Source organism: Endozoicomonas sp. 8E (genome assembly GCF_032883915.1).
Lineage (GTDB): Bacteria > Pseudomonadota > Gammaproteobacteria > Pseudomonadales > Endozoicomonadaceae > Endozoicomonas_A.
Genome location: NZ_CP120717.1, coordinates 1,720,344 through 2,181,716 on the forward strand (window position 1 = coordinate 1,720,344; position 461,373 = coordinate 2,181,716).

Sequence of the window (461,373 nt, forward strand, 5' to 3'; positions counted from 1 at the left end):
CGTATGGTTTCAGAACCTGTAGATGTGCAGAAATCGCCTAGTATCATGCACTGGGCAACCTGCCCGAACCAGAAATGCCCCACAGATTTTGCTGACGAGGCTATTTTTCAAGCCTGAATCTATGAGATGTTCACAAAAAAACAAAACTGCCTTCTCGATGGTTCGATCACTGCTTCTGCTAATGACAATAATGTTTGGGGATTCGCTACCTGCCGGGGAACCAGTAGGCTCAGACCCAATGCCAGCACATTTCTTGTATACCAATAAGTTGTCTGAACCTGAACAGCCCAACCCTCTTCCGGTTGATTTTATGCAGTTCACCCTCAGTTTGTCGCAGCTGCTGCCGAATAACAGACCTCTTCAGTCTCTAAACTGCCACTCTCCCCGATGTTATCAATGAAGCAAATACACTGCATTGATCTTGTGGCTGAGCCCCTTGAAGTCCTGGAGAATAATTCCAATATGCTGATCGCCACAGGCGCTGCCGGGGGAGATGATGGCGATAAGCCACCTGACGGAAATAACAGGGATCCTGACTCAGAGCTGCTGCCTGACCCTACCCTTGTTCTTGTTCCTGGCCCTGTTCAAAAATGCCTGGAACAAAAAAGACAACTGCTTCAAATATTACGAATCAAACGGCTATGGTCGATTATCACTGGCAAAACCGTGCTGGCGCTAATTTTGTCAGACCGGATCATGGTGATTGAAGCAGATCTTCTTGATCTGGAAAGGTCAGACCCTGCCAGAATTCAACTGGGGCTGGTTCAGACATGGTTGGCAGAGAATGGTCAGGAACTCAGTGTTTACCGTGAGATCGTTCCTGGTAAATATTCTGGCCGGCAGGTGGGCACCGGGAAAAAGAACCAATCCTCCCGGACGACCAGAGCATCAACAACTGCCACAACAAGCCAGACTGGTCTGATGAGACTAGCCGCTGCCCGTAGCCGGGTAACCGGCTCGAAAGGCGGCAATGGTCCTGGAGGCGATGATCCACTGAGTCCATCAGCTGAGCAGGATACAGGTGATTCAATTGTTACTTGTTCAAAATGTGACAAAGCACTGAATCAACAGGAATTAAGACGTGTAGCCAATAATGCAGAAGCTTCAGCGTTTTTATGCAACAAATGCCTGTCAGGCACTTACGGTAAAAAAAGAGCAAAACGAGCCCGCCAGGAAACAGAGCCGGATTCATTGGAACCTGCTCAGAAAAAAAAGAAGGGGCCAGGTAGAAAGAGAAATAATTCAAAAGCAGTTGCTACTGCACCAGCGGCCAAAAAAAAGAAACCGCCAGATACTCAAATTCCCGATGATCCATTAGAAAAAATAAAAGCAAATATCAAGTACGAATTAAGTCAGGAAGAGCTGAAAAAAATGCAAACCCTGATGGCAGTATTCAAGAAAAAAAACATCACTGTAAAAAACACTTTTTATAAGCTGTCTGGTTTTGTAGATAGAAAGTCTTTTAATGGTTTCTTCGATAATGCCGCCACCTTTTTTGGGCACTTTTCTGAAAACTTCAAAAATACAGGCACGCTGACCGGCATGCTGGGTAATAAAAAAAATATATCCGTAGTTTCGCAGAACGTAGTCTGAATGAACTCGAATATTTTGCAAGTTTGGATGTATTGAATTCCTTCTCGTCCATGAATAATGGCAAAGGCGTGCCCACACATGAGCAAGTGAAAGCAATACTGGGCTGGCCAGAATGGAAAGACAGGGATAGCGAGTTTAATACGAAGTTGTTCCGATCCTTCTCGTCAATGAATAGTGGCAAAGGCATGCTCAAACATGAACAAGTGAAAGAGGTGCTGGGCTGGCCGGAATGGAAAGACGAGGATGGCGAGTTCAATATGGAGCTGTTCCGCTCTTTCTCATCCATGAACAATGGTAAAGGCGTGCCCACACATGAGCAAGTGAAAGAGGTGCTGGGCTGGCCGGAATGGAAGGACAAGGATGGCGAGTTCAGTATGGAGCTGTTCCGCTCTTTTTCATCCATGAACAATGGTAAAGGCATCCTCAAACATGAGCAAGTGAAAGAGGTGCTCGCCTGGCCGGAATGGAAAGACAAGCATGGCGAGTTCAATATGGAGCTGTTCCGCACCTTTTCATCCGTGAATAATAGCAGAGGTATGCTCAAACATGAGAAAGTGAAAGAGGTGCTCGACTGGTCTGAATGGAACCACAAGGGTGGCGAGCTCAATATGAAGCTGTTCCGCGCCTTTTCGTCCATAAATCACGGCCAAGGCTTGCCCAAACATGAGCCTGTGAAAAAAGTGCTGGACTGGATAAGTTGCCGGGGGGCGCCCAATTACAGGCTACTGCAAATCATGCCCAGGCTTTGGGTATCAGCAGGGCTACCTGCTATCAAGATGCTGCAACACCGGGAAACACAACTGAAACAGTTACTGTTTACAGAACTTACCGGAGAGTTTATCAACCCGGATAATGAAGGAGATGATAAATACAATCGCCAGATAAAAACAGTCGCTCTTTATCTTTCCACCCCTAAGCCGGACTGGTCACTAACATGGACGGTATTAAAACAGTTCTGCCAATTTCATGAACAGACTAAAACGCTTCTGATGCTGGAATCATTGACAGGGCTTTTATCTTCTTCTGGAGGGAAAAGTGTCAAACGCTATCTTCAGGCTAATCAACGGGATCGGCATTTTTTGTGGCGTCATTCAATGAAAGCCGTGCCTTTGCGCGTGTTAAATAGAGCAATGTTCCTGTGTTCTTCCGATGAAAACAGGGAGCGTTTTGTTTATTTTGCCAAGCGGTTGAAGTCATTGCCGGATAAAAGACTATGGGAGCAGTATTCAGCTCTGTTGCAACCATTGTCAGGAGTGCTGAAACTCGACTTTATGCAAAGGTTCTATCTGGGAATCCTGCAACCCTTAACACAGGCTGATCAGCTGCGTTTTCTGGATGCCAGCCATGCCCAGGCTGTATTCGATCTGTTTCCCTCGTTAAGTGCCCTGCAAAAACTCAGCAAAGAGCATTCTTCCCATTGGTTAAAGAAGCTGCTTGAAGCCTGCCTGCAACTAAAAAACCATGACATCACCAAAGAAGGCATCCAGATACTGTTTGAAGCGCTGCTCAAAACCCATAGTCTTCTACCCTGGGATAACGATATCCCCGATCACTTTTTGTCCGGGATGCAAACGACCGACAATAACCATGTTGAGATACCTGTCTCGGGACTTATCCCATCAGGAGAACAATTGGCCCTGAGCTATATCGCTGTGCTCATGCAGAACCTCAATGAGATGTCTTTTACCGTCAAAGGGCAGTGGCTTGATGTTGAGGTGCCAGGTGACGGAGTTCAAAACTACCGCTACCCAATGCCACAGGTGAAAATACAGGATGAAAAAATGGCCGTCAGCAACTGGTCAGAGGAACAGTTCAGGACTTTTTTGAAAATCACTGAGATGTCTGAACGCTATTATTTGACAGCAGACCAATGGCAAGAGCGTTTAAATTCGGATGACCCGGTATACATCCAAAGACGCAAAGCCAGACTGGCCGCAAACGTAGAGCTGAGAGCAAAAGGTGTTGTTGAAGCAGCCCCCTTCAACCCGATACCTGGTCATATTCTGGCCATTCTAGACGACAAACGAGAAAAACCGGCATTTGCCAGTTTATGGTTAAAGCTCAACCAGACAGAAATTTTTGGCACCGAAATACTGAATTTACTGGAGGAGTACGAGAGCGAAATGGAGCTTATGCATACAGTGGCCCTCCTTAAAAAAGCCCAAATCGATAGCGCTACCCACATACTGGAAGAATGGCGGCAACGGGCGTGCAGTGAGATAGAACAGTTAAAAAAGCAAGACCCTTTATTATCCGATGTTGATCCTGATGTTTATCAGGGTTGTCAGGAACTGGAGTTGCTTGATGGGTGTGGGAGTATTTTCTAAAAAGACTTGTGTCGTCTGATAAAGCTTCTAAAAAAAACTGTCTGCCAAATCCGTTCATGGCAAGCTTGCCAGTGCGGTGCTATAAAATCTAGCGCAAACGTCAATCATCAGGCCTAAGCCGGATGACGTACGAATTTTTTCCACTAGCGAATGGATTCACAGAAGCTGATTTTATTTGCCTGGATCTATGAGACGCTCACAAAAAAAAAAGCTGCCTGCTCGATGGTCCGATCACTGCTTCTGCTAGTGACGATGTTGTTTGGGGATTCGCTGCATGCATTGGAATTAGTCGGCTCAAGCCCGCTACCAGTTCATTTCCTGTATTCCAATAAGTTAGCTGAACCTGAACAGCCCGATTCTTTTCGAGGGTGTCACGAGTTGACTCCCGTCATTCCCGGCTTCATTCTCGTCATTCCCGCGAAGGCGGGAATCCACACTGACTCACCACCAGAACCATACTGCCCGGTGCCCCCCTGGCCTTGTCATCCCCGAGAAGGCAGGGATCCACCGTTGGCGCTGGATTCCCGCCTTCGCGGGAATGACGACCTCAGAGCATGGGAACGAGCTGTTGGAGTTTTGCGACAGCCTCCGGAGCGTGGGAACGAGTTGTTGGAGTTTTACGTGCCCCCTGAAGTTCTGGAGAACACTTCTAATGGTCTGATCACCAGGGGCGCCGCAGTAGGAGATGATGGCGATAAGCCACCTGACGGAAACAGCGGGAGTCCTGACCCAGAGCCCCAACCTGACCTTACCTTTATTTCTGATCCTGTCCAAACTTGTCTGCAGCAAAAAAAGCAACTGCTTATAATATTACAAATCAAACGACTATGGGCAATTATGACAGGCCAAACCACGCTGGCCCGGATTTTGTCAGACCGGATTATGGTAATTGAAGCCGATCTTCTTGATCTGGAAAGGTCAGACCCTGGCACGATTGAGCCGGGGCTGGTTCAGACATGGCTGGCAGAGAATGGTCAGGAACTCAGGGTTTACCGTGAGATGGTTTCTGGCAAATATTCTGGCCGGCAGGTGGGCAACGGGAAAAAGAACCAATCCTCCCGAACGATAAAAGCATCAACGACCGCGACAGCAAGTCAGACTGGCCAGACAAGCGGATCTGCTGCCCGTAACAAGGGAACCGGTTCGACAGGCGCCAATGGTCGTGGAGGCGATGACCCACTGAAACCCTCTGCTGAGCAGAATACCGGACATTCGCTTGTCGCTTGTTCGAAGTGTGACAAGGTATTGAATCCACAGGAATTAGAACGTGTAGCAAATCAGACAGCAGCTACAGCGTTGTTGTGCAACAAGTGCCTGTCGGGCATTCAAGGTAACAAAAGGGTAAGACGAATCCGGGAAGAAGCAGAACCGGATTCACCAGAACCCGCTCCGAAAAAAAAGAAGGGCCCGGCTAGAAAGAGAAATAGTTCAACAGCTGTTGCTGAACCAGCGGCCAAAAAAAAGAAACCGGCAGTCACTCAAATTCCCGATGATCCGTTAGAAAAAATAAAAGCAAATATCAAGTACGCATTAAGTCAGGAAGAGCTGAAAAAAGTGCAAACCCTGGTGGCGGTATTCAAGAAAAAAAACATCACTGTAAAAAACACTTTTTATAAGCTGCTTGGTTTCGTAGATAGAGATTCTTTTAATGGCTTCTTCGATAATGCCGCCGCCTTTTTTGGGCACCTTTCTAAAAACGTCAAAAACACAGGCATGCTGACCGGCATGCTGAATAATAGCAAAAAACATATCCGTAGTTTTGCAGAGCGTAGCCAGAATGAACTCGAATATTTAGCAAGTTTGGATGTATTGAATTCCTTCTCCTCCATGAATAATGGCAAAGGCGTGCCCACACACGAGCAAGTGAAGGCAATACTGGGTTGGCCAGAATGGAAAGACAGGGATGGCGAGTTTAATACGAAGTTGTTCCGATCCTTCTCGTCAATGAATCGTGGCAAAGGCATGCTCAAACATGAGCAAGTGAAAGAGGTGCAGGGCTGGCCGGAATGGAAAGACAAGGATGGCGAGTTCAGTATGGAACTGTTCCGCGCCTTCTCATCCATGAACAGTGGTAAGGGCATGCTCAAACATAAGCAAGTGGAAGAGGTGCTGAGCTGGCCGGAATGGAAAGACAAGGGTGGCGACTTCAGTATGGAGCTGTTCCGCGCCTTCTCATCCATGAACTGTAGTAAAGGCGTGCTCACGCATGAGCAAGTGAAAGAGGTGCTGAGCTGGCCGGAATGGAGGGACAAGGATGGCGAGTTCAGTATGGAGCTGTTCCGTTCCTTCTCATCCATGAACAATGGTAAAGGCGTGTTCAAAAAAAAAGAAGCGAAAGAGGTGCTGGGCTGGCCGGAATGGAAGGACAAGGATGGCGAGTTCAGTATGGAGCTGTTCCGCTCCTTCTCATCCATGAATAGTGGTAAAGGCATGCTCAAACAAAAGGAAGTGAAAAAGGTGTTGGGCTGGCCGGAATGGAAAGACAAGGATGGCGAGTTCAGTATGGAGCTGTTCCGCGCCTTCTCATCTATGAATCATGGCAAAGGCATGCTCAAACAAGAGGAAGCGAAAGAGGTGCTGAACTGGACGGAATGGAAAGACTGGAATGGCGAGTTTAATACCAAGTTGTTCCGATCCTTCTCGTCAATGAACAATGGCAAAGGCATGCCCAAACATGAGCAAGTAAAAGAGGTGCTGGGTTGGCCGGAATGGAAAGATGAGGATGGCGAGTTCAGTATTGAGCTGTTCCGCTCCTTCTCATCCATGAATAGTGGCAAAGGCATGCTCAATCAGGAGGAAGTGAAAGAGGTGTTGGGCTGGCCGGAATGGAAGGAAAAGGATGGCGAGTTCAGTATGGAGCTGTTCCGTGCCTTCTCGTCCATGAATAGCAGCAAGGGCATGATTAAACATGAGGAAGTGAAAGAGGTACTGAGCTGGCCGGAATGGAAAGACAAGGATGGTGAGTTCAGTATGGAGCTGTTCCGCTCCTTCTCTTCCATGAAAAATAGGAAAGGCGTGCTCAAAAAAAAGGAAGTGAAAGAGGTGTTGGGCTGGCCGGAATGGAAAGACAAGGATGGCGAGTTCAGCACGGAGCTGCTCCGCGCTTTCTCATCTATGAATCATGGCAAAGGCATCCTCAAACATGAGCAAGTGAAAGAGGTGCTGGGCTGGCCTGAATGGAAAGACAAGGATGGCGAGTTCAGTATGGAGCTGTTCCGCTCTTTCTCATCCATGAATAGCAGTAAGGGCATGATTAAACATGAGGAAGTGAAAGAGGTGCTGAGCTGGCTGGAATGGAAAGACGAGGATGGCGAGTTCAATATGGAGCTGTTCCGCTCTTTCTCATCCATGAATAGCAGTAAGGGCATGATTAAACATGAGGAAGTGAAAGAGGTGCTGGGCTGGCCGGAATGGAAAGACAAGGATGGCGAGTTCAATATGGAGCTGTTCCGCGCCTTCTCATCCATGAACAGTGGTAAAGGCATGCTCAAACAAGAGGAAGTGAAAGAGGTGCTGGGCTGGCCGGAATGGAAAGACAAGGATGGTGAGTTCAGTATGGAGCTGTTACGCGCCTTCTCATCTATGAATCATGGCAAAGGCATGCTCAGACAAAAGGAAGTGAAAGAGATATTGGGTTGGCCGGAATGGAAAGACACGGATGGCGAGTTCAGTATGGAGCTGTTCCGCGCCTTCTCGTCTATGAATCACGGCAAAGGCATGCTCAAACAAAAGGAAGTGAAAGAGGTGTTGGGTTGGCCCGAATGGAAACACAAGGGTGGCGAGCTCAATATAAAGCTGCTCCGCATTTTCTCGTCCATGAGTCACGGCCAAGGCTTGCCCAAACATGAGTCTGTGAAAAAAGTGCTGGACTGGGTAGGTTGCCGGGGGGCGCACAATCACAGGCTACTGCAAATCATGCCCAGGCTCTGGGCATCAGAAGGGCTACCTGCTACCAAGATGCTGCAACACTGGGAAACACAACTGAAACAGTTACTGCTTACAGAACTTACCGGAGAGCACAGCAACCCGGATAATGAAGGAGACAATAAATACAATCGCGAGATAAAAACAGTCGCTCTTTATCTTTCCACCCCTAAGCCAGACTGGTCGCTAAAATGGACGGTTTTAAAACAGTTCTGCCAATTGCATAAAGAGACTGAAACACTTCTGATGCTGGAATCATTGATAGGATTTTTATCTTCTTCTGGAGGGAAAAGCGTCAAACGCTACCTTCAGGCTAATCAACGGGATCGGCATTTTTTGTGGCGTCATTCAATGAAAGCCGTGCCTTTGCGCGTGTTAAATAGAGCAATGTTACTGTGTTCTTGCGATGAAGACAGGGAGCGTTTTGTCTATTTTGCCAAGCGGTTGAAGTCATTGCCGGATAAAAGACTATGGGAGCAGTACTCTGCTGTGTTGCAACCCTTGTCGGCGGTGCTGAAACTCGACTCTATGCAAAGGCTCTATCTGGAAATCCTGCAACCCTTAACAAAAAATGATCAGCTGCGTTTTCTGGATGCCAGTCATGCCCAGGCTGTATTCGACCTGTTTCCCTCGTTAAGCGCCCTGCAAAAACTCAGCAAAGAGCATTCTTCCCATTGGTTAAGCAAGCTGCTTGAAGCCTGCCTGCAACTAAAAACCCATGATATTAACAAAGAAGGCATCCAGATACTGTTTGAAGCGCTGCTCAAAACCCATAGTCTTCTACCCTGGGATAACGATATTCCCGTTCACTTTCTGTCCGGGATGCGAACAAACAACAATAACCATGTTGAAATACCTGTCTCCGGACTTATCCAATCAGGAGAACAGTTGGCCCTGAGCTATATCGCAGTGTTGATGCAGAACCTCAATGAGATGTCTTTTACCGTCAAAGGTCAATGGCTTGAGGTTGAGGTGCCGGGTGATGATGTTCAGAACTATCGCTGCCCAATGCCACAGCTGGAAATACAGGATGAAAAAATGACTATCAGCAACTGGTCAGAAAAACAGTTCAGGACTTTTTTGAAAATCACCGGGATATTTGAACACTATTATTTGACTCCAGACCAATGGCAGAAACATTCAAACCCGGATAACCCGGTATACGTCCAAAGACGCAAAGCCAGACTCACCGCAAACAAAGAGCCAAGGGCAAAGAGTCTGGTTGAAGCGACCTCCTTCAACCCTTTACCCATTCATATTCTGGTTATTCTGATCAAGGAAGGAATGGTCATCAAACCCGTCACCTGGAAATCCTTTGACCATCATAAAGAGAGACTGCCTGAATCACTGCTTTGCAGACTGAGAGAAAGAATCGAAACATCAGATATAGAATGCCCCGATGAAATTAGAGAATCGCTGACCCCGTACCTGAATAACGTGCAATTCAGGCAAGCTGAAGCCTATCAGCCAGAGAATGAATTGGAACCACAAAAACAGGCGTTTGGCAGTTTATGGTTAAAGCTGAACCAGACGGAAATTTTTGGCAGCGAAATACTGAATTTACTGGAGGAGTACGAGAGTGAAATGGAGCTTATGCATACAGTGGTCCTCCTTAAAAAAGCCAAAATCGATACCGATAACCGCATACTGGAAGAATGGCGGCAACGGGCATGCAGCAAAATAGAGCGTTTAAAAAAGCAAGACCCTTTATTATCCGATGTTGATCCTGATGTTTATCAGGGTTGTCAGGAACTGGAGCTGCTTGATGGGTGTGGGAGTATTTTCTAAAAAAGATTCGTGTCGTTCAGGCAAACTGGGCCAGAAAGCTGTCTTGGAAAGAGGTTGCCAGTACTTTCAGCACCTCATGGGAAAAGTATTTCATGCTGTGGAGTACATGATTAAGTGGGGCAAAGCACATCGTTCACTTGACAATATCAAGGCCGTTGGTGTTGATGAAGTGGCTTATCAAGTCGGACATAAATACCTGACAGTGGTTTATCAGATTGATCGCAGTTGCCCCCGGCCATTATGGGCTGGTCAGGATTGTACTGAAGTCACAATTAGAAACTTTTTCTTCTTTTTTGGCCCTGAGTGTAGTCAGCAACTGAGGTATGTCTGCTCAGGCGGAAGGAAAACCTTACCGGGAAAGAAAAGATCAAGTTAAATACAGTGCTTCAGTATAATCTCAAAAGTGTCAGAGCCTATCTGCTCAGAGAGGAGTTTCAAGTGTTCTGGGGTTACATCTCACCATACTGGGCAGGAAAGTATCTGGACCGGTGGTGTATAAGAGTCATGCGGTCAAAGGTAGAGCCGATGAAGATAGTAGCTAAAACTGTTCGGCGACACAGGCCACTGATCCTGAATTGGTTCAAGGCAAAAAAACATTTTCCAGCGGAATTGTGGAAGGTCTGAACACCAAGATAAAACTCACTACGAGAAAATCGTATGGTTTCAGAACCTATAGATATGCAGAAATCGCTTTATATCATGCACTGGGCAACCTGCCCGAACCAGAAATGCCCCGCAGATTTTGCTGTCGAGGCTGAAATTGAGGGGGTCAGGCGAATACTGAAAGGTTGAATTCACAGGTCAGGCAGTGGTTAGAAAGTCATTATCTGACCGGATTTCGGTATAACCAATGGTGTAAGTCAGGTATTTTCTTTAGAATGCAGGGCCAGTGCCAACAGCTTATTTGAAAAGCCGTTGATTCCATTTCGGTGATGAGGTGATTTCATGGATATCATGGATCAAATTAAAGAGCAGATTGAAACACATAACATTCTGCTCTACATGAAAGGGTCTCCCAAGCTGCCTCAGTGTGGGTTTTCCTCCAAAGCTGTGCAGGTTCTGATGGCTTGTGGCGAGCAGTTCGCATTCGTTGACATTCTGGCTAACCCGGAAATTCGTGCCAACCTGCCAAAATACGCCAACTGGCCAACATTCCCGCAGCTCTGGATCAAGGGTGAGCTGGTGGGTGGCAGCGACATTTTGATCGAGATGTACAACAGTGGTGACCTTCAGAAGATGATCAAGGCTGCTGTCGGCAAAGAGGAAGGTGCTGAATAATTTCAGCCTTCTTCAAGGTGGGGAGGACAGAATCCTCCCGCCTAGTCTTCCTCACTCTGAGAGAGCAGATAATTTTCCATTCCCATGGTTTTGATACGGTACAGATGGACTTCCAGACTATCCATGTGCTCTTCTTCCGCAGCCAGAATTTTTTCCAGCAACTGACGTGAGCCATAATCACCCACCTTTTCACAGACATCGATGGCTTCCTTTAGCGGTGGAATTGCTTTCAACTCCTGTTGCAGGTCAGCTTCCAGAATGCCTTTGACATCTGCGGCAATGATCGGCTTTTGCATGTATTTAAAGTCGGGCATGCCTTCCAGAAAAAGAATTCGCTCAATCAGCCAGTCGGCGTGCCACATCTCATCAATGGATTCCTTATAAATGTACTGGCCGAGTTTGTTGACTCCCCAGTTCTTGAGCATTCGTGCGTGTAGAAAGTACTGATTAATCGCAGTCAGTTCATTCATCAGTACTTGATTCAGATGATCCAGAACACCTTTTTCGCCTTGCATAACAGGGGCTCCATACAGTCATGAATTAAAGGAGGCTTTGATTCCATTCACTATTTCCAGGAACTATTTCCAGGAGCGGTAAAATACTTCTCTCCAAAAAAGTACAAGCACAGGAAGTATGGAGCCTGATTGGCTTCTGTCAAAGGTAACTGACTGAAAAATAATGATAATATTTCTTATTAGCGTTATCGGTTGTGGTCGGTATCAAGTCTATGAGGGGTATATTTTCCATCGCATGGGATGAGGCGATCACTGAAATAAATGGATTAGTCAACTTTGATAGATTTTATCTATCATTTGAAAGAGAAAATTTATAGATATTTGTGCAGGGGTTTATAGGCTAAGGCCGTTATCAGGTGTATCATGATGTCGCTTAAATGATTGCGATGACTGCAATGATTGCATGATCGCAGTGATACATACTAAACCTTGGAGATTAAATTCATGGGCGTACTGGTTGGCAAGAAAGCTCCTGACTTTACTGTTCCTGCCGTCCTGGGCAATGGCGAGATTGTTGAAGAGTTTACCCTGTCCGAGGCGATTCGTGGCAAGTACGGTATTCTGTTCTTCTACCCGCTGGACTTCACTTTTGTTTGTCCGTCCGAGCTGATCGCTCTGGATCACCGCATCGATGCATTCAAAGAGCGCAACGTTGAAGTTATCGGTGTTTCCATCGACTCTCACTTTACTCACAACGCGTGGCGTAATACGCCTGTCAGTGAAGGTGGCATCGGTCCTGTTAAGTACACTCTGGCCGCTGACATGGCTCACGACATCTGTAAATCCTACGACGTTGAGTCCGAAGGCGGTGTCGCTTTCCGTGGTGCTTTCCTGATTGATAAGGACGGTGTTGTGCGCTCCCAGATCGTTAACGATCTGCCTTTGGGTCGTAACATGGATGAGCTGGTCCGTCTGGTTGACGCTCTGCAATTCCACGAAGAGCACGGTGAAGTTTGCCCAGCTGGCTGGAGCAAAGGTGACAAGGGTATGGACGCTTCCCCTGCGGGTGTTGCCAAGTACCTGTCTGAGAGTGCCGAAGGCTTGTAATTACGGACTTCGTCAATTGATGATTGAAAAGAAAGTCGCCTTCGGGCGGCTTTTTCTGTTATACGGGGTTCTAATTCGGGAACGGGCCCAGAACTTACGGGCGTTCCACTCCTGTTTTATAGATCAGCAAGTTATTTCTAGCGCTTTTTTTCAGAAACTTTTTGAACAAAGCTGAGGAGAAGGACTTGACTCAGCCGGAAATCTCATTAATATTCGCTGCCGTCAGGTGATGACGCAAAGCATCGCCGACAACGATTCCCCGATAGCTCAGTTGGTAGAGCAAATGACTGTTAATCATTGGGTCGCTGGTTCGAGTCCAGCTCGGGGAGCCAGCTCTTTATAATCACTTTTGATTGAAGAGTTGCATGTTTATTGAACTGCGTGTTTAATAGACGGCTTGGGTCGTTAGCTCAGTTGGTAGAGCAGTTGGCTTTTAACCAATTGGTCGTAGGTTCGAATCCTACACGACCCACCAATTTCTTCCCCGATAGCTCAGCTGGTAGAGCAAATGACTGTTAATCATTGGGTCGCTGGTTCGAGTCCAGCTCGGGGAGCCACTTTGAACTCTTTAGCAAGGGTTAGCTTTCTGGACTGCGTATTCAGAAGGTTCAGTGGGTCGTTAGCTCAGTTGGTAGAGCAGTTGGCTTTTAACCAATTGGTCGTAGGTTCGAATCCTACACGACCCACCACTTTTATTCCCCGATAGCTCAGTTGGTAGAGCAAATGACTGTTAATCATTGGGTCGCTGGTTCGAGTCCAGCTCGGGGAGCCACTTTAAACTCTTTAGCAAGGGTTAGCTTTCTGGATTGTGTATTCAGAAGGTTCAGTGGGTCGTTAGCTCAGTTGGTAGAGCAGTTGGCTTTTAACCAATTGGTCGTAGGTTCGAATCCTACACGACCCACCAAATCAACAAAAAGCCGGTTCATTGAACCGGCTTTTTGTTTTTCGCATTCTAAAAATGAATCAATGCAGCTTTAGATGGGGGCGTGTCGTTTTCCCGATAAAGTCTTTGATAATCAGGGCTCCAGTCCTCAATCGTCCAAACAGCGCTACCTGATGCATTCGGTAGAGGCTGATATAAAACATCTTGGCCATCCTGCCTTCCACCATCATATCGCCGCCTGTGATGGCTCCCATCAAATTACCTACGGCACTGAAACGACTCAAAGAGATCAGAGAACCGTAATCCTTGTAAGTAAAGGTTAAAGGTGCCTGACCCTCCAGAACCTTTCCTATCAGGCTCTTGGTCAGCAACTCAGCCTGCTGGTGGGCAGCCTGGGCTCTTGGAGGTATAGTGAATGGTTCGCCTTTGCTGTTTGTCAGTGAGCAGCTGGCGCAGTCACCCAGTGCGTAGATGTGGTCATCCAGCGTAGATTGCAGGGTGGGTCTGACCACTAGCTGGTTGATTCTATTGGTTTCAAGACCAGCGATGTCTTTCAGGAATGCAGGCGCTTTGATACCTGCGGCCCAGATACTGAGATCGGAGTTGATAAAGTCACCGCTTTTTGTGTTCAGGCCTTTGTTAGTGATTTCGCTGACCAGCTGACGGGTTTGTATAACAATCCCCATTTTTTGCAGCTGTTTGTGAACACTGCTGCTGATACGAGCGGGCAGGGCAGGCAGTATTCGTTCGCTGCCTTCTATGACAGTGATGTTTACTTTGTTTGGTTGAATCGCGTCCAGGCCATATCGGGCGAGTTCTATGGCTGCGAAGTGAAGTTCTGCTGCCAGTTCCACACCCGTCGCTCCGGCGCCAATGATGGCAATGTTTAACTCGGGCGACTTCTCATGGGAAGCCTGGGCATGAAGGTAATGGTTCAAAAGCGTGGTATGCACTCTTTCCGCTTGTTCCCGGTTGTCCAGAAACAGGCAGTGATCCACTGCACCTGGTGTATTAAAGTCGTTTGCAGTACTTCCTAAACAGATCACCAGGTCATCGTACTCCAGGCTGCGCTCGGGAACGACTTCTTGTCCGGCTTCGTCGTTAATAGGCGCAAGGGTTATGGTTTTATCATCCCTGTCCAAGCCGCACATTCTTCCGGGTAGAAAGTGGAAATGATTCCATTTGGCTTGAGCGAGATAGCTAAGCTCATCTTCAAAAGCATTCAGGGAGCCGGCGGCCACTTCATGCAAAAGAGGTTTCCAGAAATGCGTTTTTCGAACATCCACCAGGGTAATTCGGGCTTTCTTCTTCTTGCCCAGTTTTTTTCCCAGTTTGGTGGCTAATCCGAGCCCTCCGGCACCTCCTCCAACAATTACTATTTTATGCAGCGGGTCAGTCACTTCATTCTCTCTATTTTTATAAAGGAGTGTTTTGAATCAGTCTGAAATACCCTGCTCTCTTCTTGACTTTATGGTTAGAAAGAGCGGAAAACTGATTGAGAACACACCCTACAGCTGTTCAGGCTGACTCAGCCCAGGATAAAAACGCCTATCAGACGGCTGAGAACACCGAGTATGACAATCACCAAGCCCAGCCAGAACATCAGCTTTAAGGGTCTGAAACGGTTACGCTCTGTCGCATTGGTTCCAGTGCTGATAAAACGGTCAACTTTGGCCTGATCTTCAGGGTATAGGCGGGTCTGGGTTTTTTCCATTTGCCACTCCGTATCCTCGGTCAGCACATTAGAGTATGCTATTTAAGCAGTCAATCTGCCAATAGATAACCTGAATTTGACTGAGAAAAGCCTAAAATAATTTGAACACGTGTACTAACTAGCCAATCGATCACAGTTGACTAGGCTCAAGCTCTCGATCAACCTAGTTTAAACGTTATGACAACTGGGCGCAGCGGGTGAAACTGTTTTTATTGGCGTTAAAAGTTCAATATTTCGAGTGGGTCGAACTATACAGAGTATTTCGTCGTTTCTCATCCCACCACACATTCCTCAAAGCCTTTCTTGAGTTGAAGCTTCGGTATCTGCTGGACAGTCCTTTTCAGGTCAGTAAGCGTTTTCTGATTAAAAAAAAGTCAGATGACTTATATCTTTACGGTGAAACACCTTTAACAGTGCTTGATGACATCTGTGAAAAGTCTGGATTAACGTCCCGGGATCATGTTTTTGAATTGGGTGCAGGCAGCGGTTTTACCTCGCTCTGGATGGCTGCTTTTGCAGGTGTCCGAGTGACGTCGATTGAGCAGATCCCCACATTTTGCCTGAGACTCCGCCGTGTCAGTCGGAGAATGAAGTTGGATAAACTAACTGTTATTGAGGGGGATTATCTGGAGGTGGATCTTTCGGGGGCGACGGTCATTTATCTTTATGCATCCAATCTGGATGATCTCACTATTCGATGCCTGACGCTGAGAATGCTGGCTCTTAAACCCGGGAGTAAAGTGATTTCTGTCAGCTATCCGCTCCAGGATTATTGCCCTGTACCGGGTATTTTTGAGCAGAGTGAACGCTTTTCTGCTCGCTTCCCATGGGGGGAAGCGGATATATTTTTGCAGGTCAGAACATCTTGTGTGCAGAAGTCATGCGTTTGACGACGCTGCTGCCATAGCGAGCGATCATTTCAGGAATCGGTTTATCCGGAAATTGCTCTAATCCCACCTTGATGAAATTCCATGCCGCCTGAGCTTGTTTGATCGGTTTGGCCGCATGGGCGTGGTCTCCGTAGTCTTGACCTAGTCTGGACAACTTCTGTTCGAAATGTCGAGCCAGTGTTTGCAGCTGAAGCCGACCGGAAGCGTTCTTGTCTTCATCTAATTCGGAAAGAGTCAGGCTGAGATATTGACGGGCCAAGCGTTGCATGAGTAATGCCTGTTCAAGAAAGCCGAGCTTCTCATTTTTGTGTGGTTGGCGGGTCAGGACTTCTTGTCTGAGAAGCAGTAACTTTCTATCCAGCCTGGCCAGAGCCAGAAGCAGTGTAGCGGCCTCCGGGGGGCGGGAGTGGACAGGCAAATCAGCCATCCAGGCGGCGTGTCGGCTAATGATAGGCCATAGAGTCTGGGTTGATGAAAGCAACTTCGAAGTTTCCTGATCGTTGGACCCTTCCGGTAAGGCCGGGATGTTCTGGTTCAGCAGAGTCAGACTGTCCTGCATTTTCATCCTCGCGTCCTTGTTGAGAAAATCGATCTGGAGCAAGTGAATATTCACGATCAGCTGATTCAGCAATAACTCCTGCTTCAAAAGGTGCTCTGGGGTCAGGTTGTTGTTTTTGACAGGTGGCTCTGAGGACGTAGCCAGGTTCATAAAAGTCAGAAGAAAAAGCAGTGCGGCCAGTGAGTGAACTTTAGACATTACGGGGTCCGGAAACAGTGAAATCATCCCTTATGTATCGGATATCCCGGCTGTCACTTGATTGTGACAATCCAGAAGCAGTTTATCGACATTTGCAGCCCTCAATAAGACAGTGAGCAGCCTCGTAATAGAAGAACTATCAGAGTTCAAGAGAGCATGCAAATACGACTGTAATGTCAGTTATTGCCTTCCAGCTGTTCCTTGAGCTTGGCAGGAACTTCCTTGATTACGAGCTGATTCAGATCTCTGTTGTACACCACCTGGGTACCGAGCAGCTCGGCATCAAAGGCAATGTTAAGGCCTTTGCTGCGACCGGTGTACTTAACCAGTTTGGTTAGAGTGCGTTTTTCCGGAGCCATAGGTTGACTCATGTCGTAGTCGCGGGTGTTAACGAAGCGGGCAAAATCATCGGAGCCCGCTTCACTCAGGTAACCGGTAAGTTCATCCAGAGTCAGGGCATCGCCATCATCCATTTTGGTTTGGCAGAAGTCATAGACCTGGCGGCTGACTTCCTTGTGATTTTCCAGGGAAGGCGCTTCCCTGGCGTACTCCTTTACAGCACTGACCAGTGTGTCAGCTTCTTCCTTGCTGTTACTGGTTTCATTGCAGCCCAGAGCTTCCTGAAATACATCGCTCAGACGGCGGCCACCGCGGGGACGCAGGAATGAAAGGTAACGACCACTGTTCTCGTTACCCTGCCATTCGGTGATATTAATGCGGCAGGCCAGCGGCATTCTGGCTGTATCCAGATAGGCTACATCCTGAATAGCAAGATCATCTGTCACGGTTATGCTGACATTACTGGTTAGCATGCAGAGCATGAAGTATCGTGTCAGGCCCTGCTGATAATCAGCAAACAGCAGGTAGCCGCCACCCAGTGCTCCGGCCTGATCGAGCTTTTCCAGAAGCTGGTTCAGGGTGTTCCGGGTCAGGGCTGTAAAGTCCATCTTTTCTGCCAGATAATCACCCAGTTCAGTTGGGAAAGGGCTTTCGGCGTCCGGGTTGAACTGACCGTACTGTTTGTCCTGTTTCTTGTTGTAGGTTTGCAGCAGGTCGTCCAGTATGGCTTCCAGGGCCGGAGTGGGGGGGAGGCTGTGATTTGCCGGCATAGCAGTCAGGGAGTCACTGCCTGGGACCTGTTTCAGCTGGTGGACAATGATTTGTTGTATAGCCATAAGTTAATAGTCTTGAACGCAGTGGTGATCGTCTAACCCGAATATTTCATAAATTAGAGCAGGTTCGACCAAAAGTAAGCTTCGGAAGAAGCAAACCGGAGCCTGCCATGGCAAAACATACACAAGAAACTCTTCGTTTTCACCCTGTTAATGGTAAAACTGTCAGAGCTGATTTTAAGGAGGGGAGTTGTCCCTCGATTTTGGCATGCTACTGTTTCGCGAAATAGCTATCCCAAGTGAGCTAGTTCTGCGGCTCGTCGGAGTAATCCGGGGCAAAAGACATCGATCTTATATTGACTATTTCATACAAATATTGATTACCGCCATCTCTGTTCATGGCACGCCGACCAGTGCGGTGCTATATATAGAGCCTTGTACAAACGGCAAAGGCCAGTCAATGGGGCTGAGCCCTATGCAGGATGATATGTGATAGGTTATGTTCTATTTTATTCTGTCCGTGTTCACTACCCCCCGGCGATCAGACAACCTTCATCTGAACTGCATCGATATGAAGTTGCCGATATTGTTTCTAGGCATTTCGTTTCTGGTGACGCCTGTCAAAACCTTTTCCGGACAGAGCGGGACGCTCGTGTCGACGGGGTATGCCAGTAGCGCCCCTGGCATTTATAATCCATCCGGTATTCCTCTGCCTATCCTGTTACTCCCTCTTGCTTATCATAACTACTTCAATCGTCTTTCCCATTCTGGCACCACTCAGGAGGCTGGGACTGAACCATCCCTTTGCATCGAGCCTGAAGACCCCCTCCTTGCTTACAAGTCAGGCTGCCTGCCCCTGCCAAAGGAGTTGGATATTACATTGGCACCTGACCGGGGAGTCCCGGATCAATGGACCTGGCTTTTACCTGGCAAAAGCAGGCCAGAGCCTTACCCTGAACAGACACAGGTAAAGGTCAGTGAAGAAGGTGTGCCTGTGCACATATCAGTCCCTGACACGAGTTTACAGTGGAAGCCAGGTCAACCTGTTCCTGGCCAAAATGGTGATCTACTGCCCGGGCCTCCCGGCTTGGTTGACGGCATAACGCAGGATACTAAAACGACAATCGATCTTACTCCCAGGAATTGCGATGGTGAACCCTGTCTAAGTTGGGGCCTGGATGATGGCAGTGGATGGATTCTGGACCTGTCAGCAACCATTGCCTCATTATTCGAAGACACACCCCTTTGGAGTGAGCAGAAGCCAGCTATGGTAACGGCCAGTGGGCAGATAGCGGCCACCAGAACGGTTGATCAGAATGGTAATGTCTTTTACAGGCTGGAGGGGAACAAGCAGGCTCGTTATATGAGTAAGGAAGAATACCAGCGGCTACTTTCAATGTACTTCCAGAGCTGGCTTGAATACCTGTATCCAGAGTATTTTGGCCCCAGACTGGCTGCCGGAGGTGGCTGGCATCAGTGGCACTGGCGAATTCGTAAAGTGCCACGGGATCCGGGAACTCCTCCACCCTTCGAACCTCCCGAAAACTTATCTGAGGCGCCAGCAGAAAGATCTCCCGGGACCGGCAGCCAGTCCCCTCATGGCGGGGGAGACCCTGGCGAGGGAAGCATGTCGGAACAGCAGTTTCCTGCCTCGCCCGCTCCTGCCTCGGCTCCAGCACGTAAGGCAGCTTCCAACCGGTTTTTGGTTGATGAGAGTCCCAGTGATGAATACTCCGTAGTTACAATGTCAGAGGCTGACATGGCTGGGTTAAACATTTATCGTGGAGACAGCGTCCTGCTAACCGGCAAAGTAAGAAAAACCACTATATCCGTTGTTATATCGGATGCAAATCAGCCATCTGGCTGTATCAGGATGCACAGGGCAACCCGGAACAACCTTAAGGTGAGATTAGGCGATATCGTCAAAGTCTCCCACCTCCCTATGCTGCCCTATGGTAAACGAGTGAGTATATTGCCAATAAAAGATAGCCTTGAAGGTATAACCGGCAACTTGTTTGATGTGTTTTTGAAGCCATTTTTTCTTGACTCGTATCGACCCGTTGCTAAAAACGACATTATTCCTATAAGTGCTGGCTTGCGAACCGTTGAGTTCCGCGTGATACAAACGGAACCAGAAGGCGGGTGTATAGTTGCCCAGGATACATTCATTCACTGTGAAGGCGATCCCGTCGAGCGGCAGGATGAATCTTCAATTATGGATGTTGGTTATGACGATATTGGTGGGCTCAGACCACAGATTCAAACAATACGCGAAATTATTGAGCTTCCCATGCGATACCCACAACTCTTCAATACCCTGAATGTAAGTCCTCCAAGAGGAATACTACTGAGTGGACCACCGGGAAATGGAAAAACACTGATTGCCCGGGCTGTTGCCAATGAGAGCGGTGCCTTCCTCTTTCTGATTAACGGCCCGGAAATATTGAGCAAAATGTCAGGTGAGTCAGAATCCAACCTGAGAAGGGCTTTTCAGGAAGCTGACAAAAACAGGCCAGCCATTATTTTTATTGATGAGATTGATTCTATAGCCCCCAAGCGTGACAAAACCCAGGGTGAAGTAGAGCGACGTATTGTAGCCCAATTGCTTACCCTGATGGATGGTTTGCAGCCCAGGCGTCAGGTCATGGTTCTGGCAGCCACCAACAGGGTCAATTCGCTTGACCAGGCACTGCGTCGTTTTGGCCGTTTTGATAAAGAAATCCATATCGGCGTTCCTGATCAGGCCGGTCGTCTGGAAATCCTTCAGGTCCATACCAGGGACAAAAAACTTGCCGATGATGTGGATTTGGAAAAGATTGCAAAAACCTGCCATGGGTTCACCGGCGCTGACATCACACAGCTTATCAGTAATGCCGCAATGCTCTGTATAAGGGAAAAAATAGATATCAGCACCCTGGATGATGAACAACATATTGATGCCGCGTTGTTAAATAGTCTGGCAATCACTCAGGCTCATTTTGAACAGGCGCTTGCTTCCTCCAACCCATCAGCACTCAGAGAAACCTTTGTCGAGATACCCACTGTGACCTGGGCAGACATCGGCGGCATGGCGGATGTCAAAAATGAAATGCTGGAAATGGTTCGCAACCCCCTTGAATGGCCCGAGCTGCTGAAGCATTTTGGTCAGAAACTGGCACGAGGTGTACTTCTGTATGGTCCCCCTGGTTGCGGCAAAACACAGTTAGCCAAAGCCCTGGCCAACGATTGCCAGGCTAACTTCATTGCCATAAGAGGGCCAGAGTTGTTGACTATGTGGTTTGGCGAATCAGAGCATAATGTGCGTGATCTTTTTGACAAAGCCAGGCAGGCAGCACCCTGCATCCTGTTTTTTGATGAAATTGATTCTCTGGCGTCTACCAGAGGCTCTTCACTGGGTGACGCCAGTGGTGCAAGTGATCGCGTCCTGAATCAACTGTTAATCGAGATTGATGGGATAGCTGAACGGAATAATATTTACATCATTGCCGCTACCAACCGACCCGATATTCTTGATAAAGCCCTTATGCGACCAGGTCGTTTCGACAAGCATATCTACATACCACTGCCAGATTATGAAAGCCGATTGCATATTTTTAGAGCTGTCCTGCGTAACACCCCGGTACAGGGTGATGTTGATTTAAGTCAGCTGGCTGCCATTACCAAAGGTTTCTCTGGAGCTGATATTAACGAAATCTGCCAGACTGCAATACAACAGGCTATCAGGGAGTACATTAGCAGTCGTAGCCCGGTGGAAGCTCAAAGCGAGGCAATGGATGTTGAAGAGTCCCTTGAAAGTTACATGTTAACGCGCAGCCATTTTGAGCAAGCCATGCGCACTGCGAGGCGCAGTGTCGCGGATAATGATATTCGCCGTTATGAAGCGTTTCACAGGCAGTCAAGCCAGGCCGGAACCTCATTCCGTTTTCAGGATACACCCCCCTCTGCATCAGTGTCTTCTGAAGCAGCAGGAGTGCCACAAGGAACATCAAACTTATATGAAGACTATGAAGATGATGACTTGTATCAATAAACGGTCACAGGAAAAAAACCTGAAGCTTGGTGCTTCAGGTTTTTTCTGGTTGAACTTTTCGCCGTTCTCGTTGTGTCGCTTTGGTTGTTCGGTTCCATAATAGTAGCTTTGTCCCAATCATGTTTTAGGATTCAGAATATGCTCAAGACTATGCTTTACCAGCAAATCTAACTGATGCTGATTGGGACTGATTCTGGCCATTAACTGAAGGCCCAGAAAGAAGCTGGTGAGTTCTCTGGCTGCATCCGAGCTGCTCAAGCAGGGGGCAATGAGGTTTTTTTCAGTACCCTTGAGTATCTGGGCCGTTAATGCCTGTTGAATCGTATTCACAGCCTGTCTGACCAGCTCAGCAGCCTGATCTGGCAAGAGGTGGAGTTCTGTACTGGTACAGGCCAGAAAGCAGCAGTTCTGGTATTGCATGTTGCGGGGATGACGATAGCCCGCTGTCAGAAATCGGCGTAAACCTTCAAGTGGAGGGCCCGAACTGAGATACTTTTGGATTCTAAACTGCAGGTAGTGTTCAATGTAATACTTTAAGACGTGCAGGTATAAGCCTTCTTTGTTTTTAAAATGGTGATACAGGCTCCCCGGGTGCAGATCGGTAGCTTCTTCCAGCTGTCTGAGAGAAGAAGCCGAGAATCCCCGGGACCAGAAGAGAGCGAGCGCGTTATCCAGCGCCTTGTCTTTATTAAAAGAGGTATGCCTGCCCATAAGTGACATAATTTGATTTTCGAACTTCCAATGTAGCAGTAGTTTTCTGTTCCCGACAACTCCCACAATGGATTAGCAGCTGTTGTGGCATACAAGCTGGAGAATACCGGAATGGCTCTGACCCCATCGAATATGGTTGAACTGGGCTCGTCTGCCCCTGATTTTAAATTACCTGATCCTTCATCAGGACAGTCCGTTTCCCTGCAGGAAGTGAGAAAGGAGAAGGGCGTTCTGGTGATGTTTATCTGTAATCACTGCCCTTATGTGATTCACATTGAAGATGCGCTGGTAAAGTTGGGTAAGGATTATGCCGATCGAGATCTTGGCATAGTGGCTATCAGTGCTAATGATGCCAGGACCTATCCCGAGGATGCTCCTGATAAGATGGCATTAAAATCTTATCCGTTTCCCTATCTGTACGATGAAAGTCAGTCGGTGGCAAAAGCCTATGATGCGGCCTGTACACCTGATTTCTTTCTCTTCGATGCCGAACTCAGGTGTGTCTATCGTGGTCAGTTTGATCACTCTCGTCCCGGTAATGACAAACCTGTGACCGGGGCCGATTTAAAGTCTGCTATGGACTCAGTGCTGGCGGGAGAGCGAGTAGCAGAGAATCAAAGTCCCAGTATCGGCTGTAATATTAAATGGAAGTAATACCAATCGAGCTTTCTAACTCCCTATTGCGCTGAAGATTTAAGCCTTAATCCTGCGTCGGCGATGTTCGCCATAGCTAAGGCTATGACACCTCACGCCGCCTTGTCTCAATGCTTAAATCTCCATGCTCATCACGGGAGTTAGAAAGCACGATTGGTATAATTCAGCACTCTTCACAAGGTATTATTTTTTCTCAATCCAGAGGGTCCAGTTTCTGTATTTGGATACTTTTTCGAAGCGATCCTTCAGCGGTGCAGACAAATTATTGATGTTGCCGTCGCGAGTGGCCAGAAAGTCCCTGCGATCCCTGTGTAATTGATCGAAGATCTCCTCTTCACTGGATGCCAGCAGGGCCTGACCCTGGGAATAAAAGCGAGCCGAGAATGGACGCTTCATAAAGTAAATAAGATGACCAGGTTGTTCGGTAGGGTGAGTCATCATGTTGGCGATCAGGTACTTTTGTGATTTTTTACCACCGTCGTTCATCATGACCATGGTGGTAGCAATCATCAACAGAGGGGTCAGGGTTGCCAGAGTGATAAGCTTACCAGAGTGGCTGGACCAGCTCTCCCCAAACAGTCGTGCAATAATCATTGCCAGGGCAGGCATCACAGGGAGCGTGTAAGTCCAGATCAGGTTGGCAGTGAAAGTGAAAAACAGGGGCAGAAACAGCAGCCAGCAGAGCAGGAAATAATCCCATTCAGTTAACCTGAGAGTGGGCTTCTTTTGCCAGAATTTCCAGAGTTGCCTGATGGCAACTCCGAGTAACACGAATGTCCAGGGAAAGCCTCCAGCCAGCAGGTAGCCCCAGATGGCTCCCAAGGCGTGAACATGGGCATTGCCATATTCATCACCTTGCCAGCCGGAATCCAGATAGCGGGAAAAATGTTCGCCAATAAACATGTATTCCAGAAGACCGGGGTTGCGTATCTCGGCACTTATATACCAGGGAAGGGCAATGGCCGCTGCCAGAATAGTACCTTTGATCCAGGGGAATTTATGCCACAGTGTTATCAGTCTGCCTTTTGGAAGGCACCATAAAAAAATCGGCCCCCCTGCCAGAACTAATGCAGCGAGTCCTTTTGCCAGCAGTGCCAGACCGCAACCGGCAAAAAACAAATATTGCCACCGAAGTGCTTCAGATTCGTTATGACTCTGCCAGCCCATCCAGAAACTGCCGAGTATCAGGGTGATCGTCAGGGTCATGACCGGGTCGGCCAGCAGAGCACCGGAAAGAACGAGAAACATGGCAGAAGTGATCAGGAACAGTACCGAAATTTTTGCCTTTCGTTCCCCCATTTGAAAATGAGCCAGCTTCCAGACCAGTGCCAGGGTGCCGAGACTACAAATCAGAGAAGGTAAGCGGGCAGCAAATTCATTGATGCCGAATAACTTGAAGCTTATGGCTGAAAGCCAGATAAACAAAGGTGGTTTACCGAGAAACGGGACACCATAATCAAAATATGGAATGATCCAGTCATTGGTCTCTACCATCAGTCTGACGATCTCACCGTACCGGGCTTCTGAAGTATCCATCAGGGGGTACAGGCCGAGGGAGAACAGCCGGACCAGAATGGCGAGCAGAATCAGAAGGTATACCCAGAGCCAGCGGGAAGAGGTCTTCAGGGAGGCGTCAGTCATTATTATTTTGAACTCTTTCTCTGGTTGTTGTGAAAATGTACAAGATTATGAAAGCTGCTATTCCATCACTTCGCATTGTTTTGGCCAATTCATTAATAACACAAATAAAGCAAAAAAGTCTTGGATCCCGTGTTATTCGCTGACTGATAAAAAAGCCCGGTCCAGAATCAACCCGACTGGCACGCTGATCGGAACCCAAGCCGAGGTAATGCCTATCTAAGGTAGTTCATTTTGATCGGTTTCTATAATTTTTTTCGTAGACATATCGCCCCATGGCTTCGATCTGTCGGTCGATCATAGCGCGGAAGCTGTCCAGACAGATTTGGTGAACCATTGGGTCTCCTGAAAACTCCCGCATAAGACATACCGTTGCTTCAATAGTAGACAGGGCTGATTGATGGGGGGATTTGCGGATTCGGTAGCGGGACTCCAGATTTTCTGGCAGGGATATCCGGGGCAGCGATTGAAGTTGGGGGTTGAGATGAAGTATCTTCCTGGCCTTTCTCCAAGTGCCGTCCAGCAGAATGCAAACATCAGGCAGGCCATGGATTTTCTGATATTCAGAGGGTTGAAAGGCCTCGTCGCCCGGAAAAAGTAAGCAGCTTTTTTTGTTCTCCAGAAGGATTTTGAGGTGCGGGTTTTCGGAGAAGTCCTCTCCTACGAGAACCTTGCAGTTCTCAATGCCCAGTCTGGCGATCCGGGCGGTATTCAGCGGATGTTTGACCTCATCGGGGTGCTGCAGGATCAATACTTCACAGCAGGCCTGCTCGGGTTGTAAATGCTGGCAAATGCAGAATCGAAGAGGACGCTCACAGCGCGGGCATTTGGCTCGGGCCATGAATGACATTCCTGAAAGTGAGATTGATGCGGGGTAAAACGGTTCTGGATGTTTTGGGAAGACAATGCTGCCAGCAGCGCTGGGTTGAGCCTGACATCACCAGCAGTGAGCCAGAAGGTAAATCCAGTGACAAGGGTTGAATACCCCTTGAACGGGCCTCTTTGTGTTTCAGTCGAAAACGTCTTTCCTGGCCCAGACTCAGTGACGCAATAACAGGGTGTTCTCCAAGCTCTGTCTCATCGTCAGAATGCCAGCCATTGCTGTCATTGCCGTCACGATACAGGTTGAGCAGAACCGAGTTGAATGAAGAGTGACAGGTGTGCTCGACCACTTTTTTTATCGCCAGTAATACCGGTGTCCATGGCTCCGGAGTGAGCGTCAGGCCAGAGTAGCTGTAGGTCATTCCCTTATCACCATACCACGCTTGTAATCGGGGTAAATCCAATGTTTTTCCAAAAATCGTGATCGTATCCTGACGCCACCGGGTACCAGACAGAAGTTGCTGGTAGTAGGATTCACAGTCTTGCTGTGCGATCAGATCAGGCCAGAAAGACAGCTCGGCATCAGGAGCATCAAAGTTGATAGAACGCAACTCTATACACTGGGAACTGTTATCGCAGAGACATTTCAAAGATCAGCTTTTCTGCAGTACAGTCAAAGTCCAGCATCGCCTTGATCACAGTGATACCGTTTTCCTGAATGGATTCCGACTGAATCTTGCAGTTGCCTGATCCCACTGAAAGAGCTTGTTGCTCTATCTTGCTGAACTTGTCCTGGGCAGAAACTGCCTCGTCACCACGAATTTCCATAGAAAGCCAGGTATCATCGTCGCGGATCAGTGTGCCGACCTCTACCGTATTGCAGGTGTTGCACTCAAAGGGGTCTTTTTCTTTCATGCTGATACCTCTTGAAAGCGAGTAAGTCCACCACATTCATCATGAGATAAACATATTACAAGATCTATGGGGATACGTCAGAAATAATCGCTGTTTCTGCGATAGCTTTCCCAGGGCTGGGCCGTTTTTTTCTCCGAAATCCTTCTGAAATCGACTATGTCCATGTTTTGTGTGTCCTGTACTTATTTGTGCGTCTTGGTGCGTGTTTGTGAAGGCTTTTTTATTCGGTTTTTATGGTATAGGCTCAGTGATTCTCGAAGTTGTACGTCATCAAAATGAGGGATGAAAGCGGTACTTTAGTTCAAAAGTTTCCGGTATTCCTGCATCAGAACAAGGTGAGCGTGCTTTTAGCCATGAACAAAGTGCCAGAGTGAAAGCAATTTCACGGTAAAAACCCGGGAAGTTAAATCTATGACAGACAGCAAGGCGAATTTGCGTCGCAACGTGAACCTGCTGGGAACACTGTTGGGTCAGACTATAAAAGAACATCATGGCGAGGCTTTTTTTAATCGTATTGAAAGCATTCGTCAGCTTGCCAAGGCTGCAAGAGCAGGCAGTGAGGATGATCGGGAAGTTTTACTGGATCAACTGAAAAACCTTTCCGATGACGATCTGGTGCCCGTTACACGGGCGTTCAGTCATTTTCTTAATCTGGCTAACCTGGCCGAACAGTATGACAGTATTGCTGTCAGCCATGGCGAAACGTTCTGTGTCCCGGATCACTTTGATGAATTGATGGCGAGGCTGAGAAATCAGGGGTTCAGCCAGGAGCAAATCGCAGACAGTGTTGCCAGTCTTGATATGGAGCTGGTACTGACCGCTCACCCCACCGAAGTTTCCCGCAGAACCCTGATCCAGAAACATGAATCAATTTTTGAGTGTCTCAACAGGCTGGAAAGCAGCCGCCTGAGCTTCAGGGAGCGAGCCCGTCTTGAAGACAGGCTCCGTCAATTGATAGCTCAGGCCTGGCACACTTATGAGTTCAGGATGAAGCGGCCATCGCCTGTTGATGAAGCCAAGGGTGGATTTGCCACCATCGAGCATTCTCTGTGGAATGCGGTGCCTGATTTTGTTCGTGCTATGGATGAACGGCTCAGGGAACATACAGACATTGGTCTGCCACTGGATGCCGTTCCGGTGCGCTTTTCTTCCTGGATGGGAGGCGACCGGGATGGAAATCCATTTGTCACCGCTGAGGTGACCCGGGAAGTGCTTTTATTGAGCCGCTGGATGGCTGCGGATTTGTACCTCAGGGATCTGAAACCCCTGATTGGAGAGCTCTCCATGACGGAATGCAGTGAAGAGATGAAGCAGAAACTGGGCGATTGTCGAGAGCCCTATCGGGTAGTTCTCAGGCAGCTCAGAGAGCGTCTCAGAGAGGCCAGAACCTGGTGCGAATATTCACTGGTCGACAAACCCCGTTCTTCAGAAGTGCTTCTTGAGCATAAAGATCTTATTGAGCCTCTGGAGCTTTGCTACCACTCTCTGCATGAAGTGGGTCTGAGCGTTATCGCCGATGGTCCGCTATTGGACATGATCCGTCGTGCTCACAGCTTTGGTCTCACCCTCATACGTCTGGACATTCGTCAGGAAGCGAGCCGACATACCCAGGCGATCAGTGAGTTAACCAGGGCCCTGGGGATTGGTGATTACCAGAGCTGGGATGAACAGGAGAAGCAGACCTTTTTACTGAAAGAGCTGCAGAATCCCAGGCCCATGATTCCGGTAGGATGGCAGCCTTCCGAGGATGTTGCTGAAGTTCTCGCCACCTGTCGTGCTATTGCCAGAGAAGGTCAGCAGGCATTGGGTGCTTATGTCATTTCCATGGCTTACAAACCCTCTGATGTGTTGTCTGTAGCGCTTTTGCTGAAAGAGTGTGGCGTTGACTACGCAATGCCCATTGCTCCTCTGTTTGAAACACTGGACGCGCTGGATGGTGCCAGTGAGTGTATTAGCTCTCTGCTGTCATTGCCTTGGTATCGTGGTTATTGTCATGGCGGTCAGATGGTGATGATCGGTTATTCCGACTCCGCCAAGGATGCTGGCTGGATGGCAGCAGCTTGGGCCCAGTATCGGGCCATGGAAGAGGTGACGGAGGTCTGTCGTGAAAATAATGTCGAGCTGACGCTGTTCCATGGTCGTGGTGGTACCATCGGTCGTGGTGGTGGTCCAGCCCATGCGGCGATTCTCTCCCAGCCGCCGGGCTCGGTGAACAATAATCTGCGAGTCACTGAACAGGGAGAAATGATTCGTTTCAAGTTTGGTTTCCCTGATGTGGCCATTAACAGTCTGATGCTCTATGCCAGCGCCACGCTGGAAGCGACCCTGCTGCCGCCCCCTGTGCCAGAACAAAGCTGGCGGGATATGATGGATCAGCTGGCCAGGGATTCCCTGCAAATATACCGGGGTATGGTCCGGGATGAGCCTGATTTTGTTCCCTACTTCCGTGCGGTGACGCCAGAACAGGAACTGGCCAAGCTACCCCTGGGTTCAAGACCTGCAAAACGCAAGCCCAATGGGGGCGTGGAAAGTCTGCGGGCGATTCCATGGATATTCGCCTGGACTCAGATTCGTCTCATGCTGCCCACCTGGCTTGGGTGCGGTGCCGCCTTAAGAAATGCCCTGGAAAACGGTCAGAAAGAAACTCTGGAAGAGATGATCAGTCAATGGCCCTTCTTTAAGGCGCGGCTGGAAATGCTGGAGATGGTCTTTATGAAGACCGATTCCAATCTGGCTGAATACTACGAAGAGCGGTTGGTACCGACCGAGCTACAGCATCTGGGAGAAAGCCTGCGAGAGCAGCTGAAAACTGCAGTTCAGGCACTGCTGGAGCTTAAAGGCGGGGAAGAGTTGATGTCTAACCATCCCCAGAACAAGCAGGCTATTGCTTTGCGTAATCCTTATACCGATCCTCTGAATGTGCTTCAGGCAGAGTTACTCTACCGCGTTCGACATTCAGAAGAAGGGAAGGTTTGTGAAAATCTGGAACAGGCTTTGATGATTACCGTTGTTGGTATTGCTGCAGGTATGCGTAATACCGGTTAATTGGCTTATTGTCAGAGTTAATGAGTTCCTTTGGTTGTCTCCTGTAACTCGTTCCCATGTTCCAGCGAAGGGAGGAGTTGCGGGAAAGTCTCCACCCGGTCGGTCTTCAATGTGGCTGGCGTATAATGATATCCGGGGTGAAATTTTAAGGTTTTATTACCATGGTGCATGATATAGGATCACGGAGCACGTCAAGATAAGGTGATCGGAACAAGCATGGCTGTCGCTGCAATTATCACAGGAACGGGGCTATACACCCCGACCAGCTCTATCAGCAATGATGAACTGGTCACGAGCTATAATACCTGGGCTCAGAAAGAGAATGACAAACACCAGCAGGCAATCGCTGCCGGTGAAAAAGACCCCCTGCCATTGAGTAACAGTGCCTTTATAGAAAAAGCTTCGGGCATTAAAAGTCGTTATGTCATGGATCGTGAAGGTATTCTTGATCCTGATCGTATGGTACCTCAACTACCCGAGCGTGATGACGAAGAAATCTCCGTTCAGTGTGAAATGGCACTGCATGCTGCCAGAGATGCGCTTTCCCAGGCACGAGTGAGGCCAGAAGAGGTAGATCTGGTCATTGTGGCCTGCTCCAACCTGCAAAGGGCTTATCCTGCCATTGCCGTTGAAGTGCAATATTACCTGGGAGCATCTGGCTACGCCTACGATATGAATGTGGCCTGTTCTTCTGCAACTTTTGGTATCAAAGCGGCAACAGATGCCATTCTGTCCGGGAATGCGCAAAGGGTTCTGGTGATCAGTCCCGAGATCACTTCTGGTCATTTGAATTTCCGTGATCGAGACAGTCACTTTATTTTCGGAGATGCTTCTACGGCCGTTGTTGTTGAAGCGGAAAGTGTTGCCAGAAATGAGAAGGGCTTTGAAATTCTGGGTACCAGAGCCTGGACTCAGTTTTCCAACAATATCCGTAATAATTTCGGATTCCTGAATCGTGCTGATGAGTCCGGTATCGGACAACCCGATAAGCTGTTTGTGCAGAACGGTCGCAAGGTTTTCAAGGAGGTCTGTCCTAAAGTGGCAGAGATCATTTCAAGTCACCTGGATGAGTTGAGACTGACGTCAGAGGAACTCTCGCGCCTTTGGCTACACCAGGCGAACCTGAGCATGAATCAGCTGATTTCACGGAGAGTACTAGGCCGTGAAGCGACTCGGAAAGAAGCGCCGGTTATTTTGGATGAGTACGCCAACACCAGTTCTGCAGGATCAATCATTGCCTTCCATAAGTATTCGGCAGATCTGGAAGCTGGTAGTTGTGGTGTTATCTGTTCTTTCGGAGCGGGTTACTCCATTGGCAGTATTGTCGTCAGAAAACGCTGAGAGTCTTTCGGTGAATAGGCGGTTGGTCGACTTCACTGTGAAATAGTGCGATGTGCGGGCAAATTTACCTATTTGTCATTACCCATTACAATAGCCCGCAATTTTTCCCGAATGCTTGCAAGTAACCGGAAATCGAAAGACAGGGTTCGGATTGTTTTCTGGTGCTGGGGCGGAGATCAGGATGACTGAGAAGGTAAGAGATCAGGACAAGACGCACTTTGGTTACAAAGATGTCAATCCTGATGATAAAGAGAAACTGGTGGCGGGTGTTTTTCACTCAGTGGCTGATAGCTATGACGTGATGAATGACCTCATGTCGATGGGCGTACACCGGCTCTGGAAGCGTTTTACCATAGAGCTTTCTGCGGTTCGCAAAGGTCATCAGGTTCTGGATATTGCCGGTGGCACCGGCGACCTCACAAAACAGTTTTCCCGCCTGGTAGGCGATACGGGTCGGGTCGTGCTGGCTGACATCAATGAGTCAATGCTCAGGGTTGGGCGTGATCGTCTGATTGATCAGGGCATTGTCGGGAATGTTGAGTACGTTCAGGCCAACGCCGAGTGCCTGCCATTCCCGGAAAACACGTTCGACTGCATAACCATTGCCTTTGGCCTGAGAAATGTGACCGATAAGGCCGAAGCACTGCGCTCTATGTGCCGGGTTCTGAAGCCTGGTGGCCGTCTGCTGGTTCTGGAGTTCTCAAAGACTAACAATCCTTTGTTGACCAAAGTCTATGACGCTTATTCCTTCTCCCTGTTGCCGGCGATGGGTAAGCTGGTGGCGGGTGACTCAGAGAGTTATCGCTACCTGGCCGAAAGTATTCGCAAGCATCCGGATCAGGAAACCCTGAAAGCCATGATGAAAGAAGCCGGTTTTGTGAATACCACCTACCATAACATGACCGGCGGCATTGTTGCCCTGCATAAAGGCATCAAACCCTGATTATCATGAAGACGGCATTTCTGGCGTTTCTGGAGAACCGGATCAATCAGCTGTTGAAGCTCGATCCCGTCACAGCCGGGGCTTTAAAATCTCTGGACGGCTGCGTTATTCATTTCATTGGTCTTCAGCCTGATTTTAACTGCTATGTTTTTCTGGACGCCTCAGGAGTTCGCTGTGCTGGCTGGCATGAGGGCTCTGTTGATGTCACTCTGCAGGGGCCATTAAGCAGTTTTATAGCGCTTGCCGCTGATCGAGACTCTTCCTGGGATGCCATCAGAGGGTTAAATGTCTCGGGTGATCAGAAAGTTCTGGAAGCGCTGCAATCCACTCATCGAGGAATGCAGCTTGACTGGGAAAGCCTGATCTGTGAGCAATTGGGTCCAGTAGCAGGGCATTCACTGGCTGAAGGGCTGCGCTTCATAACCTCGACGCTGACAGGCTTTGGAGAAACGCTCCCTGGCCAAGGGAGCGCTTATCTTCAGTACGAATTGGAGCTGGTGCCCTCAGAGCCTGAAATCAGTGCTTTCAGTCGTGAGGTTACCGCTCTGAGTGAAGCTGTAGAAAACTTGAGCAGACGTTTGAACAAAACTTGATGGGAAAGCTGACAAGTCAGCCTTGAGCGCAGAACAGCCCCTTTGTGAGTTGAGCAAACAAGCGAGTTGAGCAAACAAGAGTATCGCGGGAGAAAAGGGTGCTGCAGTTAACCCGTTTAATAAAAATTGTTGGGGCTATTGCCCGCTACAGGCTGGACGATCTGATCGAGATCGACCGCCTGCCTTTTCCCGCCAGAGTGTTGATGCGACTCCTTCCCTGGCGATACTTTATCAAGAACAGCGCCCCCAGAGCCGTCCGACTGAGAAAAGGGCTGGAATCCCTCGGGCCTATCTTTATCAAGTTCGGCCAGATTCTGTCTACCCGTCGCGACCTGTTGCCCGAAGATATCAGTGATGAATTGGCCCGACTGCAGGATCAGGTGGCGCCTTTTCCTGCGACAGAGGCCGTTGCCATCATTGAACGAAGTTTGCAGGCCCCGGTTTCAGAACGGTTTGACCGCTTTGATCTCGAACCTATGGCTTCTGCCTCCATAGCCCAGGTGCACACTGCTCGACTGCACAGTGGAGAAGAAGTGGTGGTCAAAGTGATACGGCCCGGTATAGAGAAGGTGATCCGCAAGGATATTCGGCTAATGTACGGCTTTAGTCGTTTGTTGATTATGCTTGCAAGAGAAGCCAGAAGGCTCAGGCCAATAGAAGTGGTCAGGGATTACGAGAAAACCATTCTTGACGAGCTGGACCTGCTGCGGGAAGCTGCCAACGCCTCTATTTTACGCAGGAACTTTATCGACTCACAGTTGCTGTTTGTTCCCCGGGTCTATTGGGATTACTGCAAGTCTTCAGTAATGGTGATGGAGCGAATTTATGGTGTGCCTGTTGCTGAAACAGAAACCCTGAAGGCAAGGGGTACCGATATGAAAAAGCTGGCGGAAAGAGGTGTTGAGATCTTCTTCACCCAGGTTTTTCGCGACCGGTTTTTCCATGCCGACATGCATCCGGGGAATATTTTTGTCGATATCTCTAACCCTTCTGAGCCCAAATATATAGGCATTGACTGTGGTATCGTCGGTACTCTGGAACCAGAAGATCAGTATTATCTGGCCTGTAATCTGCTGGCCTTTTTCAAACGGGATTATCGCAAGGTCGCCCAACTGCATGTGGATTCAGGCTGGGTTCCTTCCCATACCGTAGTAGGTGAGCTTGAAGCCGCTATTCGTACGGTCTGTGAGCCTATATTTGAACGGCCATTGAAAGATATATCGTTCGGGCATCTGTTGGTCAGACTGTTTCAGGTTGCACGAAGGTTTGAAATGGAAGTTCAGCCTCAGCTGGTTCTTTTGGAAAAAACGTTACTGAATGTCGAGGGGCTGGGCCGACAGCTATACCCTGACCTGGATTTGTGGAATACAGCACAGCCTTATCTTGAGAAATGGATGAAGGATCAGGTCAGCCCCTGCGGAATCGGCCGCTCAGTGCATGATAATATTCCCGACTGGCTGCTGAGTGCGCCTAATATGGCCAGAAATGCTCTGCACAGCGTTAAACAGTTTTCAGAGCATCAGCAAAAGCTGATGGCCATGGATAATCGGGCAAACCGGCAAACCGGCAAAAGCAAGTGGTTGGGTGGGGTATTGGTTGCACTAGCCGCTGCTGTTCTGGTGTTCCCTGAATGGTCTGCACAGCTTCCCTGGCAGGGAGTGTTGATGGGAGGAGCCGGGATCTGGCTCCTGATTCGATAAGAATGGAGATAATTAGCATGAGTTGGTTGGATGACGTTCGCTGGAACAGTGATGGTTTGGTGGCCGCTACAGCCCAGGATCATCAAACCGGCAGGGTGCTGATGCAGGCCTGGATGAACCGGGAAGCCTTGGCCCTGACCGCTGAAGAACAGCAAGCAATATACTGGTCACGTTCCCGAGGCAAGCTCTGGCGTAAAGGTGAGTCATCCGGTCATGTGCAGAAACTGCATGAGTTGCGGCTGGACTGTGATGGCGACTCTGTTCTGCTGGTGGTAGAACAACTCGGTGGCATAGCGTGTCACACAGGGCGGGAATCCTGCTTCTATCGTAGGTTGACCGAGGACGGTCAATGGTTAACTACGGATGAAGTCCTGAAAAGTCCTGATACCATCTACGGTGATGACAAAAGCGGAAGCAGCGATAATGGATAACATCCTGGAGAAGTTGGAAGCTGTGCTGGAAGAACGCCGTCAGGCCAGTCCGGACAGCTCCTATGTGGCCAGTCTGCATGGCGCGGGTATGGACAAGATCCTGAAAAAAGTCGGTGAAGAGTCGGCAGAAACCCTGATTGCAGCCAAAGCAGCAGAATTTGGTGGCAGTCTAGATGATGTGGTTTACGAAACGGCGGACCTCTGGTTTCACTCTCTGATCATGCTGTCCCACCTTGGGCTGAGCCACAAAGAAGTTCTTAAAGAGCTGGAGCGACGCTTTGGTCTGTCTGGCATAGAAGAAAAGGCCTCTCGGCAACCCTCCTGAGTGAGGAAAAACCGGATATCCGGTACAATCGTATTGATCATACAGCTGCACTTGCAAGAGGACAGTTGTTAATGTTTCCAGGGGATGTCGGCATAGTGGCTGGCATTTCCCGGCCAGTCTGAAAGGAAGGTGCATTATGGGGTTTGGTGGAATCAGTATCTGGCAGTTGCTCATTATCCTGCTGATTGTGGTGATGTTGTTTGGCACTAAGAAATTGAAAGGCCTGGGAAGTGACTTGGGTGGTGCCGTGAAGGGATTCAAAAAAGCGATCTCTTCTGACGAAGAACAGAAGCCCGGGCAGCCTGAGAAAAGTCATCAGGAAAAAGAGCCTCAAGATACTCAACGTAAATCCTGAGTCAGGTTGTAGGGCAGTTTTTCTTCTTCCCTGTATCAGGGCAGGATAAAATGCTTATACGTTCAACACGTTTTGAGATACCTTTGGAGATAAAGTGTTCGATATCGGTTTCACAGAGCTTCTTCTTATTGCTGTGATCGCTCTGGTCGTTCTCGGGCCTGAGAGGCTGCCGGGTGCGATTCGAACCACGGCCTACTGGATCGGTAAAATCAAACGCAGTTTTCAGTCTGCCAGGGAAGAGCTGGAAAAAGAACTGGATGTCGATGGCATCAAAAGACAGATTCATAACGAACAGGTTATGAAAGAGTTGGAAAAGACCCGCTCTCAGGTGACCGAGTCGATCAAGGAGCCATTGGAGGCATTAAACAAGCCCATTGATCCTGACACAGATCGCGGTGAAAGAGACTCTGGTGGCAGTAAAAGCAGAGCTCAAAACGAAACTGAAGAGAAAAAAGACAAGAGCGCATGAGCGAAGGTGGAGCCGACAAAGAGCAGCCTCTGGTTCAGCATCTTGTTGAGCTCAGGAGTCGTTTGCTTCGCAGTTTTGCAGCTGTGCTGCTAGTATTTTTCGGGCTCTTCTATTTTTCCAACGATATTTATCGATTTGTTTCCGAGCCCCTGACGGTGCATTTACCCGAGGGTAGCACCATGATTGCCACCGAGGTAGCTTCGCCCTTTCTGGCCCCCTTCAAGCTAACTCTGTTTGTGGCTTTTTTTCTGGCGGTTCCCTATATTTTGCATCAGTTATGGGGGTTTATTGCGCCGGGTCTCTACAAGAATGAGAAACGGTTGGCTATCCCCATACTGGTAGCCAGTGTTCTGCTTTTTTATCTGGGGATGGCCTTTGCCTATTATGTGGTCTTCCCGATTATCTTCTCTTTCTTTACTACCGTCGGACCCGAATCGGTAACGGTGATGACCGATATCAATCGATACCTTGAATTTATACTGAAATTGTTTTTTGCCTTCGGCATGGCTTTTGAAATTCCTGTAGCGACATTAATGCTCGTGTGGAGTGGTATTTCAACGGTAGAAAGTCTTTCGAAAAAACGCCCTTATGTCGTCTTAGGCTGCTTTGTTATAGGTATGTTGCTGACTCCCCCTGACGTTGTTTCCCAATCCCTTCTGGCTATTCCGATGTGGTTGTTGTTTGAAACCGGTCTGTTTTTCTCCAGACTTCTCATCCGCAGAACGTCAGATTAAAGTCGGGATTTCTCTCGCTGTCGGGCTATTGTGTGATTCCTGCCACTGAAATGACTCGCCCTGCTTTGGCTAAGTTGAAAAATAGGGACAACATCATATCAGGACGCACATGGCTAACGTTCACAAAACTCCGCAGGACGACAGTATTCTTTATCACCTCAGGATGGCTGCCGTCAGTATCAGCAAGGCTACTTTTCTGGCTCTTGGCAAGGCCCAGGCTTTCTGTCGGAGTGTTGTTGCTGTTCTGACTCCTACCCGTCTGAAAAAAAACCTGAATCCTTTTAAACTGCTTGCGCCACCTGTGAAACAGCGCTCAATAACACCTATGGGACCTCAAGGGGTATCAGCATTACTAAAAAACTATTCATTTCCTGAGATAGATGCATTTAAGGACGAATTCAAACTCCGGGTCAGAGATGTTATGGATGATATCGTTGCTATTGAAGGCGATAAAGAACCGGAGCTATACAACAAAGTAAAGAACAGCCTTCTTAACAGAATTGATGTTTGTAGCTCTCTGAATGAGATGCTGGTGTTATTGAATGATGTGGTACCAAAGCCCTATCTGAAGAGGCTGTGCATGAGCTTCCTACAGATTGGGCGGAAAACCGGGGCCGATTTGGGACTCTCAGAACAGGGCCGGTTATGGCTGGAATCCATGATTCAAAATGCATCCTTTGAAGGGTTAAAGGAAAATCTGTTTCAGCTATTGAAATCCGAACTGGGTCAATCTACTGAATGGCTGGCTGAAGGTTTTAAAGAATATACAGCGAAAGAGCGCAGTCTTTTGAATTCGATTCAGACGGTCGAAGATATCCCAGCAATGGTTTTATGTCTCGATAAGCACTTTGAGCATTGTGAACAATATGGTTACCTTCTGAAACTGAAAACACTGGTGGAGCAGGCTGGATTTAAGCAGAGAACGCTTAAGGTGCGTGTCCCGCTATTGGCTGCTGGTTATGAACTGGGTTTATTTAAAGAGAAGTTTTTCCCTCTTCTGGAATTGATTCATAAGAATCAAAGTGAACAAAAAGACAGTCGATCCGGCCTGATAAAAAATCAAATCAGTACCTTGGCCCTGAGCGTGATGAATGCCAGCGATATCAATGAAGTCTTTGAGTTGATCAAACAGGAGGCACCTTCAAAATACACGAAAGACCTGCTGACAGCCTTCAAGGAAATCTGTGAGGAAACTGGCGATGGGGAGCGGTTGGATCTATCCATAAAACAGTTTCTGGATCGTGAAAACTGCGTTGAAGACACCTCTTTAGACTTAAACTGGAGTCACGTGGCTCAAGACTTTGAGATGCTAGTCAGTCTGAAGGCAGAGCTGATGGCTGATATTGACCATGTCATCAGGGCAATATCAGAAGAATGTTATGTGAAGGCGGCTCAGGAAGAGTTAGGTGAAGAGGATGAGTCTGCCCCGTCAGAAAAAAAATACGAATTCGTCTCTTATACCGAGGTCAATCCGGAAGATCTGCCCGATATTAAAACGCTGAAAGCACTGAAGACAAAGGTCGAACGCTGTGATTCTTATGAAGACATGGTTAAAGAGTTGATCAACCATGCGCCTGAAAAATACGCCACATCTCTGCTGCGTGGGCTGAAAGAAATCTATGGAAAGCTGAATGAGTCTAATGAGGAATTCTCTGATTCAGAGGAAGTTTCACAAGTACCCGATTTTGTGTCAGGTGGCATACATGAGATATCTCCCCCGGTTGATGTTGACGAATTAAAAGACTTTGAGGTGTCTTTAGATGATGCCAAAATACTAAGCAAGGCTCGTGATTCTGAAAAAAAATATAATTTGAAAGAAGTATCTATTGGGGATCAGTTGAAAATAACAATGTTAAAGGCGCCCAATGATTCTCAAGAGGAAAAAGCATTAGATGATAAGCAAGATTTTTTGTGTGATTTTCTATTTCAACGCGGCGCAAAAAAAGTTTTTAAAATAAATATAAAAGGTAAAGATTTTGCCATTTCCGTGCCGACGAAAAGTTACGAAGTGAGGCACTGGCCTACTGCGTTAAAGGAAATACAGTCAACAGAACAACTCAGGCAGCTAGGTTTTAACACGCTCTCTTTTCATAAAACCGTTCTTGTCGAGATAGACGGTGTGACTATTCCCGCAACAGTTATGCCTTTATTTGACGATCTTGATGGCCAGATTGCTGATCACAGAAACGCATTTAAACTCGATTCGTTTATAGACGACATGGTTGTCAGAGATCAAAGTACTGGAAAAGCGTTGAAGGTTAAAGAAATTCCTGACGAAGAGGTATTTTTTGGTGTACTTAAGCATGCTATTCAAGTTGCAGGCACATTGGTTAAGAATAAAATATGGCTGGATTCTAGCGCAATTAACTATCAGATAATGGAATCTGGTGATGTTAAGTTGTTTTTGTTCGATTTTCCAAAAGATATAATCAGATCAAATTTCACATATAAGACTTTATGCAGAGCTTATGCGTCTCACATGATAAGTAATTTTGTTGGCTGTCTTGGCAAAAAGGATTGTATGAAATTTGAGACAGTCCATGAAAACCAAGGATTCGAGCAAAAATTAACTGACTTGATCGAACTGGCTGCCAATGGGGCCAGAACCCTTAGACTTCCCGGGGAATAAAGCAAAAGAACAAAGACACCTGATTATTTTCTCCAGTTGATGCTCATGCTCATCCTTTCCGGGAGTGCAAGTTGACTCCCTGTAACGGATCTTCGGTAAAATTAGCCTTTCGTTAAGGGGGCTTTATCTGGAAAATGCAGGTTTCTTTTCTGACTGTTGATGCTTCGCTATATGAACCTGCTGTTATTGACTGCCACCGATTTTATTTCTGAAAGCCGCGTCAGGCTGACGGGAAGATCTCTTCAGCATGTCCTGAACGTTCATCGCTCTCAAGCCGGTGACAGCATCAGAGTGGGGATGCTGAATGGAGAAATGGGTCAAGGCGTTATTGTTTCTCTGACGGATCAGGCAATGGAGTTGGATGTCTGTCTGGATCAAAAGCCTCCTGAACCTCTGCCCCTGACGATTCTGCTGGCTCTCCCGCGTCCGAAAATGCTGAAAAGAAGTCTGCAACACTTGTCGTCTCTTGGGGTTAAGAAAATCATTCTTATGAACAGTTACCGGGTCGAGAAAAGCTTTTGGCAGTCGCCCTGGCTGACCGAAGAAAAAGTCCGCGAGCAGCTCATTCTGGGGCTGGAGCAGGCAAGGGATACGCAGCTCCCGGAAGTCATTCTTGAGAAGCGCTTTAAGCCTTTTGTTGAGGATCGATTACCCGCCATTATGGACGGCAAGCGTTGTCTTGTAGCGCATCCTTCAGGCGGAGTCCCATGCCCTCATCAGGTCGATGATGAAGTGGTTCTGGCCATTGGGCCCGAAGGTGGATTTATTCCTTACGAAGTGGAAAAGCTTGAAGAGGCAGGGTTTGATCGGATTCATCTGGGCTCAAGAATTCTTCGGGTTGAAACCGCTGTCACCGCGATTACCAGTAAATTGTACGACTGAATGGCATTTTACACTGGCCTGCGGTTTAGGTATGTTGTATGCAGAGCCTTCCCGTTCGCAGAGTGAGTTTATGGATACACAACGCGACTTTTCATTTCCAGTATTGAGCCATTTTTCAATATCTCTGGCTTTCTTGCTTTTGTTTTTCCTCAGCGAAAAACTCACAGCCGCTGATAAAGGTGCTTTGCTGGATGAGCTCTATGATAACGCTCAGCTGGAACAGCAGCTTGGTTGGGTGCTGTCCAGCATGACCATTGACCAGAAGGAGTACTCACTGCCTCCGGAAGTGGTGAATACGGTTAATCAGGTCGTCAAGGTCCGCTACAGTCCCGATCTTTTCAAATCTTCCATGGAAGCGACTCTCGATGAAGCGTTAAGTGTCGGTGAATTACTGAAACTTCTGGACTGGTATAACTCGGCACTGGGTCAAAAAATTCTGCGCCTGGAAATGGAAGCTAATGATCCTCGCAATGCAGTGCGTATGCAGGCTTACATTGAAGAAAAATTATCCGCAGAGTTACCTAGAACCAGTCGTATTCGTCTGATTGAAGAGTTGATGGAAACTCTGGATGCGGTTGAACTGGGTACTGAGCTGGCTGCCAGTGCGTCGGTGGGAGCCAAGCGCATACTCCATGAAGTCATGCCGATCAATGACGGGCGCCCTTTAAGGCCGCCTGAGGTGCTCAAAGCCAGGGAAAAGCCGGTCATTCGCAAAGGGATGAACGATCATATGAGGTACGTCTATCTCTATACCTATCGAAGCTTGCCAGATAGTGAGATTCGCGATTATTTGAATTTTGCCAGAAGCTCTGCCATGCAGAATTTCCAGCGTGGTCAGATCCTGGCTATAGCCCGAATTCTTTAAGTCATCTCCTGAGGGTCTACGTCCAGTGTCCAGCGAAGGTCTTTCGGTAATTTCATGGAATCCAGATGTTTGACGGCAATATCCAGTAAGCGATGCAGAGAAACACGCTGGTAACTCTGCAACAACAGCTGATAACGATAACGCCCCTGTCTTTTTTCCATAGGCGCCGGGATTGGGCCTAGAACCCTGACAGAGCCTTCCTGATGGTGGTTTAATAAAACATGCCTGAGACTTTTTAATAAATTCTCCCCTGCTGCCGCCATAGACGACTCTGTTCTGAACAGAGCCAGATAACTTTCAGGTGGCAGCTTGAGTTGTTTTCGTTCGATCATCAAACTGTCTGCAAAGCGACTGTATGGTTGGCTGACCAGCATCTGCAAAGCGGGATGCTGAGGGTTATGGGTTTGGATGATAACATGCCCCGGTTTCTTTTCTCTGCCGGCTCTGCCTGCGACCTGAAGGATCAACTGTCCGGTTTTTTCCAGTCCTCTGAAATCGGAACTGAACAGCCCGGAGTCAGCATTGATGATCGCTACCAGAGTAACATCGGGAAAATGATGGCCTTTGGCCAGCATTTGAGTTCCCAGAAGTATGCAGGGTTCGCCAGTTTGGACCCTATCCAGAATTTCTGAAAGCGCATTTTTTCGACGAGTCGAATCTCTGTCCACTCTAATCAGAGGAATAGTCGGGAATATTTGCTCCAGAATTTGTTCGCACCGTTCGGTACCTTGGCCTACAGGCTGGAGGTTATTACTGTGGCATTTTGGGCATGACCAGGGAATAGCAGTTTGGTAATCACAGTGATGACAATGCATATGAGGTGGCGTGCGATGCAGTGTCAGATGGGCATCGCAGTGCGGGCAATCCGTGACTTCACCACAATCATGGCAGATCAGGGAGGGAGCGTAGCCTCGGCGATTCAAAAAAACCATGACCTGTTCGCCCTTATCCAGAGTTGACTGCATCCTTGTTATCAGACTCTGGGCAAAACCTTCATGGAGTATTTGCTGGCGGATATCGAGTAGTTCCAGAGTCGGTGGGCGGGAGTGTCCTGCCCGGCTGTTGATCTCCAAGTGGCTGTAACGACCTTTTCTGGCGTTTACGAGGGTTTCCAGTGAGGGGGTGGCGGATCCCAGGACAACGGGGCAGTCTGCTATTTTTGCCCGGTATATGGCCAGATCCCGGGCATTGTATCTGAGGGAGTCCTGCTGTTTGTATGAGTTGTCGTGCTCTTCATCAACAATAATTAATCCCAGTTTGGGTAAAGGCGTAAAAATTCCTGAGCGGGTAGCAATCAATACCCCGGCTGTGGTACGACTGGCAGCAAGCCAGCCCTGTAAGCGTTCGCCATCACTCAATCCGGAATGGAGGCAGGCCACGGGGACAGAAAACCGGCTGCGAAATCGTCTGACGGTCTGAGGCGTCAGACCAATTTCAGGAATCAGGACAAGAACCTGTTTACCGGCTTTAAGAGTAGCTTCTATGGCCTGGAGGTAGACTTCCGTTTTACCACTCCCGGTGACACCATCCAGTAAAACAGGGTGAAAAGAGGGGCATGCCAGAATGCCTTTCAGAGCGAAAGCCTGTTTAGCATTCAGGGTTAGCGGTTCTTGTCTGAGCGGGTTTGCATACTCAGTGAAATGTCGGTCAACCCGTTCAATCTCACGTACGACAACCCGCTGTTTCTTTTGCAATTGGGTGAGAACGGTTTTACTGATACCGACTTCCCGAAGTTCTGGCTCTGACAGACCTTCGGGGTATTTTTCCAGCCATTGCAATGCCTTGAGTTGTTTGTGAGCTCTTTTCAGAGATTGGGTGATGGCTTCATCAAGCGGGGCGGTGGGTTTCCAGAGTGCTATTTTTTCCCGGGTTGCAGGTTTTCCCTGCCGGAGAGCCTTGGGCAGTGCCTGAAGCAGGGTTTCTCCCAGGCTGTAGTGATAATAACTGGATGCCCATCGGCAAAGTTCCATGATGTCTCTGGGGATTAGAGGAGTCTGGTCTGGAACAGCAGAGACTTTTCTGAGCTTTTCCCTGGGATAATCGGATTCAGGTTTAATGGCTTCGATTATGCCAACCAGCTTTCTGGGCCCAAATGGAACCTGAACTCTCATACCCGGTTGCAGGTTTGCCTCACTGTCCGGAGGAAGATAGTCGAACATCTGCCTCAATGGGGTGGGTATGGCGATGCTGAGATAATTATCGTCACATGAGGTCATGAGGTTACTTTTAATGGCTAATGGCGTCAGGAGCCTTCCGACAGGCTCCCGCCCAGTTTAACCTGAGTTGTGGTGTGGTTGAAATGAACGGTCAGTGAAATACCGGTATTTGCCTGACGGGGATACTTTGGTATGATTCTGCCACAATTTTCCAGGGTCACTGAATGGCAATCTCTGGGCAGTGCATTCCATTGACTGCTACGGTAATGACAGTTTGTGACCATTTCGCGTGCGGTGCCTTGGCCGAGTTGCTATTAGCCAGAGACCGGGTGGCGGCACGCATTGTTTTGAGGTAGATCCCATGAAGCCGGAAATCCATCCGAATTACGAAGAAATCGAAGTTACCTGCTCCTGCGGTAACAAGATCAAGACTCGCTCTACTCTGTGCAAAGCTCTGCACATTGAAGTTTGTTCCAAGTGCCACCCATTCTACACCGGCACTCAGAAAGTGATGGACACTGGCGGTCGTATCGAGCGCTTCACCAAGCGTTTCGGCAAGGTAGGTGCTCGCAAGTAAGCATTTACTTGCTTGCTTTCTAGCCGGACAGCCACGAATCAGAAACAGTCATTAACTATAAAGCAGTCATGAACTTGGAATAGTGTGAGTTGGAAATACCGCTATGCTTGTTCGGAGAATGATTCGATAGGTAGCATGATGAGCTTTTCTGACTTTGCTGGCTGTGCAAAAAAGGCGATTCGCATTCTTGCGGGCGCCTTTTTTTGTGTTTGGCAATTTTTCCTGATCTCCCCCGCATTCGCCATTGAGACCTGTACTCTGAGAGGCCCTTCAGAAACTGTAAAGTGGGATTATATTGTTGACGGCGATTCATTGTGGTTGAAGGATGGTCGTAAAGTTCGTTTTCCCTCCATCAATACGCCTGAAATAGCCCATGAAAAAAAGCCGTCAGAACCTTACGGGGATGAAGCCTCTCTGGCCCTCAAACAGTTGCTGTCAGGAACACAGAAAATCAGGATTCAGGTCGTTGGAAAAGACCATTATGGTCGAGTACTTGCCCATCCCTTTCTAATGGATGGTCGATCCATTGAGTCACTGCTCATTGAAAAAGGCCTGGGTTACCAACTGTTTTCTGAGGAGCCTGATGTTTATCGGCAATGTCTGAAGCGGAAGGAAACCGAAGCGAGAAAAGAGAAAATAGGTGTTTGGTCAAAAAATCCTGTTCTGGATATCAAGGCCAACGGGTTGAAACCGGGTTTTAGACTGTTCAGGGGCAGTGTCGTTGAGGTTGAGAGTCCCAAAAAGAGTGATTTCCTGTGGGTGGAAATGGATGGTCCGGTGGTTATTCGTGTGCCCAAGTTTTCTTTAGATGCCGGGTGGCTGAAAGGCCTGGCAGGTCAGCGTATTGAATTCAGAGGTTGGCTGGTGGATCGCGGGGAAAAAAATAAGGGAGGGCGTCGTTATAAGCGCTGGATGGTAGGTATTTACAGTCGAGATGGTGTCCAAAAGCTGGAATAGTGTTTTGATGAGCTCAGCTGATGGTCTGTGCTCTTTCTGTGAAGGGTGTTTTGTTCGTAGTAAAGTGGGCAAAAAACGTTTTGCCTGTGCTGCTGGCATTTCGTTAATTAGCATTAATTTGGGTATCCGGTCTGTAGATATACTTTTCTGGTCTACCGAATCCTTGTTCGATAAACAGTGATCCTATATTCTCCACACTTAAGACCTTATATTTTCATTAGGATTAAAGTACAAGGATATGAAGCAAGCCGCCCTGGATTACCATGCCCAGCCTAAACCCGGAAAGATCTCGATTGAACTGACCAAGCCAGCGGAGACTGCCAAGGATCTGTCTCTGGCTTATAGCCCGGGCGTCGCAGAGCCAGTGCGTGAGATCGCTGCTGACCCTGAAAATGCCTACAAATACACCATGAAAGGTAATCTGGTCGCAGTGATCAGTAACGGTACTGCGATTCTTGGTCTGGGTAATCTTGGCGCGCTGGCCAGTAAGCCTGTGATGGAAGGCAAGGCTCTGCTGTTCAAACGTTTCGCCGGAATAGATTCCATTGATCTGGAAGTGGACTGCGAAAGTCCTCAGGATTTCATTGACACAGTCAGGCGGGTTGCCTGCAGTTTTGGTGGTATTAACCTTGAGGATATCAAGGCTCCAGAGTGTTTTGAAATCGAGCGTCGTCTGATTGAAGAGTGCGATATTCCCATATTCCACGATGATCAGCACGGTACTGCAATTGTTACTGCAGCAGGTATGTTGAATGCCCTTGAGATTGCTGGCAAGAAGATCGAAGAAGCCCGTCTGGTCTGTCTCGGAGCCGGTTCTGCAGCCATCTCTTGCGTCAAGTTGTTGATCAGCTGTGGCATGAATCCAGCCAATATTTTTATGTTGGACAGTAAAGGTGTTATCCACACAGGGCGTGATGACCTTAACCAGTACAAGGCTTTGTTCGCGGTTGAGACCGATTGCCGTAATCTGGACGATGCTATTAATGGGGCTGATGCCTTTCTGGGTCTGTCCGGGCCAAACCTGTTGTCTAAGGAACAGCTGGCAAAAATGGCTGAGAATCCTATTGTGTTTGCCTGTGCCAATCCTGATCCTGAAATTCGCCCAGAGCTGGCCAAAGAAGTACGCTCTGATGTCATTATGGCAACAGGCAGGTCTGACTATCCGAACCAGGTTAATAACGTTCTTGGCTTCCCATTCATCTTTCGCGGTGCTCTGGATGTTCGAGCCAGTCGGATCAATGAAGAGATGAAAGTGGCTGCTGTTCAGGCAATTCGTGAATTGGCCAAGGAGGCAGTTGTTCAGGAGGTTATTGATGCCTACGAGGGGGCTGAGCTAAGCTTTGGTCCGGAATATATTATTCCCAAACCGACCGATCCTCGTTTGTTGGGCTCTGTATCTGCCGCAGTGGCAAAAGCTGCTGTGGATTCTGGTGTGGCTCGTCAGCCTTATCCCGCCCATTATCCTCTGAGTTCTCTGGATGATATTTAGACCAGAGATTCAGTCGTCAGAAAAAAAGCCCGGTCTGATTTCAGGTTCGGGCTTTTTTCTCGCAAAGTAAACTTATGTAGCTGATTGAGTGCTAGAACAAATCCTCTGGTTTGAGTGAGCCGCTTTCTTCCAGAGAGGGAAGGCTACCCTCGCTGACAGTCTTGGGAGTGTTTTCTTTCCTGAACAGCTCGAAAATAGCTTCAGGATCGCCTTGTTTTGCCAGCCGTCCTGTTTTCGAATTAATTCGAACCGTTTCTATACCTCCTGGCTGGGGCAGACGTCTTATTGGTTGGTCTGCCAAAGCAGTTTTCATGTAACTGATCCAGATGGGTAGAGCGGCATTAGCTCCAAACTCCCAGCGGCCCAGAGTGGAGAAGTTATCCTTGCCGACCCAGACGCTGGTAAGCACATCAGGGTTAAATCCGACAAACCAGGCGTCCTTGCTTTCATTTGTGGTGCCTGTCTTACCGCCAATATCGTGACGTTCAAGGACTCTTGCTCTTTTACCTGTGCCTTTCCAGATGACATCGCGCATGATGTCATTGAGGATATAGTTGACTCTGCTGTCCATAACAGACTCAGCTTCATTGAGAATGTTCAGGGAGGCCGAAGTTTCGTCTTCCGTCAAGGGTGGTGTAGTTTCAGTTACCTGCTCTGAGACAAATCCCTTCTCAGGCGTCCCTTCCTTACGACAGTCCCTACAGACAATAGCCGGGTTGGCCTCGAATACTGTGTCATCCAGAACATCGACTTTCTGAATCAGGTAGGGCACGACCCTGTAACCGCCATTGGCAATCGTAGCGTAGCCTGTGGTCAATTCCAGCGGTGTCATGGAAACGTTACCCAGTGCGAGAGAGAGGTTTCGGGTCAGAGTCTCTTCAGGTAATCCCAGCTTCATCAGGAAGTTCACAGTTCGCTTGACACCAATTTGTCTGAGAATCCGAATCGAGACCAGGTTCCGTGAGCGATAGAGACCTTCCCTGAGTCGCGTTGGACCGTTGAACTTCATATTGTCATTATTCGGGCGCCAGACGCCTTCAAGTCCCTGATCAGCAAAAACAACAGGAGCATCATTGATGATGGTAGCGGCGGTCAGTCCCTTATTAAGAGCAGCCATGTAGATAAAAGGCTTGAAAGCCGATCCCGCTTGACGGATGGCCTGAGTGGCGCGGTTATACATGCTGTCGTAGAAATTGAAGCCGCCCACCAGAGCGAGAATAGCCCCATTTTCCGGATTCATGGAAATCAGAGAAGATTGCGCCTGGGGCTCCTGACTCAGACGGAAGCGGCCGTCAGGCATCTTTCTTACCCAAATCAGATCACCTGGCTTCAGAATGTCAGACGCCTGTTTGGGATTATAGCCATAGGCATTCACATTGATGAAAGGCTTTGCCCACTTGAGATTGTCCCAGTCAATGTGATCGGTCTTATCCTCTTTCATCAGGATTGTCACTGATTGATCTGCTATGGCGGTGACCACAGCTGGTATAAGGACACCGGTAGAATGGGTTTCTATCAGGGTCTTTTTCCAGAAAGCCGTTGTATCTTTTTCCTGTTGAGCAATGGGCTTACCGTCGTCGTCCTCATTCAGGTTGCTAACAGGTCCCCGGTATCCATGTCTTTCTGTATACTCAAAAAGACCATTGGCAACGGCTTCGTTAGCTGACCTTTGTAAGATGCTGTCAACAGTGGTGTAAACCTTGAAGCCTTCCGTGTAGGTTTCCGGGCCAAACCTCTCAATCATTTCCTGACGAACCATCTCGGCGATGTAGGGAGCTTGCAGTTCGATCTTGGGACCATGGTAGCTGGCCGTCACCGGGGCCTTAAAAGCCTCTTCATAATCAGCCTGTTTGATGTAACCCAGATCATACATCCTGCCAAGAATCCAGTTTCTGCGAATTCGTGAACGTTGGGGATCATTGATCGGGTTATAACGGGAAGGAGCTTTGGGCAGGCCCGCGATCATGGCCCACTGAGCCAGATTGAGTTCATCGATCGATTTACCGTAATAAACCTGTGCCGCAGCCTCTACTCCGTAGGCGCGGTTACCCAGATAAATTTTATTGAGATAGAGTTCAAAAATTTCGTCTTTGGTCAGTTGCTGTTCAATCTGGATAGCCAGCAGAATCTCATTGAACTTTCTGGAGAAGACCCGTTCGTGAGTCAGGAAAAAGTTCTTGGCCACCTGCATGGTGATCGTGCTGCCTCCTGACTGGATTCGGCCGGTTGAAGCCAGCTGCACAGCAGCTCGCATCAGACCCATGATATCGACGCCGGGATGGTGGTAGAAACGGTCATCTTCAGCTGCCATGAAAGCTTTAATCAGGGGTTCAGGGGCGTCTGCGAAGTGAATAGGTGTTCGACGCATTTCGCCAAATTCTGCGATCAGTTTTTCGTCCTTTGAAAAGACACGCAAAGGCGTCTGCAGGTGAGTATCACGCAGGGTGTCAACTGAGGGCAGCGAAGGGCTCAGATAGAGGTAGGCGCTGGCTGCTATCAGGGTGATGCCGCTGACGGCTGCCAGGCCGCTCCAGAGCAGAAATTTTAAAATTTTTACCGATCGATTCATGCTTGGCTGATGTCCAGTTCTGGCTTGGGGAGGCTGACCGGGAATAGACAGTCTCCTGGCAGTTACAGGAGGGTCATTATAAAGGGAAATGCTCAATTTCCCTAGAATCGGGATCGTTAGTTAATGTAATGTTCATTTTTGTATTGGTTTATCGTGAGAATGATTCTCTGTCCCGAAAGGGTTGAAGGGCGTTCTTGGCTCATTACTCATACAGCTCAGGGCTGTGCCGGATGGACGATGTATTTTGTCATCAATGACAGATAGTTATCGAAAAGGTTTGGGCAAAGTCGGTAAACCGACAGGCCCTGTTTTGGTTATATTGATTGAAAAGTAGCCACGGGAAGGTGCTTGGTGTGATCTGTTTGAAATAAAGTGGATTCGAAAGGTTCCTTTCGTTGCGCATTTGAACGGACTGTTATTAAATAAAATAATAGGGAATTTTTATAACTAAAGCCGCCATGAGAGACAAGCGCCAAAGTATCGATGTCGATCAAACTGGTGCTTCGTGGTGAAAAAAGCAGGAATCGCGTCTGTGTTTGGGCTGTTTAATAATAAAACAAGTGCTGTCCTTGGAGTGGATATCAGTTCGACCTCAGTGAAGGTGCTCGAACTGGGTCGTGGCAGTAAGGGCTACCGAATCGAAGCCTACGGTGAAGAACCTTTGCCACCCGGAACTGTGGTTGAAAATGTCATTCAGGAGCCGGAGGCCGTTGGTGAGGCCATCAGGAGAGCTGTTTCCCGCAGCCGCAGCAGTGTGAAAAATGCTGCAGTGGCTGTTTCCGGTTCAGCTGTCATCACCAAGACCATCGAAATGGATTCCTCTCTGAGTGATGATGAGATGGAAACACAAATCACCGTAGAAGCCGATCAGTATATTCCGTACGCATTAGACGAAGTAGCCATTGATTTTGAAGTCCTTGGGTTGAAGGAAAATAATCCTGAGCGGGCTGAGGTGCTTCTTGCTGCCTGTCGTCGTGATAATGTTGAAATGCGTGAAGAGGCTCTTGGGCTTGGTGGTCTCAAAGCCAAAGTGGTCGATGTCGAGGCATTTGCCATGGAAAGAGTCTATGAACTGGTCAGTGATATGCTGGAGCTTCCAGAGGAAGATCCGGTGGTTGCCATTGTTGACATTGGTGCCAGCAGTACTTCCATCAGTGTGTTGAGTAATGGGCAGACTATTTACACCCGGGAACAATTGTTTGGCGGTCGACAGCTTACTGATGAGATTCAGCGCCGCTATGGTCTCAGTCCTGAAGAAGCGGAAAAATCCAAACGTGAAGGGGGGATTTCAGACGATTTTGAACCTGAAGTGCTGGAGCCTTTCAAAGAGGCGGTTGTGCAGCAGGTTTCCCGATCCCTGCAGTTTTTTTATTCCTCCAGTCAATACAATGATGTGGATGCCATTTTGATGGCCGGAGGAACATCTTCTATTCCAGGCCTTGCTGCTCTGGTTCAGGACAAGCTTGGAACACAGGCATTATTGGCCAATCCGTTCGCCAGAATGGCGCTCTCTCCAAAAGTGGACGCCAGTAAATTAACTGGCAGCGCTCCGGCTTTGATGATCGCCTGTGGATTAGCCATGAGGAGTTTTGACTGATGGCAAGGATTAACCTTCTCCCCTGGCGTGAACAACTGCGAGAAGAACGCAAAAAACGCTTTATCGCAGCCTGGCTGATGACCATATTGGCCGGTGGCGCCATGATTTTCATGGCAGATATCTACACCGGAAATGCCATCAGTCACCAGCAAAGCAGGAATCAGTATCTTCAGAATAAAATTGTTGAACTCGACAAAAGCATTGCCGAAATCAAAGGCCTCAGAGAGAAGCGAGCCCAGCTTCTGGAGCGTATGGAGGTCATACAGAATTTACAGGGCAACCGTCCTATCATTGTTCGGGTGTTTGATCAGCTGGCCCGACTGATCCCTGACGGGGTGCACTTCAAGAGCCTTCAGTTTCAGGGAGATACTCTCAAGCTGGTGGGGGTCGCTGAGTCGAATAATCGTATTTCCAGCTTGATGCGCAATTTTGATTCCTCTGAGTGGTTTTCCGATCCTAATCTGACAGCTGTACGCAAGGTGACCCTTGGCGGAGAACGGATGAATGAATTTGATCTGACTGTGATTCGAACATCGCCTGAGAAAGAAGTGGGAGACGAATCATGAGTTTCGCAGATTCTTTAAAAAAACTGAATGAGCTGGATCTGGCAGAACTGGATCTGGAAAATGTCGGTGGCTGGCCACTACCTGTCAGGGTTATTGCCTGCCTGCTGACTCTGGGGCTGGTGCTTTTTCTGGGTTATCAATTGCACTTGAGTAATCTTCAGAAAACTTACGGTACGGTCATTGCAGAAGAGAGAGAGTTAAAAGATCAATTCAGAATCAAGGCTTTCCAGGCTGCGAATCTCGATTCTTACCGGGGTCAGATGGAACAGATGGAGGCTTCCTTCGGTGCTCTGGTAAAACAGTTACCGAGCGACACCGAAGTGCCCGGATTATTGGAAGATATTACTTTCACCGGTCGTGGTGCTGGTCTGACGTTTGAAACCATCAAGTTGCAGCCTGAAAAAGCCACAGAGTTTTATATTGAGCTTCCTATCAGTATCTCAGTCGGTGGTAACTACCACGATATTGGCAATTTTGTCAGTGGTGTGGCCAGTCTTTCACGAATTGTGACGCTTCATGACTTTTCTATCACGCCGGAAAAAAATGGGCAGATGTTGAAAATGGAGATTCTGGCCAGAACTTATCGCTATAACGACAGGGAGTCTCAGTAATGAAGTGTTTACAAAGACTTCTGATTGTCTGTGCGGGAGGTGCGTTGTTGGGTTGTTCTGGAAACAGTGGTTTCAGTGATCTTGACCAGTATATGGCTGAGATGAGGTCCAAGCCTTCCGGAAGAATTGAACCGCTGCCAACCTTTACTCCCTATGAGGCATTTACTTACAGTGCTTCTGGTTTAAGAAGTCCCTTTGAGCCACCGATCAAGTTGAAAGCCTCTGACCGGGCGCTCAGCAGTAATGTCAAACCTGACAACGGTCGGTCCAGACAATACCTGGAGCAGTTCGATATCGAAACCTTTGCTCTGGTGGGGTCTATCAGCAACGACGATGGGCTTTGGGGACTGATTCGTGGTGACGACGGCATCCACCGTGTCAGGTTGGGTGATTATCTGGGTAAAAACCACGGTCGAATCACTTACATCGATGACAGTGAACTGCGAATTATCGAAATAGTGCCTGCGGGCTCTGACGTCTGGATTGAAAGACCCAGAAGTATGAGGCTGGATCTTGGCCAACCCTGATCGTTAAACATATGTTTCAAGGACAGTCCGATCAGTTTCGAAATGGATTTCCCGCTTTGCCATGCATACCTCACAGATCACGTCTTTATTTGACGTGGCGGGACAAAGGTATGGCTCTCGTTGCAGTGCCCGTTGTAATACTTGCTGTGATAAGAGCTCCTGTGGCTGATATGACAAGGTAGGCGACATCGCTTTAGGAAACTGGATTTTTCTGATGTCATGCCGATTAGAACAACAATTCTAAAAATGCTAAGTGGGTTCACTAGATGAATAATAAGCCCGTGTTGAAAGCCAGCGCAGTACGAATGCTGCTGTATATGGTGTTGGCGTGGTTGCCGCTTTCTGTCTGGGGTATAACACTCAAGAAAATGGATGCTGGCACCCTGCCGGGTGATATCGTAGAGCTGCGTCTGATGTTCGATGGCCCTGCACCTGAGGCCAAGGGGTACACGATAGAGCAGCCTCCCAGGATTTCTTTGGATTTACCGTTCACTCGCAGCGATCTGCCCAAATATAACGAAGTTGGATTTCAGAACACAGAGAGTGTCACAGTGCTTGAGGCTGGGGGCAGAACCCGGCTTGTTGTTAATTTGAAAACAGCCGCCGGTTTTACCACTAAAGCAGACGGTAATGTGCTCTATGTTTATGTGGGCGCAGAAGGTTCTAATACTCGTTCAGTTCTTCCAACAGTAGCCAGTTCTGGTGCGCCTTTGGCTGATCCTGCCAGCCAGGGTATTACCCATATTGATTTCCAGAGGGGGGAAGAAGGAGAGGGTAATGTTGTTATTACGCTCGCAGATCCCAACATTCCAATGGATATGAATGAGCTGGGTGGTCGCATTCGTCTTGAGTTTCAGGGGAATGTTCTGCCAGGCCGGTTACGTAACCGTTTGGACGTCATTGATTTCGCTACTCCCGTAAAATTCATTGATGCCAAGGTCGAGGACGGGAATGCAGTGGTCGTTATCGAGCCCAAGGGGGATTACAGCTACCTTGCTTATCAGGCAGATAACACACTGACAGTCAGTGTTAAGCCGGTATCCGATAAAGATTATGGTCGTGACCGGAAAGGTCTGGCCTATAAGGGAGACAAGCTGTCCCTCAACTTTCAGGATATCGAAGTGCGCGCTGTTCTTCAGTTGATTGCTGACTTTACCGATCTGAACCTGGTGGCCTCAGATACGGTCAGCGGTAACGTGACACTGCGTCTGCAGAATGTGCCCTGGGATCAGGCTCTGGACATCGTTCTCAAATCAAAAGGTCTGGACAAGCGACTTGAAGGTAATGTCCTGACTGTGGCTCCAGCCGAAGAGATTGCAGCCAGAGAGCGTCAGCAACTGGAGAATGACAAGCAGATTCGTGAGCTGGCGCCTGTTTATACCGATCTGATTCAGATTAATTACGCAGATGCAGAAGAGATTGCGACGGTTCTTGCCGGTGAAGGCGAAGAGACCAGTCTGCTGACTGAGCGTGGTTCGGTTCAGGTGGTGGCTCGTACTAACAGTCTTCTGGTTAAGGATACCCAGGAAAAGCTGGATGAACTGCGTGCGCTGATTCAACGTCTCGATATCCCTGTCAGACAGGTGATGATCGAGGCGAGGATTGTCAATATGAACTCCAACTTCACCCGTGATCTGGGGGTAAAGTGGGGAGGCGCGACAGACTTTGATCGTTCAGCCAATCGGGATGTAGCTGTCGGTGGTCAGGGGACTCAGGCGACTATCGTCGATGGTGTGCCAACTGTTCAATTGCCAGACAACGCTCCCTTTCTAGATTTTGGAGTGGCTGGAGAAAACGCTGCAACGTTGGCGATTGGTTTTGCAACCAACAGTACTCTGCTGAATCTTGAGCTTTCAGCCATTCTGTCAGATGGTGGTGGTGAAACGGTTTCTCAGCCAAAAGTGATAACCGCTGACAAGACTAAAGCAGTGATCAAGTCGGGTAAGGAAATTCCTTACGAAGAGAAAACATCCAGTGGTGCGACCTCTGTAGCTTTCAAGGATGCGGTTCTGTCTCTCGAAGTGACTCCGCAGATCACGCCAGAGGGCAGTATTATTATGGATGTGACGGTTACCAATGACTCTCAGGGTGCTGACGCGCCTAATGGTGTTCCTACCATCAATAAGAATGAAGTGAATACTCAGGTGTTGGTCAGAGATGGTGAAACAGTTGTTCTGGGTGGAGTATTTACTCAGGAGAAAAAGAAAGGGGCAGTTAAGGTGCCAGTGTTGGGCGATATTCCTTATGTTGGAAGATTGTTTAGAAAAGACACCAATTCAGATGTCAAAACCGAGCTGATGATTTTCATTACACCCAGAGTGGTCAACGATAATATTACCCTGCGTTAATTCCCGCATCCCGGTTGGTTCAGGCCTACCGGGATCACTTCCTAAAAATGCCCTATAACGGAATCCGCAATGGTAGAGGAATCTTGTTATGGATGGCCGCTCCAGTCAGCTGTAAGACTCTGATTATTACCAGTGGGTTCAACAACAGAAAAGGCTTCTGGAAAATCGTCAGTTTGATCAGCTTGACCTGGATAATCTCATTGAGGAAGTTGAGGAGATGGGTAGAAGTGAGCGAAACAGCTTTGAGTCCAGTCTGATCATCCTGCTGCTCCATCTGCTCAAATATGACTATCAGCTCAGGGTTCTGAAAGACCCCTGGGTTCGGGATAAAGTGATCTACATCTGGTTGCCCAGTAAGACTAACCCAAGGATTGAGATTAAGACACTGCTCAGAAAAAGTCCTCATTTGAACAAGATCAAGAATGAAATATTGGTTGAAGCGTATTCCTATGCAAGAAAAGATGCTGTACAAGAGTTGAATAAGTAGATTCGTTCAGAAGGCAATAGTTTGGACAAGAACAGCTTTCCACAGGAGTGTCCCTGGTCATTTGATCCGGTGATGGAGCTAAACTGGTTGCCCTGAGTCAAGCTCTGTATTCATCTAACAAAAAACGGGAGTGAAAGCTCCCGTTTTTTGTTGTCAGCATGACTCAGGATGCGCTAGGCTCAGCCTCACACGCAGGCAGGAAGTCAGGCTAACAAAGACAATGCCATTGAGAAATATATATCTGGTAGGCCCTATGGGGGCCGGTAAAAGTACGATCGGGCGGATGTTGGCCAAAGAACTGGGGCTGCCATTTTTCGATTCAGATCATGAGGTTGAGGCACGCAGTGGTGCTGAAATTCCCTGGATTTTTGATGTTGAGGGCGAAGAGGGCTTTCGGCAGCGTGAAATACAGGTAATACAGGATCTCTGTTCCAGGCAGGGTATTGTTCTTGCCACGGGTGGTGGGGCTGTGACCAGACTGGAAAATCGCCAGCAGCTGGGTACCAGCGGAGTGGTTGTCTTCCTCAAGGCATCAGTAGCAGCACAATTGGTCAGAACCGAGAAAGACAAAAAAAGGCCCCTGTTACAAAGGCCTGATCGTGAGCAAGTGCTGACTCAGCTGTTGAATGAGAGAGCGCCGCTCTATTCCTGTATTGCCGATATCGAGCTGGATACAGAGTTGCTATCACCCAAAGCACTGATCAATGAAATCATCCGAACCGTTGGCAAGTTGCCATAAGCCAGAAAGAAGCCTTCGGATCAGTTAATCGATATAAGGTTTTTTAGAAAAAGAGAGAGACGTTTGATGCAAGAGTCGAACATCCTTGAACTGAACGTGGATCTGGGTGAGAGAAGCTATCCCATTTTTATCGGTTCAGGCCTTTATGCGGGTGCTGCCAGACCCGAGTTGCTCCAGCCCTATATCAAAGGGCAGCAAGTGGCTGTTGTCACTAACGAAACGATTGCTCCTCTCTATCTGGATAGGGTGCGCAGCCTGCTTGATGGCTTTGACCTGACAGAAGTCATTCTTCCTGATGGAGAAGCGTTCAAGAATCTTAACACTCTTGAGAAAGTTTTTGATGGCTTGCTTGAAGCTCGTCATACCCGCAAAACCACATTGATCGCTCTGGGTGGTGGTGTGGTGGGTGATATGACAGGTTTTGCAGCCGCCGCGTACCAGCGCGGTGTTGATTTTATTCAGATTCCAACCACTCTGCTGTCCCAGGTAGATTCTTCTGTTGGTGGGAAAACCGGTGTCAATCATTCTATGGGCAAAAATATGATTGGTGCTTTCCATCAACCCAATGTTGTCCTGATTGATACGGACTCTTTGAATACACTCCCTGACCGTGAGTTTTCTGCTGGCGTTGCCGAAGTGATCAAGTACGGTCTGATATGTGATGAGTCCTTCTATCAGTGGCTGCAGGCAAATATTGAACGAATCATGGCAAGGGATCAGCAGGCGCTGACTTACGCGATCCATCGTTCCTGTTCTGACAAAGCCTGGGTGGTGGCGGAGGATGAAAAAGAGTCCGGACTCAGAGCTATTTTAAATCTGGGTCATACCTTTGGTCATGCTATTGAAACACATACTGGCTATGGCGAATGGTTGCATGGCGAGGCCGTCGCTGTTGGTATGGTGATGGCTGCTGAGCTCTCCTGCCGACTGGGTCGGATTGCCAGAGGAGAAGTACAGGGGATTTTGGCTATTCTAAAGGCTGCAAATCTGCCTGTAGAGACTCCTGAGGGTATGTCACCCGATCGCTTTATTGAACTGATGTCCGTTGATAAGAAAGTGCTGGATGGAAAATTGAGGCTGGTGCTTTTAGAGCAGATCGGTAAAGCCTTTGTGACAGAACGGTTTGACCGAGGTGTGCTTGATAAGATGCTGAGTGAGGTGTGCAGGATATAGAGCTTATTGCTTATTGTTCTTTTTATGTATTTGTGATTGAGGGGTTGGCTGTGTAAAATGGTCAACCCCTTGTCTTTTGTGACGAGGTTAAATGTCTGCAACTTCGACCTATTTTTCGTGAAGTGGTAGTTAAGGGTATACTCTTTTTTTTGTACTCTTTTTTGAATTAAAATCCATAAAAATGAATTAATATTCCTTGAGTGTGGTTACCCCCGCAGCAAAGCCGTCGTAGCACGAGCCAGAAATGCAGCCAGCATCACAGTATGAAGACCGCAGGGGGGTGGAGAGCTGCATTGTCATAGGATAAAGCGCCTTGGCAAAACGAGAATAATGATCGTCCTGGAGCCTGACTGGGAATAGAACAGTCCTGCTTCCAGAGTGACAGAAGTTTCAAGGCATATAATAACTTACGATGAGAGAGTGCTTATGAAAGCAGGTCTGTATAATCCCGGGGAGTTCAGGGATAACTGTGGTTTCGGGCTTATAGCACACATGGAAGGAGAGAAAAGTCATAATCTCTTGACAACTGCGATAGAAGCACTTACCTGCATGACGCACCGGGGTGGTATTGCCGCAGATGGAAAAACAGGCGATGGTTGTGGTTTATTAATTCAGACGCCTGATACCTTCTTCCGCACTGTTGTTAAAGAGCAATTGGGTAAAGATCTTCCAGCCAGGTACGCTGTTGGGATGCTATTCCTCAGTCAGGATGAAACGGTAGCCGATCATGCCAGGAAAAAACTCGAAGCTGAGCTGGAAAAGAAAAAACTGGTAGTGATTGGATGGCGAAAAGTACCCGTCAATAGTGACTGTCTTGGCCCTATTGCCTTAGATCAGCTACCCGTTATTGAACAGGTGTTTGTAGGGTCTCAGGTTGAGTTGGATGAAGAAGAGTTTTCAGCCCGGCTCTATATGGCACGGCGCTTCACCAATATGGCGCTTGAGCAGGATCAGGACTTTTATATCTGCTCCCTGTCGACTCAGGTAGTGACCTACAAAGGTCTGATGATGCCAGTAGATCTGGCTAACTTTTATCAGGATCTGGGTGATCCCCGGTTCGAAACTGCGATCTGCGTATTCCATCAGCGCTTCTCCACAAATACCATGCCTCGCTGGAAGTTGGCCCAGCCTTTCCGTCTGCTGGCTCATAATGGTGAAATTAACACCATCACCGGTAACAGAAACTGGTCACAGGCTCGTCGAAACAAATTTAAATCAGAGCTGCTGCCTGACCTGGATCAGATCTATCCTCTGGTCAACCGAACTGGCTCCGATTCGTCAAGCCTCGACAACATGCTTGAAATTCTGGTAACCGGTGGTGTTGACCTGTACCGGGCTATCCGTATGCTGGTTCCGCCTGCCTGGCAGAATGTTGATACCATGGATCCTGGTCTCAGGGCTTTTTATGAATACAACTCCATGCACATGGAGCCCTGGGATGGTCCTGCAGGTCTGGTTATTACCGACGGTCGTCGTGCGGTTTGTGCACTGGATCGTAATGGTTTGCGTCCTTCCCGCTGGGTCATTACGAAAAACGGGTATCTGACCGTTGCCTCTGAAGTGGGTGTTTACGATTACCAGCCTGAAGATGTGGTGGCAAAAGGTCGTGTTGGTCCGGGTGAAGTTCTGGCCATTGATGTTGAGTCAGGAGAATTGCATCAGGCTCATGATATCGATGAGCAGCTGAAGACTCGCCAGCCCTACAAAAAGTGGTTGAAGCAGAACTCTTATCGTATCCGTTCCCGTTTCAGAGATGAAGATCACAAGATCGAGCATCTGGATTCAGAGCTTCTGAAGGTTCATCAGAAGATGTTCTCGGTCACCTTTGAAGAGCGTGATCAGGTGATTCGTCCTCTGGCTGAGAGTGGGCAGGAAGCTGTAGGCTCAATGGGTGACGATACACCAATGGCGGTTTTGTCGGGTCGTGTGCGTTCTGTGTATGACTTCTTCAGGCAGCAGTTTGCCCAGGTTACCAATCCCCCTATCGATCCTTTGCGTGAAGCGATAGTGATGTCTCTGGAAACTTGCCTGGGACGTGAGAAGAATATATTTGAAGAGACGCCTGAGCATGCGGGCCGTGTGGTACTCAAATCGCCAGTGCTGTCGACAACCAAATTCCTGAATCTGATCAATGCTCATCACCAGCATGATGATCTTGATGTGCTTTACATCGACATCAATTACAAGCCTGAAGAAGGCTTAAAGTCCGCCATTGAGCGTATTTGTGATGAGGCTGAGCAGGCTGTGAGAGACGGCAAGGCTCTGATTCATCTGAGCGATCGCAATATCAGTGACAACAAGCTGCCGGTACATGCAGCCATGGCTACAGGTGCTGTCCATCACAGACTGATTGATACGGGCCTGCGTTCCGATGCTAATATTCTGGTTGAAACGGCAACAGCCAGAGATTCTCATCAGTTTGCGGTACTGCTGGGCTTTGGTGCTACGGCAATTTATCCTTATCTGTCCTATGAAATTATTCATGACCAGATTCGCTCCGGGGAGATTCTCGCAGACCCACTGGATGCCTACAAAGCTTACCGTAAGGGTATCGATAAAGGTCTTTTGAAGATTCTCTCCAAGATGGGTATCTCCACCATTGCTTCCTATCGTGCTGCGCAGCTGTTCGAAGCCATTGGTCTGTCTTCTGAAGTTGTTGACCTTTGTTTCAAAGGGGTTCAGAGCCGTATTGAAGGAGCCGGTTTTGAAGCGATTCAGCAAGATCAGCAGTTGCTTTCCGAGACTGCCTGGAAGAAGAGAAAGCCCATCCAGCAGGGCGGTCTGCTTAAATACGTGCATGACAGTGAGTATCACGCGTTCAATCCTGATGTCGTTCAGCAGCTTCAAAAAGCCGTTTCTACGGGTGATTACGAAGAGTTTCGTCGTTACTCCAAGCTGGTTAACGAAAGACCGGTTGCCACCCTGCGTGATCTGATGGGCCTTAAAACTGCCGATCAGGCTCTTGCTATTGATGAAGTTGAACCTGCTACCGACATTCTCAAGCGATTCGACTCCGCCGCTATGAGTCTTGGTGCTCTGTCTCCGGAAGCCCATGAAGCTCTGGCTGAAGCGATGAACCGTCTGGGTGGTCGTTCCAACTCGGGAGAAGGAGGGGAGGATGAAGCACGCTTTGGCACTAACCGGGTTTCCAAAATAAAGCAGATTGCTTCTGGCCGTTTTGGTGTAACGCCCCATTATCTGGTTAATGCGGATGTCTTGCAGATTAAAGTAGCGCAGGGAGCCAAGCCGGGTGAAGGGGGGCAGCTGCCGGGTGGCAAGGTGAACAAACTGATTGCCAGACTGCGTTATTCAGTACCCGGTGTGACACTGATTTCACCTCCACCGCACCATGATATTTATTCGATTGAGGATCTGGCTCAGCTGATCTTCGACTTGAAGCAGGTGAACCCTGATGCGCTGGTTTCCGTAAAACTGGTATCAGAGCCGGGTGTTGGCACCATCGCTGCGGGTGTTGCCAAGGCTTATGCTGACCTGATTACCATCTCGGGCTATGACGGTGGTACTGCTGCTAGTCCGCTGACGTCTATCAGGTATGCCGGTTCTCCCTGGGAACTGGGTCTGACAGAGGCTCATCAGGCGCTAAGAGCAAATGATTTGCGTGGAAAGGTCCGTCTTCAGACAGATGGTGGTATCAAAACAGGTCTGGATGTCGTTAAAGCGGCCATTCTGGGTGCTGAAAGTTACGGTTTTGGTACAACACCCATGGTTGCCATGGGTTGTAAGTACCTGAGAATCTGCCATCTGAATAACTGTGCAACCGGTGTTGCAACCCAGGATCAGCATCTCAGGGAAAATCACTTCATCGGCACGGTTGAGATGATCATGAACTTCTTCACTTTTGTGGCTGAAGAAGTGCGTGAATGGCTGTCTGTGCTGGGTGCTAAAAGCCTTGAAGAGGTCATTGGCCGTACAGAGTTGCTGGAACTTCTTCCCGGTGACACTGACAAGCAAAAAGGCCTCGATCTGACGCCGATTGTTCGCAACGATCTGATTCCTGAAGATAAGCCCCATACCTGTCAGGTTGAACGTAACCCTTCTTATGACAAGGGTGAGCTGGCAGAGGCTATGGTTGAAGCCTGTCTGGCAGGCATCGAAAGTGGTGAGGGAGGCGAGTTTGAGTTCACGGTGAGTAACTGTGACCGCTCAATCGGTGCGAGATTGTCGGGTGAGATTGCCAAACGTCACGGCAATCAGGGCATGGCAGACAGTCCGGTCAAGCTGAATCTGAAAGGTACTGCCGGACAGAGTTTTGGAGTCTGGAATGCCGGTGGCCTGGATATGCATCTGGAAGGAGATGCCAACGACTACGTGGGTAAAGGGATGACAGGCGGTAACCTGATTATCCGTCCGCCCCGGGGGAGTGCTTTCAATTCTAATGAAACCTCTATCATTGGTAACACTTCTCTTTATGGTGCTACCGGTGGTCGCCTGCTGGCCGCTGGCCGTGCCGGTGAGCGTCTTGGTGTGCGGAACTCTGGTGCTACCGCTATTGTCGAAGGTGCAGGGGATCACTGTTGTGAGTATATGACAGGTGGTCTGGTCGTTGTATTGGGCGAAACAGGTCACAACTTTGGTGCCGGTATGACGGGTGGCTTTGCCTATGTACTGGATCTGAAGCGCAACTTTGTTGATCGCTACAATCACGAACTGGTGGATATTCACCGAATTGATACCGAATCCATGGAGGATTATCAGTCTCATCTGATGGGTCTTCTGGATGAATATGTAAAAGAGACAGGCAGTGAATGGGGACGTGAACTTCAGGAGGAGTTTTACGACTATCGGGGTCGTTTCTGGCTGGTGAAGCCAAAGGCGGCCAGTTTGGACTCATTGCTGGCGAGTACACGCGGGCGTCCTGAGTAGGGCACCTGCAACCGCTTGCAAGGAAAGTCTTTAGAACAGCCGTGTGCGTTGCAGCCCTGAGCTAATAATAGGCCGCAGCAGTAGCAGCGCCACGAGCGTTATAAAAACAATCAGCGAATGAGGTCAAATCCATGTCACAGTTTAACAACCGATTTAACAATCATTTTCAATTTGTCGAAGTAGGCAGAGAAGATCCGGAAAAAAAGGCTCTACAGGTTCGCAAGAGCGACTTTGTAGAGATCTATGAGTCCTACAGTGAAAAACAGGCCAAGCAGCAATCTCATCGCTGCCTTGCCTGTGGTAACCCTTATTGTGAATGGAAGTGCCCTGTGCACAACTATATTCCGGATTGGCTGAAGCTGGTTTCAGAAGGTAACTTGTTTGAAGCCGCTGAACTTTCTCATCAGACCAACAGTTTGCCGGAAGTCTGTGGTCGTGTATGTCCCCAGGATCGACTCTGTGAGGGCGCCTGTACCCTGAATGACGGGTTCGGTGCTGTAACTATTGGCGCGACTGAAAAATATATTACCGATACGGCACTGGCTCTGGGCTGGCGCCCGGATATGTCCAAGGTGGTGTGGACTGATAAAAAAGTGGCCGTGATCGGTGCCGGTCCTGCGGGTCTGGGTTGTGCAGACGTGCTAGTCAGAAATGGTGTAAAACCTGTTGTATTTGATAAGAACCCGGAAATTGGTGGCTTGCTGACGTTTGGTATTCCTGAATTCAAGCTTGAGAAATCAGTGATGTCCCGTCGTCGTGAAGTGTTCACAGAAATGGGCGTCGAATTCAGACTGAATACTGAAATCGGTAAAGATGTACTGATGGACGATCTGATGGAAGAGTACGATGCCGTCTTTATGGGTATGGGGACCTACACATACATGAAGGGTGGGTTTCCGGGTGAAGATCTTCCCGGTGTTCATGATGCTCTGCCTTTCCTCATTTCCAGCGTGAATCGTAATTTGGGCTTTGAAAAGAAAGCATCTGATTTCATTGGTATGAAGGGAAAGCGTGTCGTGGTTCTCGGTGGTGGTGACACTGCGATGGACTGTAACCGTACTTCTATCCGTCAGGGCGCTCAGTCAGTCACATGTGCCTACCGTCGTGACGAAGAGAATATGCCCGGCTCGCGCCGTGAAGTGGCCAATGCCAGACAGGAGGGTGTCAAGTTCCTGTTTAATCGTCAGCCCGTTGAGATTGTCGGTAATGGAAAGGTAGAAGGTGTCAAGGTCATCACCACCAAACTGGGTGAGCCTGATGAGCAGGGACGTCGTCGACCTGAGCCGGTTCCGGGCAGTGAGGAAATACTGGAAGCCGATGCGGTGCTGATTGCTTTTGGGTTCCGTCCAAGTCCTGCTGACTGGTTTGAGTCTCACTCTATCGAGTTGAACGAGTGGGGAGGCGTTGTTGCGCTGGAGCAGGCCAATTACAAGTTCCAGACTTCCAATCCTAAAATTTTTGCAGGTGGAGATATGGTTCGCGGCTCTGACTTGGTGGTTACAGCGATCTGGGAAGGCCGTCAGGCGGCTGAAGGGATCATGGACTACCTTGATGTCTGATCTTGAAAGCTTGTCGGGATAAATGCTCCTGATCGGCGGATTATTTGTCAATAAGGGGGGGAATGAGTATTCTCCCCCCTTTTATTTTGTAACATCGTAGTTTCTTTTGGCCGGGAGAGGCTTTTAAATGTCTGCCTTGGCCTTCTTTAAGATTTACTGCACTGTCCCTGAATCCTGGAAACCCCATGACTGAGCTGAAAAATGACCGCTTTCTGAGGGCTCTGCTGAAAGAGCCTGTTGATGTCACCCCTGTATGGATGATGCGTCAGGCTGGACGTTATTTGCCCGAATATCGGGAGCTTAGAAGCAGGGCGGGTGATTTTATGTCGCTTTGTATGAATCCTGAAATGGCTTGTGAAGTGACTCTTCAGCCACTGGAGCGTTTTGACCTGGATGCGGCTATCTTGTTTTCTGATATTCTCACCATTCCGGATGCAATGGGCTTGGGATTGTATTTTGAGAAGGGCGAAGGTCCAAGATTTAAAAAGCCCATTCGTAAAGCGACTGATGCTGAAGCTCTCTCTGTTCCCGATCCTGAAAAGGATCTGGGTTATGTCATGGATGCGCTACGGACTATCCGCTCGGAGCTGAACGGACGTGTGCCTCTGATTGGTTTTTCCGGTAGCCCGTGGACCCTGGCTACCTACATGGTTGAAGGGGGAAGCAGTAAAGACTTTCGTCATATCAAAGCGATGATGTTTGATCAGCCTCAGGTGTTGTCCCAATTGTTAGATGTTCTGGCTGACTCTGTGACAAGCTATCTGAACGCTCAGATTAAGGCGGGAGCTCAGGCTGTTCAGATCTTTGATACCTGGGGAGGAGCGCTCTCTCCAGAGTGCTACAAGTTATTTTCCTTAAAGTACATGGAAAAGATTGTTTCAGGTTTGATCAGAGAGCATGAGGGTAGGAAGGTGCCCGTCATTATGTTTACCAAAAACGGTGGTCAGTGGCTTGAATCTATGGCTGCAACAGGTGCTGACGCTCTGGGTCTGGATTGGACGACAGATATTTCTTGTGCACGTCGTCGTGTAGGGGATAAAGTCGCGCTTCAGGGCAATATGGATCCATCGGTTCTCTACGCATCACCAGAACGTATAAGAGAAGAAGTGGCTAAAATTCTCGGAGATTTCGGTCCGGGTGAGGGTCATGTGTTTAATCTGGGTCACGGCATTCATCAGTTTGTCGAGCCTGATCGAGCCAAAGTCTTTGTCGATGCGGTTCATGAACTGTCAGCCCGATACCACGTACAATAATTGGTTGCATTCCCGGTCTGATGTTATCTGGCATCAGGCTGTCTTATTCTCATCTTGTCGGAGTTCTCCCAATACTTGTGACAGTGTCTTCTGGAGTGTCTTGTATTCAGCAGGTTTGGTCAGGAATCTACTGATTCCCAATCTCTCTGCACGCTGTTTTCCGGGTGGGTTTGTGGCGCCCGTGAGCATGATGATTCCCGGGATTTCTATCTGACTCTCTTCCTGAAGCCTCTCTAACATCTGGATGCCATTCATACCAGGCATATGGTGGTCAAGGATGATCACGTCGAAGTCTCTTCCCAAATAGGCTTCGTTGCGAATCATTGCCAGTGCTTCCCGACCGTCTTCAGCATCCAGAGTATTGATACCCATCAGGGCGCATTGTTGGGCCAGAACCTGTCTGCAGGTTTTATTGTCATCAACAATGAGTGCTTTAACATTTTTGTGATAGAAAAGTGGTTGTTCATCCCGATGAATGACATCTGTTGTTTGTTCCTTATGTGGAATGGCAAACCAGATGTGCGTGCTGCCTTGATTCATGATGCCGAAGTGCCCGGACAAGGCCTCAATTAGTTGGATGGTAATGTAAAGTTGCATGCTAATGTCGGCCTGTCGTTTCGCTTCAGAGTAGTTCAGTTCACTGGTGTTCTCTGGCAGGTTCAGGACTTGTTGTCCCTGGCTGTACCTGACCTGATAAAGAATGTAGCCGTCTTTACTCTGTTGTTGGCTTTTCGGCCCTGAGCCAGGTAGCTGAGAGGTCTGATTGACAGAAATCATGACTTCACTGTTTTTAATATGGCGGAAGATATGAATCAGGGTACTTTCTAAAATGAGTGATAACTGACGTGTATCTGTTTCACTGATATCCGGGACATCAGGGTGTACAAAGCTGATCAGCTCAGTATTCAGTTGTTCTGCCCGTAAACGGAATTTAAAGAGGCAGTCGTTCAGAAATTCATTGATATCATAGGGTTTTATATCAAGGCTGGCTTCGTTTTGCTCAAGTTTCCATGCTTCAGAAAGCAGGTTGATCAGGTTGCTGAGCTCATTGCCTGCATATCTCAGGGTTTCAACATAGTTTTCCTGTTTGGGGGTCAACTGTGTACTCTGGAGTAGTTCAGACATTCCCAGTACGCCATTCAAAGGTGTTCTGAGTTCATGACCCATAGCGTTGAAAAGATCATTATCTTTTGTCATCTGGGTTCTGGGTGTCGGGCTGAGTGATGGATTCTTTGAAAGGCCTGATTCTGTTGGCAAATGCTTCTGGCTAGCAAAATAAAAGCTGAAGGCAAGAATGGTTATTGAGGCCGCTTGAAGCAGTATCCAGGTGGCAGCTATGGGGTTGTAATTGATAACGCCCAGGATAGCCAGAGAAGTCACCAGGTGGATAATCGCATAAGGGGTGGAAAGCCAGGCCGGAATCTTCAGTGCACCGGGTACTCTGATGAACAGACTGCAATACCAGAAGACCTGAGTCGTCAGCAGGTTGATCATCAGGCTGTGTTCCAAAGATGCAGAGGTACCCGTCAAAGCAAGAATCAGTAATGATGCCGAGATGATAGAAAGTATGTTAAAGCAGTAGATAAGATTGACACTGTTTCCCGTCAAGCTGATGCGAGCTATCTGACTGATTAGAATGGTTCCAGTGATCAGTGAGGCGTTCATCATCAGGTTCTGCAGCCAGCCTGCTCCGAACTCGCTGATATTAAACAATCCCTGCCAGCTTATCAAAAACACCGTGCCCATCAAGCAGAAGCCAGCCAGAAAGATATAGGCCTTCTTGTGATACTTAAACCAGTTAATGGCATTCATAATCATTGTGACTACAAATAAGGCCAGCAGCCAGCCAGTTTGCCAGTGTGCAAATGCCTGATCACTGAGAAATGCTCTGGGGGACTTTAGAGAGGCAAGTAAGCTGCCTGCGGCGGCGGCGGGTATCTCAATAAATACATCCAGTTTCTTATCCATGTAGGGCGTCAGATTATAGAGATAAATATTACTATTTTGCTGTCGTTTATCTGGAAGTTGCTTGTAAGACTTTGGACCTGAAATATAGACATTTAATGATACGCCGGGTGGCGGCCGAAGCCAGAGAATGGGCACAGACTTAACGTTGACGTCCTTAGGCAGTGATATCTTGATCCAGGCCGTGCCTTTTTGGCTAGTGAAGTAGAGAAGTTCTTTCTGCCAGGGCGCAAAACGAAAGAGGTAATTCAGATCATTGATTTGATCCAGATCGAGGGAGCTTTTCGGATCAATGAAAATGCTTGAGAAAGGCTCAACATTGATAGAAACCTTATCAGGCTGCTGATCGGTGATCTTTTCAGAACTGAATGCTTTTGCACCATAGGCAGCCAGAAACAGCAGCAAGATTACTTTAATCCAGAGTCCAACCCTGATACGGAGTCGTGAAATTGACTCTTTGCCTGAAGGTGTCTGGCGGGCAATGGATAACAGACGGTTGAATACAACTCTCATAATATTTATTGAAAATTCCATTTTTCCACTGTTGGTGAGTATACCCTAAGCTGCCCTTCGAAAAAGTGAAATTGTTGCAATTTTATATAACTTTACTTTGAAAGTTATTTTGCTTCAGGGATAACTGTTTTATGAATTTTTATTCTATTAGTCGGCGGACGTTTATTTGAGTGGGGTAAGGTGGGATCAGCTGATGGAGCGGTCATCCTGTCCGCTCCACCTGAAAAGCATTAAATGCTCAATGCTCTCTGGCTATGGCACGATAGCCAATGTCAGTCCTGAAATAAGCATTATTCCATTGAATCTTTGAGGAAGCCTGATAGGCTTTGTCCTGTGCTTCTTTAACGCTGCTGCCCAGGGCGGTGACACACAGTACGCGACCGCCATGGGTCACGACTTGTTCTCCCCTGAGCTGTGTACCGGCATGGAACACTTTGCAGTCTGTTGAGTTGGCTTCGTCAATGCCAGCGATGATGTCGCCTTTGTGGTATTTCTCAGGATAGCCACCTGCGGCCATAACAACACCCAGTGCTGTTCGTTCATCCCACCGGGCTTCCACTTGATCCAGCTTACCTGTTGCACCAGCGAGACAAAGTTCAGTGAGACTGGATTGAAGGCGCATCATAATGGGCTGTGTTTCTGGGTCACCAAAACGACAGTTGAATTCCAGTACTTTTGGCGTGCCCTTGTCGTCAATCATCAGGCCTGCGTACAAAAAACCCTTATAGGTGTTGCCTTCGGCGGCCATGCCTTCCACGGTAGGAATGATCACTTCCTGCATGGCGCGCTCGTGAATACGTTGAGTTACTACCGGTGCAGGAGAGTAGGCACCCATACCACCCGTGTTAGGGCCTTTGTCACCGTTATCTCTGGCCTTATGGTCCTGGCTGGTAACCAGTGGCAAAATGTTTTTACCATCAACCATAACAATGAAGCTGGCTTCTTCACCTTGAAGGAATTCTTCAATAACCACCCGGTGCCCCGCTTCACCAAAGGCGTTGCCAGCCAGCATGTCATCAATGGCAGAAAATGCCTGCTCTTCTGTGTCAGCAAGAATAACGCCTTTGCCAGCGGCCAGTCCGTCCGCCTTTACGACGATGGGGGTACCTTTCTCACGGACATAGGCTTTGGCCCGATCAATGTCAGTGAAGTTTTGATAGTCAGCAGTAGGAATGTTGTGACGAGCCAGGAAGTCTTTGCTGAAAGCCTTTGAACCTTCGAGCTGTGCGGCACCTTGTGAGGGGCCGAAGATGATCAGATTAGCTTCTTCAAAACGGTCAACGACACCGGCCACCAAAGGGGCTTCGGGGCCAACAATGGTCAGGTCGATGTTTTCTTTACTGGCGAATTCAACCAGTTTATCGAGTTCAAGTACATCAATACTGATGTTGGTGATGCCTGGCTCAAGAGCTGTTCCTGCGTTTCCAGGCGCTACAAAAACCTGCTCTATGTTGTCGTCCTGAGCTACTTTCCAGGCGAGCGCATGTTCGCGTCCGCCACTGCCGATGATGAGTACTTTCATAGGTTGCCTGTCCCCGGGAAGTCTGGTGGTGAATAACCAGTGTTTGTAATTGGTCGTACAGCGAGTGAAAAAAGAGACACAGTAAGTGCCTCTTGCCAGCGGCAGCCTCGATCAGTGTCGGAAATGCCTGACGCCAGTGAATACCATGGCAATGCCAGCCTCGTTGGCAGCATCAATCACTTCCTGATCTCTCATGGAGCCACCTGGCTGGATGACAGCGGTAATTCCGGCACTGGCGGCCGCATCAATGCCATCTCTGAATGGGAAGAAGGCGTCTGATGCCATCACAGACCCACGGACTTCCAGGTTTTCATCAGCGGCTTTGATGCCAGCAATACGGGCACTGTATACCCGGCTCATCTGACCTGCACCAATACCAATGGTTTGATGAGCTCTGGCATAAACAATCGCGTTGGACTTAACAAATTTACCCACTTTCCAGGCGAACTGCAGGTCGCTCAGTTCTGCTTCAGTGGGAGCCCTCTCCGTCACTGATTTCAGTTCCTGAACGCTGGTTACCTTGATGTCACTGTCTTGAATCAGCAGTCCGCCATTGACTCGTTTGAAATCCAGAAAATGCTCGGCAGTTTCTGGCAGGTTGCCGCAGCACAGCAGGCGGATATTCTTTTTGTTCTGAAGAATGATTTCTGCTTCGCCGTCGATTTCTGGCGCTATGATGACTTCTACAAACTGACGATCAATGATGGCTTTGGCGGTGACTGCATCGAGTTTTCTGTTAAATGCTATGATGCCACCAAAGGCGGATGTGGGGTCAGTTGTGTAGGCTCTGTTATAGGCTTCCAGGATGTCGGTGCCGATAGCTACGCCACATGGGTTGGCGTGTTTGACGATGACGCAGGCTGGAGCTTGAAAGGATTTGACACACTCCAGAGCCGCATCGGTGTCAGCGATGTTATTGAAAGAGAGTGCCTTGCCCTGAATCTTTTGAGCACTGGAAACGGTACCTGCAGGAGCAGGTTCTTCTACATAGAAGGCGGCTTTCTGGTGAGGGTTCTCGCCATAACGCATGTCCTGGACTTTCTTGTACTGACGGTTAAAGGTGCGGGGAAAGGCTTCTGGTTCTTCCTTGTTGCCTGTTAATGTTCCGAGATAGTTGGCAATTGCGCCATCGTAATGAGCGGTATGTTCAAAGGCCTTTATCGCAAGGTCAAAGCGAGTCGCTGCAGAAACAGAACCGTTGTTTTCATCAAGCTCAGAGAGTACCTGGGTGTAGTCTTCTGCGTTGACAACAATAGTGGTGTCCCTGTGGTTCTTGGCAGCAGCGCGAACCATGGTAGGACCACCAATATCAATGTTCTCAATGGCCATCTCCAGGGTGCAGTCTTCGCGGCTCACTGTCTGTTCGAAAGGGTAGAGGTTGACGACAACCAGATCGATTGGGTCGATACCGTGTTCGGTCATGACGGCTTCGTCCTGACCGGAGCGACCGAGAATGCCTCCGTGAACTTTGGGGTGCAGGGTTTTGACTCTGCCGTCCATCATTTCCGGAAAGCCTGTGTAACTCGAGATTTCCACAGCGGGAATATCGTGCTCAACCAGCAGTTTGTAGGTGCCGCCTGTGGATAGGATTTCTACTGAGCGCTGGTGCAGTGCCCGGGCAAATTCAACTATGCCGGTTTTGTCTGAGACACTGATCAGGGCTCTTCGAAGAGGTGGCTGTTGGAAATCGTTTGCCATCGTTCCTTTACTCACTGAAAAATCGTTGCCTGAAAAGCTGACTGATTCTAGCTGGATTTGACCTGATTCGCAGCATCCGATTCTCGGGAATAGTGGGAAATACAGAAATAATGCTGCCATCCTGGGCTGATATGGGGGTTATTACTGACCTGTTATTCTTCGAAAAGATATGGGCCTTGTCTTTCGCAGGTTGTAAAGACAGGGGGCGCATAAAGTCGTATTCATGTCAGGTGGCATAATACGACTTTAAGGCGGGGATTACAGCAGGTCGTATTGCTTGAGTTTCTTTCTCAGTGTGCCGCGGTTCAGACCAAGCAGGACAGAGGCTCTGGTCTGGTTCCCCTTGACGTAAGCCATAACCGTTTCCAGAAGTGGGGCTTCTACTTCAGAAAGGACCATCTGGTAAACATCAGTCACTTCCTGACCATCCAGGTGGCTGAAGTAGTTGTTCATCGCTTTTTCAACGCTGTCGCGGAGTGTCTGTGTTTCACTCTCGATAGGGCTTGTCAATGCCTGTCCGTTGACAGAGGGTTTGTCAGTAATAATATGGGATGCCGTCATGCTGCAATATCCTTGTGATGACTTAAGGTTTGAAAATACTCCAGTATGCAGTTTTCTTGTTCTTCTGCAGACTCCAGACTGTTGAATCGTTTGCGAAGGCTGGCGCCTGATGGACTGGCCTGCAAATACCAGCCAACGTGTTTTCTGGCGATACGCACACCCTGGACTTCACCGTAAAACTCGTGAAGCGCAGCAAGGTGACCTGTTAAAATGGACTGAATCTCTTTGTTTTCAGGCGCTGGCAGGTGTTTACCCTGTTCAAGGTAGTGGTTAATCTCTCTGAATATCCAGGGTTTCCCCTGGGCTGCACGGCCCACCATAAGCGCGTCTGCACCAGTGATATCCAGTACCGTTTTTGCTTTCTCGGGAGAGGTAATGTCGCCATTGGCAATCACTGGAATTTCCAGAGATTCACAAATCCGGGCAATGGTCTCGTATTCGGCCTCACCTTTGTACATACACTGACGGGTTCTGCCATGAATGGCCAGAGCAGTTATACCGCAGTCCTGTGCCATTAAGGCAATGTCGAGGCCGTTTCTGTTTTCGGGACACCAGCCGGTACGTGTCTTGAGAGTAACCGGGATATCAACCGCCTGAACCACCGACTTCAGTATTTGCTCTACCAGTTCAGGTTCTCTCATCAGAGCAGAGCCAGCCGCTTTGTTACAGACTTTTTTGGCAGGGCAGCCCATGTTGATATCAATGATCTGGGCGCCTCGCTCCTGGTTCAGGCGAGCCGCGATAGCCATTTGCTCCGGGTCACTGCCTGCAATCTGAACAGAGCGAGGTTCGAATTCTTCAGCGTGATGGTCCATTCTCAGTCGAGACTTCCGGGTGTTCCAGAGTTTTGGGTTGCTAGTCACCATTTCTGAGACGGCCATACCCGCTCCCATTTTCAAGCACAGCTGCCTGAATGGGCGGTCTGTTACTCCGGCCATAGGAGCCAGGATAACCGGGCTTTGGATAGTGTATGGACCAATCTTCAGCAAGGTGGTTTGCCTCAATCCAGCGTTAGTAGTGCCAAGAGTGCGATAAATCCGTCTCAAGTGATTTAAATCGCTGCTCGGAATCATGAAAAAAGCAAGAGGTCGATCTTGCGGAGTTTTCAACTATTTATTTATACGACTTTCAGCGTCTCTGTTCAGGAGATCAGGCAGGCGTAGCCGGGTATAATACTCTGTACAATTTTTAGACGAAAGAGGGTTCTGTTGTTGGCTCTGACTGGAATAGCATTTATCTTCAGGAGCAGTTATTACCAAGTAGCAGTGTTCTGTTGCGAAATATAACCTTACCAAGGGCATTGTATAGTGACTTTTGTGGGAAAAACCGCAAGTAATAATTTAAGTGATCTGATTGTTTTTTGATCTGGGTCAAGCGCTTATTGCAATTTCTTGAGTTGGTTTTCGAGATGCCCTCGTCGGTAAAATACCAGATAAGCAAGGTTTACGGATTTTTTTAACTTTAATCAGCGCTGTTTGACAGGTAAAAAGCGCAATTGATAGTTGGTGGCTCCATTGCCGGGATCAACGATTTCCATGCTGAGCCTTATGGGTTGTCCGCTGGGTATCTCTCTGGATCCGGCCAGAGCTCCGCCCAGATATTCTTTCGGGCGAAAACGTCTGCTGGCTACGGGCTGTCCGTTAATGTCACTAAATGTTAATTCAAGACGAGGCCAGGGTTGCGGGAATTTGGCTTCATTGATAATCACTGAGTCTACAACCAGTCCTTCGCTTTGCCGAGGATGGCTGCGGATGTGCAGTTGCAGGCTTTTGATGGCGTTGATGTTTACTAATGCAGGAAGAGAGCACTTCAGGTATTGGCAACTAAATGTATATGCTGGTCTCAATCGCGGGTCGAGTGAAAGCTGATCTCTGTTGAACCAGGCGTATTGCCCTGCAAGAGTGATAGAGAAAATCAGGATTAGAGTGAGCCAGCCCGCAATTTTCAGGGAGCTTCGTCCCGGTTCTTCCTCAACTTCAACGTGCTCATTGTCCAGAGTATCGAGAAAAGAGTGGAAGGGGGGCTCCTCTTCAGAAGGTGATTCGATAGCTCTTGTTGTGCTGGCTTCAGGCTTGCTGTCTCGGGTAGCGTTTCGTTCCGCTGTTTTGTCGGGCTGGCTCGATTGTTTTTCAGAAGGTTTGACCTGCGGCTTTATCTGGAGTGGCCTTTCTGGAGCAGCATCTGCTGACATGTTTGATTGGGCATCAAACACCTCGAGACAGGAACCGCAACGAACGGAACCACCGGCAGCTCGTAATTGTGCCTGGGTCACCTTGAAGGAGGTCTGGCATTTTGGGCAGCGGGTGATTCGAGAGCTGATCATGAAGCCTGCATGCGTTACTGTCTTGATTGAGTGGTGATTATTAGATCAAAGAGCTGCAAAGGATGTCTACTGTCCAAAAAATAAAATCTTCCGGACAGCAGCTTGAAATGAGCCTTGTATCGAAAAATGGCGCATCTTTTTTTGGTTGCTACTTTCGGGTTCCGGTCACCAGAATCCAGTCTTCATTGTGTATAGCGGGTTCCAGGTCGAACCATTGAGAGTAGGTGCTGATGATAATGTCTTCTTGTTCAGAAAGGATACCGGACAGAGCGATCTTTCCGCCGGTGTCGAGATAGCTCGCCAGTGTCGGTGCCAGTTCTACCAGTGGGCCAGCGAGTATGTTGGCGATGACAACGTCTGCTTTATCTTTTGGGGCCTGATCCGGCAGGTAAGCTTTCAGTTTTTCCGGGGCGATCTTGTTCCTTGCAGCGTTATCTACAGTAGCTTCCAGTGCCTGAGGGTCAAGGTCGACCCCCGTTACGATTTTAGCGCCCAATAATAATGCTGCAATCGCCAGTATTCCGGACCCGCATCCGTAGTCGATAACCGACTGATTTTCGAAGTTTTCCTGTTTTTCCAGCCACTCCAGACACAGAGCTGTGGTTGGATGAGTGCCTGTTCCAAAAGCCAGACCCGGGTCAAGCATCAGGTTAATGGCGTCAGGTTCCGGAATCTCTTTCCAGCTGGGGCAGACCCAGAGTTTTGTGCCAAATTGCATGGGCATAAAGTGGGTCATCCACTCTCTTTCCCAATCCTTGTCTTCGACAATTTCAACCTTGTGGTCAGGAAATGGGCTTTGCTGGTATTGAGTCTGTAAGTGCTCTACTACAGCGTCCATATCTTTATGGGCATCGAAGAGTCCAATGACCATGGTATGGTGCCACAGCGGGGTGCTGCCTGGCTCGGGCTCGAACAGGGGCTGATCTTTACCGTCCTGAAGGGTTACGGCACTGGCTCCGGCTTCCAGAAGCAGGTCTTCCAGTTCTTCAGCATGATCGGAAGAGGTGTCTAGCTTAATTTGTATCCAGGGCATGGGTATGGGCTTACAGATTGGGAGTGAATGGCAGAATAAGTTTCCTGTCGGGTCCGTCTCATTCTAGCTGATTGAAGAAGTGGGACAAGAGTTAATAAGTACCTGGCCAGTTGGTTTCGCATATTCTGGCGAGAGGATTTTTTCATCCTTCAAGGCGCAACGACGGGCGCGTAGCCATAGCTACGCAACCAGAGTTGGAACGCAGAAGGATGGAAAAAGCCGCCGTCCAGAATATGTGAAACCAACTGGTTAGGTACTTACAGTAGAAGAGAGGGGAAGCTCTCTGAAAGCAGTTCTCAGAGAGCTTTGGAAGCAGGATCAGGCATCTTCAAGCTTCTTCTCCAGATAATGGATGCTAACGCCTCCTTTCTGGAAGTTTTTGTCCTTCACCAGCTCCTGGTGCAGTGGGATATTTGTACGAATGCCATCTACAACCGTTTCATCCAATGCATTTCTCATTCTTATCAGAGCGGTTTCACGATCTGGACCATAGGTGATGATCTTGGCTATCAGTGAATCATAGTGAGGAGGAATGCTGTAGCCACTGTAAAGATGAGAATCTACCCGAATACCATTACCGCCAGGAGAGTGGAACTGGTTGACCAGACCCGGAGAAGGCATAAAGGTTTTGGGGTCTTCGGCATTGATACGACATTCAAAAGCATGGCCCTGAAGTTCAACTTCATCCTGGGTGATACTCAAAGGCAGACCACTGGCAATGCGAATCTGTTCTTTGACAATATCCACACCGGAAATCATTTCTGTTACAGGGTGCTCAACCTGCACACGAGTGTTCATCTCGATGAAGTAGAACTTGCCATCTTCATACAGAAATTCGAAAGTACCTGCCCCGGTATAACCAATTTCTATACAGGCCTTGGTACAGGCTGCTGCTACCGTGGCTCTGGCATCCTGATCAATGCCAGGTGCAGGCGCTTCTTCAATGACTTTCTGGTGACGGCGCTGCAAAGAGCAGTCACGATCCCCCAGATGAATAGCATTGCCGTGGCTGTCTGATAGTACCTGGAATTCAACGTGACGAGGATTACCCAGGAATTTCTCCAGATAGACCACGTCGTTATTGAAGGCTGCTTTGGCTTCAGACTGGGTTAAGTTGATAGCATCGAGAAGATCGGATTCGCTGTGAACGACTCGCATGCCTCGACCACCGCCACCACCTGATGCTTTGATAATGACCGGGTAACCAATGCGGCGAGCGATGTCCAGTGTGCGTTCATCATCTTCTGTGATAGGGCCATCAGAGCCTGGAACAGTTGGAACACCGGTTTTTTTCATGGCGGCAATCGCAGATACCTTATCACCCATCAGGCGAATAACGTCTGGCTTGGGACCAATAAAGGTGAACCCGCTGCGTTCTACCTGTTCGGCAAAATCGGCATTTTCTGAGAGAAAGCCGTAGCCAGGGTGAATACCATTGGCATCAGTCACTTCTGCAGCACTGATAATAGCCGGGATATTCAGGTAGCTTTCAGAAGGGCTATTGGGACCAATGCAGACAGACTCGTCAGCCAGGCGCACGTGCATCAGGCTTTCGTCAGCCTTGGAGTGCACGGCTACGGTTTTGATGCCGAGTTCTTTACAGGCCCGCAATACCCTCAGGGCTATTTCGCCCCGGTTGGCGATTACGATTTTATCCAGCATGGCATCTGTCTCAGGCAATAATGAACAGGGGTTGGTCGTATTCAACGGGCTGACCGTTTTCAACCAGAATGGCTTCGATGGTGCCTGACTTGTCGGCCTTGATCTGGTTCATCATCTTCATGGCTTCGACAATGCAGAGGACATCACCTTCTTTAACTTGCTGTCCCAGCTCAACAAAAACCGGTGAGCTGGGTGATGATGCTGTGTAGAAAGTACCGACCATTGGAGATTTTACAGGGTGACCTGACAGCTGAGGTCTGGTTTCAGCCGCCGGGGCTGCTGCCGGAGCTTCAGGTACAGCTGCCACAGGCACTGAAGCTGGAACTGCAGCAGGAATAACCTGAGGAGCGGCGAGTGGGGCTACCGGAGCATTCTGGGAATAACGGCTGATACGAACAGATTCTTCACCTTCGTGAATTTCCAGCTCGTCAATTCCAGACTCTTCCAGCAGCTCAATGAGCTTTTTTACTTTTCGGATGTCCATCGTCGATCTCAAATGCTGTTGGACAGGGAGAAACTGCCCCGTGGTTAATAGGATGTTCATGGGTGCACTCAATCATGCAGCCTTGATTGTTTTACTGTGAAAATCACTTTATTCCCGAAAAGAAAAGAAGTGATTTTCTGCACTTGGCTTCTTAGCTTTATGAGAAGTTGGCTTTTCAGAAGAACGTTCTGACGATGCAGCCAGTCACGAGCAGCCTCTAAGACTTCTGACTGAGCTGGTCAATGGCGTAGGCCAGACCAAACTCATAGCCTTTGGGTCCGAGTCCAGCGATTACGCCTTCTGCGACATCACTGAAATAGGAATGATGTCGGAAAGCCTCCCGTCGATGGATATTGGACAAGTGAACTTCAACAAAGGGAATGGCAACACCCAGCAGGGCATCTCTGATAGCAACACTGGTATGAGTGTAAGCAGCAGGGTTGATAATGATGAAATTAACCCGTTCTTCAGAGGCTTTATGAATCCGTTCTATGAGTTCATGTTCAGCGTTGCTTTGGAAGCAACTGAGCTGGTGACCAGCCACTTGAGCCTGTTGGGCCAGAATACGATCGATTTGTTCCAGTGTGGTGGCACCATATACGCCGGGCTCTCTGGTTCCCAGCAGGTTCAGATTGGGGCCATTAAGAACAAGTATTGTTGCCATCTGTATCCTCTCATGTTGGCTTTATTGTGCCGCAATGAAATCAAACGGTCCAGTTCGTGCGTGTTACTGAACGTTAAAGACAGTTACCAAGCATTTCAAAGCCATATAAGCCCACAACAATGATGTTAGATCCAGATTTATGGAGAAAGCGTCTGATTCAGTTTTTTCTGGAGTTCAGAGGAGGTAATCTCTCCCAGGGAGCGAAGTTCACTCCGCTCCTGACCATAGGTGTCGAAAAATAGCAGGGAAGGTGGACCAAACAATTGATAATTGTTTAGCCAGGTGAGCTGTTCGGGGGTGTTGGCGGTTATATCAAATTTGATGAAATGCCAGTTGCCTGAGCTGACTTTGGCAATAGCTTCAGGAAAAACGTTTCTTTCCATAACCTTGCAGGAAATGCACCAGTCCGCATAAACATCAATCATCGCGGCTTTGCCACTCTTCCTGGCCATTTCCAGCTGGGCCAGGAGCGCTTTAACCGTTGTCACTGTTTGAAAAGAATACCCTGCTGAAAGGTTTTCAGCGGGCTGGTTGTTTCTGCCAAGAGGTTGTAATGGGTCGTCCTGACCCTGAGCTGCTCCGATGATCATCAGAGTGCCATAGATCAGGAGAACGAGGCCGAGCGCCTGGAAAAATAAAGCGGCCCCGGCCTTCTTGCTGAAGTCCATAGCGCCAAGACAGACAGCAGCACCGAGGGCCAGGGTTCCCCAGAGAAAGAGCGTGAGTGGTGCTGGAATAACCCTTTCCAGCATCCAGATGGCAACGCCAAGCAGCAGGAATCCAAAGCAGCGTTTGACATTTTCCATCCAACCGCCTGCTTTTGGTAGCAGGCTCTTGCCACCCAGACCAATCAATAAGAGTGGCAGCCCCATTCCCAGGCCAAGAGCCAGCAGGGAGAGTCCGCCAATGAGTGCGTCACCTGTTGAACTGATGTAAATCAGTGCGCCTGCCAACGGTGCTGAGACACATGGCGATACCACCAGGGCTGATAAAATCCCCATGACGGCTGCACCTGAGAGACTTCCTGACTTCTGAGGTTGTTTGTTCAGACGATCCCTGACTTTTTCCGGAAGCTGGAGCTCATAAAGACCAAACATGCTCAGAGCCAGGATAACGAAGAGAATGGCAAAGGGGATCAATAGCCAGGGTGATTGAAGTTTTGCCTGCAGGTTCAGGCTCGCTCCGAAAAGCCCCATCAAAGTGCCAGCCAGAGCGAAGGTGATCGACATACTGAGCACATAAATAATGGAAAGAGTGAGCGTTCTTTTTCGACTGGCTCCCTTTGATGCAGCGCCTACCAGCAGACTGGAGAGGATAGGAATCATCGGGAGTACACAGGGGGTGAAGGCCAGCCCCAGCCCCGCCAGTAAAAACAGCAGAAGCGTAACAGGAAGGTTCTTGTCGACAAAGGATTCCGGGATACTCTGATCCTTGCCATCATCCGGCATCTTTTCAGAAGACCTGACCCGATCAGTACCAGAGATGTGGGGGTTTGGCAGAGTGATAGTAAGAGTCTGTGGCGGATAGCAAAGGCCTGCATCAGCACAGCCCTGAAACCTTATCTGGAATTGGGGCTCGGATTCAGAACTCCTGACAGGAATTTTGACAGTGACATTTTTTGGAAAGACCTCCATGTCCTGTTCAAAGTTAATGTCGTACTTTTGTTTGCCTTTGGGAAATATTGGCTCACCAAGCAGGGTAGTGCTTTCGTCACTGGAAAAGCTGAATCGATCCTTGTAAAGATAATGCTCTGGCGTAATGAGAAAGTGCAGGAGCAGTGTGTTGTTTACGATCTCTGCTTCCAGCTGGAACGCCTCTTCAACCGGCAAAAACTGCTGTGTCCCGGCTCCCAATAGGGCGTTTAAATTAGCAGAAGCACCACTGGAAAAAACCCAGGTAAAAAGAATGATGAAAAAGGTGCTGAGGTGAGATTTTTGATTGCTCGCGAATAGCTGAACCATGTAAAACCAACTGTTCTTGTTTCTGGTTCTTTAATTGTGAAGTGAAATGGCCGGGATGCAAGCTCCCGAGTCCGCTAATGGTGCTGGAGATCACATCTCCAGCACCATCAAAGGATGAATAAACCGCTTATGAAAATAGTTTACTGCGGTAATTCCTTCAGCCTTTGTAGTTTGCTGCAGACTTTTTGATGACTTCAAAGGCAGCTTCTTTGCCTTCCCAGCCTTCGATCTTGACCCACTTACCGGGTTCCAGATCTTTGTAGTTCTCGAAGAAGTGCTCGATTTGCTTCAGTAGTAGTTCTGGCAGATCAGAGTATTCCTGCACATCGTTGTAAAGTGCAGACAGCTTCTCATGGGGAACTGCAATCAGTTTCTCGTCCTGACCACTCTCGTCTGACATGTTCAGCATGCCGACTGCACGGCAGCGGATGACAGAACCCGGAACAACAGGGTAAGGCGTCACTACCAGAACGTCCAGAGGGTCACCATCGTCCGCCAGGGTCTGGGGAATGTAACCATAGTTGGCAGGGTAGAACATGGGGGTAGCCATGAAACGGTCTACCATCAGAGCATCAACATCCTTGTCAATTTCATACTTGATTGGTGACGCATTGGCCGGAATTTCGATGGCAACATAGATATCTTCAGGCAGACTCTTACCTGCCGGGATATTTGTATAGCTCATGTGTATACCTTTGCCTTATTTCGATTACAGAGGTAAATGGATGGAGAGCTGGCCATTATAGAGTTCTCGAAGGGAGTTGTCTCCGTTCTGAACAGGACTTTATGAAGTATGTTCCTTTGGCAACTGGACATTGTTTGAAAAAGAGTAGAATACTGTAAGGGTCGTATTGCTCCTGACTGCTCAGAATAACCGGAGAGGTTTTATGAGATCAATCAAAGTTAAAGACTGCATGACACCTCAGGTGATCACCATTCCTCCAACCATGGAAGTGGTTGAGGCCATACGAATACTGCTCCACAACGATATTACTGCCGTACCGGTTGTCGATGAGAGTGGGGGCGTGGTCGGTATCCTCTCGGAAACCGATTGTCTTCAGGGAACATTGATGGGAGGGTATTTTTCCCAGGAAGGCAGTCTTGTGGGTGAAAGTATGACCCGGGAAGTCCTCACCGTATCGCCCTTCGACAATATCATTACTGCTTACGAACACTTTATGAAAGCCCACGCTTTCAGGGTACCCGTTGTTGACGACGGTGCTCTGGTCGGGATGCTCAGTCCTAAAGATGTCATGTCAGCGGTGTTGGAATTTTATGAGACACCAGCCAAACAAAAAGCTGTGTAAGTCGTCCGGCTATCTTGCCTGAAGCTTTATTTACGGAACGGGCTGTATCTCGAAAATGCTGGAGTAGTGTTCTGGGTTATGAGCATGGTCAGGTGTAGTTCAGTTGAAGTCACTGGGTGACTGTTGGGTTGAAGTGCCAAAAAATTGGCTGGATAGTGAAGGCTTACTTATTCTCTTTGAGTATTAAATCTCCTGCCAAAGCGATAGTTCATCTAAGCTTTATTGAAGTACATGACGCACTTTTGGAAGAAGGTTTATGCCAGGGAGAACGACGGGAGTCGATACTCAAACTACGCCACCTGTTGATGTGGTGCAGCCAGAGCAGGCTAATGAATCGGGCCGGTTGGGTCCCAGAAATGTAACCGGAACGCCGGGGAGGAGTCTGATTGGGGGACGTGGCTCTGAAGTTTCGAGCCCAGCACCGGAGAGTATACACACACGAACTGCCACCAGAGCCCGTGAAGATCTGCCAGAGCTGATGAAGTCAAAGCTGGAAGATTCCATGGACGATGAACAAGCTTCTCAAATATTGGATTCGCTGCAAGCCTCCAGAAAGTCTTCCAGAACCAGCCCTCACGAACTTTCCGGACTTTATGAATCATCTACAGCATCTGATCCGCATAGCGATGAAAGTGCTCAGCTGCACGAAGAACCCGGGCAAATATCTCCGGGTGAGCATGGGGACAGTCCTGCCCCAGATGCGAATGATGAATCCATTTCACCCACAGCGACTTCACCTTCTGAGCAACCCCACGTGTCTGTCAGCTCATCCGATGATCCTGATGTGCAAAGCAGAAAAGAAGCATTCAAGAATCAGCTTCAGCCCAAGCTTGGTTTTTTCGATAAACATAAAAAAGAGTCAACGGTCACCGCAGTGGGTGGTGTTCTGGTGGGCATAGGTGCCATCGCAAGCATTGCTTTTCCCCCAGCAGGACTTTGTATATACGCTTGTGGAATAATGATGTTGAGTATGGGTCTCACCGAGATCATGGCTGCTCCGGGTGATGCTCCGGTTAACCCGCCTGACCCGAAACCTGATAAGCCTGAGCCAAAACCTGATGAGTCTAAATCCAAGCCGGTTGAAAACAATGTCGATGATGGCAAGTTCATGGCTGTTCGCAAACCCATTCTGGAAGCCCTCACTCAGGGGGATGGCCCGATTCCTGTCAGGGAAGATGGTTCTCTGGATGAAGACGAAGCCAAAAAAAGGCTCAGGAAGTTTGCTCAAGAGAGCGGGATTAATGGAGACCCCGAGGCGCTTTTAGAGCAAGTTTCTTCAGGGATGCAAGCAGGCTTGCCTCTCTCAGAAGTGATTTCAGAGGCTATTGCCGATGTATTGAGTCGAGATAAGAGTTTTGATCCCCGCGATAATGAATTCAAATTGGTCACAAACGCTATTTTGAGTGCGGCAGAAGCTATGATGAATGCCACATCAGCCACTGAGAGAGAGCAGGCTCTGGCTGATTTTCTGTCGAAAATGAAAGAGATGCTGCCCAGAATGAGCGACGCCTCCCTGGGGCAGCTGATGGCCATGACCCAGGGGGCTCTGGCCAGTCCCGGCACAGAACAAGCCAGAGAAATATTGACTCATGTCTTGAAGTTGCTCGAAGCAGAAAAAGCCGAGCGTTTGTTAAAACAGCAGAGCCTGGACGCATTTGGGGCTGCTGCAGGGGTCTCTGGCGCGGTGCCTGAACCTCCTCCTCCCCCTCCCATAGCTCCAAAGTCTGGAAAACCACTGACAACACCTCCACAGTCCTCTGCGAGAAGAACAGGTGCTTCAGAGGTGTTTGATCCGACTATTTCACAAAATCGAGTCCACCTTCGAGTGCTTTCTTTTGAACTGGGCACTTTGCAGAGGGCCGATCGTCTTGGTGAAAGTGACAGGATTGACTTTCTGAACGCCGCGAAGGAGGTGCTCGAAAAACCCAGAGGTAGAAGGATCACGGGGGCAGAGTTCCTGGATGAGCTTGAAAGACATACGGGAGACAGGTTTAGTAATGTGATCGAGAAAATGAGAGATAAAAATCATTTCAAATAGTTCTTAATTTATGTTGTTGATGAAATTTTCGCATTGAAGTCATGTACTAAATTAATACTAATGTGATTTGCTCAGGGCGGCAGGGAGCCAATTTATGACTGATTCCACACCAGCAGTGGATAATAAGGGGGGAGTAACACTCACTGGCACGCAGGGGTCTGTTCATCTTACTGATGCCAAGAGAGACTCACTCAGAGCTGCGGGTTTCAGTGATGCACAGATTGATGCTTTATTATCACTGGCCGACCCTGATGATCAGGGGAATTCCCTGACACCCACTCACTTTTATACTGTTGATAAGTCGACACTCAACTCTCTTCAGTACTCAGGCAAGCTCACGGATGCAGCAAAGCAGCTGGTCTATGTCCAGACTCCCGTCTCGCTTCTGAATCAGGTCAGTAATCCGAGCAACTGGCAGGGAGACAATTATATTGGTCCGGGTGCAGCTTCTGTAAATGCCTATTTGAATGGAGAGCCTGTCGATTTTTCCAAGCCCAGTCTCGATGCTCTGGTGATGTCAGTTCTAACGGCCAGGGCGGAAATCATAGAGGTCCAACTCAGAGATCAGATTCAATCGATTCAGGACAAGAACGCCCAGTTGGAAGTAGCAAACGACTGGTTAGCCAAAGCTAAAGCTAAAAAAGCCGACGCCGGTACATCGGGCACAACAACCTTTAGTCAGGAGTTCAAGGAGTTCTGGGATAGCCTTGGCGCGAAGTACCAGAGTGGCACTAATCACAATTCAGCTGACTGGGAAGTTAATATCGAAGGTTTGAAGACCAAAATTGAAGCTTTGACCAGTCAATCCCAGCTGGAAACAACCAAGCTGCAGCAGACTATAAATAAATATAACCAAAGCTTTGAAATGCTTTCTAACTTTGTCAACAAATACTATCAGTCACTCAGTACGATTATTCAGAACCTACGGTGAATCATGGAGGATCCCGCTGTGAATGAAGAAGCCAAGATGAATGAAGGTGAAGAACTTGATGATATGCTTCTCGAGTTTTTTGGTAAGGGCGGAACCTTCAAAGACCTCAAGAATATGAGTGATGATGCTATGGAAGCCATATACAGCGTCGCTTATAACCTTTATCAGGGGGGGAAGTACGATGAGGCGCAAAAGGTCTTTCAGTTTCTCTGTTTCTATGATCACTTCAATCGAAAATACTTCATGGGGCTCGGTGCCTGCCAGCAAATGATGAAGCAGTATGAAAATGCTATTGAGATCTTCACTTTTGCCACGGTATTGGATGCCGACGACCCCAGGCCCATGCTCTACATCGGAGACTGTCATCTGGCAATGGGTGACAACGAAAAAGCAAAAATGTCATATGAGACAGCCATTGAATGGGCTGGAAACGCGGCTGCTTTTGAGGAAGAAAAACAAAGAGCCGAAAGCATGCTGGAAAACCTGAGCAGTTAAGGGAAGAGGTGAAAGGATGTCTTCAATCGGTCAGGGGCCTGCCCCTACAGAGCAAAGCGGAAATATTCATCAGGCTTCTTTTGATGCTGTTGATAATGAAGAAAACCCGGTTCAGCGAGGTTTTAGTAACCAGAACAGTTACTCAAGAACGGAAGGTGGAGAAGCCCCTAAAGCACAGATCAATGCTCCCGTTCTGGATGCGCCTTCGGCAAATGCTGAGTCTGAAAAAGCTACCGCAGAAGTGTTGAAACATCAGGAAGGGCAGGCAACAGACAAGTCGGCAAAAGGTGGTCCCAAGACACCTGGTGTGGGGGTTCAGGAACAAAGCAACCTCCCCATCAGAAAGCAGACAACCCATCTCCAGAGTAAGAGCAATGAACTTGAAAGTATGGGGTTCAGCAAATCCCAAATCAATGGGGTGCTGGCTGTGGCTGATCCCAAAGATCCTGAAAACTCTCTTGCTCCCATGCACTCTCCCACTGCCAGATTGAAAGATATGGAGGCCCGGGGTGGCGATCCCAAGCTGAATACACTGTTTAATACTTTCGAAGATGTCATGGTTCGTTTCTCTGCCATCAAAGAAATTCCGGATGATTTGAAAGCTGAGCTGACGAAGGATCTCGATACATTTACCAAGGCAGCTCTCAACGCTGAAAGGCCTCTGGATATAGACTCCGCTACCACGATGCTGGTTCAGATCCAGTCAAAGTTGCAGAACGAGCGACTCCGCTTTGACCAGGAGAGTATCAGGATAGGTCAGGTCGCTGCGGAACAACGCAGTAGCAACATCATCAGCAAAATCCGTGAATCCATTGCAAAAGTCGAAGAATCGAAAAAATCCCAAATGGTCGGGAAGATTTTCAATTATATCGCGCTGGTATTCATGGCGATTGCCTCCGTCGCTTTGGCTGTTGCGGGAGTTCTTACCGGTGGTGCTTTGAGTATTGTTGCTGCAAGTCTTATGGTTGCAGCGACAGGTCTTATGATCACCATGACGGTTTCATCAGAAACCAACAACTTTATGATGAAAATTTTTGACGGCCTTGCCGGTGACAAAGACGGTGAGCAAGATGCCAAAATTGGTGCCACGGTCTTTTGGGCTGTCATTATGATCGCACTTTCCGCAGGCGCAGCTTTTGCGGGTGGCGTTGCCGGTGCAGGTGGAGCTGCTGCCAGTACAGCTTCATCAAGTACCGCAGCAGGGTCTTCAACCGCTGCAACGGTGACGGCGACAGGCGCTAACACGGCTGCAACCACATCAGCTGCTGTGGCAAAAAAAATTGCGATCGTGACCAAGTTAGGACAGACAGCCCAGTTGATAGGGGGCGCCGGTCAGATTGCTTCGGGTGGTGCTGATATCGGAACTTCTGTTTATAAATACCAGGCAGACACATTCAGGGCAGAAGCGCTTGAAGAAAAAGCCGAAATGGTCAGGATCCAGAAGGCCATAGATGATGCTATGGAAGGTTTGGAGAAGGCTATCCAGGAACTCCAGAATGGCTACTCCACAGCCGCCAGCATCATTAAAGCGAATCATGAAACCAAGACAACACTTGCGCGCAACCTGCGTGCCTGAGTCTCAAGGAGGTAGATTATGTCACAGGTAGGACAGACAGGCGCGTCACAGAATACGCCAGTGGACTATAGTTCCCAGACATCAGGGTCAGGTGGCGCAGCGCCCCTGGATGAAGTCGGTCGGGGAGATCTTGACGGCGAAAACCTTCGATATTCCCGTGAAAGCAAAAGTACCGAAGTTTTGAAAGGTCAACAGAAGAGGGCACCAGAGCTTGATAAACCCGGTGATGTCAAGCCCACCCATCTTGAAACAGCCAGTTCTGACGTCAACGATATCAGCAAGCAGACTCAGTCATCTCTTGAAAATACTCAGAAGCTGGCGGAAGGATTGCGCACTGGTAACCTCAGTCCGGAACAGCAACAGCAACTGAAAAAAAACGCCGATCTTTTGAAAGGCAGCGCCGGTCTTATAAGTAACCTTCATGGCCATAATCTCGGAACTGCTGAGGGTAAGAGAAGTGTTCTTGCCGGAATGGGCTTCAGTCAGAGCCAGCTCGATGCCCTGATGTCACTGGCTGATCCGGATGATGCAGGCAACTCTCTGGCGTCCCTGCATGGCGGTGAATCAGCCTTACAGGGTAAAAAAGACGCTCTGAAGGCCATGGGTTTCAGTGAAAGTCAGGTGGATGCCTTGCTGTCACTGGCCGATCCGGATGATGAAGGCAATTCACTGATGTCAACTCATCAGGCCGGGTCCGGGAAAAATAAATCGGCCCTTGCCTCTCAGGGATTCAGCAATGCTCAGGCAGAACGTTTGACGGCTCTGTTGAACGGCCAGACATTTGGTTCTGAACAACAGAAAGAACTACTGAAACAGATGGGCTTCAGTGATGCAGAAGCCGATGTGTTGCTGGCCACAGCCGATCCTCAATCGTTGAAAATTCAAGGTAAGCTTGCCCGATCAATAGATTCTAATCAGCTTGCTCATTTGCAAGAGATGGCAAAGGCCGCCAACGTTCTATCAACAGGCAGCCCGATCGGTGACAGAGTGCTGCAACAGCTGGTGGACATTTTTACTGTGTTTGAACTCCTTCACGAGATGGGTGTTCAGGGTCGAAGAACCGCCAGAGAAACCAGGGCTGCTGAGTATGATGCAGCCAAGCAGGAAGTTTTGCACCAGGCCGGAGAAATGAGAAAGGCCGCCATTTCCACTCTGATAGCAGGCACGATCAGCGGTACCATGAAAATAGGTGCAGGTATGATTGCAATTAATGGAGCATCGGGCGGTGGTTCCGCTGCTGAGAAGTCTATCAGGATGCAGTTGGCTACCCAGAAGGCTCAGATAGCGACGGGTGCGGGTGACATTGTTTCTGCGGGCTTTAACTATGAGTCTGCAGAACATCAGGCATTACAGAAAGAGCATGAAGCCTTCCAGAAAACCCACGAAAACTCGGCTCAGAGTGCATCTGAGTGGATGCAGTTGCAACAGGACATGGTGAAGACTGTTCAAAGTAAGATGGACGAAATTATACGAACCTGGTTCGAAACGCTAAAAACCACTACACGAGGCTAAACAGAGACGTTCAGACTCTGAGGATTGCCGTCCACAGCATGCAGGAGGCATGACATGACTATTCCACTCGACAGGGCCGGTGGTGCATCAGCGCCATCGTTTCTGGAGAGTAACCAGAACGTTGCAGGTAACCAGGGAGCCAAAGGCAAGGTTGCCGGACAAACGGTTCAGGTTCGGTCTGATGCCACTTCTGCGCTGCTTGACAGTGCAGAAGAGCTTTCCATGGTCGCTGACCGCTTCAAGCAAACCAAACTCAAAGACAGAAAACTCTCCAGTGGTTCAGAACTCTCTGACAAGCTGCTTGAGCGCATCAAGAAAATACAGGCTATTCAGGAAACCCAGGCGTTCAAGGATCTGGTTAACAATTTCAGTAATCAAACCAATCTCAACCCCAATCAGGTTCTGAAGCAGGCCCAGGAATTTTCCGACGACGTGCTCGAGCAATTTGCGGCACTGGATTTTGCCGCAGAATATTTTGAAGAGCAGGGAGACCAGGAAAAAGCCAATCAAATTCGTACGGCTCAGCAAAGCATCAGGGAAAAGAACCCGACACTGATCCAGGCTGGCCTCAATATCTCTGAGTCAGCAGCCGAGATGATCGAAGAGATGGGCTTTGACGTTGATGTTCGTACGGTCCGTGAAAGCTATGCCAACCTCATTGACTCAGCGAAGATGGATCATGTGCGTGATGACGGTTCACTCAAGACAACTTATCGCTATCTGGTAGAAACCTACGGAGCAGAGAATCTGGAAGGAGCTATTCAGGGGCAACTTGATCTCCTTGCGACGGATTTGAACTGCACCACTCACTCCACTTCACCGGTCAGATTGAAAGTCATTATTGATGATATGAAAGGGCTGAAGATTCAGTCGGGTGTTCATGATGCCTGTTGCGAAGCTGAAGAGAGGCTGGAAAGAACATTCCCTGAAGAAAAAGTCCTTCGACTTGTGCTCATGGAAGAGATGCTCGATCTCGTCGATCAACAGTGGGTGACAGAGTCTGATTTTGAAAAATTGCCGTTAAAAATGAATCTGGAAAAACTGGAAGCTCATATTTTTGCATTGACTTCCATCGTCGATATCGTGAGGTCCATTCCCGAAGAAGTGTTTACCAATGATGAGACCAAACTGAATATGCTGTCTGCGGCAACAGACAGTCTGGATAACAAAATTGAAGAGGAAGAGTCAGAGGCCATTGAAGAGGCTGCTCTGGATGCCGCGCTGGATGATAATTTCTTGGGTGAGGTAACCGCCTCTCTGGATTTGCCATCAAGTAAGAAAGTTGAAACGCCTTTTTTTGCTGCTGGGAAGGAACAGAAGTCTCAGTAGCCACCACTAAAGACTCTACAGCTGGTAAAAGGCAGGGGGTCCTGTGAAAGCTGTTTAGCACGAGGAAAGCAAGCTATGGATTGGCGCGATGAGGTGGTTTCGGATATCGGCCGGGGAATGGGTATTGAGGGACTCAGTTTCGGCGTATCCGGAGTGATCAGCATGGAATTTGAATCAGAAAGGACCTTGTATCTGGAGACTCAGGAAGAGGGGGTTCTTGTCTACATGGTTCAGGGGTTGTCCCGATTTGATGCCTCCAAAAGTCTGGTTTACGCGCTAAAAAAGTGTCATTACACCCAGTCACTTGTGCTGCCATTGCAAGCAGGACTGAAAGGAGAAGAGGAACTGGTCTGGTTGATTTATCTCAATAATGAGCAATTCTCCCGTCCAACCGTCGAAAGTGCTATCGAATCAATAATAAGACAATCCGAGCAGCTTGCTGCTTAAGGCTCCATAGGGTGGCAGGCTCGGCCTGCTGAAAACTGTGACCAACTCAAGAGGTCAGCTATATGGCCGAAAATATTATCAACTCAAAAGGCCTGACAGAGAAAGCACTTGAATCTGCCGAAACCTTTGCCGTTCCGGAGAAAGTGGATGCAGGTGCGGCAGATAAATTTGGCAGTTTGCTGTCAGGTGATGCCGATGGACAGCAGGCAATACAAGCTGCATCAGCGGTTGGACAGCCAGAAGGGGGAGCCCTGACTCTGGGAGATAAGATTCTCAGAGGTATGCAGGGGTTAAGAGAGCATGTTGAAGCAGGTAAGGAGAATGTTGTCTCCAACCTGCAGCCTGGTGAAACCATGACCATGCAGGACATGTTTAAAACCCAGATGGCCATGACCAACCTGATGGTCACCGAGGACTACATAGGGAAAATTGTCAGTAAGAGTACCCAGACGTTTGATACTCTGCTGCGTAATCAGTAATTCCTGATGGAGTCCTGAAGCAGGTGCACAGCTGTCTGGTTATTTTGGATCCAGAAATACAGCCGGAGTCACCCGTTCATGAGCAAGGGAACTGTGCACCGTACTCTGAAATACCTGGGAGTCATCTGTCTCAGCTTTCTGCTGTCCGGGTGTAAGGTTGAGCTCTACTCTGGTCTTTCTGAAAAGGAAGGCAATGATATGCTGGCTATCCTGCTGGATGGGGGCATACCTGCAGAGAAGCTCATTAATAAAGAAAAGATGGTGACCCTGATGGTGCCATCTGATGAAGTTTCACGATCGATCAAGTTGTTGCGTGGTTATGGATATCCCAAGGAAAAGTACTCTTCCATTGGTGATATTTTTCCGAAAGACGGTCTGATCTCCTCACCCACTGAAGAGAGGGCTCGCTATACCTATTCCATGTCGCAGGAGCTTTCATCAACATTATCCATGATTGATGGTGTCATCACCGCTCGTGTCCATGTAGTACTGCCCCAGGAGCAGGATTCTCTGAGTGACGTCAATTACCCTTCATCGGCCTCTGTGTTTATCAAGTACACACCGGAGCTGGAGCTGGCGGGTTTCATTCCAAAGGTCAAAACACTGGTGTCTAACAGTATTGAAGGGCTGTCCCTTGATAAAATCACGGTTTCTCTCTTTCCGGCTACCCGCATTAATCAGGGGAGCAGTGCCGCACCCAAAATGGAATCGGTATTTTTCGTTAAGGTCAATCCTTCTTCTGCCGGGGCTTTGAGAGGGGTTATCTATGGGCTCCTGTTTCTTTTGATCATGACCCTTGCCGGTTGTGGAGCACTGTATTGGATGATGTTTATGAAGAAAGGCAAGAAAAAAGTCAGGAAGACTGAATGAACGCAGAACAGCCAAATCTTCAGATGGACCCTCAATTAGAACTGTTTCAGTCCGTTGCTGAATTTAACCACTACCTGGTTCGCTTTATTCATCACAGCTGGTTGCAAACTATCAAGTTATCACCACTGGTCAAACAGCTCAGAAAGGCCGGTAATGCAGATTACCATCTGTCTCATTTTTTATTAAAAGAGTTTGATCTTAACAACGACTTTGATTACGACTTTGATGAAAAGCACAAAAGAATAGCGCTGGCTGACGAAGAATCCATTACAAAACTGGCTTTTTATTTGGGCATTATTCTCAACGAAAGTGTTATTCGAAATACCCTTCGTAAGCAGGAAAGGCTATTGCTAAAGAAAACGCTGGGTGAGGATGGATTTCGTTTTGCTGTCAAAAAGGCGCAGTTTTTCAGTCGCATCGGAACTGATCTGGGGCCAAGCTTTTTGATTGACTGGGATCATCTCGATAGTTTTAAACGATATCTTACGCAATCCGGTTTTCAAGTGCTTGGAAGGGCTTTCTCAGAGAGTTCTCCTGCCTTTATCAAAAGGCTGGAATTAAAACTGCCTGTTTCATTTCGCGATACTATCTGGAGTTCAGACCGGAGTTCTGAGAAGTCGGACCTGGATATCAATCAGTGCAAGACACTGGTCGTTAAAGCTCATAAAGAGGTGAATAAAGAATGGCGTCACCTGTTCGTCTGACTTCCGGACAGTTGACGATTGACCCGTCAGCGAAAGTCCTTAAATCACAAGATTATGCAGACTATCTTGAGTCTGAAAAAATCGTCAGCAAAGCTCGGGATCATGCCAGAGAAATACTGGAGCAGTCTCGTCAGGCCTATGAGAAGGAAAAGCAGAGAGGTTATGAAGAAGGTTTAGCAGAAAGTAAGGTGGATCAGGCTGAGCAGATGCTTAAGGTTGTCAGTCGAACCATAAATTATCTATCAGAGGTGGAGAAAGCCCTGGCTGATATTTTAATGTCGGGGATTAAAAAAATAATTGGTGAATATGATCAGGAAGAACTTGCCGTAAGTCTGGTAAAAAATGCACTACAGCACGTCAGAAATGAGAAGCAAGTCACCATTCGTATCCCTCCCAGTCAATTCAAGATGGTTAAAGCAAGACTCAATGAAATACTGGGGGAATACAAAGGTGTAGGCTTTATAGATCTTGTTTCGGATGAGCGTCTGTCTACCGGTGACTGTATCATGGAGAGTGATATCGGGGTTGTAGATGCCAGTGTAGATCTGCAAATCAAGGCGCTACAAAAACGCTTTGAAAGAATTAACTCTGGAGCTGTCACCAGTATTACCAACGATCATTCCATGTTCGATGAGTCAAAATGATTGTGATTCATATAAGGCTATAACCTTCCCTAGTCACTTTTTCTCAGTCCCCGAATCAGGGGTGTTTTACTATTATCTATGAAAAACCGTTTGTCACACATCATGTTCAGATACTGATTTCTCTTTATTTTTTGGTTCGAATGAGAATGATTTAGAAATTGCATTTACCCTTTTCAGCGTGAGGATGCGATAAATACTCATATCTGTGAGATTTGACGTGATTGTTTAAGATCTTCTCAGTGAGTATATTGAACTCATTAACTTGTTAACGGGTTTGGCTGAACACTGTCATGGCAAGAGCCAGAAAGGCCTCAAATAGAGCTATACTGATTTTCAATGTTAGCACAGAGAATCCTTCCAAAAGGCAGTATCCGGACATTACCCATCAGGTTCCCTTTACAACTATTTTACTTAACCCTGTCCGGTTGTGACGAAGTCTGCTGTCAGACCAAAAGACCGGAGCTTCAGCAGAGGTGGCATAATGCAGGTCATCAAGGCCGATGTTGCAATTGTAGGTGCCGGTGCTACTGGTCTTCGTGCAGCTATAGCGGTTGCAGAAAAAGACCCAAACCTGAATATCGCACTGCTTTCAAAAGTCTACCCGATGCGCAGCCATACAGTGGCAGCAGAAGGGGGCTCAGCGGGTGTTATTCAGGATCATGACTCTTTCGAGAATCACTTCAAGGATACCGTTTCGGGTGGTGACTGGCTCTGTGATCAGGATGCTGTCGATTACTTTGTTCAGAATGCTACTGAAGAAATGATTCGGCTGGAACACTGGGGATGTCCATGGAGCCGGAAACCGGATGGTAACGTTAACGTACGTCCATTTGGCGGTATGAAGATTGAGAGAACCTGGTTTGCTGCTGACAAATCCGGTTTCCACATGTTGCACACACTTTACCAGACATCTGTCAAATATTCTGCTATTGAACGCTTTGACGAGTACTTCGCTATCGACCTCATTGTTGAAGAGGGCCGTGTCCAGGGTGTGGTGGCTGTTGAAGTTAAAACCGGTGAGCCGAAGGTTTTCCTGGCTAAAACCGTGATTCTGGCAACCGGTGGTTCTGGCCGTGTATTCCGCTTCAACACCAATGGTGCCATTGTGACCGGTGATGGTCATGGCATGGCTATGAGAGCAGGTGCGCCTCTGAGAGATATGGAGTTTGTTCAATACCATCCAACCGGTCTGCCCGGTTCAGGTATTCTAATGACGGAAGGTTGTCGTGGCGAAGGCGGTATTCTCCTCAATAAGCATGGCTATCGCTATTTGCAGGATTACGGCCTGGGTCCAGAGACACCGGTGGGGCAGCCAAAGAACAAATACATGGAACTGGGCCCACGTGACAAGCTCTCTCAGGCTTTCTGGAATGAGCAGCGCAAGGGCAATACCGTTGAAACCCCTCTGGGTGATGCCGTGCTGCTGGATCTTCGTCATCTGGGTGAAAAGACACTGATGGAGCGCCTGCCGCTGATTTGCTCACTGGCTAAAAACTATGTAGGTGTTGATCCTGTTCATCAGCCTGTCCCGGTCCGTCCTGCGGTTCATTACACCATGGGGGGAATCCGTACTGATATTAACTGTGCCGCCGATATTCCGGGCCTCTTCGCTGCCGGAGAATGTGCCAGCGTGGGTATGCATGGTGCTAACCGTCTGGGCTCAAATTCTCTGGCAGAAACAGTGGTATTCGGTGCCCTGGCAGGTGATAAAGCAGCCGGGTTTGCTCAACAGGCTGTAATGTCTGATGAGAAAAAACTAATGGATCAGGCGAAAATGCACCTGGCCAGCATCGAAAATCTGCGCAACGCAAAGGGTACTGAAAAAGCCTCTCACATTCGTCATGAGATGGCGAAAACTATGGAGCGTTGCTTTGGTATCTATCGAATCGGCGAAGAGATGCAGGAAGGGGTCGACAAAATTGCAGAACTTCGAGAGCGCTTTCGTAAGGTTCATGTTGAAGACCGCAGCAAGGCTTTCAACACTGAGCTCTTGCAAGCTTTTGAATTGCAAAGCTCTCTCGCTGTTGCTGAAACTATGGCTGTAGGCGCACTGAATCGTAAGGAGTCTCGTGGTGCTCATCAGCGGATTGATGGCTTTGAGCGCCGTGACGACGAGAGGTTCCTGAAACACACTCTGGCCTACTATAACGGTGACTCAGCTCCCCGTTTGGACTACCAGAACGTCAATATTACTCGCTATCAGCCAGAAGAGCGTGTTTACGGTGCAGCGGCTGAGAAGGGCACTGTAGCTGAAAAGAGTGCTGCGGCGTCTGATACCAAGTGACGGGAGAGCTGAAAATGAGTCACAAGACAATCAACATTGAGATTCTGAGGTACAACCCGGAAAGCGATGAGAAGCCCGGCTATAGCAAGTTTGAGGTGCCTTTCCTCGAAGAGTGGTCCATGCTGGATGCCCTTGAATACATCAAGGACGAACTGGACTCTTCCCTGGCCTATCGCTGGTCTTGCCGCATGGCTGTCTGCGGTAGTTGTGGCATGGTCATTAATGGAACACCAAAGCTGGGTTGTGAGAGCTTCCTGAGGGATTACAAGGGCACTATCAAGGTAGAACCTCTGGCTAACTTCCCGATTGAGCGTGATCTGGTGGTGGATGCGGAAGACTTTATCAAAAAACTGGAGTCTGTTAAGCCCTACATCATCAATGCAATGGAAAAACCGGTTGCAGAGGGTGTGAACAGACAAACACCCAAAGAGCTGAGCCTTTACAAGCAGTTCTCCAATTGCATTAACTGCATGCTTTGCTATTCAGCCTGTCCTCAAATGGGAATTAATCCGCTGTTTACAGGGCCAGCCGTTATTGCACTGGGACACCGTTATAATCTGGATACGCGGGATGATGGTTATGATGAGCGTACCGAAGTCATTCAGGGCAAGAATGGTGTTTGGTCCTGTACCTTTGTGGGCTATTGCTCAGAGGTCTGCCCGAAGAATGTCGATCCGGCTGCTGCTATCAACCAGAACAAGTTGCAGGGTGCCCAGGACTGGGCTTTGTCTTTCCTGATGCCGCGTAAAGGAGGCAAGTGATGAGTCGTCGTCCTTATGTGCGCCCCATGAAGCGCACTTGGTATAAGGATCATCCTTTTTACCGCGCCTATATGACCAGGGAAGCGACCTGTTTGTTCGATGCAATATATAGCATCAACCTGTTCTTCGGCATTCTTCAGCTGACCCGGGGAAAAGATGCCTGGGAGGCCTGGCTGTCCTTTCAGGCTAATCCTCTGATGATTTTGTTCACAGTTGTGACACTGGGGATGACTCTGTTTCATGCAATCACCTTTTTTGATATGACACCACGGGTATTACCTCAGCAGATTCGCAAGATGGTGGCTGATAATGTCGTCAATAAACTGATGTATGCAGGTCTGGCAGCTGTTTCTGTCATTATTTTTGCAACTGCAGTGCGGTTTTGAGGGAGAGAGTCATGAGTCAGAAAAGACACATTGAGCCGTTGCTGTGGAGTTTGTTTGGCGCTGGTGGCACGACAATCGCCTTCTTCTTCCCGGCTGTGATCCTGGTGATCCTGGCGGTATCTCTGGGCGTGATTCCTGCAGAAGCGCTTTCTTATGAAAGAATGTCAGGTTTCTTCCTGAATAACCTGATTGGACAGTTGGTTCTTCTGGTCGCCCTGGTGCCTTCCTACTGGGCTTGTATCCACAGGATTTACCACGGACTGCATGATTTGGGTTTTCATCCGGGAGCAGGGCTGAAAGCTCTGCTTTATGGAGCCACTCTGGTTTTGAGTGTGGTGACTGTGATGCTGGTACTGGTCTGATTTAACAAGATTTCAGATCAAGAAAAGCCATCAGACAGTGTTTGACGGCTTTTCTTCTGTCTGAGCCCGGCTACAAAGCGGACATTTCGATGCGAATCTGACGAAGTTGCTGCTCCAGGGCCTTCTGCTGACCAGGCGTTAGCTCTCCTTCCTGTAACTTCACACCCAGTTTGTTGACTATCTGACTTAATGAAGAGAGGCATTCCTTTTCTGTACGCTTAACCATCTCCTGGAGAAGATCCTGCCCAAGCCCGCTGTTATTGAGGTACTCATCGGCCTTGATTTTGGCAATGATTCTGACCGGGCTTTCTGAGGTGCCCGGCCGAGTCATGTACTCAGTGATTTGTTCAAATTGCTCTGTCAGTGAAACGTCTGAAACCACCAGTTTACTGACGATATCTTTAGCAGTGAGCTGGCCAGCGAAGCCGGCTAACAGTTTCTTGGCTCTCTCTGACTGATTTTTTGGTAAGGTTGAGATTAGTTTATCCAGTTGATTCAGATCCTTGATGAAGCGATCCATGGACATCTTAGCACCGACTAAATCACCCTCTTTAAAAAACTCCAACATCATGCCCAGCTCTGCAGGTGCCAATTTACCTTCCGAGGGCGCTGTTTTGACACCTCTGGAGAGAATCGACTTGTTTCCTGGTCCTGACTCTGGCTTCTCTGCTGAAAGATATTTCTTCGCTTGGGCGGTATCAGCAGACGCATTGCCTTCATCGACAAGGGATTTGTTGGGGTCAAATTGTGTCTGGGGGAGCGGTTGTCCTGAGCCATCAATTTTCGACATAGTACCATTCCATGGTTTTTAGCAAGAATGCAGCCTGAAAGCGAAAGCACCATTGCTGATATCGCTGCCTGATTTGCAGGCAGGGTAGTATTATGAGTATCTTCTGAAAGGATAGCTCTTTTTAACGTGGAAATGCAGTATTCATTCAAGAATGAACTCCTGACTTTCCTCAATGGCAGATGAAAAGGCAGACTCTTCCATGATTGACTCGTTACCCAAAGCAGAGCTTCATCTGCATATTGAAGGTACTCTGGAGCCCGAACTGATGTTTTCTCTGGCTGAAAGAAATAAAATCAGTCTCCCTTACCAAAGTATCGACGACGTCCGGGAGGCCTACCAGTTTTCCAATCTGCAATCCTTTCTGGATATTTACTATGCCGGTGCCCGGGTTCTTCAGACCGGGCAGGATTTCTATGATTTGACCTGGGCGTATCTTGAGCGCTGTCAAAAGGACAATGTGGTCCATACCGAGATTTTCTTTGACCCACAGACCCACACCGATAGAGGTATTCCATTTGCCACTGTGTTTGAGGGCATTGAGGCCGCACTTCAGGATGGCAGGCAACAGCTGGGTATCAGCAGTCACATCATTATGTGTTTTCTCCGTCACTTGGGTGCAGGGGCAGCGCTGAACACTTTTGAAATGTCGAAACCCTGGCATCAGAGAATGATTGCTGTCGGTCTCGACTCTACTGAGTTGGGGAACCCTCCGGAGATGTTTACCGAGGTCTTTGACAAAGCCAGACAGGCTGGGTTGAAGACCGTTGCTCATGCAGGAGAAGAAGGTCCGGCAGAGTATATTTGGGGGGCTTTGAAGGCACTGAAAGTATTGCGGGTTGATCATGGTGTTCGATGTCTGGACGACGAAAGTCTTGTTCAGTATCTGGTTGAGAACAACATTCCTTTGACAGTGTGTCCCCTTTCGAACGTCAAGTTGTGTGTATTTGACAGATTGTCAGACCATAATCTTAAGCAGATGCTGGACAAAGGACTCTGTGTCACTGTCAATTCTGATGATCCCTCCTATTTTGGTGGTTATATCAACGACAATTTCCACGCTACACAGCAAGCGTTAGGGTTGGACGATCAGGCTGTTTATCAATTGGTTCGAAACAGCTTCAATGCCAGTTTTCTTGAGCGTTCAGAAAGGTCTGAGTATCTGGCTCGTCTGGACAGTCTTTATGAGGAGTTAAGTGATGACTAAAACGGTGGTGGTGACCGGAGCAAACCGGGGTCTGGGTCTGGAGTATTGCAGGCAGTTTTTGGAAAAAGGCTACAAAGTCTATGCCTGTTGTCGGGCACCGGAGTCGGCGGAAGATCTGCTGAAGTTGAAGCAGCAACACTGTGAAAAGCTGGAGACGGTGCCTCTGGATGTCACCCATCCTGCACAGAGAACGAACCTGAAGAACACGTTGCAGGGAGAGCAGATCGATATACTGATCAATAATGCGGGCATCTACGGTCAGCGAGTAAAATTTGGCGAAGTTGAGTCTGAAGAATGGCTCAAGGTCATGAAAGTCAATACCATTGCACCTGTTTTGCTGGTGCAGGAGCTGGTTAAGTTGATGCCTCAGGGGTCAAAGATTGTATTGATGACCAGCAAAATGGGCAGTATCGCTGACAACACAAGCGGTGGAAGCTATATTTATCGCTCCTCAAAAGCGGCATTAAATGCTGTTGGCAAGAGTATGGCGCACGATCTGTCGGATAAGGGAATCAGTGTTGCTATCTGCCACCCGGGTTGGGTTGTGACGGATATGGGTGGGCCCAATGCTCTGATTGATTCCCGAACCTCCATCAAAGGACTGATGGCAGTGATCGAGCGTCTCGGGCCGGAGAACAGCGGTCAGTTTATTAACTACGACGGTGCTCTGATCCCCTGGTAATCAGAAGCTTAGACACTGCTTTTTCAGGCAGTGTCCATGAATTTAATAAGTTCGTGTACTCCAGTCTCCTTTGTCCAGAACAGGCCCCATATCCCAGCCGTTGGGTGCGCCCTTCTGGTCCTCCAGTGTGACTACAATTTTTGCTTTGGAAAGCTTTTCTGTCCACCCCCTGGGTATCGTCATCTCTTTGGTGCCTGATTCAGGCAGCATTCCCAGAGAAATGGGCTCAACACCATCCACCACCAACCACAGCTCACAGGCTTTCCCTTCGGGGACGGAATCAGGCTGAACGGTCTCCATGACCAGCTTTTTACTGCCCAGGGATGCGTTGAGAATCCACCCGGGGCTTTTTTCCTGATTATTGACGACATAAACGTACTCCATACCTGTCGGGTTGACTGAGTGGAAATTCGCCAGAACCATCAAAAGAGCCAGGGCAACAGAGGCAAAAGCGGAACCTTGCCAGAACTTCAGACTGCTCCAGAATGATTCTTTGTTGCCAGTGGCTTTGTGAATATTTTTCCAGATATATTTTGGCGGCTTCACAGGAAGTAAAGCCTCGTTCAGAACATCCAGATGCTCTCGCCATTCATCAACTTCACGCTGAGCATCGTGGCTCACGGCCATCAATACTTCAAATTGAGCTTTTTCATCGGGCGTCAGCAAGCCGAGCACATAGTCTGCTGCAGCCTGATTTCTTTCATCAGGATTGCTCAGGTCTAAGCGGTCATGCATTCCTTCAACCTCATCAGTCCACGTCGAATCCATGTTTTCACGGTGCCAATAGGAACTTCCAGCTGGTTAGAAAGATTCTGATGAGTCATTCCATCAAAATAACTGAGTTCCAGACAGCGTCTCTGGTTATCATTCAAAGTTTTCAGACAGCGGTGAACTTCTTGACTGTTCTGTCTGTCCGTCACCATTTGTTCCTGACTGGAACTCTGGTCGACCTGCAGGTCAAGGGTTTCCGTTTCCATCTGGGGCTCCCGTTTCAGCTTCCGCAAATGGTCCAGTGCCTGATTTCTGGCAATGGTATTCATCCAGGTCATGGGAGCAGCCTTACTGCTGTTATAGCTGGATGATGCCTGCCAGATCTTGATATAAACTTGCTGAAGGCAGTCTTCAGCAAGCTCCCTGTCTTTCAATATACGCAGGATCACGGCAAAGAGTTTCGCCGAAGTCTGCTGGTAAAGATGTTTTAAGGCTTTTTGTTCCCCCCGGGCACACCTGGCCAGGTCTTCAGCAAGGCTCTGGGGAGAGGGTGTTGATATTGGGGTGGAGGTCAGACTCATTCCGCTCGTTCTGCTTATAGGTTAAGAGGCGTTACTCTACCGGATAAATCGTTCCCATCAAACCTCCATAAAAGACACGTAGCTTGTCTGACTGTCTTAAACAGACAAAGAGTGTATGCAACAGTGGTTCTGTAATCTTGATCCGGGTCATCGGAATGATTCCGGTAACATTGGCTGCGGAGATTATCCGGCAGGATCTTTCCGGTTTGAGTACAACTCACTGTCACACAACGGCAGTCGTGGTCTTTACAGCTTTCTGATAGCTTCAGAAACACCGCTGTAACATTCTTTGATGCCAGAAAGTAATGACTCGAACTTGTCATTTTCAGCGCGTTTACCGGCTTCTTCGAGCTCATTGGTCAGCTGTATCAGCTGGCTGGCTCCCACAATCATAGAAGAGCCTTTGATTCGGTGTGCCAGGCTGGCGATCTCTTGATGCATCTTTTTTTTAACCGCTTGATCCAGAGACCTGAGATCTTCTTCTGTGGTGTTGAGGAATTCATCCAGAAGCGTCTGCATCAGAGGCGCATCGTCCTCGGTAAGCTCTTGCAGATTCCCAAGGTCGATCAATGGATACCTCCTTTTTATCTGGATCATTTCTGTAGAACATTCAGAATATGTGTCGTCGATAGATGCTAAAACTTCAGAAATTTGTTCATCACGGCATGCAGAGCCTTATCGAAGAATTGAGTGTCTTCAATAATACAGATGCGCTCATTTTCTATGCCGGACTTGAGTGCATAGCCGGACATTTCGGCTACTTTCATCCCGGAGCTGTTAACGAAGGTATAGCGATGGGTGACTGCATTGATAGAGGAGAGTCTGCAACGGAAATGCTGATCCTGCTTGCCTATGAATTCAACCCATTGGCCTACAATTAGTTGTGCCCCGGTGTGTTCGTCCAGAGTATTTTTGTCGCTGACTTCGTCATCTTCTGAAACATTATCAACGACTTCAGGTAATTCAAGGTCAGAATCATCTAACCTTTGACTCTGGAGTATGATCTCTTCTGTATCCGGTTCTGGATGCACTTCTTCTGCTGTTGAATCTTCGGGGGATACAGAAATGACTTCTTCTCTGGGGAATTCAATGGGTATTGATATCAGTGCGTCCAAATCATTCATCCATTCAACTACGATAAAGGGGTCATGACCGGTTTTGTTGAGATAGTCGAGTAACATAGTTTTTAACAGAAGACAGTCCTGAGCTGAGACTGAGTCACGGTGTTCTGGTTGTAGATTCCATAACAAAATATCCAGTGTATTGATGGCATCGAACCATGAAACGTCTGCTGATTCTGAGTTACTAAGGGCACTCTCCAGAATATCAGACCAAACATCATTTACCAGCTTTTCCATGGACTCCGGCACTGTATATTGGCGTGTAGAAATAAGATTGCAGATGATGAGCTGGAATTCGCTGTTAACCTCGCCTGTTTCAGCTTCAGGAACAATAGCCTCGGTAATGACAACTTCTTCATGTACGGCAGATTCAGTCTGATTGGGCTCTGTCGTGGTTTGATTCTGTTCTATGGAACCCCTGATTTTAAGTAGCTTTTCGTTAAAGTTTTTATGACAACTGGAAAATATGTCAGGGTTTTCTGTGAAGTGTTTGATAATGTACTTGATGGTGTCTTCAATCAACTCGATGACAGGCTTCTCGGTTTCTGGTTCCAGTGTCGTACGCATACCGGCCGAAGTCATGTCATTGAGTAATTCTCTTGCCGCATGGTGGCGATCGGTTAAAAAACTTTCTTCCAGCAAAGTCAGTTTTAAAACAGGAATCTGAAGTAAGCCAATCAGTTTTTTAACTTCATCCGGTAACTCATGATCGTCCAGAATAAACTCGAACAGCATGCCGACCATGTTGATAAGGTCACGGTGCCTTGGTGATAGTTTTTGTTTTACGCCTTTGTCCTTCAAAGCGCCCTTTATAGACTCTGCCAGGCTGAAGATAGAGGCATTTTGACTTGAAAGCTCTTCCTGTATAGATGTCAGGGTGCTGGCTAGCTCGACGCTGGCAAACAGATTGGCATCACAACTTACCGAAGCATCAGGAGCCTCTGACGGAGCATTCAGGAGTCCTTCTACTCTGGAAAGCAGCCTGTTTGCCAGCTCATTCATGAATGCTTCATTCCAGATGTGGGATGAGTCTTCCGTTTTTTGACTCGTATCAAGTGCAGGCGCTTCTTGCTTATTTTGGGGAACAGCATCTCTGCTGTTGCCCGCTGATAATTCTTGAATGTGTTTCGATTTTGAAAAGGGTTCATCTTCAGGGATTTCTGCAATTTTTGTAGCCGGTTTACTGATTTCAAGGCCGATAGAGTCAAGGTAATTGTCTACTTCATGCCAGAGCTCCATCACCGCAGGCTTTATCTTGACAGCAAATTGTAAAAGCAGCTCCTGGGTCAGTTCCGGTTCCAGCTGAGCGGGAAATAGTGCCTGCGCAAAACTCTCACAGATCTTCTGAGCACCCAGTGGATTATTCTCCGGCTCAAAATGGATTAATCCGGACAGCCTGTTTTGAATATTGTTGAAGTATTGAAGATGGTCACTCATGCTGAGCTGCCTGGCGGCAGACTGCAATGCCAGTTTTTTCTCAAGGTCGCCATTGTCAACTAATGACAACTCATCCAGAGATATGGAGGTGTTTGTATTGTCCTCTTCTTCAAAATCATGAAAATGTTTTAATACTTCCATCCGGAAGCATTCTATGATCTCACTTTCTGATCTTATCAGGCCCTGTCTGGCTTCTATGAACTGCATGATTTGAGCATTATTGTGGCCAGCCTCAGAAAGCTTCACCAGATGTTGAATCAGGTCAGTAAGAATAGGATCGACATGGGGGAATACCCTCTTTTGGAAAGCATTAATGAGAACAGTGTTTATTTCACCGACCTGAGAGAGTTTTGCCGAACTCGGTAGCGATACAACATTGCTCAACGTTCTTGTCATAAATCTTACTACTCCTTGTATGACAATTAGTTCTGAGTTTGGCTCTGGTCCTTTAATTGAGTGGCCTGTCTGATTGGCCTGAAAAAGACCCGGGTTATGCCTCAAGCCAATACATGTAAGTTATTTATCCTGTTGTAATTTATCTAAAACAGTAGATTTATAATCAAAAGAAGTAAAAGAGCTAGAGGGTTAGCCCTCTTTTAACTCTTTAGATATTTCCCGAGCTTTCTCCATAGCCTTGTTAAAGCCATTTTTGAACAGGTTCTCCCTGATCTGCCTTTGAAGCTCTTCCGGGCTGATCATGCCGTCTTCGACTTCACTGGCTTCACCTTCTTTCATCTCTGCCTGTTTTTTGAGATTAGCAAAGCGCTCTGCCTCAGCCGCATCAATTGGCTGTACCGGCTGGGTGGGGTCAACTTGACCACGGTTGGAAGGCTGGATGGGTTCTGCGTCATGGTTAGTGATCATGGTTCTCTCCCAGGGTTGAATATTCTGATGAGCGGTTATGTCTATCCTTGTTTATATCGCCCGTAAACATACTTCAGTGTAGTTAAGTGGGTTGAAAGTTTACCTGAGAGCGAAATGGAGGTTGTTCTATGGATCAAGGATTTTTATTTCCAATCTGTGTAAGAACAGAGGGTGCATATCTTAAAGCCCGCCATAGCTTCGCCGACAACTGGATTAGTTATGTTTGGAGAATGTTATGAGTGGCCAACATTTCACATTGACCATTAGTCAGAGCACATCAGACGCAGGCGATTTTGCTATCCACATGAAAGAAGAAGGCAAATCGGAGCAGCTTTTAGTACACCTTCGGTTTATGGACTTGCCCATGCTGGACGAGAAGTACCTTGATGATATCGTTGGCGTTCTGGCTCGAAAACTTGCCAAACGCGTCATTGAATGGCGTGTAGCTCCCGACCTTAACCCTGACACTATGCCCGATGCGCAGGATGAAGCAAGAGCCGTTGTTGATGCCATGTTGGATAAAATGAAAAAAAGGCAGTAACAGACCTTATGCCTCTCTTCAGTCACACAGTATTTTGCCGATTGAATACCTGATGAATTGATCATGTCAGGCAATGGATATGCGCTTTGATCTGGGTAACGGATATTGTGTTAGAAGCTTTCTTTATGGTGATGCACCATCACTTTCACGTCATGGCAACAACTGGAATGTGGCCAAGAATCTCAGGGACAGTTTTCCTCACCCCTATACGATAGAGCACGCCAGAGCGTGGATTCAGCATGTAAAGGAAAATGAAGCTGATACACGTTTTGTGATTGATCATCAAGGGGAGGCCATAGGTGAGATAGGCTTTGTAACCCAACTGGATGTTCATCGCTTTACGGCTGAAATTGGCTATTGGCTATCCGAGTCTCACTGGGGAAAAGGCGTAATGACTCAAGCTCTCAGCCGGGTTGCCCAGTACGCTATGGACGAACTGGGTCTGGTTCGCATTTATGCCGATGTTGTTGATTACAATAAGGGGTCTGGAAAAGTACTCGAAAAGTGCGGCTTCCAACTCGAAGGTGTCCTCAGGAAACATATTTTCAAAGGTGAAGATTACTTTGATCAATACGTTTACGGTCTGGTTCGCTCTGATCTTCAATAATCCTCCACTTAACGGTCTCTAAAAGAAGATCTTTCTTCATTCCCTGTATTTCTTTTCTGACCAGACAGCCTTTCTACTAAAGAGAATAGGCTGTCTGAGTTATCAGCATTGATTAAAGTGATATACGACCCAGAGGCTGTACTGTGATCTCTTCAGTAAGCTCCTGGTGGGACAATACAGCCAGATCATAAACTTCCAGTTCCAGAAGCTTCCTGACGTATCTGCGAATATCCATGGATGTGATCAGGACAGGCTTATGTTCAAGGTGTCCAATTTTACCCACTGTGTTTTTTACATTCTCGACAAAGCGAGCAGACTGGGACGGATCAAGAGCAAGGTAGCTGCCTGCCGACGTCTGCCGGATGCCACCACGAATGGTATCTTCAACATCCTGATCAAGAAGATATACGGGCAGCATGTTTTTACCATTCGAATACTTGTAACTGATGTATCGTTTCAATGATGAACGGACGTATTCAGTTAACTGAACCACTTCTTTTTCTTTATGGCCCCAGACGACCAGTGCCTGAAGTATGGACCTCAAGTTTCTGATCGAGATGTCTTCTGAGACCAGGCGCTGGAATATTTCAGTAATTTTATTAACTGGTAGAAGACGCTGGACTTCCTTTATCAGCTCGCCAAATGAGGATTCCATTTTTTCCAGCAGATAGCGGGTTTCCTGAATGCCAATGAACTCTTCTGCATATTTTTTCAATACGTGTGCCAGATGGAATGTCAGGATTTTCGGGGCATCCATGTAATTAACATTATTTTTTTCCAGCTTTTCTTTCTGGCTTTCTTCTGCCCACAGGGTATCAAGGCTGGGCAGGAAATCGTCTTCCTGTTCATAAGGGATTTTCAGCATTTCCAGGTGGTCAATGGTTTCACGAACGAAGACATAACCCGGTCTGAAATGACCGCTTGCCACAGGAACTTCCTGAAGCATGATGGAATAGGTGTTGTCCATCATGGAGTCATTAAAGCGAAGGTGGATACCAGGGAAAGGAACCCCGAGGTCCATGTAAAGCGCTTTTCGTACTTTCAGAAGCTCATCGTTAAGCATCTGGGTGTTCAATGTTTCCTGGATGGAAGTCGGTACATCAATAATCAGTGGCAGGGTTTGCGTAAACTCTTCCTGTTGATCCAGTCTGGACTTGGCATCTCCGGCTGATTCAGTCGCAGCGGCCATGGCTGGAATCCCGCCTTCAGCTTCCTGAGCCATCTCGCGGGAGGCCTTCCTCAACAGGTAATAGCCACCACCACCAATCATCAGAGCCAACATTAGAAATATGAAAGTGGGGAAACCGGGAATCAGGGCAAAGCCAAGAAGCAGAACGCCTCCAACCAGCAGCGCTTTGGGTTTATCGAGTAGCTGTCCACCAATTTCATTACCCAGATCTTTGGAGTCTTCGTTGGAGACCCTGGTGACGATAATACCGGAGGTGATGGAGATCAGCAGAGCGGGTATCTGTGAAATCAGACCATCGCCCACGGTCAGGATGGCATAAAGCTGCAATGCCTCACCTGCCGTCATGTCGTTCATCATGGTACCAATGGCAACACCGGCTGTGATGTTTACAAAGATAATGATCAGACCCGCGATGGCATCACCTTTTACGAACTTCATGGCACCATCCATGGAGCCGTACATCTGACTTTCTTTCTGCACCAGTTCCCGACGTTTTTGTGCTTCCTCCATCTCGATGGAGCCGGCACGAAGGTCGGCGTCGATACTCATCTGTTTACCGGGCATACCGTCCAGTGAGAAACGGGCACTGACTTCTGCAACCCTCTCAGAGCCCTTGGTGATGACAAGGAACTGCACAATTGTGATGATCAGGAAGATTACGATACCGACAATCAAGTTACCGCCTACCACAAAGTTTCCGAAGGTATAGACGATTTCACCGGCATCAGCCTGGAGAAGAATCAGTCGGGTAGTAGTGATAGATAGCGCCAGTCTGAAAAGGGTCGTTACCAGAAGCACCGCTGGAAACGAAGAGAATTCCAACGGAGATAACAGATAGATAGACGTCATCATCAGGATGAAGGAGAGCCCCATGTTGAGGGCAATAAGAAAGTCCACCAGAACGGTGGGCATGGGCAAAATGATGAGACTGACGATGGCTACCAGCATGACTGCCAGCATCAGGTCATTTCTTTGGCCCAGTTTATTAAGCCCTGCTACGACAGGATTCATGCTTTATGACCAGTCTGTTTGCAGGAGAGAGCAGTCTGGTCAAGCAAGAGATTATTTTACAGCGGCTTTCTTTCTCTTTTTGAGCAGTGCTCGCCCCTTGATCCATTTAATAGCCCGGGTATCCATTCCAGGCTTCGCGTACTGCAGAAAAGTATCGGCGGCCTTGATGGAATCTTCAGGTCGATCCGTTTGCAAGTAGGCGTAGCTGAGCATTCGATAAACATCGGGGTTTTTGGGCTCAAATCGTCTAACGGCTTCTAACAAAGCGATCGACTTTCGTGGCTGTAGATACTCCATATAATACGAGGCCTGAGCCAGTAACCACTGCCTTAATGGCCTATTCATGGTTTCTCCTCCCTCATGTTTTCTCCTCCCTCATGTTTTCTCTTCCTTATTGTTGCTATTAGCCTGCGACCAGAACATTTCGTGTCATGGTCAGGTATTCCTGCAATTCTTTTGACTCTTTTAATATGGCCAGAGCAGCTTTTGCTTCGGGCCATTCTTCAGCGTGCTTACTCAGAAGGCTCATGGCCATGTCCGTCATCATGTGATGTTCATCAGGGGAGAGTGAAGGAGCTTTTTCAGTCAGGCCGAGCGCGTATTTTTTCTCACGATTCTGGTAGTTACGACCCAGTTCAAGGGCTTTCCAGAGCTGGGCTGAAATACCCTCACCGGAGGGTTTAAAAGAAGACTTGTCTTTCGGAAAGTCTTTATCAATAAAATCATTATTGACGAATGAAATACCCGAAAGACCGTTTTTAAAAGACACGTCCATAATGCAGAGCCTCTGTTTGGATGAATTGATTATCTTCGTTTTAGCATCGGCCGGATGACAGTAAACCGTAGCACTGGCTCTAAAACTGTGTAAATGATTAGAATTGAAGGGTAATCTTGGATACACTGTTCTTGTTCTGTTGTGTATTTAAAATAGCTATAAAAAAATACAACATTAATTGTAAAAAGTTTATTTAGCCGTTAATACCTTTATTATTGGGTTGTTTAGAGGATGGGCATGGAGGCACTCTTCAAATGGGCTCAAAAACTCTCAGACTCTGGCTGATTTTGTTGCCTGCTCTGGCTTTGTTAATCCCAATACTTTTTGCTGGCTTGTTGTCGTCCACTTCCCAGGCGGCAGTGTGGTCTTCCGTTTCCCAATCTGACACTTCTCGAAGGCATATCGTGCGCCCTGGTGAATCGCTCTTCATTATTGCTCAGAATTATGGGTTTGAGCTCCATGAGCTAGCTGAGTTGAACAACATTAGCAACCCTTCAAATCTGATGGTGGGACAAACCATATACCTACCAGATAGTTCTACCGAATACGTTGAGCCCGGGTTTCAGACAACCCGGCCAGCAGGGCCTCCGGTTCAGGCTCTGGATGCAACTGCATTTCCTCCGTCAAGATCCAGACCTGATGAAGAGGAATATTTCCGGTTGCAGCAGTGGATGGGTGGCCAGAAACAAACGACAGATATCGAAAGTATCGACTACAACTATGTGCGAAAGACTCCACAGCCCGAAGTCAGGGTTGGCTTTGATATTCCTCTGGAAGCTGAAGCATCATCCAAGGAACAAGATAGTCCTGAGTCTGCGATCGAACAGGTGAAAAGTATTGAAGCGGCCAGCAAGGCATTATTGGAAGAATTGGAGGAGGAGGTAAAAGATTCAGATTCTCCAGCTCTGGCCGTCTTTGGAGACCGTCCTTATTCCTTTTATGGCAGTGGTGAAGATCTGCTCGAGGCATTACAGAACTTTGCTGCCAGTTACTATGTTCCAATCGTTATCTCTGAAGATGTTATAGGTGAAGTGAACGGCAAGATTGGTCCACTGACGCCCGTCGATTTTTTGGATCACATGGCTAATATTTACGGATTTATCTGGTATTTTGATGGCCACTCACTCTACATTTACAGTGGCAGTTCAGCTGAGCAAAAGATCATCAGCCTTGAATACATGAGTACCCGGGACTTCAAGAAAACACTTAAAAAAGTGGGTGTCTGGGATGGTCGCTTTTTCTGGAAAGAGCAGCCAAAAGATGGCCTGATTTATGTATCCGGACCGCCAAGATACATTGAAATAGTGGGACAAACGGCTGAGTTACTCGACGATAAAGAAGGTGAACGGCAGAAGAGTAAATTGACAGTGCGTATGTTCAGACTCAAGTACGCTTGGGCCACCGATAAAAGTTTCAATTTCAGAGGTCAGCAGATCGTTGTTCCCGGGGTAGCTAGCCTGTTAAGAAACATCGTCAGTGGAGGAGGGGTTTCCAGCGTTGAACGTAAGCCTGTTGAACCACTTGCAATGCAGCCTGCAAAGGGTGTTGTTCGCAGTGGTACACAGAATAAACAGCAGTCCCGGCAGCCCGAAGAAGCATTGAATGCCGGTGCCTATATTGAAGGGGCTTACATTAGTGCAGATCCAAGGCTGAATGCCATTATTGTCCATGATCTGGAGTCCAAGATGGTCATGTATGAAGGCCTTATCGAATCTCTGGACAAACCTTCTTCCCAGGTCGAGGTCAGCGTCTCCATTATTGATGTGAATACAGCCGATATAGAAGCGCTGGGTGTTGACTGGAACAATACCCGTGGAACGAATTCTGAAATTACATTTGATCCGGGTTCTTCCGCCTATGATGATGACTTCTCTTCATTCACGACTGTTCTGGGTATGAACATAGGCAGTTTTAATGCTCGACTCAGTCTATTGGAGGATGAAGGTCGAGCCAAAGTCGTTTCCAAACCTTCCATTCTCACACTGGACAATCTGGAGGCAGTCTTCGATAACAGCAGCACCTTTTATGTTCAGGTGGCCAGCCAGGAAGATGCAGAACTGTTCCCTGTTACTTCGGGAACCGTTGTTCAGGTTACCCCCAGAATTGTCAAAGAGGAGATAGGTCGTCGGATCCACATGAGTGTGAATATTCAGGATGGTGGTGACACTAACGACCAGAATCTTTCCCTGCCCAGAGTCAGTAACAGCTCGATTAGTACACAAGCAATTGTAAACGAAAATGAAAGTTTGCTGATTGGTGGCTTCTATAAAGAAAGTCAGGATCAGAAGACGACTAAAGTTCCGCTACTGGGCGACATACCTGTTCTTGGTCGCCTGTTCCGTGCCGATAAGAAGCAAAACATCAGCCAAATGCGCTTGTTCCTGATAACCCCTCGCATCCTTGGTGCAGGAGCCTGATCCAGGGCGTTCCTGCACGCTTCACATTTGTGCCATATCCCTGTTATGAACCACCTGTATATTCGTATTTATTCGAATTTGTAAACATGTTGGTTTATTTTGTACTATAAAGTTCGATATAGTTTATATGATTTCGTAAATATTCGTTTTGGGGTGTTAGTGAAATGAAGCAGGTGCAGACAGGGGATCTCTTTGACATCTATGTGATTGGTGGTGGTATCAATGGTGTAGGCATCGCCGTAGACGCAGCAGGCAGGGGCCTGAAAGTCGGTCTGTGCGAGAAGTCTGATCTGGCCGGGGCTACCTCATCAAGCAGCAGCAAGCTGATTCATGGTGGTCTCAGATATCTGGAACATTACGAGTTCCGACTGGTTAAGGAAGCGCTGGCAGAGAGGGAAGTTCTGCTTAAAATGGCTCCCCATATTGCTTCTCCCATGCGCTTCTGTCTGCCTCACAGACCTCATCTGCGACCCGCCTGGATGATTCGTGCCGGTCTCTTTCTCTATGACAACCTCAGTGCCCGGGTTTCTCTGAAGGGATCAAACTCCCTCAGATTTGGCAAGGATTCTGCGCTTAAGGAAGACTTCAGGAAAGGTTTCGAATATTCTGATGCCTGGGTAGATGATGCCCGTCTGGTTGTTCTGAACGCCATGGAGCTTCAGAGAAAGGGGGGAGAAGTTCGTACTCGAACTCAGGCGTTGCGTGCAGAACGAAAAGACGGTGTCTGGCATATCACTCTTCGTGACGAGATCACTGGAAAAGAGTCTATTGTTCGAAGTCGTGCCTTGCTGAATGCGGCCGGCCCCTGGGTTCAATCTTTCTTTGATGAGGGGCTCAAGCAAAAATCCCCGCGCAAAATCCGTTTGATCAAAGGCAGTCACATCATCATTCCTCGTATTCACCAGGAGCCACGTGCCTACATTCTGCAGAACGAAGATCACCGGATTGTTTTCGTCATTCCCTACCTGAACAAATATTCATTGGTGGGTACCACCGACGTTGAGTATAAGGGTGATCCTGCTGATGTATGCTGCTCTGAAGATGAAAAACGTTATCTTTGCGATATCGTGAACAAACACTTTAAACAACAGATCTCACTGAATGACGTTGTTTGGGATTACTCTGGAGTGCGTCCACTGTGTGAAGATGAATCAGACTCTCCCCAGGCAATTACCCGCGACTACACCATGGAGCTGGAAGATCAGGATGGCGAGGCGCCGTTGCTTTCTGTCTTTGGCGGTAAACTGACGACCTATCGCAAGCTGGGTGAAGCGGCTGTTGGCAAACTTAAGCCTTATTTCCCTGATATGGGCGAAAGCTGGACTAAAACCTGCCAGCTGCCGGGCAGTGAAGGGTTCAAGAGTGTACAGGACTTTGTCGAAGAGCTTTGCAATGCTTATCCATGGTTGCCTCGAGAGATCGCTTCTCGCTTCAGTAGAACTTATGGAAGCCTGAGTCGTCGTTTGATAGGAGAGAGTCGTTCACTGGACGATTTGGGAGAGCATTTCGGTGCCGGGCTCTATGCTGCCGAGGTTGATTATCTGATTGAGCATGAGTGGGCTTACCAGGTTGAAGATATCATCTGGCGTCGAAGCAAGCTGGGCATTGAGCTGGATAAAACCGGTAAGAGCAAACTGGAAGCCTATCTTACAAAAAGGTTACCTGAACTGATTCCGGATCGATGTATTGATAACGGCTCATTACTGAAGAAAGTCGTGTAAAGGTGGAGACATCAGCCACCTTTCTTACACAAAGGGGTTTATCCCGACTTTCTCTTGTGGCCTGAGGAGCGTGAAGCACCGGAAGGGATAGGGTGTTCACTGCTTCAGAGGCCCATGGCCTGGGGTTCATAGCCGGGAAGGAATGCGCAGAGCTTTGGACGTAGCGAACCATCTCAATTATTGAGGTCATTAATTTGATGGTTGTTACCGCTTGCCCGTTGCCATAACCCAAAAAGTCTTGAACAGGATGCTAACGTCCATTTTTAGCCAGTCAGCAGGGTTGCTCAAAGACAGCGCATAGGCATGGTCATAAGCGACTCTGTTTCTCAGATCATAGAGGGTTTCGTCGCAACTCAGGTTTATCTGAGCCAGTCCGGTCATTCCGGGGATAACATCATAGGTTCTTTCAGTATAAAAGGGGATGTTGTCTTCCAGCTTATGGCAGATTCCAAGGGGCTCAGGTCTGGGACCGACGATGGACATATCGCCCATGAGAACATTCCAGAGTTGAGGTAATTTATCCAGACGGGTCCTGCGAAGAAAAAGACCTGCTTTGGTGACTCGGAGTTCATTCTTCGTCGCCCGGACAGGATCACTTTGGGCTTCTTTATCGACGCTCATGGTTCTGAACCGGTTCATTAGAAAGAGGCGGACATAGTTTTTGCTCTGATAGCCAATGCGCATCTGACGATAAAAAACCGGACCAGGACTGTCCAGTTTGATCATTAAAGCAATGAAGGGGTAAAGAGGCAGTGTAAAAATAATGCCGATCACTGCTAAGGCCAAATCCATTGCTCTTTTACCGAGAGTGGTAAGCGGGTGCACATAGGTGACTCCTCTCATGGTTCTACTTCCTTTTATCTTCGGCTTTCATTTCATACATCGTAAAACGAGGAGTCCGGATGAACGTGCACAATCACAGAAAAGGTCCTTTCTCTTCGGGCATTAAGTAGTTCATCGATATTGACTGCTTTGACGGGGTTGCCACAGTAAGTCACGGTCAGGCCAGCAATTTTAAGTCCCAGGTCCTGCGCGACTCTTACAGTGCTCTTGCCATTATCGGTGGTTTCCAGAAAGTCTTTGCGAAAGCTTTCGGTACTGTAATCCTGATGATGATCGCGCAAAACATCGAGAGTCCTATTATTGGTAATTTTGCAGCGTTCAATGGCTGTTGGCAGTTCCAGAAGCCAGCGTTTGTCTAGAAAAGTCCATTCAAGCTGGTACGTAATCACGTTACTCATGAAAAAATCTCTGTCGACATTAAGTCCACGTTTGAAATTGCTCATGAATTTCCAATGCGTCCGGGTAAACTCATTACTGAAGTGATATTCCCAATGGGCTTTAAAAGCGATTGTTCCGCAACCTTCGGTTTGGGTCTCTCCCTTTCGGCCCACTTTCGTTCTGGTCCGTTCGTGCATGATGGCAAATTCAGCGGCATAATCAGCCTTCAAAGTCTCTAACCTATTTCGGATTTGCCGGTCCCGATGAATCTTTTTCCTATATTCACCCAGGGTTTGAACGTCAGTTTTTAGCGCGTTCTCAATCATCCGCTCCCTTATTGACTGATCTAACTCCGGGGGCATTAGTGTTCCGAGCCGTTGTTCAAGCATCTGATGCAGTTCCAGCCGATGGCATTCATCATGCTCGGCCAACCGGACAATCCGCCCATCTGCCGTCATGCCAAGTGCACCCAGTGACTCATCGCCGGGGTTGTCGGTCAGGTAGCGCTCAATGGCACGAGTGGTGTCTTCAGTGGTTGTCGACGTCGGGCTCATTAGGGAATGTCCTTTTCCTGGAACTTGTAGATTTGTTTTTCCAGTTTCTCAAAAATTCAGCAAATTCCTGATCCGCAAGGGGCTTGCTGTAAAAGTACCCCTGGCCTTCTGTGCATCCTGATTTGATAAGGTGTGTTTCCTGCTCTCTGTTTTCAATACCTTCGGCGATGACTTTAATGCCAAAGCTGCGACCCAGTTGAATAATGGCTTCAACGATAACGGTGTTTTCCTTATTTCCTGGTAGCCCTTCGACAAAGGATTTATCTATTTTCAATTTATCGAATGGAAACTGTTTCAGGTAACTTAATGAGGAGTAGCCTGTGCCGAAATCATCCATCGCAAGGGTGATGCCCGTTGCCTTGATGTTATTGAGCTGTTCAGAGGAAAGTTCAATGTCTTCCATTATGGAGGTCTCAGTCACTTCAATTTCCAGCAACCGGGGAGGAATCTGGTATTTTTCTAACAGGTATTTGATGCGATCAACGATATTTTTATCTCTTAGCTGAATGGCAGAAAGGTTCACGGCAATTCTCAAATCATGGAACTCTGTTTTATGCCATTCATGAAGCTGTTGGCATGCCGATTCAAGCACCCAGTCACCTATAGGAATAATTTCCAGATTGTCTTCTGCCATAGGGATAAACATTTCCGGTGAAATAAGTCCCTTCTCAGGATGTTTCCAACGAAGTAAAGCCTCTGCACCCACCATCCGGGAAGTTTTGAAATCAATCTGTGGTTGATACACCAGACTTAGTTCATGATGCTTCAGAGCTTCATGAAGGTCCCTTTCAAGTTTCTTGCGCTGCCGGATCTCGGTATCGACGGAGGCAATATAAAATTGGTAGCGGTTCTGGCTTCTGGACTTGGCCATAATCATGGCGAATTCAGCCTGTTGCAAGAGATTATCCACTTGCTGACCATCATCAGGAAATAACGTGATACCGACGGTTCCGTTGATGGTTATCTTCTCATCGTTCACTGTAATGGGGGTTGCCAGCTGTTTCAGAAGTGCCTGAGCCATTTCAGCCGCTGCATAAGGTTGGGTGATTTTAGAAAGGATGATTGCAAACTGATCCTCTCCAAGCTTGCCGATGAAGCCTCTATTACCAATATGGTTTCTCAGGCGGTCTGCAATTTTGATCAGTTCATGTTCTGCCGCATTGAAATTGAAATGGGCATTGAGTGATTTGAAATCATCAAGGCCGAGACAGAGAATGGCAATATTGCCATCAGAGCTCCCGGGTTTATTGATCAGGTTCTGCAAGTGCTTCTGCAAGGTTCTTCTGTTTGGCAGGCGGGTTAAATAGTCATACTGAGACAGTCTCATGATCTGAGCCTCAGCTTTCTGTCTCAGATTCAGGTTTCGTTCTATTGATTCGAGTAGTTGATTCGCCGTTCTAACCCAGATACTCAGCTCATTGTTCTGACGGCTATTAGGCATTGAAAGTTTATGAGGGCCGGGAGCGTCCGGGTTAATCTGATACAGGTTTCTAATCAAACGGTTCAGAGGTTTAGTAAGAATCAATGAATAGATCAGGTAGAGCAGGAATGCCATTGCAATAGCTCTGAAAATACCGCTGACCATTACAATCAGTGAGCGCTGGATGAACTCCTGGCCATGGTGAGCCGTATCAATGGCCAGAAAGAGCTCGCCGTAATGTTCAAGAACGGGTTCTTTTTTGTACAGAGGAATACGATAAATTCGGACAGGTTCAAACAGGTAGTCTGAGAAATAGCGATACCCTGATTTGGAAAGGTCACGCTTTATAACAGCAAGCTCAGGTTCATTGGGTATTTTGATAGCCGCGATGTGAACTGACTGATGCTCCATTAACCCGAAAAGAATCTCTTCGCCCGTTGTGGGTTCCATTTTATAGGCGGCCTGAGTGGAAGGTTCCCTGATCATGGCCAGCATTTGCCAGGCTTCCGAGTCAATGCCTTTGCTGAATTGGCGAGCATCAAAGAAAATCTGAACACAGCTGACCGAAATGCCCAGCACACAGGCTGCCATCAGAACAGCTTTTAGCAATTTGGCAGATAAGCGTTGCTTAGCATCAATGCCTGTGCTGGTTTCCATATTCTTTGACTTTTTTGACGCCATCCATAGAACGTTTCAACAACAGACTTCAACGAGGTTGGCTATTGATTAAAAAAGGTGGAAAACAACTAGTAAGCAAACGAGTGTTGGCTTAAGAGTTTTTTATTTCCTTGTGAAATTAACTATAGGAAGTTGAGAGCAGTTTACTAATACAAAATTGTAATCTTTAAACACAATTTTAATTAGGTTTTTATCAGGTGAAATAATTGTCGTAAGGTTTTTTATTTGTTTTTTATTTAAAAAAACGATGGTAAGTTGGCAAAAGAGTATTTTGATTAGGAAGTGTTATCTTGAGCTGATTTTTTTATTGCCAAAGGGTATAGATGTGCTCATCTTTTAAGCTACGGCTTGTCTAGCAGCCTGTCGGACTTAAGTCTGCCCTACTGCGGTTGCGATAAATTGGTCTAAAAATTCCTGCCTCTTCGTCAAATAGCCCCGCTATTCTCCTCAGAAGCAGAAATTTTTATCCTCAATTTCTCGCAATCCTCGCTACGGGCGCTTAAGTCCGACAGGCTGCTAGTCTGATAATGAGGCTTGTAAAAAAAAGATGTCTGGTTTTTCGCTTTGGAAAGTCAGGAGTAAAGTTAAGGAGTAGGAAGTAATGGATTACGCAATCTCACACGCTCAGTCATATGATGTCATCTCATTGAAAGGTCAATTTAATGCTGAAACCGTTAACGGTTTAAGATCCCATCTCGATCATCTTCTCAAAGATTGTTCAGGTGATGTGGTTATAGACATGAGTTCTGTTGAAAAGCTTGATTCTTCTGGCATAGGTGTACTGGTCTTTCTTTATAAGCGTTTAAAAATTGAAAAAAGAAAGCTTACCTTAGTAGGTGTAAATGCTAAGACGGATGAGCTTCTGAGCATGTTGCAAATTAATAAAACGATCAGGCAATTTAGTGATTTAGACGATTACTTGTCCAATCTCTAAGGAATTTTAGAAAGTCATTATCGATCATCGATAGTTTTTTATTATCTGATCTATGACACCTTCTGACTTTAACTTTTGAAGAACCGTGTTGATTTTTCTTCCGTGCTTTTCAGCAGACTTACTGAACATGAATGTCACAGGAACACAGTCGAATGTTTTTCCTGTCACAAACAATCCCGCGAACCGGGTTTTAATGAGGTGGCGTGCTACCATTTCGTCCATCAGTACTGCATCATTTCGGCCTTTCTCCAGAAGCTTCAAAGCGTGCACTTCATCCCTGGAGTTGTTGCGAATCACTTCTCCGGATTGAAAGTAAGGTTCAAAAGTCTTAAAGGTATAGTTCTGCACTACCCCAAGTCGCTTTCCCTGAAGGTCGCCGGGCCGATTCACTGCCAGTTTACTGTCTTGTAACTGCACAATGACTTCACAGTGCTCTGCAAAAGGTTCGGTAAAGTAAACTTTCCCGGAAACTCTTTCTCGCCACTGGGGGGAGCTCCAGGCCTGCAGATCCAGGCTGCCATTTCCTACCTTGTAAATGATACGGTTGAAAGGGTAGTACTCTTCCGTGAAGTCAAAGGCGCTCCGTGCGCTGATAGCTTCAAGGGTTTTCTGCACAATGCCTTTTCTACCATCCTTCCAGGAAAGAGGCGGGTAATCTGTCGGGTACATCCCTGTCGAGATGGAGATCCTGTTTTGATCCGCCAGAGCAAGAGTGCCGGGTAGAAACAGGCAGAAAGCCAGAAAAGGCAAGCCTGTCTTTTTTTTGTTGGTAATCAGTCGCATTTCAGGTCTGGTTCTATGTCGGAGGTGTATTACCAATATCGATCGTTGGGCCCAGGTACTTGGGGCCGGTGTTTAACCAGTGAACTTCCAGGACGGCCAGAACTCTTGCAAGGATCTCTCTGGCCTTATTGCTCAGGTCAATATCGACCCCGTCACCAGCGTTAAAAGCAATAGCATTAATTTCTTTATTCTGGGCGATATAGAGTGCCCGTTTGTTGTGATAGGTCTGGGAAATAATGGTGAATCTATCAAGCCCGAAGACAAACTTTGCCCTGATAATGGAGTCCAGGGTTCGAAAACCGGCATAATCCCTATAGATCCTTTCAGCAGGAATGCCCATTTTCAAAAGATCCTTTCGGATGGTACTCGGCTCATCATAATAGGGTGTTCCATTGTCGCCGCTGATCAAAATATAATCGATCTTGTCTCGGGTGTAGAGAAGATAGGCGGTCTTGAGCCTGAGAGCATAATGGTTGTTATAGCCGCCTTCACGAGAGTACTTACTGGTGCCGAGCAGAACACCGACTTTATTGTATGGAATGCTTTCTACATTGTTATAAAGCCGCGAGCTGGTTTTGGTATTCACCAGCCAGTTGGCGATAGCGATCAGGCAAATGAGTCCTATCACAGCTCCAGCAAACAACCCAGTAACAACCTTTTGGCGGGTCGGCCTGCCTTGCATTCGGAAGTCTCCGCAAAATAAGGAATTTAGAGACAGTTAACCATAATCATCCTGCTGGTTAAAGTGTATCGGACTCTGATCGTCTCATATCCTCCAAAATAGTCTCGATTTCGATGGCAATAGACAATGAAGGCTGATCGGGTATACCCAGCGACTCCAGTGAGAAAAACTGCTTATCGCTGGCAATGGCAGACTGAAACTTTTTGACCACTTCTTTCGGAGTAGAAGCCAGAAAGGCCGCCTTTTGGCGGATCAAAAAGTTGTCTGTTCCTGGTTCAGCAATGTAAATAACAGGTTTTCCCTTATAGAGTGCCATCGTTCCAATAGAGGATTTATGAACCATAACAGCAACAGATATTTTTGTGAGAACAGCGGTAGAATTACGATTATTTTCCACTAATCGAACATTCCCGGCACCTCTTTCCTTAATCCAGCGTCGCTCGACCTCACCACTGGTCTTAGGGTGATGGGTGACCAGAAAGGTCACGGACGGTAGCTTTCGGGTGGCTTCAATAAAGACTCTGAAATACTCTTCATACGTGTCGTCATAACCACCGGCGAATACCACAACAGGCTCATTGGGGCCGAGGTTTAATTCAAGGCGGACAAATTGGTTATCCGTTTGTCGGTAAATATCATCCCAAGCCTCAAGCGCCGGTTGCCCAATTATCACGTAGAGGGGATTGGGGCAAAATACAAGATCCTTGAAGCTTACTGCGGTTGCAGAACTGGGAATATGGAATTTATCGAGCGTTCGAATTGTTTCCAGAAATGCCTGCACATATTTCTTGTTGGTAATGGGATCAAAATTATCATAAAAAGCCAGAGTGTAGCTGCCATTTGCCTTCATATGATTGAGAATCTGGGCCTGTGCAGCACTGGCCATTCCGGAATAGACGATCTTAGGGTTAATACGCTGCGATAACTCAGCAAGAGCGCTTCTGGGCAAGACTGTTTCCCGATTGTTCCGGAGCTGCTCTGGGTCAGGTACAGATATTGTAAGGTTGAGCGGGTGGTTCCGGAATATTTCTGCGGCCCTGCCAATCGATAAAATGCGGTAGTTAATACCTCGTTTTTTCAGGGCTTTTTCAAGCTGTTTAAAAGCATTACTTTCCCCTTGATCATAAGCGACCAAAAGAAGATCAATGTTTTCTGTTGCCAGTGCATTGGAGCTGAAAATGTTTATAAAGAAACAAACAAACAGTGCACAAAGAGAGTCTGCATAGCTTTTCATTCTGTCTCCGTTAGAATCCCCGTTACTGGTTTTATCTGCTTTTGAAACAGGGAGGCTAACAGTCTGGTACAGAATTCCGTTAAAGGAAAGGTCAGCAGCTGGTTGCTTTTTAGCCTTTCAGGGAATTATTTTCGGGTCAGGAATACACCCATTTCGCGATGATGGGTATAAGGGAACTGATCAAAAAGGGCTACACGTTGTACTTTATGAGTCCGGGTGATCTCTTTCAGGTTCTTCTTCAATGTGTCAGGGTTACAAGAGATGTAGACAATATTGTCGAACTTTTGAACCAGGGCTTCAGTGCCTTCATCAAGGCCAGCCCTGGGAGGATCTACCAGGATCGTGGATACGTCATAACTGTCCAGATCAATGTCCTGCAGGCGTCTGAACAATCTCTCCCGGTTCATTGCCTGAGTGAACTCTTCGCTGGATAAACGGGCTATCTGGACATTCTCGATGGCATTGAGCTCAAAGTTGTCATGGGCAGAGTTTACTGATGTTTTGGATATCTCTGTTGCCAAAACCTTGTCAAAGTGATTGGCCAGGACACAAGTGAAATTGCCGTTTCCGCAATAAAGCTCAAGCAGATCCCCTTTCAGACCAGTACAGATATCACTGGCCCAGCCAAGCATATGCTCATTAACTCCGGCGTTGGGTTGAGTGAAACTATTCTCGACCTGGGTATATTGGTAGTTTTTACCCAGCACATTAAGGGTTTCGACAACGTAATCCCGATCCAGGACTATTTTCTGCTTTCTGGCACGACCGATGATGCGAATATTGTGAGAAAGCTGTAATTTCTCCGCCGAAGCCTTCCACTCATCATTCAGCGGTTTGTGGTAAAGCATGCTGATCAGAGCCTCACCGGTCTGGGTTGTCAGAAATTCCAGCTGGAACAGTCTTTTTCGCAGAACCTCCTGCTGCTCAATGTCTCTCATCAGCGGCATCATTAATTCATTGATACGCTCTGTGCCTGCGGGAAACTGGTCGACGCTGAAAGGCTGTCTGGTCTCGGGGTCAAACATGCGGTAGTAGCTGCGCTCTTCCTCATGCCAGATGCGAAACTCTGCCCGCATTCTGTAATGCTCAGGCCGGGACCTGAAAACTTCCAGTTCAGGAACATCAAAAGTCTGAAATTCTTCTCGGGTGAGGTTTACCTTTTCGGTCAGCTGGGCTTCGTACTTTTCAGGCTCTACTACGGCTAATGACATGATGCTCTTCGATAAATAAAAACGGCCCATATTATGGGCCGCTTTCTAAGAGATGAAAACTGGTTTTCAGTTCATTAATTGAACATCACCAGCTTAACGGTGAACAGCAGAGAGAGAACAATCAGTGCACTATTGAGGTCTTTCGCACGACCACTCAGGAGTTTGATGGCGGTATAGGAGATAAAACCAAAGGCAATGCCGGTTGTAATCGAGTAACTCAGAGGCATGGAAACCGCTGCAATAACAACTGGAGCAGCTTCTGTCAGATCGTCCCAGTTAATCTGGAACATACTGTGAGTCATCAAAACGGCTATGAAGATCAGAGCTGGGGCCGTTGCGTAAGCAGGCACTACGGCTGCCAGAGGGGACAGGAACAGACATCCCAGAAACAGAATGCCAACAACCACAGCGGTCAGGCCTGTGCGACCACCCACTGAAATCCCGGCGGTACTTTCGACATAGCTGGTGGTGGTTGAAGTCCCAAGCCCTGCACCTGCCATACTGGCCATGGAATCGGCCATCAGAGCTCTGCCCAGGCGCGGGAATTTACCGTTTTTGTCCAGCAGGTCGCCTTTTTGCGCTACGGCAACCAATGTGCCTGAGGTATCGAAGAGGTCAACAAACAGGAAAGAGAAAATAATGCTGATCATGCCAACTTCCAATGCTCCGGCAATATCCAGTTGCAGAAGCGTCGGGGCGACGCTGGGAGGCATGGAAAAGACACCATTCATCTCTACTTTGCCGGCTATAAGGCTGATGACGGAGATGGCAAGAATGCCAATCATGACTGAGCCGGTGACATTGCGATAGTAGAGAGCCACAATCAGGGCAAAGCCAATGGATGCCATAATGGCGCTCCAGGAAGTCATATCTCCCAGTGTTACCAGTGTGGCCGGATCGCCAACGATAATGCCAGCATTCTGCAGAGCAATAAAGCCCAGGAAGAGCCCAATACCTGCAGCAATACCTCCGCGCAATGAGAGAGGAATGCTGTTGATAATCCACTCACGAATCTTGAAGACACTCAATGCGAAAAAGCAGACGCCTGAAAGGAAAACCGCCCCCAGTGCTACCTGCCAGCTATAACCCATCTGACCAACAACAGTGAAAGCGAAGAAGGCATTGAGACCCATACCAGGAGCCAGAGCTATGGGATAATTGGCATAAAAACCCATGATCATACAGCCGATAGCAGCAGCCAGACAGGTAGCAACAAAGACGGCCCCCTGATCCATGCCGGTGGTGGCCAGCATGCTGGGGTTTACAAAAATAATGTAAGCCATGGTCAGGAATGTTGTAATTCCAGCCAGCACTTCTGTCTTAACATCGGTGTGATGTTCTTTCAGTTTGAATAGCCGTTCTAACATGCTGATGCTTCACTCGGGAGTAAAAGCCTCCAATAATAACGATTTTTACAGTCAGGTAGAATATGCGAGAGGTATCGTTATTTTTTCGATAAATCACGGTTTATGGTGGAGATTTCTTAGGCTGATCTTTGTGGGTAAAGTGCTGTCTTGTGCCTGTTTTCTTTTAAACCCCTATATCTGGTAGTCTGGATTTCTTGTGAGCAAATAATGCTCACTTTGCTGGAAAGGCCGTGACTGAGGGGGTTAGTTCAGGATGATGTGAGCCATTAACAGGGTTATCCACAGAAGTTGTGGTTAAATTGATAGTGCCTGCCCCAAATATCGGATATTCGATATGGTGTAAATTTGACCAGTCCTGTCAACTTATTTTGAAGTGCTTTAGGTATTTTTACGGGTCAGTTTGCAGAAACCGTATTGCATTCTCTGCTGGCTTTTCAAACTCACAAACGAGCCGACCCCTATAGAGTCGACTCTGGTAGCTATCAGGCTACTGCTGCCAGCTTCCCTGTGTGCATTTCCTGAATTCTGGCATTGAGTTTTGCCAGGGTTTTGGCCATTTTTCTTCTTTCGTTCTCCTGGCTTTCAGCACTGCGCTGTGCGCGTTGTTTTCTGTGGCGTTCAATAGCCTCTCGTATGCGAAGCTCTCTCGGAGAGATGGGATCAGCAGCAACGACCTCTGTTTCAACAATGGCTGCTGGCTCTGGCTCAGTGGTTTCTGGCGGTTGAGAGCTTTCTTCAACTGCAGGTTCATGAACATCCAGTTGACTCAGGGCATTGCTGTCACCGGCCAGACAAGCGTCGGCTGCGGCAGTAATCGCAGCCAGCTGGGCCGTGATGTCATCGCTCATTTCAATGCTGCTCATCTGAACCATCGCATTGGCCCTGGAGCCCTCAGACTGCGCTGGTTCAGGCTTTGGCTTTTCTGTTTCGGGCTGGACAGCCTCAACCTTGATTCCGGTTGGGTCTGGAGTCGGGCTGGGTATAGCTGGTGCAGACACGGGCTTGGCCGCTGGGTGTTGAACGGCCTGAGTAGCAGCCGTCGACCCGGCTTCTGACTGTTGAGCAGAGCCATCAGTCGCTTCATTGCCAGCATTGCCGGATTTCATGGCAAGGCTTGGAGGTGTATTGGAATCACCTTCATTGATTTCTGCAAAAATGGAGGCCAGCTCTTTTTCAATGTTGGACTTGCGCTGACGCCGCTTCTTTTTTGGCAGGATTTTTACCGTGCTGGTCTTATAGCCTTTGAGGCTATCGGCACCAAAAAAATCGATCGCGTCCTGCTCGAGCTCAGCCAGTTCTTCACGGGACTCAGCTCTATCCCACTCCTCTACGGTAAATTCGTCTTCGCCGTGGATGCGGATTTCTCTGTAAAGCGGGTAGTCCATATTCTGGTGTGCGGCTGCCACCATTTTTTCCCACTGGCTTTCAAGGTCATTGCGAGTGGAGCCTACAAAAATTTGTTTTGTTACTTTATTAGTGACGGTGAAGATAATCAACGCTGGATGACCTTTCTACTGACGGTGACAGGCGCGCAATTATACCTGCCGATTTTCTTCTGTGTAGTGGGGATTGTGCGCTATTCAAAAACTGTTTTAACGGATACCGGGCTGGGGTGACATTGTAATGCTAAAAAAAGTAGGAAAATCCCGAAGCTCGAAGGGTTAATACACTTTTCTATCGGGCTGCAAAAGCCTCTGTTTTGTGACTCTGATCGGCAATTAGCATTTTGACAAAGAAGGGGGATCAGCTAATGTCAAAATAAAGGATAGTGGCGACAAAGATGGCAGGTAAGTGGAACTACAAAAATGGACTGGTGATTGTTCCTGTTTCATTACGGGGAACTTTGCTCTTCGGAGCTTTTAATCTTCTATCTGTTTTCTTCGTTTTTTTCCCGCTCCTGTCTGGGGCAGACGTCTCAGACGATCATCGGCCGGTTGAGCGTTTTGCCAATCAATTCTTCCTCCAGAAAGAGGACGCTCCCTATTGCCTGGGGCTGGATGTTGAAGGGGTTGAGTTTGCAACCTGTGTGCACCAGGACCCTGGGCAGGAAGGGATCTGTTATCCCGGAAATCGGGCAGTGATCAAACCCTGCGATGACAATAGTCCATCCCAGAAATGGCATTATAATTTCCAGACAAAGACTATCCATTATCAGGGCTTTGCTGCCAGCATGTGTCTGTCCAGAATGATAGAAACTCTGGAAATGTTGCCCTGTGTAGAATCAACCAGCGCCCAGATCTGGCTATTTGATGAGCAAGGCAGATTGTCGAGTGCAACAGATCGTCAACAGGAGAAGGGATATATCGCGTTGCTTGATAAGAGTGATGATCCTGCACCCTTGTCATATCGGTATCTTGAGACGGATATGGGAGAGCGGCGCTGTTATAAGAATCTGTACACGGGACAAACCGTCTGTGAGTTTGAGCGGCGACCTGTTAATGACCAAAGGCCCGAATCCGGTGAAGAGAAAGAGGCGTCCGAGCAAGAAGAGAAACCTGAAAAGCCCCTTCCTTCTGAAGAGATAATGCCGCCGGAAGAAGCGCAGCCTGAGGAAGAAAAAGTCCCACCTGTTTTGAGCTGGGAAGAGCGGCCTGAGAGAGCTTTCTGGGTCTCTGAGCGTTTGACAGAAGACATCCTGCTGCTGAATCAGAACCTGAGGCTTTGCCTCGGTGTCAGCGCCGCAGAGAGCTGTTTGTCCGAATCTCCTGACATAAGTAGCTGCTATTCATCGACATCTATTGAGCTGGGTGCTTGCGACAGCCAGAACAGTCAGGTTTGGCGCCATGACTTGTTAACCAAGCGAATCTTTAATCGTGCTGCAGGTTACCGATATTGCCTGACTTGGCTGTCGGGAAACTTTTCTCTCTTACCCTGTTTTTCTGGCGGAAGTCCGTCTCAAAAGTGGTATTTTGCCCGTGGCAAGACCCCTGCATCCCCGGAAAGAGGGCGTCTGAGAACTATGTTGAACGGGGGCCTTGATCCTTATTCATACACTGAGGCATTGACGTTGCCCATCACAGTCAACGAACAGAAGAAAAAGAAACCAGAAGAGCTAAAAGTGTACTTCGAGTGGTTAATTGGCAGGTGTGGCAGGCATCCTGTTACCGGCGATTGGCTGGATGACTGTCCGGCCACTCCCTGACGCTGAGATCCAGAGCCATAACAATAGCATCCTCAGCCTTATGGTCTTTGTTTGCCGGGTAGTAGTTTTCACGGCGGCCAATTTCACTGAAGCCAGACTTCAGATAGAGGTTGAACGCTTTTTTGTTGGATTCCCGCACTTCAAGAAACAGGGTATCTGCCAGCTCGGCTGCAGCGTCGATGAGGTGATTCAGCATGGCAGCACCATAGCCTTTGCCCTGCTCACTGCGAGAGACGGTCAGAATCAGCAGGCTGGCTTCTCCTGCAACCAGCATGACGACTCCCTGAGCAACAATTCTACCTTGGTGCTCGGCCACCATGCAGAGATCACCCGAGTCGATACTGTTCATGTAGTGCTTTTGATTCCATGGATGAGGTCCGGCTTCCTGTTCGATAGTCGCCAGTTCTGGAAGATCCTGGTGAGTCATTGTTCTAAATGACAGCATATAAGTTTTCTTTATCGTGATAACTGGGAAATATCAGGCGTTTGGCATCAGCGCCGACGGCTAAGCGTAATCGATTTTGTGCTCATGAGGTGGTTATGAAGGGGTCAGCTCCTTGATTATCGGTGAAATATCCTGCCAGACTTCTGACTTAAGGGCTGGAAGTTTCATCAACTCATTAAGACCATGGGTGACGATGAAGTATTGATTGGAGTGAAGGCCCGTCTGCAAACCTCTCAGGTCGCTGAAATTTCGGCTTGGATCTATCACAAAACGGGCTGCTGCCTGACCGAATAGCAGAACCACTTTTCGTCTGGCCAGTCCAAACTGGTTACTGAGGTAGGCGCAAACTGCGTCGGCAGCAGCAGAGTCGTCCTGGCTCAGGTGCTCCATCAGGCCAGCATTGCCCAGTGGCCAGACAAACTCACTAAAAGGCAGAGTTTCAGACCCTGCAGGCAGTTGAATGGCACGAAGAAGATCGCTGAGTAATCGTTGGTGAAAGCGTGAAAATTGATTCAGTCCGGTGTGAGGCATTTCGGCGACCACCAGACAGTGTTCGTTGGCAGCCAGAGTGACCAGCCTGAACTTGCTGATTTCTGTTGGCCGGGATTCAGCAATAAGGTTCTGTTTTACAGGTGGTGCTGGCTCCGCATCTTGTTTCGTTTCAGCACGGCTGGAGATGCCCAGCAAATCTTTTGCTGAAGAAACACCTATGGCGCTTTCACGAAGTGGAGCTGAAGACGGATCGGAAGAAACGGTTGAGTGCTCGGGCTTAAACGCTTCCCCCGGCTCTTCCTCTAAAAGATCAAACGCCCTGGGGGGCAGTGCATTAGGCAGGATTTGCCTGGGGAACCAAGTCTGGATCCCCATGGCATCGAGGTAATGCTGTCGAGTTCGCTCGCTGATCCTGCCCTGCATGGCTATTAGAGGTTCCCTGTCTGTGGGTTGGTTTTTGGATGGTCAGCATTCAGCAAGTTCAAAGCATTGATGTAGGCTTTGGCAGAAGCGACCACAATATCGGTGTCTGCTCCGGAGCCATTGACAATGCGACCCTGCTTTTCCAGACGTACGCTGACGTCCCCCTGAGAATCAGTACCGCTGGTAATCGCGCTAACGTTATACAATGCCAGACGGGCACCGGAATTAGCAATGCTTTCTATGGCTTTGAAGACCGCATCAACGGGGCCGTCTCCTGCGCTGCGTACTTCAATCTCATCAGAGTCTACTGCAATAACCAGACGCGCTTCAGGTGTTTTACCGGTGCTGGAGCCTGCTTCCAGCTCAAGCAGACGGTATTTCTCTTCTTCATTACCCGAGCGAACATCACTGACCAGTGCCTGCAGGTCGTCATCGAAAATTTCAGATTTCTTGTCAGCCAGAACCTTGAAGCGGTTAAAGGCTTCGGTCAGTTCGTTACGATCAGCAAAAGTAATACCCAGCTCTTCCATTCGGGACTGAAAGGCGCTGCGGCCGGATAATTTACCAAGGGTCAGACGGTTGGTGTTCCAGCCAACGTCTTCAGCCTTCATGATCTCGTAGGTTTCGCGGTTTTTCAGAATGCCATCCTGGTGAATGCCGGATTCGTGAGCAAAAGCATTAGCACCAACAATGGCCTTGTTGGGCTGAACCGGAAAGCCGGTGATACCGGAGACCAGACGGGACGTAGGAACGATATGCTGAGTGTTGATGCCCGTTTCGACCTTGAGTTCGTCCTGGCGGGTGCGTATAGCCATAACGATTTCTTCAAGAGAGGCATTACCCGCTCGTTCTCCAAGGCCGTTGATGGTGCATTCAATCTGACGAGCGCCATTAACCACGGCTGACAGGGAGTTGGCCACTGCGAGCCCAAGGTCGTTGTGGCAATGAACCGAGAAGATGGCTTTGTCTGAATTGGGAACACGCTCAATCAGCTGGGCAATCACGTTGCCGAACTGGTGAGGCAGGGCGTAGCCAACCGTGTCCGGAATGTTGATGGTGCGGGCACCAGCATCAATAACGGCTTCAATGACACGGCACATAAAGTCGATGTCAGATCGTCCAGCGTCTTCCAGAGAGAACTCAACATCGTCAATCAGATTACGGGCCAGCTTAACCGAAGACACTGCCTGTTCCAACACTTGCTCTGGCGTCATACAAAGTTTGTGTTTCATGTGCAGCGGGGAGGTTGCAATGAAGGTATGAATACGACCTTGAGCGGCTGGTTGCACAGCTTGCGCTGCTGCCTCAATATCTTTGGGCAGTGCCCGGGAAAGACTGCAGACAGTGCTGTCTTTAATGGTTTCAGCGATGCTCTTGACCGCTTCAAAATCGCCCGGGCTGGCAATGGCGAAGCCTGCTTCAATGACGTCAACTTTGAGTATTTCCAGAGATTTGGCAATCCGGACCTTCTCATCTTTGGTCATGGCTGCGCCGGGACTCTGTTCACCGTCTCTCAGGGTGGTGTCGAAAATAATAACCTGATCGTTGCTCATGGTTGCTGCTCCCGCTGTTCTTTTATCAGCTCTGTTTTTTTTGCTGCACTTTTTGTGCGCAGGGCTTTTTGAGAATGCCGGTATAGTTGATGCTGCTTGTGACAAGGGGCATTTTCTGCACCTGGCAGTCGGAATTTATTAAAGTGTAATCATTTTTCTGACTTTGGAGTCAGAGGGCCAGACGGCCGGGGTCGAAGGTGAAATTAAATAATCTGCTCAAGGCAGTAGGAGTAGCAAGCGGGAAGGACGTAAGATGGACTTGGGAGTGAATACCACAGGCTCACGGGCAACTGTTACCCACGCATTGCTGCCGTTATTAGAGTCCCGGAAGATTTCGGGCTGTTGCTTATCGTTCGCTATAGGCATCGTAATCACGCTCAGCGTTCTGAAATCAGCGTAAGGTTGTTTAATGGATTTGGAATGCACTATATCCTCTATAAACCGCTTTGCCAAGCCAGTTGATCCGGTTTTCGAGACTGGATAGGATTTGTGTCGATCCTATTTTCTTTCGCCAAGGGCGCCCCGCCCATCACAGGATAGCCGGACTCATGAAAAAAACGTCACTTATTTTACTGGCAGCTCTCGCCCTGGCCGGATGTGCCCTGAGCCCCCAGGAAGTGGATGTAAACCCAAGAATTGCAGTGGAAAAGCCTGTTAAGCCATTGCGTGGAACAGTCAGTGTGACCGTTTATGACGAACGCTTGTCCCGCTCTCTTGGTCATCGTGGAGGGGTTTATTCCAATACCAACGCCATCACGACCAATGACCGCTTGACTCTGGCTATTCGCTCGGCAGTCGAGCTGGGTCTGAGAGAGATGGGGCTGACAGTCACTGAATCTGAAGATGTATCCCAGTTCCAGGTTTATCTTGATGATTTGGAATACAAGGTGCCTGAAGGCAGTTACATCACCCAGGTGAACCTGAAGGCAAAGGTCCGGGTCAGTGTTGTAAAAGGCGGTCAGCGTTTCGAAGGAGTCTACTCCAGCGAAATCAGTGAGCGTGTACCCAAGGCACCCTCTGATGAAAAGAACGAAGAACTGATCGATAAAGTGCTCAGTGACGTGCTGAGCAGAGCGTTGGCCGACCCGGGGTTGACAGGTTTTCTGAAACAGGCCTGAGTCTTTATCTTGTTCAGCTGTCACCCATGGATTATCGGTTAATCCTGTCTCGAACATCAGGCAACCTGAAATCTGATGTTCTCACAGGCAGAAAAAATGCCTTGAGGAGCAGTCCCTTGAGGAATTTTTCCCTGTAATCATTGTCTACTCCTTTACAGGGTTTTCCAATCGGGTGCTATTGCAGCCTGAATGGCAACATTTTTGTGAATAACAATGATCTTTGTAGAGTCCATGGGCTTTACGACAGTCTGTTAAAATGGAGAACAGATTATGTATACATTTGGTTCTGATAACGGCGCTGGCCAAGCAGCGCCCCCGCTCCGTCAAGAAACTGCTGCCACTGACCAGCCGCCTAGCTATGAGAGCACGGTGCAAGCCATTAATGCTGAACAGGCACAGTTTCATTCTCGCATGGTAGCCCTTCAAGAGCAGACTGTCAGGCTGATCACAACTCAGTCGGAGGAGCACCAGTGTCGGCCAGAGCTATTTGCCAGACAACTGGCTAACTTTTTGATAGAGCGTTTTGGTTTGACAGATACGCGACTTTCACCGGCTGCCAGCGTTACCAGTAGCGCTGATAGCACCCTTCAAAACCCTACCGAACCGGATCTATGGAACTGGGATGCCTGGCAAGCAGAGCTGTATAGCCCCCCTTACAATAATCGCAATGATGAGGAAGTATATTTAGTTATAAAGGAAGAAATTCTGGGGGCTGTTGAAATCAAACTCGATGTTCATTTACGTAAACCGGAGCTGCTTAATCACTTTAAACTTCTACCTTCAGTCAAAAGGAGTGTTGGTGCCTGGAATCTTTCAGTTATGAATAGTTTTTTGCAAATGAAAGATGTGCTCCGTGATAAAGGCTTACCACTGACACCCATCATTAAGGATTGCATCAGTAATGGCCTGTTTACGAGAGCGTTCATTGATAAACTGCATAAAATGGCAATCCCGGGCAGCGCCAGTTAGCAGAACAGGCAAACACGCTCAAAATCCTGAAAAAGGCAGCCACAAGCCAGGCATTCTTAAGAAGCGGGCCGGGCTCATCCCGGGATCAATTATGCAGCGGTTTCTCTAGCCATTGACTGACCAGCTTCGTCCAGGCAGGGTGACTGTTCAGGCAGGGAACGAGTTCCAGGGATTCACCGCCAGCCGCAATAAAGTCCTCTTTCGCTTCCATGCCAATCTCTTCAAGGGTTTCCAGACAGTCAGCCACGAATGCCGGGCAGATGACCAGAACCTTTTTGATGCCCTGTTCTGCCAGTGATTTAATGGTACTGCTGGTAGCAGGTTCCAACCATTTGTCTCGCCCCAGTTTGGACTGGAAGGCGACGGAGTATTTGTCCACCGGGATGTCGGCTTTCTCGACAAAGCAGGCGGTGGTTCTGTAGACCTGATGTCGGTAGCAGGTAAGATGAGCAGGTGATGCTTTCTGACAACAGTCGTCGGATTTCAGGCAGTGGGAACCTGTGCAGTCATCCTTACGGATGTGTCTTTCCGGAACACCGTGATAACTGAACACGATGTGATCATAATCTTTTTCCAGATACTCTTTTGCACTTTCTACCAGTGCGTCAATGTAGGCATCGTGATTATAAAACACGGGGTGAACTTTCAATGTCACCGGCAGTTTGTAGTCTTTGATGATTTCCTCAGCTTTCTCTACCACTGTCTTGACGGTCGACATGGCGTAGTGTGGGTAGAGAGGGAACAGCAGAACTTCTTTGATCTCCGACTTGCTGGCCAGTCTGACCAGAGCGCTCTCCATGTCTGGCCTGCCATAACGCATGGCTAACTCCACTGGCATGGAAGTCAGCTTCTGGACTTCTTCATGAAGGTCTTTACTGTTGCTGATTAGAGGTGAGCCCTTGTCAGTCCAGACAGAGGCGTAGGCTCTGGCGGATTGAGCCGGTCTTTTGGGCAGGACAAACAGGCTGACAATCATGCGTCTTACGAGCCAGGGCATGTCGATGACATTAGCATCCATCAGAAATTCATTCAGATAGTGTCGTACATCTTGTTCATGCGGGCTATCGGGCGAACCCAGGTTGACCAGCAATGCTCCGGTATTTTCCATCCCTACTTCCTGCCTACCTTGAGAAATCTTTGATTGTCAGATGCGAAAAATATTCTCTATCGCACACGACTGTTTAAGGGGTTACTGCTTCAGCTAAGAGCAGTGGAGTATAACCAAACGTAAGCATAGGGGAAATGCAGCTATCAGGCTCCGGTTCAGGCGGGTTTCTGCGCCAGGGTGACACGGTCCTGATCAGACAGGTCCTGTTGCGTGCTAATGGCGGTAAATCCATTGGACTCCAGAATGATCCGGATATCACTGCCCTGATCATAGCCGTGCTCAAACAACAACCAGCCACCTGGTTTCAGCTTCCCGAAGGCTTGTCGGCTGATGGTGCGTATATCATCAAGACCGTCTTTGCCTGCAGTCAATGCTGATCGGGGTTCAAACTGTACATCACCCTGAGCAAGGTGCTCATCGTCTTCACGAATATACGGCGGGTTGCTGACAATCATGTCGATTGGGTCGGATAAGGGTGAGCACCAGTCACCTTCTACAAAGATTGCATTGCCTATCTGGTTCAGGGCGGCATTTTCTTTAGCGATGGCGACCGGCCCGGACAGCCTGTCAACGCCAATCACTTGCCAGTGTGGCCTCTCAATAGCCATTGCCAGAGCAATGGCACCGCTGCCTGTGCCGAGGTCGGCAACGGTTGCCTGGTCTGAAACGGGCATAGACAAGGCGAGCTCTACCAGTCTTTCAGTGTCGGGTCTGGGAATCAGTACGGAGGGTGAAACGTTAAGCTTCAGACTCCAGAACTCTTTCTCACCCGTTATATAAGCGACAGGGGTTCCCATTATCCGTTGTGCCAGCATTGACTCAAAGTGTTCAGACTGTTCGGGCGTCAGCTCTCTTTCGGGCCAGGTGAAAAGGTAGCTGTATGGTTTGCCCAGTACATGACAGAGCAGAACTTCGGCATCAAGACGGGCTGTGTCGCTTTGTTCTTTTCGGGCTGCATGACTATCAGTGAGGCGTTGAGTGGCTTCAATGAGGGTCTTATCAATCCTGCTCATTGGGCTACTCATCGGATAAGCCTGTCAACAGGTCCGCCTGATGTTGCTGAAGGAGGGGATTAATCACAGGGTCGAGGTCGCCTTCGATAATCTCTGGCAATTTATAAAGCGTCAGGTTGATGCGATGATCAGTGACCCGCCCCTGAGGGTAGTTATAGGTTCTGATACGCTCGGAGCGATCGCCACTGCCCACCAGACTTTTACGGGTTTCGCTGATCTCTTTGGCAGCAGCCATCTCCTGAGCATCCTGCAGTTTTGCAGAAAGCAGAGCCATGGCCTTGGCCCGGTTCTTGTGTTGTGAACGTTCGTCCTGACATTCAACCACAATGCCGCTAGGCAGGTGGGTCAGTCGAATGGCCGAGTCGGTGGTGTTGACATGCTGACCACCGGCACCCGATGAACGGTAGGTGTCGACTCTAAGATCTTCCTTCTTGATCTCGATGGCTTCCTGCTCATCAGGTTCTGCCATGATGGCGACAGTACAGGCTGATGTGTGTATACGCCCCTGGGATTCTGTTTCAGGCACACGCTGCACCCGGTGGGCACCGGATTCAAACTTCAGATGACCAAAAACATTATTGCCGACCACGCGGGAAATAATTTCCTTATAGCCACCGTGCTCACCGTCATTGGCACTGATGACTTCGATTTTCCAGCCACGTTTTTCAGCAAAGCGGGAATACATCCGGAACAGGTCTCCCGCGAAAATAGCAGCCTCGTCACCGCCAGTACCGGCACGAATTTCCAGGAAAGTATTGTTGTTGTCCCTGGGGTCTTTGGGCAAAAGCAGCAACCGCAATTCCTGAGCCAGGGCTGGCAACTTTTCTTCGCAGCTTTGAATCTCTTCCTCAGCCAGATCAGCCATTTCCGGATCGTCTTTCATGACCCGGGCATCTTCCAGATCCCTCTGGATCTGATCGTACTCCCGGAAGGCATTGACGACGGGTTCAAGTTCAGCGTATTCCTTGGAGAGTTTGCGGAACTGGTCCTGGTTACCGATGACTTGCGGGTCACTCAGTAAAGCGCCGAGTTCCTCAAAGCGTTCCAGCAGGTTTTCAAGTTTGGCGCTCAGACTGGCCAGATTGGGATCTTTCATTTGGATTTAATCAATGCTTGTTTCAGGTGTGAACCTGATGGGTTATTCAGGTATCCGATGGCTTCTGGCTGAGTTTCAGCCGGTAAAGGCTGGTATAGCTAGGAGTGGGTCGGCTCTTTAGCACGGTCTTCATAACGGCGATGAATGCCCAGCAGTTCTTCAGCCCATTTCAGTTGGTTGTTCTGACCTTCTGCAGCGGCTTTCTTCAATTGCACGCTGGGGGTATGCATGAGCTTGTTGGTCAGTGAACGTGCAAATTGAGTCAGAACCTGTTCCGCCGGAACGCCATTGGCCAGAGAAAGCATGGCTTTTTCAAGCTCAAAATCTCTGAGTTCCTCGGTATTTTGTCGATAGCTTCGCAGAACGTTCACTGCATCCAGTGAGCGCAGTTGGCTCATGAACTCAAAAGCACCGGTTTCGATCAGCAGCTCAGCTTCTTTCGCAGCATCCTGTCGCTGTTGCATATTGTCCTGAATAACGTCATGCAGATCGTCGACAGTATACAGGAAGATGTCTGGCAGCTCAGTGACTTCGGGTTCAATATCCCGGGGAACAGCAATATCCACCATAAATATGGGGCGGTGTTTGCGTTTTTTAATTGCTCTTTCAACACTGCCTTTACCCAGAACGGGAACTGGGCTGGCCGTTGAGGAGACAACAATATCAGCGGCTGGCAACAAGTGAGGAATATCTGAAAGCAGGGCCGGCTTTCCGTCAAATTTGTCGGCCAGTAGTTTCGCCCGGCTCATAGTCCGGTTAGCGACAATGATGTTTTCAAGGCCTTGCTGATGAAGGTGTCTGGCCACCAGTTCAATGGTTTCACCCGCACCAATCAGTAAAGCGGTGTTTTCAGAAAGGTCGGCAAAGATCTGCCTGGCAAGTGTCGTGGCTGCGTAGGCGATGGAAACAGGTTGTCTACCAATAGCGGTATTGGTTCGAACTTGTTTGGCGGTAGTAAAGCAGTACTGGAACAGTCTGGAAAGCAGCGAGCCAATGGTACCGGCTTCCTGGGCCTGGGCGTAGGCTGACTTCAGCTGACCAAGAATCTGGGGTTCACCAAGAACCATGGAGTCAAGGCCGCAGGCCACTCTCATCATATGGCGGACAGCGGCTTTGTCGTGATGAATATAACTGTGCTCGCTAAGCAGCTTCTGATCCAGGTTGTGATACCCCGTCAGCCATTCAAGAGCTCTGTGATAATCGGCGTTGCTGGCACAGTAAAGTTCTGTCCGGTTACAGGTGGACAGAATGGCCACTTCATTGGTGTGCATGAAATGACGGGCATCCTGGAGCGCCTCGGGCAGTTGCTCAGGTGAAAAAGCAACCTGCTCCCTGAGTGCGACGGGTGCAGTTCTGTGATTGATACCGGCGGTAAGATACCCCATAAAGTCCTGTTGCCTTTTTACGCTCTAATCAGCCATAAGTAACCCACTGGCGAGGTACTCTGGACTGTCTTTTTACTCTGGAGGTTCATTTATTCAATCCAGTCTCAGTGCCTTTTGACGAAAGATTGGGCTGTCTATTTGAGAGTCACTGCTATTATTGACCGTACAGTATTCTACAACACTGGACAGCAGACTGATGCCTGAGCCCTTAATTCTGTTGTCTGAAGCAGATCGAAACTTCTGTTCCGGGCATTCGGGTAACTGGTTTGACTTTTTGCCTGTCCATGGCTGTCTCAATACAAGTTGTTTCAATAGAAGCAGAGGGAATCCCTGTCATGCCAGGCAGATTTTTAACACCTGATAGTTCGCAGTTTATTGTCAGATCTTCTTTCAGTGCGAGGCCCCGTTGCCGTTTAAGTACTTCAGTCAGCAGAGAGTGGTGCACTCAGGTCAGCAAAGCATCTTGATCTTCGCTCTGTTTTAACAGCACCTTCTTTCGTTATGGACATTCTGGCCGATCAATTCTCCTATGGAACGGCAACAACTGCAAACCCGGATGTATCCAGTCATACCCATAGAAAAAGAGAAATACTTTGTCCGGTCTTTCTTTACAGGCTCTGTAGCAAAATATTTTTCACAATAATATGCGTATGTCATGATAAAGAAGGCCGCAGTTCAAAGCTGATCCATCCGGGACTGCAGGGTTCGGTGCAGAAATTATTTCCAACGGGTAAAGGCATACCATTCATGAAGAAACTTAATGGTTTCTCTATAGTGCTGACAGCCATGCTGGTATCAGGTTGTTCATCAGTTCAATATTCATGGCAGCCCGGGGCGGCGGCTGAATCGGTTCCTGCCCAAGTCAGTCACGAGCCAGAGCCGGTAGCTTCTTTTGAACCTGATACCCTTTACGATCTGCTTGTGGCCGAATTGGGTGGGCAGCGTAAACGTTATGATCTGGCACTGGGGTATTATCTCAAACAGGCTCATAAGACTCAGGACAAGGGGGTTGCCAAACGGGCCTATCAAATCAGCCAAGTGGTCGGGGCCCGTCAGGCATCTCTGGATGCAGCGTTACTCTGGGCCAAACTGGATGATAAAAATGCTGCTGCATTGCAAGCTGGTGCTATCGAACTGGTCAGGGCGGGTCAACTGGATCGAGCCGTTGAGCAGATGAAAAGCGTGCTGGCTCTGGAAGGTGAGGCCAATTTTGATTTCCTCGCAGCCAGTGCCCTGGAGCTTCCTGGAGATGAAAGGGAGCAATTGCTGAGCACCTTTGACAGCATTCTCAAGGACTATCCCGGTCATCGATCGCTGAATCTGGGTAAGGCCATTTTGTTGTTTCAGGACAATCAGTTTGAAGCAGCGATCAAGATCTGTGATCAGCTTCTTGCGAAGGAGCCCGGCTACGTCAAGGCTATCATACTCAAGGGTCGCATCCTTAATAAGATGGACAAAGGTGATGAGGCTGAGAAAATGCTGGCTGATGCCGTCAAAAAGTATCCGGATACTCCCCGTCTGCGTCTGATTTATGCCAGTGTACTGGTGCATCTGGATAAGCTGGGCGAGGCTCGCGAACAGTTTCAGGTGCTCCTGAATCAGTCACCCTATGATGTTGAGATGCTGTTGTCTCTGGCTCTAATTTCACTTGAGAGCGGCATGGTAGCAGAGTCTGAAAATTATTTTAAACAGCTATTGGCTCTGGGGCAGAGAAAAAGCACCGCTCATTATTATCTGGGATGGATATCAGAACAGAAAGGGCAATATGAACAGGCCCGGAAGTATTATCTGAGCGTGATGCCAGGCAAGGAGTTCATGATGTCACGGGTCGCGCTTATCCAGATGCTGCTCAAGCAGGGTAAAATGGCAGAGGCCCGACAGCAATTGGAAGAAGACCGCAACCGATTCCCGGTGCATGCAGTGCAGCTTTATTTGCTCGAGACAGAAATTCTGGTGAATGCCGGAGAGCTCGACGATGCCTTGAAACTGTTTTCAGACGCTGTATTGCGCTACCCCGACAGTGTTAACCTGCTTTATGGTCGGGCCATGGTGTTTGAGAGAATGGGAAGAATCAAGGATCTTGAGTCAGATCTGCGTGCCATTATCAAATCTCAGCCCGAAAATGCCGCGGCTCTGAATGCTCTTGGCTATACCTTGGCGGACCGTACTGAGCGCTATGAAGAGGCGAGGGAGTTGATCGAGAAGGCCTATGTCCTGGATGAAGATGATCCTGCCATTATGGACAGCATGGGTTGGGTACAATACCGTCTGGGTAACTACCAGGCTGCTCTTGTTTATCTCAAAAACGCTTATGAAAAGTATCCCGATCATGAGGTTGCAGCTCATCTGGGTGAGGTGCTTTGGGCCCTCGGGCGGAAAGAAGATGCACGAGCTTTGTGGGATGAGGCTTTGCAGAGGACTCCGGACAGTGACGTTCTGAAAGAGACCCGTGAGCGGTTGGAAAAGCAGCATAAAGAGGCCGATGCTTTAGCGGACCCCAAGGTTTCTATCGTAAAGTAAGCCTGCTGAATATCTATCATAACGGGCCTGGCAGGCCCGTCCACTAAACGCAAAAACTGGCAGGCTGTATGCGGATACCGTTTTCAACTTCATACCTGACTGACACCTCATTAACAATAAAACTGGCTATTCCTGTGATTTTTGCCCTGCTTCTCTCTGGTTGCGCTACAGCCCCCAAACCGGTAAAAGGGCTTTCAGAAGCTCAGCGACAGTCATTGTGGAAGGCTCATCAACAGCAGCTCTCAGAACTGGATTATTGGCACCTGACAGGGCGACTGGGATTAAGAGTCCCCGGAGACTCTGGAACCTTATCTCTGGAATGGCAACAGAATAAAGAGAACTATCTTATCTATCTGGATGGTCCCCTGGGGCAGGCAGTGGCAAAAATTAATGGTCAACCGGGCTCAGTAGCGCTGGAAGCCTCAGGTAAGGCTTATCAAGGCCAGAGTCCTGAGAAATTGCTGTTTGAGCTGACCGGTTGGGATTTACCTGTCAGTCTGCTGCGATACTGGGTCATGGGACTGCCCAGTCCTGATACCAGAGCCACTATCCAGTTAAATAATCAGGGTTATCCCGAGCAGATCACACAGCAGGGGTGGCAGGTTGAATATCTGCAGTACGGGGACTTCTCCGGAATAACCTTGCCTGTCAGGATAAAAGTCCGACAGGGTGAGGTGCAGGCAACTCTTTTTGTCAGAAGATGGCAGCTAAAATAGGCTTTCATTTTTTTCGTTAATATTTCTCCTGCTATCGGGCAGAAGTCGCTTAATAGTACATGATTGTAATTTCAGGATGGTTCGTTGATGTCGTCTTCAACTCTGGTTCTGCCTGCTCCGGCCAAGCTAAATCTTTTCTTGCATATAATCGGACGTCGACAAGATGGTTATCACCAGCTCCAGACCGTTTTCCAGTTTTTGGATTTTGCTGATGAGCTGACCTTTGAGCTTCACGACGAGTTATTACTGGATTGCAACCTTCCAGAGCTGATCGCTGATGACAATCTCATTCTCAAGGCTGCCCGTCTTTTACAAGTTCATACAGGCTGTGAAAAAGGTGTCAGAATTACGCTCCTTAAACGTCTGCCCATGGGAGGGGGAGTAGGTGGTGGCAGCTCCGATGCGGCTACAACACTCCATGGTCTGAATATATTGTGGGGGCTGGGACTGGACGAAGACACACTGGCAGAGCTGGGTCTGAAATTGGGAGCTGATGTTCCGGTATTTGTCCGGGGTCATGCTGCTTTTGCCGAAGGGGTTGGCGAGAGGCTTACTCCTGTCAGTCCTGAGGAGAACTGGTACCTGGTTCTCAAGCCTGACTGCCATGTCAACACCACCGAAATGTTCCGTCATCAGGAATTGACAAGAGATACTCGTCCCATTAAAGTTTCCGCCGCATTGAACGGGCTGCATGGAAATCAACTGGCCAATGACTTTCAGCCATTGGTTCGAAGGCTTTATCCGGAAGTTGATAAATGTTTAATGCTGTTGGATAATTCCGGAAATTCGAGCGTGGGGCAGGCCATGATGAGCGGTTCGGGTGCCTGTGTGTTTGTGCCGTTTGCCAGTCGTAAAGAGGCGGAAGCGACTCTGGCAGAAATCGACTCTGACGTTGATGGTTTCGTTGCCAGTGGTGTCAATACATCTCCGCTTCACAACTCGATCAGTCAACTGCGATCATGTGTGAATTAAACTTCATTATCCCGCTTACAGTGACTGTAAATTATGTTACTGGGGTGTCGCCAAGCGGTAAGGCAGCAGGTTTTGATCCTGCCATGCGGGGGTTCGAATCCCTCCACCCCAGCCACTGTTCCGAATCCTATCTTACAGATAGCTCTCGCCACTGTTTTATGAGACGTAACGCTCAGGACAAAACATTCACCTTTGAAACATTCGAAGGTAATGGTTCCAATCCAGGCAGGCAAAAACAGAATGATGTGACGCTCATTGCTGTCGGCGATGGGCGTCCTGCGCGTTTGGTGAAGAGCTACATCCACCCACGACTACGACCAGAGCAAGGTATTTATCCGTGTCCAAAATGATGGTGTTTGCCGGCAACTCAAATCCGGAGCTGGTGCACAAGGTTGTCAATCACCTGCATATCCCCCTGGGCAAGGCCTATGTTGGCCGTTTCAGTGACGGCGAAATTGCAGTAGAAATTCAGGAAAACGTCCGTGGTCGTGATGTCTTTATCATCCAGTCCACCTGCGCCCCTACCAACGACAACCTGATGGAGCTGCTGGTTATGGCGGACGCCATGCGGCGCTCGTCTGCGGTTCGCATCACAGCGGTGCTGCCTTACTTTGGTTACGCTCGTCAGGATCGTCGTCCGCGCTCTTCCCGTGTACCAATCAGTGCCAAAGTCGTCGCTGACATGATTGCCGGTGTGGGTGTGGATCGTGTCCTGACAGTAGACCTGCACGCTGACCAGATTCAGGGCTTTTTCGACATTCCTGTGGACAACGTTTACGGCTCCCCAATTCTGCTGGATGATATGGAGCGTCAGGGTTACGAGAACCTGATGGTGGTATCACCCGATCACGGTGGTGTGGTTCGTGCCCGTGCTGTGGCCAAGCGCCTGAATACCGATCTGGCTATCATCGACAAGCGTCGCCCTGAAGCCAATAAATCTGAAGTAATGAACATTATCGGTGATGTTAGTGGCCGTACCTCTGTGCTGGTCGATGATATGGTCGACACGGCCGGTACCCTGTGCGCTGCTGCAGCTGCGCTGAAGTCCAAAGGCGCTACCAAGGTCATTGCCTACTGTACTCACCCTGTTCTGTCTGGCCGTGCTCTGGAAAATGTGGCTAACTCCGAGCTGGACGAACTGGTAGTGACCAACACGATTCCTCTGAGCCCGGCTGCCCAAGCTCTGGGTCGAATTCGCCAGCTGGATATGTCTCCTCTGCTGGCTGAGTCTGTTCGCAGAATCAGTAACGCTGAATCCATCAGTGCGATGTTCCAGTAATTTCAGGGAATTAACGAAAACGCCGTAAGCCCTCGCCCAAACGAGGGTGTCGCGAAGCTCTGACAACTCGTTCCCACACTGGGACCCAAAGAGCCTGATAGCATGGGAACCAGAGTTTTGCGAAAACCTCGCACCAGCTGGGAACGAGTTCAACGGACATTCAGTGCTTCATCACGGTAGCGCAAAAATGGTTCCAGAAAAAATGCCAGCAATCGGCGTTTGCCGGTTTTTACCTCGGCAGAGACCATCATATCCACATGCAAGGGTTCATTCTGACCGTTAACATTGACAGATTGCTGGTTCAATCGGATGTATACCGGATACATAAATCCCTGCTCGTCCTGCTTCCGGGCATCTTTGGAAACCAGCTCGACCACGCCTTGTAAATAGCCAAAAAATGTATACGGAAAAGTTTCTATTTTGATATCGGCCACCATCCCAACCTTCACAAAACCGATATCCTTGTTTTCCACCATGACTTCCGCCTGCAGCTCAGCATTGTCTGGAACCAACGACATCAAAGTGGCAGCTGGCTGGATCACCGAGCCGTCACCCAGCACCGATAATTGCTGTACCGTACCGTCTTCCGGCGCCCGGATATAACAATTCTGATTGTGTTCCCTGGCTTTGATAATGCTGTTCTGTAGTTCAGTAATCTTATCACTGAACTCATTGAGTTTTTCCATGCGTTCATGACGAAATGCTTTTTGTCTACTTTCTTTTTCACTAACAAGCGCTGCCAGCTCTGCCTTTGCTTCATTCTGGCGACTTTGTTGGACCTGCAGCTGCTGGCTGGTATCCAGCTGTTTTTCTCTGGTGGCCAGCCACTCCAGTCGTGACACAAGACCTTTGTCCAATAATTGCCGAGTTGCTTTTTCATTTTCCAGATGCAGGGGGTTAAGTATCTGCAGTCGGTCAATTTCGGCCTGAATCGCCATAACTTTTGCCCGACGCTGATCGATTTGCTGCACTATGGATTGATTGCTGCTCTGATAATGCTGGTAGTCATAATCTAGCAACTGTTGCTGGCGAAACCACTGGTCAGGGCTTGGCTTTCCAGAGAGCGGCAGCTTAGCCTGGGTAACCCATTGCTGCAGGTTGGAAGGCGGCGCCGTAGGCGTTTCCGTTGCGGATTCAAGCAACAATTGCAATCGCCTGACATTGAGCTGGTTTTGCAGCAACATAGCTTCAATCTGGCGAATATCAGCTTCTGGCTCAGTGGGGTTCAGCTTGATCAGTAATTGGTTTTTATGAACATGCTCACCTTCAGTGACATAAATGGTATCCACCCGGCCAGCAATCAGTGATTGTACTTCCTTGACCTTGCCCACCGGTATTATTCTGCCACTGGCGATGACTTCGGTGTCAATAAAGCTGAACCAGCTCCAGAGCAAGACAAAGGTCAGCAGGGCACAAATCAGCAACATCAGGACATGAGCGAACGGTGACGGTGGTGATTCGAGAATTTCAACAGCTGCCGGCAGAAACTCCAGCTCATCTTTTTTGCGCCTGACCCGAGGATGTTTCTTCTCATGGTGCAGGCTGTCTCTGATCAGCGTGAGAATGCGTCCCAATTGTTTAAACTCTTTGTGTTACATCGATTTGTGAAGACCAGAGCTGGGCGTAGCGTCCCTGCTGTTGAACCAGCTCATCATGGCTGCCATCTTCTTCAATAACCCCTTTTTCGATCACTATAATCCGATCACAACGACGGATAGTTGAGAGTCGATGGGCGATGATGATGACGGTGCGGCCTCTGCAGATAGCCCGCATGTTGTCCTGAATAATTTTTTCTGACTCATAATCCAGAGCCGATGTCGCTTCATCAAAAATCAGGATATTGGGCTGGGTGGCCAGTGCTCTGGCAATGGCCAGGCGCTGAAGCTGACCGCCGGACAGCCCTACGCCGCGCTCACCCAGCTCAGAATTGTAACCATGGGGCATTTCGACAATGAAATCATGAGCTCCGGCCAGTTGGGCTGAAGCGATGACCGACTCCATATCCAGGGTTGGATTCGCAAGAGCAATATTGTCCCGAATGGTGCCATTAAACAGCACGCTGTCCTGAAGGACGACACCGATCTGGCGTCGGATCCAGGCTGGGTTTAATAGTGCAAGGTTGGCACCATCAATATAAACCTTGCCACTTTCTGGTATGAAGAGCCGCTGGATCAGCTTGGTCAGCGTTGACTTACCAGAACCTGAACGGCCGGCAATGCCGATCACTTGTCCTGCAGGAATGTCCAGGTCAATGCGGTTAAGTACTGCAGGGCTCGCAGGGCTGTAGCGAAAAACAACGTTTTCAAGCCTGATGGCTCCTTTCATTGCCGGAGGTGAGGATTGACTTAAATGACTCTGGGGCTCGGTAGGAGCATTGATGATGTCACCGAGGCGTTCGATAGCAATGCGAAATTGCTGAAAGTCCTGCCAGAGCTGGGCAAGCCTCAGGATGGGGGCAGAAATCTGTCCTGAAATCATATTGAAGGCGATCAATTCGCCTACCGTCATATGCCCATGAATGACCTCCAGAGATCCCTGCCACATCAACAGAGCGATAACCAGCTTGCTTACCAGCTGCACCGACTGACTGCCGTAAATGCCGGTCACCACGGAGCGAAAAGAGGCCTGAGCAAAACCGGCCAGCTGATGTTCCCAGCGCTGTCGCATCTGGGGTTCGATGGCCATGGATTTAAGGGTCTCTACCCCGGTCAGGGTTTCGGTCAGAAAGGCCTGGTTAATGGCACTGCGGTGAAACAATTCTTCGGTTCTCCGGCGCAGGCGGGGAGTAATCAAAATAGAAATGATAATGTAGAAAGGAATCGAGCCAATCACGATCCAGGCCAGCCGACTGGAATAGAAGAACATGACAACAATAAATAACAGGCTGAAAAACAGGTCTATGACCAGGGTGAGAGCACTGCTGGTGAGGAAATTACGCACATTTTCCAGCTCACGCACACGAGCCACAACCTGACCCACGGGTCGACTCTGGAAGAAAGCCACAGGAAGTTTCAGCAGGTGTCGGAATAACCGGGTACCTAATTCAACATCAACCCGGTTGGTGGTATGTGAAAAAACATAGGTTCTCAAGCCATCCAGCGTAACCTCAAACAGGGAAATGGCCAGCAGTGCGATAACCAGAACATTCAGCGTCATTTCTGCCCGGTGAACCAGCACTTTGTCCATCACCACCTGAAAAACCAGCGGCGTCAGCAGGGCGAATAGCTGCATGAAAAAAGAGGCAACCAATATGTCCCTGAACAGTTTTCGAAACTTGACAATAGCCGGTATAAACCAGCTGATATCGAAGTGCTGATTTTTGCCTGGCAGAACACTTCGATCCGTCACTAAAATGGCCTGGCCACGCCAACGACTCCAGAGTTTATCTAAAGCAATGGACTCTGGTCTCATTCCCTCCCGCTGAATCAATGCTTTGCCATCGCTGATGGCGGCAATAATAAAAAACTGCTCGTTTTTATCTATGGCAATAAACGGACAGTGTATTTTAGTTAATCGCTGTCGCCTGATTCTGACTTGTCTGGCTCTTAGTTTCAGTTGTTTTGCGGCCCTGAGCATCGTCAGTGGGGTCAGGTCTTCTCCCTCGGGGCAGAACTCATGTTTGATGACATTGATGTCAATGGTTTTCTTCAGGTATTGCATCATCAATAAAAAGCAAAACAAGCCACTCCCGGCAGATGGCTCGGTATCAGCATCTGTAGTGCCCATTGGCAATATCCTTTGTCCTGATTTGTGTTGCTAAACGACGCTTTAACCTGAAGATGAAATCTCGTAGTACGTTGCAGCTGTTCAGTTGAGTCTCACAGTGTAGACATCTCCGTTGGTTCCGTTACAAATTTTTTGCGTATCACAAAAACTAGTGCAGCTAAGCCTTGATATCCATACAGCCTCCCTCGTTCATCCTGAGCGGAGTCGAAGGATGTGGACTCCAACAAAGACCGTGCCAACCACCCTTCGACTCCGCTCAGGGTGAACGGAGTTTGGGCGGCATTGATAATTTGGTGCGTGGTAACGAGGAGTGTAGGGATATCAGAGCTTGGCTCCTAGAGATATTTCCATCCATAACTCCATTTAGGATCTATATTCCCTGTTCAGTCACTGTATCTGGGAAATCATCATGAAAAAAACATTCAACCTGTTTCCGTTACTTTTGTGTTTGTTTTATTCGACGGCACAGGCCAGCCCCCCCTCACAAAATGATTTTGATTTTCTTAAGCCTTTTAATGACAGCGCATTGGTGGAAAACGGGCTTGAGTTAACGGAAAGTATTGCCGGGCTCTCTTTGTCTACCCTGCTCAATCTGGGTATCTGGTGGGGTGTGTGTAAAACGCCGGGAATAGTCTCCGGGCTTTCAGGCAAATATGACCCGGCGGCATCGGATACAAAGGAGCTGGAGGCGCTGAAAACGGATTTCTGTTTGCAACTGGCTCCCGTGGCGACTACCGCTGAAGTGGCGCTGGCCGGGCATGTGTCTCCCTGGCCCATGGAGTTCTGGTGGAAACCTCTGTATTTTGCCGGTGCAGGAATGGCAGCTGCCGTCGTTTCCCAAACAAGGGAGTTCGTACCTGTCGCGGTCTTTACCTACTTTGCGTCAGAAGCGGTATCAAGAACTTTAGCCAGCACCACGTGGGTGTTAATGCTAAGAAAAATGAGCGTAAGGGATATTAGAACTGAATGGTATGGGGCTTGGGAAGACGCAATATTTTCTGCGCTTAGTGTGGTTATTGCAGGCGGTGTCGCCTACAAAGCTATGATTCATAATGGCTTCAGTTCAACAAAAGGGATTATTCTTGCTTCTGTTGTCAGCGCAGCGATTGCAGGTGCCCTCTCGGGAATTATTCCAGGGTCAATAATGGATGTGGACGGACAGACAAAGACTGGGATTGGAGCAGCCGACGCCACACACATAGCCGCAGTCCGGGCCCGAGGCGTACCCGGACGCATGTACGCAGCCGCAACCTCAGCCGTGGTCTTAGCCGGAGGCTTGGCCGTAAAGATAATCGAAATAATCGAAACTGGAACCTTAGCTCAATCCATAGATCCATCTCTATCCGGGGTCTTCGCTTTAGGCGGAGCTTTAGTCGGATCCGTAGCCGGAATGGGAGCTGCAGCTGAAGCCAAAGTCGAACCCGAAAAAGGAGTGATGGTCGCAGCCTCTGTCATAACCCTGAGCGGATTCGGAGTTTTGCTTATGCTGGACCGTTCGAAGATAACCTCAGACAACCCCTTTATCACAGCCGGTGTTACTTTAGTGCCTGCGTTGACTTTCGCTGTTATCAATAGTCTTTCAAACTACGCTGTTTATGGCTATCCACTCGAACAAAGCCTTTCAGAGACCGGCTGGACTCAGTGGAAAAAGTTCTATGCGCCCCTGGATTATCTCTCGACTCTGTTTAACTGACAGATTCAATAAAACTGCTGACTCATGGGCTGACTTATTACCGCACTTTGTATTTAGTGCCTGCCCGAAAACCCACAAGTAATCCGATGCAGCAGGCAGCAGCCTCATTGAAATGGCGTACTAAACGTTCTTTTGCAGGCAGATTCTCAATTAAGCGTGCTACTTTATCGGATGGGCGTAAATTCCGTAATTTGAGAGGGTGACAACTTGAATACTGGTATTGTACGTAAAGTTTCTGCCTGCTTTGCGGTTCTCGGGGACTGCGCTTGCTGTATCGTTATTTTTCTGGTTCTTGGCACACCTTCGCTCGGGTTTGGGCTGACACTGGTTGACAACGTGTTGTTGCGTGAAACCTACCCGTTTGCCAATGAGACCCATTGGTTTGGAGCTCCTGCAGGCGTGGCATTATTTGCCCAAAAAAACAATACGACAGTAGTTGTTTTAAACAACAGAGGGCTTTTTCTTACGTTCCAGTGTTCAGAGGATTCTGACCCGTGTGCTGTGCAAACGACGACCCAGATATCACCCAACTCAAGACAACATCGAAGCTTGGTTAAAAATGAAAACTGCTTCTACGTAGCCAGTGATTCGGGTGAAGAGGGAGGAAATATTGGCAGCTTCAGTTGGGAGCATGGGCAGCTGACCACGGGCCCTCTGGTGACGTTTGCTGGTGTTTCATCGCTGGGAGTGAGCCTTGATGGTCAATGGCTCGCGGCTTGCTCTTTACTGATGGGTGAACTGCGGATTTATCAGCAGGAAAAAAACTGTCAAACAGGATCATTCCAACGCTTTGGTGGACAAAATCACCATCTTTTTCGCCAGGGCTGCTCTTCTGCCCGTTTCAGTAAAGACAGCACGCAATTGTGTGTCAGTTCGGCGTTTGACAACCAGATCGCCTGCTTTGAGCAATCGGCTGGAGACTGGCGGCCTGTCACCATAGTGACACCGGCTATTGGTGAGGTTGTTATTGACCAACCTGTTGGGGCTATCTTCGCAGATGCATACTTGTTGATTATCCACAGAGGTGGAGAGTTAGTTTTATGCCCTCCTGAGGTTGCTAATCAATTCACCGGCATCGGTCCTGCTCACTATTCCTATCAGACTCTTGGTTGTCGATTGCATTCCCATCAATGCCAGCATGTCATGAGCCAACAGCTTTGCTCATTCAGTGCCTGTGAGAATGCTATTTTTTCATCGAATGGGGAAGGCGTTGAGAATACCATCGAGTCAAGCTGGCCAGACCTGGGAAAACTGGATGAAATCCGACAATACGACAATAATACTTTTTTGATCGCTGGCGAGCGAGGCTTGCATGTTGTTCAGTTTGACAATGGTAGCCTCTGTTATCAAACAACTCTGACCAGTCGCCGTGGAAGTGACGGTTGGCCAGGAAACCGAATTACGTTTGACTTCAGTGGTGGCCTGATAGTGTTCGGCAATCGCTTTGATCATTCCGTCCATCTCCTGAGGATTCATCAAGCGGGTCAGCCCCTTGAATCTTCTTCACCATTGCTGGTCGCTTCGATGATGCCGCTTCTGACCACGTTGTTTAACGCTGTTGCTATTTTGCGGTGCTGGTGACTCACTTTCTGTTGCAAAAAGATGATGGCCCGTTGTCCGTTTTTGTAGGGGGTGGGAATACCCCCCTATGCGGGACATGGAACTCCACCCCGGGTTTCAGAGAGTTACTCCCCTGTTCGTGGGCACCGGTGAATATGGGTGAAGGGGGAGTAGGAAAGAAAGGGCGAGCCAGGGCTTGCCTTTTACCTCTGAACTGATCAAGTACCGCAACCTCTCCAGTGGGTGTCAGTTTTGCCTGGTCAATAATATTCCGGTTCCAGAGTCGGCTGTGGTGAGCACAGACATTTCTCAGATAATTGAGGCTTCGCAGCCAGGAGGCAAAATGACGACCATTCCTAACCCCGTAGTTTGTTACCTTTGCCCCGGCCACTGGCTGAACGGGTGGTGTGGGTTGTAGTCAACAGCTCCGGATGTTCTGTCAGCATCTCGGCCAGTACAGGGCATCTTGAAATATCGTTGGTTTTTTAAGCGGGTGTACCGAATTTGTCGGTAGCACCCATAGCCAGCAGTTTCTGGTGTTTGAGAGCACTGAGACCCTCACCTGTTTGTTCAGATTGTTGTTTTTCAGAAAGCCTGAAGTCGGGCACCACATGAATTAGTGCTCTTCTGTTTTGTTATTTTTGATATCAACACCAAAGTATTTAAAATAAATTTGCAATCCTCGTTGGTTAAGATACGCGTTTCCGGGACCCTTCGGTATTCTGAGAGCATGATGTGGAATAGTTGGCTCCCCATACCCACATGCGTGATTTTCAGAGGCATCTGCAGTGGTCGTATTTGTGGCTTCGGGGTCATCTGCAGTGGTCGTATTTGTAGCTTCAGGGCCATCTGCAGTGCTGGTATTTGTAGCTTCAGAGGCATCTGCAGTGGTTGTATTTATAACTTCAGGAGCATCTTCAGTAGTCGTATTTATAACTTCAGGAGCATCTTCAGTAGTCGTATTTATAACTTCAGGGGCATCTTCAGTAGTCGTATTTATAACTTCAGGGGCATCTTCAGTAGTCGTATTTATAACTTCAGGGGCATCTGCAGTGGCCGTATCTATAACTTCATGGGCATCTGCAGTGGTCATATCTATAACTTCAGGGGCAGGCCAAGACAGGGCTAAGCTTAAACTGGAGCCTGTATTACCTGGTGCCGGATGCACCAGCATTTGGGTTACTCCATTTGATTCAGGATCAAAGTGAACCATTAAACCGGCTGGCGGTGCTGGTTGATCATTGCTTTCAGGGCGATCAGAGGTATTTTCTGTGTTATCGTCGGATGGGTCTTCTTGATTGAGTTCATGGGTTCTCATCCTTGATCTGTAACATTTAATCAGGCCGTAACCACCCAGACCTGCTACGCCCAACGATGGCAACAGACCAGCAAACACCCGTTTCAGTAATCGGGAGGTGTAATCGGCTGGTTTTACGCTGACCACTGTTCGTATTTGACTGAACTGGTTGTGTGGGTTAGTTGCTGTTACCGTCAGGGGCCATCTTTCTGATAGTGCCCAACCACCGCTCTTTTTACTCAAAGGGGTATCACTCTCGGGGTTGACCACTAAACTTTTGTTTTGCCAAATGAATGGGCAATTGCCTTCATGGCCTTCACAGTCAACCCTGACGATTAATTGAGAATAATCCCTGTTGTCTGACTGATTGGGGTCTTTCACATTCATAGGCCCTACTACGAACTGGTTATTTTCCATATCGGATTCATCGTAGTCGTACTCAGGAGGATCTTGCCAATCTGCGAATAAAGGGGGCGAAACGAGCCTCAGGGTATGGATTGTGCCCCGTCTGCCAATCACGGCTACTTTTCTGCCATCCGGGCTGGAGGCTATGCTGCTGAGTGCCTGAGGCATATTTTGAAAGCCAATGAGTTGAGCCTCCTGAGTTTCCCACTGATCTTCCTTGTTTAAAACCACCAGATGGACGAACCGGTCGGTAGAGGCAATAAAGGCGCTGATGAAGTCATTGGGTAGTTCGGCAATGGTCACGTCGTGCACTCCGAACCAGCTGTCAACTTTCTCAAGATCTTCCGGGTTGGAGACCGATTGCAGCAGATGCAATTGTCCCTGGTCGTATCGAAAAATCAGCAGGGTTTGGGTCTCGGCTGCGACTATCGCAAGGAGGTGTCCATCCGCTGATAGTGTCATACCAACAATGTCTTTCAGAGCCGGAATGTCTGAAGATGAGGCGAGAGTGACATTCTGCCATTGATTCTCCTGCCATTGTTTATCAACTTTAATCAGCGAGCTGGTAATGGTTATACCATTATCGCTTTCCTGTATTTCATTCAGCGCCGCAATATAGGTCAGGTTTGACCGTGGAACAGTGACCACAGGGCCTACTTTCTGGCCCTGGTATCGGGCTAATGGCTCCGCGAACAGAGAGTCTTGCACAGGAGGGGAGGGGGCAAGGACATCTGACCATTTTTGAACAACGTTAAGATTGTTGAAATCAACCAAAAAGCTGGATCTGGAATCAGTAGCATTATCAACAGTCAGCAGAATATGGGAATTGTTATAGAACGAAACAGAACCCTTATAGATATTCAAGGGTTCCTCCCTGACAGCCAGCTCGCTGGAATTCATTAAGAGCAGGCGATGTTCCCGGGTTTCTTCCGCAACACTTGAGCTTGCAATACATGTAATAACAATGAACATAAGGGCAAAGATGGGGAAAGACGTTTTTGCTCTTATATTTTCAGATCTCATAATCAAAAACACCAGTGCAGCCAAACCTTGATATCCATCCAGCCCCCTCGTTCCCATGCTCCGAGGGTGTCGCAAAACTCCAACAGCTCGTTCCCATGCTCTGAGGTCGTCATTCCCTAATTCTGGGGGATCACAAGGCCAGGGGGGCACCGGGCAGTAGAGTTCTGGTGGTGAGTCAGTGTGGATTCCCGCCTTCGCGGGAATGACGGGAGTGAAGCCGGGAATGACGGGAATGAAGTCGGGAATGACGGGAATGAAGCCGGGAATGACTGGAGTCAACCCGTTCCCACGCTGGTGAGAGTTTTGCGACACCCTCTGGTGCGTGGGAACGAGGGGGGAATCAAAAACATCTGGACAGCTGGTACAGACCTGATTTGTATCGCGGTCTTTTCGATAGATAAGACGAGTTCGGTGGTTCATAGGCAACGCCCCCCCTGAATCCTGTCACCAGCCTGAAAATAAAACACACCGGCTGGCAAATTAAACCCTGTTGTACTGTAATCAATCACCAATAAGGTTGTCGTAATACCTGAATTACACAGCGTCATGCAAAGGTCCTTGGCCCTCGGGAATGATAGCAGAGATTCATATCAACCTGAGTACCTCATAAAAATAAGCCTATTGTCGTATATATTTTGTCTTTTTCGGTGTGGCAATCCCGATCACGAAAACGTAAAAAGGCTATCGCAAAAGGTTTTCAAAAAATGTCTGGTAAGAATGCTAAACGTCCTCAAGTATCAGAGCCTGATTTCAGCCAGTTTCTGGAAATGGCCGACAAAGGGCTTTCCCTGGAAGATCGCAATACGGTTCATTACCGCAGGTTAATGGAGAGCTATAGCGTTTTCGACGCCATCCAGGAGAAAAATTCCGCTAAAGGCTGGCTGGTGGCCAGCCAGATAGAAGCCAGGGCGAAGGATTACCTGCAGCAGGAACCCTTTAAGAAAGACTGGGTAACCGCGGTGTTATCCCCCGTTCAGGCTTTTCTCAGCCGCATCCTTGAAGAACCACCCAAAACCATTCACATGTTATTGCTCCAGCCACTGGACAGGATTGGCCTGGATTATCTGCAAGCCTGGATCATGGCCAACCCGGATTATCAAATCCATCTCTGGCAGGACCACAGGGTTTCTCTGGCTTCTCTGATGCGAAAATACATCATAGAGTGGGCACTCGCCGATGTTGCCAATGCCCGGGATATTGAGCCGTTTGCCGGACAACTGATCCGTCGGATAATCGATACCCAGCGCCGTGCCGTCAGTCATGTTCTCAATAGTTACGATAAGGGTGCTTCCATTGACCGGGCAGTGCAGGATTTTCTGGTTTCATATACTCATGCTTCTACCAAAGAACTGGCCGTTGAGAAGGCGCGCTTTAATCAGCAGATTCTCTATGCCAGGGAAGAATTGAGCCGGTTAAGTGACCATGGGAACCGGGTTAACGTTCGGGATATTGCATCACTATGGCCAGAAGGGAACATTCTGACCAGTGATTACTTCAATGAGCTGCTGCGAGGAAATATTAACGGAGCGGAAAATCTGGCCCGGTTTCAGATCCTGTTCAGTGCCGGTGGCTTTATTGTCAGGCCAGATAGCCTGCCCGGCATCAATCGGGATTGGTTAACGGGGATTGAACTGGATGGCCTGCCAAAGGAAATGCTGGAAGCCGGTATTGTCCAGGCGGTTCTGGAGAGCCATCCGGACCGCTTTCCCCACCGGCAGGACAAACTCCGGCAACCGCTTCGCAGTGGCTACATTGACAGCCTCAAGCTGCTGGATGATCTCAGGCCGGGCGTTCGTCAGCAATTGCTGGCGGCAGCCAGAGAGACCCGGCAACCCTTTCGGTCAATTAACCAGACGGGCTTGATTCCCGGAACTGTTCAGGCCGGACAATCCCGTGGGCGTCTGTCCGCCAGTATGATGGCCGCCCGGCAGGGATCACCTGTCGCACAACGGGTGCTGGCTTTGATGGTAAAAAGGTACCGATTTTTAGACAGTGCCCTGGGAGGAGCCGAACCCTACAACTGGCAGGAAACTCGACGGTTTTATTTCAGCCAGCTGGACGCGGCGAAGGATCATGGTTTTCCCCTGCATCTGGCCCGGATTGGCGCTTATCGGTTGGGAATGCTGCGCGGGGATGAAAGCCTTAACCTGTTTCTCAATGGCGATGAGTTACTCAGGGAGGCGATGGCCGACTACATTCAATCGCTGGGCGAGCAGCCCGTGCCCCCGGAGCAGCATCTGATTGGGAAGCAGCTGGCCAGCTGGGGGACTTTGTCGACCGAAGAACACCTGGCTCTGGCGGTAGATCCTCAGCAAAACAGCCTTTCATTTCATCTTGAAAAGAACAACAGCAAGCTGAAGCAATATGTTCTTCCCCTGGGTCATGAAGGTGACATTCAGGCCATCGCCGGATTCCTCCATCAAAGTTACCCTCAGGCGACACAGTGGCTGTCAGCGCTTTCCCCGGATGCTGGCCATGCCCTGGACTTTTTTGCTGAGCCGCCATCATCAGGGCTCTTGGTGCTGGTTGGCAAATTGACAGAAGATGGTCGTTTATCAGGCTTTTCCGGGTCAGCCCTGGCGGCTGGTCTTTCCAGTCAATGGTTGCATGAGTCCAGGCACCAAATAAAGATATACTGCCTTGCTGATCCCGCGTTGGGCAATGAGCGCATTGTCGGATTTTTCCAGGAGGTGCTGGCTGCTCTGCCAGAAGGGCAGGCGACACTGAACACACTGGAAGTTGCCCGGGAGTTGACCCAGGTTGATGATCTTGGTCAGCCCTGGGTGGCTTCTGTTGATGCCCGGGGAAAGTTGCTATGGCAGCACGGGAATGGACACCACTGGGCTGGTTACAGAACCCCCGGTGGGCAATGGAAAATCCAGTCCTCAGATTTTGCCCTGGGAGAACAGGAAGTTCTTCCACGCAATGATATCTCCAGAGCCATTGACCTCGCCAGGAAGCATTATCGTATGGTTTTGCGGGAGCTTGGCTATGTTAATCAAAGCGGTTACCTATTCAGTAAGTCTATAAATATAAATAACGGCGAACTGAATATTCAGTTGATGCTGGATACAGTGACGGCAAACCACAGCAACCAGCCTGAGTACTTTTTCTCATCCCGGGACATTCGCCAGATCGAAAGGGACGTCAATCTGGCGTTTACCCGGTTGCTTGGTTATTCAGGTTTACCTGATGACATGACGGACCGTTTTACGGTGCTGGTGTCTCTGAGTCCCTGGGTAAAAAATGGACTCTATTTTACCAGCGAGGGGGTCAAGCTGGTTCTGGATGGCAGCTTTCTGGACTCTGATCTTGCCCCGTTTCAGTCCACCGCTCTGGCTGAGCTGGCTCCAGCCAGCGACCGGGGGAGTTCGATTCTCCTTCACTATTTGTCCATGGTCATCTATGAGCGGCTGCAACCGGAGATGTTCTGGAACGATTTCAGCACCTTTCACGGGGACGCAACAGGTTGCCAGCCGCTTGGGAAGTTGACTCCTGTTCCCGGTAATATTAAGGATGACACTCAGGCTGTGTCGCCTCTGGCACGCCAATCCAGACTCCATTTTGTTGCGGAGTCACTGACGGCTCTTATACAAAACCAGATTTTGCCTCCGGCTTCAGCCTCAGCTCTGAATACGCTGCTTTACAGACAACTCCCCGGCAATGACTTACCGGATGATCGTCGTCTGGCTTTATATCAAGGCTGGAGCCGTCGCTTTCAAGTGATTGCAACTGCCATCAAACAGCAACAGGAAATCGCCGATTTACAAATCAGTCTGGCGAAGGCTGAAGGTTGGGATCACAGCGGCGAGCGCGAAGTTCTGGTGAATGGTTCAGGCCAATGGTTTCAGTTGACCCGTACCCGATATTTTACGCTGCTCCAGGATTACCCGACAGGTGCCATCCTGGAATTTTCACGCCATGACCCGATAGCCGAGAGCCTCCAGCAAAGTGACAGACAACGTCGCGCGCCCCAAGAGCCGGGATTGTTGGAAGCACATCCGGTCTCTCTGGAGCAGTGGTCGGGAAAACTGGTTCAGGGTGACCAGGCTTTTGCGGCTTCTGGTGTACCGCAGGCCCTTTGGGAAGGATTCAGGGAGATAGCCCGGAAAAACCAGGCACTGATTGCCATCAGGCCCATTAATCCAGACGCGTCCGACCTGCTCAATCATGGTCTGGGTGACGGTATAAAAATTGCCACAAAAGGTTTAAGTGTCAAGGGCAAGAGTGCGGACTGGGGAATACAGGCGGGATTGATTCCCTTCGATTCCGCTTTGTCCAAGGTGTTTGGCAAAGACGGTCTGGAACACCGGTCACAGATCGAAAAGGGGGACTACCAGAATGTCCATTCAACCCACTTGCCGGGCATGGCCGCCGTTCAGCTGCAACTGGACTGGAGCGCCATTGAGCGCCGGCTGGAACAGGGAAAGCTGGGCTCGCTGACGCCACTGGAGGATGGCAGTTATCTGGCAACGGTGACTCGCTCCATTGAATCCAGCGATGGCGGGGCCGGTGCGCGCTCGGTGCTGTTTCAGTATCGTTTGACCCGGCAGTCCAATGACCTCTGGAGAGTCGAGTATAAAAGTGAAGACTATGGCATTGAGCATCCGGAATATAAGACTTTCCGCCCCCTGAAGGTCATGGCTGAAGTTAATGACGACGGCTCCCATCGATTGTTTACGGCAGACATAGATCTGTTTGCCCTGTTCAAGCGCCTGGACAGTTCTTCAAGCGATCTGAACAATGGCGTCAGGGAAGAGGCGGATCGAATTGGGCGGTTATCATCAGCGAACAAGGGCGCGGGTCAGTTTTCCAGCGAGCTTGCCAGAGCTCGTTGGCTGTCTGCTTATCGACGTGTAACTGAAGCCTTGGGTACGCGAGAGAGACGCAAGTTTGATCCCCATAAGGGAACCTTGACTCATTTTCAGGAAGATATCATTGACCAGATCAATGAAGCGGCGGCGGAAAGGGGGTTGCCCAAAGTCTGTCACCATGGCACAGAACAGGACAATACCAAATACCCCGAGCGGGATAATAAAATTTTATTCATCGATCCTGAAGGACGGGTTTATCAAACGGATACCTTTGAAAAGGTGTCCAGTATCCTGAAGTACTACGATGTTGTGGGTGGGTTCCTGACCTATCGAAATCGTTCATACAAGCCCCTTGATGAAGTGCCATCGGAGATCAGTAGCAGGCTGGGAGGAGACAGCCGGATTGGCTTTCGTGAACGGTTTAATTTGGCTCCGCTATTGCAAATCCTTGAGTCAGGACAGCTCAAAGAACCTGTCCGCCCTTCCATTCCAGACAGGGCACCGGTGTTAATCATAGGAGAGGAAGGACTTTCGTATCAGTCGTTTGGTCCGGGTTATATGACAGAAAAAAGTCCGGGACGACTGGGGATCGTTCTGTACCCCGAAGGCAGATTTGACTTTCCTGCCCGATTTATCTCCATAGAGTTTGATATTGCCCGCTATGACAAGGGGGTTCGTGATAACGATTTTCCCACTTCACGGCTTCAGTATGATATCAGCAAAATAGCTGACCTGTTTTTGACCGGGCGATTAAACGACGAGCTTAGGGCATTGGGCAAAACCGCAAAAAGCATCCGTTATGCGAGTGAGCAACAGGTTCGTGTTCGGGTTAATCCGGGTAAATCTCTGTTTGAGAGTCATGTCCTTATCCCCAATGATGGCAAACCGGTTGTTGAAATAGGTACAAAAGGTATTGAGAGCATACCCGATTCAACGCTTCGGGAAGCCGTTTCCGGTTTGTTTGGTTCGGCACTGCTAAGGTCTATCCGGTCAGCAGGCAAAGACGACTTTGGGTCGGCAGGGAAAATCTGGAAATACAGCATGTTATTGAGCCTGGGCGAGTACTATGGGATGGATGAGAGCTTCAGGCTGATTCCCCTGCATCATCCTGACGAGACATCGCTTTATGACGATTTAGTCGCCAAAGAGTCGCACAATATCAGAATCCGGTCTGAACCTCATTCCGATATGTTTCGGGCGGTAAGAGCTATTTATCAGTCTGGAAGGCTGCAGGAAAGGATTGAACACATTCATAAAAACCAGACCCGGTATTCACCGCTTGAGTTGTCTGAGTTTGCCGGTGCGATTTCTGATTACTATGACACCATCAAATCACCGGATGCCCAAAAGAAATTCAGGCTGGCTCTGGGTGTCTATCGTGTCAGATGGCTGGAATCTCTGGATAAAACCAGAGATAAGTTCAAACGCCTTGACGTTGATGTTCAGCAGGATATTGCACTCATCAAAAATCGGGCGGTTAGCAAACTGGAAGACGTTGCCGGGAAGTTGCAGAATAGCGTGCGTTCCTCTCTCGTCATTGACCCGGCCCTTCTTTCTGATCTTCCGGTGCCTTCACTGGAAGAATACAGGGATATCATTTTACAGCAGGCAAAGAGAGATGTTGATTTAGGCAGAGTCCTTCACAAAAAATCGAGCAGGGCAGAGGAGGCCCTGAAAAAGATCTATCAAACGCTTGAGAAAGAGGATGCCATTCAAATAGCTCGGGAAAGAATGGCCCGGCTTTTATCTGAACAAATATTAAGTGACGATAAGATTGTACCCGACCTGATGAAAATAGGTCTTCAGAAAAATAGGGCTGATCTAAAAAAACTGTTCAACACCCTGGTGCTTAAATACGGAAATATCTTCAAAGAAACTCTGGGCTTTTCGATGCCGCCATTAACCCTTGAAATAGATCTTTCAGGTAATGAGGGCAAAGAAAAACCCGTTTACCATGAGGCGAAGATAACCTGGTTTAGCCGTAATAAAGCCAGTAATGAAAAAGAACAGCTGGAGGCTAACAAGGCATTTTTGAATGTCATTGCTGATGGCCTGTCGCAACATGCACGACACACCCTGTTGACTCAATGGAATGACCAGATCCCGGAAAAGTTAAATATTCAGGACGGGTTAAGAGTATTCAAGGCTGGAAATCAACTTTATGCGGTTGGTTCCACGGACAAGACCCCTCAGCAACCGTCTGGCCAGGAGTCGGTTGACTTGACGGGCAAAGGCAGTCAACCACCGCTGGCATTGTCTATCAGAAACCCTGAGTCCGGGCACTCTTTTTTAATACGACAGTTGCCGGAAGGTTTTTTGAAAGCTGTCCGCCGGGAAGCGGTACGGGACATAACCGCTTCGCGCACCTTATCCATTGGTATCACGGATGTCCAGTCTGAGGTAATCAGTAAGAACCTGAACGAAATTTTTCAGTCTCTGGATCATCGTTCTGGCCAGACTGGGTTGCTGGCTCGGGATTTCAGGAATCTCCATGAGGTTGCCAGAATTGCTCGAATACCCGCCTCTGAACCTCAGCCGGATGGGAACGACTATACCGGCCTTTATCCTTTCAGAAGGTTGAGCCTGGGTGGTCAGGTTGTCGTCTGGGTTTCACCGGAGTACCAGAAAGCTGTCGTTGATTCCGGCGGCAATGTCAGGGACGAACTGGCGAAGCTGAATACCCTGGCCAGCCACTTTACGGATTGTACGGAGCCTTTTCGGCAATATTCCAGGCTGCTGTCTGCCGCTACCAGTCCCAGCAGGCCAGTCACTCTGGCTGAGCTGGTCCGGTCGGGATTGATGGCAGGCAACTCGCTCCGTGAAGCGCAGATAACACTACCTCAGGAAGCAAGGCAGCTGATTGTCCTGAAGCACCCACGGCAGAGTGGTGGACAACCACTCAATCAGGCGGTGCCCTTTGACCGGCAAGCTTCTGATGATCGGCAGGGGTCACTCAGTATTATTCATGTTGACCCGGGTTATGCCAGTGACAGAGGCATGACCTCCAACTGGTTGTCACAACATACCCGGCTGTTCTCTGAATTGACGGCCTCAGCTTTTCAGGTCGCAGGCAAGTCATCGGCTTTTCCAGAGAAGCGGCGGACAGAACAGCAGACGTTGATCAGAAAAACGCTGGGGTTCCAACAATTGAACCGCGAACCTTTGCCATCAGATCTTCTGCCTGTTCCCAAAACCAGTGCCCGGGGTGCCCTGTGGTTTGAGGATGTCATTCAGGGAGTTTCGCTGACCAGCGAACCGGGGGTGGGTTACCAGCGGCTGCTCACGGCGGCTGTCGATACCGATGAAACAACGGACATCCGCTTCGGATTAAAAGCTGAACCGGGTGATAACGGAGGGAAAGTTATTCTGGTCGTTCCGGCCAGACAAGTGGGTGATAAAGACTACCAGCAGGCCAGACAGCTGCTGCTTGGCAGTTTTACCAGTGCAAAACTGGAGCAGCAGAAATCCCTGAGCTGGGTCATTTCCGATTATAACCAGAAGCTGAAAGAAGCAACGGGGAATGATCAGTCAGCCTATCGGCTGGAAAATATCATTGACACCGACATCGCTATACAACCTTATGAACGGCAAACGGTCGCTTATGTTCCGACCAGCTATGTAGAAACCCGTTATGACAGCCTGGCTGATTCATTTTCTGTCCTTGGCCGGTTGAACACTTCACCAATACAACAGGATCTGCTGTCAAGAGCAAAAATCATTGCCACGGGATTGGCTCGTGACATCAGTGGCAAGACACCTGGCCGTTCCCTCACCGCCTTTTTAATGCACTTTTTACTGACTGAGTACTATTTCACTCTGGAAAAAGTAAACCCCGCAATGGACGGCTTTGGACTTATGGTGTCGCCAACCGATGCCCTGGTGTCAGTTTTGCCAGAGAGCGATGTTGAGACGATTAAAAGCTATCTAGGCAAGGGAAAACTGACTGATCTTACCAGGCAACTGTCACAGGCGTTGGATCAACTCTCTCTGGGTCGCTTTGATCAACTGCCTGCCGGGCATTCAGTAAGGCAGGATTTTGATAGGGCGGTTGCTGAGGTGTTTGACCATGCCCTCAGTCTCAGATACCGGGGTGGGAAGGTGCTCCCTGCCTTTCAACTGGCCGTTACCAATACCGGTAGCCCCTGGCAGCCGGTGATATCTGGAAGCCCGGAACTGGTGCTTCACAGAATGATGCCCCAGACATTGCGGCAGCCAGTCGTTCTGGCTACCGCTAAGTCCCCCAATGTACTGATGCAGTTTTGGGGTGAGGGCAGTCCGTTAAATCAACGCTCTGGCAGTGGGATTCTGCCTGCCGATTTACTGGCACAACTTTCTGCCCTGAAAGAGGGTATCAAGCCGGGGAGTGGACCCGCTCAGAACCGGCTGTTTTTTGAACAGGTTGACCGATCCTATAGGCATCTTGCGGAATCAAGAGAGCATTTTAGTGCTGAGCTGAGCACGGTGATTTCAGGGCTTGGTCAGGAGAACCTGGAAAGTCTGGGCAGAGAACTGGTCAGAGTGTTTAGCCAAGACCAGGACAGTATGGATAATCGTCCAGGGATAAAAAAACTGGCTCACAGAATGGTAAAACCCCTTGCGGAGTTGGTTGCCGGGGCTGGCAAAAGGGTGACCAGAGAATCGCTGGAATCGCTGGCCCGACTGATGGAGCTGAGTGCTCTACGGAGCCTGACGATTAAGTTACAGGATAACTTAACCATCAACAGGATTGTTCTGCGGACAGATCTTCCTATGGGAACCATTGACCTGTCGCAGGGTGCACCAGGCCAGCCTGACACTCTGGGAATCGGAGCGTTTGACCAGTTTGGTATCAAGTCTGGGGATGGCTACATTATCGAACCATCACAGAGCAGCCTCTCCAGCGTCCTTCTTACGGGCAGTGGTGACGATGCCATGGTATTCCCGAAAACGCGGATTACCTGGGATTCGGGTATTTATAAAGAAAAGGCTATTTCCCGAGGGTGGTCCGGTTCATTACAGGAAGATGTCACTGCCCTGATTAAATTGAATGGTTCCGGGGAGCTGGGTGGAAAACGTCGCCTGGCCCAGCTCCTGGCCCATGAGCACAGGGTTGACTTAACCAATGGTCGGAACATTGAGTTTGTACTGCGTCCGGACCTGAAGCTGGAGCAAAGCCAGATGATTGCCCCGGCTTCTGACGGCCCCGGCGAGCCTCCGGTGATCGTGCGGCTGGGGATGGCAGACAGAAAGCAGTTTACTGAAAAGGTATTTGGCAGCACCGTTAGCCGCTTGTTCGGGTTGGCCGCAGCTCATAGTTCAAAACTCGGGACGCCGTCTTTCCAGAGTCAGGGCGAGCCCATGAAGACCATTAATTCTGTGGGGGAAAAATCTAAACTGTCGTCTGATTATCAGTCGGTGGTGTTGGCCAATGATCAAATTCCTCCGTTAGATCAACTACCGGCCAGCTTGATTGGCAGAGCCCTGAACGATCAGATTTATGGTTCAACGGATGACCGGCGTTACGTTGATCAGTCTACGAATGCACTCCTTGACGACGCAGTGAAAAGAGGCAACTCGGAACAGATCACACTAGAGGGGACAGGTGGCAGGCTTAAGGGGTATTTTCATCATGGCAATGGTGGCCCGGCAGCGGATAAAAAGGTCGTGCTGTTTCTCCATGGAACCCATTTATCTTGTGAAGAACAGGTCAAAACCGCCTGGATGCATTACCGTAACCAGGGTATGGATCTACTGGCGGTCAACGGACGGGGGTTTGGGGGTAGTGATGGCTCTCCCGGTATGAAAGGGCTAACGGATGATGCCCGGACCATGCTGTCGTACCTGATTAATGATCGAAATATAGATCCCAGTCGTATTGTGATTCACGGCTATTCCATGGGAGCCGCTGTCGGAGCGCATCTGGCGAAGATAGCTGCGGTCCGGCAACAGTTGCCTGCGGCGTTTATTCTTGATCGTCCCATGGCCAGTCTCGGGGCCAGTGTCGTGGCTCATGGTCTGAGTGTTGTTCCCGGTACCGGCCGTATGATCAATAGACTGGCAAAACGATTTAATATCAGAGAAAACCTGCGCAAGGTGTCCACCCATCTGCCATTGATGTTGTTTTCGGATAACGAAAACCTGGGTAAGCAGGCTGAAAAACTCAGGAAACAATTGCAACAGGATGGTTTTCGAGTGGCTGGCGAGGCCACCAATGTGGAGCATGAAGACACCAACCGATTGATGGCTCGTTACAAGGACCAAATTGGTTTATTCATTCGCTCCACGACTGAAAACCCCACACCCGGAACCCCGCCTGAACGGAAGGATTCCTACGAGGGAGCACAGAGCCTGGTTCAGGACGTCTGGGGTGAGGACCCGCGCCATTTTGATGAGCTGGGTTCACGAATTGGCTTATTCAGTGATCTGCAACCAACGGCATTGCCCGATGAACAGGATAACCGCTTATACCGAACCCTGGTGACTGAAGCACCCCATGACCTGAAAATGTTCAATGGAGGCAAGACCGGTTTTGAGGCTGCCCTGAACTGGCTGGTTGGACAATACCCTTCTACCAGGGCCAGTAAAGTGGTGGGTCAGGTTCTTGAATACATCAGGCAATATCCGGGAGACAGCGATATTACCGAGTGGGCCAGGGTTTTGCTTGATCGCTACGACGGGATGGAAGCCCGGAATAAACAGCGTTTCATCGCCGCTATCAGTGAGGAACTCTGGCAGGAACTGTCCAGACAGACGCAGCTGGACCAGCCTGCCCGGCAACGTATGGCTGAAATGGCTGAGTTGGCAGCAAAGGACAAGTGGCGAGGAGACCTGGTAGCCGCGGACGGTCTGGGAGACCTTGTCGCTGACAAGTCAGGAAATCCCCATACCATCCTTGACCCCTCAGAAACAGACTTTGAGCCTGTGGTCAGAAAACGATCACGGGCGATTGTTCGGAGTGATTCGGGAGAGGATTTTTATCTAGTCAACGGTAAGGACTACCAGCCTTCCGGCACGAAAATCATCCGTGCAGACGACGGTAAAGATTCTGTTGGCATCGTTATTTCCAAAACCTGCAAAAGAAATGTGGGTGCTTCCTGTTCAATGCGGGTTCTGCTCTCTGACCAACCGATAGAACGGCGTGTTATTGGTGTATCGCCGGACATGGTTGGTAAGGATGAGTCTGCCCGCTTCCAGCTTTACCGCTATGGGGCTTTTAAGGGTGAAATTTACCAGATCATCAGTGAGAGTGACTCACTCATCAAGGGACGCCAGGCAGTCGGTGCGAACTCGCTGGTTGCTACTCATCGCCAGATAGAACAGAAAAAGCGCGATGGCGGTTTAGGGCGTCCCATTCCAATACCGGTGGGCTCCGTTGAGATTAAGGATATTCTGGTAGAAAAAGAGACAGGCCTGATATTTCAATGGGAAAAGGATTACAAAAAAGCCATCCAGCTGGCGGATGCTGACCCGATACTGAAACTGGAGACCGTTTCCGGCCAGAGTGTTGACCTGGTTCGCAGTGAAAGGCCTGACCGCCCCCTTCCTGATCTTCCGCAATCCCCGGATATTTCGCCCTGGGTTTTGAAAAAACTGAAATTCATTGAAGGCGTTCAGCGACGTATTCAGGCAGATAATGGCGAGTCTCTTCCTGCTATGCCGGGGCTTGATCAACAGGCGATTAAAGAGTCGATACCAGCCGATGTAAGGGAAACGATGATCGGCTCGATTTCTAAAATAATTCCGGTTAATGAGGGTCCGCGTCCTTTCGTTTTCGTCAACAAGACTGAGGCTAACAGGTTGGCAACACTGTTTGTGGACTCCATGCTGGAAGGCAGTTTGTCAAAGATAGGGATATTGATTTCCCGTATGGAACGTTTGGGATTCAGTTTCGATGCAGACGACCAAAGTAATATGGCATTTTGGTATGGAAAACGCCCTGATACTTTGCTTGGTTATAAAAAAATGGTCAAAAGCTACACAAAACAGGAAGTCGTTACTGATATGGATTTGAATGGTTTGACCAAGCTGCTGTCAATGGGTGACGAACTTCGGAAACTAAGCAGGCGGGAGTACCCGGAAAAAACTAAAGAGGTGCTTTATAAGTTATTTAGAAGGAATCCTGTCATTACGAGCTCTTATTTTGCTGCGGGTGCTCAAGGCAGAGTTTATGTTTTCGCGGAAGGTGGGCTGAGGTACGACAATTATTTCTGGAATGTCGAACTGCCGATTTTAAGGGCCTTGCAAAAGGAGAGAAAGGTTACCGATATTCGGGTAGTGACTGGCTCTCCGGTAAAGCAGCCACCGCTTGACCAGCCCCTGGGAAAGGGTTTGATCGACGGTATTACCATGAAGGCTCCCTATGGTAGCCTGAATGCTGAGTTAAAAAGCAAACTGCCCGCAGGGGATTACAAAAAGAATGACTTTGTCGATGTGCCGGTGAAGGCCGATCTGGTTGACCGGGTATTGCGAAAAAAAATACCCTTCTATCTGCTGCGCTCAGAGCTGAATACCATTGTCGTAAAAGAGGCTGGTGGTTTCAGGGTCAGCCCTTGGGCTGATGGCGGAACGGAAAAAATGATCAGGGTAGATGATCCGGACGATCCGCAAAAAATATCAGCTGCCCAGAAGTTTATCCTGGCAAATTATGGACGATTTGATGAGCTTCCTGATCAAATCGAGCTAACCGGTAATAAGATTTTTACTATTGATGGCAATGACAGGGCATCCGTTGCGCTAAAACAGGGTGACCGATGGGTTTACTTAAAACAGCCCGACGGGCTCCATTCATTCGGTGTCAGGATTAATACTGGAGACGCCAAGGATAAGGATGTTGTCCTGTTTAATTCCGGGCAAACCCCCGATGCTCTTTTAAAAGCAGCTGAAGCCGCCAGTAATGTTGTTTCAAGCAGTGATTCAGAAAAAATATCTTACCTGGCTGTCATTGAGGAAAGTGGCGACACGATTGGCTTACTGGCCAATTCACCTGAATTTACAGACAGTGATAAGTATGATGATTTTGTTGACCGGTTCAGAGACAGTCTGATTGATTATTTAAGCAATAATGATATCGGCAAACGGTTCAATCAATACCTCCAAAACCTGACAGGGAGGCTGGCTCATCCTAAAAAGTTAAGTGACCTGGATTCCGGTCTGCCTGAGATGCGTTTTCCAAAAGAGCTCAAGTTAATACTGGTTCTTGAGACTCCGGAAAGCCTTTCCAAGTTGCAGTCCGGGAAAAAGAAAAGGCGAGTACAAGCCTTCGACCCTGTGGCTGGACAAGGCAACAGGTCGGGCGTGTCCGGTTCAATTACCAGGCTACTGGTCGACCCAACACTGGATAATGCGTTGGGTAAACGGAACTATCAATACAACTTCTCCAGAGTCGCTATGGAGATAATGGCCGCGACCGCCCCTATCGCCGGTAATGGTATAGGTAGCAGAGGCCTGGTAGAAGTTGCCAAAGAGGTGCTCAATACCCGTGAGAACCTGAGCGACATTGATATCAGAAACGAAATACTCCGGAATTCTTATTTTGATATTGACGGTATTCCTGAATCTTTAACGCAAGCGTATGGAGAACTAAAAGCCAATGCCAAGGTTGACCCTGTTGACTGGGATAACCAACCCAACCGGATTGGCTTTGAGCAAGAGTATCTCAATATATACGTTCTTAATGAACAAGATGATGCCCTCCCGGGCGGAGATCAACGAAGGGGCCTCGCCATTTCGAAATTCGGTCATCGGGGCTACCCTCTTCTCAATATTTCAACAGATACCCATCGTGATGGCACGATCATTGAGGTCATCACCGGGCCTCTGACCCTTGATGAGTATAATAAGAAAACCTACTACCGGGTTATGGCAAAGCTGAAAAAAAGCTTCAAGGCGATTCCTCAGGACGGAGCGGAGTCGGTGCAGGGATTTGTTGACCGGTTTAACAAAAGCCTGGAGTCATTAGGTGATGAGGCCGCAGCTTACAAGCTTCACCCTAATCCTTATTATTCTGGTGATACCCCACTTAAAAACATAAGGTTCACTCGTAACGAACAACGGGAAAAGTGGACTGTCAGAAACCAGGGAACAATAAATGCCAATTATCGAGCCATTGGTGACCCGTTTACCATGCTTGCCGATCTTATTTATTCAGACTCCCAAAAATCAGTGCTTCCCGATTTCCTGAATGCCCAGGTCCTGGCTCATGAATACGCAAAGCGCATCGATACGGGTCCGGTCACTGAGAATATAAAGTCCTTCCTTGTCCATTTGTTCTTCGAACGACTTATAATCCATGGAGCGCCTGATCCTAAGGAAAAAACAAAAACGAGAATGAATTTGCTGTTCAGGTTTGGGGAAGTCGAGGCAATTACCTCCATTCTAAGTGACGGGGAAGTCGACACACTGGATCGTTATTTTTCCCGGGAGCCTATTGAAAGCCTGACGGATGAGATGCATGGCGATATTTTGTCGAGATTTTCCGAGGAAATAGCCTTTGCGGAGCTGAAACAATCCATGCTAGAGGAGCGGCTCAAAAGCGTTTTGGAAGCTATTGCGGTAAGAAAGAAATATGGCGCTTTTCAGGTTCCGGTTTTAACTTCGGCTTTTTCAGGCCACCGTGTCACGCCTATCGGGGAAGGCAAAAGTGAGCTGATCAGTCTCGGAACGCTTAACCCAGGCTCCAGGCTACCGATTGTGAAGACGGCTGATGGTCAACATCACGTTAAAATAGAAATCAGGCATACTCAATCGCAGATACTCTCACTGATCCGGCAATCACCGGAAAGTTCCGGCATGGCCGGCTGGCTGGCACTGATGATGAATCCCGATGCCCTGGGTACTAATCCCGAGGCAACCCGGGACTTTATTTCAGGCCTGGCGCCGACAGCGGCGAATTACAAGGAGATTAATCAGGCCGATTTTTTTCATGAAATTCTGCGGGACAAGGTTGTTGGCCTGACGGATGAGCGCATCCGGCAAGTGGAAGACATTTTGATTGATCTGAGCCGGAAAGAAGACCCTGGCTTTATCGGTGATGCCAGCAGGCAATATTTGCTGGCTGAGCTGATCAGGCACCGGGCTCGTGAGTTACACTCCGATCTGCTTTATGGTCAGCAAGATACCGGTAAACAGGTTATCAGGCTGGCGCAACTCCACGCTCTTTCTAAAACGCCTCCAGCCGGGTTTGATACTGTCGGCGGGAAAACCATCAGGCTGGAATTTGATGCCCAGAGGTCCATGAGGGATTATGCGCAGAAAGATCAGAATGGTCTGAAAACCCTGGTGGTGGGTGTAAGGGACGACCTTGCCTATGACAGGGACAAGAGCAACTACCAGGTAACCTATGATGGCACTGACCTGAATGAGATCAAAATAAAAACAAAAGGGAAAGATCTCCTGCCCAAAACGATTCTGGTGATTGATAAAAACCATTACAGGCAGGCACTGTTATCTGGAAGCCTGATCAAGCATCAGTTGCAGTTGGATATTGACGAGATTGTCCGCCAGTTTTCAGAAACGGGGATAGCGAAAAAACTGGAGGCATTGGTCAAAAAAGCCCGGAAGCAACTTGATTTAAATGCTGGCAGGGGTATCCGCATTGAATTGATGCCAGAGTGGTCGCCGGTTGAGAGCAGGGTACTTATGTATGACCGGGATGACCCGGCCCGGCCAGTGCGAGTGCAGTTGGGAACCCTCCGAGCCCAGGGGGAGAACCTTCCCGGCCTCGTTAAAACCCTTTACCCGTTAGCCCTGGCCGGCAGTTACACTGACGGGCATCCGTCGGAACAAGCCGCCACTGACCCCAGAAGAACGCTGGTTAATACTGTCTGGAATCAAAATAACCGATTTCTGGGTAAGCTTGGCGATACCGTTGGCTTAACTGCTCTTTATGACCCGCTCCCGGTATTGAGGTCAACGGTGGACAGCCTTTATCACAGGATGCTGGTGGGTCAGGAACACGACTGGCGAATTCGCCCCGGTACGGTTGCTGATTTCAGGGCTGTCTTTAACCATTTACCATCAGCAGAGCTCAGGCAGGTGTTTGCCCGGGCCTTTCAATACCTTGGTGAGATGCCGGAACAGGAGCGTGCCCGCTTTATTTTTGCTGTTACCAGTACTTATGAAGCCCTGAATCACCCGGTTAATGGCGACCGGAAAAAAGCAGACGCCTTGTTAAAAGCCATAGGTCCTGAGCATCTGACCCAAATGAAAGACTACGGGGTTTCAGGCCAGGAAAAAACGCTTATAGCCATGGCAGGCGCATTGCGGTCGGTGCTAAGGCAGGTCAGAGGCAATGATGGTCTGGCGCGGGTTGAATTTCCATCGTCTGGTCAGGCAGTGCTGGTTCTCGATCCTTCCGAGTTTGAATACAGTGGCAGGCAACCTCTTGAATTCGCCATCAGTCATTATGACGGTCAGCAGATGCAGCCTGTTTTCAGGAGTGAACCCGCCGCTTATGAGCGGCTAGGGTTTAAGCTGCTGATTGATAATGCTAATGCTGAGTTCAGGCTTGTCAGGACGGATGCTGATTCAGGCATTGACCGTCTGGTTTTGAATCTTGATAAAGCCGCCTCAATAAAGCCTCAGGTCAGCCCCTTTTTGCAAAGCCCCCAAAACATTAAGACAACAGAAGTCGTTAGTTCGGAACAGGACCAGCGTTTCTGGCTGGTCAGGATGAAAGACAGTGATCTGTACGGGATTCTTCTGCAAAATGCTAAAAGTGATGGAGAACAACCGGATGAAGGCAGTGTGCCAAAGCATGTGCGGATCGTCCCTTTCGGTGAGACAACAACCGCCAGTCACATTCAGGACGCTGTAGCAATAGACAGCAAACTGAATCCCTCAACAGGGAAGCCCGGGACAGGCTGGTTATTCACTGCTTCTGATCCGGAACTGAGGTTCATTCTCTTTCACCTTCCCGCAGGATCGGCTGACCAGGAAGCGGATGGCCTTCGGGTGTTAAAAAAAGCGCGTCATTCGCTGGAGCTTTTTTTTAAAAGTACCGATGAAGGAAAGGCATTAAAAAAACGCCTGGCCCCATTGACCACTGAGCTGGCCCGGCCTGTTTCTTTGAGTGACTTGCCGCAGATTTCCCAGGCAGCCGGAGGAAAAGTTTCCCGCGTCATGCCCCCTCAGGCCAGGGTTCTGGTGACACTGGACAGCGCCAGCGACCAGAGTCAACGCTTTGAGCGTTACCAGGGGCAAAACGGGTTTGTGACAATAAAGATAGATCCGTCAACCATCAGGCCGGGAGCTGAAGTCAGTGATAGCACCCAGCTGTTTCCCAGACTGGCCAGTGTTTTTCCGGAGGTGTTGCCTGCCGGCGGGGAGCTTGAGTATGAAAACCGCATCAGGGACAGTCTGGGACTACCCGCCCTTGAGCCAAAAACCTCGGACGCCATCGCCAGGGGAGATGAGCAACTTGTCGTTCGATCCATTGAAGTAGCCCAGGGGCTGCGGCTGACCATTAATGAACAGGGGGCTTATGACCCATTTAAACGACAGGTTGTTGTTGCTGAAATGCCTCCAGAAAAGGGTGGCAAGCCTTACGCGCGGCTGGTGATGGACGCTGTAGACTCCCTGCGGTTGGAAATCAGTGATCCTGAGTCGTTTAAGGGCGTTTACGGTCTGGACGTGGAAACAGTCAGCCGGGTGTTAAGCGAAGCGCTGCGTGATGATCAGGCGAACGGTCGCTATCTGATTGAAAACCTTGAGCGTGTTAACCAGCTACTGGCGAAACAGGCTTCAGGCGAAGTGCCGCATTTTAAAGTGATGAACAATGAGCTGATTGAAAAAATTAAGACTTCTGCCGCTGATTTTCTCAATGCTGAACCGACGTCACCGGTCAGGCATCGGGAGTTCGTCAACTTACAGTCCTGGGGAAGCCCGCTGTCTGGTCTGGATCGCCTGATGTCCAGTGAAAGTGAGCAACGGTTTCTTGCCAGATGTCGTTCAGAAGCAGAGCAACTGGCGCTGAGATATACGCCTGTTGATAGCCAATACCGATCTCATATTAAGTCCCTGTTTACCAACTTCCTGTTTCAAAGCATTACCAAAATTGCCAGACAGGTGACTCCTGACGTTTCAGCAGGGTTCCTGCCCTTGACGGGTGTCAGTGACGCGGTAGCCGGTGAGTTACCGCAAAATGCGGCGAAAGAACTGAGCAAGGCTGTGAATAAAAACCAGTTTGACTCTTTCACCGCCGCTATGAAAGCGGCTGCGCGTCGCATCACTGATTTTGCCAATATTGATAAAAATGCCCTAAAGGGGCGTCTGTTTGATAAAACCGTGTACAGCGTTTTTGCGGATACTCTGTCGCTCAGGGTGTCAAAAGGAGAGGCGTTCCAGTTACCTGTTGAGCCAATGTCGCTGAGCCCGCGAACCAGCCGCACTCTCATTGACCCGGTAGCCATTAACGAACAGCAACGCCAGCCACTGATAAAGAGTGGCGACCGGGTGTTTGGCATGGTGAGTGTCGATATCGAGCGAGTGGCCTCCTGGCAAAACCTTGAGTCAGAGGAAGTGGATGGATTATTGCAATTAACCCGACAGTCGGGCATTGGTCGCTCAGATTCAGAAATCCTGACCTTTATTAAGAATCTGGAAGCGGTTTTCAGCGATTTTTCCACTCCCCCGCAGTCCCTGTCCGAAGATATTGCCAGACGCGTCGGTGAGCTTGCTCCCAGTGATCGGAATCGACTTGGGCAGGCATTGATTGATCGGGTCAGTGGTGAGCAAAAAACAGACATTATTGCTGATCGTAGCCAATGGCAGGCGCGTTCTGAACTTGCGGGTGAGCTGCTGAAACTTGAGCTCAGTGATATTGCCGGACAGGTGACAGCGGATGAACGTCTTGAAGACGTTCAGTGCCGACGGGTGGATGCTTTCAGCAGGCTGACTGATGTAGTGACTTTGTCGCTGGATGTCCGGGGAACCCGGGTTGCAGTGGAGTTAAATCCGACTCTGACTCTGGATGCATCCTGGGTTGATACCCGGCAAAACCGGATGGTTATTGGCACCACAAAGACGCAGGGGCTGGTGGCACCAGGAGCCTTAGCGCTTCTTAAGGTGCTGGACAGGGCGATTGGGGGAGATCACACCGGCAGTGACCTGGTGGCTCTTGGGATTCGAAATAATGCTGAAAGTCTCGCGATTAACGACCCGGGCAGGGTCAGGGTTATGCCCGCCCGCCTGGACGTGGCGGCCAAACTGGATCGTCTGGCAACAGCCGCCGGGCTGGTAAGAGAATTGGACGCGGTTGGCAGTGGTGACAGTAAAGACAGTGCACGGTTACTGCGACAGAAAATTTCAAATAGTGTTGAACTGCTGAAAACCATGTCCGGCGATGATAGTGACTGGAATATTGCCCGGGAGCCTTTTCGCAAACGGCTTAATGCTTTTAGTAGAACGCTGAACCTGCCCGGGCCGGATTTACCCAGGACTGTTTGTCGCAGAGCTGCGGGTGAGAGCTGTGGTCGCTCTGTCATCGAAACCCTTGATCGGGTGGATGACGAGCTGGATAAAGCACTGACCAGCAGAGAGTTGGCGTCGCTAAAACAGCGACTCATGGCATCGGGTACTGAGGGTAAGGCGGCAGAGCTGCTGAAAACTATTAATTTCTTTGCCAACCAGAGATTTGCCGCCGTTTCGGCAGTGAGCCCCGCGGATGACAGTAAACTCCAGCAGAAGGTGATGACGAAGCTGGTGGCGTTGTTGTCGTCGGGTAAAGCCAGTTCCGTGGAAGCGGCCATGGATAGCGTCCTGGAGATATACAGCAAGGCCGGGTTTGAGGAAGACATTAACGACTTGAAGGAGGCTATCAGGGGTAGTAACGAATTCAAGGCCATTGTTGAGTCCATGGTGGATCAAAAAGGCAGCCATGAAAGCAGTGATGCCTTGAAACAGGCCGGGGCTCTGCGGGAAAACATGATTGACCGCTGGCTCAGGAAACACAACGTTGACCAATCCCCGACCCTGAAAAAATTTCAGAACGTTCAGGCAAAACTGTCCGCCAAGACCTGGTTTGGCAGTGGTCAGATGGCGTTCGGTGTGGGTATGGGGATAACCGGCCTGGCCCAAAGCTCGGTGTCGCTGTACAACTTGAATAAATATCGGGACTATCTGTCACCAGAAACCTATGCCACGGGGATTGCCGGGGTGGCACTGGGATACACTGGCAGCATTTACGCTTTGTCCAGAACAGCGCATTCGGCGCTGTCCAAAGCCGCCGGCTTTGCCGATGAAGGGCTGGGTCTTGCCGGTGCGGCCATTGAAAATGCGCCAAGACTGGTAGGGAAAAGCGCCATCACATTATCGGCGAAAACCACATCCCGGTTGGCCAGATTTGTTCCCATGGTGGGAGGCTTTGTTGCCGTGGCGGCAGGCGCCACCGCCCTGGCTTCCAGCGTCATGGCTGTGAAGGATGCCAGTAAGGCGGGCAATAGTGCCCAGGTGGCATTTTATGCGGTGAATGCTGCACTGGACTGCCTTGGTCTTGTTTTGGATGCGGTCAGTACTGTTATGGAAGCCTCGGTGATTCTGGCACCGGTCGGGTTTGTACTGGATATCATTTCCACCCTGTTTGGGTTGCTTCAGACCATCATCGGTCTTTTTATCCCGCCCACCAATGCCCGTCAGGACTTTGATGCCCTGATGCAAAGTAAGGCGTTTACAGAGTTTATCGATAAGCTGGCCGGGGACGCGGCAGACGAAGGCTATAGCCGATTTGCCTGGAGGGAAACGGGAGCGCAGCACCTTAAAGATCGTTTTAAAACCTATGAAGCGGATTTGCGAACTTTACGACATCAGGTCGTCAGGGATTTAGAGAGCAACGGTGAAAAAGGCATCAAAATCTGGGATATGGATGAACTGTCCGACCAGCTGGTGGCGCGCACCACGGATAAAGACGACTATGTGGTAGCAAAAGGCGACAAAAATGTTTATGGACTGGGGGGCGACGACAAGATTTTTCTCGAGATGCACCGGGGGAAAGCCTTCGGTGGTGCTGGTAATGACCTGCTGGTGGGGGGAGTGTTTCAGAGTGGGGATGCCGGCAATGACCGACTCGTGCATGCTCTCGGTAAAGTAATTCAGCGGGGAGGGAAAGGTAACGATGAAATGCGCCCCGGTAGCGGGTTTGCTGATATTGACGGTGAGACCGGTGTTGACACTCTGGCATTGCCCAGTCCTGTGCTTGAGACCCATTTCGAGGGCATGTATCAGGTACAATGCCTGAGAACTGATTTAGGGGTGCGGTATATTGATCTTATCTCAAAGCTGCAATATAAATGTGTCTACTGCTATGAAACAGCAACCTTTAGTTCTCCTGGTGTGGTTGCCAGGTTTAATCAGGAAAAGCTGAAAACGGGGCTGGATGGTTTCCCCTACCTGTTTGAGGTAGATCTCTCAAAACAAACGTTCACCAACCGCTTGGTTGAACTGTTGAAGCAGCAGGGCGATGACTTCAGTATCTTGAAGGACCTGTATGGCTTGCAGAAGAAAGGTAGCCTGCGGGTTCAGGATTCAGGTATTAACTTTATCAATTATGCAGGTGGCCCGACGGCATTTCTGGTTTATCCCTATCTTTTTTTGGAAATCTGCGCTGGCCATACTTACACATCCCGAAGTGGATTAGGTTGCCCTGATGATGAGGATGTAGTGCCGTTCAGCGAAATACTGGACACTGCTAATGATATTCAAGCTTTCAAACAACTCCCTGCATCAGAAGTTTATAAAGTGGGTGATGTTGTTATCGCCCTCCTTTCCAGAAAGAAAGTTAAGCACTGGGAAGCTAAAGAGTACAAAAAGCTTTATGAGTCCGAGTCTAAAGATAACATCTTTGCCCTGAATGCGGATAAGCATCGTCATCATTCTTACAACAGCCTGAAGGCTGATGCGAAAGGACGAATTTATGGGGTTGTAAATGAAAAAAAAATGCCCGGTGGCGGGTGTCAGTTGCTGAAACAAAAGACCCGTTGTGCAAAAAGTTCAGCAGCTAAAACTCTTGAAAATTGCTGTGTTTTTTATGAAGTGAAGGGCATTGATTATATTGAAAACAAAGATGTGCACAACGGCGTTCTGTATATACATACCAAGGGGTTCGAGGAGAAGAAGAGTCGTTCAATCAGTATGTACTTTTTGAGTGATAAGAATGATTACCTGATTAAGTTTGATTATGAACAGCTGCGTAGATATGCCAACATTAAAACCTACTTCGATAAAAGTAATGGGGTACGTCACACTCACCTTAATAACCCGGTGGTTCGATTTTACGCGGGTCTTATGGATTTTATTGGAACCCACGGGGTCGTCAGAAATGTTGAAAACGTGATCGGCAGTGCTTACAGCACCAAAATAATCGGAGATAGCCAGAACAATCTGATGGTAGGCCGGAGTGGCCGTAATTTCTTCAAGGGATCATCTGGCAATGACCAGATTGTGACCGGCACTGAGTTTGGTATTGTCTATGGCGGAGCCGGGCGGGATACGGTATTAATTGAAGCCTCAGAGAAAAGCCGGAAATACGTCGACGGCGGCCCTGATGTTGACAAGGTCTCATACGCCCGAAGTAAACAGGGCCTGACGATTGACCTGACCAGGGATAAAAGTCAATTGTCGGATAAAAACGGGGGGGATGTGTATGTCAATGTCGAAGTCTTCGAGGGAACACCCCATAACGATGTCATCAAGGGAAATGATGAAAGCACTACGTTTATCCCTCTGGCTGGCCACAACCTGGTGTGGACCCGCGGGGGGAATGATACTGTGCTGGCTGATGGTGGGCGCACAGAAATCTGGTTGGAAACAGGAAGTAATAAGGTTTTCCTGAAGGCTGGGGATCATATTGTTTATGGTGGCAAGGGCAATGATGAAATTTATTTTTCAGATACCACTCACACCCAGCATTGGATTCAGGGAGGCGGAGGCAGGGATCAGTTAATCAGTACTCTGCGGCCGCGTGTTCAGTTGAAGTTCAGGCAATTGCCGGTTTCTACGGTTGTTCCGAGCACACAAGCAACCACAAAGCCTTCAGAGTTGTTATTGCTAGAATCTTTTTTACGTAAACTTTATGAAAAACCGACCTCGTTACCCCAGGCGAAATTCCAGTGCTCAGATTTTGCACCTGTGCGCCTGGTGATGGATCTCGCGAATAATGCATTAAAACTAAAGGTTCTGGGTGTCTACGACGCCGCCAAAGGCGAGACAAGAATAAAGCCTGAAGACAAGTTTTCCAGGGACAGCGTGTTTCAGTTGTCATTTGATTTAGCGGGGAAACAGAGAGTAAAAAAAGTGACACTGGGTGAGTTCATCAAAGGAGAGGCAACGATAAACTGGAGTGGTGTTGTTCAGGGTGTATCAATGGACTCAAGTTTGGAGTCGTTTATTGCTACTGCCGCCGTTGCTGTTGACCTGAAGTGGGCACCTGAATACAAAACAAAAGTAATTACCGAAAATGGTAAAAGAACAGAGCAGGTAACAACGACGTACAGGGGAAGATGCCAGTCTAAATGGTCGGCTGAATTTTCAACGATTGAGTCGTCACCAGTGACCATCGATTTAACCTACAAAAAAGCTGGGCGCTTGCAGGTGCAGAATGTCAATACCCTGGTCGCTCAGGATGGTGATGACAGGATTACGGGAAATCCCGGTGAAAATAATAAAATTATCGGGGGCAGCGGTAATAATCGTTTAATTGACATGGGGGGGGATAACCAGTTCTCCACAGGGATGGGAGATAACACGATCACCGCCGGCCCTGGATACGACACGCTTTTGTATCAGGTGATGACCCGAACCTGGCTAAAAAATCAGCCCTTTATTACCTACACATTGCAGTCTATTTCGGTGGATATGGCCAGCGGAACGGTTCGTCATGTATGGAAAGCTGATGACAGAAAATCTCCTGACAAATCATTTTCAGATCGGTTTACCGGAATTGAACATATTGTGGGTACTGGCAATAGCGATCACTATTCCGGATCGGACGATAACGAGCATTACACCACGGGCGGTGGTGACGATATTGTGGATATGGGCGGAGGCGATGACCTGGTTGTTGTTCTGGACTCCGGGCAGGAGGCGGTAAAACCCAGCCTCAATGGTGGTAGCGGCAACGATACCCTGGTGTTTGAAACACGTCAGGGCGTCTGGGTGGATCTGGAAGCGGGCAAGGCCAGGGTTGGAACCGGGGAGCTATTTCATGTCAGGGGGTTTGAGCGGATCACTGGCAGTGCTGCTGGCGATACCCTTTACGGCGATGAGCTTGATAATGTTTTCACTCCCCGGGCAGGCGACAACCAGGAAGTCCATGGCAGAGGAGGCAACGATCGCTTTCTGCTGTCTGAGGGAACCCATCGGGTTTCTGGCGACAATGGCACGGATACCCTCGATTATCAGGCCCTGGTATTACCCCCCGGTACCACGGGTGTTATGGTTCTACAGGATTATCAGGCACTGTCAGACAGTCAGGGCAGGTTCAATGGCACCCGCTGGTTTGGTCCGGATTGGTCAGACTATGTCGAACAGGCCGGGTTGCCTTGTCCAAATGACGGCACCGTTGGCAGGCCAACCAATGTTTCGGCCACCTGTCGTTCAGGCTTTGTCGTCTTTCGTTATGAGGAAAAGTCGACTTTACCCAGAGCGCGAGGCATCAAAGATCAGTTATACGACATTGAAAACCTGTTTGGCAGCAAAGGTGACGATGTCCTTTTCCTGACGTTGGCCGAACATCTAGCCAATGGGGCTGATGGCAATGACCGCCTGGTGGATCTGTCTGAGGGAGCAACCCTGAACGGTGGCAAAGGGAAAGACATACTCCATGCCAGCCCTCGTAACGATAGCCTGGGCAGCACCACGATAGGTGGGCCAGGTTACGATGTTCATTATGGCGGCCCTGGCGATGACAAAATGATTGCGGATCAGGATCCTGACCGGTTGATGGGCGATAAAGGCAAGGATTTTTATCTCATCGACTGGCAAGCCAGGGGCTCAGAGATTGCTGACCCGGATAATGGCAATATGCTGATGCTCAGGGGCAAAGGGGTCACCTTTGACACTATTGGGCTGGTACTGAATCGAAATTTCAGTCAGCTGGCCTTTCAAGACCAGGGACAGTTCTGGGTAAACATCACCATGGACGCTGTGCCAAGAAGAGTTCGTCCTGATGGCAGCCTGGACACTGGGCATTTTGTCGAAGCACTCCATCAGCATTTTCCTTATCTGCGCATTGAGGATACTGAAAAAGGCAACAAAACGTCTTCGGCTCCCCTGACCAAGCAAGATTTAAAGCTTTTTTATCAGGACCGGTTGATAAAGGATATCCGTCTGGACAATATCCTGATTGCAGAGGCTGACAGTCAGGTGGTTCATGCTGGCATTGGCAATGATGACCTGATGGCACTGGGCTGCCGGAAACCCAAGCAGACGGAAGGATTCTCTGGCTGTCACTACAAGCTCTACGGTGAAGAGGGGCACGATACTTTTCTGGTTCGCAATGCGACAGCGGATGTCTATCCGGGACCGGGCCATAACCGGCTTGCTGCTGGTGAACGGGCCAGGGTTTTTGTCAGTTTTGATCCGGGTCAATCACAAACCTTCGGGCTCTCTTTGCCATCTCCGCCAGAACAGCTCAGGTCCATTTCCTGGCAGTCCGTTGAGCCAGAACAACTGGTCAGCCATGGCGGGCCCCTCCCTGGTGAAAACAGTGCAGGCTTCAAAAATGCCCGGCAGTTAACTGAAAGAAGTCAATGGCTGGAAATACCGGGCTTAGTGACGGGTGGAGCCATGACACTGTCATTGCAGTTGCGGGTTTCTGGCCTGGATCAGGCCTTTCTTCCCATTATTTATTTTGCTGATGACGTTGGTCGTCATGGCATCAGGGTCGATAAAACGGGCCGTGATGATTTGGAACTGACTCTTTCCGACGCTGCTTCTGAAACCATCTTTCATGGGCGGGTGTCTGATTTTTTTCAGGATGGCCAGTGGCTGCACTTGGCGCTGCGGGTGAATCGTGCGGGCACTGTGGGCATTTATAAAGATGGAAAAAACGTTTTGGAAGGCGTCAGGGTTGATGTGCCAAAACGAATGGTCAGATCTGTGAATTTTCTGGGTCGGGAAGCGGTGGGCACTCAAAATCCCAGTAACGCAACATTGAGCGTTGCCGGGCTGATGGTGGTCGATCATTCGATGACTGATGAGGCCATTAGCCAGTTGGCCAAATCCCCCAGCGGAAATCTGGTGAAGCTGTCGTCTGAGTGTGATTCGGTTGAGGTGGCTCTGACCCATTATCCGGACTACCTGGAGTTGGGTGCCAGGTACTACCTTGATGGTCAGGATACGGTTCGTGACTGGCTCAAGTCCGTTGAACGTTTGCCGGGTATTGTTCCTGAACCGGATGGCCGACATGTCTTTGTTGCGGATAAAAACAGCAAAAAGGGGTTGTTTCAGCAGGGCGATGGTTACAGTGAGATTGTCGAGGCTCCGGGGCGTGCCGATTTGTTGGTGGTGGACGTTAATCGGGATAGTCAGGCGGTGTTTCGCAAAGAGCATGATGATCTGATGATTTATCTTTTCAAGGATGGCGAAAACCTGGAAACGACTTCTTTGACCAGCATTTCCGATCGGAGACGGTATCAGAATTATTTTAATAGCAAGCATTCGGATCGGGTTGAGCGCATTGAGCTGGATCATAGAGTTTTGCGGTTGGAAGATATTTGGTCGCTCACCCGCGATTTTCCACAACCATTACAAATCCTCAACAGGGCAAGACTTGAGGAGGTAAGGGTGCTGGAACGTCAGGGACAGTTGCTGCTGTTCTTTGGCGGGAACCATTTTCCCCTGGGAATGACGTTGGGTCAGTTGTGGCCCGTTGTCTGGGATAATTATGAGAGTGATCCACTGGTAACATTAAGCTGCCCAAGCGTTCAGCCCGGCAGAGGGGCGAAAGCAGTGTGTTCCATGTCGGCTATGGATTGGCGTGGATTGGCCCGGGTTTACGGTCAGGCGTTGTTTTCCGGGTCGGACATCAGTGATGAACAGTTGCTGCAGCTTAGTGCCCGTAATGTGTTTGAGAAAACGGCTGGTTTCTGCCCGTTGAATGACATTGCTGAGTCCTCATCAAACTGTACAGTACGCTTGGGTACTTCGGGTGCTGATAACTGGAACTCATCAGGGGAGACAGGTGCCTTTTTTGGGCTGGGCGGTGACGATCAGTTCACGGTAACAGATTTGCGCTGGAATTATCTCGGAGGCGGTGAGGGAAATGATTCGCTGGTGCTTGCCCCCAAAGTCTCCGTCGGTACATCGTTTATTGTTGATGGCAACCAACAGCAGATTGTTGTGGATGGGCAGGTAAAAGGCTCAGTGTCCGGATTTGAGTTTATCCACTGGCAGGTATCCGGATCTGGCCAATTTATCCCGCCACCGGAAGTGACCCGGTTAAAGGTTACCCTCGGGCAGGTGCAGGTTAAAACCGGGGCCAGCCTGGGAAGCATTGTCGTTGGTGGCACCGGGACTGTGCGACTTCTGGATACCGGTTGGAACTCGGTGACCATCTTCTGCAAGGACGATGGGACCGGGCTTGATAACGTTCATTTTAACCATCCGGGCATCAGGTTATCTGATCTGATGGTGCAAAGGTTTGAGCCAGCAACAACCTTTGAGAATACCCTGACGGGAGGACAGATGACGCTGTCCTGTTTTGTGAGTCCTGATGCCTCTGGATCTGCCGAGGTTGAGTTGTTTGGTTTTTCGGACTTGCCGGACAGCGACAAGGGGACAATGACCCTGTTGGTCAGTCAAGGGAAGGATCTGGTTATCAGAGTATTGTCGTCTGAAGGGAAGGAACGAAGGATTGTCGCCAACGACTTTTTTCCAGCGGGCAAAAAAACGCACCTGCTGGTGTCTCAGGATCAGAGCCATTTGCTGATTTATCAAAATGGCCAGCTTATCCAGTCTGAAGTGCTTGCCCCTCTGCCTCTGGCTTTACGCAGCAGAACGCAGATTGGGGACAATGCCAAGAGTTGGCTGGACGCGGTGGTTTTGGTGGCTGGCAGCGTTAACGCCAGAACCGCAGGTTTGTTGGCAGAAACACCCACCGGAAAGTTGACCCGGTTAAAACGAATCGATTCCCCTGAGCTGGGAGTGGTGGTCAAAGGGGGCAGTCCAAAGACTGTTACAGTGGGTCAGCAGCGCTTAACCCTGGATCAAGTGCATACCGCCTTTGTTGAGAGCCAAAGCATGAAATCTTTGGAAAACTTTCGGAAGGATACTGAATTAACGGAGCCAAAGGTTAGCCCCGGTGCTGCGGGTTCAGAGACCACCATCGCTTCGGTACTTGCAACTGCAGAGCCTGCTGCTACTGTCGTAAATCGGCTTACTCCCTCAAAAAGCACTCAGTTTACTCAGGCAACACCGATTCCTACCCAATTAAAGCCAAGTGTTGAGTCTTTTGAGTTTCCTGATTTTCCATTGACTGTTCTTAAACAGGAGGCGCCTGAATTACTAAAGATACCGGGTTTAGGAGATCTGATTGACAGGGCAAACTCCGATGAGCCTGCGTTCAAGGGGCTCGAATCCCTCCCATGTTTTTCCATTGGTTTGCCTGCAGGCGGGGAGAACAGTAATAAAAGTCAGTTTTCGTACAACAGACTTCAGTGCAATGAAAGTTCTGTCCAGTTGCTTGATAATCAGCAGGCACCTCAACTGCTGGTTCCTCAGGGTCATCAATGGTCGGTATCGGGATTGAATTGCTCTGCACTTTGCACGCCTCTGGTGCCTACTGTTGTCACTCCTGTTCCAACTAGTCCTTCTTCTTTACCCAATCAGCATGAATGCTTTTTGCCCTGTAATGTAACAGGTTCAGAGTGGGATACCGAAGAGGGCAAAAATTACAATATAACCGAGTTAACACCATTTTCTTATGGAGAGGCCATCGACTGTTACACGCCGTGCCAGGGCCCGGCTGCTTCAATGGCAAACGGGTACAGCCAGCCAGTTAAGGTCGATCTTGGTCAGCAACGGGTAACATCGGGTCAGACACTGGACGTGCTTCTTAAAGAGATCAGGGATTTTAAATGGGATAGTAAGACTGATGTTTTGTTAAAAGGAAATGACCTTGCCAATACCCTTGAGCTGGGCTCATCCGCCTTGAATGGGCAGGTTCAATCGGGGGCTGGGGATGACCATATAAGGCATCGATCCCCGGGTGAAATGGTTTATAAATACGAAAAATGGGGAGGCAGAGACCTTATACAGGTATTGGGAGAGGGCAATCTGGAGTTGGATTTTGGCGATGTCGCTATTAATGACATCACTTTAACGGAAAGTCTTGGTGTTATTGAAGTTGAAGTGAAACATGAAGGTGAAGAAGTGGAGGACCTGTTTTATATCACCGGGAAATCTAAATCAGGAAAAGACAGTTTTGACCAGCCGCGTCTGACCGGTATTCGTTATGAAGGTGGCAGCATTCAAAATGATGACCTGAATATTCTTATTCAGAGCATTAACCAGTTTGAAAATAAGTTTCAAACGTCGGTTTCGCCATCAATTTCGCCGACTGCCGCCCGGAGTGTGCCGCTGGTTTCGACTTCTTTTGCCGGGTGAGTAGTCGAGCTTCCTGAACAGCTCTGTGCAGGTACAGATTACTGCTAGTCTGGGTCGCAGTGGCTGTTCTTTCTGTCTTATCAGAAGTAGTAGTCGATAATATTATCTCGCTTCAGCTATATGCCGACTGCAATGACTGATAGTAGCACCCTGATATTCCGGAGCATCAAATCATGGCCCCATGTTTAAGAAAGCATATAGCCTGCTGTTTGATATTAATGGACGGAGTAGTAATGCACAGCTCCGAAGCGGTAGATATTGAGTGGCATCCGCCAGGATTGACGGGGGAAGGGTAGAAAGAACGATGGTCCATATAGGTCATGTTTTTATTCGGATTGACTTAACCCCTCAATTTCGCTCTTTAGTTCTTGAAACTCTTCCATTATGCCTAAATCACTAAATAAGTTCATGAATTCACTACTTTCATTAAATATTTTCAATCTGCTTATCAAGATAAGCTTCAACTTCTCCTCTAAATATTTGTTTTTTTTCATGTTCTGAAAGGTAACATCAAGCACACCACCTGATCCAGATATAGGATCAAGAGACATCATAAAACCAAGACAATTAGGATTAGGATGTAAAGAAGCCTTTGCTGATGCCTTTAATTGCTCAAAATATAGATCTTTTGGATCTTTTGAGCCATGTTCGGTTTCACTTGAAAGTACTGCTATCATTATTCGAATTGCTGGCTCCATTCCTGAAAACTCAGGTCTGTCAAAAGCTTTCAAAAATGTTTGATGACTTTCTGCGCCTATATGAAATGAATTTGTAAATCCATTGTCGTAGAGTTTGATGAAGCGAGAAGCAGCTGAAAGTACCGTCGCATTCAAATTACATGAAATTGAATATATTATTAACAGTAAAATCGTATTCATGAGTCTCATAGTGAACTAATCTCACGGTTTTCTCAGTTCAAGTAAAATAGCACTGTATATTTGCAAAAACAAAAAATGAGCGAAAACTGTCATTAAAGAATCAGAATACCTACAGGATCTTTTGCAAAAGTTAACCCAGCCTGCCCACAAGCCCAGTAAACCAACCGAAGAAATGCATCCGCATCCCATTGCAACTGGTAAGGTTCGTAACGTTCAACAAACTGGCCAAGATTTTGTGGAGTAACTGCTTCCACATAATCTTCCCTTATGAAAATCACAATACCTGTAGCGCAGTTGCGTATCTCACGTAATCGGTTAGGCAATTCAAGCAGTTTTTTATGGCCTGAGCTTCTTCCGGAACGTCGCCGACATTAGGGAACAGATCTTCAATAGCATCAATAACGACAATGGCCTGTAGATCCTGTTTTTTCATTTCCTCGTTTAAGGCTTCAAAATCTGCAATCGAACCATCCAAACTATGGAGACCAATAATATTTTGTTCCCAAAATGCTAGCCAGTCTGTTGACTGTTTGTTCAAAGTAGCAATCGTGGTTGACTCATCAACCGCAGGGTAGTGACTGGCTTCCAGAAACTGAATCCATGATACATCCGGTTTATCGCTGTCTTTAAACAAATAGGTCAGACCCGGCGCTTTGATATCAGCATCGACAAGCAACACTTTTAATTTCTCATGATTGCTTTCACGATGGTGGAAATTCACCTGAAGCGCCTTGAAAAATGTCAATAATGAAGTGGTGTGGCCAACACCTCCTTTAAAGGAGTGAAAGGCTGCAAGCCTGCACTTCCCTTCGAAAGGTTCAGGGCTTTTTGGCAGTATTGACGTTGCTCCATTATAACCAAGGTCTTTCCAAATCGGCCTTGGATGGCGTGGGTTCTGTTCTTCACATTGAGTGATGATTTCAACATCTATCGAGCTTTGTGAGCCATAAGCCAGCTCTATTTTCCGTTCATCATGATGCCAGTTATTTCCAAATACTGCTTTTACAAAATCGAAGGCAAGGATTTGATCATCACCTTCAAGGTCTATTTCGATCTCTTCACTGTATGCGCGGATGTCAGCTATACCCTCAGGAAAGTGTGTAAAGTTCTGAGTTTTGGATGCCAGTAGTCGTTCTGCATCCAGTCAGCTATAGAGGTTCATTAATACTGCTCCTTAACCCAATGACAGATATTCTCAAGGGTTTGAGTGATATGAGTATGATCTGCCTGATTTTTAATTTTAACGCCATACCGCCAAACCTGATTCAACTTACTTGCCGGGTAGGTGGTCGAGCCGACTAAAGGTAGATTTTATTTTCCCTGTTAAATACATAACGCCCTTATGATAAGCGCTGTCATTAATTTGAACATTATCGGGGAATACCCTGTTGAAGATGATCTGGCTGATTCAATTTCTGATGGCAGTATCGAGCTGGATAACGAGTGGCTTGTTTTTTCCGGAGATGTCCTGCTTGCTGTTATTTCTGTTTCTCCGGAGTCGGAGTTAACAACCTCTATTAATTCAGTAACAAGTGCTGTTGAATTAAAAAATAGTTCGGTACCCTTTCCGACACATGACGTTTGTGTTTTTTCATTAATTGTCATCGGGGTTATCGTAATATTCCCTTCATAATTTCGTAATGCATTTGGAATAACGATGTTTGTTTTTTCTGTATAGTAGCTGTTACCATCAAAATTAATCATGAATAGCTTGGCATCAGAGCTTGCCATCCATGATAAAACAGGCTTTTTTTCGAAGTATTTCATTTCCTGGTGATAGACATGCCCAGGCACTGAATGATTAAATTTAATATTTTTAAATGCATTGCACTCAGACTCGGTGGAACTTTGAAAAGAACCTGAATCGTGCCTGTCTCTACAACATTTAATGTTATGAAATTCGACCAAACCTTCAGGCATCAGTGTATTAACGATTAAATCACTGTAACCGGCATTAACAGAACCTTTTTGAGGGGGGGAGCAACGAGAGCAAGAATATTTTTTATTGCAAAATGCATTTGCTACATGGCGATCGTAGCAATGACATAGACTATTGATCGAATGACCGCAGTTATATTCAGAATATTCATAGGTTTCTGCTGCCAGCTGCTGGAAATCAGGTATGTTTTGTCGCTCATCTATATAACTGTAATTTAATATCGGGCATGAAACACCGCCATTATCTGTTTTCTCCAGGCACCTGTGAATTCCATCCTTATGTCTATAAAGGGTGCGAGAGCAGTCAAAATGTGTCGTGCAAACACCCCCGGCTGTTCGGGTGGTAACAGAGAATTTCGGATGTTGGTCTGTGCCACACTGTAATTTCAGAAGTATATGGTCAACTCCGGGACAAAGCCGGTTGGAACTCAATGTCGTAAGGGTTTGAGAACGGGCAGGCATTATTATCAACAGCATGCAGGTATAAATCCAACCCGTATTAAATAATAATGAGCAAATAATTGATTTGTTATGTAATTTTTTCTTCGCCGTTGGATATAATAAACTGTTCATTATGCATTCGCCTTTAACGTAGCCACTCGAAGTGACCCAGTTTAATTACAGGAATTTGCATTAAAGAATACGCTTGCTTCTTTACCATATTTTTTGCCTTCTCGTGTAAAGAAGATGGTTTTTAGCTTGATCAAACCACTTGACAGAGATCGGCTTTCCATGAAATCAAGAATTTGCAACTCAGTTTCACTGGCAGGTCTTATCAATGAATCGATTTGCCCTGGAAGATCCACTGAAATAAATCCAATATTAACAGGATCAATCTTTTGCCATGTCAATACAGGGTTGCCTTTTTCTCCACAACGGATATTGATCCCGGTTATTGTGCTGGAAGAACTGTCCTCTATGACAAAGTTTTCGATTTTTGTCCTGCTCGAACCCGTATTTTTTTTGCAATGGAAGTTACTCAGCGTCACAGAGCCTTCTGGCATCCTGAAATCAAAGCTGATGTGACTATAAGCAATATAATCAACCGTTCTGATAACACAGTGTCCGTCAGGGCATTTCTTTCTGGCGCAACCCACTTCATTAGGCATAGTACAAAAAGTCCGCGGATAGGTGCATCTCAGACACTTATTATTTGAACAACCCGTTCCAGAGATACAGCTGACTTGTGAATAGTAAGGATTTATCTGTTCGCTAATCTTTTTCGTTTTATAAACAGGGTAATAGCGATGATCGATTGATAATGCTGCACAATTATAACCTTCTCTTTGCATCAGGCTCACATTGCATCGGCCATCCCGACTGTCAGAGCAATCAAAAGAAAATACGCAGTGATCACCGATTTTCAGCTCGAGCAGGATCGACTCATCCAAACCGCAGTAAAGACTGTATGAGATATTGTCTCCTTTGTAGGCACTGTCCGGGAGTGTCAGCGACAAATCCTCCGCATAAGCCTGAATACATATAAACGTTAAAAGAACACGGGCTACACCGAAAAATCTGGCGAATGAACTACCCCGGGGCAAGCTCTCGGTTATCGCGGGCTGGCCGCACTCCGATGCAGTAGTATGGGAGCGAGTTGAAAGGTTACGGATGTTAACGCTGAGCTGCATTGGCTTCCCCATGTCCGCTTATGGTTTTCTTTCGCGGTTAACATAGTAGCTGTCTTTTACCACTCCGACTGACATTTAGGGGAATTTCAATCCTTGATTTCAGGTTTGCATGCGACACAAATCGTCTCATGGGTGTTTTATAGGGATTATTCGCATTTTTGATGAAGTTATGGGCGACTTACCATAAACCCAAGCTTTTATTTTGCAATTGCCCCGATTGCCGGTATGATATGGCGCCTTTATTAAAGCCCCGGTGTCTGGTCGCAAGATATCGGGGTATTCCTTTGGAGAAAGAAAATGTCTGAAGCTATCGCTCTGAGCGCTGTTGCACGCAAGGACGTAGGGAAAGGTGCGAGCCGCCGCCTGCGTCGTGCAGAACTGGTACCTGCCGTTATTTACGGCGGTGAGCAGGAACCTGCTCAAATTACTCTGGAAGCCCGTGCTATCCGTAAGGCACTGGAATCTGAATCTTTCTACTCCCAGATCGTTACCCTGGATGTAGAAGGCGCTTCCCAGCAGGTTATCCTGAAGGATCTTCAGCGTCACCCTGCAAAAGACTATGCTATGCACCTGGACTTCCTGCGCGTCGACGCTGCTCACGCGGTTACTACGCACATCCCGCTGCACTTCCTGAACGAAGATAGCTGTGTCGGTGTGAAAGCCGGTGGCGCTATCACTCACGCTCGTGTTGAAGTAGAAGTTAAATGTCTGCCTGCTGATCTGCCTGAGTTCATCGAAGTTGATATGGCTAATGTCGAGCTGGGTGGTCACATTCACCTGACTGACCTGACCATGCCTGAGGGTGTTGAACTGGTTGCTTTGCTGCAGGGTGAAGGTCATGATCTGGATGTTGCATCTGTTCAGACTACCCGTGGTGGCAAAGAAGAAGAAGCTGAAGAAGCAGCCTCTGAAGAAGAAAGCGGCGAAGAGTAATCAGCTCTTTTTATGGCCCCGGGCTGTTAACGCAGGTCAGGGCTATGGAGGATATTATGGCGAAGGATCACTCGATCAGGCTGGTTGTCGGACTCGGCAACCCTGGTGTTCAATACGATGATACTCGCCATAATGCCGGCTTCTGGTATGTGGAGCAGTTAGCCCGGAGCTACGGCACCAGCCTGCAACCCGAGAAGAAATTCTTTGGTCTGACTGCCCGCATTACCATCGCTGGAGAGGATGTCCGTCTGCTAAACCCGACCACCTTCATGAATCGCAGTGGTCAGGCGGTGGCTGCTATCAGCACCTTCTTCAAGATCCCCCCTCAATCTATTCTTGTTGTTCACGATGAGTTGGACTTGCCAGCGGGTATTGGTCGCCTGAAACAGGGCGGTGGCCACGGCGGACACAACGGCCTTCGGGACATTATTTCAGCGCTGGGAAATAACAGGGACTTTCTGCGTTTGCGTCTGGGGATCGGTCATCCTGGTCAGAGCAAGCAAGTGGTTGATTATGTGCTGAACAAGCCCTCCGTGTCGGATCGACAGAAGATCGATTCAGTGATTGACGAAGCCATCCGCATCTCCCCTGAGGCCTTTAATGGTGCTCGTGCCAAGGCCGTTCAAGAGTTACATACCTTCAAAGCCTGACTTCACGATGGCCTGATATTCAGTTTCGGAATGGGCCAGTACTCTCTTCTTTCGCGAGTGCTTTCTCCCCGTTTCAAAGCCTGATCCACCAGTTTGCAGATCAGGGTATCAAAGGGTATTCCTGCATGTCTGGCACCGTCCGGAAACAGGCTGGTTGGGGTCATTCCCGGCAGGTTGTTGAGTTCTGCAAAGACTGGCTCTCCTGATTCAGGAACGATAAAGTCAGAGCGACTCAGGTCCTGGCAGCCCAGAATCTGATGTGCCTTCAGTGTAATCTGCTGAACTTTTCGATACTGCTCATCCGAGATTCTGGCGGGAATCACATGATCACTAAGACCGGGTGTATAGCGGTGTATGTAGTCGTACCAGGCACCGTCTGGTGTGGTAATTTCGGTAACAGGCAGGATCTGGTAGTCATCCAGGTGGAGGATACCGGCAGTGATTTCGCGTCCGGTAACAAACTCTTCAACCAATAGTTTTTCATCCATTTGCAGGCCGACTTTCAGCTTGCTCAAAAGGTCTTCATAACCCATGGCAAACTGGACGCCAATACCGGAACCCTGACCGGGCGGCTTGATGATGACCTTATGCCCGAGAGATTCGATACAGTCGAGAGTAGCATCTTCATAGTTTTCGCTGCGATAGACGACTCTGTCTCTGGCCATAGTGATGCCGACAGGCTGAAGCAAACGTTTGGTAACCACCTTATCCAGAGAACAGGCGCTTGCCAGGGCTCCGGAACCTACGTAAGGAACGCCCATAATATCCAGAAGACCCTGCAGGCGGCCATCTTCACCATAGGGACCGTGGGCGACCGGGAAAGCAACGTCAACCTGTTGGGCTATGAGTTGTTCCGGAAGCGTTTCGTCGAGCTCAAGGTGGATGGCTCTGCCATAATGTTCTTCCAGACAGGGGGAGATTCGGCTTGCGGAGAGTCTGGATACATCTGCTTCGGGAGACAGGCCGCCGCAGATGACGGCAACCGTTTTGCTTTTGTCAGGCATTCGTCTGATGGCTTTTGTTTGGGCTATGATCAGACAAGCCTAGTACATAAGCCAAATCTGACCAGTCAGGTTAATGAATCCATTCAGACCCTTCCTCTGTCCAGTTTTACCCTGAGCCATTTAAAAAATTCCGGTGTCGCCTGCTTTAGCCAGAGATGCTGGTATTTCAGGGTCAGCTTTAGCCAGCCTTTATCATGATACTTTCTCGCACTGGTACCCAGCCTGGTGCCACAGGTGTGGAGGAGGATCCTGTTTTGTCGGGCTTTCCAGACAAATACATGATCTTCACCGTAGAAAGTGTCGGTGGGATAACCCTTGAGGTCGAAAAATTGTGTCCGGCTGAGGCAAAACCCTTGATCTCCATAGGGGCATCCCAGAATATCGGAGCGGAATCTGGCTCCCCATTCGTTGATGGATAACCAGCAAGTGTCTTTGTCGTAAAACCAGAGATCAAAGTAGAGCAAGCGTCTGGGATATTGAGCAATGGCATTCAGTAAGCTTTGTACATTCTCTTTGTCCAGTATTGTGTCTGCATGCAGAAACCAGAGGTAATTCCCTGTAGCTTTCTCTGCGCCTGTATTGAGCTGACAGGCACGTCCCTGTTCTGCAGTACACCAAATCCACTTGAGGTGAAGCAAAGGGTCCGGAAGCTGATCCAGTTTGGCAGGCCGCTGATTGTCGTCATAGCCAACAAGGATGACCTCGTTACCCTCGGGAAGAAGACTCAGTTGTTCAAGAAGCGTTGGCCACTGCGGCTCACAAGGGCCCAGTGGCACGATTACAGATAGGCTGGGCATCATTATCTTTGCAATACTTCCAGCAATGCTTTCTGCTTCTGGCCAAGCGTGTTCTCAGGAGAGAGTACTGCTGATTTCAGTGCGCTCCTGCACTGGCAATAATTGCTGTCATGAGGTGTTTCTTCCTGCTGTTTCAGATATTGTCCTAACAATGCTTTAGCCAGTGTCAGGCTTTTGCCGTATCTGGCAATAATCTGCTCAACGCTGGCGTGGGCTGAAGGGTCCTCCTTCCAGCAATCGTAATCGGTGGCAATGGCGATTGTTGTATAACAAAGCTGAGCTTCCCGTGCCAGAAACGCTTCAGGCACATTAGTCATGCCGACAACATCGCACTGAGCAGCGTTTTTCAGGAACAGGCTTTCTGCACGGCTGCCCAGTCTTGGGCCGTCAACACAAGCATAGGTTTTCTCTTTATGCAGTCCTATTTTCGCCAGGTTAGCGGCATTGAGCAGTTGTTCTGATTGGTGATGACAGCTCGGTATTGCGGTGGAGACATGAGCGACAAGACCGTGACCAAAAAAGCTTTTTTCCCGGTGTCCTTTGACAAAGTCGAAGTACTGACTGACCAGCGATAATTCGCCCGGCGCAATCTCCTCCTGCAGACTGCCAACCGCAGAAAGGCCTATCACCCGGGTCGCACCCAGACTTTTTAATGCCCAGATATTGGCCCGATAATTGATTTCATGAGGCAGGAGTTCGTGGCCACTTCCATGTCTGGGCAGGAACAACAGCTTTTGTTGATTAAAAAGACCTGTTGTTATTGGGCCTGAGTGAGGGCCATACGGTGTTTCAATGCTCTGCTCATTCAATACTTCAAGTCCATCCAGGCTGTAGATGCCTGTTCCGCCAATCACTGCCAGCATTGGGTTTCCTTTTCATTGTGTTTAATCAGATATCTGTTGGATCAGGCTGGGAAGCTGATTGACCCACACCCTGATCTCGTCTCTTACACGACGATAGATTGCTAATGATTCTTCTTCTGTATCCACCGATTCAGTCAGTCGGGGAGGGTCATCAAAACACTTGAGTATAATCTGACCCTGCCTGGGTGTTGGACAGGTTTTATGGGCGTGATCACAAACGGTGATAATAAAGTCAAAATCTTCCTGACCCAGATCATTGAGGGTTTGTGACTGCTGTCGGCTGATATCAACGCCAGCTTCCTGCATGACCCTGACTGCAGATGGGTTGAGCCCGTGGGCTTCAATGCCGGCAGAAAATGCTTCATAACCTGAAGGGAGCAGGTTTCTGGCCCAGCCTTCCGCCATCTGGCTGCGACAGGAGTTGCCAGTGCAGAGGAACAGTATCCGGATTTTAGCCATCAAAATTTCCTGTTGTTGTGCAGACGATCAGAGTTCGCTGCAGGAAGAGCCAAAAGCAAAACAGCTATAGCAACGGTGGTGTTTCATACTGATGGTTTCACTCAGGCTGGTTCGTAAACTCTTGCCAAGGTTGTACTCGGTATCGTCATCCACCAGTGTGCAGGCGTAAACCTGCATCTGCCCGTTTTGTTTGACCATCATTTTGGAAAACGCGCACATAAATTGACGACGACTCTCTTCTGTCTGATAGCGGGTCATACAGTCTGTGCTGACGTGGGGAACATCCGGTAAAGAACCGGGTGGCAGGAAGTCCGGAAAGGCCACCTGTTTCAAGTTGACGGGCAAACCGTTCAGTTCAAAAAGATCTTTGAAGGCCTGTTCAACCACTGCCGTGTTTTCATCTTTTTCCATATGTCTGGCGACGGAGATGTTAAAGCCTTTTTCATGCAGTAGTTTCAGTCCGGAAAGAGCGATGGCAAAGCTGTCTTCACCTCGTCCTGCATCATGTTGTTCAGCGTTTGGATGATCCAGACTGACTCTCAGGGATATGGGGTAGGGGTTACTGCTCAACCGGGCCAGCTCATCGAGCCTTTTGATCATGGGGGTCGTGCCATTAGTCAGAACCAGGCAGGGGCGATGCTGTGAGGCATAGTCCAGGATTCGAATAATGTCTTTAATGACAAAAGGCTCTCCTCCCGTAAAAGAGAACTGTTCAACCCCCAGTTCAAGTGATTCATCAATGTAGGGTTTTACCTCTGTCAAAGTGGGGGCATCCAGCCTCTTGCTGGCCGGACTTGAACCTTCCAGACAAAAGCCGCAGGAAAGATTGCAGCGGGTTCCGGTATGAAACCAGAGCTCTTTCAGTTGATGAGGTTTGATATAACCTCTGGGGCTGCCATCAGGTGTAAAGTGCCAATCCTGGCTTTTAGTGTCTGGAGGCGTTCCTGTCAGCAACATGATCCATCACTTCCTTTGTTTTCATGGGTGGAAGATGAGAAGGGCAGCGAAGTTCCGCAGCCCTCAAAAATGCCATAATGGGTGCTGAAGTTACCAATGAACTCGAAGTGTTCACGGAATCTTGTATCGTGCAGCATTCTCCAGGTGTTACCGCAAACCGGGAAAACCTTGCCTTTGGTAATAGGATGGTGCCCATCCAGGTTGAAGGTGTTGGGATGGTGATCAATTGTGCCTTTATAGATCACAGCCTGACCATAGTCCTCGCAATGACTTTCCAGCTCTGGCAGTTTGAACAATCGATAAGTCGCCGAGAAAAACCGGATATCACCGACCTGGGTTTCAATCTTACGGTTATTGATGGTGACAGGTTTGTCTTCCACCAGTCTGGGGTCAGTGAAACCGGCCTTTTTAGCCAGATTCAAAAAGTCATTCCAATAAAGGGCACCGCTGAGACACTCTCCATAAAGTACCGGATCATCGACCAGTTCAGCAGGAATGCGGCGATCAGAATAGACGTCAGAGAAGTAAAGTTCGCCGCCTGGTTTCAGCAGGCGCCAAGCTTCTCTCAATACTGCTTCCTTGTCCGGAGAAAGGTTGATCACGCAGTTTGAAATGATCATGTCGAAGCTGTTTTCTTTAAGGTTCAGTTGATCCAGTTTTTCAATATAGCCTTTATGGAATTCAGTGTTGGCTTTTGCGTAGCCGAATTTTTCCCGATGGTATTCGACATGTCGGTTGGCTATGGCAAGCTGTTCGTCTGTCATGTCGACACCGACGACATAACCTTCTTCTCCGACCATTTGTGCCAGGGCATAACAGTCACGACCTGATCCAGAGCCAAGGTCGAGTATTCTGGCGCCTTGCAACTGCTCAGGGCAGACCAGTCCGCAGCCATAGTAATGGCTCAGAACCTCGTCATGAATATTGGCAAGGGCACTTTTCAGGTGGCGTGGCATGGCTGTATCGGTGCAGCAGGCATTGGTCTGCAGGTCATCGCTGCCCTGCAGAGTCTTGCCATAGTAATTCTGTACTGATTCATGCATGAGAGGTTTTTCCTTGCTTGAAAATAGATTGAATATGTTTTGCCAGTGCCCTTCGGGCAGGTCGATTGTCGCCATTCAGTTCGGGGAGCACTCCGAGCAAATCTTTTAAATGATCAACATCCTGGCCAGAAGGCGCGTAGCCGACAGATAAGCGGGATTGACGACAAAGACTGGTCAGTGACACTCCCAGAGAGCCTGTGCTCCAGGGCAGCTCTGAAAGGTCAGGCCAATGAGTTCGGTTGGCCATGATGGTGACGCCGCCATCACTGGCCTTGCTGAATACTGTGTCGTAGGTCTTGAGCCTTTGTGCCGTGTCCGAGAGGTCTTTGAGGCTGAGTGTCGGACAGTCACTGCCAATATAGATGAGGTTTTCTTTTCCCTGAAGTCTCAGCTCATTGTCGATGTGGTTCAGTCTCTCACCCAGGTTGCCAGAGCCCTGGGGTACGACCAGGTTGTCCTTGCCCTCCAGAAGCTGACTGGCCCAGTCACAGTCGCTTTCATGAGAGGGAGCAATAACTTTTTGGCCAGGCCACTCTGATAAATCTTCCAGTGCACAGGCTAGCAGGTGTTGAGCAACAGTGAGCGCCTGTTCTGTTCCCATGTCAGCAGCAAGGCGTTGTTTTCCCTGGTGTAAGGCGGGCTTTTTGCACACAAGTATCAATGTTGCCTTTTTTATCAGACTCGGTTCGTTGCTTATCATTATTCTTTGATTTTAATTTCGCTAAGTGTTCGTAAGAGCCAGACTCCAGCCTGCTACTGCATAACTATACTGCGGAAACAGTTATTTGGATTCAAGGCTGTGATTATTTTTTAAAAGCTCTCTTTGCGGTTGTCTGCTGGTTAACCTGCCGGGTGTTGTTCTGCTGACAGGGAAAGCTCTGTGATTTGAGTCAGTATAAATCCGGAAAGAGCAATCAAGCATAATACTGGTGTCAATTCAGGTCGGGCTTTATAATCCTCTCCCAAATTTTTTATTGAATTTCCCCTGGTAACTTTTTATGGGCTTTAAATGTGGCATCGTTGGTCTGCCCAACGTCGGCAAATCAACACTGTTCAATGCTTTGACCAAGGCAGGGATTGATGCAGAGAACTTCCCTTTCTGTACTATCGAGCCAAATGCGGGTGTTGTGGCTATGCCCGATCCGCGTCTGAATAAGCTGGCTGAGATCGTTAAGCCTGAACGTGTGTTGCCTACTACCATGGAGTTTGTCGATATTGCCGGTCTGGTAGAAGGTGCCTCCAGGGGTGAAGGTCTGGGCAACAAATTTCTGGCTAATATTCGTGAGACAGATGCTATTGCCCACGTAGTACGTTGCTTCGAGAATGATAATGTGATTCATGTGGCCAATAAAATTGATCCGGCGGCGGATATTGACATTATCAATATCGAGCTGGCCATGGCGGATCTGGAAAGCTGTGAAAAACAGCTACAGCGAGTCACTCGTGTCGCCAAGAGCGGCGACAAGGATGCCAAAGCCCAGAAAGCCCTGCTGGAAAGAATTGTTCCCCATCTGGAAGAAGGCCTCCCTGTTCGCTCCATGGCAATGACCGATGAAGAGCAGAAACTGACCAAAACATTCCACCTTCTGACGACAAAACCCACCATGTACATTGCTAATGTTGATGAAGATGGTTTTGAAGATAACCCCTATCTGGATGTTGTCCGTGGCATTGCCCAGAGCGAGGGCTCTGTTGTGGTAACAGTCTGCAACAAGCTGGAAGCTGAGATTGCTGAGCTCGAAGATGAAGAGCGAGATGAATTTCTGGCCGATCTGGGTATGGAAGAGCCGGGTCTGGATCGTGTGATCAGGGGTGGTTATGAACTGCTTGGACTGCAGACGTATTTCACTGCCGGAGTTAAAGAAGTGCGTGCCTGGACTGTGAAGATCGGCGCGACGGCTCCTCAGGCTGCAGGTGTGATTCACACTGACTTTGAGCGTGGTTTCATTCGTGCGGAAGTGACGGCTTATGATGAGTTTGTTCAGTACAACGGTGAACAGGGTGCCAAGGAAGCAGGTCGTTTGAGAGTGGAAGGCAAGGACTACATCGTCAAAGATGGCGATGTTATGCATTTCCGTTTCAACGTCTGATTCAGTTGGGGCTGTCTGATCAGATAGCCCTATCCTTTTAAACTCCGGGTCATTAACTTCTGGAGAGCCATTGAATGTTGCCACCGACATTGCTCTTGTCCAGGAGGGTTAAAAACAGTTCGCAGAAATCTATTATAATCTAAAACTATCTTATAAAATCTCAAGCATGGATAAGTGATTACTGAAGATAGGTGAGGCAGCTCGTTTGCATGGTACAGACCCAGTAACACTACGAAAATCGGAAAGTACAGGTGAGCTGCTTCCTGCCAGAAAGACCAAAGTTGGAACTTGTTACTACGACGTGTCTGAATTGATGGGCTACAGTAACGAAGCTGTGCCTATGCTTTGCTATTGCAGAGTATCCAGTCACGACCAAAAGCCAGACTTAGACAGGCAGCAAGAGTTACTGGAAGCCTACTGTTCTATAGAAGGTTGGCGAACTCAGGTTATACGAAAAAATGCTTGAGACTTTGCGAGATGTTGTTAGCTCACAAGATTGAACTCAGACCGACAAAACAACAAGCCGATTATCTTGATAGGGCTTGTGGTTCCCGTCGTCATGCGTTCAATCAACTGTTAGCCCATTTCAATCAAGAAGGCGTTAAATGGTCAAAGAAGGCTGCGAATGAAAAATACCAAGAACTCAGGCTTGAGTTTCCCTGGTATGCCGAAGTCAGCCAACGTGTCACCAGGAACACAATCGACGATCTTCATGACGCCTTTACTCACTTCTTTCGTCGGGTGAAGAAAGGAGAAAAAGCAGGTTATCCAAGATTCAAGAAGCGAGGACTACACGACAGTTTTTCTCTCAGAGAAAAAACCAAGTTCGATGTTGATGGCAGAACACTTCGCATTGAGAAACTGAAAACCCGCATCAAGATGCGCCAGGAGCTGAGATTTACAGGAACACCCTGTCAGGTGACGATCAGTAAGCGAGCCGGAAAGTATTTCGCTTCTATTTTGGTAGACACTGAGGATTACGAACCAAAAGCACAAAGCAATGAGTCTGTAGGCGTTGATTTTGGCGTCAAAGATTTAGCTATTTGTTCGAATGGCAAAACCTTTGCTGCTAATCAGAAACTGAAGGGCTCTCTGAAACGCCTTAGCAGTAAACAGAGAGCGTTAAGCCGCAAAACAAAGGGAAGCAACCGCTACGCGAAAGCCAAGCGAGCGGTTGCCAAACTGCATTACCGGATAAGTAACCAGCGATCAGCCGCAATACATGAGGTAAGTGATTATCTGACTTCAAGATTCAAAATAATCACCCTCGAAAATCTGAATGTCAAAGGCATGGTAAAAAACCGCAAACTGGCAAGAGCAATCAGTGACGCAGGTTTCGGTAAGCTGAGAGAACTTGTTGAATACAAGGCAGAGCTGAGAGGATGCCAGGTTGTGATTGCAGATCGGTTCTTTCCCAGCTCGAAGAAGTGTGCGGTTCATACTTGCGACTACGTAAATGACAATCTTACTCTGTCTGATCGTGAGTGGCGGTGTCCAAAATGTAAAACTCTGCATGATAGGGATTACAGTGCGAGTTTTAACCTTGATAATTATGGTCGAGACACGTTACAGCTCGACCCTAAACCCTACGCAAGAGTGGAGTCAGACACGATTCGTCGTGCATCCATGTCGACGGCGTAGATAAGTCTACATAATTACAGATTATGTTAGATTTTTAGTAGCGGTATCAATGGAAGCATTAACGGTCCGTTTTGAAAAAATAATAAGGCTTTGAATAAGGTGCATTCCAGTGCTCGCAGAAATACGAAACAGGGGTAGGGGTTTTCTGAAAGTTCCTAAAAAAGCCGCTTAAACAGTTGACAGGACAGCGTTAAATCCTGAAAATGCGCACCATCTTTCGGCGGCTAGGTAGCTCAGTTGGTTAGAGCACAGCACTCATAATGCTGGGGTCGGCAGTTCGAATCTGCCCCTAGCTACCACTATTCAGGAGCTTGCAGGCAGGCGACTGCGAACGTAGGGTCGAAAGTGCACACGGAATGTCCATGTCCTGTATAGCATTTCGTATTTGCTGGGGTGTCGCCAAGCGGTAAGGCAGCAGGTTTTGATCCTGCCATGCGGGGGTTCGAATCCCTCCACCCCAGCCACATAAAATGGCTAGGTAGCTCAGTTGGTTAGAGCACAGCACTCATAATGCTGGGGTCGGCAGTTCGAGTCTGCCCCTAGCTACCATTTTACTGGGGTGTCGCCAAGCGGTAAGGCAGCAGGTTTTGATCCTGCCATGCGGGGGTTCGAATCCCTCCACCCCAGCCATCTTTCTGAAGCCCGACTGAAACAGGTTGGGCTTTTTCGTTGTCAGTGACTTTTAAAATCTCAATGTACATGTAATGCCCAACTTGTTTTGCTCAGGAAGGTGATCTTCGGGGGGCAGATGCCGTTCTGAGCATGAAGTTATTTGTATGTATGTTTATCTGTTGTCATTGCGGATAGCCAAGCACTTAAAACATCAAGATAATCTCATTCGTGTTTGGATTCGATCCAATAAAAAAAGACATTTCATCATTAAAGAAAAAGCGTTTGGGTTATTTTCTGGACGACAAATACCTGAAGTATCATAAAGTTGAGGCCTGTTTTGGATTTTGTACTTACTCTTGATTGGGGGTTTTTGCTGTTTTTTGTTGCGATTCTGGCTGGTTTTGTTGACTCCATTGCAGGCGGCGGCGGATTGATTACAGTCCCCGCGCTTCTGGCGGTGGGGCTTTCTCCGGCACAGGCTCTGGCAACCAATAAATTACAGTCAACAGGCGGCTCTTTCTCTGCCAGTGTTTATTTTATTCGAAGAGGGCTGGTGAATCTCAGGGAAATGCGTTTTGCCATTTTCATGACCTTTGTTGGCAGTGCCGCAGGCACGATTCTGGTTCAGTTGATTGATGCTTCGGTTTTGAAGCAGATTATTCCCTTCCTGTTATTGGGTATAGCCGCTTACTTTGTTCTCTCCCCCAGTGTCCGAAATACTGAAGCTTCTACTGCCAGAATGAGCCTGACCGCTTTTGCCTGTTCAGCAGGGTTGGGAGTCGGCTTTTATGATGGCTTCTTCGGCCCGGGCACGGGCTCTTTCTTTGCCATAGCCTTTGTCAGCCTGCTTGGTTATTCCCTGACAATGGCGACGGCTCATACCAAAGTTCTGAACTGTACCAGTAATGTGGCCTCCCTGCTGTTCTTTATATTGGGTGGTCAGGTTGTCTGGGCTGTAGGGGGAATCATGCTGATAGGTCAGTTCATCGGCGCCAGACTGGGATCGAGAATGGTTGTGAAGCGTGGTCAGCAGATTATTCGTCCCATGATCGTCGTTATTTCACTGGTCATGACCGGCAAACTCATGTGGGACGAATACGGACATTTGCTGTTTTGACGTTTTTTCTGCGCAAGTGACAGTTTAGGTTTATTATAGGTAGTCCTGCAGGCTCCTCGCCCTGGAGTCTTATTACTGTTTATTGCAAGAATAACGTTACTCAGATATTTGAATGGACAACAGCTGGCTCAGTGCATTGTTTGGGGGAATCTATCTTGCCCTGATCATCGCCTTCGGAATTCACGTTATTATGCAGCGCAGGCCGGTAGGTGTGACTCTGGCCTGGATACTGTTGCTGTTCATTCTGCCGGTAGCCGGTTTCTTCTTTTACCTGCTGTTTGGCTCAAGGCGCCTTGGGAGAAGAAGGCTCCGACGTCTGGAAAGTTTGTATCCTGACTACGAACAGTGGTCCAGCCACCTTTCGAGAGTGATCACCCAGCGGCAACTTGAGTGTCCCTCTAATGCCCCTCACACAGGGATCTACAAGCTGGCGGAGCAAACCCTGGGTATCCCAGTGCTGCCTTGTAGCAAGCTTCAGCTGTTTCATGAAACCGATACAATTCTTCATGGCCTGTTACAGGACATAGAGAAAGCCAGGCGCAGTATTGTACTGGAGTTTTACATCTGTGAGCCCAAGGGGCGAATCAAGGTTCTGGCTGAGGCTCTGATCAGAGCTTCACGGAGGGGTGTTGACTGTATGGTGATACTTGATGCAGTGGGTAGTCGTCAGTTTCTTCGAAGTGAGTGGGCAAGACGTTTCCGTCTGGAGGGCATCAGTGTTACCGGGTCAATGCCGGTTGGTCTTTTAAGGATGCTGTTTGAACGCCTTGATATTCGCAACCATCGCAAAATTCTCGTGATTGATGATGAAATTGCCTGGAGTGGCAGTTTTAACCTGGTCGATCCTGTTCATTTTCGTCAGACGGCTAATGTCGGACAATGGATCGACGCCATGGTCAGGGTAGAGGGTATACCTGCACACGTTATGGCGGTGATTGCTCATTGGGATAAAGCACTTGAAACGGGTGAAAAGCATTCGTCGTTTAATGCTACTTACGAGTTTCCACCTTCCTGTCTTGACAGTTACACCGGTGCTGATGTTCACGTACTGCCATCAGGGCCGGGAATCAACCGGGAAAGGCTTCATCAGGTTTTGCTTACCGCAATTTACGAAAGTAAGGAGGAGCTGCTGATATCCACGCCTTATTTTGTTCCGGACGAATCATTGCTGACAGCCCTGAAGTCAGCAGCCATGCGAGGGGTGGACGTTCAGTTACTGGTTCCTCTCACAAATGACTCCAGAATGGTTCACTATGCCAGTCGCTCCTATTATGAAGACCTGTTAAACGCAGGGGTGAAAATATTACAGTTCAAGGGAGGGTTGCTGCATACCAAGTGTGTCCTGGTGGACCGATCGACCATTCTTTTTGGTACCGTAAATCTGGATATGCGCAGCGTCTGGCTTAATTATGAAGTGACCATGATCATCTATGACAGAGCCTTCAGCCAGACTATGGCGACACTTCTGGATCAGTATATGCAGAGCTCCGTGCGTGTTCGTTTGTCTCTATGGAGCCGAAGGTCTGTGACCAGACGATTTCTGGAGAGTCTTTTTCAGCTGTTGAGTCCTTTGTTGTGATGTAAGTACCTAACCAGCAGGCCTGGTACTTACTGCGTCGGTTAAGAACATCCATGTTTTCATCAATAAAGATTTTAACTGAAACAGTTCGCCTTATTTATAGACTTTCAGCGAGTCAACAGTCAGGGAGTAAAGGGTTTCAGTGTACGTTGACTGAGTGGTCTCAACATGCAGGGTTCCAACCAGCCAATAAGGGGTGTAGCCCGCTTCCTCGACTTTGATGCCTTTTTCGTTATTCTTGAATTTCACATAAATAGTTTGGTTAGGCGGCGGTGCTGGTACGTGGATGCAGGCACCCATCGTTGGTACCAGCAACAGCTCCGTCGCTCTCTGGTTTTTATCGAGGTTGAGTGGCACGAGGTATCCGGGTATTTTTACCGTGCGTTTGTCCAGTCTTGTAACGGGTGTCTGGCCGAGCTTATCCAGATAGTAGATGACATCAGCTTTGCTCATCTCTCCGGCCTGATAACTGTCAACGACTTTTTGATCCGGTGCAGGCATCAGTTCGTCCCAAGTGATCTCTATGGCTTCTGCTTGGGTTGCTGGCTTTTCCAGCGGCTTGGCTTGAACGGCGACTACTGGCAGCAGAGCCAGTAGCGTTGTCAGTATCAGGGATTTTCCTGTTTTCATAATGATTTTCATCTTAGACTCTTATAGTCAGGCCATCGGCAAGAGAGTTTTTGTAGGCGCGCCAGGCCGGGATTATGCCCAAAACAATGGCGCAGACAATGATCATTCCGGCCAGTGACCATTCAAAGGTGCCCGGAGCACTGATGGCCAGGTGCAGTCCCAGGATTTGTTGCACAACGGGCTGAATAGCGAAAAGCAGTCCATACAGTATAAGGAAGCCCAGAAGGGTTCCGGACACCGCATAAACGACAGATTCAGTGATCATCAGCGTGAAGATATGGATGGGCCTTGCACCGGCAGAGCGGAGAATGGCCATCTCACGGCGCCTTTCATTAAGAGAGGTGAGAATCGTAGTCAGCATGCCCATCAGACCTGCCAGGACCACCATGACGGAAACTGCAAGTAATGCCTTTTCTGCGGTGCCTACCAGTTGCCAGAGCTCCTGAAGAGCAACACCGGGCAGAATGGCGGTCATGGCTTCCTGCCGGTATTCATTGACTTTCCTCTGGTAACGGAAGGCGGCAGTACGGGATTTCAGACCAACAAAATAGGCGGTAACACTGGTGGGCTGAAGATTCATGGCCTGAGCCTCTGCAGCGGACACTGAGAATGCGGCAATGGGTGGTGCACCGCTTACCCAATCGATGTGCAGGGCTTCGATCCCCTCAAGAGAGATCAGAATCACTCTGTCCGAAGGCGTACCCGTTGGCTTGAGAATGCCTGAAACCTTAAAAGGCTTATCATCGTGAGACAGCAGACTCTTACTTTCTACGCCATGGTTCAGAACAATGCTGTCACCGACTTTATAGCCAAGGCTGGCAGCGACTTCAGATCCAAGTACAGCGTCGTACAAAGCGTTGAAAGGTTTGCCCTTGGACAGTTGCAGTGATTCGTTGTCGCCGTATCGAAAATGATTGAAGATGTCATGGGAGGTGCCCATGACCCGATAGCCATGGTGGGAGTCACCCAGGGAAATGGGAACAGACCAGGCAACATCCGGGGCAGACGTCAGGTCCTGATAAGTCTCCCAGGAGATATTGTTGGTGGCATTGCCAATGTGGAAAACAGAATACAACAGAAGATTCATAGAGCTGCTTCTGGCCCCCACAATCAAATCCGTACCTGACACGGTGTTGGTAAAGCTGTTTTTGGCTTCGACCCTGATACGTTCAACCCCCAATAGCAGGGCTACGCTGACAGCAATAGAGAATATAGTCAGCAAGGCGGTTGTTTTTCGGTTTTTAAGGCTCTTCAAAGCCAGACTTAAAATCGACATCAGTCCACCTCTGTTGCTTTGCTGGCCCGGTTGATTTCATTGAGCGCAATGCTGCGATCAAATAACGATTCAAGGCCACGGTCGTGGCTGACAAATAGCAGGGTGTTGCCAACTATTTCACATTCTGCGAACAGCAGATTGATGAAGGCTTCCCGGGTATCTGTGTCCAGTGCTGAAGTAGGCTCGTCGGCAATGATCAGATCAGGCTTGCCAATTAAAGCTCTGGCGGCGGCTACTCGCTGTTGCTGTCCGATACTCAGTTCTGTGACCGGACGATGGAGTACTGAGTCGTCCAGTTCCAGATGTTTAAGAAGACGTCTTGCTTCATCCTGCTCACTGCCAGCAATACTGGCGAGATTGCTTTTGCGCTCTATGGCAAAGCCCAGAGGCAGAGTGACGTTCTCTATTACAGAGAGATAGGGAATCAGATTAAACATCTGGAAGATAAAGCCAATATGATCAGCACGGAAGCGATCGCGCTGCACCGGGGAAAAACGACTAATGTCGTTCCCCAGCACTTTGACCTGTCCCCGCTCCGGTGTAATGACGCCGCCGAGCAGTCCCAATAGAGTGGTTTTACCGGAACCCGACGGGCCGCGGACAAAAACCTTTTCGCCTCTGGATACAGTCAGTTCAGGAATATCCAGAACAGGTATTCCTGCTTTCCAGCTGAACTCAACAGCTGTGAGCTCAATAACTTGAGAGCGGGAGTCAGTCATCTTAGAAGCGAACCTCTGGCTTGCTCTTGGTCATTTCGGCAGCCATCTGACCTTTTTGGGTGAAGCCCTGAACGCTTAAGGATGCGCTCCGCTCGAATGTTTCAAAGATTGAGGTGCTGATAGTTTTCAGCTGATTGGCATTGCCACATTCAAAGACGTACGTGGCTGAGATATCCATATGCCCGCTTTCGCCCTCATGCTCTTCATGGTTGTGTTCACTGTGATGATTATCATGATGTTCATGAGAGGCGTGCTCACCGTGATGATCGTGCTCATCATCATGGCCATGAGATGCGTGCTCATCGTGATGATCATGCTCGTTATGATCTTTTTCGTGATGTCCGTGATCATCGTTATGGGCTTTTTCATGACCATGATCGCTCTCAACAGAACTCGAGGTAGCTTTGGCGCTAACCAGTTTGCAGGACGCGGCAGGGGTCATGCTCCAGAGACTGGCCGCTTCCAGCTTTTCCAGAGCTTCATGGAGCTGGTGGCGTTGTTTGTCAGTAGAAATGGTCTCGAAGCCCAGCACATCATTGGCAGGCATTTTCAGTTCCAGGTGAACTTCTGAACCTTCGACGGCAAAGTTCAGTTCACCTTGCCCGTGAACATGGGCGTCAACGTGACGCTGCTCTCCATTAGCGGAAGAAACAGTCAGGGACAGAACTCCGCAGGCAATACCGGCAGCCAGTTTAGTAAAAGTTTGCATAATGTCACTCGTAGGGGCATTTATCTGATAAAAAGTTTTTCTGGTTTATTGATGACATCAGATAAAGGCCGGTGGAGCCCGGGTCAGCCTTTTGGTGGGGGTTTCCAAAGAAAAGGAGCGGGTTTTTTCTGTACTGTTGAAGGGAGCGAAGAACGAACTTTCTGCAGTAAACAGTCCCGGGGACGGAGGTGCCTGTGAAGTCAGCTGACAGCCCGCTGAATGATGCTGATCCCCATGCCAGTGATCGGCATGATCATTCAGAGACAGTTGTTGGAGCAGATTGTGATAGTTAGGACTAAAGTCTTTAGGCGGGTTGTGTGTGTGACTGACGGAATACTGAATAACCAGCAAATAAACGACAAAAATCAGACAAAATCGGAAAGGATTTGGTCTGTTTCTGTGGGCAGTGTTTATCAGGCTTATGGTTAGCATTCAGTCGTGTTATCGACACATGTGTAGTAATGGTCCGAATTATTCTCCAAAGCCCTAACAAAAAGCAATACCATAAGACGCAGTCATTTGCGTTTAACCGAACTGCTTGCTTTTTTACTTTTAAAATGAACTTTTCCGGTTAAACTAATTTTTGTCGTCAGAGCATTGTCTTAACCAGGTTACGACGGGTCAGCCAGGAGGTGATGAATACTGCCAGTAAGTGCAGGCCAACAAAGTAGTAAAGACCATTCACCAGTAAGGAATGCCATTCATAAACATTGTGTTCAAAGCCAAAGTCGGTATCCTGCAGCCACCCGGTAAACGCAGCCAGAGCCAGAGTAATCCACATCAGCCAGACAGCAATCGCTCCCATTGGGTTGTGACCATTTTCACCCTGCTGTCGGGTTTTCAGCTCATGAAGGTGCTGTTTGATGCCCGAGAATGAGGGTTTGATGTCCCAAAGGCGAGCAGGCGACGGGGCAAAAGTCATGCCATAAAGCAGTCTGAGTCCTACCAGGGCAAGGATGACCCAGCCAGAATACTCATGATACTCGCTATACCCATCAACCAGAAAATGGTTACTGAAAAAGAGCACTGCAACCGTCCAGTGAATCAACTGAACGGTACGTGGCCACTGAAACTTTTTAGACATCGAACTCTCTATGGTATTTCTTTCTGATGTCATTGAGTTTTTTCATTCTTCGTTTGGCCAGATCCAGATCTTGCTTATCGAGGGCAGCCTGAACCCCGGCCAGTCCGGTCAGCAGTTGATCAATACCTTTCCGGAATGCCTCAGGCGCATCAGTGTAGCCGGTCTCCCTGGCGTTTTTGGCGTGCGCACGGAATTCAGTCACGTAGCTCTGCATGTCTTCAATGGTTTTGGCAGAGCCGGAGCGTTTGAAATTGAAGCCCATTTTTTTCATTTCAGTGTTCAGTTCATCAGAATGACCTTCGTGGCCATGGCTATGAGCTGAAGCAGGCATGGAAGCCATCAATGAAGCGGACAGTGCCAGTGGCGTAAAGAAGGCTTTGGCAAGCGATTTCATATTAACTTTCCGTATAAACATTTCGCTCGAGCATCATAATGATTCTTGCAAGAAATAAGAAGGCTGGTTGTGTAAAACTTTTTGATTTAGAGGCACTGTCACTGAATGGCATGTCATAAAATATCCGAACACTTTCAGATATTTTTTACCGACATGAAGTTATTCTGTTTTTCTAGTTGCTAGACTGCCCCCTTGATCTTTCCAGTCTTTCAGACCTCCTCTGAAGTGCATGATATTGGTATAACCCCGAGCCGCAGCAAAATCGGCTCCGGCAAACCAGGATGTACATTGCGGACCACCACAATAAACAACTATGGGGTAGTTTTTCAGGATGGGTAGTTGGCTCTCCAGAGTGGCTCTGTCTGTCAGAGAATAGGCATCTGGCAGATGACCCATGGTATAGGTCTCACCCCTGTTAGTATCAAGAAGAAAGACTTCGCCAGCATCGACTGCCTTGCGCAAGTCAGGATAAGAGATGGCCGGGTAGTGCCTGTTGTAGGCCGCGAGCCTGTCTTCCGTGGTTGTGTTTTCTGAAGCTGTCACAGCGGTGCAGAACAGGATCACGGCGCAAGCCAGTATGCGGGGGTCTCTCAACCATGAAGCGAACATGGGGGTTCTCCGGTTTACTACTAAAGCTCAGAGTATAGATGGCCTGTCGCTAGTTGGCTCCGAAGTTCTTTAAAGCTTGAGCATAGGGTGCGGCATGATGGTGTGTTTCCAGTAGCGATAGAAACGTGCCACCTTCTGGCGTCACTGGATTGATCTCCAGACCTGTTTCCGCGTAAAAGCGCAGGAATCGTTCAAAGTCCTCTGCTCGCAATGCACGATAAGCACGGGTCAGAATATGTAGGGCGCGGTCTTCTCCGGCTGGTGCCTGAAGCGTAAGCAGCTCTTTGATTCGCTCATCATTCAGCACTTCACCAATGACTTTCTGTTTGTCTTTCTTCATTGTTATTCCTGATAGCTTTTGGCAGTTCGTCGGCATTGTACACGATGGATTTTAAACTTTCAGGAATCTTAATCTTGATACTTTCAACGGGATTGTCGGAAAAGTGGCGATTATGGCATTTATAGTGGCTCAAGCTCTATTCAAGTCCTCTGAATTATTCCGAAATGGTATAGATTTTTTAAATAAGCGCCTCAACTTTAGATGATACTTAAATTTACAACGGAATAGACTGAATGAATCAGAGGTAACAAGGATGTCAACAGTAGTAGGTTCAGTTGGGGGGCAAAGTCCGGTAAATACGGGGCAACAAGTTTCTCAGGGTGTTGAAGAAGGGGCCAAAATAAAAGCCCAGGGTATGAATCGCAGCATCGAAGCGCGTAATCATCCCAATTTTCTGCCTCCATCTCCCCCGGCACATAGCGGCTCACTTCAATCACTCCCATCAGACATTTCGCTGTACGAGCGAGAGAGCGAAGTAGTAGAGGGTCGAAAGCACATTGAATCCAATCACGTAAAAAGAGAGTCATCAGGCTCTGCCAGCCCAGTTAAAGAAATCAACAAACCAACCTTAAAGCAAAAGGTGGCTCACATCTTTGGCGAGTTGAAACGTTCCTTAAAGAATGAAAACTGGAAGCCTGTTCCCCAGGATCTGATCAATGGGGTTCGCAACAATGGTTTGAGACAAGAGCTTTCCACCAGAAATGAAAAGATAGTGGAACTGGGCCAGCTGAAAGAAAGAGCCAATATTCTGGAGAATAAGCTGGCAAATTTTGATAAAAAGTACGCCAAGTCACTTGCGCTTTATGCGGCACCGGAAAATCCTCCCAAAAAAGGTAAGTTTCCGGCCCCGGATGGAAAAACCTACGACTTTTCCAAGGGGCAATTTTTTGGTGACAGAGCAAAGATGTTGAATGAGTTCAAAGCTGCCTTTGATAAAGATCCTGATTTTCAAAGTTACAACTCTGATCTCGAAGAGTTGAGAAGTATAGAAGGCAATAGAGATGAACCAGGCAAAAGAGCTGAGCTGAAAAAGGAGATCAGGGAGCTGAATAAATCCCTGAAACCAAGGGTTGACGCAGAGGCTGGTCAGGAAACTGAGCTCCGCCTTGGAAGTCTCGATGCTCAGGTAGAGATCATTCAAATGAAGACGTCAAAGGCAATTGAGCAAAAGACCAAAGAGTATCGAAAAGATTTAAAAACACTGAAAGAAGCAGTAGAGAGTAAAAGAAAAGAACTGGACTCCCATAGAATGGATAATGAGTTAAGGAAATTCAAAATCTCGGGAGTGAAACGCAAGCTTGGGGGAATTGAAAACTCCAGACAACGGTGGCTGGATAATGTTGATAGTAATACTCAATTGAATCCACAGCAGAAACAGCAGAGCAAAGCACGAATAGAGGCATCATTCAATCAGAAGAGGGTGGAGCTTCAGGAAGAGTTAAAGAGCCTTGAAAGCATGGTAAGTTCTTATCAAAGCGAAAAGCAAGCGCTACAGGAAGAATATGATCAAGCCATTGAGGCCAGGGAACAGGCCGCTAAGAGGAGTGATTTCAAAGAAAGCATAAATGAAATTCTCAGGGGACAGCAGAAAGAAATGAGCGAAATACTTGAATTGCGCAAGGCCTTTCCCGGGAAAATTGAACGGGATCGAGCTGCAATCAGAAAAAGTTTGCAGGGAAGAATAAGCTAAAAGGGGCTGAACCAGTCTACCGTCGGGTAAACTGGTTCAGCTAACTCAATTTTCAGTGACCCTTCAAAGCAAAAATGCCGTTAGCGTTCCGCCAGTAGCCCTGGTAATCCAGCCCATACCCAAAGATATAACGATCCTCAATTTCAAGACCTGAGAAATCTGCCTTGAGGCCGGGGCGAGCCTTACGGTCGTGCAGCTTGTCAACCAGAACGGCGGTCAGAACCTTCCTCGCACCCTGTTCCTTGCAGAAGTCGACAATGGCGTCCAGAGTGTGGCCCTCGTCAAGAATGTCATCAACGATCAGAATAGTCCTGCCTTTCATGTCCTGTGAAGGGCGTACCTTCCAGTCCAGACGCCCACCTGTTAATTGATCTCGGTAGCGAGTGGCGTGCACGTATGAGGCTTCCAGGGGGAACTGCAGGTGAGTCAGCAGCTTGCCGGTAATGACCATGCCACCGTTCATTACACAGTAAACCAATGGATTACTACCAGACAGTTGTTCAGTAATAGCGCTGCCCATATTCTTAATGGCGTCTTCTATCTGTTGTTCATTGTACAGGCATTCAGCCTCGTCGAGGACTTGCTGGATATGGTCGAGATCAACAGACATGGGTTGGGAACCTCGTTGTAATAACTCGTCATTGGCTAACAACTGGCTTTCTCCAGAAACTGCCTGATCGACAAGCAGTGAATCGGGTTCGAGGCAGCGTAGACAAAAGTTGAACCGTGGAAAAAAGAGGGCAACGATACCTACATTAGATGTGAACAGCAAGTCATAGCTTACTTCGGTTTGGTGTGAGAAAAATTTATGGGTGGGTTACAAGGGCTGTGTAAAAATAAAAAGATTTATGCCCGTCAAATGGGTAGAGTCAGTATTAAGTGGAAGGCATCGGGAGCTGACATGAGTGTACAAGAAATCAAGCACCCTCTGGTACAGCACAAGCTGGGCATTTTACGCACCAAGGGTATCAGTACGAAAGGGTTTCGGACACTGGCTAATGAAGTGGGTTCGCTGCTAACTTACGAAGCGACAAAAGACTTTGAGCTGGAAGATCATGTTATTCATGGCTGGGCCGGAGACGTCACCGTCAAGCAGATTAAAGGTAAGAAGATTACTATTGTTCCCATTCTCAGAGCAGGTCTGGGTATGATGGATGGAGTGCTTGATCTGGTGCCGGGCGCCCGGGTCAGTGTCGTAGGCCTGTATCGTGATGAAGAAACCCTCGAGCCGGTTCCTTACTTCGAAAAGCTGGTTAAGGATATTGATGAGCGAATGGCTCTGGTATTAGACCCTATGCTGGCTACCGGTGGTTCCATGACTGCCGCTATTGATATGCTCAAGAAGGCCGGCTGCAAGGAAATCCGCTGTCTTGTGCTGGTGGCAGCTCCGGAGGGTATAGAGAAAGTGCTTGAAACTCATCCGGATGTCAAAATCTTTACTGCATCGGTGGATGATTGTTTGAATGACCACGGTTATATCATGCCGGGTCTGGGCGATGCAGGAGATAAAATCTTCGGAACTAAATAGTAAAGGGAAAGGCTGATTATGACTGATATAAACCTGGCCGATGATGGAATGCCAGTATGGCGACAGATGTTGATGGGGGGGCAGATGCTGTTTGTCGCCTTCGGTGCTCTGGTACTGGTGCCCTTGTTGACCGGGTTGGACCCAAATGTTGCTTTCTTTACCGCTGGTATTGGTACCCTGATATTCCAGTTGTGTACCAGACGACAGGTGCCTATCTTTCTGGCCTCTTCTTTTGCCTTTATTGCGCCTATTACGTTTAGTGTTCAAAGTTGGGGCCTGCCTGCAACATTAGGCGGTATGATGGCAGCAGGACTGTTTTATGTAGTGCTCAGCTTTATCATTCGCTTGCGGGGAAGCGGTATCCTTTATCGATTATTTCCTCCGGTGGTGGTGGGTCCGGTGATTATGGTCATTGGTCTCGGGCTGGCGTCTGTTGCCGTTGACATGGCCAGTGGTGATGCCAATTCATCGATTGATCCCAATACCTCATTGTTGCTGGCGGGCGTCGCTCTGGTGACAACACTGGCCGTTTCCACCATGGCCGGCGGTATCTTCAAACTGATTCCGGTTATCTGTGGAATCGGTGCTGGTTATATTGCTGCGTTATTTACGGGGGTTGTGGATTTTCAACCGGTTATTGATCGTCCATGGTTTGCTGTTCCTGCGTTCACAGCCCCGGAGTTTAACTGGAATGCCATCCTGTTTATGGTACCAGTCGCTATTGCGCCAGCTATTGAACATATTGGCGATATGCTGGCGATCAGTTCGGTTACTGGTAAGAAGTACCTCGAAAAGCCCGGTCTGAAAAATACCCTGATGGGTGATGGCTTTGCCACTTCTGCTGCGGCCATGTTGGGTGGCCCTCCCAATACCACCTATTCAGAAGTCACCGGTGCGGTGATGCTGACAAAAGCCTTCAATCCCAAAATCATGACTTGGGCTGCAATCATGGCCATTGCAGTGGCGTTTATCAGCAAAGTCGGTGGCTTTCTGGCGACGATTCCAACACCGGTGATGGGTGGGATCATGATGCTGTTATTCGGCTCTATTGCTGTTGTAGGTCTCAGTACCATGATCAAGGCTCAGGTGGATCTGAGCAAGCCTCGCAATCTGGTGATTGTGTCAGTTGTTCTAGTGTTTGGTATTGGTAATCTGGCTTTGTCGATGGGTGAGTTCACTCTGAAAGGCGTTAGCCTATGCGCCGTTACTGCCGTTTTGCTAAATGCGATCTTGCCTCATGCCGACAGGGAAGATAAGTTTCAGTCTACAGGTGTCTGATTGCACATGATCCTTTCGGATAAGCCTAATTAAAACTGATCCTGTCCAGATCGGTATTAGATTCGAACAGCATCGATTCAGCTTCATCCAGATCTTTGGCGATGTTGATGAATCTGGAGATACCCGTCAGTTCCAGCAGTGAATGGATGGATCTTGAGACATTGCAAAGCGTGATGCTGTGAATGAGGGTCAATGAATTTCGAGTGTTGAGTAAGACTCTCAGGCCTTCGCTGCTGATGCTGAATAACTGTGAACAGTCCAGAATCAGGTGCTGATTGCCCTCAAAGGTGGCAGCTTCGATGGCTCGATCCAGCATTTGTGAGGTGGCAGCGTCTACTTTGCCCCGAACTTCCAGCAGGGTGTAGTTGTAATGATCTTCCAGATTGATGGATAAGGCCATAGTCTTACTCCTTTAAAAATGGCTGCTTTGTTGCGAGATATCCTAGGATCTGTTGGAAGCAATTGGTATAACAAGGTTGACAGCATTGCTGACAATTTCAGATGAACAGGTTTTACTGGCAGGTTTTTTTGTGAGGTTAGCTGTTCCGATGTGGCAGCAGGTTTGAGATTCACTGGTCTCTCTGACTGATTTGTGAGCAATAAAAAAGGGGTGAACCATCACCCCAATCTTAAATGTCCTGTCAGGCAGTTAGCCAGCACTGTAGAAAGTCGCCGAGCCCGGTCCAACCGGCAGACCCATTACGAAGACCCAGACGAAGAACAGCACGCTCCAGCCAATCACGAAGAACATCGAGTAAGGCAGCATCATGGAGATCAGAGTGCCAATACCGAGGTCTTTCTTATAACGTGAAGCAAAGGCAACGATCAGGCCAAAGTAGCTCATCATTGGCGTGATGATATTGGTGACTGAGTCACCGATACGGTATGCGGCCTGAATGACTTCAGGCGCGTAGCCTACCAGCATCAGCATTGGCACAAAGATTGGTGCGGTAACGGCCCACTGCGCGGAAGCGGAGCCAATCATCAGGTTTACAAAACCACACATCAGGATGAAAACGGCGAACAGCAGTGGACCGGTCAGGCCTATGTTCTGAAGGAATTCAGCACCCAGTACCGCAAAGATGGTGCCTAGATTGGTCATGCCAAAGAAAGCGACGAACTGGGCAGCAAAGAACACCAGGACAATGTACATGCCCATGGTACTCATGCTCTTGGACATGCAATCGATCACGTCTCTGTCATTCTTGACGGTGCCTACCGTTTTACCGTAGACAAAGCCGGGAATCGCAAAGAATATCAGGATCATGGCGACAATGCCCTTAAGGAATGGAGAGCCTGCAACAGCACCCGTTTCAGGGTGCCTGAGAACGCCCCACTCAGGAACAATGGTGAGAGCCATAACACCCATCAAGACCAGTAATGCCATTCCAGCCCGTTTCAGGCCGCGCTTCTCAAGGTCGGTGACTTCTTCCATTTTGTCTTCAGAAAGATCAACCGAAGCTTCTGATTCATTGTACTTGCCCAGACGAGGCTCAATGATCTTGTTGGTTACCCAGGTACCTACGAAGGTGATCAGGAACACACTGACCGACATGAAGTACCAGTTGGCTTCAGGACCCACGACATAAGCCGGATCAATCATTCTGGCGGCCGTTTCTGTGATGCCGGACAGCAGTGGATCAACAGTACCCAGCAGCAGGTTAGCGCTATAACCACCGGAAACACCGGCAAAAGCGGCAGCCAGACCTGCCAGAGGGTGTCTTCCCAGTGAGTGGAAGATCATGGCAGCCAGAGGAATAACAACCACGTAGCCCAGTTCAGAAGCAGTATTGGACAGAATACCGGCAAACACAACAATCATGGTTACGGTGTTGCGGGATGCCTTCATAACCAGAGAGCGAACCAGTGCACTCAGCAATCCGGAGTGTTCTGCAATAGCAACACCCATGAGAGCAACCAGTACGGTGCCCAGAGGAGCAAAGCCGGTGAAATTGGTGACCAGCTTGGTCACAATCATTCGCAGGCCATCACCTGTCAGCAGGTTGACGACATGGATTGTGCCATCTGCTGCACGGCCCGCTGCCCCTTCCGGGCGGGGGTCAACGACACTCAGTCCTGCCCATGAGGCGATACCGCTGATAATAACAATACCCACTGCAAACAGGGCAAACAGGGTAATTGGATGGGGTAACAGGTTGCCAAGCCACTCTACAGTAGCGAGGAAACGATCAAAGGCGGTGCGATTATTTTTGCTATTATTTGCATCACCTGTTGGGAGAGTTTCGGACTGGTACGACATACTTCCGCTCCAAACAGTTTTAGTAGGTTTTTAGCCAGCGTCTATGCTTGTAGTTTTGACAGCTTGGCCATGAGTAACACTCATTCGTTAAATGCTTGTGATTGTGGCCGTTTAGCGAATAAGTGCGACGGATGAGTCAGGCAATTGTCCCTGACAAAAAGATAAGCTGGACTATATTTCCAGAAAATCTGGTCGGCATAATACTCTGAAACAGGATTTTTTTACAAATTTAGTTATAAGAATATAGTTTTTATTTGATTTAAATCTCATTTTAAAAGTCGTTGGTCAATTAATTTGAAAACCCTGAGCCCGTGATAAGCAGTTAATAGGGCTTGATTAGGCTGGGATTTGACAACTAATTCTTCCATAGCATGGCTGATCGTGAGTTGAGGCACTTTTACGATGAATGATCAGAACCTGTTCGCCTTTAATTGTACTTAGGATGTAGTTTTTTATAGATAAGGAGTCTATGTATGGACGCTAGTTCCAGTCAATCTTTGACAGTCAGTCAACCTCTGAGGTCGTTGGACACAGGTAATGAACTTCATTCAAGGAGGACATCAGGCCGTTCTACCACATTCAATACTCGCAATGTGACAAGGGCGGATAACCCTTCTTGTAAACTGACTGTTTACCTCGACAATGGCCACAGCTTTGTCAGGCTTGAAAACAAAGACAGAGGAGTAGACATTACCCGTGGTCTCTATCCAGCCCGGTTTGTTGCATCGAAAACTAATCTTCGTAATAAGCTCAGGCTGGAAACCCTGTTCAATTCTGAGACTTTTCCCGTTAGTCCCTTGTTATCAAAACTATCCAGATCAGCTCCTGTGGAGGAAGTGCAAAAGCCTCGCGTTGATCGTAATCAGTGTCCAGTGGTTGATAGTAATAATGATAAATTGAAATCCAAACTTTATCTGACCTACGCAGCGTCTTTAGGGGCAAAATTGGCGGGCAGAACACACCTGGGGCGAGCATTGGCGTTAATTGGTGTTCATAGAACGCTTTTTTCGAAAATGCAGGGGCGGCTTTCAGATGAAACCTTAAGCTATGCCTATGAGGGTTTTGATAGTATCCCTAGAGTTACTTTCTTCATTTCTCAGCAGGAAGCATTGGCGGTGGAGAAGTATATCTCAGAGTATGACGATGCCTGTGATAAAGGAGAGGAAAGTTGTATCTTTCAAGGGATTGGGTTCAACTGTGTCGATTTTGCTCAGGAGGCTTTCTCAAAAACGGACTATTCCGGTCATTTTATTGAATATTTCACCCCTTCACTTCTGTCGCAGAGAGTGGGCATGGCAGGACTCTACGCAGTTGGCTGTCATCTTGTGGTCAAAAATCCTGCTTCGACAGCTGGAACACTGATGTTGGCGGTCGTGGTTGGCAAATACGCAGTTCCCAGGCTGAAGGAAGCTGTCAGGAGTGTTGGCAGTTGGATCTGTGGTTGGGTGTGGCCTGCACAGCAGTCGATCGCAGCGACACAGGTGGATGTGAGTGAGTTGAAGCGGCTTCATGGCAGCCTTCAATTAGCCAATTTATACTGCGAGGTATTTTGGGAAAATTATAGTGAAAGAGATGCTGAAGCCAGAAAGCTGATCAGCGATAGTGTTGATCTTCAGGCACGTTTCGATGATCTGGAAGAGCTGATCAAAACAGAAGACTATAATGGAAGACATCAATCGTTTATTTATAAAGAGTTGAAAAATATTCAGGACGGTTTCACCGAATTCTTCAGGGAGGCTGCTGACATGAAGAACGCTCATAACAGCAAGGAGAGTTGGCATGGACGCCGGGCATAATAAACTTCAGACAGGGGCTCTGCCTCCCGGGCCGATGGATACCGGTGGTATTTCTCAATCCAGCGTCCTGTTACGCGATTCGGCAACTTTCAATGCTCGCAATGTGACAAGGGCAGATAACCCTTCTTGTAAACTGACCGTTTACCTCGACTATGGCCACAGTTTTGTCAGGCTTGAAAACAAAGCCAGAGGCGTAGACATTGCTCGCGGTCTCTATCCTGTTTCGGCTACTCGGTGGGAAGTGATACCACAAGATGCAGAAGGTAGTCTTGATGATCATGAACTGGACTCCCTGTCTCATTCTGAGGTTCCCCCCGCCGATCCTCCATTACCGAGAGACGAGAACCCAGACCCTGTTGACGAAGTGCCCGAGCCTTTCGTTGCTCATAATCAGTGTCCTGTGCGGGAAGTTGTTGGGGATCTTGGGCGGGTTCGCAGACTCTTACTGGCCTCAGCAGTGTCTGGGGGGGCCAAGTTGGCGGGCAGAAGATCTCAGGGAAAGGTGTCGTGTTCTGTTGGAGTTGGCAGATATTCATATGAAATTCTTTCCAAAACACAACAGGGGGCTGTGTTGGATGAAGCTATCGAATTTAAAACTTATTACCATAACGATATTAATGATATCCCTAAAGTCACTTTCTTTATCTCTCAACAGGAAGCCATAAGAGTTGAGAAGTATATCTCAGAGTACGCCGATGCCTGTGATAAAGGAGAGGAAAGTTGTATCTTTCAAGGGCTTGGGTTTAATTGTGTTGATTTTGCCCAGGAAGCTTTTTCAAAAACCGGCTATCCCGGGCATTTTATTCAATACTTTACGTCTTCCCTTCTGGACCAGCATGTGGGTTTAGCGGGACTTTACGCGGGCAGCTACCATCCTGTGGTCAAAACGACCACATCGATAGGTGGAACCTTGATGTTGGTGGCAATAGTGGGTAAATACGTCCCTAAATTGACGGAAGCGGTAAGAAGTGTTGGTAGCTGGATGTGCGGCTGGGTCTGGCCTGAGCAACAGGCAGTTGCAGCGACAAAGGTGGATGTGAGTGAGTTGAAGCAGCTTCATAGCAGACTTCAATCAGCCAATTTATCTTGTGAGGCGTTCTGGGAAAGCTATGAAGCAAGTGATGCTCAAGCTAAAAAGCTGATCAGCGACAGTGTTGATCTCCAGGCGCGTTTTGATTATGTGGAAAAGCTGATCAAAACGGAAGGTTATGATGGAGAGCATCAGTCGTTTATTAATAAAGAGCTTCAAAGTATTCGAGGCGGTTTTACTGAATTCTTCAGGAAGGCTAATGAAATAAAGAACGCTCAGTGAAGGAGGGAGAGTTGGCATGGACGCAGGACAAAGCAAAACTCAGACGCAGGCTGAGCCTCAAAGAATGATGGGGGGAGGTAATACTCCTCAGGCTAGTGCGACAGCAGGTAATCGGGCAACGTTTAACACTAGAAATGTGACAAGGGAAGATAACCTTCCTTGTAAACTGACGGTTTACATCGATTATGGCCACAGCTTTGTCAGACTCGAAAACAAAAAAAGAGGGGTAGACCTTGCTCGTGGTCTCTACCCAACTTCATTTGTTGTGCCGGAAACTAGCCTTCATGATAAGGTTGGCAAGTACCCCACATTCAGCTCCAAGACTTTACCCGGCAACACCTTCTTGCCAAAACCCTCAAAACCAGACCTTATGGACGAAGTGCTCAGGCCTCGAGTCGATCATAATCAGCGTCATGATAATGAATTGGATTTCAACGCTGCCATGAGCTCCACAGTGGCTCAACCGCTTATGTTAGCGGGCAGTGTACCTGAGGGGGGAGCGGTATCGGCTATTGGAGTTGGCAAGTATTTTTATGGTGCGTTTTCTTCGAGAACGCTGGGGCAGCTGCCAGATGAAACCTTCACCTATGCCCACAAAAGTATAGATATAGATGATATTCCCAAAGTCACTTTCTTTATTTCTCAGCAAGAAGCATTGGAGGTGGAGATGTATATTTCAAAGTATGCCGATGCCTGCAATCAAGGAAATGCAAGCTGCTTCTATAGGGCGCTCGGATTTAACTGTGTTGATTTTGCCCAAGAGGCTTTTTCAAAAACGGACTATCCCGGGCATTTTATTGAATATTTCACGCCTTCACTTCTGAGGCGGAGTGTGGGCCGTGCAGCACTCTATGCAGTTAGTTGTCATCCTGTGGTCAAAAATACCGCTTCGATTAGCGGAACACTGATGTTGGCGGCCGTGGTTGGTAAATACACAGTTCCCAAACTGGCCGAAGCTGCCAGAGGTGTTGGCAGCTGGATGTGTGGCTGGGTCTGGCCTGAGCAACAGGCAGTTGCAGCGACAAAAGTGGATGTGATTGAGTTGAAGTGGCTTCATAGCAGACTTCAATCAGCCAATTTATCTTGCGATGCGTTCTGGGAAAGCTATGAAGCAAGTGATGCTCAAGCTAAAAAACTGATCAGTGACAGTGTTGATCTTCAGACACGTTTTGATTATGTGGAAGAGCTGATCAAAACGGAAGGTTATGATGGATGGCATCAGTCGTTTATTAATAAAGAGCTGAAAAATATTCGGGACGGCTTCACCGAATTCTTCAGGGAGGCTAATAATATGAAGAGTACCAAAAACAGCCATTAATCTCTCTGTTATGGTTTCATTTTTTACTACTACCTGAAAGCATGTGCTCCAGTTAGTAGCCCCTGATTTTCTTCTATGCTTTTCCGAGAGCTTCTATCCTGTTAATTTTATTTTCCGGTCAGTGAGCAAGCTTGATGAAAGAGTTTAGTGCCCTTCTGGCTTTACTTTTTGGGGTGAGTATCTTTGCAGTTGCAGGTTCGCCTTTGCCAGATGCTTCTGGAAAACGACAAAGCATGGAATCCATTCCCGTGTACACCAGCGCTCCAACGACCTGTCCCTTGAGTGTCTCTGATCAGTGTTTGCCTCTCAAACTATTGACCTGGAATGTGAATCTGATGACTTCCTATGACTTTTTCGAGTTCTTGATGTGGTGGTTTGGTAGCCAGGACATGAACGATCCGGAAATGAGGGCGCGGGAAATTGCCCATTATATGAGCAAGAGGGATTATCACATTGTCGCGCTTCAGGAATTGGGTGATCAGTATCTCAGAGACGTCGTCAATGAGGGAATGAGGCAGGCAGGTTATTACATGACGCCTGTTTTGGGTGAAGGGTGGGAATGGCTGTTGTATGGCAGGCTATTCAATGGCGGAGTAGTGATTTACAGCAAGGCGCCGATTCTAGAGATGCGTGAATTTGTCTTTCCAATGCCGGCAGGCAACCAGGGGTGGTGTGCTGTTGGTGCCTGGTATATCAAGGTGCCAACCCATAGTGGAAATTTGCATGTGTTTGGTCTCCATTTGCAAACGGTGCAAACTGATAGCGAAGATGAATACAAAGGTCTAATCAGGCACTACGATTACCTTGGGGAGATCAAGAATAAATTGAATATACCCAGCCATGAAGCGGTCATTTACATGGGGGACTTTAATTCTGATGCGGGTAGAAAAGACGGAGAATCTAAAGGGGGTGAATATTTTCAAATCATGCTGGAAACCCTGTTCAGCCGCCAGGCAGCTGATTTTACTAATACCTCTTTGCCCTATTCCTTTGACATCCATAGCAATGGAATGGCCAAAGGAAAAGGTCCTCATCAGGGTACTCTGGATAATATTCTTTGTGACAGGAGAAATGTCTGTCCAGTGAGTGGTTACCTGAGAATTTTACAGGCCAATCAAACAAATACCCGACTAGGTGTGCTTTCTGATCATTATCCCGTTGAGGGTATCCTGTATTTCACTAAGGAATAAATCTTTAAGGTACGTATTCCTCCTCCTCTTCCCTTGGAGGCTGATTGTCTTTGAATTGGCAATTATAATCGAACTTTCTAGCTCCCTATTGCGCTGAAGGTTTGAGCCTTAATCCTCCGTTGGCGATCGTCGCCATAGCTAAGGCCATGACTCCTAACGCCGCCTTGTCTTAAGGCTCAAATCTCCATGCTCATCACGGGAGTTAGAAAGCACGATTGGTATTAGCTATCAGGCGTCCAGCTTTTTCTTGAGAATCTGGTTAACCATACCCGGATTAGCCTTTCCTTTTGAAGCCTTCATGGCCTGACCCACAAAGAAGCCGATCATCTTGCCACGCTTTTCAGGAGGCGCAGCGCGATAATTTTCGACTTGTTGGGCGTTGGCTGCGAGTACTTCATCAATCATAGATTCAATGGCACCTGTATCGGTCACCTGCTTGAGACCTTTCTTTTCGATGATTTCATCCGCATCTTTGCCTTCACTATTCCACAAGGCTTCAAAAACCTGTTTGGCGATCTTGCCAGAAATGGTGTTGTCCTTGATGCGGGTAATCAGGCCTGCCAGTGCTTCAGCAGAAACAGGGCTATCTGAAATTTCAATGCTTTTGGCATTCAGGGACTTGGATACTTCACCCAGAACCCAGTTGGAAGCGAGCTTGGCGTCGCCACTGATTTTCGCAGCGGTTTCAAAGAAAGCGGCCGTCGCCTGATCGCCCGACAGAATTTCAGCATCTACTTCGCTCAACCCCAGGTCACTGACAAAGCGGGCTTTTTTGGTATCTGGCATTTCTGGCATTTCAGCACGGAGTTTTTCCAGACGGCTGTCTTCGATCACAACCGGCAGCAGGTCGGGGCAGGGGAAATAACGGTAATCGTTGGCCTCTTCCTTGCTGCGCATGGAGCGGGCTTCGCCGGTGTCGCCGTTATAAAGACGGGTTTCCTGAATGACTTCGCCACCGTCTTCTATCAGATCGATCTGACGTTCCACTTCTTTCAGGATCGCTGCTTCCATGAACTTGAAGGAGTTCAGGTTCTTGGTTTCGGTGCGGGTACCAAGTTCTTTCTGACCCTTTGCACGCACAGAGACGTTTACGTCAAAGCGCATGGAGCCCTGGGACATGTCACCATCGCAGATGCCCAGCGTGGTCACTATAGAGTGCAGTTTTCTGGCGAAGGCCACGGCTTCTTCTGCATTACGCATGTCGGGCTCCGTCACTATCTCAATCAGAGGTGTGCCAGCACGGTTCAGGTCGATACCGGACATGCCGTGGTAATCTTCGTGCAGACTCTTGCCCGCATCTTCTTCCAGATGAGCGTGATGAATGCGAACGGTTTTGGTCGAGCCGTCTTTCAGAGTAATCTCAATGTGACCTGCACCGACAATGGGTTTCTCCAGCTGAGTAGTCTGATAGCCCTTTGGCAGATCAGGATAGAAGTAGTTCTTACGTTCGAAAACGTTAACCTGGTTGATCTCGGCATCAATGCCCAGACCAAACTTGATGGCCATGTTGATGGCTTCTTCGTTCACCACCGGCAGGACACCCGGCAGGCCCAGATCGACAGCACAGGCCTGAGTGTTGGGCTCGGCGCCGAAAGCAGTAGAAGCTCCGGAGAAAATCTTGGTTTTGGTGGCCAGCTGAACGTGAATTTCCAGCCCGATAACGGTTTCCCATTGACCCGCCGACAGTGGCCGGTGATCACTGGCCAGTTGACTTGGAGTTGTTTGAGACACTTTTCAAATCCTCGAAATGTAATCCGTTGCAAATTGTGTCTCAGGAGGTAAGCCTGAAGCACAATCTACAGTCCGCTGTTAACTATTAACCGGGAACTGTTTATGAAACTCGGTGGCCTGCTGGAAGCGGTGAGCAACGTTCAGCAGTCGGGACTCATCAAAGTGACGGCCAATCATCTGTAAACCTGCAGGACGGCCATTGGCCATTCCGGCTGGAATCGACATGCCGGGCAGGCCCGCCAGATTAACAGACAGGGTATAAATATCGGACAGATACATGGCAACAGGGTCGTCGCTCTTCTCGCCAATGTCGAAGGCAGAGGTCGGAGCGTTAGGTCCCATGATAATGTCACACTGTTCAAAAGCATTCATAAAGTCATCACGGATCAGACGACGAATCTTCTGGGCTTTTTTGTAGTAGGCATCGTAGTATCCTGCAGACAGTGCGTAAGTGCCCACCAAAATACGACGTTTGACTTCTTCACCAAAACCTTCGCTACGGCTGCGCTTGTACATATCCATCAGGTCAACAGGATTATCACAGCGGTGACCAAAGCGGGCACCGTCAAAGCGTGACAGGTTGGAAGAAGCTTCAGCCGGTGCAATTACGTAATAAGAAGGAATGGACAGCTCCAGATTAGGCAGGCTGACTTCTCTGACCCTGGCCCCCAGCTTTTCGTATTCGGCAACAGCATCACGTACACATTGTTCAACTTCAGAGTCGAGGCCCGTTGAAAAATATTCTTTTGGCAAGCCAATTGTCAGACCTTCCAGAGAATCATTCAGACTGGCTGTGTAATCGGGCACTTCACGATCCAGACAGGTAGAGTCACGGTGATCATAGCCAGCCATTACGTTCAGCATCAGGGCAGCATCTTCGGCGGTTTGTGTCATTGGGCCTGCCTGATCCAGACTGGATGCATAAGCAATCATGCCGTAACGGGATACACGACCGTAGGTGGGTTTAAGGCCTGTGATACCGCAATGAGAAGCTGGCTGACGAATAGAACCGCCAGTATCAGTGCCGGTGGCACCGGCTGCCAGTCGTGCTGCAACGCAGGCTGCGGAACCACCGGAGGAACCGCCGGGAATGGCCCGGGTATCCCAAGGGTTTTTCACAGCGCCGTAGTGACTGTTTTCGTTAGAGGAACCCATGGCGAACTCGTCCATGTTGGTTTTACCCAGCATGACGGAACCGGCTTCCTTGAATTTTCGGGTAACCGTTGATTCATAAGGTGCTACAAAGTTGTCCAGAATTTTGGAACCGCAGGTGGTTTTTACACCTTCTGTGCAAAATAGATCCTTATGGGCCAGAGGAATTCCTGTCAATGCAGAGGCATTGCCTGTTGCACGACGTTCGTCGGCAGCCCGGGCCTGTTCCAGTGCCAGTTCTTCGGTCACTGTTATATAGCTGTTGTAATTGCCATCGAGCTGTTTGATTCGCTCAAGATAGAGCCGGGTCAGCTCAACACTGGACAATTCGCCGTCGGCCAGGGCGCGACTTTGTTCTGAGAGTGATTTATCGTACATGATTTTGGGTAATCGCTTTAAAACAGGGTAAAGGGTTGAGGTTTCTGGTATCGAGCCAGCTCACTCAATCACCTTGGGAACCAGGAAGAGTCCGTCTTCAATGGCCGGTGCACAGCTCTGCAGCTGCTCGCGATTATTCTCTTCAGACACAACGTCTTCACGCAGGCGCTGTATGGCATCCAATGGGTGAGCCATGGGTTCAACATGATTGGTATTAACTTTCTGCATCTGATCAACCAGTTCGAGAATGCGGCTGATGGTATTGGCAGTGGTCTCTACCTGATTGTCATCTATGGACAAGCGCGCCAAATGGGCAAGCTTCTGAATTTCAGAGGCATCAATGGCCATGGCTATCTCCGAATTCGGGCTTTAAAAAGCGGTCATACCCAGCTTTCGCCTGCTTTTTGAGGCAAAGAGAGAGCTGGTCGTGAAGAATAAAGGCTAAATGTATGGGCTATGAAGGTGAATCTCAAGATGCAGTCGAGATTAATTCTTGTAGACAGAACTCACGGGTGTCGAGTCAGTCCGGGAAGAAGTGTTGAGAAGTCAGTACCAGATCGTCAGAAGCAGGTTTGAGTCGGAACCACAAAGACATACGGGCTTTGTGGTTCCTTCAGAGTATTACGCCGCTTGCACGTGGGCTTGGGCTTCGAGTTTTTCAACCAGCTCAGGCTCGAGCTTCAGCTGTCTACCCAGCTCCTCAAGATAGTTTTTTTCCATAGCATTTTGTTCATCCACAACGAGAAGGGAGGCAAGATAGACCTCGGAGGCTTCTTCAGGACCGAACACTTCATTAGCTACTTCTGCCGGATCAAGAGGTTTTTTCAATTCCTGCTGTACAAATTGATTCAGTTCTTGACTGGTTCCCATTGACTCGAAGGCTTTATGGATTCTTTCTCTTTCGGCGTCATCCACGTGGCCGTCGGCTTTGGCGGCGGCAATCATCGCCATCAGAATAACCTGGTTCTGCCTTTCTTCATTTTCCTGCTGCAATTCCATATCGCTGGAGTCTTGTGGGTTATCTTCAGGCTGATTGGCCCAGCCCTTGTAGGTTTTCAGTGCCAATGCTCCCAAGGCTGCTGCACCACCCGCTTCGGCTGCCTTACCTGCCATCGTGCAGCCTTTTTTGGCGTCAAGAAGGAGAGACAAAGCACCGCCAGTCAAAGCGCCTTTTCCGAAGCCGGAAAAAATTGAGCCGCCTTCGCTGCCTGATGAAGGGGTTTTCAGTTCATCCAGTTTGTGTTTACCTTCATTGATCAGGGAAGAACCTGAGTTAACAACTTGATTAAATAAACCTTTAAAATCCATAACGGCCTCCCGTTCAGATTCTTTTCATAACGGGGATACTATACGTGTGTTTATCTGCTCAGCATGAATAGGCAGGGTAAAGGTTCGTTAGGATCGGGTAAGGATTATCAAAAGTTTTAAAAAAAGTCAGTACGAACGTAATAAATTCGAGTTTTTGTGTACGAAGTACGTGTTTTTAATCGGCCAGCAGTTTAACTCAAATAGTTCGGAAAAGGCCAAGCGCAGGTCCAGAATTTTTCATTTTATTTCAAAATTATGAATGGTGGCCATTGAGAACGCAAGCTATCTGCATTAGGTTAATCTATGGTCTGTCTTGAATAGCTTAAGTGGCAATCCTCCTTTTTGACCCTGAGTAGCTCTTATTGGACCATGTAGATTGCGGAATTGTCGCTTGCTCTGAGTACTGTGCATTGATAGAGTTTGCGGCATTTAAAGAAAGCCTTGAATCAAGGTAATACAGAAAATGCTGAAAAGGTTACGGGGTCTGTTTTCCAGCGATTTGTCGATCGACTTGGGAACGGCTAACACACTGGTCTATGTCCGCGAAAAGGGAATAGTCCTGAATGAGCCATCGGTTGTGGCCATTCGAAACTTGGGACCACAGAAAAGCGTAGTCGCGGTAGGCGCTGATGCCAAGCGCATGTTGGGAAGAACCCCAGGCAATATTACTGCCATCCGCCCCATGAAAGATGGTGTGATTGCAGACTTTGATGTCTGCGAGCGCATGCTTCAGCATTTTATTAATAAAGTGCATGAGAACAGTTTTATCCAGCCCAGTCCTCGAGTACTGGTCTGTGTTCCCTGCAAGTCCACCAAAGTGGAACGCAGAGCCATTCGTGAATCCGTTCTGGGTGCTGGTGCCCGTGAAGTTTATCTGATTGAAGAGCCCATGGCAGCTGCTATTGGTGCAGGTTTGCCGGTAGAGGAAGCCAGTGGTTCCATGGTGGTCGATATTGGTGGTGGTACCACTGAGATTGCTATTATCTCTCTGAGCGGTGTTGTCTATTCCGAGTCTGTAAGAGTGGGTGGAGACCGTTTTGATGATGCGATCGTAACCTATGTTCGTCGCAACTATGGTAGTCTTATTGGTGATTCAACCGCTGAGCGCATCAAGCAGGAGATTGCGATTGCCTATGCCAGCGATGAGCTGATGGAAATCGACGTCCGTGGTCGTAATCTTGCTGAAGGTATTCCCCGCAGCTTTACCCTGAACAGCAGTGAAATTCTGGATGCCCTGCAGGAGTCCCTGAGTGCGATTGTTCAGGCGGTTAAAAGTGCGCTGGAACAGTCTCCTCCGGAACTGGCTTCTGACATTGCCGAGCGAGGTCTGGTGTTGACTGGTGGCGGTGCCCTGTTGCGTGACCTGGACAAACTTATCAGTGAAGAGACCGGCCTGCCCGTGCTGGTGGCGGAAGACCCGCTGACCTGCGTTGCTCGTGGCGGAGGTCGTGCTCTGGAAATGATGGACAAACATTGTATGGATTTACTGTCCACAGACTGAACGTTAGTAGAGGTGCTTTCCAGCCAAACAACAGGCCAAGCGGTTTCCGCCTGGCCTGTTGTTATGATTGAAGCCTGTAATTTTTGAAATTAAAAGATTGAGTTCTCCGTGCAAATCACAGGAGCCAGCCATTAAATCGATATTTAGCCAGCAACAGTCTTTGGCGACACGTTTTGTTTTTTTGCTGAGTATTTGTATTGCCCTGCTGTTTGTTGATCACCGTTTTGATTATCTCTCTACTGCCCGCTCCTGGTTAACAATGGCGGTTGCCCCCCTGCAGTGGATCTCTGACTTACCTTCCCGGGCTATTAGCACAGCCGATGAACTGGTGACTTCCCGAAGTGACTTACTTGAAGAAAATACCCGGCTGAAAGCCCGTAACCTGATTCTTGAACAAAAAGTTCAGAAGCTGGCATCTCTGACTGCCCAGAACCTTCGCCTGAAGGAATTGCTGAATTCGTCCGAGCTTGTGGATGAGCAGGTTCTGGTGGCTGAAATCATTGGTATTGATCCGGACCCCTATGAACACATTGTGACGATCAATAAAGGTTCTACCGATAGGGTGTATAGAGGTCAGGCCATTGTTGATGCTCACGGGGTTATGGGGCAGGTGATTGCCGTTAATCCGGTCAGTAGCCGGGTCATGCTGGTCACAGATACTGCCAGCAGGGTTCCTGTCCAGGTTAATCGCAGTGGCTATCGCGCTATCGCTGTGGGCACCGGCAGTAAGGATTCTGTGGAGCTGATGCATATATCCGATACAGTGGATATTAAAGAAGGTGACCTTTTGACCAGTTCGGGTCTGGGACAGATTTATCCGGTGGGCTACCCCCTGGGGAAAGTCAGGAAAATAGTGCGTACACCAGGAGAGGCGTTCGCCAGGATCGAGGTTCAGCTGATGGCTGAAGTCAACAGAACACGTTTTGTTCTGCTGGTCTTCCGTTCAAACGAAGACATGAAACCGGAATCGGCACCTGGAGCTAAGCAGAAGGAGAGCCCATGAGTATTCAGAAAGCCAATGCTCATTGGATTGTCTGGTTTTCCGTGCTGGCTGCTTTCCTGTTGAGTATTTTACCTCTGCCAGCCTGGATCTCCATTGCCAGGCCATCCTGGGTGGCTATGGTGGTGCTTTATTGGGTTCTGGCTCTTCCGGAGCGTTTCGGATTATTTTTTGCTTTCTTTACCGGCTTGTTGATGGATGTTGTGCAGGGAACAACCTTTGGTCAGAATTCTATGGGATTGTTGCTGGTGGCTGTGATTGTGCTGGGTCTGCACCGCCGTTTGAGAATGTTCCCATGGTGGCAGCAGGCCTTTATGGTGTTTGTGATTGTCGGTTTTTATCAGTTGCTGAATTTGTGGATTCGCAGTGCCCTGGGCAGAACGCCGCCGACACTCTGGTATCTGGCGCCGGCCCTCACCAGCGCCGCATTTTGGCCATGGGTGTCTGCTATTTTAGGGTCACTGAGGCGAAACTTCAGAGTTACCTGATTATCATGATCTATCTTGCTTCCCAGTCGCCGCGCAGAAAGGAACTTCTCCAACAGATCGGTATTGCCTTTCAGCAAATTCATTGCGGGATTGATGAAACGCCGCTTTTGAGGGAGGCTCCCGAAGCCTATGTTACCCGAATGGCTGAAGAAAAAGCGCTGGCTGGATGGCGGCAGCTTACTCTGGAGCACCTGCCAGCCAGACCCGTGCTGGCAGCAGATACTTCAGTGATTCTGGGAATGAAAATACTCGGTAAACCCGAAAATGAGCTAAAAGCCTGTGATATGCTGTTGTCTTTAAGTGGGAATAGCCATGAGGTATTCACAGCAGTTGCGGTCACTGATGGTAATAATCTATCCGTGAGAGTATCCAGAACAGTGGTCAGAATGACTGCTTTTGACCGGAAAGTGGCAGAAGCTTACGTCGCCACCGGTGAACCAATGGATAAAGCCGGTGCTTACGGTATCCAGGGAAAAGGAGCCGTTCTGGTAGACAGCATAGCGGGAAGCTACACAGGCGTGGTGGGTTTACCCGTCAGGGAAACCGCAGATCTGCTTCAGAATCTGGGCATTAGCCCATGGCACTCTCAGTCAGTAAAAAACTGATCAGAAAGAATCTCGGGAGACTGTTCAACAGCTTTCCTGCCAGACAAGGCTCCTAAGGTCTGGCAAAACGTTTTCAGGCATTTGTTTTGTTTATTTAGTTTTTCTGGCAGGTCAGGATTGTCATTGAATTTTAAACCCTTCGGACTTACAGCCAAGATGGCTTTAAGCCCTCGGGCTCTTGGGATTCAGTATCCTGATCCTGACCAGCTCAAGGGGAAGGGAATGAGTGAAGAGATTCTGATGAATATCACGCCAATGGAATCGCGTGTGGCGCTGGTTGAAAATGGGGTACTTCAGGAAATCTACATTGAGAGAGCCTGTAGTCGAGGCATTGTCGGTAATATTTACAAGGGCAAAGTGGTCCGGGTTCTCCCTGGAATGCAGGCCGCTTTCGTGGATATCGGTCTTGAAAGGGCCGCTTTTATTCATGCCAGTGAAATTACTCCCCGCAATGAGAGAGACAATGATGATCAATCGGAGCGGCCGATTGTTGCGCTCGTTCATGAAGGTCAGTCGCTGGTTGTTCAGGTCACCAAAGATCCCCTGGGAACAAAAGGTGCCCGCCTCACCACGCATATCTCTATCCCGGCCCGCTATCTGGTGCTGATGCCTCATAATAATCATGTAGGCATTTCTCTGCGCATTGAAGATGCAGAAGAGCGCGAGCGTCTCAGAAAGCTGGTTGAAGAAGGCATGAATGACGACGGGGAAGATCAGAAAGGCGGCTTTATTCTCAGAACAGCAGCAGAAGGTATTACCGAGGCAGAAGTGAAGGCCGATATTCTTTTCCTGAGAAGGTTATGGCAGACCATTGAAGAAGGGGTTAAGGAAAACACGGCTCCGGCCACGATTTATGAAGACTTGCCTCTGCACCTGAGAACTATGCGTGACCTGGTGGAACCGGATATCGAGAAAATCCGAATTGATTCCAGGGAGACCTTCAATAAGGTCTCCAAGTTTGTCAAAAAACTGGTGCCCCTGGTGGATGGCAGGGTGGAATATTATCCGGGCGAGCGTCCTATTTTTGATCTGTTTGGGGTCGAAGACGAAATCAACAAGGCGCTCAGTCGCAAGGTGCAGTTGAAGTCAGGGGGCTATCTGATTATCGATCAGACGGAGGCCATGACCACGATTGATGTCAACACAGGGGCTTTCGTGGGTCATCGTAACCTCGAAGAAACTATCCTTAAGACCAATCTGGAAGCTTCTGTAGCCATTGCCCGGCAGTTACGACTGCGAAACCTGGGCGGCATTATTATTATTGATTTTATCGATATGGAAGACCCTGAACATCAGAGGCAGGTGCTGAGAACCTACGAGAGGTCTCTAGAGAAAGATCACGCCAAAACCAACATCACCGGAGTGAGTGAGCTGGGGCTGGTGGAAATGACCCGTAAGAGAACTCGGGAGTCACTGGAAAATGTGCTCTGTGAACCCTGTCCAACATGTGATGGTCGTGGCACATTGAAAACAGCTGAAACAGTGTGCTATGAAATTTTCAGAGAAATTCTTCGAGCTGTTCGCGCTTATGATAGCCAGAGTTACACTGTTCTGGCATCTGAACAGGTGGTGGACCGCCTGTTGGATGAAGAGTCCAGTAATGTGGCAGATCTCGAAGAATTTATTAAAAAACCGATTCGTTTCCAGGTTGAACCCATATACAGCCAGGAACAGTTTGATGTGGTGCTGGTATAACCGGGAATAGGAACGCGTCAATGAAAAACAGATGGCCTGGTATTTCATGAGGTCAGGTTCAAGGCTGGTAGCTTACCTCAAGTCTGCCGCTCTATGGAGCTTCCGCCTGGTCATGGCGGCCCTTCTTTTAATTGTATTGCTGGTGGCCGGGGTCCGGATTTTTATCGGATCCCTGCCCTTGTTTCAAGACTATCTGGTTGAATATCTTAACAACACGCTCGATACCTCTTTCGCTGTCGATCAGCTGGACGCCAGCTGGGCTGGAGGTACTCCTACTCTCAACATCAAAGGGTTGACGCTTCAGGGGAATACTTCTGAAGCCCCCGGTTTTGCTATTGAACGCCTTGATCTCGAGCTGGATTTTAAAGCCAGTCTGATGAACCGGGCTCCGGTCTTTTCCTATCTGGAAGCAGAGGGTGTCACCCTGGCCATAGAGAGTGACAGTGATGGCGTGTGGTCACTCAGAGGAGTCCAATACATCCGTGACAACGGCAAGGGCTTTAATCTGCACAAAACTCTGGAGTTATTGCAGCTTCAGGAACACATTGATGTCACCAACTTTTCCTTGACAATGCAGCCTTATGGCAGTGAGCTGCTGATTCTCGATACTCGCTATTTTTTCATGGTTGAAGAAGTGTCAGATCTAAAGCATCTTCAGACCAGAATTGTGACACAACAAGGGGATCTGGAGTTCAAAGCGTTGGGCAAGGGGATTGACAGAAATGACATGACATGGACCGGGCTTATCAAGGCCAGTGCACTGGACCTGGCTCCCTGGTCTGCGCTCTTTTCGCAAGACCTTCGTCATTTGAAAGCCGCTCAGTTGAAAAGCACGGAGTTGAAAACCGCACAATTGAATCTGGATGCTGAGTGGCAATATCTTGATGGTCAATGGCAATTGCAGGGAGATTTGAATCTGCCATCGATTGTCTACCAAAAAGATCAGCAACTGCTGCCGAATGCTTCGCTGTCGACTGAGTTTTCACTGGCGAGCAATTATCTGATTGGAAGTACAGACTGGCAGCTTGGGCTGCAAAATATGAGTCTGACATCCGGCGAGCATCATGTTGGTCTTAACATCAAGATTCATAGCAAGAGCGAAAGAGAGCCGATTTACACGACTTCGGTTAACTCTGTTGATCTGGCAGCGCTCAAAACTTTTCTGGTCAATACTCAGCTAATGCCAGAGCTGGCTGATGAGCTGTTCACTATTCTCAACCCGGCAGGTGAACTCGATAACATTTTTGCCCGATACTACCCCGATAAGCCACTCAGGGAGCAGCTGGATCTTTCTGCGAAACTGAAAGGCGTTTCAGTGGCTGCCTGGGAGGAAGCTCCGTCTGCCTCAAACGTCAATGGCCATTTAAAAATGGGCATGATCAGCGGCTATTTTGACCTGGATACAGAAAATTTCACATTGGGGCTGACCAAACTGTTTCGCGATGTCTGGCACTTTGATACTGCCCAGGCAAGGTTGAGTTGGGATGTACTGGATAAGAAGAATTTCTTTCAGCTGATTAGCGATGATATCACCATAAAAGCACCCGAGGGTGATCTCAGTGGTCAGCTGAGGCTCGATATTCCTCTGGATGGAAAGGAGCCCATTGTCATGGATCTGAATGTGGGCATGAAAAATGGTGATGCCAGCTATGCTCCAAAGTACCTACCCAGCCGTTTGCCAACGCTTTCAAAAGAGCTGGTAAAGTGGCTTGATACCAGTATCAAAGGGGCCGAAGTTTACCAAGGGCGCTTTACCTACGATGGCCCGCTAGAAGACACTGACGACCCTGATGATGTGAAGTGGGGACTCTATTTCGATGTCAATAAAGCGCGACTGGATTATGATCCTGACTGGCCAGAAGTCTATGACGCCCGGGGACAAGTGTGGGTGGATAACGACAATATCAAGATTGATATTGCCTCAGCAAAGTTATTGGATGCAAAACTCAGTCATGTCCAGGCTGATCTGGCGCTGGATAAAAATCTGGATTTGAATATCTCCGGTCAGGTGGCCGCTACAGGCAAGGATCTTGAAAAGCTATTGACTGAGACCCCCATAGATCAGCGGCTGAAGGGAGAAGCAAAGAAGTGGACGATTCATGGAGACCTGAATGCCAACATTCAGTTAGCGATTCCACTTGAGCATGCCATGGATACGTCAGTTGACGTTAGTATGGAAACATCGGGAGCGTATTTCGGCATAGATGCGGCTGACATCCAGATCGAAGACATTGAAGGTGCCATGAATTTCAGTACTGAAACCGGATTGTCTGCTGAAAAAGTGAGAGGCCGCTTTCTGGGTGATGCTGTTGAGGCCCGGGTTTACACCGATATAAAGAATAAAGCTGAGCCTGAAGTCCATGTCCACTGGAACGGTTCTGTTTCTGCTGAAGGACTTCAGCAGTGGCTTCAGCTGGATGCTCTCAGTTTTCTCGAAGGTGCCAGTCGCTACAAAGGCGAGTTAATACTGGGTGGCAAGCCTGCTGACCTTCAGTTGAAAGTGACCAGTGACATGAAAGGCATGGAAATCGAGCTTCCGGCGCCTCTAAAAGTAGCGTCTGGTCAGACAGTGCCTTTTGAGCTGCGTCTTAATCAATTCACCCATCGAGGTGAACTGGATAATGCTCTCCTGGATATAGTTCTTGGCAAGACAGGGCAGGCCAGAATTCAGTTTGGGGATGGCTTCAAGTATAAGTCTGCTGTCGTTCTGCTTGGCAATAAAGGTAAACTGCCAGCCATGAAGCCCAATAAAATTGTACTGTCCGGACAACTATCCAAACTTGATCTGATGCCTTGGAAAAAGCAGTTTGAAGGGCAGCCGGGAGACACAACAGAAAAGACTCTGGTGAGTCAGATAGAAGTCCATCAATTGAAGATTGATCGACTCCTCTGCAATAAAGAAACCCTGAATAATCTGGTGTTTAACCTGTCTCATGAAACCCGTGGCACACGTCTTGATCTAAGCAGTGACACGATAGAGGGTAGTTTGATAATACCTGAGGATCAGAAGCAACCCTACCAACTGAATTTGAAAAAGCTGCATTTTTCCCAAGATCCCGCAAAGAATGAAGCTACTGCTGAGCATAGAGATGTATTGGCTGATATCCGACCTTTAGATTTGCCCAATGCTGATATCTCCATTGACTCTCTTAAGTTAGGCAGCAGGAATCTGGGTTCAGTTTCTTTTGGTTTGAGACCCTTTCCTAATGGCAAGCGTATTCAGGGTCTGAAAATCAATCTGCAGAAGATGGAGTTATCCGGAGATCTGGACTGGACCTATATCAATGGTCAGCACAGAACTTTTTTTAATGAGCATCTAACGGGTTCGGGAGTTCAGGCTCTTCAGGAAGCTCTGGGTATTTCACCTTTTGTTTCAGCAAAGAAGACGACCATTGAGGGAAAACTGGCCTGGGATGGACCTCCGATGGGTATCAATATGGCGTCACTGACAGGTGCCGTTAGACTGACGCTGGAAAGTGGCACCCTGCAGAAGTTGGAAGGAGGAGCCGGAGCCTTGAAAATGTTCGGCATCCTGAATATGGAGGCACTGACCCGGCGTCTGCGGCTCGATTTTTCTGACCTCTACAAGAAAGGCATCAGTTTTGACCGTATGGATGGGGTCGTGCGGTTCGACGAAGGCGTTGTCACTTTCGATAAGCCTCTTGAAATTCAGGGGCCTTCATCGAACTTCAAGCTGGATGGTCACATAGACACTCTTTCCCAGAGGATGGATATGAGCCTGGTTATTACACTTCCTCTATCGTCTAATTTGCCAATACTCAGTGTTTTGCTGGGGACTGCGCCTCAGGTGGCTGGTCTGATTTATCTGGCGGATGTGCTGGTGGGTAAACAGGTGGACCAGCTGGCCAGTATTCGCTACCGGATCAAAGGCTCTTTTGACAACCCTGAAGTGACTCTGGATCAGTTATTCTCCGGCAAAGCCCGAAAACCAGACCAGACAGAGATTCCCAAGCGGAAAAAACCCTGAGTCAGAAACAGGATTAAGCAAAATGAGAATGCTTTTTCTATCCATAGGTGTGACAATCTCACTATAACGACGTCTGCCCGCTCCGGATCCACAGGGGTAGGCTATGGATAATAGCAAAGGCCTGAATATACTATGACCGACATTCTTACACAGGCGCGAAATCATTTGCTGGCGCCGGCAAATATCGGTGACAACGAGTTGGGCAGAGTGCTCGACAGTATTCTCGGCCATTCGGTTGATGCTGCGGACCTCTACTTTCAATCCACACGCCATGAAGCCTGGGCGCTGGAAGACAGTATTATCAAGGAAGGCAGCTTCAATGTTGACCGGGGTGTAGGTGTACGTGCCATCAGTGGCGAGAAAACCGGCTTTGCCTATTCCAATGAAATTATTTTACCGGCTCTGGAGCAGGCTGCGGGTGCGGCTCGCAGTATTGCCCGTCAGGGTCAGGAACATCAGATTCAGGCCTGGAGCCGCAGTCAGCCACTGGCTTTATATGGCATGGATAATCCTTTGGATTCCATGAGCCGTGAAGAGAAAGTGGCACTGCTCAAGGCTGTTGATCAGGAAGCCAGAAAAGCGGATCCAGCGGTTAAGCAGGTGAACGTCAGTCTGGCGGGGTCCCATGAGGTGATTTTGGTGGCTGCTTCTGATGGTACACTGGCAGCGGACATTCGCCCTCTGGTTCGTATGAGCGTCAGTGTCATTGCCGAGAAAGATGGCCGTATTGAGCGAGGTTCTGCCGGTGGTGGTGGTCGTGGTGACTATCTGCAGTTTATCCGGAATGACAAAGGTTTGAGCTACGCCCGTGAAGCGGTGCGACAGGCTCTGGTGAATCTTGAAGCCGTTGCTGCTCCGGCTGGGACCATGCCAGTGGTATTGGCTCCGGGCTGGTCGGGTGTTCTGTTGCATGAAGCCGTAGGTCATGGTCTGGAAGGCGACTTTAACCGTAAGGGAAGCTCTTCCTATTCGGGTCGCATCGGTGAAAGAGTGGCTTCACCACTGTGCACCATTGTTGATGATGGTACTCTGACAGGCCGCAGAGGTTCCCTGAATCTTGACGACGAAGGTGTGCCGACCGAATCAACGGTTCTGGTTGAGAACGGTATCCTCAAAGGTTACATGCAGGATAAGCTCAATGCTCGTCTGATGGGCGTCGCTCCGACGGGTAATGGACGTCGGGAGTCTTATTCTCATCTGCCCATGCCACGAATGACCAACACTTACATGCTGGCCGGCAAGAGCGATCCGGGTGAGATTATTACCAGTGTTGATAAAGGTATCTATGTTGCCAATATGGGCGGTGGTCAGGTCGATATTACTTCCGGCAAATTTGTATTCTCTACCAGTGAGGCTTACCTGATTGAGAATGGCAAGGTCACTACCCCGGTTAAAGGCGCTACCCTCATTGGCAACGGTCCCGATGTGATGAATCAGGTCTCTATGGTTGGTAATGATCTTGAGCTGGATCCGGGCGTTGGCGTCTGCGGTAAAGACGGTCAATCTGTGCCTGTTGGTGTGGGCCAGCCTACGCTGAAGATTGATGAAATCACGGTAGGCGGAACGGCCTGACCCACAGGGAAAGTGGCAGACAAAACTGCCTATCTGTCAAATTCTGTTGGTAACTCAGGGTTGTCATGGTGCTGCTTCAACAAAGCAATATCAGAAGCAATGGTTCTCCCCTGTGAAAGAGTTGGGAGTTGGTCCAGTTCGAAAAAGCCGACCTCTGATATTTCGGTATTGGCAGTAGGGCTGCCGCCCTTCAGTTCACACAGAAACAGCATTTTGATCAGATGATGGGGGTTTGTTGGATAGTAGGGGTGTTTATGAACATCGCGAACAGCCACCAGTTTCCCAGCTTTGACAACATACCCTGACTCTTCCAGAGTTTCCCGTTCTGCCCCCAGAGCCGGAGACTCACAGACGTCGGCCCAGCCACCCGGCAGGGCCCAGCGACCATCGGAGCGCTCTCTCACCAGCAGGATACGATCTTCCTGAAACACCCCGGCCCGGATATCGAGCTTAGGTGTGGTGTAGCCATTTTCAGGAAGAAAAAAGTGATCAACTTTTTCAATGGGAGCACCTGCAAGAAGTGCCGTCATTTCGTGAGCAATGCCCCGGAGTTGATGGTAGCGCTCCAGGTCAAAGTCGCCATCAGCATAAGTTATTCCGTTTTGGGCTATAGCGCGAATCTTTTCAGCCCAGTCTATCCATGGATTTTTCTGCATGATATTTGCCTGTCCATTGATGAATCTGTTCACTCTAGTACAGTCGGCTGATGCTGAGTATTACTTTGACAGTTCAGCTTCCACTTCCTCTTTTGTCCGACCAGATCCCAGAAGCACAGCAAACCTTCGGCTACCGGGTGAGGACTCCAGTAGTACTTTTATGCTGATGGTCAATGGAACTGAGAGCAGCATGCCAATGGGGCCCAGTAACCAGCCCCAGATCAGCAACGATAAAAAAACGACCATGGATGAAAGGCCGAGCCCTTTACCCAAAACTCTGGGCTCAAGCATGTTACCAATCAGCATGTTGATCGCGAAATAGCCAGTTGAAATAAATATCGCTTCAGAAAAACCCAGTTGCAGCAAAGTGATTAGAATACCGGGTATCGCCGCCAGTATGGAACCAATGTTTGGAATAAAGTTCAGGGCAAAAGCCAGAATGCCACCGAGCAGGTAAAAGTTAACCCCTCGTGACCATAACAGTAGAGCGACCAGCAATCCGGTGAGCAGACTGATGGCCGTTTTCAGGGCAACGTAATGATTGACCGAGGCAACAAATCTTTCGAGGTCTTTCAGTTGCTGGTCCGGATTGGGCATGGAACGGATCAGCTTGTTTTTTAGCAGCGGTGCCTCGGCCAGCATGAATATAACCGTCAGAAAGATCAGAAAAGCATAACTGGTGGCACTGCCCATATGGCTTAGCATGGACGTTAAAAAGCCAAACAGGGACGAGGTATCCAGTGGTTCAGCGATGGATTTCAGATCCAGATTAATGTTGCGTTGCGCCAGTTTTTCACTGATCTGGTGGATCATCTCGATCGTTTGCTGCTTATACCCTGGCAGTGCTTTGGCAAACTCCTGCAGGGCGCTGCCAATGGAAGCCACAATCATCATCATAGTAATGATAAGCACCGAGACCACTAACAAAATACCCAGTACCCTGGGAATATGCAGTCGGCTCAAGGCATTAATAGCAGGGTTCAGAAGGATTGTCAGGAAGTAGGAAAACAGCAGGAGAGAGAGTATTTCACTGCCTAGACGGATACCGGCCAGAATGATCACCAGTGAAGCAGCTGTCACTAAATAGCGGCTAATGTTCTGTATTTCGGTTGATTGCATACTTGATTCTCGCTCCTTTTGCATATGTTCAAGATTCAAGATCTGACTCCATTGATTGTCACCATCGTTGCGAGCCGTGGAGAGTCCAAGGCGAATGCTACGTCGACCCACCTTGGCTAACTTAGCGAGAAAGTTGCCATCATTGTACTAAGATGCTTTCTAAACAGGCTTGCTTGGATGCATCGCAGATGAAGCCGCATGACGTTAAATCAAGCTTAATCCTGAAAAAGGGAACATCGCAACGACTGTATACAGCATTTTGAGGAAACCATCAAAAATAAAGTTGCGCCTGATCTTGTTGCGCAGGGTGCCAGGGCGATTGGGCTGGCCTTGGTATTATCGTGCAAATTAAAAAGTCGATCATGCACTTAAATCCTGAAGCCAAATGTGTGAGGCTAAACATGATTAAAAATATCTCATGCGTATTTTTAATATCAATAATCGCATTTTCATCTAACGTTGTGTTCTCTGACAATTGCACAATAGTCACAAAGACGTATGTAGAAAGCCTTCGCAATGGTAACGAATGCAATGGCATACTGCCATTATTCAGCAATAAATATGACCTGGTGTATTCTCCCAGATATGGAAAAATTACAGCTAAATACTTATTTTGTCATAAAGATAAAGGTGTGAAGTATGATGTTGTTAATCAACAGCTTTTGACTGACTGCGTGTTAAGTTTAACTCTGAATATTGAGGGCATTAATAGCTCATATGTTGATGTTTTTGTACTTGATGAAAATGGAAAAATTAAATCTTTATCCATCTATTCTGGCCCATCAACATTATAATTGACATTCACTCCCACTGGGTGAGCGTCAGGTCTTGATCCTGCTCCTTTTGGATGTGTTCAAGATTCAAGACCCGACCCTTCTGGCCCTGGCAGGAGTTTAAGGTGAGCGAGTCATCAGGTGTTCAGGTAACGACTCAAAATGTGTTGTTTGAAGTGATCTGCATTCAGCGGCTCGCCGGTAGCCTTAGTATAAAGCTCCCGGGTTTCCAGCTTGCTGCCCTGCTGCCAGATGTTTTCTGTCAGCCAGTTAAATACCGGCTCCAGATCACCATTGGCGATGCGACTTTCTACATCGGGTAATTGTCGTTTAACAGCAGCAAACTGCTGGGCTGCATACATGGCACCCAGAGTATAACTCGGGAAGTAACCGAAAGCGCCCATTGGCCAATGAATATCCTGCATGCAGCCGGAACTATGCCTGTTGCCGGTGGAAAGGCCCAGGTAAGCCTGCATTTTCTCATCCCAGATCTGGGGCAGGTCATCCACCTGCAGGTCTCCTTCGATCAACGCCTTCTCGATTTCATAACGCAGGATCACATGCATGGGATAGCTTATTTCATCGGCATCAACACGAATAAAGCCGGGCTTTACCCGGTTGTAGATCTTCTCAAGATTGGCCTGGCTGAAACGCTCATCTTCCTGACCTCCTGCCAGATGTTTCACAATCAGAGGCCTTATCAGATTCAGGAACTGGGGGCTGCGGCCCAGTTGCATCTCAAAAAACAGACTCTGGCCTTCATGGACCCCCATGGAACGATAAGAGCCCAGTGGCAGTGCTCTCAGATCCGCCGGAAGATTCTGGTTATAGCGGGCATGACCTGTCTCGTGGATGGTTCCCATCAGGGATTCAACGAAATCTTGTTCGTTATAACGGGTTGTGAGGCGAACATCCTCCGGAACCCCTCCACAGAATGGGTGAACACTGACGTCCAGTCGGCCGTGGTCGAAGTCAAAGCTCAGCAGTTTCATTACATCCAGCCCCAGGGCTTTCTGGCTTTCAGTAGGGTAATGGCCCTGACTGGCGATCAGAGAATCATTTTTTTGCTGTTCGACAACGGTTTGCAGGGTTTCTGGCAGCCAGCTCTTGAGGTTGCCAAAAAGGACATCCAGCTCTCTGGAGGTCATACCGGGTTCATAAAGCTCGAGCATGGCATCGTAGCCTTTGGCACCGGAAGCAGCGGAGCGGATATTGGCCTCTTCACGGGCCAGTTTGACGACTTCTTTCAGGTTTTCGGAGAAGCCTTTCCAGTCGTTTTCCGGGCGCTGGGTTCGCCAGGCATGTTCGCACTTTGAGCTGGCCAGAGACTGGGCTTTGACCAGATCTGCTGGCATGACCGAAGCTTTTCTCCAGCTGCGTTCCATTTCCCGGATAGAACATTGTCTGACCGGGTCGTCAGCTTTTTCCCGGGCTTCCTGAAGCCAGTGGCCTACCTGCTCTTCAGTTAGCAGTTCGTGCATCAGGCTGGAGAGTTCTGCCAGGGCTTCAGAGCGGGCCTGATTGCCCCCGGAAGGCATCATGGCTGCCTGATCCCAGCTGGCCATGGCAGACAGATGTTGAAAACGGTAAAGCTTGTTGAAACGTTCTACCAGATGGTTGTAGGCCTGGTTCATATGACTGGTTCCATCGTTTTGGTTATTGTAACGGTTGAATTCTGTCGAGCAGTTATCCGGGCTCTTGCAAAAGATCCTTGAGGACAGCGCTTCCGGCTTTTGGCCGATGACAGAGCGAAGCTTCATCCAGTGCAGTATGAGTATCCTATACTAGATCCCATTTTCTGTCGGCTATTTATTACGGATGAGATGGAGTCTGAATTTATGCGAAAGCCGTGTTTCCTGATTGTTTCAAAACTTTATTTTCACAAATATAAAGCAAAATGCTTTGTATTTTTGTGCGCTATTCTCTTTGCTCCTGCAGCGATCGAGGGTCTCGCAAGTCTCTGGTTCCCATGCTTCAGCCTGGGAAACCATACGTGTGCCGAGCATGTCACACAGCTTGGGGGTGAAAGTCCCCTGTCCAGCCAGATGAGGGCGAAGGACTAGTGAAGCACAAGGTTTGTATCGCGAGGTGCAGGCTGAAGGCAGTGTGGAGCAAAACCGCGAGCCGACGAACAGAAATCAGATATGAGGCTGTTTGCGTGAGGACGAGTCAGCGTATGATGATGAAGTCCATACTCATCCGGACATTCAGGCAGTAGATCTGGCGGTTGTGCGGCGAAGGCGGTGTGACTTACCTCGGGAGGTCTGTGTGGTGTCTGATATTTCGGACTGAGGTCATCGTAAGGTGACTTGACCGCCACACAGAAGTCAGCAGATGGCATAGTAGCTGGCGTATGTCAGTGAAGGCCTGAACGGTACAGAGTGGTGAGTAGTTTCTGTTATTCGATACACTGGACGCAGACAAATCCAGCAAACACTGGAACTCATGCCAAGTGGTCACGGCGGAACCGGAGGCTGCAAGGCTATGAGAGCTGAGGTCGTGTCGGTATCACAGGATTACGAAAGCCCGGCGGGTGGTACGAGACTGATGGAGCGTATCGCCAACCCCAATAATTTAACAAGAGCCTTTCAGCGAGTTAAACGCAATAAAGGCGCAGCAGGCATCGACCGTATGACAGTGGAAGGGTTGTACACCCATCTACAAGAACATGGTCATGAACTGCGACAATGTCTTTTGCAGGGAGAATGGCGTCCTGCTCCCGTAAGGCGAGTACTGATTCCCAAACCGGACGGAGGAGAAAGGCAGTTGGGTATACCAATCGCCTTAGACCGAATGGTGCAGCAAGCGATACAGCAAGTATTGCAGGCCGAGTGGGAACTAAGGTTCTCATCTTTCAGTTACGGGTTCAGGCCGAACCGGTCAGCTCATCAGGCGATTAATCAGGCTCAGTCGTATATCCGAGAAGGATATAACTGGGTTGTGGACATTGACCTGTCGAAATTCTTCGACCGGGTTAACCATGATCGACTGATGGCAAAACTGGCCGTTCACACAGATGACAAGGATGTATTACGTTTAATTCGACGATTCCTACAGTCCGGAGTGATGGAGAACGGGCTGGTAAAACCGCAGACTGAAGGAGTGCCTCAGGGAGGACCGCTCTCACCTGTGTTATCTAACATCGTACTGGATGAACTCGATAAAGAGTTAGAAAAGCGTGATTTACGATTTGTACGTTATGCTGACGACTGTCGGGTGTTTGTGCGAAGCAAGAAAGCAGGCGAGAGAGTGATGGCAAGTTTGACTCGTTACATCGAAAGTAAGCTGAAGCTAAAGGTCAACGTTGCGAAAAGTGCAGTTGACAAGGCATGGAGGCGGGCGTTCCTGGGATACAGCTTTACCAGAGATGGCAGGAAGAAGCTGGCAGATAAAACCTGCAAGCGGTTCAGGGACAAGGTCAAACAACTAACCCGCAAAGGCGGGCGGTCACTGGAGCAGAGATTGGAGTCTCTGAATCGCTATTTACGGGGCTGGAAGAACTACTTTCGAGAAGTTGAAACCCGTTCGGAGTTTGAAAACTTTGACTGCTGGATCAGGCGACGATTGAGAAGTTTGCTCTGGTATCAATGGAAGAAAAGTCCGAAGCGATATGCGGAGCTAAGAAGGCGAGGAGTCAGTGAAGAGCTGACGAGGCAGACAGTAGGATCGAGCAAAGGGTACTGGCGGATAAGCCGGAGTCCTGCGCTACACTTAGCATTGCCGAATAGTTGGTTCGATGAATTAGGTTTGATTAGATTATTGGCTGCTTAACTGACCGAAACGCCCAGTACGGACCCGTATGCTGGGTGTTGTGGGAGTTGCGCCTTGCAAGCGCGTAGAATCTTGTGACCTGAAATGGTCATCGCGGTAAAGCTGTGGTCGGCAGCCGTGTACCGAGTCTTGCGTGGTAGAAGGTAACGACTACTGCGAAGCGTAGACAGGGTGATAACAGGCCGTAACGTCTGCTAAGGGATAATTAGCCCCGAAATTGAACGTGGTTGAAGTGGCTGACCTTCTCTCTCAATGGGGAAAGCGGAAGTCGGGAGCTCCGCTAATGACAAGGCATCCCGACTGCTTCCGGGGTTCGTACCCACGGCATGTTATCGAATGATTTTACGTGAACAAGGGAGATCCTGAACGTTCAGGCGGAGCCTGTAGGGTCCGACGAGCCTGTAAAGCAAGAACGACTTGATGACGTTCAGGAAGTCAGACCAGCTGATAGTACTCCGAGGCGGGGAGAGCCCGTCACATGGGGAAGCGGCTGGCGGTATTTGAGCCTTTCCAGGGAAACATGGGCTCCACATCTGAGGGAGTTACGGTCTTTTACGCAGTGAGAAGGTAAACCAGCCATGGCAACGGGACTGGAGAGGTTAGCAGCGAAAGCCCGGAGTTATCCGAAACTTCGCTTCACAAGTCTGGCACATCATATTACCCCGGCGAGCCTGTGTATGAATCTGAACAAGATTCCACACAACACATCGCCCGGAGTCGATGGGCTGACTGTCGAAGAGACAAAGAAAGACTTTAAGCGGTGGTTGCAACAGACACTGACGTCTATCCATCGGCAAGGCTACAAGGCACCGCCGGTCAAAAGGGCATGGATACCCAAGCCGGGGAAAAAGGAAAAGCGCCACTCTGGGTGTTCCCTGCATCAATGACCGGGCTTTGCAGCGAAGTGTTGCTGATGTGCTGAATGCTATTTATGAGCAGGACTTTTTGCCCTGTTCCATGGGTGGCAGGCCACGACTGGGAGCGCACCATGCCCTGTCCACTTTTAACGAGGTGGTTTCAGGCCGAAAGGTCAGCTGGGTGCTGGAAGCGGACTTGAAGAACTTCTTTGGGAGTCTTGACCATGGATGGCTGCTTCGTTTTGTGGAACACCGGGTCGGTGATCCCAGAATCCTGAACCTTATACGGCGCTGGTTGAAAGCCGGGGTGATGGAGGCCGGGGAGTTGCAAGAGTGTGAAGAAGGTACGCCTCAGGGTGGGCCGATCAGCGTAGTTCTGAGCAACCTGTACCTGCATTATGTACTTGACCTCTGGTTCGAGTGCATGGTCAAGCCTCGGCTAAAAGGCGAGGCATGGCTGATCAGGTACATTGATGATTTTGTGGTGTGTTTTCAGTATCGCAGTGATGCAGAGCGGTTCATGAATGTGCTGCCACAGCGACTGGAGAAATTTGCGCTGAAACTGGAGCCGGATAAAACCCGGTTAGTCAGGTTCGGACGTTTTGCCAGTCGTGGGGGAAGACGACCGGAAACGGTTTATTTCCTTGGCTTTACGCACTACTGCACAAGGAATCTGAAAGGAAACTTCATGGTGGGAAGGAGAACGGAAAAATCCCGCCTAAGACGCAGCATAGCCGAACTGAAGGAACTGCTGAGACGAATACGCCATGATCCGCTGCACGAACAAGTGACAGCGATCAATCGACGGTTGAGAGGGCATTATGCGTATTACGGTCTGGGAGGAAACTTCCGAAGTATGGAGAAGCTTTACCGGTTTGTTGACCGCTACTGGTACAAGATGCTGTGTAGCCGATGCCGGAAAGGCAAGATTCCATGGGAAAAGTACCATAACCTCAAGCAGCTTCTGCCGCTACAGAAACCGAGGATAATGCTGCCTTTTATGGCAATGAAATCCATGGCTGTGCTGTGAGTCAAATATCGAAGAGCCCGGTGCGGGAAATCCGCACGCCGGGATCTGAGGGGGTTGGAGCTACAATTGGTAGCTCCTTCTACCCGGTGAGCGTAGCTGTGAGGCTACGCCCTATCCCGATCCTAGCTCACGCTGAAGAGTCCGGTTTTCAGGGCGGGGGGGCATTCCCGCGCAGAGTGTGGGTACAAGTTGTTGGAGTTTTGCGACACCCTCGCTCTGCGTGGGACTGCATACCTCCCCTGAAAAGCGGACTCTGCAGCTCGAGATAGGTATGGGGTCCCACGCTGGAGCATGGGAACCAGAGTTTTGTGACAGCCTCCTTCGCGGGAATGACGACCTCAGAGCGTGGGAACGAGGAGATCGTGTTTAGCCATCATTGTTACGGTTTTTCAGTTCATTATACAGAGTTTCAGAATAGGCATTTGACACCAGCTTGATATATTCATTGACGGCCATTTTTCTGAGTTCATTCGTGAACAACAAAGAACCAATAGCGGCATCCGAGATCAAAGAAGTTGAAATCTTATTTCCTTCTTTTTTGAACTTCTCCAGTTTTTCTCTTGAGTCCCAGAGGGATTTATTTACTTTCTCCCTCACGGCACCCCGACAGTTTGCCACAAACTGGCGTTCTTGCTCGGGAGTAAGAGCAGGTAAAGATACATTGCTGTACTGAATCTCTTTTGCCACCAGCTCAAGTAATTTAGAAAAGTTTTTACCATCTGGAAAAAATTGCTGCATTCCTGCCTGAGACAGGTTGAGTACAGGTGAAGCCCCCATTAGCTTTAGCATTTTAATCCCGTCTTCACCCGTGAATGACTCGGGTTTTTTTTCAATCCCCAACGCAAGCTCCCGGGCTGCTCTGAAAATAAGACCGGCATTGAAAGAATCCCCTCCCATATCTTCAATCCAGCCTTCTACGGCTTTTTTAAAGAAGCTATGGGATATCTTCTGACGCAAAGCAGTATGATCCTGGCCGAACTGAAGATCAAATTCAGTCTGATAAGCAGTGTTAGAATCGTCCAACCCATTTCTTCTTATTAGATAGGAACGCAGATCATCTACCAACATAATCGACTTCGATTCTTTATCGTATTGAAACACCAATGCATCACTCGTCAAATCAACAGCAGCATTATCAGGCTTTTGTGCAGAATCTTTCTGTGGAGGCAGCTCCAACGCATCTAATAGCAACAGAGCCTCTTTGTCGGTTATTTTGTGCGTTGCGGGGTCATATCCCTGAGAAAAAAAAGCATCAAATACCTTATTGACGTCAGCGTCAGGAAAAGCATTCTGAAGTGCAGCTTTGAAACTATCATTGACCTCAACACGCGTTGGCTCTTTATGCTTTGGCCTGAACAGTCGGCCAATCCATGACGTTTTCGGAACAATCTCACCCGATTCGGAATTATAACTAACACATTCTGTGAGATACGCTGCCTGATGCTTATCCGTCTCAGAAGAAAAAGCAGACAAAATAGCCCGGGAAAAGTGAACCGGGGCACGCTTACTTAAAACAGGTGAAGGGGGCGTGGCTACCACATCCCTTGCCAAAATACTTTTCCCCTCCAAGGTAGAATCGGAGGCTTCAGGCGAGGTAGTATAGCGCTGGGAATTATCCACCGAACTGACCCGATATCCAAATACCAGTGCTTTAGCAGCCCTACTGACCGCAGCAATACGACTCTCGCCTTGGTCCAGAGTCATTCTGTAAGTATGCCTGCACCCCTCCATACGGCCCATTGGCTTTTGATCCATTGTTTTATCATCTTTGTATTCACCTTATGATGCTGTGTCGGCTGAAAACTCAGTTGGATTAAATGAGTGAGACTTTCGTTAACGATTGGTGCAGCTAGGCGTTAATCTCCGTTCGATTTCAACTCGCTCCCATGCTGCTGCATCGGAGTGTGACCAGCTCCCCGTATGCATTCCCTCGCAGAGCGTGGGTGTCGCAAAACTCTCTCCAGCGTGGGAACGAGTTGACTCCCGTCATTCCCGACTTCATTCTCGTCATTCCCGCGAAGGCGGGAATCCACACTGACTCACCGCCAAAACCATACTGCCCGGTGCCCCCCTGGCCTTGTCATCCCCGAGAAGGCAGAGACCAACTGTTGGCCCTGGATTCCCGCCTTCGCGGGAATGACGACCTCAGAGCATGGGAACGAGCTGTTGGAGTTTTGCAACACCCTCAGAGCGTGGGAACGAGGAGAAACTCTTGGTTTCTGCAATTTTTTATTAGAATGAGTCGGTTAGAAGCTTCAGCCCTGTTAGAAAAAGGCAGATGTATAAAACCTTGTAAAAAAAATCAGTAGAGATGGTTTTAACCATCTTCATTCCAAGCCAGACACCCAGAGGGCAAACAGGTAGCAACAAAGAAGACAGTAGCAGGTTATCTGGGGTGAACTGGCCAAGGGCTGCATAGGCAGGACATTTGACCAGGTTGAGAGAACCAAAAAAGATCGCCATGGTGCCTGCCAGAAATTCCTTTTTAAGCTTCAACGGCAGCATGTAAACACTCAGGGGCGGTCCCCCGGAGTGAATACCGAAACTGGTGAAACCACTGACGGTCGACCAGAAGATACCCGCCAGTGTTCCTGGCTTGCGGGGTGAGTGAAAGTAGTGACCAAACCATTGCTTCAGGCAAAATAAAATGGCAATGATACCGATCATGCCTCTGATAGCCTGTTCACTAAGCGATGCAAACACCATCAGGCCCAGAAACAGGCCGAACAGGCCCGGAAAAATAATGATCCTGAACACAGTCCAGTCTATGTGCTTCCGCCATCCCCAAACGGCGAATCCGTCCATGACTAACAGGAGTGGAAGCAGAATGGCGGCAGCCTGAATGGGACGCATCGATAACGACATAAGAGGTACAGCAAGCATCCCAAGAGCGTTACCCATGCCTCCTTTGCCCAGCCCTGTAATGACGACCGCAGGGATAGCCGTTATAAAGAAGGGGAACTCTGGTATTGACGACAAGTGTTGTGAAAACATGGGGGGATGTCAGGTGAGGAGTTCGATGTCATAATCCAGCATTTTATCCTTGTTGAAGAGGTAGCGACCGATAAAGTTCTTTTTCTTCAGCAACAGGGGTAACCAGTAGCGGTCATCCTCCCACATTTCATCGTAAGGAATATCTTTGATATGGAACCACAGGGGAATCGCCTCGTCGGTTTCTTCGGGAATACCATCGTAGTCAGAAGCGGAAAAGGCGTAGACATGAATGGAGTAGCCATCGACAAACTGGAACAGGCATTCGCCATGAAAGGTCATATTCAGCGGGGTGATTTTCAGTTCTTCCTGAACTTCGCGCACTGCGCACTCCAGTGTGGTTTCACCTTCTTCAAGCCTGCCGCCGGGCCCGTTGATTTTACCGGCTCCCAGTCCGCGCTTTTTACGAATTAAAAGAATATGGTCGTTTTTAACGATAAACGTCAGGGTTGCAGGATCTTGTGCTTTCCAGCTTTCCCAGTCGATGTCGGACAGTGTTCTGGCGATTATGGGCTGCATGTCAGGCTTTTGCTTTGTCGATACCTCAAGTCCTCAAGTATAAAGCAGTGCTGAAAAAGATGGAGGGTTAATTTTTTCTCTCTATTTAAGTTGTGACAGTGGCAGCAGTGTCAGAGTGTTGGACTTGAAAGCCCCGGTATCAATAAAGTGGGTATTACCCAGAGTCGTGGGATCTTCGACAATGGTGTGGCCACAGATGATATGGTCTATGCCTTCAACCCAGTCGGTATTCCCGGTTTGTACTTTTGTTCTCGACCACATCAATTGCCGGGTTAGTTCCGGATCGGTCTTTATGTTGTGCGGATTCCATTGCTTCAATGGGTATTCTGCGTGACAGATCGCCAGTTTGTTTCCATTAGAATGCTCAACGAGTATCAGGTAGGGCAGAGTATCAACCCAGTCGGCATACTCCCGCATTTTTTTTGCAGAAACGTTAAGATGCCAGCGACCACCATTGAGGACCCAGTCTGCCAGAATAGCTGATGACTCAGGGTTTCGGGCAATGGTCCTCAGGGTATCTTCGTGATTGCCGCAGACAGGGTGGAACCAGGGTTCATGGATCAGGGAGAGGCAACCTGGCGAATCAGGACCCCGGTCAATCAGGTCTCCAACACTGAAACAACGATCTGCCTTAAAATCAAAATCTACACGCTCCAGAGTTTCGAACAGCAAGTCATACATGCCGTGAAGGTCGCCGATTGCGAAATCTCTTCCTGATAAGTTGGGTCCAAAGGTTTGAAGAAACATGATAGCTCCTTTGCAGTCCATTGCTTCTGGAGTTAGAACCAGGAGCCTGACCGAGAATAGACTGCCCTACGCGGCAACTGCTCCTGCGTTGCTCTAGCTCCTGCATCCATGCAGTTGTGCGGTTGCGATAAATTGGTCTAAAAATTCCTGCCTCTTCGTCAAATAGCCCCGCTATTCTCCTCAGAAGCAGAAATTTTTATCCTCAATTTCTCGCAATCCTCGCTACGGGCGCTTAAGTCCGACAGGCTGCTAGACACGGGTCGTGTTAAGTTCCTTTGAGAGTTGCCAGACCCGATTTTGGATCAATCTGTATCCCGATTGGTGCTAACCTGAGTATAACCTTTACCTGTTTGTCATTGGCCAAAACCCTGAATGACAGTGGTGTACTCTTGGGCAGTTCGCTGTTTTTTCTTGCCTCGGCAGCGGTATTCAGGGCGTTCAGGTAAAAAGACAACACCTTCTCCACTGTTTCGGCCAGATTGCTGAGAATCATAGCGTTAGCCATTAGCGCAGGCCCATAGGTCGGTGTAGCGTATTCGGTGGTTTCAAGCTGCGACTGGACATGATCGACCCAGAGTTTCTTTTGTTCTTTGGGCAGCATGCTGAAAGCTTTCAGCAACTGCTTGCCTTCTTCCGGAGTAAAGAGTCTCATCATTGCAGCCAGAGCACCGAGAGCCTCGATTTCCTGAGTCGACAGCCCGCTATTGTTTGAGAGGTTCAACCACCGGGCTCGTGCTCTCAGGTAGGAAGGAATGGGATTAAAATCGGGATCTTTCTGCAGCTTGTCCAGTTCTTCTTTGACCTGGTTCATTGCACGGTAGGTGTTCTCTGTCAGGTAAAGGGAGCCTTTGGCACTGATGTGACCCCTGAAGCCGGCAATATTATCGACCCAGTAGGCATACCAGAGGTTCAGATCCCCGGGCTTTAGTGTGCCACTGCGAAAGCCCTCTTTCAGAGTGCTGTACATATTCAGTGAACCTTCGTCGTACATCATATGGCGCAGATGACTGTCTGGCAGGAACACAATGGTGAACTTATGACCATCGGAGTGGTATTTACTGGCAACTTCTTTGGCCAGCGGGTAGATACTGGTGGCTTTTTTCGCCGTGAGCGAAAGGAAACGGGTACTGTCTTCCGGGAGTTTGGTGTCAAGGACTGCAGAGGCTCGCGCCCTGGCAGTTGGTGACAGGGTGACGGCGCTGATTATCGCTGCCGCAGCCAGTGTTTCGTAGGATTCTTCGTCCAGTCCACGAATGAGCGCCGATAGCTGGTTGAAGTGTTGCAGGCTCAAGACCGGCTTATCCAGATCTCTCTGAGGCAGGATGAAGGCATCGTAGTCCTTTTCTTTACCGGATTTCAGCAGCTGGAGTGAATAAAGGCGCGACAGGGCTCGGGGGACTTCCGAGTGTATGTTGGAAGGTAGCTGGTCCGCCGACATTTCTGGGGTGACATTGGGGTTGTCCATGACCCAGCTTAGCTGCTCTATCTGGCTGCTGGTGATATCCAGATCCTTGCCATAGGTGATACTAATGTATTCTCTGATCAGGTTTACGGCTTCACTGGCCTGAGCCTGCCAACCAGGCAGAATCAGCATTAAAATAAAAAGAGGCTTTAACAGTGTTTTCATAACTGAAAGGGTAATGGGTGAGATGCCTAAGCATAGCAACTGGCTTGCAGTTTGCCGCAGGATTTTTAAATCCGCTTATGAAAATTCCGTCAAGAAACCTGCGTTGACTCTACCTGTAGTTTTATATGAATATTTCAGGAACAGGGTACTATTCAGGAGGGGTTCAACATGGCGGACTCCAGAAAGACCATCCGATCATTGTTTGATCTGCAGGCTGAAAACTACATTCAGCAGGACAGTGTTGGCATGCTGGATCATTATGCACCGGAAGAAGAGCTGCTGTTCTGGAGCACAGAGGGTGCCCAGATTAACGGTCATGATGCCTTGAAGTTCTGGTATGAAACCCTCTTCAACCAGTTCGAAATCCTGTCTGTTAAATACCGCATTGAGTCTGCCTGGGAGGGACCAGACCAGATTTCCTGCAGCAGTACCTGGCAGTTGGAAACCCGGCTCAGGGATGTCGAGTGGGCGGTGGTAGAGCTACAGTTTCTGCGGGCGACACACGTTCTGAGACAGTATCATGGAGCATGGAAAATAGCACATATCCACTCTTCTCCCATCGGCCAGGCCTCAGCCGATTTTCCCGCCAGCTGATGATTCTCCTTTAGCAGGCGGTTTTTCGTATATCAGCCCCGGGGGGCGCAATGGTCTAATCTTGAGTCACTCCTCTTTTTAACCTTTCTGTTTGGGACAGTGGGTTTTTCCCTGACCAACATTAGAGTGACTTATGCCGCGTTGCATTACTGCACCCAGTGAACAGTACAAACTGGCTCTGGCTGTGTCTATGGGTGGTATGCTAGAGCTTTATGACTTCCTGATCTATGCCCTGATGGCCAGTTACATCGCCGGGCATTTTTTTCCTGCCTCCGATCAGCTGACGTCCCTGCTGGGAACCTTTGCTGCCTTTGCTGCTGGGTATTTAACCAGACCGCTGGGAGGGCTGTTTTTCGGGCACCTGGGAGATCGGTTTGGTCGCAAGAAAACATTCACCCTGACCATTTTTCTGATGGCTTTGACTACCGCTCTGATGGGTTGTTTACCCACTTATAAAGAGGTAGGGGTTGTTGCTCCACTGCTGTTAGTTCTGCTCAGACTGACCCAGGGGTTTTCTCTGGGAGGAGAGCTACCGGGTGCTATCACTTATCTCAGTGAAAGTGTTCCGCAACGACAGGGGCTAATGATCGGTATCCTTTTTCTGGCCCTGATGACTGGCATCTCTCTGGGCACTTTTCTTCTTGGTTTGTTAAACCTGCTGCTGGGTGAGGAAGCCATGGCTCAGTGGGGGTGGAGAATGCCTTTCTGGATTGGCGGTCTGCTGGGGCTGTTTAGCTATCATATCCGCAGACGCTTCGATGATTCCGGACTCTTTGTTGCCCTGGATCAGGTCCGTCAGCGGTCAACTATTCCCCTGATCCTTTTATTGAGAGAGCACCGCAAGGGACTGTTCTGTGGTTTGTTGTTGATGGCGCTTTGCGGTGCCACGGTAACGGTTTACGGGGTTTATATGCCAAGCTATCTTTCTTCCATACTGGATTTACCAAGGGCTAATGTGGTTTGGCGAACGGCGGTTGCTTTTCTTGTTCTTTCCCCGCTGTCGCTGGTGGCAGGCATTTTGACGGATATTGTCAACAAGAGACTTCTGGCTACCTGTATGGCTCTGGCTGTGATCGTTTTGTCCTTTCCGACCTTCCAGTATTTTGTTACAGAGTCTCCTCCGATCCGACGCATCATGATGACCTGTGGATTATTTACTGCGCTAGCCTCAGGCCTGCTACCTCCTGTTATTGTCCGCTTTTTTCCAACAGAAGTTCGCTACACAGGCATCGCGACCTCATACAATTTCGGTTTTGCCATTTTTGGGGGGCTTGCTCCTTTCAGTTCGACCCTGATCGTACAAAAGACCGGCTTTACGCTGGGACCTGCCTATTATCTTGCTGTCATCGGCATCATCAGTCTGATAGCGGTTCTGATTCCCTGGCCTGACTACGATATGGAAAAAAATGAATGTCCTGGCACGAAACCAGCGGAAAAGGGTTGAGATTGCAGAGTCAGGGATTTATGTTCGGACATGCAGTAAAGCTTCAGATTGCTCTGTGATGAGCCCAGACGCACACCGACATCTCGGCTCATTGCTCTCATTAGGAAGAAAAAGAGTTTCAACCATGGATAACAATGTGACGCCTGTCTCATTCAAACAAGGACCTTTGTGGGTTGCAGCTACATTCCTGAGTCTGTCCCCCGCTTTGGCTTTTTCATCAAGCCTCTATGAGCAATGCCTGTTGAAACAGGCTATGGAAGCTGGTGGCCAGACAACAATGGCAGAAATAAGATCCGTTTGCAGCAAACCTTCTGAAGAAAATGCTCTGCCTGCCGTGGCAGATGATTCCGATATGGCCCGGGAGGTAGAGGAAAGCGCTTTTGATCAACGAGTCAAAGGTGAGCGTCAGGCATTTGATAATCGTTTCGTGATTACTCCCCATCGACCCAATTATGTGCTTCCGGTTTCCTGGAACAGTAACGTTAACAAGCAGCCTTACAGTGAAGTTGGTGAGGAACTTTCGTCAACTGAAATCAAGTTTCAGCTGAGTCTGAAAGCGCCTGTCTGGGAAGGTCTGTGGAACGGTTACGGTAATGTTTATGTCGCCTATACCAACACTTCCTGGTGGCAGGCCTATAACAGTAACTCTGCACCATTTCGGGAAACGAATCATGAACCGGAAGTCTTTGCAATATTCCCGGTCGATTATTCGGTATTGGGTATGGATCTGAGGGCTGTAGTGGTCGGTCTGTCTCACCAGTCTAATGGCCGGTCGGGCAATCTATCCCGAAGCTGGAATCGGGCCTACCTGAATTTCCTGCTGGAAAAGGGTGATTTTTACATGAGCTTCAAGCCCTGGTATCGAATTCCGGAACCTGAAAAAGATCCCAATAACCCCAATGACACCGAGGGGGATGATAACCCCGGTATTGAAAAGTTCATGGGACATGGTGAGCTTCATTTTGGCTATAAACTGGACGAACACCAGATTTCCATGATGCTCAGAAACAACCTTCGTTTTTCTGATAACAAAGGCGCGGTGCAACTGGGTTGGTCCTTCCCTCTTAATGACCGTTTCCGGGGTTATTTCCAATACTTTAATGGCTATGGTGAGAGCCTGATTGATTACAATGCCAGTGTGAACCGGATCAGTGTGGGTGTGATGTTGACCGACTGGTTGTAACAGTGCTTCTTACAGCAACTCGACTATACTGGAGCGTCAATCATCAATAGCATGGGACGCTTCAGTATCAGTGGGGTTCATCTCTTGATAGTATCGCCATTTCTTTTATGGAACAAAACCATCCGTCGGCAAAGAAATAATAACCAGAGACTTCAGTGAACTTAATTTCGGTTTTTGGGTCTAAAGCATTACTGAAAACGCTGTATCAAAAACCAATGAAAGAAGGCTGTTCCTGATCAGAGTGACTAACGGCGCAGTTATCGGTCAGGCTTTTGAGCTATGAACTGATGAAACGTCAGCTCTGAGCAGGCAGACAAAAAAAGGAGACTGGGCAATATGTCAAATATTATCATAGCTGTAGCAGTGACATATCTTTATCATTGTCTTTCAGGATATGATTCAGACAATCAGACGAAAACAAATGAAACAGTTTTGGAAGTGCTTCAGCCTGTAAATAATGAGGCAGGTGTAGAAACACTGTACCGAAATTCTGACTTGGAAAAAACGATCATAAAAGAGCTGATGGATTTAGAGGGTGAAACTTTGCCTGAAGACTATGAATCCAGATTGTTCAGTTTAAGTAGGGGGAATATAAAAACTAATGCACTTACTGATGGTGAACCGGATAAGGTAAATAAAATCTTTGACGCCATAAAAGGCCATATGATTGAGTTGTTCAAAAGCAGTGGTACTTTTGATCTGGAACGGGTACAAGTTGCAGATATTGAGGCTGTTTATATTTATTCTTTTAGTCACAAAGCGGCGACTCCGGAATGTCTTACATTGAACGATATTTGTCAACCCGCTAAAACCCAGCTGATAACTCAAAGCAATAATCAAGACTCAATATTGGATGATTATAAAAAAATGTTTTCAGCAGAATGGATTCTTGAGAATTCCAAAGGGGCGGAAAAATATCGGGAATCAAGTCCCGGAGACTTCCTTCTTGATGTCGACTTTGCCCAAAAAAAAATATTATATGACAATAATTCTTCCTTTCTAACGGCATCCAGAATCATTGAAAAAAATGAAGTATTCCCCACTACGGGTTTCAGAGCACTATTTGTAATGACAGATCCTGATAAAAAAGACCTTTTTATTCAAACGACTGGAAGAAGCTACACTCACAAAATTGATGCCGAACAGTTATCAAATATGCTTAAAACCATTCCAGGAAAACAAATATCAATGCTCACAGGGTTGGGAAAAAGGCTTAATTGAAAAAACAACCCTGATATTGAAAAGTTCATGGGACAGGGTGAACTTTATTTTGGCTATAAGCTGGATGAATACCAGACTTCCATGATGCTCAGAAATACTTTTGTTTTTCTGATAACTAAGGAGCGGTGCAACTGGTCTGCTCCTTCCCTCTTATTGACCATTTCCGGGATTTTTGCCATTACTTTTATGACTATGAAGAGAGCCAGATTGATTACAATGCCATTGTAAACCGGATCAGAATGGGTGTGATGTTGACCGACTGGCTATAAAGTGCGTTTTACGAGGACTCGACTATACTGGTGCGTCAATCACTAATAGCATAGGACGCTTCAGTAAGTGGGGGTTCATCTCTTGATAGTATTGCCATTCTTTCCAGGTTCCCGTTCGGGAGCAGAACCATTGATTTATAAAGAAATAATAACCAGAGAGTTCAGTGAACCGGGTTCTGGTTTCAGGGGCAAAAGTATCACTGAAAAAAGTATCACTGAAAACGGTTCATCTCAAACCATTGAAAGGAGGGCATTCCTGATTAACGTTAGTAACGTCACTATGATCGTTAAGGCTCCTGGAGCTATGACTTAACGAAACCTAACCTTCAAGCGGGCAGACAATAGAGGAGACTGAAAGACATGGCGTTAAATATCATCATAGCAGCAGCAGTAGCGTATCTTTATTGTAATTCAGGAAATACACCAGATAAACAGACTAAAACAACAGAAACAGGGTTGGAAGTACATCAGCCTGTAAATAGTGGGACAGGCATAGAAACACTCTATCGAGCCTCCGGAATAGAAAAAAAGATCATCAAAGAGTTGATGGATTTAGATGGAATGACTTTTCCTGAAGACTATGAATCCAGATTATTCACTTTAAGCAGAGGGAGTATAGACACTAATGCTCTTTCTGAAGATGAGCTGGATAAGGTAAATCAAATCTTTGAGGCAATAAAAGGTCACATGATTGAACTCTTCAAAGGCAAGGATACTTTTAATCTGGAAGAAGCACGAGCTGATAGCATTGAGGCTGTCTATATTCACTCTTTTAGTCACAAAGCCGCTACTCTGGAATGCCTTACATCAAACGATCTTTGCCAGCCTGCTAATACCCAACCCATAACGTTTAATGACAAGGACACAGCTCAAAGCAATAACGAAGGTTCGATTTTTGATAATTATAAGAACATGTTTTTATCCGAATGGATCCTTGAACAATCCAAAGCGAGCCTGAAAGGCTATCGGGAAACAGATCCCGGGCATTATTTTTTTGGGGCGGATTTTAGCCAAAAAAAATCATTACATGAAGCATGTCTTGGTCTTATAAAGGCATCCAGAGTCATTGAAAAAAATAAGGCATTCCCCACTGCGGGTTTCAGGGCTGTGTTTATAATGACTGATTCGGCTAAAAAAGATCTTTATATTCAAACTGCTGGAAGAAGCTACACTCACAAATTTGGTGCTGAAAAGTTATCAAATATGCTTAAAACCATTCCAGGAAAACAAATATCCATGCTCACAGGGCTGGCCAAGAAGCTTCATACAAAAAAACAACTCTGATATTGAAAAGTTTATGAGGCAGGGTGAGCTTCATTTAGCTATCAACTGTATGAAAAGCAGATTTTCATGATGCTTGGAAACAACCTGCGTACCTCTGATAATAAAGGTGCGCGGTACAACCGGGCTGTTCCTTCCCGCTCAATGACCGTTTTCAGGGTTGTGTCAATACTCTATTTCATTCCTTAGACTATTGCTATTCCGGGCACACACTGCGTGAAAGCAGGCCAAACAAACGAAAAGAAAAAATAATCAGGGCTCTCAGGGGAATTTAATGGAGATTCTGATGTCTAAAGTATTATTGGAAACATTATATTATTTCAAACCGAAGGAAGAAGGTTGTTTTTGAACGGAGCTAATAGCAGAGTTGAGATTTCTCATTGGGTAGTTAAATATCTGATGCCATGACTCGCTGAAATGCGAACGCTCAGAATAGATGTATAAAAGGAGAGTAGATGACATGACAACACAATTTCTCACGGCATTAGCTGTCTTCTTTACTCTAAATTATTACTCAGAGGATATTCCAGATATTCAGACTGAAACAGAAGAGCAAGTTTATCAACCTGTAAATAATGGTACAGGCATACAGTCAATATTTCGAAATTCCAACTTGGAAAAAACAATCATCAAAGGACTGAAAAATTTAGGCGGGGTAACTCTGCCTGAAGACTATGAGACCAGGTTGTTCACTTTAAGTAAGGGCGATCAGGATACTGCTAGTCTCTCTGATGCTGAGTTAGGTGAATTAAATGAAGTTTTTAGCACAATCAAAAACCATGTCATTGGGCTATACCGACACAGCGATGAAGTTGATCTGGAACTAATAAAATCTGCTGATATTGAGGCTGTCTATATTTACTCTATTAGCCACAGTGCTACCACTTTGGAATGTCTCACATGGAACGATATTTGCCAGCCCGATAGTACCAAATACATAGAGCATAGATTAAAAGATATAACTCAATTGAGTAATAAATACTCAGTTCTGGATAATTATAAAAACATGTTTGCATTCGATTTGATTATGAAAAAAACCATAGACGAAGGTTTTTTATACAACTACTATAGTTCGTCTGTCATGAACCTCCTTGATGGAGTAGACTTCACCAAAAAATGGTTAATACAAGAGAGAATTTCTGATCTTGTATCGCTCGCCAGTATCACCGATGAAGATACAGGATTGCCCGCTTTGGGATACAGGGCTTTATTTGTAATGACTGATCCTGATAAAAAGAACCTTTATATTCTAAGTACTGGAAGAAGGTACACTGGCGATTACAATGCCGAACAGTTATCAAATTTACTTAAAACCATTCCGGGAAAACAAATAACAAAGCTTACAGGAATCGGAAAAAGGCTTCATAAAAAAAATCAACCTTGATATTGAAAAGTTTATAGGACATGGCGAGCTTCATTTTTCTGATAACATAGGCCCAGTTATCACTGGACTGGTCCTTTCCCTTTAATGACCGTTTCCACGTTTATGTTCACACGTTTATCTTCAATAGTCGAATGGCTATGATGAAAGCCTGATTGATTACAATTTCAGTCTGAACAGAAACAGCATAGGTGTGATGCTGAGCGATTGGCCATAATATTGCCTTTTACAAAGACTCGGCTACACTCCAAAGCGTTAATCGCCAATAGCGTGTGACGCTTCAATATTATCGGGGTTTATCTTTTGTCAGTATCACCACACTTCATATATTCCTGTGTGGAATCAAAGCCATCCACCCAAAAAGCAATAATAACCAGAGAGCTCAGTGAGCTTAATTTCGGTTTTGGGATCAAAAATATCGGTGAAAGTGTTTATCTCAAACCGGTGTGAAGAAGGTCTTCCCGAATTAAAGTTAGTCACCAGGCTCAAATCGGTGAGGCTCCCAGAGCTATCACTTAATGAAACGCTCGCTTTAAGTAGGCATTCAAAAAAGAAGGTTAGGTAGATGTTATTAAAAGCTGTTGCATTAGTAGGAGCGGCATATCTTCTTGGTTTTTTTTCAGAAGATGTTCCAGATACCCAGACTGAAACAGGCTTGGAAGTGCAACAATCTGTTGAAACAGGGTTGGAAGCGCATCAATCTGTTGAAACAGGTTTGGAAGTGCCTCAACCAGTCAATAGAGGGACAGGCATAGAAACACAGTTTCGAACTTCCGGCCTGGAAAAAAGGATAATCAACGAGCTGGTGGAGTTAGATGGGAAAACTCTGCCCGAAGACTATGAATCCAGATTGTTCACTTTAAGCAGGGGGAGTATAAACACGGATGCTCTTTCTGATGATGAACTGGAGAAGGTCAATCAAATCTTTGGCGCAATAAAAGACCATATGTTTGAATTGTTCAGCAATAAGTATACTGTTCGTCAGGAACTGATAAAAGCTGCTGATATTGAGTCTGTCTATGTTTATTCTTTCAGCCACAAAGCAGCTACTCTGGAATGCCTTACATCGAACGAGATTTGCCAACCTCCTAATGCTCAACACTTAATGGTTAATGCTGAACGCACAACTCAAAGCAATGATGAAGGCTCAATATTCGATGATTTCAAAAAAATGCTTTCATTCGAATGGATTCTTGAACATTCCAAAGTGGGGCTGGCAGGCTATCAGGAATCAGATAACGCGTTAGCTCTTCTTGGGATAGACTTTTCCCAAAGAAAAATGTTAGAGAAAAGAGCTTCTGATTTTGTAAGTCTGTCCAGAGTCATTAATAAAAATGAAGCATTTCCCACTATGGGTTTCAGGGCTGTATTTGTAATGACGGGCACCAGTAAAGAGAATGTTCATATTGTGTCTACGGGAAGAAGCTACACCCACAAATTTGATGCCGAACGCTTATCCATTATGCTTAGAACCATTCCGGGAAAAAAAATATCGATGCGCACAGGGTTAGCCAAAGAGCTTAATAAAGAAAAGCAATATTGATATTCTAACGCTATTAAAGGCTGTTAAGAGACTCACTTAAGTCACTGGGAATGACAGGCGAATTCTGGTCGGAACCGGAGATTACTCCGGTTCAACTCTGAAATGCTTTTACAACCCATCAGTTTCATATCCCGCTCCATTTCGCTGCACAGATTACCCAGAGCCTTTTCAACGCCAGCTCTTCCGGCTGCCGCCAAAGCATAAAGATACAGGCGGCCACCTGAACAGGCTCTGGCGCCCATTGACAGAGCTTTAAGAACGTGTGTTCCCCTCTGTATTCCACCGTCGCATATCACATCAATCCGATCTCCAACGGCATCTACGATTTCTGCCAGCTGGTCAAAGGGAGAGCGTGAGCCATCCAGCTGTCGGCCACCATGGTTGGAAATCATAATGGCAGCAGCACCAATATCTACGGCTCTGCGTGCATCTTCAACCGACATAATGCCTTTCAATACCAATGGCTTTCCCCAGTAGCGGACAATCTCTTCAGCTGCCTGCCAGTCCATACTTTGATCCAGCATGGTATTGATGTAGCTACCGATCGAAAGGGTAATGCTGGTGCCTTCGCCAACATGGTCCTGAAGCTGAGGCAGCTCAAAGCCACCATGGGACAAGTAATTCAGACCCCAGGCCGGATGGCAGGTAAAACTCAGCAGACTCTTCAATGTCAGTTTGGGGGGGATGGTAAAACCGGTGACAAGATCCCTTTCCCTGTTGCCTCCCACGGCTGTATCTACCGTTAATGCCATGGCATCGAAGTTGGCTGCCTTGCATCGATCAATCATATTGCGGGTCAGCCCCTTATCCTTATGCACGTAAAGCTGGAACAGCTTCGGGGTTTTAATGGTTGAGGCAATCTCTTCTATGCTGGTGGTGCCCAGAGAAGAAAGGCCAAAAAGCGTGCCGAACTGTTCTGCTGCTTTTCCTACAGCCATCTCACCTTCATGATGAAAGAGACACTGCAGTGCGGTCGGCGATAAGAAGAGTGGGATGTCCAGATCCAGCCCCATAACCCGGGTAGAGAGATCAACATGCTCTGCACCTCTCAAAACATTGGGCACCAGATCACAGTTGGAATAAGCCTCGGTATTTCTTCGCCGTGTGGTCTCATCATCCGCAGCGCCGTCAATGTAATGAAAAATGGGGGAGGGCAGCCGCCGTCGGGCGAGCTCCCGAAAGTCTCTTGTGTTGTGACAGTGTTTCAGGCGCATGGTCTTCCACGTAGCCTGTCGTTGTTGACAGGCTGGAGCTGGATCATGAAAAATGTTTGGCGCTTTATGTATAGCACTGCTTTGGAGCAGATCAACAGGAAACCGGCAAAATGAACTACAGATTTTCTAAAGCTGTTGTTAAAAAACTGTTCACTTCTTCTTCTGTCGTGTCAAACGACGTCACCATTCGATAGCATTCGGGCCCATTGGGAAAGAAGGCTCTCACTGACATCAGTCTTGTGGCCAATGCCTTCGGCATGGTGACGAAAAGCTGGTTGGTTTGTAACGGGCAGTAGAGGTTGATCTCCGGGTGTTTCAACAGGCCTTCTGCCAGCCTTTCTGCCATTCGATTAGCCTGTTGGGCATTTTTCTGCCAGAGGTTATCAGTAAAAAGGGCTTTCATCTGGGCCGAAATAAAGCGCATTTTTGAGTGCAGTTGCAACCCCTGCTTGCGCAAGTGCAAGAAACCATCGGCTGCTTCTTGCTCGAAGAACACCAGGGCCTCACCAAACATCAGGCCGTTTTTGGTTCCCCCCAGTGACAGAATATCAATGTGCCGACAGAGTTCTGCCAGAGAGCAGTCCATGGCCACAAGGGCATTGTACACACGACAACCGTCTACATGCAGCAGCATGCCGGTCTCTTCGCAAACAGCCTTGATGGCTGCCAACTCTGCCAGAGAATAAAAGGTACCCCATTCAGTAGACTGGGTGATTGAGACCAGCTTTGGACGGGTGGCATGAGGCCCCCAGTAGGTTTCCTGATCGTAGGCGGCCCGGATTTGTTCCGGAGTGATTTTGCCATGCACCGCAGGAAGCGTAATGACCTTGCTGCCTGTCGCATTAGCCGGGGCACCGACTTCATGAGTAAAGATATGTGCGCTGTCAGGACAGATAATACTATCGATACTACGCAGCACTGACTTGCAGGCCAGAGTGTTGGCGGCAGTGCCGTTATAGACATAATAAATATCGCATTCACGACCCAGAGATGCCTTGATCAGGGCATCAGCTTCCTGAGTTAACGAATCGCCCCCATAGGAAGGTGTATGACCCTGGTTGGCTTCAGCCAGTGCGTCCATGATTTCAGGGCTGACGCCTGAACAGTTGTCACTGCAGAAATTCTTGTCCATGGGCTCTGTTCTCAAGATTAAAGTCAGCGAGTTTATCCGGAACCGGAAAAATGCCCAAGGGTCATGAAGTCGTTAAAGTGATGCCTGTGTGCCGGTCAGGCAAAAAAAGCCAGGAGCGAGTCCTGGCAAAAAGGAGTGTTCTCAATCATTTCTGCCTGCTCTGAGCTTCCAGCGGGCGGTTCTTTTCAAAGTCCTGTCTCAGATACAGTTTTGGAAAAGCGTGGTTGGTAAACTCTTCTTGAGTAAAGTCACGAATGGCTTTTTTCTCACCCTTTGTCCGCGTGTATTTGGGTTGTGCCAGCCGTCTGGTTGTTTCAGGGTTAACCTTGCCGCTTTTGCCCTTGGCTACAGGCGCTTTCAGGTTATTCTCATATTTTTTTCTGGCTTCGACCAGTGCGTTTTGTCTGGCCAGAAAATCTGCAGAGAGGGCTTTCTGTTGTGCCTTGGGCTTGCGCTCATTTTTGTCACCGAAAACCACCGTGCGGATATTTTTTTGATAACGTTCAGCGACTTCTGCTCCCGGAGTATTGAGAGGGATGGGGTGAGGCTTGGCAAGAGCCGTCATGAAGGCATGGTCTGGATTTTTCTTTAACTGGCCCACTGGACGAGGAATACGTGATGGCGCTTTCGTGGATCGCTCTTTCAAGGGCTGTTCTTTGCTGGACGGCTCTTTGATATAGGAAGTGGTGTCAGCAACGGCTGCCTGCCTGTCGCCAAGATCCGTTTCATCCCAATCCCACTCAAAGAACATGCCGTTCTCATAGAGGTCACGCATATTGGCCATAGAGTCTTTTGCCATGGAGCCGACTGCACTGACTCCGGAATAAAGTATCGATACTACCCTCGAACCACCATTATACAGCCAGTCTTTGGCTTGCTCTTTGCCCCCTGAAAATGCATTGAGAGCAAATTGCAATGTACTGCCTGTTGCAGTGTCCGGTGATTTGGTGGTCATACATGAGTACATAGGCAACTCCTTTCTATCCTTGAATGCTGTTATTGATATTCAGCTTACCCTTTTTTCAAAAGCTGCTTAATGACCGTCTGGTTAGCAGACCTAACGATCTTTCTCCAGAATGTGCAGCCAAAGCAGGTATGGACGTTCTGATTGAGTACGAATGTCTGCATTAATACAACGCTCAATCTTTTTACGATCAAGAAGCTCAAGTTCGGATACTCTTTTTCCAATACCGGGCGAACAACGAGCTAAGATACTAATGCTCAAATACAAGGTGTAAGGCTGATGAACATTGTGAAGAGCCTGGCTATTGCAAGCCTGATTATCTCACTGGCAGTAAGCTGTCTACAGGCTCAAACGCCAAGCTCGATTCAGCCAACAGAAATACCACCTCAATTATTCTATGAAATTGAAATAGATCCGAACCAGCTACCGGAAATACCCACTTCAACGCCCACTGCTCCTGCGCCAACACATTGTCCCCCTCACAGGGCTTTGAGTATTTCATGGAATAAAAACAGTACGCTCATAGCTGTGGGAATAGGTTCTGGCGATATCTATAACTTTGACTTTGCGAGAAAGTGTCCGTTTTCAGGAGCCCTGCAAATCTTTAATGTGAGTGCCTCAGGATACCTGAGACTCCTGCATACCCATCACGCAACAAAATGGATAGGAAGCGTTACTTTCAGCCCCGACGGCACTCAGCTGATAACTGGGGGGGATGATGACACGGTCAATATTTTTGGAGGGATGAGCCCGTTCAGTCACCAGCAAACCCTGTCCGAAGCGCCAGACAGGGTACGAACCGTTGCCATTAACCCGAACGGCACACTGCTGGCAGCCGGGGGATATGATAAAAATATCAGGCTTTATCTTAAGAACGAAACCAATCTGTTCACCTACGTGAAAACCCTGCCCCACGCAACAAGTCGTGTAGAAGATCTTGACTTCAACCCCATCAACGGTCAGCTGGCAGCAGCTGAACGTTACCGAAAGGTAAGGACTTATCGCGGGACCAGTCCGTACAATCTTCTGGAAACCCTGTTGGATTCGTGCTGCCAGATGTTGGTTGTTGCCTTCAATCCCAACGGCACCCTGCTGACATCCGGGAATATGGTAGGACAGGTCAGGTTTTATAACGGGATGAACCCGAACAACACCCTGCACACTCTGTCCGCACTGGGCCGGGAACGGGTATCGAGCCTTGCCTATAACCCAAGTGGTACCCGGCTGTCAGTTGGGCAGGCCAATGGCAAGGTCAGTGTTTTTGAGGGAATCAGTCCGTTCTCCCACCTGTACACCCTGCCCTCCGACGAGTTACCGACGGTTGTGTACAGCCGCGATGGCAAATGGCTGGTCACCGGGGGGGTTGATGGAAAGATCATGATGTATCGGGTCGATGGTGTAAGAGCACCGACAACGGAAGCTGTTACGGAAAGCTGGATAAAAGTCAGCATAGAAAACAGCACAGAAGTACATAACTCTTCGACATTCGCAGCCCTTTCGCTAGTCACATTATTAACAACGGTTCTTCAGGGGATGATATTGCAATGATGTTTTTGGACAACTTCATCTCCGACTCCGGAGAAGTCTTGTCTCTCTATTTTCGCTGTTTTCTCTCATGACCATACCGGTCTTGGACATTATCCGAAGTATTGAGTAAGTACATAGGCAACTCCTTTCTATCCTTGAATGCTGTTATTGATATTCAGCTTACCCTTTTTTCAAAAGCTGCTTAATGACCGTCTGGTCAGCAGAACTAACGATCTTTCTCCAGAATGTGCAGCCCACCGCCTGACAGGTTATGGAAGAAGGTGTCTCCGGGGACAATATCTACCCGACAGCGGGCTTCTTTCGGCAGGCTCTTCAGTAGCAGGTCTCTGTTTTCTGCCTTCTCCAGAACATCGGCAGAGAACTCTCCCAGGATGACAATAGGGTGTTCCGGACTCTGCCCCGGATAATATTCGCTCTGCTTGATGTTGATAATGGTGGCCAGTTGCTCAATAACCTCATGGAAAAGGTCTTTCAGTTGAGTTCGGGCCTTGTCATAGTTACTGCGGCTCACTGCATGCTGGCCGCTGAGATAATCCTGACGGTTGCCGTCGTTGTAGATCTGGCTGACCTGATAACCCAGAGTATTGATACCTGTGCGGCCCCACCGCTTCATCATGGCACAGGGGTCACCTTTGTATTTACCATATTCCTGCACATAGTCGCTGGCGAACAGGGCCTGATGGACTGGCTGTGACGCCGTATAGGGAGGATAACTTTTGTTTTTGCAGGGTACAGGGCTGAACCAGGCATTCTGGCTGGCTTGGCCAATATTCCAGTAACCCCCCGCCATACTCAGCCATTTCGGCAATCTGGCAGACCAGGGGGTGATCCGGCCGTTTTTGACCTGATAAGGCACCGCTATGGTGGTGGCCTGAATCAGGTCGAAATGTCTGCTGGCTTTGTGGTTTCTGTGTAACCAGCTTTTGGCACTGGCGGCCATCAGGGTATGGTCGCCCACCAACTTTACGTTTTCCACCATCATCCCGTGTTCCTTGAACAGAGCTTTTGCCATACAGGTGAAGTAGGCTTCCCGGTTTTGGCTGGCCGGACAGTTTTGAGTCATCAGAGATCGATATTTTGAGAGCTGGCCTGGTTCAGGCGCTGGCTTTTGGCGATAGAAATCGTAGCCAGCGATACCAATAACGAGATCCGTGCTGCTGTTGGGTCCTGGCTTCGAGTGTTCCAGCATGTCTTTTAATGCGCTTTCCAGTAGTTTTAGTGGAGATTCATTGAATGCGATATTGCCGGGATCTTCGGCCAGATGAGCGTCTTTGCCTGAAGACGCATAACCTGCAAAGGCAGGTGTTTCGATGCCGGTGAGAGCAACAGCCATCCGGACGTCGAAATTGCTCACGTAGACCGTGGTGCGGTATCTGGCCGCCAGAACGGCTTCGTTGAAGCCGAAAAAGCTGAACAGTGTCAGTACGATTTGAAAGATGATCCTTGTGCGTTTGAACATGGCTACTTCCCCGTGTGAACCAATGTAGAGCTGATCGTACGGGATTCAGATAAAAGGTTGCATAACATCTCTGTCAGCAGTGCTGACGAAACCGGAAGACCTTATAAAACTGCACTCATTCGCCTCAATTCATGGGTTTATGCCTCTGTTTCCGGGGCGATAAAAAAAATCAATCAAAGGGGGGCTTGTCTGGAAGCTTCAGGTGAATGATACTGTATGCATGAACAGTATTTCTGTAAAAGACAAGCCCTGGCCCAGAATGATTGCGCTGGTGGATATGAATGCCTTTTTTGCCTCCATTGAGCAGCTGGATCGGCCTCAATGGCAGCAAAAGCCGGTGTGTGTCACCAATGGCCGAACAGGGACTTGCATCATTACCGCCTCCTATGAGGCCCGGGCCCGGGGCATCAAAACCGGGATGAGGTTGCGCGAGGCCAGAGGGTTGGCACCTGACCTGATCCAGGCACCTTCCCGGCCTTATCGTTATGCCCAGATTTCTTCCAGCATTATGGCAGCCCTGGAAAGCATCACGCCGGAAATAGAAGTCTTCTCGGTGGACGAGGCTTTTCTCGATCTGACCGGCTGTCAGTCGCTCTATGATTGCCCGGTGGCCGAGATAGGTCGAAGGATCAAGGCGTGCGTTTTCGAGGCTTCCGGCCTGCTGTGTTCAGTGGGTATCAGTGGCGACAAGAGCACCGCCAAGTGGGCAGCCAAGCAGCAGAAGCCGGACGGGCTGACCATTGTCCACCCCTATCAGGCTCGTGAAACCCTGTCGAATGTGCTGGTTACTGACCTGTGCGGGGTAGGGTCAGGCATTGGACGTTACCTGGCTCAATACGGGGTGCATCGCTGTGGTGATATGCAAAAAGTGCCCATCAGCGTGCTGGGCAATCGTTTTGGTAATCTGGGTAAGCGTATCTGGCTGATGGCCCAGGGCATGGACCCGGAGCCACTGCATAAAGAGGTGGGAGTGCCCCAGAGCATCGGGCATGGCAAGGTGATTCCGCCGAATACCCGGGATAAAACCATCCTGAGAACCTATCTGTTGCATATGTGTGAAAAAGTGGCTGCCCGTCTCAGACGTTATGATTTTGAAGCCCGGCTGTTTGCCATTGGCATGAACACGCCCGGAGGCTGGGTCAGCAAAAAGCTGAGGACGACAACCCCGACATCCGATGGCGATCAGATTATGGCACTGGCGGACTTTTTTCTGGATGTCTATTGGGATCAGGGAGAGCGAAGCCATGGCGTGCATCAGGTACATGTTGGAGCCCTGGACCCTCAAACCAAACACGGGCAGGGAGAGCTGTTTACGGAAGAAGATGCTAAAAAAGAAAAACTGCTGGCTACCATTGATGAGGTCAACCATCGTTATGGAGAGTTCGCTCTGTGTAAGGCCCTCTTGCTGAATCGCTCGGAAATGCCCAATGTTATCTCACCGGCCTGGCGGCCAGCGGGACCCAGAAATACTTTGGAGAGTTGAGTGGACGTTTTGAAAGGCTCAATCTCAAGAATCGCCCGAGATGCTCTGTTTTTCCTTGAGATCTTCTACCCATCGGAAGACTTCTGCCACCGGTTCAATCAAATCGCTGGGGATGTAACTGGCAATGTCTGTATCAAACAGGGCGTGAGCCAGGGGGACATTCTCCATAACGGGGATGCCCTCCTTATCAGCAATTTTCACAATAAAGCGTGCACGGCCACCCCGACCTTTAACGGTTACCACGGGCAGTGGCGTCACATCCTGTTTGTAGTGCAGGCCGATCGCCAGGTGAGTCGGATTTTTGATCACCACGTCTGACTTCTTGGTGTTCTCTGCTTCGTTGAGAATCTCCTGGTGGATTTCTTTTCGTTTACCTTTGATTTCAGGGCTACCTTCCATCTCTTTATGTTCGCGCTTGACTTCATCCTTGGACATTTTATTTTCTTTGGTGAACTGCTGCTTCTCAAAAAGATAGTCCAGTACAGAGATCACTACGAAAGCCGCAATGGCGTAGATCATCAGCTTTTTCATCAAGACCCCGACAACAGGAAGAATACAGTCACTACCACAGTAGGGGAGGTTGAACATATCAGCGAGGCTGTTTCTGATAACGAAATAAACAACAATGGAAAGAAACACAATCTTGATGACAGACTTGAAGAATTCCACCAGGTTTTTGATGGCAAAAATGCGCTTGAATCCGGCAATGGGGCTGATCTTTTTGAGGTCAGGTTTTACCGATTCACCAGCCAGCAGAAAGCCAAACTGCATGATGTTGCCTATGATGGCAGACAGCATGGATACCATGACCAGAGGTAGCAGAAGCTCAATGGATTTTTCAAGAATGCCCTGTGTGACAATCTTGAAAGCGTCCTGAAAGTTTTCGTTATAAACCGTTGCCGGGAGGATCACCATTTCCTGAATGGTCGTGAGGTAAGTATCGCTCATAAACCAGAGGGTGCAGAACACAGCGATAATGCCAAAGGTGCTGGAGACTTCCTTGCTCTTGGCTACCTGACCTTTTTTGCGAGCGTCACGCAGCTTTTTCGGAGTGGGTTTCTCTGTCTTTTCAGCACTCATTTCCAGAGCTCTCCCAGGGTTTTAAAGACCATGGGAATGCCTTCGTCATGTTTTTTGGCCAGTTTCAGAATCGTGCTGACGTAAATCACCAGGATGGCTGCCGCGACACCGGATTTGATCGGCATGGCCAGAATAAATACGTTGAGCTGAGGGGCTGAGCGGCTGATCAGGGCGATACCAAATTCTGTGATAAACATCGAGATAACGACAGGGGCGGAAAGCCACATGGCCAAGCCAATAATCAGGTTGAACTGATTCAGGAAAAAGGTGGAGGCTTCAGGGTTCAACTTGGGATAGTAACTGAATACAGGCCATACCTCATAGCTGATAAACAGACTTTGCAGCAACAGCAGGAATAAGCCGCTGGTCATGAAAATGGCGGTAAAGGCCTGGGAGAACAAAACACCCATGGGTGAAGTTTCTGCACCGGACAGAGGGTTCAGGGCGCTGGCCATGGAAGCACCCCGCTGGTTATCAATGAAGAAACCCGCTGATTCCAGTGCCCAGAACGGGATGGTGATGCAAAACCCGATAATGGCCCCGATAAACGCTTCTTTCAGGACAAATCCGGCAGTGGCATAAATGGTGATGGTTTCATCGGGTTTGTGTTCTGCCAGCATAGGATGGAGAAACAGGACCATGCAGGCGCATACGCCATTTCTCATCATGGCACCCCCCAGCATGCGCTTGTGCAGGAAAGGGATCAGAGTGAAAAGGGCAACAATTCTGGGCGTGCCCATGGTAAATACATAAAACCACTCTTTTAGTTCATCTATTGGGATGACCATGGCGGATTATCCGGTTAGAGGTCCGGGATTTTGTTCATGATGGCCAGAGAGTAATGATAAATCTCAATGCCCAGCCATCGGGCAGTAGCAAAGATACTGATGATGACGGCAATCAGCTTGAAGGCGAAGGGCAGGGTTTGTTCCTGGATCTGAGTCAGGGCCTGAATCAAACTGATCAGCAGACCTACGCCAGCCGCAGCAATGATAGGCGGCATGGATAAAATCAGAGTCAGCATCAGCGCCTGGGCTGTGAGCTGGATGATGTCCGAATCTACCATGTTCTTTTCCTAGCCATAACTTAATACCAGTCCCTGAATTAAACGGGTCCAGCCGTCCAGCAAGACAAACAGAAGCAATTTGAAAGGCAAGCTGATGGTCATGGGCGAAACCATCATCATACCCATGGCCAGCAAGATGTTTGAGACGATCAGATCAATGACGATGAAGGGCAAATAGAGCAAAAAGCCAATCTGGAATGCCTTGGTCAATTCCGTGATACAAAAAGAGGGCAACAGCACAATCAAGTCATCGCCTGAGAGTTCCTGCTGGTATTTTTGTGGCCACAGAAGGCGTGCAGATTTCAGAAAGAAGTTGCGCTCATTTTCGTTGGTGTTGTCTTTGAGAAATTGCTTGTAAGGGGCGCTGGCGAGCCTGACAGACTCGATCCAGGACAGATCCTCAAAATTAATTTTTTCAGGCTCCAGCAACTCATAAGATTCATAGCCAATAGGTGCCATGATATAGAGTGTCAGGATAATGGCCAGGGCGTTCATGGCAATGTTAGGTGGAATCTGCTGAAGACCGGTAGCGTTTCTGAGAATGGAAAAAACCACCACCAATTTCAAAAAAGAAGTGCCCATGACTGCCATGAATGGAATCAGCGCCATCAGTGCCAGTGGCACCATCAAATAAAATGGGCTGGTTAAATTCAGAATGCCGCTTTCCATGGCGGGAACCTGCTCTAATCGGTGTACTGCTTAGGATTCAGTCTTACCCGTCAGCTCTGTGATCCGGGCTCCGAGTCGGCCTTCAATTTCTACCAGCTGACATCTACCAATGAGTTGGCCATTGGCTCTGATCCTGACCGGTGTTTCTATAGGGTTACTGAGCTGGAAAACATACCCTGGCGTCAGGCTTTGCAGTTCTGCGAATGTCAGTTGCTGTTCGCCCACTTCGAACATGAGCGTCACGGGCAGGTCATGAAGATCAACAGGGCCTGCAGGTGCCTGAGGAGCTTCACCTTCCGGCATTGGCTCTTCATACTCTGTGTACCCTTGGTCATAATGTTCTTCCATAGCCTGAAGCCTCTGTGAAATAGTGACCCGGGTATCCTCGAGAGTGCCCAAAAAAGCAACATTCTGTTTGATTCCTACAATCACCTCTGAGTCACTGACGTGTTTTTCCAGAAAAACAATGTCGCCTTCTTCTAGGTCATTGAGTTCACTGCGATTCAGTAAGGTGCTGCCTTTTTGCAAGGTTACCCATAAAGGTATATCGGGCAGCGGGGTGGATTGATGAGGCGGAATTGACTTCAACAGGTTCTCTATTACCTCGGAATACTCAATCTGTATACTTGAGCGGATGTTTTCGGCTTCAAGATCCACTGCAATCAAAGGAGCGTCTGTCGGCTCTGCAGGTTTGAGATGACTGAGCGTGACAGACTGACCTAGCATCTGGCCCAGAAAATTAAACAGGGGGGTCAGGCTGCTGGCAATAGCGGCGTCACGAAGGCTTTCGGGCAGTTTTTTAATGACTTGATGGTCGAGTTTTTTGGGTAGAAGAAAATCCAGAACCTGCCGGCCAAGGTAGAGTTTGCCGGGGTAGCCCGCCAGTTCTATATCGGCCTGCCAACTCGATGTCTGGTGATCAAGACCGGCAAGGGAGACAGTGAATGCGACACCGTTCAGTTCAATCTGGTAGCGGTTTTTACGATGACACAGGAGCTGCCCCAACTGAAGCTCGGTCGCTGATATTGATTCAAACTTCAGTGGTATTGCTTCCATCCGTCTTTATCCGTTCTCTTAAGAGTCACTAGGAATCATTGTCTTCCTGCTCTTCTTCACCCACATACTCCTGCTGGGAGCGACCGTCATTCTGTTCGTTGCCATCGCCAGACAGGTTGATGTTGACCTGAACTTTTTCGCCCAGCTTTTCCAGGTTCTTCATCAAGCTCGCTTCGTTGGCTACCAGAAAGTTGTGGGAATCTGCTGAGGAGGTATTCATGGTGACCTGCAGTTCACCAGACACTCTCTGAATGCGGATTTCGGTGCCCGGCAGAATGTTGTCTTTCAGAGTAATTCGAACTTCGGCACCCTGGATAGCGTCTTTTGAAGACACCATGATTTTATCAACCAGCTTGTTGATGACTTCATTGATCTCTTTGGGGCCACTGACGGCCTGAATGCTTTTCAATTGAGTTTCTGAGGCCTGCTGAGTTTCCCGGACCTGACCGACTACATGGTCACTGCCGTCAAGCATAGACTTCATGGCACCTTCTTCCTGGCCTTTCTGACCTTCACGACCATTGCCCTGATCTTTAAACTTGCCTTCCAGAGCTTCCTTGGCACTTTTTCTGCGCTCTGCCATCAGGCTTTCAAGGCTTTGACCGTCTTTGGATTCCCCCTTGGCGCTTTTCGGGTCTTCCTTCTTTTTCATCTTTTTGGAAAAGTCAGAAGCCTGATCCTCTGAAACCTTCTGGCTCTGATTCTGGGTAGGCTGATTGTTGTTCTGCTGAACATTCTGATTAGCGTTGGTGGGCTGCATGATTGGCCTCCTTGCAAGCTGTAGACCCTAGAATTTCGGGCGAACAGTAAATTCTTCCATTTCCAGGTCTTCGAGGCGGGCGGCTTCTTTTGCGGCTTCCTCGTCCTGAGCTTTGGTAAACTCTTCAAACTTTTCCACAGCCTGCATGGCTTTCATTTGAACTTCACGGGCCTGCTCTAGCTGCTCTTTGGCCTTCTCGACATTCTGTCTGGCTTCGTTGATGGCTTGTTCCAGCAGTACATCCTTTTCGCGCATCTGGGCTACATTGGCTTTCAGCTGGTCCAGTTCGTTCTGCTTCACCTCGGTATTGATAATGTTATCGTAGAGCCTCTGTTCTTCTTTACAGCGCCAGTCAATGTACTCTTCCAGCTCCTGCTCTTTGTTTTTGACTTCCAGCTGAGCCTGCTCCAGACGGTATTCACATTTACGCACTTCGTCCTGAGCAGACTTTTCACGAATCTGCTTGACCTTGAGAAGTTCGTGCAGCATTCGGATCAGACTCCAACGACGTGACGCAGCTGCTGGATGGTAGTGTCATAGTCATTGAATTCGTCGGTGCGCTGTTTCAGAAAGGTTCGTATGGCGTCTATTTTCCGCAAGGCTTCATCAGCCACTGCATCTGAACCTGGTTTGTACTCACCGACCTTAACCAGCAGTTCAATCTCGTCAAACTTGGCCAGAAGTTCCCTGAGTTTGCCCGCAGCGGCTTTGTGCTCTTCCGGGGTAATGGCATTCATGACACGGCTGGCGCTGGATAGAACATCAATAGCAGGGTAGTGGTTAGCGGCAGCCAACTTTCTGGAAAGGATAATATGACCGTCCAGAATGGATCGGGTTTCATCCGCTACCGGTTCAGTCATGTCATCACCTTCTACCAGTACTGTATAGAGCGCCGTGATTGAGCCAGTATCTGACATACCGGCACGTTCCATTAACTTGGGAAGCGTGGCAAAGACCGAAGGTGGAAAACCTCGACGGGTAGGTGGCTCACCGGCTGCCAGCCCAATTTCACGCTGGGCACGGGCAAAACGGGTGACGGAATCCATCAGCAGCAGGACTTTTTTGCCTTTGTCTCTGAAATACTCTGCAACAGCCGTGGCGGTGTAGGCAGCCTTGGCTCTTTCCATGGAAGATTTATCGGAAGTGGCAACGATGATAACGGACTTCTTGACGCCTTCCGGGCCGAGATCATGCTCGATAAATTCCCTGAGTTCCCGTCCCCTTTCACCGATCAGCGCAAGTACGGTGACATCAACCTCAGCGCCTTTCACCAGCATAGAAAGCAGCGTACTCTTACCGCCACCAGCGGCTGCGAAGATACCCATACGCTGTCCTTCTCCGCAGGTCAGGACGCCATCCAGAACTCTCAAGCCCAGAGGTAAGGGTTTATCAATGATCTGGCGGGTCATCGGGTCAGGGCTGTCGGCATAAACCGGATACCAGGTTTCAGGTTCCACCCCTTCGAAGGCTGCCGGATTCAGAGGGTTTCCCATACCATCAAGCACGTGGCCCAGAAGATGAGAGCCAACGCCCACATGGTGAACCTTACCTGTGGGAATTACTTCTGTCGTGGAAGAGATTCCCATGATTTCACCCATGGGGGAGAGTACCGTTTCGTGACCCTGAAAGCCTACCACCTCGGCATAGCTGGTTTTGTCATCGTTTGGCGTCACCAGCTCACACAACTCGCCAATCTTGACACCGGGAACCGCCGCTTTGATGATCATGCCCTGTACTTCGGTAACACGGCCACGAATATCTAATAGCCGACTGCTTTCAACCGCATTTTGAAGCGCTGAAGTGAGGTAGTTAAGTGCTTCGGCCACGATCCCTGTCTCCTCTGCCAGTCGTTGCTTTTGTCGCTCTATAGGGTTTGATCAGCTAGCAGCCTGTCGGACTTAAGACTGTCCTACACGGCAACTGCTCCTGCGTTGCTCTAGCTCCTGCATCCATGCAGTCGTGCGGTTGCGATAAATTGGTCTAAAAATTCCTGCTCCCTCGTCAAATAGCTCGCTATTCTCCTCGGAATCAGAAATTTTTATCCTCAATTTCTCGCAATCCTCGCTACGGACGCTCAAGTCCGACAGGCTGCTAGAAAGCAAAAGAGGGCTGAATAAGCCCTCTTTTTTGATGTGTTGATCAAGAGTCAGACCATCATGCCCATGTCTCCGGGTCCGCCAGGAGCGGTGGGAGGAGGCTTTGGTCCACTATCTTTAGGTGGGGCAGTCCCATCGCTTTCCGTATTATTCACTTCGGAGATCACCCACTCGAGTGTGTTGACGAACTTCTCCAGAGTGGATTCAAAGTTACCGTAGTCTGATGAAGCCTGCATAGAGCGAATCAGCAGAATTTCAGACTTGTCATGATTCAGGGCGTGGAAGGCACCCTGCATACTGTGATGCTGAAGGTTCAGTGACAGAAGCTTTTCATACAGGCTGGTTTTGGCGTCGTCGTGAGCGTCCATGGGTTTTACTGAGGAAACGAATACCAGAGCCTCGTCTTCTTCCAGATATTCCATGTTTACGATCAGGGTGTCATCAAAACAGAGACCACAGGCATCGTGTTCATTCAAGCTGAGCTCACCCAGACCGATGCTCTCTGCAAAATGCTGTATATTCTCTTCTACATTTTGCTTGTAACTCATTCGAACAGACCCTCCAATGGTTTTTAGTCAGAAACTGAAATAACGATAAGTAACTTTCAGTATATATCGCTCTTTTGTCTTGCGTTGGAGAATTCCTGATTACCCGCTCCGGGGAACTCCAAAACCTGATTAGAGTCTTTATCGGTCAAAGTGACGAACGTCTGTATACTTGTTTCAACTTTTTTTATTGTGAGTTGAACATTCAGCTTACGGCGGTCCAATTCCCTGAGTAGTGAGATTCTTTTTTTGGCAGATCAAAACAGTACCGATAGCCTCTGGATGCGCGAGGCCCTGAAGGAAGCAGAAAAAGCCCGGGAAAAAGACGAAGTTCCGGTCGGGGCCGTTGTGGTCAGGGGGGGCGAAATCATAGGTCGGGGGTATAACCAGCCCATCAGTGGCTGCAATCCGGTGGCCCATGCCGAGGTGCTCGCCCTGCAGGAAGCGGCTGCCACTCTCAACAACTACCGGTTGGTGGATTGTGAACTCTACGTGACTCTTGAGCCTTGCACCATGTGTGCCGGAGCAATTATCCACAGTCGGGTAAAAAGAGTAATCTTTGGTGCTCTGGAGCCCAAGGCAGGGGCTCTGGTCAGTCAGAACCGGACTTTAGAGCAGCCCTATATGAACTATCGGGTGGAAATGACTCCCGGAGTCCTTGAGGAGGAATGCAGCGAAATCATTTCCTCTTTTTTCAGAGCCCGACGTGAGGCCAAGAAAGCAGAGAAGAGGCGTTTGAAGTTGTGCTGAGATGATGATTTCGGATTTTTTGAAACGGTAGCATGGTGCACATGCTACCGGGTTGGTGCATATCGAAGCGTATACTTATTAGCAGGCTTTGAAGTTAGCTCACCAGTTTGAATTTTCTGAAATATTCAAAGTCTTTCCTCAAATCATCGTAGTTTTTATTCTTGACTACAATGCTGCCCGCAATATTTTTCAGACTATTTAAGCCGGTAAAACTATCCCCCACAGAACAATGCATTTCAAGGTCAAACTCTGAGCGGATAGCCACTTCATGTATTTGTTTGATTTCACCTTCAATAGTCGGGAATATCCCTGCAAAATGATGGTATTCAGAAGCAGGACAAATTTTTTCTACCGGTTTTCCCTGTTCAATATTAATAGCCTCTTCAATCATATTGACTCCGAACTGCTTTTCATACAGAGGCACAACAATTGCGCCTGGAGTCCGACAGGCGGCTTCGAGAAAAACCATCTCTCCCTGATCAGAAATAAATATTTCAATGTGAGAAGGGCCGTTTTCCAGCTCCAGGGATCTGACAATCTGACTGGCGAATGCTTTCAGGTTTTTTGATACTTCGCTATCACTTTGCAGGACCAATGACAGGCAGGGTTTTCCTGACAGGAAGTCAAGGTTCGGAAAGGTGTATTCGCAAGCAACACTAAAGACTATATCCCCATTCTGAACCAGAAGATCGACATGGTAAAGGTTGCCATTTATGTACTCTTCGAAAGCATAATTATCAGCTAATGTTATGTCCTTTACGGCTTCAGAAAAATCTGTCTCGCATTTGATTATATGTACTCCAAAAGATCCTGCGGCGTCCCTTGGCTTCATTACGAAAGGCAGGCCTACCTGTTCAGCAATTTCTTGATATGATTGACCTTCAAAGTTGTTAAAGTGCGGGACTCGTATTTTACTTTGAGCGGCTTTTTTCTTCATTAAAGTTTTATCTCTAAATACTGCAACTTCAGAAAAGCTCATTCCTTCAATACTTAATAACGCTCTCAGCTTTGCAGCCGTATACATATAATCTTCAGATGTAGAAAAAACTTTTAGATTTACAGTGTCAATATTGTTTTCTTTGATCTGCTTTTCGATATCATTAAAAGTTTCAAATTTAATTACTTTAAAGCAGTTATTAATAACATGCTGGCTCAGGGTCTCATTTTCCCCGCTTTTGACACAAACTATAATTTTATTGTGCATATAAAATTTGGGTGAAATCGCATTGTGTCTGATTGCCGAGTTGATACTAACTATGATTGTACTCACCAGTGAATCCTTTTGTTTTATATAAAATTAAAAGAATGAAAGACGAGGCAATGCCCATAAGTAAAGTGAAATCCCAAAGATAGGCATAACCAAGCAGTATAAATAACCCACCAATAGCCGGGCCTGCAAAATCAGACAAAGAAAAGAGAGACTGGTACATTGATATAGTTTTACCATTTGAAACAGTAGAATATTGCATGACCAGTTTTAGAGCGGGAACAAATAGAACTATCTCTCCTAAAGTCCAAATAAAAACAGATGCAAAGAGCCCAGCATGGCTATTTATATATTGGACTATATAAATACCGCTACTTATTAATAAAGTTCCGATAATTACTCTGAAATGAAGGTTTATTTTTTCTATGAACTTTGTGACAGGCATTTGTAATGTGACGATTAAAAAGCCACTGAAAGAAAAAATATAGCCAGTTATTTCAATGCTGAATTGCTTGATATCTTTCAGGTAGAGTGTATAAAAAACAGGGATATAGCTAAAGCAAATCAGAGCAATGAAAATGGCTATTAAACTAAAGGCAAAGGGTATATTACTGTTTAGATTGATAGTTTCAGTATTATCTTTTTTTCTTGAATGAGTAGCCTCTTTGAACTGAATGCTGATTATAGATAATGTGAACAAAACTCCAAATCCAATAATGTAGATGATGAAGTTGTTCTCATCTTTCGATAATAATACGCCTACTATGGCACTCCCCAGTGATACACAAAGATTTATGATAAGTCTTCGCATTGATAGATATTTTTCAAGGTTCTGTTCGAGAGATCGTGTAACAATGAATGCTAAAAATATAGAGCGAATACCAGAGAGTCCAACACCGATGAAAAAAAGAGCCAGCCCTTTTAGAATAACGTTCTCCTGACTTAAAAGAACAGGAGCTAGTATCCATACAGGTGAGATAATCAAGGAAAGATATTTAGGGTTGTAATGGTCACTTAAAATTCCTCCAAAGATTCCCCCAACCAGTCCACCAATCCCTATAAGAGAAACTAAGGTAGCTATTATTGTATAACTTATACCAGACTCTGACAGGTAAACAGATAATAATGAAGTAGCACCCTGAATAAAGGATACCGCTGCAATTGGAATGAAAACTCTTTTATTAATCATTATAAAAAATGAACTCAAAATATGACTGCTCAAAATTCGCAGGGAAAATTTAAACCGATTAACCACAGATTATTTATGATAGGACGATGTCTACGGTATGTTGGCATTTACCTGCGAAAAATGAGTAGTTGAATTGTTATCTTAATGTTCTCATGGAGAGATCTTTAGAAAGCAGTTTGCTTTCAATGATTGGCATATTATCTTCATGGCAAACTTCGAGATGGAATCGAGTGGGGCCTTTATAGTTAAAGTGCTTTCTGGGTATCTCCAGATTATCAGCTCTCTCTTTGTCATATCTGGAGTTAGAACATACAAAGCGCATAACAAATGCCGCACGGGAATCAATTGGACCATCTGAAAGAAATACACTGCGATGAATAACATTTTTGTCGAAAATAAGTGCGTCACCAAGTTCAAAGTCATCTTGTTCAGCAGATTTGTCAAGGATGTTTTTCATTGCTGGATTATTTAAAGGACCGTCTCTCAGATGAACGAATTCTTCAATAGAAATTTGTTCGCTCTTGTTGATTTTATCTGTTACTAAGTCAAATACTGTTGGGTCAATATCTTTATAAAGAAACTCACCAGAGACTTTATCTTTGGGCACATAAGCCATGCCGCCTTGTTGCCGGGTGTTATCAATTTTGACTAGAGGTGTCCATATTGTACAGCCAAAGTCCTCTGCGCGTTGGTAGCCAAAGCTTTGTGTTCCTATATGCCATGGAAAGCCCTTGCTTTCATTTTTTGCAAGCTCGAAACCAAGACTCTGGGTGTATAAAAGTGTCCTGTTTGTCAGCTTTTTCATCATATCTTTGAAATCTTTCGAGAGCATTAGCTGGCTAAGGACAGGGTCTTCATTGAACAGATCAAAAGCGATGCCGGTGTTTTTCAAGATAGTTGTCCCGATAACCAAGTTTTATGCTGCTATTTTGATACAGTCAGCAGCCCCTGATTCCCGTTCCGGGTTTAACGCAACAGAACCAACTGGTTCCCAGTTTCTGCACTTGCCAGACCAACGCAACGGATTTTTCTCACGTGCTTTCTTGTACACCCGTTTTCGCTGCTCCAGTATCGCTTTGTCACGTCCATCATGACGCTGTTCTGGTGTCACAAAGCGAATAGAGCTATGGCGGTGCTCTTGGTTGTAAAACCTGACAAACGACAGCATCCAATTTCTGCTTTCTTCCAGTGTCAGAAAACCTTGGGACGGCCATTGCGGACAGTACTTCAATGTCTTAAACACGGACTCTGCAAAAGCGTTATCATTACTCACTCTTGGTCGGCTATGCGACGGTATGATGCCAAGGTATGCCAGTTTTGATTGGAATGTATGCGACGTCATTGGTGCTCCGTTGTCAGAGTGCAGAACCATCGGCTTGTTAACACATCGCTCAGCGACTACAGCCCTGTTAATCAAGCTACTAGCCAGTTCCCCTGACTCTTTGTCGTGTACTTCCCACGCAACAATTTTACGGCTGTATATATCCAGGATGAGGTATAGATACCAAAACTGACCGCGCACCTTCGACGGAAAGTAGCTAATGTCCCAACACCACACTTGGTTAGGGCCAGAAGCTACATACGTGGTCGGCTTACTGCTTTTTGATCGCCTCTTTGATCGTCCTCTATGATGATGCTGGTCATGTTTTTTTAGTACCCGGTAGAAGCTCGATTCTGAAGCAATATATTCACCCTTATCTGCCAGCATCGGCACAATTTGCGAGGGTGGCAAGCTGGCATTTTCTGGCTTATTGCACACTGTTAGAATACGCTGCTCCTCCTCTTCTGTCAGCTTATTAGACGGTGATAATCGTAAGGCTCCAGGCCGTTTGTCAGGAATTACCTGGCCCGTGTTGTCACGCCATCGATTCAATGTTTTTAAAGACACCAGTAGTTGTTCTGCAGCCTTCCAGCGGGGCGCCCCGTTTGCTGTGGCCTCATCAAACCATGTCAGCAATTTCAGGCGTTCATCAAGGGGAGTCAGTTGTCCTCGTTGTCTATCCCGTAGAAGGCATCGAGCTTTTTTGACAGTACCAAAAGAGCAGCAGTTTCGGCTAACGCCTTATCTTTACGGCGAAGCTCGCTCTCAAGTTTCAGAATACGCTTTCGATCCTGTTGAGCTTGTTTTTTCTCTTGTCTGGCCTGTTGTCCAGACTGTTCTGCACCAGAAATACAGGCTTGCTTCCACTCGTGCACCTGTTCTGGGTAAAGCCCTTTTTTACGGCAATACTCACTCAGCTCTGCTTCAGAAAGTGCAGCAGTTTCAACGACTACGGCAAAGCGGGCTTCAGCAGACCACTGCTCTGAATTATGTTCATTCCCTGGCACGGGCAACCCTTTATCTCTTAACTGTCTGCGCCAATTGTACAGGGTCTGCTCACTAATGCCCTCTTCTTTGGCGACGTCAGGAACAGAGCGATTAACGGGTGGCAAAAGCTTTTTCAATACAGCAGCTTTACGTTCTTCAGAATAACGAGGCACGATAACCTGTCTACCGCCCACTGTTTTATTAGTTGGTTAATTATTAACCGGGACAACAATCCTGACACAGTGGGATGCGGTTAAAGCCTGATTGGTATTTATCAGAGGGTTTTGCGATATCATCATCAATCTTTCTTTTTATATATTGGATAAACTCTTCTGAAAAAACGTTTTTAAGCAATAAAAATCCTTTTCTCTGAAAAGATTCTACTTGCTTATCTGATAGGTCAGCACTATTGATTGCTTTTTTGATTTTTCCAATTTCCAATTTCCAATTTCCAATTTCCAATTTCCAATTTCCAATTTCCAATTTCCAATTTCCAATTATATAATGTTATTTATATAATTACATGGACGTTTATTTTGCAGTTGCTTTAATGAGTAGGCAATAAGTGGATGCACCTATAGAGCCTGTGGTTTTTTTGTTGGTATGCTGACGGATCAGCAGCTTCGATTATAAGTCGAAGCTCGGCGTATAGAGTTATCTTTAATGCTTGGTTGACATAATGGTCAACAATAATTTCTGTTAATTTCTCTGCAGTCAGCTATTGAGGCTCAGTCGATTGCCGTATCCATTTCAGTTAGTGATCAAGATACTTCGTGACAAAACCATGAAAGATTACTGACTCATGTTAAGCACCACGCTGAAAATCAGCCGTTAGGTTGCCTTAAATGTAAAATTTTTTCAGTGGCTCAGATCTATTTGCAAGTCCCTTGGAAGTCGTTGTGGTCAGGGTGGTGAAATCATAGGACAGGGTTTTAACCAGCCCAGCAATCCGGTGGCCCATGCCGAGGTGCTCGCCCTGCAGGAAGCGGCTGCCACTCTCAACAACTACCGGCTGGTGGATTGTGAACTCTACGTGACTCTTGAGCCTTGCACCATGTGTGCCGGAGCAATTATCCACAGTCGGATAAAACGAGTGATCTTTGGTGCACTGGAGCCCAAGGCAGGGGGTCTGGTCAGTCAGAACCGGACTTTGGAGCTGCCCTATATGAATTACCGGGTGGAAATGACTTCCGGAGTCCTTGAAGAGGAGTGCAGCGAAATCATTTCCTCCTTTTTCAGAGCCAGGCGTGAGGCCAAAAAAGCAGAGAAGAGGCGTTTGAAGTTATGCTGAGATGAAACTTTTTATTAAGAGGGACTGTCCTAGAATTAGCCTTTCATTGAAGGAGCAACCCAAATCCTGACTTTTGGGTGAACTGATCTTTGAGAATAGGAGTACATTTTGATGAAAGAACTTAATCTGGCGATCCTACTGTTTGTAGCACCTACCATGGCTGCTGCAGAAATACGAGAAATTGAACAAAAGATATTGAATGATTGGGACTTAAGTACCATGTCAAGTTATTTTGACACAGTGTCTGAACAGTACTGTCTGCTGGTTGTTGATCCTAAACATTCGATTTTGGATTGCAAACCTATCCATAAGTTTTCAGAGCGGGCGCAAAGAAACATTCTCGGCAACAATTACGTACCAAAATCCTGCGCTGGCGAAAGCCGAGTTTCTAAAGACCATTGTCACAAAAACTGAATTTCAGCGTGTTAACCCGGACGGAAGAAATTCTAGGTTTACATTTATCTCTGAAAGTACACTCAGACTGCACTTTTAGAGATAGATGAGAACCATTGAAGGGAAAACCTGCCAAGATCCATAGATCAATCACTGGTCTCCATACCGTGCTTTCGATTATCATACCGCCCCTGATTATCTCCCTGAGTCCAGTTGAGGACAGTTTTTATCATGCTGATTTTGCGTGGTGCTCCGGCTCTCTCGCCGTTTCGTAGCCAAAAGCTGCTTGAAACCCTGCAACACAGGATCCCTGAAATCACCGGTGTTTTTGCTGAATACCAGCACTTTGCCCGGGTCGACGAGGCATTGTCCGACCAAGAGTTGAAAGTTCTGAAACAGCTACTGACCTACGGTCCCCGGATGCAGGAAGGTGAGTGCTCAGGCACTTTGTTTCTTGTCGTACCCCGTCCAGGCACTATTTCCCCATGGTCCAGTAAAGCCACCAATATTGCTGAAAATTGTGGTCTCAGCAAGGTTCACCGTATTGAGCGCGGTCTGGCTTACTATGTGTCTGCCGAAGAAGGCCTCAGTGAACATCAGAAAGAAGTGGTATCCAGCCTGATTCATGACCGCATGACCGAGGCCGTGTTGGCCGATGCCAGAGAAACAGAGCTTCTCTTTGCAGAAACCGAGCCAGCGCCCCTGACCCGCGTGGATATTCTTGAAGGCGGGCGTGAGGCTCTGGTTGCCGCCAACCAGTCCCTTGGACTCGCTCTGGCAGAAGATGAAATCGATTATCTGGTCTCCAGCTATGAGGGGTTGGACAGGAACCCCACTGATGTTGAGCTGATGATGTTTGCCCAGGCTAACTCCGAGCACTGCCGCCATAAGATTTTTAACGCGACCTGGACCATTGACGGTGAGCAGCAGGATCATTCTTTGTTCCAGATGATCCGTAACACCCACACTATGAACAGTGAAGGTGTGCTCTCGGCCTATAAAGACAACGCCTCTGTTATTGAAGGCTCCAGAGGCGGGCGTTTTTTCCCGTCTCCTGAAAAGAAAGATTACCAGTATCATCAGGAAGACATTCATATTCTGATGAAAGTGGAAACACACAACCATCCAACGGCCATCTCACCATGGCCCGGTGCTTCTACCGGTGCCGGTGGTGAGATCCGTGATGAAGGGGCTACCGGTCGAGGTTCCAAGCCAAAGGCGGGGCTGACCGGTTTCTCCGTATCCAATCTGAATATTCCCGGCTACAAACAGCCCTGGGAAAAAGACTACGGCAAGCCGGATCGGATCGTGACTGCCCTGGATATTATGCTGGAAGGTCCTCTGGGTGGTGCAGGCTTTAATAACGAGTTTGGTCGTCCAAACCTATGCGGCTACTTCCGTACGTTTGAAGCCACAGCTAAAGGCTCTGCTGGCGAAGAAGTGAGGGGTTACCATAAGCCCATCATGCTGGCAGGTGGTCTGGGTAATATCCGCGCCGATCATGTTGAGAAAGGTGATATTCCCGTTGGCGCCAAGCTGATTGTTCTGGGTGGTCCGGCCATGCAGATCGGTCTGGGTGGTGGTGCAGCCTCTTCCATGACTTCCGGTGAAGGTCAGGAAGATCTGGATTTTGCCAGCGTTCAGCGTGATAACCCCGAGATGGAGCGTCGTTGTCAGGAAGTGATTGATCAATGCTGGCAGCTGGGTGATGAGAACCCAATTGCCTTTATCCACGACGTGGGTGCGGGTGGTCTGTCCAATGCGCTGCCAGAACTGGTCAGTGATGGTGGCCGTGGTGGTCGCTTCCAGCTCAGGGATATTCTGAATGACGAGCCGGGCATGTCCCCCCTGGCACTCTGGTGTAATGAATCCCAGGAACGTTATGTGATGGCGGTAGCTCCAGAAAATATGGAGCTGTTTGAAGCCATCTGTCAACGCGAGCGTTGTCTCTATGCCGTAGTAGGTGAAGCCATTGAAGAGCCTCATCTGCTTGTTGAAGACAGCCACTTTGATAACGAGCCGGTGGATATGCCTCTGGATGTTCTGTTGGGCAAACCTCCCCGCATGCATCGTGATGTGCAGGCAGAAACTATTCAACAGGATGCACTGGACCTTTCCGGTGTGACTCTGGAAGAAGCGTCTGAGCGAGTTCTCAAGCTGCCAACCGTCGCCAGCAAAAACTTCCTGATTACCATTGGCGACCGCTCTATTACCGGTCTGGTAGCCCGTGAGCAGATGGTCGGCCCATGGCAGGTTCCTGTGGCTGACTGCGCGGTCACCGCTGCTGCTTTTGATACCTTCTCGGGTGAAGCTATGTCCATGGGGGAGAGAACCCCTCTGGCTCTGATCGATGCGCCTGCCTCAGGTCGTATGGCGATCGGTGAAGCGATTACTAACATCGCCAGCACCCGTATTGGCAAGCTGGGTGATATCAAGTTGTCGGCAAACTGGATGGCCGCTGCTGGTCATCCGGGTGAAGACACCAGACTCTATGAAACCTGTAAAGCGGTAGGTATGGAACTCTGCCCGGAACTGGGTATTGCTATTCCTGTAGGCAAGGACTCTATGTCCATGCGCACCAGCTGGAAAGACGGTGATGTAGAAAAGAGTGTTACCTCGCCCCTGTCTCTGGTGATTTCGGCTTTTGCTCCCGTCACAGACATCCGCAAGACCGTTACCCCAGAGCTGCGTACCGATAAAGGTGAGACTGATCTGTTACTGGTGGATCTGGGTCGTGACCAAAACCGTCTGGGTGGTTCTGCTCTGGCACAGGTTTATGGCCAGATTGGTGATGTGGCGCCTGACGTTTCTTCTGCGCAAGACCTCAAAGGGTTCTTTACTGCCATCCAGCAATGTCTGGAAGAAGAACTGCTGCTGGCTTACCACGACCGTTCAGACGGTGGTCTCTTTACCACACTGGTTGAGATGGCCTTTGCCGGTCACACCGGAATTGAGGTGAATCTGAATAAACTGGCAGGCTCTGAAGCAGCCATTATCCCAGCCCTGTTTAACGAAGAGCTGGGTGCCGTTCTGCAGGTTCGTCGTGCAGACAAAGGTAAAGTTAAAGATATCCTGGCGAGCCTGGGTCTGGCCTCCTGCGTACATACCATTGCTTCTCTGAGACCGGATCAGCGCATCAACTTTGTCTTCAATGGCGAGATGATCAGTAGCGAAAGCCGGGTTAAATACCAGCGCTGGTGGGCTGAAACCAGCTATCGCATGCAGGCGCTGAGAGATAACCCTGAATGTGCCCGTCAGGAATTTGATAACCTGCTGGATGATGGCGACACAGGTTTGCATGCCTCTTTGCCATTCGACATCAATAGGGATGTTGCTGCTCCATTTATTGCCACTGGCGCCAGCAAACCTCAGGTAGCCATTCTGAGGGAGCAGGGTGTTAACGGTCATGTGGAAATGGCAGCGGCTTTTGATAAGGCCGGCTTCCAGGCAGTGGATGTTCACATGAGTGATATTCTTTCCGGTCGCCGTAACCTGACAGAATTCAAAGGATTGGTAGCCTGTGGCGGTTTCTCTTACGGTGACGTTCTGGGTGCGGGAGAAGGCTGGGCGAAATCAGTGCTGTTTAACAGCATGGCCCGTGACCAGTTTGCGGCTTTTTTTGATCGTCCGGACAGTTTTGCCCTGGGTGTCTGCAATGGCTGTCAGATGCTGTCCAACCTCCATGAATTGATTCCGGGTGCAGAGCACTGGCCACACTTTGTCCGTAATCAGTCTGAGCAGTTTGAAGCCAGAACCGTGATGGTCGAAGTCCAGCAGAACAAGTCTATTCTCCTCAGAGGTATGGAAGGTTCCAGAATGCCTATTGCGGTGGCTCACGGTGAAGGCTACGCCGAGTTCAAAAAGACTGATCAAATCCGGAAACTGTCTGCCAGTGGTCAGTTGGCCCTCAGATTCGTGGATAATCAGGGGCGGGCTACTGAGCGTTACCCTTACAACCCTAACGGTTCTGCTCAGGGGATCACGGGCCTGACTTCGGCTGATGGCAGGGTGACGATTATGATGCCTCACCCGGAAAGGGTATTCAGAGCGGTTCAGAACAGCTGGTATCCTGACACCTGGGGTGAATATTCACCCTGGATGAGAATGTTCAGGAATGCCCGGGTCTGGGTTGATTGACTGAAGGGCGAGTAGTAAAGCAATTGATAAAGCTGGGTACTCGATCGGTATCCAGCTTAATCACCAAAAATCAGTTTTTAGGACAACTATCCGAAGAAGCATCACATGCGCCAGCGCCAGATTTTGGTACATAGGCGTCGCCGAGAATGTTTCTTTGTGCCTGCTCTGAGAGTTCATGGACGCCTTTGCAGTGCATAAGCGAATTTATTTCTTTACCGCCATCAATAACCAGCAGACAGTACTGTTCAGAAATTGTGTCAAAGTAAGTTGTCATGATTCTTGCGCCCGATATATCCGTTTGCACTTGCTCTGATATTTTTAGCAGTTCAGCACCAACCATGGTAGACGCTGCAGCCAACAGGGCTGCCAGAATGAATTTTTTCATAGAATTTACCCCTTCTTTCAAATAGTCAAAGATCAGTTCACCAGAAAGTCAGGATTTGATTTGAATTTTTAATGAACGCTTAGTCGTTAGACATTCGTTCTAATAAAGAGTTCCGTTGAGAGGCTTGAACAATGGACACTTATGCTTTTTGAGTCAGATGGCAGAAAGAGTTTGAAACTCAGTCAACACAAAGTGATCGGTCATCCCGCTGACGTAATCAATCAATAATCTTGCCCGGTAATACCATTCCAGCTCATCCTGTTCTTGAGCGGAGTAACTGCTGCCAGGCAATAATTTCACTGCCCGGTGATACGCCATTTTATGTTTGCCAGAGAGGCGGTGGTAAAGACGTTGCTCGATAAAATGTCGGCTGGAATCTTTGTCAATAAGACTGGCGAATTCTTCACGGCTCAGTTCCAGCAAAGGCTGGAAAATATCCATCAGTCCCATGAGGGCAGAGTAGCCCCTGAGTTCCGGAGTTTCCTTCTCCATGCTGGTAAAGACATAGCGGATAGCAACGGTTTTCAATGTCTCCAGTGCCAGATGCTGGTCGGACTGGCCGTCAATCAGAGGCTCGTCAAGCGTCCCGTCAAAGACCGCCTGATGGTTTTGCAGATAACGATTCGCGGCATAATCCACCAGATCTCTGACCAGCCGGGTGCGCAGCCGGATAATAAACTCTTGCTTGTTATTGCCGGCTCTCTTGATCGCAGACTCCATGATATTGGGCAAATACTCGTTATATTCAGTAAATTCCTCCCAGACCTCATAGAGACTGAAGCGAAGATCGCGGAAAGAGAGAATCCCCTTATCAACCGCATCTTCGAGATCGGCAATGCAGTAGGAAATATCGTCAGCGGCTTCCATGATATAAACCAGAGGGAAGCGACAACCTTCATTGATAGCCAGATGCTGCCAGATGTCACGGACCAGATCGGCTTCGGAAAAGAAATAACCCGGCTTTTTCTTGCGATAGGCATCGGGTGAGCCTTTATCAGGTCTTGGTTCGAAGGGCGTGCGGGTGTATTTCATAAGCGCGCCCATCTGGGAATAGGTCAGGTTCAGATCCTGGAGATGATGAATAATTCTTAACGCCTGGGCATTGCCTTCGTAGATAGACAGGTCTGGCAGCAGGGTTGATTCCAGTAAGGCTGACCGGGCTTTCTGACCTTTGCACGCTTTTTCATAACATAGCCCGGCTTTATCCTGCATCCAGCGGCTGATAGCCGCCTCTCCAAAATGACCGAATGGAGGGTTGCCAATGTCGTGCATCAGGCAGGCCATTTCCACCAGATTGATAAAAGCCGTTTCCTGATTGTCTAATCCCAGCGATGTTAATTGAGCGGTTTCTGACAGGCGCTGCAGAATCGTCTGTGCCAGAAAACGACCGGTTTGCTGTACTTCCAGAGAGTGCGTCAGGCGACTGCGAACAGCGGCATTGGTTTCCAGAGGGTAAACCTGAGTCTTTTGTTGCAGCCGACGTATGGCCGCTGACTGAATAATTCGTCCCCGATTGCTTTCTGTTTCAGTTAACAGGTCCCGATCCGGTTCGGCAGAACTGATTCTTGGGCGGGCGCAGGTGAGTTTAGTCAGATAGTTCATGCTGATCATAGTCGGCAGGATCTGTTTGAAGGTGAGGTTTTAAGTGGCTCTCTGAAGGCTGAAAGCCAGCAGGTTAGGGACATAGGGTTTTAGCTAAAGGAATGAAAGGCAATATTATAGGTGCTTTTCAACCAATAGCCGTTCAGGATTGGAATGGTTTCTAGGAGCCTGACCGAGAATAGACTGCCCTACGCGGCAACTGCTCCTGCGTTGCTCTAGCTCCTGCATCCATGCAGTCGTGCGGCGGCAGCAAATTGGTCTGAAAATCCGCTTTTGTTCGTCAAATAGCTCGCTATTCTCCTTACAAAACCGAATTTTCATCCTCAATTTTCTGCCGTCCTCGCTACGGGCGCTATTCTCGGTCAGGCTCCTAGGAGCCTGACCGAGAATAGACTGCCCTACTGCGGCGGCAGCAAATCGGTCTGAAAATCCGCTTTTGTTCGTCAAATAGCTCGCTATTCTCCTCACAAAACCGAATTTTCATCCTCAATTTTCTGCCGTCCTCGCTACGGGCGCTATTCTCGGTCAGGCTCCTAGAATTCTGCCGGACATTGCCCTTCAAATATCAACTGAACATATTCCCGCTCCAGATAGCCCGGCTTGCCGGTAAAATAATGCAACAGCAGATCGTCAGCAAGCCTGCGATCTGTCTCCGGGCATTTAACTTCATAATTGAGCATAGACAGGATTTTGCAGTTAAAGTTGAAAATCCAATTCTGTACTGTACTCGATGGATGAATGGAATCAACATAAAAATGATCACTGCGGTTTTTGCAGGGGCTCGCCTTGTAACTCTCGCAGATATCTACCCGGGCATTATCAGAGCAGCCTCTGAAGGTGACATCGAGACAGGGGGTTTCAGTGTCAACATCTTGCTGGCGGGCATGTTCTAACAAAATGTCAAACATTCTGTTGTAATCGAAAAAAAGGAGTAACAGGTCGGGATACTTTCTTTTCAGCCGGAAAAACGCTTTTATCGCCATCCGGTTATGATTGATGATCACCTCATGTACTTCCTGGCGATCTTCTGAATTGCGCAAACAGGGGGTTTTAGTGACATCGGGCACCGTTCCCCAGAAAATGGTTCTGGCTCCATGGGCATAGAGGTTTTCAATAGCCGCTGACAGCTTGGCGACCACCAGACGATAATTCCAGTAACGGTTGAGATAATCGTTAGCGCCACCGGCTAACATAAAAATCTGACCCTCAGAAAAGGGTGCATGATGCTGCACAAGGTGATTTATCTGTTCCTCTACCGAACTCAGAATAGGCTTTCCACCTCTGATGCTATTGGTGAGAAAACTGATATTGGCCAACCGACTTTCACCAAACAGAAACGACCAGAAAAAATCCGTTAACACCTCTGAAAAACTGACCACCATACTGCCGCCATGTGACTGATCGACAAACTCGGTTTTATTAGAGGTATTCAGATAAAGGGCTCTGGCTATCAGCTCTGGTGCCATCACATCATCACAAAATCGCCCTCCATGATAATTGATACCGGGCATAGCGCCACAGAAACTGCCAAAAATAAAGCCCGGTAACATACGACCGCTCCAGGGATAAAGTGACATTTGACGTTCATTCAGTGTACCGCTGCCCTCAAGGAATCGACTGTAGTTATAGAAATTACCCGAATCAACGCTACTGTCACCCACCACAAAGACATTACTGACAGGCTGTTCCACCCGTGAGCAAAAACGTTCAGTGAATTTGGGATAAAAAAGTTTTTCATACGCCAAACCGGGTAACGACAACAGCAGTAATAGCAGACCCAGCCAACCACGAATCATACTGAAACCCTAATAGAGCAGTGACTAAAAAGCTGAGGATTATAGAAGATTACTTTCCCCGTGTGGCTGTATTAATATTTATTTTGGCTCTGTTGCCATGCAAAAGCCGATAACGCTACTTTATAATCCCGGTTACCAGCTTTTTGGTAAGTTTCCGAGACCTTCTCCGGGGTGCCTGTAGGTTGTCAACTCACATGTTATTGGCTGGCTTGGTAAGGAGTGCTTCAGCCCTGGTTTGAATCATGAACGATAAGGGGTTGCTGTCCTGTGAAGTCTTACGGGCAGTCTCATTGGTTGAAACAGAAGAAGCAGAATCAAGCTTCATTCTTTTATCATTTTCATCAAGAGAAATATCTTCAAAAGTCTCATCAAGTTGAGCGATTTGTGGCGGATCAAGTTCTATATTCCGGCCTGGGGCAATCCTTACTGCCGCATCAAAGTGTTCCAGAAGAGCCTCTGAATTGGGGGTGTGGATAAGATAAGCTGAAGACTGATGGGAGTCTGCCAGAGTTTGGGAAACGAAGAGACTGGCTTGATCGAAATTTTGCTTTAACAACAAGTTTAAAAGTATTGCTCTTTGACTTTCAGAGAGATCGGGAAATGTGTAATAGCTGTTCTTCAATAGCATCACCAAAAGGTTAGGAGCAAAAACTACCCAGCGCTTCAGGTCATAAATCTCGTGATGAGACCCATGGTGACCTTGTGTAATGACCGGGAACCAGACACCATGTGTCGGCACTAGCAGTGTAATAAGTTGTGAGTCGCCAAATTGTTGCAATCTGGCTAAATCTGATTGAGCGAAAGAGGCTGAATCAGTAATGACATTGTTATCGAGAACGGCTGGAATAACGTCAGTATCGATCCCCAATAATAGCTCAAGCTCTTGCATTAGTTTTTCCTTGTCAGCATGATCCTGAATCGTGGAAAAAATCAGACGAAGGTTATAATCGATAATATGCCTTATTGTTTGCTGGTTCCAATCGCCTGCTTGTCCTGATCGCCCATTCCGCTTGAATATCTCTGCGATGGACGAGTACATACAGTTACCATCACCATTAATTCTTATGAGTTCAAAACTGGTTTGAATCATTAACAATAAAGAGTCGTTATTTTCTAAACTCTCATAGTCAGTCTCATTGGCTGAAGCAGAAGAGACAGGATCAGACCTCATTCTTCTATTATTTTCATCGTTGGGAAGAACTTCAAAAGCCCCATCAACCTCCATATTCTGGGGAATATCAATGCTTACTGCTGCATCAAAGTGTTCCATGTTAGTCACTGAACCGGGGTAGTGTACAAGATAAGCTGAAGACTGATAGGAGGCTATCAGATTTTGAGAGACGAAGCGCTTGGCTTGAGCGAGATTTTGGTTTAACAACAACTGAAAAAGTGTTGTCCTTTGACTTTCAGAGAGATCAGGAAAGGTATAGTTTTCGTCTTGTAATAGCATAGCCAAAAGGTTGGGTGCAGTATTAACCCAGTATGTCAGGTCATAAATCTCTTGATAAGGTCCATCGTGAGCTTGTGTAATCACAGGGAACCAGACACCCTGTGTAGGTACTAGCAAGGCAATCAGCTGGGCAGAGCCAAATGGTTGCAATGTGCCTGACTCTGAGTGTGCGAAAGAGGTTGAATCAGTAATGACATTGTTATCGAGAACTTCTTGAATAATGTCAGCATCGATCCCCAATAGCAGCTCAAGCTCCTCCATCAGTATGTCCTTGTCGGGATGGATTTGAATCATGGAAAAAATCTGATGAAGGTTATAGTCCATAACCTGCCTTATTGTTTTCTGGCTCCATACGCCTGCTTGTCCTGACGCTGCATGTCTGTTGAAAATCTCTGCAATTGACGAATACATACAGTTACCATCGCCGTTAATTCTTATCAGTTCAAAGCCCTCGGGGAGGGGGTTATGATGAGAATAGTAGGGCTCATAAGTCTGTGTTTTGGGGTATCTCTTTGCCATCTTTTTATATAATTGCCCTGCTTGTTCCCTGATACGTTTGTCTTCAATCATACATGCTTTGTGAAAAGGCCTTATCAGTGGTTCTTTTGTTTTTTTAGTGCTTCGGTTTGTATGACGTCCTTTCCCTCTTATAGGATTTTCAGTTTCATAAACTTCACCGCAATGGCAACAGGTTTGTCTGAAACCACCTTGTCCATTTGGAACATTAATCAGAATCTCGGGAGTATTTTTCCTGAACAAAGAGATTAATTCCTCCGTTTTTGCTTTGCTGAAAATATCTGATTTTCGTTCTGTTTTTGTAATAAAAGATTGCAGTGAAACTTTTATATCTTTATTTGTTGTTCGACTTGCGGATTTTTTCAAAACACTTAAGATAAACTTATTTAAAAATTCGCTGCTTTCGAAGTCAAAACCAGCCAAGTAATGCCTTGCGGAAGGAAACAAGTGGCTTAAAAATAGTGGGATGAGATTTTTCCCACCATCAATAATTTTACGCACACTCTTGAAAATAATCTGAAGGTTTTCTAACTCGTTCTCATAAAAAATGAAATCGAAAGCATCTTTATAAAAAGGAGTAAAGATGGTTTTTGTAAAAAGGAAATCAGCAATTTGTAATACATTAAAAGCTAAAGCAATACCTTGTTTGTTGGAAGTGTGAATGTCCTCCAGGTTGAATTGCTCTGGTTTGTCTATAAGTTTCCTGGCTATTACAGAACTTGCGTCAAATTCGATACAGGTCACTGTCCTGACACATACTTCAATAAGGTAGTTTATAACAATACGATAAATAACCTCTACTTTATCTGGACCATTCATTTTGGATACGTATCTCAGACTTGGAACCAGTGGTCCAATAAAAAATCCCAAATCCTTGATGACTGTCTCATCAATATTTCCACTGATAACACACTCAAAAAAAATGTTGTTTTCCTTAGCAATTGAATAATCTTCATGACTTATAAGGAGAGACAACTGAACTCTTTGCAGCAATAATTCCAAATGGACCTGAGATGGCGACCAACCATCGTTCTGTGGCGTTAATAATGCCTTGGTAATAATGTTATTGCCCAGATTTGAAACAGAGGCTTTTTTGAGATGATTTGGGATTTTAAATTTATGTCTTGATAAGTCATACATTGACAACAAAACGAATTTTTTTTCAACGTCTGACATATCATCTCTAATAGTGGGTATCCAGATATTGGCGAAAATTCCATACTGAGCTCCTCCTCTATAGCGTTCTGTTGTCTTTTGTGTTTCTAAAGGAAAAATAAGCTTGTATTGATAAAACATAATATTAGCTTTTGCCAATTTCTTTTTTTCAGCTAAATGTATTTCCCATTTTATGGGTCTAACTACCTTGCTTTTTATGGGTTTACCTATATCGTTATTTAGGTGTTTGCCTTTATTGGTAGTGGTTTTGACTTCGTAGCTTTCGTTATGTATCTCGTTATACGTCAGTTGACAAGGGTTTTCCGGGGCATAATAGGTAACAGAACTGGCTATGGCATTTTCAAACGCTGGCCTTTCATAATCAGGGACTCTAACAATCATCGTGATGATGTTATTTTTTATTTTTCCTTTCTTTTCTTCTTTTTTCTTCTTTTTTGTATTTCTTTTCCTTAAATCATATAAAACCTTTTGAAAATTACACTCATCCAGTTTTTTATTCTTATAAAAAACAATGGGTTCAACATTTTTTGGTATTTTAAATCCCGACTTCTTCCTGGCCTCATTTACCAAATTGTCAAAATTTCTTATCGAAGTATAAGTGGATTCTATAATCTCGGCTTCATTGTGCATTTCAACAGGAATAAAAATATCAGTCCTAAATGATTCTGGTTTCTCTGGAATGTCTAACTCTTCATCAATGATCAAATAATCAAAAGCTGGATCTTCTCCATCTTTTATTCTTTCATTCACACTTTTTTCTATCTTGTTGTAATCCGTTTCTACATAAACAGAGTTGTTGTTTTTTTTTGCCAGACGATTAACGTCTAAAATTTCATGTGTGATAATAAACTGGGGACTTAATAGATACCTGACACGTGAAAGAATACCTTCTGATCGTATATCGAAATCGGCTGTCAGAAAATTGATGGTATTTAAAATCTGCTCCTCTACAGAAAAATTTTCCGATCCATAGCGAACACGTCCGGAACAATGAAACCACCACCATTGATCAAAGCTGTCATACATTTTGGGAGGCCCTTCACTGACTCTTTGAGAATTTTTATAAGTCTGCATCAGGCAAAGGCTATGACCATAAAGATAGGATACCCTTGGTGCATATTTAACATAAATGACTGGTCCTTCGTTGCCAATGTTGTCGAAATAATACTCTATCCTGAAAAATGCATCTTTCCACCAACCATAAGGTGCTACAAAATCCAGTGTTACCATAAACATATTTTCTTCATTGATACTGAATCTAAATTTCTTTGGGTACCTCTTATTAAGAAAGTTTTGAAGTCTATCAATAGCGATATAAATCTCTCTGGCTCTGGATGCGGAGTTTCTTTTGGGTGATATTGGGTTAGGTTTGAATTTTTTTAAGGGAACTGTGTGAATTATTTTATCTCCATCCTGTAAGTTTCCTTTCCGAATAATATTGACATGGGTTAAGATAAATTCTCCATTGCGTAGCAGATGCAGTGACCGGCAATTTGGACCGCGTTGCATGTATATTTCATATTCAGGATGGTTGACTGAATATATCGATTGAAGATTAAAGTCTTTATTTTTTTTCGTCGTAATGATGCGCGTTATTTTTTTGGCACAATTTCGGTCTTCAAAGAACAGACTTATCAGCCCCATATCCGTTGTGGGCGTTTGCTCAGCACTTTCTGATAATAATTTGTCTACATAGTCTTCAACAACACTGACTGCCCTATTACTTTTATCGATTGTTACTCGATCCGGGTTTATTATTGGTGTTTGCTTGATAGGTTCTACTTTACCATAATGGATCATCGCCTGAACAAGATTAAACGTCCTTAACAAGGTGTAAGGTATACCAAACTTGGTCGTATTATGATTAGCCTTAACACCCATTTTCTTAGCCATTTCCCTATTTTTGCTTCTAAAAAAATTATTTCTTTTTCTTCTATTAACGCCTGACATCACTTTATCAATGTAAAATTTAGCTTGCACATACAAATTTTTTTCTTTCAGTTCCCGATCAATTTCTTCGTACTCGTGAAGGGAAAGTTGCTTTAATATGCTTTTATGATCTTCGTTTATTGCCTGAGCACTCCCTGACATCAGGTTTATTGATAAAAAGATAAGATGAATACTCTTTTTACTCAATTTGGCTAACGCAGTAAAAACCATGCTTGGCAATCCTTATAATGCCCTGAAATTTTGTCTGTTAAGCGTCACTGGTTGAGTACTCCTCACTAAAAACTGTATCGAGTGAATAGTAGCTTGTTTTAAAATCATCTGCTTTCTTATTAATGGAACTGATGTTTAGGTGAATAAGACCACGTGGATTATAAGACGATAACCAACCGCCTCAATGCAGTATCCTTGTCAATTCGCTGAAGCAAACAGTGGAATTTGTCGTGTAGGCCAGGCTCATATCATAGTGTGTCTGGCGAGGTAAGGCGTGCTCCAGCCCTGTTTTGAGTCTAACGATAAGGGGTTGTGGTCTTGTAGTGTCTCGCAGTCTGTTTCATTGGATGAACCTGAAAAAAGCTTGAAGCCTCACTCTTTTGTTAATTCCGTCTTTAGAAAGATCTTCAAAAGTCTCAGCATTCAGACTGGTTTTTGACGAATTAACCACCGTATTCCGGGGCGTTTCAACCCTTACTGCTGCATCAAAGTGTTCCAGAAGAGCTTCTGAACTGGGGGAGTGGATAAGATAAGCTGAAGACTGATGGGAGTCTGTCAGAATTTGGGAAACAAAGAGCCTGGCTTGATCAAAATTTTGGCTTAATAACAATTGTAAAAGTATTGCCCTTTGACTTTCAGAGAGATCAGGAAATGCATATTTTTTGTCTTGTAACAGAATAGCCAAAAGATTAGGAGTAAAGCTTACCCAGCGCTTCAGGTCGTATATATCGTGATGAGACCCATGCTGACCCTGTGTAATCACCGGGAACCAGACACCCTCTGTCGGTACTAGCAATGCAATAAGCTGAGCATCGCCAAATTGTTGCAATCTGGCTAAGGCCGATTGCGCGAAAGAGGCTGATTCAGTAATGATATTGTTATCAAGAACGGCTGGAATTGCCTCAGCATCAATCCCCAATAATAACTCAAGCTCTTGCATCAGTTTTTCCTTGTCAGGATGATCCTGAATCGTGGAAAATATCTGACGAAGGTTGTAATCCATAATCTGCCTTATTGTTTGCTGGTCCCATGCACCTGCATGCCCTGACCGCCCATTCCGGTTGAATATCTCTGCAATGGACGAGTACATACAGTTACCATCACCATTAATTTTTATCAGCTCAAAACTGGTTTCAATCATTGACAATATGGAGTCATGCTTTTCTAAAGTCTCACTGTCAGTCTCATTGGATGAATCCGAAGAAGCGGAATCCGACCTCATACTTCTATTCTGTTCATCAATGGAAAGAGCTGCAAAAGCCTCATCTACTTCCATCTTCTGGAGAGTGTCAATACTTACTGCTACATCAAAGTGTTCTATGAGAGCCACGGAACCTGGGTAATGAATAAGATAAGCTGAGGACTGATGGAAGGCTATCAAAATTTGGGAGACGAAGAACTTGGCTTGATCGAAATTCTGGTTTAACAACAACTGTAAAAGTGCTGCCCTTTGACTTTCAGAGAGATCAGGAAAGGTAAAATTTTCATTTTGTAACAGCATAGCCAAAAGGTTAGGAGCAAAATTGATCCAGCGCTTTAAGTCATAAATCTCGTGATAAGGCCCATCGTGACCTTGTGTAATCACTGGGAACCAGACACTCTGTGTCGGCACTAGCAAGGGGATAAGCTGGGCATTGCCAAATTGTTGCAATATGTCTGATTCCGAATGACCAAAAGAGGCTGAATCAATAATAACATTGTTATCGAGTACCGCTGGAATAACATCAGCATCGATCCCCAATAGTAGCTCAAGCTCCTGCATCAGTTTGTTCTTGTCGGGATGACCCTGAATAATGGAAAAAATCTGACGAAGATTATAATCCATAATCTGCCTTACCGTTTGCTGAGTCCATTTGCCTGCCTGTTCTGACGGTCCCTGCCTGTTGAATATCTCTGCAATGGACGAGTACATAGAGTTACCATCATCATTAATCCTTATCAGCTTAGAACCTTCGGGCACGGGGTTATGATGAGAATAGTAGGGTTCATAAATCTGTGTTTTGGGATATCCCTTTTCCATCTTTTTATATAATTGCCCTGCTTGTTCTCTGATGCGTTTGTCTTCAATCATGCATGCTTTGTGAAAAGGCCTTAGCAGCGGTTCTTTTGGTTTTTTGGTGTTTCGGTTTGTACGACGCCCTTTACCTCTTATGGGATTTTCCGTTTCATAAACTTCACCGCAATGGTAACAGGTTTGTCTGAAACAACCTTGCCCGCTCGGAACATTAATCAGAAGCTCCGGAGTATTTTTCCTGAATAAAGAGATGAGTTCATCCGTTTTTTCTTTACTGAAAATATCTGACTTTTTTTCTGTTTTGCTTAGAAAAGCTTGCAGTGAGGCTTTTATAGCGTCGTTGGTTATTCGACTTAATAACTTTTCCAAAATACTTAAGGTGAACTTATTTAAAAAATCATTGCTTTCGAAATCAAGACTACCAGAGTAATACTTTGCTGTTGGTAACAACTGACTTAAAAAGAGTGGCATGGGGTTTTTCTCAACATCAATAATATTACGCATACCCTTGATGCTAAACTGAAGACTTTCTAATTCATTCTGATGAAAAGTAAAATCGGAAGCCTCTTTATAAAAAGGGTCAAAAATAGTTTTTGCAAAAAGAAAATCAACGATTTGTAATACATTAAAAGCTACAGAAATACCTTTTTTGTTGGAAGCGTAGATGTCCTCCAGGCTAAATTGCTCCGGTTTTTCTATAAGTTTTCTAACTATTTCAGAACTTACGTTAAATTCGTTGGAGGTCAGAGACCTGACACATACTTCAATGAGATAGTTTAAAATAATACGAACAACAACTTCTATCTTGTCTGGATAGCTGATTCTGGGCAGGTATCTCAGGCTTGGTGCCAGTTGTCCAATAAAAAAGTCCAAATCCTCGATAACGTTCTCATCAATATTTCCACTGATGAGATTTTCAAAAAAAACATTTTTTTCCTTAGCAATTGAATAATTTTCCTGACTTATAAGGAGAGCCATTTGAACTCTTTGCAGTAATAATTCTAAATGAGGCTGATTTGGCAACCACTCATCGTTCTGTGGTGTTAGTAGTGCTTTGGTAATAATGTTGTTGCCTAAATTTAAAACGAAGTCTTTTTTAAGATTATTTGGAATTTTAAATTTATGTCTCGATAAGTCATACATAGACAGCAAAGCAAATTTTCTTTCAACGTCTGACATATCATCTCTAATAGCAGGTATCCAGACATTGGCTAAACTTCCATACTGGGCTCCCCCCCTGTAGCGTTCTGTTGTCTTTTGCTTTTCTAAAGGTAAAATAAGTTTGTAGTGGTAAAGCATGTTATTAGCTTTTGCCAATTTCTTTTTTTCAGCTAAATGTATTTCCCATTTTATGGGTTTGCCTTTTTTGGCTATGTCTTTGACTTCCTCGCTTTCGTTATGTCTGTCGTTGTACGTCAGATGACGAGGACTATCTGGAACATAATAGTTAACAGAGCTGGCTATAGCATTTTCAAACGCTAGCCTTTCATAACCAGGGACTTTAACAATCAGTGTCAGGATGTTATTTTTTATCTTCCTTTCTTTTTTCTTCTTTTTTGTATTCCTGCTCCTTATGTCATATAAAACTTTTTGAAAATTATGCTCATTCAGTTCTTCATTCTTATAATAAACAGTGGGTTCAACATTTTTTGGTATTTTAAATCCCGAGCACTTTCTGGTCTTAGATATCAGATCATTAAAATTTCTAATCGAAGTAGAGTCAAGTCCTACAAGCTCAGCTTCACCATGCATTTCGACAGGAATAAAAATATCAGTCCGTATTGATTCTGTTTTCTCTGTATTATCGAACTCATCATCCATAATTAAATAATCGAAGCTTGGATCTTTCCCGGACTTTATTCTTTTGCGTACGCTTTTTACTATCTTATTATGATCCGTTTCTACATAAACAGACGTTTTAATATCTTGTGCCTGAGTATTGACTTCGATTATTTCCTTTGCAATCACATCCTGGGTGCTTTCTCCATAAGTATTATGTGAAAGAATACCTTCTGATTTTATATCGAAGTCAGCTGTCAGAAAATTGATTACATTTAAAATCTGCTCTTCTACAGAAAAATTTACCGATCCATAGCGAACACGTCCGGAACAATGATGCCACCACCATTGGTCTAAGCCGTCATACATTTTGGGAGGGCCGTCACTGGATCTTTTAGAATTTTTATAAGTCTGCATCAGACAAAGAACATCACCATAAAGATAGGTTACCCTTGGTGCATATTGAACATAAATAGCTGGTCCTTCGTTGCCAATATTGTCAAAATAAAACTCTATTCTAAAAAATGCATCTTTCCACCAACCATAGGGTGCTACAAAATCCAGAGATACCTTAAACATATTTTTTTCACTGATACTGAATCTAAACTTCTTTGGATACCTCTTATCAAGAAAGTTTTGAAGTCTATCAACAGCAATATAAATTTCTCTGGCTCTGGATGCCGAATTTCTTTTGGGTGATATTGCGCCAGGTTTGAATCTTTTAAAGCGGTATGGGTAGATTATCTTATCTCCATCTTGTAAATTTCCCTGCCGAATTATGTTAACATGGGTCAAAATAAATTCTCCGTTGCGAAGTACGTGTAGTCCCTTGTCTGTAAATTCATCTCGCAAGTGTAGAATGTGTTTTTTATAATCTGGATGGCCTTTTGGACATACTGAATCATAATCAAAGTCTTTGTTTTTTGCTCCTTTAATATAACGCGTTATTTTATCATTAAGATTTCGGTCTTCAAATAGCAGATGTACCGAATCCATATCCGTTATGGGCGCTTGCTCAGCTCTTTTTGATAATAATCTGTCTACATACTCTTCAACAGTACTGACTGCCTTATTACGTTTATTAAGTTTTGCTTTATCTATATTTGTTATTGGTTTTCGATTGGCAGAGTCTACTTTTCCATAGTGAATCATTGCCTGAACAAGATTAAACGTTCTTAGCAGGGTATAAGGTATACCAAACTTGGTGGTATTATCACTAGCCTTTACCCCCATTGCCCTAGCGATTTTCCTATTTTTTCTTTTAAAAAAATTGTTTCTTTTTCTTCTGTCAACAGCAGTCATAACTTGATCTATGTAATATTCAGCTTGCACATATAATTGTTTTTCTCTAAGTTCCCGATCAAGTTCTTCATACTCTTTAAGGGTGAGTTGTTTTAGTATGCTTTTTTGATCTTCGGTTATTGCAAAAACACTCCCAGACAACAGGTTTATCGATAAAACAATAAGATAAATGCTTTTTTTATTCAATTTGGTTAACACTGTAAATACCATACTTAGCAAGCCTTGCAATATCTTGAAATTTTATCTACTGAACGTCACTGGCTTAGTATTCCTTACTAAAACCTGTAGCGAGTGAATAGTAGCTTGTTTTAAAAACATCTGCTTTGCTATTACTGGAACTGATGTTTAAGTGAGTAAGCGCATATGGATTACAAGATGATTACCTGCCACCTCAACACAGGTATCTTTGTCAATTCTATGAAACAAACAGTCGAATTTGTCGTGTAGTTTAGGCTCATCTGGTAAGGGTGTGTGATACGGTATGCAGCTAAACATAGGAAAGCCGGTAAGTTATTCGTAATCCCGATTGCCGGCTTTTGGTGACAGCCTCTTGAGCGTGCGGGGAAGGTTGTCAACTTATAGGGTATTGGTTGGTGTGGTATGGAGTGCTCCAACCCTGGCTTGAATCATTAACGATAAGGGGTTACGCTCCTCTAAAGTCTCACTGGCAGTCTCATTGGCTGATACAGAAGAAGCGGGATCAGGCCTCATTCTTTTATTATTACCATTTTTAGAAGTATCTTCAAAAGCATCAGCATTCTGACTGGTTGGTGACGAATTAACCTCCATATTCCGGTATGTTTCAATCCTTACTGCCGCATCAAAGTGTTCCAGGAGAGCTTCTGAACTCGGGGAGTGGATAAGATAAGCTGAGGACTGATGGGAGTCTGTGAGAATTTTGGAGACGAAGAGCCTGGCTTGATCAAAATTTTGGCTTAACAACAACTGTAAAAGTATTGCCCTTTGCCTGTCAGAGAGATCAGGAAATGCATATTTTTTGTCTTGTAACAGAATAGCCAAAAGATTAGGAGTAAAACTTACCCAGCGCTTCAGGTCATAAATCTCGTGATGACAGCCATGGTGACCTGGTGTAATCACCGGGAACCAGACACCCTGTGTCGGCACTAGCAATGCAATAAGCTGGGCATCGCCAAATTGTTGCAATCTGGCTAAGTCCGATTGAGCGAAAGAGGCTGATTCAGTAATGACATTGTTATCCAGAACGGCTGGAATAACGTCAGCGTCGATCCCCAACAGTAGCTCAAGCTCTTGCATCAGTTTTTCCTTATCAGGATGGTCCTGAATCGTGGAAAAAATCTGACGAAGGTTATAATCCATAATCTGCCTTATAGTTTGCTGGTCCCATAGGCCTGCTTGTCCTGACCGCCCATTCCGGTTGAATATCTCTGCGATGGACGAGTACATACAGTTACCATCACCATTAACTCTAATCAGTTCAAAACTGTTTTGAATCATTAGCAATAAGGGGTCGTGATTTTCTGGTGTCTCACTGTCAGTCTCATTGGCTGAAACCGAAGAAACAGTATCAGACCTCATTCTTGTATTATTTTCATCGGTGGAAAGCGCTTCAAAAGTCTCACCAACTTCTATATTTGGGGGACCATCGATACTTATTGCTGTATCAAAGTGTTCCATGAGATTCACTGAACCGGGGTAGTGGATAAGATAAGCTGAAGACTGATAGGAGTCGATCAGAATGTGGGGGACGAAGAGCTTGGCATGTTCAAAATTTTCGTTTAGTAACAAGTTTAAAAGTGTTGCCCTTTGACTTTCAGAGAGATCAGGAAAAGCATAATTTTCGTTTTCTAACAGCATAGCCAAAAGGTTGGGAGCAAAATTGACCCAGTGCCTCAGGTCATAAATCTTGTGATAAGGCCCATTGTGACCTTGTGTAATCACCGGGAACCAGACCCCCTGTGTCGGCACTAGCAAGGCAATCAGCTGGGCATCGCTAAATTGTTGCAATCTGCCTGACTCCGACTGAGCGAAAGAGGCTGAATCAGTAATAGCATAGTTATCGATGATCGCTGGAATAATGCCAGCATCGACCCCCAAGAGTAGCCCAAGCTCCTGCATCAGTTTGTGTTTGTCGGGATGAGCCCGTATCGTGGAAAAAATCTGACGAAGATTATAATCCATGATCTCTCTTATTGTTTGCTGGTTCCATGAAGCCGCTTGTCCTGACCCTACATGCCTGTTGAATATCTCTGCAATGGACGAGTACATAGAGTGACCATCGCCATTACTTCTTATCAACTTAAAGCCGTCGGGGACAGGGTTATAGTGATAATCAGGACCATATAGCTGTTTTTTGGGATAGCTCTTTTCCATCTCTTTAAATAATTGCCCTGCTTGCTGCCTGATGCGTCTGTGTTCTTCCATGCAGGCTCTGTGAAAAGGTCTAACGAGTGTTTCTTTTGATTTACCCGTGTTTTTGTTTTTACGACTCCCTTTCCCTCTTATAGGTTTTTCAGTTTGATAACGTTCACCACAATGGCAACAGGTTTGTTCAAAACTACCTTGTTCATTCGGCGCATTAACCAAAAATTTTGGAGTGTTTTTCCTGAATAAAGAGATTAATTCCTCCGTTTTTTCTTTGCTAAAAATATCCGACTTTTGTCCTGTTTTTTTCAGAAAAACTTGCAGTGAGGCTTTTATATTTTTATTTGTTGTTCGACTTGCAAATTTTTCCAAAATACTTAAGGTGAATTTATTTGAAAAATCGCTACTTTCGAAATCAAGACCACCTGAGTAATACCTTGCGACTGGCAACAAGTGACTGAAAAATAGTGGAATAAGATTTTTCTGGCTATTAACAATCTTACGCATACTCTTGATATTAAGCTGAAGCCCTTCCACCTCATGATCATAAAAAGTAAGATCGAAAGCCTCTTTATGAAAAGGATTAAAGGCAATTTTTGTAAAAAGGAAATCAGCAATTTGTAATACATTTAAAGCTACATAAATACCTTTTTTGTTGGATTTGTGGATGTCCTCCAGGCTAAATTGCTCCGGTTTTTCTATAAGTTTTTTGACTATTTCAGAACCTGCGTCAAATTCGTTAGAAGTCAGAGTCCTGACACAATATTCAATGAGATAGTTTAAAACAATACGATAAATAATTTCTACCTTATCAGGATTGTTTATTCTTGATACATATCTCAGGCTTGGAATCAGATATCCAACAAAAAAGCCCAAGTCCTTGATAACACTCTCATCAATATTTCCGCTGATGAGACTTTCAAAAAAAACATTATTTTCCTCAGCAATTGAGTAGTCCTCATTACTGAGAAGGAGAGACATTTGAACTCTTTGCAGCAGAAATTCCAAATTGGCCTGTGTTGGCAACCAGAAAACGTTCTGTGGCGTCAATAATGATTTGGTAATAATATTGTTACCAAGGTTTGAAACGGAGTTTTTTTTGAGATTATTTGGAATTTTAAATTTATTTCTTGATAAATCATACATTGACATCAAAGCGAATTTTTTTTCAACGTCTGACATATCATCTCTAATAGTGGGTATCCAGACATTGGCGAAACTTCCATACTGAGCTCCTCCTCTATAGCGTTCTGTTGTCTTTTGTGTTTCTAAAGGTAAAATAAGTTTGTATTGATAAAGCATACTATTAGCTTTTGCCAATTTCTTATTTTCAACCAGGTGTATTTCCCATTTTATGGGTTCGCCTACCTCAAATATGTAAGCTGGCTTGTGACAATCGAGCGGCTGCTGACACGGGTTTTCTGGAATATAATGCGTGAGTGAACTAGCTTTAGCATTTTCAAAAGCTCGACTTTCATAATCAGGGACTTTAACAATCATCGTCAGGGCGTTATGCTTTTTTTTGCGTTTTTTTATCATTTTTTCTTTTTTTATATATTTTTTATTCTGATTCCTCATGCCATCCAAAACCCTTTTGTAATTGTTCTCATCCAGCTTTTGATTGTTATAATAAACAACGGGTTTAATGTTTTTTGGTATTTTAAATCCCGACTTCCTTCTGGCTTTATATATCAGGTCATCAAAATCTCTAATTGAGGTGTAATCAAATTCTACAATTTCAGCTTCAGCATGCATTTCAACTGGAATAAAAATATCGGTCCTTATTGATTCTGTATTCTCTGTGTTATCGAATTCTGCATCGAACTCGTCATCAAAAAACAAGTAATCAAAAACCGGGTCTTCTCCATATTTTAATCTTGTATTTACACTTTCTTTTATCTTATTATGATCTGTTTCTACATAAACAGACTTGCTGGCTTTTTTTGCCTGATTATTGACTTTGATTATTTCTTCTGTAATTAAATCCTTGGTGGGCTCTCTATAGTTATTGCTAGAAAGAATACCTTCTGTTCTTATATTGAAGTCAGCAATCATATGATTTATAACGTTTAAAATAAGCTCTTCTACAGTAAAAATGTCCGATCCATAGCGCACACGCCTGCGACAATTTAACCACCACCATTTGCTATAGCCGGGATTGAATCTTTCAGAATTTTTATACATCTGCATCAGGCAAAAGCGTTCACCATAAAGATTGGCTACCCTTGGTGCATATTTAACATAAACTTCTGGTCCCTCGTTGCCAATATTATCAAAATTAAATTCTATTCTAAAAAATGCATCTTTCCACCAACCATAGGGTGCTACAAAATCCAATAAAACCTGAAAAAAATTTTGTTCATTGATACTGAATATGAATTTGTTTGGATACCTCTTATCAAGCAAGGCTTGAAGTCTATCAACAGCAATATAAATTTCTCTGGCTCTGGATGCGGAGTTTCTCGTGGGTGATGTTGGTTCAGGTCTAAATAGTCTGGATTTATCCAGGTAGATTATTTTATCTCCATCTTCTAAATTTCCCTGCCGAATTATATTGACATGGGTCAAAACAAATTCACCATTACGTAGCAGGTGCAGTTGATGATCTGGATGGTAGTCTGAATTACTTGCTAAGCGAATTAGATGGCATGGATTGTTGTCTGGGTATATTGATTGAAAATTAAAGTCTTTATTTTTTTCTGTCTTAATAATACGTGTTCCTTCTTTTTGCTGACTTCGGTCCTCATAGAGCAGATTTACCAATCCCATATCGGTTGTGGGCGTTTGCTTAGCTCTTTCTAATAACCTGTCTACATAGTCTTCTACAACACCGGCTGCTGTATTACTTTTATGAAGCGTTACTTGATCTGTATCTGCTATTGGTATTTGATTAATAGATTCTGATTTACCATATTGAATCATTGCCTGAACAAGATTAAACGTCCTTAGTAGGGTATAAGGCATACCAAACTTGGTAGTATTATTACTAGCCTTCACTCCCATTTTCTTAGCTATTTCCCTATTTTTTCTTGTAAAAAAAACATTTCTTTTTCTTCTATTAACACCTGTCATCACTTTATCAATGTAAAATTTAGCCTGCACATACAATTTTTTTTCTTTAATTTCTCGATCAAGCTCTTCATACTCTTGAAGGGTGAGTTGTTTTAGTATGCTTTTTTGATCTTCGGTTATTGCCAGAGCATTCCCTGTTATCAGGTTTATTGATAGCAGGATAGTATTTATACTTTTGTTATTTAATTTGGTTAATGCGGTAAAAACCATACTTAGCAATCCTTATAATTCCTTGAAATTTTGTCTATTGAACGTCACTGACTGGGTACTCTTCACTAAAATCTTTTGCGAGTGAAGAGTAGCTTGTTTTAAAAAAAATGCTTTCCTATGATGGAACTAAAGTTTCTTTTTATTTGATCATCTTTTATATCTGAGGTAACTGTTCCATCTAAGCTGATTTCCTTTGCATTGGGTCTTATGAAGAGTAATAATTTTCTCGTAAGTACTCAGCCATACGGAATCGAATATTTCTGGCTTATTGGGCAGGTGCTCTGCAAGGCGCAACGACGGGTACATAGCAAGCTATGTGACCAGAGTTGCAACGCAGTCAGAGTGCCTGAACAATGAGTCAGAAAATATGATTTCGTATGGTCGAGTACTTATAGTTTGGATTGTTTTTTACGTAGCCCATACAGTTTCAGGGATTTTTAGGGAAATACATGATATGGCTTCCAATCGGGTTAATGTTATTTAAAAACGCTTCCTGTGATATTGATGCACTTCATAAAAAATGAACTACTATTTCTGTTCTATGCCTATATTAAATGAGATGACTGTAGCTATGACTTCCCATGGCACTGATTTCACAAGCGGAATTTGCCAGACAGCAGGGCTTTACCAAAGGCTATGTCACCAAGCTGATCAAAAAGGGCATTGTGAAACTGAAGCATGGAAGGGTGGATTCAGTGCAGGCAGAGCAGGCCATGAAAGCCAATGCTGATCCACTGACACTTATCCGTTCCGATCAATCCACCGATCTTGCACCGACACAACCAGGCAGGAGCCGTTGGCTTTGTTACTGTCCGCACAATGCGGGAGGCGTTCAAGGCCAAGATGGCCAAGCTGGAGTATGAGGAAAAAGGTAGCACCCTGACTGATGCAGCAAAGGTAAAGCAGTACGCTTTTGTGGCGGGACGGATTATAAGGGGTGGACTGCTGGCTATTCCAGATCCAATGGCGGATGTGCTTGGGGCAGAGGATGATCCAGGAAAAGTGAGAGAACTGCTTCAGGAAGAGCTGGAAGCGATACTCAATGAACTCACCTGAGAGCAAGGTGATAGAGCATATTAAGAAAGATAACTAATAGGTACATATGTACTAAATAAAAATCAAGTAAAGGCTTGTAGATATGCCGGTTAATAAGATTCGAACTGCAGACAATAGTAAGTTACAGGCAATTAACCCTGATAATTTTGATCTAAACCCGTCTGTCCAACATGGAGAAGCTGAACGACTGGCATTTTCCAGAACCGTCAAAGCCCATGATGGCGATAAACAAGTCAAGCAAAATAAGGCACTTAAAATATTTGAAAATACAACTAAAGATGTTTCTATTAGAAACTATTCCCAAATTAATACTTATTTAAAGGAACACTCACCCTCTTTTCAAACGTGTTCTAATGCTGCTGTTGTTTGTTCATATCTGGAAAATAAATTGCCCATTTCTGATGAGGAAATGCATGCAATATCTACTAATAACTTACGCAGTGAAGCACGAATGAGAAAACAGCTAAGGAATCACTTCAAAGTGTCAAGAGTTTTATTTGATTCTGAAAAAAGTACTGAAGAAAACATCATTTCAATCAAAGGTGACTGTGGTTTAATTGTCAGATACACCCATAGCGATATAGCGCATACAGAATTCATTAGTGCTGACAGGTCTCTAGTTTCAATTGCTTTAGAGTGGGGTGAAAACTTGGCGAGAAAGTCATATCTGACTACACCTGCAGACAAAAATGCCTGGTACAATATATGTGAAGGAAGAGGGTATTTTAATGGAGATAAGTGGGTGAAATTTGATCGACTTTACGAAGGTGTTGGAATTGAAATATTCAAGTTAGAAACGAAATAAAAAGGTAAAAAATCCACGAAGCCGTTTAATGAAACTATCATAGACTCTGATTGTTACACTGAATCGGTCAGGATCAGGAAAGTATCAGGTTGTTGCTTTAAGCAGAGAGGATCTATGGTTTCGATGTCTATCAGCCTGCCTCAATGCAGGTGTTCATTTCTCGATTGTCTGGTGCAAACAATTTTAGCCCATAAAAAATTGTCGGTATGAGGTGGGTTTGCTTCATAGGAGGTCTATACATTATGCAGCTGAAAAACGTCTGCAAAACTTTTACAGCAATGATGATTTTGTTACTGGCTCATTTCCTCAATTTTATGCCATCATTGGTGTGCGCTACAGAGTTTGAAATGGGTGACAGGGAGATCAACCCTGAATCTTCTTTAATCAAATGGTTTCTTGCACGGAACACAAGGCCATTTACCTTTATTCCCTATGACCCAAGGCTGATTTTGGCAACAATAGCCGAAGAAGGTACAGATGACTTTGCCTATGTACTGGAAGTAACCAGAGAGCTTAGTAAGGATAAAGCTTTTAACAACATTCCTGTTGAACTGATAGTGCAGAGCACTGAATCTCAAAAAAAGGAGATCTATCGTGCTTTTTCTGAAGCTTCTGATTTGAAAATTAATTGGATTTATAAAGATGAACGACAGGAATACTTGACAGGGTCGATGCAGATGGAGTACGCAAGCTTTTCCCTGTTTCTGTCTAACTGGTCAGGAATGAGAGTCCCCAAAACATCCAACTGGTTGGGAATTGGCCGCTATTCTAATGTTGATGCTATGGATAAAGGTTTGGATGTTAGTCTTATTGACGATTTATTATTAATAGAAAATTATTATCAGAGTTCTGGTGTTAATAATCCTGCTAATTTGACATTTAGTCCTGGAAATAAGAGTCTCCTCTCAGACTCAGGATATTATGATCACAATGTTAATCACTCTCACTTGAAATACTCCCTTGATTCAGCTCAGGATAAATCCTGTATTGCATTGCCAAAATTTGGCTTGGGTGAACTGCACCTTGGTTTGCCTTTTAACTCTGAACTGATCGAAAAAATTGATGATTACGAAATGTCTGTCGATAAAGAATCAACTTCGCTGCATAAAGATTTAAAGCAATTACTGCAAGATAAGCCATGGCTGGGATATGCTCTTACGGGGCATCGTGATTTGAATACTCAGGCAGAAACCATCCAGAATGTATCGTATTATACTGCTTATTTTCGGGATGAAACCTTCTTGAAAGAGTATTTGGACGTTATCAGACGAACAGAGCCGGGTGAAATAAAAATTGTTACTCCCATTAAATCGACAACATTAAGAACGCCAGCCTTTAGGGAAATGTTGAAAGAAATGGGCTTTAGCAATATACATTACAAATCAAGAGGTGCATCTGGCATCTATTTTCAGCCCACTGCCTCTGAATATAGAAAAATAACTTTTATCAATCCTGGTTTTATCGATAACGAGAGTGCTCACAATGCTCTTGCTTACTTCTCTCAACCACTAACTCTGGTTACAGGAGATATTAGCCTGATCAAGGCCATCGCAATGAATAAGATTCCTTTTTGCGAATGGCGCTACTTTCAAACTGATGTGAATAAGCATCTTCAATCACTCTGGAAAGGCTCAGGCCTTGAGTTATTTTTTGTGAATGACTATCAGCCGGAAATAAAAGCAGCAGCACTGAACCAATTCAAGCTTGATTCACCGCTTCGTCGTAAGATAAACAGGCAAATTATTAGTGCGCACAACGCCATGCCCGGTCTGCTTGATGTTATATGGTTGGTCCATCGTCCCAGTCATGCACTCTGGAATCTTGATACACAGGTCAAAGAAAGATTGGAGAAGGGGGAGAACAGTGAATTATTCGATGAGATCAAACAGACCGAAAGTAAGGATATAAGGGATATTTTGGCTGCCAAAGTGCTGATTCAGCACAGTCGTGATCAGAGTACAGGTTATAATCAATACCAGCTTGATGAATTATTTATGTTAATTCAGGATCCAAGGCTCAGAGAGTACCTGTTGCCGTTGCTAAACAAACATTAGCACTAGGAGCCTGACCGAGAATAGCGCCCGTAGCGAGGACGGCAGAAAATTGAGGATGAAAATTCGGTTTTGTGAGGATTGCGCCTTGCAAGCGCGTAAAATCTTGTGACCTGAAATGGTCATCGCGGTAAAGCTGTGGTCGGCAGCCGTGTACCGAGTCTTGCGTGGTAGAAGGTAACGACTACTGCGAAGCGTAGACAGGGTGATAACAGGCCGTAACGTCTGCTAAGGGATAATTAGCCCCGAAATTGAACGTGGTTGAAGTGGCTGACCTTCTTTCTCAATGGGGAAAGCGGAAGTCGGGAGCTCCGCTAATGACAAGGCATCCCGACTGCTTCCGGGGTTCGTACCCACGGCATGTTATCGAATGATTTTACGTGAACAAGGGAGATCCTGAACGTTCAGGCGGAGCCTGTAGGGTCCGACGAGCCTGTAAAGCAAGAACGACTTGATGACGTTCAGGAAGTCAGACCAGCTGATAGTACTCCGAGGCGGGGAGAGCCCGTCACATGGGGAAGCGGCTGGCGGTATTTGAGCCTTTCCAGGGAAACATGGGCTCCACATCTGAGGGAGTTACGGTCTTTTACGCAGTGAGAAGGTAAACCAGCCATGGCAACGGGACTGGAGAGGGTAGCAGCGAAAGCCCGGAGTTATCCGAAACTTCGCTTCACAAGTCTGGCACATCATATTACCCCGGCGAGCCTGTGTATGAATCTGAACAAGATTCCACACAACACATCGCCCGGAGTCGATGGGCTGACTGTCGAAGAGACAAAGAAAGACTTTAAGCGGTGGTTGCAACAGACACTGACGTCTATCCATCGGCAAGGCTACAAGGCACCGCCGGTCAAAAGGGCATGGATACCCAAGCCGGGGAAAAAGGAAAAGCGCCCTCTGGGTGTTCCCTGCATCAATGACCGGGCTTTGCAGCGAAGTGTTGCTGATGTGCTGAATGCTATTTATGAGCAGGACTTTTTGCCCTGTTCCATGGGTGGCAGGCCACGACTGGGAGCGCACCATGCCCTGTCCACTTTTAACGAGGTGGTTTCAGGCCGAAAGGTCAGCTGGGTGCTGGAAGCGGACTTGAAGAACTTCTTTGGGAGTCTTGACCATGGATGGCTGCTTCGTTTTGTGGAACACCGGGTCGGTGATCCCAGAATCCTGAACCTTATACGGCGCTGGTTGAAAGCCGGGGTGATGGAGGCCGGGGAGTTGCAAGAGTGTGAAGAAGGTACGCCTCAGGGTGGGCCGATCAGCGTAGTTCTGAGCAACCTGTACCTGCATTATGTGCTTGACCTCTGGTTCGAGTGCAAGGTCAAGCCCCGGCTAAAAGGCGAGGCATGGCTGATCAGGTACATTGATGACTTTGTGGTGTGTTTTCAGTATCGCAGTGATGCGGAGCGGTTCATGAATGTGCTGCCACAGCGACTGGAGAAATTTGCGTTGAAACTGGAGCCGGATAAAACCCGGTTAGTCAGGTTCGGACGTTTTGCCAGTCGTGGGGAAGACGATCGGAAACGGTTTACTTCCTTGGCTTTACGCACTACTGCACAAGGAATCTGAAAGGAAACTTCATGGTGGGAAGGAGAACGGAAAAATCCCGCCTAAGACGCAGCATAGCCAAACTGAAGGAACTGCTGAGACGAATACGCCATGATCCGCTGCACGAACAAGTGACAGCGATCAATCGACGGTTGAGAGGGCATTATGCGTATTACGGTCTGGGAGGAAACTTCCGAAGTATGGAGAAGCTTTACCGGTTTGTTGACCGCTACTGGTACAAGATGCTGTGTAGCCGATGCCGGAAAGGCAAGATTCCATGGGAAAAGTACCATAACCTCAAGCAGCTTCTGCCGCTACAGAAACCGAGGATAATGCTGCCTTTTATGGCAATGAAATCCATGGCTGTGCTGTGAGTCAAATATCGAAGAGCCCGGTGCGGGAAATCCGCACGCCGGGATCTGAGGGGGTTGGAGCTACAATTGGTAGCTCCTTCTACCTGGTGAATAGCGAGCTATTTGACGAACAAAAGCGGATTTTCAGACCAATTTGCTGCCGCCGCAGTAGGGCAGTCTATTCTCGGTCAGGCTCCTAGCAGCCTGTCGGACTTAAGCGTCCGTAGCGAGGATTGCAAGAAATTGAGGATAAAAATCTCTGTTTCTGAGGAGAATAGCGAGCTATTTGACGAAGAAGCAGGGATTTTTAGACCAATTTATTGCAACCGCACGACTGCATGGATGCAGGAGCTAGAGCAACGCAGGAGCAGTTGCCGTGTAGGACAGTCTTAAGTCCGACAGGCTGCTAGCAGCCTGTCTGGTTATTCGGTGCTATCACAGGACCAGAAAGAAACTTATCATAGAGAGATGTACCATTGATCCGATGAAACCTTTGTTGACCTGATGCGTTTAATCATTGCTGAAAAACCCAGTCTGGGCAGAGCCATAGCCGATGTTTTACCCCGCCCCCATAAACGACAGGATGGCTATATAGAGACGGCGTCCGGTGATGTTGTCACCTGGTGTATAGGCCACCTGCTGGAGCAGGTTGAGCCTGAACAGTATGATCCTGCCTTCAAGCAATGGCGTTTTGAACATTTGCCTATTGTTCCCCAGCAGTGGCAACTGCAACCACGAAAAAACACTCGCTCCCAGTTATCGGTGATTCGCAAGCTGTTGAAGACGGCTGATGTCATTGTTCACGCCGGAGACCCGGACAGGGAAGGGCAGTTGCTGGTCGATGAAGTGTTGGATTATCTCAAGCTTTCACAAACCCGCAGAAAAAGTGTCCGTCGTCTTCTGGTGAATGACTTGAACGGTCCGGCAGTTAAGAAAGCCTTCGATCGAATGCAGAGCAATTCGGATTTTGTACCTCTCTCCGTTTCTGCTCTGACACGCTCCCGTGCCGACTGGCTCTATGGTATCAATTTAACCCGTGCCTATACCGTTCTTGGCAAAAAAGCGGGTTATAGCGGTTTGCTTTCTGTCGGTCGGGTACAGACTCCGGTTTTGGGTCTGGTGGTGCGAAGAGACGACGAGATTGCCCATTTCCAACCCAAACCTTATTTCGAAGTCTTTGCCCTGCTGGTGACTGACCAGGGTGAGTGTTTCAAGGCCAAATGGCAACCCAGTGAAGCCTGCCAGCCCTGGATGGATGACGAGGGCCGTGTACTCGATCGTCGGCTGGCAGAAAATGTTGTCAGCAGGATTCAGGGCAAGGAGGGGACAGTCAGTAAGCTGGAGAATAAACCGGGCAAGGAATCGCCACCGTTACCCTATTCACTTTCCGCTCTTCAGATTGATGCTGCCAAACAGTTAAGGATGAGTGCCAAGGAAGTGCTGGATGTCTGTCAAAAGCTTTATGAGCAGAAACTGGTGACTTATCCGCGATCGGATTGTCGTTATCTGCCCGTGGAGCATTTCAGGGAGGCACCGGAAGTGCTGGGCGCGATACGAAGCAATGATGAAAAACTGGCCAGTGCGGTGGACGGTGCATTACCCGAGCGCAAAAGCAAAGCCTGGAATGACAGCAAGGTAAGCGCACACCACGGTATTATCCCGACCAGCCGAAGGACTGATCTCTACAAAATGGGTGACCGGGAGAGCAGCTTATACCGACTCATCGCCAGACAGTATGTGGCACAGTTTTATCCGGATCACCGGTTTTTAGCCCGAAAAGTCAGTGTCACTATAGAAGGCGGGTTGTTCACGGCCAGCAGCAGGGAGGTGCAGGAAGAAGGCTGGAAAGCCATTTTTCCTCGCAAGCCGTCCATCTCTGGGGACAAAGAGGAAGGCCAGAGGTTGCCAGAATTGCACAGGGGGCAGGCACTGCTCTGCAAGGAGGCCGATTTGGCAGAAAAGCAAACTCAGCCACCCAGACCTTTCACCGACGCCACCCTGCTGTCTGCCATGACCGGTATTGCCCGCTATGTTAAAGATACCGGGATCAGGAAGGTGCTCAAGGAGACCGACGGTCTGGGTACAGAAGCCACCCGGGCAGGCATTATAGAATTATTGTTCAATCGGAAATATCTTACCCGTCAGGGCAAAAATATTCATGCTACCGATACCGGGAAAGCATTGATAAAAGCTCTGCCCGAGCCTGTCAGTCGTCCTGACATGACCGCTCGCTGGGAAGCTTCACTGAATCAGATCGTAGAGAAAAAAGGCTCTTATCAGGCTTTCATGAGTCAGCTGGAACAGCATCTGGTTCAGTTATTGCGGGAGGCCGGGCAGTCTGGAACCATTAATGTACAGGGGTTGCCTCCGGTATCGCCAAACCGCTTCAAGAAGAAAACCCGTCGCAGGAAAACTCCTCGTCGAGCTAGCTGACAGAAAAAGATCTCTTAATGTGAACGAATTTACCGTTTCATTTCTTCCGGGTAAGGTGTTCCTCCAAGAACTTTTAGTTTCTGGCAAAGGCTGTGTTAGAGTGTTCCGGTGGTTTTTCTGATTCTACAAGGGCAGATTCGTTAAGCTGACTCAGCCAACGTTTCTGGCGTGGTTGACTTTGAATTCGAACAGGATGATCCCCATGTATAAAGCTTTTCTGGCCATTATGGTTGGGTTGGGTATGACCGGACTGGCATCCGCATCGGATAATTACTCATACACCTGTGACCGCGGCAAACAGGAACGAAAGATAAGCGTCATCTATCTTCAGCGTGAGTCCAGCCTGCCCTGTGAAGTTCGCTACACCAAAGGCGGTCGTGAAGAGACACTCTGGAACGCCAGTTACGCTGAGGGCTATTGCGAAGGTCAAGCCTCAGAATTTGTGAAAAAACAGGAAAGCTGGGGTTGGAATTGCACCCTCGACCAGCCAAAAACCGGTGACAGTCTGCCAGAAGATACCGAAACCAGAGCACCAGAGTCCGGTTAAATATCTACCGATCCGGGCTTGAAGTTCACCATATTAAGGCTGGCAGCATGAATCTGAATCATTTCCCGGCACTCGTTGAATTTTCTGGAGCAATCAGGGTTATAGAATGACCAGTATTTGATTCAGGAGAGAAGACTTCATGCTGCCAACCCGCTTTGCCCATGAGCAGGCTCTTTCTATTCTTCTGGCCCTTCTGTTCTTGATGCAGACGACACATTCATTTTCTATAGAAAGTTCTCAGACAGAGCCATGCAGTTGTTTTACAGGCTATTGGTTCCCTTTAGCCGTCCTGTTTGTGTCTGCAGTTACCTATTATGCATGGCCTGAGACATGCTTCTCTCCGGTATCCGGGGAGGATGAATCCTGCAGTATTGATCCCTTCGAACTATGGAAGTCCAGGCTGGACAGAGAATTCTGTCAGTCCCTGATTTCTCTGAAAGACCGCGTAGAAGCTTTGGAACTATTGAGGCAAACGAGAGCCATGCAGCCTCCGACAGTAGCCTGCAATAACTGGCAAGCCAATCTGGCAGACTATTTCAACTGGCGTTGGCCAGGAAACAACGCCAGCCAATGGCAGCAAATACCTGTAAGGGGCGGCTTTAAGGAGATCTTTGACATCATCGAAGAAGCTGATTTTATAGGTATTCTGGCTTACAGTCCTTCGGTGTATTCGCTGAACACGATTCAGATCAATAGTCAGCAGTTTATTTTGAAAGGCTATATCAACAGTGGCTTGATTATTGTCCCTATGTTGAAAGTGGCTGAATGCTATTTTGTGCCCGAAGAAGAGCCGGTGGCTTTTGGTTTCGATGAGTGGAGCGGGTTGATCGGGGGGCGTATTCATTCTCTTTTTAAAGCCGTTAAGGGGAGCTCTCTTAGGGATTGGGTTGCAAAGTCCCGGAAACCCTCAAGCGAGGTTGACCTTGATGCCTTGTTCTCGGAGTTTGGGCAAATTCTGGCGAAGTTTCACCTGCGTCACAGAACTTCGAATTTCAATGGGATTTATACCCTTTCCAGAGCGATTCATCATGACCTGAATTTCAATAATGTTTTTTATGATGAAAAGTCAGGTTTCTCGCTGATTGATATCATCGGACTTTCTGTTTCAGTTCTGGAACCCTCCGAAATGATCCATGATCTGAATCAGCTCTTTGAAGATATGAACAGAAGCAGGATATCAAAGAGAGGCTTTATCAGGGCCTACGCAAGTCAGTGGCCAGAAGAGACTCAGGCAGTTATCAAGGAGGACTTGGCAGTACTTCAATTGGCGCTGAAGTCGAGATATAGCGCGAAACCTTGGCCCTGAGCTTGTTATCGAAGCCAAATCGGCAGTCGGGGTTGAAAGAGCATCCTGTTGGTCGATTCTGGCTGAATACACAACCGTATTCAGGCTGACAGCATGAGTCTGAACCGTTGAATGCTGTTCGATGGCCGTTGAGGCTGTCGAAAACTCTCAAAAGCCCTGTCTTGACCATTGTTGTCTGATAAAACAGCGCTCAAGCCCCTGAGAAGAATTAAAACTCGCACTGTGCCTGGCTTTAAACCGTACGACACCAGCCAGAATCTGTTATTACCCGTTAATCTTGCCGAACAGGTGCCGGGGACTTTTGAATACACGCTGAATTACCTGGTAGACACTTCGATCTTTCATGCTCTCAAAAGCTTTCAAAAGTAAAAATGACTAATTTCTATCTAAATTGGGTCGGTGATTTTTATATTTAGAGTATGCCACCATGCAACCAAGAGCTGTCCAGCACATGTTTGAATAAAGGCTTGTATAATCAGGTTTTATTTGTCCTCTTTCCATATATTCCACTAAATATGCGGGGGACTTATGAAATAGGCAGTCGGCTAAAAAAAATGTTGCGATTGTGGCAATCGGGCGTCCTACCCTTGAAGACAAGCGTTTATATACAGGTCTAATAATATATTTAAAATGAATCATATCTTTACATTCACTGAATGCCAGTTCAATATGCCCGCAGACTTTGGAAACGGATCTGTCAAAAATAGATATGCAATTACCAACTATTTTTTTTACCACCGAACATTTTCTTTTCAGAAGTGGTATTTTATTATTTCCGGCTAAAAGTTTTCCTCCTTCATTGAGCTCTTTACCTAAATAAACAGTTTTTTTTGCACCAGTATTTTCTGACAAGTGATCAGTAGAATTAGAAAAGCTCAAAGTTTTTTCTTTGCAAGCACCAATCATTCGTATACCCCCACATGATTTTTTATAAATGAATAATACTTTTGACGCGTATTAAAAAAAATAGTTCCTTAACAGTTAGACCTGATAACAGCAATGTTATTAAAAAATCATAGCGTCAACGTGGATCAGCGAACCTCTGCTTTGCCGATCAGGACTCACCAAATAATCTTACTCAGGCTGGCAGTAAGTACTCAGCCATAAGGAATCGAATATTTCTGGCTTATTGGGCAGGTGCTCTGCAAGGCGCAACGACGGGAACATAGCAAGCTATGTGACCAGAGTTGCAACGCAGCACGACTGCATGGATGCAGGAGCTAGGAGCCTGACCGAGAATAGCGCCCGTAGCGAGGACGGCAGAAAATTGAGGATGAAAATTCGGTTTTGTAAGGAGAATAGCGAGCTATTTGACGAACAAAAGCGGATTTTCAGACCAATTTATTGCAACCGCACGACTGCATGGATGCAGGAGCTAGAGCAACGCAGGAGCAGTTGCCGCGAGTGCCTGAACAATGAGTCAGAAAATATGATTTCGTATGGTTGAGTACTTATAAATCTGAATCGTTGAATGATGTTCGATGGCCGTTGAACTCTTTGGAGTCATCACGGTCATAGAATGACCAGGATCTGATTCAGGAGTACTTTATGCCGCCAAACCGATTTGCCTGTGGGCAGTTAATTCCTATTTTGCTGACCTCACTGTTCTTAATGCAGACGACACCCTCATTTTCTTCAGAAAGTTGTCAGACAGAGCCATGCCGTCGCTCTGGAGGTCATCGGTTCTCTTTGGCCGTCCTGTTTGCGTCTGCAGCTAACTATTTTTCATGGCCCGAGACACCGCACTCACCAGAATCCGGGGAGGATGAATCCTGTACTATCCAGCCTTTTGAGCTCTGGAAGCCAAAACTGGACAGTGAATTTTGTCAGTCTCTGATTGCCAGTAAAAACTGCACAGAAGCTTTGAAACTATTAAGAAAAACGCAAGCCATGCAGCCTGCAACAATGTCCTGCAATGACTGGCAAGCTGATCTGGAAGATTATTTCAACTGGCGCTGGCCGGGGAACAACGCCAGCCAATGGCGACAAAACCCTGTGCATCACAGAGGGTTACAGTGGGTGACTGACACTATGGATGAAACTGAGTTCATAGCTGTTCTGGCTCGTTCTCCTTCGGTGTTTTCGTTGGACAGGATAGAGATCAACGGTCAGCAGTTTATTTTGAAAGGCTATGCGGACACTGGCTTTATGATTACGCCCATGTTGAAAGTGGCCGAATGCTATTTTGTGCCTGAAGAAGAGCCCGTGGCTTTTGGCTTTGATGAGTGGAGTGGATGGGTCGCGGGACGTATGCACTCCCTGTTCAAAGCCGTGAAAGGGCGCTCACTCCATGACTGGCTGGCTGAGTCCCGCAAACCTTCAAGCAAGGTTGACCTTGATGCCTTGTTCTCCGAGTTTGGGCAAATTCTGGCGAAATTTCACCTGCGTCACAGAGATTCGAACTTGGATGGAATTTATACCCTTTCCAGAGCCGTTCATCAGGACCTGAATTTCCAGAATGTTTTTTATGATGAAGAGTCGGGCTTCTCTCTGATTGATACGATCGGGCTTTCTGTTTCAGTTTTGGAACCGTCTACAGTGCATAGTGACCTTATTGTGCTGTTCAACAATATGGACAAACACAGAATATCAAAGGATAGCTTTATCAGAGCCTATGTAGCTCAGTGGTCAGAAGAAGCTCAGGAGAATCTCAAGCAGGATATAGAGTCACTTTAATCTTGCAACGAGACGTTTGCCCTGAGCTTGCTACCCAGGCCAAAAAGGGGTTAAAGAGCGTCTTTTTTACCGGTCTTGACTGAATATATAACCGTCATCAGGCTGGCAGCATGAATCTGAATCATCGAACGATGTTCGATGGGCGTTGAACTCTCTGGAGTAATGACGGTCATAGAATAACCAATATCTGATTCAGGAACATGTTATGCCGCGAAACCGCTTAGCCTTTGGGCAGTTATTTTTTATTCTGCTGACCCTCCTGCTGTTAATGCTGTCCACATATTCTTTTTCTTTGGAAAGTTGTCAGACAGAGTCATGCAGTCGTGGAGATTATCGGTTTCCTTTGGCCGTCCTGTTTGCGTCTGTAGCTGCTTATTTTGCATGGCCCGAGACACCGCACTCGCCAGTAACCGGGGATGATGAATCTTGCAGTATCCAGCCTTTTGAACTCTGGAAGCCGAAACTGGACAGTGAATTTTGTCAGTCTCTGATTGCCACTAAAAACTGCACAGAAGCTTTGAAACTATTAAGAAAAACACAAGCCATGGAACCTGTAACAATGTCCTGCGATGATTGGCAAGCTGACCTGGAAGATTATTTCAACTGGCGTTGGCCGGGGAACAGCGCCAGCCAATGGCAACAAATTCCTGTGCGTTACAAGGGCTTGCAGTGGGTGACTGACACCATGGATGAAGCTGAGTTCATAGCTTTTCTGGCTCGTTCTCCATCGGTGTTTTCGTTGAACAGGATACGGATCAACGATCAGCAGTTTATTTTGAAAGGCTATGCTGACACTGGCTTTATGATTACCCCTATGTTGAAAGTGGCTGAATGCTACTTTGTGCCTGAAGAAGAGCCGGTGGCTTTTGGTTTTGATGAGTGGAGTGGATTGATCGGGGGGAGGATGCACTCACTGTTCAAAGCCGTTAAAGGGCGCTCTCTTCGAGATTGGGTTGCTGAGTCCCGCAGACCCTCAAGCAGGTTTGACATTGATGCCCTGTTTTCCGAGCTTGGGCAAATTCTGGCGAAGTTTCACCTGCGCCACAGGGTTTCGACATTCGATGGGATTTATACCCTTTCCAGGGCGGTTCATCGAGACCCGAACTTCAATAATGTTTTTTATGATGAAAAGTCGGGTTTCTCGCTGATTGATACCATAGGGCTTTCCGTTTCTGTCCTGGAACCATCGGGAGTATTTTACGATCTGAATCAACTGTTTTTAGAGATGAACGGAAGTCAGATATCAAAGGATGGCTTTACCAGGGCCTATATAAGTCAATGGCCGGAAGATGTTCAGGAGAGTCTTAAGAAGCAAATTGAATCACTTCAGGTCGTGCAGATTAACTATACCCCATCGTACCGTAAGCCTTGAATAGGCCTGATTTTATGCCATTTTTAAGCAGCCTGTATGAGCGATGCAGGTGAATTTCTATTTTTTTTAATTGGAGTAAAAAATAATCATGCTCAATCCCCTGAACAAAAACATTTTGCTACTTTTTGCGAGCCTTTCTTCTGCTTTGGTAGCAGCAAACCCTATTGCGGAAGGAAACAGTAATGGCATTATATTTGATGCTTCCTGTCCGAACGGAGAAGAGGTTTGTGAAAATCATCCGCTTGACTGCCTCGGCGGCTGTGCGCTCAATGCATCAACAGGGGAAACTGTGTTTCAGTGGCAACGCACTATTTTTACAACCAAAGCCGACAAGGCTTCAAGGCTTGATATTCAGGCAATGAAAAAGTGTCTTGGCCGTGAAGCCATCCGCACTGCCTTGCTTAAGGGTCAGGAAAACATGCAAGATACCGGCTCAGAGACATTACCCTGCACAGTCACTGGCTCGGAATGGCAGTATATCTACCCCAAGTATCATATTTCGGTGCTTACACAGCCTGCCTGTGACAGAACCGAATCTTATCTTGATGAACTGACAGGCAGCTGCCAGAACTGGAAAAACACCGTCTCTGAAGCCGGACTATGGGCTGGGGTCGGGGCGGCTGCTGTGCTTGCTTTGGTTACATCCTATTTTGTAATAGCACAGGTTGGCAGCTGCACCGGATGGTTCCATTGGTTCACTCTTGGAGATGGTGTCGGTATGTGTATTAGAAAGTTCAAATGCTCCAGTTACGAGAGACCCGGTGGTTAATAAAAGGAAGAGGCAGCCATTCCTGCCATTAAGAAAAAGCGGGTAAGTTTTATGTGGATCAGTGGCCCGAAGCCGTTCAGGAGAGTCTTCAGGAGCTAATAGAATCACTTTAACCATTGCTGCCAAGTGCCTGAGCTTGTCAAAGGCTTCGACAAGCTCAGAGCGAAGTATCAAAATTTTGAACTTTTTCGGAAAAATACGGACTAAAAATCAAATAAGTTGGAATTATTGGATTATAACCATGCATTTATCATCAACTCTTAGGTTAGACATTAAGCCCCACCCACAGCACAAAGACCTAATCTTGTACGCCCTGACCACCATCTCGTGCAGGGTGTTCACGTTTCGCATTATCTGCCCAGAAGTTGAGCAGCTTCCTCGTATGTGAGAGCAGAGACTTTCCTGCATTCATCAGAGATAAAATGACATTACCAAACAGCCGGGTTCCACTTTTCATCGCCTTATGCGTCGAGATTTCTTCAATGGCTCCACTTTCGTAGAGGTTCGCCTGCGCAGCATGGGCAAGATACCTTTTCAACGTCACAACCACGAAGGACATCAGAATCAGGCTAAAAACCAGTGTCGCTGATTTAGTGTTAAAACGATGCCACCCTGAATAGGACTTGATCTCTTTGAAGATAAGCTCTATCTGCCATCGTAGACGATAGGCCTGAAGTACTTCATTCAGGGTGAACTCAACCTGGTTAAGGTTGCTTACAACGAATACCCATTTCAGTCTCCTGTCATTCCAGCGGACAACCAAACGATATGGCCAGGCTTTGAATCCTGGCCATTCTACATCCAGGTCGAGGCATTGATCTTTAGGGAAGCCAGACAACACCTCCTTAAGTTTTTTCCCTTTGTAGCGATTGAGATTTTTGCCATCCTCTCGTACTGCGCTGAGTATCGTCGGGTTGATACTCTGAGGTGCCTTGCAGATAAAAGACCCCTCCCGATCATCAATGGCAGCAAAGCGTTCCAACTCAAAATAACCGGCATCGATCAGCATCAGAATATTAGCCATGGAGGTTGGCAGTGGTGGCAGACAGTCTCTTTCTGAACGGGTATCTTCAGTGAGCTGCACGCGCACCAGATTGTTGGTAAGAAGATCCATTGTCGTATGAAGTTCGACAGCAGCAGGACTGACCGTTGAGAACCTGCCGGGAAATGTTTCCTTTAGGGCATCGTAGACAGCCTGCGATGAGCCGTCATGAATCAGAATGTGCTCAAACTCTGAAAATGGACTGTCCTCATCAAACGCCATGACTTTGCGGGTAAAGACTTCCAGACACTGCACCCATAGCCAGAGGACAAGAGCAGGCATCGCGTCTTTTTTAGCTTGATTTGCCCAGGAACGATAGGAGACATTCAGTCCCGTCAACTCATTAAATTTTCGGTGGAGATCGGCTTGAGTATCGCAGTTTCCATCACCAGCAAGGGCATCAATCAGTGAAAGGATAAAGTCCAAGGGGCGGATATCTCGCTGTCGTATAGTAAAACCAAGCTGTTCCGCCATGCTGAGGAGTTCAGACCGGTCGAAACATGTCAGCAGTTTTTTTCAACTAGTCTACTATTTGCAGTACTCATCTTGTTCAGCCTTGATACTTTTCGCGAAGCTTTATTTTGGCTGTTCAAGGTGAGTTCTGCCGCTGGAAATGGATCTTTTTTGAGCTTAATGTCTACCCTAAGAACACTCCCTACCGATCGCCCTGGGCTAGTCGAAGCTTTTGACAGGCTCAGGGCAACCTCAGGGCGACAGAGTGTGCATCTACCCACACATAGGCGGATCAGATTTCAGCGGCGAGGCGAGCCCCCTGATTGATAGCTCGCTTGGCATCCAGTTCGGCGGCAACGTCTGCTCCACCGATAAGGTGAACAGGCTTGCTGGTGATAGTGTCAGCCAGTTCTCTGAGAGGTAATTGACCTGCACAGATGACTACGTTATCCACATCCAGAACCTTTGGCTCGCCATCAATGGAGACATGAAGACCACTATCGTCTACCTTGTGGTATTCGCAGGAGGGCACCATTTTCACGCCACGCTTGACCATTTCGGTTCGGTGAATCCATCCGGTGGTTTTACCCAGGGTGGCTCCCGGCTTCGTCTTTTTGCGCTGAAGCAGGTAAACCTCCCGTGAACTTTCTTCTTCCCGGGAGCCAGAAACAGCCAGACCACCCCGGTTGCTGAGACTCATATCAACCCCCCAATCTTTCATGAAGGCTTCAACATCCAGACTGTGAGAAGGCCCTTTCTGGGTAATAAATTCACTCAAATCGAAACCAATTCCGCCAGCACCGATCACTGCTACGGTTTTACCGACTTTTGCACCCTTGAAGACATCCAGATAGGTCAGAACTTTGGGGTGATCCAGCCCTTCAATATCGGGTGTACGTGGTTTGACGCCTGTCGCCACAATGACTTCATCAAAATCGCTGTTTTCCAGCTCACTGGCAGAAACCCGGGTGTTCAGCTTCAGGTCTACGCCGGTGAGCTCTAACTGGCGTTGGAAGTAGCGAAGTGTTTCATAGAACTCTTCCTTACCCGGTACCTGTTTGGCAATATTGAACTGACCACCGATTTTGTCAGCGGCTTCGAACAGGGTGACATCATGGCCTCTGTATGCGGCAGTTGTCGCAAAAGAGAGGCCGGCGGGACCTGCACCGACCACCGCAAGTTTTTTTGGTTTGTCAGTCGGCAGATAGTTTAATTCGGTCTCATGACAGGCTCTGGGGTTAACAAGACAGCTGACCAGTTTCAGTTCAAAAGCATGGTCCAGACAGGCCTGATTGCAGGCGATACAGGTGTTGATTTCGTCAGCACGCCCCTCTTCAGCTTTTTTAACCCACTCTGGGTCAGCCAACAAAGGGCGGGCCATGGAAACCATGTCGGCATCGCCTCTGGCCAGAACCGTTTCAGCCACTTCTGGCATGTTAATACGGTTAGAGGTAATAACAGGAACGCTTAACTCTTTTCTGATTTTTGCGGTGACCCAGGTGAAAGCAGCACGGGGGACCATGGTTGCAATGGTGGGAATACGAGCTTCGTGCCAGCCAATACCGGTGTTGATAATGGTCGCACCCGCTTTTTCGATCTCTTTGCCCAGCTCGACAATCTCATCCCAGCTGCTGCCGCCTTCAACCAGGTCGAGCATAGAGAGACGATAAATAATAATAAAGTCTTTGCCGGTCTTTTCTCTTACACGACGAATAACTTCAATGGGCAGTCGAATGCGGTTTTCGTAACGGCCACCCCAGTCATCATCACGATGGTTGGTTTTGGCGACGATAAACTGGTTGATGAAATAACCTTCCGAACCCATGATTTCAACACCGTCATAGCCCGCTTTCTGGGCATTCAGGCTACATTGCACAAAGTCTTCAATCTGACTGTCAATTTCATCGGGTGTCAGCTCTTTGGGAGGAAAAGGTGCAATCGGTGCTTGCAGGGCGCTGGGGGCAATGGCTTTAGGGTGGTAGGCGTAGCGGCCGGTGTGCAGGATCTGCATACAGATCTTGCCGCCTTGCTCGTGCACGGCCCGGGTGACCAGGCTGTGACCGACAATCTCTTCTTCTGTTGTAATCTGGGCCGCATTGGGCAGGCCGCCGGATTCCCAGTTGGGCGCAATGCCGCCGGTCACCATCAGACCGACGCCACCTTTTGCGCGCTCACCAAAGTAAGCGGCCAGCCGCTCGTAGCCACCGGGATGTTCCTCCAGGTTGGTGTGCATGGAACCCATCAATACCCGGTTTTTCAACTGTGTGAAGCCCAGATCCAGTGGTTCCAGCAGGTGCGGGTAGAGCTTATGGGGCTCAGGGCTGTGTGGGGAGGTGGTCATTGACAGATCCTCATCATGTTTTTAAGGGACATTTGTAATTATCTTATCTGGACAGCGTCAAGATAAGACTGTATGTTGACACTGTCAAGATTGAATATTCATTTTCTGAAACAGTGCACTGTCTTTGAGTAAAAATATGTCATCCAAGAAGAATTACCATCATGGAGACTTACGACAAAGCCTGATTAATGAGGCAACCCGGATGATCGCCGGGTCCGGCGTTGAGAAGCTTTCTATGCGTGGGTTGGCTGAAGCTGTTGGTGTCTCGAGAACCGCGGCCTATCATCATTTCAAAGATAAGAATGAGCTTTTATGCGCCATCGCAGAGCAAGGGTTCAACCATTGGTATCAGGAACTGGGAAGCAGGCTGACAGAAGCCCCTGACGATCTTGAGGTCTGGTTTCGTGAGTTTTCCCACGCTTACATCGATTTTGCCCAGAATCATGCCGAACAGTATGACCTGATGTTTGGTCGGCCTATCTGGAAGAATGGGCAAGCCACTGATGAACTCAGTAAAATCTCATTTGAAGCTTTCCAGCGTTACGCTGACTTTGTCAAAAAATACTTACCGGGTGATGGCTTCAGTCAGGATCAGGATGCCCTGCGGGTAGCCCAGGTCACCTGGGGCAGTTTGCACGGTTTAAGTCGTTTATTAATTGACGGGGTTTATCTGGACAAGGCCTCCATCAATAGCATGTGCGATGTAGCGGCAAGGTTATTGGTACAGAATTTGGGGTCATCATAGCTGTTTTTAGCTGCACTGATTCATAAGAGCCGCTAGGAGCCTGACCGAGAATAGCGCCCGTAGCGAGGACGGCAGAAAATTGAGGATGAAAATTCGGTTTTGTAAGGAGAATAGCGAGCTATTTGACGAACAAAAGCGGATTTTCAGACCAATTTGCTGCCGCCGCAGTAGGGCAGTCTATTCTCGGTCAGGCTCCTAGCAGCCTGTCGGACTTAAGACTGTCCTACACGGCAACTGCTCCTGCGTTGCTCTAGCTCCTGCATCCATGCAGTCGTGCGGTTGCGATAAATTGGTCTAAAAATTCCTGCTCCCTCGTCAAATAGCTCGCTATTCTCCTCGGAATCAGAAATTTTTATCCTCAATTTCTCGCAATCCTCGCTACGGACGCTCAAGTCCGACAGGCTGCTAGGACTCATCAAAGTTACGCCAGAAAAGGCGAGCCATTCTGATATCATTTTGAGCCATGGATCGACCTGTTTCGGTCATCATTTTTTCCTCAAAAAGGTTCTGTACTTTTCGGGTTTGCATCAGCGCCTGATCGTAGGGGAGTTTTCTGACTTCAAGGTTACAGGCCAGCTCTCGGGCAATGCCTTGGGCTCCCATTAGATCCATGGCATCGGCATCAAAGACAATTTTCGCCTCTATGGGGGAACGCCCGGAAATCAGATGAGGGCGGCACAGCCTGACAATCTCGAACAGCTGAGATTGAATGGCGGGATTCAATCCGGTCTCTTTTAAAAGTTTATCGAGTTGCTCCAGATGGTCATGATATTGATGAAGCCAGGCACCCGCTTCAACAAGAAAGGTATTACCCGATTCGGATTGATTGATCTTCAGGGCGTATTTTATCACTCGTTCTCCATGCCTCAGGTTGTGGTAAGGGTCCTGCTGCTGATAGAAAACGCTGGCTTTTGCTTTTATGTCATTCAGGCAGTTTTGCATGGTTTTGCTCTGATCGGGTCCATATCCGTTCAGGGAGAACTGTCGGCAGGGTTGGGCAGTACTTTCAGCCTGAACGCCTGAAAATAATAGTATTAATGCCAGAGTGGCTGACAGGGTTTTGAGAGGTCGGAGTAGACGTTGCAATGTAGTTTCCTGATGAGGTTGGCTGCCGCCCCTGAAGGGCGGCAATCAGGATTCACCGGGAAAATGCCAGGGCCTTACGCTCTATCCATCTTATTATCAGTGTCAGGATGCCAGTCAGTGTCAGGTAGATGAGACCTGTCAGGGAGAAAACAGTAAGAGTGTCGTATGTTTGAGCGTTCAGGCGAGCGGCATAGCCCATAAGATCCATCAAGGTAATGGTACTGGCCAGTGAGGTCCCTTTCATAACCAGGATCAGTTCATTGCCATAGGCTGGCAGTGCCCTGCGAATGGCATGAGGCAGTACGATCCGGATCAGGGTCTGCTGGCGGGTCATGCCCAGCGCCATGGCCGCTTCCCACTCACTGGCAGAGACCGCATCAATTGCGCCCTTGAACAGCTGCGTGGAATAAGCCGCGCTATTCAGGGCCAGAGCCAGCATGGCACAGAACCAGGGTTCGCTGAGCAGTGACCAAAATACAGTCTCCTGCAGGATCGGAAACTGGGCTGGACCATAATAAATCAGAAAAATCTGCACCAGCAGGGGGGTGCCGGTAAACACCAGAATTTGTAATCGGACCAGCCAGACAAGAGGTTTAAAACGCAAGGAAAGGATCAGAGTGAACAGCAAAGCCATGACCAGACCAACCAGCAAGCTGGCCAGGGTCAGCTCCAGAGTTGTCTGAAGACCTTTTAACAGTTCAGGCAGGTATTCAATCAGGGATTCCAGCATTATACGTTCACCGTCCTGATGTGTTGACTGGTTTTCTTCTTCATCCTGTCCAGACACTGTTGACTGATCAGGGTGATCACCAGATAGATAGCACCGGCTGTTGTATACCAGGTAAAAGGTTCATAAGTCTGGGATGAGACCAGTTGGGCCTGACGCAGAAGGTCAGTCACGCCAATTAAGGAGACCAGTGCCGTATCTTTCAAAAGCACCAGCCACTGATTAACCAGCCCGGGTAATGCATGATGCCATGCCTGAGGCAGGATCACCCGGTAAAAACAGCGGGCAGAGCTGATACCCAGAGCCTTGGCCGCTTCTGACTGACCTTTGGGAACGGCCATGAAGGCGCCCCGCAGAGTCTGGCTGGCATAGGCTGAAAAGATCAGCGACAGGGCAACAGTACCGGCTGTGAAAGGACTGATCTCGATAAACTCATCGGTGAGCAGAAAGAGCAGGTGTGTCGCACCGAAATAGATAAAGAAGACCACCAGAATCTCGGGCAGTCCTCTGATAAGAGTGACCCATGAAACTGTCAGGTATCTAAGCAACCGGAAACGGCTCAGTTCACCCAAAGCCAGCAGGGCAGCCAGTATCAGGCCCAGAAGCAGGGAAGAAAGCGCCAGTCCCAGAGTCATCAGAGTTGCATTGAAGAAGAGATCAAGCATGGGTAAAACGGTCTGTCAGTTGAAAAAAAGGCTGCAACTGGGCAGGCTGCAGCCAAGATGAAGTTCAGGCTTTGTTAAAGTACTTGTCGTAGATCTTTTGGTAGGTGCCGTTTTCTTTTAGTTTTTTCAGGGCTGAATCAATTTCTTCCTTCAGTTTGTCCTGTTTTCTGACCGCAATCCCGTAGCCGATGCCAAAATAATCTGCATCTTTCACCTCCGGGCCTGCCTGGACATACTGACCTTTGCCTCTTTCTTTCATCCATTCTCTGGCAACTGCAGTATCGGCGAAGACTGTATCAACCCGGCCGCTGGTCATATCCAGAAAAGCATTCTGGAATGTGTCATAAGGACGGACTTTAACACCCTGACTCTCCAGTTTTTCGATCAGATACTGCTGATGGGTTGAACCGTTCTGAACACCCACAGAGTGACCCTTGAGCGCTTCAATAGACGTTAGTCCCTTGTTTTTTTCGGTGACAAAGATGGCCGAGTTCTCATAGTAAGGTCCACTGAAGTCGACTTGCTTGAGACGGTCTGGAGTAATGTCCATCCCTGAAATCACCGCGTCAAAACGGCGGAATTTCAGACTGGGAATCAGACTGTCAAAGGACTGGTTGCTGAACGTACACTCTGCTTTCAGTTCGTTACAGATGGCTTTGGCCAGATCAATATCAAACCCTTCAAGCTGATTGTCTTCACCCACAAACTCAAAAGGAGGATAAGTGGCTTCTGTGGCAAAGCGAATAGTTTCGGCAGCCTGAGCCTGAATGGATTGAGCACTAATGAGTGTGGCAACAGTCAAAGCACTGGTCGCCAGCAGGGAAGCTAACATTTTTTTCATTTTTTGATACTCCAGAAATCATGAAAGTCTATAAACAAGCCAGTGCAGTCAGGCATCAGACTCCATCCCATAAACACCAGGCTTGTTGAAGTGTGGTAACAGCATCCTTCGAAAAGCTCAGGACGAACGGAGTGTTTAAGTACGTCTGTACCTGGCTGCAACGGCCAGAGATACTGTCTTCAGTGGGTCAATGTTCCAGATAGCTGCGAAAAGCCTCTGTCCGGGGGTTAGCAAAGTGATCGGATGATCCATCTTCAACAATATGGCCATCTTCAAGATAAATCACCTTGCTGGCAATTTTTCGCGCAAATTCGACTTCGTGAGTGACAACTACCTGTGTGATACCGGACTGGCTCAGCTCCCTGATCACTTCTACCACCTGATTGGTGATAGCCGGATCAAGAGCCGCAGTGGGCTCATCGAATAAAAGAACGTCTGGGGACAGCATCAGGGAGCGGGCAATAGCTACCCGTTGCTGCTGGCCACCCGACAGCGAAGAAGGCCAGGCGTCGGCTTTTTCAGACAGGCCAACACGCTTGAGCAGTTCTCTGGCTTTGGTGGTGGCTTGTTCTTTGGGCATACCCTGTACAACCGGGGCCTCAATCAGATTGCCAAGCACCGTCATATGCGGCCAGAGGTTGTATTGCTGAAATACCATGCCTACCCGGCGTCTCAGGGTGCAAGCCTGTTTGTTTAGATGCCTGCTGTTATGGCTATTGCTGAAATTAAACGCCATATCAGCGATTTTCATGGTGCCCTGGTCGGGTGTTTCCAGCAGGTTGAGCATGCGCAGCAGGGTGCTTTTACCTGCACCGCTGGCCCCCAGAAGAACGGTGGTTTCACCTCTGGGAATATTAAAACTGATATCTTTAAGAACCTGTGTGGAGCCAAATGCTTTGCTGAGGCCCTCTACGACTATGCCCATTGCCTTTCATCTGCCATTTTGTGAGAATTCCCGCTCTGCCGGGTAAGAGATGCAGCGGGGATTTTTTGTGCTCATGACTGTGTGTGAGAGTCCTGCCCCATGCAAGGTGTTTGTGGCGCTTGCACAAAAAAGCCTGTCCCGATTTTATGGTATGGGCAGGCTTCAGGGCTGACGGAGTCCGTTGAGCTTGACCCTTTCTTACCAAAAAAGCATAGGCCGAACAGACGACTGGTTCACATAAAAATAGATTCTCTTATATGATCATGGATAAAATCAAGTATTTTTAGAATACTTATTCACAATTGGTGCTTTTTTATCCAGAAGAGACTAGCAGCCTGTCGGACTTAAGCGCCCGTAGCGAGGATTGCGAGAAATTGAGGATAAAAATTTCTGCTTCTGAGGAGAATAGCGGGGCTATTTGACGAAGAGGCAGGAATTTTTAGACCAATTTATCGCAACCGCAGTAGGGCAGACTTAAGTCCGACAGGCTGCTAGGGATTCTGGTCACTACTGCCTGGGAATTCAGGAGCAATGAACAAAGGTTATGGCCAGTCAAAAACAGGAAGAACTCATTAAAGCTTTCAGACAGCTGCTTAAAGAAGAGCGCTGCGGGTCCCAAAGCCAGATCGTTGAGCAACTTCAGAGTCAGGGTTTTGATAATATCAGTCAATCAAAAGTTTCCCGGTTACTTTGTCGCCACGGTGCTGTTCGTGTTCGCAATGCCCGCAATGAACAAGTCTATTGTCTGCCCCCGGAACTGGGGAAAATGGATTCCAATATTGCAGTCAGAGATCTGGTGGAAGACGTAGCCAACAATGGCATGTTGATTGTGATCAAAACCAGCCCGGGGGCTGCCCAGATGATTGCACGGCTATTGGATTCCGTCGGCCGCTCCGATGGTATCCTGGGGTGTGTAGCGGGCGACGACACTATTTTTGTAGCTCCAGTTTCCTCCGCTGAAATTGACACGCTGCAGGAGAGTATCGTCAAGCTGTTTATGTAAAAACCTGATTATCATTGGATGGATTGACATCCTCGCAGAGCGAGGGTGTCGCAAAACTCTGGTTCCCATGCTTTCAGGCCCTCTGGGTCCCAGCGTGGGAACGAGTTGACTCCCGTCATTCCCAGCTTCATTCTCGTCATTCCCGCGAAGGCGGGAATCCACACTGACTCACCACCAGAACCATACTGCCCGGTGCCCCCCCTTGGCCTTGTCATCCCCGAGAAGGCAGAGATCCACCGTTGGCGCTGGATTCCCGCCTTCGCGGGAATGACGACCTCAGAGCGTGGGAACGAGCTGTTGGAGTTTTGCGACTGCCTCAGAGCGTGAGAGCGAGAGGGTATTTTATACGTCAATGAAATAATAATGTTTGAGCGGCCCGAACTGGCGCTGAATGAGCTGATGAGCCGGGTAAAGCCTGCCACAGGCATATTTACCCGGTTCGTTTTTGTCTATATGCTTGTGGCTCATTTTTTCAGTGCTTCCAGAGTCGATGGCATCACCCGATTTCAAGATAGCGCATAACGTTAATCCAGAATACATGAGTGCGATCCTGTCCGGTAGTTGGGACCGGTATCAGCCGTTACCTGATGCTGTGCAGTTATTTCCTGAACTGGCTTCAGGAGACCTTCAGACGCTTGATCTCCTGACCGACGCTTCCTTTCAATGGGATTCGCTGTTTTGTGCCTGGTTGCTCAAGCTTCAACGACACTGTGATAGTAATAATATAAAGCTGATGCTCTCCGGGTTGCCGGAAGATGCCCAGAACCTTCATCGGTTGGCCATCGCAGTTCCTGTGCGAAACTTCTCGACTAAAAAGACCTTTTTTTCATTGCAGTCACTGCAATCCCTGACGAAAGGGGGGGGTCAGTGGCTGGAAAATTTTGTTCTTTTTCTGGGCGATATCACGCTCGGAATAATCAGAATGTTCAGGTTGCGCAGCGATGTCAGACCTGGTGATTTTTTTCAGTTTTTGCATCAGACCGGGCCAGCGGCATTACCCATCGTGACCTTACTGAGCTTTCTGGTAGGCATGATTCTGGCCTACCTGGGGACAGTCCAGTTACGACAGTTTGGTGCTGAAGTTTACGTGGCTGATCTGGTGGGTATCGGTATGGTGCGGGAAATGGGAGCTTTGATGACCGCTATCATCATGGCCGGGCGAACAGGGGCTGCCTACGCCGCACAGCTGGGAACGATGCAGGTCAATGAAGAGGTTGATGCTCTTACCACGCTGGGCATCAAGACTGTTGATTATCTGGTGCTTCCGAGAATGCTGGCCCTTATTGTGGCCATGCCATTGTTGACGCTTTATAGCGATGTGCTGGGAATGCTGGGAGGCTCGGCTGTGGCTCTCAGTATGGATATCACTTTCACCCAGTATTTTCATCAGCTTTCCGGTTCCTTTGCCATGGCCGATGTGATGACAGGCTTATTTAAAAGTCTGGTGTTCGCTATTTTGATCAGTTTTGCCGGGTGTCAGGCCGGACTGGCCTGTGGCCGCTCTTCTGCGGCAGTCGGTAAGGCAACCACTACGGCGGTGGTTACTGCCATTGTCTATCTTGTGGTTGCGGATGCAGGTCTGAATATTCTCTATTTCCAGTTGGGTATTTGATAATGGAGCAGCCAGGTCCCCAAACTACAGATAAAACAAGCGCAGCAATAGAAGTCAGCCAGCTGACTATGAAATACGGCAGCAACCTTATACAGCAGGACCTGAACTTCAAGGTTTACAAAGGCGATGTATTTGTGATCATGGGAGGTAGTGGTTGTGGCAAAAGCACTTTGCTCAAGCACATGATCGGACTGTATCAGCCAGCCGCCGGAACCATTGCCTATGAGGGGCGGGACTATTTTTCTGCCACAGACAACCAGCAGCTGGAAATGCGAAAGCGATGGGGAGTCACTTATCAGAGTGGTGCCCTGTTCAGTGCCATGACTTTGGCAGAGAATGTCGGTTTTCCTCTTACCCAATATACCCGGATGAAACCGGCAGAAATATTCGATCTGGTGCGTTACAAGATGGCTCTGGTCGGGTTGGCGGGCTACGAAAACTATTATCCGTCACAAATCAGTGGTGGTATGGCCAAGCGTGCCGGTCTGGCCAGGGCTATGGCTCTGGACCCTGACGTGCTGTTTTTCGATGAGCCGTCAGCCGGTCTTGATCCTCTCAGTGCCAGGCGACTGGATGATCTGATTCTTCAACTCAGTCAGTCACTGGGAGTAACGATTGTGATTGTAACCCATGAACTGGAAAGTATTTTTGCCATAGGCTCCAATGGCGTATTTCTCGATGCGCAGACTAAAACACAGCTGGATACGGGGGCTCCGTCCTATATGCTGAATCACAGCTCTCAGCCCCTGGTCAGAGACTTCCTGTCCCGAGGGCAGAGCCTTCAGCGGGGCTCCTTAAAAGAGCCTTCAGCGGGCTCCTGATAAGAGCCTTCAGCGGGCTCCTGATAAGAGTCTTCAACAGACTTCCGGGGAAAGAGGATGATGAATAAAAAAAGGTACTCCATTTTTGCCGGCCTGTTCGTGATCACCATGATCGGACTGACAGTGGGTCTTGCCATGTTTGTAGGTCAGGGCAGTTACTCCAGTCACAGTAAAGAGCGTTATGAGCTGATCTACGACAGTAGTGTTATGGGTCTGAATATTGGAGCTCCTGTTACGCTGCGAGGGGTCAAAATTGGTGAAGTCACGGATATCCGCACCCAGCTTTATGTGGACAAGGAAGAGTTATTAAATACGGTGATGATCGATATCTATCCGGACATGGTTGTCGGCAAGGGAGGAAAAGTTCCTGAAGATATCATGAAGCAACTGGTGTTCCGGGGACTGGCAGCCAAGCTGAAAACCCAGAGTCTTCTCACAGGGTTGTTGTACGTCGAAGTGGACTTCTATAAGACCAGTGCGCGAACAATTCCTGTCTCCACACAATACCCTCAGCTCCCGACGGTGCCCACTGATTTTGAAACCATTACTCAAGATCTGGACGAAATGAACCTGCCTGCGCTCATAGCTGACCTGAAAAGTATTGCCCACAACCTGAATACCATCAGTAGCAGTCAGGCATTTCAGCAGATGCCGACAAAACTCAATAAGGCTTTTGCGCAGTTTGGAGCCATGTCAGAGGATATGGCTAAAAGCATGTCAGACATCAGGGATGAATTTGTTCCTATGGCTGATAGCATGAACCAGATGTCTCAGGCTATTGAAAGAGAACTGCCAAAAACGCTTGGCCAGGTAAGTGAGGTCTTATCCTCTGTAGAAGCTACCCTGAAAGCACTGGAGCAAACGACAATGGAACTGAGTGATACCGTGGCACCTGACTCGCCACTGATGTATCAATTGGACCGCAGCAGTAAAGATATCAGTCGCTCGGCAGATGCTGTCAGGGAGCTCGCAGAGTTGTTGGAAGAACAGCCAGGCTCAGTGTTGTTGGGCAGAGATACAGGGGAGTAATATCATGAAAAGTAATGTTAAATGGTTACTGCCTCTGATTGCCGTGTTTCTTATGTCAGCCTGCGCGAGTCACGTCAGACCTTTTCAGTACTACACTCTGAAGCCGGTAGTCGAAAGGGAGTCCGGCCACAGTACCGTGTCGTCAATCGGAGTGGCTCCGGCCAGGATCCCGGGCTGGATGGATCGATCTGGTCTGATTATAAACGACGGGGGATACAAACTTATCCGCTTCGATAATAAGCGTTGGGGTGAACCTCTACAGGATGCCATAACACGTACCCTGACCTTGAATCTGATGGCATTGTTTCCTCATTCTGATATTCAGGCTGGACCTTGGTTGAGGAGTCAGGCACCTGATATTGCAGTGTCAGTTAACATTAATAATCTGGCCTGGTCTGGCAATAATATGGAGCTGGATGCCAGTTTTACCCTCCTTAAAAAACAGGCAAGCGTTGAATTTCGCACCGTCAGGTTAACCAGAAATCTCCCAAAAGGAAGCACTCCTGAGCAATGGGTTGAAAGCTTCAGCTATTTACTGGCTGATCTGAGTCAGCGAATAGAGAAGGGTATTGTTGCACAGCAGTGAAGAGTTGTTGATTTGTTATCATTGGTGGCTTTTTTCCTTCCAGCGATTTCTTTTTGTAGTCGGACAGTTTGGCAGCAGTCTAACGCCCAGAAAAGCAGGTCGATAAAGCAAGGGTAAGTTGCAAAGAGGCCACTTTTGGTGTTTTATGGAGACCGGATTGAGACAGCTTGTACTTTGTGTGAAATTGACTTGTATAAACGACTGTAATGCTTTCACAAATCGTCATCATCGTCATCATCGTCAACAAGATGTAAATTAATGATCTTCAATCTTAAGCGTTCAATTTCTTCTTCCAATCTCATATCAATTTCTTGTTTTAAGATTACAGATAAAACCTCATCTACTCTTGATCTAACAGAGTAAAGTTCAGAAAAAGAGCAAAGGTGGGGTGTGATTTCAATTTTAATGTAAGGAACTTTTCTGCATAAGTCATGACTTTTTAAAATATGTAAATCATGGTGATAGATTAGTTCCTTTCTGCATACTGGGCATGTCTCTTTTTTTTCTCTTTTATTCCAACGTAAAATACAATAATCATGAAATTCATGCTGACAGCATAAAGACATACTTTTATCCTCATCGTGCAATATTTCAAGACAAATAGGGCAAATTGATTGAGCAGATACCTCATTTGGGATAAAAAAAATAATTAGAAGAATTAAAAAATGTCTGATTATATTAATTTTCATATTATTAAGCCCGTGATAGATTTGCTTTCTGAAGTGTGGCCGATGCTTTAGTCATGAAGGATATTAAACGACCCGGAAATATCCAGAAGGCCGACCAATTTGCTGCGCATGGATGTAGGAGCCAGAGCAACGCGAGTGCAGAGTTAAGATTTGTATTGAGTTTTAAACAGTCCGGATGACCCCGATTCAGAACGATAACCGATATTCACTTCAAACTCTCTCAGGCGTTTAATAATGGATAACAACTCAGTGACGTTTGCCCAGTTTTCAGTAAAGTAGGAAAGGCTGTCTGAAACACTGCTAAATGCGTGGGACACTCTGTTTAAAGTCCCCATCAGGATGATGCCGTAAATAACACCCGGACCAATGACCATCAGGTCGGCAATGGACACAAACTGAAAAAAGAAGTTCTGCCAGAGTGAAAAGTAGGAGTGGTTGAGAAACAGTCGAAAATAGTTCAAACGCAGTCCTGTAAACAGCTCCAGCAGCGTTGGAGTGTTGGCGTAGGTTTTATCGTCTTCAGCATAAACCAGCTGTTTTCTGAAGCGGGCTTCGACTTTCTGGTTGTTGTATTCAAGGTCAGGCAGGCGAATGCCCACAGCGTAGGAGATGATGACGGCGCTGAAAGACAACAGGCAGGAAAACCAGAGCAGGGAACCAGGTATCTGACTCATGATTTCCATGCCTTTCAGGGATAGCGGAATTTTATCATAGCTCTCCGTAAAAGCCGGGCTGTTGAGCCAGTCCGCCAGCTTGCCACAAATTTCCTCACTGAGCGTCCAGAGAATGGGGATAAAAGCGATCAATGTCAGAATGGAGCGAAACAGTCCAAGGGCCAGCAGTTCGGTGACTCTGGCAAAACGCTGAGGATCTTCCTGTAAGCGTTGGGAGGCGCCTTCAACATCGCTATCTACTTTTTGCCAGAAGGGTAGGTAAGCCAGGGTCATGGCCTGCCGCCAGCGGAAGCAAAAGTGCTGTGAAAGGAAGCTTGAAAGGGTTCTCAGTAAAATATAGGGAAAAACTATGGCGCAGAATAAAAGAATCAGTTCCCAGAAACGGTCAATGGTTTCAGGTTTGGCCAGCTGCATCATATTCCACATCTCGCCATACCATTCATTCATTCTGACCATCATGCTGACTTCAATAAATATAGAGGTCAGCAGGGCGGCAAGCCCTCCCCAGGCCCACATAGCCCAGTGTTTTGACAAGAAAAAGCACTTCAGCATCCCTGCACTCCTCTACTGCATTGTGTATATAACTTTTGACAGTCGAGGATTCGGAAGGTTCATTATTTAGTGCAGCAGCCGCTATCAGTCTGTTTACAAAAGCTATAAATCTTCATGAGGTACACCAGCGTCAGGGGATGGCTTTTCATAGGGTTTAAAACCTTTCAAAAACCTGTTGCTCTCCGCCTTTTTCCTGAGTTCTTCAGCCATCTCCTGCTCAAGCAAACTGCCAATGGCAAGCAGCAGATATTCGCTATCAATTGCTCCCATTAACTGAAGGCCAAAAGGCAGGTTTTCATGATTAAAGCCGCAGGGAATGGTCACCCTGGGACTTCCTGTCATGTTGGCCAGTGAAGTATTAAATGCCAGAAGGTAAGCAATGGCTAAATTCAACTCGCCAGCGGTATTTGGTAGCCAGTGGGTCAATTTGGCCGTAGCAGGTGTTAAGGTCGTTGGCATTGCAATAACATCAACCTTTGAGAATATATTTTTTTCAAAGTGATCTGCCAGCATTTTCTGGTTCTGTCTGGCTCGCTCGGCTTGCTCATTAGACAGAGCTTTGCCCATTAACAGGGCCATTTCAGTTTCATAAGGTATGCCTTTGCCCAAAAACTTGAGATTCCCCTCCGCTGCCCAGCTCCCAAACAGGATTATATGGGTTGCCCAGAGCCGTTTTCTGAAATTCTCAGAAGTAAATTGCATTTTGACGAATATATTGTCTTTGCGATTTTGCAGTTTTTTAAGTCGGGTTCCTAATCGGTCAAGACATTCAAATGTTTTCTCTGAAACTTCTTTGTCTGCATGTTCAAGCCAATCAGGATCAAGGCCTATTTTTAGAGTCTTCAAAGCCTCAGCTACTTGAAGGGTGGGATGACGTCCGCTTGAAACCTGATAGCCAAGAGCAATATCTTTAAAACGGTTACCAATGAGTCCAATAGCCACCATGTCTAACTCAGAGTTGATATAATTTTTGGTGGACAGCTTGTCAGACGTAGGTTTGAGACCGGGTAAACCATTCAATGAGGCTGGAATAGAGACAGATCCACCACCATCAGTCCCTACAGTTAAAGGTGACAGGCCAAGGGCAACCATCAGGGCACTGCCACTGGATGATCCACCCGCGACATGGGAAGAACTGAATCGATTAGAGATCCCGGGAAAGTGAGGGTTTTCTCCCGTTGCTCCAAGCCCGAAAAGGTGTTGATTGGTTAGCCCCAGGATAATAACACCCTCACGCTTTAACAATCGTACCACTTCAGATTCAGTCTCTTCAGTGATAATGGGAAAAAGCGATTGGTCAGCTATTTTTTTACGATTAACGCCAGCGGTCGCGAAATAGCCTGCAACATTGACTTCTGATTTTACGGCAATAGGAATACCTTCCAACTCGCTGATAATCCGTTGCTTTTTACACGCTTCAATAACCCCGCTGTACGCTGAAATACACTTTAGCCATCGCTGATCGGAGGCCCTGGCCGAACGCATGGCCAGATCTTTGTTTCGCTCAATCAACACATCCTCCATGCTTTCTGGCAGTTTTTTTTCGTACCAGTCATAAATATTTTCAACCAGCCTGGAAGGGGTTAGTTTTTGTTCTGCAAACAATTGCTGAATGTCATCAATGCCACCGGCATGATCAAAAAGTTCGGATATCCTGGCAGTTGGGTTGCCACGGGAGCCTCTATCTGAAGAAGGAGCCTCTTCAACAGGCGCCTCTTCAGAAGGCGTCTCTTCAAAAGATGTCCGTTCTGGCTTGTCCGGAATACCTGCATTGAGAGCTGTCAATTCTGCCTCAGAGAAAAGCACAGGATCTTCAGGGTTTATGCCACTCATGGCCAACTGACTTTTGACGAACTCAATCTGTTGATCAATGCTCCCATGACCCACTACCCAACTTCGGATAAAGGATAGCTGGAATCCGGAAAGGTTTTGTGAAGAACTTAGCCAGTCTGGGTAATAGTCTCTGGAAATATAAGGCTTTTGCCGGTAAGGGTTATAAATATCAACAAGAGTAGGGTCAGATAAGTCATAGCCATAACTACCGGTTGCCATCATAAAAAGAGTGATTACAAGAGCTACACCTGAACGCCGCATTACAGTTCCTCAATAGACTATCATTGACAATTTTTTCAACAGGAGCCCAGTATAGAACACCTGGAGTCTGAGCCAATTTAGCATTTTCGCCGTATGCCCTCGCCCAAACGAGGGTGTCGCAAAACTCTTGGCTTGACGCCAGCGGAAGCAGTCGTGCTGCGAAAGGAATTTTGACCATCATGGTGCGGCAGCCACTTTCAGCCTGTTCACAATAGCTACAAATCTCCTTTCCTGACTTTATAAGGCACACTGCCACCATCATCAGGGGATGGTTTTTGATAGGGTTTAAAGCCTTTCAAAAACGTGTTGCTATCCGCCTGTTTTCTGAGTTCTCCATCCATCTCCTGCTCAAGCAAATGGCCAAGTGCAAGCAACAGGTATTCACTATCAATAGCACCCATTAGCTGGAGACCAAAAGGCAGATTTTCATGATTAAAGCCGCAGGGAATCGTTACCCTTGGGCTGCCTGTCAGGTTGGCCAGCGAAGTATTGAATGCCAGAAGATACGCAGTGGCAAAATTCAACTCGCCGTCTGTATTTGTTAGCCAGTGTTTCAATTTGGCTTTAGCAGGCGTTAAGGTCGTAGGCATTGCGATAACATCAACCTTTGAAAATATATTTTTTTCAAAATGAACGGCCAAGTCTCTCTGGTTTTGTTTAGCTCGCTGGACGTGTTCATAAGACAGAGCCTTGCCCATCAACAGAGCAACTTGAGTTTCATACGGTATTAAGCCTGAGTCCATAAATTTGAATTTTCTCTCCGCTACCCCGTGCCCAAACAGGATCATATGTGTCGCCCAGAGCCGTTTTCTGAAGTTTTCAGGCATAAATTGCATTCTGACGAAGAGGCTGTCTTTGCGACTTTGGCGTTTTTTAAGTCTGGTTGCCAGTCGGTCAAGACATTCAAATGTCTTCTCTGAAACTTCTTTATCTGCATGTTCAAGCCACTCAGGATCAAGACCTATTTTGAGGGTCTTCAAAACCTCAGCCACCTGAAGGGTGGGATGACGTCCGCTTGAAACCTGATAACCGAGGGCAATATCTTTAAAACGTTCACCAATAAGTCCAATAGCCGTCAGACCCGGCGCTGCGATGTCATAATTTTTGGTGGACAGTTTGTCTGTGGTGGGTTTAAGACCAGGTAAACCATTTAATGAGGCAGGAATGGCTACAGACCCTCCACTATCAGTACCTACTGTTAGCGGTGACAGGCCAAGGGCAACCATCAGGGCACTGCCACTTGATGATCCACCCGGGATATGAGAAGGACTGAATCGATTAGAGATCTTGGGGTATTGAGGATTTTCTCCCGTTGTCCCAAGCCCAAAAATATGTTGATGGGTTAACCCCAGAATAATAATACCCTCACTCCTTAACAATCTGACCACTTCAGATTCACTATCTTGATACACCTTGTTAAATGGCGAATGATAGACCATTTCTCTGCGATAAACGCCTGCGGTTGGGTAATACCTTGCAACATTAACTTCTGATTTTACGGCAATTGGAATGCCTTCCAGCTCACCGATAATCCGCTGTTTTTTACACTCTTCAATAACCCCCCGGTATTCTGAGATACACTTTAGCCATCGCCGATCTGAGAATTCAGCTTCTTGCATTGCCAGATCTTTGTCTTGCTCAATCAGCACATCCTTCATGCTTTCTGGCAGCTTTTTTTCGTACCAGAGAAAAATATCTTCAACCAACCTGGATGGGGTTAGTTTTTGTTCTGCAAACAATTGTTGAATGTTATCAATGCAACCGGCACGATCAAAAAGTTCGGATATCCTGACAGTTGGACTGTCGCGAGAGCCACTGTCTGAAGAAGGAGCCTCTCCAGAAGAAGCCTCTTCAGCAGGAGCCTCTTCAAAAGGTTGCCGTTCAGGCCTGCCCGAAATACCTGCATTGAGTGCTGATAATTCTGCCTCAGTGAAAAGCTCAGGATCTTCAGGGTTTATGCCGCTGATGAACAACTGACTTTTGATGAACTCAATCTGTTCATTGGTACTCCTATGACCCACTAGCCAATGTCGGGTATAGGACAGCCGAAGTCCGGAAAGGCTTTCTGAAGAACTCAGCCAGTCAGGATAATAGTCCCTGGTGATATAAGGCTTTTGCCCGGTACGATGATCAATCTCAATAAGAACAGGGTCGGATAAGACATAGCCATAACTAACGGCCGCCACCAGAAGAAGAGTGAATACAAGAGCCACACCTGAACGCTGCATTGTAGTTCCTCAATAGAGTTTCTTTGACAATTTTCTCAGCAGTAGCCCAGTATAGATTAACGGGAGCCAGAAACGTTTCAGACTCTCTTTGGTGTCGACCTGTACTCATTTTTTAACCCGGATTTTTCTCGCAAGGCTTTGGGTTGACCATAAAAAAGGCCGGAAGATCTCCGGCCCTTTTGACTGATTGAAAACGATAGTCAGAAATTACTTCTTGTCAGTGTTGTTTTTGTCATTTTTGGTTTTATCATTGTCGTCAGCGATATCCAGCAGTTCAACTTCGAAAATCAGTGTAGAGGCTGGTGGGATAGACCCCGCAGCCTGATCACCGTACCCCAGTTCAGCTGGAATATACAGCTTGTATTTGGAGCCTTTCGGCATCAATTGCAGACCTTCCTGCCAGCCTTTGATCACGCCGTTCAGAGGGAAGGTGGCTGGCTGGCCACGCTCAACACTGCTGTCGAAAACGGTGCCATCTATCAGGGTGCCCGTATAGTGAACGGTGACCTGGTCTTCAGGGCCCGGTCTTGCTGCACCTTCTTCACCGGCTTCAATCACTTCGTACTGCAAACCTGAATCAGTGGTTTTCACGCCTTCTCTCTTGGCGTTTTCTTTCAGGAAGTCTTCACCCTTCTTGCGGTCTTCGTCCAGACGCTCCTGAACCTTTTTCTCAATGATGGGGCGGATACGCTCTTCGTGACCCTGCAGAGCGGTGCGAATCTCTTCATCGTTCAGCTTACTCTCGCCATTCAGTGCTTCCATAAATCCTTTCTTGAGCAGTTCACGGTCAATGATGATACCCATTTCTTCCTGCTGCTTGAGGGTTTGATCTGCGTAGTTGCCCAGCGAAGCCCCCATAGCGTAGGCGGCTTTCTGCTCAGGGGATTCCAGCTTGACTTCTTCAGTAACGGGTTGAGCGCCGTCCTTACAACCTGCGGCAAGAGCAACTACTGCGGCCAACGCGGTTACTTTGAGAACCTTTTTCACTATTTTTCTCCAATGGGTTGGTCAAAGTCCTGCCAGTCAAGGGCTTAGACCCGGAAAAGACAGGGAGAACCCTATCCTGATGATTAAATATTGAATAATGGCACAGGGATTATAGTAATTGAACTTTTCAGAGCTTTTTTTGTGGGTTCTGACACTCTCTTGACCTTTTCAAACTGGGTGTTGACGAAATTACCGGCTTTATTGGTACAATTGTACATATTTTTATGGATTCAGCCTGTTTCTTAAAGCTTGTTAGCGGGAGAGGCAGCATGAGGATGGAGCCTCGGCAGGCCAAGGGAGATCAATGTGGTCAAGGCAACAAACAGGCTGGATACCCAGAGGCAGATAGTCAGTCCACCCAACTGGAACAGCCATCCTGACAATACGGTACCCGTCAGTCGACCTATGGCATTGGCCATATAATAGAATCCCACATCCATGGAAGCCCCATCCTCCCGGGCATAGCTGACAATCAGATATGAATGCAGTGAGGAGTTAATAGCGAAGATGGCTCCAAACACCAGCAGTCCGGCAATGATAGTCAGCTCAGGATGCCATTCCAACTGGATGCCCAGGGCAACAGCTATTGCGGATAATAACAGTGTTGCTGCCCAGACAGTGGCAGATCTGCGTCCGGGAGGGGAGTCACTTTCATTGCCGGTAATTCGTGGCGCCAGCCCTTGCACAAAACCATAACCCATCACCCAAAGGGCCATAAAGCCACCGGTTTCAGAGTGACTCCATCCAAAGACACCAGAGAGATAGACCGGCAGGGCAATGACAAACCAGACATCCCGGGAGCCAAACAGAAACATTCTGGCTGCTGAGAGGATGTTGATGGCGCGGTTGTCAGAAAATATATGAATAAATTTCGCTTTCGCTCTGGACTTGCCGATGTCCCGGTTCAGCCAGATCAGACTCATAATAAGAACCAGAGCCAGAACCGTTGCCATAGCAAACAGTGTATTTCTGAAGCCAATCAATGATAAGAGCGCACCACCCAGAAAGAAGCCAGCTCCTTTCAGAGCATTTTTTGATCCTGTCAGGATAGCGACCCATTGGTACAACTTACCCTGTTGTTCGCTATTGACCAGTTTTTTGATGGATGTTTTGGCACTCATTTTATTGAGGTCTTTGGCAATACCTGAAAGGGCCTGGGCAAACATGACCAGCGGCACTGACAACCACTGGGAAGGTACGGTAAGCAACAACAAAGCAAAAATCTGCAGGCCAAGGCCGAAGTTCATCGTGCGGTTCAATCCCAGTCTGGACGCCAGCCAGCCACCGACCAGGTTGGTTACGACACCGAAGAACTCATAGAACAGAAACAGCATGGCTATTTCCAGAGACTGATAGCCGAGACTGTAAAAATGCAGTACCACCAGCATTCGGAGGGCGCCATCGGTCAGAGTGAAATTCCAGTAATTGAACGTCACCAGCAAATACTGTCTGAGGTCATACGACAGATTCTTTAACATTACTCTTTCCCGACTTCTGCTGTTCTGCTGCTGTCTGAAGCCTGTGCTTTCAGGCGGATTTTTTCCAGATTAATAAAGTCCGGCTGGCCGGTTCTTGTTACCGCCAGAATCAGCTTCATCCAGGGCGGAAGATTGGGATTGAGGCGATAGAAAATGTTCTGGGCACGGCGATGGGAGCTGAGCACTTTTAAAGTACGCATCTGTGCCAGATGGCGGGAAATCTTGGACTGACTTTCCTGAAGGGCTTCTACCAGATCATTGACGCAAAGCTCATGTTCATCCTCAATTAACATAAGAATACGCAGTCGTGTATTATCAGAAAGCAGCTTGAAAAAATCGGCTGGATTGGAATCATTTTTGATAACATCAGGGGTATTCAGCTGGAGAAACAGTTTGATTTGTCCCTCCAGAATGTCAGCAGTGGTTTCAAACGGGCTTAGACCTTCCTGTTGTCTGGGGTCTGCCAGATCCCAGTGTAACAGCGCGTCCGATTGAGGGTAGTGAGCACATTCGTTCTTGGCGTTATCACACAGGGTGATGACATAATCAAAATGCTGTTCATCGAGATCCTCCAGATTTTTGCTTGTCAGGCCGTCAGCAGAAATGCCCCGTTTTTTGAGCGTCTGAAAGACCCTTTCATCAATAATCTGAGGCTGGGTTCCGGCACTGAAAACTCTGAAGTCATCATCGGCCATATTGCGAAAGATAGCTTCTGCCAGCTGGGAACGGGCCGAGTTTCCGGTACAGAGAAACAAGATAGAAAGCAGTGGCGTCATCGGTAATAAATGTCCGTCGTATAACACTGGGTTTGGTCGGCTCAGGGCCGGGTTTGAAATTCACCCGGCCAATCAGGCTAACCCGACTTTTCTGGCCAGTTCAGCCGTTCTGACTGAATAACCCATCTCATTGTCGTACCAAGCGTAGATTTTCACCATTCGATCATTGACCACCATGGTTGAGAGCGCATCCACAATGCTGGAGCGGGTATCGCCCAGATAATCAATAGACACCAGGGGCCTGTCCTCGTAACCGAGAATGCCTTCCAGTTCATTTTCTGCCGCTGACTTAAGCAGACTGTTCACTTCTTCGATATGGGTGTCTTTTTCCACTTCAAACACCACATCGGTCAGAGAAGCGTTGGCCAGAGGCACACGAACAGCATGGCCGTTCAGCTTGCCCTTCAATTCCGGAAAGATCTGGGTGATGGCTGTTGCAGAGCCAGTGGTGGTTGGAATCAGTGACATACCGCAGGCTCTGGCTCGACGAAGATCCTTGTGCGGAGCATCCAGAATGGTCTGGGTGTTGGTGATGTCGTGAATAGTCGTCATGCTGCCACGAACAATGCCCAGGTTCTCGTGAATAATTTTTACGACAGGTGCCAGACAGTTAGTGGTGCAGGATGCAGCCGTTACAATCCGGTGTGTTTCGGGATCGAACAGGTGATCGTTAACACCCATAACGGCGTTCAGAACCCCTTCTTCTTTGACAGGAGCGGTTACAACCACACGCTTGACGCCCTGGTTGAGGTATTTTTGCAGGATTGAGGTTTTCTTGTGAACGCCGGTGCCGTCAATAACCACATCGCAGTCTGACCAGTCCAGGTCGTCTATCTCTTTTATCTGACTGCAGGTGATTGTCCTGCCATCAATGTTAATGCGGTTGTCAGTCGCCGAAATATTGCGCGACCAGCGACCCTGGACAGAATCAAACTCCAGCAGGTGAGCCAGGGTTGGGGCACTGCCTGCTACATCGTTGATTCTGACAAACTCCAGTTCTGGCCAGTCAAAAGCTGCACGCAGCACCAGACGGCCGATTCGGCCAAAACCATTAATACCTACTTTTACTGCCATGATGACCTCACTGCTTCAAGGTTGGCTTATAAATTGAAGAATAAGCTTTTATATCTGAATATGCGGATAATCAAATATAAAAGAAGAGGTGTCAAGCACCGAACATTAATTTCAGTCATTCTACCTGCAGGACTTAAGTTGGGTTTGCATGGCTAAAAAATTCTTGATAGCAGGTTTCTATAGAGATAGCGGTTATGGATGAAAGGATAGACCCGGTTTTCACTGGTGGCATTCTTGAGCTGTTGATCGGGGCTCGCAGGTGTGAGCCCGATGCTCCCGGAAGCCGGGTAATGGGCAATTTGACTAAAAAATCATCAGACTTCTGGCTAAATCCTTTCAAATCCAGTAGATTACGTCGGTTTTACTGGCTATCCCTGCTCAGAAGTTATCGGGTGCGGATACAGAATTTACGATCAAATGTGGTGGGCTACCTATGCTTTATGCCGAAGGCAACCGTCTGATGAACCTTGCGGATAAACACAACCGGGGTTTCGAGCGTAAGAAAACAGCCAGGCTGGGTACTGAGAAAAATCCTGCCAGCGTGGTTGTTCAGAATGAAGAGCGTGAGCAGGAGTTGTCGGCCATTTTTGAAGAGAATGGTTGGTTTTACACCATTGAGATTGATGAAGAGAAGCAGGAAGACGTCTCTGATCTGGAGTTATTGAAGAACCTGCCAACCACCAGGGTGGTAGAAAAAACACCGGGTCGCAACGATCCTTGTATTTGTGGTAGCGGTAAGAAATACAAGAAGTGCTGTGGCCGATCGTAGCCTGGCACTGCGCTAAATAAGAACCTGCCCGACTTTTCAGGCGGCTTCCAATTCAAAAGGCTCTGTTGGTTTCCTGGTGGTAGTTCATTTGCCACCGGCCATCGCTGAGCACCCGGCTGAAGGACCGTTTCATTAAATGGCTGAAATGGTCTGAACCATTGTTCCAGGCAGGTTTCCAAGTTAAAAGTTGTACGCCAGAGCCAGACTGATATGGATATTTCGGAAGTGAACAAAGCTGCTGGCGGACTCCCCTCTCTCCCCCACCTTGATTATTGCACCATCGTTTTGTAACTCTGGCATCTGTGGAGCTGCAAGCATTTATAACGAATGGTGATTCTGGAGTTAATTTATCTTTTCCAGCGGATCATCGACTTCGCTGATTTGGACCTGTGCAGACTGTTATTGATTAACGAAGCCCGGAATCTGTAGCGGAGTGAGCTGGCGCTAAGCGGCGCCGCCCAGTGTGTGATGAAAGACAGAAGCACTGTTGGTTGCCATTACCAACACAGTATGAACTTTTATTCCAAATCCGTGTCCAACCTGCCGTATCCACTTTTAACGTCGTTTCAAAATAAGGACCAATACAAATTTTAGAGGAGCTGGAAATGACACCAGAAATTAGGCAAATAAATGACAATTCCAAAATTGTCGATTCAATACAGACACCTTCAGGGCGATCTCAATCAGAGCCGCCAACCGGTATCGGTATGGGCAGAGACGTTAATGCATCTGGCCAGTGTGAATCTTTTTTGGAGCAAATGCCCTTAGAATTGAAGTATAAAATCATTGACTCTTTGGATCTTCCAGCTGCAACCCTTTTAAAGCGGACATGCTCCAACCTCAAAAATGCTATCAAAGACGGTGATGTTCTGGCAAAAGCCTGGTATGAGCGGTTTCCTTCGGCACATCAGGCGCGACTGGAAACAATCGTCAGTGCAAAAGACGACAACCAGCTTCAGGATTGGTTGGGACGGTTTACGAATGATAAGGCGCTAATCAAGTCACTTATTGCGCGTCGGGAGAGTAATGAATTTGTTGCTATTTTCTATTTCACCATGAGTGAACTGATGTCTAAATGTAAAACATTTGAATTAGTTGAAAAAGGCGAGATTTCTCATGGCGACCGGGTTAAATCAGCCACCTTCAGCGCTGATGACCACCATCTGGTGACCAAGACAGCGTCTAACGGTCATAACATAGCGAAAATTTCTGGTCAGGACATCATTGGATCATGGGATGTAAAAGCTAACATTCCTCATACTGCTTTTATCAATTCAGCCGCCTTCAGCAGCGATGGTAATCATCTGGTCACCGCCAGTGATGATGGCTCAGTGAAAATCTATGGTCAGCAGGCTGATGGTTCCTGGGAAGCAAAACATACCATTATTCATGGGCTCAGGGTCAATTCAGCCAGCTTCAGTCCCGATGGCGCTTTTTTGGTGACCGCCAGTGAAGATTGCACGGCGAAAATCTATGGCCTGAAGGCCGACGGATCCTGGGTACCAAAAGCCAGCATTGACCATGGAAATTCGGTAAGCTCAGCCACCTTCAGCGCTGATGGACGCTATGTGATAACCGCTGCTACTGATAATAAGTTGAGGATCTATTGCCGGGAGGACGATGGATCATGGCTGCTCAAAGACACTATTCCCCACCACAGTCATCTCCACACAGCCTTCTTCAGCCCCGATGACACTCATCTGGTGACCGTCGGTCAAATACTTCTGGACGCTATGGATTTATTCATATCCGCCACCTCCGCCTGCTATGACACGGTGAAAATCTTCGGCCAGATGGACGATGAATGCTGGCAAGAAAAGGCTGACATTCGCCATCGTCTTCGGGTCAACTCAGCTATCTTCAGCCCCGATGGCATTCACGTGGTAACTGCCAGTAAAGATGGTGTGGCAGAAATCTATGGTCAGAAGGCCGACGGATCATGGAAACAAAAAGCTTACATTATGCATCAGAAGACGGTGATATCGGCTACTTTCAGTGCCGATAGTCGCCATGTGGTGACCGCCAGCTATGATAAAACGGTGAAAATCTATGGTCTGAATGCCGATGGAGTCTGGAAAGAAAAAGCTTCCATTGCTCATGACGACAAGGTCAATTCAGCCATCTTCAGCAATGATGGTCGCCATGTTGTGACCGCGAGTAATGATAAAACGGCAAAAATCATTGGTCAGGAGATCGATGGAACATGGGTAGAGAAAGCGTCCATTTCGCATCAGGATGCAGTCAACTCAGCTGCCTTCAGTAACGATGGTCGCTATGTGGTAACCGCCAGTGATGATCAGACGGTGAAAATCACTGAAATAAGGATGGGTAATTGATTTTTTGTTATCACCTTTTGTGGTTGTTTAATTTCATAATAGGGTTTTGTATTCCCCACGCAGGAACCCTCAGGGTCTGAAAGCTTGGGAACCAGAGTTTACAGGTTGGTCTACTCTGAAGGCTGCATATCCTTTGGAGGGTATAGTGTGAATTTCAGGAAATTTCTGGTGGTTCTGTCAGTTATTCTCGGCATTTTTTCTGGGAGTAAATGTTTTTCATGGTGGTTATGTGGTGATTATATGGTACCCGATTTTCCCGTTTTGGCCATTCCTGGTCATGAGGCTTTCATGCAAGACCTGATGGCGGCTGCACATGAAGTCCTGAATCGTGATCCAGACGACGATGATTCTATAACTGACACACTACCTGTCGTGCCGAAACATGTTATTCCCTATATTCCTTCCGACAGACAGCAAAATGCTGCACCCAAAAAACTGGACGAGTGCACCATTACCTTTCCTGAGGTGCCTGAGGATTCCCCTTTTCTGGTTGGTGTTCGGGAGAAAGATGCAAAGGCAGCAGCGAGGGCCCCAGAGGCAAAGGCCCCTGAGAGTTCAACAGAATGCAATCTGTCGGTTGAGCTTGCTGCACGTCAGGAAAAAAAAACACAGCTGACCGACGCGATTATCGAATTACGACTTGAGTGTTTGAAAATCAGCCGTAAATGGGAAACTTACGTCCCCCGGGTGGATATCGATTCGGAAGCCGCCCGGGACGTAATTAACTACGCCATGGCTATGCGTCGCGGTACCGTAAAAAAGTCAACAGTCGCATACCACAGGGCGCAACTGAACAAGCAGGTGGATACTGTTAGTGCGCAGTCTGCAGGGGATCATGGCAGTCAGGCTGTCAATCGCCAGCCTGAGTCTGGCCCTACACCCAAATCACTCAGTAACGTCAGTATTTGCGCGGAATTAATGAAGACATTGGAGTTGGCAGAAGATGCTGCAGCTATTTATGATCCAGACAGAAGGTCACTTGAGGATGATGTCAGACTGCAAGAAACCATCAAAATCTATGAAACTTATCAAAAAGTAAAGGGGCAGTTAGTCGACTTACAGGCAGCCCTGCAGGGGATTGATGATATTTCGTGACTAAATGATTGCGCCGATTTTATCAAGCTTATTGATCCAGAAGAACGTGCATTTCTTCTATCTGTTTGCTGCAGCGGATGTTTAAGGGGGTAGAAGCCAGGTCAGGGCAATTCTCATCATAACCGGGATTAGGCGTTCGGGAGGGTGAAGCGATCATACAGTTCATCCAGATCAAGCCAAAGAATGCTATTTCTTTCATTGCATCAATCTTGCCCCGGAAAGTCTTAGGCCAGAAGCTTAAAGCATCAAAGATATCTGGCGTGCCAAGGCTTATCTCAATGCAATTACTGAACACTTCAAGCACAAATTCCCAAAAGCTGAATTCGCTACGATGGATGTTGATGTACAGGCTGTGTTTATAGGCTTCAAGGGAGTTCCAGACCATGCCGAGCATCATCATCGGAAAGGCATAGGCACTGTTTGATAGCTGATACGTGTTCCATATTTTCTGGTAGATCATGCCATGGAAGAAAATTTCAACCAGGTTGCCACCCCCATTGTACAGGGCATAAGTAGCGAGTTCTGACAAAGACTGTTCTGGATGTTGATAGATATCATCTTTGATGGGCACGATAGGGTAGTCGGGTATTTCATAGACGTGGTTGCTGTAGGTAGCTATTTTTAACAGTGTCTGACAGTCAGGGAGCAGGTCTTTCCCAGAGCTATTAAAGGTCAATGAGGGAAATGAGTAACATGCGTATTCCAGTGTGTTGGGAGGCACGAAAACAGTTTTCTCGAAGATCCAACGCTCCTTATTTGAAAGGGTGGTATGGCATACCAGGTGCCTGGGAAAATAAAAGGGGTCAAGCTGATGGCGATCCCTCATGGCTTTATGACAGCTTTCATGGGTTTTACTCATCTGAACACCGTCGTCCGCTTGTGTCGCCATATGAAAATAAAAGCCGAGTAACGCAATGAGCTTAACAGTGCTGAGCATTTTAATTTTCAGTGAGCTGACTTTTGAAGGTAATTTATTGCAGCCCGGGCATCTTGCAGGATTATGGGAAGAATTCATCGGTGTCTCTTCCTCTCTTATGGATCAGATCTGCAGTGAAGCGTAGACCCTTTTGATAAATTGTAAAATAGGGTGGTTCCTGCACAATGGAGTTTTGCTACACCCGCGAAGGCGGGAATCCAGGGCCAACGGTGGATCTCTGCCTTCTCGGGGATGATAAGGCCAGGGGGGGCACCGGGCAGTATGGTTCTGGTGGTGAGTCAGTGTGGATTCCCGCCTTCGCGGGAATGACGAGAATGAAGCCGGGAATGACGAGAATGAAGCCGGGAATGACGAGAATGAAGCCGGGATTGACGAGAATGAAGCCGGGATTGACAGGAGTCAAACTCGTTCCCACGCTGGAGAGAGTTTTGCGACACCCTCGACAAGGCCGGGAGTGTCACGAATCAGGCATTCAGCATAGCAGCACCTCGTACACCCCCGGCATCACCGAATTCTGCCTTGCGAATCTCCGGTAGTTGTCCGATGTTCAGGGTGTATTTTGGCAGCAGAGGAGGAATCAGTTCGTAGAGTTCGTCGAAGTTTGACAGGCCGCCACCCAGGACAATGACACCAGGGTCCAGAATATTGATCATGGCACCGAGTCCCGAAGCGAGCAGCTCACAATAAATCTCAACAGCTCGTTCTGCCCGGGCATCATGATGGCGGTAAAGTTGCACTATGTCTTTGCCTGACCGGGACTCGCCGGCAACATGCTTATATGTCAGCTCCAGACCTCTGCCTGACAAGTAGTTATCCAGACAGCCGTGCATGCCGCAGCCACACTTGACGATGGGGAAGTCTTCGCCAGCCAGTTTGAAAACATGGTAGGGCAATGGTGTGTGTCCCCATTCGCCTGCCAGGTTGTTTCTACCATCATGAATTTTACCGTTGATATAGAGTCCGCCACCGCAACCGGTTCCGAGAATCACACCAAAAACGGTAGAGATTTTATCGCCTGCTCCGCCAATGGCCTCCGACAGTGCAAAGCAGTTGGCATCATTTTCAATTTTTATGGGGCGATCCAGAAGTAATTCAAGATCAACTTGCAGGTTCTGGCCGTTCGCACAGGGCACATTGGCGCACAGAGCCTTGCCGGTATCAGGGTTAACAAATCCGGGAATACCAATACCTACACTGCCTCGTGTGTTTAATTCACGATCGGTTTCGAATACCAGCTCCCGGATGTTTTTTTTAAAGGCATCATAGGAGTCCGTGGGTGTGGGTAAGCGTTTGCTCACGATTTTGTTATGCTCAAGATCAAGAACGGCCAGCTCCATTTTAGTACCACCGATATCCAACCCATAAAGCATGGCTCTCTCCTGAATCTGTTTGATGGCTGCGATAGAAAACAAACCTGCACAGGCTATTGCTTGAGAGGTCACCGGTTGGCTTCATAGACTGTGTCTTTTCAGATATGGGTTTGTTTCTGATAAACATATTGAGTTAAAAATTGTGTGGTGTTTTATACCATTGATTATCAGTTGAGTTGAATGATTTAAAGCAGTTTAAGCATAAAAAAAGCCATCCCCGCAGGAGGCTGGCTTTTTGATCAAGCGAGGTTGTTTTACTGGATTTTTGGGTCCAGCTCACCCTTACCGTAACGAATAAACATGCTTTCAAGACTGGTGTTGTTAATCTTTGAACCCTGACCTGCAGCGCCGAACGCTTCATAACGCTGGATGCAGATATCTTTCATGGCTTTGGTGGCCACTGCAAAATATTTGCGTGGGTCAAATTCGGAAGGGTTTTCAGCCATGAAGCGGCGAATAGCGCCGGTAGATGCCAGACGCAGGTCGGTATCAATGTTGACCTTGCGAACGCCGTGACGAATACCTTCCTGAATCTGTTCGACCGGTACACCGTAAGTTTCAGGGATTTGCCCACCGTTCTCGTTGATGACTTTCAGCCATTCCTGGGGAACAGAAGAGGAGCCGTGCATCACCAGGTGGGTGTTCGGGATGCGCTGGTGGATTTCACGAATACGGTCGATCGCCAGAATATCGCCTGTCGGTGGACGAGTGAATTTGTAGGCGCCGTGGCTGGTACCGCAGGCAATGGCCAAGGCATCCACATGAGTGGCTTTTACAAATTCTGCTGCCTCATCCGGGTCTGTCAGCAGCTGATCGTGTGACAGAGTGCCTTCTGCGCCGACGCCGTCTTCTTCACCGGCCTGTCCGGTTTCCAGAGAGCCCAGGCAACCCAGTTCACCTTCCACGGAAACACCACAGGCGTGTGCCATTTCTACCGTACGACGGGTTACGTCAACGTTGTATTCGTAGGAAGACGGTGTTTTGCCATCATCTTTCAGCGAGCCATCCATCATCACGGAGGTGAAGCCAAGCTGGATGGAGCGTTGGCATACAGCGGGGCTGGTACCGTGATCCTGATGCATAACGACTGGAATATGGGGGAACTCTTCAGTGGCGGCCAGAATCAGGTGTCTCAGGAAGGGGGCACCTGCGTATTTACGGGCGCCGGCAGAAGCCTGAACGATGACCGGGGAGTCAGTCTCGTCGGCAGCTTCCATAATGGCGCGCATCTGTTCCAGGTTGTTGACATTAAATGCGGGTACACCGTAGTTGTTTTCTGCGGCGTGGTCGAGCATTTCACGCAAGCTGATCAGGGCCATTGCCTGCTCCTGCTAATCAAGGGGTGATTGAATTCGGTGGCTATTATCCCTGTTTCTTGGGAGTGGTGCAAAACATGAACGGCTTCGGGTATTTGAATACTAGTTCAGATAAGAAAGAGGTGGGTAAATAATAAGCCCGGTCGTCTGAACTACCGGGCTGATAAATCAGGCTTTGCCTTCGGATCCGAACTCACGGATTTTACCCATGACGGTTTCAATGATGGCTTCCTTACCCGGGCCAATGACTTTACGTGGGTCGTAAACTTCGGCGTCGTTGGCAAGGACCTTGCGAACCATGTTAGTCCAGGCGATCTGGTTTTCTGTGTTTACGTTGATCTTGGCGGTGCCACGGCTGATGGCATTCTGGATATCGGCAGTCGGTATGCCTGTGCCGCCATGCAGAACCAGTGGCACCCCCGTAAGCTCTTTAACCTGCAACATTTCTTCGAAGCCCAGGTTTGGCAGGCCTTTGTATGGGCCGTGAACAGAGCCGAGAGCTGGCGCCAGACAATCTACGCCGGTGCGTTCAACCAGCTCTTTACATTCCTGTGGATCAGCGTAGATGCAGCTATCTGCAACAACGTCGTCTTCCTGACCACCAACAACACCCAGCTCCGCTTCAACGGATACGCCAAGAGCGTGAGCGTACTCAACCACGGTTTTGGTCATGGCAACATTCTCTTCGAATGGGCCGTGAGAACCGTCGATCATCACGGAAGAGAAACCGGCTTCAATGGCTTCTTTGCATTTTTCGATGCTGGAGCCGTGATCCAGGTGGATAGCAACAGGTACAGTAATTTCCATGCTCTCGATCAGGGCATTGACCATTGCGGTAATCACCTTGAAGCCACCCATATAACGAGCCGCGCCTTCAGATACGCCAAGAATAACGGGAGACCGGGTTTTCTGGGCAGCAGTCAGGATAGCCTGAGTCCACTCCAGATTATTGATATTGAACTGGCCAATTGCGTACTTGCCTTCCAGGGCTTTTTTCAGCATTTCGGTCATGGATACCAGTGCCATAAAGGTTTCCTCGGTCAGTGGTCGGGAGAGCTGAGTCTGAATCAGTTTGAGTATCACTCAACAATGAAGTTTGATAACACTTTCATACCGAGCCGTACAAACTGAATTGTTTATGCCGTGATGCAAATTAATCCAGAGGCTAGAAACTTGGCTTGCCTGAAGTCTAACAAAAAAACTTTATCTTTCTCCAGTTATATAGAAAGAGAGTTTAAGAATTGTTTCAACATATTGATGTCGTGATCTTTTCAAGAAGCTCATGTCGGCAAGAATTATATTCTCTCTTTATTAAAATAAGGTTGTCGTTTAATGAAAAAAGACATTGGGTAGAGTATATGAAAATACTGGGCGTTCTGTTGAGGTATGCCGTAAAAAATGATTCCGTCGCCCTGTTGACAGGGTCTTAGGTAGTAATGCGTATATTGGCTGGAGGTCAATCCTATTAAGGTGTGAAGCAATTTTTTGTGACAGTGTGGGTGCTTTTTTGGTGTTTCCTGAAGGAGTGTGTCATGTCTTTTTTTGGGATTGAAGTGCTAAATAACGTCGCCTCCCTGAAGCAACCCTGGATGTTAGTGGATTGATCACGTTTATAAATGAAAAAACATTGTATAACAATGGGCTTTGTATGGTTTGAAAGCATTCTAAACCGTTTGTTGATGGTGTTTATTTTACTGTGACTGGTTCATCATACGGCAGGCGATTAATTAGATGATGCACTATCTTGGAGTGGGTCTCTCTACAATCGGTGAGGCTTGTATTGAACTCCGTATTCAGGTGCACGTTTTGAAATAATTTGTCGAGCTATGTCAGGGTTTGTGTGATTGATTGCTGACTGTATCCTGTCACTTATGAGCCGGATACTCCGGTAGCTGGGCAGCTATGAGCCAGGAAGAATAGTTTGCATCACTTTTCATTATGAGAAGAAAGCGGGCAGGCTGTTTTTCCCGGCAGGTAATTTTTTGAGTGGGTAAGATCATGTTTTCAGGCATCATTGCGTCTTCCGGCGTGGCCATTGGTAACGCCTTTGTGCTGAAAGAGGTCGAAATACAGATCAGCGATGGCGTTCTGGACAACTCTGAGGTCGAGGCGGATATCACTCGCTTCAGGCAGGCCAGAGATCGCACAGTTGAGCAGCTTGAGGCCATTCGTAGTAAAACTGCAGGCAAGCTGGGTGAAGAAGAGGCAGAAGTCTTTGAAGGTCACATTCTGGTGGCGACAGACGAAGAGCTGGAAGAAGAAGTTATTTCAGCAATCCGCTCGCTGAAGCCGGCAGATGCGGCACTGAATGATGCCATCATGGCCAATGTCAGTATGCTGGAAGAGCTGGACGACCCGTATCTGCGTGAGCGTGTAGCGGATATCAAGGATGTGGGACGCAGGATGCTGAAGAATTTGCTGGGTATTCCAGTGACTTCTCTGGAAGAGGTGGAAGAAGGTTCCATTATTATTGCCGATGATCTGACTCCCTCTGATACTTCCCAGATCGATCTCGAAAGGGTCTGGGGCTTTGTGACCAACGTCGGCGGTCGTACTTCTCATTCTGCTATTATGGCTCGTTCTCTTGAGTTACCGGCCATTGTCGGAGCCAGGGTGGCGACTGACAGAATCCAGAGTGGTGACCAGGTGATACTGGATGCCGTCAACAATAAAGTGCTGGTGAATCCTGATGCCTCTGCTCTGGACTACTACCGGACGCTTCAGAAACAGCTGGATGAAGAACGTATTGAGCTGACCAAGCTTAAGGATGTCCCCTGCGAAACGCTGGACGGTAAAGCCTTCGAAGTCTGTGCCAACATTGGTACGGTCAAGGATATCGAAGGAGCTGATCGTCATGGTGCTGAAGGTGTGGGTCTCTACAGAACAGAGTTCCTGTTTATGGACCGCACTCAAATGCCTTCGGAAGAAGAGCAGTTCGAAGCTTATAAGGCTGTTGCTGAAGCCATGGGTGGTCGGCCGGTCATTATCCGTACTCTGGATATCGGAGGTGACAAGGAGCTTTCTTATCTTGATCTGCCTGAGGAACTGAATCCATTTCTCGGCTGGCGAGCCATTCGAATGTGCTTTGACAAGCCTGAGATTCTTAACACCCAGTTACGTGCCATTTTCAGAGCCAGTGCTTTTGGTAAACTGAAGATTATGTTCCCCATGGTCATTTCCGTAGAAGAAGCCCGTCGGCTGAAAGCCATGATGGTAGCGGTCAAGTCTGAGCTCAGCAATGAGGGTGTGGGTTTTGATGACCATGTCGAGGCAGGAATTATGGTGGAAACCCCTGCTGCGGTTATGATCGCCGACCTGCTGATTGAAGAAGTAGACTTCTTCAGTATCGGTACCAATGACCTGACCCAATACGTTCTGGCTGTGGATCGTGGCAATGAAATGATTGCTGATCTCTATGAACCTATGTCACCCGCTGTGCTGCGTGCCATCAAACGGGTGATTGATTGCTCTCACAAAGCCGGCAAGTGGACCGGTATGTGTGGAGAAATGGCGGGTGATGAGCGTGCCGCCCTGATACTTGCAGGTTTAGGGCTGGATGAGTTCAGCATGAGCGCCACGTCGATTCCCAGGGTTAAAAAAGTGCTTAGAGAGCAGCGTTTCGAAGCGTTGCAGAAACTGGCCAATGATGTGGTGAATCAACCTACCATCAAGGATGTGCAAGCAGCCCTTGATGCATTTATTCAGTGATCGACGGGGCCATAGGCTCCCTTTTTTTAGAATTGCCCGAGAAAGTAAGTAGACAAACAGTTCTCGAATAGAGCCCGATAAACCGGACACAGTTCCAGAGAGTAAGAATATTTCGAACCAGCTATGTTTTAGCAAGTGATTTTGCCTTAATAAACGACAGTGTGAGGTGGTTCTCATGGTCAGCAATAAACCAGCAGCCAAGGCTCGGGAGAAAAAACACGACAGTGCGTCCAGTGTGGATGAGCAGCTGGATGGTCTGCTCAAGCGAGCCGGGATAGCAAGAGAAAAGTACCTGAAGCTCAACCAGGAAGACGTGGACCGGGTGACACGGGCTATGGCTCTGGCAGGGCAGTCTGCCCACATGGAGCTGGCGAGAATGGCCGTTGAGGAAACTGGAAGGGGAATCCTCGAAGATAAGGTCACCAAAAATATTTTTGCGACTGAGTCCATCTACCATTCTATCAAATACGATAAAACTGTTGGTGTGATTGAGGATAATGAGGAGGAGGATTTCATGCTGGTGGCTGAACCAGTGGGTGTTGTCTGTGGTATCACACCAGTTACAAACCCGACCTCTACCACCATGTTCAAGTCTATTATTTCTGCCAAGACACGTAACCCTATTGTTTTTGCTTTTCACCCTTCGGCACAACAATGTTCAACAGAAGCGGCAAGAATTGTTCGCGATGCAGCCGCAGAGGCAGGAGCGCCAGAAGATTGCATACTCTGGGTAGAGCATCCATCGCTGGAGGCCACTCAGAAGTTGATGACCCATCCCGAGATATCAGTCATTCTCGCCACCGGTGGTTCAGGTATGGTTCGGGCCGCCTATTCCTCTGGCAAGCCGGCCCTTGGGGTGGGTCCGGGCAATGTGCCCTGTGTTATTGATCGCACTGCCAATATCAAGCAGGCCGCCAATGATCTGGTTCTGTCAAAGAGTTTTGATAACGGCATGATTTGTGCGTCCGAACAGGCTGCCATAGTACACGACGAAGTTTATGCTTCTTTCAAGGAAGAGATGAAGAGGCTGAATGTCTATTTCACCTCCCCTAAAGAGACCGATCGTCTGGCTGAGGTGGTCATTATTGATGGCCATGTCAACAGTAAGATTGTGGGTATGAAACCATCCGATATTGCGGCGCTGGCAGGTATTAAAATACCGCAAGAGACAAGGGTCATCGCGGCTGAGATTGAAGGGGTTGGGCCCGAGTTTCCCCTGTCCCGCGAGAAGCTCTCTCCGGTGTTGGGCTTTCTCAAGGCCAGGGATACCCAGCATGGGATTGAGCTCGCCGACCAGATGCTGAACTTTGGTGGTCTCGGGCATTCCGCTGTTCTGCACTCCCAGAACGATGATGTGATTGATGAATTCTCGCTGGCGATGAAGGCCGGTCGCATCATCATTAACTCGCCAAGCACCCATGGCGCCATTGGTGATATTTATAACACCAACATGCCCTCCCTGACTCTGGGTTGTGGCACCTATGGTGGCAACAGTACGACGTCCAACGTTTCTGCTGTTAACCTCATCAACGTCAAGCGTGTGGCCAAGCGCAGGGTTAATATGCAATGGTTCAAAGTGCCCGGAAAAATCTATTTTGAAGCCAACTCTCTACAATACCTTGAAAAAATGCCCGACATCTCTCGTGTGTTCATCGTGACAGACGAGGTGATTCAGAGTCTGGGTTATGTTGAGAAGGTTCGGTACCACCTGAGAAAACGTCCGGTGCCAGTGCAGGTGAGGGTGTTTAATCAGGTTGAGGCTGATCCCAGTCTGGCGACTATTCGTGAGGGTGCCGAAGATATGGCGCTTTTCAATCCGGACGTCGTGATTGCTCTGGGAGGTGGCTCTCCTATTGATGCAGCCAAGGGCATGTGGTTGTTCTACGAGCAGCCAGAGGCTGATTTTGCAGGTATGGCCCAGAAGTTTTTTGATATCCGCAAGCGGGTATACAAGTTCCCGAAACTGGGCAAGAAAGCCAGGCTGGTGGCTATTCCCACAACTTCCGGAACCGGCTCTGAGGTGACTTCCTTTGCCGTTATTACCGATAAAGAGAAAGGCATCAAGTATCCTCTGGCGGACTACGAGTTAACGCCTGATGTAGCCATTCTGGACCCGAATCTGGTGCTGTCGGTGCCCAAAAAGGTGGCCGCTGACACAGGTCTGGATGTCCTGACTCACGCACTGGAAGCTTATGTCTCTGTGATGGCGTCAGATTATACGGATGCGCTGGCTATGAAGGCGATTCAGTTGGTTTTTGAGTATCTGCCGAAATCCTGCGAAGAAGCTGACAAGGTAGCCAGGGAAAAGATGCATAATGCTTCCTGTATTGCCGGTATGGCCTTTGCCAACGCTTTCCTGGGTATCAATCACTCTATGGCTCATAATCTGGGGCATGAGTTCCATATTGCTCATGGTCTGGCCAACGCACTGTTGTTGCCACATGTGATTGAGTACAACGGTTGTCCCAATCCATCCAAGGTAGCTTCTTTCCCGAAATACGATCATTACATCGCTCATGAGAAGTATGCCGAAGTGGCCAAGGTGCTGGGCCTGCCCTGCAAAACCGCTGAAGAAGGGGTCAAATCCCTGGCCAATGCTGTTCGTAAATTGATGAAGCGGCTGGGGATGCCTTTATCTCTGAAAGAGCTGGGGGTTTCTGAGAAAGGGTTTATGGAAAAAGTCAAAATGCTGGCTGATCATGCTTTTGAAGATCAGTGCACTACGGCAAACCCAAGAATGCCGCTGGTCTCCGAGTTGGAAGATTTGTTGAAGAAAGCTTATTACGGTGAGTGATCTTGTTTTTACTGTGGGGCGTTCCACACATCAGCATTGAAGGCGGCTCTGAACTATCTGGAGTCACACTGGTTCAATGGACTGTTGGCAAATACAAGAAATCAAAGGGGCGAAAGCGAAGAGCCTAACGTTATCCGGCAAGCATTAGCCAGAGAGGCTCCGATGTTTATGGCGTGCTGGCGTATTGGCTTGGTATTAGCGGTTGGATGAGGAGGTCATTAAGGCTGAGTGATTCAAGTGTACTTCTGTGAGCACCTGACGAGGTGGTTCTTTTGGGTGAGCCCACTGGCAGGAGTATGGTTGCGAGGCTATGTCCTGTCTTGAATGCAATAAGTGAATGATTATATTGGATAATTTGATGTTTTGAATTATTTCAGTTTGTTACATCTCACAATAAAATAATCATGAGACATAACAAAAAAAGCAAATTGCTGATGTATGAAATAATGGAAAGCCAATTGGCTCGCATAAAACAATCCGGCGAATACAGAATATTTACGGACATCAATCGCATTGGATGCAATTACCCTCGTGCGTTATCCAACGGCAAGCCCGTCACGGTCTGGTGCAGTTACGACTATCTGTGTATGTCTCATAATGATCTGGTCATGGCCTCCGCCGTGGATGCCATCCAACAGCACGGCGTTGGCTCCGGCGGCTCTCGTAATATTGGTGGCACGCACCAATATCTCACTGAATTGGAAGTCTCGATTGCAGACTGGCATCAAAAAGAAGCTGCACTGGTTTACCCGACCGGTTACTCTTCAAACGATGCCACCTTGCAATGTTTACTGAGGATGTTCCCAAAGCTAATAATCTTTTCTGATGAAAAGAATCATGCCTCCATCATTAATGGCATTCGCTCATCTAAAAACCAAAAGCACATCTTCAGACACAATGACGCCGACCACCTCGAGTCACTTCTGAAAACCGTCGACATCGATTGCCCGAAACTGATCATCTTTGAATCCGTTTACTCTATGGATGGTGACATTGCCGACATCTTTGGGATTGTTACACTAGCGAAGAAATACAGATGCTTGACCTATTTGGATGAAGTACATGCCATAGGTATGTACGGCGCACGCGGGGCGGGGGTTGCGGAGGCCTTGGGACACGAATCGGATATCGACATCATACAAGGTACCATGGCGAAAGCCATCGGTGTGATTGGTGGCTACGTTGCTGGCAACCGAACCATTATCGACTTTATTCGCTCGTTTTCGTCCGGCTTTATCTTTACCACTTCATTGCCTCCAAGCATCGCCAAAGCCTGTTTAACCAGCATCAACCACTTGAAAGCCTCGGACTCTGAGCGCCAGAAGCTCAAGTTCAATACAGCGCTGTTGCGCGCGATTTTTGCGGAGTTGGGCATTCCCATCATGGGATGCTCAGAAACGCACATTTTGCCAGTCAAGATCGGCGACGCCCGGAAATGCAAACAAGCGGCTGATCTGCTGCTGAGCAAGCATGGGATTTACATTCAGTCGATCAACTCAGCAACCGTCGAGGTAGGCGCCAGGCGCTTCCGGATCAATGCAACACCCAATCACACCGAGACGCATATTCGTCACCTCGCTGAGGCAATCAAGAGCGTGTTCGTTGAGCTAGAAATCGATCAAACTGTTGCGCTTGGGTGAGCCAGAGTGAACAAGGGTTGTAAACATGGATAATTACACGCTTTCACAGATCCTGGTATCCATTGCTATTGTGTTTGACCTGTTGTCTTTCCAGTTCAAAACACGCAAACACGTGGTGTTGTGCCTGTTTATTGCGGGAGTGTTGATTGCGACGCACTTTTACTTACTCAATGCTTTCACAGCGGCCGTGGTTATGACGATTGCGTCAATACGCTATCTGACCAGTTACTTTTCGTCTCGGCCCGGGGTAAGAAACCTGTTTTTGATTATCAATGGTGTGACACTCTTTGTTACTTACGAGTCTTTCATCAGTCTCGTGGCTTTCGTCGGCTCCTGCCTGCAAACGATAGGCGCATTCAGTAAAGACGATCGTGAGATGAGACTGATCATGATGGTGGGGACGGTAGTTTGGTTGAGCCACAACGTTCTTGTCCTGTCCCCGATGGCCGTCGTCATGGAAGTGCTGTTCCTGCTAAGTAACATCGTGGCCTACCTGAGGTTCTACAACAAGAGCCCAATAGTGACAAAGTCCGAGTACTGAGCTTTACGTCTGTTTCATTCCAGCCAATGAACAGACATCTGGCTCCCATCGCTTGAGCGCCTCATTGAGGTTCTCTGTGTAGTGGCGTGTCATATATGACGACTGACGCCAAATGTTCCGTTTGCTTTTTTGCTCTGGGTCAATAACAGGTTAATCTCCTTACGAAACCTTCACAACACAGTTGAACTGGTACGTTGTGACCGGTTACATTTCGTCCCAAACCATTCGCTGCCTATCGACTGTCTGCCTGTTTGAGTTCCACGGGGTTTTGATTGAGGTTTGTGCGGTGACGTTAATATCTAAGGGGTAACTATTTTGAACATTCTTGGCTATATGCAGAGACTGGGTAAGGCATTGATGCTGCCGATTGCCACACTGCCTATTGCGGCAATCCTGCTGCGCCTGGGGCAGCCTGACCTGCTGGATATTGCCTTTGTCGCAGAAGCGGGTAACGCTATTTTCAGTAACCTGCCTTTGCTGTTTGCGATGGGTATTGCTGCCGGACTGTCAAAAGACGATGCCGGTGCAGCGGTGCTGGCGGGTGCAGTGGGCTATTTTGTCCTGACTGCTGGGGCCAAGACCATCAATGCCGATATTGATATGTCATTCTTTGGCGGCATTATTGCCGGTATTATTGCCGGTCATAGTTACAACCGTTTCCATGCGGTGGCACTGCCACCTTACCTGGCATTCTTCGGTGGCAAACGTCTGGTTCCGATCATGACCGGTCTGATTGCTCTGGCTGTTTCTGTAGCAGCAGGTTATGTATGGCCAGTCATTCAGTCTGTCATTGATGCATTTGCTAATGGTATCTCTGAGTCTGGCCCCATTGGACAGTTTGCCTATGGAGTGCTGAACCGTGGCCTGATTCCGGTAGGTCTGCACCATGTTGTGAATTCTGTTTTCTGGTTTGGCTTCGGTGAATTCACCAATGCTGCCGGTGAGGTAGTCACGGGCGATCTGCCTCGTTTCTTTGCCGGTGACCCCACTGCCGGTACTTTTATGGCGGGCTTCTATCCGGTTATGATGTTCGGTCTGCCTGCTGCAGCATTGGCTATGTACCTGGCGGCTCCTAAAGAAAACCGTGCTCGTGTAGGTGGTGTTCTGCTGTCTGTCGGTGCTACTGCTTTCCTGACCGGTGTAACTGAGCCTCTGGAGTTCATGTTCGTATTCCTGGCGCCGGGCCTCTATGCTGTTCACGCCGTTCTGACAGGTGTATCTCTGGTAGTCACTAATATGTTTGGTGTTCTGCATGGCTTTGGTTTCTCAGCGGGTGCGCTGGATATGGCTCTTAACTGGGGGCTGGCTACCAAGCCTGTGACCCTCGTGTTCATTGGTCTGGCTTTTTCTGTTATTTACTTCTGTGTTTTCTATTTCGCTATCAGGGCTTTCAACCTGAAGACACCGGGTCGTGAAGATGAGGAGCCGGAAACAGCAGGATTTTCTGAGGCAGTCGGTGGTTCGGAGCGTGCTCTGCGTTACATCGAACTGTTGGGCGGTGAGGGCAACCTGACCTCTGTTGAAGCCTGTATCACCCGTCTGCGCCTGACTCTGGCCAATCGTGACCTGATCGATGAAGCTGGCCTGAAAGCCATGGGTGCCAAAGGTGTGGTGAAACTGGGTGAAAATAGCCTGCAGGTGATTCTTGGGCCCCAGGCCGAGATTGTTGCGGGTGAAATAAACGCCATGATGGCGTGACAATAGCTATTTTGTCCTGACTCAAAGAAGGTTTTGCTGGTCTTTCCCTGCAAAGCAGTTTAGGGGGAAATCCGGATACCTTTTGAGTCAGGGTTGTCTGATTCTTGGGTTATGGTGCGGAGTATACCTGGAGTATGTTCCACTTGCCGAATGACTGGGTGAGTCAATATTTCCTGTCGGCTTAGGTTCTGAAATTCAGGCTCAGCGTCTGAATTAAAGCAGACAGATAGTGTATCTTTACTCTGATGCATCCGTTTCAGAGTCAGGCCTGTCCAGCCTCTTGCTACCTGACAGGTGTTCAAGTTAGAGAGAGACCGAATATGTTTAAGAAAGATGTAGTGATCACTGCTGAGAATGGCCTTCATACTCGTCCAGCTGCTCAGTTTGTTAAAGAAGCCAAGAGCTTTGAGTGTGACATCAAACTGGAAGCAGGTGGCAAGCAGGCCAGTGCCAAGAGTTTGTTTAAACTGCAGACTCTGGGTCTGACTCAAGGCTCAACAGTGACCATCATCGGCGAAGGTGACGGCGCCGAGAAGGCTGTAGAGCATCTGGCAGAGTTTATTATTACTTTGAAGTAAGCTCTTTGCTGACCCGGCCTCTCCGGCTGGGTTGTCTCTCGGAACAAAGCAGTGTTGAACTAGGAAATAATTGAGTCGTCCTCTGACAGATTAATTTTCTGCTGCAAAAATGCCTGTAATACTAAGGCGGTTGCGGGTATTCTCTGGGAAGTATCACGTACCGGGTGTATCTGAACGAATACATCGGGGCGATGTCATTCATAAGGCAATACTGAGACGTGTTCTCAAGTATGTCTATTGGATAGCAGGCGGGTAATGCACTCTGATGAATTAAATTGTCAGGTGTTGTTACCTGTTAAAATGTGCCGGATTTCCCTCAAGATTGCCGTCTGTGAAGAGAGCCCCGGCTGTTTGTGTACACTTTGACAGGTGCACAACGATTCTCCAGGTAAGATTTGCTGGGGAACGATGTTTTCAAGTGTGCGATTATGTGTGTCTTGTTGAGCGTATTTGTAACGTCGTTCCAATCCTGTGTCAAGTCCTGGTGGTTTAATGCGGATAACTTTTGTTGTGTTCCGTGAATAAAAGTGTCCTTTGGTGTGACAGTATGTTGGGCAGAGTTATGAATTCTGTTGATTGTTGAAAAAGCCTGTTAGCCCTTGTGTGGCAAGGGGGTTAGGTATTTTCACGAAGCTGAATTTACACCGGAAATCCTATTTACTAATGAAGTGGCGGGTTATCCCGCTGTGACTAAGGGTATTGGAGACGTCATGATCAAAATCGCAATCAATGGCTATGGTCGTATCGGTCGCAACGTTCTGCGTGCACTCTACGAAGCAGGTCGTCGTGAAGAATTCCAGATTGTTGCTATCAATGACCTGGGTGATGCGAAAATCAATGCTCACTTGACCAAGTATGACACTGTACATGGTCGTTTCGACGCTCAGGTTGAGGAAGGTGAAGGTGCACTGTTTGTAAACGGTGACGAAATCAAGACATTCTCTGAGCGTGATCCTTCCAGCCTGCCCTGGGCTGCTCTGGGTGTAGACGTTATATTTGAATGCACCGGTGTATTCCGTTCCAAGGAAGCCTGCAAACCTCACTTGAATGCTGGTGCCAGGAAAGTCATCATCTCTGCTCCGGGCAAGGAAGTAGACGCCACCATCGTTTATGGTGTTAACCACAACACTCTGACTTCTGACATGACCGTTATTTCTAACGCTTCATGCACCACCAACTGCCTGGCTCCCATTGCCAAGCCTTTGAACGATGCTCTGGGTATTGAAAAAGGCCTGATGACCACTATTCACGCCTACACTAATGATCAGCGTCTCAGCGATGTATACCACAGTGACCTGTATCGTGCCCGTGCGGCTGCACAGAACATGATCCCGACCGCTACCGGTGCTGCTGCAGCGGTTGGCTTGGTGGTTCCCGAGCTGAAAGGCAAGTTTGACGGTATGGCTGTTCGTGTACCTACCATCAACGTATCTCTGGTAGACCTGAGTTTTGTGGCCAGTCGTGAAACTTCTGCTGAAGAAGTCAATGAAATCATTGCTTCTGCTGCCAAGTCTTCCGAAGCGATGGGCAAGGTTTTGCACGTAAACCGTGAGCCTCTGGTTTCCATGGACTTCAACCACAGCCCATTCTCTTCCAGCTTTGATGCCACACAGACTCGCGTTCAGGGTAACCTGGTGAAGGTTATGTCCTGGTACGACAACGAGTGGGGCTTCTCCAACCGTATGCTGGATACCGCTAAAGCCCTGCTGGGCGCTTGAATCCAGGTCATTGAGGAGCCTCGCTGATGTGAGGCTTTTCAGGTTGATGCCGATGCTCTGATAGCAGGGCATTGGATTCCTGAGACTGAGTGGCAAAAAGAAGAAGGTGTATATTAAGCTGGCTGGGAATTAACCTCTTAACCCGCCTTCTGGATGCTGGGAGATTAGCCTGCCATCTATAATGGGTTCAGGTTGGCATAATGGCTTTCACACACTCTCCTTTTTGCTGCTTTGTCAAGATGAACAGATGCAGGAACGTCACACTGCAAACGTTCCTCTTAAAAACTGTTGTCAAACTGCCGTATGGCATTTATGCCCCGGTCGACCCTCCCTTCAAGTAGTTTCATCGTGCTGGGTCGGTCCGTGGCGAATTCGCGAGAGGATATCATGCTCAGACGCACAAAAATCGTTGCCACACTGGGACCTGCTACAGAGTCCGAAGAACAGCTCACCAAGCTGATTGAAGCCGGTGTCAACGTTGTTCGACTGAACTTCTCCCACGGTGATGCTGATGATCACCGTGTCCGTGCAGAGCGCATTCGCAGTATCGCTGCCCGTCTGGGTCGCAGTGTTGCGATTCTGGGTGACCTGCAGGGGCCCAAAATTCGTATCGGTCGTTTCCAGAATAGCAAGATCTTTCTGCCCGATGGCGCTGAATTCGTTCTGGATGCTGAGCTGCCAATTGATGCCGGTGATGAAACCCAGGTCGGTCTGGCTTACAAGAATCTGCCAAACGATTGCAAGGTGGGGGATGTGCTGTTGCTGGACGACGGTCGTCTGAGCCTGCAGGTTAAATCGATTGAAGGCTCGCGCATTGTAACCACTACCCTGGATGGTGGTGAGCTTTCTAATAATAAGGGTATCAATCTGGCCGGTGGAGGTCTGTCTGCCGATGCCCTGACCGAAAAAGACAAGGAAGACATCAAGCTGGCCGCCTCTCTGGAAGTGGATTTCCTGGCTGTGTCTTTCGTACGCAGTGCCAGTGATGTTGAGCAGGCTCGCAAGCTGCTGGGTGAGGCCGGAGGTAATGCTGCCATTCTGTCCAAGATTGAGCGTGCTGAAGTGGTTCAAAGCTTTCAATTGCTCGAAGAAGTGATCCGGGCCTCAGATGCGGTCATGGTAGCCCGTGGAGACCTTGGGGTGGAAATCGGCGATGCTGAACTGATTGGTGTCCAGAAGCAAATGATCAACGTTGCCCGTCGACTGAACCGTCCTGTCATTACCGCCACTCAAATGATGGAATCCATGATTCACAACACGCAGCCAACCCGTGCTGAAGTGTTTGACGTGGCCAATGCGGTTCTCGATGGCACCGACGCTGTCATGCTCTCCGGTGAAACGGCTACAGGCAAGCGTCCACATGAAGTCGTCAAGGCCATGGCCCGTATCTGTCAGGGCGCTGAAAAACATCCTGAAATGATCTCCGGAAGCAACCTGGATAAGGCCTATGCCGGTGAAACCGATGCAGCCATTGCGCTGGCTGCCATGCATGCGGCTAACCGTCTGGAAGGTGTAAAAGCGATCGTTTGTCTGACCAAAACCGGTGCGACTCCTCTGTGGATGTCACGTGTTAATACCAGCCTGCCCATTTTTGCCCTGACACGCTACAAAACCACCGAGCGCCGTGTCGCACTTTACCGTGGGGTGGAGTCAGTCGCTTTTGACAGCGGTAGCCAGTACGGCCCTGAAGTGAATCAGCGTGCTATTGCCGAACTAAAAGATCGTGGCCTGCTGGAGTCCGGTGACCGTATTATCCTTACCAAGGGTGAGTCCTGTGAAATTGAGGGTGGCACCAACACCATGCAGATTGTTACTGTGAAATAATTTCAGTCAATACAGGCATGTTGACTGGGCAGCATGCCTCACACTTCCCTTCCGGGATTCAGGAGACGAGCAGATCATGGCAGAACTAAAAAAAATTGGTGTGCTTACTTCAGGTGGCGATGCGCCTGGCATGAATGCTGCCATTCGTTCCGTGGTGCGTAGCTGTATCTTTTACGGGGTTGAGCCGGTGGCCATTCATGAAGGATACAAAGGTCTGATTGAAAACGACCTTGAAGTAGTGAATGCGCGTTCAGTGGCCAATATTATCAACCAGGGTGGGACATTCCTGAAGTCTGCCCGCTGTCAGGAATTCCGTGCTCCGGAGGGACGGGCTGCTGCTTATAAAAATGCCCGGGCCGCCGGACTGGATGGACTGGTTGTTATTGGTGGTGACGGTTCCTTCACGGGTGCTATGCTGCTGGAAAAAGAGCATGGTCTTCGCTGTATTGGTGTTCCCGGTACTATTGATAACGATATCTTCGGAACCGATTTCACCATTGGTTATGACACCGCTCTGAATACCGTCGTAGAGGCGATCGACAAGATTCGTGATACCGCCACTTCTCATAATCGTCTGTTTCTGATCGAAGTCATGGGTCGTGATGCAGGCTTTATTGCATTGAATGCCGGTATTGCTGCGGGTGCAGAAGATATTTTGATTCCGGAAGACCAGAAGCCCATAGATCAGTTGATGGGCTCCATTGAAAGCAGTGGCAGAGCCGGGAAAACATCCAGTATCGTAGTGGTTTCAGAAGGTGATAAATCCGGTGGTGTTTTTGAACTGTCCCGGGCTGTGGAAGAAAACTTCCCAGCCTACGAAGTCAAAGTGACTGTGCTGGGCCACATTCAGCGTGGCGGCAAGCCCAGCTGTTATGACCGTGTCCTGGCCAGTCGTCTCGGTGTGGCTTCTGTGGAAGCTCTGCGGGACGGCATCAGCGGTGTGATGGTGGGTGTACGTGATCAGAAGATTGTCCATACACCGTTGAAAGAAGCCATCAGCAAACACAATGCGATTGACAGCCATCTGCTGAAAGTAGCAGACATCGTTACAGTATAAATGGCATATAACGGCTGTGCTTTGCCGTTTCAGCTGTTAATCTGGAAAGGAATCGGGAGTTTCAGTCAGGTTAACTGGCCTGATTACTCAAGGGCTCCTAAAATCAATGCGTTCGAAGTAGAAGGTGAAAACGATGGGCCTTTTTGATTCTCTCAAGAAAAGCATGGGGCTGGGCGCCAGTCAGGGAACGGTGATCAGAGCACCGTTGACCGGCGACATTGTACCGATTGAAGAAGTACCTGATCCTGTTTTTGCTGACAAAGTGGTAGGTGATGGTATCGCCATTAATCCTACAGGCAAAGTCATGGTAGCCCCTTGCGATGGTGAGATTGGCAAAATCTTTGAAACCAATCACGCCTTCAGCATGGAGACGCCAACCGGAGTTGAACTGTTTGTTCATTTTGGTATCGACACCGTTGAGCTGAAGGGCGAGGGTTTCAAGCGTATTGCCAGCGAAGGCCAGCAAGTCATGGTTGGAGATCCCGTCATCGAAGTGGATCTGGACTTCCTGAAAGAAAATGCCAAAAGTATCATTACGCCCGTTGTGATCTCCAACATGGATGATGTAGCCTCTCTGGAAAAATCTTCGGGCTCTGTTGTTCATGGCAACGACAAGCTGCTGGTTGTCAAAATGAAGTAAAACTTTACAAAGACTGTTATTTTTTGAACAAAAAATCTGTCATACCCTGAAGCCGGCTCTCTGTCGGCTTTTAAAATATCCAGCCTTAAAGCCTGAAAAATTTTCCTGGCAGTTAGTATCCCTGACCACCCCGTTAGTGAAGACTTACCTTCCTTCCTCTATTCTATTCGCGATTGAACCCTCTGGGTAACTCGTTGTCTCACTAATAAGACAGGTATGAATTTAGAAATGCAGTTTACGCTCTGAAAAGCAGTGCGTCATAACCGCCTGTCATGACTTATCCCCATAATAAAAACCCTATGCGATCAGGCTGAAGGAGGTGTATATGAAAGGAATTGTGTCACTTTTAGTGATGGTGCTTGCCGGTTTCCTGCTGTTGATTTTTTCATTCCAAAAAGTATCTGTTCCCACGGAAGAACGTGGGGAGGCAGAAAGTTTGCAGGTTGTTATTGATGAGTTGGACTCTGTCAGAAGAGAGACAGTGTCCAAATACCTGGAAGGAGACCCGCTCTTAAATGGGGACAGCTATCTGTCTTATGACAAGGCTCGTGAGGCTCGCTTGAACAAGATGTCCCATCAGGAATTGGTTGCAGAGCTCAAGCGTCTTGAAACTCTGCAGATCAGTCAGGCTACCCGTCTTGCCAGAATGGTTCTTCCTCCGGAAGAAGAAGCTGCCAAGACAGCAGAAATATGGGGTCTGGATGACATAGTCAAAAAAGGCTCAGGCAACGGATGTATGGGAGCAAGATCAGCCTATTCCTCTTATATGTCGTCTTATTATGATGACCTTCTGAGGTATCAGTCAGGGGCGTGTTTTGGTGATTTTCTTCATCCTGTGCCCTATTTTGTTATGGACCCAACCTATGAGGAATATACCGTTACAATGCCTGCTGCGATTACCGATGGTGAGCCCGAAAGTTACAAGGTCTGGGTCAGCCCGGGCAAGATGGAAATGCTTAAGCAGAAACAGAAGCTGGACAAGATGCTGATTGATGATGTGCTCAGAATGACGGGTGAGTTGCCCTGATGGATGGCTAAATAACAGGCTTGTGTCGTGTGGTTAGGGGTGGCTCTGGTTAAGGGTTGCCAGCTTTCTCTTAAATTCTCCTGTTAGCCCATGAAGATCACCAGTCTCAATTTCGTGAGATTTTTTTGTAAAGACTATGATTTCCTGAGCAGTCTGTGACAATCTGGTTATTATTGTCAGAGTTGACCTGTCTGTGTCTCTAGTCACCTTAAGTAGTAGGCCAGACTTCTATCTTCTATAACTGATATCTTAAGCACCCGGGAGTCATACATTGTCAATCCCTGTTGAGATCTGCATCAATAGTCTGAATCCAGACTATGTTTACCGCTCTGTTGCAGCCGCCTGCGAGGGGGGCGCAACACGTATAGAGTTGTGTGATGATATGTCCGTGGGAGGCACCACTCCCACAATAGAAGCTTTGGAAGCCGCCCGGAAAGCCTTTCAGGATCGCTGTGGTTTGCTGTGCATGATTCGTCCCCGGGGTGGTGACTTTTCATTCGGCACTGAAGAGGTTCTGCTTATGGAACAGCAGATCTGTGATGCTGCAAAGGTGGGTGCTGATGGTGTCGTCATTGGCGCTCTTGCGCTTCCCGCTAATACCATTAATCGTGATGTGTTGGGTCGACTGGTCGATACCGCCAAGACCCGTAATCTGACTGTGACTTTTCATCGTGCACTGGATGCTACGCCCAATATGTTTGAGAGCCTGGATGTATTGATTCAATACGGTGTGGATCGTATTCTGAGCAGTGGTACAACCTGGGGTTCTGCTGACGGTGCCTTTGAAGGTGTGAGGATGCTTGAGCAACTTATGTTGAAAGCTGAAAACAGGTTGGAGGTGGTCGTCGGTGGTGGGGTTGATCCGGAGAATATCGGAAAGATATTACAACAACTGCCAGTAGCAAATCATTCTGCCAGCATTCACGCCTACAGCAGTGTTCTTGATGAAGGGGAGGTATCGGTGGAGAGAGTCCGTTCCCTCTGTGCAGCAGTAGAATCTTTTTAGTCGATTTACATGGCCTTAATGGCTTCTTCCATCTCGGTCCGGATATTATCGGACTGAGTACCAAAGATAGCCTGCATATTTTGACCTATCACCACAACAGCAGTGGCACCCAGCTGTTTAATGGCCTCCTGATCAACGTCGTCAGGGTTGTTAACCGTGACTCTCAAACGAGTGATGCAGGCATCCAGATTCTTGATATTTCCCTTGCCGCCAAAAGCCAGAATAAGGTCCCTGGCCAGGTCACTGGACGGAACTACTTTCGCTGATAGTTCTGATTCAATTTCACGCCCGGGTGTCTTGAGGTCCAGCAGGGTGATCATAACTCTGAAGATCACATAATAGAGGACCGCGTAGATCAGTCCCAGGCCAATAATCCAGGCGGGTCTGGTGGCTATGCTGTAGTAAAGGAGATAATCGATCATGCCGTTGGAAAATGACATGGCCATCTTGATGTCAAGGTAATTGGTAATGGCGTAAGCCAGTCCCGCCAGCAGCGCATGAATCCCGTAAAGTATCGGAGCGACAAAAAGGAATGAGAACTCTATGGGCTCCGTTATACCTGTGAGCAATGAAGTAAGTGCCGCTGACAGCATAAGGCCACCGACTTTTTGTTGATTCTCAGGTTTGGCGCAATGCCAGATGGCAATGGCCGCAGCAGGCAGGCCAAACATTTTAAAAAGGTAGCCGCCTGCCAGAAATCCGGCAGTAGGATCACCGGCAAAGAACCGCGCAATGTCGCCTCTAAAGACGTTACCATTTGATGGATCAATGAACTCACCCATCTCCATCTGGAAGGGTACATTCCAGATATGGTGCAGGCCAAATGGAATCAGGGCACGTTCAACCACACCATAGATAAAGCCAGCCAAAACAGGGTTCTCAGTCACCGACCATTGAGAGAAGGCGTCGATAGCCTGTTGTATGGGGGGCCAGATAAAGCTGAGGAGAATGCCAAGAAAGACAGCTCCTATGGCAGTGATGATCGGGACAAATCGCTTTCCTGCAAAGAAGCCCAGATAATCCGGAAGTTTGATTTTGTAATAGCGTTTGAACATCCATGAGGCCATGATACCAATAATAATCCCGCCGAAAACACCGGTATCAATGGTATCTATTCCCATAACAGAACTGGGCTCTACTCCCAGCTCTGAGGCCATAACACCCATGGTTCCCAGCATGACCACGTAGCCGACAGTTGCTGCCACTGAAGAAACACCGTCATTATCAGTAAGGCCAATGGCAGTACCAATGGCAAAGATAATGGGCAGGTTTCCGAAAACCATGCCACCGGCCTGGGCCATGACGCTGGAGACGAGATCTGGAATAAAATTGAAGCCCGCACTGCCTACGCCCAGCAGTATCCCTGCAACAGGCAGAACGGCGACAGGCAGCATCAGCGCCCGACCTATCTGCTGAAGTGTGCCGAATGCAGATTTGACCATTGGAGAAACTCCGGGGAGAAGATTCTAATCTGAGAGCAAACCGAAGACTCGTGGATTTATGGAAGGATAGACCAAACAGCCACGAGCGTAGAAAAAACATTTTCTTTCCTGAGTGTATTGCAAGTCTGAGCATATGCGCCGCTGAGGGCGGTGACAGTCTATAATAAAAGTCCTTTGACGTGTTTTAGTCGCACCTGGCTGAGCGACAGTTGAGTAACGAAATCATAATCGGTCTGTTCAACGCGACGCCTGACCGGAGCCTGTTTTAGTGATTCAGAGTTTAGGATTTCTATTTCTTTGACACGCTGAATACAGTATGAACTCACCTGGCAGGGCCAGATCCATGAAAGCTGGATGAGACACGGCTTCCAGAATACACTTCTGGCCCTGGAAGGCTAATTGCTGCTGCCATCAACTGCCAAAAGCCCAGCACTTTTGAAGATGTCGGGTTTAAGTCGGTTTATGGTTGCAGAATGTTTTTCTTTAAATCTGAAGGAAAACTAATAGAGCTTCCTTATTGAATCTCTCAGGCGCAGCTCCCCTTCAAAATGGGTGCTTTCCGGCCTGCTAAAACCCTCCTCCCGGAGTCGGTTCATCAAGAGTTCTCCAGCAACTCTGGCCATCTCTGTCATTGGAAAGTGCAATGCAGTGACATGTGGAGTCAGGAAAGTACAAAGGTCCACACTATCATAGCTGATGAGAGAAACGTCTTCGGGCACACGGATGTTGTTTTCTCGAAAGGCGTCCATACAACCTGCTGCCATCTCTTCGCTGCAAGCAAATACGGCAGTAAAAGGTTTGTCGGTTGAGAGTAGTTGTCTGGTGCCTTCGTATCCGGCTTTTCTCGTGTAGTTGCCTTCAGTGATCAGGTCCATATCCAGGGCAATATGATGCCGGTTAAGGGCATTGGCGTAACCCTGGAAACGTTCTTTTGCTTTTGACTTGGCGAGTTTCCCGGCCAGACAGGCAACACAGGTGTGGCCATTTTTCAGAAGCAGTTCTACGGTGTTGTCGCTGGCTTTGATGTGATCAAAGGTGATGCAGCGGTCGGCCAGGACATCGACGTAACGATCCAGAAGTACAAAGGGCGGAGCGGTTTCTGCAATGGTAATCAGCTCATCATCACTCAGGTAACGGACGTGCAGCAACAATCCGTCAACCCGCATGTTAATCAGGTGATCGATAGCGGCGCGCTCGCTTTCAGCACTGTGTTTGCCCTGGGTGACGATCATCACTTTACCGGCAGAGTCTGCGACCTGCTGGACCTCTGCCATAAGGTCACCAAATAAACCACCCCGGAAAGATGAGACCATCAAGCCGATGGTATTGGAGGTATTGCTCGCCAGTGACTGGGCAACAGGGTTTGGACGATAATTCAGTTCGTCCATGGCGGACTCTACTCTCAGGCGAGTTGTCTCTGTTACCTGTCCGGTGTTGTTCAGTACCCTGGATACCGTAGCGCGGGATACTTTTGCTCGCTCAGCGACGTCTTTAATGGTTGCCATTATTGCTTCTGATCGACTTTTTTGTGAAGTGTAATCAACTCCTGAACCATTTCCTGAGCCAGCATGGATGTCATTAAATGGTCCTGGGCATGAACTGTTACCAGAGTCATCGGGTTTTTTCCTTTGCTCTGATCTTCCTCGATCAATTGAGTCTGGATTCTGTGAGCCACTTTTGCAGCTTCCCGGGCATGAGCCATGATCTCTTCGGCGCCTTCGTAGTTCCCGGCTTTTGCTTTGGACAAAGCTTCGTAAGAACAGCTGCGGGCCCGGCCAGAGCTAAGGATGATCTCCATTACGGCGGACTCTAGATCCATGGTCGTACTCCTTTCGGGTATGCAGTTATCCGTAGGGCTTTGTGGACTCTTGGTTAATCGCCTGAAGCACTCAGAAAATGTTTTAAGGCAAAGATAGTCAGGACACTGGTCTACACTGGATGTTTGTAGATGTAACCGGTTTCATTGGTCGGCCTCATTATGGTTGATGTAAGTCAAAAAACCAAATTATGGACTCCGTCGGTGAGAATCAGGTCAACAACAAACAGGTGTCTGGTATTAGGGAAACACAAAAACACACTTATTTTCTTGATCTATCCTTTCTCTCTGTATGCCACTGGGCAGGGATAGGATTATTAAACACTCACTCTTTACATTGCTGCTGTCGCTGTCGTCTGTCAGACTAAATCGTTAACAGAGCATTTTATTTTCGAGCCTGAACAGAGTGTAGATTTTTCAAACCAGAGCTTTTCTATAAAGCGTGAACTGCGAACATTGTCTGGCAACCCGTTAGAGATTGCCGACACAAACATCCGCCCCCGGGATACTGACTACGGTGACGGGAAAGGAGGCTCTGAACGACGCCAGCATTCGTTGGGTTTAAATTGTTTTGTCCAGCCTTGTCACGGCGTCTGTCGATTTCGACAATTTTCCGATTCATTCGTTAGCGGAGTGCAGAATTTTGAAGAAAGTTCGACAGACAGCACAGGAGCAACACCCGAACACAGCTTGTGCAACCATTTGGCTAATACACACTGTTATCGTTGCAACTTGATAGACGGGGTCGCCTCAGACAGGGTCGCCTTAGATTCAATAGCCGCAGGAACAGCCAATACCATTGACCCTGACTGGCAAGCAACCTGCAACGTGATCCTGGTTGGAGAGGATGGTCAACTGCGGCAATGCGGGAAGGTCTACAAGAATGCCAAAGTGCTTTCAAATCACAAAAGCAGCATCCACACCGGGGAAAAACTTGTGATGCAATCAGGGGGGGGAGGATGGTCAGTCACGGCCATGCGGAACGATCTGCAAGAGTGCTAAAGCTCTATTGGATCACAAAAGAGGAGTCTATACCGGGCCACAAACCTGTAATGCAAAAGTGACAGGGAGGATGGATAGCGGTCGCCATGCGGGATGATATGCAAGAGTGCTCAAGCCCTGTCTCGTCACACAAAAGAAGACATCGAAAACGCAAGTCTGTTGATATGGATCAGAATGATAACCTCAGGCCTTAATCTGCTGATGCCCCCCGTGGCTCTTTCATAGGGTGTCGCAAAAATCCAACACGCTTTCCCACGCTCGGAGCCACAAGACTTAAAAAGCATGGGAACCGGAGCTTTTCGACACCCTCATTAGGCAGGGGGTGTCTGCGAGCAGTCTTAAGACTGCCAATAACAAAGTTTGACATGTGCGAAAACAAAAATATTCTTGTGAGCAGGACTAGATACAGAGTTTAGCCTGTGCCTGAGCAGGAACAGCTGCTTGCCCAAACTTTTGGTTGTGCCCGGTTCGTATACAGCTCAGCCTCGAAACCGCTTACAGTGTTGAAAAAGAACCCTGGTTACCCATGGTTGCAGGTTGTCTTTTCGTTGCCCGTTCAGCAATCCCGGCGCCATCAACAGACTGCCTTCAAGAACTTCCGGGAAAGCCGGGCAAAGTCCACCGTTTTTTCAACAAGAGACACGTAAAAACAGGGTGCAACCTTTGTTTTTCTTCTATGAAGCATGAAACAGAAGCAAGTAATCTCGCTTACTTCCAGCTTCCAGCTTCCAGCTTCCAGAGCCGGAGTACTGTTTTATGGAAAATATTGTCAGTCAACCTCACAGGGTGTCTAAAGAAGCACGTTCCAATCTGAAATCCCAAAAGCCCTGCCTGATCTGGTTTACCGGTCTGAGTGGTTCAGGTAAGTCTACCGTTGCTAATGCAGTAGAGAATCTTCTGCATGAACAGGGTTATCACACCTACGTATTGGATGGCGATAATGTTCGTCATCGTTTGAACAAGGATCTGGGGTTTAGTGATAATCACCGGTTTGAAAACATTCGTCGTATTGGCGAGGTCTCCAATCTGTTCGTTGATGCCGGCCTTATTGTACTGAGCGCTTTTATCTCTCCTTTTACATCTGACAGAAGAATGGTCAGAGATATGTTTCCTGAAGGTGAGTTTATCGAAGTCTATGTCAACACTCCATTGGAAGTCTGTGAGCAGCGTGACCCAAAAGGGCTTTATCAAAGGGCTAGAGCGGGTGAAATCAAAAACTTTACGGCTATTGATTCTGGTTATGACGTTCCTGAGAACCCGGAAATAGTCATTAATACGGCAGAAATGTGCCTTAAGGAGTGTGTTCAAGTGGTTCTTGATTATCTGATTGAGAAGGAACTGCTTCAAAAATCCGAGTTAAGTATTCAGCTCATGAAGTCATTGTTGCAGGTTTAAATCCTATGATGCCAGATCTGCAGGTCTTGTCTGCAGGGCCTGCCATTATCAGCAGAAGAACGCAGTCAGTGGTCAACCTGCTGACTGTTGATCCTTTTAGGGTAACAGGGAATTCATCAGGCGTAACGGCGAATTCTTCGTAAGTATTGTGCTGATCGTGGATTAGAAACCGGCTAAAGATGGTCAACTGTTCATTGCCAAAAGCAGAGACTCTCCGAATATCCGCCCGAGTCGAGAGATACTTTCAGCACCTTTCCGGTATCACGATCACTAAAGATCGTACAGGCCGTTTCTTTGTGTCCATGCTGTGCATGTTTGACGCTAAAAGAGGGACTCAAACCCATGCCCACTTGTAAAAAACAAGCAATCTGCTCGGGGGGTGTCAAGGCTGAGTAGTTGTATAGGTGTAAACCGAAACTTTATTGATGTAGGTCAAGGTTTTGATAGTGGGTAGTACGTATTATGAAATCACTCAGGCAAGCAAGAAAAATAATAAAAAGCGCCAGAGAATAAAGGACATAAAAAAAAGAAGCGGGAGCCAGTGACAAGCCAGCCGATCAAATACCCGGGTTTGAGGGGACCTCGGGTATTTTTTTATGGGTAAAAAAACTGCCCTGAGTTCATTCTTTCTGTCATAAAAATCGTTAGTGAAAAATTGTTTCTGACCCCCATGGCTGTTTAATATGGAACCATGGGATTTTATCCCGTGAGACCGATGACGTTTTAATACCATCTCAAGGTTTTTTTCAGGACTTATGTCATGCAGATACTAATTACCGGGGGAACAGGATTTATTGGCCGACGGCTGGTGGCCAGACTTTTGTCAAAAGGGCATCGGCTGACCATTTTAAGCAGGCAGGATGCCGTGGATGTTCACCGTCTGCTGACCCCTGAAGTGAGGCTTGTGAAGTCTTTGACGGCGGTGAATCCTTCCGTGGCTTTCGATGCCGTTATTAATCTGGCCGGTGAGGGGGTAATGGATAAACGTTGGACACCTCCGAGAAAAACACAGTTGCTCGATAGCCGGGTCGCTCTGACTTCAGAACTGGTTGACCTGATTGAACGAATGGAAAACCGACCTGGTTGCCTGATCAGTGGCTCAGCCATCGGGTTTTATGGTGGCAGGGGTGATGCGGCCCGTCTGGACGAGTCTTCCGGGGCAGGAGACGACTTTGCTTCACGGCTCTGTGTACGCTGGGAGCAGGCTGCCGAACGTGCCAAAGGTCTGGGGGTGCGGGTTTGCCTGGTCAGAACCGGCATTGTGTTGCACCCTGAAGGAGGTGCGCTGCATGAAATGATGACTCCTTTTCGTTTGGGGATTGGAGGTCCGCTGGGTTCTGGCCAACAGATGATGTCGTGGATTCACATGGAAGATATGGTGAATGCGCTGCTGTTTTTGTTGGAGAATGAATCAGCTGAGGGCGCCTTTAATGCCACTGCCCCTGAAGCGGTCAGCAATAAAGACTTTGCCGTGGCTCTGGCTGGTACTCTCAATCGTCCCGCCTTCTTGAAAATGCCAGCCAGGGTTCTGAAGTGGATGTTGGGTGAATCTTCTGAAATGGTATTGAAAGGCCAGAATGTTTATCCGGGGCGTCTAATGGCTGAAGGCTATCAGTTCACCTATCCACAATTGAAACCGGCACTGACGCAGTTGATCAGAGCATAGCGTGAAAAAATGATCTAAAAGTGCCGTTTAGTTCGTCGTTTTATAATAAAATGACCCTCTTTTAAGTACTGACAGCCATAAGTAACAGGATATTTTTCTATTTCCTGATGATGAAAAAACGTTCAAAGTAACTGCCAGGACTGATCGCCTCTGTTTGACTTCATGCAATGGATGAAAAGGAAGCAGGGTAAAAGCAAGAGAGAAACTATGCAGAGGCTCTGATGGAGAAGAAATTCTGCATAATACGGACTATAGAAGCATGCCCCAGGCACTGAAAATACAAAATCTGAGAAAACAATACGACAATGGATTTCAAGCCCTGAAAGGGATTGATCTCTCAGTTGAAGAAGGCGATTTTTACGCCCTGCTGGGACCCAATGGTGCTGGCAAATCAACCACTATCGGTATTATTTCATCACTGGTTCGCAAGACTTCGGGCGAGGTTTCAATATTCGGGCACGATGTTGATACTGATCTTGTCAAGGCTAAGCGGATGCTGGGCGTCGTTCCCCAGGAATTCAACTTCAATCAGTTTGAAAAAGTTGAAGATATCATTGTGACCCAGGCCGGCTATTACGGCATATCCGCAAAAGAAGCCCGCAAACGTGCAGAGGAGTACCTCAAGCAGCTGGGCCTGTGGGATAAACGACACAATATCTCAAGAATGTTGTCCGGCGGTATGAAGCGACGTTTGATGATTGTCAGAGCCCTGATTCATCAGCCGAAACTACTGATTCTTGATGAACCGACCGCCGGAGTTGATATTGAACTTCGCCGCTCTCTCTGGGATTTTCTCAGGGAGATCAACGAGCAGGGCACCACGATTATCCTGACTACTCATTACCTTGAGGAAGCCGAGCAGCTCTGCCGCAATATCGGCATCATTGACAGTGGCAGGATCGTCGAGAACACCAGCACCAAGGCTCTGCTGGGCAAACTGCAACAAGAAAGTTTTGTGCTGGATCTGAAACAACCGATTGGAGACCTGCCGGCCTTTGCGGGTTATATTGTCAAGAAGTTGGATAACCAAAGTATTGAAGTTGAGGTCGGCAAGCACCAGGGGGTGAATGACCTGTTCCGGCAGCTGAGTGAATATCAAATTGAAGTGGCCAGTATGAGAAACAAGTCCAACCGTCTTGAGGAGTTGTTTGTCAGTCTGACTTCGGATGCTTTAGCGGCTTCAGGACAAACAAAGGGCAGCGCGGCTGTGAAGGGAGGAAGTGAACAGTGAGTGAGTGGAAGTATAACCTGGTTGCATTTAATACGATCTTCACTAAAGAAATTCGTCGTTTCATGCGGATCTGGCCACAGACGCTATTGCCACCGGCGATCACCATGTCTTTGTATTTCGTTATTTTTGGTGCTGTGATTGGCTCCAGAGTGGGCGAAATGGGTGGCTTTGATTATATGACCTTTGTCGTACCGGGTCTGGTCATGATGGCGGTGATTACCAACAGCTTCACTAATGTGGCTTCCAGCTTTTTCAGTAACAAGTTTCAGAAGTGTGTTGAAGAGTTGCTGGTGTCGCCCGTACCGAACTGGGTGATTCTGGCCGGTTACACCATGGGGGGGGTTGTCAGGGGGCTCTACGTAGGTGTTCTGGTTATGCTGCTCGGCGCTTTCTTCGTAGAGCTACAGGTACATCATATTCTTATTACCCTGCTGGCTGTTTTCCTGACTGCAACTCTGTTTGCACTGGGTGGTTTCATCAATGCAGTGTTTGCCAGAAAGTTTGACGATGTGGCCATCATTCCGACCTTCGTACTGACGCCTCTGACTTATCTGGGGGGTGTTTTCTACTCGATAGACGTACTTCCAGAGCCATTTCGATCCATCTCGCTGCTGAATCCTATCCTGTATCAGGTGAATGCCTTTCGTTATGGAATCCTGGGACAGGACAGTGGTATCAGTTTAGGCTGGGCTTTTATTGTGATGGTACTGGCTATAGTAATACTGGCGGCATGGGCTCTCCACCTTCTGCGAGTCGGCAAAGGTCTTCGAAACTGAATTTGAAGCGAGGCTTTCCAGGCCTCGTTTTTTTCCATGAAGTGCCTGAGGCTATAGCGGCCTGTGCCTTACCTGCGTACGATTCTGCAGTTTGCAATCCTTAAAGTCCGGTTTTCCAGAGGATACTGATCTGGAAGGGTTGCCGGGCAGACAGGATTGGATCAGAGTGAAATTATGAGTGAATTAGTGAATGCTTCCCCGCTGGGGAAAAACAGTGAGTATCAGGCGGAGTATAATCCGGAAGTTTTGTTCCCTATTCCCCGCAGGGAGAAACAGTTGGAGTTAGGGCTGGACCCCGATAACCTCCCTTTTGTAGGCAGTGATGTCTGGTTTGGTTATGAGCTGTCCTGGCTTGACGCAAAGGGTAAGCCGTTGGCCATGATCGGTCGCTTTGAGCTGCCCTGCCAGTCTCCCTGCCTGATTGAATCCAAGTCCTTCAAGCTTTATCTGAACTCATTCAATCAGACTCAGTTTGATTCTGTAGCGCAGGTTCAGGCGGTTATGGAAAAGGATCTCAGCCGGGCTGCAGGTGCGCCGGTCAGGGTAAAGCTGATGACGATTGCTGAAATGGAAGCTTTCGGATTCAAACCGGCTCCCGGCACCGGAGTGGATGAGCTGGATGTGGTCATTGATTGCTATGACTATACACCTGATCTTTTGCAAAAGGCTGAAGGCATTCGGGAAGAAACTATCCATTCTCATCTGCTGAAGTCCAACTGTCCTGTGACCGGGCAGCCAGACTGGGGAACTGTGGTTGTCCAATATAAAGGAGAAGCCATTAGTCATGAGTCGTTTCTGAAGTTTATCTGTTCATTCCGTGGGCATCAGGAATTTCATGAGCAGTGTGTGGAAAGAGTGTTCACAGAAATACAGGCCCGTTTCAAAATGCAGTCTCTGACCGTCTATGCCCGCTATGTACGACGGGGGGGACTGGATATTAACCCATGGCGCAGCACTGATCAGGCCGGGCAGGATGATGGGCGTCTAATCAGGCAGTAAAGTCAGGTTTTGAGTTGCAAGATCAGTAAGTTGGTCCATATATATTATTTGGTATATAGAGGCTCTCTAAGGATATGAAAAAATATATAGCTCTTACTGCTCTTTGCCTTTCCTGTAAAAGTTTCGCCGCAGGCTATGTTATCCGCAGTCCTTATGACTATCATTCAGTGGCTAATTTAATACTCTTATCAAACAGCTGGGGTATTCTTTGGTTGTCTGACAGACAACAGTTTCTTCCTTATCTGGTGCAGGGTTTCCCAGCTCCAACAAACTTCTTCCCCAGTCATATTGGTATTGTGATTCGAGGCTGCGTCCACTATACAGAGGTGCTGGATTACTTCTCCCCATAGCTCAGTCGATCTGACACAGTTGACCTGCAACTCTGTCAGGCAAATAACGACTCCCCGGCAAAGAGAGCCAATAAAAGCTTGGCTGGATAGACCACTTTGTTTGGTTGTGACTCAACTCTCAACAGGCCGCATGGGGATAATGTAATCTTCCCAATCCTCTTCAGGTACCGAGGTTTCTGATTGCGCAAAGGCCCTGACGGAAATGCCTGCCAGGTGAACGCTGTCCGGGTTTCCCGATATCAGAGGGTGCCAGTCGAAGAGCGGTTTACCTTCGGCCAGGAGTCGGTAGGCACAGGTGTCTGGCAACCAGTGGAAATGAGGAATATCACCGGCAGTTAGCTTCAGGCATTGAGGAACCTTTTCCTTTCGGTGTTCATAGTCTGAACACCGGCAGCTATGAATATCCAGCAGCTGGCAGGCCAGTGAGGTGTTGTGAACCTCTCCAGTCTCCTCATCTTCAAGCTTTTGCAGGCAGCAGCGACCGCAGCCATCGCAAAGACTCTCCCATTCTTCAGGGGTCATCTGTTCGAGGGGTTTGGTCTGCCAGAAAGGTGTTGTCATATCGCAATACCGGCTATCTACAGTGTCGTGTGACTGGGAAACTAACGGACTAATGCTCATCAAGCAACTCCAGCTCCTGACAGATCTGATAAACATCAGGAGCAACATCTGATAATAAAGGGTTCCGCTTTTTTAACTGCTCTATTTTACTGCATGCCTGTTGCCTCCATCCTTCCAGTATGTGATCAGCGATATCGATTTTGGCTTTTTTAAGGACGGTCACCGTATGCATAAGCGCCATTTCATCCCCCTTTAACAGATGCAAAGGCGCGGTTTTACCCGAATGACGCCACAAAAAATCCCGGTTCCGTTGATTAGCTTTAAGATAGTTCTTGACGCCTTTCCCTCCATAAGAAGACAGAAGCGTTATCAATGACTCCAGCATCAGAGCGGGTTTAGTCTTTTCAAGGTGGTGAAATTGTTTTAAAACCGCCCAGTTGATTAACCAGTCTGGCTTAGGGGTGGAAAGATAAAGGGAAACTGTTTTTAGCTGGCGATTGAATTGGTCATTCTCTTCATTATCCAAGTCGTTATCCAAGCCGCTATTTTCTTCAGAAGATGCTGTCAACAGCCACTGTTTCAGTTGTGTTTCCTGGTGTTTCAGCTCTTCAATAGCAGGTAGTCCTTCTGATGCCCAGAGCCTGGCCATAATCTGCAATAACAGATGGTTGGGTACTCCCCCGCAGCTTATCCAGTTCATCAGTTTTTTCACTGGCCCATGTTTGGGCACGCCCTGGCCATAATTTATGGACGAGAAGGCATGGAACCGCTCCTTACTGAACTCGCCATCCTGGTCTTTCCACTCCGGCCAGCCAAGCACTTTTTTCACTTGCTCATATCTGGGCATGCCCCGGCTAAAATTCATGGAACAAAATGCGCGGAGCCGCTCCATACTGAACTCTCCATACTTATCTTTCCATTCCGGCCAGTTCAGAACCTCTTTCACTTCCTCCTCATGTTCAGGCAAGCCTGTGGCATGAATCATGGACGAGAAGATGCGGAATCGCTCCATACTGAACTCGCCATACTTATCTTTCCACACCTGCCAGCCCAGAACCTCTTTCACTTCCTCCTCACGTTCAGGCAAGCCTCTGGCATGATTCATGGACGAGATGGTGCGGAGCAGCTCCATACTGAACTCGCCATCCTTGTCTTTCCATACCTGCCAGCCCAGCACCACTTTCACTTCCTTGTGTTTGGGCATGCCTCTTTTGGCGAACATAGACGAGAAAGAGCGGAATAACTCCATATTGAACTCGCCATTCTTGTCTCTCCATTCCGGCCAGTCCAGCATCGCTTTTAATTTCTTATGTTCCTCATGTTTGGGCACGCCTTTGCCGCCATTCATGGACGAGAAAGCGCGGAACAGCTCCATATTGAACTCGCCATCCCTGTCTTTCCATTCCGGCCAGCCCAATATTTCTTTCACTTTCCCATATTTGAGCTTTCCTTTGCCATGATTCATGGATGAGAAGCAGCGGAATAACTTTATATTGAACTGGCCATCCTTGTCTTTCCACTCCGACCAGCCAAGCACCTCTTTCACATCCTTATGTTCGGGCAAGCCTTTTGTGTTGTACATGGATGAGAAAGACTGGAACCGCTCCCTATCGAACTCGCCATTCTGGTCTTTCCATTCCGGCCAGCCCAGCACTTCTTCCACTTCCTCCTGTCTGGGTATGCCTTTGCTATTGTTCATGGAAGAGAGGGAAGTCAATACATCCAAACTCGCCAAATATTCGAGCTCACCCTGGCTACGTTCTGCAAAGCTACGGATATATTTTCTTACATTATGTAGCATGCCGGTCAGCATGCCGGTATTTTTGACGTTTTCAGGAAGGTGCCCAAAAAACGCAGTGGCATTATCGAAGAAACCATTAAAAGACTCTCTCTCTACGAAACCAAGCAGCTTATAAAAAGTGTGCTTTACGGTGATGTTTTTTTTCTTGAATACCTCAATCAAAGTTTGCGCTTTTTCCAGATCTTTCTTGCTTAATTTGTATTTGATGTTTTCTTCTACTTGTTCCAATGGGTCATCGGGGGGCTGAGTGTCTGCCGGTTTACTTTTTTTGGCCGGTGGTGCAGCGGCTGCTATTGAAATATTTCTCTTTCTACCCGTGCTCTTCTTTTTTTTCTGAGCGGGTTCTGATGAATCCTGTTCTGTTTCATGGTGGGCTGGTCTTGCCCTTTTTTTACTGTGAGTGTCCGACAGGCACTGGTTGCATAAAAATGCCGAAGCTGCTGTCTCATTGGCTACACGTTTTAATTCCTGTCGATTCAGCGCCTTGTCACACTTCGAACAAGTGACAGCGGGTTTCCGGTATCCTGCTGAGCTGAGGGGCCAGGTGGCTCATCGCCTCCACGATCGCTGCCGTCTATTGAACCGGTTCTCTGGTTACGGGCAGTGACTCGGCTCCTCTGGCTGCTCTGAGCTGTGGTCGCGGTTGTTGGTTTTTTGGTCGTTCGGGAGGATTGATTCTTGTCGCCGGTAGCCGCCTGTCGGCCAGAATATTTGCCAGAAATGATTTCACAGTAAACACTGAGTTCCTGACCATTCTCTGCCAGCCATGACTGAACCAGTCCCGTTTGAAACCTGGCAGGGCCTGACCTTTCCAGATCAAGAAGGTCGGCTTCAATGACCATGACCCGGTCGGACAAAATTCGGGCCAGCGTTGTTTGCCCCGTCATAGTAGCCCATAGTCGTTTTATTCGTAACGCTCGAAGCAGTTGTCTTTTTTGTTGCTGGCATTTGAAGCAAACTGAAAGCGAACAGCATAGACCCAACCGGAAGAGGGTCGGGCTGTTCAGGTTTAGCCAGCTTATTGGGATATAAGGAATGTGCTGGCAGCGGGCTTGAGCCGGTGGACCCCAATGCAGGTAGCGCTTCCCAAAACACCATCGTCACCAGCAGAAGCAGTGATTGGCTTACCGAGCAGACAATTTTGTTTTTTTGTGAGCGTCTCATAGACCCAGGCGAACTGGTTGCCGTTTGCACGAGACTGTATAGCACTGCACCGGCTATCACGCCATTAACGGAGTTGACGAATATTTCTGAGTCAACTCTCTGTCTGCAACGTTGTTTTTGCAGTTTGTGGTGGTGCCCAGTGGCTTGCCCAAATGAAATGTCAGGGCTAAGGACAAACCAGGCTCTATATCATTGTTTTCATACCGGGTCGTTAAAGCTCAGCAGTTCTTCAGGAAGGTGTTGTATATAGTCTTCTTCGGCTGGAGGCATCTGCAGGTAAAACCCCTTTTCCTGAATCTCGGACATCACTTTTTCAATGTCTGCCATGGCCAGTTTGCGCTCAGGTGTCAGCAGCATATCCATCACATGGGTAGCTTTGCCGAAAGCCTGATGAAGGGCTTCAGGGACTTTCTTCAGTTGATCACGCTTGTCAACGTAGAGGTACATCTCGTTGCGTTTGCTGCTTTTGAAAATGGAAGCAAGAATTTTAGACATAATATTAATACTATCTTGAATGCGCTTGGAGTCAGGGGAGTAACAGGCTATGTTACCTCTGGTCCTCTTTGTACTCTTTCATAGCCAGAATCAGGGGTTCGGCAATTTCCCACTGTCGCCAACCTTTAATGCTCTCAGGCATCGAAAAACGGCCACTGTTTTGCCACTGGCGTAAGAGTGCGTTAGACATTTTTCCCGGGAATAACAGCTCTGCAGGTACATTCAGCTCATCGGATTTGTGAGTCACCCAGGCCTTGATCAGTTTGCCATAGTCGCGGGTGGCTTTCGGCAGAGGAGCAGGGAGCGGTTGCGGATAGTCTGCTTCCGGACTCTCTTTAGCCTGTTTGACAAGATTCAGAATAATCTCGCCATATTTTCGCAGGGTTTTGGGCCTCATGTCCTGAATAGAAGAGAGTGAACGTATATTGTCTGGCATATAACGGGCAATCGGCCAGAGACTTCCCTTGGCGATGATCCGGTTGCGCGGTGTATTACACTTGCGTGCTTCCAGTTCACGGTATTCACAAATCTTCTGTAAAACCGCCAGTTGTTGAGGTTGCAGTTGCCAGGCGCGCTTAACATCTTTCCAGATTTCGCTGGGGACCGGAAACAATGGCGAGCTGAGTAAGGTGTAACAATCCTCTTTAAGCCATTGCAACTGAGGCTTGCCTTTCAGTTCTTCGAGTAATAGCTCATAAGCTTCCAGCAGGTGAACGACATCGAGCGTAGCATAGCTGATCTGGGCTTCAGTCAGTGGACGCTGAAGCCAGTCTGAGCGAGTGGCATCCTTGGGCAGATCCACTTCCAGAAGCGCCTTTAGCAAGTTTTGGTAGCTTAGTGAATGTCCCAGTCCTGCATAGGCCGCAGCAAGCTGTGTATCCAGCAATGCAACAGGGCGGCAGCCAGTGAGAATATTGAAAACTTCGAGATCTTCTCCGCAGGCGTGAAGGACTTTGACGACCGATTCGGATTGCAGAACCCGGCCAAAGGAAGCCCAGTCCTGAACACTGAGTGGGTCAATCAGGAAAACCCTATCACCGGTACCCACCTGAATCAGTCCGGGAATAGGATAAAAGGTATCAGTACGAATAAACTCTGTATCCAATGCAATGGCATCCAGCTCAAGCCACTGCTGGCAGTAATGGTTAAGGCTTTCGCTGTCGAGGACCCAGATGGGGTCAGGATGTTCAATAGGCATATAAGCTGCTGGATTAGAAATAAAAGCCTATTATAAGGAGCTTGTCTCTGAAGCCAAAACAATATTCTTTGATCTCTGATTTAGAAAAGAGGCTTAGGCGGTAGCCCCTGAAATCGGTTTACGTGGAACAAGTTTTGACAACGATTCTCGCTGCCCCCCACCACCGTAGACAATGGCCTACCTCTAAAAATAAATGATCTCGCACCTGACCCGGATGAAAATGGCTGATAAGCCTGAAGCAAAATGGCTTTCGCAATAAAAAGGCCCGCATCAGCGAGCCTATGGAGTGGGTGTGATGAAAGAAATTCCATCAGCGATGGGATTGCAGCGACTGAATTCGATCTTCAAGAGGAGGGTGGCTGGAGAACAGCGCGGCCAACCCACCCTGGCCATTTTTGCGAATACCGAAGGCCGTCATGGTGGCAGGCATCGCACTGGGTGCGTCGTATTCAGCTCTCAGCCTTTCCAGAGCGGCAATCATATCACCACGACCTGCCAGCTCGGCACCGGCTTCATCGGCACGGAATTCTCGCTTGCGGGAGAACCACATCACGATGGCGCTGGCGGCAATACCCAGAACAATCTCGGCAATAAAGCTGACAACATAAAAGCCAATACCTGGGCCACTGCTTTCTTCATCACGGCGGAGGAAACTGTCTACGGCATAGCCGATGATACGTGCAAAGAACATCACAAAGGTGTTCACAACACCCTGGATCAGCGCCAGCGTCACCATGTCACCGTTAGCAACGTGACCTATTTCGTGACCAATAACGGCTCTTGCTTCTCTTGGGCTGAAACGATCCAATAATCCCTGACTCACGGCAACCAGTGAGGCGTTTTTGTTCCAGCCGGTGGCAAAAGCATTGGTTTCCGGGGATGGGAAAATACCTACTTCGGGCATGCCAATGCCCGCTTTTTCAGACAGCTCTTTAACCGTGTCCATCAACCAGCGCTCTTGGGCTGTTCTGGGCTGATCGATAATCTGGGTGCCTGTGCCCATCTTGGCCATGGTTTTGGAAAGGAGCAGGGAAACCAATGAACCGGCAAAACCGAAAACGGCACAGAAAGCCAGCAGTGACTTCATATCGAGTCCCTGGGCTGTGACATAGCTACCCACGCCAAGGATGTTGAGCGTGATGCTGGCGACTGCGATGACAGCAAGGTTAGTTGCAAGAAATAGCAGAATTCTTTTCATTACCGAATGGTTGCCTTTGTTAGTTGGATAATTGGACTATGGAGGCGTTGAGTCCGGATTTCAATCCTCAGTCCGTCACATTTAACAATGTTTACACTCCTTCAGGCTTTGCAGGTGAAAAAGTGCTGGCAGAGCTGGTTCAGCTGGTGGGTGGTCCCGGATTTTAATGTTTCACGAAACTGCCAGCCCAGAGTCCTCTGTTTCTGAAGCATCGGTTCTGGCAGGTCTTCCTGTTCAGTTTTCAGGCCTGGCATACCGAGCCTGAGGAAACTTTTTTCAGTCAGAACCACCTGATCCAGTCCTTCCAGCCGAACTCTTTCGGAGTAGTGTATATAGCCTTCTCTGGCCAGCCAGAGAAAACTGTCAAAGCAGGCCTGATGTCGCTTGCCGGGTAATCCGAATTCATCCACAGGCACGGGGGTAATGATGTCGTCGACGTACAGAGAGGTCAGCCGTGGAAAGACATTGTAGAGATGTACCAGTGTCTTGGCACAATCATGAAAAAAGTCGTCGATGTGGATGTCAGCCATGTTCAGAATTCAGTAATCGGTATCAAATGGGCCGTTGAGTCACGGCCACGGTTCTTATTATTGTTTGTATCGGCTCAGGAATCGTTCAAGTTTATCGCCCACCATCTCCAGATCTTCAACCCGGGGCAGGGTAATAATCCTGAGATGGTCCGGGTCTGGCCAGTTGAAGGCACGACCCTGCACAAGCAGAATTTTTTCCTGAATCAGCAAGTCGAGTACCAGCTGTTCGTCGTCGTGAATCGGATACTTTTTCGGGTCCAGTTTCGGGAACACGTACAGGGCTCCCTTGGGTTTGACACAGCTGACACCGGGGATCTGATTCAGGCGCTCGTAAATCACATCTCTCTGTGCGAGGAGTCTGCCGCCGGGAAGAACGAGGTCATTGATGCTCTGGTAACCCCCCAGCGCCGTCTGAATAGCGTGCTGGGCAGGAACGTTGGAACACAGACGCATGGAAGCCAGCATTTCCAGACCTTCCAGATAGTCCCTGGCTTTATGCTTGGGGCCACTGGCAACCATCCAGCCAGAACGAAAACCGGCTGCACGATAAGATTTGGAGAGCCCGTTGAATGAGATCATGAACACATCATCCGCCAGAGATGCCATGGCCGTGTGCTCTGTTCCGTCGAAGAGAATCTTGTCGTAGATCTCGTCAGCAAAAATAATCAGGCTGTGCTGGCGGGCAATCTCAATGATTTCCTGCAGCAGTTCAGGTGGGTAAACGGCACCCGTTGGATTGTTAGGGTTGATGACAACAATGCCCCGGGTTTTGGCGGTGATTTTGCTGCGAATATCATCCAGGTCAGGGTACCAGTCAGATTGCTCGTCACAGAGGTAGTGAACCGCTCTGCCTCCTGAAAGGTTGGCTGCCGCAGTCCAGAGAGGGTAGTCCGGCGCCGGGATCAGCAATTCATCACCGTTGTTCAGTAATCCCTGCATGGCCATGACGACCAGTTCGCTGACGCCATTACCGATAAAAATGTCTTCCAGCTCGACACCGGGAAAATCTTTCTGCTGACAATAGTGCATCACGGCCTTGCGTGCCGAAAACAAGCCCTTGGAGTCGGTGTAGCCCTGGGAGTTGGGGAGGTTGAGAATGACGTCCTGAATAATCTCTTCAGGTGCATCAAAGCCAAAAGGCGCAGGGTTGCCTGTGTTCAGTTTCAGAACACGCTGGCCTTCTTCCTCCAGTCTTCTGGCTTCGCGCAATACCGGACCACGTATTTCGTAGCAGACGTTTTCCAGTTTCAGGGACTTCTCAATATCCTTCATGGGTTCTTTTCCTGTGGCCGATATAAGGCTCATTGTCTTTTTATATGTTGTCTGTTACCCAGAGCTGTCTGAGTATTGCTCCGTCAACGAGTGGTGTCAGTTTCCCGATCGTTATGGATCAGCAGGTCATGGGATTCTCTGGAACATTATCAATCTGACTATAAACCTGACTATAAATAGACAAGAGCGGGTAAAAAATGTTCTCCCTGGCAGGGAATCAGGTGGTCATTATGATCGCTTTAAGGCTACAGTGCACGACCCAAACCCGGATATTTCCATTAAAGAAGCTGGAGGTGGTATGAAAGTTGAAAAAACCGATGCCCAATGGCAGACAGAGCTGACTGAAGAGCAGTATTATGTCTGTCGGCAAAAGGGTACCGAACGGCCTTTTTCTGGTGAGTACGTTCATTTTGATGGCCTGGGTCGTTATAGCTGTGTCTGCTGTGATCAAATCTTGTTCGAATCCACGACCAAATTTGATGCCGGCTGTGGTTGGCCCAGCTTCTGGGAAGTCGTGGATAAGGAGGCGGTAAATTACATTGAAGACAAAAGCCTGGGTATGGACCGGACAGAAGTGGTGTGTTCAGTCTGCAACGCGCATCTGGGGCATGTATTTCCTGATGGGCCGGAGCCTACAGGGTTGAGGTACTGCATGAATTCGGTCGCTCTTCAGTTCAAAGCAGACAAGTGAATTGCGCAAAAAAAACAGTGCATACACTATCCATCAGCTATGGCCTCAGGCTATTAACCAGCGGGTCAGAGTGTTTTCAAGCTGCTCCTTGTTGAAAGGTTTAGCCAAATGGTCGTTCATTCCTGCATCCAGGCATTGCTTTCTGTGCTGATTCATAGCGTTGGCGGTTAAGGCTATGATGGGCGTCTCCCTGGTTGCTATCTGATCTCGTAGTCTGTGAGTGGTGGTTAACCCATCCATAACTGGCATATTGCAGTCCATCAGAATCAGGTCATAGTTTTTTTGCTGACAGGCTGCCAGACAACTCTCGCCATTATGAGCCAGCTCTACCTTATAGCCCAGCTGCTCAAGCATTCCCTCCGCCACCATTCTGTTGATGGGATTATCTTCGACGACCAGAACCGAATAATCTCTGTTTTTTGGGTGTTGGATTTTCAGGGTGTCAGGTAACGGTTGGGAGACCTGAGGACGGATAGTCCGGGTTTTCTCCAGTGCCTGGATAAACAATTTCCGGGTCAGAGGGAGTGGTAGCCAGACCAGGGTGTCCGTGCCGTTATCCAGAGGCGCATGAGCGGCATAAATCACTTTCAGTGACGGATTATCCTGACCGGCATTTCTGGCCAGATCTTCATTTTCTGTAATCAGAATATCTGCCCAGTCGGGCAGGTCACCGATCTTGTTATTAGAGGTTTGTCGGTGGCTGATATTCCAATGCGCCAAAAGATGAGAACAACAGCTTTGCAAAGCTTCTGAGCCATCGAGCACTATCTGGTTACCCCTGATATCAGCAGAAACCGATACTTTTTCTTCCCTTGATTTGTAACGGAATGGCAAGCGGACAGAAAATGTGCTGCCTTCTCCGGGCTCTGACATGACAGACAGTTGTCCACCCATGTTAGTGACTATGGACTGGGTCAAAGGCAGACCCATACCTGAGCCCCCGAAACGGCGACTGGTATCACTGCTGGCCTGGGCAAAGGGTTTGAATATTTCGTCCAGCGCCGATTCAGGGATACCGATACCGGTGTCACTGATGTTCAGCATAATATCAAGATGATTCCCGGTGGTTTTCTGGCAATCGAGCCAGATACGAATGTCACCTTCATCGGTAAATTTTGCGGCATTTCCTATCAGGTTGGTCACGACCTGATGAAAACGGGTTGGGTCACCCAGGATTTCGTCTGGCAGGGTGGGATCAATATCACAATAGATCGGAACCCCTTTGGTAAATGTGGATTGTCCTGCAAGCACCACAACATCTTCCATTGAGTTTCTGAGATCAAAAGGGATTTCTTCAAGAATCATCTTGCCCGACTCAAGTCGGGAAAGATCCAGGATATCGTTGAGCAGACGGATCAGATGACTACCAGAATCTCTGGCAATGGTTAAACGCTGATGTTGTAGTTCAGTCAGTTCGTCGTTGAGGGCAATACTCAGCATGCCCAGAACTGCATTGAGTGGTGTTCTGATTTCGTGACTCAGGCTCGACAGCTGTACGGCTCGCTGACTGGCAGTTTCCAGTGCCTGGCTGCGTGCTTTTTCAAGCTGACGGTTGGTCTTCTCAAGCGTCTGGTTGTTTTTGCGAATATCTCTGGTCCGCCGGGCAATAATGGTTTCCAGTTCAGCCAGATGTTCACGTAACTGTTCTTCAGCCAGTCGCCGGTGGTGCAGATGGTGATGAATGTTGTTCAAATAATGGTTGATAGTGCGGGTCAGCAGGCCTATCTCATCATTCTCATGCCCCTTGGGCTCCGGAAGCTGAATCTTGTTACTGTTTTCCGGGTGCTCAACCATTTTTTCTGTCATGTTCAGCAAAGGCTTGGTCAACATGTGATAAAACATGATCGACAGAACCAGTGACAGCAGGAAGGTTTTGACCAGGCCGGTCACCAGGGTAAAGATGGCCCGATCAAAAAACTGAGTGCTGATAGGGCGGGTGTCGGCAACGATTTTAAGCCAGCCGAGCGGTTCATCTTCATCAAAGGGAACCTTGAGCTCCCGAATATAGGTTCGACTGGCACCAAACAGCATATCGGTAAAGGGGCGGGCTTTATCCTGTTGCGGCTCTTTACTCACAGCGGCAAGAATTGAACCCGATGCTTCAACAATTTCTGCCCTGACGATGGTGGGCGATTTGATGAGTCCCAACACCAGCTCGTTGGCCAGCTCTTTATCAATGTTGTAGGCAATGCGGGCAGCTGGAGTCCTGGTGATATCAATATAGGTTTCTATGGTGGCGTCAATTTGCCGGACCTGAGACCGGTAGTCGATGATCACCAGATACAGACTCAGGAACAGCCCCAGTATAAAGGCAATGACAACGGTGTTACGTGCCTGTTTGAATGACAGTCGATCCCTGAAACGGATTGGCATGAGAAACGCTTTATTTTAATTATTGCTCTGTGATTCGTTTTACCTGTATTTTCCTGATAGCGCAACAACAGCCCGAATCCAATCTGCTTGTTTGGGAACCTGACCTCCCGGCTTTCCCCTCATCGAGTTGTTTGTTCATGGTTTTACCTCAACTGGATACCCCGTCCTTAAGAGGGTGTCGCAAAACTCTGGTTCCCATGCTCCAGCGTGGGAACGAGTTGTTAAGGAAGTCGTCATTCCCGCGAAAGCGGGAATCCAGCCCCAACAGTGGGACTCCGCCTTCTCGAGGATGACAAGGCCAGGGGGGCACCGGGCAGTATGGTTCTGGTGGTGAGTCAGTGTGGATTCCCGCCTTCGCGGGAATGACGAGAATGAAGTCGGGAATGACGAGAATGAAGTCGGGAATGACGGGAGTGAAGCCGGGAATGACGGGAGTGAAGCCGGGAATGACGGGAGTCAACTCGTTCCCACGCTGGAGAGAGTTTTGCGGCACCCTATTCAGGGCTGGGTTCAGTGACTATCATCGCCCCGTTGCCAGTTGTAGAAGGTGCCCAGAGTGTAGGAGTAAGGAATACTTTCTGCATGGGAAAACGACCATTTAGGCACATTCTCCTGGAAGTATTTCTCCCAGCCATTCTCAAATAGTTTTATGGTACGATCGCGGCGCTCGCGGAACTGCAGGTAATTTTCGTGTCGAGTCCAGCCATGTATCATGCCATTTGCCTCAACACGGTGTGTATAGGCTGCATCGGTTTCACCGAAGCGTTGAGGCGAAGCAATCTCGGTACGTATCTCATATTCAGCGTCCGTTTCACCTGCGCCTCGCCAGCGATTAATCCTGTCAAGAGTGCGGCCCAGAGGTCCACCCAGCCATTGAGTGAGCATCTTGTTGTCGTTCATAAAGAAGTCGAAAGTGAGACCCGACGCCAGAGCAAATCCGAACGTTTGAGCACTGGTAAATCCGGATATAAGGCCATGGGTGTATGCTCCAGCGGTGGAAATGGGGCCCAGCACCAGACCCGCTGTGGCAGAGGTCAGCATTTTCATTGTTTGTGGTGTTACCCTGTGCAACAGGGGTACCTGAATCCCTTGTCCGGAGCCCATTGATTTCACTATCTCGGGCAGCAGACGCAAAATGCTGCGATACATTTGAGGGTTGGCGTTGTACTGTCTGGCAAAGAGCATAGAACCGGTTCTCAACAGAATCACTGAAGAAGCGGCTTTGCCCAATGGCATGGCCAGCCCGCCCACTTCAGAAACTTTCTCAATGCCGTTGTGGTGGGCATATTGCGCGGTGCGATCGGGATCAACACCATAGTGTTCCAGCCAGTGCTGGAAAGGTATGAGCATCCGGTGCAGGTAATCCCCTCTGTTGGTCAGATCCAGAAGGTAGAGGAACGCCATGTTGGATAGGGACAGATCGGCAGCCTGCCAGACGGTATGGGTCGCCAGCAGGGGTTTGTAACTGGTGTAGTACCAGGTGACAGCCTGTACCAGGAAGGCTGAAGGTTTGACCCAGTAATCATTGAGCTGCCACTCAACCGCTGCAACATGAGCCAGCATCAATGTGTTATGGATTGCCTTGATCAGGTCTGATTCAGACAGGCCAGCAACATTGGCATAAGGCGTCAGGGTATCCTGAAGATTGCTCAGGAAGGCTGTCGTCCTGCGGCCATTTTCAAAGGCAATATCGTCAAGAACGTAGTTGGCGATGACCGCAGCTGCATATTCTTTCATGCCGACAACAGACTCTTTCATACCTGCCGGGTGAGTGGCCATCACGGTCACAGGATTAAAGGCAGTCTGCATGAATTCCTCAGCTCCCTCATCAGACAGTATCCCAACAACGACTTTAAAGCGAGGCACATCGACACCGTGTGTGTAGCCAAGCAAGTGTTCAAATTCGGCCACTGCCTGATAACCATCAACACCTCTGACGGCCTTTATATAGTTCTCAAGTTCAACTTTACTGATCAAGCCTTCCCGCAGCAGAGTAATGATCTTGTTAGCACTGGCAGAATGAGCAGCGAAGTATTCCGAGAAGCTATTCAGCTCTTCCGGTTCATGCCCGGCGAAGTCTATGGCTGTTTTACCAATCCTGCGAATTTCGTCTTTGAATGGTTGAGACCCTATTTCCATCTCGTACATGGCGTTGAGCACCATAATCTCGATTTCTTCCAGCACATCTTCGGGCTGACCTTCCGGGGGGATGACAGGGGATTTCGGAAAGCTGGTCTTCAGGCGTTTAAAACCTTCCACAATCCGACTGGCCTGTTTAAACGTCAGTTTGTCTCCGGCCATTGCCTGCAGGCGAATGGGTGCAAATTCATCGTCAAAATTGAAAACCGAAAGAAAGGGTATGGTCTTATCGCTCTCCATTGCTGCTTCGTTCAGGCCAATTGCGGCTTCCAGAGCTCGTTTTTTGAGAGGGTGCTGCTGCATGAAGTCGTTCATATCGGTCAGCAGTTTTGCCTGTTTCTCTGAGTACTGTACGAGACTGCGGTCATTCTTGACGGCTTCTTCGGCAGCCTTCAGGACTTTTTCCATTCTCACAACGTCTGCTTTCCTGGCTTCAAGTTCAGCTTCCAGACGCATCTGAAGGGACGGTTCCTCAATCAGTTGCCGGATCTTGCCGCCAGTACCATCATCACCGCCCAGTTCTAGCTGTTTGTTTCTCAGGGCATTAATCCGTCGTTCATTGGTGTCAGAAGCGTCAGGTTTAAGACCCACAGCTGCTTCAGTGGCTTCAAGAAGCGCGTCATGATCCGCCAGGTCCTGTTTTGCACTTAATGCAGCTTGATATTTATGATTCAGGGCTGAATTCAGCCGATCCCGATCGATTTTATCTGAGCTTGATGGGTTCCCATTGATGTTTTCATAGTCGAACATCTGCTGTTCTTTGCGAACCAGATTTTCTCGTGCAGCAACTTCTTCAGCCATTGCATTGGCTAAATCCATACTTTTCCTGTCGTGCTCATGCAGAAACTCCGTGACCTGAGCGTACATTTTTCTGGTTAAAGGCAGTTCACCTCGTATTCCATCGATTTCATCGGCTGCGGCATGAAGCGGAGTGTATGTATAGCGATCAACAGCAAGAACGTAATTAGCTTCTTGCAGCGAAGCGGGGTCGCCATGTATTGAGACTTCCAGATTTGTTTTGGCGTTCAGTTTCTCAATGATTTTATATCGTACGTCTGCACTGTACCCCAGCAGGAAATTTATGATCTCCTCTGCTCGCTCTTTATTGGTTTGTTCGTCACCTGCAGACAGGCCCAGCTCGGTCTGAAATTTTTTCATTTCCTGATTGAGAGCGATATTACCCCGGGCATGTTGGAGAAAAATACCCATTTTGCGGTCAGCCATTTCCAGCTCATTTTCAGCTTCTCTTACTGCTCGCCTGGCTCTGGCTACCTCACGATCAAGTAAGTATCGGGGTTTTGGCCCCAGCCGGGCCATTTGCCTGTCAAGCTCATTCTCAATGGCTGCGACGCGCTCAGTAATGGTAGGCCAACCCAGTTTGGACATTTCTTTGCTCAGTTTACAGAGTGTTTCTTCAATGAGATTGATCTGATCATTCACACAGGCATTATTGTTATAGCCTTCAATGTTGAGTTGATGAGCAATTTCATTGTTAACATTTCTTGATAAACCTTCATCTTCATAGCGGTGGAATACTTTTAACCTTAATTCCGGAATTCTGGACCTTAGGGCTTGCACCTGTCTTTGTAGGCCGACATCTTTTAATTCTACTTTCAGATTATCGGCCAGTTTAGCAATTAAAGCCTTGTCCCTTTTCCTGAGAGCAGCGTTATCAAACGCGTCGATGTCCAGATTGCTCTCTAAAGCTTGAAGCATCTTATACTGTCGTCCTTTGGCTAGCTGATCTGCATCGGCAATAAGGGCATAAAGCAGGAGCTTCTGATGTTTACCTTTCCTTTTTTTGTAATCAGCAAGTCTGGTATCTTCTCTCCAGAGGGCATAATACTGCTGCTCGGTTAATTTTTTGATGACATTATTGTCATCAAGTTTTTTACGAACCCTGTCAAGTCGTTCCAGTTTGTTATCACCTTCACTGACCTGAATCCCGAGTATTTCTTCTGTGTTTTTCAGCACCTCCAGCGCTTCTTCCTCTGCCCGCTGCCCGGCCAAGTATGTCTGAATTTTCTCAGAAATGGCGTTCCGACGATCATACACATCGCCCTCGCTATCGATGTCGACCATCTTCAGGGTTTTTTCCACAGCAGTGAGTTTCCGAAGCACTTCAGGGCTGGCTTTGGGGTGGTCTGGCGTTCTGATCTCTTTCAGTTCTTTTTCTAGGCGTGCAAGACTGTGGACCACCCTGAATGCGGCTTTTTCCAGAACGTCCTGATTCTTTTCTACGCTGTTTTTACTCAGTTTAATACCAAGAATTTCTGCCAGAGCATTTTGTTTGGCTTCGGTGTAAGAATTATCTTGGCCATGCAGTGTCTCAATTCTATGTAGCAGGACATCTTGTTGAATATCCATTGTCTTGATTTTCTGAAGCATGAGTTGTTTGTGAGCATTCATTTCCTCGATTTTTTGAAGCAGGTGTTCTTGCTGAGTGTCTACATCTGCACTGCTATCAAAATTCTGAATGTTTAAATGTGCGGCAATGGTTGCATAGCGGGCTTTGATTGCAGCTGCTTTTCCAGCTTCTATAATGGTTCTCGGAAGAATATGTCGCTGGACCAGAGCTTCCTGCTGTTCAAGGAACTGCAGAATGGCCTGCTGACGGGTTTCCGGGGTATCTTTGTCGTCAGAAATCAGGCCGAGATTACTTTCAAGGTTTGCCAGTCTCTGCGGAGCCTCATCGTCGGCCAGGCCTGTCTTATGTTGTATATGCTGCTGAACAGACTGAAAGCGGGCAAGAAGATCGTTTTTATTGTCCGGGGTCATACCGAACTGATCTTCAACGGCTGCCAGTATTGTAATTATAATTTCATAGTCAGGCTGTTCTGTTGCAGCAAAGGTTGTGGCCAACTCCCGGGTGATTTCATGAATTTTTTTTCTGAGGAGTATGGCTTGTTCTTCTGGTGTCTGGGTATTATCCCAATTATAAATACCAAGTTCTGCTGCCGTTTCACGAAATATTTTTTCGTTTAGCTTGCCCAGTTTGGCATGTTCTATCCGCAGCTCCTCCAGGTCGTTGTGTAACTCAAAAAGCTGTCTCGCCATGTCGGTCATGACTCTGAAAGTAAACTCTTCGTCTTTCCAGAGATCGATCTGTGCTTCTTTGATATCGCCGACAACGGGTAACACTTTGCGAATATGCTGAAAAAAGTGCGGGTTCATCAGAAGATTTTTAAGTACGGGTTTGAAGCCGAAGTGTTCTAAGAGTTGCCTGTACATCCGGGTTGGCGTGATGACTAATGAAGCGATTCTGATGTGTTCTGGTGTGAACTCAAATTCACCTGATCCATACGCCTCACCTGGAGAAGCCAGCGCCAATGCCTGCTGGAGGGATTCGTAATATACAAGCGAACGCGCCGCCAGTTTATCCTCGTCTGAAAGCACCGTCAGTTGATCTTTGTCAACGTCTGCATCGTGCCGTGCAACTAACTCCTCCAGCACCGCCATCTGCTTGCTTCGAATCACGTACCGGTAGTTTTTGAGCTTGCGTTTGTTAAGCTCTGCTTTTACTTCAGGGACGGGATTATTACCCTCAGCTTCTATCCAGAATTTATAGAGCTTTTCTACGAAAGCGACATCATCCGGATTCTGCATCAGACCATGAAAAACAATATCCTCCCCCGGAGATTCTGCTATTTCCAACTTTGGATAACCCGCAGGCACATGATAAACCCCTGTGGCATCCTCAGCGTCTACTATGTAGCCGACAGGTTTGTTGTATGCCAGTAGTTCGTTTAGAGCCTTCTGTTGTAAATCCTCTTCCAGTACATGAACCTGGATATAGGCAGAGGCGGCAGCTGCCAGGAGAGCCTCATCATTGACAAAGAGTGATTGACCCAGACGGTGCAGTTCAGGGGGCTGATCGCCCCCAGCGATAAGGCGCATGAAGGTACGCCCATTCACTTCAACTTTTTCAACTTCAATGGTGGCAAGGCCAACATAGTGATCATTTGAGCCAAGGTTTCCTGCTCTTTCTGCAGCGGCTTTCAAAACTTTAGCCAGTTGCAGGTGGTTGGCGATTTTCGTTAACGGTTGTAATGATGAACTCCAAACTAATTGATCACGAGCAATCTCCACGGAATCCTGATCGGTCATTCCGCCTCTGACTTCAATGACCAGTTCCTTTTCTTCAAGGTTGTGGGTGAACCTGAAGACTCCCTCATCGCCTACTTTGAGAACTTTGATATATTTCTGAGCAACGTCATTTTCGCCTGTTTCAAACTGATCAACACTGGAAACACCATCACCAATACCATAAAGAATTTCTGTAAAACTCATAGTAGTAGAGACAAAGCCGTGACCCTCTGAAGGCTCATAAGGGTACGTGGTGGTAAAAGATTTGGGTATTGGCTGCTGGTCATCACCTAAAGTTGGCTGAACCATGACCTCACTACGAAGTTTCACAACATTTCCGCTGCCCAAAACATAGGCATTCGTCTGCAGTTTGCGAGCAGCCAGTGCCTCTGTATTAATGATGGAAGAACTGATCGCAACGGCCACTGCAAGGCTTAATGCATTGTGGTGGGGATTTGTCATTCTGCTACCTCAGAGCTGAGTGCTTTTGTTACCTTGAAAAGTGATTGCCATACCTGGAGAGGAAGCACATTACAACGGTTCATGGCCGTCAATCGCTCATGGTTGTTCCGGTAAGCTGTTGAGTGAATCTAGTTCAAAGTGAAGAATCCGCCAGAAGCGAACTCAGTTCGCAGTGGTAAAGCCCAATGCCCGTATAATTGAGTGATTTTTCAGGGAAGGAATGCATTCATGGCTATGGAGGCTTCCTCAGGCACTTCAGTCCCTGACTCGAATAAAGCACCCAGAGTGTAGGAATAAGGAATACTTTCTGCATGAGAAAATGACCATTTAGGCACATTCTCCCTGAAGTATTTTTCCCAGCTATTCTCGAACATCTTCATGGTGCGATCACGGCGCTCACGGAACTGCAGATAATTTTCATGTCGAGTCCAGCCATACATCGTTTTGCTCGCTTTAACACGGTGTGTATAGGCTTCATCGGTTTCATTGAAGCGTTGAGGCGAGGCAATAGCGGTACGTTTCACAAATTCATCTTGCGTTTCACCCAGGCCTGTCCAGCGATTCATCTTGTCAAGACTGCGGCCCAGAGGTCCACCCAGCCATTGAGTGAGCATCTTGTTGTCGTTCATTAAGAAGTCGAAAGTGAGACTCGACGCCAGAGCGAATCCGAAGGTTTGAGCATAGGTGAATCCGGATATAAGGCCATGGGCGTAAGCTCCGACGGTGGAAATTGGGCCCAGCATGAGACCGGCTGTGGCGGAGGCCAGTATTTTCATTGTTTGTGGTGTTACCCTGTGCAACAGGGGTACCTGAATCCCTTGTCCGGAGCCCATTGATTTCACTATCTCGGGCACCAGACGCAAAATGCTGCGATACATTTGAGGGTTGGCGTTGTACTGTCTGGCAAAGAGCATAGAACCGGTTCTCAACAGAATCACTGAAGAAGCGGCCTTGCCCAATGGCATGGCCAGTCCGCCCACTTCAGAAACTTTCTCAATGCCGTTGTGGTGGGCATATTGCGCGGTTCGATCGGGATCAACACCATAGTGTTCCAGCCAGTGCTGGAAAGGTATGAGCATCCGGTGCAGGTAATCACCCCTGCTGGTCAGATCCAGAAGGTAGAGGAACGCCATGTTTGACAGGGATAGCTCGGCAGCCTGCCAGCCGGTATAAGTCACCAGTAGCGGTTTGTAGCTGGAGAAGTACCAGGTGACAGCCTGTACCAGGAAGGCTGAAGGTTTGACCCAGTAATCATTGAGCTGCCACTCAACCGCTGCGACCTGAGCCTGCATCAATGTGCTATGGATTGCCTTGATGAGGTCTGATTCAGACAGGCCGGCAACATTGGCATAAGCTGTCAGGGTATCCTGAATATTGCTCAGAAATGCTGCCGTCCTGCGGCCATTTTCAAAGGCAATATCGTCAAGAACGTAGTTGGCGATGACCGCAGCTGCGTACTCTTTCATGCCGTCAACAGACTCTCTTATACCTGTCTGGTGAGTGGCCGCCACGGTCACAGGATTAAAGGCAGTCTGCATGAATTCATCAACCCCCTCATCAGACAGTATTCCGACAACGACTTTGAAGCGAGGCACGTCGACACCGTGCTTGTAGCCAAGCAAGTGTTCAAATTCGTCCACTGTCTGATAACCATCAACACCTCTGACGGCCTTTATATAGTTCTCAAGTTCAACCTTGCTGATCGAGCCTTCCCGCAGCAGAGTAATGATCTTGTTAGCACTGGCAGAATGGGTAGCGAAGTATTCCGAAAAGCTTTCCAGATCCTCAGGTTCATGCTCGACGAAGTGAATGTCTGTTTTGCCCATGGCGCGAATTTCGTCCTTGAATGGTTGAGACCCTATTTCCATCTCATACATGGCATTGAGCACCAGAATATCAACTTCATCCAGCGCATCCTCGGGCTGATCATACAGGGGCTGGACAGGGTATTTCGGAAAGGTGGTCTTCAGGCTCTTAAAAACTTCCACAATCCGACTGGCCTGTTTAAATGTCACTTTGTCGTCGGCGTTTGCCTGTACGCGAATGGATGCAAATTCATCGTCAAAATTGAAAACCGGAAGAAATGGCATTCCCTTATCGCTCTCCATTGTTGCCAGGTGCAGGCCAATTGCGGCTTCCATAGCTTGTTTTTTGAGAGGGTGCTGCTGCATGAAGTCCTTGATATCGGTCAGAAGTTTTGCCTGTTTCGATGAGTACCGGAAGGGACCACCGTCATTTTCGACGGCTTCCTCTGCAGCTCTCAGGACTTCCCTTAATATCTCTAATTCCGCTTTTTTGCCCTCCGCTTCTCTTTTCAGACTCTGCTGTTTCCGTGTCAGTTGCAGAATCTTGCCGCCAAAACCATCATCCCCACCCAGTTCCAGCTGTCTGTTTCTCAGGGCATCAATCCGGGCGTCATGGGAAGCAGTGGAGTCTGGCTTAAGACCCAGATTATTTTCAATGGCTTTAAGACTTGCTTCATGATCCTCCAGAGTTTCCAGTGCTTTTGATATTTTTACTTTTTTCTGTTCCGGGACTAAGTCCGGTATTTCTTTATTGTGTTCAAGATTGGTTTTAGGTTTCGGATCTATGTCTTTGGAGTTGTCAATCTCATGCAGGAATTGTGTAACCTGAATGTACTTTCTCCTGGTTTCTGGCAATTCACCCTCTGCGTGATTGACTTTATCCTTACCATGAGACGCTTGATAGTCTCTAATGGCATTAATGTAATTAGCTCCTTCTAAATGATTATCATAGTCAAACTCAAAAGGGATTTTCACGGCGTTAATGATAGTGTTCAGTTGATGAATGAGGTCAACCCGTTTTTCTGCATAGTATTCGCTTTCCTGAAGAAAACGTTCGATGTCGTTTAATAGGTCTTCAGGGGTTTGATTATCATTCTGTGTCAGGCCAAACCTGACATGAATGTCTTTCAGTGACTTATTGAGAGCCGTAATGTAACTATCTCTGTCAGTGGGGACGTCAGTAGAATCTGCCAATACCTCCTGTTTACGATCAACAGCAGCCAGTTTGCGATGAAGTTCCTCCAGCTCAGTTTCAGCTTCTTCTATGCTTCCTTGCGCTCTGGCCAGCTCTTGATCAAGAACGTATCGGGGCTTAGGTCCCAGACGAGCCATTTGCCTGTCAAGCTCATTCTCAATGGCTGCAATGCGCTCATTAACATCGGGCTGACCCGCATTGAAAACCTCTTTATCCAGCCGCTCGAGTGTCGCTGCAATCAGACGGTTCTGGTTTTTGAGAGGAGCATCTTCTTTATAATTCTCAATGTTGAGTTGACGAGCTATTTCATTGTTTCTATCTCTTTTGACACTTTCATGGTTATAGAGTTCGCCTGCTTCATCCGTTAATAACCAAATTTTGGTACTTAGAGCATCCTTTTTTTCATCCAGGCTGGCATCTTTTCTAAATTTTACTTTCAGGACATCAGCCAGTGTAGCAATGAAAAGCTGGCTTCTTTCTTTAGCCACAGAGTTTTCGCTAATGTCGATGTTCAGCTTTTCCTCTACAGCTTTTAGCAGCACTATCTGTTGTTTTGTGATTCGCTCATCGACATCTTCGACAAAAAAGTTAAGACGCCCTTGCAGCCTCGCAAGTTTTAATTTCCTTGTTTCGTAAGTCGGTGAGATGTTTTTGTTCCAGAGGCTAATATCTATATCTGCCAGCATTTTTTCGGTGACATCATCGCTCTCAAGTTTGCTACGAACCCTGTTAAGTCTCTCTGCGTTGTCATCCTCTTCATTGACTTTGATCCCGATGATTTCTTCTATGGTTTTGAGTATATGCAGCGCCTTTTCCTCTGCATCCTGTCTGACATCATTGATGTATGTCTGAATTTCCTTAGAAATGGCGTGACGACAGTCATAGACATCGTTTTTTCTATCGAGGTCATCCATCTTCAGGGCTTTTTCCACAGCCGTCAGTTTCTCTACTACTTCAGGCATGGCTTTGGTATGGCCTGGTGATCTGATGTCTTCCGCTTCTTCTTTCAAATCTGCAAGAATATGAGATCTGTCGTGTATTGGCTGTATCAGTGCCGACAGGTGCTGTTGAATGGACTGAAAGCGGGGACCCAGGTCGTTTTCATTATCTGGAGTAATACCGAGTTGGCCTTCAATAGCGGCCAGATTTGTTTTTACAGTGTCTTTGTCATTAAGTCTCTCTCTGATGCGTATGGCTTGTTCTTCGGGTGACTGGGTATCATCCCAGTGATCAATACCAAGCGCTTCTGCCAGCTCAAGGTTGCGAATTTTTATGGCTTTTTCTCTGGCATCACGAACTTCTTGTTTCAGTGCCGGAATTTGCGCGACTTCCTGCTGAAGTTTCTGCAACTGGTTTTGCACTCCTTCCAGCAATGAAAGAGTCCGTGCAAGCTTATGCTCAGCTTTAACTTCGATTTTTTGCCTGAGTTGAAGTGCCAGGGCTTCTTCCCTCACAACCAGCTGTCTGGCCATGTCGGCCCTGACTTTGGCAGCAAACGAATCGTCCTGGTAAGCAACATCGGTCTGTAATTCGGCGGCAACGGGGTTCAGAATACCCTGAACAAAATTCTGGTTCGTCAGAAGATCTCCAAGCACGGGTTTGAAGCTGAAGTGTTTTGCGAATTGCATCTGCAGCCAGGTTGGCGTGACGGCTAACGAAGTGACTCTGATGTGTTCTGGTGTGAGCTCAAATTGAGCGGCTGGAGATGCTTGAGTTGGAGTAGCACTGACCAATGCCTGCCGGAGAAATTCGTAGCATGCAAGTGTATTGATTGCCTGTTTATCTTCGTTTGTAAGCGCCGTTGGCTGTTCAGTACCGTGCCGCGCAACAATCTCCTCCAGCACTGCCATCTGCCTGCTTTGAATCACGTACTGGTAGGTTTGGACCTTACCTTTTCTAACCTTTGTTGCCACTGACGGGATGGGGTTGTCAGCCTCCGCTTCTTTCCAGAGGTTATAGAGGTTTTCTACAAAAGTGAGATCATGGGGATTTGGCTTCTGACCATGGAAGACGATAACCTCACCCGGAGCTTCTGCCACTTCCAGCTTTGGGTAACCCGGGGGCACAGGATATAGCTGTTTGTTGCCCTTGACGTGGACAACATATCCGACGGGTTTGTTGTGTGCTAACAGTTCATTAAGAGCTTTCTGTTGTAAATCCCTTTTCAGAACGTGAACCTGGATATAGGCAGAAGCGGCGGCTGCCAGAAGAACATCATCATTGACAAAGAGTGATTGACCCAGACGTTGCAGCTCAGGAGGCTGATCGCCCGCAGCGATAAGACGCATGAAGGTACGCCCATTCACTGCAACTTTTTCTACTTCAATGGTGGCAAGTTCGACATAGTGATCACTTGCGCCAAGGTCTCCTGCCTTGTCATCAGCTGCTCCCAGCACAGCATGCAGCAGTTGGGGGTGGGCGATTTTCGTTAATGGTTCTAATAATCGACAGCCAACTAATAGACGATGAACAGCCCAGACTAAATCCTGGTCGGTCATTGTGCCTCTGACTTCAATGACCAGTGTCTCTTCTTCAAGGTTATGAGTGAACCTGAAGATTCCTTTATTACCCACCTTCAGAATTTTGGTGTATTTCTGTGCAACGTCATTCTCGCCTGTTTCAAATTGATCAACAATGGAAACGCCACCATCAATATCATAAAGAATGTCTGTAAAGCCTACAGAGTGAATACCATAGCTCGTTCTGTCATGATCCTGATCAATGTAGAGGGTGGTAATGGATTTGGGTATTGACTGCTGGTCATCCCCTACAACTGGCAGAACAGTGACTTCACTCTGGGTAAACTCCGCATGTCTATAGCTCAGAAAATTGACAGATTTTGTCTGCAGCCTGCGACCGGCCAGTGCCGGTGTAGCTATCATGGAAGCACTGACGGCAACGGCCACTGCAAGGCTTAATACACCGGGGCGGACATGGGTCATTTGACTACCTCGAAGAAGGCACCCAGAGTGTAGGAGTAAGGAATACTTTCTGCGTGGGAAAACGACCATTTGGGCACATTTTCCCTGAAGTATTTCTCCCAGCCATTCTCAAATAGTTGCATGGTGTGATCGCGGCGTTCACGGAACTGAAGGTAATTTTCGTGTCGAGTCCAGCCATGTATCATGTCATTTGCTTCAACACGGTCTGTATAGGCTGCATCGGTTTCACCGAAGCGTTGTGGCGAAGCAATATCGTTACGTATCTCATATTCAGCGTCCGTTTCACCTGCGCCTCGCCAGCGATTAATCCTGTCAAGAGTGCGGCCCAGGGGGCCACCCAGCCATTGAGTGAGCATCTTGTTGTCGTTCATAAAGAAGTCGAAAGTGAGACCCGATGCCAGAGCAAATCCGAAGGTTTGAGCACTGGTAAATCCGGATATAAGACCATGAGCGTATGCTCCAACAGTGGAAATGGGGCCCAGCACCAGACCCGCTGTGGCGGAGGCCAGCGTTTTCACTGTTTGTGGTGTTACCCTGTGTAGCAGGGGTACCTGAATCCCTTGTCCAGAACCCATGGATTTCACTATTTCGGGCACCAGACGGAAAATGCTGCGATACATTTGAGGGTTGGCGTTGTACTGTCTGGCAAAGAGCATAGAACCGGTTCTCAACAGAATCACTGAAGAAGCGGCTTTGCCCAATGGCATGGCCAGCCCGCCCACTTCAGAAACTTTCTCAATGCCGTTGTGGTGGGCATATTGCGCGGTGCGATCGGGATCAACACCATAGTGTTCCAGCCAGTGCTGAAAAGGTATGAGCATCCGGTGCAGGTAATCCCCCCTGTTGGTCAGATCCAGAAGGTAGAGGAACGCCATGTTGGATAGGGACAGATCGGCAGCCTGCCAGACGGTATGGGTCGCCAGCAGGGGGTTGTAACTGGTGTAGTACCAGGTGACAGCCTGTACCAGGAAGGCTGAAGGTTTGACCCAATAATCATTGAGCTGCCACTCAACCGCTGCAACGTGAGCCAGCATCAATGTGTTATGGATTGCCTTGATCAGGTCTGATTCAGACAGGCCAGCAACATTGGCATAAGGCGTCAGGGTATCCTGAAGATTGCTCAGGAAGGCTGTCGTCCTGCGGCCATTTTCAAAGGCAATATCGTCAAGAACGTAGTTGGCGATGACCGCAGCTGCATATTCTTTCATGCCGACAACAGACTCTTTCATACCTGCCGGGTGAGTGGCCATCACGGTCACAGGATTAAAGGCAGCCTGAATGAATTCATCAACCCCCTCATCAGACAGTATCCCGACAACGACTTTGAAGCGAGACACGTCGACGCCGTGTTTGTAGCCAAGCAAGTGTTCAAATTCGTCCACTGTCTGATAACCATCAATACCTCTGACGGCCTTTATGTAGTTCTCAAGTTCAACCTTGCTGATTGAGCCTTCCCGCAGCAGAGTAATGATCTTGTTAGCACTGGCAGAATGGGCAGCGAAGTATTCCGAGAAGCTATTCAGCTCTTCCGGTTCATGCCCGGCGAAGTCTATGGCGGTTTTGCCAATCCCGCGAATTTCGTCTTTGAATGGTTGAAACCCCATTTGCATCTCATACATGGCGTTGAGCACCATAATCTCGATTTCTTCCAACGTATCTTCGGGCTGACCTTCCGGGGAGGCGGTAGGGGATTTCGGAAAGGTGGTCTTCAGGCTCTTAAAAACTTCCACAATCTGACTGGCCTGTTTAAACGTCAGTTTGTCTCCGGCCATTGCCTGCACGCGAATGGATGCAAATTCATCGTCAAAATTGAAAATCGAAAGAAATGGCATGGCCTTATCGTTCTCCATTGCTGCTCCTATCAGGTCAACTGCGGCTTCCAGAGCTTGTTTTTTGATAGGGTGCTGCTGCATGAAGTCGTTCATATCGGCCAGAAGTTTTGCCTGTTTCTCTGAGTACTGGATGAGACTGCGGTCATTCTTGACGGCTTCTTCGGCAGCCTTCAGGACTTTTTCCATTCTCACAACGTCTGCTTTCCTGGCTTCAAGTTCAGCTTCCAGACGCATCTGAAGGGACGGTTCCTCAATCAGTTGCCGGATCTTGCCGCCAGTACCATCATCACCGCCCAGTTCTAGCTGTTTGTTTCTCAGGGCATTAATCCGTTGTTCATTGGTGTCAGAAGCGTCAGGTTCAAGACCCACAGCTGCTTCAGTGGCTTCAAGAAACGCGTCATGATCCGCCAGGTCCTGTTTTGCACTTAATGCAGCTTGATATTTATGATGCAGGGCTGAATTCAGCCGATCCCGATCGATTTTATCTGAGCTTGATGGGTTCCCATTGATGTTTTCGTAGTCGAACATCTGCTGCTCTTTGCGAACCAGATTTTCTCGTGCAGCAACTTCTTCAGCCATTGCATTGGCTAAATCCATACTTTTTCTGTCGTGCTCACGCAGGAATTCCGTGACCTGAGCGTACTTTTTTCTGGTTAAAGGCAGTTCACCCCGTATTCCATCGATTTCATCGGCTGCGGCATGAAGCGGAGTGTATGTATAGCGATCAACAGCAAGAACGTAATTAGCTTCTTGCAGCGAAGCGGGGTCGCCATGTATTGAGACTTCCAGATTTGTTTTGGCGTTCAGTTTCTCAATGATTTTATATCGTACGTCTGCACTGTACCCCAGCAGGAAATTTATGATCTCCTCTGCTCGCTCTTTATTGGTTTGTTCGTCACCTGCAGACAGGCCCAGCTCGGTCTGAAATTTTTTCATTTCCTGATTGAGAGCGATATTACCCCGGGCATGTTGGAGAAAAATACCCATTTTGCGGTCAGCCATTTCCAGCTCATTTTCAGCTTCTCTTACTGCTTGCCTGGCTCTGGCTACCTCACGATCAAGTAAGTATCGGGGTTTTGGTCCCAGCCGGGCCATTTGCCTGTCAAGCTCATTCTCAATGACTGCGATGCGCTCAGCGAAGGTAGGCCGAAACACTTTGTACATCTCTTTGGTCATTTTTGAGAGTGTTTCTTCAATGAGATCGATCTGATCATTCACACAGGCATTATTTTTATAGTCTTCAATGTTGAGTTGATGAGCAATTTCATTGTTTATATCTCTTGATAAACCTTCATCTTCATAGCGGTGGAATATTTTTAACCTTAATTCCGAAATTCTGGACTTTAGGGCTTGCACATGTTTTTGTCTGCCGACATCTTTTTTTAATTCTACTTTCAGATCATCGGCCAGTTTAGCAATTAAAGCCTTGTCCCTTTTCCTGGCAGCAGCGTTTTCATTTGTGTCGATGCCCAGATCGTTCTCTAAATCTCGAAGCATCACACTCTGTCGTCCTTTGACTAGCAGATCTGCATCTTCGACATGAAAGGCAAGATGGGAATAAAGCAGGAGCTTCTCATGTTTACCTTTCCTTTTTTTGTAATCAGCAGGTTTGGTATCTTCTCTCCAGAGGGCATGATACTGCTGCTCCGTTATTTTTTTGATGACATTATTGTCATCAAGTTTTTTACGAACCCTGTCAAGTCGTTCCAGTTTGTTATCACCTTCACTGACCTGAATCCCGAGTATTTCTTCTGCGGTTTTCAGCGTATCCAGCGCCTCTTCCTCTGCCCGCTGCTCAGCCTCGTTAAAGTATGTCTGAATTTTCTCAGAAATGGCGTTCCGACGATCATACACATCGCTGTCGCTATCGATGTCGACCATCTTCAGGGTTTTTTCCACAGCAGTGAGTTTCCGAAGTACTTCAGGGCGGTGGTCTGGCGTTTCAGCCTCTGTTCTGGTGCTCTGTTGCTGAAGATCTAAAGCATCTTCCACAGGCTGTCCTGTTGCAGCAAACCTTGTGGCAACTGATTGGTGGATTTCATGAATTTTTCTGCTGATAAGTCTGGACTGTTCTTCGGGGGGTTGAGTGACATCCAAGTCATCAATGCCAAGCTCTGCTGCCAGTTGCGCGTTGCGAGCTTTTGTGGCATCAGTTCTGGCATTGTGCACCTGTTTTTTTAGCAGTGGAATTTGATCGGCTACCCACCGAAGTGTCTTTATCTGGTTTTCCTGCTCTTCTACTCTGGCACGAAGCTGTGCAAGCTCATCCTCAAAATATTGCTTTAGTCCTGTTAATTCGTTTTGATCGGTGAGTTCGGCCTCTTTTGCCCTCAGCTTTTCCAGCTCGTTTTCCATTTCAATCAGCTGCAAGGCAAATTTGCGCCTGACTTTGGAAGCAAAGCCTTCCTGTTCGCTAAGAGGATCGTCAAAATAATCATCAGAAAATACGGCGATATCTGAGGTAATTATTTGATGAATATTCTGAATGAAATCCCGGTTAGTCAGAAGATTTTCAAGTATGGGTTTGAATCTGAAGCGTCTTACGAGTTGGATATGCATCCAGGTCGGCGTGATGAACGACGAAATGAATCTGACGTGTGGCATCATGAATTTAAATTCATCAGCTCGATCTGAACTGGCACAGGTCAATGTTTGCTGGAGATATTCATAATACGCAAGTGTCACGACTTTGCCATGGTATGAAAACGATGTATCTGCTGCACCATTGACAATTCCATTATCGTGCTCTGCAGCTAACTCCTCCAGCAGTGTTATCTGTCTGTTTCTAATGATGTTCTGGTAGCTTTTGACCTTGTCTTTTTTGACCTGTATCGTTTCTCGAGGGCGGGGACTGTTGTAGAACTCTTCCATCCAGACGTCATAGATACCTTCCATAAAAGCGATATCAGTCGGATTCTGCTTCTGACCACGGAAAACAATAATCTCCCCCGGGGTTTCAGTCACTTCAAGTTTTGGAAAGCCCGCAGGCACAGGCTGAGCCAGCGTTTTATCCTCAGCGTTGATAACATAGCCGACGGGTTTCTGGCAGGACAAAAGTTTATTCAGAGTTTCCTGTTGTAAATCTTCACCCAGAACGTGAACCTGGGCATAGGCAGAGGTGGCTGCTGCTAAAAGCACCTCATCATTGACAAAGAGCGATTGACCCAGGCGTTTCAGTTCAGGAGGCTGATCGCCTGCAGCGATAAGTCGCATGAAGGTGCGCCCGTTCACTTCAACCTGGTCTACTTCAATAGTGGCAAGGGCAACATAGTTCTCCATTTCGCCAAGGCTTCCTGCTCTTTCATTGGCACCTTTCAGCACGCTGACCAGATGTTCAGGGTTGGCAACTTTCGTAAACGGTTCTAATGGTTGGATATCACCTGATTGAGCACGAACAGCCGCAATTGAATTCTGATCGGTCATTCCTTTTCTGATTTCAATGACCAGTTTCTTTTCTGCAAGATCATGGATGAACTTGAAGATCCCCTGATCACCGACCTTGAGGACTTTGGTGTATTTCTGAGCAACGTCATTATCGTCCGTTACAAACAGATCAACACTGGAAACGCCACCTTCGATGCCGGGAAGAACGTCTGTGAAGCCTTCAGAAGGAGCCTCGTAGCCCGCTCTGGCTTCAGTCTGATCGGGGTAGGTGGTTGTAAAGGATTTGGGTATGGGTTGCTGGTCATGACCTAATGTTGGCTGAACTATGACCTCACTCTGGGTAAACTCCACAGATTCATTGTCCAGAATATCAAAAGATTTTGTCTGCAGCCTGCGATCGGCCAGTGCCTGTGTACTAATGATGGAAGAGCTGATTACAATGGCTACTGCAAGGCTTAAGGTATTGGGGTGAGCAGTTGTCATTTTACGACCTCAGAGCTGAGAACTTTTATTACCGTGAAAAGTGATTGCTGCACCTGAGGAAGCAACTTTTAAAATCGCTCATGGCTGTTATTCGCTCATGGCTGTTCCGGTAAACTAAAATGTTCACCAGTATCACGGTGGTTTGCTGAGGTTGCCGATGGAAAGCTTGATTGAGGGGCATTACTCTTATCATGACTGTGAACTTTCTGATCACCATCCTTTTGCAACTCATAGAGAGCACCCAGAGTGTAGGAGTAAGGAATACTTTCTGCATGGGAAAATGACCATTTAGGCACATTTTCCCTGAAATATTTCTCCCAGCTATTCTCAAACAGTTTTATGGTGCGATCACGGCGTTCGCGGAACTGCAGATAATTTTCGTGTCGAGTCCAGCCATACATTCTGTTGCTGGCTTTAACACGGTTTGCATACGCTTCATCGGTTTCATTGAAGCGTTGAGGCGAGTCAATAGCGGTACGTTTCACATATTCATCTTGCGTTTCACCCAAGCCTGTCCAGCGATGCATCTTGTCAAGGCCTCGGCCCAGGGGGCCACCCAGCCATTGAGTGAGTATCTTGTTGTCGTTTATAAAGAAGTCGAAAGTGAGACTCGACGCCAGAGCGAATCCGAAGGTTTGAGCATAGGTTAATCCGAATATAAGTCCATGGACGTATGATCCGACAGTGGCTATCGGACCCAGCACGAGACCGCCTGTGGCTGAGGCCAGCGTTTTCACTTTTTGCGGTGTCACCCGCTGCAGCAGCGGTACCTGAACCCCTTGTCCGGAACCCATGGATCTCAGTATTTCGGGCACCAGGCGGGAAATGCTGAGATACCTGTGGGGATTGGCGTTGTACTGTCTGGCAAACAATATTGAACCAGTTCTTAGCAGAATGACTGAAGCAGCGGCCTTACCCAATGGCATGGCCAGACCGCCCACTTCAGAGACCTGTTCAATTCCGCTGTGGAAGGCGTATTGGTCGGTCCGGTCAAGATCAACACCGAAGCGTTCCAACCAGTGCTGGAAAGGTGTGAGCATCCGGTGCAGGTAATCGCCCCTGTTGGTCAGATCCAGAAGATAGAGGAACGACATGTTCGAGAGGGACAGCCCGGCAGCCTGCCGGGCAGTATGGGTTACCAGTAGCGGTTTGTAGCTGGTGTAGTACCAGGTGACAGCCTGTACCAGAAAGGCTGAAGGTTTAATCCAGTAGTCCGATAGCTGTTGCTCAACCGCTACGGCACGAGCCTGCATCAATGTGTCATGGATAATCTTGGGCAGGTCTGATTCAGACAGGCCAGCAGCATTGGCATAGGGTGTCAGGGTATTATGAACACTGGTCAGGAATGCCAGTGTCTTACGACCATTTTCAAAGGCAATATCGTCAAGAGCATAGTTGGCGATGACAGCAGCCGCATACTCCTTCATGCCGTCAACAGACTCTTTCATACCTTCCGGACCGGTTGTTGTAACAGTTACAGGAGAAAAGGTGCTCTGTATGAATTCCTCAGCACCGCTGTCGGACAGCATCCGGACAACGGCCTTGAAGCGAGATACATCGATGCCGTGTTTGTAACGTCCTTCATGCAGCAAAGTTATGATCTTGCTGCCAATAGCAGAATGGGTAGCAAAGTATTTTGAGAAGGTTTTCAGATTCCCGGGGTCACATTCGAAGAAGCGAAAGGCTGCTAATTCTGCCAGGTCTATTGCAGCTTCCGGGGCTTGTTTCTTGAGAGCCAGTTCCCGGATCAGTTGCCCGATCTCGCCGGCAGCACCATCCTCACTGTCTGGTTGTACCTGTTTGTTTCTCTGGGCGTTAACCCGTCGTTCATTGGTGTCAGCAGGTGCGGGTTTGAGACCCACGACTTTTTCCAATGCTCTTATAGCAGTGGCTAGCTCACGATCAAGAACGTATCCTGGTTTCGGGCCCGGACGAGATATTTGCCTGTCAAGATCATTCTCGATGGCTGTAATGCGCTCAATAGCAAGTGCCGCTGCCGGTGCACCTTTTCTGGTCCCGGTGTAAGCGTCCTCCTCATCGAGCTGGGCATTCGCTGTCTGAAGTTTGTGAATCAGGCTTTCTTGTTGAGCGTTCACTGTCTTAAGTTTCTGAAGCAGGCGTTCTTTTTGTGCGTCAACATCATCATTGCCATCAAAATCCTGAATGTTCAAATGTGCGGCAATAGCTATATAGCGAGCTTTGATTGCAGCTTCTTTATCAGGCTGTCCTGTTGCGTCAAATGTTGCGGCCACCGCCTGGTTGATTTCATGAATTTTTTTTCTGATGAGTCTCGATTGCTCTTCCGGTGGCTGGGTATCATCCCAGTTATCAATACCAAGCTCTGCTGCCAGTTCAGTGTTGCGAGTGTTTGTGGCTTTAGCTCTGGCATCACGAACTCGTTTTTCCAGCTCCGGGACTCGCTTGTTATCCTGCTTAAGCTGATTTATCGAGTTTTTCGTCTCTTTCAACACCTGACGAAGCTCTTTAAGCTCATCCTCAGCCTGCTGTATGAGTTGCTCTACCCTCGGCTTTATCTCACTACTGGCAGTGGCTATTGTCGTTTTGCGATGCAATGTTTCGACCAGCTCGACTAGCTCAACGAGTTCAGCCTCTCTTACCAGCAGCCCTTCCAGTTCGCTTTCCATCCCAAGCATCTGCCCGGCAAGGTCGCCAATAACTTTGGAAGCAAAGCTTTCGTCTCCGGCAGAAGAATCGCCAGACACTTTGTTGATGATGGGTATCAGTTTATGAATATCCTGAACAAAATATCGGTTAGCGAGAAGGTCTTTAAGCGCGGGTTTGAAGCCGAAGTGTTTTACGAGTTGAGTATGCATCCAGGTTGGCGTGATGACCGAAGAAACGACTCTGACGTGTCCTGTAGTGAATTCAAATTCATCTGCTCCATCTGGAGCAGCACTGCTCAATGCCTGCTGAAAAGCTTCATAGTATGCAAGCGCCACCAGTTTCTCTTCATATGATCGTGTCGCCAGTCCATCTTCGTTAAGTCCGGTGTTGTGCTGTGCAGCTAACTCCTCCAGCAGTACCATCTGTCTGCTTCGAATGACGTACTGGTAGGTTTTGACCTTGTCTGCTTTGACTTTTGCAGTGCCTTCGGGAACGGGGGGATAGCCGTTAAATTCTTCCAGAAGAGGGTAGAGAACATCTTGCACAAAGACGACATCGGACGGATGCTGTTTCTGGCCACGGAAAAAAATAATCTCCTCCGCAGTCTCAGTCACTTCCAGTATTGGATAACCAGCAGGTACAGGATAAGCCTGTGTCTCACCATCGACGTGTACAACATAGCCAACGGGTTTAAGGTATGACAGCAGATCAGTCAGGGCTTTCTGTTGCAAGTTTTCTTCCAGAACATGGACCTGGGTATAAGCCAGGGTGGCTGCTGTGAAAAGAGCTTCATCATTGACAAAGAGCGTTTGACCCAGACTTTGCAATCCAGGAGGCGGATCGCCTGCTGCGATGAGACGCATAAAGGTGCGCCCGTTCACCTCCACTTCATCTGCTTCAATGGTGGCAAGGGCTGCATAGTGATTATTTGCGCCAAGATTTCCTGCTCTTGTGTGGGCAGCGTTCAGCACTCGGACCAGTTGTTTGGGACTGGCCACTTTCGTCAACGGTTGTAATGATTGGATGCCATCTAACTGAGCACGAACAGCTTCAATTGACGCCTGATGGGTCATTGCTTCTCTGACTTCAATGACCAGTTTGTTGTCTTCAAGGTTATGGGTGAACTTGAATACCCCCTCGTTACCGACCTTGAGGACTTTGGTATACTTCTGAGCAGCGTCATTTTCGTCGGTTTCAAACAGGTCAACACTGGAAACCCCACCTTCGATACCAGAAAGAACGCCTGTGAAGTCTTCAGAAGGAGCCTCATAGCCCGCTCTGGCTTCAGCCTGAGCAGGATAGGTGGTTGTAAAGGACTTGAGTATTGGCAGCGAGTCATCGTCTAACGTTGGTTTAACTATGGCTTCACGCTGAGTAAACTCCACAGGTTCATTGCCCGGAATATAGACAAATTTTGTCTGAAGCCTGCGATCGGGCAGTGCGTCTGTGCCAATGATGGAAGAGCTGATTGCAATGGCCACTGCAAGGCTTAGTGCATTGGAGCGGGCATTTGTCATTTTACTACCTCAAAGCTGAGTACTTTTATTTATTGCGAGGAAAAGTGATTTTCGCTCCCGGCGAGGAAGCAATTTTCAAAGGCTTATGGCTGTCAATCGCTCATGGCTGTCAATCGCTCATGGCTGTTCCGGTAAGCTGTTGAATGAATTTAGTTCACACTGGCAAAGTCCAATGCCAGTAAAATTGAGTGTTTTTTCAGGGATGGAATGCATTCATACTTTCTAACAGGCTTCAATCAATAGCCTGATCTGAAAGAAACCATTACGTATTCCTTTATTCTGGTTTCATTTGTATGACTATGAAGGGGCTATTCACTGGTTTCTGATATCAAAGTTCGTCATGGGTATTCTTATCTTCCAGATCGAACTTCTTAACCTCAAGACCAGCCATTGCTGCTTTCACGGCTGTGGGGATGGTGGTTGATTTGGTTTGAGGGTTATGTCTCTTGTCATCACTCTTTTGCCAATCGTAGGGGGTTCCCAGAGTGTAGGAGTAAGGAATACTTTCTGCATGGGAAAACGACCATTTAGGCACATTTTTCCGGAAGTATTTCTCCCAACCATTCTCAAATAGTTTCATGGTGCGATCACGGCGTTCACGGAACTGCAGGTAATTTTCGTGTCGAGTCCAGCCATGTATCATGTCATTTGTTTCAACACGATCTGTATAGGCTCCATCGGCTTCACTGAAGCGTTGAGGCGAAGCAGTATCGGTACGCATCACATATTCATCGTCCGTTTCACCTGCGCCTAGCCAGCGATTAATCCTGTCAAGGCTACGGCCCAGAGGTCCACCCAGCCATTGAGTGAGCATCTTGTTGTTGTTCATAAAGAAGTCGAAAGTAAGACCCGACGCCAGAGCAAATCCAAAGGTTTGAGCATAAGTGAATCCAGATATAAGGCCATGGGCGTATGCTCCGAAAGTGGTTACCGGACCCAGCACCAGACCGGCTGTGCTCGAGGCCAGAGTTTTCACTTTTTGCGGTGTCGCTCTGTGCAGCAAGGGTACCTGAACCCCTTGCCCGGAACCCATGGATTTCACTATTTCGGGCATCAGGCGTGAAATGCTGCGATACCTGTGTGGGTTGGCGTTGTGCTGTCTGGCAAATAGCATAGAGCCGGTTTGCAGCAGAATGACTGATGACGCGGCCTTACCCAACGGCATGACCATCCCGCCCACCTCAGAGACTTGTTCAATTCCGCCGTGGTAGGCATATTGCCCGGTTCGGTCAAGATCAACACCGTAGCCTTCCAACCAGTGCTGGAAAGGTATGAGCATCCGGTGCAGGTAATCACCCCTGTTGGTCAGATCCAGAAGATAGAGAAACGACATGTTCGAGAGGGATAGTACGCCAGCCTGCCGGGCGGTAAGGGTTGTCAACAGGGGTTTGTAGCTGGAGTAGTACCAGGTAACAGCCTGTACAAGAAAGGCTGAAGGTTTAACCCAGTAATTATTTAGCTGCTGCTCAACTGCTGCGGCATCGGCCTGCATCAATGTACCATGGATAGTCTTGATCAGGTCTGATTCAGACAGTCCAGCGGTATTGGCATAAGGTGTCAGAGTTTCCTGAATATTGGTCAGGAATGCTGCCGTCCTGCGGCCATTTTCAAAGGCAATATCGTCAAGAACGTAGTTGGCAATGACAGCAGCTGCGTACTCTTTCATGCCGACAACAGACTCTTTCATACCCGCCGGGTCAGTTGCAGCCACTGGAGTAAGAGCACTTTTTATGAATTTCTCAACACCCCTGTCGGACAACATCCGGACAGCAGCTTCGAAGTCAGTCAACTCGACACCGTGTTTGTAGCCAAGGAAGTGTTTAAATTCATCCATTGTCTGATAACCATCAATTCCTCTGACGGCTTTGATGTAGTTCTCAAGTTCAACCTTGCTGATCAGACCTTCATGCAGCAGAGTCATGATCTTGTTACCGCTGGCAGAACAGGAAGCGAAGTATTCTGAGAAGCTTTTCAGGTCCTCTGGTTTATGCTCGATATAGTGGATGGCAGTTTTGCCCATGCCGTGAATTGCTTCGTCGTATTGTCGAGGCCCTTTCTTTATCTCATTCCTGGCCTTTTGCACCAGGGTCTGGACTTTTTCCAGGGCATTCTGAGACTGATCTTCTAGAGACCCGAGAGGAGGCCCCGGGAAGCTCGTTTTCAGACGCCTGAAGACGTCCACAATTCGGCTGGCCTGAGCAAACGTCAGGTCGTCTCCGGCCATTGACTGCAAGCGAATGGGTGCAAATTCATCGTCAAAATCGAAACTCAAAAGGCAGGGTATTGCTTTACCACTTTCTACTGCTGATTGTGCCAGACCCATTGCAGCTTCCAGAGCTTGTTTCTTGAGAGAGTGCTGCTGCATGAATGAGTGGATCGCGTCCAGAACTTTTACCTGTTCCTGAATCTTTTGATTGGCAGTCGCCAGCTCATTTTCAGCTTCCTGTATTACCTGCCTGGCTCTGGCTACCTTAAGATCAAGAACATATTGGGGGTCAGGTTCCAGACGGGCGATTTGTCTGTCAAGCTCATTCTCAATGGCTGCGATACGCTCATCAACATCAGGTTGACCCGCAACTAAAACCTCTCCTTCCAGCTCGCGAAGTTTTAGTTGAATCAGAATGTTCTGGTAGAGGGCAGTGTCATCTTCTTCACAATCCTTAATGTTGAGTTGACGAGCAATTTTATTGTCTCTATCTCTGAAAACATCATTGTCATGAAACTCTTTTGCTTCTTCCCTTAATGCCTGAATTTTGCCTCTCAGAGCTTCCTTCTGTTCATCCAGACTGGTATCTTTTTTTAATTCCAGTTTCAGATCTTCGGCCAGTTTGGCAATGAAATCCTTGCCTCTTTCCTGAGCAGCCGAGTTTTCGCTACTGTCGATGTTCAGCTGTTTCTCTATAGCATCCAGAATCGCACTCTGTTCGCCTATGGCTCGCTCATTCGCCTCTTCGACATGAAAGGTGAGACAGCCTTGAAGCTCCCTGACTATTTCTCCCTTTATTTCGTACGCAGCTTCTCTCCAGAGGCAATTACCCAGACCTTCCAGCGTTGTTTCGGTGAGATCATCGCTGTTAAGTGTGCTGCGAATTCTGGCAAGTCTCTCTGCTTTGTCATCTCCTTCACTGACTTTGATGTTGAGTGATTCTCCTACGGATTCCAGTATCTCCAGGGCCTCTTCCTCTGCCTTCTGTCTGAGTTCTTTAATGTTTTTCTGAATGGCCTCAGAAAGGGCGCGACGAAGATAATGCAGATCATCCCTGTTATCGAGGTCGTCCAGCTTCAGAGCTATTTCCACAGCAGTCAGTTTCCGAAGTGCTTCAGACCTGGCTTTGGGGTGGCCTGATGTTCTGATCTCTTCCAGCTCTTTTTTCAAGTCTGCAAGATGGCAGGCCACGCTGTGTATTGTTTTGTCCAGGGCGTTGTGGTCCTCTTCTACGCTGTCTTCATTCAGTTTAATTTCAAAAATCTCTGCCAGATTATTTTGCCTGGCCTCGGGGACAGAATCCTCAGAATCCTCTTGGTCTTGCATTGTCTCGATTTTGTGAAGCAGGGCATCAAGCAGGGCATCTTGTTGAGCGCCCATTGTCTTAATTTCCTGAAGCATGAGTTGTTTTTGATCATTCATTGCCTCAATTTTTTGCAGCAGGCGTTCATGTTGAGCGTCAATATCTGCATCACCATCAAAGTCTTCAATGTTTAAATGTGCGGCAATGGTTGCATAGCGGGCTTTGGTTTCAGCTTCTTTTTCAGTATCTGTTCTGCTGGCCTGTTGCTGAGAGTGTTGTTGATCGACCTGAACTGCCTGCTGCCTGAGGTGCTGCTGAATGGCCTGATGAATGGTCTGATGACGGGCTTCCATATCATCTTCGTTTTTTGGAACCAGGCCCAACTGACCTTCAACAATAGCCATTTTCTCCCGAAATACCTCATGGGTCTGGTCTTCGTAGTGTCGCAGATGGTTTTGAATGAATTGAAAGCGGATACCCGGATCCTTTTCATTGATTTGAAAAATACCGAGCTGGTGTTCTATGGCCGCCAGTGATTCTTCCAGAGGATCTCCTTCAGGTTTTCTTTTTGGGTGGATTCGCGCGATCATCAACTTGGAGATTCCATCAGAATTTATTTTGATGAGTCTGAGCTGGTCTTCTGGTATCAGGGTGTCATCCTGGTTATCAATACCAGACTTCTCCGCCAGTCTGGTGTTGTAAGCTTCTCTGTCTTCTATGTTACTAACAAATCTTTGCTGATGTTTCTGTTGCCGGATTTTATAACCTTCTATATGGGCACGATGATCTGCAAGCAGATCCTCAACTTTCTGATAGAGTCGTTGTACTAAAGGTTTCTGCTTATCACTGACATTGGGAGTATCGGTTGCGCGCTTTAACTGACGTTTAATCTGGGCCAGTTCGTCTTCTCTTACCTTCATCTTTTCCAGCTTGCTCTCCATAATCTGCCTGGAAATGTCGTCCTTGACTTTGGAGGCAAAGTGTCCGGGCTCACGAGAAGCGCCAAAGAAATTGCCAGCCATATTTTTGATAACGGGTATAAAAACGTGAACTATATGAATAAAATACTCGTCACTCAGAAGCACTCTGAGTGCGGGGTTGAAGCTGAAGTGTTTTACGAGTTGGTTGTGTATCCGGGCTACCAAGATGACTGAGGCAGCGGCTTTGACGTGTGGTGCTGTGAGTTCAAATTCATCTGCTCCATCCGGAGCGGCACTGGTTAATGCCTGCTGAAGAGATTCATAGTTAGCGAGCGTCTCCAGTTTATCTACGTATGCAAGTATCGGCAGAGCCTCTTCGTTAAGTTCAGTGTTGTGCAATGCAGCTAACTCCTCCAACACTGCCATCTGTCTGCTTCGAATGACATACTGGTAGCTTCTGACCTTGTCTATTTTAACCTTTGCTGTTGCTTCGGGGGCATTGCCGAGAACATCTTCCCAAGGATGATAGAGGCTTTGCACAAAAGCGTGATCGGCCGGATTCTGCTTCTGACCACGGAAAACAATCCTGTCCTCGCTGGCTTCAGTCACTTCCAGTTTTGGGTAGTCAGAAGGGACAGGATAAGTCTGTGCGTTATCTTCGACGTGTACAACATAGCCGACGGGTTTCTGGTATGACAACAGATTATTGAGCGCTTCCTGTTGTAATTTTTCCCCCAGAACATGAACCTGGGTATAGGCCGAGGCGGCGGCTGCTAAAAGTATCTCATCATTGACAAAGAGTGATTGCCCCAGACGTTTCATTTCAGGGAGCTGATCTTCGGAAGCGATAAGACGCATGAAGGTGCGCCCGTTCACCATAACTTCGTCTACTTCAATGGTGACGAGGTTAACAAAGTTATCAGCTTCGCCAAGGTTTCCTGCCCTTTCATTCGCACCTTTCAGCAATCCGGCCAATTGTTCGGGGTTGGCGACTTTCGTTAACGATTCTAATGGCTGGGTGTCACCTGATTGAGCACGAACAGCCCCAATGGCATCCTGGTGGGTCATGCCGTCTCTGACTTCAATAACCAGTGCCTTTTCTGCAAGGCTATGGGTGAACTTGAAGATGCCCTCGTTACCTACCTTCAGGATTTTGGTGTATTTTTGAGCAACGCCGTCATCGTCTGTTTCAAACTGGTCAACCGTGGAAACACCGCCATCAATGCCAGAAAGAACATCTGTGAAACCATCAGAAGGAACGTTATAGCCCGCCCTGGCTTGAGCCTGATCAGGGTAGGTGGTTGTACAGGATTTGGGTATTGGTTGCTGGTCACGACCTAAAGTTGGCTGCACCACGACCTCACCCTGAGTAAACTCCACTTGTCCACTGCCCGGAATATCGATCGATTTTGTCTGCAGCCTGCGATCGACCATCGCCTGTGTTCCAGTGATGAAAGAGCTGATCGCAAAGGCCACTGCATAGCTTAAGGCGTTAGGGCGGGCATTTGTCATTCCGCTACCTCAGCGCGGAGTAAAAAGCTTGTTTGCAGGGACATTTTTTTCATCATGACCGTGAACATTCTTACCATCGCCCTGTTGTGATTCGAAGAAGGTTCCCAGAGTGTAGGAGTAAGGAATACTTTCTGCATGGGAGAACGACCATTTAGGCACATTTTCCCTGAAGTATTTCTCCCAGCTATTATCAAACATCTTCATGGTGCGATCACGGCGGTCACGGAATTGCAGATAATTTTCGTGTCGCGTCCAGCCATACATCCTTTTGCCAGCTTTAACACGCTTTGCATAGGCTTCATCGGTTTCATTAAAGTGCTGAGGCGAAGCAATAGCCGTACGTTTCACATATTTATCCTGGGTTTCCCCAGCGCCCAGCCAGCGATTAATCCTGTCAAGGCTACGACCCAGAGGTCCACCCAGCCATTGAGTGAGCATCTTGTTGTCGTTCATAAAAAAGTCGAAAGTGAGACTCGACGCCAGAGTAAATCCGAAGGTTTGAGCATAAGTGAATCCAGATATAAGTCCATGGGCGTATGCTCCGACAGTGGCTACCGGACCCAGCACCAGACCGGCTGTAGCCGAGGCCAGAGTTTTTACTTTTTGTGGTGTCGCCCGGTGCAGCAGCGGCACCTGAAGCCCTTGTCCGGAACCCATGGACTTCACTATTTCCGGCACCAGACGAAAAATACTCCGGTACATGTACGGGTTGGCGTTGTACTGCCTGGCAAACAACATGGAGCCGGTTCTCAGTAGAATGACTGAGGAAGCAGCTTTACCCAATGGCATCGCCAGTCCGCCCACTTCAGAGACTTGTTCAATTCTGCTGTGATGGGCATATTGTTCGGTTCGGTCAAGATCAACACCGAAGCGTTCCAACCAGTGCTGGAAAGGTGTGAGCATCCGGTGCAGGTAATCACCCCTGTTGGTCAGATCCAGAAGATAGAGGAATGATATGTTCGAGAGGGATTGCTCGGCAGCCTGCCAGGTGGTGTGAGTCGCCAGCAGGGGTTTGTAGTAGGAGAAGTACCAGGTAAAAGCCTGTAGCAGAGAGGCTGAAGGTTTGACCCAGAACTCATTCAGCTGGTGCTCAACCGCTGCGGCATGAGCCTGCATCAAGGTGCTATTAATAGCCTTGATCAGGTCTGATTCAGATAGGCCGATAGCATTGGCATAAGGAGTCAGGGTATCCTGAACATTGGTCAGAAAGGCTGCCGTCCTGCGGCCATTTTCAAAGGCAATATCGTCAAGAATATAGTTGGCAATGATCGCGGCAGCGTACTCTTTCATGCTGGCAACCGACTCTTTCATTCCTGCCGGGGCAGTGGCAGTCACGGTCACAGGAGTAAAGGCACTCTGCATGAACTCATCAACGCCTTCATCGGACAGCATCCGGACAACGGCTTTGAAGCGAGGCACATTGATGCCATGTTTGTAGCCCAGGAAGTGTTCGAATTCACCCACTGTCTGATAACCACCGACATCTTTGGCGGCCTTTATGTAGTTCTCAAGCTCAATCTTGCTGATCAGCCCTTCACGCAGCAGAGCTATAATTTTGTTACCACTGGCAGAATGGCTAGCGAAGTATTCCGAGAAGTCTTTCAGGTCTCCTGATTCATGTTCGACGAAGTGAATGGCTGTTTCGCCCATGCCGTTAATGACCTCGTCGTATTGTTGAGCCCCACTTCCTACCTCACTCCTGACCCTGTGCGCCAGACTCTGGACTTCTTCCATGATATTTGGCTCAGAGGGGGAGAGCGGGAAACTCCTCTTCAGGCTCTTGAAAACTCCCACAATCCGACTGGCCTGATTAAACGTCAGGTCTTTTCCAACCAGCGCCTGCAAGCGAATAGGGGCGAACTCATCGTCAAAATCGAAAGTGCCAAGACAGGGTATGACCTTTCCACTTTTTACCGCAGATGCTGCCAGACCTGTTGCGGCTTCCAAAGCTTGTTTCTTGAGAGAGTGCTGCTTTATGAAGTCGTGCATGTCGGTCAGAACTTTTACCTGTCCCGGGGTGTACTGGAAGGGGCCGCCGTCATTTTTGACGGCTCTCCCTGCCGCTCTGAGCACTTCTTTCATTCTCTCAATCTCAGCTTCTTTGGTTTCAATCTCACTTTCCAGGCGGTCCTGTTCCTGAATCAGTTGCTGAATCCTGCCGCCATTGCCATCATTCCCACCCAGCTCCAGTTGTTTGTTTCTCAGGGCATCAACCCGGTCATCATAGTTGGCAGTAGAATCTGGTTTAAGACCCACAGCTTCTTCAATGGCTTTAAGACTCGCTTCATGATCCTCCAGAGCCTTTTGTGCTTCTGATTTCAGCGTTTTTTTCTGCTCCAGGACTAAGTCCAGCTCAGCTCTCTCGTCCTCAAGTGAGGTTTTAATTTTCGGATCGATGTCTTTGGAATGGTTAATGTCCTGATTTTTTCTATTCAGAGCCTCTTGTGCTTGTTTTTCTCGAAACTGTGCATGAGCCAATTCCATTTCTCTGAATTCGTGCTCATGCAGGTATTTCCTAACCTGAGTGTACTTTCTTCTGGTTTCAGGCAGTTCGCCTATTGCAAAATCGACTTCATCCCGACCATAAGAGGCAATATAGTTTCTGACAGCATTCATGTAATCCTCTTCTGACATGTTTTCAGGGTCACTCTCAAAAGGGGGTCTCAGATCTTTGATGGCAGCACTCAGTTTCTTAAAGGTTTCAACTCGTCTATCGGTATCGTCCCTGTTTCTTTTCAGAAAACGTTTAATGCCGTCTATCAGGTCTTCAGGGGTTTGATTATCACCCTGAGTCAGACCCAACCCGGTCTGAATTTTTTTCATTGCCTGATTGTGAGTCGTGGTATCTCTGACCTTGTCAGGGTGAACCTCAGTAGAGTGTGCCAATAACAGTTGTTTACCGTGAACAGCATCCAGTTTGTGATGAAGTTCCTTCAGCGCACTTTCAGCTTCTTCTATGTCTCCTCTGGCTCTGGCAGCCTCAGAATCAGGAACGTATTCCGGTTTAGGTCCCAGGCGAGCCAATTGCCTGTCAAGTCCGGTTCGAACCCTCTCGAGTCTTGCTGTCTTGTCATCACCTTCATTGACTTTGATCTCGAGTACTTTTTCGAGGGTTTCCAGTATATTCAGTGCCCGACGGTCTTTTAATTTGCTATCTTCATCCAGTTTAAAATCAGGAACCGCAGTCTGGGCATCTCGTCTGAGTTTGACGAAAGTTGCTTCTTTAGTAACTCGAGTATTCAGTGTCGCCTGTTCAGGTTCTTCCTGAGGCTGTCCTGTTGCAGCAACCGCTTTGTGTATGCCATTAATTTTCTCCAGGAGGCGTCTGGCATGCTCATCCAGTGATCGGGTATCACTCCAGTCATCTTTACCAAGTGCTACTGCCAGTTCAGCGTTGTAAAGACTTCTGGCAAAAAGAACTTCCTTTTCCAGCTCAGGAATTCGCCCGATTTTCTGAATAATTGTGTTTTGCAGGCTTTGCTGATCTTCCAGCTGCACTAGAAGCTTTGCAACTTTACCCTTAATGATCTGAAGGAGTCGTTGCACTTCCAGTTTTATCTCATCACCGGTATTGGCTATTTCCGGTGCGCGCTGCAACCTGTATTCAAGCTGCAAGAGTTCGACTGCCTCTTTCTGAAGAAGCTCTTGCAGGTCGCTGTCCCGTTCAGTCAGCTGTCTGGCCAGGTTGTCCTTGAATTTGACAGCAAACTGTTCATCGTCGTGTAAGTCGTCAGTCTCTAATTTGATGACAGTGGGTATATGATTAAGAATATTCTCAACAGCATGCTGGCTAGTCAGAAGGTCTCTAAGTACAGGGTTGAAGCTGAAGCGTTTTAAGAGTTGGGCCTTCATCCAGGTTGGCGTGATGAGTGACGAAGCAGCTCTAATGTGGTCTGCTGTGAACGCAAACTGAAATGCTTCATCCGGGGCAGCACTGCTCAGCGCCTGCTGCAGAGATTCATACTTTGCCAGTGCAAGCGCCGTCTCTTTATCTTCGTGCGCAAGCGTCGTTTGATCTTCGTTCACTCCAGCATTGTGCCGTGCAACAAACTCCTCCAGCAGCGTCAGCTGCCTGCTTCGAATGAACTGCAGGTACTTTTTGACATTGGATTTTATAACAAGAACTGATACTGGATTAGCGGGGCTATGAGCCTCTGCTTCTTTGAGGTTAAGAAGGTTTTCTACAAAAGCGACATCGGCTGGATTCGGATTATGGCCACGGAAAATAATGATATCCCCAGCACTCTGAGTCACTTCAAGTTTTGGATAACCCGAAGGCACAGGATAAACCAGCGTGTCATCATCGGCGTGTACAACATAGCCAACGGGTTTGTTGTGTTCCAACAGTTCATTGAGAGCCCTCTGTTGTATATCTCCTCCCAGAACGTGAACCTGAATATAGGCTGAAGTGGCAGCCGTCAGCAGAGCCCCATCATTGACAAAGAGCGATTGGCCCAGGCGCCTGAGCCCGGGAGGCTGAGCACCCCCTGAAATAAGGCGCATGAATGTACGCCCATTCACTGCAATTTGTTTTACTTTAATGGTGGCAAGGGCGACGTAGTGATCGCCTGAACCCAGGCTTCCTGCCCTGTCATCGGCACACCACAGCACTGAATACAGTTCTTCGGTGCTGGCTAGTTTCGTTGACGGTTCCAATGGTTGGCCGCTGGATAATCCAGCACGAACAGAGTTAACTGAATCCTTATCGGTCATTCCTGTCCTGACTTCAATGAACAGTTCCTCTGCGTTAAGGCTATGGGTAAACCTGAAGACTCCCTCATCACCCACCTTCAGGACTTTGGTGTATTTCTGAGCAACGTCATTCTCGCCTGTCTCAAACTGATCGACAATGGAAACGCCTCTATCAAAATAAAAAGAAAGGCCGCCAAATGAGCTTTTTGAAGGACAAGTATGGCCCTCCCTGAACTCAACCCGAGGAGTGTAGGTGGTTGTAAAGGATTTAGGTATTGGCTGCTGGTCAAGACCTAAAGTTGGCCTAACCTCCACCTCACTCTGGATAAGCTCCGCATGTTCATTGTCTTGAATGTCGACAGGTTTTATCTGCAGCCTGCGACTGGCCAGTGCCTCTGTGGCAATGATGGAAGAGCTGATTACAAGGGCCACAGCAAGGCTCAATACTTTGGGGCGAGCATTTGTCATTCTACTACCTCAGAGCTGAGTACTTTTTATTACCGTGAAAAGTGATGACCACACCAGGCGAGGAAGCAACTTTTGATCGCTCATTTGCTTATCGAATGAGCGTAAAACGCCGTACTTTGACGACGGGCATAGAAGCTTTCTTATTATCGCCATGTCGCCATTCGAAGAAGGCTCCCAGAGTGTAGGAGTAAGGAAAACTTGCTGCATGGGAGAATGACCATTTAGGTACATTTTCCCTGAAGTATTTCTCCCAACTATTCTCAAACAGTGTCATGGTGCGATCACGGCGTTCTCGGAACTGCAGATAATTTTCGTGTCGAGTCCAGCCATACATCCTGTTGCCTGCTTTAACACGTCTTGCATACTCTTCATCGGTTTCATTGAAGCGTTGAGGTGTGGCAATAGTCGTACGTTTCACATATTCATCTTGCGTTTCCCCCCTGTGTATCCAGCGATTCACCCTGTCAAGGCTTCGACCCAGAGGTCCACCCAGCCATTGAGTGAGCAGCTTGTTGTCGTTCATAAAGAAGTCGAAAGTGAGACTCGACGCCAGGGCAAACCCGAGGGTTTGAGCATAGGTAAAACCGTATATCAGACCGTGGGCGTATGCTCCGGCAGTAGCTATCGGACCCAGCACCAGACCGGCTGTGGCAGAGGCCAGCGTTTTTACTTTTTGTGGCGTCACCCTGTTCAGCAGTGGTACCTGAACCCCTTGCCCGGAACCCATGGATTTGACTATTTCTGGCACCAGACGGGAAATGCTGCGATAACTACGGGGATTGGCATTGTACTGTCTGGTAAACAACATGGAGCCGGTTCTCAACAGAATGACTGAAGAAGCGGCTTTGCCCAGTGGCATAGCCAGCCCGCCCATTTCAGAGATTTGTTCAATTTTTCTGTGGTAGGCATATTGTCCGGTTCGGTCAAGATCAACACCGTAGTGTTCCAACCAGTGCTGGATAGGTATGAGCAGTCTGTGCAGGTAATCCCCCCTGTTGGTCAGGTCCAGAAGATAGAAGAAGGAAATGTTTATCTGGTGCAGCTCGGCAGCCTCAAGGGCGGTAAGGGTCACCAGTAGAGGTTTGTAGCTGATGAAGTACCAGATGACGGGCTGTACCAGGTAGGCTGAAGGTTTGACCCAGTAATCGGTTAACTGGTGCTCAACCGCTGCGGTGTGAGCCTGCATCAAGGTGTTATGGATAGCCTTGATCAGGTCTGATTCAGACAGGCCGACAGCATTGGCATAAGGTGTCAGGGTATCCTGAACATTGGTCAGGAATGCCGTCACCCTGCGACCGTTTCCAAAGGCAATATCGTCAAGAACGTAGTTGGCGATGACCGCAGCTGCGTATTCCTTCATGCCGTCAACAGATTCTTTCATACCTGCCGGGCCAGATGCAGCAGAGGTCAAGGGAGCAATGGCATTTTCAATGAATTCCTCAAAATCCTTGTCGGACAACATCTGGACAACGGCTTTGAAGTAAGGCAGATTGACGCCGAGTTTGGAACCAAGGAAGTGTTCAAATTCATCCACTGTCTGATAACCATCATCACCTCTGACAGCCTTCATGTAGTTTTCAAGCTCAATCCTGCTGATCAGACCTTGACGCAGCAGAGCTATGATCCAGTTGCCAGTGGCATCGAGAGAAGCGGAATATTCCGAGAAGCCTTGCAGGTCCTCTGGTTCATGCTCGACGAAGTGAATGGCTGTTTTGCCCATGCTGTTAATGACCTTGTCGTATTCTTGAGCCCCGTTTTGCAGCTCATACCTGGCCTTGTACACCAGCATCTCAACTTGTGCCAGGACTTCTACAGGCTTATGTTCTACAGGCTCGGAAGTGAGAGTCGGAGTCGGGAAGGTCGTTGTCAGTCTCCTGAAGACTTTCACAATCCGACAGGCCTGATCAAACGTCAGAGGTTCACCAACCAATCCCCGCAGCTGAAACGGTGCAAGTTCATTGTCAAAGTCGAAAGCGTGAAAGAAAGTGATCAAGAAGGGCGTTCCGTTATTATTTTCTATTGCTAATTCTGTCAGACCTATTGCGGCTTCCAGAGCTTGTTTCTTGAGAGTGTGCTGCATCATGAAGTCATGCATATCGGTCAGAACTTTTACCTGTTTCGGCGTGAACTGAAAGGGACTGCCGTCGTTTTCCACGGCCTGTTCTGCAGCCTTCAGATCTTCCTTCATTCTCTCAATGTCTGCTTCCCTGGCTTTAATCTCACCTTCCAGACGGGCCTGCTGCTGATTCAGTTGCTGGATCTTGCCACCAGTACCATCATTAACGCCCAGTTGTGCCTGTCTGTTTCTCAGGGCGTTAACCCGGTCTTCACAGCTGCCAGCAGAGTCAGGTTTTTTGGTGTCCTCCACTCGCTCTTCAGGGGTTTGCTCGTCAGCTGCAGTCAGACCCAACCCGGTCTGAACTGGTTTTATCGCCTGACCAGGCGCTCTGTTATCTTCGTCCGAAATAGAGTGGAGGTCAGTAAGGCCGCTCTCAAATACCAGAGGTTTACGACGAAGGTCTTTCAGTTGGCGTTTGGCGCTTGTAAGCTCACTTTCAGCTTTTTGTATGGCTCGCCTGGTAATGGTTACCTCACGATCAAGAATGAATCGGGGCTTGGGTCCCAGATCAACCATTTGCCTGTCAAGCTCATTTTCAATGGCAGTGATACGCTCATTAATGTCGGGTGTACCCGCATTGAGAACTGCTTTATCCAGCTGTCGGAGTTTTTCTTCAATCAGACTGTTCTGATGGTCGATAGTGGCATCTTCTTTATAACCCTCAATGTTGAGTTGATGAGCCAATTCATTGTTCCAGACTTTTCTCGCCGCTTCATCGTCGTAGACTGTGTCTAATTTCTCGATTAATTCCTGAATTTTGATTTTCAGGGGCAACTTAAGAGAAGCCAGGTCGTCATCCTGCTCAAGTACCACATTCAGATCTTTGGCCAGTTTGACAGCGAAAGCCTTGCTTCTTTCTTTAGCCGCAGGGATTTTGCCAATGTCAATGTTCAGCTTGTCCTCTATGGCGGCAAGCAAACTGGCCTGTTTTTCTCTGGCCTGCTTAACCAGGTTTGATTCTTCGACTTTACAGTTTAGAATCGCACCAAGCTTTCTGACTTTGAGGTCCCTCTCGTTCAGAGCTTTGCTCTCATCTTTCCATAGGGTTTGATCTATCTTATTCTGTGTTTCTTCTGAGACCTCTTCGCTTTCAAATACTGCACGAATCCGGGCAAATCTCGCTGCTTTGTCATTCTCTTCATTGAATTTGATGTTGAGTATATTTTCTACGGCTTCCAGTAGATTGCTTTGTTGCTCTCTGGCTGGCTTATCCGGGTCAGGATTTTCGAGTTTATATTCAAGGTGCGCAAGAAGCCTGATATGTTTGACATCCTTCTCGTCCAGAGTTTTGCTTTCATATGCCCAGAGGATGCTATCTACCTCATCCAGCATCTCATCCAGCGTCTCATTGGAGAGATCAACGTTGTTAAGTAGTATAAAAACCCTGTTGAGCCTTGTTGTTATGCCATCCTCTTTATTAACTTTTATGTTGTGCATTTCTTCCAGGGCTTTCCGTACGCTCAGAGGATCTTCCTGGGCTTGCTGTCTGGCGTCACTGATTCTTGTTGTTCTAACATCCTCTTCATTGAGTTTGAAGTTGAGTGTTTGTTCTATGATTTCCAGTATGTTCCGGGCCTTTACTTCTGCCCGCCATCTGGCGTCTCTGATATATTCCTGCATGCCTTCAGAAATGCACTGGCGACGAAGATATACATCGGCGTCTTGATCAGGGCCACGCATCTCAAGGGCTTTTTCTACGGCACTCAATGTCTTAAGTACTTCTGGCCTGGTTTTGGGGTAGCCTGGTGTTTTGATGTTTTCCCATTCTTTTTTCAAACCTGGATGAGTGTGGAGCCCGCGATGTATTGTTCTGGTGCTCTGTTGCGAAAGATGTTGTTGACCGACCTGGCGTTCTACAGCCGCCAGTGTTGTTTCTACAGAATCTCCCTCAGGCTGTCCTGCGGTAATCGACTGGTTGATTTCATTAATTTTCTTACTGATGAGCCTGGTCTGTTCTTCTAATGGCCGGGTGTCGTCCCAGTCATCAATACCAAGCTCGGCTGCCAGTTGAGTGTTGCGAGCCTTTGTGGCTTCTGCTCGGACATTACTAACTTCCTGTTCCAGCTCCGGGATTCGAGCGACTTCCTCCCGAACTTTTCGTAACTGGTTTTGCTGTTCTTCCATTGCGTAAAGAAGCTGATCAAGCTCATTATCAGCCAGTTGCTTAAATTGAAGTGCTATGTGCTTTTCCCTTTCACTGATAGCGGCTTTCTCTGATTTGAGCTTTAACTGGTTTCTAACCCGGATGAGTTCGTATTCTTTCGCCAGCAGTTCTTCCAGCGTGTTTTCCCTCTCAACCAGTTGTCTTGCCATGTCGCTGATGACTTTGGAAGCAAACGGTTTATCGCTGTAAGAAACATCGGTCCGTAATTCGTCGGCAATAGGCATAAGGTTCAGAAAATTTTGAACAAAATACTGGTTAGTCAGCAGGTCTCTGAGTATGGGTCTGAAACTGAAGTGTTTAGTGAGTTGATAATGCATCCAGGTTGGCGTGACGATCGACGAGGTCACTTTGATGTGTCCTGATGTGAATTCAAACTCACCTGCCTGAGGCAGTGTAGCACTGGTCAGTGCCTGCTGCAGAAATTCATAGTTTGCAAGCGAAATCAGTTTATCTTTGCCAAGTACAGCATGGTGCTGCACAGCTAACTCCTCCAGCAATGCCATCTGCCTGCTTCGAATGACATACTGGTAGCTCTTGACCTTATCTTTTTTTAACAGTGTTTTGAATGCAGGAGAGGGGATATTGGCGTCATTTTCTTGCAAGAGGCTATGAAGGCATTTCACAAAAGCGACATCGGCCGGATTCTGTTTCTGACCATGGAAAACAATAGTTTCACCCGGAGCCTGTCTCACTTCCATTGTCGGATAACCCGCAGGTACAGGATAGGCCTGTGTGTCATCCTCCATGTATACGACATATCCGACGGGTTTCTGATGTGATAAGAGTTTATTCAGTGCCTCCTGTGGTAAACTGTCTCCCTGGACATGAACCTGAGTGTAGGCAGAGGTGGCTGCTGCAAACAGAGCCTCATCATTGACAAAGAGCGACTGACCCAGAATTTGCAGTTCAGGAGGCTGGTCGCCTGCTGCGATTAGACGCATGAAGGTGCGCCCGTTCACTTCAACCTCATCTACTTCAACGGTAGCAAGGGCAACGAAGTTATCAGCTTCACCGAGGTTTCCTGCTCTTTTATTCGCACCATTCAGTATTCCGGCCAGTTGTTCGGGACTGGCGGCTTTCGTTAACGGTTCTAATGGTTGTGGTTGCAGTATACCTGACTGAGCAACAACAGCCTCAATGGAGTCCTGATCGGTCATTCCTTTTCTGACTTCAATGATCAGTTTCTTGTCTGCAAGGTTATGGGTAAACCTGAAGACTCCCTCATCACCCACCTTCAGGACTTTGGTGTATTTCTGAGCAAAGTCATTTTCGTCAGTTTCAAATTGATCAATGCTGGAAGCGCCGCCGCTGATACCGGCAAGGACGTCTGTAAAGCCTTCTGAAGGAACGTCATAGCCCTCTCTGGCTGAAGTCAGGTCAGGGTAGGTGGTGGTAAAAGATTTAGATATTGGCTGCTGGTCATGCCCTAAAGTTGGCTTAACTATGACCTCACTATGGGTAAACTCGACATTTCCACTGTTCGGAATATCGATAGATTTTGTCTGCAGCCTGCGATCGGCCAGCACCTGTGTATTAATGACGAAAGAGCTGATTGTAATGGCCACTGCAAGGCTTAATGCATTGGGGCGAGCATTTGTCATTCTACTACCTCAGAACTGAGTATTTTCATTACCGTGAAAAGTGATTGCCACACTCGGTGAGGAAAAAGCTTTTAATTAAGGTAGTCTGCAGAGGCGGAAGGTAGAAAGCCTGATTGAGGAGCATTTCTCTTATCATGACGGTGAACTTTCTGATCATCGCCCTGTTGCGATCCGAAGAAGGCTTTCAGAGTGTAGGAGTAAGGAATGCTTTCTGCGTGGGAAAATGACCATTTAGGCACATTTTCCCGGAAGTATTTCTCCCAGCCATTCTCAAACATCTTCATGGTGCGATCACGACGTTCACGGAACTGCAGGTAATTTTCGTGTCGAGTCCAGCCATACATCCTGCCGTTGGCTTTAACACGGTTTGTATAGGCTTCATCGGTTTCACTGAAGCGTTGAGGCGTGGCTATAGACATACGTTTCACATACTCATCGTTCGTTTCTGCCAGGCCTGTCCAGCGATTAATCCTGTCAAGAGTGCGGCCCAGAGGACCACCCAGCCATTGAGTGAGCAACTTGTTGTCGTTCATAAAGAAGTCGAAAGCGAGACTCGATGCCAGAGCGAATCCGAATGTTTGAGCATAGGTGAACCCTAATATAAGACCATGGGCGTATGATCCGACAGTGGCGACCGGACCCAGCACCAGACCGGCTGTGGCCGAGGCCAGGGTTTTTACTTTTTGTGGTGTCACCCTGTGCAGCAGCGGTACTTGAACCCCTTGTCCGGAGCTCATGGGTTTCGTCATTTCAGGCAGCAGACGGAAAATGTTGCGAAACATTTGGGGGTTGGCGTTGTGCTGTCTGGCAAATAACATGGAGCCGGTTCTTAGCAGAATGACTGAGGAAGCGGCCTTGCCCAATGGCATGGCCAGACCGCCTGCTTCAGAGATTTGTTCAATTCCATTGTGATAGGCATATTGGCCGGTTCGGTCAAGATCAACACCGAAGCCTTCCAACCAGTGCTGGAAAGGTATGAGCACCCGTTGCAGGTAATCACCCCTGTTAGTCAGGTCCAGAAGATAGAGGAATGACATGTTCAAGATGGATAGCTCGGCAGCCTGCCAGCTGGTGCGGGTCGCCAGCAGGGGTTTGTAGCTGGAGAAGTACCAGGTGACAGCCTGTACCAGAGAGGCTGAAGGTTTGACCCAGTACTTATTCAGCTGCTGCTCAACCGCTGCGGCATAAGCCTGCATCAAGGTATTATGGATAGCCTTGATCAGGTCTGATTCAGACAGGCCGGCAGCATTGGCATAAGGCGTCAGGGTCACCTGAACATTGGTCAGGAATGCTGCCGTCCTGCGGCCGTTTTCAAAGGCAATATCGTCAAGAACATAGTTGGCGATGACCGCAGCTGCGTACTCCTTCATGCCGTCAACAGATTCTTTCATACCTGCCGGGTCAGTGGCAGTTAGGGTCACAGGAGTAAAGGCACTCTGCATGAATTCATCGACCCCCTCATCGGACAGCATCTGGACAACGGCTTTGAAGCGAGGCAGGTTAACGCCGTGTTTGTTGTCAAGAAAGTGTTCAAATTCATCCACTGTCTGATAACCATCAACACCTCTGACAGCCTTCATGTAGTTCTCAAGTTCAATCTTGCTGATCAGACCTTCACGCAGCAAAGCAATGATTTTGTGACCACTGACAGAGTGGATAGCGAAGTATTTTGAGAAGTCTTTCAGGTCCTCTGGTTCATGCTCGACGAAGTGAATGGCGCTTTTAGCCATCCCATGAATTTCCTTGTCGTATTGTTCAGCCCCGGTTTTAACCTCATTCCTGGCCCTGTGCGCCAGATTCTGGACTTCTTCAATGACATTCCGGGGTTGATCTTCTACAGGCTCGAAAGGGGAGGGCGGAAAGTTCGTCTTCAGGCTCTTGAAGATTTCCACAATACGACTGGCCTGATTAAACGTCAGATCATCCCCGACCAGCGCCTGCAGGTGAATCGGTGCAAATTCATCGTTAAAATCGAAAGTTGTGAGGCAGGGTATTGTTTTACCGCTGTTGATTGCTGATTCTGCCAGAGCCAGTGCGGCATCGAGAGCCTGTTGCCTGAGTTGAAGTGCTCTGAGTTTTTCCTTTTCAGCGGGAGTGGCTTTCTTGAATGTCAGCTCTAACTGGTTTGTAACCCGGATGAGTTTACTTTTTGTTGTTGCCAGCTGTTTTTCCAGCTCGCTTTCCCTCTCAATAAGCTGCCTTGTCATGTCGGCCGTGACTTTGGCAGCAAACTGTTCGTCGTCGTGAAAGACATTGGTTTCTGAATCGACGGCAACGGGTTTAAGGTTCAGAATATTCTGAAGAAAATACTGGTTAGTCAGAAGATCTCTGAATATGGGTTTGAAACTGAACTCTTTTGCCAGTCGAATCTGTATCCAGGTTGGCGTGATGGCTGACGAAGCGACTCTGATGTGTTCCGGTGTGAGTTCAAATTTAGCTGCTCCATATATTCCATCTGGAATAGCACTGGTCAGTACCTGGTGGAGATATTCATAGTTTGCAAGCGCACGCATCGCCTGTATATCTTCGTTTATAGGCGCAGGTTGATCTTCGTTAACACCAGCATGGTGTCGCGCAGCAAGCCCCTCCAGCAATGTCATCTGCCTGCTTCGAATGACGGACTGGTAGGCTTTGACATCATATTTTTTAACCCATGCTGCAACTGCCCGGGCGGGGTTATTACCCTCAGCTTTTTCCCAGAGGTTATACAGGCTTTCTACAAAAGCAATATCATCGGGACTCTGCATCTGACCATGGAAAACAATGACCTCTCCCGGAGTTTCTGAGACCTCCAGCTTCGGATAACCTGCAGGCACAGGATAAACCTGTGTGTCATCCTCGACGTGTACAACATATCCGACGGGTTTGCTATGTGCCAGGAGTTCATTAAGAGCCTGCTGTTGTAAATCCTCTCCCAAGATATAAACCTGGATATAGGCAGAGGCCGCTGCTGCCAGTAGAACATCATCATTGACAAAGAGTGACTGTCCCAGACGTTGCAGTTCAGGGGGCTGATCGCCGGCAGCGAGAAGACGCATAAAGGTGCGCCCATTCACTGTAACTTTTTCTACTTCAATGGTGGCAAGGGGAACATAATGATCACTTCTACCGAGGTGTCCTGCCATAAGGTCGACAAGGTTCAGCAACTCGGCCAGTCTTGAGGGACTGGCGATTTTCGTTAGCGGTTCCAGTGCTCTATCTGATTGACTGCGAATAACTTCAACTGAACCCTTATCAGTGATTCCGCCTCTGACTTCAATGACCAGTTCCTTTTCTGCAAGGTCATGTGTGAACCTGAAGACTCCCTCATCACCCATTTTCAGGATTTTGGTGTATTTCCGGGCAACGCCGTTCTCGCCTGTTTCAAACACATCAACAATGGAAGTGCCACTGCCAATGGCAAAACTTGCTGTAAAGCCTATAGAATCAAAGAGATAGGGCCTGTCACCAGGCTGATCAGGGTAGGTGTAGGTGGTCGTAAAGGATTTGGGTATCGGCTGCCGGTCTTCCCCTAAAGTTGGCTTAACCATGACCCCAATCCGGGTAAGCTCCACATGTTCCTGAAAGTAGACAGACTTTATTTGCAGCCTGCGACCAGCCATTGCCTGTGTATTGATGATGGAAGAGCTGATTGCAATGGCCACTGCAAGGCTTAAAGCGTTGAGGCGGGCACTCGTCATTTTACTACCTCAGAGCTGATTAGAAAGCTTGATTAAGGGGCATTTCTCTTACCATGACCGCCAACTTTCTGATCATCGAACTTTTGCTATTTGTAGAAGGCTCCAAGAGTGTAGAAGTATGGAATACTTTCTGCGTGGGAGAACGACCATTTAGGTATATTTTCCCTGAAGTATTTCTCCCAGCCATTCTCAAACAGTTTCATGGTGCGATCACGGCGTTCGCGGAACTGCAGGTAATTTTCGTGTCGAGTCCAGCCATACATCCTGTCGTTGGCTTTAACACGGTTTGTATAGGCTTCATCGGTTTCATTGAAGCGTTGAGGCGAGGCAATAGCCGTACGTTTCACATATTCATCTTGCGTTTCACCCAAACCTATCCAGCGATTCATTTTGTCAAGACTTCGGCCCAGAGGTCCACCCAGCCACTGAGTGAGCATCTTGTTGTCGTTCATAAAGAAGTCGAAAGTGAGACTCGACGCCAGGGCGACTCCGAAGGTTTGGGCATAGGTGAATCCGGATATAAGTCCATGGGCGTATGTTCCGACAGTGGCTACCGGACCCAGCACCAGAGCGGCTGTGGCAGAGGCCAGCGTTTTCACTTTTTGTGGTGTCACCCTGTGCAGAAGCGGCACCTGAACCCCTTGTCGGGAACCCATGGATTTCACTATTTCCGGCACCAGACGGGAAATGCTGCGATACCTGTGCGGGTTGGCGTTGTACTGTCTGGCAAACAACATGGAACCGGTGCTTAGCAGAATGACTGAGGACGCGGCCTTGCCCAATGGCATGGCCAGACCGCCCACTTCAGAGACTTGTTCAATTCCATTGTGGTAGGCGTATTGGCCGGTTCGGTCAGGATCAACACCGTAGCGTTCCAACCAGTGCTGGAAAGGTGTAAGCATCCTGTGCAGGTAATCACCCCGGTTGGTCAGATCCAGAAGATAGAGGAATGACATGTTTGAGAGCGATAGTTCGGCAGCCTGCCTGGCGGTATGGGTTACCAGTAGCGGTTTGTAGCTGGTGTAATACCAGGTGACAGCCTGTACCAGAAAGGCTGAAGGTTTGACCCAGTAATCATTGAGCTGCTGCTCAACCGCTGCGGCATGAGCCTGCATCAATGTGTCATGGATAGCCTGGATCAGTTCTGATTGAGACAGGCCGACAACATTGGCATAAGGAGTCAGGGTCTCCTGAACATTGGCCAGAAATGCTGCCGTTTTGCGGCCATTTTCAAAGGCAATATCATCCAGAACGTAGTTGGCGATGACAGCAGCGGCATACTCTTTCATGCCGTCAACAGACTCTTTCATGCCCGCCGGGCCAGTTGCGGTCACGGTCACAGGAGTAATGGCAATCCCCATGAATTGCTCAGCGCCTTCATCGGACAGCATCTGGATGACCTTCCTGAACTCGGGCACCCTGACACCCTGTTTATCACCAAGGAAGTGTTCAAACTCAGCCACTGTCTGATAACCATCAACACCTCTGACGGCCTTTATGTAGTTTTCAAGTTCAACCTTGCTGATCAGACCTTCTCGCAGCAGAGTTATTATCTTGTTACCACTGGCAGAACGGGTAGCGAAGTATTCCAGAAAGCTTTTCAGGTCCTCTTCTTCATACTTGACGAAGTGAATGGCCATTTTGCCCATACCATTAATGACTTCGTCGTATTGTTGAGGCCCTTTGCCCAACTCATTTCTGATCCTCTGCACCAAAACCCCGACTTCTTCCAGGACGTCCTGAGACTGATCATCTTCCAGCTCGAAAGAGGAGGGTGAGAAGTTTCTTTTCAGGTTCCTGAAGACTCTTACAATCCGGCTGGCCTGATGAAACGTCAGATCTTTTCCAACCATTGCCTGTAAGCGAATGGGGGCAAATTCATCGTCAAAATCGAAAGTCGAAAGCTGGGGGATCACCTTAGCGCTTTTCGCTGCCGATGCTGCCAGACCCATTGCGGCTTCCAGAGCCTGTTTCTTGAGCGCGTGCTGATGGATGAAGTCGTGCATATTGTTCAGAACTTCAACTTGTCCTGGCGTGTACTGGAAGGGACCGCCATCATTTTCGACGGCTTTCTCGGCAGCCTTCAGGGCATTCTTCATTCTCTCAAGGTCTGCTTTCCTGACGTCAATCTCAGCTTCCAGACGGGCCTGTTCCTGAATCGGTTGCCGGATCTTGTCGCCACTGGCATCATCCCCGCCCGCTAGTACCACAGCATCCAGTTTTTGATGAGCAGTCTCCAGCTCACTTTCAGCTTTTTTCAAAACTGTTCTGGCTGTGGCTACCTCACGATCAAGAACGTATCGGGGCTTAGATCTCAGGAGAGCCAAATGCCTGTCAAGCTCGTTTTCAATGATCTGGATGCGCGCATTAACGTCTGGCTGAACCCTGTCGATAACTTCTTCGTCCAGCTGTAGGAGTTTTGCTTCAATTAAACTTTTTTGGTCGTTTATGCTGGCATCATCGTTATAGTCTTCAATATTGAGTTGGCGGGCCATTTCATTGTTCCGGACTCTGCTGACCACTTCATCTTCATAGACTTGGTTGACTGCATCCCGAAATGCCTGAATTCTGGCTATCAGGGCATCCTTCTGGTCAGACAGACTGGCATCCCTGTCAAGGTTCATCACCAGGTCACTGGCCAGTTTGGTTGTGAAAACCTTGACTTTTCTTACAGCAGTAACGAAATCAAGAGGGGGTATTTTCAGCTGGTGCTCAATGGCTGCAAGCCAACGTTTCTCCAGTTCTCTGAACAGCTTAATATGGTACGGATCTGCGACTTTATAAGTAAAACTCGCATCAAGCTTTTTGAGTCTGAGGCCCCTCTCGTCGATCGCTTTGCAGTCTGCTTTCCAGAAAGTTTGGTCTATCCGATCCAGTAGGTGTTCTCTGACAGAATCGCTGTCAAGTATATTAATAACCCTGGCAAGTCTTTCTGCTCTGTCATTCCGTTCAATGAGGTCGACCTTAAGTACTTCTTCTACATGTGTTAGCGGATCTGTCCGCTGTTCTCTGGCTCGCTGATCAGGGTCATGGACTCCGACTTTATAGTGAAGATGCGCGAGAAGCTTCTCGAGTTTAAGAGCCCTCCCGTCCAGAGCTGTGTTTTCATCTGCCCAGAGGGCGTTATCTATCTTATCCAGCGTCTGATCTGTAAGATCATCGCCGTAAAGCATTCTCCGAATCCTGTTAAATCTTGTTGTTTTGTCATGCTTTTCATTGACTTTGATGTTGAGTATTTCTTCTGAGGTTTTCAGTATCTCCAGAGCATTTTCCTCCGACTCTTGTATGGCTTTTCTGACAATCCTCTGCATGTTTTCAGAAATGGCCTGGCGACGAAGATACACGTCATTGTTGTCATCAGGGGCTCTTATCTGAAGGGCTTTTTCCAGGTTACTCAATGTCTCAAGGACTTCAGGCATCACTTCGGAGTGGCCTGTTCTGATGTAATCCAGCTGTGTGTCCAAAAATTTAAGCTTGAGAAGTTTGATATAGACTGTTGCCTCCGCGGCGGTGCGGTCTAATAGCATGGTGTTGTCATTCTGATCAATACCGAGAACCGCAGCCAGAGCATCTGTTCTGCCAGCGGTGTAAAGAAGCTCCTCATTGAGTTGCTTGCTCGTAGTATAAAGTTGTTGACGCAGAGATTGCGCTTCAGCCTTCATTGCCTCCAGTTTTTCAACCAGACGTGCTTGTTGAACGTCAATATCTGCATTGCTATCAAAATCATCAATGTCACAATGTGCGGCAATGGTTGTATAGCCGGCCTTCATTGCAGCAGCTTTGTCAGCCTCTGTGCGGACCCGAGCATTCAGCTGCTCAAAGAGTCGCTCAATGGTCTGTTGACGGGCTTCCAGGTCTGCTTCGTTGACCGGGACCAAACCATGGCGGCTTTCAATGGCAGCCAGTTCCTGCGAGAGTTCGCCATTGGGTAGCATTGTCCTGTCCAGATTCACAACAGGCTGAGAGTCGTCGGCAACCGATGTTTCGGCAACCGATGTTGCGGCAACCGATGTTGTGGCAACCGGCATTGCGCTGGCCGGTGTTGGGGTAATGGATGTTGCAGTAAACGATGTTGGGGTAACCGATGGCCTGGTTTCATCAATTTTCTGGCTGGTAAGTCTGGCGCGTTTCTCTGGTGGCGGGGTACCATCCCGATCATCGATATTGAGCCCTGCTGCCAGTTGAACTCTACGAGTTTTTGTGGCGTCTGCCCTGTCATCACTGATCTGTTTTTCCAGCTCCGGGATTCGTTTGTTATCCTGCTGAAATTCATCAGCCGTGTTTTTCATCACCACGAGCACTTGACGAAGCTCTTTAAGCTCATCCTGAAATTTCTGTTTGAGTTGTACTTTTGTCAATTCTGCCTCATCACTGGCAATGGCCATTGCCGTTATGCTGCGATCTAATGTCTTGACTGCCCCGGCGAGTTCTGCCTCCCTTGCCCGCAGTTTTTCAATCGTGCTTACCAGCTCACGCATCTGTCCTTTAATATAGTCCCGGGCTAAAGGGGTAAAGGTACTGCCATGGTCTTCAACAAAGAAATTCATCACTGTGTTGGCAAGGGATATAAATTTCTGAATACTCTGAACAAAGTTATGATTAATCAGAAGATTTTGAAGTGCAGGTTTGAAGCTGAAGTTTTTTAGGAGTTGAAACTGCATCCAGATTGGCGTGATGATCGATGTAGCAACTCTTATCTGTCCTGTTGTTAACTCAAATTCATCGGTTCGATCCGAGGTGTCACTGGTTAATGCCTGCTGAAAAGATTCATAGTAGGTAATCTCTGACAATGTATCTTCATTAAGTTTGGCATCTTGCTGTACCGCCAGCTCAGCAGCAAGCTCTTCCAGCAGCGCCATTTGCCTGCTCCTGATGACGAACTGGTAGCTTCTGATTTTATCTTTTTTAACCTTTGCCTTATGTTGTATAAATCGATATTGTTCCCAGCGGAAAATGTGACTATCCACAAAAGCGATATCGGTTGGATTCGGTTTCTGGCCATGGAAAACAATAGTCTCCTCCGAAGCCTGACTCACTTCCATCCACGGATAGCCAGCAGGCGCAGGATATGCCTGTTTGCCATCCTCGACGAGTACAACATAGCCGACGGGTTTTTGGTACGACAACAGTCTTTTGAGAGCATTCCGTTGTACATTTTTCCCCAGAAAATGGACTTGGACGTAGGCAGAGGTGGCTACTGCTAAAAGAGCCTCATCATTAACAAAGAGCGACTGTCCAAGGCGTTGCAGTTCAGGAGGCTGATCGCCCGCAACAACATGACGCATAAAGGTGCGCCCGGTCACTGCAACTTTATTTACTGGAATGTCGGCAAGGGGAACATAGTGATCGCTTGCGCCAAGGTTTCCCGCTCTTCCATGCGCACCTTTGAGCACTCCGGCCAACTGTGTGGGACTGGCGAGTTTCGTTAATGGTTCTAATGATTCGATGTCATCTGATTGAGCACGAACAGCCTCAATTGAATTCTGGTCGGTCATTCCTTTTCTGACTTCAATGACCAGTTTCTCTTCTGCAAGGTCATGGGTGAACTTGAAGACACCCTCATCACCCACCCTGAGGACTTTGGTGTATTTCAGAGCAACGTCATTCTCGTCTGTTTCAAACTGATCAACACTGGAAACGCCGCCTTCGATGCCAGAAAGAACGTCTGTGAAGCCTTCGGAAGGAACGTCGTAGCCCGCCCTGGCTTGAGCCTGATCAGGGTAGGTGGTTGTATAGGATTTGGGAATTGGCTGCTGATTATCACCTAAAGTCGGCTGAACTATGACCTCACTCTGGGTAAATTCCACCTGTCCATTGCCCGAAATATCGACAGATTTTATCTGCAACCTTGAATCAGCCAGCGCCTGTGTACTGATGATGGAAGAGCTGATTGCAAAGGTCACAGCAAAGCTTAATGCATGGGGGCGAGCATTCGTCATTCTATTACCTCAGAGCAGAGTAATTTGATTACCGTAAAAAATATTTCATCCCCGGGGGGACGAAAAATAGTTTCAGTCACTCATGGCTGATTTATGCCGGATTCTTGATGTCTGTGAATGGGTCGTCTAACGGTCTCTGATATCAGAGTTCGTCGCGGGTAGCCTTTTTGTCCCCCCATTCGTAGAAGGCACCCAGAGTGTAGAAATAAGGAAAACTTTTTGCGTGGGAGAACGACCATTTAGGCACATTTTCCCTGAAGTATTGCTCCCAGCCATTCCCAAATAGTCTCATGGTGCGATCCCGGCGCTCACGAAATTGCAGATAATTTTCATGTCGCGTCCAGCCATACATTGTGTTGTTGGCTTTAACACGGTAGGCGTACTCTTCATCGGTTTCACTGAAGTATTGAGGCGCGGCAATAGCCGTGCGTTGCACATATTCATCGTCTGAATCACCCACGCCTCGCCAGCGGTTAAATTTGTCAAGACTTCGGCCCAGGGGGCCACCCAGCCATTGAGTGAGCATTTTGTTATCGTTCATAAAGAAGTCGAAAGTGAGACTCGACGCCAGAGCGACTCCGAAGGTTTGAACATAAGTGAATCCGGATATAAGGCCATGGGCGTATGCTCCGACAGTGGCTACCGGACCCAGCACCAGACCGGCTGTGGCAGAGGCCAGCGTTTTCACTTTTTGAGGTGTCACCCGGTGCAGAAGAGGCACTTGAACCCCTTGTCCGGAACCCATGGATTTCACTATTTCAGGTACCAGACGGGAAATGCTGCGATACCTATGGGGATTGGCGTTGTATTGTCTGGCAAATAACGTGGAAACGGTTCTTAGCAGAATGACTGAAGAAGCGGCCTTGCCCAATGGCATGGTCAGCCCACCCACTTCAGAGATTTGTTCAATCCCACTGTGGTAGGCATATTGGCCGGTCCGGTCAAGATCAACACCATAACGTTCCAGCCAGTGCTGGAAAGGAGTGAGCATTCGGTGCAGGTAATCACCCCTGCTGGTCAGGTCCAGCAGATAGAGTAACGCCATGTTTGAGAGGCTCAACTCGGTAGCCCGCCGGGCGTCATGGCTCACCAGTAGCGGTTTGTAGCTGGAGAAGTACCAGGTGACAGCCTGTACCAGAAAAGCTGAAGGTTTGATCCAGTAGTTATTTAGCTCCTGCTCAACCGCTGCGGCATGAGCCTGTAACAATGTGTCATGCATAGCCTGGATCAGTTCTGATTCAGACAGGCCGGCAGCATGGGCATAAGGTGTCAGGGTCTCCTGAACATTGGCCAGAAATACTGCCGTTCTGCGGCCATTTTCAAAGGCAATATCATCCAGAACGTAGTTGGCGATGACAGCAGCGGCATACTCTTTCATGCCGGCAACAGACTCTTTCATGCCCGCCGGGACAGTTGCGGTCAGGGTCACAGGAGTAATGGCAATCCCAATGAATTGCTCAGCAACCTCATCGGACAGCATCTGGATAAACTTCCTGAGCTCGGGCACCTTGATACCCTGCTTATAACCAAGGAAGTGTTCAAACTCAGCCACTGTCTGATAACCATCAACACCTATGACGGCCTTTATGTAGTTTTCAAGTTCAACCCTGCTGATCAGACCTTCACGCAGCAGAGCTATTATCTTTTTCGCTGCAGATGCGGACAGACTCATTGCGGCTTCCAGAGCCTGTTTCTTGAGAGCGTTCTGGTGGATGAAGTTGTGCTCATCGGTCAAGACTTCTACCTGTCCCGACGTGTACTGGAAGGGATCACCATCATTTTCGACGGCTTTCCCGGCATCCTTCATTCTCTCAAGGTCTGCCTTCCTGACTTCAATCTCAGCTTTCAGACGGACCTGTTCCTGAATTGGTTGCTGGATCTTGTCGCCACAGGCATCATCCCCGCCCTGTACTACCATAGCATCCAGTTTTTGATGAGCAGTCTCCAGTTCACTTTCAGCTTCTTCCCAAGGCTGCTCTGTTGCGGTAGCTGGTGTTGCGGTAACCGGTGTTGCGGTAACCGGTGTTGGGGCAATCGATGTTGGAGCAATCGGTGTTGGAGCAATCGGTGTTGGAGCAATCGGTGTTGCGGTAGCCGATGTTGGGGCAATCAGTGTTGCGGTAGCTGATGTCGCTGCAACAGGTTGCTTGATTTCATTAATTTTCTGGCTGATGAGTCTGGCTTGTTCTTCGGGGGATTGGGTATCATCCCAGTTATCAATACCAAGCTTTGCTGCAATTTGAGTGTTGTAATCCTGTATGGCTGCAGCTGTTGCTTCACGAGTTTTTTTTCTCAGTACTGGAATTCGGTCGACTTCTTCCTGAAGAAAGTGTAGCCAGATGCTCCGTTTTGCCAGCTTTTTCTGATTCTCAACATTTTGTTGATGGATCTCCAGTGACAGCTGCTTGATGCGCTGCTGAAGCCCCAGGTTACGGGCTTCAAGGTCATCTTCGTTTTCTGGAACCAGATCGAGCTTACCTTCATAGAAAGCCAGTCTTTCCCGGATTTCCCCATCAGTTAGTTCTTCGTTTTCTTGCAGCCGCTGTTGCTTTGACGGGCGAATGAACCGAAGGGCAGCCAGATCCTCTTTATTGTCCCAGACAAAACTCCTCTTGCTTCCAATGGCTGACGCTTTTGCTTGTACAGCTTTTTTATCAGACTGTCCTGTTACGGCAGCCAATTGCCTGATTTCAAGAGTTTTTTGTCTAATGATGCTGGCTTGTTCTTCGAGTGGCAGTTTATCATCCCATTGATCAATACCAAGATCTATTGCCATTTGAGCGTTGCAAACTTTTAAGGCACCTGCTCTGGCATCACGAGCCAGTTTTCTCAGCTTTGGAATTTGTTCGATTTCCTGCAGAAGTTTCTGTAACCATTTTTTCGGTTCTTCGTGCTTTTGTTGATTCTGAATATGTGTTTGAAAAAACTCAGCGGCCTGATGCATAAGGTGCAGTTGAATGACCCGGCGACGGTCTGCAGGGGTGCATCGGTTATCCGTCACCAGGCCGAGCTGACCTTCAAAGGCAGTCAGTTTTTCCAAAGCCAGTGCGTTGGGTAGTCTGGCATTTTGTTGCAGCTGGCTGTGAATGGAATGAAGGGTAGCCAGATTTTTTTTATTGACCGAAGCAATAACGCACTTGCCGCCAATGGTCGCCGGATTTGCTTTTACCGCTTCTTCATGAGACTGCCCTGTTGAGGCGTATACTCTGAAGACTTCATTAGTTCTCTCAATGATGCGTCTGGATTGCTCTTCCATTGAAAGGCTATCATCCCAGTCATTAATACCAAGCCTTGTTGCCATTGTGGCGTACTGAGCTATCAAGGCATTGTTTTTGGCACTACTGGCTTTTTTTTCCAGCGCTGGAATTCGATTGACTTGCTGCTGAAGTTTTTGTATCAGTTTATTCTGTCGTCCCAGCTCTTGCTGAAACTGTGTAAGTTTACCTACAGTCTGTTGCCTGAGTTGAAGCGTTCTTGCCATTTCCTTTTCACTGTTACTGTTTTTCTCCGTTGTGAGCTTTAACTGGTTTCCAGGCTGGCTGAGTTCGCTTTCTTTTGTCAGCAGCTCTTTTTGCCTGGTGTTCATCTCAATCAGCTGTTCGGGCGTGTCGCTCGTGACTTTGGAAGCAAGCTCTTCCCTGTCCCCGTTAGTATCGGCTTGCGCCAGGATGATATCACTGTCATCCGGTATCACTTCCCGCATATTCTCAATAAAGAATTGATCCGTCAGAAGGTTTCTGATTGCAGGTTTGAAGCTAAAGTGTTTTTCCAGTTGATCATGCACCCAGGTTGATGTGATAACCGAGGAAGCCACTTCGATCTGTCCTATTGTGAGTTCAAATTCATCTGCCCCATCTTTAGTTGCAATGGTCAATGCCTGATGGAGATATTCATAATGTGACAGCGCCCTCAGTTCGCCTTCGCAAGCAAGTATCATTTTTCCATCTTCGTCAGATTTGACATTGCGCTCTGCCGCTAACTCCTCCAGCAGTGCCATCTGCCTGCTTCGAATGGTGTACTGGTAGCTTTTGACCTTATCTTTTTTAATCTGTGCTGATGCTTTAGAGGGGAGACTGTAGTCAGATTCCTGCACCCACATGTCATAGAGACCTTCCACAAAAGCGACATCGGCCGAATTCTGTTTTTGACCGCGAAAAACAATAACCTCTCCGGGAGCCTCAGTCACTTTCAGCATTGGATAATCCTCAGGCAGAGGATATGGCTGTGTGTCATCCTCAACGAGTACAACATAGCCGACAGGTTTATGGTACGACAGCAGTTTTTTGAGCGCTTTCTTTTGTATATCTTTCCCCAGAACATGGACCTGGATGTAGGCAGAAGTGGCTGCTGCTAAAAGAACCTCATCATTAACAAAGAGCGACTGCCCCAGATGCTCCAGTTCAGGGGGCTGATTGCCCGCAACAATGTGACGCATAAAGCTGCGTCCGTTCACTTCAACTTTTCTTACTGGAATGGTGGTCAGGGCGACATAGTGATCGCTTGCACCAAGGTTTCCCGCTTTTTCATGCGCACCTTTCAGCACTCCGGCCAGCTGTGCGGGATTGGCGATTTCCGTCGATGGTTCTAATGATTCGACGTCACCTGATTGAGCACGAATGGCCTCAATTGAATTCTGGTCGGTCATTCCTTTTCTGACTTCAATGACCAGTTTCTCTTCCGCAAGGTTGTGGGTGAACTTGAAGACTCCCTCATCACCCACCTTGAGGACTTTGGTGTATTTTTGAGCAACGTTATTCTCGTCTGTTTCAAACTGATCAACACTGGAAACCCCCCCTTCGATGCCAGAAAGAACGTCTGTGAAGCCTTCGGAAGGAACCTCGTAGCCCGCTCTGACCTGAGCCTGATCAGGGTAGGTGGTTGTATAGGATTTGGGTATTGGCTGCTGATCATCACCTAAAGTTGGCTGAACTATGACCTCACTCTGGGTAAATTCCACCTGTCCATTGCCCGAAATATCGACAGATTTTATCTGCAACCTTGAATCAGCCAGCGCCTGTGTACTGATGATGGAAGAGCTGATTGCAACGGTCACAGCGAAGCTTAATGCGTGGGGGCGAGCATTCGTCATTCTATTACCTCAGAGCAGAGTAATTTGATTACCGTGAAAAATTTCTCATCCCTGAGGGCGCAAAAAATTGTTTCAGTCGCTCATGGCTGATTTATGCTGATCTCTTTTTGATGCCTGTGAACGGGGCATCTAATGGTCTCTGATATCAGAGTTCGTCGCGGGTAGCCTTTTTGTCACCCCATTCGTAGAAGGTACCCAGAGTGTAGGAATAAGGAATACTTTTTGCGTGGGAGAACGACCATTCAGGTATATTTTCCCTGAAGTATTTCTCCCAGCCATTCTCAAATAGTCTCATGGTGCGATCCCGGCGTTCACGAAATTGCAGATAATTTTCATGTCGCGTCCAGCCATACATTGTGTTGTTGGCTTTAACGCGGTAGGCGTATTCTTCATCGGTTTCACTGAAGTATTGAGGCGCGGCAATAGCGGTACGTTTCACATATTCATCTTGCGTTTCACCCAAACCTATCCAGCGATTCATTTTGTCAAGACTTCGGCCCAGAGGTCCACCCAGCCACTGAGTGAGCATCTTGTTGTCGTTCATAAAGAAGTCGAAAGTGAGACTCGACGCCAGGGCGACTCCGAAGGTTTGGGCATAGGTGAATCCGGATATAAGTCCATGGGCGTATGTTCCGACAGTGGCTACCGGACCCAGCACCAGAGCGGCTGTGGCAGAGGCCAGCGTTTTCACTTTTTGTGGTGTCACCCTGTGCAGAAGCGGCACCTGAACCCCTTGTCGGGAACCCATGGATTTCACTATTTCCGGCACCATACGGGAAATGCTGCGATACCTGTGCGGGTTGGCGTTGTACTGTCTGGCAAACAACATGGAACCGGTGCTTAGCAGAATGACTGAGGACGCGGCCTTGCCCAATGGCATGGCCAGACCGCCCACTTCAGAGACTTGTTCAATTCCATTGTGGTAGGCGTATTGGCCGGTTCGGTCAGGATCAACACCGTAGCGTTCCAACCAGTGCTGGAAAGGTGTAAGCATCCTGTGCAGGTAATCACCCCGGTTGGTCAGATCCAGAAGATAGAGGAATGACATGTTTGAGAGCGATAGTTCGGCAGCCTGCCTGGCGGTATGGGTTACCAGTAGCGGTTTGTAGCTGGTGTAGTACCAGGTGACAGCCTGTACCAGAAAGGCTGAAGGTTTGACCCAGTAATCATTGAGCTGCTGCTCAACCGCTGCGGCATGAGCCTGCATCAATGTGTCATGGATAGCCTGGATCAGTTCTGATTGAGACAGGCCGGCAGCATTGGCATAAGGAGTCAGGGTCTCCTGAACATTGGCCAGAAATGCTGCCGTTCTGCGGCCATTTTCAAAGGCAATATCATCCAGAACGTAGTTGGCGATGACAGCAGCGGCATACTCTTTCATGCCGTCAACAGACTCTTTCATGCCCGCCGGGCCAGTTGCGGTCACGGTCACAGGAGTAATGGCAATCCCCATGAATTGCTCAGCGCCTTCATCGGACAGCATCTGGATGACCTTCCTGAACTCGGGCACCCTGACACCCTGTTTATCACCAAGGAAGTGTTCAAACTCAGCCACTGTCTGATAACCATCAACACCTCTGACGGCCTTTATGTAGTTTTCAAGTTCAACCTTGCTGATCAGACCTTCTCGCAGCAGAGTTATTATCTTGTTACCACTGGCAAAACGGGTAGCGAAGTATTCCAGAAAGCTTTTCAGGTCCTCTTCTTCATACTTGACGAAGTGAATGGCCATTTTGCCCATACCATTAATGACTTCGTCGTATTGTTGAGGCCCTTTGCCCAACTCATTTCTGATCCTCTGCACCAAAACCCCGACTTCTTCCAGGACGTCCTGAGACTGATCATCTTCCAGCTCGAAAGAGGAGGGTGAGAAGTTTCTTTTCAGGTTCCTGAAGACTCTTACAATCCGGCTGGCCTGATGAAACGTCAGATCTTTTCCGACCATTGCCTGCAAGCGAATGGGGGCAAATTCATCGTCAAAATCGAAAGTCGAAAGCTGGGGGATCACCTTAGCGCTTTTCGCTGCCGATGCTGCCAGACCCATTGCGGCTTCCAGAGCCTGTTTCTTGAGAGCGTGCTGGTGGATGAAGCCGTGCATATCGGTCATTACTTTTACCTGTCCCGGCGTGTACTGGAAGGGACCGCCATCATTTTCGACGGTTTTCTCGGCAACCTTCAGGGCAGACTTCATTCTCTCAATATCTGCTTTCCTGACTTCAATCTCAGCTTCCAGACGGGCTTGTTCCTGAATCGGTTGCTGGACCTTGCTACCACTGGCACCATCCCCGCCCGGTTGTACCATAGCATCCAGTTTTTGATGAGCAGCCTTCAGCTCACTTTCAGCTTTTTTCAAAACTGCCCTGGCTGTGGCTGCCTCACGATCAAGGACGTACCGGGGTTTGGGTCCCAAGCGAGCCATATGCCTGTCAAGCTCGTTCTCAATGATCAGGATACGTGCATTAACGTCTGGCTGAACCTTATCGATAACTTCTTCGTCCAGCAGTTGCAGTTTTGCATTAATTAAACTGTTTTGGTCGTTTATGCTGGCATCATCGTTATAGTCTTTAATGTTGAGTTGATGTGCCATTTCATTGTTCCGGGCTCTTCTGGCTGTTTCATCTTCATAAACTTGGTTGACTTCATCCCGAAATGCCTGAATTCTGGCCATCAGAGTATCCTTCTGTTCAGACAGGCTGGCGTCGTTATCAAAGTTCATCATTAGATCACTGGCCAGTTTCGCTGTGAAAGCCTTGACTTTTTTTATACCAACAACACAATCAAGAGGGTGGATATGCAGCTGGTCCTCTATTGCTGCAATCAAGCGTGTCAGCTGTTCTATGACCTGCTTATCACGGTACGGATCTTCGACTTTATAAGTAAGACTCGCATCAAGCTTCTTGAGTCTGAGACCCTTCTCGTCGAGAGCTTCGCTATCTTCTTTCCAGAGGCTTTGGTCTATCCGGCCCAGTTGGTATTCTCCGGCGTAGCCAAGTATTTTAAGAACCCTGGCAAGTCTTGCTGTTCTGTCATTCTGTTCATTGAAGTTGATTCCGAATAATGCTTCTTCTACCTGTGCCAGCGGATCGGTCTGTTGCTCTCTGGCACGTTGATCCGGGTCAGAGCCTCCAACTTTATAGTGAAGATACGCAAGAAGTTTCGCGACTTTAAGATCCCTCCCGTCCGGAGCTGTGTCTTCATCTGCCCAAAGGGTGTTATGTATCTTATCCAGCCTGTGATCTGTGAGATCATCGCCGTCAAACATTCTTCGAACCCTGATAAGTCTTGTTGTTTTGTCATCCTCTTCATTGACTTTGATGTCGAGTATTTCTTCTATGGCTTTCAGTATTGCCAGAGCTTTTTCCTCTGACCGTTGTCTGGCTTTGCTGATGAATCCCCATATTTCTTCAGAAATGGCCTGACGACGAAGATACACGTCATCTTTTTCATCAGGAGCTCTCATCTGAAGAGTTTTTTCCATGTCACTCAATGTCTCACGGACTTCAGGCATAACTTCGGAGTTGCCTGTTCTGATGTAATCCACATAGGTGTCCAGAAATTTAAGCTTGTTAAGTTTGGTATATACTGCTGACTCTACGGCGGCGCGGTCTGATAGTGCGGTGTTGTCGTTCGGATCAATACCAAGAACCCCGGCCAGAGCAACTTTTCTGGTATCGGTGTAAAAATCCTCCATATCGAGTTGGATGCTCATGGTATTGAGTTGTTGACGCAGACGTTGCGCTTCAGCATTCATTGTCTCCAGTTTTTGAACCAGGCATTCTTGTTGAACGTCAATATCTGCATTGCTATCAAAATCCTCAATGCCTAAACGTACGGCAATAGTTGTATAGCGGGCTTTAATTTCAGCTTTAATTTCAGTTTCTTTTTCAGCATCTGTTGTGATGCTCCGTTGCTGAAGATATTGTTGATCGGTCTGAGTTTCCTGCTCCTTATGGTGTTGCTGAATGGCCTGACAACAGACTTCCGGGTCCTTTTCGCTCTCCGGGACCGGACCGAGCTGATGTTCAATGGTCGCCCGTTCTGCGTTTGCAGGTTCTTCCCGAGTCTGTTCTGTTGCGGAAACGGGTGTTGCGGCAACCGATGTTGGGGCAACCGATGTCAGGGTAACCGATGTTGGAGCAATCGATGTTGCGGCAACCGATGTTGCGGCAACCGATGTTGGGGCAATCGATGTTGGGGCAATCGATGTTGGGGCAATCGATGTTGGGGCAATCGATGTTGGGGCAATCGATGTTGGGGCAATTGATGTTGGGGCAATCGATGTTGGGGCAATCGATGTTGGGGCAATCGATGTTGGGGCAATCGATGTTGGGGCAACCGGTTGCTTGATTTCACTAATTTTCTGGTTGATGAGCCTGGCTTGTTCTTCGAGGGTTTGGGTACCATCCCAGTTATCAATACCAAGCTTTGCTGCAATTTGGGTGTTGTAATCTTTTATGGCTGCAGCTGTCACTTCACGAGCTTTTTTTCTCAGTATTGGAATTCGGTCGGCTTCTTCCTGAAGAAAGTGTAACAAGCTGCTTCGTTTTGCCAGCTTTTGCTGATTCTCAACATTTTGTTGATGGATCTCGAGTGAAAGCTGCTTGATGCGCTGCTGAAGCCACCGGTTACGGGCTTCAAGGTCATCTTCGTTTTCTGGAACCAGACCGAGCTTACCTTCGCAGAAAGCCAGTCTTTCCTGGATTTCCCCATCGCTTGGTTCTTCGTTTTGTTGCAGTCGCTGTTGCTTTGGCGGACGAATGAACTGAAGGGTAGCAAGATCGTCTTCATTGGTCGGCGCTTTTGCTTTTACAGCTTCTTCATCTGGTTGTGTTGTTGCGGCAGCCAATTGCTTGATTTCAAGAATTTTTTTTCTAATGATTCTGGCTTGTTCTTCCGGTGGCTGGGTAACATCCCAGTTATCAATACCAAGCTCTATTGCTATTTGAGCGTTGCGAACTTTCAGGGCACCTGCGCTGGCATCACGGGCTTGTTGTTTCAGCTCTGGAATATGTTCGATTTCCTGCAAAAGTTTCTGTAACCATTCTTTCGGTTCTTCGTGCTCTTGTTGATTCTGAATATGTGTTTGAAAAATCTTAATGGCCTGATGCTTAAGGTGCTGCTGAATGGTCCGGCGACGATCTAAAGGGTCATGTTGGCTATTTGTAATCCCGAGTTGACCTTCAAAGGTAGTCAGTGTTTCCGAATCGAGTGCGTCGGGTTGTCTAGGGGCTTGTTGCAGCTGCTGTTGAATGGACTGAAGGGTAGCCAGATTTTTTTTATTGACCGGAGCGATACCGCGCTTGCCGCCAATGGCCGCCGGTTTGGCTTTTAACGCTTCTTCATCAGGCTGTCCTGTTGCGGCGTATATTCTGAAGATTTCTTTAATTCTTTCACTGATGCGTCTGGATTGCACTTCCAGTGGAAGGGTATCAATCCAGTCATCAATACCGAGCCTTGATGCTGTTATAGAGTACTGAGCTATTATGGCATACGCTCTGATACTACTAAGTTGTTTTTCCAGTGATGGGATTCGACTGACTTGCCTCTGAAGTGTTTGTATCTGGTTTTTCTGTTGTCCCAGCTCTTGATGAAACTGTACAAGTTTATCTTCAATTTGTTGCCTGAGTTGAAGTGCTCTTAGTTGTTCCTTTTCACTGGTACTGGTTTTTTCCGTTGTGAGCTTTAACTGGTTTCTAAGCTGGGTGAGTTCGCTCTCTTTTGCCAGCAGCTCTTCTTGCCTGATTTTTATCTCAATCAGCTCTCTGGGCTTGTTGCTCACGACTTTGGAAGCAAGCTCTTCCTCGTCCCCGGGATCATCGGCCTGCACTCGGATGATATCACTGTCACCCGATATCACTTTCTGAATATTCTGAATAAAGAACTGATTAGTCAGGAGATTTCTAAGTGCCGGCTTGAAGCTGAAGTATTTTTTGAGTTGATTATGCATCCAGGTCGGCGTGACGACCGACGAAGCGATTTCGATCTGTCCTATTGTGAGTTCAAATTCATCCGCTCCATCTAAATTTGCACTGGTTAATGCCTGATACAGATATTCATATTGTGACAGTGCTATCATCAGATCATGGTCGTATGCAAGCGTTATTTCTCCATCTTCTTCAGGTCCAGCATTGTGTTCTGCTGCTAATCCCTCCAGCAATGCCATTTGCCTGCTTCTAATGGTGTATTGATAGCTTTTGACCTTATCTTTTTTTATCTGTGTTTTTGCATCAGAGGGGGGGCGGGTGCTGGATTCTTCCTCCCACATGTCATGCAGACCTTCTACAAAAGCGAGATCGGTTGGATTCTGTTTTTGACTGCGGAAAACTATAATCTCTCCGGGAGCCTCAGTCACTTCCAGTTTTGGATAACCCTCAGGCACAGGGTAAGGCTGTGTGTCATCTTCGACGTGAACAACATAGCCGACAGGTTTATGGTACGACAACAGTTTGTTGAGAGCTTGCTGTTGTATATCTTCCCCCAGAACATGAACCTGGGCATAGGCAGAGGTGGCTGCTGCTAAAAGAGCCTCGTCATTGACAAAGAGTGATTGCCCCAGGCGGCGCAGTTCAGGGGGTTGCTCGGCCGAAGCAAGAAGACGCAGAAAGGTGCGGCCGTTCACTTTAACCTTATTGACTTTAAGGGTGGCAAGAGCAACATAGTGATCAACTTCGCCAAGGTTTCCTGCTCTTTCATGTGCACCTTTGAGCACTCCGACCAGATGTTCGGGGCTGGCAACTTTCGTAAACGGTTCTAATGTTTGCGTGTTGCCTAATTGAACGCGAACAGCCTTAATTGAATCCTGATGGGTCATTCTGTCTCTGACTTCGATAAGCAGTTTCCTTTCTGCAAGGTTATGGGTGAATTTGAAAACCCCCTCATTACCGACCTTCAGAACTTTGGTGTACTTCTGAGCAACATTATTCTCGTCTGTTTCAAACTGATCAACAATGGAGACGCCACCCACGATGCCAGAAAGGACGTCCGTGAAACCTTCTGAAGGGATGTCATAACCCGCTCTGACTTCAGTCTGATCGGGGTAAGTGGTAGTAAAGGATTTGGGTATTGGCTGCTGGTCGTCGCCTAGAGTTGGCTGAACTATGACTTCACTCTGGGTGAACTCTGCATGTCCATTGCCATGAATATCGACAGATTTTGTCTGCAGTCTGCGATCCGCCAATGCCTGTGTGCCAATCATGGAAGAGCTGATTGCAATGGCCACTGACAGTGTTAATGCATTGGGGCGAACATTTGTCATTCTACTACCTCAGTGCTGAGTATTTTGATTATCGTGAAAAGTGATTACCACACCTCGTGAGTATGCGACTCCTGATAGCTAATAGCTGTCAATCGTTCGTGGCTGCCAATCGCTCATGGCTGTTTCTGTAAGCCGTTGAGAGAATTTAGTTCACACTGGCAGAACCGCTAAGCTGTTGAGCGAATTTAATTCAGATTGGCAAAGTTCAATGTCCGTAAAATTGACTGGTTTTTACAACTCGTTCCCATGCTCTGAGGTCGTCATTCCCGCGAAGGCGTTAATCCAGCGCCAACGGTGGATCTCTGCCTTCTCGGGGATGACAAGGCCAGGGGAGCACAGGGCAGTAGGGTTCTGGTGGTGAGTCAGTGTGGATTCCCGCCTTCGCGGGAATGACGAGAATGAAGCCGGGAATGACGAGAATGAGGAGAGAGTTTTGCGACACCCTCTGAGGCATGGGAACCAGAGTTCTCTGCTGGTTTCTGATATCAAAGTTCGTCGCGGGTATTTTGATCTTTATCAAGATCGAACTTCTTAACCTCAAGACCAACCGGTGCTGCTTTCACGGTTGCGGAGGGTTGCTCAGGTGCTGCAGTCCCTGACTCAAATAAAGCACCCAGAGTGCAAGAGTAAGGAATACTTTCTGCATGGGAGAACGACCATTTGGGCACATTTTCCCTGAAGTATTTCTCCCAGCCATTCTCAAATAGTCTCATGTTGCGATCCCGGCGTTCCCGAAATTGCAGATAATTTTCATGTCGCGTCCAGCTATACATCGTGTTGTTGGCTTTAACGCGGTAGGCATACTCTTTATCGGTTTCACTGAAGTATTGAGGTGTGGCAATAGCCGTGCGTTTCACATATTCATCGTGCGATTCACCCACGCCTCGCCAGCGGTTAAATTTGTCAAGACTTCGGCCCAGGGGGCCACCCAGCCATTGAGTGAGTATCTTGTTATCGTTCATAAAGAAGTCGAAAGTAAGACTCGACGCCAGAGCGAATCCAAAGGTTTGAGCATAAGTGAATCCGGATATAAGGCCATGGGCGTATGCTCCAACAGTGGCTACCGGACCCAGCACCAGACCGGCTGTGGCCGAGGCCAACGTTTTTACTTTTTGTGGTGTCACCCTGTGCAGAAGAGGCACTTGAACTCCTTGCCCGGAACCCATGGATTTCACTATTTCAGGCACCAGACGGGAAATGCTGCGATACCTGTGGGGATTGGCGTTGTGCTGTCTGGCAAACAACGTGGAGCCGGTTCCTAACAGAATGACTGAAGAAGCGGCTTTGCCCAATGGCATGGCCAGACCGCCCACTTCAGAGATTTGTTCAATCCCGCTGTGGTAGGCATATTGGCCGGTTCGGTCAAGATCAACACCGTAGCGTTCCAACCAATGCTGGAAAGGTGTGAGCATTCTGTGCAGGTAATCACCCCTGTAGGTCAGGTCCAGTAGATAGAGGAACGCCATGTTTGAGAGCGACAGCTCGGCAGCCTGCCGGGCAGTGTGGGTCATCAGCAGCGGTTTGTAACTGGAGTAGTACCATGTGACAGCCTGTACCAGAAAAGCTGAAGGTTTGACCCAGTAGTTATTTAGCTCCTGCTCAACCGCTGCGGCATGAGCCTGCATCAATGTGTCATGGACAGCCTGGATCAGTTCTGATTCAGACAGTCCGGCAGCATGGGCATAAGGTGTCAGGGTCTCCTGAACATTGGCCAGAAATGCTGCCGTTCTGCGGCCATTTTCAAAGGCAAGATCATCAAGAACGTAGTTGGCGGTGACAGCTGCGGCATACTCTTTCATGCCGGCAACAGACTCTTTCATGGCCGCTGGGCCAGTTGCGGTCACGGGAGTAAGGGTAATCTCCATGAATTGCTCAGCATCCTCATCGGACGGCATCTGGATAACCTTCCTGAACTCGGGCACCTTGACACCCTGTTTACTGGCTGTGGCTACCTCAGGATCAAGGACGTACCGGGGTTTGGGTCCCAGGCAAGCCATATGCCTGTCAAGCTCCTTCTCAATGATCAGGATGCGCACATTAACGTCTGGCTGAACCCTTTTGATAACTTCGTCGTCCAGCTGTTGGAGTTTTGCTTTAATTTGACTATTTTGGTCGTTTATACTGGCATCATCGTTATAGTCCTTAATGTTAAGTTGACGGGCCACTTCATTGTTCCGGGCTCTTCTTGCTGTTGCATCTTCATAGACTTCGTTGATTTCATCCCGAAATGACTGAATTCCGGCTATCAGGGCGTCCTTCTGGTCAGACAGGCTGGCATCCTTGTCAAAGTTCATCCTTAGATCACTGGCAAGTTTCGCTGCGAAAGCCTTGACTTTTTTTATACCCGTAACGTAATCAAGAGGGTGGATATGCAGCTTGCCCTCTACGGCTGCAATGCAATCTGCCTGTTGTTCTCTGACCTGCTTATCATGGTACGGATCTTCGACTTTATAAGTGAGGCTCGCATCAAGCTTCCTGAGTCTGAGACCCCTCTCGTCAAGCGCTTTGCTGTCTTCTTTCCAGAGTGCCTGGTCTACCTCACTCAGCAGGTATTCTCCGGCGTCAGGGTGGTTAATCATTTTAAGCACCATGGCAAGTCTTGTTGCTCTGTCCTTTCGTTCAATGGAGTCCAGGTTGAGTGCTTCTTCTACTTCTGCCAGCGGATCTGTCTGTTGTTCTCTGGCTCGCTTATCCGGGTCAGGGCCTCCGGTTTTATAGTGAAGATACGCAAGAAACTTCGCGACTTTGAGATCCTGCCCGTCCAGAGCTGCGTTTTCATCTGCCCAGAGGGTGTTATCTATCTTGTCCAGCCTATGATCTGTGAGATCATCGCCGTCAAACATTCTTCGAACCCTGATAAGTCTTGTTGTTTTGTCATCCCCAGCATTGACTTTGATGTCGAGTATTTCTTCTACGGCTTTCAGTATCGCCAAAGCCTTTTCCTCCGCCCGTTGTCTGGCTTTTTCGATGAAATCCTGCAGTTCTTCAGAAATGCTCTGGCGACGAAGGTAGACATCATCGTTTTCGTCGGGAACAGTCATCTGAAGGGCTTTTTCCACGTCACTCAATGTCTCAAGGACTCCCGGTATAACTTCGGAGTGGCCTGTTCTGATGTAATCCAGATATGTGTCCAGAAATTTAAGCTTGTTAAGCTTGGTATATACTGCTGACTCTACAGCTTCGCGCTCTGATAGTGCGGTGTTGTCGTTCGGATCAATACCAAGAATCTGAGCCAGAGCATTTTTCCTGGTAACGCTGTGAAAATCCTCCACAATGAGTCGGAAAGTCATAGTATTGATTTGTTGACGCAGATCTTGTGCTTCAGCTTTCATTGTCTCCAGTTTTTGAATCAGGCGTTCTTGCTGAACGTCAATATCTGTATCACTATCAAAGTCTTCAATGTTTAAATGTGCGGCAATGGTTGCAAAGCGAGCTTTGGTTGCAGATATTTTTTCAGCTTCTGTTCTCATGCCCGGTGTGGCATGTCTTGCCCTCAAGTCCTCCAGGTTCCTGGATAATTCAAGCAGCTGTCTGGCCATGTCGGTCATGACTCTGGAAGTAAACTCTTCGTCTTTTTCGGGATTGATCTGCGCTTGTTTGATATCGCCGATAACGGGTATCACTTTCCGAATATGCTGAAAAAAGTGCGGGTTCATCAGAAGATTTTTAACTACGGGTTTGAAGCCAAAGTGTTTTTCGAGTTGCTCATACATCCGGTTTAGCGTGATGACTGATGAAGCGGATCTGATGTATTCCAGTGTGAACTCAAATAGACGACCTGTTCGATATGGATTATCTGGAGCAGCCAGCGCCAATGCCAGCTGGAGGGATTCGTAATCTGCAAGGGAACGTACCGCCAGTTTATCTTCGTTAGAAAGCATCATCGGTTGATCTTTGTTAACGCCGATATCGTGTCGTGCAACAATCTCCTCCAGCAGTGCCATTTGCCTGTTTCGGATGACGAACTGGTAGTTTTTGATCTTATGTCTGAGAAGATCTGTTATGATTACAAAGCGAAAGCGATTATTAACCCCATTTTCTAGCCAGAGTTTGTAGAGTTTTTCTACAAAAGCGACGTCATCCGGACGCTGCATCTGGCCATGAAAAAAAATATCCTCCCCCGGAGCTTCTGTTATTTCCAACTTTGGATAACCCTCAGGCACAGGATAAACCTGTGTGTCATCCTCGACGTGTACAACATAGCCGACGGGTTTGTTGTGTACAAAAAGCTCGTTAAGCGCCTGCTGTTGTAAGTCCTCTTTCAGGAGATGAACCTGTATGTAGGCAGAGGCGGCAGCCGTCAGGAGAGCTTCATCATTGACAAAGAGTGATTGACCCAGACGTTGCAGTTCAGGGGGCTGATCGCCCGAAGCGATAAGACGCATGAAGGTACGCTCATTCACTTCAATTTTTTCAACTTCAATGGTGGCAAGGGCAACGAAGTGATCACTTGAGCCGAGGTTTCCTGCTCTTGCAACGGCAGCTTCCAAAACGTTAGACAGTTGCCCGGGGCAGGCGATTTTCGTTAACGGTTCTAATGATGTAGAAAATAATTTACGACGAGCAACCGCAACTGAATCCTTATCGGTCATTCCGCCCCTGACTTCAATGACCAGTTCCTTTTCTTCAAGGTTGTGGATGAACCTGAAGATTCCTTCATCACCTACCTTAAGAACTTTGGTATATTTCTGAGCAATGCCACTCTCGTCTGTTTCAAACTGATCAACACTGGAAACGCCATCACCAATACCAGAAAGAATTTTTGTAAAGCTTATAGTGGGAGAGATAGAGTAGGGACTTTCTGAAGGCTCATAAGGGTAGGTGGTGGTAACAGATTTGGGTATTGGCTGTTGGTCATCACCTAAAGTTGGCTGAACCATGACCTCACTTCGAGTAAGCTGAACACCTCCAGTGTTCGGAATACAGGCATATGTCTGAAGTTTGCGAACGACCACTGCCTCTGTACTCATGATGGAAAAGCTGGTTGCCAGGGCCGCTGCAAAGCTTAATGCATTGGGGCAGGTATTTATCATTCTACTACCTCAGAGCTGAGTACTTTTATTCCTGTGAAAAGTGATTGCCACACCTGACAATGAAGTAGGTAACAATAGTTCATAGCCTTCAACTCGTTCCCACGCTCTGAGGGTGTCGCAAAACTTTCTCCAGCGTGGGAACGAGCTGTCTTCACTCTCGTCATTCCCGGTTTCACTCCCGTCATTCCCGGTTTCACTCCCGTCATTCCCGGTTTCACTCCCGTCATTCCCGGTTTCACTCCCGTCATTCCCGGTTTCACTCCCGTCATTCCCGGTTTCACTCTCGTCATTCCCGCGAAGGCGGGAATCCACACTGACTCACCACCAGAGCCATACTGCCCGGTGCCCCCCCTGGCCTTGTCATCCCCGAGAAGTCGGAAGCCCAATGTTGGCGCTGGATTCGCGCCTTCGTGGGAATGACGTCCTCAGAGCATGGGGACGAGCTGTTGGAGTTTTGCGACACCCTCTCTGCGTGGGAATGCATACCGCCCCTGAAAAACTGACTCTACACGTGATTTAAGATATGGGTTCCCACGCTGAAGCATGGGAACCAGAGTTTTCTACTGGTTTCTGATATCAAAGTTCGTCGCGGGTATTTTTATCTTTCTCAAGATCGAACTTCTCAACCTCAAGACCAACCGGTGCTGCTTTCACGGTTGCGGAGGGTTGCCCAGGCGCTGCAGTCCCGGAGCCGAAGAAAGCACCCAGAGTGCAGGAGTAAGGAATACTTTCTGCATGGGAGAACGACCATTTAGGCACATTTTCCCTGAAGTATTTCTCCCAGCCATTCTCAAATAGTCTCATGGTGCGATCCCGGCGTTCACGGAATTGCAGATAATTTTCATGTCGCGTCCAGCCATACAGTGTGTTGTTGGCTTTAGCGCGGTAGGCATACTCTTTATCGGTTTCACTGAAGTATTGAGGTGTGGCAATAGCCGTGCGTTTTACATATTCATCGTGCGATTCACCCACACCTCGCCAGCGGTTAAATTTGTCAAGACTTCGGCCCAGGGGGCCACCCAGCCATTGAGTGAGCATCTTGTTGTTGTTCATAAAGAAGTCGAAAGTGAGACTCGACGCCAGAGCGAATCCAAAGGTTTGAGCATAAGTGAATCCGGATATAAGGCCGTGGGCGTACGCTCCAACAGTGGCTACCGGACCCAACACCAGAGCGGCTGTGGCGGAGGCCAGCGTTTTCACTTTATGCGGTGTCACCCTGTGCATAAGAGGCACTTGAACCCCTTGCCCGGAACCCATGGATTTCACTATTTCAGGCACCAGACGGGAAATGCTGCGATACCTTTGAGGATTGGCATTGTACTGTCTGGCAAACAACGTGGAGCCGGTTCCTAACAGAATGACTGAAGAAGCGGCTTTGCCCAATGGCATGGCCAGACCGCCCACTTCAGAGACTTGTTCAATTCCGTTGTGGTAGTGATATTGGCCAGTTCGGTCAGGATCAATACCGTAGCGTTCCAACCAATGCTGGAAAGGTGTGGGCATTCTGTGCAGGTAATCACCCCTGTTAGTCAGGTCCAGCAGATAGAGGAACGCCATGTTTGAGAGCGACAGCTCGGCAGCCTGCCGGGTAGTGTGGGTCATCAGTAGCGGTTTGTAGCTGGAGTAGTACCAGGTGACAGCCTGTACAAGAAAGGCTGAAGGTTTGACCCAGTAATCCGACAGTTGCCGCTCAACCGCTGCCGCGTGAGCCTGCATCAATGTGTCATGGACAGCCTGAATCAGTTCTGATTCAGACAGGCCGGCAGCATGGGCATAAGGTGTCAGGGTCTCCTGGGCATTGGTCAGAAATGCTGCCGTTCTGCGGCCATTTTCAAAGGCAATATCATCAAGAACGTAGTTGGCGATGACAGCCATTGCATACTCTTTCATGCTGTCAACAGACTCCTTCATGCCCGCGGGGCCGGTCACGGTCACAGGAGTAAAAGCACTCTTTATAAACTCCTCAACACCCTCGTCGGACAGCATCTGGACAACGCTCTTGAAGTGAGGCACCTTGACGCCGTGTCTGTGGCCAAGGAAGTGTTCAAATTCAGCCACTGTCTGATAACCATCGACACCTCGGGCAGCCTTTATGTAGTTCTCAAGTTCAATCTTGCTGATCAGGCCTTCCCGCAGCAGAACCATGATTTTGTTACCACTGGCCGAGCGAGTAGCAAAGTATTCCGAGAAGCTTCTCAGGTCCCCTGGTTGATGCTCAATGGGGTGAATGCCCGATGAGCTTAAGTCGTGAATCTCTTCGTCGTATTCTTGTGCTCCTTTTTCTATCTCATTCCTGAGTTTGCAAACCAGCTCCTGAACATCATCCAGAGCAGTTACAGTAATTTCTAAAAACTCGATATACAGAACTGGGAAGCTCGTCTTCAGGCTCTTGAAGATTGCCACCATCCGGGTGGACTGATCAAAGCTCAGGCCGTCTCCGATCAATGCCTGCAGGCGGATCGGTGCAAATTCATCGTCAAAATCCAAAGTCGTAAGGCGGGGTATTTCCTTACCGTTCTTGACTGCCAGCTCTGCCAGACCCATTGCGGCCTCAAGGCCTTGTTTCTTGAGAGGGCACTGCTGTAGGATGCGGCGCATAATACAGAGAATGTTCTTCTGTCTCGGCGAGTACTGGAAGGGACCACCATCATTCTCGACGGCTTTCTTTGCAGCCCTCAGGTCTTCCTTCATTCTCTCAACGTCTGCTTGTCTGGTTTCAATCTCACCTTTCAGACGAGCCTGTTCCTGAATCAATTGCATTGCCTGATTTGCAACCCTGTTCTCTTCATTCGGTCTATGTTGGAGGTCGTCAGGGTTCCGCTCAGATATCAGCTCTTTGCCAAGAAGGGTATCCAGTTTGCCATGAACATCTGTCAGCTCATTTTCGGCTTCTCTCAATGCCCGTTTGGCAGTGGCCAGCTCGCGATCAAGAACGTATCGGGGCTTGGGGCCCAGGCGAGCCATTTGCCTGTCAAGCTCATCCTCAATGGCGGCAATACGCTCTTGAACGTCAGGCTCACCGACACTGAAAGCTTCATCATCCAGCGGTCGGAGTTTTGCATTAAGCTGACGGACCTGGTCGTCGATAGTGGCATCATCTTCAAACTCTACCTGCAGGTCTCTGGCCAGCCTGGCAGTGAAAACCATGCTTCTTGCTTCAGCTGCACTGTTTTCATGGGGGTAGATCTTTAGCCTCTTCTCTATAGCTGCAAGATAATCTGTCTGTATTTCACTGGCTTGTGTGATGAATTCCTGCATTTTGTCAGAAATGTCCTCGCGACGAAGATATACACCATCGTTTTCATCAACGTCGAACATCTCAAGGGCTTCTTCTATGGCACTGATTGTCTCAAGTACTTCAGGTTTGGCTTTTTGGTGGCCCTGGGTTCCGGAATCTTTCAGTTCTTCTTCCAGCTCTGCAAGCCTGAAGAGCTTGAGATTGACCGTTGATTCCAGGGTTTTGCGATCTTCTGGTGTGTTGTCTTCACTCAGTTCAATACCAGGAACGGCTGCCAGAGCACCTCTTCTGGCCCGGGTGTAAGAATTCTCTGTATCCTGTTGATCACTCAATGTCTCAACTCTCTGAAACAGGATTTTTTGTTGAGCATCCATTGTCTTGATTTTTTCAAGCAGGCGTTCCTGCTGAACGTCAATATCTTCATCGCTATCAAAATCCTGAATGTTTAAATGTGCGGCAATGGTCGCAAAGCGTGCTTTGGTTGCAGCTATTTTTTCAGCTTCTGTTCTGATACCCAGTTGCCGAAGATGTTCTTGCCCGACCTGTTCTATCCGTTGCTTCAGGTGTTGTTGAAGGGCATATCGCCGGTATTCCAGGTGATAATCGTTATCCGGAAGGCCGAGCTGATCTTCAAAGTTAGCCAGTCTGTTGCGGATTAAGTCGTCGATGAGTTCTGTCTTTTGTTGCAGTTCCTGTTGCAGGTGCTGCTGAATGGACTGAAAGCGGGCAGCCAGATCGATTTCATTGTTTGGAGTAATATCGTGCTTATTTTCAATGGACGCCAGTATTACTTTTAAAGCCTCTTGGGGAAGCTGTCCCGATTTGCTGATTTCATGAATTTCTTTGCTGATGATTGTGGCTTGTTCTGCCATTGTTGGCGCGGTCTCAATCCAGTAGTCAATACCAAGCGTATCTGCCAGTTGGTCGTTGTAATTTTCTATGGTTTCTATTAAGGGATCACGAAGTTCATCTCTCAGTACTGGAATCAGGTCGACTTTCTGCTTAACTTCCTGTAACCAGTTTTTTTGTTTTTCCAGCTTTTGCAGATGCAGAAGATGTTTCTGACGGTGCTGACCTTCAATGTTTGCCAGCCTGTTCCAGAGGGCCTTATCAGTGAGTTTTTCCTGTTGTTGCAGGTGCTGTTGAAGGGATTGAAAGCGGGCATCCAGATCGTTTTCATTATCTGGAACAATACCGAGTTGGCCTTCAATAGCGGCCAGATTTGTTCTTACGGTGTCTTCTTCAGGCTGTCCTGTTACGGCAACTGCTGTGAAGATTTTATTAATTCTCTCTCTGATGCGTGAGGCTTGCTCTTCTGGTGGCCGGGTATCATCCCAGTTACCAATACCAAGCTCCTCGGCCAGTTCAGTGTTGCGAATTTTTGTGGCTTTTTCTATGGCATCACGAACTTGTTGTTCCAGTGCCGGCATTCGTTCGACTGCCTGCACCAGTTTCTGTGACTGGTTTTGCAGTTCTTCCAGCGCTTGACGAGTCTGCGCAAGCTCATGTTCAGCCTGATGTTTGAGTTCAAGTGCTCTGAGCTTTTCCTTCTCTTTCTCCGCTGTCAACTCTAAGTGTTTTATAAGCCTGATGTACTCGCCTTCTTTTTTCCGCAGCGCCTCTATTTTGTCATAGGTATCAATCATCTGCAGTGACATGCCTTTCACGACTCTGGCAACCAACTCTTCATCCCCATTGGCCTGCACTTTGTGGATATCTCTGATAACGGGTATCAATTCCTCCATATTCTGAATAAAGCGCTGGTCAGTCAGAAGCGTTTTTATTGCGCTACAAAAACTGAAGTATTTTACCAGTTGATAATGCATCCAGGTTGGCGTGAGGACTGACGAAGCGGCTTTGAGTTGTTCTAATGTGAGTTCAAATTCATTTGCTCTATGAGGCGTAGCGCTGGCCAGAGCCTGCTGGAGAGCTTCATAGTATGCAAGCGAAGTCAGTTTATCCCTGCTAAACCCAGCATCACTCCGGGCAGCTAATTCCTCCAGCAGTGCCCACTGTCTGCTTTGAATAACATGCTGGTAGCTTTTGACCCTATATTTTTTAACCTTTGTTGTTGTGTGAGTGAGGCCATCAGGCTCAGCTTCTGCCAGGAGACTATAGAGGTTTTCTACAAAAGCGATATCGGCTGGATTCAGTTTCTGACTGTAGAAAACAATAGTATCTTCCTGAGTATGACCAGGTACCAGCTTTGGATAACCCGAAGGGGCAGGATAAACCTTTGTGCAATCTTCTTCGTGCACAACATATCCGACGGGTTTGCTCAGTGCCAACAGTCTATCAAGAGCCTCCTGTTGTAACTCTTCTTTCAGAACATGAACCTGGATATAGGCCGAGGTGGCTGCTGCCAGAAGCGTTTCATCATTAACAAAGAGCGATTGACCCAGTCGCTTCAGTTCAGGGGGCTGATCGCCCGAAGCGATAAGACGCATAAACGTTCGCCCATTCACTTCAACGGGTTCTACTTTAATGGTGGCCAGGGCAACATAGTGATCGCTTGTGCCGAGGTTTCCTGCTCTGTTATCGGCACCTAGCAGCACTGCATACAGTTGTTCGGGTCTGGCTAATTTTGTTGATGGTTCTAACGATGAGATGCAAGTTAATTGATCACGCACAGCGTCAACGGTGTCCTGGTCGGTCATTCCGCTCCTGACTTCAATGACCAGTTTCGTTTCTTCAAGGCTGTGGGTGAACCTGAAGACGTCTTCATCACCCACCTTCAGGACTTTGGTGTATTTCTGAGCAATGTCATTCTCGTCTGTTTCAAACAGATCAACGCTGGAGACATCAGCACTGACGGCAGAAAGAATGTCTGTAAAACCCTCAGAGGGAACCATATAGCCCTCTCTGGCTTGAGTCTGATCAGGATAAGTGGTGGTAAAGGATTTGGGTATTGGTTGCTGGTCACCCGCTAAAGTTGGCTGAACCCTGACCAGACTCTGGGTAAACGACATATGTCCATTGTATGAAATATCAAGAGATTTTGTCTGCAGCTTACGCTCGGCTTGCGCCTGTGTACTGATGATAGAAGAGCTGATGGCAATGGCCACTGCAAGGCTTAATGCATTGGGGCGGGCATTTGTCATTCTACTACCTCAGAGTTGGTGCTTTGGTTATCGTGAAAAGCGATTGCCACACCTGGCGAGGAAACAACTTACAAAGGCTCATGGCTGTCAAAGGCTCATGGCTGTCTAACGCTCATGGCTGCTCCGGTATGCTGTTGAGAAAATTTAGTTCATAGTGGCAAATCCGCTAGCTATTAAGCGACTTTAAATCTCGTAGCAAAGTTACAACTCGTTTCCACGCTGGAGAGGGTGTTGCAAAACTCCAACAGCTCGTTCCCATGCTCTGAGGTCGTCATTCCCGCGAAGGCGGGAATCTAGCGCCAACGGTGGATCTCTGCCTCAACTCGTTCCCATGCTCTGAAGTCGTCATTCCCGCGAAGGCGGGAATCCAGCGCCAACGGTGGATCTCTGCTTTCTCGGGGATGACAAGGCCAGGGGGGCACCGGGCAGTATGGTTCTGGTGGTGAGACAGTGTGGATTCCCGCCTTCGCGGGAATGACGAGAATAAAGTCGGGAATGACGAGAATAAAGTCGGAAATGACGAGAATAAAGTCGGGAATGATGAGAATAAAGTCGGGAATGACGAGAATGAAGCCGGGAATGACGAGAATGAAGCCGGGAATGACGGGAGTCAACTCGTTCCCACGCTGGAGAGAGTTTTGCGACACCCTCGCTCTGCGTGGGAATGCATACCTCCACTGAAAAGCAGACTCTACAGCGTGTGACAGGTATGGGTTCCCAGGCAGGAGCATGGGAACCAGAGTTTTGCGATAGGCTCCTTGGGGCAGGGTAGTTGATTGGTTTTTTACAACTCGTTCCCACGCTCTGTCTCTGACTCAAAGTAGGCACCCAGAGTGTAGGAGTAAGGAATACTTTCTGCGTGGGAGAAGGACCATTTAGGCACATTTTCCCTGAAGTATTTCTCCCAGCTATTCTCGAATAGCTTCATGGTGCGATCCCGGCGTTCACGGAACTGCAGGTAGTTTTCGTGTCGAGTCCAGCCATACATCGTGTTATTTGCCTTAACGCGGTTTGCGTACTCTTCATCGGTTTCACTATGGCGTTGAGGTGTAGCAATGGCCGTACGTTTCACATATTCATCCTGCGTTTCACCGACGCCTCGCCAGCGATTAATCCTGTCAAGGCTACGACCCAGAGGTCCACCCAGCCATTGAGTGAGCATCTTGTTGTCGTTCATAAAGAAGTCGAATGTGAGACTCGATGCCAGAGCGAAGCCGAAGGTTTGAGCATAGGTAAACCCGGATATAAGACCGTGGGCGTATGCTCCGGCAGTAGCTATCGGACCCAGTACCAGACCGGCTGTGGCCGAGGCCAGCGTTTTTACTTTTTGGGGTGTCACCCTGTTCAGCAGCGGT

At 48.0% G+C, this 461,373-nt stretch carries 323 protein-coding genes, 11 tRNA genes and 3 pseudogenes (2 of these 337 running past the window's edge); 170 read left to right on the plus strand and 167 right to left on the minus strand.

Going from position 1 to position 461,373, the window contains the following annotated elements:
• From P6910_RS26730 to grxD, 8 genes are all read left to right on the plus strand, one after another.
• Positions 1–41: the 3' portion of a transposase gene (locus P6910_RS26730; RefSeq protein ID WP_410493923.1), read on the plus strand. The gene continues 79 nt to the left of window position 1, outside the view; 41 of the gene's 120 nt are visible here — the last part of the coding sequence; the start codon falls outside the window, past its left edge; it ends in the stop codon at positions 39–41.
• Between the two features lie 355 nt (positions 42–396).
• Positions 397–1,593, plus strand: a complete 1,197-nt coding sequence (locus P6910_RS06225) for a hypothetical protein (protein WP_317145415.1) — start codon at positions 397–399, stop codon at positions 1,591–1,593.
• A gap of 23 nt (positions 1,594–1,616) precedes the next feature.
• Positions 1,617–3,920: a hypothetical protein gene (locus P6910_RS06230; RefSeq protein WP_317145416.1), complete on the plus strand. Its 2,304-nt coding sequence runs from the start codon at positions 1,617–1,619 to the stop codon at positions 3,918–3,920.
• Positions 3,921–4,172: 252 nt separating this feature from the next.
• Entirely contained in the window at positions 4,173–9,632 is a 5,460-nt protein-coding gene (locus P6910_RS06235) for a hypothetical protein (RefSeq protein WP_317145417.1), read from the plus strand.
• Positions 9,633–9,738: 106 nt separating this feature from the next.
• Positions 9,739–10,008, plus strand: coding sequence for a transposase (locus P6910_RS26735; protein WP_410493924.1), 270 nt, complete (start codon positions 9,739–9,741; stop codon positions 10,006–10,008).
• Positions 9,960–10,256, plus strand: coding sequence for a transposase (locus tag P6910_RS26740; protein ID WP_410493925.1), 297 nt, complete (start codon positions 9,960–9,962; stop codon positions 10,254–10,256). Before P6910_RS26735 ends, P6910_RS26740 begins: the two co-directional genes overlap by 49 nt.
• Positions 10,208–10,390, plus strand: a complete 183-nt coding sequence (locus P6910_RS26745; protein ID WP_410493883.1) for a transposase — start codon at positions 10,208–10,210, stop codon at positions 10,388–10,390. The genes P6910_RS26740 and P6910_RS26745 overlap by 49 nt, the downstream gene beginning before the upstream one ends.
• A 187-nt stretch (positions 10,391–10,577) precedes the next feature.
• Positions 10,578–10,910, plus strand: coding sequence for a Grx4 family monothiol glutaredoxin (grxD, locus tag P6910_RS06240; RefSeq protein WP_317145418.1), 333 nt, complete (start codon positions 10,578–10,580; stop codon positions 10,908–10,910).
• A gap of 41 nt (positions 10,911–10,951) precedes the next feature.
• Here grxD and bfr read toward each other — a convergent pair whose 3' ends face one another.
• A complete protein-coding gene (bfr, locus tag P6910_RS06245; protein ID WP_317145419.1) occupies positions 10,952–11,425 on the minus strand; it encodes a bacterioferritin in 474 nt (157 codons plus the stop codon).
• A gap of 444 nt (positions 11,426–11,869) precedes the next feature.
• Between bfr and P6910_RS06250 the strand changes: the two genes are divergently transcribed.
• The 7 genes from P6910_RS06250 (at position 11,870) to P6910_RS06280 (ending at position 13,376) form a co-directional block, all read left to right on the plus strand.
• Entirely contained in the window at positions 11,870–12,472 is a 603-nt protein-coding gene (locus P6910_RS06250; protein ID WP_317145420.1) for a peroxiredoxin, read from the plus strand.
• A 256-nt stretch (positions 12,473–12,728) separates the two neighbouring features.
• Positions 12,729–12,804, plus strand: a tRNA-Asn gene (locus P6910_RS06255).
• A 67-nt stretch (positions 12,805–12,871) separates the two neighbouring features.
• Positions 12,872–12,947: transfer RNA gene (locus tag P6910_RS06260), tRNA-Lys, on the plus strand.
• Between the two features lie 6 nt (positions 12,948–12,953).
• Positions 12,954–13,029: transfer RNA gene (locus P6910_RS06265), tRNA-Asn, on the plus strand.
• Positions 13,030–13,085: 56 nt separating this feature from the next.
• Positions 13,086–13,161: transfer RNA gene (locus tag P6910_RS06270), tRNA-Lys, on the plus strand.
• A gap of 7 nt (positions 13,162–13,168) precedes the next feature.
• Positions 13,169–13,244, plus strand: a tRNA-Asn gene (locus P6910_RS06275).
• A gap of 56 nt (positions 13,245–13,300) precedes the next feature.
• Positions 13,301–13,376: transfer RNA gene (locus P6910_RS06280), tRNA-Lys, on the plus strand.
• 59 nt (positions 13,377–13,435) lie between these two features.
• Here the strand turns inward: P6910_RS06280 and P6910_RS06285 are convergent.
• Entirely contained in the window at positions 13,436–14,755 is a 1,320-nt protein-coding gene (locus P6910_RS06285; RefSeq protein WP_317145421.1) for an NAD(P)/FAD-dependent oxidoreductase, read from the minus strand.
• A gap of 128 nt (positions 14,756–14,883) precedes the next feature.
• A complete protein-coding gene (locus P6910_RS06290; RefSeq protein WP_317145422.1) occupies positions 14,884–15,069 on the minus strand; it encodes a DUF3094 family protein in 186 nt (61 codons plus the stop codon).
• A gap of 197 nt (positions 15,070–15,266) precedes the next feature.
• Here P6910_RS06290 and P6910_RS06295 point away from each other — a divergent pair, with 197 nt between their 5' ends.
• On the plus strand, positions 15,267–15,959 hold the full coding sequence (locus P6910_RS06295; RefSeq protein WP_317145423.1) for an SAM-dependent methyltransferase: 693 nt from the start codon (positions 15,267–15,269) through the stop codon (positions 15,957–15,959).
• Here P6910_RS06295 and P6910_RS06300 read toward each other — a convergent pair.
• Both P6910_RS06300 and P6910_RS06305 read right to left on the minus strand, forming a co-directional pair.
• Positions 15,925–16,716 carry a hypothetical protein gene (locus tag P6910_RS06300; protein WP_317145424.1) on the minus strand — a complete coding sequence of 264 codons (792 nt, stop codon included), beginning with the start codon at positions 16,714–16,716 and terminating at the stop codon, positions 15,925–15,927. The genes P6910_RS06295 and P6910_RS06300 overlap by 35 nt on opposite strands.
• Before the next feature lie 176 nt (positions 16,717–16,892).
• Entirely contained in the window at positions 16,893–17,891 is a 999-nt protein-coding gene (locus tag P6910_RS06305; protein ID WP_317145425.1) for a nucleoid-associated protein, read from the minus strand.
• Between the two features lie 436 nt (positions 17,892–18,327).
• Here P6910_RS06305 and P6910_RS06310 point away from each other — a divergent pair, with 436 nt between their 5' ends.
• Positions 18,328–21,858 (plus strand): AAA family ATPase, encoded by a 3,531-nt coding sequence (locus tag P6910_RS06310; RefSeq protein WP_317145426.1) that lies wholly within the window; start codon positions 18,328–18,330, stop codon positions 21,856–21,858.
• Between the two features lie 117 nt (positions 21,859–21,975).
• Here the strand turns inward: P6910_RS06310 and P6910_RS06315 are convergent, their stop codons facing one another.
• Positions 21,976–22,578: a TetR/AcrR family transcriptional regulator gene (locus P6910_RS06315; protein WP_317145427.1), complete on the minus strand. Its 603-nt coding sequence runs from the start codon at positions 22,576–22,578 to the stop codon at positions 21,976–21,978.
• A gap of 102 nt (positions 22,579–22,680) precedes the next feature.
• Here P6910_RS06315 and P6910_RS06320 point away from each other — a divergent pair, with 102 nt between their 5' ends.
• Entirely contained in the window at positions 22,681–23,223 is a 543-nt protein-coding gene (locus tag P6910_RS06320; RefSeq protein ID WP_317145428.1) for a thioredoxin family protein, read from the plus strand.
• Positions 23,224–23,406: 183 nt separating this feature from the next.
• On the opposite strand, the gene P6910_RS06325 is transcribed toward P6910_RS06320, so the two are convergent.
• The 4 genes from P6910_RS06325 to P6910_RS06340 all read right to left on the minus strand — a co-directional run bounded on the left by P6910_RS06325 (position 23,407) and on the right by P6910_RS06340 (position 26,598).
• Entirely contained in the window at positions 23,407–24,864 is a 1,458-nt protein-coding gene (locus P6910_RS06325; protein WP_317145429.1) for a glycosyltransferase family 39 protein, read from the minus strand.
• A gap of 226 nt (positions 24,865–25,090) precedes the next feature.
• On the minus strand, positions 25,091–25,702 hold the full coding sequence (locus tag P6910_RS06330; protein ID WP_317145430.1) for a tRNA-uridine aminocarboxypropyltransferase: 612 nt from the start codon (positions 25,700–25,702) through the stop codon (positions 25,091–25,093).
• Positions 25,674–26,294 (minus strand): alpha-ketoglutarate-dependent dioxygenase AlkB family protein, encoded by a 621-nt coding sequence (locus P6910_RS06335; protein WP_317145431.1) that lies wholly within the window; start codon positions 26,292–26,294, stop codon positions 25,674–25,676. The genes P6910_RS06330 and P6910_RS06335 overlap by 29 nt, the downstream gene beginning before the upstream one ends.
• Positions 26,295–26,313: 19 nt before the next feature.
• Positions 26,314–26,598 carry a DUF406 family protein gene (locus P6910_RS06340; protein ID WP_317145432.1) on the minus strand — a complete coding sequence of 95 codons (285 nt, stop codon included), beginning with the start codon at positions 26,596–26,598 and terminating at the stop codon, positions 26,314–26,316.
• A gap of 411 nt (positions 26,599–27,009) precedes the next feature.
• Between P6910_RS06340 and ppc the strand changes: the two genes are divergently transcribed.
• The 13 genes from ppc (at position 27,010) to P6910_RS06405 (ending at position 40,910) form a co-directional block, all read left to right on the plus strand.
• Complete coding sequence (gene ppc, locus P6910_RS06345) at positions 27,010–29,643, plus strand: phosphoenolpyruvate carboxylase (RefSeq protein WP_317145433.1); 2,634 nt, start codon at positions 27,010–27,012, stop codon at positions 29,641–29,643.
• Between the two features lie 216 nt (positions 29,644–29,859).
• A complete protein-coding gene (locus P6910_RS06350) occupies positions 29,860–30,984 on the plus strand; it encodes a beta-ketoacyl-ACP synthase III (RefSeq protein WP_317145434.1) in 1,125 nt (374 codons plus the stop codon).
• A gap of 181 nt (positions 30,985–31,165) precedes the next feature.
• Entirely contained in the window at positions 31,166–31,927 is a 762-nt protein-coding gene (gene ubiE / locus P6910_RS06355) for a bifunctional demethylmenaquinone methyltransferase/2-methoxy-6-polyprenyl-1,4-benzoquinol methylase UbiE (RefSeq protein WP_317145435.1), read from the plus strand.
• 5 nt (positions 31,928–31,932) lie between these two features.
• Positions 31,933–32,520: an SCP2 domain-containing protein gene (locus P6910_RS06360; protein ID WP_317145436.1), complete on the plus strand. Its 588-nt coding sequence runs from the start codon at positions 31,933–31,935 to the stop codon at positions 32,518–32,520.
• Between the two features lie 98 nt (positions 32,521–32,618).
• The gene (gene ubiB, locus P6910_RS06365) at positions 32,619–34,220 is read left to right on the plus strand and encodes a ubiquinone biosynthesis regulatory protein kinase UbiB (protein WP_317145437.1); all 1,602 of its coding nucleotides are present in this window, start codon (positions 32,619–32,621) and stop codon (positions 34,218–34,220) included.
• Positions 34,221–34,237: 17 nt separating this feature from the next.
• Positions 34,238–34,651, plus strand: coding sequence for a phosphoribosyl-AMP cyclohydrolase (gene hisI / locus P6910_RS06370; RefSeq protein ID WP_317145438.1), 414 nt, complete (start codon positions 34,238–34,240; stop codon positions 34,649–34,651).
• Positions 34,644–34,976: a phosphoribosyl-ATP diphosphatase gene (locus tag P6910_RS06375; protein WP_317145439.1), complete on the plus strand. Its 333-nt coding sequence runs from the start codon at positions 34,644–34,646 to the stop codon at positions 34,974–34,976. The genes hisI and P6910_RS06375 overlap by 8 nt, the downstream gene beginning before the upstream one ends.
• A gap of 136 nt (positions 34,977–35,112) precedes the next feature.
• Positions 35,113–35,331 (plus strand): Sec-independent protein translocase subunit TatA, encoded by a 219-nt coding sequence (gene tatA, locus P6910_RS06380; protein WP_317145440.1) that lies wholly within the window; start codon positions 35,113–35,115, stop codon positions 35,329–35,331.
• Positions 35,332–35,425: 94 nt separating this feature from the next.
• Positions 35,426–35,800: a Sec-independent protein translocase protein TatB gene (gene tatB, locus P6910_RS06385; RefSeq protein ID WP_317145441.1), complete on the plus strand. Its 375-nt coding sequence runs from the start codon at positions 35,426–35,428 to the stop codon at positions 35,798–35,800.
• A complete protein-coding gene (gene tatC, locus P6910_RS06390; protein ID WP_317145442.1) occupies positions 35,797–36,534 on the plus strand; it encodes a twin-arginine translocase subunit TatC in 738 nt (245 codons plus the stop codon). Before tatB ends, tatC begins: the two co-directional genes overlap by 4 nt.
• Positions 36,535–36,955: 421 nt before the next feature.
• Positions 36,956–39,163: a hypothetical protein gene (locus P6910_RS06395; protein ID WP_317145443.1), complete on the plus strand. Its 2,208-nt coding sequence runs from the start codon at positions 36,956–36,958 to the stop codon at positions 39,161–39,163.
• Between the two features lie 159 nt (positions 39,164–39,322).
• Positions 39,323–40,045, plus strand: a complete 723-nt coding sequence (locus P6910_RS06400; protein WP_317145444.1) for a 16S rRNA (uracil(1498)-N(3))-methyltransferase — start codon at positions 39,323–39,325, stop codon at positions 40,043–40,045.
• Positions 40,046–40,115: 70 nt separating this feature from the next.
• Positions 40,116–40,910, plus strand: a complete 795-nt coding sequence (locus P6910_RS06405) for a DUF2059 domain-containing protein (RefSeq protein ID WP_317145445.1) — start codon at positions 40,116–40,118, stop codon at positions 40,908–40,910.
• Here the strand turns inward: P6910_RS06405 and P6910_RS06410 are convergent.
• Positions 40,907–43,126: a primosomal protein N' gene (locus P6910_RS06410; RefSeq protein WP_317145446.1), complete on the minus strand. Its 2,220-nt coding sequence runs from the start codon at positions 43,124–43,126 to the stop codon at positions 40,907–40,909. The two genes, P6910_RS06405 and P6910_RS06410, sit on opposite strands and share 4 nt — an antisense overlap.
• A gap of 26 nt (positions 43,127–43,152) precedes the next feature.
• Positions 43,153–43,350: a hypothetical protein gene (locus P6910_RS06415; RefSeq protein WP_317145447.1), complete on the minus strand. Its 198-nt coding sequence runs from the start codon at positions 43,348–43,350 to the stop codon at positions 43,153–43,155.
• Between the two features lie 77 nt (positions 43,351–43,427).
• Here P6910_RS06415 and rpmE point away from each other — a divergent pair, with 77 nt between their 5' ends.
• The 3 genes from rpmE to P6910_RS06430 all read left to right on the plus strand — a co-directional run bounded on the left by rpmE (position 43,428) and on the right by P6910_RS06430 (position 46,089).
• Entirely contained in the window at positions 43,428–43,643 is a 216-nt protein-coding gene (rpmE, locus tag P6910_RS06420) for a 50S ribosomal protein L31 (protein WP_317145448.1), read from the plus strand.
• 84 nt (positions 43,644–43,727) lie between these two features.
• On the plus strand, positions 43,728–44,600 hold the full coding sequence (locus tag P6910_RS06425; RefSeq protein ID WP_317145449.1) for a thermonuclease family protein: 873 nt from the start codon (positions 43,728–43,730) through the stop codon (positions 44,598–44,600).
• A 238-nt stretch (positions 44,601–44,838) separates the two neighbouring features.
• Entirely contained in the window at positions 44,839–46,089 is a 1,251-nt protein-coding gene (locus tag P6910_RS06430) for a malic enzyme-like NAD(P)-binding protein (RefSeq protein ID WP_317145450.1), read from the plus strand.
• 91 nt (positions 46,090–46,180) lie between these two features.
• On the opposite strand, the gene P6910_RS06435 is transcribed toward P6910_RS06430, so the two are convergent.
• The gene (locus P6910_RS06435; RefSeq protein WP_317145451.1) at positions 46,181–48,658 is read right to left on the minus strand and encodes a penicillin-binding protein 1A; all 2,478 of its coding nucleotides are present in this window, start codon (positions 48,656–48,658) and stop codon (positions 46,181–46,183) included.
• 532 nt (positions 48,659–49,190) lie between these two features.
• Here P6910_RS06435 and P6910_RS06440 point away from each other — a divergent pair.
• From P6910_RS06440 to hemE, 11 genes and pseudogenes are all read left to right on the plus strand, one after another.
• Positions 49,191–50,255 carry a pilus assembly protein PilM gene (locus tag P6910_RS06440; RefSeq protein ID WP_317145452.1) on the plus strand — a complete coding sequence of 355 codons (1,065 nt, stop codon included), beginning with the start codon at positions 49,191–49,193 and terminating at the stop codon, positions 50,253–50,255.
• Entirely contained in the window at positions 50,255–50,821 is a 567-nt protein-coding gene (locus tag P6910_RS06445; protein WP_317145453.1) for a PilN domain-containing protein, read from the plus strand. The genes P6910_RS06440 and P6910_RS06445 overlap by 1 nt, the downstream gene beginning before the upstream one ends.
• Positions 50,818–51,432: a type 4a pilus biogenesis protein PilO gene (locus tag P6910_RS06450; protein WP_317145454.1), complete on the plus strand. Its 615-nt coding sequence runs from the start codon at positions 50,818–50,820 to the stop codon at positions 51,430–51,432. The genes P6910_RS06445 and P6910_RS06450 overlap by 4 nt, the downstream gene beginning before the upstream one ends.
• Positions 51,432–51,959, plus strand: coding sequence for a pilus assembly protein PilP (locus P6910_RS06455; protein WP_317145455.1), 528 nt, complete (start codon positions 51,432–51,434; stop codon positions 51,957–51,959). The genes P6910_RS06450 and P6910_RS06455 overlap by 1 nt, the downstream gene beginning before the upstream one ends.
• Before the next feature lie 266 nt (positions 51,960–52,225).
• Positions 52,226–54,307 carry a type IV pilus secretin PilQ family protein gene (locus P6910_RS06460; RefSeq protein ID WP_317145456.1) on the plus strand — a complete coding sequence of 694 codons (2,082 nt, stop codon included), beginning with the start codon at positions 52,226–52,228 and terminating at the stop codon, positions 54,305–54,307.
• A gap of 127 nt (positions 54,308–54,434) precedes the next feature.
• Positions 54,435–54,794: pseudogene (locus tag P6910_RS06465) on the plus strand (DUF29 domain-containing protein); the annotation flags it as partial.
• 220 nt (positions 54,795–55,014) lie between these two features.
• On the plus strand, positions 55,015–55,533 hold the full coding sequence (aroK, locus tag P6910_RS06470; RefSeq protein ID WP_317145457.1) for a shikimate kinase AroK: 519 nt from the start codon (positions 55,015–55,017) through the stop codon (positions 55,531–55,533).
• An 81-nt stretch (positions 55,534–55,614) separates the two neighbouring features.
• A complete protein-coding gene (gene aroB, locus P6910_RS06475; RefSeq protein WP_317146513.1) occupies positions 55,615–56,706 on the plus strand; it encodes a 3-dehydroquinate synthase in 1,092 nt (363 codons plus the stop codon).
• Positions 56,707–57,132: 426 nt separating this feature from the next.
• Positions 57,133–61,590 (plus strand): glutamate synthase large subunit, encoded by a 4,458-nt coding sequence (gene gltB, locus P6910_RS06480; protein ID WP_317145458.1) that lies wholly within the window; start codon positions 57,133–57,135, stop codon positions 61,588–61,590.
• A 131-nt stretch (positions 61,591–61,721) separates the two neighbouring features.
• A complete protein-coding gene (locus P6910_RS06485; RefSeq protein ID WP_317145459.1) occupies positions 61,722–63,149 on the plus strand; it encodes an FAD-dependent oxidoreductase in 1,428 nt (475 codons plus the stop codon).
• Between the two features lie 185 nt (positions 63,150–63,334).
• Positions 63,335–64,402, plus strand: a complete 1,068-nt coding sequence (gene hemE / locus P6910_RS06490; protein ID WP_317145460.1) for a uroporphyrinogen decarboxylase — start codon at positions 63,335–63,337, stop codon at positions 64,400–64,402.
• Positions 64,403–64,435: 33 nt separating this feature from the next.
• Here hemE and P6910_RS06495 read toward each other — a convergent pair whose 3' ends face one another.
• From P6910_RS06495 to ppa, 12 genes are all read right to left on the minus strand, one after another.
• A complete protein-coding gene (locus P6910_RS06495) occupies positions 64,436–66,901 on the minus strand; it encodes a response regulator (RefSeq protein WP_317145461.1) in 2,466 nt (821 codons plus the stop codon).
• 217 nt (positions 66,902–67,118) lie between these two features.
• Entirely contained in the window at positions 67,119–68,402 is a 1,284-nt protein-coding gene (gene purD / locus P6910_RS06500) for a phosphoribosylamine--glycine ligase (protein ID WP_317145462.1), read from the minus strand.
• Between the two features lie 111 nt (positions 68,403–68,513).
• A complete protein-coding gene (gene purH, locus P6910_RS06505) occupies positions 68,514–70,100 on the minus strand; it encodes a bifunctional phosphoribosylaminoimidazolecarboxamide formyltransferase/IMP cyclohydrolase (protein WP_317145463.1) in 1,587 nt (528 codons plus the stop codon).
• A gap of 258 nt (positions 70,101–70,358) precedes the next feature.
• Positions 70,359–70,661, minus strand: coding sequence for a DNA-binding transcriptional regulator Fis (fis, locus tag P6910_RS06510; protein WP_317145464.1), 303 nt, complete (start codon positions 70,659–70,661; stop codon positions 70,359–70,361).
• On the minus strand, positions 70,658–71,599 hold the full coding sequence (gene dusB, locus P6910_RS06515) for a tRNA dihydrouridine synthase DusB (RefSeq protein ID WP_317146514.1): 942 nt from the start codon (positions 71,597–71,599) through the stop codon (positions 70,658–70,660). The genes fis and dusB overlap by 4 nt, the downstream gene beginning before the upstream one ends.
• A gap of 527 nt (positions 71,600–72,126) precedes the next feature.
• A complete protein-coding gene (locus P6910_RS06520) occupies positions 72,127–72,984 on the minus strand; it encodes a DUF3426 domain-containing protein (protein ID WP_317145465.1) in 858 nt (285 codons plus the stop codon).
• 148 nt (positions 72,985–73,132) lie between these two features.
• Positions 73,133–74,017, minus strand: coding sequence for a 50S ribosomal protein L11 methyltransferase (gene prmA, locus P6910_RS06525; RefSeq protein WP_317145466.1), 885 nt, complete (start codon positions 74,015–74,017; stop codon positions 73,133–73,135).
• A gap of 318 nt (positions 74,018–74,335) precedes the next feature.
• The gene (accC, locus tag P6910_RS06530; RefSeq protein ID WP_317146515.1) at positions 74,336–75,679 is read right to left on the minus strand and encodes an acetyl-CoA carboxylase biotin carboxylase subunit; all 1,344 of its coding nucleotides are present in this window, start codon (positions 75,677–75,679) and stop codon (positions 74,336–74,338) included.
• Between the two features lie 10 nt (positions 75,680–75,689).
• On the minus strand, positions 75,690–76,163 hold the full coding sequence (accB, locus tag P6910_RS06535) for an acetyl-CoA carboxylase biotin carboxyl carrier protein (RefSeq protein ID WP_317146516.1): 474 nt from the start codon (positions 76,161–76,163) through the stop codon (positions 75,690–75,692).
• Between the two features lie 217 nt (positions 76,164–76,380).
• On the minus strand, positions 76,381–76,827 hold the full coding sequence (aroQ, locus tag P6910_RS06540; protein ID WP_317145467.1) for a type II 3-dehydroquinate dehydratase: 447 nt from the start codon (positions 76,825–76,827) through the stop codon (positions 76,381–76,383).
• 137 nt (positions 76,828–76,964) lie between these two features.
• The gene (gene dsbD, locus P6910_RS06545; protein ID WP_317145468.1) at positions 76,965–78,788 is read right to left on the minus strand and encodes a protein-disulfide reductase DsbD; all 1,824 of its coding nucleotides are present in this window, start codon (positions 78,786–78,788) and stop codon (positions 76,965–76,967) included.
• A gap of 157 nt (positions 78,789–78,945) precedes the next feature.
• The gene (gene ppa, locus P6910_RS06550; protein ID WP_317145469.1) at positions 78,946–79,473 is read right to left on the minus strand and encodes an inorganic diphosphatase; all 528 of its coding nucleotides are present in this window, start codon (positions 79,471–79,473) and stop codon (positions 78,946–78,948) included.
• A 202-nt stretch (positions 79,474–79,675) separates the two neighbouring features.
• Between ppa and P6910_RS06555 the strand changes: the two genes are divergently transcribed.
• From P6910_RS06555 to frdD, 16 genes are all read left to right on the plus strand, one after another.
• Positions 79,676–80,095: a CBS domain-containing protein gene (locus P6910_RS06555; protein WP_317145470.1), complete on the plus strand. Its 420-nt coding sequence runs from the start codon at positions 79,676–79,678 to the stop codon at positions 80,093–80,095.
• 256 nt (positions 80,096–80,351) lie between these two features.
• Positions 80,352–82,133: a hypothetical protein gene (locus tag P6910_RS06560; protein WP_317145471.1), complete on the plus strand. Its 1,782-nt coding sequence runs from the start codon at positions 80,352–80,354 to the stop codon at positions 82,131–82,133.
• Between the two features lie 94 nt (positions 82,134–82,227).
• Positions 82,228–83,064, plus strand: a complete 837-nt coding sequence (locus tag P6910_RS06565; RefSeq protein WP_317145472.1) for a hypothetical protein — start codon at positions 82,228–82,230, stop codon at positions 83,062–83,064.
• An 18-nt stretch (positions 83,065–83,082) separates the two neighbouring features.
• Positions 83,083–83,559, plus strand: coding sequence for a SycD/LcrH family type III secretion system chaperone (locus tag P6910_RS06570; RefSeq protein ID WP_317145473.1), 477 nt, complete (start codon positions 83,083–83,085; stop codon positions 83,557–83,559).
• A gap of 16 nt (positions 83,560–83,575) precedes the next feature.
• Positions 83,576–85,135 (plus strand): type III secretion system translocon subunit SctE, encoded by a 1,560-nt coding sequence (gene sctE / locus P6910_RS06575; protein WP_317145474.1) that lies wholly within the window; start codon positions 83,576–83,578, stop codon positions 85,133–85,135.
• 18 nt (positions 85,136–85,153) lie between these two features.
• On the plus strand, positions 85,154–86,647 hold the full coding sequence (locus tag P6910_RS06580) for a hypothetical protein (protein ID WP_317145475.1): 1,494 nt from the start codon (positions 85,154–85,156) through the stop codon (positions 86,645–86,647).
• 54 nt (positions 86,648–86,701) lie between these two features.
• A complete protein-coding gene (locus tag P6910_RS06585) occupies positions 86,702–87,976 on the plus strand; it encodes a TyeA family type III secretion system gatekeeper subunit (protein ID WP_317145476.1) in 1,275 nt (424 codons plus the stop codon).
• Between the two features lie 75 nt (positions 87,977–88,051).
• Complete coding sequence (locus tag P6910_RS06590) at positions 88,052–88,423, plus strand: hypothetical protein (protein ID WP_317145477.1); 372 nt, start codon at positions 88,052–88,054, stop codon at positions 88,421–88,423.
• A 62-nt stretch (positions 88,424–88,485) separates the two neighbouring features.
• The gene (locus P6910_RS06595; protein WP_317145478.1) at positions 88,486–88,902 is read left to right on the plus strand and encodes an EscI/YscI/HrpB family type III secretion system inner rod protein; all 417 of its coding nucleotides are present in this window, start codon (positions 88,486–88,488) and stop codon (positions 88,900–88,902) included.
• Positions 88,903–88,980: 78 nt separating this feature from the next.
• Positions 88,981–89,772 (plus strand): type III secretion system inner membrane ring lipoprotein SctJ, encoded by a 792-nt coding sequence (sctJ, locus tag P6910_RS06600; RefSeq protein ID WP_317145479.1) that lies wholly within the window; start codon positions 88,981–88,983, stop codon positions 89,770–89,772.
• Entirely contained in the window at positions 89,769–90,476 is a 708-nt protein-coding gene (locus P6910_RS06605) for a SctK family type III secretion system sorting platform protein (protein WP_317145480.1), read from the plus strand. The genes sctJ and P6910_RS06605 overlap by 4 nt, the downstream gene beginning before the upstream one ends.
• The gene (locus P6910_RS06610) at positions 90,455–91,120 is read left to right on the plus strand and encodes an HrpE/YscL family type III secretion apparatus protein (protein WP_317145481.1); all 666 of its coding nucleotides are present in this window, start codon (positions 90,455–90,457) and stop codon (positions 91,118–91,120) included. Before P6910_RS06605 ends, P6910_RS06610 begins: the two co-directional genes overlap by 22 nt.
• A 481-nt stretch (positions 91,121–91,601) precedes the next feature.
• Positions 91,602–93,404, plus strand: coding sequence for a fumarate reductase (quinol) flavoprotein subunit (gene frdA / locus P6910_RS06615; protein WP_317145482.1), 1,803 nt, complete (start codon positions 91,602–91,604; stop codon positions 93,402–93,404).
• A 14-nt stretch (positions 93,405–93,418) separates the two neighbouring features.
• Complete coding sequence (locus tag P6910_RS06620; RefSeq protein WP_317145483.1) at positions 93,419–94,165, plus strand: succinate dehydrogenase/fumarate reductase iron-sulfur subunit; 747 nt, start codon at positions 93,419–93,421, stop codon at positions 94,163–94,165.
• Positions 94,165–94,551 carry a hypothetical protein gene (locus tag P6910_RS06625; RefSeq protein ID WP_317145484.1) on the plus strand — a complete coding sequence of 129 codons (387 nt, stop codon included), beginning with the start codon at positions 94,165–94,167 and terminating at the stop codon, positions 94,549–94,551. The genes P6910_RS06620 and P6910_RS06625 overlap by 1 nt, the downstream gene beginning before the upstream one ends.
• Before the next feature lie 11 nt (positions 94,552–94,562).
• Positions 94,563–94,913, plus strand: coding sequence for a fumarate reductase subunit FrdD (gene frdD / locus P6910_RS06630; protein WP_317145485.1), 351 nt, complete (start codon positions 94,563–94,565; stop codon positions 94,911–94,913).
• Between the two features lie 70 nt (positions 94,914–94,983).
• Here frdD and P6910_RS06635 read toward each other — a convergent pair whose 3' ends face one another.
• A complete protein-coding gene (locus P6910_RS06635) occupies positions 94,984–95,703 on the minus strand; it encodes a hypothetical protein (protein WP_317145486.1) in 720 nt (239 codons plus the stop codon).
• A 199-nt stretch (positions 95,704–95,902) separates the two neighbouring features.
• Here P6910_RS06635 and P6910_RS06640 point away from each other — a divergent pair, with 199 nt between their 5' ends.
• Entirely contained in the window at positions 95,903–96,907 is a 1,005-nt protein-coding gene (locus tag P6910_RS06640) for an adenosine deaminase (protein ID WP_317145487.1), read from the plus strand.
• Entirely contained in the window at positions 96,900–97,589 is a 690-nt protein-coding gene (locus P6910_RS06645) for an SDR family oxidoreductase (RefSeq protein ID WP_317145488.1), read from the plus strand. The genes P6910_RS06640 and P6910_RS06645 overlap by 8 nt, the downstream gene beginning before the upstream one ends.
• 42 nt (positions 97,590–97,631) lie before the next feature.
• Here the strand turns inward: P6910_RS06645 and P6910_RS06650 are convergent, their stop codons facing one another.
• From P6910_RS06650 to P6910_RS06670, 5 genes are all read right to left on the minus strand, one after another.
• The gene (locus P6910_RS06650; protein ID WP_317145489.1) at positions 97,632–98,324 is read right to left on the minus strand and encodes an anti-sigma factor domain-containing protein; all 693 of its coding nucleotides are present in this window, start codon (positions 98,322–98,324) and stop codon (positions 97,632–97,634) included.
• Entirely contained in the window at positions 98,309–98,881 is a 573-nt protein-coding gene (locus tag P6910_RS06655; RefSeq protein WP_317145490.1) for an RNA polymerase sigma factor, read from the minus strand. Before P6910_RS06655 ends, P6910_RS06650 begins: the two co-directional genes overlap by 16 nt.
• 246 nt (positions 98,882–99,127) lie before the next feature.
• Positions 99,128–99,451: an Hpt domain-containing protein gene (locus P6910_RS06660; protein ID WP_317145491.1), complete on the minus strand. Its 324-nt coding sequence runs from the start codon at positions 99,449–99,451 to the stop codon at positions 99,128–99,130.
• Between the two features lie 65 nt (positions 99,452–99,516).
• A complete protein-coding gene (locus P6910_RS06665; RefSeq protein ID WP_317145492.1) occupies positions 99,517–101,835 on the minus strand; it encodes a DUF1631 family protein in 2,319 nt (772 codons plus the stop codon).
• A 189-nt stretch (positions 101,836–102,024) separates the two neighbouring features.
• Positions 102,025–102,303: a hypothetical protein gene (locus tag P6910_RS06670; RefSeq protein WP_317145493.1), complete on the minus strand. Its 279-nt coding sequence runs from the start codon at positions 102,301–102,303 to the stop codon at positions 102,025–102,027.
• A gap of 235 nt (positions 102,304–102,538) precedes the next feature.
• Here P6910_RS06670 and P6910_RS06675 point away from each other — a divergent pair, with 235 nt between their 5' ends.
• Both P6910_RS06675 and P6910_RS06680 read left to right on the plus strand, forming a co-directional pair.
• The gene (locus tag P6910_RS06675; protein ID WP_317145494.1) at positions 102,539–102,844 is read left to right on the plus strand and encodes a hypothetical protein; all 306 of its coding nucleotides are present in this window, start codon (positions 102,539–102,541) and stop codon (positions 102,842–102,844) included.
• A 79-nt stretch (positions 102,845–102,923) separates the two neighbouring features.
• Positions 102,924–103,451: a GNAT family protein gene (locus P6910_RS06680; protein WP_317145495.1), complete on the plus strand. Its 528-nt coding sequence runs from the start codon at positions 102,924–102,926 to the stop codon at positions 103,449–103,451.
• Between the two features lie 112 nt (positions 103,452–103,563).
• On the opposite strand, the gene sctV is transcribed toward P6910_RS06680, so the two are convergent.
• Genes sctV through P6910_RS06695 form a run of 3 tightly spaced genes read right to left on the minus strand, consistent with a single transcriptional unit; the run spans position 103,564 to position 106,426 of the window.
• Positions 103,564–105,651, minus strand: coding sequence for a type III secretion system export apparatus subunit SctV (gene sctV, locus P6910_RS06685; protein WP_317145496.1), 2,088 nt, complete (start codon positions 105,649–105,651; stop codon positions 103,564–103,566).
• Positions 105,652–105,702: 51 nt separating this feature from the next.
• Positions 105,703–105,996, minus strand: a complete 294-nt coding sequence (locus P6910_RS06690; RefSeq protein ID WP_317145497.1) for a hypothetical protein — start codon at positions 105,994–105,996, stop codon at positions 105,703–105,705.
• A 58-nt stretch (positions 105,997–106,054) separates the two neighbouring features.
• Positions 106,055–106,426: a hypothetical protein gene (locus P6910_RS06695; protein ID WP_317145498.1), complete on the minus strand. Its 372-nt coding sequence runs from the start codon at positions 106,424–106,426 to the stop codon at positions 106,055–106,057.
• Between the two features lie 254 nt (positions 106,427–106,680).
• On the opposite strand from P6910_RS06695, the gene sctC reads away from it, so the two are divergent.
• Positions 106,681–108,843, plus strand: coding sequence for a type III secretion system outer membrane ring subunit SctC (sctC, locus tag P6910_RS06700; RefSeq protein WP_317145499.1), 2,163 nt, complete (start codon positions 106,681–106,683; stop codon positions 108,841–108,843).
• A 164-nt stretch (positions 108,844–109,007) separates the two neighbouring features.
• Positions 109,008–110,564, plus strand: coding sequence for a glycerol-3-phosphate dehydrogenase (gene glpD, locus P6910_RS06705; RefSeq protein ID WP_410493884.1), 1,557 nt, complete (start codon positions 109,008–109,010; stop codon positions 110,562–110,564).
• 204 nt (positions 110,565–110,768) lie between these two features.
• Here the strand turns inward: glpD and P6910_RS06710 are convergent, their stop codons facing one another.
• Genes P6910_RS06710 through P6910_RS06720 form a run of 3 tightly spaced genes read right to left on the minus strand, consistent with a single transcriptional unit; the run spans position 110,769 to position 114,416 of the window.
• A complete protein-coding gene (locus P6910_RS06710; RefSeq protein WP_317145500.1) occupies positions 110,769–111,407 on the minus strand; it encodes a sugar transferase in 639 nt (212 codons plus the stop codon).
• 32 nt (positions 111,408–111,439) lie between these two features.
• Positions 111,440–112,339, minus strand: a complete 900-nt coding sequence (locus P6910_RS06715; protein WP_317145501.1) for a hypothetical protein — start codon at positions 112,337–112,339, stop codon at positions 111,440–111,442.
• Complete coding sequence (locus tag P6910_RS06720; RefSeq protein ID WP_317145502.1) at positions 112,314–114,416, minus strand: putative bifunctional diguanylate cyclase/phosphodiesterase; 2,103 nt, start codon at positions 114,414–114,416, stop codon at positions 112,314–112,316. Before P6910_RS06720 ends, P6910_RS06715 begins: the two co-directional genes overlap by 26 nt.
• Before the next feature lie 622 nt (positions 114,417–115,038).
• On the opposite strand from P6910_RS06720, the gene P6910_RS06725 reads away from it, so the two are divergent.
• Positions 115,039–115,371, plus strand: coding sequence for an STAS domain-containing protein (locus P6910_RS06725; RefSeq protein ID WP_317145503.1), 333 nt, complete (start codon positions 115,039–115,041; stop codon positions 115,369–115,371).
• Between the two features lie 24 nt (positions 115,372–115,395).
• Here P6910_RS06725 and P6910_RS06730 read toward each other — a convergent pair whose 3' ends face one another.
• The 6 genes from P6910_RS06730 to P6910_RS06755 all read right to left on the minus strand — a co-directional run bounded on the left by P6910_RS06730 (position 115,396) and on the right by P6910_RS06755 (position 122,144).
• Positions 115,396–116,154 carry an ABC transporter substrate-binding protein gene (locus P6910_RS06730; RefSeq protein ID WP_317145504.1) on the minus strand — a complete coding sequence of 253 codons (759 nt, stop codon included), beginning with the start codon at positions 116,152–116,154 and terminating at the stop codon, positions 115,396–115,398.
• Between the two features lie 13 nt (positions 116,155–116,167).
• The gene (locus P6910_RS06735; protein ID WP_317145505.1) at positions 116,168–116,836 is read right to left on the minus strand and encodes a vancomycin high temperature exclusion protein; all 669 of its coding nucleotides are present in this window, start codon (positions 116,834–116,836) and stop codon (positions 116,168–116,170) included.
• 58 nt (positions 116,837–116,894) lie between these two features.
• Complete coding sequence (locus P6910_RS06740; protein ID WP_317145506.1) at positions 116,895–118,070, minus strand: hypothetical protein; 1,176 nt, start codon at positions 118,068–118,070, stop codon at positions 116,895–116,897.
• Between the two features lie 125 nt (positions 118,071–118,195).
• Entirely contained in the window at positions 118,196–119,281 is a 1,086-nt protein-coding gene (gene trmA, locus P6910_RS06745; protein ID WP_317145507.1) for a tRNA (uridine(54)-C5)-methyltransferase TrmA, read from the minus strand.
• A 74-nt stretch (positions 119,282–119,355) separates the two neighbouring features.
• A complete protein-coding gene (locus tag P6910_RS06750) occupies positions 119,356–120,648 on the minus strand; it encodes an NCS2 family permease (protein WP_317145508.1) in 1,293 nt (430 codons plus the stop codon).
• Between the two features lie 482 nt (positions 120,649–121,130).
• Positions 121,131–122,144: a hypothetical protein gene (locus P6910_RS06755; protein WP_317145509.1), complete on the minus strand. Its 1,014-nt coding sequence runs from the start codon at positions 122,142–122,144 to the stop codon at positions 121,131–121,133.
• Between the two features lie 272 nt (positions 122,145–122,416).
• Here P6910_RS06755 and P6910_RS06760 point away from each other — a divergent pair, with 272 nt between their 5' ends.
• Positions 122,417–123,790 (plus strand): ricin-type beta-trefoil lectin domain protein, encoded by a 1,374-nt coding sequence (locus P6910_RS06760; protein WP_317145510.1) that lies wholly within the window; start codon positions 122,417–122,419, stop codon positions 123,788–123,790.
• Here the strand turns inward: P6910_RS06760 and rimI are convergent.
• From rimI to P6910_RS06775, 3 genes are all read right to left on the minus strand, one after another.
• Complete coding sequence (gene rimI, locus P6910_RS06765; protein WP_317145511.1) at positions 123,750–124,235, minus strand: ribosomal protein S18-alanine N-acetyltransferase; 486 nt, start codon at positions 124,233–124,235, stop codon at positions 123,750–123,752. The two genes, P6910_RS06760 and rimI, sit on opposite strands and share 41 nt — an antisense overlap.
• Before the next feature lie 93 nt (positions 124,236–124,328).
• Positions 124,329–125,150, minus strand: a complete 822-nt coding sequence (locus tag P6910_RS06770) for a hypothetical protein (protein WP_317145512.1) — start codon at positions 125,148–125,150, stop codon at positions 124,329–124,331.
• Between the two features lie 5 nt (positions 125,151–125,155).
• A complete protein-coding gene (locus P6910_RS06775) occupies positions 125,156–126,703 on the minus strand; it encodes a 2-isopropylmalate synthase (protein WP_317145513.1) in 1,548 nt (515 codons plus the stop codon).
• A 548-nt stretch (positions 126,704–127,251) separates the two neighbouring features.
• Between P6910_RS06775 and P6910_RS06780 the strand changes: the two genes are divergently transcribed.
• Both P6910_RS06780 and P6910_RS06785 read left to right on the plus strand, forming a co-directional pair.
• Positions 127,252–127,821, plus strand: a complete 570-nt coding sequence (locus P6910_RS06780) for a YajG family lipoprotein (RefSeq protein ID WP_317145514.1) — start codon at positions 127,252–127,254, stop codon at positions 127,819–127,821.
• Between the two features lie 270 nt (positions 127,822–128,091).
• Positions 128,092–128,790 (plus strand): hypothetical protein, encoded by a 699-nt coding sequence (locus P6910_RS06785; RefSeq protein ID WP_317145515.1) that lies wholly within the window; start codon positions 128,092–128,094, stop codon positions 128,788–128,790.
• Positions 128,791–128,875: 85 nt separating this feature from the next.
• On the opposite strand, the gene hemH is transcribed toward P6910_RS06785, so the two are convergent.
• From hemH to P6910_RS06810, 5 genes are all read right to left on the minus strand, one after another.
• Positions 128,876–129,898: a ferrochelatase gene (gene hemH / locus P6910_RS06790; RefSeq protein WP_317145516.1), complete on the minus strand. Its 1,023-nt coding sequence runs from the start codon at positions 129,896–129,898 to the stop codon at positions 128,876–128,878.
• 155 nt (positions 129,899–130,053) lie between these two features.
• The gene (gene prmC / locus P6910_RS06795) at positions 130,054–130,911 is read right to left on the minus strand and encodes a peptide chain release factor N(5)-glutamine methyltransferase (RefSeq protein ID WP_317145517.1); all 858 of its coding nucleotides are present in this window, start codon (positions 130,909–130,911) and stop codon (positions 130,054–130,056) included.
• A gap of 4 nt (positions 130,912–130,915) precedes the next feature.
• Positions 130,916–132,007, minus strand: coding sequence for a peptide chain release factor 1 (gene prfA / locus P6910_RS06800; RefSeq protein WP_317145518.1), 1,092 nt, complete (start codon positions 132,005–132,007; stop codon positions 130,916–130,918).
• Positions 132,008–132,105: 98 nt separating this feature from the next.
• Positions 132,106–133,392, minus strand: coding sequence for a glutamyl-tRNA reductase (hemA, locus tag P6910_RS06805; protein WP_317145519.1), 1,287 nt, complete (start codon positions 133,390–133,392; stop codon positions 132,106–132,108).
• A gap of 208 nt (positions 133,393–133,600) precedes the next feature.
• Entirely contained in the window at positions 133,601–133,837 is a 237-nt protein-coding gene (locus P6910_RS06810) for a hypothetical protein (protein WP_317145520.1), read from the minus strand.
• 302 nt (positions 133,838–134,139) lie between these two features.
• Between P6910_RS06810 and P6910_RS06815 the strand changes: the two genes are divergently transcribed.
• From P6910_RS06815 to P6910_RS06835, 5 genes are all read left to right on the plus strand, one after another.
• Positions 134,140–135,912 (plus strand): tetratricopeptide repeat protein, encoded by a 1,773-nt coding sequence (locus P6910_RS06815; RefSeq protein WP_317145521.1) that lies wholly within the window; start codon positions 134,140–134,142, stop codon positions 135,910–135,912.
• Between the two features lie 68 nt (positions 135,913–135,980).
• Positions 135,981–136,628, plus strand: coding sequence for a lipoprotein insertase outer membrane protein LolB (gene lolB / locus P6910_RS06820; RefSeq protein ID WP_317145522.1), 648 nt, complete (start codon positions 135,981–135,983; stop codon positions 136,626–136,628).
• A gap of 87 nt (positions 136,629–136,715) precedes the next feature.
• Positions 136,716–137,600 carry a 4-(cytidine 5'-diphospho)-2-C-methyl-D-erythritol kinase gene (ispE, locus tag P6910_RS06825; RefSeq protein WP_317145523.1) on the plus strand — a complete coding sequence of 295 codons (885 nt, stop codon included), beginning with the start codon at positions 136,716–136,718 and terminating at the stop codon, positions 137,598–137,600.
• A 40-nt stretch (positions 137,601–137,640) separates the two neighbouring features.
• Positions 137,641–137,715 (plus strand) — tRNA-Gln (locus tag P6910_RS06830).
• A gap of 222 nt (positions 137,716–137,937) precedes the next feature.
• A complete protein-coding gene (locus P6910_RS06835; RefSeq protein WP_317145524.1) occupies positions 137,938–138,879 on the plus strand; it encodes a ribose-phosphate pyrophosphokinase in 942 nt (313 codons plus the stop codon).
• A 149-nt stretch (positions 138,880–139,028) separates the two neighbouring features.
• Here the strand turns inward: P6910_RS06835 and P6910_RS06840 are convergent, their stop codons facing one another.
• Both P6910_RS06840 and P6910_RS06845 read right to left on the minus strand, forming a co-directional pair.
• Entirely contained in the window at positions 139,029–140,453 is a 1,425-nt protein-coding gene (locus P6910_RS06840; RefSeq protein WP_317145525.1) for an HlyD family type I secretion periplasmic adaptor subunit, read from the minus strand.
• A gap of 4 nt (positions 140,454–140,457) precedes the next feature.
• Entirely contained in the window at positions 140,458–142,605 is a 2,148-nt protein-coding gene (locus P6910_RS06845; protein WP_317145526.1) for a type I secretion system permease/ATPase, read from the minus strand.
• 409 nt (positions 142,606–143,014) lie between these two features.
• Between P6910_RS06845 and P6910_RS06850 the strand changes: the two genes are divergently transcribed.
• From P6910_RS06850 to P6910_RS06860, 3 genes are all read left to right on the plus strand, one after another.
• Positions 143,015–144,298, plus strand: coding sequence for a hypothetical protein (locus P6910_RS06850; RefSeq protein WP_317145527.1), 1,284 nt, complete (start codon positions 143,015–143,017; stop codon positions 144,296–144,298).
• 207 nt (positions 144,299–144,505) lie between these two features.
• A complete protein-coding gene (locus tag P6910_RS06855) occupies positions 144,506–145,879 on the plus strand; it encodes a hypothetical protein (RefSeq protein WP_317145528.1) in 1,374 nt (457 codons plus the stop codon).
• The gene (locus tag P6910_RS06860) at positions 145,876–146,076 is read left to right on the plus strand and encodes a hypothetical protein (protein WP_317146603.1); all 201 of its coding nucleotides are present in this window, start codon (positions 145,876–145,878) and stop codon (positions 146,074–146,076) included. The genes P6910_RS06855 and P6910_RS06860 overlap by 4 nt, the downstream gene beginning before the upstream one ends.
• A 68-nt stretch (positions 146,077–146,144) precedes the next feature.
• Here P6910_RS06860 and P6910_RS06865 read toward each other — a convergent pair.
• Positions 146,145–146,249, minus strand: a pseudogene (locus tag P6910_RS06865) (Abi family protein); the annotation flags it as partial.
• Positions 146,250–146,474: 225 nt separating this feature from the next.
• Entirely contained in the window at positions 146,475–148,895 is a 2,421-nt protein-coding gene (locus P6910_RS06870) for a hypothetical protein (RefSeq protein WP_317145529.1), read from the minus strand.
• A 392-nt stretch (positions 148,896–149,287) separates the two neighbouring features.
• On the opposite strand from P6910_RS06870, the gene P6910_RS06875 reads away from it, so the two are divergent.
• On the plus strand, positions 149,288–178,972 hold the full coding sequence (locus P6910_RS06875; RefSeq protein WP_317145530.1) for an anthrax toxin-like adenylyl cyclase domain-containing protein: 29,685 nt from the start codon (positions 149,288–149,290) through the stop codon (positions 178,970–178,972).
• A 326-nt stretch (positions 178,973–179,298) separates the two neighbouring features.
• On the opposite strand, the gene P6910_RS06880 is transcribed toward P6910_RS06875, so the two are convergent.
• From P6910_RS06880 to P6910_RS06900, 5 genes are all read right to left on the minus strand, one after another.
• The gene (locus P6910_RS06880; protein ID WP_317145531.1) at positions 179,299–179,850 is read right to left on the minus strand and encodes a hypothetical protein; all 552 of its coding nucleotides are present in this window, start codon (positions 179,848–179,850) and stop codon (positions 179,299–179,301) included.
• Positions 179,851–179,942: 92 nt separating this feature from the next.
• Entirely contained in the window at positions 179,943–180,104 is a 162-nt protein-coding gene (locus P6910_RS06885) for a hypothetical protein (RefSeq protein WP_317145532.1), read from the minus strand.
• A gap of 20 nt (positions 180,105–180,124) precedes the next feature.
• Entirely contained in the window at positions 180,125–180,595 is a 471-nt protein-coding gene (locus tag P6910_RS06890; RefSeq protein ID WP_317145533.1) for a hypothetical protein, read from the minus strand.
• A gap of 578 nt (positions 180,596–181,173) precedes the next feature.
• A complete protein-coding gene (locus P6910_RS06895; protein ID WP_317145534.1) occupies positions 181,174–182,361 on the minus strand; it encodes a hypothetical protein in 1,188 nt (395 codons plus the stop codon).
• A gap of 41 nt (positions 182,362–182,402) precedes the next feature.
• A complete protein-coding gene (locus tag P6910_RS06900; protein WP_317145535.1) occupies positions 182,403–183,080 on the minus strand; it encodes a hypothetical protein in 678 nt (225 codons plus the stop codon).
• A gap of 636 nt (positions 183,081–183,716) precedes the next feature.
• On the opposite strand from P6910_RS06900, the gene P6910_RS06905 reads away from it, so the two are divergent.
• The gene (locus P6910_RS06905; protein ID WP_317145536.1) at positions 183,717–184,352 is read left to right on the plus strand and encodes a 50S ribosomal protein L25/general stress protein Ctc; all 636 of its coding nucleotides are present in this window, start codon (positions 183,717–183,719) and stop codon (positions 184,350–184,352) included.
• 56 nt (positions 184,353–184,408) lie between these two features.
• Positions 184,409–185,002, plus strand: a complete 594-nt coding sequence (gene pth, locus P6910_RS06910) for an aminoacyl-tRNA hydrolase (RefSeq protein WP_317145537.1) — start codon at positions 184,409–184,411, stop codon at positions 185,000–185,002.
• Between the two features lie 2 nt (positions 185,003–185,004).
• Here the strand turns inward: pth and P6910_RS06915 are convergent, their stop codons facing one another.
• The 7 genes from P6910_RS06915 to P6910_RS06945 all read right to left on the minus strand — a co-directional run bounded on the left by P6910_RS06915 (position 185,005) and on the right by P6910_RS06945 (position 190,726).
• Complete coding sequence (locus P6910_RS06915) at positions 185,005–186,006, minus strand: D-alanine--D-alanine ligase (protein ID WP_317145538.1); 1,002 nt, start codon at positions 186,004–186,006, stop codon at positions 185,005–185,007.
• A gap of 83 nt (positions 186,007–186,089) precedes the next feature.
• A complete protein-coding gene (locus P6910_RS06920; RefSeq protein ID WP_317145539.1) occupies positions 186,090–186,806 on the minus strand; it encodes a glycosyltransferase in 717 nt (238 codons plus the stop codon).
• Entirely contained in the window at positions 186,806–187,666 is an 861-nt protein-coding gene (locus tag P6910_RS06925; protein WP_317145540.1) for an MTAP family purine nucleoside phosphorylase, read from the minus strand. Before P6910_RS06925 ends, P6910_RS06920 begins: the two co-directional genes overlap by 1 nt.
• Before the next feature lie 21 nt (positions 187,667–187,687).
• A complete protein-coding gene (locus P6910_RS06930) occupies positions 187,688–188,125 on the minus strand; it encodes an arsenate reductase ArsC (protein ID WP_317145541.1) in 438 nt (145 codons plus the stop codon).
• A gap of 27 nt (positions 188,126–188,152) precedes the next feature.
• Positions 188,153–189,082, minus strand: a complete 930-nt coding sequence (locus P6910_RS06935) for a radical SAM protein (protein ID WP_317145542.1) — start codon at positions 189,080–189,082, stop codon at positions 188,153–188,155.
• Positions 189,073–190,125 (minus strand): methyltransferase domain-containing protein, encoded by a 1,053-nt coding sequence (locus tag P6910_RS06940; protein ID WP_317145543.1) that lies wholly within the window; start codon positions 190,123–190,125, stop codon positions 189,073–189,075. Before P6910_RS06940 ends, P6910_RS06935 begins: the two co-directional genes overlap by 10 nt.
• A complete protein-coding gene (locus P6910_RS06945; protein ID WP_317145544.1) occupies positions 190,118–190,726 on the minus strand; it encodes a DUF2064 domain-containing protein in 609 nt (202 codons plus the stop codon). The genes P6910_RS06940 and P6910_RS06945 overlap by 8 nt, the downstream gene beginning before the upstream one ends.
• A 397-nt stretch (positions 190,727–191,123) precedes the next feature.
• Here P6910_RS06945 and ychF point away from each other — a divergent pair, with 397 nt between their 5' ends.
• The 9 genes from ychF (at position 191,124) to cls (ending at position 197,164) form a co-directional block, all read left to right on the plus strand.
• Entirely contained in the window at positions 191,124–192,215 is a 1,092-nt protein-coding gene (gene ychF, locus P6910_RS06950) for a redox-regulated ATPase YchF (RefSeq protein ID WP_317145545.1), read from the plus strand.
• Positions 192,216–192,420: 205 nt separating this feature from the next.
• Positions 192,421–192,681 carry a recombinase family protein gene (locus tag P6910_RS06955; protein WP_317145546.1) on the plus strand — a complete coding sequence of 87 codons (261 nt, stop codon included), beginning with the start codon at positions 192,421–192,423 and terminating at the stop codon, positions 192,679–192,681.
• Positions 192,682–192,692: 11 nt separating this feature from the next.
• Entirely contained in the window at positions 192,693–193,856 is a 1,164-nt protein-coding gene (locus tag P6910_RS06960; protein WP_317145547.1) for an RNA-guided endonuclease TnpB family protein, read from the plus strand.
• A gap of 222 nt (positions 193,857–194,078) precedes the next feature.
• Positions 194,079–194,155: transfer RNA gene (locus P6910_RS06965), tRNA-Met, on the plus strand.
• A 90-nt stretch (positions 194,156–194,245) separates the two neighbouring features.
• Positions 194,246–194,320 (plus strand) — tRNA-Gln (locus P6910_RS06970).
• An 8-nt stretch (positions 194,321–194,328) separates the two neighbouring features.
• Positions 194,329–194,405 (plus strand) — tRNA-Met (locus tag P6910_RS06975).
• A 6-nt stretch (positions 194,406–194,411) separates the two neighbouring features.
• Positions 194,412–194,486, plus strand: a tRNA-Gln gene (locus P6910_RS06980).
• A gap of 319 nt (positions 194,487–194,805) precedes the next feature.
• On the plus strand, positions 194,806–195,585 hold the full coding sequence (locus P6910_RS06985; protein WP_317145548.1) for a TSUP family transporter: 780 nt from the start codon (positions 194,806–194,808) through the stop codon (positions 195,583–195,585).
• A 112-nt stretch (positions 195,586–195,697) separates the two neighbouring features.
• On the plus strand, positions 195,698–197,164 hold the full coding sequence (gene cls / locus P6910_RS06990) for a cardiolipin synthase (RefSeq protein WP_317145549.1): 1,467 nt from the start codon (positions 195,698–195,700) through the stop codon (positions 197,162–197,164).
• 93 nt (positions 197,165–197,257) lie between these two features.
• Here cls and P6910_RS06995 read toward each other — a convergent pair whose 3' ends face one another.
• The 8 genes from P6910_RS06995 to P6910_RS07030 form a co-directional block, all read right to left on the minus strand.
• Positions 197,258–197,806 (minus strand): DUF3299 domain-containing protein, encoded by a 549-nt coding sequence (locus P6910_RS06995; protein ID WP_317145550.1) that lies wholly within the window; start codon positions 197,804–197,806, stop codon positions 197,258–197,260.
• A 1-nt stretch (position 197,807) separates the two neighbouring features.
• Positions 197,808–199,070 carry an ABC transporter permease gene (locus tag P6910_RS07000; protein ID WP_317145551.1) on the minus strand — a complete coding sequence of 421 codons (1,263 nt, stop codon included), beginning with the start codon at positions 199,068–199,070 and terminating at the stop codon, positions 197,808–197,810.
• Positions 199,070–199,789, minus strand: a complete 720-nt coding sequence (locus P6910_RS07005; RefSeq protein WP_317145552.1) for an ABC transporter ATP-binding protein — start codon at positions 199,787–199,789, stop codon at positions 199,070–199,072. Before P6910_RS07005 ends, P6910_RS07000 begins: the two co-directional genes overlap by 1 nt.
• Position 199,790: 1 nt before the next feature.
• On the minus strand, positions 199,791–200,498 hold the full coding sequence (locus P6910_RS07010; RefSeq protein ID WP_317145553.1) for a ZrgA family zinc uptake protein: 708 nt from the start codon (positions 200,496–200,498) through the stop codon (positions 199,791–199,793).
• A gap of 589 nt (positions 200,499–201,087) precedes the next feature.
• On the minus strand, positions 201,088–201,582 hold the full coding sequence (locus P6910_RS07015; protein WP_317145554.1) for a cytochrome b/b6 domain-containing protein: 495 nt from the start codon (positions 201,580–201,582) through the stop codon (positions 201,088–201,090).
• Positions 201,575–201,976 carry a cytochrome b562 gene (locus P6910_RS07020; RefSeq protein WP_317145555.1) on the minus strand — a complete coding sequence of 134 codons (402 nt, stop codon included), beginning with the start codon at positions 201,974–201,976 and terminating at the stop codon, positions 201,575–201,577. Before P6910_RS07020 ends, P6910_RS07015 begins: the two co-directional genes overlap by 8 nt.
• A gap of 159 nt (positions 201,977–202,135) precedes the next feature.
• Entirely contained in the window at positions 202,136–202,585 is a 450-nt protein-coding gene (locus P6910_RS07025) for a rhodanese-like domain-containing protein (RefSeq protein ID WP_317145556.1), read from the minus strand.
• A 49-nt stretch (positions 202,586–202,634) separates the two neighbouring features.
• Positions 202,635–202,925 carry a PA4642 family protein gene (locus P6910_RS07030; RefSeq protein WP_317145557.1) on the minus strand — a complete coding sequence of 97 codons (291 nt, stop codon included), beginning with the start codon at positions 202,923–202,925 and terminating at the stop codon, positions 202,635–202,637.
• Positions 202,926–203,178: 253 nt separating this feature from the next.
• On the opposite strand from P6910_RS07030, the gene P6910_RS07035 reads away from it, so the two are divergent.
• The gene (locus tag P6910_RS07035) at positions 203,179–204,615 is read left to right on the plus strand and encodes a hypothetical protein (RefSeq protein WP_317145558.1); all 1,437 of its coding nucleotides are present in this window, start codon (positions 203,179–203,181) and stop codon (positions 204,613–204,615) included.
• A 52-nt stretch (positions 204,616–204,667) separates the two neighbouring features.
• Here P6910_RS07035 and P6910_RS07040 read toward each other — a convergent pair whose 3' ends face one another.
• Positions 204,668–205,225 (minus strand): hypoxanthine-guanine phosphoribosyltransferase, encoded by a 558-nt coding sequence (locus tag P6910_RS07040; protein WP_317146518.1) that lies wholly within the window; start codon positions 205,223–205,225, stop codon positions 204,668–204,670.
• Between the two features lie 291 nt (positions 205,226–205,516).
• On the opposite strand from P6910_RS07040, the gene upp reads away from it, so the two are divergent.
• Together upp and P6910_RS07050 are read left to right on the plus strand one after the other, a co-directional pair.
• Positions 205,517–206,143, plus strand: a complete 627-nt coding sequence (gene upp, locus P6910_RS07045) for a uracil phosphoribosyltransferase (protein WP_317145559.1) — start codon at positions 205,517–205,519, stop codon at positions 206,141–206,143.
• An 18-nt stretch (positions 206,144–206,161) separates the two neighbouring features.
• On the plus strand, positions 206,162–207,421 hold the full coding sequence (locus tag P6910_RS07050) for a uracil-xanthine permease family protein (RefSeq protein WP_317145560.1): 1,260 nt from the start codon (positions 206,162–206,164) through the stop codon (positions 207,419–207,421).
• A gap of 25 nt (positions 207,422–207,446) precedes the next feature.
• Here P6910_RS07050 and P6910_RS07055 read toward each other — a convergent pair whose 3' ends face one another.
• Entirely contained in the window at positions 207,447–207,821 is a 375-nt protein-coding gene (locus P6910_RS07055; RefSeq protein WP_317145561.1) for an STAS domain-containing protein, read from the minus strand.
• A 249-nt stretch (positions 207,822–208,070) separates the two neighbouring features.
• Positions 208,071–209,681, minus strand: a complete 1,611-nt coding sequence (locus tag P6910_RS07060; protein ID WP_317145562.1) for an AbgT family transporter — start codon at positions 209,679–209,681, stop codon at positions 208,071–208,073.
• Between the two features lie 473 nt (positions 209,682–210,154).
• Between P6910_RS07060 and P6910_RS07065 the strand changes: the two genes are divergently transcribed.
• The 4 genes from P6910_RS07065 (at position 210,155) to P6910_RS07080 (ending at position 215,297) form a co-directional block, all read left to right on the plus strand.
• Entirely contained in the window at positions 210,155–211,477 is a 1,323-nt protein-coding gene (locus P6910_RS07065; protein WP_317145563.1) for a hypothetical protein, read from the plus strand.
• Entirely contained in the window at positions 211,461–212,789 is a 1,329-nt protein-coding gene (locus P6910_RS07070; RefSeq protein WP_317145564.1) for a hypothetical protein, read from the plus strand. Before P6910_RS07065 ends, P6910_RS07070 begins: the two co-directional genes overlap by 17 nt.
• A gap of 16 nt (positions 212,790–212,805) precedes the next feature.
• On the plus strand, positions 212,806–214,107 hold the full coding sequence (locus P6910_RS07075; RefSeq protein WP_317145565.1) for a hypothetical protein: 1,302 nt from the start codon (positions 212,806–212,808) through the stop codon (positions 214,105–214,107).
• Between the two features lie 134 nt (positions 214,108–214,241).
• Entirely contained in the window at positions 214,242–215,297 is a 1,056-nt protein-coding gene (locus P6910_RS07080) for a sphingomyelin phosphodiesterase (protein WP_317145566.1), read from the plus strand.
• Positions 215,298–215,525: 228 nt separating this feature from the next.
• Here P6910_RS07080 and gatB read toward each other — a convergent pair whose 3' ends face one another.
• The 4 genes from gatB to P6910_RS07100 all read right to left on the minus strand — a co-directional run bounded on the left by gatB (position 215,526) and on the right by P6910_RS07100 (position 219,866).
• Entirely contained in the window at positions 215,526–217,028 is a 1,503-nt protein-coding gene (gene gatB, locus P6910_RS07085; RefSeq protein WP_317145567.1) for an Asp-tRNA(Asn)/Glu-tRNA(Gln) amidotransferase subunit GatB, read from the minus strand.
• Positions 217,029–217,106: 78 nt separating this feature from the next.
• Positions 217,107–218,558 (minus strand): Asp-tRNA(Asn)/Glu-tRNA(Gln) amidotransferase subunit GatA, encoded by a 1,452-nt coding sequence (gene gatA, locus P6910_RS07090; protein WP_317145568.1) that lies wholly within the window; start codon positions 218,556–218,558, stop codon positions 217,107–217,109.
• Positions 218,559–218,618: 60 nt separating this feature from the next.
• A complete protein-coding gene (gene gatC / locus P6910_RS07095) occupies positions 218,619–218,906 on the minus strand; it encodes an Asp-tRNA(Asn)/Glu-tRNA(Gln) amidotransferase subunit GatC (protein WP_317145569.1) in 288 nt (95 codons plus the stop codon).
• A gap of 273 nt (positions 218,907–219,179) precedes the next feature.
• Positions 219,180–219,866: a tellurite resistance TerB family protein gene (locus tag P6910_RS07100; protein ID WP_317145570.1), complete on the minus strand. Its 687-nt coding sequence runs from the start codon at positions 219,864–219,866 to the stop codon at positions 219,180–219,182.
• 463 nt (positions 219,867–220,329) lie between these two features.
• On the opposite strand from P6910_RS07100, the gene P6910_RS07105 reads away from it, so the two are divergent.
• The 7 genes from P6910_RS07105 to tldD all read left to right on the plus strand — a co-directional run bounded on the left by P6910_RS07105 (position 220,330) and on the right by tldD (position 230,715).
• Complete coding sequence (locus P6910_RS07105; protein WP_317145571.1) at positions 220,330–221,367, plus strand: rod shape-determining protein; 1,038 nt, start codon at positions 220,330–220,332, stop codon at positions 221,365–221,367.
• Between the two features lie 97 nt (positions 221,368–221,464).
• Positions 221,465–222,370: a rod shape-determining protein MreC gene (gene mreC / locus P6910_RS07110; RefSeq protein WP_317145572.1), complete on the plus strand. Its 906-nt coding sequence runs from the start codon at positions 221,465–221,467 to the stop codon at positions 222,368–222,370.
• On the plus strand, positions 222,367–222,855 hold the full coding sequence (gene mreD, locus P6910_RS07115) for a rod shape-determining protein MreD (RefSeq protein ID WP_317145573.1): 489 nt from the start codon (positions 222,367–222,369) through the stop codon (positions 222,853–222,855). The genes mreC and mreD overlap by 4 nt, the downstream gene beginning before the upstream one ends.
• A gap of 5 nt (positions 222,856–222,860) precedes the next feature.
• The gene (locus P6910_RS07120) at positions 222,861–223,460 is read left to right on the plus strand and encodes a Maf family protein (RefSeq protein ID WP_317145574.1); all 600 of its coding nucleotides are present in this window, start codon (positions 222,861–222,863) and stop codon (positions 223,458–223,460) included.
• A 222-nt stretch (positions 223,461–223,682) separates the two neighbouring features.
• Complete coding sequence (gene rng / locus P6910_RS07125; protein WP_317145575.1) at positions 223,683–225,155, plus strand: ribonuclease G; 1,473 nt, start codon at positions 223,683–223,685, stop codon at positions 225,153–225,155.
• Between the two features lie 31 nt (positions 225,156–225,186).
• On the plus strand, positions 225,187–229,143 hold the full coding sequence (locus P6910_RS07130) for a YhdP family protein (protein ID WP_317145576.1): 3,957 nt from the start codon (positions 225,187–225,189) through the stop codon (positions 229,141–229,143).
• A gap of 132 nt (positions 229,144–229,275) precedes the next feature.
• Positions 229,276–230,715, plus strand: a complete 1,440-nt coding sequence (tldD, locus tag P6910_RS07135; RefSeq protein ID WP_317145577.1) for a metalloprotease TldD — start codon at positions 229,276–229,278, stop codon at positions 230,713–230,715.
• A 29-nt stretch (positions 230,716–230,744) separates the two neighbouring features.
• Here the strand turns inward: tldD and P6910_RS07140 are convergent, their stop codons facing one another.
• Together P6910_RS07140 and P6910_RS07145 are read right to left on the minus strand one after the other, a co-directional pair.
• Entirely contained in the window at positions 230,745–231,371 is a 627-nt protein-coding gene (locus P6910_RS07140) for an NUDIX hydrolase (protein ID WP_317145578.1), read from the minus strand.
• Positions 231,372–231,431: 60 nt separating this feature from the next.
• Positions 231,432–232,490 (minus strand): AI-2E family transporter, encoded by a 1,059-nt coding sequence (locus P6910_RS07145; RefSeq protein ID WP_317145579.1) that lies wholly within the window; start codon positions 232,488–232,490, stop codon positions 231,432–231,434.
• Between the two features lie 341 nt (positions 232,491–232,831).
• On the opposite strand from P6910_RS07145, the gene P6910_RS07150 reads away from it, so the two are divergent.
• Complete coding sequence (locus P6910_RS07150; protein ID WP_317145580.1) at positions 232,832–233,284, plus strand: hypothetical protein; 453 nt, start codon at positions 232,832–232,834, stop codon at positions 233,282–233,284.
• Between the two features lie 116 nt (positions 233,285–233,400).
• On the opposite strand, the gene P6910_RS07155 is transcribed toward P6910_RS07150, so the two are convergent.
• Positions 233,401–235,023 carry a carboxypeptidase M32 gene (locus P6910_RS07155; RefSeq protein ID WP_317145581.1) on the minus strand — a complete coding sequence of 541 codons (1,623 nt, stop codon included), beginning with the start codon at positions 235,021–235,023 and terminating at the stop codon, positions 233,401–233,403.
• A gap of 685 nt (positions 235,024–235,708) precedes the next feature.
• Here P6910_RS07155 and ltrA point away from each other — a divergent pair.
• From ltrA to P6910_RS07175, 4 genes are all read left to right on the plus strand, one after another.
• A complete protein-coding gene (ltrA, locus tag P6910_RS07160; protein ID WP_252176896.1) occupies positions 235,709–237,034 on the plus strand; it encodes a group II intron reverse transcriptase/maturase in 1,326 nt (441 codons plus the stop codon).
• A 578-nt stretch (positions 237,035–237,612) separates the two neighbouring features.
• The gene (locus tag P6910_RS07165) at positions 237,613–237,921 is read left to right on the plus strand and encodes a hypothetical protein (protein ID WP_317145582.1); all 309 of its coding nucleotides are present in this window, start codon (positions 237,613–237,615) and stop codon (positions 237,919–237,921) included.
• Positions 237,922–237,928: 7 nt separating this feature from the next.
• The gene (locus P6910_RS07170) at positions 237,929–238,921 is read left to right on the plus strand and encodes a reverse transcriptase domain-containing protein (protein ID WP_317145583.1); all 993 of its coding nucleotides are present in this window, start codon (positions 237,929–237,931) and stop codon (positions 238,919–238,921) included.
• Between the two features lie 178 nt (positions 238,922–239,099).
• A complete protein-coding gene (locus P6910_RS07175) occupies positions 239,100–239,291 on the plus strand; it encodes a hypothetical protein (RefSeq protein ID WP_317145584.1) in 192 nt (63 codons plus the stop codon).
• On the opposite strand, the gene P6910_RS07180 is transcribed toward P6910_RS07175, so the two are convergent.
• Positions 239,288–240,676 (minus strand): hypothetical protein, encoded by a 1,389-nt coding sequence (locus tag P6910_RS07180; protein WP_317145585.1) that lies wholly within the window; start codon positions 240,674–240,676, stop codon positions 239,288–239,290. The genes P6910_RS07175 and P6910_RS07180 overlap by 4 nt on opposite strands.
• 188 nt (positions 240,677–240,864) lie before the next feature.
• On the opposite strand from P6910_RS07180, the gene P6910_RS07185 reads away from it, so the two are divergent.
• Positions 240,865–241,230 carry a hypothetical protein gene (locus P6910_RS07185; protein WP_317145586.1) on the plus strand — a complete coding sequence of 122 codons (366 nt, stop codon included), beginning with the start codon at positions 240,865–240,867 and terminating at the stop codon, positions 241,228–241,230.
• Here P6910_RS07185 and P6910_RS07190 read toward each other — a convergent pair.
• From P6910_RS07190 to P6910_RS07205, 4 genes are all read right to left on the minus strand, one after another.
• Complete coding sequence (locus tag P6910_RS07190) at positions 241,154–241,915, minus strand: sulfite exporter TauE/SafE family protein (protein WP_317145587.1); 762 nt, start codon at positions 241,913–241,915, stop codon at positions 241,154–241,156. The genes P6910_RS07185 and P6910_RS07190 overlap by 77 nt on opposite strands.
• Positions 241,916–241,924: 9 nt before the next feature.
• Positions 241,925–242,431 carry an 8-oxo-dGTP diphosphatase gene (locus tag P6910_RS07195; RefSeq protein WP_317145588.1) on the minus strand — a complete coding sequence of 169 codons (507 nt, stop codon included), beginning with the start codon at positions 242,429–242,431 and terminating at the stop codon, positions 241,925–241,927.
• An 81-nt stretch (positions 242,432–242,512) separates the two neighbouring features.
• On the minus strand, positions 242,513–243,178 hold the full coding sequence (locus tag P6910_RS07200) for a metallophosphoesterase (RefSeq protein ID WP_317145589.1): 666 nt from the start codon (positions 243,176–243,178) through the stop codon (positions 242,513–242,515).
• 265 nt (positions 243,179–243,443) lie between these two features.
• Complete coding sequence (locus P6910_RS07205; RefSeq protein ID WP_317145590.1) at positions 243,444–244,805, minus strand: hypothetical protein; 1,362 nt, start codon at positions 244,803–244,805, stop codon at positions 243,444–243,446.
• 168 nt (positions 244,806–244,973) lie between these two features.
• On the opposite strand from P6910_RS07205, the gene P6910_RS07210 reads away from it, so the two are divergent.
• From P6910_RS07210 to P6910_RS07240, 9 genes and pseudogenes are all read left to right on the plus strand, one after another.
• Positions 244,974–245,399, plus strand: coding sequence for a YybH family protein (locus tag P6910_RS07210; protein ID WP_317145591.1), 426 nt, complete (start codon positions 244,974–244,976; stop codon positions 245,397–245,399).
• 133 nt (positions 245,400–245,532) lie between these two features.
• Positions 245,533–246,843 (plus strand): MFS transporter, encoded by a 1,311-nt coding sequence (locus P6910_RS07215; RefSeq protein ID WP_317145592.1) that lies wholly within the window; start codon positions 245,533–245,535, stop codon positions 246,841–246,843.
• A 124-nt stretch (positions 246,844–246,967) separates the two neighbouring features.
• Positions 246,968–248,026 carry a phospholipase A gene (locus tag P6910_RS07220; protein ID WP_317145593.1) on the plus strand — a complete coding sequence of 353 codons (1,059 nt, stop codon included), beginning with the start codon at positions 246,968–246,970 and terminating at the stop codon, positions 248,024–248,026.
• A gap of 336 nt (positions 248,027–248,362) precedes the next feature.
• On the plus strand, positions 248,363–249,247 hold the full coding sequence (locus P6910_RS07225) for a hypothetical protein (protein WP_317145594.1): 885 nt from the start codon (positions 248,363–248,365) through the stop codon (positions 249,245–249,247).
• Positions 249,248–249,262: 15 nt separating this feature from the next.
• A pseudogene (locus P6910_RS26750) lies at positions 249,263–249,349 on the plus strand (hypothetical protein); the annotation flags it as partial.
• 23 nt (positions 249,350–249,372) lie between these two features.
• Entirely contained in the window at positions 249,373–249,516 is a 144-nt protein-coding gene (locus P6910_RS26755) for a hypothetical protein (RefSeq protein ID WP_410493886.1), read from the plus strand.
• A 360-nt stretch (positions 249,517–249,876) separates the two neighbouring features.
• Positions 249,877–250,800, plus strand: a complete 924-nt coding sequence (locus P6910_RS07230) for a hypothetical protein (RefSeq protein ID WP_317145595.1) — start codon at positions 249,877–249,879, stop codon at positions 250,798–250,800.
• Between the two features lie 457 nt (positions 250,801–251,257).
• Positions 251,258–252,181 (plus strand): hypothetical protein, encoded by a 924-nt coding sequence (locus tag P6910_RS07235; RefSeq protein ID WP_317145596.1) that lies wholly within the window; start codon positions 251,258–251,260, stop codon positions 252,179–252,181.
• A gap of 562 nt (positions 252,182–252,743) precedes the next feature.
• Positions 252,744–253,721 (plus strand): hypothetical protein, encoded by a 978-nt coding sequence (locus P6910_RS07240; RefSeq protein ID WP_317145597.1) that lies wholly within the window; start codon positions 252,744–252,746, stop codon positions 253,719–253,721.
• A gap of 41 nt (positions 253,722–253,762) precedes the next feature.
• On the opposite strand, the gene P6910_RS07245 is transcribed toward P6910_RS07240, so the two are convergent.
• The 3 genes from P6910_RS07245 to P6910_RS07255 all read right to left on the minus strand — a co-directional run bounded on the left by P6910_RS07245 (position 253,763) and on the right by P6910_RS07255 (position 257,034).
• Positions 253,763–254,935, minus strand: coding sequence for an alpha-hydroxy acid oxidase (locus P6910_RS07245; protein WP_317145598.1), 1,173 nt, complete (start codon positions 254,933–254,935; stop codon positions 253,763–253,765).
• A 115-nt stretch (positions 254,936–255,050) separates the two neighbouring features.
• Complete coding sequence (locus P6910_RS07250) at positions 255,051–256,067, minus strand: threonine aldolase family protein (protein WP_317145599.1); 1,017 nt, start codon at positions 256,065–256,067, stop codon at positions 255,051–255,053.
• A gap of 145 nt (positions 256,068–256,212) precedes the next feature.
• Positions 256,213–257,034 carry a hypothetical protein gene (locus P6910_RS07255; protein WP_317145600.1) on the minus strand — a complete coding sequence of 274 codons (822 nt, stop codon included), beginning with the start codon at positions 257,032–257,034 and terminating at the stop codon, positions 256,213–256,215.
• A 276-nt stretch (positions 257,035–257,310) separates the two neighbouring features.
• Between P6910_RS07255 and P6910_RS07260 the strand changes: the two genes are divergently transcribed.
• Positions 257,311–258,579, plus strand: coding sequence for a hypothetical protein (locus P6910_RS07260; protein ID WP_317145601.1), 1,269 nt, complete (start codon positions 257,311–257,313; stop codon positions 258,577–258,579).
• Between the two features lie 205 nt (positions 258,580–258,784).
• Here the strand turns inward: P6910_RS07260 and P6910_RS07265 are convergent, their stop codons facing one another.
• Positions 258,785–260,038 carry a hypothetical protein gene (locus P6910_RS07265; RefSeq protein WP_317145602.1) on the minus strand — a complete coding sequence of 418 codons (1,254 nt, stop codon included), beginning with the start codon at positions 260,036–260,038 and terminating at the stop codon, positions 258,785–258,787.
• Positions 260,039–260,095: 57 nt separating this feature from the next.
• On the opposite strand from P6910_RS07265, the gene P6910_RS07270 reads away from it, so the two are divergent.
• Both P6910_RS07270 and P6910_RS07275 read left to right on the plus strand, forming a co-directional pair.
• Entirely contained in the window at positions 260,096–260,248 is a 153-nt protein-coding gene (locus P6910_RS07270; RefSeq protein ID WP_317145603.1) for a hypothetical protein, read from the plus strand.
• Entirely contained in the window at positions 260,241–261,521 is a 1,281-nt protein-coding gene (locus P6910_RS07275; RefSeq protein WP_317145604.1) for a DNA polymerase IV, read from the plus strand. Before P6910_RS07270 ends, P6910_RS07275 begins: the two co-directional genes overlap by 8 nt.
• Before the next feature lie 24 nt (positions 261,522–261,545).
• Here the strand turns inward: P6910_RS07275 and sctU are convergent, their stop codons facing one another.
• The 9 genes from sctU to P6910_RS07320 all read right to left on the minus strand — a co-directional run bounded on the left by sctU (position 261,546) and on the right by P6910_RS07320 (position 268,796).
• Positions 261,546–262,601 carry a type III secretion system export apparatus subunit SctU gene (gene sctU / locus P6910_RS07280; protein ID WP_317145605.1) on the minus strand — a complete coding sequence of 352 codons (1,056 nt, stop codon included), beginning with the start codon at positions 262,599–262,601 and terminating at the stop codon, positions 261,546–261,548.
• A complete protein-coding gene (gene sctT, locus P6910_RS07285; RefSeq protein ID WP_317145606.1) occupies positions 262,598–263,389 on the minus strand; it encodes a type III secretion system export apparatus subunit SctT in 792 nt (263 codons plus the stop codon). The genes sctU and sctT overlap by 4 nt, the downstream gene beginning before the upstream one ends.
• Before the next feature lie 14 nt (positions 263,390–263,403).
• Complete coding sequence (gene sctS / locus P6910_RS07290; protein ID WP_317145607.1) at positions 263,404–263,667, minus strand: type III secretion system export apparatus subunit SctS; 264 nt, start codon at positions 263,665–263,667, stop codon at positions 263,404–263,406.
• Positions 263,668–263,676: 9 nt separating this feature from the next.
• Positions 263,677–264,336 (minus strand): type III secretion system export apparatus subunit SctR, encoded by a 660-nt coding sequence (gene sctR, locus P6910_RS07295; RefSeq protein WP_317145608.1) that lies wholly within the window; start codon positions 264,334–264,336, stop codon positions 263,677–263,679.
• A 30-nt stretch (positions 264,337–264,366) separates the two neighbouring features.
• Positions 264,367–265,392 (minus strand): type III secretion system cytoplasmic ring protein SctQ, encoded by a 1,026-nt coding sequence (gene sctQ, locus P6910_RS07300; RefSeq protein ID WP_317145609.1) that lies wholly within the window; start codon positions 265,390–265,392, stop codon positions 264,367–264,369.
• Positions 265,393–265,420: 28 nt separating this feature from the next.
• A complete protein-coding gene (locus P6910_RS07305; RefSeq protein ID WP_317145610.1) occupies positions 265,421–266,152 on the minus strand; it encodes a type III secretion HpaP family protein in 732 nt (243 codons plus the stop codon).
• Positions 266,153–266,179: 27 nt separating this feature from the next.
• The gene (sctO, locus tag P6910_RS07310; RefSeq protein ID WP_317145611.1) at positions 266,180–266,641 is read right to left on the minus strand and encodes a type III secretion system stalk subunit SctO; all 462 of its coding nucleotides are present in this window, start codon (positions 266,639–266,641) and stop codon (positions 266,180–266,182) included.
• Positions 266,642–266,646: 5 nt separating this feature from the next.
• Complete coding sequence (gene sctN, locus P6910_RS07315) at positions 266,647–267,978, minus strand: type III secretion system ATPase SctN (RefSeq protein ID WP_317145612.1); 1,332 nt, start codon at positions 267,976–267,978, stop codon at positions 266,647–266,649.
• 320 nt (positions 267,979–268,298) lie between these two features.
• Entirely contained in the window at positions 268,299–268,796 is a 498-nt protein-coding gene (locus tag P6910_RS07320) for a type III secretion system chaperone (protein ID WP_317145613.1), read from the minus strand.
• Between the two features lie 246 nt (positions 268,797–269,042).
• Between P6910_RS07320 and tadA the strand changes: the two genes are divergently transcribed.
• Entirely contained in the window at positions 269,043–269,543 is a 501-nt protein-coding gene (tadA, locus tag P6910_RS07325) for a tRNA adenosine(34) deaminase TadA (protein WP_317145614.1), read from the plus strand.
• Between the two features lie 94 nt (positions 269,544–269,637).
• Here the strand turns inward: tadA and P6910_RS07330 are convergent, their stop codons facing one another.
• The 5 genes from P6910_RS07330 to P6910_RS07350 form a co-directional block, all read right to left on the minus strand.
• Entirely contained in the window at positions 269,638–270,813 is a 1,176-nt protein-coding gene (locus tag P6910_RS07330) for an acetyl-CoA carboxylase biotin carboxylase subunit family protein (protein WP_317145615.1), read from the minus strand.
• Positions 270,794–271,957: an MFS transporter gene (locus P6910_RS07335; RefSeq protein ID WP_317145616.1), complete on the minus strand. Its 1,164-nt coding sequence runs from the start codon at positions 271,955–271,957 to the stop codon at positions 270,794–270,796. The genes P6910_RS07330 and P6910_RS07335 overlap by 20 nt, the downstream gene beginning before the upstream one ends.
• 118 nt (positions 271,958–272,075) lie before the next feature.
• The gene (locus P6910_RS07340) at positions 272,076–272,831 is read right to left on the minus strand and encodes a hypothetical protein (protein WP_317145617.1); all 756 of its coding nucleotides are present in this window, start codon (positions 272,829–272,831) and stop codon (positions 272,076–272,078) included.
• 24 nt (positions 272,832–272,855) lie between these two features.
• A protein-coding gene (locus P6910_RS07345) for an IS3 family transposase (RefSeq protein ID WP_317144392.1) occupies positions 272,856–274,420 on the minus strand; the annotation gives its coding sequence in 2 pieces (ribosomal slippage) (positions 272,856–273,967 and positions 273,967–274,420; 1,566 coding nt in all).
• Between the two features lie 43 nt (positions 274,421–274,463).
• Positions 274,464–274,730: a hypothetical protein gene (locus tag P6910_RS07350; RefSeq protein ID WP_317145618.1), complete on the minus strand. Its 267-nt coding sequence runs from the start codon at positions 274,728–274,730 to the stop codon at positions 274,464–274,466.
• Between the two features lie 433 nt (positions 274,731–275,163).
• On the opposite strand from P6910_RS07350, the gene P6910_RS07355 reads away from it, so the two are divergent.
• The 3 genes from P6910_RS07355 to purL all read left to right on the plus strand — a co-directional run bounded on the left by P6910_RS07355 (position 275,164) and on the right by purL (position 280,068).
• Positions 275,164–275,538, plus strand: a complete 375-nt coding sequence (locus P6910_RS07355; RefSeq protein ID WP_317146519.1) for a nucleoside deaminase — start codon at positions 275,164–275,166, stop codon at positions 275,536–275,538.
• 111 nt (positions 275,539–275,649) lie between these two features.
• Positions 275,650–275,952 (plus strand): hypothetical protein, encoded by a 303-nt coding sequence (locus P6910_RS07360; RefSeq protein ID WP_317145619.1) that lies wholly within the window; start codon positions 275,650–275,652, stop codon positions 275,950–275,952.
• Between the two features lie 210 nt (positions 275,953–276,162).
• Positions 276,163–280,068 (plus strand): phosphoribosylformylglycinamidine synthase, encoded by a 3,906-nt coding sequence (gene purL, locus P6910_RS07365; RefSeq protein WP_317145620.1) that lies wholly within the window; start codon positions 276,163–276,165, stop codon positions 280,066–280,068.
• Between the two features lie 70 nt (positions 280,069–280,138).
• Here the strand turns inward: purL and P6910_RS07370 are convergent, their stop codons facing one another.
• The 6 genes from P6910_RS07370 to P6910_RS07395 all read right to left on the minus strand — a co-directional run bounded on the left by P6910_RS07370 (position 280,139) and on the right by P6910_RS07395 (position 299,873).
• Positions 280,139–280,453 carry a hypothetical protein gene (locus tag P6910_RS07370; RefSeq protein ID WP_317145621.1) on the minus strand — a complete coding sequence of 105 codons (315 nt, stop codon included), beginning with the start codon at positions 280,451–280,453 and terminating at the stop codon, positions 280,139–280,141.
• A gap of 153 nt (positions 280,454–280,606) precedes the next feature.
• Positions 280,607–282,055: a dGTPase gene (dgt, locus tag P6910_RS07375; RefSeq protein WP_317145622.1), complete on the minus strand. Its 1,449-nt coding sequence runs from the start codon at positions 282,053–282,055 to the stop codon at positions 280,607–280,609.
• A gap of 533 nt (positions 282,056–282,588) precedes the next feature.
• Complete coding sequence (locus P6910_RS07380) at positions 282,589–283,851, minus strand: SGNH/GDSL hydrolase family protein (protein WP_317145623.1); 1,263 nt, start codon at positions 283,849–283,851, stop codon at positions 282,589–282,591.
• Positions 283,852–284,041: 190 nt separating this feature from the next.
• Positions 284,042–289,153, minus strand: coding sequence for a hypothetical protein (locus tag P6910_RS07385; protein ID WP_317145624.1), 5,112 nt, complete (start codon positions 289,151–289,153; stop codon positions 284,042–284,044).
• Between the two features lie 340 nt (positions 289,154–289,493).
• The gene (locus P6910_RS07390; RefSeq protein WP_317145625.1) at positions 289,494–294,446 is read right to left on the minus strand and encodes a hypothetical protein; all 4,953 of its coding nucleotides are present in this window, start codon (positions 294,444–294,446) and stop codon (positions 289,494–289,496) included.
• A 378-nt stretch (positions 294,447–294,824) separates the two neighbouring features.
• The gene (locus tag P6910_RS07395) at positions 294,825–299,873 is read right to left on the minus strand and encodes a hypothetical protein (RefSeq protein ID WP_317145626.1); all 5,049 of its coding nucleotides are present in this window, start codon (positions 299,871–299,873) and stop codon (positions 294,825–294,827) included.
• 581 nt (positions 299,874–300,454) lie between these two features.
• On the opposite strand from P6910_RS07395, the gene P6910_RS07400 reads away from it, so the two are divergent.
• The 9 genes from P6910_RS07400 to P6910_RS07440 all read left to right on the plus strand — a co-directional run bounded on the left by P6910_RS07400 (position 300,455) and on the right by P6910_RS07440 (position 309,969).
• Positions 300,455–300,736: a hypothetical protein gene (locus tag P6910_RS07400; RefSeq protein WP_317145627.1), complete on the plus strand. Its 282-nt coding sequence runs from the start codon at positions 300,455–300,457 to the stop codon at positions 300,734–300,736.
• Positions 300,717–300,929, plus strand: coding sequence for a hypothetical protein (locus P6910_RS07405; protein WP_317145628.1), 213 nt, complete (start codon positions 300,717–300,719; stop codon positions 300,927–300,929). The genes P6910_RS07400 and P6910_RS07405 overlap by 20 nt, the downstream gene beginning before the upstream one ends.
• A gap of 82 nt (positions 300,930–301,011) precedes the next feature.
• Positions 301,012–301,734, plus strand: a complete 723-nt coding sequence (locus tag P6910_RS07410) for a hypothetical protein (protein WP_317145629.1) — start codon at positions 301,012–301,014, stop codon at positions 301,732–301,734.
• A gap of 242 nt (positions 301,735–301,976) precedes the next feature.
• Positions 301,977–303,788, plus strand: a complete 1,812-nt coding sequence (locus tag P6910_RS07415) for a hypothetical protein (protein WP_317145630.1) — start codon at positions 301,977–301,979, stop codon at positions 303,786–303,788.
• A gap of 609 nt (positions 303,789–304,397) precedes the next feature.
• Entirely contained in the window at positions 304,398–305,351 is a 954-nt protein-coding gene (locus P6910_RS07420; protein WP_317141880.1) for a reverse transcriptase domain-containing protein, read from the plus strand.
• An 11-nt stretch (positions 305,352–305,362) separates the two neighbouring features.
• On the plus strand, positions 305,363–305,704 hold the full coding sequence (locus tag P6910_RS07425; RefSeq protein WP_317141879.1) for a group II intron maturase-specific domain-containing protein: 342 nt from the start codon (positions 305,363–305,365) through the stop codon (positions 305,702–305,704).
• Positions 305,705–306,187: 483 nt separating this feature from the next.
• The gene (locus tag P6910_RS07430) at positions 306,188–308,116 is read left to right on the plus strand and encodes a DNA topoisomerase III (RefSeq protein ID WP_317145631.1); all 1,929 of its coding nucleotides are present in this window, start codon (positions 306,188–306,190) and stop codon (positions 308,114–308,116) included.
• Positions 308,117–308,318: 202 nt separating this feature from the next.
• Entirely contained in the window at positions 308,319–308,663 is a 345-nt protein-coding gene (locus P6910_RS07435) for a hypothetical protein (RefSeq protein ID WP_317145632.1), read from the plus strand.
• Between the two features lie 139 nt (positions 308,664–308,802).
• Positions 308,803–309,969: a hypothetical protein gene (locus tag P6910_RS07440; RefSeq protein WP_317145633.1), complete on the plus strand. Its 1,167-nt coding sequence runs from the start codon at positions 308,803–308,805 to the stop codon at positions 309,967–309,969.
• Between the two features lie 375 nt (positions 309,970–310,344).
• Here the strand turns inward: P6910_RS07440 and P6910_RS07445 are convergent, their stop codons facing one another.
• The gene (locus P6910_RS07445; RefSeq protein WP_317145634.1) at positions 310,345–310,875 is read right to left on the minus strand and encodes a hypothetical protein; all 531 of its coding nucleotides are present in this window, start codon (positions 310,873–310,875) and stop codon (positions 310,345–310,347) included.
• Positions 310,876–311,517: 642 nt separating this feature from the next.
• On the opposite strand from P6910_RS07445, the gene P6910_RS07450 reads away from it, so the two are divergent.
• Positions 311,518–312,645, plus strand: coding sequence for a hypothetical protein (locus P6910_RS07450; protein ID WP_317145635.1), 1,128 nt, complete (start codon positions 311,518–311,520; stop codon positions 312,643–312,645).
• A gap of 50 nt (positions 312,646–312,695) precedes the next feature.
• On the opposite strand, the gene P6910_RS07455 is transcribed toward P6910_RS07450, so the two are convergent.
• Complete coding sequence (locus tag P6910_RS07455) at positions 312,696–312,818, minus strand: hypothetical protein (RefSeq protein WP_317145636.1); 123 nt, start codon at positions 312,816–312,818, stop codon at positions 312,696–312,698.
• Positions 312,819–312,850: 32 nt separating this feature from the next.
• Between P6910_RS07455 and P6910_RS07460 the strand changes: the two genes are divergently transcribed.
• A complete protein-coding gene (locus P6910_RS07460; protein ID WP_317145637.1) occupies positions 312,851–314,017 on the plus strand; it encodes a hypothetical protein in 1,167 nt (388 codons plus the stop codon).
• Between the two features lie 289 nt (positions 314,018–314,306).
• Complete coding sequence (locus P6910_RS07465; protein WP_317145638.1) at positions 314,307–314,786, plus strand: hypothetical protein; 480 nt, start codon at positions 314,307–314,309, stop codon at positions 314,784–314,786.
• A gap of 298 nt (positions 314,787–315,084) precedes the next feature.
• Here P6910_RS07465 and P6910_RS07470 read toward each other — a convergent pair whose 3' ends face one another.
• Both P6910_RS07470 and P6910_RS07475 read right to left on the minus strand, forming a co-directional pair.
• Complete coding sequence (locus P6910_RS07470) at positions 315,085–316,338, minus strand: IS4 family transposase (RefSeq protein WP_317146520.1); 1,254 nt, start codon at positions 316,336–316,338, stop codon at positions 315,085–315,087.
• A 235-nt stretch (positions 316,339–316,573) separates the two neighbouring features.
• Entirely contained in the window at positions 316,574–318,622 is a 2,049-nt protein-coding gene (locus tag P6910_RS07475; RefSeq protein WP_317145639.1) for an NADPH-dependent 2,4-dienoyl-CoA reductase, read from the minus strand.
• A gap of 136 nt (positions 318,623–318,758) precedes the next feature.
• Between P6910_RS07475 and P6910_RS07480 the strand changes: the two genes are divergently transcribed.
• Positions 318,759–319,367 carry a TetR/AcrR family transcriptional regulator gene (locus P6910_RS07480; protein WP_317145640.1) on the plus strand — a complete coding sequence of 203 codons (609 nt, stop codon included), beginning with the start codon at positions 318,759–318,761 and terminating at the stop codon, positions 319,365–319,367.
• A gap of 405 nt (positions 319,368–319,772) precedes the next feature.
• Here the strand turns inward: P6910_RS07480 and P6910_RS07485 are convergent, their stop codons facing one another.
• The 5 genes from P6910_RS07485 to P6910_RS07505 all read right to left on the minus strand — a co-directional run bounded on the left by P6910_RS07485 (position 319,773) and on the right by P6910_RS07505 (position 323,611).
• Positions 319,773–320,453, minus strand: coding sequence for a hypothetical protein (locus P6910_RS07485; protein ID WP_317145641.1), 681 nt, complete (start codon positions 320,451–320,453; stop codon positions 319,773–319,775).
• A gap of 52 nt (positions 320,454–320,505) precedes the next feature.
• A complete protein-coding gene (artM, locus tag P6910_RS07490) occupies positions 320,506–321,240 on the minus strand; it encodes an arginine ABC transporter permease ArtM (protein ID WP_317145642.1) in 735 nt (244 codons plus the stop codon).
• Positions 321,183–321,845 carry an arginine ABC transporter permease ArtQ gene (artQ, locus tag P6910_RS07495; protein WP_317145643.1) on the minus strand — a complete coding sequence of 221 codons (663 nt, stop codon included), beginning with the start codon at positions 321,843–321,845 and terminating at the stop codon, positions 321,183–321,185. The genes artM and artQ overlap by 58 nt, the downstream gene beginning before the upstream one ends.
• Before the next feature lie 64 nt (positions 321,846–321,909).
• The gene (locus tag P6910_RS07500; RefSeq protein WP_317145644.1) at positions 321,910–322,686 is read right to left on the minus strand and encodes a lysine/arginine/ornithine ABC transporter substrate-binding protein; all 777 of its coding nucleotides are present in this window, start codon (positions 322,684–322,686) and stop codon (positions 321,910–321,912) included.
• A gap of 187 nt (positions 322,687–322,873) precedes the next feature.
• Positions 322,874–323,611 carry an ATP-binding cassette domain-containing protein gene (locus P6910_RS07505; protein ID WP_317145645.1) on the minus strand — a complete coding sequence of 246 codons (738 nt, stop codon included), beginning with the start codon at positions 323,609–323,611 and terminating at the stop codon, positions 322,874–322,876.
• 544 nt (positions 323,612–324,155) lie between these two features.
• Here P6910_RS07505 and argR point away from each other — a divergent pair.
• The 7 genes from argR to P6910_RS07540 are packed head-to-tail and all read left to right on the plus strand — an operon-like array spanning position 324,156 to position 328,662.
• On the plus strand, positions 324,156–324,614 hold the full coding sequence (gene argR / locus P6910_RS07510) for a transcriptional regulator ArgR (RefSeq protein ID WP_317145646.1): 459 nt from the start codon (positions 324,156–324,158) through the stop codon (positions 324,612–324,614).
• 45 nt (positions 324,615–324,659) lie between these two features.
• Complete coding sequence (locus P6910_RS07515) at positions 324,660–324,941, plus strand: hypothetical protein (protein WP_317145647.1); 282 nt, start codon at positions 324,660–324,662, stop codon at positions 324,939–324,941.
• 36 nt (positions 324,942–324,977) lie between these two features.
• On the plus strand, positions 324,978–325,136 hold the full coding sequence (locus P6910_RS07520; protein ID WP_317145648.1) for a hypothetical protein: 159 nt from the start codon (positions 324,978–324,980) through the stop codon (positions 325,134–325,136).
• A complete protein-coding gene (locus tag P6910_RS07525; protein WP_317145649.1) occupies positions 325,105–326,226 on the plus strand; it encodes an ABC transporter permease in 1,122 nt (373 codons plus the stop codon). The genes P6910_RS07520 and P6910_RS07525 overlap by 32 nt, the downstream gene beginning before the upstream one ends.
• 2 nt (positions 326,227–326,228) lie before the next feature.
• Positions 326,229–327,047, plus strand: coding sequence for an ABC transporter ATP-binding protein (locus P6910_RS07530; RefSeq protein WP_317145650.1), 819 nt, complete (start codon positions 326,229–326,231; stop codon positions 327,045–327,047).
• Positions 327,048–327,104: 57 nt separating this feature from the next.
• Positions 327,105–328,076, plus strand: a complete 972-nt coding sequence (locus P6910_RS07535) for an MlaD family protein (RefSeq protein WP_317145651.1) — start codon at positions 327,105–327,107, stop codon at positions 328,074–328,076.
• 4 nt (positions 328,077–328,080) lie between these two features.
• Positions 328,081–328,662, plus strand: coding sequence for a PqiC family protein (locus P6910_RS07540; RefSeq protein ID WP_317145652.1), 582 nt, complete (start codon positions 328,081–328,083; stop codon positions 328,660–328,662).
• Positions 328,663–328,874: 212 nt separating this feature from the next.
• On the opposite strand, the gene P6910_RS07545 is transcribed toward P6910_RS07540, so the two are convergent.
• From P6910_RS07545 to P6910_RS07580, 8 genes are all read right to left on the minus strand, one after another.
• Complete coding sequence (locus P6910_RS07545; RefSeq protein WP_317145653.1) at positions 328,875–329,351, minus strand: RING finger domain-containing protein; 477 nt, start codon at positions 329,349–329,351, stop codon at positions 328,875–328,877.
• Between the two features lie 143 nt (positions 329,352–329,494).
• On the minus strand, positions 329,495–330,577 hold the full coding sequence (locus tag P6910_RS07550) for an SbmA/BacA-like family transporter (protein WP_317145654.1): 1,083 nt from the start codon (positions 330,575–330,577) through the stop codon (positions 329,495–329,497).
• Positions 330,578–330,679: 102 nt separating this feature from the next.
• Positions 330,680–332,671 carry an amidase gene (locus tag P6910_RS07555; protein ID WP_317145655.1) on the minus strand — a complete coding sequence of 664 codons (1,992 nt, stop codon included), beginning with the start codon at positions 332,669–332,671 and terminating at the stop codon, positions 330,680–330,682.
• A 215-nt stretch (positions 332,672–332,886) separates the two neighbouring features.
• Entirely contained in the window at positions 332,887–334,899 is a 2,013-nt protein-coding gene (locus P6910_RS07560) for an amidase (protein ID WP_317145656.1), read from the minus strand.
• A gap of 207 nt (positions 334,900–335,106) precedes the next feature.
• Positions 335,107–335,886, minus strand: a complete 780-nt coding sequence (gene fkpA / locus P6910_RS07565; RefSeq protein WP_317145657.1) for an FKBP-type peptidyl-prolyl cis-trans isomerase — start codon at positions 335,884–335,886, stop codon at positions 335,107–335,109.
• A 242-nt stretch (positions 335,887–336,128) separates the two neighbouring features.
• Positions 336,129–337,364 carry an organoarsenical effux MFS transporter ArsJ gene (arsJ, locus tag P6910_RS07570; protein ID WP_317145658.1) on the minus strand — a complete coding sequence of 412 codons (1,236 nt, stop codon included), beginning with the start codon at positions 337,362–337,364 and terminating at the stop codon, positions 336,129–336,131.
• The gene (locus P6910_RS07575; protein WP_317145659.1) at positions 337,364–338,140 is read right to left on the minus strand and encodes a metalloregulator ArsR/SmtB family transcription factor; all 777 of its coding nucleotides are present in this window, start codon (positions 338,138–338,140) and stop codon (positions 337,364–337,366) included. Before P6910_RS07575 ends, arsJ begins: the two co-directional genes overlap by 1 nt.
• Before the next feature lie 72 nt (positions 338,141–338,212).
• On the minus strand, positions 338,213–339,214 hold the full coding sequence (locus P6910_RS07580) for an ArsJ-associated glyceraldehyde-3-phosphate dehydrogenase (RefSeq protein ID WP_317145660.1): 1,002 nt from the start codon (positions 339,212–339,214) through the stop codon (positions 338,213–338,215).
• Positions 339,215–339,647: 433 nt separating this feature from the next.
• Here P6910_RS07580 and P6910_RS07585 point away from each other — a divergent pair, with 433 nt between their 5' ends.
• The 3 genes from P6910_RS07585 (at position 339,648) to P6910_RS07595 (ending at position 343,414) form a co-directional block, all read left to right on the plus strand.
• A complete protein-coding gene (locus P6910_RS07585) occupies positions 339,648–339,983 on the plus strand; it encodes a PBPRA1643 family SWIM/SEC-C metal-binding motif protein (RefSeq protein WP_317145661.1) in 336 nt (111 codons plus the stop codon).
• A 605-nt stretch (positions 339,984–340,588) separates the two neighbouring features.
• Positions 340,589–342,319, plus strand: a complete 1,731-nt coding sequence (locus tag P6910_RS07590) for a WD40 repeat domain-containing protein (RefSeq protein ID WP_317145662.1) — start codon at positions 340,589–340,591, stop codon at positions 342,317–342,319.
• A 240-nt stretch (positions 342,320–342,559) separates the two neighbouring features.
• Positions 342,560–343,414: a hypothetical protein gene (locus P6910_RS07595; protein WP_317145663.1), complete on the plus strand. Its 855-nt coding sequence runs from the start codon at positions 342,560–342,562 to the stop codon at positions 343,412–343,414.
• Between the two features lie 28 nt (positions 343,415–343,442).
• On the opposite strand, the gene P6910_RS07600 is transcribed toward P6910_RS07595, so the two are convergent.
• From P6910_RS07600 to fba (P6910_RS07620), 5 genes are all read right to left on the minus strand, one after another.
• Positions 343,443–344,429, minus strand: a complete 987-nt coding sequence (locus P6910_RS07600; protein ID WP_317145664.1) for a hypothetical protein — start codon at positions 344,427–344,429, stop codon at positions 343,443–343,445.
• Between the two features lie 97 nt (positions 344,430–344,526).
• Complete coding sequence (locus P6910_RS07605; protein ID WP_317145665.1) at positions 344,527–344,754, minus strand: hypothetical protein; 228 nt, start codon at positions 344,752–344,754, stop codon at positions 344,527–344,529.
• 61 nt (positions 344,755–344,815) lie between these two features.
• A complete protein-coding gene (gene nagK, locus P6910_RS07610; protein ID WP_317145666.1) occupies positions 344,816–345,793 on the minus strand; it encodes an N-acetylglucosamine kinase in 978 nt (325 codons plus the stop codon).
• Between the two features lie 182 nt (positions 345,794–345,975).
• Positions 345,976–347,040, minus strand: coding sequence for a class II fructose-bisphosphate aldolase (fba, locus tag P6910_RS07615; RefSeq protein WP_317145667.1), 1,065 nt, complete (start codon positions 347,038–347,040; stop codon positions 345,976–345,978).
• 165 nt (positions 347,041–347,205) lie between these two features.
• Positions 347,206–348,063 (minus strand): class II fructose-1,6-bisphosphate aldolase, encoded by an 858-nt coding sequence (fba, locus tag P6910_RS07620; protein WP_317145668.1) that lies wholly within the window; start codon positions 348,061–348,063, stop codon positions 347,206–347,208.
• A gap of 960 nt (positions 348,064–349,023) precedes the next feature.
• Between fba (P6910_RS07620) and ptsI the strand changes: the two genes are divergently transcribed.
• The 12 genes from ptsI to P6910_RS07680 all read left to right on the plus strand — a co-directional run bounded on the left by ptsI (position 349,024) and on the right by P6910_RS07680 (position 365,268).
• Entirely contained in the window at positions 349,024–350,745 is a 1,722-nt protein-coding gene (ptsI, locus tag P6910_RS07625) for a phosphoenolpyruvate-protein phosphotransferase PtsI (RefSeq protein WP_317145669.1), read from the plus strand.
• 175 nt (positions 350,746–350,920) lie between these two features.
• A complete protein-coding gene (gene adhE, locus P6910_RS07630; protein ID WP_317145670.1) occupies positions 350,921–353,539 on the plus strand; it encodes a bifunctional acetaldehyde-CoA/alcohol dehydrogenase in 2,619 nt (872 codons plus the stop codon).
• Positions 353,540–353,973: 434 nt separating this feature from the next.
• Positions 353,974–355,179 (plus strand): 5-aminolevulinate synthase, encoded by a 1,206-nt coding sequence (hemA, locus tag P6910_RS07635; protein WP_317145671.1) that lies wholly within the window; start codon positions 353,974–353,976, stop codon positions 355,177–355,179.
• Between the two features lie 25 nt (positions 355,180–355,204).
• The gene (locus P6910_RS07640; protein ID WP_317145672.1) at positions 355,205–355,720 is read left to right on the plus strand and encodes a YgjV family protein; all 516 of its coding nucleotides are present in this window, start codon (positions 355,205–355,207) and stop codon (positions 355,718–355,720) included.
• Between the two features lie 315 nt (positions 355,721–356,035).
• Positions 356,036–357,418, plus strand: a complete 1,383-nt coding sequence (gene nagE / locus P6910_RS07645) for an N-acetylglucosamine-specific PTS transporter subunit IIBC (RefSeq protein WP_317145673.1) — start codon at positions 356,036–356,038, stop codon at positions 357,416–357,418.
• Positions 357,419–357,738: 320 nt separating this feature from the next.
• Positions 357,739–357,996, plus strand: coding sequence for an HPr family phosphocarrier protein (locus P6910_RS07650; protein WP_317145674.1), 258 nt, complete (start codon positions 357,739–357,741; stop codon positions 357,994–357,996).
• 710 nt (positions 357,997–358,706) lie between these two features.
• Positions 358,707–359,714 (plus strand): type I glyceraldehyde-3-phosphate dehydrogenase, encoded by a 1,008-nt coding sequence (gene gap / locus P6910_RS07655; RefSeq protein WP_317145675.1) that lies wholly within the window; start codon positions 358,707–358,709, stop codon positions 359,712–359,714.
• 387 nt (positions 359,715–360,101) lie between these two features.
• The gene (pyk, locus tag P6910_RS07660; RefSeq protein ID WP_317145676.1) at positions 360,102–361,538 is read left to right on the plus strand and encodes a pyruvate kinase; all 1,437 of its coding nucleotides are present in this window, start codon (positions 360,102–360,104) and stop codon (positions 361,536–361,538) included.
• Between the two features lie 76 nt (positions 361,539–361,614).
• Positions 361,615–362,595 carry a 6-phosphofructokinase gene (gene pfkA, locus P6910_RS07665; RefSeq protein ID WP_317145677.1) on the plus strand — a complete coding sequence of 327 codons (981 nt, stop codon included), beginning with the start codon at positions 361,615–361,617 and terminating at the stop codon, positions 362,593–362,595.
• Positions 362,596–362,728: 133 nt separating this feature from the next.
• Positions 362,729–363,235: a PTS glucose transporter subunit IIA gene (crr, locus tag P6910_RS07670; protein WP_317145678.1), complete on the plus strand. Its 507-nt coding sequence runs from the start codon at positions 362,729–362,731 to the stop codon at positions 363,233–363,235.
• Positions 363,236–363,560: 325 nt separating this feature from the next.
• On the plus strand, positions 363,561–364,262 hold the full coding sequence (locus tag P6910_RS07675; RefSeq protein ID WP_317145679.1) for a hypothetical protein: 702 nt from the start codon (positions 363,561–363,563) through the stop codon (positions 364,260–364,262).
• 271 nt (positions 364,263–364,533) lie between these two features.
• Positions 364,534–365,268, plus strand: a complete 735-nt coding sequence (locus P6910_RS07680; RefSeq protein WP_317145680.1) for a copper homeostasis protein CutC — start codon at positions 364,534–364,536, stop codon at positions 365,266–365,268.
• A 5-nt stretch (positions 365,269–365,273) separates the two neighbouring features.
• Here the strand turns inward: P6910_RS07680 and ptsG are convergent, their stop codons facing one another.
• The 3 genes from ptsG to P6910_RS07695 all read right to left on the minus strand — a co-directional run bounded on the left by ptsG (position 365,274) and on the right by P6910_RS07695 (position 368,529).
• Positions 365,274–366,710 (minus strand): PTS glucose transporter subunit IIBC, encoded by a 1,437-nt coding sequence (gene ptsG / locus P6910_RS07685; protein ID WP_317145681.1) that lies wholly within the window; start codon positions 366,708–366,710, stop codon positions 365,274–365,276.
• Positions 366,711–367,210: 500 nt separating this feature from the next.
• On the minus strand, positions 367,211–368,215 hold the full coding sequence (locus tag P6910_RS07690) for a LacI family DNA-binding transcriptional regulator (RefSeq protein WP_317145682.1): 1,005 nt from the start codon (positions 368,213–368,215) through the stop codon (positions 367,211–367,213).
• Positions 368,215–368,529: a PTS lactose/cellobiose transporter subunit IIA gene (locus P6910_RS07695; protein ID WP_317145683.1), complete on the minus strand. Its 315-nt coding sequence runs from the start codon at positions 368,527–368,529 to the stop codon at positions 368,215–368,217. Before P6910_RS07695 ends, P6910_RS07690 begins: the two co-directional genes overlap by 1 nt.
• A 453-nt stretch (positions 368,530–368,982) precedes the next feature.
• Here P6910_RS07695 and P6910_RS07700 point away from each other — a divergent pair, with 453 nt between their 5' ends.
• The 7 genes from P6910_RS07700 (at position 368,983) to queF (ending at position 375,595) form a co-directional block, all read left to right on the plus strand.
• Positions 368,983–369,528 (plus strand): hypothetical protein, encoded by a 546-nt coding sequence (locus tag P6910_RS07700; protein ID WP_317145684.1) that lies wholly within the window; start codon positions 368,983–368,985, stop codon positions 369,526–369,528.
• A gap of 419 nt (positions 369,529–369,947) precedes the next feature.
• Positions 369,948–370,175, plus strand: coding sequence for a helix-turn-helix domain-containing protein (locus P6910_RS07705; RefSeq protein ID WP_317145685.1), 228 nt, complete (start codon positions 369,948–369,950; stop codon positions 370,173–370,175).
• A 109-nt stretch (positions 370,176–370,284) separates the two neighbouring features.
• A complete protein-coding gene (gene cysC / locus P6910_RS07710) occupies positions 370,285–370,923 on the plus strand; it encodes an adenylyl-sulfate kinase (RefSeq protein ID WP_317145686.1) in 639 nt (212 codons plus the stop codon).
• A 760-nt stretch (positions 370,924–371,683) separates the two neighbouring features.
• Entirely contained in the window at positions 371,684–372,589 is a 906-nt protein-coding gene (locus tag P6910_RS07715) for a TIGR01777 family oxidoreductase (RefSeq protein ID WP_317145687.1), read from the plus strand.
• 259 nt (positions 372,590–372,848) lie between these two features.
• Positions 372,849–373,820: an ABC transporter ATP-binding protein gene (locus P6910_RS07720; RefSeq protein WP_317145688.1), complete on the plus strand. Its 972-nt coding sequence runs from the start codon at positions 372,849–372,851 to the stop codon at positions 373,818–373,820.
• A gap of 62 nt (positions 373,821–373,882) precedes the next feature.
• Positions 373,883–374,596 (plus strand): ABC transporter permease, encoded by a 714-nt coding sequence (locus P6910_RS07725; RefSeq protein WP_410493926.1) that lies wholly within the window; start codon positions 373,883–373,885, stop codon positions 374,594–374,596.
• Between the two features lie 156 nt (positions 374,597–374,752).
• Positions 374,753–375,595 carry an NADPH-dependent 7-cyano-7-deazaguanine reductase QueF gene (gene queF, locus P6910_RS07730; RefSeq protein ID WP_317145690.1) on the plus strand — a complete coding sequence of 281 codons (843 nt, stop codon included), beginning with the start codon at positions 374,753–374,755 and terminating at the stop codon, positions 375,593–375,595.
• Positions 375,596–376,056: 461 nt separating this feature from the next.
• Here the strand turns inward: queF and P6910_RS07735 are convergent, their stop codons facing one another.
• The 8 genes from P6910_RS07735 to P6910_RS07770 all read right to left on the minus strand — a co-directional run bounded on the left by P6910_RS07735 (position 376,057) and on the right by P6910_RS07770 (position 384,164).
• On the minus strand, positions 376,057–376,566 hold the full coding sequence (locus P6910_RS07735) for a YcgN family cysteine cluster protein (protein ID WP_317145691.1): 510 nt from the start codon (positions 376,564–376,566) through the stop codon (positions 376,057–376,059).
• Positions 376,556–378,535 (minus strand): hypothetical protein, encoded by a 1,980-nt coding sequence (locus P6910_RS07740; protein WP_317145692.1) that lies wholly within the window; start codon positions 378,533–378,535, stop codon positions 376,556–376,558. The genes P6910_RS07735 and P6910_RS07740 overlap by 11 nt, the downstream gene beginning before the upstream one ends.
• A 248-nt stretch (positions 378,536–378,783) precedes the next feature.
• Entirely contained in the window at positions 378,784–379,194 is a 411-nt protein-coding gene (locus P6910_RS07745) for a hypothetical protein (protein ID WP_317145693.1), read from the minus strand.
• Positions 379,195–379,669: 475 nt separating this feature from the next.
• A complete protein-coding gene (locus tag P6910_RS07750; protein WP_317145694.1) occupies positions 379,670–379,966 on the minus strand; it encodes a YcgL domain-containing protein in 297 nt (98 codons plus the stop codon).
• A 52-nt stretch (positions 379,967–380,018) separates the two neighbouring features.
• Positions 380,019–381,164 carry a ribonuclease D gene (gene rnd / locus P6910_RS07755; protein ID WP_317145695.1) on the minus strand — a complete coding sequence of 382 codons (1,146 nt, stop codon included), beginning with the start codon at positions 381,162–381,164 and terminating at the stop codon, positions 380,019–380,021.
• A gap of 310 nt (positions 381,165–381,474) precedes the next feature.
• Positions 381,475–382,362 carry a protease HtpX gene (htpX, locus tag P6910_RS07760; RefSeq protein ID WP_317145696.1) on the minus strand — a complete coding sequence of 296 codons (888 nt, stop codon included), beginning with the start codon at positions 382,360–382,362 and terminating at the stop codon, positions 381,475–381,477.
• A gap of 101 nt (positions 382,363–382,463) precedes the next feature.
• Entirely contained in the window at positions 382,464–382,892 is a 429-nt protein-coding gene (locus P6910_RS07765) for a hypothetical protein (protein WP_317145697.1), read from the minus strand.
• Positions 382,893–382,949: 57 nt separating this feature from the next.
• Positions 382,950–384,164: a pyridoxal phosphate-dependent aminotransferase gene (locus tag P6910_RS07770; RefSeq protein WP_317145698.1), complete on the minus strand. Its 1,215-nt coding sequence runs from the start codon at positions 384,162–384,164 to the stop codon at positions 382,950–382,952.
• A gap of 298 nt (positions 384,165–384,462) precedes the next feature.
• Between P6910_RS07770 and msrB the strand changes: the two genes are divergently transcribed.
• The gene (gene msrB, locus P6910_RS07775; protein ID WP_317146521.1) at positions 384,463–384,855 is read left to right on the plus strand and encodes a peptide-methionine (R)-S-oxide reductase MsrB; all 393 of its coding nucleotides are present in this window, start codon (positions 384,463–384,465) and stop codon (positions 384,853–384,855) included.
• 45 nt (positions 384,856–384,900) lie between these two features.
• Here the strand turns inward: msrB and P6910_RS07780 are convergent, their stop codons facing one another.
• The 20 genes from P6910_RS07780 to P6910_RS07875 all read right to left on the minus strand — a co-directional run.
• A complete protein-coding gene (locus tag P6910_RS07780) occupies positions 384,901–387,228 on the minus strand; it encodes a response regulator (protein WP_317145699.1) in 2,328 nt (775 codons plus the stop codon).
• A gap of 148 nt (positions 387,229–387,376) precedes the next feature.
• The gene (locus P6910_RS07785; RefSeq protein ID WP_317145700.1) at positions 387,377–387,721 is read right to left on the minus strand and encodes a hypothetical protein; all 345 of its coding nucleotides are present in this window, start codon (positions 387,719–387,721) and stop codon (positions 387,377–387,379) included.
• 17 nt (positions 387,722–387,738) lie between these two features.
• The gene (locus P6910_RS07790) at positions 387,739–393,915 is read right to left on the minus strand and encodes a hypothetical protein (RefSeq protein ID WP_317145701.1); all 6,177 of its coding nucleotides are present in this window, start codon (positions 393,913–393,915) and stop codon (positions 387,739–387,741) included.
• A gap of 209 nt (positions 393,916–394,124) precedes the next feature.
• Positions 394,125–399,857: a hypothetical protein gene (locus P6910_RS07795; RefSeq protein WP_317145702.1), complete on the minus strand. Its 5,733-nt coding sequence runs from the start codon at positions 399,855–399,857 to the stop codon at positions 394,125–394,127.
• Positions 399,854–405,556 carry a hypothetical protein gene (locus P6910_RS07800; protein ID WP_317145703.1) on the minus strand — a complete coding sequence of 1,901 codons (5,703 nt, stop codon included), beginning with the start codon at positions 405,554–405,556 and terminating at the stop codon, positions 399,854–399,856. The genes P6910_RS07795 and P6910_RS07800 overlap by 4 nt, the downstream gene beginning before the upstream one ends.
• Positions 405,557–405,651: 95 nt before the next feature.
• Complete coding sequence (locus P6910_RS07805) at positions 405,652–409,698, minus strand: hypothetical protein (RefSeq protein ID WP_317145704.1); 4,047 nt, start codon at positions 409,696–409,698, stop codon at positions 405,652–405,654.
• Positions 409,699–410,026: 328 nt separating this feature from the next.
• A complete protein-coding gene (locus P6910_RS07810) occupies positions 410,027–415,639 on the minus strand; it encodes a hypothetical protein (RefSeq protein ID WP_317145705.1) in 5,613 nt (1,870 codons plus the stop codon).
• Positions 415,640–415,648: 9 nt separating this feature from the next.
• Entirely contained in the window at positions 415,649–420,799 is a 5,151-nt protein-coding gene (locus P6910_RS07815; protein WP_317145706.1) for a hypothetical protein, read from the minus strand.
• Positions 420,800–420,887: 88 nt separating this feature from the next.
• On the minus strand, positions 420,888–426,683 hold the full coding sequence (locus P6910_RS07820) for a hypothetical protein (RefSeq protein ID WP_317145707.1): 5,796 nt from the start codon (positions 426,681–426,683) through the stop codon (positions 420,888–420,890).
• 71 nt (positions 426,684–426,754) lie between these two features.
• Entirely contained in the window at positions 426,755–430,363 is a 3,609-nt protein-coding gene (locus tag P6910_RS07825) for a hypothetical protein (protein WP_317145708.1), read from the minus strand.
• 86 nt (positions 430,364–430,449) lie between these two features.
• The gene (locus tag P6910_RS07830; protein ID WP_317145709.1) at positions 430,450–436,302 is read right to left on the minus strand and encodes a hypothetical protein; all 5,853 of its coding nucleotides are present in this window, start codon (positions 436,300–436,302) and stop codon (positions 430,450–430,452) included.
• Positions 436,303–436,444: 142 nt separating this feature from the next.
• On the minus strand, positions 436,445–441,391 hold the full coding sequence (locus P6910_RS07835; protein ID WP_317145710.1) for a hypothetical protein: 4,947 nt from the start codon (positions 441,389–441,391) through the stop codon (positions 436,445–436,447).
• A 145-nt stretch (positions 441,392–441,536) separates the two neighbouring features.
• Entirely contained in the window at positions 441,537–448,646 is a 7,110-nt protein-coding gene (locus tag P6910_RS07840; RefSeq protein WP_317145711.1) for a hypothetical protein, read from the minus strand.
• A gap of 277 nt (positions 448,647–448,923) precedes the next feature.
• Positions 448,924–449,166 carry a hypothetical protein gene (locus P6910_RS07845; protein WP_317145712.1) on the minus strand — a complete coding sequence of 81 codons (243 nt, stop codon included), beginning with the start codon at positions 449,164–449,166 and terminating at the stop codon, positions 448,924–448,926.
• The gene (locus tag P6910_RS07850) at positions 449,132–453,679 is read right to left on the minus strand and encodes a hypothetical protein (RefSeq protein WP_317145713.1); all 4,548 of its coding nucleotides are present in this window, start codon (positions 453,677–453,679) and stop codon (positions 449,132–449,134) included. The genes P6910_RS07845 and P6910_RS07850 overlap by 35 nt, the downstream gene beginning before the upstream one ends.
• A 9-nt stretch (positions 453,680–453,688) precedes the next feature.
• The gene (locus tag P6910_RS07855; protein ID WP_317145714.1) at positions 453,689–453,991 is read right to left on the minus strand and encodes a hypothetical protein; all 303 of its coding nucleotides are present in this window, start codon (positions 453,989–453,991) and stop codon (positions 453,689–453,691) included.
• The gene (locus P6910_RS07860; RefSeq protein WP_317145715.1) at positions 453,966–454,142 is read right to left on the minus strand and encodes a hypothetical protein; all 177 of its coding nucleotides are present in this window, start codon (positions 454,140–454,142) and stop codon (positions 453,966–453,968) included. The genes P6910_RS07855 and P6910_RS07860 overlap by 26 nt, the downstream gene beginning before the upstream one ends.
• 113 nt (positions 454,143–454,255) lie before the next feature.
• Complete coding sequence (locus P6910_RS07865) at positions 454,256–460,018, minus strand: hypothetical protein (protein ID WP_317145716.1); 5,763 nt, start codon at positions 460,016–460,018, stop codon at positions 454,256–454,258.
• A 293-nt stretch (positions 460,019–460,311) separates the two neighbouring features.
• Positions 460,312–460,665 carry a hypothetical protein gene (locus P6910_RS07870; RefSeq protein WP_317145717.1) on the minus strand — a complete coding sequence of 118 codons (354 nt, stop codon included), beginning with the start codon at positions 460,663–460,665 and terminating at the stop codon, positions 460,312–460,314.
• 137 nt (positions 460,666–460,802) lie between these two features.
• Positions 460,803–461,373, minus strand: the end of a protein-coding gene (locus P6910_RS07875) for a hypothetical protein (protein WP_317145718.1). The gene runs 9,050 nt beyond the window's last position; 571 of the gene's 9,621 nt are visible here — the last part of the coding sequence; the start codon falls outside the window, past its right edge — the gene reads right to left on this strand; it ends in the stop codon at positions 460,803–460,805.

Bases quoted from the DNA above. Each gene is read 5' to 3' on its own strand.
- P6910_RS07460 (WP_317145637.1), top strand. From the start codon at position 312,851: ATGCCGCGAAACCGCTTAGCCTTTGGGCAGTTATTTTTTATTCTGCTG.
- P6910_RS06235 (WP_317145417.1), top strand. From the start codon at position 4,173: ATGTTGTTTGGGGATTCGCTGCATGCATTGGAATTAGTCGGCTCAAGC.
- P6910_RS06430 (WP_317145450.1), top strand. From the start codon at position 44,839: ATGAAGCAAGCCGCCCTGGATTACCATGCCCAGCCTAAACCCGGAAAG.
- sctS (WP_317145607.1), bottom strand. From the start codon at position 263,667: ATGGTAGATTCGGACATCATCCAGCTCACAGCCCAGGCGCTGATGCTG.
- P6910_RS06940 (WP_317145543.1), bottom strand. From the start codon at position 190,125: ATGCATGAATCAGTACAGAATTACTATGGCAAGACTCTGCAGGGCAGC.
- P6910_RS07830 (WP_317145709.1), bottom strand. From the start codon at position 436,302: ATGACGAATGCTCGCCCCCATGCATTAAGCTTTGCTGTGACCTTTGCA.
- P6910_RS06690 (WP_317145497.1), bottom strand. From the start codon at position 105,996: ATGAATAGGCCATTAAGGCAGTGGTTACTGGCTCAGGCCTCGTATTAT.
- P6910_RS06300 (WP_317145424.1), bottom strand. From the start codon at position 16,716: ATGTCTAAAGTTCACTCACTGGCCGCACTGCTTTTTCTTCTGACTTTT.
- P6910_RS07320 (WP_317145613.1), bottom strand. From the start codon at position 268,796: ATGAGTTACAAGCAAAATGTAGAAGAGAATATACAGCATTTTGCAGAG.
- dsbD (WP_317145468.1), bottom strand. From the start codon at position 78,788: ATGGTTCAGCTATTCGCGAGCAATCAAAAATCTCACCTCAGCACCTTT.
- P6910_RS06305 (WP_317145425.1), bottom strand. From the start codon at position 17,891: ATGGCTATACAACAAATCATTGTCCACCAGCTGAAACAGGTCCCAGGC.
- P6910_RS06815 (WP_317145521.1), top strand. From the start codon at position 134,140: ATGAAGAAACTTAATGGTTTCTCTATAGTGCTGACAGCCATGCTGGTA.
- lolB (WP_317145522.1), top strand. From the start codon at position 135,981: ATGCGGATACCGTTTTCAACTTCATACCTGACTGACACCTCATTAACA.
- P6910_RS07395 (WP_317145626.1), bottom strand. From the start codon at position 299,873: ATGGTTTTTACCGCATTAACCAAATTAAATAACAAAAGTATAAATACT.
- accB (WP_317146516.1), bottom strand. From the start codon at position 76,163: ATGGACATCCGAAAAGTAAAAAAGCTCATTGAGCTGCTGGAAGAGTCT.
- P6910_RS07840 (WP_317145711.1), bottom strand. From the start codon at position 448,646: ATGACAAATGTTCGCCCCAATGCATTAACACTGTCAGTGGCCATTGCA.
- P6910_RS06485 (WP_317145459.1), top strand. From the start codon at position 61,722: ATGTCACAGTTTAACAACCGATTTAACAATCATTTTCAATTTGTCGAA.
- P6910_RS07450 (WP_317145635.1), top strand. From the start codon at position 311,518: ATGCCGCCAAACCGATTTGCCTGTGGGCAGTTAATTCCTATTTTGCTG.
- P6910_RS07100 (WP_317145570.1), bottom strand. From the start codon at position 219,866: ATGGATTTTAAAGGTTTATTTAATCAAGTTGTTAACTCAGGTTCTTCC.
- crr (WP_317145678.1), top strand. From the start codon at position 362,729: ATGGGCCTTTTTGATTCTCTCAAGAAAAGCATGGGGCTGGGCGCCAGT.
- pyk (WP_317145676.1), top strand. From the start codon at position 360,102: ATGCTCAGACGCACAAAAATCGTTGCCACACTGGGACCTGCTACAGAG.
- P6910_RS06930 (WP_317145541.1), bottom strand. From the start codon at position 188,125: ATGGCTAAAATCCGGATACTGTTCCTCTGCACTGGCAACTCCTGTCGC.
- P6910_RS06330 (WP_317145430.1), bottom strand. From the start codon at position 25,702: ATGGCCCGAGCCAAATGCCCGCGCTGTGAGCGTCCTCTTCGATTCTGC.
- P6910_RS07050 (WP_317145560.1), top strand. From the start codon at position 206,162: ATGACTGATATAAACCTGGCCGATGATGGAATGCCAGTATGGCGACAG.
- P6910_RS07590 (WP_317145662.1), top strand. From the start codon at position 340,589: ATGACACCAGAAATTAGGCAAATAAATGACAATTCCAAAATTGTCGAT.
- P6910_RS07120 (WP_317145574.1), top strand. From the start codon at position 222,861: ATGATCTATCTTGCTTCCCAGTCGCCGCGCAGAAAGGAACTTCTCCAA.
- P6910_RS07715 (WP_317145687.1), top strand. From the start codon at position 371,684: ATGCAGATACTAATTACCGGGGGAACAGGATTTATTGGCCGACGGCTG.
- P6910_RS07040 (WP_317146518.1), bottom strand. From the start codon at position 205,225: ATGTCTGTTGATCTCGACCATATCCAGCAAGTCCTCGACGAGGCTGAA.
- P6910_RS06675 (WP_317145494.1), top strand. From the start codon at position 102,539: ATGAGTGGCCAACATTTCACATTGACCATTAGTCAGAGCACATCAGAC.
- htpX (WP_317145696.1), bottom strand. From the start codon at position 382,362: ATGAAAAGAATTCTGCTATTTCTTGCAACTAACCTTGCTGTCATCGCA.
- P6910_RS07520 (WP_317145648.1), top strand. From the start codon at position 324,978: ATGTTTGAGCGGCCCGAACTGGCGCTGAATGAGCTGATGAGCCGGGTA.
- cysC (WP_317145686.1), top strand. From the start codon at position 370,285: ATGGAAAATATTGTCAGTCAACCTCACAGGGTGTCTAAAGAAGCACGT.
- P6910_RS07545 (WP_317145653.1), bottom strand. From the start codon at position 329,351: ATGAAAATTAATATAATCAGACATTTTTTAATTCTTCTAATTATTTTT.
- P6910_RS07250 (WP_317145599.1), bottom strand. From the start codon at position 256,067: ATGGACAAGAATTTCTGCAGTGACAACTGTTCAGGCGTCAGCCCTGAA.
- P6910_RS06735 (WP_317145505.1), bottom strand. From the start codon at position 116,836: ATGCAAGGCAGGCCGACCCGCCAAAAGGTTGTTACTGGGTTGTTTGCT.
- tldD (WP_317145577.1), top strand. From the start codon at position 229,276: ATGACCGACATTCTTACACAGGCGCGAAATCATTTGCTGGCGCCGGCA.
- upp (WP_317145559.1), top strand. From the start codon at position 205,517: ATGAGTGTACAAGAAATCAAGCACCCTCTGGTACAGCACAAGCTGGGC.
- P6910_RS06625 (WP_317145484.1), top strand. From the start codon at position 94,165: ATGAGTCGTCGTCCTTATGTGCGCCCCATGAAGCGCACTTGGTATAAG.
- P6910_RS06770 (WP_317145512.1), bottom strand. From the start codon at position 125,150: ATGCAGGGCAGGATCAGCGAGCGAACTCGACAGCATTACCTCGATGCC.
- sctU (WP_317145605.1), bottom strand. From the start codon at position 262,601: ATGAGTGCTGAAAAGACAGAGAAACCCACTCCGAAAAAGCTGCGTGAC.
- P6910_RS07210 (WP_317145591.1), top strand. From the start codon at position 244,974: ATGGCGGACTCCAGAAAGACCATCCGATCATTGTTTGATCTGCAGGCT.
- P6910_RS07735 (WP_317145691.1), bottom strand. From the start codon at position 376,566: ATGAGCATTAGTCCGTTAGTTTCCCAGTCACACGACACTGTAGATAGC.
- P6910_RS07805 (WP_317145704.1), bottom strand. From the start codon at position 409,698: ATGACAAATGCCCGCTCCAATGCACTAAGCCTTGCAGTGGCCATTGCA.
- P6910_RS07425 (WP_317141879.1), top strand. From the start codon at position 305,363: ATGGTGGGAAGGAGAACGGAAAAATCCCGCCTAAGACGCAGCATAGCC.
- P6910_RS07190 (WP_317145587.1), bottom strand. From the start codon at position 241,915: ATGTTTTCACAACACTTGTCGTCAATACCAGAGTTCCCCTTCTTTATA.
- P6910_RS06635 (WP_317145486.1), bottom strand. From the start codon at position 95,703: ATGTCGAAAATTGATGGCTCAGGACAACCGCTCCCCCAGACACAATTT.
- fis (WP_317145464.1), bottom strand. From the start codon at position 70,661: ATGACGGCATCCCATATTATTACTGACAAACCCTCTGTCAACGGACAG.
- ispE (WP_317145523.1), top strand. From the start codon at position 136,716: ATGTCGTCTTCAACTCTGGTTCTGCCTGCTCCGGCCAAGCTAAATCTT.
- rpmE (WP_317145448.1), top strand. From the start codon at position 43,428: ATGAAGCCGGAAATCCATCCGAATTACGAAGAAATCGAAGTTACCTGC.
- P6910_RS07550 (WP_317145654.1), bottom strand. From the start codon at position 330,577: ATGCTGAAGTGCTTTTTCTTGTCAAAACACTGGGCTATGTGGGCCTGG.
- P6910_RS06585 (WP_317145476.1), top strand. From the start codon at position 86,702: ATGACTATTCCACTCGACAGGGCCGGTGGTGCATCAGCGCCATCGTTT.
- P6910_RS07195 (WP_317145588.1), bottom strand. From the start codon at position 242,431: ATGCAGCCCATAATCGCCAGAACACTGTCCGACATCGACTGGGAAAGC.
- hemA (WP_317145519.1), bottom strand. From the start codon at position 133,392: ATGGGGTATCTTACCGCCGGTATCAATCACAGAACTGCACCCGTCGCA.
- P6910_RS06565 (WP_317145472.1), top strand. From the start codon at position 82,228: ATGACTGATTCCACACCAGCAGTGGATAATAAGGGGGGAGTAACACTC.
- P6910_RS07245 (WP_317145598.1), bottom strand. From the start codon at position 254,935: ATGCGCCTGAAACACTGTCACAACACAAGAGACTTTCGGGAGCTCGCC.
- ppc (WP_317145433.1), top strand. From the start codon at position 27,010: ATGACAGACAGCAAGGCGAATTTGCGTCGCAACGTGAACCTGCTGGGA.
- P6910_RS06960 (WP_317145547.1), top strand. From the start codon at position 192,693: ATGTTGTTAGCTCACAAGATTGAACTCAGACCGACAAAACAACAAGCC.
- msrB (WP_317146521.1), top strand. From the start codon at position 384,463: ATGAAAGTTGAAAAAACCGATGCCCAATGGCAGACAGAGCTGACTGAA.
- P6910_RS07255 (WP_317145600.1), bottom strand. From the start codon at position 257,034: ATGTACTCATGTATGACCACCAAATCACCGGACACTGCAACAGGCAGT.
- P6910_RS06375 (WP_317145439.1), top strand. From the start codon at position 34,644: ATGGATAACATCCTGGAGAAGTTGGAAGCTGTGCTGGAAGAACGCCGT.
- P6910_RS06435 (WP_317145451.1), bottom strand. From the start codon at position 48,658: ATGAATCGATCGGTAAAAATTTTAAAATTTCTGCTCTGGAGCGGCCTG.
- P6910_RS07850 (WP_317145713.1), bottom strand. From the start codon at position 453,679: ATGATAAATACCTGCCCCAATGCATTAAGCTTTGCAGCGGCCCTGGCA.
- P6910_RS07765 (WP_317145697.1), bottom strand. From the start codon at position 382,892: ATGGCTGACATCCACATCGACGACTTTTTTCATGATTGTGCCAAGACA.
- dusB (WP_317146514.1), bottom strand. From the start codon at position 71,599: ATGGCCGGAGTAACAGACCGCCCATTCAGGCAGCTGTGCTTGAAAATG.
- glpD (WP_410493884.1), top strand. From the start codon at position 109,008: ATGAAGCAGGTGCAGACAGGGGATCTCTTTGACATCTATGTGATTGGT.
- P6910_RS07010 (WP_317145553.1), bottom strand. From the start codon at position 200,498: ATGCAAACTTTTACTAAACTGGCTGCCGGTATTGCCTGCGGAGTTCTG.
- P6910_RS07820 (WP_317145707.1), bottom strand. From the start codon at position 426,683: ATGACAAATGCTCGCCCCAATGCATTAAGCCTTGCAGTGGCCATTACA.
- ppa (WP_317145469.1), bottom strand. From the start codon at position 79,473: ATGAGCTATACAAATATCCCGGCAGGTAAGAGTCTGCCTGAAGATATC.
- argR (WP_317145646.1), top strand. From the start codon at position 324,156: ATGGCCAGTCAAAAACAGGAAGAACTCATTAAAGCTTTCAGACAGCTG.
- hemA (WP_317145671.1), top strand. From the start codon at position 353,974: ATGTATGAAATAATGGAAAGCCAATTGGCTCGCATAAAACAATCCGGC.
- P6910_RS06495 (WP_317145461.1), bottom strand. From the start codon at position 66,901: ATGGAATTTTCAATAAATATTATGAGAGTTGTATTCAACCGTCTGTTA.
- P6910_RS07430 (WP_317145631.1), top strand. From the start codon at position 306,188: ATGCGTTTAATCATTGCTGAAAAACCCAGTCTGGGCAGAGCCATAGCC.
- P6910_RS06920 (WP_317145539.1), bottom strand. From the start codon at position 186,806: ATGATGCCCAGCCTATCTGTAATCGTGCCACTGGGCCCTTGTGAGCCG.
- P6910_RS07215 (WP_317145592.1), top strand. From the start codon at position 245,533: ATGCCGCGTTGCATTACTGCACCCAGTGAACAGTACAAACTGGCTCTG.
- P6910_RS06460 (WP_317145456.1), top strand. From the start codon at position 52,226: ATGAATAATAAGCCCGTGTTGAAAGCCAGCGCAGTACGAATGCTGCTG.
- P6910_RS06715 (WP_317145501.1), bottom strand. From the start codon at position 112,339: ATGAGCCCGACGTCGACAACCACTGAAGACACCACTCGTGCCATTGAG.
- P6910_RS07530 (WP_317145650.1), top strand. From the start codon at position 326,229: ATGGAGCAGCCAGGTCCCCAAACTACAGATAAAACAAGCGCAGCAATA.
- mreD (WP_317145573.1), top strand. From the start codon at position 222,367: ATGAGTATTCAGAAAGCCAATGCTCATTGGATTGTCTGGTTTTCCGTG.
- P6910_RS07555 (WP_317145655.1), bottom strand. From the start codon at position 332,671: ATGCGGCGTTCAGGTGTAGCTCTTGTAATCACTCTTTTTATGATGGCA.
- purH (WP_317145463.1), bottom strand. From the start codon at position 70,100: ATGGCAAACGATTTCCAACAGCCACCTCTTCGAAGAGCCCTGATCAGT.
- P6910_RS06750 (WP_317145508.1), bottom strand. From the start codon at position 120,648: ATGTTAGAACGGCTATTCAAACTGAAAGAACATCACACCGATGTTAAG.
- dgt (WP_317145622.1), bottom strand. From the start codon at position 282,055: ATGAACTATCTGACTAAACTCACCTGCGCCCGCCCAAGAATCAGTTCT.
- P6910_RS06405 (WP_317145445.1), top strand. From the start codon at position 40,116: ATGGATACACAACGCGACTTTTCATTTCCAGTATTGAGCCATTTTTCA.
- arsJ (WP_317145658.1), bottom strand. From the start codon at position 337,364: ATGTTAAAGAATCTGTCGTATGACCTCAGACAGTATTTGCTGGTGACG.
- P6910_RS07030 (WP_317145557.1), bottom strand. From the start codon at position 202,925: ATGAAGAAAGACAAACAGAAAGTCATTGGTGAAGTGCTGAATGATGAG.
- P6910_RS06905 (WP_317145536.1), top strand. From the start codon at position 183,717: ATGTCTGAAGCTATCGCTCTGAGCGCTGTTGCACGCAAGGACGTAGGG.
- P6910_RS06995 (WP_317145550.1), bottom strand. From the start codon at position 197,806: ATGAAAATCATTATGAAAACAGGAAAATCCCTGATACTGACAACGCTA.
- P6910_RS07780 (WP_317145699.1), bottom strand. From the start codon at position 387,228: ATGCCAATCCGTTTCAGGGATCGACTGTCATTCAAACAGGCACGTAAC.
- prmA (WP_317145466.1), bottom strand. From the start codon at position 74,017: ATGCCCTGGATACAAATTAAGCTAGACACCTCTTCCGATCATGCTGAA.
- gatC (WP_317145569.1), bottom strand. From the start codon at position 218,906: ATGGCCATTGATGCCTCTGAAATTCAGAAGCTTGCCCATTTGGCGCGC.
- aroQ (WP_317145467.1), bottom strand. From the start codon at position 76,827: ATGGCAACAATACTTGTTCTTAATGGCCCCAATCTGAACCTGCTGGGA.
- P6910_RS07305 (WP_317145610.1), bottom strand. From the start codon at position 266,152: ATGCAGCCCACCAACGCTAATCAGAATGTTCAGCAGAACAACAATCAG.
- P6910_RS07720 (WP_317145688.1), top strand. From the start codon at position 372,849: ATGCCCCAGGCACTGAAAATACAAAATCTGAGAAAACAATACGACAAT.
- P6910_RS07000 (WP_317145551.1), bottom strand. From the start codon at position 199,070: ATGTCGATTTTAAGTCTGGCTTTGAAGAGCCTTAAAAACCGAAAAACA.
- P6910_RS07695 (WP_317145683.1), bottom strand. From the start codon at position 368,529: ATGGATCTAGAGTCCGCCGTAATGGAGATCATCCTTAGCTCTGGCCGG.
- P6910_RS07360 (WP_317145619.1), top strand. From the start codon at position 275,650: ATGAAAGAACTTAATCTGGCGATCCTACTGTTTGTAGCACCTACCATG.
- P6910_RS07020 (WP_317145555.1), bottom strand. From the start codon at position 201,976: ATGAAATCGCTTGCCAAAGCCTTCTTTACGCCACTGGCACTGTCCGCT.
- P6910_RS06555 (WP_317145470.1), top strand. From the start codon at position 79,676: ATGAGATCAATCAAAGTTAAAGACTGCATGACACCTCAGGTGATCACC.
- P6910_RS06360 (WP_317145436.1), top strand. From the start codon at position 31,933: ATGAAGACGGCATTTCTGGCGTTTCTGGAGAACCGGATCAATCAGCTG.
- P6910_RS06695 (WP_317145498.1), bottom strand. From the start codon at position 106,426: ATGGACGTGTCTTTTAAAAACGGTCTTTCGGGTATTTCATTCGTCAAT.
- P6910_RS07035 (WP_317145558.1), top strand. From the start codon at position 203,179: ATGTCAACAGTAGTAGGTTCAGTTGGGGGGCAAAGTCCGGTAAATACG.
- P6910_RS07130 (WP_317145576.1), top strand. From the start codon at position 225,187: ATGGCCTGGTATTTCATGAGGTCAGGTTCAAGGCTGGTAGCTTACCTC.
- P6910_RS06250 (WP_317145420.1), top strand. From the start codon at position 11,870: ATGGGCGTACTGGTTGGCAAGAAAGCTCCTGACTTTACTGTTCCTGCC.
- P6910_RS07055 (WP_317145561.1), bottom strand. From the start codon at position 207,821: ATGGCCTTATCCATCAATCTGGAAGATCATTACAACTACACCCTGCTG.
- pfkA (WP_317145677.1), top strand. From the start codon at position 361,615: ATGGCAGAACTAAAAAAAATTGGTGTGCTTACTTCAGGTGGCGATGCG.
- P6910_RS07600 (WP_317145664.1), bottom strand. From the start codon at position 344,429: ATGAATTCTTCCCATAATCCTGCAAGATGCCCGGGCTGCAATAAATTA.
- P6910_RS07675 (WP_317145679.1), top strand. From the start codon at position 363,561: ATGAAAGGAATTGTGTCACTTTTAGTGATGGTGCTTGCCGGTTTCCTG.
- P6910_RS07865 (WP_317145716.1), bottom strand. From the start codon at position 460,018: ATGACAAATGCCCGCCCCAATGCATTAAGCCTTGCAGTGGCCATTGCC.
- sctO (WP_317145611.1), bottom strand. From the start codon at position 266,641: ATGCTGCACGAACTTCTCAAGGTCAAGCAGATTCGTGAAAAGTCTGCT.
- P6910_RS07200 (WP_317145589.1), bottom strand. From the start codon at position 243,178: ATGTTTCTTCAAACCTTTGGACCCAACTTATCAGGAAGAGATTTCGCA.
- P6910_RS06780 (WP_317145514.1), top strand. From the start codon at position 127,252: ATGAAAAAAACGTCACTTATTTTACTGGCAGCTCTCGCCCTGGCCGGA.
- P6910_RS06640 (WP_317145487.1), top strand. From the start codon at position 95,903: ATGATTGACTCGTTACCCAAAGCAGAGCTTCATCTGCATATTGAAGGT.
- P6910_RS07400 (WP_317145627.1), top strand. From the start codon at position 300,455: ATGGCACTGATTTCACAAGCGGAATTTGCCAGACAGCAGGGCTTTACC.
- P6910_RS07480 (WP_317145640.1), top strand. From the start codon at position 318,759: ATGTCATCCAAGAAGAATTACCATCATGGAGACTTACGACAAAGCCTG.
- aroK (WP_317145457.1), top strand. From the start codon at position 55,015: ATGCCATTGAGAAATATATATCTGGTAGGCCCTATGGGGGCCGGTAAA.
- P6910_RS07435 (WP_317145632.1), top strand. From the start codon at position 308,319: ATGTATAAAGCTTTTCTGGCCATTATGGTTGGGTTGGGTATGACCGGA.
- ltrA (WP_252176896.1), top strand. From the start codon at position 235,709: ATGCCAAGTGGTCACGGCGGAACCGGAGGCTGCAAGGCTATGAGAGCT.
- P6910_RS06710 (WP_317145500.1), bottom strand. From the start codon at position 111,407: ATGAGAGGAGTCACCTATGTGCACCCGCTTACCACTCTCGGTAAAAGA.
- P6910_RS06880 (WP_317145531.1), bottom strand. From the start codon at position 179,850: ATGAATACGATTTTACTGTTAATAATATATTCAATTTCATGTAATTTG.
- P6910_RS07220 (WP_317145593.1), top strand. From the start codon at position 246,968: ATGGATAACAATGTGACGCCTGTCTCATTCAAACAAGGACCTTTGTGG.
- P6910_RS07535 (WP_317145651.1), top strand. From the start codon at position 327,105: ATGATGAATAAAAAAAGGTACTCCATTTTTGCCGGCCTGTTCGTGATC.
- P6910_RS07060 (WP_317145562.1), bottom strand. From the start codon at position 209,681: ATGTCGTACCAGTCCGAAACTCTCCCAACAGGTGATGCAAATAATAGC.
- P6910_RS06875 (WP_317145530.1), top strand. From the start codon at position 149,288: ATGTCTGGTAAGAATGCTAAACGTCCTCAAGTATCAGAGCCTGATTTC.
- P6910_RS07240 (WP_317145597.1), top strand. From the start codon at position 252,744: ATGTTATTAAAAGCTGTTGCATTAGTAGGAGCGGCATATCTTCTTGGT.
- P6910_RS06350 (WP_317145434.1), top strand. From the start codon at position 29,860: ATGGCTGTCGCTGCAATTATCACAGGAACGGGGCTATACACCCCGACC.
- P6910_RS06415 (WP_317145447.1), bottom strand. From the start codon at position 43,350: ATGGTCACAAACTGTCATTACCGTAGCAGTCAATGGAATGCACTGCCC.
- P6910_RS06945 (WP_317145544.1), bottom strand. From the start codon at position 190,726: ATGGGAACAGAACAGGCGCTCACTGTTGCTCAACACCTGCTAGCCTGT.
- P6910_RS06290 (WP_317145422.1), bottom strand. From the start codon at position 15,069: ATGGAAAAAACCCAGACCCGCCTATACCCTGAAGATCAGGCCAAAGTT.
- cls (WP_317145549.1), top strand. From the start codon at position 195,698: ATGGACAACAGCTGGCTCAGTGCATTGTTTGGGGGAATCTATCTTGCC.
- P6910_RS06730 (WP_317145504.1), bottom strand. From the start codon at position 116,154: ATGCGACTGATTACCAACAAAAAAAAGACAGGCTTGCCTTTTCTGGCT.
- P6910_RS06325 (WP_317145429.1), bottom strand. From the start codon at position 24,864: ATGACTGACGCCTCCCTGAAGACCTCTTCCCGCTGGCTCTGGGTATAC.
- P6910_RS07650 (WP_317145674.1), top strand. From the start codon at position 357,739: ATGTTTAAGAAAGATGTAGTGATCACTGCTGAGAATGGCCTTCATACT.
- ptsG (WP_317145681.1), bottom strand. From the start codon at position 366,710: ATGGTCAAATCTGCATTCGGCACACTTCAGCAGATAGGTCGGGCGCTG.
- gap (WP_317145675.1), top strand. From the start codon at position 358,707: ATGATCAAAATCGCAATCAATGGCTATGGTCGTATCGGTCGCAACGTT.
- tatA (WP_317145440.1), top strand. From the start codon at position 35,113: ATGGGGTTTGGTGGAATCAGTATCTGGCAGTTGCTCATTATCCTGCTG.
- P6910_RS06900 (WP_317145535.1), bottom strand. From the start codon at position 183,080: ATGCAAAGAGAAGGTTATAATTGTGCAGCATTATCAATCGATCATCGC.
- P6910_RS07475 (WP_317145639.1), bottom strand. From the start codon at position 318,622: ATGACCACCTCCCCACACAGCCCTGAGCCCCATAAGCTCTACCCGCAC.
- P6910_RS06740 (WP_317145506.1), bottom strand. From the start codon at position 118,070: ATGAAAAGCTATGCAGACTCTCTTTGTGCACTGTTTGTTTGTTTCTTT.
- P6910_RS06785 (WP_317145515.1), top strand. From the start codon at position 128,092: ATGTATACATTTGGTTCTGATAACGGCGCTGGCCAAGCAGCGCCCCCG.
- accC (WP_317146515.1), bottom strand. From the start codon at position 75,679: ATGCTGGATAAAATCGTAATCGCCAACCGGGGCGAAATAGCCCTGAGG.
- sctV (WP_317145496.1), bottom strand. From the start codon at position 105,651: ATGAATCCTGTCGTAGCAGGGCTTAATAAACTGGGCCAAAGAAATGAC.
- P6910_RS06340 (WP_317145432.1), bottom strand. From the start codon at position 26,598: ATGAAAGAAAAAGACCCCTTTGAGTGCAACACCTGCAATACGGTAGAG.
- P6910_RS06605 (WP_317145480.1), top strand. From the start codon at position 89,769: ATGAACGCAGAACAGCCAAATCTTCAGATGGACCCTCAATTAGAACTG.
- P6910_RS07155 (WP_317145581.1), bottom strand. From the start codon at position 235,023: ATGAAGCTTCGCTCTGTCATCGGCCAAAAGCCGGAAGCGCTGTCCTCA.
- P6910_RS06775 (WP_317145513.1), bottom strand. From the start codon at position 126,703: ATGAGCAACGATCAGGTTATTATTTTCGACACCACCCTGAGAGACGGT.
- P6910_RS07580 (WP_317145660.1), bottom strand. From the start codon at position 339,214: ATGGCAGTAAAAGTAGGTATTAATGGTTTTGGCCGAATCGGCCGTCTG.
- P6910_RS06400 (WP_317145444.1), top strand. From the start codon at position 39,323: ATGCTTCGCTATATGAACCTGCTGTTATTGACTGCCACCGATTTTATT.
- P6910_RS07810 (WP_317145705.1), bottom strand. From the start codon at position 415,639: ATGACAAATGCCCGCCCTAACGCCTTAAGCTATGCAGTGGCCTTTGCG.
- pth (WP_317145537.1), top strand. From the start codon at position 184,409: ATGGCGAAGGATCACTCGATCAGGCTGGTTGTCGGACTCGGCAACCCT.
- P6910_RS06850 (WP_317145527.1), top strand. From the start codon at position 143,015: ATGAAAAAAACATTCAACCTGTTTCCGTTACTTTTGTGTTTGTTTTAT.
- P6910_RS07015 (WP_317145554.1), bottom strand. From the start codon at position 201,582: ATGTCTAAAAAGTTTCAGTGGCCACGTACCGTTCAGTTGATTCACTGG.
- P6910_RS07380 (WP_317145623.1), bottom strand. From the start codon at position 283,851: ATGATTCGTGGTTGGCTGGGTCTGCTATTACTGCTGTTGTCGTTACCC.
- P6910_RS07420 (WP_317141880.1), top strand. From the start codon at position 304,398: ATGGCAACGGGACTGGAGAGGGTAGCAGCGAAAGCCCGGAGTTATCCG.
- prfA (WP_317145518.1), bottom strand. From the start codon at position 132,007: ATGAAAGATCCCAATCTGGCCAGTCTGAGCGCCAAACTTGAAAACCTG.
- hemE (WP_317145460.1), top strand. From the start codon at position 63,335: ATGACTGAGCTGAAAAATGACCGCTTTCTGAGGGCTCTGCTGAAAGAG.
- P6910_RS07585 (WP_317145661.1), top strand. From the start codon at position 339,648: ATGCTTTATGCCGAAGGCAACCGTCTGATGAACCTTGCGGATAAACAC.
- P6910_RS06225 (WP_317145415.1), top strand. From the start codon at position 397: ATGAAGCAAATACACTGCATTGATCTTGTGGCTGAGCCCCTTGAAGTC.
- fba (WP_317145668.1), bottom strand. From the start codon at position 348,063: ATGGCACTGGTATCCATGACCGAAATGCTGAAAAAAGCCCTGGAAGGC.
- P6910_RS07455 (WP_317145636.1), bottom strand. From the start codon at position 312,818: ATGACCGTCATTACTCCAGAGAGTTCAACGCCCATCGAACATCGTTCG.
- hemH (WP_317145516.1), bottom strand. From the start codon at position 129,898: ATGGAAAATACCGGAGCATTGCTGGTCAACCTGGGTTCGCCCGATAGC.
- P6910_RS06665 (WP_317145492.1), bottom strand. From the start codon at position 101,835: ATGACAAGAACGTTGAGCAATGTTGTATCGCTACCGAGTTCGGCAAAA.
- P6910_RS07265 (WP_317145602.1), bottom strand. From the start codon at position 260,038: ATGTTCAAACGCACAAGGATCATCTTTCAAATCGTACTGACACTGTTC.
- P6910_RS26735 (WP_410493924.1), top strand. From the start codon at position 9,739: ATGATTAAGTGGGGCAAAGCACATCGTTCACTTGACAATATCAAGGCC.
- sctC (WP_317145499.1), top strand. From the start codon at position 106,681: ATGGGCTCAAAAACTCTCAGACTCTGGCTGATTTTGTTGCCTGCTCTG.
- P6910_RS07795 (WP_317145702.1), bottom strand. From the start codon at position 399,857: ATGACCCATGTCCGCCCCGGTGTATTAAGCCTTGCAGTGGCCGTTGCC.
- P6910_RS06720 (WP_317145502.1), bottom strand. From the start codon at position 114,416: ATGGAAACCAGCACAGGCATTGATGCTAAGCAACGCTTATCTGCCAAA.
- P6910_RS06455 (WP_317145455.1), top strand. From the start codon at position 51,432: ATGAAGTGTTTACAAAGACTTCTGATTGTCTGTGCGGGAGGTGCGTTG.
- P6910_RS06655 (WP_317145490.1), bottom strand. From the start codon at position 98,881: ATGAGTCTGACCTCCACCCCAATATCAACACCCTCTCCCCAGAGCCTT.
- P6910_RS07405 (WP_317145628.1), top strand. From the start codon at position 300,717: ATGGCCAAGCTGGAGTATGAGGAAAAAGGTAGCACCCTGACTGATGCA.
- P6910_RS07025 (WP_317145556.1), bottom strand. From the start codon at position 202,585: ATGTTCGCTTCATGGTTGAGAGACCCCCGCATACTGGCTTGCGCCGTG.
- P6910_RS07835 (WP_317145710.1), bottom strand. From the start codon at position 441,391: ATGACGAATGCTCGCCCCCACGCATTAAGCTTCGCTGTGACCGTTGCA.
- P6910_RS06620 (WP_317145483.1), top strand. From the start codon at position 93,419: ATGAGTCACAAGACAATCAACATTGAGATTCTGAGGTACAACCCGGAA.
- P6910_RS06315 (WP_317145427.1), bottom strand. From the start codon at position 22,578: ATGTCACTTATGGGCAGGCATACCTCTTTTAATAAAGACAAGGCGCTG.
- trmA (WP_317145507.1), bottom strand. From the start codon at position 119,281: ATGTCATTAGCCGTAGTAGAGCCTGAAAAGTACGAAGCCCAGCTGACC.
- P6910_RS06925 (WP_317145540.1), bottom strand. From the start codon at position 187,666: ATGCTGGCAGTGATTGGCGGAACAGGCATCTACAGCCTGGATGGACTT.
- P6910_RS07770 (WP_317145698.1), bottom strand. From the start codon at position 384,164: ATGAAGGATATTGAGAAGTCCCTGAAACTGGAAAACGTCTGCTACGAA.
- P6910_RS06650 (WP_317145489.1), bottom strand. From the start codon at position 98,324: ATGCATGACCGCTTAGACCTGAGCAATCCTGATGAAAGAAATCAGGCT.
- ychF (WP_317145545.1), top strand. From the start codon at position 191,124: ATGGGCTTTAAATGTGGCATCGTTGGTCTGCCCAACGTCGGCAAATCA.
- P6910_RS07205 (WP_317145590.1), bottom strand. From the start codon at position 244,805: ATGAAAACACTGTTAAAGCCTCTTTTTATTTTAATGCTGATTCTGCCT.
- P6910_RS07500 (WP_317145644.1), bottom strand. From the start codon at position 322,686: ATGAAAAAAATGTTAGCTTCCCTGCTGGCGACCAGTGCTTTGACTGTT.
- P6910_RS07385 (WP_317145624.1), bottom strand. From the start codon at position 289,153: ATGGTTTTTACTGCGTTAGCCAAATTGAGTAAAAAGAGTATTCATCTT.
- P6910_RS07815 (WP_317145706.1), bottom strand. From the start codon at position 420,799: ATGACAAATGCTCGCCCCAAAGTATTGAGCCTTGCTGTGGCCCTTGTA.
- artQ (WP_317145643.1), bottom strand. From the start codon at position 321,845: ATGCTTGATCTCTTCTTCAATGCAACTCTGATGACTCTGGGACTGGCG.
- P6910_RS07800 (WP_317145703.1), bottom strand. From the start codon at position 405,556: ATGACAACTGCTCACCCCAATACCTTAAGCCTTGCAGTAGCCATTGTA.
- P6910_RS07560 (WP_317145656.1), bottom strand. From the start codon at position 334,899: ATGCAGCGTTCAGGTGTGGCTCTTGTATTCACTCTTCTTCTGGTGGCG.
- tatC (WP_317145442.1), top strand. From the start codon at position 35,797: ATGAGCGAAGGTGGAGCCGACAAAGAGCAGCCTCTGGTTCAGCATCTT.
- P6910_RS07525 (WP_317145649.1), top strand. From the start codon at position 325,105: ATGGCATCACCCGATTTCAAGATAGCGCATAACGTTAATCCAGAATAC.
- P6910_RS07225 (WP_317145594.1), top strand. From the start codon at position 248,363: ATGTCAAATATTATCATAGCTGTAGCAGTGACATATCTTTATCATTGT.
- P6910_RS07070 (WP_317145564.1), top strand. From the start codon at position 211,461: ATGGACGCCGGGCATAATAAACTTCAGACAGGGGCTCTGCCTCCCGGG.
- rnd (WP_317145695.1), bottom strand. From the start codon at position 381,164: ATGCCTATTGAACATCCTGACCCCATCTGGGTCCTCGACAGCGAAAGC.
- P6910_RS07640 (WP_317145672.1), top strand. From the start codon at position 355,205: ATGGATAATTACACGCTTTCACAGATCCTGGTATCCATTGCTATTGTG.
- P6910_RS07790 (WP_317145701.1), bottom strand. From the start codon at position 393,915: ATGACAAATCCCCACCACAATGCATTAAGCCTTGCAGTGGCCGTTGCG.
- P6910_RS07005 (WP_317145552.1), bottom strand. From the start codon at position 199,789: ATGACTGACTCCCGCTCTCAAGTTATTGAGCTCACAGCTGTTGAGTTC.
- P6910_RS07445 (WP_317145634.1), bottom strand. From the start codon at position 310,875: ATGATTGGTGCTTGCAAAGAAAAAACTTTGAGCTTTTCTAATTCTACT.
- P6910_RS06580 (WP_317145475.1), top strand. From the start codon at position 85,154: ATGTCACAGGTAGGACAGACAGGCGCGTCACAGAATACGCCAGTGGAC.
- P6910_RS07105 (WP_317145571.1), top strand. From the start codon at position 220,330: ATGCTGAAAAGGTTACGGGGTCTGTTTTCCAGCGATTTGTCGATCGAC.
- P6910_RS07075 (WP_317145565.1), top strand. From the start codon at position 212,806: ATGGACGCAGGACAAAGCAAAACTCAGACGCAGGCTGAGCCTCAAAGA.
- fba (WP_317145667.1), bottom strand. From the start codon at position 347,040: ATGGCCCTGATCAGCTTGCGTGAAATGCTCGACCACGCCGCAGAAAAC.
- sctQ (WP_317145609.1), bottom strand. From the start codon at position 265,392: ATGGAAGCAATACCACTGAAGTTTGAATCAATATCAGCGACCGAGCTT.
- P6910_RS07145 (WP_317145579.1), bottom strand. From the start codon at position 232,490: ATGCAATCAACCGAAATACAGAACATTAGCCGCTATTTAGTGACAGCT.
- grxD (WP_317145418.1), top strand. From the start codon at position 10,578: ATGGATATCATGGATCAAATTAAAGAGCAGATTGAAACACATAACATT.
- ubiE (WP_317145435.1), top strand. From the start codon at position 31,166: ATGACTGAGAAGGTAAGAGATCAGGACAAGACGCACTTTGGTTACAAA.
- P6910_RS06310 (WP_317145426.1), top strand. From the start codon at position 18,328: ATGTTCTATTTTATTCTGTCCGTGTTCACTACCCCCCGGCGATCAGAC.
- P6910_RS06445 (WP_317145453.1), top strand. From the start codon at position 50,255: ATGGCAAGGATTAACCTTCTCCCCTGGCGTGAACAACTGCGAGAAGAA.
- sctT (WP_317145606.1), bottom strand. From the start codon at position 263,389: ATGGTCATCCCAATAGATGAACTAAAAGAGTGGTTTTATGTATTTACC.
- P6910_RS07410 (WP_317145629.1), top strand. From the start codon at position 301,012: ATGCCGGTTAATAAGATTCGAACTGCAGACAATAGTAAGTTACAGGCA.
- P6910_RS07505 (WP_317145645.1), bottom strand. From the start codon at position 323,611: ATGGGCATAGTCGTAGAGGGCCTCAGCAAAGCATTTGGCTCCACACAG.
- hisI (WP_317145438.1), top strand. From the start codon at position 34,238: ATGAGTTGGTTGGATGACGTTCGCTGGAACAGTGATGGTTTGGTGGCC.
- P6910_RS06680 (WP_317145495.1), top strand. From the start codon at position 102,924: ATGCGCTTTGATCTGGGTAACGGATATTGTGTTAGAAGCTTTCTTTAT.
- purL (WP_317145620.1), top strand. From the start codon at position 276,163: ATGCTGATTTTGCGTGGTGCTCCGGCTCTCTCGCCGTTTCGTAGCCAA.
- P6910_RS06845 (WP_317145526.1), bottom strand. From the start codon at position 142,605: ATGGGCACTACAGATGCTGATACCGAGCCATCTGCCGGGAGTGGCTTG.
- P6910_RS06595 (WP_317145478.1), top strand. From the start codon at position 88,486: ATGGCCGAAAATATTATCAACTCAAAAGGCCTGACAGAGAAAGCACTT.
- P6910_RS06895 (WP_317145534.1), bottom strand. From the start codon at position 182,361: ATGAACAGTTTATTATATCCAACGGCGAAGAAAAAATTACATAACAAA.
- P6910_RS07540 (WP_317145652.1), top strand. From the start codon at position 328,081: ATGAAAAGTAATGTTAAATGGTTACTGCCTCTGATTGCCGTGTTTCTT.
- P6910_RS07725 (WP_410493926.1), top strand. From the start codon at position 373,883: ATGCGGATCTGGCCACAGACGCTATTGCCACCGGCGATCACCATGTCT.
- P6910_RS07690 (WP_317145682.1), bottom strand. From the start codon at position 368,215: ATGGCAACCATTAAAGACGTCGCTGAGCGAGCAAAAGTATCCCGCGCT.
- P6910_RS07165 (WP_317145582.1), top strand. From the start codon at position 237,613: ATGGCAACGGGACTGGAGAGGTTAGCAGCGAAAGCCCGGAGTTATCCG.
- P6910_RS06645 (WP_317145488.1), top strand. From the start codon at position 96,900: ATGACTAAAACGGTGGTGGTGACCGGAGCAAACCGGGGTCTGGGTCTG.
- P6910_RS06590 (WP_317145477.1), top strand. From the start codon at position 88,052: ATGGATTGGCGCGATGAGGTGGTTTCGGATATCGGCCGGGGAATGGGT.
- purD (WP_317145462.1), bottom strand. From the start codon at position 68,402: ATGAAAGTACTCATCATCGGCAGTGGCGGACGCGAACATGCGCTCGCC.
- rng (WP_317145575.1), top strand. From the start codon at position 223,683: ATGAGTGAAGAGATTCTGATGAATATCACGCCAATGGAATCGCGTGTG.
- P6910_RS07415 (WP_317145630.1), top strand. From the start codon at position 301,977: ATGCAGCTGAAAAACGTCTGCAAAACTTTTACAGCAATGATGATTTTG.
- P6910_RS06725 (WP_317145503.1), top strand. From the start codon at position 115,039: ATGGATTACGCAATCTCACACGCTCAGTCATATGATGTCATCTCATTG.
- prmC (WP_317145517.1), bottom strand. From the start codon at position 130,911: ATGAGCAGGATTGATAAGACCCTCATTGAAGCCACTCAACGCCTCACT.
- P6910_RS07065 (WP_317145563.1), top strand. From the start codon at position 210,155: ATGGACGCTAGTTCCAGTCAATCTTTGACAGTCAGTCAACCTCTGAGG.
- P6910_RS07440 (WP_317145633.1), top strand. From the start codon at position 308,803: ATGCTGCCAACCCGCTTTGCCCATGAGCAGGCTCTTTCTATTCTTCTG.
- sctE (WP_317145474.1), top strand. From the start codon at position 83,576: ATGTCTTCAATCGGTCAGGGGCCTGCCCCTACAGAGCAAAGCGGAAAT.
- P6910_RS07140 (WP_317145578.1), bottom strand. From the start codon at position 231,371: ATGCAGAAAAATCCATGGATAGACTGGGCTGAAAAGATTCGCGCTATA.
- sctJ (WP_317145479.1), top strand. From the start codon at position 88,981: ATGAGCAAGGGAACTGTGCACCGTACTCTGAAATACCTGGGAGTCATC.
- P6910_RS06520 (WP_317145465.1), bottom strand. From the start codon at position 72,984: ATGATCAGCTCTCGAATCACCCGCTGCCCAAAATGCCAGACCTCCTTC.
- P6910_RS07080 (WP_317145566.1), top strand. From the start codon at position 214,242: ATGAAAGAGTTTAGTGCCCTTCTGGCTTTACTTTTTGGGGTGAGTATC.
- P6910_RS06410 (WP_317145446.1), bottom strand. From the start codon at position 43,126: ATGACCTCATGTGACGATAATTATCTCAGCATCGCCATACCCACCCCA.
- P6910_RS07370 (WP_317145621.1), bottom strand. From the start codon at position 280,453: ATGAAAAAATTCATTCTGGCAGCCCTGTTGGCTGCAGCGTCTACCATG.
- P6910_RS07595 (WP_317145663.1), top strand. From the start codon at position 342,560: ATGGTACCCGATTTTCCCGTTTTGGCCATTCCTGGTCATGAGGCTTTC.
- P6910_RS06935 (WP_317145542.1), bottom strand. From the start codon at position 189,082: ATGTTGCTGACAGGAACGCCTCCAGACACTAAAAGCCAGGATTGGCAC.
- P6910_RS07750 (WP_317145694.1), bottom strand. From the start codon at position 379,966: ATGTCTAAAATTCTTGCTTCCATTTTCAAAAGCAGCAAACGCAACGAG.
- P6910_RS07235 (WP_317145596.1), top strand. From the start codon at position 251,258: ATGACAACACAATTTCTCACGGCATTAGCTGTCTTCTTTACTCTAAAT.
- bfr (WP_317145419.1), bottom strand. From the start codon at position 11,425: ATGCAAGGCGAAAAAGGTGTTCTGGATCATCTGAATCAAGTACTGATG.
- P6910_RS06320 (WP_317145428.1), top strand. From the start codon at position 22,681: ATGGCTCTGACCCCATCGAATATGGTTGAACTGGGCTCGTCTGCCCCT.
- rimI (WP_317145511.1), bottom strand. From the start codon at position 124,235: ATGCTGTCATTTAGAACAATGACTCACCAGGATCTTCCAGAACTGGCG.
- P6910_RS07230 (WP_317145595.1), top strand. From the start codon at position 249,877: ATGGCGTTAAATATCATCATAGCAGCAGCAGTAGCGTATCTTTATTGT.
- sctR (WP_317145608.1), bottom strand. From the start codon at position 264,336: ATGGAAAGCGGCATTCTGAATTTAACCAGCCCATTTTATTTGATGGTG.
- P6910_RS07745 (WP_317145693.1), bottom strand. From the start codon at position 379,194: ATGACGGGGCAAACAACGCTGGCCCGAATTTTGTCCGACCGGGTCATG.
- P6910_RS06670 (WP_317145493.1), bottom strand. From the start codon at position 102,303: ATGATCACTAACCATGACGCAGAACCCATCCAGCCTTCCAACCGTGGT.
- P6910_RS06915 (WP_317145538.1), bottom strand. From the start codon at position 186,006: ATGCCTGACAAAAGCAAAACGGTTGCCGTCATCTGCGGCGGCCTGTCT.
- P6910_RS06450 (WP_317145454.1), top strand. From the start codon at position 50,818: ATGAGTTTCGCAGATTCTTTAAAAAAACTGAATGAGCTGGATCTGGCA.
- P6910_RS07575 (WP_317145659.1), bottom strand. From the start codon at position 338,140: ATGACGCCACTGCTTTCTATCTTGTTTCTCTGTACCGGAAACTCGGCC.
- frdA (WP_317145482.1), top strand. From the start codon at position 91,602: ATGCAGGTCATCAAGGCCGATGTTGCAATTGTAGGTGCCGGTGCTACT.
- P6910_RS06560 (WP_317145471.1), top strand. From the start codon at position 80,352: ATGCCAGGGAGAACGACGGGAGTCGATACTCAAACTACGCCACCTGTT.
- P6910_RS06610 (WP_317145481.1), top strand. From the start codon at position 90,455: ATGGCGTCACCTGTTCGTCTGACTTCCGGACAGTTGACGATTGACCCG.
- gltB (WP_317145458.1), top strand. From the start codon at position 57,133: ATGAAAGCAGGTCTGTATAATCCCGGGGAGTTCAGGGATAACTGTGGT.
- frdD (WP_317145485.1), top strand. From the start codon at position 94,563: ATGAGTCAGAAAAGACACATTGAGCCGTTGCTGTGGAGTTTGTTTGGC.
- P6910_RS06395 (WP_317145443.1), top strand. From the start codon at position 36,956: ATGGATGATATCGTTGCTATTGAAGGCGATAAAGAACCGGAGCTATAC.
- P6910_RS07825 (WP_317145708.1), bottom strand. From the start codon at position 430,363: ATGACGAGTGCCCGCCTCAACGCTTTAAGCCTTGCAGTGGCCATTGCA.
- P6910_RS07260 (WP_317145601.1), top strand. From the start codon at position 257,311: ATGAACATTGTGAAGAGCCTGGCTATTGCAAGCCTGATTATCTCACTG.
- adhE (WP_317145670.1), top strand. From the start codon at position 350,921: ATGGTCAGCAATAAACCAGCAGCCAAGGCTCGGGAGAAAAAACACGAC.
- P6910_RS07180 (WP_317145585.1), bottom strand. From the start codon at position 240,676: ATGGATCAAAAGCCAATGGGCCGTATGGAGGGGTGCAGGCATACTTAC.
- gatA (WP_317145568.1), bottom strand. From the start codon at position 218,558: ATGTACGATAAATCACTCTCAGAACAAAGTCGCGCCCTGGCCGACGGC.